At 40.1% G+C, this 461373-nt stretch carries 397 protein-coding genes, 11 tRNA genes, 1 other RNA gene and 6 pseudogenes (2 of these 415 only partly in view); 170 read left to right on the forward strand and 245 right to left on the reverse strand.

The genetic code is table 11. The features are described 5' to 3' along the window. The 11 genes from MST18_RS09785 to MST18_RS09835 all read right to left on the reverse strand — a co-directional run. Nucleotides 1–770, reverse strand: the 5' portion of a protein-coding gene (locus tag MST18_RS09785) for a DNA polymerase III subunit delta' (RefSeq protein ID WP_180132991.1). 214 nt of this gene lie to the left of the window's left edge; 770 of the gene's 984 nt are visible here — the first part of the coding sequence; it begins with the start codon at nt 768–770; its stop codon lies beyond the left edge, outside the window. A gap of 13 nt (nt 771–783) precedes the next feature. Beyond that, nucleotides 784–1545 carry a 3-deoxy-manno-octulosonate cytidylyltransferase gene (kdsB, locus tag MST18_RS09790; protein WP_180077632.1) on the reverse strand — a complete coding sequence of 254 codons (762 nt, stop codon included), beginning with the start codon at nt 1543–1545 and terminating at the stop codon, nt 784–786. A 3-nt stretch (nt 1546–1548) separates the two neighbouring features. Beyond that, on the reverse strand, nt 1549–2562 hold the full coding sequence (gene lpxK, locus MST18_RS09795) for a tetraacyldisaccharide 4'-kinase (RefSeq protein ID WP_180132990.1): 1014 nt from the start codon (nt 2560–2562) through the stop codon (nt 1549–1551). 3 nt (nt 2563–2565) lie between these two features. Next, nucleotides 2566–4293 carry a lipid A export permease/ATP-binding protein MsbA gene (gene msbA / locus MST18_RS09800; protein WP_180132989.1) on the reverse strand — a complete coding sequence of 576 codons (1728 nt, stop codon included), beginning with the start codon at nt 4291–4293 and terminating at the stop codon, nt 2566–2568. Then, nucleotides 4293–4715: a biopolymer transporter ExbD gene (locus MST18_RS09805; RefSeq protein WP_078193671.1), complete on the reverse strand. Its 423-nt coding sequence runs from the start codon at nt 4713–4715 to the stop codon at nt 4293–4295. Before MST18_RS09805 ends, msbA begins: the two co-directional genes overlap by 1 nt. A gap of 13 nt (nt 4716–4728) precedes the next feature. Beyond that, nucleotides 4729–5370 (reverse strand): MotA/TolQ/ExbB proton channel family protein, encoded by a 642-nt coding sequence (locus MST18_RS09810; RefSeq protein ID WP_180132988.1) that lies wholly within the window; start codon nt 5368–5370, stop codon nt 4729–4731. Nucleotides 5371–5402: 32 nt separating this feature from the next. Next, complete coding sequence (locus MST18_RS09815; protein WP_180084215.1) at nt 5403–6290, reverse strand: ParB/RepB/Spo0J family partition protein; 888 nt, start codon at nt 6288–6290, stop codon at nt 5403–5405. Then, the gene (locus tag MST18_RS09820) at nt 6287–7069 is read right to left on the reverse strand and encodes a ParA family protein (RefSeq protein ID WP_078188958.1); all 783 of its coding nucleotides are present in this window, start codon (nt 7067–7069) and stop codon (nt 6287–6289) included. The genes MST18_RS09815 and MST18_RS09820 overlap by 4 nt, the downstream gene beginning before the upstream one ends. Before the next feature lie 24 nt (nt 7070–7093). Beyond that, on the reverse strand, nt 7094–7726 hold the full coding sequence (gene rsmG, locus MST18_RS09825) for a 16S rRNA (guanine(527)-N(7))-methyltransferase RsmG (RefSeq protein WP_180132987.1): 633 nt from the start codon (nt 7724–7726) through the stop codon (nt 7094–7096). Between the two features lie 84 nt (nt 7727–7810). Beyond that, the gene (gene murU, locus MST18_RS09830; RefSeq protein WP_180023918.1) at nt 7811–8500 is read right to left on the reverse strand and encodes an N-acetylmuramate alpha-1-phosphate uridylyltransferase MurU; all 690 of its coding nucleotides are present in this window, start codon (nt 8498–8500) and stop codon (nt 7811–7813) included. Beyond that, a complete protein-coding gene (locus MST18_RS09835) occupies nt 8500–9513 on the reverse strand; it encodes an aminoglycoside phosphotransferase family protein (RefSeq protein WP_180023919.1) in 1014 nt (337 codons plus the stop codon). The genes murU and MST18_RS09835 overlap by 1 nt, the downstream gene beginning before the upstream one ends. A gap of 120 nt (nt 9514–9633) precedes the next feature. On the opposite strand from MST18_RS09835, the gene MST18_RS09840 reads away from it, so the two are divergent. Continuing rightward, on the forward strand, nt 9634–12105 hold the full coding sequence (locus tag MST18_RS09840) for an LPS-assembly protein LptD (protein ID WP_180132986.1): 2472 nt from the start codon (nt 9634–9636) through the stop codon (nt 12103–12105). Continuing rightward, nucleotides 12105–13412, forward strand: a complete 1308-nt coding sequence (locus MST18_RS09845) for a peptidylprolyl isomerase (protein ID WP_180132985.1) — start codon at nt 12105–12107, stop codon at nt 13410–13412. The genes MST18_RS09840 and MST18_RS09845 overlap by 1 nt, the downstream gene beginning before the upstream one ends. 153 nt (nt 13413–13565) lie before the next feature. On the opposite strand, the gene hfq is transcribed toward MST18_RS09845, so the two are convergent. From hfq to tsaE, 4 genes are all read right to left on the reverse strand, one after another. Beyond that, nucleotides 13566–14075, reverse strand: coding sequence for an RNA chaperone Hfq (gene hfq / locus MST18_RS09850; RefSeq protein ID WP_168378882.1), 510 nt, complete (start codon nt 14073–14075; stop codon nt 13566–13568). A gap of 92 nt (nt 14076–14167) precedes the next feature. Then, a complete protein-coding gene (miaA, locus tag MST18_RS09855; protein ID WP_180034682.1) occupies nt 14168–15112 on the reverse strand; it encodes a tRNA (adenosine(37)-N6)-dimethylallyltransferase MiaA in 945 nt (314 codons plus the stop codon). Nucleotides 15113–15118: 6 nt separating this feature from the next. Beyond that, nucleotides 15119–17131 (reverse strand): DNA mismatch repair endonuclease MutL, encoded by a 2013-nt coding sequence (gene mutL / locus MST18_RS09860; RefSeq protein ID WP_180059020.1) that lies wholly within the window; start codon nt 17129–17131, stop codon nt 15119–15121. Continuing rightward, nucleotides 17121–17600 carry a tRNA (adenosine(37)-N6)-threonylcarbamoyltransferase complex ATPase subunit type 1 TsaE gene (tsaE, locus tag MST18_RS09865; protein ID WP_111885072.1) on the reverse strand — a complete coding sequence of 160 codons (480 nt, stop codon included), beginning with the start codon at nt 17598–17600 and terminating at the stop codon, nt 17121–17123. Before tsaE ends, mutL begins: the two co-directional genes overlap by 11 nt. 135 nt (nt 17601–17735) lie before the next feature. Between tsaE and MST18_RS09870 the strand changes: the two genes are divergently transcribed. The 3 genes from MST18_RS09870 to MST18_RS09880 all read left to right on the forward strand — a co-directional run bounded on the left by MST18_RS09870 (nt 17736) and on the right by MST18_RS09880 (nt 19643). Beyond that, nucleotides 17736–18641: a pseudouridine synthase gene (locus MST18_RS09870; protein ID WP_180132984.1), complete on the forward strand. Its 906-nt coding sequence runs from the start codon at nt 17736–17738 to the stop codon at nt 18639–18641. A gap of 112 nt (nt 18642–18753) precedes the next feature. Beyond that, nucleotides 18754–19101, forward strand: coding sequence for a type II toxin-antitoxin system RelB/DinJ family antitoxin (locus MST18_RS09875; RefSeq protein WP_078189014.1), 348 nt, complete (start codon nt 18754–18756; stop codon nt 19099–19101). A 98-nt stretch (nt 19102–19199) separates the two neighbouring features. After that, complete coding sequence (locus MST18_RS09880; protein WP_180132983.1) at nt 19200–19643, forward strand: GNAT family N-acetyltransferase; 444 nt, start codon at nt 19200–19202, stop codon at nt 19641–19643. Nucleotides 19644–19783: 140 nt separating this feature from the next. Here the strand turns inward: MST18_RS09880 and MST18_RS09885 are convergent, their stop codons facing one another. Next, nucleotides 19784–20500, reverse strand: a complete 717-nt coding sequence (locus tag MST18_RS09885) for a pseudouridine synthase (protein WP_180132982.1) — start codon at nt 20498–20500, stop codon at nt 19784–19786. A 151-nt stretch (nt 20501–20651) separates the two neighbouring features. Here MST18_RS09885 and MST18_RS09890 point away from each other — a divergent pair, with 151 nt between their 5' ends. After that, a complete protein-coding gene (locus tag MST18_RS09890) occupies nt 20652–21107 on the forward strand; it encodes a DUF441 domain-containing protein (RefSeq protein WP_111885075.1) in 456 nt (151 codons plus the stop codon). A 32-nt stretch (nt 21108–21139) separates the two neighbouring features. Here the strand turns inward: MST18_RS09890 and MST18_RS09895 are convergent, their stop codons facing one another. The 10 genes from MST18_RS09895 to MST18_RS09940 all read right to left on the reverse strand — a co-directional run bounded on the left by MST18_RS09895 (nt 21140) and on the right by MST18_RS09940 (nt 36210). Next, entirely contained in the window at nt 21140–22315 is a 1176-nt protein-coding gene (locus tag MST18_RS09895) for a CynX/NimT family MFS transporter (RefSeq protein WP_180088538.1), read from the reverse strand. 309 nt (nt 22316–22624) lie between these two features. Continuing rightward, nucleotides 22625–23635, reverse strand: coding sequence for a sensor domain-containing diguanylate cyclase (locus tag MST18_RS09900; RefSeq protein WP_180132981.1), 1011 nt, complete (start codon nt 23633–23635; stop codon nt 22625–22627). 248 nt (nt 23636–23883) lie between these two features. Then, complete coding sequence (locus tag MST18_RS09905) at nt 23884–24150, reverse strand: gamma-glutamylcyclotransferase family protein (RefSeq protein ID WP_257227503.1); 267 nt, start codon at nt 24148–24150, stop codon at nt 23884–23886. Between the two features lie 69 nt (nt 24151–24219). Next, nucleotides 24220–25140, reverse strand: a complete 921-nt coding sequence (locus MST18_RS09910) for a LysR family transcriptional regulator (protein WP_180132980.1) — start codon at nt 25138–25140, stop codon at nt 24220–24222. 244 nt (nt 25141–25384) lie between these two features. Then, nucleotides 25385–27100, reverse strand: a complete 1716-nt coding sequence (locus MST18_RS09915) for an AAA family ATPase (protein ID WP_180003112.1) — start codon at nt 27098–27100, stop codon at nt 25385–25387. Between the two features lie 96 nt (nt 27101–27196). Then, the gene (locus MST18_RS09920) at nt 27197–29212 is read right to left on the reverse strand and encodes a hypothetical protein (RefSeq protein ID WP_180132979.1); all 2016 of its coding nucleotides are present in this window, start codon (nt 29210–29212) and stop codon (nt 27197–27199) included. A 212-nt stretch (nt 29213–29424) separates the two neighbouring features. Next, complete coding sequence (locus MST18_RS09925) at nt 29425–30192, reverse strand: 1-acyl-sn-glycerol-3-phosphate acyltransferase (protein WP_180132978.1); 768 nt, start codon at nt 30190–30192, stop codon at nt 29425–29427. An 11-nt stretch (nt 30193–30203) separates the two neighbouring features. Further along, a complete protein-coding gene (locus MST18_RS09930) occupies nt 30204–31319 on the reverse strand; it encodes a beta-ketoacyl-ACP synthase III (protein WP_111885081.1) in 1116 nt (371 codons plus the stop codon). Nucleotides 31320–31349: 30 nt separating this feature from the next. Beyond that, nucleotides 31350–35237: an ATP-dependent RNA helicase HrpA gene (gene hrpA / locus MST18_RS09935; RefSeq protein ID WP_218952702.1), complete on the reverse strand. Its 3888-nt coding sequence runs from the start codon at nt 35235–35237 to the stop codon at nt 31350–31352. Between the two features lie 529 nt (nt 35238–35766). Beyond that, complete coding sequence (locus MST18_RS09940; RefSeq protein WP_180132976.1) at nt 35767–36210, reverse strand: hypothetical protein; 444 nt, start codon at nt 36208–36210, stop codon at nt 35767–35769. A 356-nt stretch (nt 36211–36566) separates the two neighbouring features. Here MST18_RS09940 and ahpC point away from each other — a divergent pair, with 356 nt between their 5' ends. The 3 genes from ahpC to MST18_RS09955 all read left to right on the forward strand — a co-directional run bounded on the left by ahpC (nt 36567) and on the right by MST18_RS09955 (nt 38324). Continuing rightward, nucleotides 36567–37130: an alkyl hydroperoxide reductase subunit C gene (gene ahpC, locus MST18_RS09945; RefSeq protein WP_078193727.1), complete on the forward strand. Its 564-nt coding sequence runs from the start codon at nt 36567–36569 to the stop codon at nt 37128–37130. 291 nt (nt 37131–37421) lie between these two features. Next, nucleotides 37422–37898 carry a hypothetical protein gene (locus MST18_RS09950; protein ID WP_111885085.1) on the forward strand — a complete coding sequence of 159 codons (477 nt, stop codon included), beginning with the start codon at nt 37422–37424 and terminating at the stop codon, nt 37896–37898. 219 nt (nt 37899–38117) lie between these two features. After that, nucleotides 38118–38324 (forward strand): KTSC domain-containing protein, encoded by a 207-nt coding sequence (locus tag MST18_RS09955; protein WP_078189026.1) that lies wholly within the window; start codon nt 38118–38120, stop codon nt 38322–38324. An 85-nt stretch (nt 38325–38409) separates the two neighbouring features. Here the strand turns inward: MST18_RS09955 and MST18_RS09960 are convergent, their stop codons facing one another. After that, nucleotides 38410–39003, reverse strand: a complete 594-nt coding sequence (locus tag MST18_RS09960; protein ID WP_180132975.1) for an O-methyltransferase — start codon at nt 39001–39003, stop codon at nt 38410–38412. 57 nt (nt 39004–39060) lie between these two features. Further along, on the reverse strand, nt 39061–39279 hold the full coding sequence (locus tag MST18_RS09965; protein ID WP_078189028.1) for a DUF1653 domain-containing protein: 219 nt from the start codon (nt 39277–39279) through the stop codon (nt 39061–39063). A gap of 283 nt (nt 39280–39562) precedes the next feature. Here MST18_RS09965 and ahpF (MST18_RS09970) point away from each other — a divergent pair, with 283 nt between their 5' ends. The 3 genes from ahpF (MST18_RS09970) to MST18_RS09980 all read left to right on the forward strand — a co-directional run bounded on the left by ahpF (MST18_RS09970) (nt 39563) and on the right by MST18_RS09980 (nt 42065). After that, nucleotides 39563–41128 (forward strand): alkyl hydroperoxide reductase subunit F, encoded by a 1566-nt coding sequence (gene ahpF / locus MST18_RS09970; protein WP_180035992.1) that lies wholly within the window; start codon nt 39563–39565, stop codon nt 41126–41128. A 266-nt stretch (nt 41129–41394) separates the two neighbouring features. Continuing rightward, on the forward strand, nt 41395–41637 hold the full coding sequence (locus MST18_RS09975; protein ID WP_180094142.1) for a hypothetical protein: 243 nt from the start codon (nt 41395–41397) through the stop codon (nt 41635–41637). A 233-nt stretch (nt 41638–41870) separates the two neighbouring features. Then, nucleotides 41871–42065, forward strand: a complete 195-nt coding sequence (locus tag MST18_RS09980) for a hypothetical protein (protein WP_180106699.1) — start codon at nt 41871–41873, stop codon at nt 42063–42065. 69 nt (nt 42066–42134) lie between these two features. Here the strand turns inward: MST18_RS09980 and MST18_RS09985 are convergent, their stop codons facing one another. Beyond that, nucleotides 42135–42782, reverse strand: a complete 648-nt coding sequence (locus MST18_RS09985; protein ID WP_180003124.1) for a LysE family transporter — start codon at nt 42780–42782, stop codon at nt 42135–42137. A 145-nt stretch (nt 42783–42927) separates the two neighbouring features. Beyond that, nucleotides 42928–43500 (reverse strand): FxsA family protein, encoded by a 573-nt coding sequence (locus MST18_RS09990; RefSeq protein WP_180133532.1) that lies wholly within the window; start codon nt 43498–43500, stop codon nt 42928–42930. Between the two features lie 131 nt (nt 43501–43631). Between MST18_RS09990 and ruvC the strand changes: the two genes are divergently transcribed. After that, nucleotides 43632–44177 carry a crossover junction endodeoxyribonuclease RuvC gene (gene ruvC / locus MST18_RS09995; protein WP_078189034.1) on the forward strand — a complete coding sequence of 182 codons (546 nt, stop codon included), beginning with the start codon at nt 43632–43634 and terminating at the stop codon, nt 44175–44177. Between the two features lie 70 nt (nt 44178–44247). On the opposite strand, the gene MST18_RS10000 is transcribed toward ruvC, so the two are convergent. Together MST18_RS10000 and MST18_RS10005 are read right to left on the reverse strand one after the other, a co-directional pair. Continuing rightward, a complete protein-coding gene (locus tag MST18_RS10000) occupies nt 44248–44523 on the reverse strand; it encodes an acylphosphatase (RefSeq protein WP_180133568.1) in 276 nt (91 codons plus the stop codon). Between the two features lies 1 nt (nt 44524). After that, nucleotides 44525–46012: an NAD(P)H-hydrate dehydratase gene (locus MST18_RS10005; RefSeq protein WP_180133533.1), complete on the reverse strand. Its 1488-nt coding sequence runs from the start codon at nt 46010–46012 to the stop codon at nt 44525–44527. A gap of 20 nt (nt 46013–46032) precedes the next feature. On the opposite strand from MST18_RS10005, the gene queG reads away from it, so the two are divergent. Together queG and bioB are read left to right on the forward strand one after the other, a co-directional pair. Continuing rightward, on the forward strand, nt 46033–47127 hold the full coding sequence (gene queG / locus MST18_RS10010; protein ID WP_180133534.1) for a tRNA epoxyqueuosine(34) reductase QueG: 1095 nt from the start codon (nt 46033–46035) through the stop codon (nt 47125–47127). 277 nt (nt 47128–47404) lie between these two features. Continuing rightward, entirely contained in the window at nt 47405–48397 is a 993-nt protein-coding gene (gene bioB, locus MST18_RS10015; RefSeq protein WP_180007367.1) for a biotin synthase BioB, read from the forward strand. Between the two features lie 125 nt (nt 48398–48522). Here the strand turns inward: bioB and MST18_RS10020 are convergent, their stop codons facing one another. Both MST18_RS10020 and MST18_RS10025 read right to left on the reverse strand, forming a co-directional pair. Beyond that, complete coding sequence (locus tag MST18_RS10020; RefSeq protein WP_180034670.1) at nt 48523–48747, reverse strand: hypothetical protein; 225 nt, start codon at nt 48745–48747, stop codon at nt 48523–48525. A 535-nt stretch (nt 48748–49282) separates the two neighbouring features. Continuing rightward, nucleotides 49283–51487, reverse strand: a complete 2205-nt coding sequence (locus tag MST18_RS10025; protein ID WP_180133535.1) for an OsmC domain/YcaO domain-containing protein — start codon at nt 51485–51487, stop codon at nt 49283–49285. A 368-nt stretch (nt 51488–51855) separates the two neighbouring features. Here MST18_RS10025 and MST18_RS10030 point away from each other — a divergent pair. Beyond that, nucleotides 51856–51932: transfer RNA gene (locus MST18_RS10030), tRNA-Ile, on the forward strand. A gap of 377 nt (nt 51933–52309) precedes the next feature. Here MST18_RS10030 and MST18_RS10035 read toward each other — a convergent pair. Continuing rightward, nucleotides 52310–53251 carry an IS5 family transposase gene (locus tag MST18_RS10035; RefSeq protein ID WP_257250381.1) on the reverse strand — a complete coding sequence of 314 codons (942 nt, stop codon included), beginning with the start codon at nt 53249–53251 and terminating at the stop codon, nt 52310–52312. Nucleotides 53252–53417: 166 nt separating this feature from the next. Between MST18_RS10035 and MST18_RS16650 the strand changes: the two are divergent. Further along, a pseudogene (locus MST18_RS16650) lies at nt 53418–53540 on the forward strand (hypothetical protein); the annotation flags it as partial. A 45-nt stretch (nt 53541–53585) separates the two neighbouring features. On the opposite strand, the gene MST18_RS10040 reads toward MST18_RS16650, so the two are convergent. The 3 genes from MST18_RS10040 to tssI all read right to left on the reverse strand — a co-directional run bounded on the left by MST18_RS10040 (nt 53586) and on the right by tssI (nt 62870). Beyond that, nucleotides 53586–54515, reverse strand: coding sequence for a tetratricopeptide repeat protein (locus tag MST18_RS10040; RefSeq protein ID WP_180133536.1), 930 nt, complete (start codon nt 54513–54515; stop codon nt 53586–53588). Beyond that, a complete protein-coding gene (locus tag MST18_RS10045) occupies nt 54508–59388 on the reverse strand; it encodes an RHS repeat-associated core domain-containing protein (protein WP_180133537.1) in 4881 nt (1626 codons plus the stop codon). Before MST18_RS10045 ends, MST18_RS10040 begins: the two co-directional genes overlap by 8 nt. A gap of 65 nt (nt 59389–59453) precedes the next feature. After that, a complete protein-coding gene (gene tssI, locus MST18_RS10050; RefSeq protein ID WP_180133538.1) occupies nt 59454–62870 on the reverse strand; it encodes a type VI secretion system Vgr family protein in 3417 nt (1138 codons plus the stop codon). An 839-nt stretch (nt 62871–63709) separates the two neighbouring features. Between tssI and MST18_RS10055 the strand changes: the two genes are divergently transcribed. Then, nucleotides 63710–64279: a 1-acyl-sn-glycerol-3-phosphate acyltransferase gene (locus MST18_RS10055; RefSeq protein ID WP_180128914.1), complete on the forward strand. Its 570-nt coding sequence runs from the start codon at nt 63710–63712 to the stop codon at nt 64277–64279. A 300-nt stretch (nt 64280–64579) separates the two neighbouring features. After that, the gene (locus MST18_RS10060) at nt 64580–65332 is read left to right on the forward strand and encodes a YebC/PmpR family DNA-binding transcriptional regulator (RefSeq protein WP_111886000.1); all 753 of its coding nucleotides are present in this window, start codon (nt 64580–64582) and stop codon (nt 65330–65332) included. Nucleotides 65333–65421: 89 nt separating this feature from the next. Here MST18_RS10060 and MST18_RS10065 read toward each other — a convergent pair whose 3' ends face one another. Beyond that, a complete protein-coding gene (locus MST18_RS10065; protein ID WP_111885999.1) occupies nt 65422–65892 on the reverse strand; it encodes an Lrp/AsnC family transcriptional regulator in 471 nt (156 codons plus the stop codon). A 485-nt stretch (nt 65893–66377) separates the two neighbouring features. On the opposite strand from MST18_RS10065, the gene MST18_RS10070 reads away from it, so the two are divergent. After that, entirely contained in the window at nt 66378–67706 is a 1329-nt protein-coding gene (locus tag MST18_RS10070; RefSeq protein WP_180133539.1) for a hypothetical protein, read from the forward strand. 81 nt (nt 67707–67787) lie between these two features. Here the strand turns inward: MST18_RS10070 and MST18_RS10075 are convergent, their stop codons facing one another. Beyond that, nucleotides 67788–68552 carry a glutathione S-transferase family protein gene (locus tag MST18_RS10075; RefSeq protein ID WP_180012150.1) on the reverse strand — a complete coding sequence of 255 codons (765 nt, stop codon included), beginning with the start codon at nt 68550–68552 and terminating at the stop codon, nt 67788–67790. 538 nt (nt 68553–69090) lie between these two features. On the opposite strand from MST18_RS10075, the gene ychF reads away from it, so the two are divergent. Together ychF and MST18_RS10085 are read left to right on the forward strand one after the other, a co-directional pair. Beyond that, on the forward strand, nt 69091–70182 hold the full coding sequence (ychF, locus tag MST18_RS10080; protein ID WP_078189045.1) for a redox-regulated ATPase YchF: 1092 nt from the start codon (nt 69091–69093) through the stop codon (nt 70180–70182). A gap of 231 nt (nt 70183–70413) precedes the next feature. After that, entirely contained in the window at nt 70414–70848 is a 435-nt protein-coding gene (locus tag MST18_RS10085; RefSeq protein ID WP_257227530.1) for a hypothetical protein, read from the forward strand. Nucleotides 70849–70910: 62 nt separating this feature from the next. Here the strand turns inward: MST18_RS10085 and MST18_RS10090 are convergent, their stop codons facing one another. Beyond that, nucleotides 70911–71450, reverse strand: a complete 540-nt coding sequence (locus MST18_RS10090; protein ID WP_180022557.1) for a DUF962 domain-containing protein — start codon at nt 71448–71450, stop codon at nt 70911–70913. 100 nt (nt 71451–71550) lie between these two features. Here MST18_RS10090 and MST18_RS10095 point away from each other — a divergent pair, with 100 nt between their 5' ends. Beyond that, nucleotides 71551–72258 carry a Crp/Fnr family transcriptional regulator gene (locus MST18_RS10095; protein WP_180133540.1) on the forward strand — a complete coding sequence of 236 codons (708 nt, stop codon included), beginning with the start codon at nt 71551–71553 and terminating at the stop codon, nt 72256–72258. Nucleotides 72259–72354: 96 nt separating this feature from the next. Here the strand turns inward: MST18_RS10095 and MST18_RS10100 are convergent, their stop codons facing one another. Further along, nucleotides 72355–72513: a hypothetical protein gene (locus MST18_RS10100; protein WP_180133541.1), complete on the reverse strand. Its 159-nt coding sequence runs from the start codon at nt 72511–72513 to the stop codon at nt 72355–72357. Nucleotides 72514–72944: 431 nt separating this feature from the next. Beyond that, nucleotides 72945–73424, reverse strand: coding sequence for a hypothetical protein (locus MST18_RS10105; protein ID WP_180133542.1), 480 nt, complete (start codon nt 73422–73424; stop codon nt 72945–72947). A gap of 103 nt (nt 73425–73527) precedes the next feature. Here MST18_RS10105 and MST18_RS10110 point away from each other — a divergent pair, with 103 nt between their 5' ends. The 6 genes from MST18_RS10110 (at nt 73528) to dapC (ending at nt 80637) form a co-directional block, all read left to right on the forward strand. Continuing rightward, entirely contained in the window at nt 73528–74280 is a 753-nt protein-coding gene (locus MST18_RS10110) for an AzlC family ABC transporter permease (protein ID WP_078194362.1), read from the forward strand. Then, the gene (gene ygaH, locus MST18_RS10115; protein ID WP_078189050.1) at nt 74277–74624 is read left to right on the forward strand and encodes an L-valine transporter subunit YgaH; all 348 of its coding nucleotides are present in this window, start codon (nt 74277–74279) and stop codon (nt 74622–74624) included. Before MST18_RS10110 ends, ygaH begins: the two co-directional genes overlap by 4 nt. A gap of 122 nt (nt 74625–74746) precedes the next feature. Further along, nucleotides 74747–75196 (forward strand): hypothetical protein, encoded by a 450-nt coding sequence (locus tag MST18_RS10120; RefSeq protein WP_180133543.1) that lies wholly within the window; start codon nt 74747–74749, stop codon nt 75194–75196. A gap of 336 nt (nt 75197–75532) precedes the next feature. Further along, nucleotides 75533–76747 carry a formate-dependent phosphoribosylglycinamide formyltransferase gene (gene purT, locus MST18_RS10125; RefSeq protein WP_180023945.1) on the forward strand — a complete coding sequence of 405 codons (1215 nt, stop codon included), beginning with the start codon at nt 75533–75535 and terminating at the stop codon, nt 76745–76747. Nucleotides 76748–76776: 29 nt separating this feature from the next. Beyond that, nucleotides 76777–79443, forward strand: coding sequence for a [protein-PII] uridylyltransferase (glnD, locus tag MST18_RS10130; protein ID WP_180133544.1), 2667 nt, complete (start codon nt 76777–76779; stop codon nt 79441–79443). 24 nt (nt 79444–79467) lie between these two features. Further along, complete coding sequence (gene dapC, locus MST18_RS10135) at nt 79468–80637, forward strand: succinyldiaminopimelate transaminase (protein ID WP_180133545.1); 1170 nt, start codon at nt 79468–79470, stop codon at nt 80635–80637. A 364-nt stretch (nt 80638–81001) separates the two neighbouring features. Here the strand turns inward: dapC and MST18_RS10140 are convergent, their stop codons facing one another. From MST18_RS10140 to msrB, 3 genes are all read right to left on the reverse strand, one after another. Next, nucleotides 81002–81412: an energy transducer TonB gene (locus tag MST18_RS10140; protein ID WP_180133546.1), complete on the reverse strand. Its 411-nt coding sequence runs from the start codon at nt 81410–81412 to the stop codon at nt 81002–81004. A gap of 212 nt (nt 81413–81624) precedes the next feature. After that, nucleotides 81625–82113 carry a glutathione peroxidase gene (locus MST18_RS10145; protein WP_111885907.1) on the reverse strand — a complete coding sequence of 163 codons (489 nt, stop codon included), beginning with the start codon at nt 82111–82113 and terminating at the stop codon, nt 81625–81627. After that, the gene (gene msrB / locus MST18_RS10150; RefSeq protein ID WP_111885906.1) at nt 82110–82529 is read right to left on the reverse strand and encodes a peptide-methionine (R)-S-oxide reductase MsrB; all 420 of its coding nucleotides are present in this window, start codon (nt 82527–82529) and stop codon (nt 82110–82112) included. Before msrB ends, MST18_RS10145 begins: the two co-directional genes overlap by 4 nt. 228 nt (nt 82530–82757) lie before the next feature. Here msrB and MST18_RS10155 point away from each other — a divergent pair, with 228 nt between their 5' ends. Together MST18_RS10155 and MST18_RS10160 are read left to right on the forward strand one after the other, a co-directional pair. Then, nucleotides 82758–84188: a pyridoxal phosphate-dependent aminotransferase gene (locus MST18_RS10155; protein WP_078189059.1), complete on the forward strand. Its 1431-nt coding sequence runs from the start codon at nt 82758–82760 to the stop codon at nt 84186–84188. Nucleotides 84189–84418: 230 nt separating this feature from the next. Further along, nucleotides 84419–85594 carry a YbfB/YjiJ family MFS transporter gene (locus MST18_RS10160; RefSeq protein WP_180133547.1) on the forward strand — a complete coding sequence of 392 codons (1176 nt, stop codon included), beginning with the start codon at nt 84419–84421 and terminating at the stop codon, nt 85592–85594. Between the two features lie 301 nt (nt 85595–85895). Here MST18_RS10160 and MST18_RS10165 read toward each other — a convergent pair whose 3' ends face one another. Next, nucleotides 85896–86066 (reverse strand): hypothetical protein, encoded by a 171-nt coding sequence (locus MST18_RS10165; RefSeq protein WP_180133548.1) that lies wholly within the window; start codon nt 86064–86066, stop codon nt 85896–85898. Nucleotides 86067–86471: 405 nt separating this feature from the next. After that, nucleotides 86472–87725: an NADP-dependent isocitrate dehydrogenase gene (icd, locus tag MST18_RS10170; RefSeq protein WP_180133549.1), complete on the reverse strand. Its 1254-nt coding sequence runs from the start codon at nt 87723–87725 to the stop codon at nt 86472–86474. Between the two features lie 188 nt (nt 87726–87913). Between icd and MST18_RS10175 the strand changes: the two genes are divergently transcribed. Both MST18_RS10175 and MST18_RS10180 read left to right on the forward strand, forming a co-directional pair. Beyond that, complete coding sequence (locus MST18_RS10175; protein WP_180133550.1) at nt 87914–88702, forward strand: rRNA large subunit pseudouridine synthase E; 789 nt, start codon at nt 87914–87916, stop codon at nt 88700–88702. A gap of 141 nt (nt 88703–88843) precedes the next feature. Further along, on the forward strand, nt 88844–89872 hold the full coding sequence (locus MST18_RS10180) for an ELM1/GtrOC1 family putative glycosyltransferase (RefSeq protein ID WP_180133551.1): 1029 nt from the start codon (nt 88844–88846) through the stop codon (nt 89870–89872). A 262-nt stretch (nt 89873–90134) separates the two neighbouring features. Here the strand turns inward: MST18_RS10180 and MST18_RS10185 are convergent, their stop codons facing one another. The 3 genes from MST18_RS10185 to MST18_RS10195 form a co-directional block, all read right to left on the reverse strand. Further along, nucleotides 90135–90371: a hypothetical protein gene (locus MST18_RS10185; protein ID WP_257227531.1), complete on the reverse strand. Its 237-nt coding sequence runs from the start codon at nt 90369–90371 to the stop codon at nt 90135–90137. Nucleotides 90372–90374: 3 nt separating this feature from the next. Further along, a complete protein-coding gene (locus MST18_RS10190; RefSeq protein ID WP_257222730.1) occupies nt 90375–90686 on the reverse strand; it encodes a hypothetical protein in 312 nt (103 codons plus the stop codon). Nucleotides 90687–90747: 61 nt separating this feature from the next. Next, nucleotides 90748–92451, reverse strand: coding sequence for a M61 family metallopeptidase (locus MST18_RS10195; RefSeq protein ID WP_078194379.1), 1704 nt, complete (start codon nt 92449–92451; stop codon nt 90748–90750). A gap of 180 nt (nt 92452–92631) precedes the next feature. Here MST18_RS10195 and MST18_RS10200 point away from each other — a divergent pair, with 180 nt between their 5' ends. The 3 genes from MST18_RS10200 to MST18_RS10210 all read left to right on the forward strand — a co-directional run bounded on the left by MST18_RS10200 (nt 92632) and on the right by MST18_RS10210 (nt 95969). After that, entirely contained in the window at nt 92632–93945 is a 1314-nt protein-coding gene (locus MST18_RS10200) for a D-alanyl-D-alanine carboxypeptidase PBP6B (protein WP_180133552.1), read from the forward strand. Between the two features lie 103 nt (nt 93946–94048). Then, complete coding sequence (locus MST18_RS10205) at nt 94049–95350, forward strand: NAD(P)/FAD-dependent oxidoreductase (RefSeq protein WP_180133553.1); 1302 nt, start codon at nt 94049–94051, stop codon at nt 95348–95350. A gap of 136 nt (nt 95351–95486) precedes the next feature. Beyond that, entirely contained in the window at nt 95487–95969 is a 483-nt protein-coding gene (locus MST18_RS10210; RefSeq protein ID WP_078194383.1) for a peptidylprolyl isomerase, read from the forward strand. 155 nt (nt 95970–96124) lie between these two features. Here MST18_RS10210 and MST18_RS10215 read toward each other — a convergent pair whose 3' ends face one another. From MST18_RS10215 to MST18_RS10240, 6 genes are all read right to left on the reverse strand, one after another. Beyond that, complete coding sequence (locus tag MST18_RS10215; protein ID WP_078194384.1) at nt 96125–96904, reverse strand: M48 family metallopeptidase; 780 nt, start codon at nt 96902–96904, stop codon at nt 96125–96127. A gap of 112 nt (nt 96905–97016) precedes the next feature. Further along, the gene (locus MST18_RS10220) at nt 97017–97325 is read right to left on the reverse strand and encodes a hypothetical protein (RefSeq protein WP_078194385.1); all 309 of its coding nucleotides are present in this window, start codon (nt 97323–97325) and stop codon (nt 97017–97019) included. A gap of 97 nt (nt 97326–97422) precedes the next feature. Next, nucleotides 97423–98226, reverse strand: a complete 804-nt coding sequence (locus tag MST18_RS10225) for a M48 family metallopeptidase (protein WP_180133554.1) — start codon at nt 98224–98226, stop codon at nt 97423–97425. Nucleotides 98227–98787: 561 nt separating this feature from the next. Further along, on the reverse strand, nt 98788–100107 hold the full coding sequence (locus MST18_RS10230; protein ID WP_078189071.1) for an adenylosuccinate synthase: 1320 nt from the start codon (nt 100105–100107) through the stop codon (nt 98788–98790). Nucleotides 100108–100173: 66 nt separating this feature from the next. Continuing rightward, nucleotides 100174–101340 carry an ATP phosphoribosyltransferase regulatory subunit gene (locus MST18_RS10235; protein ID WP_180077560.1) on the reverse strand — a complete coding sequence of 389 codons (1167 nt, stop codon included), beginning with the start codon at nt 101338–101340 and terminating at the stop codon, nt 100174–100176. A gap of 320 nt (nt 101341–101660) precedes the next feature. Then, complete coding sequence (locus tag MST18_RS10240) at nt 101661–102116, reverse strand: Lrp/AsnC family transcriptional regulator (RefSeq protein ID WP_078189073.1); 456 nt, start codon at nt 102114–102116, stop codon at nt 101661–101663. 142 nt (nt 102117–102258) lie between these two features. Here MST18_RS10240 and MST18_RS10245 point away from each other — a divergent pair, with 142 nt between their 5' ends. Beyond that, a complete protein-coding gene (locus MST18_RS10245) occupies nt 102259–103005 on the forward strand; it encodes an AzlC family ABC transporter permease (RefSeq protein ID WP_180077558.1) in 747 nt (248 codons plus the stop codon). Further along, a pseudogene (locus tag MST18_RS10250) lies at nt 103002–103302 on the forward strand (AzlD family protein). Before MST18_RS10245 ends, MST18_RS10250 begins: the two are co-directional and overlap by 4 nt. Nucleotides 103303–103464: 162 nt before the next feature. On the opposite strand, the gene MST18_RS10255 reads toward MST18_RS10250, so the two are convergent. Further along, complete coding sequence (locus MST18_RS10255; RefSeq protein WP_180004122.1) at nt 103465–103767, reverse strand: hypothetical protein; 303 nt, start codon at nt 103765–103767, stop codon at nt 103465–103467. Nucleotides 103768–103967: 200 nt separating this feature from the next. After that, on the reverse strand, nt 103968–104996 hold the full coding sequence (locus tag MST18_RS10260) for a type I glyceraldehyde-3-phosphate dehydrogenase (protein ID WP_180077557.1): 1029 nt from the start codon (nt 104994–104996) through the stop codon (nt 103968–103970). Nucleotides 104997–105929: 933 nt separating this feature from the next. Between MST18_RS10260 and alaS the strand changes: the two genes are divergently transcribed. The 3 genes from alaS to csrA all read left to right on the forward strand — a co-directional run bounded on the left by alaS (nt 105930) and on the right by csrA (nt 110753). Continuing rightward, on the forward strand, nt 105930–108623 hold the full coding sequence (alaS, locus tag MST18_RS10265; RefSeq protein ID WP_180077555.1) for an alanine--tRNA ligase: 2694 nt from the start codon (nt 105930–105932) through the stop codon (nt 108621–108623). A gap of 346 nt (nt 108624–108969) precedes the next feature. Continuing rightward, the gene (locus tag MST18_RS10270; RefSeq protein WP_078194395.1) at nt 108970–110250 is read left to right on the forward strand and encodes an aspartate kinase; all 1281 of its coding nucleotides are present in this window, start codon (nt 108970–108972) and stop codon (nt 110248–110250) included. Nucleotides 110251–110498: 248 nt separating this feature from the next. Then, entirely contained in the window at nt 110499–110753 is a 255-nt protein-coding gene (gene csrA, locus MST18_RS10275; RefSeq protein WP_078189080.1) for a carbon storage regulator CsrA, read from the forward strand. A gap of 92 nt (nt 110754–110845) precedes the next feature. Here the strand turns inward: csrA and rnhB are convergent, their stop codons facing one another. Beyond that, on the reverse strand, nt 110846–111415 hold the full coding sequence (rnhB, locus tag MST18_RS10280) for a ribonuclease HII (protein ID WP_180095066.1): 570 nt from the start codon (nt 111413–111415) through the stop codon (nt 110846–110848). A gap of 93 nt (nt 111416–111508) precedes the next feature. Then, nucleotides 111509–111898 carry a hypothetical protein gene (locus tag MST18_RS10285; protein WP_180133555.1) on the reverse strand — a complete coding sequence of 130 codons (390 nt, stop codon included), beginning with the start codon at nt 111896–111898 and terminating at the stop codon, nt 111509–111511. Nucleotides 111899–112110: 212 nt separating this feature from the next. Between MST18_RS10285 and MST18_RS10290 the strand changes: the two genes are divergently transcribed. Further along, complete coding sequence (locus MST18_RS10290) at nt 112111–112668, forward strand: cytochrome b (protein ID WP_180133556.1); 558 nt, start codon at nt 112111–112113, stop codon at nt 112666–112668. A 52-nt stretch (nt 112669–112720) separates the two neighbouring features. Here MST18_RS10290 and MST18_RS10295 read toward each other — a convergent pair whose 3' ends face one another. The 4 genes from MST18_RS10295 to yaaA form a co-directional block, all read right to left on the reverse strand. Then, entirely contained in the window at nt 112721–113095 is a 375-nt protein-coding gene (locus MST18_RS10295) for a hypothetical protein (protein WP_078194399.1), read from the reverse strand. 56 nt (nt 113096–113151) lie between these two features. Next, on the reverse strand, nt 113152–114153 hold the full coding sequence (locus MST18_RS10300) for an adenosine deaminase (protein ID WP_180133557.1): 1002 nt from the start codon (nt 114151–114153) through the stop codon (nt 113152–113154). A 66-nt stretch (nt 114154–114219) separates the two neighbouring features. Beyond that, nucleotides 114220–115542 carry an NCS2 family permease gene (locus tag MST18_RS10305; protein WP_111885323.1) on the reverse strand — a complete coding sequence of 441 codons (1323 nt, stop codon included), beginning with the start codon at nt 115540–115542 and terminating at the stop codon, nt 114220–114222. 955 nt (nt 115543–116497) lie between these two features. Beyond that, a complete protein-coding gene (yaaA, locus tag MST18_RS10310) occupies nt 116498–117280 on the reverse strand; it encodes a peroxide stress protein YaaA (RefSeq protein ID WP_180020851.1) in 783 nt (260 codons plus the stop codon). 125 nt (nt 117281–117405) lie between these two features. Here yaaA and MST18_RS10315 point away from each other — a divergent pair, with 125 nt between their 5' ends. After that, on the forward strand, nt 117406–118032 hold the full coding sequence (locus MST18_RS10315) for an alpha/beta hydrolase (RefSeq protein WP_111885325.1): 627 nt from the start codon (nt 117406–117408) through the stop codon (nt 118030–118032). Nucleotides 118033–118314: 282 nt separating this feature from the next. Beyond that, entirely contained in the window at nt 118315–118839 is a 525-nt protein-coding gene (locus MST18_RS10320; protein ID WP_180133558.1) for a hypothetical protein, read from the forward strand. A gap of 84 nt (nt 118840–118923) precedes the next feature. Here the strand turns inward: MST18_RS10320 and MST18_RS10325 are convergent, their stop codons facing one another. The 4 genes from MST18_RS10325 to pheA form a co-directional block, all read right to left on the reverse strand. Further along, nucleotides 118924–119295, reverse strand: coding sequence for a hypothetical protein (locus MST18_RS10325; RefSeq protein WP_078194409.1), 372 nt, complete (start codon nt 119293–119295; stop codon nt 118924–118926). Nucleotides 119296–119407: 112 nt separating this feature from the next. Further along, nucleotides 119408–121657 carry a bifunctional prephenate dehydrogenase/3-phosphoshikimate 1-carboxyvinyltransferase gene (locus tag MST18_RS10330; RefSeq protein WP_180133559.1) on the reverse strand — a complete coding sequence of 750 codons (2250 nt, stop codon included), beginning with the start codon at nt 121655–121657 and terminating at the stop codon, nt 119408–119410. Nucleotides 121658–121660: 3 nt separating this feature from the next. Further along, entirely contained in the window at nt 121661–122752 is a 1092-nt protein-coding gene (hisC, locus tag MST18_RS10335) for a histidinol-phosphate transaminase (protein WP_180133560.1), read from the reverse strand. Nucleotides 122753–122821: 69 nt separating this feature from the next. Continuing rightward, nucleotides 122822–123931, reverse strand: a complete 1110-nt coding sequence (gene pheA, locus MST18_RS10340) for a prephenate dehydratase (protein ID WP_078194414.1) — start codon at nt 123929–123931, stop codon at nt 122822–122824. A 572-nt stretch (nt 123932–124503) separates the two neighbouring features. Between pheA and MST18_RS10345 the strand changes: the two genes are divergently transcribed. Next, complete coding sequence (locus MST18_RS10345; RefSeq protein WP_180122645.1) at nt 124504–125034, forward strand: DJ-1/PfpI family protein; 531 nt, start codon at nt 124504–124506, stop codon at nt 125032–125034. Between the two features lie 127 nt (nt 125035–125161). Here the strand turns inward: MST18_RS10345 and MST18_RS10350 are convergent, their stop codons facing one another. Beyond that, entirely contained in the window at nt 125162–126304 is a 1143-nt protein-coding gene (locus MST18_RS10350; protein WP_111885331.1) for an acyl-CoA dehydrogenase family protein, read from the reverse strand. A 170-nt stretch (nt 126305–126474) separates the two neighbouring features. After that, nucleotides 126475–127821: a dicarboxylate/amino acid:cation symporter gene (locus MST18_RS10355; RefSeq protein ID WP_078194416.1), complete on the reverse strand. Its 1347-nt coding sequence runs from the start codon at nt 127819–127821 to the stop codon at nt 126475–126477. Nucleotides 127822–128229: 408 nt separating this feature from the next. On the opposite strand from MST18_RS10355, the gene MST18_RS10360 reads away from it, so the two are divergent. Continuing rightward, nucleotides 128230–129228 (forward strand): glycosyl transferase family protein, encoded by a 999-nt coding sequence (locus tag MST18_RS10360; RefSeq protein WP_180103177.1) that lies wholly within the window; start codon nt 128230–128232, stop codon nt 129226–129228. Nucleotides 129229–129319: 91 nt separating this feature from the next. Here the strand turns inward: MST18_RS10360 and MST18_RS10365 are convergent, their stop codons facing one another. Together MST18_RS10365 and MST18_RS10370 are read right to left on the reverse strand one after the other, a co-directional pair. Beyond that, entirely contained in the window at nt 129320–129586 is a 267-nt protein-coding gene (locus tag MST18_RS10365; RefSeq protein ID WP_078189099.1) for a YeaC family protein, read from the reverse strand. Nucleotides 129587–129588: 2 nt separating this feature from the next. After that, a complete protein-coding gene (locus MST18_RS10370) occupies nt 129589–130527 on the reverse strand; it encodes an NAD(+) kinase (protein WP_078189100.1) in 939 nt (312 codons plus the stop codon). 152 nt (nt 130528–130679) lie between these two features. Between MST18_RS10370 and mrcB the strand changes: the two genes are divergently transcribed. Together mrcB and MST18_RS10380 are read left to right on the forward strand one after the other, a co-directional pair. Next, a complete protein-coding gene (gene mrcB, locus MST18_RS10375; RefSeq protein WP_180133561.1) occupies nt 130680–133073 on the forward strand; it encodes a penicillin-binding protein 1B in 2394 nt (797 codons plus the stop codon). 76 nt (nt 133074–133149) lie between these two features. After that, on the forward strand, nt 133150–133632 hold the full coding sequence (locus MST18_RS10380; protein ID WP_078194433.1) for a tetratricopeptide repeat protein: 483 nt from the start codon (nt 133150–133152) through the stop codon (nt 133630–133632). A 545-nt stretch (nt 133633–134177) separates the two neighbouring features. On the opposite strand, the gene MST18_RS10385 is transcribed toward MST18_RS10380, so the two are convergent. After that, nucleotides 134178–135077 (reverse strand): NUDIX domain-containing protein, encoded by a 900-nt coding sequence (locus MST18_RS10385; RefSeq protein WP_180133562.1) that lies wholly within the window; start codon nt 135075–135077, stop codon nt 134178–134180. Nucleotides 135078–135224: 147 nt separating this feature from the next. On the opposite strand from MST18_RS10385, the gene hemP reads away from it, so the two are divergent. Next, nucleotides 135225–135395 (forward strand): hemin uptake protein HemP, encoded by a 171-nt coding sequence (gene hemP, locus MST18_RS10390; RefSeq protein WP_078189103.1) that lies wholly within the window; start codon nt 135225–135227, stop codon nt 135393–135395. A gap of 197 nt (nt 135396–135592) precedes the next feature. Here hemP and MST18_RS10395 read toward each other — a convergent pair whose 3' ends face one another. The 4 genes from MST18_RS10395 to MST18_RS10410 all read right to left on the reverse strand — a co-directional run bounded on the left by MST18_RS10395 (nt 135593) and on the right by MST18_RS10410 (nt 139940). Then, entirely contained in the window at nt 135593–136912 is a 1320-nt protein-coding gene (locus MST18_RS10395) for a HAMP domain-containing sensor histidine kinase (protein WP_180133563.1), read from the reverse strand. A gap of 4 nt (nt 136913–136916) precedes the next feature. Next, a complete protein-coding gene (locus tag MST18_RS10400) occupies nt 136917–137585 on the reverse strand; it encodes a response regulator transcription factor (protein ID WP_180133564.1) in 669 nt (222 codons plus the stop codon). 130 nt (nt 137586–137715) lie between these two features. Then, on the reverse strand, nt 137716–138078 hold the full coding sequence (locus tag MST18_RS10405) for a NirD/YgiW/YdeI family stress tolerance protein (protein ID WP_180133565.1): 363 nt from the start codon (nt 138076–138078) through the stop codon (nt 137716–137718). 104 nt (nt 138079–138182) lie between these two features. Further along, complete coding sequence (locus MST18_RS10410; protein ID WP_180133566.1) at nt 138183–139940, reverse strand: GspE/PulE family protein; 1758 nt, start codon at nt 139938–139940, stop codon at nt 138183–138185. Between the two features lie 186 nt (nt 139941–140126). Here MST18_RS10410 and MST18_RS10415 point away from each other — a divergent pair, with 186 nt between their 5' ends. The 3 genes from MST18_RS10415 to MST18_RS10425 all read left to right on the forward strand — a co-directional run bounded on the left by MST18_RS10415 (nt 140127) and on the right by MST18_RS10425 (nt 142375). Further along, a complete protein-coding gene (locus MST18_RS10415) occupies nt 140127–140813 on the forward strand; it encodes a hypothetical protein (RefSeq protein ID WP_180133567.1) in 687 nt (228 codons plus the stop codon). Between the two features lie 52 nt (nt 140814–140865). Further along, a protein-coding gene (locus MST18_RS10420) for an IS3 family transposase (RefSeq protein WP_119285041.1) occupies nt 140866–142031 on the forward strand; the annotation gives its coding sequence in 2 pieces (ribosomal slippage) (nt 140866–141124 and nt 141124–142031; 1167 coding nt in all). A 65-nt stretch (nt 142032–142096) separates the two neighbouring features. Beyond that, nucleotides 142097–142375 (forward strand): hypothetical protein, encoded by a 279-nt coding sequence (locus tag MST18_RS10425; protein ID WP_180134011.1) that lies wholly within the window; start codon nt 142097–142099, stop codon nt 142373–142375. 40 nt (nt 142376–142415) lie between these two features. Here the strand turns inward: MST18_RS10425 and tsaA are convergent, their stop codons facing one another. Then, complete coding sequence (gene tsaA / locus MST18_RS10430) at nt 142416–143126, reverse strand: tRNA (N6-threonylcarbamoyladenosine(37)-N6)-methyltransferase TrmO (protein ID WP_180134012.1); 711 nt, start codon at nt 143124–143126, stop codon at nt 142416–142418. A 106-nt stretch (nt 143127–143232) separates the two neighbouring features. Here tsaA and MST18_RS10435 point away from each other — a divergent pair, with 106 nt between their 5' ends. Next, complete coding sequence (locus MST18_RS10435; RefSeq protein ID WP_078189109.1) at nt 143233–144012, forward strand: ferredoxin--NADP reductase; 780 nt, start codon at nt 143233–143235, stop codon at nt 144010–144012. 82 nt (nt 144013–144094) lie between these two features. Here the strand turns inward: MST18_RS10435 and MST18_RS10440 are convergent, their stop codons facing one another. The 10 genes from MST18_RS10440 to MST18_RS10480 all read right to left on the reverse strand — a co-directional run bounded on the left by MST18_RS10440 (nt 144095) and on the right by MST18_RS10480 (nt 153896). Beyond that, the gene (locus tag MST18_RS10440; RefSeq protein WP_180005252.1) at nt 144095–144277 is read right to left on the reverse strand and encodes a hypothetical protein; all 183 of its coding nucleotides are present in this window, start codon (nt 144275–144277) and stop codon (nt 144095–144097) included. Nucleotides 144278–144296: 19 nt separating this feature from the next. Further along, the gene (locus tag MST18_RS10445; protein WP_180010878.1) at nt 144297–144548 is read right to left on the reverse strand and encodes a hypothetical protein; all 252 of its coding nucleotides are present in this window, start codon (nt 144546–144548) and stop codon (nt 144297–144299) included. A 153-nt stretch (nt 144549–144701) separates the two neighbouring features. Continuing rightward, nucleotides 144702–144929, reverse strand: coding sequence for a transposase (locus MST18_RS10450; protein WP_257245643.1), 228 nt, complete (start codon nt 144927–144929; stop codon nt 144702–144704). A gap of 28 nt (nt 144930–144957) precedes the next feature. Continuing rightward, the gene (locus MST18_RS16655; protein WP_373684476.1) at nt 144958–145236 is read right to left on the reverse strand and encodes a transposase family protein; all 279 of its coding nucleotides are present in this window, start codon (nt 145234–145236) and stop codon (nt 144958–144960) included. After that, a complete protein-coding gene (locus MST18_RS10455; RefSeq protein ID WP_180134013.1) occupies nt 145205–146473 on the reverse strand; it encodes a type VI immunity family protein in 1269 nt (422 codons plus the stop codon). The genes MST18_RS16655 and MST18_RS10455 overlap by 32 nt, the downstream gene beginning before the upstream one ends. A gap of 415 nt (nt 146474–146888) precedes the next feature. Next, on the reverse strand, nt 146889–147677 hold the full coding sequence (locus tag MST18_RS10460) for a hypothetical protein (RefSeq protein ID WP_257227563.1): 789 nt from the start codon (nt 147675–147677) through the stop codon (nt 146889–146891). Nucleotides 147678–147795: 118 nt separating this feature from the next. Then, nucleotides 147796–148926 (reverse strand): DUF2515 family protein, encoded by a 1131-nt coding sequence (locus tag MST18_RS10465; RefSeq protein WP_180134014.1) that lies wholly within the window; start codon nt 148924–148926, stop codon nt 147796–147798. Continuing rightward, nucleotides 148926–151706, reverse strand: a complete 2781-nt coding sequence (locus MST18_RS10470; protein ID WP_180134015.1) for a type VI secretion system Vgr family protein — start codon at nt 151704–151706, stop codon at nt 148926–148928. Before MST18_RS10470 ends, MST18_RS10465 begins: the two co-directional genes overlap by 1 nt. A 689-nt stretch (nt 151707–152395) precedes the next feature. Beyond that, nucleotides 152396–152959: a TetR/AcrR family transcriptional regulator gene (locus MST18_RS10475; RefSeq protein ID WP_180102989.1), complete on the reverse strand. Its 564-nt coding sequence runs from the start codon at nt 152957–152959 to the stop codon at nt 152396–152398. Nucleotides 152960–153260: 301 nt separating this feature from the next. Continuing rightward, complete coding sequence (locus MST18_RS10480; protein ID WP_180077517.1) at nt 153261–153896, reverse strand: cation transporter; 636 nt, start codon at nt 153894–153896, stop codon at nt 153261–153263. A 76-nt stretch (nt 153897–153972) separates the two neighbouring features. Between MST18_RS10480 and MST18_RS10485 the strand changes: the two genes are divergently transcribed. The 3 genes from MST18_RS10485 (at nt 153973) to MST18_RS10495 (ending at nt 156128) form a co-directional block, all read left to right on the forward strand. Beyond that, entirely contained in the window at nt 153973–154389 is a 417-nt protein-coding gene (locus MST18_RS10485) for a Cd(II)/Pb(II)-responsive transcriptional regulator (protein WP_180089094.1), read from the forward strand. 80 nt (nt 154390–154469) lie between these two features. Continuing rightward, entirely contained in the window at nt 154470–155864 is a 1395-nt protein-coding gene (yegQ, locus tag MST18_RS10490; RefSeq protein ID WP_180134016.1) for a tRNA 5-hydroxyuridine modification protein YegQ, read from the forward strand. A gap of 9 nt (nt 155865–155873) precedes the next feature. After that, nucleotides 155874–156128, forward strand: a complete 255-nt coding sequence (locus MST18_RS10495; RefSeq protein ID WP_180134017.1) for a YfhL family 4Fe-4S dicluster ferredoxin — start codon at nt 155874–155876, stop codon at nt 156126–156128. A gap of 282 nt (nt 156129–156410) precedes the next feature. Here MST18_RS10495 and ahpF (MST18_RS10500) read toward each other — a convergent pair whose 3' ends face one another. Then, complete coding sequence (gene ahpF, locus MST18_RS10500) at nt 156411–157976, reverse strand: alkyl hydroperoxide reductase subunit F (RefSeq protein WP_180035992.1); 1566 nt, start codon at nt 157974–157976, stop codon at nt 156411–156413. Between the two features lie 433 nt (nt 157977–158409). Here ahpF (MST18_RS10500) and MST18_RS10505 point away from each other — a divergent pair, with 433 nt between their 5' ends. Then, a complete protein-coding gene (locus MST18_RS10505) occupies nt 158410–159018 on the forward strand; it encodes a DsbA family protein (RefSeq protein ID WP_180133640.1) in 609 nt (202 codons plus the stop codon). 85 nt (nt 159019–159103) lie between these two features. On the opposite strand, the gene MST18_RS10510 is transcribed toward MST18_RS10505, so the two are convergent. The 3 genes from MST18_RS10510 to MST18_RS10520 are packed head-to-tail and all read right to left on the reverse strand — an operon-like array spanning nt 159104 to nt 162004. Beyond that, nucleotides 159104–160024 carry a hypothetical protein gene (locus tag MST18_RS10510; RefSeq protein ID WP_180133675.1) on the reverse strand — a complete coding sequence of 307 codons (921 nt, stop codon included), beginning with the start codon at nt 160022–160024 and terminating at the stop codon, nt 159104–159106. Nucleotides 160025–160065: 41 nt separating this feature from the next. Continuing rightward, a complete protein-coding gene (locus MST18_RS10515; protein WP_180024193.1) occupies nt 160066–161196 on the reverse strand; it encodes a toxic anion resistance protein in 1131 nt (376 codons plus the stop codon). 16 nt (nt 161197–161212) lie between these two features. Next, nucleotides 161213–162004, reverse strand: a complete 792-nt coding sequence (locus tag MST18_RS10520; RefSeq protein WP_078192897.1) for a tellurium resistance protein — start codon at nt 162002–162004, stop codon at nt 161213–161215. Between the two features lie 327 nt (nt 162005–162331). Between MST18_RS10520 and MST18_RS10525 the strand changes: the two genes are divergently transcribed. Beyond that, the gene (locus MST18_RS10525; protein ID WP_078189122.1) at nt 162332–162820 is read left to right on the forward strand and encodes a TIGR00645 family protein; all 489 of its coding nucleotides are present in this window, start codon (nt 162332–162334) and stop codon (nt 162818–162820) included. A 177-nt stretch (nt 162821–162997) separates the two neighbouring features. Here MST18_RS10525 and MST18_RS10530 read toward each other — a convergent pair whose 3' ends face one another. From MST18_RS10530 to MST18_RS10550, 5 genes are all read right to left on the reverse strand, one after another. Continuing rightward, entirely contained in the window at nt 162998–163585 is a 588-nt protein-coding gene (locus tag MST18_RS10530; protein ID WP_180133641.1) for a Crp/Fnr family transcriptional regulator, read from the reverse strand. 117 nt (nt 163586–163702) lie between these two features. Further along, a complete protein-coding gene (locus MST18_RS10535; protein ID WP_180133642.1) occupies nt 163703–164665 on the reverse strand; it encodes a TauD/TfdA family dioxygenase in 963 nt (320 codons plus the stop codon). 246 nt (nt 164666–164911) lie between these two features. Beyond that, nucleotides 164912–165316: a nucleoside diphosphate kinase regulator gene (gene rnk, locus MST18_RS10540; RefSeq protein ID WP_078192900.1), complete on the reverse strand. Its 405-nt coding sequence runs from the start codon at nt 165314–165316 to the stop codon at nt 164912–164914. Between the two features lie 160 nt (nt 165317–165476). After that, the gene (gene glyA / locus MST18_RS10545) at nt 165477–166730 is read right to left on the reverse strand and encodes a serine hydroxymethyltransferase (RefSeq protein WP_111885761.1); all 1254 of its coding nucleotides are present in this window, start codon (nt 166728–166730) and stop codon (nt 165477–165479) included. A gap of 156 nt (nt 166731–166886) precedes the next feature. Beyond that, nucleotides 166887–168110 carry an alpha/beta fold hydrolase gene (locus MST18_RS10550; protein ID WP_180133643.1) on the reverse strand — a complete coding sequence of 408 codons (1224 nt, stop codon included), beginning with the start codon at nt 168108–168110 and terminating at the stop codon, nt 166887–166889. Between the two features lie 625 nt (nt 168111–168735). Between MST18_RS10550 and MST18_RS10555 the strand changes: the two genes are divergently transcribed. The 4 genes from MST18_RS10555 (at nt 168736) to MST18_RS10570 (ending at nt 171276) form a co-directional block, all read left to right on the forward strand. Next, nucleotides 168736–169434: a 3'-5' exonuclease gene (locus MST18_RS10555; protein ID WP_180004204.1), complete on the forward strand. Its 699-nt coding sequence runs from the start codon at nt 168736–168738 to the stop codon at nt 169432–169434. Between the two features lie 88 nt (nt 169435–169522). Further along, nucleotides 169523–170242, forward strand: coding sequence for a hypothetical protein (locus tag MST18_RS10560; RefSeq protein WP_180102980.1), 720 nt, complete (start codon nt 169523–169525; stop codon nt 170240–170242). Nucleotides 170243–170459: 217 nt separating this feature from the next. After that, the gene (locus tag MST18_RS10565) at nt 170460–170816 is read left to right on the forward strand and encodes a hypothetical protein (protein ID WP_180133644.1); all 357 of its coding nucleotides are present in this window, start codon (nt 170460–170462) and stop codon (nt 170814–170816) included. A gap of 166 nt (nt 170817–170982) precedes the next feature. Beyond that, entirely contained in the window at nt 170983–171276 is a 294-nt protein-coding gene (locus tag MST18_RS10570; RefSeq protein WP_111885765.1) for a hypothetical protein, read from the forward strand. A 58-nt stretch (nt 171277–171334) separates the two neighbouring features. On the opposite strand, the gene MST18_RS10575 is transcribed toward MST18_RS10570, so the two are convergent. From MST18_RS10575 to lldP, 15 genes are all read right to left on the reverse strand, one after another. Beyond that, nucleotides 171335–171547: a hypothetical protein gene (locus tag MST18_RS10575; RefSeq protein ID WP_078189132.1), complete on the reverse strand. Its 213-nt coding sequence runs from the start codon at nt 171545–171547 to the stop codon at nt 171335–171337. Between the two features lie 532 nt (nt 171548–172079). Next, on the reverse strand, nt 172080–173354 hold the full coding sequence (locus MST18_RS10580) for a Glu/Leu/Phe/Val dehydrogenase (protein ID WP_180133645.1): 1275 nt from the start codon (nt 173352–173354) through the stop codon (nt 172080–172082). Nucleotides 173355–173375: 21 nt separating this feature from the next. Then, a complete protein-coding gene (gene hutG, locus MST18_RS10585; protein ID WP_180094797.1) occupies nt 173376–174302 on the reverse strand; it encodes a formimidoylglutamase in 927 nt (308 codons plus the stop codon). 313 nt (nt 174303–174615) lie between these two features. Further along, nucleotides 174616–175818: an imidazolonepropionase gene (gene hutI, locus MST18_RS10590; protein WP_180133646.1), complete on the reverse strand. Its 1203-nt coding sequence runs from the start codon at nt 175816–175818 to the stop codon at nt 174616–174618. Between the two features lie 68 nt (nt 175819–175886). Further along, the gene (locus tag MST18_RS10595; RefSeq protein ID WP_180121785.1) at nt 175887–177308 is read right to left on the reverse strand and encodes an amino acid permease; all 1422 of its coding nucleotides are present in this window, start codon (nt 177306–177308) and stop codon (nt 175887–175889) included. A 74-nt stretch (nt 177309–177382) separates the two neighbouring features. Continuing rightward, nucleotides 177383–178915 carry a histidine ammonia-lyase gene (gene hutH / locus MST18_RS10600; RefSeq protein WP_180094791.1) on the reverse strand — a complete coding sequence of 511 codons (1533 nt, stop codon included), beginning with the start codon at nt 178913–178915 and terminating at the stop codon, nt 177383–177385. An 86-nt stretch (nt 178916–179001) separates the two neighbouring features. Continuing rightward, nucleotides 179002–180675: a urocanate hydratase gene (hutU, locus tag MST18_RS10605; RefSeq protein WP_180133647.1), complete on the reverse strand. Its 1674-nt coding sequence runs from the start codon at nt 180673–180675 to the stop codon at nt 179002–179004. Nucleotides 180676–180888: 213 nt separating this feature from the next. Next, nucleotides 180889–181503 (reverse strand): HutD family protein, encoded by a 615-nt coding sequence (locus tag MST18_RS10610; protein WP_180133648.1) that lies wholly within the window; start codon nt 181501–181503, stop codon nt 180889–180891. Continuing rightward, nucleotides 181500–182243, reverse strand: a complete 744-nt coding sequence (gene hutC, locus MST18_RS10615; protein WP_180133649.1) for a histidine utilization repressor — start codon at nt 182241–182243, stop codon at nt 181500–181502. The genes MST18_RS10610 and hutC overlap by 4 nt, the downstream gene beginning before the upstream one ends. A gap of 406 nt (nt 182244–182649) precedes the next feature. Further along, nucleotides 182650–182739 (reverse strand) — tRNA-Ser (locus MST18_RS10620). A gap of 87 nt (nt 182740–182826) precedes the next feature. Continuing rightward, nucleotides 182827–184863, reverse strand: coding sequence for an NADPH-dependent 2,4-dienoyl-CoA reductase (locus MST18_RS10625; RefSeq protein ID WP_180121782.1), 2037 nt, complete (start codon nt 184861–184863; stop codon nt 182827–182829). A gap of 182 nt (nt 184864–185045) precedes the next feature. Next, nucleotides 185046–186737, reverse strand: coding sequence for a D-lactate dehydrogenase (dld, locus tag MST18_RS10630; protein ID WP_180133676.1), 1692 nt, complete (start codon nt 186735–186737; stop codon nt 185046–185048). A gap of 318 nt (nt 186738–187055) precedes the next feature. After that, complete coding sequence (gene lldD / locus MST18_RS10635) at nt 187056–188210, reverse strand: FMN-dependent L-lactate dehydrogenase LldD (RefSeq protein WP_078192909.1); 1155 nt, start codon at nt 188208–188210, stop codon at nt 187056–187058. A gap of 2 nt (nt 188211–188212) precedes the next feature. Then, complete coding sequence (lldR, locus tag MST18_RS10640) at nt 188213–188956, reverse strand: transcriptional regulator LldR (RefSeq protein ID WP_078189144.1); 744 nt, start codon at nt 188954–188956, stop codon at nt 188213–188215. A 32-nt stretch (nt 188957–188988) separates the two neighbouring features. Further along, nucleotides 188989–190656 carry an L-lactate permease gene (lldP, locus tag MST18_RS10645; RefSeq protein WP_180133650.1) on the reverse strand — a complete coding sequence of 556 codons (1668 nt, stop codon included), beginning with the start codon at nt 190654–190656 and terminating at the stop codon, nt 188989–188991. Nucleotides 190657–191274: 618 nt separating this feature from the next. Between lldP and argG the strand changes: the two genes are divergently transcribed. Further along, entirely contained in the window at nt 191275–192618 is a 1344-nt protein-coding gene (gene argG / locus MST18_RS10650; protein WP_078189146.1) for an argininosuccinate synthase, read from the forward strand. Between the two features lie 84 nt (nt 192619–192702). Here the strand turns inward: argG and MST18_RS10655 are convergent, their stop codons facing one another. Then, the gene (locus MST18_RS10655) at nt 192703–193959 is read right to left on the reverse strand and encodes a diguanylate cyclase (protein WP_180133651.1); all 1257 of its coding nucleotides are present in this window, start codon (nt 193957–193959) and stop codon (nt 192703–192705) included. Nucleotides 193960–194110: 151 nt separating this feature from the next. On the opposite strand from MST18_RS10655, the gene pyrC reads away from it, so the two are divergent. The 8 genes from pyrC (at nt 194111) to MST18_RS10695 (ending at nt 202058) form a co-directional block, all read left to right on the forward strand. Continuing rightward, nucleotides 194111–195145, forward strand: coding sequence for a dihydroorotase (gene pyrC / locus MST18_RS10660; protein WP_078192914.1), 1035 nt, complete (start codon nt 194111–194113; stop codon nt 195143–195145). Continuing rightward, nucleotides 195130–195789 (forward strand): ribonuclease T, encoded by a 660-nt coding sequence (gene rnt / locus MST18_RS10665; protein WP_078189149.1) that lies wholly within the window; start codon nt 195130–195132, stop codon nt 195787–195789. The genes pyrC and rnt overlap by 16 nt, the downstream gene beginning before the upstream one ends. Nucleotides 195790–195809: 20 nt before the next feature. Beyond that, nucleotides 195810–195885, forward strand: a tRNA-Glu gene (locus MST18_RS10670). A 201-nt stretch (nt 195886–196086) separates the two neighbouring features. Continuing rightward, on the forward strand, nt 196087–198624 hold the full coding sequence (locus MST18_RS10675) for a TonB-dependent receptor plug domain-containing protein (RefSeq protein ID WP_180133652.1): 2538 nt from the start codon (nt 196087–196089) through the stop codon (nt 198622–198624). A gap of 59 nt (nt 198625–198683) precedes the next feature. Continuing rightward, nucleotides 198684–199520: a hypothetical protein gene (locus tag MST18_RS10680; RefSeq protein ID WP_180133653.1), complete on the forward strand. Its 837-nt coding sequence runs from the start codon at nt 198684–198686 to the stop codon at nt 199518–199520. Continuing rightward, entirely contained in the window at nt 199517–200284 is a 768-nt protein-coding gene (locus tag MST18_RS10685) for a hypothetical protein (RefSeq protein WP_180133654.1), read from the forward strand. The genes MST18_RS10680 and MST18_RS10685 overlap by 4 nt, the downstream gene beginning before the upstream one ends. A gap of 65 nt (nt 200285–200349) precedes the next feature. Beyond that, on the forward strand, nt 200350–200502 hold the full coding sequence (locus tag MST18_RS10690) for a hypothetical protein (protein ID WP_180036011.1): 153 nt from the start codon (nt 200350–200352) through the stop codon (nt 200500–200502). A 128-nt stretch (nt 200503–200630) separates the two neighbouring features. Beyond that, on the forward strand, nt 200631–202058 hold the full coding sequence (locus tag MST18_RS10695; protein ID WP_078192919.1) for an amino acid permease: 1428 nt from the start codon (nt 200631–200633) through the stop codon (nt 202056–202058). 156 nt (nt 202059–202214) lie between these two features. Here MST18_RS10695 and MST18_RS10700 read toward each other — a convergent pair whose 3' ends face one another. Next, the gene (locus MST18_RS10700; protein WP_180133655.1) at nt 202215–202907 is read right to left on the reverse strand and encodes a hypothetical protein; all 693 of its coding nucleotides are present in this window, start codon (nt 202905–202907) and stop codon (nt 202215–202217) included. 106 nt (nt 202908–203013) lie between these two features. On the opposite strand from MST18_RS10700, the gene MST18_RS10705 reads away from it, so the two are divergent. The 6 genes and pseudogenes from MST18_RS10705 to MST18_RS10730 all read left to right on the forward strand — a co-directional run bounded on the left by MST18_RS10705 (nt 203014) and on the right by MST18_RS10730 (nt 206088). Beyond that, a tRNA-Glu gene (locus MST18_RS10705) sits at nt 203014–203089 on the forward strand. A gap of 123 nt (nt 203090–203212) precedes the next feature. After that, nucleotides 203213–204631, forward strand: coding sequence for an amino acid permease (locus tag MST18_RS10710; protein ID WP_078189154.1), 1419 nt, complete (start codon nt 203213–203215; stop codon nt 204629–204631). 109 nt (nt 204632–204740) lie between these two features. After that, a pseudogene (locus MST18_RS10715) lies at nt 204741–205646 on the forward strand (alpha/beta fold hydrolase). A 132-nt stretch (nt 205647–205778) separates the two neighbouring features. Then, a tRNA-Glu gene (locus MST18_RS10720) sits at nt 205779–205854 on the forward strand. Nucleotides 205855–205878: 24 nt separating this feature from the next. After that, nucleotides 205879–205954: transfer RNA gene (locus MST18_RS10725), tRNA-Glu, on the forward strand. 58 nt (nt 205955–206012) lie between these two features. Then, nucleotides 206013–206088, forward strand: a tRNA-Glu gene (locus tag MST18_RS10730). Between the two features lie 66 nt (nt 206089–206154). On the opposite strand, the gene MST18_RS10735 is transcribed toward MST18_RS10730, so the two are convergent. From MST18_RS10735 to MST18_RS10765, 7 genes are all read right to left on the reverse strand, one after another. Continuing rightward, nucleotides 206155–206754, reverse strand: a complete 600-nt coding sequence (locus tag MST18_RS10735) for a YiiX family permuted papain-like enzyme (protein ID WP_180133656.1) — start codon at nt 206752–206754, stop codon at nt 206155–206157. Nucleotides 206755–206842: 88 nt separating this feature from the next. After that, on the reverse strand, nt 206843–208087 hold the full coding sequence (locus tag MST18_RS10740) for an NADH:flavin oxidoreductase/NADH oxidase family protein (RefSeq protein WP_180133657.1): 1245 nt from the start codon (nt 208085–208087) through the stop codon (nt 206843–206845). Nucleotides 208088–208199: 112 nt separating this feature from the next. Then, the gene (locus MST18_RS10745) at nt 208200–209801 is read right to left on the reverse strand and encodes an ABC transporter ATP-binding protein (protein ID WP_180133677.1); all 1602 of its coding nucleotides are present in this window, start codon (nt 209799–209801) and stop codon (nt 208200–208202) included. Further along, a complete protein-coding gene (locus tag MST18_RS10750) occupies nt 209776–210789 on the reverse strand; it encodes an ABC transporter permease (RefSeq protein ID WP_180133658.1) in 1014 nt (337 codons plus the stop codon). The genes MST18_RS10745 and MST18_RS10750 overlap by 26 nt, the downstream gene beginning before the upstream one ends. Further along, on the reverse strand, nt 210789–211856 hold the full coding sequence (locus tag MST18_RS10755; RefSeq protein WP_180133659.1) for a microcin C ABC transporter permease YejB: 1068 nt from the start codon (nt 211854–211856) through the stop codon (nt 210789–210791). The genes MST18_RS10750 and MST18_RS10755 overlap by 1 nt, the downstream gene beginning before the upstream one ends. A gap of 33 nt (nt 211857–211889) precedes the next feature. Further along, nucleotides 211890–213728, reverse strand: a complete 1839-nt coding sequence (locus MST18_RS10760) for an extracellular solute-binding protein (protein ID WP_180133660.1) — start codon at nt 213726–213728, stop codon at nt 211890–211892. 26 nt (nt 213729–213754) lie between these two features. Next, nucleotides 213755–217081 carry a LysM peptidoglycan-binding domain-containing protein gene (locus MST18_RS10765; protein WP_180133661.1) on the reverse strand — a complete coding sequence of 1109 codons (3327 nt, stop codon included), beginning with the start codon at nt 217079–217081 and terminating at the stop codon, nt 213755–213757. A 206-nt stretch (nt 217082–217287) separates the two neighbouring features. Here MST18_RS10765 and dnaQ point away from each other — a divergent pair, with 206 nt between their 5' ends. The 3 genes from dnaQ to nudC all read left to right on the forward strand — a co-directional run bounded on the left by dnaQ (nt 217288) and on the right by nudC (nt 221239). Then, the gene (dnaQ, locus tag MST18_RS10770) at nt 217288–218691 is read left to right on the forward strand and encodes a DNA polymerase III subunit epsilon (protein WP_180133662.1); all 1404 of its coding nucleotides are present in this window, start codon (nt 217288–217290) and stop codon (nt 218689–218691) included. Nucleotides 218692–218819: 128 nt separating this feature from the next. Next, nucleotides 218820–220466: a chemotaxis protein gene (locus MST18_RS10775; RefSeq protein WP_180133663.1), complete on the forward strand. Its 1647-nt coding sequence runs from the start codon at nt 218820–218822 to the stop codon at nt 220464–220466. Further along, complete coding sequence (nudC, locus tag MST18_RS10780) at nt 220466–221239, forward strand: NAD(+) diphosphatase (RefSeq protein WP_180011997.1); 774 nt, start codon at nt 220466–220468, stop codon at nt 221237–221239. The genes MST18_RS10775 and nudC overlap by 1 nt, the downstream gene beginning before the upstream one ends. Nucleotides 221240–221324: 85 nt before the next feature. On the opposite strand, the gene MST18_RS10785 is transcribed toward nudC, so the two are convergent. Genes MST18_RS10785 through MST18_RS10800 form a run of 4 tightly spaced genes read right to left on the reverse strand, consistent with a single transcriptional unit; the run spans nt 221325 to nt 224380 of the window. Next, nucleotides 221325–222197: an alpha/beta hydrolase gene (locus tag MST18_RS10785; RefSeq protein ID WP_180133664.1), complete on the reverse strand. Its 873-nt coding sequence runs from the start codon at nt 222195–222197 to the stop codon at nt 221325–221327. 25 nt (nt 222198–222222) lie between these two features. Beyond that, nucleotides 222223–222921, reverse strand: coding sequence for a BON domain-containing protein (locus MST18_RS10790; RefSeq protein WP_180133665.1), 699 nt, complete (start codon nt 222919–222921; stop codon nt 222223–222225). A gap of 60 nt (nt 222922–222981) precedes the next feature. Next, nucleotides 222982–223389 (reverse strand): YraN family protein, encoded by a 408-nt coding sequence (locus MST18_RS10795; protein WP_180133678.1) that lies wholly within the window; start codon nt 223387–223389, stop codon nt 222982–222984. Nucleotides 223390–223435: 46 nt separating this feature from the next. Then, the gene (locus MST18_RS10800; protein ID WP_180011993.1) at nt 223436–224380 is read right to left on the reverse strand and encodes a penicillin-binding protein activator; all 945 of its coding nucleotides are present in this window, start codon (nt 224378–224380) and stop codon (nt 223436–223438) included. 10 nt (nt 224381–224390) lie between these two features. On the opposite strand from MST18_RS10800, the gene rsmI reads away from it, so the two are divergent. Further along, nucleotides 224391–225233, forward strand: coding sequence for a 16S rRNA (cytidine(1402)-2'-O)-methyltransferase (gene rsmI, locus MST18_RS10805; protein WP_078189168.1), 843 nt, complete (start codon nt 224391–224393; stop codon nt 225231–225233). A gap of 101 nt (nt 225234–225334) precedes the next feature. Next, on the forward strand, nt 225335–225757 hold the full coding sequence (locus MST18_RS10810; RefSeq protein WP_180008940.1) for a hypothetical protein: 423 nt from the start codon (nt 225335–225337) through the stop codon (nt 225755–225757). 135 nt (nt 225758–225892) lie between these two features. Here MST18_RS10810 and MST18_RS10815 read toward each other — a convergent pair whose 3' ends face one another. The 3 genes from MST18_RS10815 to ubiH form a co-directional block, all read right to left on the reverse strand. After that, nucleotides 225893–226141: a hypothetical protein gene (locus tag MST18_RS10815; protein ID WP_078189169.1), complete on the reverse strand. Its 249-nt coding sequence runs from the start codon at nt 226139–226141 to the stop codon at nt 225893–225895. A 174-nt stretch (nt 226142–226315) separates the two neighbouring features. Beyond that, on the reverse strand, nt 226316–227560 hold the full coding sequence (locus MST18_RS10820; RefSeq protein WP_180133666.1) for an FAD-dependent monooxygenase: 1245 nt from the start codon (nt 227558–227560) through the stop codon (nt 226316–226318). Next, on the reverse strand, nt 227557–228765 hold the full coding sequence (ubiH, locus tag MST18_RS10825) for a 2-octaprenyl-6-methoxyphenyl hydroxylase (RefSeq protein ID WP_180063193.1): 1209 nt from the start codon (nt 228763–228765) through the stop codon (nt 227557–227559). Before ubiH ends, MST18_RS10820 begins: the two co-directional genes overlap by 4 nt. 775 nt (nt 228766–229540) lie before the next feature. Here ubiH and MST18_RS10830 point away from each other — a divergent pair. After that, complete coding sequence (locus tag MST18_RS10830) at nt 229541–229669, forward strand: hypothetical protein (protein ID WP_257223716.1); 129 nt, start codon at nt 229541–229543, stop codon at nt 229667–229669. A gap of 183 nt (nt 229670–229852) precedes the next feature. On the opposite strand, the gene MST18_RS10835 is transcribed toward MST18_RS10830, so the two are convergent. The 3 genes from MST18_RS10835 to MST18_RS10845 form a co-directional block, all read right to left on the reverse strand. Next, on the reverse strand, nt 229853–231028 hold the full coding sequence (locus tag MST18_RS10835) for a tetratricopeptide repeat protein (RefSeq protein ID WP_180133667.1): 1176 nt from the start codon (nt 231026–231028) through the stop codon (nt 229853–229855). 185 nt (nt 231029–231213) lie between these two features. Beyond that, on the reverse strand, nt 231214–232536 hold the full coding sequence (gene pepP / locus MST18_RS10840) for a Xaa-Pro aminopeptidase (RefSeq protein WP_180133668.1): 1323 nt from the start codon (nt 232534–232536) through the stop codon (nt 231214–231216). Nucleotides 232537–232667: 131 nt separating this feature from the next. Beyond that, a complete protein-coding gene (locus tag MST18_RS10845) occupies nt 232668–233285 on the reverse strand; it encodes a UPF0149 family protein (RefSeq protein ID WP_180133669.1) in 618 nt (205 codons plus the stop codon). Between the two features lie 64 nt (nt 233286–233349). Between MST18_RS10845 and MST18_RS10850 the strand changes: the two genes are divergently transcribed. The 3 genes from MST18_RS10850 (at nt 233350) to ssrS (ending at nt 234473) form a co-directional block, all read left to right on the forward strand. Further along, nucleotides 233350–233901: a hypothetical protein gene (locus MST18_RS10850; RefSeq protein WP_078192940.1), complete on the forward strand. Its 552-nt coding sequence runs from the start codon at nt 233350–233352 to the stop codon at nt 233899–233901. 2 nt (nt 233902–233903) lie between these two features. After that, on the forward strand, nt 233904–234191 hold the full coding sequence (locus MST18_RS10855; RefSeq protein WP_168378082.1) for a cell division protein ZapA: 288 nt from the start codon (nt 233904–233906) through the stop codon (nt 234189–234191). 99 nt (nt 234192–234290) lie between these two features. Next, a non-coding RNA gene (ssrS, locus tag MST18_RS10860) (6S RNA) lies at nt 234291–234473 on the forward strand. A gap of 153 nt (nt 234474–234626) precedes the next feature. On the opposite strand, the gene MST18_RS10865 is transcribed toward ssrS, so the two are convergent. The 5 genes from MST18_RS10865 to MST18_RS10885 form a co-directional block, all read right to left on the reverse strand. Continuing rightward, nucleotides 234627–235091, reverse strand: coding sequence for a hypothetical protein (locus tag MST18_RS10865; protein WP_180133670.1), 465 nt, complete (start codon nt 235089–235091; stop codon nt 234627–234629). 85 nt (nt 235092–235176) lie between these two features. Next, nucleotides 235177–236376, reverse strand: coding sequence for a YncE family protein (locus tag MST18_RS10870; RefSeq protein WP_257227535.1), 1200 nt, complete (start codon nt 236374–236376; stop codon nt 235177–235179). Nucleotides 236377–236634: 258 nt separating this feature from the next. Beyond that, a complete protein-coding gene (locus MST18_RS10875) occupies nt 236635–238548 on the reverse strand; it encodes a type I secretion C-terminal target domain-containing protein (RefSeq protein ID WP_180133672.1) in 1914 nt (637 codons plus the stop codon). After that, nucleotides 238545–238889 carry a cadherin-like domain-containing protein gene (locus tag MST18_RS10880; RefSeq protein WP_180133673.1) on the reverse strand — a complete coding sequence of 115 codons (345 nt, stop codon included), beginning with the start codon at nt 238887–238889 and terminating at the stop codon, nt 238545–238547. The genes MST18_RS10875 and MST18_RS10880 overlap by 4 nt, the downstream gene beginning before the upstream one ends. After that, entirely contained in the window at nt 238867–239346 is a 480-nt protein-coding gene (locus MST18_RS10885; RefSeq protein ID WP_180133674.1) for a hypothetical protein, read from the reverse strand. The genes MST18_RS10880 and MST18_RS10885 overlap by 23 nt, the downstream gene beginning before the upstream one ends. On the opposite strand from MST18_RS10885, the gene MST18_RS10890 reads away from it, so the two are divergent. After that, complete coding sequence (locus tag MST18_RS10890) at nt 239327–240199, forward strand: OmpA family protein (protein ID WP_257227533.1); 873 nt, start codon at nt 239327–239329, stop codon at nt 240197–240199. The genes MST18_RS10885 and MST18_RS10890 overlap by 20 nt on opposite strands. A 76-nt stretch (nt 240200–240275) precedes the next feature. On the opposite strand, the gene MST18_RS10895 is transcribed toward MST18_RS10890, so the two are convergent. After that, a protein-coding gene (locus MST18_RS10895; protein WP_257250043.1) for an IS4-like element ISAba1 family transposase occupies nt 240276–241366 on the reverse strand; the annotation gives its coding sequence in 2 pieces (ribosomal slippage) (nt 240276–240826 and nt 240826–241366; 1092 coding nt in all). Nucleotides 241367–241524: 158 nt separating this feature from the next. Here MST18_RS10895 and MST18_RS10900 point away from each other — a divergent pair. Next, nucleotides 241525–242112, forward strand: coding sequence for a 5-formyltetrahydrofolate cyclo-ligase (locus MST18_RS10900; RefSeq protein WP_180133635.1), 588 nt, complete (start codon nt 241525–241527; stop codon nt 242110–242112). A 147-nt stretch (nt 242113–242259) separates the two neighbouring features. Continuing rightward, nucleotides 242260–244686 (forward strand): endopeptidase La, encoded by a 2427-nt coding sequence (lon, locus tag MST18_RS10905; RefSeq protein ID WP_180115370.1) that lies wholly within the window; start codon nt 242260–242262, stop codon nt 244684–244686. A gap of 417 nt (nt 244687–245103) precedes the next feature. On the opposite strand, the gene MST18_RS10910 is transcribed toward lon, so the two are convergent. Continuing rightward, nucleotides 245104–246066: a M20/M25/M40 family metallo-hydrolase gene (locus MST18_RS10910; protein WP_180126579.1), complete on the reverse strand. Its 963-nt coding sequence runs from the start codon at nt 246064–246066 to the stop codon at nt 245104–245106. A gap of 152 nt (nt 246067–246218) precedes the next feature. Here MST18_RS10910 and rlmH point away from each other — a divergent pair, with 152 nt between their 5' ends. The 3 genes from rlmH to MST18_RS10925 all read left to right on the forward strand — a co-directional run bounded on the left by rlmH (nt 246219) and on the right by MST18_RS10925 (nt 248559). Further along, nucleotides 246219–246701 (forward strand): 23S rRNA (pseudouridine(1915)-N(3))-methyltransferase RlmH, encoded by a 483-nt coding sequence (gene rlmH / locus MST18_RS10915; protein ID WP_078189858.1) that lies wholly within the window; start codon nt 246219–246221, stop codon nt 246699–246701. Nucleotides 246702–246838: 137 nt separating this feature from the next. Next, nucleotides 246839–247615, forward strand: coding sequence for a dioxygenase (locus MST18_RS10920; RefSeq protein WP_180133634.1), 777 nt, complete (start codon nt 246839–246841; stop codon nt 247613–247615). 167 nt (nt 247616–247782) lie between these two features. Next, nucleotides 247783–248559 (forward strand): META and DUF4377 domain-containing protein, encoded by a 777-nt coding sequence (locus MST18_RS10925; protein ID WP_180133633.1) that lies wholly within the window; start codon nt 247783–247785, stop codon nt 248557–248559. Between the two features lie 591 nt (nt 248560–249150). On the opposite strand, the gene gdhA is transcribed toward MST18_RS10925, so the two are convergent. Further along, entirely contained in the window at nt 249151–250497 is a 1347-nt protein-coding gene (gene gdhA, locus MST18_RS10930; RefSeq protein ID WP_227591817.1) for an NADP-specific glutamate dehydrogenase, read from the reverse strand. A gap of 330 nt (nt 250498–250827) precedes the next feature. On the opposite strand from gdhA, the gene MST18_RS10935 reads away from it, so the two are divergent. Further along, nucleotides 250828–251622 (forward strand): RnfABCDGE type electron transport complex subunit B, encoded by a 795-nt coding sequence (locus tag MST18_RS10935; RefSeq protein ID WP_180073237.1) that lies wholly within the window; start codon nt 250828–250830, stop codon nt 251620–251622. A 2-nt stretch (nt 251623–251624) separates the two neighbouring features. After that, complete coding sequence (gene nth, locus MST18_RS10940; protein ID WP_180133632.1) at nt 251625–252314, forward strand: endonuclease III; 690 nt, start codon at nt 251625–251627, stop codon at nt 252312–252314. Between the two features lie 56 nt (nt 252315–252370). Here nth and MST18_RS10945 read toward each other — a convergent pair whose 3' ends face one another. The 4 genes from MST18_RS10945 to MST18_RS10960 all read right to left on the reverse strand — a co-directional run bounded on the left by MST18_RS10945 (nt 252371) and on the right by MST18_RS10960 (nt 255298). Further along, the gene (locus MST18_RS10945; protein ID WP_180063484.1) at nt 252371–252568 is read right to left on the reverse strand and encodes a hypothetical protein; all 198 of its coding nucleotides are present in this window, start codon (nt 252566–252568) and stop codon (nt 252371–252373) included. Between the two features lie 86 nt (nt 252569–252654). Then, nucleotides 252655–253314: an adenylate kinase gene (gene adk, locus MST18_RS10950; RefSeq protein ID WP_078189866.1), complete on the reverse strand. Its 660-nt coding sequence runs from the start codon at nt 253312–253314 to the stop codon at nt 252655–252657. A gap of 84 nt (nt 253315–253398) precedes the next feature. Further along, nucleotides 253399–254715: a hypothetical protein gene (locus MST18_RS10955; protein WP_218948322.1), complete on the reverse strand. Its 1317-nt coding sequence runs from the start codon at nt 254713–254715 to the stop codon at nt 253399–253401. 64 nt (nt 254716–254779) lie between these two features. Beyond that, the gene (locus tag MST18_RS10960; protein WP_078192958.1) at nt 254780–255298 is read right to left on the reverse strand and encodes a hypothetical protein; all 519 of its coding nucleotides are present in this window, start codon (nt 255296–255298) and stop codon (nt 254780–254782) included. 234 nt (nt 255299–255532) lie between these two features. Here MST18_RS10960 and mrdA point away from each other — a divergent pair, with 234 nt between their 5' ends. Both mrdA and rsmD read left to right on the forward strand, forming a co-directional pair. After that, on the forward strand, nt 255533–257575 hold the full coding sequence (gene mrdA / locus MST18_RS10965; RefSeq protein ID WP_180111626.1) for a penicillin-binding protein 2: 2043 nt from the start codon (nt 255533–255535) through the stop codon (nt 257573–257575). 3 nt (nt 257576–257578) lie between these two features. Further along, the gene (gene rsmD, locus MST18_RS10970) at nt 257579–258130 is read left to right on the forward strand and encodes a 16S rRNA (guanine(966)-N(2))-methyltransferase RsmD (protein ID WP_078189870.1); all 552 of its coding nucleotides are present in this window, start codon (nt 257579–257581) and stop codon (nt 258128–258130) included. Between the two features lie 56 nt (nt 258131–258186). Here rsmD and MST18_RS10975 read toward each other — a convergent pair whose 3' ends face one another. After that, a complete protein-coding gene (locus tag MST18_RS10975; protein WP_180133631.1) occupies nt 258187–258669 on the reverse strand; it encodes a hypothetical protein in 483 nt (160 codons plus the stop codon). 199 nt (nt 258670–258868) lie between these two features. Here MST18_RS10975 and MST18_RS10980 point away from each other — a divergent pair, with 199 nt between their 5' ends. Together MST18_RS10980 and MST18_RS10985 are read left to right on the forward strand one after the other, a co-directional pair. Continuing rightward, on the forward strand, nt 258869–259606 hold the full coding sequence (locus MST18_RS10980; protein WP_180133630.1) for a sulfite exporter TauE/SafE family protein: 738 nt from the start codon (nt 258869–258871) through the stop codon (nt 259604–259606). Nucleotides 259607–259796: 190 nt separating this feature from the next. Further along, nucleotides 259797–260126 carry a hypothetical protein gene (locus MST18_RS10985; RefSeq protein ID WP_180024138.1) on the forward strand — a complete coding sequence of 110 codons (330 nt, stop codon included), beginning with the start codon at nt 259797–259799 and terminating at the stop codon, nt 260124–260126. An 81-nt stretch (nt 260127–260207) separates the two neighbouring features. Here MST18_RS10985 and MST18_RS10990 read toward each other — a convergent pair whose 3' ends face one another. Next, nucleotides 260208–260786, reverse strand: a complete 579-nt coding sequence (locus MST18_RS10990; RefSeq protein ID WP_171262613.1) for a 1-acyl-sn-glycerol-3-phosphate acyltransferase — start codon at nt 260784–260786, stop codon at nt 260208–260210. 281 nt (nt 260787–261067) lie between these two features. Here MST18_RS10990 and MST18_RS10995 point away from each other — a divergent pair, with 281 nt between their 5' ends. After that, entirely contained in the window at nt 261068–261550 is a 483-nt protein-coding gene (locus MST18_RS10995; RefSeq protein ID WP_180133629.1) for a copper resistance protein NlpE, read from the forward strand. A gap of 86 nt (nt 261551–261636) precedes the next feature. On the opposite strand, the gene MST18_RS11000 is transcribed toward MST18_RS10995, so the two are convergent. Further along, nucleotides 261637–263433: a YadA-like family protein gene (locus MST18_RS11000; protein ID WP_180133628.1), complete on the reverse strand. Its 1797-nt coding sequence runs from the start codon at nt 263431–263433 to the stop codon at nt 261637–261639. A gap of 509 nt (nt 263434–263942) precedes the next feature. Between MST18_RS11000 and MST18_RS11005 the strand changes: the two genes are divergently transcribed. Further along, nucleotides 263943–264317, forward strand: a complete 375-nt coding sequence (locus MST18_RS11005) for a hypothetical protein (RefSeq protein ID WP_180024135.1) — start codon at nt 263943–263945, stop codon at nt 264315–264317. Between the two features lie 427 nt (nt 264318–264744). Here the strand turns inward: MST18_RS11005 and groL are convergent, their stop codons facing one another. The 4 genes from groL to MST18_RS11025 all read right to left on the reverse strand — a co-directional run bounded on the left by groL (nt 264745) and on the right by MST18_RS11025 (nt 268631). Next, nucleotides 264745–266379, reverse strand: coding sequence for a chaperonin GroEL (groL, locus tag MST18_RS11010; RefSeq protein WP_078192965.1), 1635 nt, complete (start codon nt 266377–266379; stop codon nt 264745–264747). A gap of 73 nt (nt 266380–266452) precedes the next feature. Beyond that, the gene (groES, locus tag MST18_RS11015; protein ID WP_078192966.1) at nt 266453–266743 is read right to left on the reverse strand and encodes a co-chaperone GroES; all 291 of its coding nucleotides are present in this window, start codon (nt 266741–266743) and stop codon (nt 266453–266455) included. A 183-nt stretch (nt 266744–266926) separates the two neighbouring features. Further along, entirely contained in the window at nt 266927–267712 is a 786-nt protein-coding gene (locus MST18_RS11020) for a metallophosphoesterase (RefSeq protein ID WP_180121720.1), read from the reverse strand. After that, nucleotides 267693–268631: a diacylglycerol kinase family protein gene (locus MST18_RS11025; RefSeq protein WP_180121718.1), complete on the reverse strand. Its 939-nt coding sequence runs from the start codon at nt 268629–268631 to the stop codon at nt 267693–267695. The genes MST18_RS11020 and MST18_RS11025 overlap by 20 nt, the downstream gene beginning before the upstream one ends. Before the next feature lie 413 nt (nt 268632–269044). Here MST18_RS11025 and MST18_RS11030 point away from each other — a divergent pair, with 413 nt between their 5' ends. Next, nucleotides 269045–270877, forward strand: coding sequence for a phosphoenolpyruvate carboxykinase (GTP) (locus MST18_RS11030; RefSeq protein WP_180007483.1), 1833 nt, complete (start codon nt 269045–269047; stop codon nt 270875–270877). 81 nt (nt 270878–270958) lie between these two features. On the opposite strand, the gene glpD is transcribed toward MST18_RS11030, so the two are convergent. After that, a complete protein-coding gene (glpD, locus tag MST18_RS11035; RefSeq protein ID WP_180024132.1) occupies nt 270959–272476 on the reverse strand; it encodes a glycerol-3-phosphate dehydrogenase in 1518 nt (505 codons plus the stop codon). Nucleotides 272477–272818: 342 nt separating this feature from the next. Here glpD and MST18_RS11040 point away from each other — a divergent pair, with 342 nt between their 5' ends. From MST18_RS11040 to MST18_RS11050, 3 genes are all read left to right on the forward strand, one after another. Beyond that, entirely contained in the window at nt 272819–274138 is a 1320-nt protein-coding gene (locus MST18_RS11040; RefSeq protein ID WP_180133627.1) for an MFS transporter, read from the forward strand. A 287-nt stretch (nt 274139–274425) separates the two neighbouring features. Then, a complete protein-coding gene (locus MST18_RS11045; RefSeq protein ID WP_180133626.1) occupies nt 274426–275745 on the forward strand; it encodes an MFS transporter in 1320 nt (439 codons plus the stop codon). A 198-nt stretch (nt 275746–275943) separates the two neighbouring features. Then, the gene (locus MST18_RS11050; RefSeq protein ID WP_078193296.1) at nt 275944–276372 is read left to right on the forward strand and encodes a hypothetical protein; all 429 of its coding nucleotides are present in this window, start codon (nt 275944–275946) and stop codon (nt 276370–276372) included. A gap of 68 nt (nt 276373–276440) precedes the next feature. Here MST18_RS11050 and MST18_RS11055 read toward each other — a convergent pair whose 3' ends face one another. Next, on the reverse strand, nt 276441–277109 hold the full coding sequence (locus MST18_RS11055; protein WP_180003940.1) for a methyltransferase: 669 nt from the start codon (nt 277107–277109) through the stop codon (nt 276441–276443). 247 nt (nt 277110–277356) lie between these two features. Then, nucleotides 277357–278205 (reverse strand): bifunctional methylenetetrahydrofolate dehydrogenase/methenyltetrahydrofolate cyclohydrolase FolD, encoded by an 849-nt coding sequence (gene folD, locus MST18_RS11060; protein ID WP_078192972.1) that lies wholly within the window; start codon nt 278203–278205, stop codon nt 277357–277359. Between the two features lie 152 nt (nt 278206–278357). On the opposite strand from folD, the gene MST18_RS11065 reads away from it, so the two are divergent. After that, a tRNA-Cys gene (locus MST18_RS11065) sits at nt 278358–278431 on the forward strand. A 10-nt stretch (nt 278432–278441) separates the two neighbouring features. Then, nucleotides 278442–278527: transfer RNA gene (locus MST18_RS11070), tRNA-Leu, on the forward strand. Nucleotides 278528–279025: 498 nt separating this feature from the next. Here MST18_RS11070 and MST18_RS11075 read toward each other — a convergent pair. Continuing rightward, a complete protein-coding gene (locus MST18_RS11075) occupies nt 279026–280018 on the reverse strand; it encodes an NAD(P)H-quinone oxidoreductase (protein ID WP_180133625.1) in 993 nt (330 codons plus the stop codon). Between the two features lie 131 nt (nt 280019–280149). Between MST18_RS11075 and MST18_RS11080 the strand changes: the two genes are divergently transcribed. Next, complete coding sequence (locus MST18_RS11080; RefSeq protein ID WP_180133624.1) at nt 280150–280500, forward strand: co-chaperone YbbN; 351 nt, start codon at nt 280150–280152, stop codon at nt 280498–280500. 13 nt (nt 280501–280513) lie between these two features. Here MST18_RS11080 and MST18_RS11085 read toward each other — a convergent pair whose 3' ends face one another. The 3 genes from MST18_RS11085 to MST18_RS11095 are packed head-to-tail and all read right to left on the reverse strand — an operon-like array spanning nt 280514 to nt 281623. After that, on the reverse strand, nt 280514–280774 hold the full coding sequence (locus tag MST18_RS11085; RefSeq protein WP_180133623.1) for a DUF2798 domain-containing protein: 261 nt from the start codon (nt 280772–280774) through the stop codon (nt 280514–280516). Nucleotides 280775–280784: 10 nt separating this feature from the next. Continuing rightward, nucleotides 280785–281105 carry a DUF3861 domain-containing protein gene (locus tag MST18_RS11090; protein WP_180133622.1) on the reverse strand — a complete coding sequence of 107 codons (321 nt, stop codon included), beginning with the start codon at nt 281103–281105 and terminating at the stop codon, nt 280785–280787. Next, nucleotides 281102–281623, reverse strand: a complete 522-nt coding sequence (locus tag MST18_RS11095; protein WP_180133621.1) for a PadR family transcriptional regulator — start codon at nt 281621–281623, stop codon at nt 281102–281104. Before MST18_RS11095 ends, MST18_RS11090 begins: the two co-directional genes overlap by 4 nt. A 120-nt stretch (nt 281624–281743) precedes the next feature. Between MST18_RS11095 and MST18_RS11100 the strand changes: the two genes are divergently transcribed. Continuing rightward, the gene (locus MST18_RS11100) at nt 281744–283036 is read left to right on the forward strand and encodes a hypothetical protein (protein ID WP_180133620.1); all 1293 of its coding nucleotides are present in this window, start codon (nt 281744–281746) and stop codon (nt 283034–283036) included. Between the two features lie 48 nt (nt 283037–283084). Here MST18_RS11100 and cysN read toward each other — a convergent pair whose 3' ends face one another. Continuing rightward, nucleotides 283085–284698 carry a sulfate adenylyltransferase subunit CysN gene (gene cysN, locus MST18_RS11105; protein WP_180133619.1) on the reverse strand — a complete coding sequence of 538 codons (1614 nt, stop codon included), beginning with the start codon at nt 284696–284698 and terminating at the stop codon, nt 283085–283087. 165 nt (nt 284699–284863) lie between these two features. After that, complete coding sequence (gene cysD, locus MST18_RS11110; RefSeq protein ID WP_078189893.1) at nt 284864–285778, reverse strand: sulfate adenylyltransferase subunit CysD; 915 nt, start codon at nt 285776–285778, stop codon at nt 284864–284866. A 321-nt stretch (nt 285779–286099) separates the two neighbouring features. Between cysD and MST18_RS11115 the strand changes: the two genes are divergently transcribed. The 4 genes from MST18_RS11115 (at nt 286100) to pgaB (MST18_RS11130) (ending at nt 291196) form a co-directional block, all read left to right on the forward strand. After that, complete coding sequence (locus MST18_RS11115) at nt 286100–286642, forward strand: hypothetical protein (RefSeq protein WP_180003924.1); 543 nt, start codon at nt 286100–286102, stop codon at nt 286640–286642. A 464-nt stretch (nt 286643–287106) separates the two neighbouring features. Further along, entirely contained in the window at nt 287107–287745 is a 639-nt protein-coding gene (locus MST18_RS11120; RefSeq protein WP_180007473.1) for a YqiJ family protein, read from the forward strand. Nucleotides 287746–287921: 176 nt separating this feature from the next. Continuing rightward, nucleotides 287922–289634, forward strand: a complete 1713-nt coding sequence (locus MST18_RS11125) for a flotillin family protein (RefSeq protein ID WP_180024120.1) — start codon at nt 287922–287924, stop codon at nt 289632–289634. A gap of 305 nt (nt 289635–289939) precedes the next feature. Continuing rightward, nucleotides 289940–291196, forward strand: a complete 1257-nt coding sequence (gene pgaB, locus MST18_RS11130; protein WP_180133618.1) for a poly-beta-1,6-N-acetyl-D-glucosamine N-deacetylase PgaB — start codon at nt 289940–289942, stop codon at nt 291194–291196. Nucleotides 291197–291251: 55 nt separating this feature from the next. On the opposite strand, the gene pgaD is transcribed toward pgaB (MST18_RS11130), so the two are convergent. The 13 genes from pgaD to sdhC all read right to left on the reverse strand — a co-directional run bounded on the left by pgaD (nt 291252) and on the right by sdhC (nt 309566). Continuing rightward, complete coding sequence (gene pgaD, locus MST18_RS11135) at nt 291252–291764, reverse strand: poly-beta-1,6-N-acetyl-D-glucosamine biosynthesis protein PgaD (RefSeq protein WP_180079069.1); 513 nt, start codon at nt 291762–291764, stop codon at nt 291252–291254. Then, nucleotides 291751–293022: a poly-beta-1,6-N-acetyl-D-glucosamine synthase gene (gene pgaC, locus MST18_RS11140; protein WP_180079070.1), complete on the reverse strand. Its 1272-nt coding sequence runs from the start codon at nt 293020–293022 to the stop codon at nt 291751–291753. The genes pgaD and pgaC overlap by 14 nt, the downstream gene beginning before the upstream one ends. Continuing rightward, nucleotides 293022–294887: a poly-beta-1,6-N-acetyl-D-glucosamine N-deacetylase PgaB gene (pgaB, locus tag MST18_RS11145; protein WP_249734757.1), complete on the reverse strand. Its 1866-nt coding sequence runs from the start codon at nt 294885–294887 to the stop codon at nt 293022–293024. The genes pgaC and pgaB (MST18_RS11145) overlap by 1 nt, the downstream gene beginning before the upstream one ends. Further along, entirely contained in the window at nt 294887–297343 is a 2457-nt protein-coding gene (pgaA, locus tag MST18_RS11150; protein ID WP_180133617.1) for a poly-beta-1,6 N-acetyl-D-glucosamine export porin PgaA, read from the reverse strand. Before pgaA ends, pgaB (MST18_RS11145) begins: the two co-directional genes overlap by 1 nt. A 232-nt stretch (nt 297344–297575) precedes the next feature. Further along, the gene (sucD, locus tag MST18_RS11155; RefSeq protein WP_180024115.1) at nt 297576–298466 is read right to left on the reverse strand and encodes a succinate--CoA ligase subunit alpha; all 891 of its coding nucleotides are present in this window, start codon (nt 298464–298466) and stop codon (nt 297576–297578) included. 13 nt (nt 298467–298479) lie between these two features. Beyond that, nucleotides 298480–299646, reverse strand: a complete 1167-nt coding sequence (gene sucC / locus MST18_RS11160) for an ADP-forming succinate--CoA ligase subunit beta (RefSeq protein WP_078192988.1) — start codon at nt 299644–299646, stop codon at nt 298480–298482. A 180-nt stretch (nt 299647–299826) separates the two neighbouring features. After that, nucleotides 299827–301257 (reverse strand): dihydrolipoyl dehydrogenase, encoded by a 1431-nt coding sequence (gene lpdA, locus MST18_RS11165; protein ID WP_078192989.1) that lies wholly within the window; start codon nt 301255–301257, stop codon nt 299827–299829. Between the two features lie 60 nt (nt 301258–301317). After that, nucleotides 301318–302535, reverse strand: coding sequence for a 2-oxoglutarate dehydrogenase complex dihydrolipoyllysine-residue succinyltransferase (gene odhB, locus MST18_RS11170; RefSeq protein WP_078192990.1), 1218 nt, complete (start codon nt 302533–302535; stop codon nt 301318–301320). Between the two features lie 16 nt (nt 302536–302551). Further along, entirely contained in the window at nt 302552–305374 is a 2823-nt protein-coding gene (locus MST18_RS11175) for a 2-oxoglutarate dehydrogenase E1 component (RefSeq protein ID WP_180133638.1), read from the reverse strand. 795 nt (nt 305375–306169) lie between these two features. Continuing rightward, nucleotides 306170–306877, reverse strand: a complete 708-nt coding sequence (locus MST18_RS11180) for a succinate dehydrogenase iron-sulfur subunit (protein ID WP_078189905.1) — start codon at nt 306875–306877, stop codon at nt 306170–306172. Between the two features lie 14 nt (nt 306878–306891). Then, nucleotides 306892–308790: a succinate dehydrogenase flavoprotein subunit gene (sdhA, locus tag MST18_RS11185; RefSeq protein ID WP_078192991.1), complete on the reverse strand. Its 1899-nt coding sequence runs from the start codon at nt 308788–308790 to the stop codon at nt 306892–306894. A gap of 12 nt (nt 308791–308802) precedes the next feature. Next, complete coding sequence (sdhD, locus tag MST18_RS11190; RefSeq protein WP_078189907.1) at nt 308803–309168, reverse strand: succinate dehydrogenase, hydrophobic membrane anchor protein; 366 nt, start codon at nt 309166–309168, stop codon at nt 308803–308805. Further along, nucleotides 309168–309566 (reverse strand): succinate dehydrogenase, cytochrome b556 subunit, encoded by a 399-nt coding sequence (gene sdhC, locus MST18_RS11195; protein WP_078192993.1) that lies wholly within the window; start codon nt 309564–309566, stop codon nt 309168–309170. Before sdhC ends, sdhD begins: the two co-directional genes overlap by 1 nt. 1027 nt (nt 309567–310593) lie before the next feature. Here sdhC and gltA point away from each other — a divergent pair. Then, the gene (gltA, locus tag MST18_RS11200; protein WP_078189909.1) at nt 310594–311871 is read left to right on the forward strand and encodes a citrate synthase; all 1278 of its coding nucleotides are present in this window, start codon (nt 310594–310596) and stop codon (nt 311869–311871) included. A gap of 333 nt (nt 311872–312204) precedes the next feature. Here gltA and MST18_RS11205 read toward each other — a convergent pair whose 3' ends face one another. The 5 genes from MST18_RS11205 to MST18_RS11225 all read right to left on the reverse strand — a co-directional run bounded on the left by MST18_RS11205 (nt 312205) and on the right by MST18_RS11225 (nt 318844). Next, a complete protein-coding gene (locus MST18_RS11205; protein WP_180133616.1) occupies nt 312205–313845 on the reverse strand; it encodes an NAD(P)/FAD-dependent oxidoreductase in 1641 nt (546 codons plus the stop codon). Then, the gene (locus MST18_RS11210) at nt 313842–314708 is read right to left on the reverse strand and encodes an SDR family NAD(P)-dependent oxidoreductase (protein ID WP_180133615.1); all 867 of its coding nucleotides are present in this window, start codon (nt 314706–314708) and stop codon (nt 313842–313844) included. Before MST18_RS11210 ends, MST18_RS11205 begins: the two co-directional genes overlap by 4 nt. Before the next feature lie 12 nt (nt 314709–314720). Further along, nucleotides 314721–315677, reverse strand: a complete 957-nt coding sequence (locus MST18_RS11215; protein WP_180133614.1) for a metal-dependent hydrolase — start codon at nt 315675–315677, stop codon at nt 314721–314723. 240 nt (nt 315678–315917) lie between these two features. Then, nucleotides 315918–317354, reverse strand: a complete 1437-nt coding sequence (locus MST18_RS11220; protein WP_180133613.1) for a VWA domain-containing protein — start codon at nt 317352–317354, stop codon at nt 315918–315920. Then, on the reverse strand, nt 317342–318844 hold the full coding sequence (locus MST18_RS11225; protein ID WP_180133612.1) for an AAA family ATPase: 1503 nt from the start codon (nt 318842–318844) through the stop codon (nt 317342–317344). Before MST18_RS11225 ends, MST18_RS11220 begins: the two co-directional genes overlap by 13 nt. A 162-nt stretch (nt 318845–319006) precedes the next feature. Here MST18_RS11225 and MST18_RS11230 point away from each other — a divergent pair, with 162 nt between their 5' ends. Continuing rightward, nucleotides 319007–319522 carry a hypothetical protein gene (locus tag MST18_RS11230; RefSeq protein WP_180133637.1) on the forward strand — a complete coding sequence of 172 codons (516 nt, stop codon included), beginning with the start codon at nt 319007–319009 and terminating at the stop codon, nt 319520–319522. Between the two features lie 375 nt (nt 319523–319897). Beyond that, nucleotides 319898–321523, forward strand: coding sequence for an NAD+ synthase (locus MST18_RS11235; protein ID WP_180133611.1), 1626 nt, complete (start codon nt 319898–319900; stop codon nt 321521–321523). A 267-nt stretch (nt 321524–321790) separates the two neighbouring features. On the opposite strand, the gene MST18_RS11240 is transcribed toward MST18_RS11235, so the two are convergent. Beyond that, nucleotides 321791–321867: transfer RNA gene (locus MST18_RS11240), tRNA-Met, on the reverse strand. A gap of 167 nt (nt 321868–322034) precedes the next feature. Between MST18_RS11240 and MST18_RS11245 the strand changes: the two genes are divergently transcribed. Both MST18_RS11245 and MST18_RS11250 read left to right on the forward strand, forming a co-directional pair. Beyond that, a complete protein-coding gene (locus tag MST18_RS11245; protein WP_078193001.1) occupies nt 322035–322451 on the forward strand; it encodes a hypothetical protein in 417 nt (138 codons plus the stop codon). Between the two features lie 293 nt (nt 322452–322744). After that, the gene (locus MST18_RS11250) at nt 322745–323185 is read left to right on the forward strand and encodes a universal stress protein (RefSeq protein ID WP_078193002.1); all 441 of its coding nucleotides are present in this window, start codon (nt 322745–322747) and stop codon (nt 323183–323185) included. 105 nt (nt 323186–323290) lie between these two features. Here MST18_RS11250 and MST18_RS11255 read toward each other — a convergent pair whose 3' ends face one another. The 7 genes from MST18_RS11255 to MST18_RS11280 all read right to left on the reverse strand — a co-directional run bounded on the left by MST18_RS11255 (nt 323291) and on the right by MST18_RS11280 (nt 327503). After that, the gene (locus MST18_RS11255) at nt 323291–323608 is read right to left on the reverse strand and encodes an MGMT family protein (protein ID WP_180024106.1); all 318 of its coding nucleotides are present in this window, start codon (nt 323606–323608) and stop codon (nt 323291–323293) included. Nucleotides 323609–323679: 71 nt separating this feature from the next. Further along, nucleotides 323680–324039, reverse strand: a complete 360-nt coding sequence (locus MST18_RS11260) for a type I secretion C-terminal target domain-containing protein (protein WP_257250053.1) — start codon at nt 324037–324039, stop codon at nt 323680–323682. Nucleotides 324040–324069: 30 nt separating this feature from the next. After that, nucleotides 324070–324516: an Ig-like domain-containing protein gene (locus MST18_RS11265; RefSeq protein WP_180133610.1), complete on the reverse strand. Its 447-nt coding sequence runs from the start codon at nt 324514–324516 to the stop codon at nt 324070–324072. After that, nucleotides 324491–324649 (reverse strand): BapA prefix-like domain-containing protein, encoded by a 159-nt coding sequence (locus tag MST18_RS16660; RefSeq protein ID WP_180085153.1) that lies wholly within the window; start codon nt 324647–324649, stop codon nt 324491–324493. Before MST18_RS16660 ends, MST18_RS11265 begins: the two co-directional genes overlap by 26 nt. A 157-nt stretch (nt 324650–324806) precedes the next feature. Further along, nucleotides 324807–325277 (reverse strand): transposase family protein, encoded by a 471-nt coding sequence (locus tag MST18_RS11270; RefSeq protein ID WP_257250054.1) that lies wholly within the window; start codon nt 325275–325277, stop codon nt 324807–324809. Continuing rightward, nucleotides 325225–325620 (reverse strand): transposase family protein, encoded by a 396-nt coding sequence (locus MST18_RS11275; RefSeq protein ID WP_067764127.1) that lies wholly within the window; start codon nt 325618–325620, stop codon nt 325225–325227. Before MST18_RS11275 ends, MST18_RS11270 begins: the two co-directional genes overlap by 53 nt. Before the next feature lie 383 nt (nt 325621–326003). Further along, nucleotides 326004–327503, reverse strand: a complete 1500-nt coding sequence (locus tag MST18_RS11280) for a sodium:proton antiporter (RefSeq protein ID WP_180024104.1) — start codon at nt 327501–327503, stop codon at nt 326004–326006. 219 nt (nt 327504–327722) lie between these two features. Between MST18_RS11280 and MST18_RS11285 the strand changes: the two genes are divergently transcribed. After that, entirely contained in the window at nt 327723–328280 is a 558-nt protein-coding gene (locus MST18_RS11285) for a hypothetical protein (protein WP_180102595.1), read from the forward strand. A gap of 56 nt (nt 328281–328336) precedes the next feature. On the opposite strand, the gene MST18_RS11290 is transcribed toward MST18_RS11285, so the two are convergent. Together MST18_RS11290 and MST18_RS11295 are read right to left on the reverse strand one after the other, a co-directional pair. Continuing rightward, on the reverse strand, nt 328337–329242 hold the full coding sequence (locus tag MST18_RS11290) for a neutral zinc metallopeptidase (protein WP_180024102.1): 906 nt from the start codon (nt 329240–329242) through the stop codon (nt 328337–328339). A gap of 46 nt (nt 329243–329288) precedes the next feature. Further along, nucleotides 329289–330215, reverse strand: coding sequence for a DUF808 domain-containing protein (locus MST18_RS11295; protein ID WP_180126638.1), 927 nt, complete (start codon nt 330213–330215; stop codon nt 329289–329291). A gap of 202 nt (nt 330216–330417) precedes the next feature. On the opposite strand from MST18_RS11295, the gene trpS reads away from it, so the two are divergent. Then, nucleotides 330418–331431: a tryptophan--tRNA ligase gene (trpS, locus tag MST18_RS11300; protein ID WP_168379231.1), complete on the forward strand. Its 1014-nt coding sequence runs from the start codon at nt 330418–330420 to the stop codon at nt 331429–331431. 356 nt (nt 331432–331787) lie between these two features. On the opposite strand, the gene MST18_RS11305 is transcribed toward trpS, so the two are convergent. Next, on the reverse strand, nt 331788–333239 hold the full coding sequence (locus MST18_RS11305) for a capsule assembly Wzi family protein (protein ID WP_180133803.1): 1452 nt from the start codon (nt 333237–333239) through the stop codon (nt 331788–331790). A 169-nt stretch (nt 333240–333408) separates the two neighbouring features. After that, complete coding sequence (gene lysS, locus MST18_RS11310; RefSeq protein WP_180133804.1) at nt 333409–334935, reverse strand: lysine--tRNA ligase; 1527 nt, start codon at nt 334933–334935, stop codon at nt 333409–333411. 461 nt (nt 334936–335396) lie between these two features. Between lysS and MST18_RS11315 the strand changes: the two genes are divergently transcribed. Then, nucleotides 335397–335903, forward strand: a complete 507-nt coding sequence (locus MST18_RS11315; protein ID WP_180111531.1) for a YqiA/YcfP family alpha/beta fold hydrolase — start codon at nt 335397–335399, stop codon at nt 335901–335903. A gap of 93 nt (nt 335904–335996) precedes the next feature. Here the strand turns inward: MST18_RS11315 and MST18_RS11320 are convergent, their stop codons facing one another. Next, nucleotides 335997–336542 carry an adenine phosphoribosyltransferase gene (locus MST18_RS11320; protein WP_078189930.1) on the reverse strand — a complete coding sequence of 182 codons (546 nt, stop codon included), beginning with the start codon at nt 336540–336542 and terminating at the stop codon, nt 335997–335999. A gap of 528 nt (nt 336543–337070) precedes the next feature. Between MST18_RS11320 and rubA the strand changes: the two genes are divergently transcribed. The 5 genes from rubA (at nt 337071) to MST18_RS11345 (ending at nt 341775) form a co-directional block, all read left to right on the forward strand. Beyond that, the gene (rubA, locus tag MST18_RS11325; protein ID WP_005179369.1) at nt 337071–337235 is read left to right on the forward strand and encodes a rubredoxin RubA; all 165 of its coding nucleotides are present in this window, start codon (nt 337071–337073) and stop codon (nt 337233–337235) included. 77 nt (nt 337236–337312) lie between these two features. Then, complete coding sequence (locus tag MST18_RS11330) at nt 337313–338491, forward strand: NAD(P)/FAD-dependent oxidoreductase (RefSeq protein ID WP_180133805.1); 1179 nt, start codon at nt 337313–337315, stop codon at nt 338489–338491. Between the two features lie 58 nt (nt 338492–338549). Continuing rightward, nucleotides 338550–339488, forward strand: a complete 939-nt coding sequence (gene estB / locus MST18_RS11335) for an esterase EstB (protein ID WP_218952712.1) — start codon at nt 338550–338552, stop codon at nt 339486–339488. A gap of 11 nt (nt 339489–339499) precedes the next feature. Next, the gene (gene oxyR / locus MST18_RS11340) at nt 339500–340405 is read left to right on the forward strand and encodes a LysR family transcriptional regulator OxyR (RefSeq protein ID WP_180007453.1); all 906 of its coding nucleotides are present in this window, start codon (nt 339500–339502) and stop codon (nt 340403–340405) included. A gap of 758 nt (nt 340406–341163) precedes the next feature. Continuing rightward, the gene (locus MST18_RS11345; RefSeq protein ID WP_180133806.1) at nt 341164–341775 is read left to right on the forward strand and encodes a response regulator transcription factor; all 612 of its coding nucleotides are present in this window, start codon (nt 341164–341166) and stop codon (nt 341773–341775) included. An 85-nt stretch (nt 341776–341860) separates the two neighbouring features. Here MST18_RS11345 and ppk1 read toward each other — a convergent pair whose 3' ends face one another. Together ppk1 and mtgA are read right to left on the reverse strand one after the other, a co-directional pair. After that, a complete protein-coding gene (ppk1, locus tag MST18_RS11350; protein WP_111884435.1) occupies nt 341861–343942 on the reverse strand; it encodes a polyphosphate kinase 1 in 2082 nt (693 codons plus the stop codon). Between the two features lie 145 nt (nt 343943–344087). Continuing rightward, a complete protein-coding gene (mtgA, locus tag MST18_RS11355; RefSeq protein ID WP_078193019.1) occupies nt 344088–344765 on the reverse strand; it encodes a monofunctional biosynthetic peptidoglycan transglycosylase in 678 nt (225 codons plus the stop codon). Between the two features lie 78 nt (nt 344766–344843). Here mtgA and MST18_RS11360 point away from each other — a divergent pair, with 78 nt between their 5' ends. Further along, a complete protein-coding gene (locus MST18_RS11360; RefSeq protein WP_180133807.1) occupies nt 344844–345668 on the forward strand; it encodes a rhomboid family intramembrane serine protease in 825 nt (274 codons plus the stop codon). Between the two features lie 129 nt (nt 345669–345797). Here MST18_RS11360 and MST18_RS11365 read toward each other — a convergent pair whose 3' ends face one another. After that, on the reverse strand, nt 345798–348299 hold the full coding sequence (locus MST18_RS11365) for an ABC transporter permease (protein ID WP_180133808.1): 2502 nt from the start codon (nt 348297–348299) through the stop codon (nt 345798–345800). Then, complete coding sequence (locus tag MST18_RS11370; protein ID WP_180107560.1) at nt 348296–349027, reverse strand: ABC transporter ATP-binding protein; 732 nt, start codon at nt 349025–349027, stop codon at nt 348296–348298. Before MST18_RS11370 ends, MST18_RS11365 begins: the two co-directional genes overlap by 4 nt. An 11-nt stretch (nt 349028–349038) precedes the next feature. On the opposite strand from MST18_RS11370, the gene MST18_RS11375 reads away from it, so the two are divergent. After that, nucleotides 349039–349668, forward strand: a complete 630-nt coding sequence (locus MST18_RS11375) for an arylesterase (protein WP_180133809.1) — start codon at nt 349039–349041, stop codon at nt 349666–349668. An 83-nt stretch (nt 349669–349751) separates the two neighbouring features. Here MST18_RS11375 and MST18_RS11380 read toward each other — a convergent pair whose 3' ends face one another. Continuing rightward, on the reverse strand, nt 349752–350366 hold the full coding sequence (locus MST18_RS11380; protein WP_180133810.1) for a carbonic anhydrase: 615 nt from the start codon (nt 350364–350366) through the stop codon (nt 349752–349754). A 335-nt stretch (nt 350367–350701) separates the two neighbouring features. Between MST18_RS11380 and MST18_RS11385 the strand changes: the two genes are divergently transcribed. Next, entirely contained in the window at nt 350702–351742 is a 1041-nt protein-coding gene (locus tag MST18_RS11385) for an alpha/beta fold hydrolase (protein ID WP_373684464.1), read from the forward strand. 46 nt (nt 351743–351788) lie between these two features. Beyond that, nucleotides 351789–352796: a hypothetical protein gene (locus MST18_RS11390; protein WP_168379238.1), complete on the forward strand. Its 1008-nt coding sequence runs from the start codon at nt 351789–351791 to the stop codon at nt 352794–352796. Nucleotides 352797–352833: 37 nt separating this feature from the next. Here MST18_RS11390 and MST18_RS11395 read toward each other — a convergent pair whose 3' ends face one another. After that, on the reverse strand, nt 352834–355029 hold the full coding sequence (locus MST18_RS11395; RefSeq protein WP_180133812.1) for a TonB-dependent siderophore receptor: 2196 nt from the start codon (nt 355027–355029) through the stop codon (nt 352834–352836). A gap of 229 nt (nt 355030–355258) precedes the next feature. Beyond that, entirely contained in the window at nt 355259–355897 is a 639-nt protein-coding gene (gene nfuA, locus MST18_RS11400; RefSeq protein WP_078189947.1) for a Fe-S biogenesis protein NfuA, read from the reverse strand. A gap of 158 nt (nt 355898–356055) precedes the next feature. Between nfuA and MST18_RS11405 the strand changes: the two genes are divergently transcribed. The 3 genes from MST18_RS11405 to MST18_RS11415 all read left to right on the forward strand — a co-directional run bounded on the left by MST18_RS11405 (nt 356056) and on the right by MST18_RS11415 (nt 358867). Next, nucleotides 356056–356673, forward strand: a complete 618-nt coding sequence (locus MST18_RS11405) for a rhomboid family intramembrane serine protease (protein WP_180133813.1) — start codon at nt 356056–356058, stop codon at nt 356671–356673. A gap of 244 nt (nt 356674–356917) precedes the next feature. Continuing rightward, the gene (locus MST18_RS11410; RefSeq protein ID WP_078193028.1) at nt 356918–357097 is read left to right on the forward strand and encodes a hypothetical protein; all 180 of its coding nucleotides are present in this window, start codon (nt 356918–356920) and stop codon (nt 357095–357097) included. A gap of 219 nt (nt 357098–357316) precedes the next feature. Beyond that, nucleotides 357317–358867 carry a hypothetical protein gene (locus MST18_RS11415; RefSeq protein WP_111884443.1) on the forward strand — a complete coding sequence of 517 codons (1551 nt, stop codon included), beginning with the start codon at nt 357317–357319 and terminating at the stop codon, nt 358865–358867. A gap of 164 nt (nt 358868–359031) precedes the next feature. On the opposite strand, the gene MST18_RS11420 is transcribed toward MST18_RS11415, so the two are convergent. Beyond that, nucleotides 359032–360651: an inorganic phosphate transporter gene (locus tag MST18_RS11420; RefSeq protein ID WP_180035527.1), complete on the reverse strand. Its 1620-nt coding sequence runs from the start codon at nt 360649–360651 to the stop codon at nt 359032–359034. Nucleotides 360652–361130: 479 nt separating this feature from the next. Here MST18_RS11420 and metH point away from each other — a divergent pair, with 479 nt between their 5' ends. The 6 genes from metH (at nt 361131) to MST18_RS11445 (ending at nt 370631) form a co-directional block, all read left to right on the forward strand. Further along, a complete protein-coding gene (gene metH / locus MST18_RS11425; RefSeq protein ID WP_180133814.1) occupies nt 361131–364820 on the forward strand; it encodes a methionine synthase in 3690 nt (1229 codons plus the stop codon). Between the two features lie 173 nt (nt 364821–364993). Next, a complete protein-coding gene (locus MST18_RS16665; protein WP_373692669.1) occupies nt 364994–365176 on the forward strand; it encodes a lysozyme inhibitor LprI family protein in 183 nt (60 codons plus the stop codon). A 155-nt stretch (nt 365177–365331) separates the two neighbouring features. Next, a complete protein-coding gene (locus MST18_RS11430; protein ID WP_180007440.1) occupies nt 365332–365787 on the forward strand; it encodes a hypothetical protein in 456 nt (151 codons plus the stop codon). 421 nt (nt 365788–366208) lie between these two features. After that, entirely contained in the window at nt 366209–367939 is a 1731-nt protein-coding gene (gene dhaK, locus MST18_RS11435) for a dihydroxyacetone kinase subunit DhaK (RefSeq protein WP_180133815.1), read from the forward strand. Between the two features lie 226 nt (nt 367940–368165). Continuing rightward, entirely contained in the window at nt 368166–368843 is a 678-nt protein-coding gene (locus MST18_RS11440) for a DUF421 domain-containing protein (RefSeq protein WP_180108918.1), read from the forward strand. Between the two features lie 600 nt (nt 368844–369443). After that, nucleotides 369444–370631, forward strand: coding sequence for an ammonium transporter (locus MST18_RS11445; protein ID WP_180133816.1), 1188 nt, complete (start codon nt 369444–369446; stop codon nt 370629–370631). Between the two features lie 76 nt (nt 370632–370707). Here the strand turns inward: MST18_RS11445 and MST18_RS11450 are convergent, their stop codons facing one another. After that, on the reverse strand, nt 370708–371406 hold the full coding sequence (locus tag MST18_RS11450) for an HAD family hydrolase (protein ID WP_180133817.1): 699 nt from the start codon (nt 371404–371406) through the stop codon (nt 370708–370710). A gap of 172 nt (nt 371407–371578) precedes the next feature. On the opposite strand from MST18_RS11450, the gene MST18_RS11455 reads away from it, so the two are divergent. Then, nucleotides 371579–372286, forward strand: coding sequence for a phosphatase PAP2 family protein (locus MST18_RS11455; protein WP_180133818.1), 708 nt, complete (start codon nt 371579–371581; stop codon nt 372284–372286). A 30-nt stretch (nt 372287–372316) separates the two neighbouring features. Here MST18_RS11455 and MST18_RS11460 read toward each other — a convergent pair whose 3' ends face one another. From MST18_RS11460 to MST18_RS11480, 5 genes are all read right to left on the reverse strand, one after another. Then, complete coding sequence (locus tag MST18_RS11460) at nt 372317–373642, reverse strand: ATP-binding protein (RefSeq protein WP_180133819.1); 1326 nt, start codon at nt 373640–373642, stop codon at nt 372317–372319. 19 nt (nt 373643–373661) lie between these two features. Next, a complete protein-coding gene (locus tag MST18_RS11465; protein WP_078189962.1) occupies nt 373662–374330 on the reverse strand; it encodes a response regulator transcription factor in 669 nt (222 codons plus the stop codon). 3 nt (nt 374331–374333) lie between these two features. Continuing rightward, nucleotides 374334–376004, reverse strand: coding sequence for a phosphoethanolamine transferase (locus tag MST18_RS11470; RefSeq protein ID WP_180133820.1), 1671 nt, complete (start codon nt 376002–376004; stop codon nt 374334–374336). A gap of 141 nt (nt 376005–376145) precedes the next feature. Beyond that, a complete protein-coding gene (locus MST18_RS11475) occupies nt 376146–377282 on the reverse strand; it encodes a porin (protein WP_180133821.1) in 1137 nt (378 codons plus the stop codon). Between the two features lie 127 nt (nt 377283–377409). Beyond that, complete coding sequence (locus tag MST18_RS11480; protein WP_180103044.1) at nt 377410–378696, reverse strand: MFS transporter; 1287 nt, start codon at nt 378694–378696, stop codon at nt 377410–377412. 168 nt (nt 378697–378864) lie between these two features. Between MST18_RS11480 and MST18_RS11485 the strand changes: the two genes are divergently transcribed. The 5 genes from MST18_RS11485 to putP all read left to right on the forward strand — a co-directional run bounded on the left by MST18_RS11485 (nt 378865) and on the right by putP (nt 383637). Next, on the forward strand, nt 378865–379500 hold the full coding sequence (locus MST18_RS11485) for a 1-acyl-sn-glycerol-3-phosphate acyltransferase (RefSeq protein WP_180115420.1): 636 nt from the start codon (nt 378865–378867) through the stop codon (nt 379498–379500). Between the two features lie 61 nt (nt 379501–379561). Next, nucleotides 379562–380485 (forward strand): patatin-like phospholipase family protein, encoded by a 924-nt coding sequence (locus MST18_RS11490; RefSeq protein ID WP_180024072.1) that lies wholly within the window; start codon nt 379562–379564, stop codon nt 380483–380485. Nucleotides 380486–380584: 99 nt separating this feature from the next. Then, nucleotides 380585–381064, forward strand: a complete 480-nt coding sequence (locus MST18_RS11495) for an NfeD family protein (RefSeq protein WP_180133822.1) — start codon at nt 380585–380587, stop codon at nt 381062–381064. Nucleotides 381065–381080: 16 nt separating this feature from the next. Continuing rightward, nucleotides 381081–381935, forward strand: a complete 855-nt coding sequence (locus MST18_RS11500; RefSeq protein ID WP_078189969.1) for an SPFH domain-containing protein — start codon at nt 381081–381083, stop codon at nt 381933–381935. 211 nt (nt 381936–382146) lie between these two features. After that, on the forward strand, nt 382147–383637 hold the full coding sequence (gene putP / locus MST18_RS11505) for a sodium/proline symporter PutP (RefSeq protein WP_180133823.1): 1491 nt from the start codon (nt 382147–382149) through the stop codon (nt 383635–383637). Between the two features lie 198 nt (nt 383638–383835). On the opposite strand, the gene MST18_RS11510 is transcribed toward putP, so the two are convergent. The 3 genes from MST18_RS11510 to prpF all read right to left on the reverse strand — a co-directional run bounded on the left by MST18_RS11510 (nt 383836) and on the right by prpF (nt 387250). Further along, nucleotides 383836–384744, reverse strand: coding sequence for a polyprenyl synthetase family protein (locus MST18_RS11510; RefSeq protein WP_180133824.1), 909 nt, complete (start codon nt 384742–384744; stop codon nt 383836–383838). Between the two features lie 130 nt (nt 384745–384874). Continuing rightward, nucleotides 384875–385852: a GGDEF domain-containing protein gene (locus MST18_RS11515; protein WP_180133825.1), complete on the reverse strand. Its 978-nt coding sequence runs from the start codon at nt 385850–385852 to the stop codon at nt 384875–384877. A 207-nt stretch (nt 385853–386059) separates the two neighbouring features. After that, entirely contained in the window at nt 386060–387250 is a 1191-nt protein-coding gene (prpF, locus tag MST18_RS11520; protein WP_180133826.1) for a 2-methylaconitate cis-trans isomerase PrpF, read from the reverse strand. 330 nt (nt 387251–387580) lie between these two features. Between prpF and MST18_RS11525 the strand changes: the two genes are divergently transcribed. The 6 genes from MST18_RS11525 to MST18_RS11550 all read left to right on the forward strand — a co-directional run bounded on the left by MST18_RS11525 (nt 387581) and on the right by MST18_RS11550 (nt 395350). After that, nucleotides 387581–388969 carry an amino acid permease gene (locus MST18_RS11525; protein ID WP_111885597.1) on the forward strand — a complete coding sequence of 463 codons (1389 nt, stop codon included), beginning with the start codon at nt 387581–387583 and terminating at the stop codon, nt 388967–388969. Nucleotides 388970–389042: 73 nt separating this feature from the next. Continuing rightward, a tRNA-Arg gene (locus MST18_RS11530) sits at nt 389043–389115 on the forward strand. A gap of 556 nt (nt 389116–389671) precedes the next feature. Continuing rightward, the gene (locus MST18_RS11535; RefSeq protein WP_180133827.1) at nt 389672–390931 is read left to right on the forward strand and encodes an OmpP1/FadL family transporter; all 1260 of its coding nucleotides are present in this window, start codon (nt 389672–389674) and stop codon (nt 390929–390931) included. Between the two features lie 304 nt (nt 390932–391235). Next, nucleotides 391236–392408: an OmpP1/FadL family transporter gene (locus MST18_RS11540; protein ID WP_180092270.1), complete on the forward strand. Its 1173-nt coding sequence runs from the start codon at nt 391236–391238 to the stop codon at nt 392406–392408. Nucleotides 392409–392781: 373 nt separating this feature from the next. After that, a protein-coding gene (locus MST18_RS11545) for an IS4-like element ISAba1 family transposase (protein ID WP_257250043.1) occupies nt 392782–393872 on the forward strand; the annotation gives its coding sequence in 2 pieces (ribosomal slippage) (nt 392782–393322 and nt 393322–393872; 1092 coding nt in all). 86 nt (nt 393873–393958) lie between these two features. Continuing rightward, the gene (locus tag MST18_RS11550; protein WP_078189977.1) at nt 393959–395350 is read left to right on the forward strand and encodes an OmpP1/FadL family transporter; all 1392 of its coding nucleotides are present in this window, start codon (nt 393959–393961) and stop codon (nt 395348–395350) included. A gap of 73 nt (nt 395351–395423) precedes the next feature. Here MST18_RS11550 and thrH read toward each other — a convergent pair whose 3' ends face one another. Beyond that, nucleotides 395424–396041 (reverse strand): bifunctional phosphoserine phosphatase/homoserine phosphotransferase ThrH, encoded by a 618-nt coding sequence (gene thrH / locus MST18_RS11555; protein ID WP_180133998.1) that lies wholly within the window; start codon nt 396039–396041, stop codon nt 395424–395426. A 199-nt stretch (nt 396042–396240) separates the two neighbouring features. Here thrH and MST18_RS11560 point away from each other — a divergent pair, with 199 nt between their 5' ends. Together MST18_RS11560 and MST18_RS11565 are read left to right on the forward strand one after the other, a co-directional pair. Beyond that, entirely contained in the window at nt 396241–396975 is a 735-nt protein-coding gene (locus MST18_RS11560) for a phosphoadenylyl-sulfate reductase (protein WP_168379034.1), read from the forward strand. 166 nt (nt 396976–397141) lie between these two features. Continuing rightward, entirely contained in the window at nt 397142–398521 is a 1380-nt protein-coding gene (locus MST18_RS11565) for a wax ester/triacylglycerol synthase family O-acyltransferase (RefSeq protein WP_180035511.1), read from the forward strand. A 314-nt stretch (nt 398522–398835) separates the two neighbouring features. On the opposite strand, the gene MST18_RS11570 is transcribed toward MST18_RS11565, so the two are convergent. The 6 genes from MST18_RS11570 to MST18_RS11595 all read right to left on the reverse strand — a co-directional run bounded on the left by MST18_RS11570 (nt 398836) and on the right by MST18_RS11595 (nt 403601). Continuing rightward, nucleotides 398836–399009: a PA1571 family protein gene (locus tag MST18_RS11570; protein ID WP_168379036.1), complete on the reverse strand. Its 174-nt coding sequence runs from the start codon at nt 399007–399009 to the stop codon at nt 398836–398838. 142 nt (nt 399010–399151) lie between these two features. Beyond that, complete coding sequence (rng, locus tag MST18_RS11575; RefSeq protein WP_180035510.1) at nt 399152–400606, reverse strand: ribonuclease G; 1455 nt, start codon at nt 400604–400606, stop codon at nt 399152–399154. A 42-nt stretch (nt 400607–400648) separates the two neighbouring features. Next, nucleotides 400649–401215 carry a Maf-like protein gene (locus MST18_RS11580; protein WP_180110669.1) on the reverse strand — a complete coding sequence of 189 codons (567 nt, stop codon included), beginning with the start codon at nt 401213–401215 and terminating at the stop codon, nt 400649–400651. Next, the gene (gene mreD, locus MST18_RS11585) at nt 401203–401694 is read right to left on the reverse strand and encodes a rod shape-determining protein MreD (RefSeq protein ID WP_180133997.1); all 492 of its coding nucleotides are present in this window, start codon (nt 401692–401694) and stop codon (nt 401203–401205) included. The genes MST18_RS11580 and mreD overlap by 13 nt, the downstream gene beginning before the upstream one ends. Further along, entirely contained in the window at nt 401681–402538 is an 858-nt protein-coding gene (gene mreC / locus MST18_RS11590; protein WP_180133996.1) for a rod shape-determining protein MreC, read from the reverse strand. Before mreC ends, mreD begins: the two co-directional genes overlap by 14 nt. Nucleotides 402539–402554: 16 nt before the next feature. After that, nucleotides 402555–403601: a rod shape-determining protein gene (locus tag MST18_RS11595; protein ID WP_078193300.1), complete on the reverse strand. Its 1047-nt coding sequence runs from the start codon at nt 403599–403601 to the stop codon at nt 402555–402557. 133 nt (nt 403602–403734) lie between these two features. Here MST18_RS11595 and gatC point away from each other — a divergent pair, with 133 nt between their 5' ends. From gatC to MST18_RS11625, 6 genes are all read left to right on the forward strand, one after another. Further along, nucleotides 403735–404049 (forward strand): Asp-tRNA(Asn)/Glu-tRNA(Gln) amidotransferase subunit GatC, encoded by a 315-nt coding sequence (gatC, locus tag MST18_RS11600; protein WP_078189985.1) that lies wholly within the window; start codon nt 403735–403737, stop codon nt 404047–404049. A gap of 51 nt (nt 404050–404100) precedes the next feature. Beyond that, the gene (gene gatA, locus MST18_RS11605; RefSeq protein WP_180133995.1) at nt 404101–405579 is read left to right on the forward strand and encodes an Asp-tRNA(Asn)/Glu-tRNA(Gln) amidotransferase subunit GatA; all 1479 of its coding nucleotides are present in this window, start codon (nt 404101–404103) and stop codon (nt 405577–405579) included. Continuing rightward, nucleotides 405579–407054 carry an Asp-tRNA(Asn)/Glu-tRNA(Gln) amidotransferase subunit GatB gene (gene gatB, locus MST18_RS11610; RefSeq protein ID WP_180133994.1) on the forward strand — a complete coding sequence of 492 codons (1476 nt, stop codon included), beginning with the start codon at nt 405579–405581 and terminating at the stop codon, nt 407052–407054. Before gatA ends, gatB begins: the two co-directional genes overlap by 1 nt. Nucleotides 407055–407126: 72 nt before the next feature. After that, entirely contained in the window at nt 407127–408170 is a 1044-nt protein-coding gene (locus MST18_RS11615; RefSeq protein ID WP_180133993.1) for a hypothetical protein, read from the forward strand. A gap of 90 nt (nt 408171–408260) precedes the next feature. Beyond that, nucleotides 408261–408866, forward strand: a complete 606-nt coding sequence (locus MST18_RS11620; protein WP_180133992.1) for a hypothetical protein — start codon at nt 408261–408263, stop codon at nt 408864–408866. A 362-nt stretch (nt 408867–409228) separates the two neighbouring features. Continuing rightward, entirely contained in the window at nt 409229–409807 is a 579-nt protein-coding gene (locus MST18_RS11625; protein ID WP_180133991.1) for a DJ-1/PfpI family protein, read from the forward strand. A 108-nt stretch (nt 409808–409915) separates the two neighbouring features. On the opposite strand, the gene MST18_RS11630 is transcribed toward MST18_RS11625, so the two are convergent. The 4 genes from MST18_RS11630 to MST18_RS11645 all read right to left on the reverse strand — a co-directional run bounded on the left by MST18_RS11630 (nt 409916) and on the right by MST18_RS11645 (nt 412479). Continuing rightward, on the reverse strand, nt 409916–410362 hold the full coding sequence (locus MST18_RS11630) for a hypothetical protein (protein ID WP_257227561.1): 447 nt from the start codon (nt 410360–410362) through the stop codon (nt 409916–409918). Nucleotides 410363–410509: 147 nt separating this feature from the next. Further along, complete coding sequence (locus MST18_RS11635) at nt 410510–411073, reverse strand: hypothetical protein (RefSeq protein WP_257227560.1); 564 nt, start codon at nt 411071–411073, stop codon at nt 410510–410512. A 25-nt stretch (nt 411074–411098) separates the two neighbouring features. Continuing rightward, nucleotides 411099–411356, reverse strand: coding sequence for a hypothetical protein (locus tag MST18_RS11640; RefSeq protein WP_257227559.1), 258 nt, complete (start codon nt 411354–411356; stop codon nt 411099–411101). A gap of 94 nt (nt 411357–411450) precedes the next feature. After that, entirely contained in the window at nt 411451–412479 is a 1029-nt protein-coding gene (locus tag MST18_RS11645; RefSeq protein WP_257250063.1) for a hypothetical protein, read from the reverse strand. Nucleotides 412480–412594: 115 nt separating this feature from the next. On the opposite strand from MST18_RS11645, the gene MST18_RS11650 reads away from it, so the two are divergent. Next, nucleotides 412595–413760, forward strand: a protein-coding gene (locus MST18_RS11650; protein WP_119285041.1) for an IS3 family transposase whose coding sequence is annotated in 2 segments (ribosomal slippage) — nt 412595–412853 and nt 412853–413760 — 1167 coding nt in all. Because the reading frame shifts where the segments join, the coding sequence is not laid out codon by codon here. A 191-nt stretch (nt 413761–413951) separates the two neighbouring features. Here the strand turns inward: MST18_RS11650 and MST18_RS11655 are convergent. Together MST18_RS11655 and sbmA are read right to left on the reverse strand one after the other, a co-directional pair. Beyond that, a complete protein-coding gene (locus MST18_RS11655) occupies nt 413952–421436 on the reverse strand; it encodes a BapA prefix-like domain-containing protein (RefSeq protein WP_373692665.1) in 7485 nt (2494 codons plus the stop codon). A gap of 500 nt (nt 421437–421936) precedes the next feature. Further along, nucleotides 421937–423133, reverse strand: coding sequence for a peptide antibiotic transporter SbmA (gene sbmA / locus MST18_RS11660; protein ID WP_180133746.1), 1197 nt, complete (start codon nt 423131–423133; stop codon nt 421937–421939). A 459-nt stretch (nt 423134–423592) separates the two neighbouring features. On the opposite strand from sbmA, the gene MST18_RS11665 reads away from it, so the two are divergent. After that, on the forward strand, nt 423593–423787 hold the full coding sequence (locus tag MST18_RS11665) for a hypothetical protein (protein ID WP_078193067.1): 195 nt from the start codon (nt 423593–423595) through the stop codon (nt 423785–423787). Nucleotides 423788–424073: 286 nt separating this feature from the next. Here the strand turns inward: MST18_RS11665 and MST18_RS11670 are convergent, their stop codons facing one another. The 14 genes from MST18_RS11670 to MST18_RS11735 form a co-directional block, all read right to left on the reverse strand. After that, nucleotides 424074–425126, reverse strand: coding sequence for an AbrB family transcriptional regulator (locus MST18_RS11670; RefSeq protein ID WP_180133747.1), 1053 nt, complete (start codon nt 425124–425126; stop codon nt 424074–424076). A gap of 46 nt (nt 425127–425172) precedes the next feature. Continuing rightward, nucleotides 425173–426672, reverse strand: coding sequence for a tripartite tricarboxylate transporter permease (locus MST18_RS11675; RefSeq protein WP_078189994.1), 1500 nt, complete (start codon nt 426670–426672; stop codon nt 425173–425175). A gap of 13 nt (nt 426673–426685) precedes the next feature. Continuing rightward, nucleotides 426686–427132 (reverse strand): tripartite tricarboxylate transporter TctB family protein, encoded by a 447-nt coding sequence (locus tag MST18_RS11680; RefSeq protein ID WP_180133748.1) that lies wholly within the window; start codon nt 427130–427132, stop codon nt 426686–426688. 54 nt (nt 427133–427186) lie between these two features. Then, nucleotides 427187–428242: a tripartite tricarboxylate transporter substrate binding protein gene (locus MST18_RS11685; RefSeq protein WP_180133749.1), complete on the reverse strand. Its 1056-nt coding sequence runs from the start codon at nt 428240–428242 to the stop codon at nt 427187–427189. Between the two features lie 35 nt (nt 428243–428277). Then, nucleotides 428278–429429 (reverse strand): tricarballylate utilization 4Fe-4S protein TcuB, encoded by a 1152-nt coding sequence (tcuB, locus tag MST18_RS11690; protein ID WP_180133750.1) that lies wholly within the window; start codon nt 429427–429429, stop codon nt 428278–428280. Between the two features lie 3 nt (nt 429430–429432). After that, the gene (gene tcuA / locus MST18_RS11695; protein ID WP_180133751.1) at nt 429433–430827 is read right to left on the reverse strand and encodes an FAD-dependent tricarballylate dehydrogenase TcuA; all 1395 of its coding nucleotides are present in this window, start codon (nt 430825–430827) and stop codon (nt 429433–429435) included. 99 nt (nt 430828–430926) lie between these two features. Beyond that, the gene (locus MST18_RS11700; protein WP_180077346.1) at nt 430927–431859 is read right to left on the reverse strand and encodes a LysR family transcriptional regulator; all 933 of its coding nucleotides are present in this window, start codon (nt 431857–431859) and stop codon (nt 430927–430929) included. A gap of 226 nt (nt 431860–432085) precedes the next feature. Further along, nucleotides 432086–432193 (reverse strand): DUF2474 family protein, encoded by a 108-nt coding sequence (locus tag MST18_RS11705; RefSeq protein ID WP_111886050.1) that lies wholly within the window; start codon nt 432191–432193, stop codon nt 432086–432088. 11 nt (nt 432194–432204) lie between these two features. Then, nucleotides 432205–433209, reverse strand: coding sequence for a cytochrome d ubiquinol oxidase subunit II (gene cydB / locus MST18_RS11710; protein ID WP_078193076.1), 1005 nt, complete (start codon nt 433207–433209; stop codon nt 432205–432207). Beyond that, complete coding sequence (locus MST18_RS11715) at nt 433202–434632, reverse strand: cytochrome ubiquinol oxidase subunit I (RefSeq protein ID WP_180115464.1); 1431 nt, start codon at nt 434630–434632, stop codon at nt 433202–433204. Before MST18_RS11715 ends, cydB begins: the two co-directional genes overlap by 8 nt. A gap of 259 nt (nt 434633–434891) precedes the next feature. Beyond that, nucleotides 434892–435305, reverse strand: a complete 414-nt coding sequence (locus tag MST18_RS11720; RefSeq protein WP_078193302.1) for a DUF2946 domain-containing protein — start codon at nt 435303–435305, stop codon at nt 434892–434894. Nucleotides 435306–435512: 207 nt separating this feature from the next. Continuing rightward, entirely contained in the window at nt 435513–436385 is an 873-nt protein-coding gene (locus MST18_RS11725; protein WP_078193078.1) for an MBL fold metallo-hydrolase, read from the reverse strand. A gap of 2 nt (nt 436386–436387) precedes the next feature. After that, on the reverse strand, nt 436388–436804 hold the full coding sequence (locus MST18_RS11730; protein ID WP_078193079.1) for a DUF6691 family protein: 417 nt from the start codon (nt 436802–436804) through the stop codon (nt 436388–436390). Nucleotide 436805: 1 nt separating this feature from the next. Then, a complete protein-coding gene (locus MST18_RS11735) occupies nt 436806–437222 on the reverse strand; it encodes a YeeE/YedE family protein (RefSeq protein ID WP_180035493.1) in 417 nt (138 codons plus the stop codon). 126 nt (nt 437223–437348) lie between these two features. Here MST18_RS11735 and MST18_RS11740 point away from each other — a divergent pair, with 126 nt between their 5' ends. Next, a complete protein-coding gene (locus tag MST18_RS11740) occupies nt 437349–437660 on the forward strand; it encodes a metalloregulator ArsR/SmtB family transcription factor (protein ID WP_180133752.1) in 312 nt (103 codons plus the stop codon). Nucleotides 437661–437700: 40 nt separating this feature from the next. Here the strand turns inward: MST18_RS11740 and MST18_RS11745 are convergent. From MST18_RS11745 to dsbD, 4 genes and pseudogenes are all read right to left on the reverse strand, one after another. Then, nucleotides 437701–438063: pseudogene (locus MST18_RS11745) on the reverse strand (YidH family protein). A gap of 88 nt (nt 438064–438151) precedes the next feature. Next, on the reverse strand, nt 438152–438904 hold the full coding sequence (dsbG, locus tag MST18_RS11750) for a thiol:disulfide interchange protein DsbG (RefSeq protein WP_180133753.1): 753 nt from the start codon (nt 438902–438904) through the stop codon (nt 438152–438154). Nucleotides 438905–438925: 21 nt separating this feature from the next. Further along, complete coding sequence (locus MST18_RS11755; RefSeq protein ID WP_180133754.1) at nt 438926–439768, reverse strand: TlpA disulfide reductase family protein; 843 nt, start codon at nt 439766–439768, stop codon at nt 438926–438928. Further along, the gene (dsbD, locus tag MST18_RS11760) at nt 439765–441738 is read right to left on the reverse strand and encodes a protein-disulfide reductase DsbD (RefSeq protein ID WP_180133755.1); all 1974 of its coding nucleotides are present in this window, start codon (nt 441736–441738) and stop codon (nt 439765–439767) included. The genes MST18_RS11755 and dsbD overlap by 4 nt, the downstream gene beginning before the upstream one ends. Nucleotides 441739–441857: 119 nt before the next feature. Between dsbD and MST18_RS11765 the strand changes: the two genes are divergently transcribed. From MST18_RS11765 to MST18_RS11775, 3 genes and pseudogenes are all read left to right on the forward strand, one after another. Further along, on the forward strand, nt 441858–442547 hold the full coding sequence (locus tag MST18_RS11765; RefSeq protein WP_180133756.1) for a response regulator transcription factor: 690 nt from the start codon (nt 441858–441860) through the stop codon (nt 442545–442547). Continuing rightward, nucleotides 442526–443887 carry an ATP-binding protein gene (locus MST18_RS11770; RefSeq protein ID WP_180129846.1) on the forward strand — a complete coding sequence of 454 codons (1362 nt, stop codon included), beginning with the start codon at nt 442526–442528 and terminating at the stop codon, nt 443885–443887. Before MST18_RS11765 ends, MST18_RS11770 begins: the two co-directional genes overlap by 22 nt. A 760-nt stretch (nt 443888–444647) precedes the next feature. Continuing rightward, nucleotides 444648–445068, forward strand: a pseudogene (locus MST18_RS11775) (Fic family protein); the annotation flags it as partial. Between the two features lie 55 nt (nt 445069–445123). Here MST18_RS11775 and MST18_RS11780 read toward each other — a convergent pair. After that, entirely contained in the window at nt 445124–448564 is a 3441-nt protein-coding gene (locus tag MST18_RS11780; protein WP_180133757.1) for a pyruvate carboxylase, read from the reverse strand. Between the two features lie 297 nt (nt 448565–448861). Here MST18_RS11780 and MST18_RS11785 point away from each other — a divergent pair, with 297 nt between their 5' ends. Then, nucleotides 448862–449296 carry a PaaI family thioesterase gene (locus tag MST18_RS11785; RefSeq protein ID WP_180010067.1) on the forward strand — a complete coding sequence of 145 codons (435 nt, stop codon included), beginning with the start codon at nt 448862–448864 and terminating at the stop codon, nt 449294–449296. Nucleotides 449297–449367: 71 nt separating this feature from the next. On the opposite strand, the gene MST18_RS11790 is transcribed toward MST18_RS11785, so the two are convergent. The 4 genes from MST18_RS11790 to MST18_RS11805 all read right to left on the reverse strand — a co-directional run bounded on the left by MST18_RS11790 (nt 449368) and on the right by MST18_RS11805 (nt 454364). Beyond that, nucleotides 449368–450606, reverse strand: coding sequence for a DcaP family trimeric outer membrane transporter (locus MST18_RS11790; RefSeq protein WP_180010066.1), 1239 nt, complete (start codon nt 450604–450606; stop codon nt 449368–449370). 188 nt (nt 450607–450794) lie between these two features. Then, complete coding sequence (locus MST18_RS11795; protein ID WP_180133758.1) at nt 450795–451994, reverse strand: CaiB/BaiF CoA-transferase family protein; 1200 nt, start codon at nt 451992–451994, stop codon at nt 450795–450797. A gap of 65 nt (nt 451995–452059) precedes the next feature. After that, nucleotides 452060–453577, reverse strand: coding sequence for a 3-hydroxyacyl-CoA dehydrogenase (locus MST18_RS11800; RefSeq protein ID WP_180010064.1), 1518 nt, complete (start codon nt 453575–453577; stop codon nt 452060–452062). A 4-nt stretch (nt 453578–453581) separates the two neighbouring features. Continuing rightward, the gene (locus MST18_RS11805) at nt 453582–454364 is read right to left on the reverse strand and encodes an enoyl-CoA hydratase-related protein (protein WP_180010063.1); all 783 of its coding nucleotides are present in this window, start codon (nt 454362–454364) and stop codon (nt 453582–453584) included. Nucleotides 454365–454619: 255 nt separating this feature from the next. Here MST18_RS11805 and MST18_RS11810 point away from each other — a divergent pair, with 255 nt between their 5' ends. From MST18_RS11810 to MST18_RS11830, 4 genes and pseudogenes are all read left to right on the forward strand, one after another. Next, complete coding sequence (locus MST18_RS11810) at nt 454620–455771, forward strand: acyl-CoA dehydrogenase family protein (protein WP_180010062.1); 1152 nt, start codon at nt 454620–454622, stop codon at nt 455769–455771. Nucleotides 455772–455830: 59 nt separating this feature from the next. After that, on the forward strand, nt 455831–457072 hold the full coding sequence (locus tag MST18_RS16670) for an acetyl-CoA hydrolase/transferase family protein (RefSeq protein ID WP_368856479.1): 1242 nt from the start codon (nt 455831–455833) through the stop codon (nt 457070–457072). Nucleotides 457073–457084: 12 nt separating this feature from the next. After that, nucleotides 457085–458278: an acetyl-CoA C-acetyltransferase gene (locus MST18_RS11825; RefSeq protein ID WP_180010060.1), complete on the forward strand. Its 1194-nt coding sequence runs from the start codon at nt 457085–457087 to the stop codon at nt 458276–458278. Between the two features lie 382 nt (nt 458279–458660). Beyond that, nucleotides 458661–459899 (forward strand): annotated as a pseudogene (locus tag MST18_RS11830) (MFS transporter); the annotation flags it as partial. A gap of 112 nt (nt 459900–460011) precedes the next feature. Here the strand turns inward: MST18_RS11830 and MST18_RS11835 are convergent. Continuing rightward, complete coding sequence (locus tag MST18_RS11835) at nt 460012–460947, reverse strand: LysR family transcriptional regulator (protein WP_180010058.1); 936 nt, start codon at nt 460945–460947, stop codon at nt 460012–460014. Nucleotides 460948–461059: 112 nt separating this feature from the next. Between MST18_RS11835 and MST18_RS11840 the strand changes: the two genes are divergently transcribed. Next, nucleotides 461060–461373: the start of an acyl-CoA dehydrogenase family protein gene (locus MST18_RS11840; protein WP_180010057.1), read on the forward strand. It continues 847 nt past the right edge of the window; the window shows 314 of its 1161 coding nt (coding positions 1–314); the start codon lies at nt 461060–461062; its stop codon lies off the right edge, out of view.

Consider the following 461373-nt stretch of genomic DNA (forward strand, 5'->3'; position numbering starts at 1 on the left):
ATTTGACTAAAATCACTAAAACTCAGAGCTTTATTCCACTTTGTCGCAATTGCCATCGGCATGTTTTTTTGTGTCACAAGTTTTAGCCAATCTTGTAGAAACTCTTGGCGCATATTTAACCATTCGCTACTTGCCAATGAAATCGCTTGTAATGGCATTTGACTGGCTAAGTTCATGAGAACTATGCGCTGAGTTTCACCACTATCGGGCAAATGCTGCTGTAAATAAAGTTGTGATTGTTCTGGTTCGATACGATCCAATGCATAGTGCTGCATTCGACTGCGAATTGTTGCTGGCAATTTCAAATAATGCTCTGCCAACAACATAATCACAATCCGTTCGCCCGGCTCTTCCAGTGTCTTCAACAAAGCATTCGATGACGCAATGTTTAATGCTTCAGCAGGCTCAATCAACACAACTCGCCAACCATCCACGGTTTGTTGCACAAAAGGCAACAAATCACGAATTTTTTCGATTTTAATTTTGGCATTTTGCTTTTTATTGTCTTCATCTGTACTGATGTGGACAAAATTTGGATGTGTATCTGACTTTAACCACTGGCAACTCCCACACTCACCACATGGCTCAGTCCGCTCATCACGTTTTTGACACAGCACCCATGCAAGAAATTGTTTTGCAAATGCCTCTTTACCACAGCCTTTTTTGCCATACAAAAGCACGCCATGTCCCAGTTGTGGAAAACGGCTGGTTAATGTATTCCATGTATTTTGCTGCCAAGGGTACACTTGCGCCACAATTTCATTTTGCATAAATCATTTAACCTTATTCGAAGTTTGAAACATCCATTTGGTTCAAACGATCAAGGTCAGATTGAGTGTCTACGCCCGGTGGTAGGTTCGCTTCTGCCACAGCAATGGCAATACGGTGACCATTTTCCAAAACGCGTAATTGTTCAAGGCTTTCTAATTTTTCTAGTACACCCATATCCCAAGTGACATATTCTTGTAGCAGTTTTACGCGGTATGCATATAGGCCTAAATGACGATAAGCCTGATCATGCAAGGTTTGTTCTGCTTGCTTTGCACCATCACGGTCATACGGAATAGTCGCACGGCTGAAATACAGCGCTTGATTGTGCTTTGACATCACCACTTTGACGATACTGTCACGTTGAAACTCATCCAGACTATGAATCGGCTCACAGAGCGTCGACATTGAACATGTCGGCTGATCAACGAGTAATTGTGCAACTTGTTTTACCAATTGAGCGGGAAGCAAAGGTTCATCGCCTTGCACATTGACAATAATGTCATCACTCGCCCAACCTTTGATGCGTGCAACTTCACTTAAACGATCTGTCCCTGATGGATGCTCTGCAGAGGTCAATACCACATCAACCCCTTCCGCACGACATACTGCTGCAATACGTTCATCATCTGTAGCAACACAAAGGTCATCGAATCCTGCAACTTTTTGGGCTTGATCGACCACTCGTAAAATCATCGGACGGCCATGAATTTCAAGCAATGGCTTACCTGGTAAACGAGAACTTGAAAAACGTGCAGGAATAACAATATGTTTCATAAATTAAATGCCTTCGGGAAGTTTCAGACCCAGTTGTTTCAACTGCGCATGCAAAGTTTCATAACACGCAGGTGACAACACTGCATCTACAGGAACAACCCATATTTCTCTTTTAAAATCTGGATTATTTTTAAGGATCGCTAAAATTTTAACTGCATCTTTTTCAGTGGTAATGATGGGATTGGCATCTTCAAACTGCAAATCACTCAGTTCATATTCATAATGATCAGGGAATTCATGACATTGAAATTGATGAATCCCCATGTTTTCGAGGGTTTTATAAAATCGTTGTGGAAAGCCAATACCCACCACGGCATAAAAATCCTTGTTTGCATCAAAAGTCGTCACAAGATCTTTATTAAGTAAATAAGGCTGCGCCGCTTCTAGGTGCATATTCAGTGGAGAACTTGGATCTGCTGAATGCTCAATGACCGTTCCACTGGCAAGGCGCTTTTTCGGTTCACGCAAATAACCTTCGGGTAATAATTTTTCATTGCCTAAACCACGGTTATTATCCAGCACGATCCACTCCAACTGACGTTGAAGCGCCCAATGCTGCAAACCATCATCACAGATGATCAAATCCAATTCATGCTTAGATAGCAGCAACTCAATACTTTGCTGGCGATTTGGACCGACCGCCATTGGCACACCTGTAGATTGAACAATTAAGCTCGGTTCATCACCCACGATTTCAGCCGTCGAGTCCAAATCCACATAGGCTGGAAATGGTCCTTGACCACCATAGCCACGACTGATCACACCAACACGCAGCTTTAAGCTATTTAAATAACTGACCAAGTGGATGAGCAATGGGGTTTTTCCACTTCCACCCACTGTGATATTTCCTATGACCATGACTGGAATAGGCGCTTTATAGCTTTTCTTAATACCTGATTGATAGAGTTTTTTATTGAGTAAAAAGCTGCCACGATAAAGCCATGACAATGGTCTAAACACAACGAGCCACTTTGCCTGTTCATTCCAAGCATCCTGAATCAATTGTGCAAAAGACATGACTTAGTTTTCCTCAAAATTACGCTGATGAAGTTGGTAATATGCACCACGTTGTGCCATCAATTCCGTATGTGAACCTTGTTCAATAATACGCCCTTTATCCATCACTACAATACAGTCTGCATTTTCAATGGTCGATAAACGATGCGCAATCACGATCGTAGTACGATCTTGCATCGCAGCGTCAAATGCTTGCTGAATGAAAAATTCAGACTCATTATCTAGCGCACTGGTCGCTTCATCTAAAATTAAGATCGGTGCATTTTTCAAAATCGCACGCGCAATCGCAATCCGTTGACGTTGACCACCAGACAGATTTAAACCTTGGGCACCCAATGGCGTGTCATAACCTTGCGGTAAGTCCATAATAAAATCATGTGCAAATGCAGCTTTGGCAGCAGCAATGACTTGCTCATCTGTTGCATGCTCGAGTTGACCATAAGCAATATTTTCACGCACAGTACGGTTAAACAAAACCACTTGCTGATTGACCATCGAAATCTGAGTACGCAAGCTATTGAGCTCAATATCATGAATATCATGCTGATCAAGCAACAATTGTCCAGAAGACACCTCTTGGTAACGCACCAACAGATTGACCAGTGAGGTTTTACCAGCACCTGAACGCCCAACCAATGCGACGGTTTGCCCTGCATTGACTTTTAAATTGAAGTCATGAATCGCATGGTGACCATCAGCATAGATCAAATTGACATTTTTAAATTCGACATCACCTTTCAAAGCAGGATTAAGCGTGCCGTTATTTACTTCTTCAGGCATATCTAGCAATTCAAAAACTGAATAAGCTGCTGCCATGCCTCGTTGTAGTTTTTCGTTGACATCCGTCAAGGTTTTAATTGGCTTACTCAGCATACCTGCGGCAGTAATATAGGCAACAAACTCACCTGCTGTTGTATCTTGTAAAATCTCAGGGCGTAGCGCGATATACATCACGATACTGAGCGCGATCGACATAATCAGCTGAACAATCGGGCTATTGAGTTGTTGCACCACGACCATCTTTAAGCCGCGGCGTAAGTTCTCCATTGAGCTTTCATAAAAACGTTTTTGTTCATAATCTTGCCCTGCAAAGCCCTTCACCACCAAATTGCCTTGCACTGTCTCTTGCACCACATGGTTAACATCCCCCATTGTACTTTGTACTTGCATGGATAATTTACGCATGCGTTTCGACGCTTTACGGATGATCAGACCAATAATTGGGCCAAAAATCAAAATACACAGGGTTAAACGCCAATTGGTATAGAGCAAATAACCCAATAATGCGATGGTAATCAGACCCTGTTGTACAATCGTTTTCAGTGACTCAGACGATGCCGCCGTCAACTGTTCAACGTTATACATAATTTTTGCAGTGATATGACCGCTCGAATTATCTAAATAATATTGCGAAGGCAAACGCATAAGTTTTGCGAACACTTGCTGACGAATATTAAAAATTAAGTTTCGAGAAATCACTGCGGTAAAATATCCCCCCATGAACAAACCGAGTCCACGGAAGAACATCAATAAAACCACCAAGAGTGGAAATAAGGTTGTAAAGCTTTGATCTTTGTTTTGAATGGCTTCAATAATGCGTTCCAATAATTTTGCGACAGAAACTTCTGTCGCAGCATTAATACCGAAACCAAGCAAAACCAGCAGGCCGATTCCCCAAAAAGGTTTTAAATAACTTAATAGGCGTAAATAGACCTTAAAATCGTGCTTCACTAATAACCTCGAGTTGGAACTTTGGTACTGATGTTGATATTCACAAATCCAAGTTGACCTGCAACATCCATCACCCGAATCACATCCTGATGTGTTGCTTTTGCATCTGCTGCAATCACAAACATTAAATCACGACGATCATTGGCTGTCTGTTTAATTGCAGTATTCAAATCAGAGACTTCTTTACTCGCCAATGACTGACCATTGACAGAATAATGTCCTGTTGAATCCACCACAACTTCAATCTTTTGATCATAGTTTTTAGGCGGAACACCTTGTGCATCTGGCAAGGTCAGGTTCATTCGACTCATCTGGTTAAAGGTAGTCGAGAGCAACAAGAACACCAAAATGAACATCAAACAGTCAATCATCGGTGTGAGGTTGATATGAATATCTTCAACCTGACGACGTTTAAATTTCATGCGCAGTCTCCACTCAGCTGGCTTTCTGAATGTCCTGACTTTCTACTTCAGGTGTTTTTTTATAAAACAAAGCGGCATGAAATAACGTCGACTGCTGTTCTAACGCAGCCACATATTCCTGAACCAAACGTTGGAAATAGCGATGTGCAAATAATGCAGGTACAGCAATTAACATACCGGCAGCAGTGGTAATCAAGGCTTTAGAAATACCCGGCATCATCAACACTGGATCACTATTGGTGCCTATATCAATCATTAAGAATGCTTCAATAATACCGATCACCGTACCCAACAAACCTAGTAAAGGTGCAACAGCGCTTAAAGTGCCCAAAAAGTTGATATTTTTTTCTAAATAACCAATTTCTTGTGACGCTGTGACTTCCATTTGCGCACGTGCATATTGCTCGTTTTGATCTTTACTAGCGTAACCTGCGCCCAATACACAACCCAATGTACTTTGTTGTAAAGTTGGACTTTGCTTTAGCTGCTGCACCACATCTTTCACCGATGTGTTTACATTCATCATCAAGTCTTTTGGTAACACCATTGATTTCTTTAAACGAATAAAGCGCTCAATGGTAATGGCTACCGTAAAGATCGAACAAATGACGAGCGGGATCATTAACCACCCGCCCGCTTTGACTAATTCCCACATTTGATTTTCCCCAATAAATCGAATTTAAAAAATTATTCAGCTAGACAAATATTTAAAATGCCATCTAGCTCTTCAAGAGTATGGTAGCTAATCACCAGCTTGCCTTTCCCTTGTTTATTATGATCAATTTTCACGTCTGCACTGAAACGATCAGAGAGACGTTGTGTCAGTTGTTGAATGTCTGATGAAACAATTGGTTTAGCTTTTTGTTGTTTTGGTGCATTCAAATCACGAACAAATTGTTCGGTTTGACGTACAGACATACTTTTTTCAATCACCATTTCAGCAACTTTAAGCTGATCTTTGGCTTTTAACGTCAAGATCGCACGTGCATGCCCCATATCGAGCAAACCTTGCTGCATAAAGTCTTTGACTTGATCCGCTAAAGACAAGAGGCGTAGCAAGTTACTAATCGTGGTACGTGCTTTACCGACCGTATCGGCAATCTCTTGATGACTTAAACCGAACTCGTCATGGAAGCGTTGTAAAGCCATAGCTTGATCGATTGGGTTCAAATCTTGACGTTGAATGTTTTCAATCAATGCCAAAGCAATGGCAACTTGGTCACTCAACTCACGAACAATGGCTGGAACTTCGGTTAAACCCGCAAGCTGAGCCGCACGCCAACGACGCTCACCTGCAATAATTTCGTAGGGATGCTTTTCATCTTCGACAGGACGAATCACGATTGGTTGCATGACACCATGCTTTTCAATCGATGCAGCAAGTTCTTGTAAATCTTGTTCTTTAATGAAACGACGCGGTTGATACTCACCACGTTTCAATAAATGCACATCAATTTGTTTTAACTGTCCATGATCTAAAGCTTTTGCTTCGAGCTGTAGTTTTTCTTTTTGGATTGAGCCGAGTAAGGCATCCAGACCACGACCTTTAGCCAGTCCGCGTTTTTTTACGGTCATGCTTTAGTTCCTTTTTTTACTTTGGTTTTTTTTAACATCTCAGCTGCCAAGTTCAAATAAGCAACTGCACCCTTCGAGCTTTTTTCAAAATAAATCACTGGTAAACCGTGCGCAGGCGCTTCAGCCAAACGAATATTACGCGGAATGACCGTGTCATAAAGTTTCTGACCGAAGTATTGTTCAAGCTCAGCAGACACATCACGTGTTAAGGCATTACGCGCATCGTACATGGTACGAAGCACACCCACGATCTCTAGATCAGGGTTTAAAGCTTGCTGAATACGGTCAATGGTTTGGGTTAGGTCAGCCAAACCTTCTAGGGCATAATATTCACACTGCATTGGAATAAGCACAGCACGTACCGCTGCAAGTGCATTGACAGTGATCAAACTTAAACTTGGTGCACAATCGACAATAATATAGTCGAAGTCTTTTTCGACGCTTGCCAATGCTTCACGTAAAATAAACTCACGACCGTCTTGATCTGCAATTGCAAGCTCAACGCCAGCTAAGTCACGGTTTGCACCTAAAACTTTATAGCCCACTTCTGCTTTATAAATAGCGGTTTCAATTGGCACTTCACCAAGTAAGACATCCGTGACTGAATACAACAAATCATTTTTTTGAATGCCCGAACCCATCGTGGCATTGCCTTGTGAATCCATGTCCACAAGTAAAACTCGTTTTTTTAATATGGCTAAAGATGCAGCCAAGTTCACAGCAGTTGTGGTTTTACCTACGCCACCCTTTTGGTTTGCAATCGCAATAATTTGAGCCATGGTAACCCCAGTCCTTTGAAAATTTTAAATACGTTTAAGAAAAATTAAATGACGCTGCTCATCAAGTCGTGGAACTTTTAATGCAACGATATCAATCTTGAAATCACTTTTCAGTGTTTCAACTTCTTCTTCAGGAATTAAGCCTTTCATCGACGCGATAATACTTTGCGCATGCATATACGGTTTAGACGCATCCACAAAATCCGTTAACGATGCAAAAGCACGACTGGTAATCACATCAAACTGCCCCAGTTCATTAATGCTGTCTTCATTTTCGACACGTGTTTGTACCGCAATGACATTTTTTAGTTTTAAGTCAGCAATATATTGTTTTAAGAATCGAATTTTTTTACCGTTGGCATCTAAAAGCACACATTCACGTTCAGGCTGACACAGTGCAATGATCATGCCCGGCATGCCACCACCCGTACCGATATCCAATAAACGACCTGCAGGCAAATCATTTAGGATACTTAAGCTATCCAATAAATGCTTAACCAACATTTCTTTAGGATCACGAATAGCAGTCAAGTTATACGCTTTGTTCCACAGCACTAGGGCATCTTGGTATTTCAGCAATAGATTTAATGCTTCTTCACTCAAATCTAAGCCAAGCTTTTGACTACCTTGCTTTAAGTCTTGAAAAAAAGGATGCATAAAGAAGACATCTCAATAAAAATTAACTGAAGTATACCGATTTCTAAGCCGTGGAACAGTAGCTAACGCTTAGCGAATATGCACTTAATCGTACATGCCTTGGCGAATCTGTAGATCTAGATCACTTAAACGCTCAGGTGTGCCAACATCAACCCACGCAGTTTGCATTTTCTCTGCAGAAATTTTTCCATCCAACATGGCTTGTTTCAATAATGGTGCGAGCGGACGCTTACCAGCTTCCAATCCATCAAACATATTTGGATGTATAACTGCGATTCCGCTATAGGTGAGTGCCTCGCCTGCATGTTCTTGCTCAAAGGTATAACTACGCCCAGCATCCAAGATAAAATCACCCTTAGGATGTTGCGCTGGGTTAGTCACATAGACCAAGTGTGCCAAGTCATCATTTAGCTCAATATTGAGCAAAGCTGAAAAATCGTAGGTCGTCCAAACGTCACCATTCACCAAAATAAACGGTTCTGTCCCAAGCAAAGGTAAAGCATTAATAATGCCACCAGCTGTTTCCAGACCTTCCGCTTCACGTGTCCAGCGAATATTCACACCAAACTGCGAACCATCACCCAAAGTACCAATCAGGATATCTGCAAGCCATGCAGAATTGATGATAATTTCAGTTACGCCAATTTTTTTTAGCTTTTCTATATGCCAAACAATCAGTGGTTTTCCACCCACTTCAAGCAAAGGCTTTGGCTTATACAATGTTAAAGGGCGCATCCGATTTCCGAGACCCGCCGCTAAAATCATGGCTTTCATTATGCAACAACCTCATAAGTGCCGTATTTGGCTTCAAATTTCGGCAATACTTTATCCTGAATAAATTGCATAAAAGGTTGTAATTCTGCATATGGTTTACTTTCTTCAAGTAAATACCACATCACACGAGGCAAATCTTTGAGATAACCTGACTTACCATCACGCTCAAATAAGCGCACAAAAATACCTAAAATTTTGATATGACGTTGAATCGCCATCAGGTCAGCGTCTTGTTTGAATTGCTCAAAGTTACGACCTTCTTTAGCCGATGCAGGTAGCAAATCATAGAACGTCTTAAACCATGCATAAACACGATCTGCATTCCACTGCACATAAGCATCACGAGTAATAGAAATCAAATCATAAGTATCTGCGCCAATCACAGCATCTTGGAAGTCAATCACACCCTGATCTTGCTCACCATCAAGTACCATCAAATTACGGCTATGAAAATCACGATGCACAATCACTTGAGGCTGAGCCAATGCAGCATTGGCTAAGATAGCAAAGGTACGTTTAATCAGTGCCGATTCTTCTTCAGTAGGCTGCACTTGTAGAGATGGCAATAACCAATCGGTTAACAGCTCCATTTCAGAAATCAGCTTTTCATAGGCATATGCAGGAAAATGAGCAGTTCCATCAATTGACTGCAATTGAATCAACTGTTTAAAACTTTGAGCATAATGTGCGTCTACGGTTTGATCATTCAACAACGTCGACAATAAAACATCACCAAAATCTTCTAACAATAAGAAGCCTTGATCGAGGTCTTTGGCCACGATATGTGGTACACGCACGCCATGTGCATCAAAAAATTCATCAATCGACACAAAAGGACCACAATCTTCTTTTTCTGGTGGTGCATCCATGAGCATAAATGTTTTATTATTCAATTTGATTCGTGCATAACGACGGAAGCTTGCATCGCCTGCTAAGAAGTTAATTTCAAATTGATCTGAACCGAGTACAGATGAAATCCATGTTTGTATCAATTGTTCACGTTGTGTATTCATTTGCGATAAATTCTAATACAGGCTGAGTTTTTAAAGTGCTAAGTGTAGCTACTTATCAACTTTTTCTCTATGATGCGACAATAATTAATTGCGATTAAGCATACCTGGTTAATGAGACAAATGAAGCATCAGTTTAAATTTAATCCTTTAGCGACTGCGATCTTAACCCTTCTATGTGGTAGCTCGTTACCAAGCTATGCAGCACCTGTTTCAAACCCGTCCACGGATGACGATACAGAACAACTCAAACAAAGCATTTCAGAAGCTTATCCGGGGCAGCAGTTCTTCGAACAATATTATGTCGATAAATCTGCACCTGAAGCACAGATTCGCAACACCAATCAATTAAGTTCTGCGTTTTGTACAGGCACCTGGATTACCCCAGTTGCTCCAACAACGAAAGCAGTCGCACCTGAAGATGCAACCTCTACCATTACCGCAGACTATGGTCATTTTGACCCGAATGGCGACTCCATTCTTGAAGGTAATGTTCTGATTGACCAAGAAGGTCGTCAAATTCGTGCCGATCAAATCAAAATTGATAAAACCCAAACCTATGCCAATGCTTCTGGCCGCGTACAAATGGCACAGTCAGGGCTGATTTCTCAAAGCGATTCAATAGATTACAATTTAAAAACCCAACAGGGTGATTTAAATAACAGCTTCTTTATTGCTGAACAGCAGCATGCGCATGGTCGTGCTGAAAAAATTTCACGTACTTCAACCGAAACACTCGAATTAGAAAACGCTGTTTATACCACTTGTCCACCCGATGAAAAACCAACGTGGAAAATTCAAGCAGACAAAATTAAGCTGAATCAAGAAACTGGTCGTGGTGAAACCAAAGGAACAACACTTTATGTAAAAGATGTTCCTGTCATGGCTGTACCCTACTTCAACTTCCCGATTGATGACCGCCGTACCACAGGTATTTTGACCCCAAGCTTTGGTTTTACCAATGACGGTGGTATTGAGCTTGCAGTACCGATTTATCTGAATCTTGCACCAAACTATGATGCTACGGTAACACCACGTTATATTGCAGACCGCGGTCCAATGATGGAAGGCGAATTCCGTTATTTGACCAAAAACTTTGGTTCAGGGATGGTGTGGGGTGGTTATTTACCATCCGACCAAAAGTATGGCGATCAAGATCGTAAAGATTTACATTTCCTACATAACTGGAAAATTAACGATCAATTTACAACCAATTTAGAATACAATTATGCATCTGATAAAGACTATTTCTCAGATCTCAATAATAATCCAAACTCAAAAACTGACCTGAACTTACGCCGTGCATGGGAACTCAATTATAAAAATGGTATCCCTGGCCTAAAAGCACAGCTCAAAGTGGAAGACTTCCAAACACTGGATAAAACTGTCAGTGATGAAGACCGTCCATATGCGCGCTTGCCGCAATTCCTACTGAACTACAAGACTGGTAATCCGCTCGGCTTACAGTACGAATTTAACAACGATACGGCTTACTTCAAAAAGAACTTACGTAGTAATAATATTCCAAGCAATACTGGCGATTCGCCAATGTATGAGCCAAGCGGCGCACGTATTTATAACGACTTTAGTGTACGTTATAACTATCGTAACCCATGGTCTTTTGTAATACCAGAAGTGTCTATTCGCAACGTCAACACGATTTACGATCAAGACACCGTTAATGCACAAAACATTAGTTCATCAAATGAAAGTAAATCGGTCGTTGTACCGCAATTCACTTTAGATGCGGGTCTTGTGATGGAGCGCGAAGGTCGTTATCTTCAAACCTTAACGCCACGCTTCTTCTATGCGTATTCTCCATACAAAAACCAAGACACTAATCCGAACTTTGACTCAACTACAGCGTCAATTAATTATGACCAGTTATTTAGTCCGCGTCGGTTCTATGGTAATGACCGTTTAGAAGACAACAACTTCGCATCTCTAGGCTTGAGCTATAGTTTATTTGATGATGTTGGTCTTGAGCGTTTAAAAGCCAGCGTTGGTCAAAGTTTCTATTTTGAAGACCGTCGTGTCACACTGAACAACGTCTCTGATAAATTTGATACCGAACGCCATACCGGCCCTGTCGTGAGCATTTCTAGCCAACTATCTGACAGCATCAGTGTGAATGCCAATTCAGCATGGATGGCGAATGGTGATAATGCTCAGCGCGATATTCAAATGTATTACACAGGAAATAAAGGCAATTTATACAATGTCGGTTATTTCTATCGTAAAGACATTCCGAACCGCCAAGACAGCTATGACCAAGCAGTAGCATCGTTTATTCAACCTTTACACAATAACTGGCGTATTATCGGTCATGCACAATATGACCTCGACAACAGTATTGCGCGTGAATATTTACTTGGTGTGAACTACGAGTCATGCTGCTGGGGTGTTTCAGTTTATGGTCGTTCGTACTATAACGATTTAGATGATGTAACATCTTCAGATGTTAAACCAAAACGTGCCATTATGGCGGAGTTCACCCTAAAAGGTTTAGGTGGCTTCAACAATAAATTAACCTCTTTGCTTGAAAACAGAGTGTTGGGTTTTAACAATATTAATCAATCTTGGACAGAACGTTAATGAAGACAAAACAGTTAAAACAAATTTTTAAAGCGTCAGCCTTGGCACTTTGCCTATCGACTTCTGTATCTGTATTTGCTGCTGCGCAACCTAAAGATGAAATTGTAGCTGTCGTTGACAATAGCGTGATTCTACGTAGTGATCTTGATCAAAGCATTGCCGAGATCACTCACCAACTTCAAGCAAAAAAACAAACCGTCCCACCGACTGAATATTTGCAGCAACAAGCTTTAGAACAGCTGATTTCGCGTCAAGCACAGCTTGAACAAGTGAAACGCTATAATGTCAAAGCGGATGAAAAATCGCTCAATGAAGCCGTACTTAAAGTTGCAAAAGACGCAGGCTCCCCAAGTTTAGAAGCGTTTCAGCAAAAATTAGATGCTGTTGCGCCAAATACCTATGCAGGTTTACGTGCACGCATCGCTGAAGACATCGCGTTACAACGTCTACGCCAACAGTTGGTCACTTCTCGCATTCAAATCAGTGACCAAGATGTGAAAAACTTCTTAAGCTCACCACAAGGTCAAGCTGCGTTAGGTAATCAAGTTCATGTCTTACATGTACGTGTAGCTAGCAGTGATAATGCCGTTAAAATCGCGGAAGACATTCGTAAAGAACTTGCAGCAAGCAACGATGTAAAAGCGATTACTAGCAAATACAGTACCAAAGATATTAAAGTTGACGGTGCCGATATGGGCTTCCGCAACTTATCTGATATTCCAGATGAACTTGCTGCACGTGTAGCTCCTTTGCAAGTTGGTCAAACCACTGAACTAATTTCAGTACGTGATGGCGTTCATGTTTTAAAATTGGTCGACCGTAAAAGTGGCGAACAAAAAGCCATTGTTCCTCAATACCAAACTCGCCATATCCTGATTCAACCATCTGAGGTCGTGAGTCCTGAAAATGCCAAGCAAATGATCGACAACTTGTATAATCGCCTGCAAAAGGGTGAAGATTTTGCGGTCTTGGCTTCAACGTTCTCGAATGACACTGGTTCTGCTGCCAATGGTGGTAGTTTAGGTTGGGTTAGCCCAGGTGTGATGGTTCCAGAATTTGAAGCAATGATGAAATCAACAGCGAAAGGTGAAATCAGCAAGCCTTTTCAGTCACAGTTTGGTTGGCACATCCTTCAAGTGACCGATACACGTCAACAAGATATGACACATGAAGTACAAGAACGTATGGCCCGTCAGATTTTAGGTGAACGTCAATTTGACACTGAACTGGACAGCTGGTTACGTGAAATTCGCAACAATGCCTATGTTGAAATTAAAGATCCTACTCTAGATCGTAAAAAGAAATAAGTGAATAAACAAAAAACCAGCTTCGGCTGGTTTTTTTATGTCGATTCTTATCATCATTCAGCACTTTAGTAATTATTACATACCCTTTGTGAAAACAATCTACTCTTTTATAGGCAAAAAAAACCTCCCATTTGGGAGGTTTTTTTAATTCAATTAACGATTATTGTTTTCGTCGTCTTGAGCATCTTCAAATTTAGTTTCGCCATCAAAACCAGCATTTTGACCGCCGAAGCCACTTTGACCGCCAAAGCCACCTTGACCACCGAAGCCACCTTGAGAGCCAAAACCACCTTGACCACCGAAGCCACCTTGGCCACCGAAGCCACCTTGACCACCGAAGCCACCTTGACCACCAAAGCCGCCTTGGCCACCAAAGCCACCTTGTTGACCGCCGAAGCCGCCTTGTTGACCACCGAAGCCGGCAGCGCCTTGAGCACCAGCAGGAGCACCAGCAGGACGTGGGTTACGTGCCGGAACAACAGTTGAAATAGCGTGTTTGTAAACCATTTGGCTTACAGTATTTTTTAATAAAACAACGTATTGGTCGAAAGATTCAATATGACCTTGTAATTTAATACCGTTGACAAGGAAGATCGACACAGGAATACGTTCTTTACGGAGAGAATTTAAGAACGGATCTTGTAAAGTTTGACCTTTAGACATGTTATAACTCCAAAAAATAATAAAAATCAGCGCAAAAGCTACCTTTACTTTTCAATTAAAAATTATCAAAAAGGTAGTCTGTAAATTTTGCTTTATCCGTAGCACTTTCGCAAGTCTTCTTGAGCCTGCTGCGCAGTTAAATATGTAGTAAATTTATGCGTTTCTTGCAAAGATCTTAACCAAGTATATTGACGTTTTGCAAGTTGTCGTGTTGCAAAAAGTGCCTTATCCTCCATTTCACGCTGTTTTTCGCTACTTTGATCACTATTTTTCAAAAAATCTAAAGCTTGACGATATCCAACTGAGCGCATAGAGGGTAAATTTTCATCTAAATCGTATTTTTCAATGAGAGCTTTCACTTCATTTAAAAATCCAATTTCCCACATTGTTTTTAGACGTTGAGCTATACGCTCATGTAATTCTAATCGGTCTGGCAATAATGCGTAATTATGAAAATTGTAACGGTATGGTACGTTTTTAGGTTGCTCAGCTTGTAACTGCGTAATGGGTTTACCTGTTAATTTAAAAACTTCGAGCGCACGGATAATTCGTTGCTTATCACTCGGTTTAAATTTTTCACCTGCCAATGGGTCTACATTGCACAGTTCTGCATATACAGCATCCCAACCTTGCGACTCAGCTTTGGCTTCAATTTCAGCACGTACAGCATAGTCTGCACTTGGTAAGTTTGAAGACAACCCTTCCAATAAAGCCTTGTAATACAACATTGTACCACCGACTAAAATCGGTGTTTTACCTCGTACATGCATATCATCAATCAGTACACACGCATCTTCCACAAAGTTCGCTGCCGAATACACTTCTAGCGGACTGATAATATCAATCAAATGATGTGGATATTTCTCCAACTCAGCTTTACTCGGCTTGGCCGTACCAATATCCATATCCTGAAAAACCAAAGCAGAATCGACTGAAATTAATTCGAATCCACCTTGCTCGTATAACTCACATGCCAAGGCGGTTTTACCGCTTGCAGTTGGTCCCATTAAGTTGATGACCGGCAATTGATTTGACATGTAAAACTACTCTCCCCGAGCAAAAAGTTTATCTAGCTGTGCCAATGGAAACGCACGCCACGTCGGACGCCCATGGTTACATTGGCTGGCAAATTCAGTTTGTTCCATCTGACGCAGTAATGCATTCATTTCAGATAGACTTAAAATACGGTGTGCGCGTACAGCGCCATGACAGGCCATGCCTGCCAATATTTGATCACGCTTTTGTAGTAACCCTGCAACCTGATCACTTGGGTCTAAATCATTTAATAAATCTGGAATCAGCGCATCAAAGTCTGCTTTATGCAAAATGGCAGGAACACCACGAACAATGACTTGCTCATCGCCATATTGGTCTATTTCTAAACCTAGGCGTGCCAATTGTTCTTTGAGCTCATCGACGCGCATCGCTTGCATCCGACTGATACTGACGACTTTAGGAATCAGCAATTGCTGTGATGTCCAAAACTCAGGTTTATCCCAAGCCGTTTTCATTTGTTGTAAAACAATGCGCTCATGCGCCGCATGCATATCAACAATGATTAAACCTTCGGTGTTTTGGGCCAAAATATAAATACCATGCAATTGCGCAATGGCAATCCCCAAAGGATGCTCATCGACTTTCTGCTGAATATGTTCAGCCAAAGAAGTATCAGGATCATTTGAAGACTCAGTTTGACGTAAAGGCGCTAAATAACTTTGCAATGCATTATTGAGCTGTCTGGAACCCGCTATATTTGACTGATATCCAGTGCTATTGTTCGATGCATTTGAATTTTGCTGTGTATACCCTTCTTGCCCTGTTGACGCATGATTTGAAGCATATTGCACAGCAGCTGGCGAACTAAAATCAGTAAGCCCGCCTGCGATCTCTGGACTGACAAAATTTGTGCCTTGCTCTGCAACTGGCTGAGGTTGATGTAATGAAAATTGTTCCTGATGACGCGGCTGCGGAATAATATTTTCGTGTGCCTGCCCATCAAGTTTCATTGCAGAGGACAATTCGGCGGTCGCGGTTTGAAATTGCGCTAAAGTCGATTTGACAAAATGGCGCACAAACTCATGTACTTCACGTTGATTTAGAAAACGTATTTCATGCTTGGTTGGATGCACATTCACATCGATATTTTCTGGATCAACTTCCATAAATAACAAATAAGCCGCATGTTGATGTCCATGCAAAATACCATCATAGGCCATGCGAAGTGCATGTGAAACGGTCTTGTCTTTTACGATACGTCCATTCACATAGACATATTGCATATCGGCCTGCGCACGTGCATCTGAAGGATGGCCTAACCAACCACTGAGACGCATATTGACGCTATCAGCATCTATCCAGTACGCATTTTCAGTAAATTGACGGCCTAATAATTGTTGCACCCGCTGAAAACGCAGCGCACCACTATCTGCAATAGGCAAGTTCAGCTTAATGCTATTGTTATGCTCAAGGACAAAACGTATATCAAAATGGGTCAGTGCCAAACGACGGACAATTTCTTCGATATGTCCAAACTCAGTCCCCGGTTTTTTGAGGAACTTACGCCGTGCAGGCACATTAAAAAATAAATCTTGCACACGGATGGTGGTGCCTTGCGTCGCTGCCACAGGCTGAATTTCTTGCGAATCAAATGCGGTGCCATTTACTTCGACCTGATAGCCTACACCGTCATCATTTTGGCTACTGGTCAATGTCAAACGAGACACCGCAGCGATCGAAGCCAAGGCTTCCCCACGAAAACCTAGACTTACAATGGCATGCAAATCTTCAGCAGTTTGGATTTTACTTGTGGCATGGCGCATGACCGCCAAAGGTAGATCTTCAGGGTGAATACCCCGACCATTGTCTATTATTTCAATCAGTGTACTGCCGCCTTGTTCAATACGAACAATCAGCTCAGTCGCCCCTGCATCAATGGCATTTTCCAGTAATTCTTTGACCACAGAAGCAGGACGTTCAATCACTTCCCCTGCGGCAATTTGGTTGGCTAAGGCAGGATCAAGCGTTCGAATGCGGCGGGCACTGATTTCATTCAGCATGGTTAAATTTTTGCTCCAAAGCGTTTTGCAAAGTTTCTGAAGAAGAGCTTAAAGTCGCTGTACGGGTGCTTTCATCCGCAGACTTTTCAATATTAATAATTAAATCAGCCTCAGGGATTTCGTCGCCCCCTTTAGATGGCCATTCAAATAAAAATAGGGCGTTCGGCGTTTCTAAATAATCACGGATACCCATAAGTTCAAGCTCATAAGGGTCATTCAGACGATATAAATCAAAATGAAAAATATCTTGTCCTTGAATATTGTAAGGTTCAACCAATGTATAGGTTGGACTTTTTACCGCACCTTGATGACCCAAGTGTTGTAAAAAATAACGTGTTAACGTGGTCTTTCCTGCACCCAAGTCACCAATTAAATACGCTACACCCGTCGTAAAATGCGTCGCCAGTACGGTAGCTAAGTTTTGGGTATCGACTTCACTATTAAGTTCCAGACTGAATGAATACTGCATATTACTCACAACATGTACATAAGAATTAAATATGATAGCATCGCACTGGCTAAAATGGATATGTTCACACTATAGATTGAGCATTTTTCATGATGTGTTCTCTGCTTTATTTGCTCAGTTTTTAGATCTTTCTTCATGCACAGTTTTGAATTTACTCCCCCAATGATCAATGGTGTTAGTGCCAGTAAAGTCTTCCTTGACGGTCAACACACACAAGCCACAACGGTCTATGCATATTTGTGTGAGCAATTTCCTCATATCCAAGCAGCAGAGTGGCAACAACGATTTAAGGATGGTCTAGTCTATGCTGCTAATGGTGACGTTTTAACACTAGACAGTCATTTTGAAGCCAATCGTCATGTTTATTATTATCGATTCTTAGCGTATGAAATCCATGTTCCCTTTGAGCATCAGATTTTATTTGAAAATGATCATTTCATCGTGGTCGATAAACCGCATTTTCTCACCATGAGTCCGACCGGTCAGTATGTACAAGAAACCTTGTTGGTTCGACTCAAAAAACAAACGCAGCTTGAACACCTGACACCGATTCATCGTTTAGATCGTGAAACTGCCGGTGTGGTTCTCTTCTCCAAATGTGTCGAAAGCCGTGGGCTATATCAACAGATGTTTGCCAAGCGGCAAGTTAAAAAAACCTATCATGCCATTGCAGCTTTTCGAGATGACTTAAATTTCCCAATCACAACTCGCTATCGTATGGAAAAAGGTCAGCCTTTTTATACAATGCAACTGGTAGATGGTGAGCCAAATAGTGAAACATACATTAAGCTCCTCCAGCAGCATGGAAACCATGCAAAGTATGAATTAAAGCCCCATACCGGCAAGCAACACCAACTTCGTGTGCATTTAAATGCTTTGGGCATTCCAATTCAAAATGACCCCTTTTATCCAGTAGTACAACATAAGGCAGATGACGATTTCAGCCAACCTTTACAACTACTTGCGAAACAGCTTGAGTTTATCGATCCTGTGACAGAGCAGGCTTTTCAATTCAGTTCTGCCTATGAATTGACACTGTAAATCTATTGTCATTACATTAAATTGATAAAATACTGCCAAACTTTCTTGAATTTATAACAGTTTTGATTAGAATAAATGCGAAAAGTTAAGTATTTAAAAGCTTTCTAAGAATATGAGAAAAACTGAAGTCTACCAAATCCGTCTCGATTCACAGGAAAAGAAACAGGCCTTTGCCGTGTTTAAACAATTAGGCATTACACCTGCACAGGCTGTACGTCTATTCTTTAAACAAGTTGTTTTAACCAAATCGATCCCCTTCTCTATTGAAAACCAAAATATCAATATTGAACAATTGATTAAGTTACGCAAATTAAAACAACAAGAAGCCCAAGCTATTTCAACCACTGAAATTAGTCCTGCGGAATTAGAAATTTTGAATAATGATCCATTACTAGATGATGATCATCTCGACTTGTTTGAAGAACTCAATGCAATTTTGGGTGAAGGTGACAAAACTTAACACTGTCGCATTTATAAACAATTTATAAATCAACCAATTTCGAAAATTCGATATGCTTCATGCAAGACTAATAAAAATAGCATGGAGTATAGAAAAAAATGATTGTTCGACGCGCAACAGAAGTAGACCTTCATCCACTTGCTGTTTTATTTGATGAATATCGCCAATTTTATGGCACCTCTTCTAATCTTGATATCTCATATAAATTTCTAAGACAACGTTTTGAAAATAATGAAAGCGTAATTTTTATTTGTCTAAAAGATGAAGTGATTACTGGGTTTATCTTACTGTATTTAGGCTTTTCATCTGTGGCTTGTTCAACCTACTATATTTTAGATGATGTCTATGTCAGCCCTGTATATCGTCGTCAGGGTTCAGCCAAACAATTGATCGATACCGCAGTTCTCTTTGCACAACATGAAGGTGCGCTTCGAATCAGCCTCGAAACTCAAAAAAATAACTATCACTCACATCAACTCTATGAATCGATGGGCTTCATTAAAGATGATGAATTTCAAACCTATCATTACTTTATTCGCTAATGCTCTGCTAGGCATTAAAAACATCATCAACGCATATTAGAAACGCATCTTTAAATCAATAATTAGCAGACATATTTAGGGGTTTTAATACCGCACATTCATCCTTTGAATAATGAAGTATCAAAGCCCAGTACACATTACTATGCAGTGACATTTTCACGAAATTTCGATTGTTCAATTTGCACTGCATTTAAATAGATCCACTCACCCTCAGCGAGATCATCAAGCTTTAATTGTCCAATTTGAGCACGATGTAAAGTTTCAACTTTATTACCGACAGCCGCCAACATCCGCTTCACTTGATGATATACCCCTTGATGAACAGTCATTTGTAATTGCTGTGAAGCCAATAGCTGCACATCGGTTGCAGCGAAAATCCCTTTTTCGTTTCGCAGCTCCACGCCTTGTTGCAATTGTTGCATTTGCTCAGGCGTCACAGGATCTGCGGTATGCATCGAATACACTTTGGCAACATGCTTTTTAGGATGTGTCAGGGCTTGCAGATATTGACCATCATCCGTGAGCAGCAACAGTCCAGTGGTGTCTTGATCCAGCCGCCCTACGCATTGCAAACCACGATTTAACAGCACATCATCAAATAATTCAAAAACACTAAAATGATGGGTTGCCTGATGCGAACATTCATAACCTTTGGGTTTATTTAACGCAATATATATATGCTCACGATAGACATAGTCCTGACCATTCACACTGTAGCTTAAATCATTTAAGTCCAGTTTTTGCTTTGGATTATCTACAATCTCACCGCGTATTTCGACCGCACCATTTTTAATCAACTGTTGGCAATATTTGCGCGAACCAAAACCTTGTGATTGCAGCATTTTTTCCAAAAACATAGAACAACCTAATAAACACCATATATTGCTATTTTATACTGAACACCGAGCCAACTTGCAGGAAAAATAGTAGAAATAATCTTGAACGCCAGTTTTTAATGTTTCTGCGCTACACTATTGATTATTTATTGAAGTTTCTCACGAATATCCTATGTCTCAGTTGGATTTAAATCTGATCGTGTTATTGGTGTTATTGGCTTGTGGCATCTTTAGCCACAATACAGCGATCACCATAGCTGCAGGTGTCTTGATTGTTTTCCGCATCACGCCTTTAAGTGAATTTTTCCCCTATCTGCAACAATATGGCTTAAACATTGGCATTATTATTTTAACCATTGGCGTACTCACGCCGATCGCTAGCGGAAAAATTCCTGGTGATTCGATTTTAAAATCCTTTTTAAGTTGGAAATCCCTCGTCGCAATCGCCATTGGCATCTTTGTCGCATGGCTAGGCGGACGTGGTGTCAAACTGATGTCCAATCAGCCAGATGTAGTTGCCGGACTATTAATTGGGACAGTCGCAGGTGTTGCCATGCTGCGTGGTGTACCTGTCGGCCCACTCATTGCAGCAGGCATCTTGTCGCTACTGATTGGGATTAAACAATAAGGCCGTTGCTGACATAGCGGTTTAACAAAATTTTAATTTGAGCCATGCTGCATTTGAAATAAACGTCGACTAAGCATGATTCCAACGAATGATAATGCTGACATCAATATACCCGCCCAAAACCACGCTCCAGTTTGTGAAACCACAGTGGCAATCACAGGTGGCAGAACAAATTGTGATATGGCAGAGCATTGTAAAATCATGCCGACCGTCGTACTGATTGCCGCAGGATAAGGTGCAAAATGTAGTGCTTGCGCAAAAACCGTCGCAGCAACTAAGCCTCCAAAAAGCGAAAAACTGAACACCGTTAAATATTGCAGTAAAAACGGTAACGCATCTTTAAAGAGATAAAATCCTAAGGAGCAAATGATCAAGACGGCAAAACCCAGTTGGACTAAAGTTTTAGCTTGAAAACCACGCTGTAATAGCAGTCCACACCCCCATGTGCCCACAGCATTCGCAACGGCAACACTGGCTGTTAAAGCACCCGCCAGTTCTGCTGAAATTTGGTTTTGGGCATAAATCATCGGTAAGAAGCCCACCAATGCAAACCACTGCCCTGCATATGTCCCAAAAATGAGCGCCAAAAGCCATGCTGCAGGATGTTTCAAAGTATCTCTAATGAGACCAATAATAGGTGTTGTATTCAGCGCCACATTAGGCTGAGGAATAAACATGGCGATACAGAGTAGTAATGCTGCAGTAATCATAGCGAAACTGAGCCAAACCACACTCCAACCATATTGAGCAATTAGAAATGGCGCAACCAATAATGCTATCCCCATACCTCCGCCCATATAAGCACTCCACAGTCCCATCTTTGCGCTGATGTGCTGTAGCGGTACAAGCTGACGGATAAATGCAGGCCCTGTGAGTGTCACCAATAAGAAGCCAAATCCTTCTATGACACGCAGTAGCAACAAGACATCAAAGCTTTGTGCAAAGCTCCCCCATGCACTTGCTATCGTTAATAAACTTAAGCCCAGTAAAATACACAGCTTAAATCCAATTTTTTGGATATAACTGCCAATCAACAATGCAAAGCACATTCCTGCGCCCTGTACCAATGAAAGCAATAAACCAGATTGAATAAAGCTAATGCCGAGTTGCTGCTGTAATACAGGTATTGCGGGCGGTAGTTTCCCGATATGCATTGCAGCAATAAAACCTGCCGCAATAATGAATAAATCTTTTGACATTCCTTTCATTGAATTGTCATGCTCTTTTCGCCATGCAATAGTGCACAGCTTAACAATTCAAAATATTATTTTGAGTCAAAAAACAAATGACCTTAGATGATTTTTCAATTATTTAATCATCTTGCACCGTCACATGCTAAGCGCACTTTGATTTAAATTAAACAACGATACTTAGTCATTTCATCTGCATTTGTTTGAGACAGGACAAGTTTTCATCAAAACGTTTTGCGATACTTTAGATAATATGAAGGTAGTGAACGAATTTACCTGCATAACTATGAGTGAATTATTTAAGCAGTGAGATATTTAGGCAGTGAGTTATTCAATATTTACTTGTTTCCGTTCACGCTTATTGGCGTACATTTTTAAATCAGCCATTTCGACCAATTGATCGATGGATTCGGCATCCTCTGGAAATAAAGCCATGCCAATACTAGCACCAATTTTCAAGCTCATTTGCTCGAATGCAAATGGCAGTCCGCAACTTTCTGCGATTCGATTCATCGCCTTTTGCGCACGCTCTAAGTTGGCAATATTGGTTAAAATCACAGCAAATTCATCACCGCCCAAGCGTGCAACCAAGTCATCTTGACGCGTTTCACGCAAAATGCGCTGCGCGATTTCTTTCAGTGCAGCATCCCCAATGCGATGTCCAAACTGATCATTAATCGGCTTCAGACCATCCATATCAATCATCAAGATACCCAACACTTTTTTCTGCGCACGTGCTTTTTCTATCCCTTGGCGTAAAAAGTCGACAAACAAAGCCCGATTAGCTAAGCCTGTTAAGCTATCTTGCGTCGCCAATTTATATAGCTCTGTCGCACCGAAACGTGTCGCATGGTACATCGCCGCAGCGATCAACTCAGACATCAAACTCAATATATGTAAATCAGCTTCCTGAAAGGCATCGACTTGGTCAGAGTAAATCTTTAAAACACCGACACCTTCATCACAATGAATCAATGGCACTACTGCCATCGAACGCAATCCAACACGTTGACATGCCACGCGATCTACCCGTGCATCTGTTTCCGAATCTTGGCAATACAGTGTTTGTTTTTGCGCTATACATAGACCCGATAAACTATTTTCAATATGTAGTCTTAAACCCAGTAAATGGCTCGCCCCGCCAGACACTGCACGATAGACCATATCACCATCTTCAGCCAACTCTACAACTGCACCTTTAGCATGTGTAATCTGCTGCGCCTGTTCTGCGACCACGGTCATCACCGCATTTAGATCTAAACCCAATTTGGCAATAGCTGTCTGCGTTTGAATCACAGACATGAGTTGAGTTGGTGAGGGTTCTATAGTATTCGGCATGATTGAGCTCAAACAGGTTTCAGTGTGAGATACAGCTCAATTCTAAAAATTATTCATCCACTTGTATAGCAATCTTAAAGTGATTTCTGTGAATTCAAGCACTTTAGATACAACTCTTTTAGATACGGCTCTTTAAAAAATTGCACTCAAGGAAACAACAGAGCAAGCAGAATCATCGATACACATATCGAAGGTTGGGGAAAGTCATGATGTATGGCCCACGTATTTTACGACTCTCCCTCACGATATTATTTCAACGCGTAAATTTCACTCTGCATCCATTCTCCGCCTTCCAATTGCACATCTACAGCCTCACGTTGGTATTCAGCCCCTTCAAATTCATCTAAAGCCGCCCAATGTGCTACTAAATTTTCAGAGATAAAAACATAGCCTTCAATGGCTTGACCTGCCTTCGATAAACGAATACCCGGACTGCCCATCGCCGCACCCCAGCCTTTATGTTCTAATTCACCCCAAACTACACCTTTCTTCCACTCGCCACCAATACGCTCCATCACGTGTGCATTGGGCTGACCTAGACGTCATGTCCCGTATACAAAAAGACTCTGAGTCATAGCTCCTCCTTAGTTGGAATAATATTGATTGCGCTTTTGTGAGAATTTGGCCAACTGTTTTAGGAAGCCTTCAAAATAGCTTTTTTCAGCCTCTTCGGTACGATAGCCTGCGTACAAGGTCCGTCTTAAACCTTCAGGTGAAACACAATCTAAACGTCGAGAGGTCACCCAACCTTTTTGTTCATATTCATTTACCACCCAATCTGGTAATGCCGCAATACCACGACCACTTGCAACCAACTGAATCAGCATCTGGGTCAAATCTGTAGTACGAACGTGTTTAGGCTGAATATTGGCCGGTAAAAATAATTTTGCCATGATATCTAAACGATGTTTATCGACCGGATAGGTAATCAGCGTTTCTTCTGCTAATTCTTGAACAGTCACATTTGTCGCACGAACCAATGGATGTGTATTCGACAATACCAAACGAGACTCATATTCAAAGATTGGGAAATATTCCACACCTTTTAAATTAATCGGATCTGCCGTAATCAGAAGATCAAACTCGCCCGTTTGTAATAGTTCATGCGGATTGGCTTCAAAGCCAGATGCAAAGTCTAAATCTACATCGGGGTATTGCTGACGGTAGACATTCAATAACGGCATCAGCCAGTCAAAGCAACTATGACATTCTGAAGAAAAAATAATTCGGCCAGTTTGACCATGCACAATACGTGTAATGTCCGATTGCGCAATTTGAACTTGCGGCAAAATGTCATCGGCAAGGCGTAGTAAACGTTGCCCAACATTCGAAAAAGACACAGGACGTGTGCGTCGGTTCACCACCTCTACCCCATACCAATGATCTAGCTCTTTCAACTGGTGTGAAAGTGCAGAAGGCGTTAAACACAGATCATTAGATGCAGCGACCAAAGAACCGTGTTCTCTGAGTGCCAATAAGGTTTTGAGATGGCGTAATTCCAACATGATTGTTCTCAACTAAACTTGGGAGCAACTTTGCAATCGAATAGTTTTCGCAAAGCATTAATGAATTATACTCATCTTATCATTATTTTATTAAGTTTTATTCATTTAAAGTTTTATTTGGAACTTTAACCACCAATTCATCGTTTTTAAGCAGATGCAAAGGATGAAAATAAACACGATGCCCCTTATTAAAAAAGCCAGATTGATCAATCTGGCTTTAAATGTATGTAATCCAAAGAATGTGTTATTCCACAAATAATAAAGCCAAACGAACTTGGTCATATCCCATGCGTGGACTGGTCAACTCCACAATTGGGCGCAGCTTAACCGTGCCGTCATCATTATAATGTGCTGGGTCTTGTCGTTTCGCCAAACGTTTATAGATTTTACGCACCTGCTCAACCACGTCTTCTCCCGGATGTGCCACCGATATATCTAAACCTTGCTCTTTTTGCAGACGAGCCAAATGGTTAATAATCGTAGCAGGTGTTAAACCACGCTCCACTGCAATATCTTGAATTTCATAACCTTCCTCAAACAACTCCCGAGTTTGATCTAAAGTCGCTGTGGCAAAGCTTTGTTTCGCACCAGTTTTGGCAATTTTCTTTTCATTGCGCTCGATTTCCACTTCATTCAGAGTTCCGCCACAATGGCGAATAAAGGCTTTGTGTTGAACGGTTAAATCGGCCTCTGCAAAATTGGTTTCCGCTTCGTCAGAGAGTTCCTGAAAGCGTCGATCAGCTTTAATGGCCAAACTGTCGAGTTCTAAGGCTTGTTCATTAAAGCCAAGTAAACGCAGACCATCTAATGTTTTTAAACGAGACAATGCCACATACCCCTGACCTTTCTCAAAAGTATGCGTCAAGTTAATTTCAGCCGCTGCAAGGGTCATCCCTTGAGATTTATGAATGGTGATCGCCCAGGCTAAACGCAGGGGAATTTGTTGGAAACTGGCAATGGTTTTACCATCATCATTATCGACAGACCATGTTTCAGGTTCTACCACCAAGGTCGTGCCATCAGTGAGTTTTACTTTAGGCAAGATGCCATATTCATCATCTTCTTCAAAACCTATCACTTCACCGAGGCTGCCATTGATATAGCCCACGTCAAAGTTGTTTTTTACAAACATCACTTTGGCATTTTTCTTTAAGGTCAAAGTTTCCGGCGCACGCACTGAAGATTTTAAGGTTTCGATCAGTTTATCATTACCATCACATTGGGCATCAAACTGGCGAGATTCTTGCTCAATTTCATTTAGATGTTTATAGTTAATACTATCTACATCCATATTATGGGTATACAAGCGCGTAAAGGTTTCACCTATATTTTGTGAACTTGTCTGCCTTAAAGCATGCAAATGATCGCCAGTAATTTGCTGAGCACGAATCGCATTTAGAATATCATTGAGATAGTCATTACCCTGACGATGTTGTTCGGTCAAATAACACACGCGAAACTTCGCTTCTACCCATGCCTCAGACATAAAGCAAAACTTGTCACGGTTTAATTCACCTTTGCGTCCCACAGGGGGTAACTGGAAGAAGTCACCTGCAACAATGACTTGAATCCCCCCAAAAGCATCTTCACTGTCTTTAAAAAATTTTAAAACTTTATTCACCAAGTTTAATTGCTTGGCATGCAACATCGAAATTTCATCGATGATTAAAACTTGGGCATTTTCCAAATGCTCTTTTAAATATTTACGTTCTTTTAAGCGCTTTAACTCATCTTCGGAAATCGCATCTTTAATCCCAATCCCTGCCCATGTATGAATTGTCATGCCATTCATATGGGTTGCAGCAATCCCTGTAGAAGCCGTAATTGCCACCGGCACTTTGCGCGCTTTCAGATAATTGATGTACTGATTTAAAGTATAAGTTTTACCTGCACCAGCCGAACCTGTTAAAAACACATTTTCGCCTGCTTTGAGCAGCTTGAGTGCAGTTTCTTGTTTCATAAGACCTATACCGTAAAAGAACGGCTATAGCCTAACGATTTTTGACTCAAAAGTTAAGCGCACAACATAGTTTACTAAATCCGTATTTTGCCAATCTTACTTTAAGCTATTGAACCTATTTAAAAATTCTTTGGCGATATTTACTTTTTCTATTTCTGCTTGGGTATTATTTGAATACTCGAGTTGATCAAAAACCAAAATGTGGTTTTGCACATGACAGCCCAAAGTCATCGATACATGCAAAATGGTATGGTACATATGAAAAGCTACATATACTCTTGCAATGATACTGGCGCTATAACTTGATGCCAAACAATGTTTAAATTGAATAGATTCATCAATAATTCGATCGATGGTTTTTAATTCTTCAAAGACCCACTCTTGAAAATAGATTTTGTCTTCTGTTGTAAATGGCTGCCAAACCGTTGTCGCAAATTGACGCTTTAATTGAGTTAACACTTCCTGCTTTTGTTGCTTGGCATGCCAATGCACCGCCTGATGAAAGACCCCATTCCAGGTAATATTTTTAGGGACTATATGACCTGTAGAATAAGTCGCACTAACATAGTCACGCACATATGCATCAAATACAGATACTCTTAAATTAGCATGCTTTGAATAAAATAAATTTCGAAAATCCTGCAGTTGAATTTTATGTTGTCGTAAAACACTTAAAAATTGGCGATTTTCTTGGGTTTCTGGACGGATATAATCCATCAAAGCCTGCGGTAAATGCTGCGTACAACGTACTAAATGCTGCAGATAGGCCTGCATAATACGGCTCAAGGGTAGATAGACTTTTTTTATAGCCTGATCCTCTGCCCCCAAAACCTGTCGCATTAAGATCAACCACTCATCTAAATACAAAATCGATGGGCTGATCACTACACGATGATCATCATGCTGCTGATATTTTTGGTGTAAAACAAACTGTAGATTTTTTTCATGATTAAACCAATCATGTTCATGCGCAATCGTATGGCAATTTTGAATAAATAAGCGCGCTGCAACAAATTGAAAATGTTGTAAGGTCGCAAGAATCAATGCGGGATGAATATGCTGCGTATCGACAAAACTTAATGCCGTCACAACCACTCGTACATTACTGTGTTGAAAATTACGACTCAGCCAATCCAATACTTCGGCTGACTGCTTGAACATCCATCGCACTGCACGGTTGTTATCGAGTAAAGGGAGTTTTCCACATTTTTTTTGCCAAATTGCTGTGGCTTGCACAAAATTGCTATGGCTTAATATGTCCTGCTCTGCCCAAACATCCCGATGCATCAAACGAATAAAACCCAACAAATTGGGACGCTCATATGCATGGTCGAGCAACAAAATAATATCTTCTATATGTTCATTTAATTCTTGTAAATTGAACCGATCTTCATAACTCAAACTCATGATCCGGTAAATCGTTGGATCTAAAAATTGTGCTGTAGCAAAACAAATCTCGTCCAAACTATCCATCAAGAGCTGTATCGGCAATATTTCAGCTTCTGTAAGTGAATGAAGCGCAAACATCTGCTCAATCTTTTGCATCAACCAATGTGGTAGACAGATTTGGCATTCGATATACGTTTGTAATAGCGGCGTCTGATAAATCTGCTGCTCTTGCATCAGCTGATCAAAAATTTGCGCTTCAACTCCTGTCATCTGTGCTAAAAACTGCTGAACACGCGCTGGCCCATTTAGATGTTGAAAAACGGACTGTAAGATCAATTGTCTAAATTGCTGTGCTTTTTCTCTGAGCAAGAGTGAATGTTGCGGCTTTAGGTCGCCAGTAAAAAAATACAATTCATGAAATAAGAAATCTTCTACTACTTCAATACATGGCTCTGTCGAATGCAATTCAACAATTTTGATGGGTCTAAATGGACTTCTAGGAAACTGATAGCCAATCGATTCACGGCTTTGTAGTTGTAAGGTCCACAGCCCATTACACAGTTGAATGCGGTGCTGCTCTTGTTCAATTTTAAAGATATTTTGTGAATTGAGTGCTGTAGCAAGTTCCATTTGCTCTTGATACAACTGCTTTAAACTTGGAGATATTCGAATAAGTTGCCGAGCAATATGCTCAAGCTGCGGGGTCAAGCTTTTCTTTTCCATCTTCCGCCCTAACGATCGTTGATTATTTTTCAACCTTCACTATAGTCAAAGTTTAATTCTCCGACTACTGCCATTAATCAGCCAAATAGCTGTACAAAAGGTCAATAGAAAGGCGTTCAATAAAAAAATCTAAAAGCTATTGTTGTGACAAAATTCACCATGATTTTGAGCTGTGACGAATAAAAATGGATGAAGTTGAAGAGTAGTCACTATTATTGATCTGTAGAATGTTGTTCTGAACGGATTTTCTTAAGCTGTTCTATCGCAGTGTAAATATCTTGTTGTAGTGCCTCTCGATAGAGCTTTAAATCTTCCACACTCTGAATATGACTCAAACTTTGACGGGGTAAAAATTGAAAATAGAATGGAATGCGCTTGGGGATAATCCGTTTGGGTAAAGACGGAATCACATCACCATGACGTAATAATTTATCGATTTTTTGTATTTTTAATAGTTGTTTAAACCAACGATGTTCAACGATCACACTGGCATCAAAGCCCAGTTCAAAGACTTCATCTCCACCTAAAGCGGCAAAAGGCACAATGTCATAATTAAATTCTTGCGCCAGTTTTAAAAAGCCATAACGTTGCTTCCAGATCAGTTGATAGGCTTCCCCTTTTCGCTTCAAAACCTCTCGACCACCACCGGGAAAAACTAAAATGGAATAACCTTGTTGCATCACTATTCTGACATAGTCCTGAATGCCTTGGACTGCACCGAACTTTTTGACCATGCCACGCCAACCGGGCAAATAAAAATGGCTATGATCAGCAATACTGACCACAGCCACTTTATGTTCATTGTAGAGATAATCAATAATCACCGGTGAATCGAGTACACCGTAAATTGTATGATTCCCTACATACATTGCAGGTTTTGATGCATCAATATATTCAGCGCCAAAAAAGGTCGGCGTGAAATACATGCGGGATAAAGCGCTTAAACGCTTTATCCATTTTGCATCATGTTCAACCTGCATATGTGCTGACCTTAGGCAGCATCATGTTTTTGAACAAGTACAGAACCTACTGAGTAGCCTGCACCAAATGAGCAAAGTACACCATATTCGCCATGGTTTACTTCATTCGCAGTACGGTGCAATGCAATAATGACACCTGCTGATGAAGTATTGGCAAATTCATCAAGAATGATTGGCACAAGGTCTGGCTGAGCATGTTCTTTACCCACAACCAGTTTCAGAATCAATTCATTCATGCTGGCATTTGCTTGATGTAACCAGAAGCGTTTTACATCTGTTGCCGCAATTTTATTGTCATCCAATTGCTTAGTGATCATTTTCGCCACTAATGGACACACTTCTTTAAATACTTTACGACCGTCTTGACGGAAACGGTTGTTGTCGATGTCAGCATCGACTTCACTCATATTTAAGTAACCGAAGTTGTTACGAATGTTGTTTGAGAACTGAGTAAACAGGTCAATATCCAACACTTCAAAACCAGCTTTGGTTTCAGTTTCTTCAATGATCGAAGCCGTTGCAACGTCACCAAAGATGAAGTGACAGTCACGCATACGGAAATCTGTGTGACCAGATGTGATCTCAACGTTTACCAATAACACGCGACGAGCGCCTGATTTGATCGCGTCATAGGCTTGCTTGATACCAAAAGTTGCAGCTGAACATGCAACGTTCATGTCATAGGCATAACCCTGAATACCCAACGCAGTTTGAATTTCAATTGAAACAGCTGGATATGCACGTTGAATATTTGAACAAGACAAAATCACTACATCGATGTCTTCTGCAGTCACGCCTGCATTTTCCATCGCTTGTTTAGCAGCAGCTACGCCCCATTCCGCTTGAATAGACAATTCATCATTTGAACGTTCATGCAATACTGGACGTAAACGTTTTGGATCTAAAATACCGCTTTTTTCAGCAACATAACGTGCTTTTACGCCAGATGCTTTTTCGATAAATTCTGCACTTGAACCACGGCGCGCTTCTAGCTCACCGGCTTCAATTTTTTCAGCATTATCACTGTTGTACTGTTCCACATAAGCATTTAAAGCTTCAACTAACTCTTCGTTAGTAATTACGTCTTCTGGATGATAAAGACCTGTACCCGTAATGCGGATGCCCATGTAAAACTCCTTTTAGAAAATACCTATATCTTAACTGATTCCGAGCTTATCCCATACTTTTTGCAAGCGGGATGGAGAAATTGGCATCTTGGTCTTCATTGGTTGAGAGAAAATAGAGATGCGTAACTCCTCAACCATGAAATACAATTCTTTAAGGCGAGTGTCATTTTTAAACTTAAATAATTTTTCCATCCATGGGTCAACTTGATCAATGGCAGAATTGTCCCTTTGTAGGTTATTTGGCAAGCGGTCTAAACGCAAGACTAATGCCTTCAAATATCTTGGAAATTCGAGCCACACATCGGAAGTTTTGCCATAAACAAAATCTGAAAGTTGCATCAAATCGAGTTGATCTTCAATGTCATCAATGTTCTTTCCAAACACAGAATCATCTAAAACCAACAATTTCCGACGTATATCCTGCCATTGAATATAGGTTTCAGTTAAAACGGCTAATGCTTGTTGCCCATGGGTTAAGAAAGATTTCTTTACATTTAAAATCAGGTTTTGGTACTCCTGCACATTGACAGGTAGCTCATTTATTGCAAGCTGAAGTGTGGCATAAACTAACATTTGCTCTAGTTTGGCTTTGTCACCTAGCGGTGAATAAGCCAATGCCAAGGGTTTAGAAATCTGTTTTTTCAACTGACGAACTAAGTCACCCAACTGCATATGAATCAAACGAATGATCCCTTCGCGATGTTGTTTGACTGCTTCAAATTGGTCATTGAAAGTCTGAATCACCACACCCGATTCGTCTTTGGCATCCAACTCCGCAAAGCTTTTGACTGGAACAAGCGCTTGATATTGTTTCACCACCACACCCGTGACTTTTTGTGATGCTTCGAACACAAAATTATCAGGGAAGGTTTTAAACTCACCTTTTAACTGTTTGACTGGGCTATGAGTTTCCGTACGACAGCGTGCTTTGAGTTCATCTAGATCACGACCTTGCTCAATCACACGGCCTTTTTCATCAATGACTTTGATTAAAGGCAGCAGATATTGCTCAACACGTTCCCAAGAAAAGTCCTTATCTGTGATTTGCTCACCACGCAGTTGGAACGCCAAGAAACTAAAAATATGCTCGCGCAAATGCACGGCATCGACACGATCCATTAATTTACGAGCCGTATCTGGTATTGGCACCAAGTGACGGCGTTTATCCTTAGGCAGTGCTTTAAGCAAGGCTTCAATCAGGTCTTGTCGCCAACCGGGTATGCCCCATGACCAAATATTTTCATCCACTTGCGGCAAAGCTTGAACTGGAATTTTGACCGTTGCACCATCTTCATCATGACTTGGGTCAAAACGATAACTTGTAGCCAAACGCAGTTCACCATTTCGTAGGTAGTCTGGAAATTGCTGGGTCGTTGGACGGTCATTCATCCAAAGCGCATCATCATCGATAAATAAATACCGTGGATTTTTAGGTTCTACAGTTGCACGCCAGTCTTCAAAACTACGACGACTTGCCACCTCTTCAGGCACTTTTGCAGCATAAAATTGGTAAATGGTTTCCTCATCCACGACCAAATCACGACGACGCAGTTTATCTTCAACACGCTCAACTTCTTCGAGTTTTAATAAATTGTGTTTTAAGAACGGCGGCGTAATACCCAAATGTCCCGTCGTCAACGCATCGCGTAGGAAAATTTCATGCGCAGCCGGATGATCCACTTTTTCATAATTTATCTGACGACGTGGCTCAATAATCAAACCAAACAAAGAAATTTGATCATAAGCATTCACCACACCAGCTTTTTTCGACCAATGCGGCTCAAAATAATGATGCTTCAATAAATCGCCTGCAGCCAATAAAATCCATTCAGGTTCAATTTTCGCCAATGTACGAAGATATACCTGAGAGGTTTCCACCATCTCAAAAGCCATGACCCAAGGTGTATTGGTTTTATGCAAAGTTGATGCAGGGAAAATACGTGCCTTTTGCTGACGCACTGCCATGAACACATTACGTTCATCGGTTTTGTTGGCAATAAATGAAAGTAAACCCGTTAATAACGCACGGTGCAGATTTTCATAATTGGCCTTCTTTTCATTAAAGGACAGTTTTAAGCCCTGAGCCAAATCCACCAATTGCTCATGGGTTTTTTTCCACTCACGGAGGCGTAACCAACTGAGGAAATGGTTGCGTGCAAAGGTTCGACGCTTATTTTCACTCATGTCACGATTTGCGACTAGAGCTTCCCATAATTTAATATAGAACAAGAAATCCGAGTCAGCTTCACGGAACAAAGCATGTTTCTGATCGGCCTGCATTTGTTTATCCGCAGGACGTTCACGTGGATCTTGTACCGCTAAAGCAGCGACAATAATCAAGACTTCATTTAATACGCCAAAATGCGCTCCACCCAAAATCATCCGTGCAAGACGTGGGTCGATCGGCATTTTCGCCATTTGCTGACCAATTTTGGTTAAAGCACCATTTTTATTATTCGCATGTTTTGTGCCTTGTTTTGCTTGGTTTTCCGAAGCAACTTGCGGTGCATACGCCGATTTTTCTTTTAAAGCACCTAATTCAATTAACAGCTTACGACCATCATTCACCAAACGATGATCTGGCGGCTCAATAAAATCGAAGTCTTCTAATTCACCAAAGCCCAAACTTTGCATTTGCAAAATAACCGAGGCCAAGTTGGTTCGTTTAATCTCCGGTTCGGTAAATTCAGGACGACTCAAAAAGTCTTCTTCTGAATACAGTCGAATACACACACCCGGTGCAATACGACCACAACGACCTTTACGCTGATTTGCTGCCGCCTGTGATACAGCCTCAATTGGTAGACGCTGTACACGTGAGCGATAGTTATAACGGGATATACGTGCAAAGCCACTATCAATTACATAGCGAATATTCGGTACAGTTAAAGCCGTTTCTGCCACGTTGGTGGCAATAATAATACGTCGCCCACCGCCTGATGGATTAAAGATCTTTTGCTGTTCTGCCAAAGCCAATCGAGCATATAAGGGTAAAACTTCGGTATGTCGTGGCCCAAACTTTTGCAGTGTTTCCTGTAACTCACGAATTTCTTGTTCAGTGCTGGCAAAAATCAAAATGTCGGCATGTTCAGGATGACCTTTTTCCTGCGCATCTTGAAAACATTCTTCTACAGCTGAAACCACGGCACGAGGTAAATTTTCTTCAAAATCGTCAAACTCATCATCATCACTACCGACAATGCTCAGCTCTGAAATCGGACGATAACGGAGTTCTACAGGGAAGCTTCGACCTTCGACCTCAAAAATAGGTGCCCCATTAAAGTAATTCGAGAAGCGATTTACGTCTAATGTCGCTGAGGTAATAATAACTTTGAGATCTTTACGACGTGGCAAGAGCTGTTTGAGATAGCCCATGATGAAGTCAATATTTAGCGAACGCTCATGCGCTTCATCGATAATAATCGTGTCATATTTATTTAAGAATCGGTCATTAGCCAGTTCAGCCAATAAAATACCATCGGTCATTAACCGAACGATGGAATCTTGTGAACCTTGTTCATTGAAACGAACTTTAAAGGAGATCGACTCCCCCAGCTTTTCGCCCACTTCTTCTGCAATACGTTGCGAAACACTACGCGCTGCTAGTCGACGGGGTTGAGTATGGCCAATCAAACCTGTTAAACCACGACCTGCAAGCATGGCAATTTGAGGCAACTGTGTGGTTTTACCCGAACCCGTTTCACCTGCCACAATAATCACTTGATGCTTTTGAATCGCTTCAATTAGTTTGTCCGCATACTGCGTAACAGGTAAGTCTTGATTTAATTTAATATTGGGAATGCGGGCAATCCGTTCGCGCACTTTCGCATTCGACTTTTTAAACAAATCTTGAAATTTTTCAGGATTGGCTTCTTTGCCTTTTTTCAGCCGACTTAAGCGATGGCGATCACGAACCATGACCAATTGATCGACATTTAACTGACTTGGCACAGATGCATTATCCTAATAATTAAAATAGAACCGAATATTTTACGCTGTATGTAAAAATAGTGAAAGATGAATCTATTTTTTGCGTGCCTGAAACCAATAGGTAAAGCCGAACAGAATAAAATGATAAAAAACTAAAATTGCGGCCAATAACCAATAATTGCCACATGCTTCTATACTGTCATGTAATAGCTGATAAAATGGCACTGTATAAAACATACTCAATGGCACAATTAAAAACATCAATAAAATGAAAGAGATGACCAAAAAATGATGAACAGATTTTGCTAAGCACAAAAAAATTGAGAATAAAAAGCAAATCAACGCAATAAAAATAAATAAAATAGGTTCATCCGATGAAAAACCATTCATTTCAGCATAATAAATAATTTGATTCGAGCTAGCATCTTGAAAGCACATTCTTGAGTCATCCAGTATAGATAAAATGAAGCAACATGCTGACAAGAATAGGCAACTCAAGCTTATCCATTTGGATGCTTTATCCATTAGTTTCAGTGCCATAGAAAATATAAACGAAACTAAAAATAATAAATATGCTCTGCCCGATCACCCATGCGAACAACCAACCATTATGACAATAAACAATACTGTCATAGATAATTTTTGAAATTGAAGCAGTTTCTATCATTAAAATGATGATGAATTGAAAAATCGCATATAGCCATAATATAACCACATACCAAGCACGTCTAAATGATAGCAACAGTGGGAAAAAAAAGAAGATTCCAACGATTCCCATGGTACTCAATAGCGTAGGATCATCTGATGAAGTTCCTAATAGTTCATTAAAATAGGTCGCTTTTTGAGGTTGCAAGTATTCATAGATACATAAATTTGTACCTGTGTCTTCAACTTTAAGAATACATAGTGATGCAAGTGCAAGACTGAGAATGGCAATGATACGAAAAAATTGACTAAGCACCTGATCAAATCTGGAGTCATTTTATGTTCATGCCATCTTATATGAACAAATTCTATAATTTGAAATATTTTTTATAACTTTTTTAGAGATCACCCTTGAAATCTTATGCCACAAGCATCATGTTGGTTACAGATTTTAAAAAGATGATTTTGTCATTTTACTTTCAACTTTATATGGCATTGATATGGCTTATATCGAATGAAATAATGATAAATAATCGTTATTGCTGAAATAGTTCTGGAGTGTACTAATTCGGATTTTCCGATATTAGTTATGTAAAAATACTATTTCAGCAATAAGAAAAATTTCTGTACCCTATTGGAAATCAAAAACAAACCTCAATCATGGAGACAATGATGAGCTTAATTAATACTGAAGTTAAACCGTTTAAAGCACAAGCATTCCAAAATGGTCAATTCATCGAAGTAACTGAAGCTGATCTTAAAGGTAAATGGTCTGTTGTATTCTTCTACCCAGCTGACTTCACTTTCGTTTGCCCAACTGAACTTGGTGACCTTGCTGACAACTATGCAGAATTCCAAAAACTAGGTGTTGAAATCTACTCAGTTTCTACTGACACTCATTTCACTCACAAAGCTTGGCACGATTCTTCAGAAGAAATCAAAAAAATCCAATACGTAATGGTTGGTGATGCGAACTGGACTCTTGCTAAAAACTTTGACGTATTAATCGAAGCTGACGGTCTTGCTGATCGTGGTACTTTCGTTATCGATCCAGAAGGTAAAATCCAAATCGTTGAAATCAACGCTGGTGGTATCGGTCGTGATGCTCAAGAACTTCTTCGTAAAGTTAAAGCAGCTCAATACGTACACGCTCACCCAGGCGAAGTTTGCCCAGCTAAATGGAAAGAAGGCGACGCAACTCTTGCTCCTTCAATCGACCTAGTTGGTAAAATCTAATCTGTATTAGATTGAACTGATTCAAAAACCACGCTTTTAGCGTGGTTTTTTTGTGCCTATTATTGGCGAGCAAGTACCTCTTTGCACCCTACGTAGTTCACACTTTATTCCTACAACTTTAACGCTCAAGCACATTCCACATATCTGTAGATATTCATCAAGTTAGAGCTTACACAAATATAATAAAAATGCGCCGCAAACTTGATTGTATAGGCTTACATATTTGCCGGTATTTCAGTATTTTTAACATGAATTTTAGGTCAATTGCTTATTTCAGGAAGATGTAAGCCCATGAAAAAATATTTCGTCTCGATCAGTTTAACTTTATGTTCGTTTACAACTTTTGCTGCCGTGAACTGCGAAGGTGAAATTAAAAACCAAAGTATTCGTGAAGATATTAAAGTCAAAAAAAATTGTCAGCTTGAAGGTTTAATTGTTCATGGTAATATTATTTTAGAAAACGGTGCCAGTGTTGAACTGCATGACAACCACATCAAAGGCAATATTGAATCGAATAAAAATTTTACCAAGATCATTGCCAATCATAACAATATCAGTGGCAATGTCGATTTTACGACAGGGAAAAACATCCAACTCCTCAATAACCAAATTTCAGGCGACCTGAAATTAAAGAAAAATAACGGCAATATTGTTCTAAATAATAATGAAATCGCAGGTAATTTGATTTGTCTTGAAAATGCTTTTTCAATTAATGGCAGTAACAACCAAGTCAAAGGCAATAAATCTGAACAATGCCGTAGTTTTTAACTCCCCCGACACCAACAAGTGAGAATGACGTTTATGGCATTTCTCTGAACTGGCATTATTTTTATCAAATTAGTTGATAAAGAAATGAAAAAAATGTGAGATAAAACATTATTTTTTAACAATTCTGCAATACTCCATGCCCTAAATTTGTCTTAATTTCAAATGAGATAAACCTTTAACTGCAGTATGACTATAACAACGCAATAAGGGGGGTGGCTTATGACAACAACTGTTGTAACTTCTTGGAAATACAGTTCTTCTTCACGTTACTTAAAAATATTTTATGCGAATGGTTCTGGGGATCTCTTTTATCCAGTTTCACCTTTTATTTATGATAATTTACTTCGATGTAGTGATAAAACGGCATTTGTCCACAAATATCTAGAATATGATCTACATTTTTCACGCGTAAGCTTACAGGGTTAAACCGCTACAAGCTCAGCGCTATAGCAACAGTATTTTTACTAATTAAAAAAAAAATTGATCAAATCAGGGCTGAATGCCCTGATTTTTAGTTGCGCCAAGTCACCATAAAGAGCCCTGCGCCCACATTTAATGTCATACTGATAAAACGATCATCCGCTTCAATGCGTTGGATAAATTCAGCGACCTCATCGGCATGTGACAGCACATTGTCCACGATCAACACGCCATTTTGAACTTGTATCAATTCAGCTAAATATGGCCAATACGCGATATACGCATCACGTTCTGCATCCAATAAAATGAAATCATAACGCTGATTTAACTGCTGTAAAAAATGCAGCGCATCGCCATGATGAAATTCGATGTATTCGGATAAAGCTAAATTTTCCGCATGCTGTTTAGCTTGTTCGATACGCGCTGCATCAATTTCAATGGTTTCGACTCGCCCTTGTGTAGACTGGGCAGCATCTGCCAACCACAGCGTGGAATAGCCTGTAGATGTTCCAATTTCCAAGATCTGTTTGGCTTGTTTTAAGCGAATTTGCATAGCCAAAAACAGTGCAGACTCAGGCTCAATATTTCGGTAACGCGCAAGTCGGTGATTTTGCGCAGCATCGTGAGCACTAAAGTCTGCATAGAGTTGTTGCATATAGTTTTTAAAATTTGCGTCCATGCTCATGATTCTGTCCTTTTGTTATTTCTTTCATATTTAAAGATTAAAGTACTAAATGTCTGCTCAGTGGGTTTCTTGGATCAGTTTAAAACGTGGAATTACTTCACCATCAATTTCAACGGTTTCCATAAACATCTCTAAGGGTCTGACCCACATGGAATAGTCGTCATACAAGCACTGATAGACCACAACTTTTTCACGCGTTTCACTATGTGTTGCAACATGAAAGACTTGATACAACTGACCTTTATAATGCTGATAAATTCCCTGTTTAACCTGCATGCCATTTCCCTAAAAAGTTCTCAATACAATAGCGTTGACTCTAGCATTGTCTTGCTTAAAGCGCGATGAATTCGTTCATTTTTCCACTATTTAACTTGTATTTCTCGATAGTGGCCCAATATTGACTGCATTCACATCGGTATATTCTTATGATTTAGAAAGAAATTTAATCAATTGATTTGTAAAACCGATTAATTTTATAAAAACAAACCGTTTCACCTATTTAATGGTTTGTTCTATCATTCTCTCATCAAATAAATTTACTCCTCTGGAGACGTTAGCAATGTTAGATCAAAATACTTCTGCTCAATTAAAAACCTTACTTGAACGCCTTGAAGGCCCGATTGAAATCGTCGCGACTTTAAACGGCACGGACAAATCAGACAAAATTAAAGAATTGGTAACTGAAGTTGCTGCCTTATCTGATTTAGTGACTGCACGTTTTGACGGTAACAACAGCCGTGCGCCAAGTTTTGGTATTGCAAAAGCAGGTGAAACTCCACGCGTATTCTTCGCAGGTCTACCGATGGGCCACGAATTCACATCTTTGATTCTAGCTTTGCTACAAACTTCAGGTTATGCACCGAAAGTTTCTGACGAAGTACTGAACACTATCAAAGGTCTAGGTCTTAAAACTGACTTTGATGTGTTTGTATCTTTAAGCTGCCATAACTGTCCTGACGTGGTTCAAGCACTTAACTTGATCGCAATTTACAACCCGGGTACAACTGCAACCATGATTGATGGTGCATTCTTCCAAGACGAAGTGGAAGAACGCAAAATCATGGCTGTACCGATGGTCTTCCAAGACGGCAACCACATCGGTCAAGGTCGTATGACTTTGGAAGAAATCATTGCTAAATTAGACACCAACTCTGCTGCAAAAGATGCTGAAAAGCTAAATGCCAAAGAAGCATTTGATGTCCTTGTGATTGGTGGTGGCCCTGCGGGTAATACTTCTGCAATCTATGCAGCACGTAAAGGCATTAAAACCGGTATCGTGGCTGAACGCATGGGCGGTCAGGTCATGGATACCATGGACATCGAAAACTTCACGTCGATTCAAAAGACTCAAGGTCCTAAGTTTGCTGCTGAAATGGAAGCACATGTACGTGAGTACGGTGTGGACATCATGAACTTGCAACGTGTATCTGACATCAAAGGTGCAGATGAAACAGCCAATGGCTTGGTTGAAGTGACTTTAGAGAATGGTGCAAAACTTGAATCTAAAACAGTGATTCTTTCAACAGGTGCACGCTGGAGAGAAATGAATGTTCCAGGTGAGCAAGAATACCGTACACGTGGTGTTGCATACTGTCCACACTGTGACGGTCCATTGTTTAAAGGTAAACGTGTTGCAGTGATCGGTGGTGGTAACTCAGGTGTAGAAGCGGCGATTGACCTTGCAGGTATTGTGGAACATGTAACGCTAGTTGAGTTTGATACTAAGCTTCGTGCTGACCAAGTCCTTCAAGACAAGTTAAACAGCTTACCGAATACCACTGTAATCATGAATGCATTGTCTACAGAAGTGGTCGGTGATGGTTCACAAGTGACTGCATTGAACTACAAAGACCGTGCAACTGATGAAATCAAAACGATTGAATTGGCTGGTATCTTTGTACAAATCGGTTTGTTACCAAACACTGATTTCTTAAAAGAAACAGCAGTTGAACTTTCAAACCGTGGTGAGATCGTAATTAACGAACGTAACGAAACCAATGTGAAAGGTGTATTTGCCGCAGGTGACTGTACAACAGTACCGTACAAACAAATCATCATCGCAACAGGTGAAGGCGCGAAAGCATCATTGTCTGCTTTTGATTACATCATCCGTTCGGGTCAATAATTCAGTTTAAACAGAACAGCAAAAGCCAGTTTTCGAACTGGCTTTTTTTATGACTGAAAATTCATCTCTTGTTTCATTTATAAATTATTAATAAAACAAATATTTAACTCTCTGACGCTTTTCACTTACACAATAATGAGCAAAACAAACCGTTTAAAACTTGTACAGCAGCTTATTTGCACATTAAGATAAAACAATCATCACGGATTGATGGTTGACAATAACAACAAGAATGTTGGTCAAATTGGACTAAATGGAGAATAGCAATGCACTATCAATATCACTGTGCTTGTTGCAATAAAGTATTGGCTTCAAGCGATAAAGAATGTTCCGAATGTGGCTCGCATAATATCCGTAGCCCATATGGCTTTTGGATATTTTGCATACTCAGTTGTTTGGCTGTTGCCATTCTATTTAAGAGTATCCAAGTGTATTTGCAACAGCACGATACTGAAGCGACAACCCAACTCAACATCTTTGAAGTACTCAAGCAAGATGGTAAAAATTAAGTTTTTTTACAACAGCCAAATACAGCCGTATGAACAGGCTGGCAATGTGTGAAATTTAGCCAAGCTAAATCCAAGCACTATTATCCAGTTGCTTTAAAGTCATTCAAAGCGAGAAATTAAAATGATGAAAGCCTGAATGATTTCAGGCTTTTTATGCCCTTGCGCTGCCCTGCTCACTTATCTTCACGAGGAAAATTCTTTAAACTATGACAATAGCAATGAGGTTATAGACGATGGTGCAGTTAATCAAAAAAGGCGGTTTACGTGAACGCGCCAATCGTAGCCGATCATACAAAGGCTCTGAAAATACCGAAACCACCCTCAAACCGAACCGTTATCGTGATCATGCTGAAACTACCAATGTTGCACAAGATCCATCAAATACAGCACCATCTAAAGACCAAGATCAAACCAATCCAGAACAATAAAATTGGCACATAAAAAAAGCCAAGTTCTAATACTTGGCTTTCGCTTTGCTGACAGCAATATGTTTGCAGCTATTGAAGATTGAACATTCTAATTGCGTCGAACCACAGCCAAATCGCAAAAATTAAAAATAACGCCCCTGAAACCACATCAATATAACTACCCGAACGTTGGTAGAGTGCTTTAATTTTAGGCAAAGACATAATCATCATAAACAGACTAAACACAATAAAAGTTTGAATCGGAATGATGACAGCAAGCTGTGCTTTTAGGTTACTACTGGCTGATGAACTCAACGCCAGTGAGAACACACTACTAAAATAGATCAGTGTTTTCGGATTGGCTAAATTCGTAAATAAACCTAATAAGAAATAATTTTCAGTATTCTGCTGACTTAAGGCCTGCCCATCTTCTAAATTGGCTGTTTGATTTAAACTTTTAAGCCCACCACTAAACATCGCCCAACCCATTTTCGCCAAGAAAAACCCACCAACAGCCATTAAAACTTGTTGTATCCATGGAAATTGCTCAACCAGAACCGTAAAGCCCAATAAGGTTAAAACGACCCACACCACAATCCCGACAGAGATCCCCGCAATAATTTTTAAGGTATTTGCACGCGTTGTTGATGCTGCACTTTTAGCAATTAATAATACATCTGGACCGGGACTCAACTGCGCAACAAAATGAAGCGCACAGATGGTGAATAACAGTGACATGCAAGCTGATTCATTTGAATTAAAACGTGAAGATTATATCGCTTGTTCAATTTTTTTGTTGGCAACACAAGGTTTATTTTTTAGGCCGTATCAAAATTTACGCAAAAAAAGCCGAATACACATTCGGCCTTTCATACTGAGTTGCTTATTTTTTATTGACATCTTTCAGTTCAATTTGTTTCGCATCTGGCGTCACTTCACGAGCTTCACCATCAATAACGGATGAATCATGGCCTGATTGCTGATTTTGCATATCTTGCATTTGACGCATCATATCTGCAAATGGGTTCTGACCTTGAGCACCGCCCATGCCTCCCATATCGCCCATCATGCCACCCATCATTTTTTCCATCATGGCTTGTTGACGCTTCATCATGGTTTTCATCATGACCGCTTTCATGGCATTTTGTACAGGTGGAATCAAAATAAGTAGTGCCATAATATCTGAGATTAGACCCGGCAACAGCAATAAGAAACCAGCCAAAATTTTAGGTAAGTTTCCAGTTAAAGCTGGATCATTACTCATTTGACCTGCTTGCATTTGCTGCATTTGAGGCATCAGACCTGATGAATATTTACGGATAATATTCATCCCTATAAAGAAGGCTGCCACGAACCAGAAAAAGACATACCACATGCTGCCGACGAGGTCGCCCACACCGATCCAGACAAACACTTCCAGGATCAAGCCTGCTAAAATCAGAAGAAATAATTTCATGAAAATTAAACAAATCTCAGTAAATTAATTTAAGGTGTTGCGTTCAACTGCTCAATCACTATCAAGCTTTTTTGACACGCTTATGTAACAATATGGGCATATTTTTATTTTTAAAGGGCAAATAGGCAAACATGTCATTAATTATCGGTATTGACCCTGGGTCGCGCTTAACTGGTTACGGCATCATCGAAAAGGATGGTTCTAAACTACGTTTTGTCGATGCTGGCACCATTCGTACCGAAACAACAGAAATGCCTGAACGCTTAAAACGTATTTTTGCTGGTATTGATCGCATCGTAAAGTTTCACGGGCCTACTGAAGCTGCGGTTGAACAAGTATTTATGGCTCAAAACCCTGACTCGGCCTTAAAATTAGGTCAAGCACGCGGTGCTGCCATTGCCGCTTTAACCAATTTAGATTTACAAGTCGCTGAATATACTGCACGTCAAATCAAACAATCTGTGGTCGGCTATGGGGCTGCTGATAAAGAACAAGTCCAAATGATGGTTATGCGCATTCTGAACCTAAGCATCAAACCCCAGCAGGATGCAGCCGATGCTTTGGCTGCCGCAATTTGTCATGCGCATGCGTCCGGGAGTATGAGTAAAATGGCTGTACTGAATGCCTTAGGTGGTATGGCTCGTGGCCGAAGCCGTGTAAGCACTCGACGTCGATAAATATTCGTCAAATCATATAGCTCAGTAATTCAGACTGTTTTCAAAAGCCCACTCAATCAGGTGATCAAACTTAGCGGATCATTTTAAAACCGCTATAGTCTAATTCATGCATTGGAATTTCTTGCTGATCGATTTTAGTCACGTCTGCTCGTAAAGGACCCACCAGACTGTGTTTCAGTATTTTATGAATGGCGTCTTCAGTTCCTATAATCAGCGCTTCAACTTCGCCCGTCGCTAGATTTTTCACATAACCATTCAAACTAAGTGCAAGCGCTTGCTGCTCAAACCAACGACGGTAGCCAACACCCTGCACTTTACCTTGAATTCGCAATTTAACCGCATGCATTTTAGTCTTCATCTCCTGAATGATTGACCACATGATAAACCGCTTGGGCCATATCCTGTGCCTGCAAACCACGCATCCCCGACTGCGCCAATACATCACCTGCTAAAGCATGCAGACTTACGATTTCATGCAGATGAATTTGCTGATGGAATTGTGCTTTTAAACTTGCAATCATCCCTGCAAGCACATCTCCCATACCGCCTGTACCCATTCCTGCATTACCTGCGGTGCAAATCCAAAGCTGATCTTCAAGTATTAAGCTGCCTGCGCCTTTAAGCACCCATTGACCTTGAAATTTTTCTTTTAAATGTTGAATTGCTTGTACACGATCTGCTTCAACTTCAGCAGTAGTAATACCCAATAATTTCGCAGCTTCACCGGGATGTGGCGTTGCATAGGTGCGTGCATTCAATTTTTCAGGTGTTTCAGCTAGAAACCATAATGCATCTGCATCCAAAACAATTTCCAAGGTTGACTGCTGAATCAATGGAAACCATGACTTAAACTGCTGTTGTGCCCAATTGTCACGACCAAGCCCCATGCCAAAGCTAATCGCATCGACTTGATCGATCAGTTGCCGAATCGCTTCTGTAGTTAATGCATTGATATCGCGTAGCATAATATTCGGTGCGCGCGCCAAAATAGCGGTGTGATGTCGTGCATCACAAACAACCGTGACCTTACCTGCACCTGCATGGAATGCAGCCTCAGCAGCCATAATCACCGCCCCACCCATTTCTGCATGGCCACCAACAACCAAAACATGGCCATAACTGCCTTTATGACCAAAGGCTTGACGCGCAGGTAAGGCTATTTTCTGCGGCGACAAATGAGCAAGTGGCTCTAGTTCTGTATCAGTCGGTATACATGCCATCACCACAACTTCACCTGCATATTCCTTCGCTTGACCTGTAAATAGCCCTGCTTTTAGACCCAATGCCGTAAAGGTATAATCAGCTTGAAATGCGATGGGTAAAGGCTGCCCTGTATTGGCATGTAATCCGCTTGGAATATCAATCGCAACTTTGAGTCCCGTGCATGCATTCAATCGTTGAATAATGGCTTGCCATTCGCTAGAAAGTTCACGATTGAGCCCTATACCAAATAATGCGTCGATATAAACGTCATAGTCACGCTGAAAATCAAAATGTGTATAGATCTTGAGCTTGTGAACTATCGCTTCTTGTACCGCAGAATGTAAATCTTTCGATGCTCCAATTTCAGCGGCATAGATATCAACTTGAAAGCCTGCTTGCTGTAGGTATTGCGCTGTAAGATATCCATCACCTGCGTTGTTGCCCTGCCCACAACATACTGCAATATTATTTAAATTTTGCTGCTTTAACATTGGAATGAGTTGCTGAGCAATCGACCATGCGACCTGCTGCATCAGACCATAACTGCTATTGTGCTGAGCAAACCAACGCTGCTCCCAAGCTTGAATACTTTGGCTAAGATAAACAGGGCTATGGTAAACTTGCAGACGCATTGTTTTTCCTTGTTATGATTATGGCCGCTTCAACTCCTGCACAAAAAATTCCTGTCGATCAATATGATCCAGAAACCCTAAAAGCATGGATTAAAGCACAAGCCTTAAATTTAGGTTTTTCTGATTGTGTCATCGCAAAGCCAGATGCTCAAGAGGAACTCCCTCGTTTTAAAGAATATTTAGAACGTGGTTATCATGGCGATATGAAATTCCTAGAGGAAAACCTTGAAAAACGTGCCAATCCTGCACTTTTAGTCCACGGCACCCGCAGTATCATTTGTGTCCGCATGGATTATTTGGTCGAAACCCCAAAACCACGTTATGTTCCTGATGAGCCAAATGCAGCCATCATTGCACGCTATGCACGAGGTCGTGACTACCACAAAGTCATGCGTGGTCGTTTAAAAACCTTGTCGAATATCATCCGTGAAAAAATCGGAGATTTTGAATCTAGACCCTTTGCCGACTCTGCACCAGTGTTTGAAAAATCCTTAGCTGAAAATGCAGGCATGGGCTGGACAGGCAAACACACCTTACTGATTCATAAAAAATCAGGCTCATTTTTTGTATTAGGCGAGCTGTTTACATCACTCGATTTGCCTTTTGATTCGCCGGCAACCAAACATTGTGGTTCATGCACAGCCTGTATTGATATCTGTCCAACTCAGGCCATCGTTGAGCCCTATATGTTAGATGCACGTAAATGCATTGCCTACTTAACCATCGAATATAAAGGCATCATTCCTGAAGAATTACGCCGTGGCATTGGCAACCGTGTGTTTGGCTGTGATGACTGTCAACTTATCTGTCCATGGAATAGCTTTGCGCATAAAACTCAAATTGAGGACTTTTATCCACGTCATGGTCTCGACCAAGTGAGTTTATTAGATCTTTGGCAATGGGATGAAGCCACTTTTTTAAGCTGTACTGAAGGCAGTCCTATCCGACGAACAGGCTATCAAAGCTTTATGCGAAATATCGCGATAGGCTTAGGCAATGCACCATACAGTTCAAATATTGTTCAATCATTAAAAAATTCTCGCGAAAAACATGACGCGATTGTGCAAGTTCATATTGATTGGGCAATTGCAGAACAAAACTCAAAAATGCTTTAAGGACTTTTATTCTCTATTTTCCAGATCCTTACAAAGTTTTCATTTAAGCTAAAACTTAGTGACGTAATCCAAGAAAATTAATTTTTTAGCTCAAAATAAACATTGCAGCGATTGTGCTGTCATTTAGCATAACTTTGCAAGCATCTTAAATATCAAAAGTTCTTTGAAAAAGTCATTTCAATGCATTTTAGCTAAATTGCAATGTTACAAAATAGTCTTGGAAGTCTGCAAATTTTACGTATGATGATCTGCATTAGGCAGAAAATATGGATTATTTATGAGCTACCGAAATGACTGGACACATCCAGAAATACAAGAGTTGTATCAACAACCATTGATGGATTTATTATTCCAAGCACAGACCATTCACCGTGAATATTTCCAAGCCAATCATATTCAAGTCAGCACCTTACTTTCGATTAAAACTGGTAAGTGCCCTGAAGACTGTAAATATTGCTCTCAGTCCGCACATTATGACTCTGGATTAGAAGCCGAAAAACGCATGGCTGTGGAAAAAGTCATCAATGAAGCGAAAGCTGCGCTTGCCTCAGGTTCTTCGCGTTTTTGTATGGGCGCTGCATGGCGCAATCCACATGAACGGGACATGCCCTATGTGCTAGAAATGGTGCGTGAAGTCAAAGCGCTGGGACTTGAAACCTGTATGACCCTTGGCATGCTGAATCAGTCTCAAGCAGAGCGCCTACATGAGGCAGGCTTAGATTATTACAACCATAACCTCGATACCTCTCGTGAGTATTATCCCAATGTCATTAGCACACGTAGCTATGATGACCGTTTAACGACGCTGGACTATGTGCGCCAATCTGGAATGAAAATCTGTAGCGGCGGAATTGTGGGCTTAGGTGAAAGCCGTGATGACCGTATCGCCTTTTTGATGGAGTTGGCAACGCTGCCGATTCATCCTGAATCTGTGCCGATCAATCTCCTTGTGCCTATTCAAGGTACCCCACTTGCAGAGGTTGAGAAACTCGATGTGATCGAATGGATTCGCACCATTGCAGTCGCACGGATCATTATGCCAAAAAGCTATATTCGACTCTCTGCAGGTCGTGAATCCCTGAGTGATTCAGAACAAGCTTTGGCATTTATGGCAGGTGCAAATTCACTCTTTTCTGGTGAAAAACTACTGACCACGCCAAATGCAGGCGAAGGCAAAGATCAGCTTTTATTTAGCAAACTCGGTTTAGTGGCTGAACAGCCCAAACCAAATGCTGCACAGCTTTCAACTGATGCCATGCAAATGGCTTAAAATAAGCCCCGAAGTTCGGGGCTTAGTTTTATTGAATGATCAGTGATAGGTATCAAAGTGCAATGCAAGAGATGGTGCGAACAAATGAAATGGCTAAATCACCATGAGTAGGGAAAATATATCGTTTACTTAACAAAGTTATGTGCTGTTATTAAAATTCCATAGCCTGCATTTAAATAATCCCCTTCACGAATAATGTCTTGACCATTAGCATGTTGAACCACCAATTGCTGCTGAATCGCATCATAATGAAAAGATTCAAAGCAATCTTGATGTTGTAATAACCATGCAATGGTATCTGCCATATTGGCATCGACGGTATAACGCTCGGCTTGAAAATCTTTACTCATATCTGCATGAAAACTGTGAATGTATTTCTATTTTAATGATTTCAATATTGACCGGCATTAAAAAAGTGAGCTTTCGCTCACTTTTTTTCGGCTGAGACTCTGCATTACTTTGTCACACCGCACTTACGACATTCCTTGTGTGAACCGATTTCTTCCATTTGCTCGTATTCGTAAATATGCATGCAAAATAGTTTTCTGAATAAGTGAAGCATGTTGTTAAAACTCCCGTTTATTTATTAATGTGCTTCTGAATATTTCGTCCTGAAATATTATGATCATGCCTAAACACGCCATAGCTAATTTATTAGCATATTTTTCCAATGAGTCAAATATCTTTACTTTAAAATGACACAATTTCGGATAATCGGTTATTTTTAAGCCTTCCTTATATTCACCTGAGTTCTAAGGTTTTTTATTAATATCAGCATCACAGATATAGATTATTTTTCAGCAAATTTTGCACAAAAAAACTCCCCCTTAGGAGAGTTTTTTCAAATAGATGATCACATGAGTAACGTTATTCACAAGCCCAGATTTAAACGTTCTGACTGGCAAACTTCGCACGTGCAGCATGCAATTTTTTATAGCTATCAATCAGACGTAAATGACGATCTAAACCTTCAAGTTGCATATTGGTTTCAGTTAAACCGTAGAAGCGAAGACTGCCATCCATTGAACCAATCACCGCATCCATACGTTCGTCACCAAACATACGACGGAAATTATGTTCATAGTCATTGAGATCTAAGTCATCGTCCAATTCAACTTCTAAAACCACATTCATACATTGATAGAACAAACCACGTTCGACCGTATTGGTGTTGTATTGAAGGAAGGTTTCGACCAACTCTTTTGCTTCTTCAAACTCTTGTAGCGCAATATAGATCAGTAGTTTGAGCTCAAGAACCGTTAATTGACCCCATACGGTATTATCATCAAACTCAATCCCGATGAGCGTCACAATATCCGTGTAGTCATCCACTTCAAGCTCTTCTAAGCGCTCAACCAATGACACTAACTCGTCTTCATCTAGGCGATGAATATTTAAAATATCCTCACGGAAGTCCAAAGCTTTGTTGGTATTATCCCAAACCAAGTCTTCAACCAAATACACTTCAGAATAACCCGGAACTAAAATACGACATGCCGTAGCACCAAGATGCTGGTAGACCGCCATATACGCTTCTTTGCCCATATCTTTTAGAATCGCGAACATCGCTGCGGCTTCTTCCGCATTGGCATTTTCACCTTCAGATGTGAAATCCCACTCTACAAAATCATAGTCTGATTGTGCGCTAAAGAATTTCCAAGATACCAAACCACTTGAGTCAATAAAGTGTTCTACAAAATTATTTGGCTCAGTGACTGCATTCGAGCTAAACGTTGGTTTTGGTAGATCGTTTAGACCTTCAAAGCTTCGGCCTTGTAGAAGCTCGGTTAAGCTACGCTCTAAAGCTACTTCGAGTTTAGGGTGCGCACCAAAAGATGCAAAAACCCCACCAGTACGTGGGTTCATTAAGGTTACGCACATCACAGGGTACTGACCACCAAGTGAAGCATCTTTTACCAATACAGGAAAACCTTGTTCTTCTAAGCCTTGAATACCCGCAACAATACTTGGATATTTGGCTAAAACCTCTTCTGGTACATCTGGTAGAGCCAATTCACCTTCTAAAATCTCACGTTTGACCGCACGCTCAAAGATTTCCGATAAACATTGCACTTGAGCCTCAGCCAAGGTATTCCCTGCACTCATCCCATTTGACAAGTATAAATTTTCAATCAAGTTTGATGGGAAATACACTGTTTCACCGTCGGACTGACGGACAAATGGAAGAGAGCAAATACCGCGTGCTATATTTCCTGAATTGGTGTCATATAGATGTGTACCTAATAACTCATTTTCTGGGTTATAAATTTCACGTGTGTAGTCATCCAAAATTTCGACAGGTAACTCGCCTTCTGGGCCGGGTTGGAACCATTTTTCATCTGGGTAATGCACAAAGTCAGCATTGGCAATCTCTTCACCCCAGAACTGGTCGTTATAGAAGAAGTTGCAATTGAGACGTTCAATAAATTCACCCAAAGCCGAAGCTAATGCGCTTTCTTTGGTTGAACCTTTACCATTGGTAAAACACATTGGCGATTGTGCATCCCGAATATGTAGAGACCAAACATTCGGCACGATGTTACGCCATGATGCAATTTCAATCTTCATGCCTAAACCAGCCAAAATACCTGACATATTGGCAATGGTTTCTTCTAATGGCAGATCTTTACCCGGAATAAACGTGGTACTTTCTGACGCTAAATTTGGCATAAGTAAAGCTTGTGCATCTGCATCAATGCTTTCTACTTCCTCAATGACAAACTCAGGACCAGTCTGAATCACTTTTTTAACCGTACAGCGGTCAATTGAACGCAAAATGCCTTGACGGTCTTTTTCTGAAATATCCGCAGGTAGTTCGACTTGGATTTTGAAAATTTGCTTATAGCGGTTTTCAGGATCAACAATATTGTTTTGAGATAAGCGAATATTGTCTGTCGGAATGTCTCGCGCCGCACAATACACTTTTACAAAATACGCTGCACATAATGCTGACGACGCCAAAAAGTAATCGAATGGTCCGGGAGCAGAGCCATCGCCTTTATAGCGAATGGGTTGGTCGGCAATTACCGTGAAGTCATCAAATTTGGCTTCTTGTCGAAGGTTATCGAGATAATTAACCTTAATTTCCATGTGGGCACCTAAATATTCTTATGTGTCAGTGCAACACATAAAAATGAAAACTTAAGCCGAATAACTGTAGGACATTGACTTAAAAATGTGAGGCCAGTACCAATCTATGCGCTGTTGAGCACGGTACTGACAAGAATGGGCATTATTATAAGGTTATTTTGACTGTTTGATAACTTTTGTCGTGATTTACATCACGATAGGATTCGGCACTTTGTGCATTTTGGTCTAATCCAAGCTCAACTGCTGCAACTACAGCCAATTTGTTGTGTTAGTGTGCAGCCGTGAAGAAAAAGGCTTGTCTTTTAAAAAAATCTTCGCTAGTATGCTTTGCGTCTGAACTTGTTGATAAATAACACATTCAGAATATAGGGCCTATAGCTCAGTTGGTTAGAGCAGCGGACTCATAATCCGTTGGTCCACAGTTCAAGTCTGTGTGGGCCCACCAATTTTTTGTAATCATATGCACAGCTTTGCAATGATTTAATATATAAACCCATGAATTATAATGATTCATGGGTTTTTTATTTCTTTTTTGCAATATGCTGCACTGTAATATAGAAAGCTTTTCCTTATAGGATTTGTGATCTATATAATTTAACTTCACTTTACTTTTAAATGGCTAAAAATTAAGTATAAAAATCAAGATTTAATAACACGAAAATAAGTATCTAACCGATAAGTCGTAAATGTATCAACGATGTACGGGGCATCTTCCGCGACCTGACATTCATACTCCACACTCTGAAGCCATTTAGGTTGTGTATCAAAAGGGCTTTGTTGCACAAAGATTTGAAATGCAAAGCACCCCTAATTGAGCCAAATTTAAGGCGTAACTTGGGTAAGTGGTCGACCTAATTCCGTAAATCTGTTAAGGACTGCTACACGTGCATGGATCTCATTCACTTGGCTATCAAAACTCCTTGCACTGAGTTTATCTCCTAATAATTTGATGCAATGCATCTTATTTTCAATCATACTTCGCCGATGATAGCCTGACCATTTTTTCCATAGTGTCCTGCCTGAGAAGCACTGCTTCGCAAGATTAATCGTTCGAAGTAATTCATTTCGCTCTAGCGTGCTACTCTTTGTATCTTTCCATGGTTTCGCATTTTTTCTAGGTGCAATCACCGCATGCGCTTGCCGATCTGCAATGACCTGACGGCATTGCTTGGTGTCATAAGCTCCATCGGTATAAACAGAGTCAATTTGCTCATCTTGTGGAAACTGATTAAGTAAATCACCAAGCACCTGTGAATCACTGAAATTATTGGTTGTGAGCTGAATAGCGCGTATTTGTAGGGTTTTAGCATCTATACCAATATGTAGTTTACGACATTGGCGACGATATTCAGGTCCATGTTTCTTGCGTTTCCATTCTCCCTCACCTAGAAACCTCATGCCTGTAGAGTCTACGAGTAGATGCAGCCCATCGCTACTTTTTTTGGTAGCTGATTGCAATATCAATATGCTTTTGTCTTCTACAAATGGTGGAATACGAATATCACTAATATTCGGGGCTGCCCAATCTAATCTACAAAGATGAATAAAACTTTCAACAAAGCCAGTGACCATACGTAAAGACAAACGGAATAGAGATTTAATCATCAGACAGCATTGGATAGCAGCATCAGAATAGGTTTGATTTCGAACATGCTTGCCTTTTGATGGAGCATACCATTGCGTAGTAGGATCAAACCAAATGGCAATATTTCCGCGATTAATGAGTGCTCGGTTATATGCGGGCCAATTGGTTGTGCGGTAGATTTTGTGTAGACTTCTTCATCTGAAAATTATATGGCTGAAGAAGCCCTTAAGAATAGCTTTGTGCAACAAAGCCTCTACACAGCTATCATAATATTTTCATATTGTGAATAAAATTTATTTAATAGCATATTAACTTTATAAACTACAAAACATTTAAAATTTCTTCGACGCACAACAAACTATACGTATTTATAAGCCATCTACAGTTTAAACCAAGCAAAGTCAATACAATGCTTATGTAACCTTGATACAAGCTTTAGGTGGTAGTCCGATTAAGCAGTTGCCTTAAGTTTTAGATGTAAAAAGCCCTGAGGGCTTTTTTATTATGAGTCAATTAATGAAATTCTTTTAATTTTTGTATTGCTTCATTACTTCCTTTTTCAGCTGCCTTTGTATACCAATATAAAGATTTTTTATTATCAGCCTTTACACCAATCCCATTTTCATACATTAATGCTAAATTATACATTGCATCCTTATTTCCTAAATCAGTTGCATAAATTAAATTCTGAAGTGCATCCTCATATTTTTTCTCTGAAAAAAAGAGCATACCTAAACTAAAAGCAGATTCAGAAGAGCCTAATTGAGCAGATTTTATGTACCAATATTTCGCATTATTAATATTTTTTCCCAACCCATCACCAATTAAATACAAGGTTGCAAGATCATACATTGCGATCATATGACCAAGTTCTGCTGCTTTTCTTAACCATTCTATAGATTTTTTTTGATCAATTTCAACCCCATCACCATACCTATACATTAATGATAAATTATACTGTGCACTTTTATCATTTTTATTTGCAGCTTTGAATAACCACTTATATGCTTCTTTAGAGTCTTTTTTAATATCTTTACCTTCTAAATATAACATACCTAAATTATATTCAGCTAAAGTATTATTTTGATTTGCAGATTTTACAAGCCATTCAATAGCCATACCATTATCAGCCTTAACAACAATACCCTCTAAATAAAAAGTAGAAATCATGAGTTGGGCATTTGAGTTATTTTGATTAGCAGATTGAATAAAATAATCATAAGCCTTTTCATAATCCTTAGAGCAACCATTTACACCTAAATAGTAATAAGACCCTATTTTATATTGAACCGATGAATTCAACAAATCAGCTTCATCATTAGCACTAATACAATTATCTACAAAAGCGTTATTTTTATAGTTATTATTTTTACCACTTATATTCTCAGTAGCATGTAAAAACAGACTAGTACATCCAAAAATTAGAATTATTATCTTATTCATCTTTTACCTCCACAATCGACCCATTTTCATATTTATATTCTGGGATTTTTGGGACACTTTTTAGATCGGATAATTCAGGGTTAACTGTTTTTAAAATCTCAACACCATCTCTCACCTTATCATACTTATCATTAAAATTACCTACTGGTGAAATGAATCCAACACAGTTATTAATATTTAATTCAGAACACTTTTGAACAGCATCTAAAGTTGCTAAAGTCGGATTAACTTTTCCTCCATATTCCAATGCGTTATCTGCAACTAATTTCCCCCCCTCTCTTACCATTGCAGCTCTACTTTCAATCGCATCTGCTGGCATATATGTTGGCAACCCAGCTGCTTCTCTAATATCATTTCTCTCCTGTGCACGTTTTTGAGCCTCTGTCATAGGTGGTGGCTCTTGTCCACAAGCATATGATGTTCCCATCATACAGCTTGATGGAACATAATCTAGAGCTGCTGAAGCTTTTCTTCTAACTCTATCTGCCTCTCTTCCCTGTCTAAGTCGCTCTTCCTCTTTCTTCTTTTTATCATCTCTATTTAAGTAATTTCTAGATTGAACATCTTTACCAATTACATTATGACTGTTTTTTTGTGCTTCGTACGCTTTACCTTGATTTGTCGTAAAATGTGTTACTCCGTTTTCATCAGTCCATGAATAAACACCTTGCCCCATCAACCCCATCGGATCCACCCACTGATTTGGATCACTTACATAACTAGAATTATTCAAACCACCAAATAACCCGATTGGATCTTTACTTACATATCTCGCACTAAACGGCTCATAATATCTGTAACGGTTATAATGTAATCCAGTTTCACTATCGTAATATTGCCCTTGAAAACGAATATTGGTTTGCTCTAATAAATTTTCACTGGTGTTAATCTCTAAAGCTGTGCCCCATGTATCTTGCTTAATTTCCCATATACATTCACCTAACTCATTTGTTAAAGTCTGCGGTGTTCCAACTTGGTCACAGTGATAAAAAAGTACCCGCTCCAATTCAGCTTTATTTTTTCGTGTTTCAGTTTTCCATATCGGGTCTTTATAAACCGAATAATCTTCATGCTGAAATTGAGCATAATATGGAGTTTCTAAAAGCTTGATAAAACCTGTATAGCCCGTTTGCAGCAGCGGTACAAAACTCTGAGGTTCATAGACATAATGCTTGGTGTAGTTTTCTTCGAAGTCATAAGATTGCTGTGACTCCCAAATCATCAAATCACCGTCCCAGCCAAATAAGGTCAGGGTTTGCGCATTTTGATTTTTCTTATATAAACGCCGTCCAAATACATCATAACCATATTCAGTCACCAGACCATTATGGTCACTGCAAACCAATCTGTTCAGGTTATCCCACGTCAGTTTTAATGTTTTGCCTGCATGGCTGCTTTCAATCACATTGCCTTGCGCATCGTATTTATAGTTTTTACCCTGATATTGAGCGATCAAATTATTTTTGACTTGAGACGCCTGCGTGGCAATCGGGTCAATCAAATTCCCCGCAGGGTCAAAAGCAAAGCTTTCCGTTTTATGCACACTTTGGCTCTGTATCAAACGGCCAACCGCATCATATTGATAATTCAGCTTGCCTAAACGGCTGTCGTCCACCTGCGTGAGTAGATAATTTTGATCATAATGATACTGCCGTTCTGCTTGATGCTGTACACGACCTAATGTCTCTTGCTCTGGCTGAATCAGCTGCGAACTGAGTAAACCTACATCATTATAGTTTTTGGTTTGAACCAATCCATTGGCAAGCATCCGCGCTGTTTCACGGTGCAAGTCATCGCGCTGAAATGCCACCATGTCTTTTTTATTTAACGCAATGCCATAAATATGCCCTGAACCATAACTCAAATTGCTTTGAACCTGTCCATCAGGGCGAATCGTTTGAGTTAAATTTCCCAGCACATCATATTCATAACGCAGCACAGCCGTCAGCGGAGTTAAATGCGGCACTTTATAATGCTGATGCTCACGGACCAATTGGCCAAGCGCGTTGCGATAAAAATCGATTTGACTGTCTTTATTCGTCGCCTTACTCAACTGATGATTCAGGTTGTATTCAAATTCTTCTGTTTGACTTACACGAGTTTGTACATGGGTATAAGTTTTTGAAGCGATTGCACCATCAGCAAAATATGCAAATTGAGTAAACACATTCGGCTGACGGATTTGGAACAGCTGACCGTTTTCATTGTAGCTATAATATTTTTCTTCGCCATCGAAAGCCTGTTCACGTGCCAATTGACCATAACGGTTATATTCAAATAAATATTCTGCATGGTTTTGATTGATCAGCTTTTGAATACGGCCTTGCTGATCCCATTGGTAGCCAATTTGATGACGGTTCGCATCTATACGCTGTTCGAGCAAACCCGCAGCGTTATAACGGTACTGCGTGCTTAAACCTTTGGTATCCGTATGCTTGAGCAAGCGCCCTTCTTCATCATGCTCAAATTGTTCTTTTAAACCATCAGGGTAGACAATTGCTTTAAGCTGGCCTTTGTCTTTGCCATCTGTGCTGTAGATATATTTGACTTGCTGTGCATCAGCAGACTGCTGGGCCGTCAGTGCGCCTTCTTCATCATATTCCCATGCGCTTTCTTTACCTGAACAATCGCTATATGCGGTCATTTGCCCCAAATCATTGTATTGAATTTTTTTAGAGCCGCCTTTGGCATCAATGATTTCTACAACTTGATTATCGTTGTTGTATTTATATTGCGTGCTATAACCTAAAGGATTAATTTCCTTCGTTACATTACCGTCTGCATCGTATTCTTTTTTCCAAATATGACCTTCTGGATCTTTAGTTTCCGTCAAATTTCCTGCTTCATCATAGGCAAAACGGATGATGCCTCCATTCGGCTGTACAATTTTAATCAGCTGATCTTGCTCGTTATAAACCTGTTCGGTTTCTAGGCCTGCAAAATCAATTTGACGGGTAATACGTTTTTGACTGTCACGCGATAGCCATTTTTCACGGCCATCGGCTAAGCGTGTGCGATAGGTAAAACCATCTAAGTCAAAATAGTAATAGGTCGGCACATCATAAGCATCATATACAGCAACTTGGCGCAGTCGTGGATGCCACTCCAAACGGGTCTTAAAGCTGCCGTCATCAGCCCATTCTGCGATGGCTTTGGCATTCGCTTCTTTTGATTCATATCGAATATTATGCCCACGCCCTGTACGGTCGGTATAACGGGTCAGCTGATGCGCATCATTATATTCATAGCTGCGCACGTGACCATTTTGATCCACTGCCTGAATTAAATTACCTTGCGTATCATATTCATAGCGTGAAACTGGCTCTGCTTGCTCATCCACAAAGGCAGCAATGATTTTCACTTGTTCATTAAAGGCAAACTTGAGCTGGTGTTTGCCTCGCTTCAGTTGAAAATCAATACTTTGCAGATAAGCCTGCTGTTCAAATAGTAAATAACTTAAAGCAACTTTTTCATCTGTTTCTTCATTGAATTGCTGAATCAACTCATAGTGTTTTCCGTCATTAAAGCTGTGAAAATGGAAACTCCACGCTGAACCAAAGTTTAGTAGCAAATCTTCATTTTCTAAAGGTTCTACCGTAAAGCCTTCATAAGGCACCGTGTATGCTTCATAGGTAATTGAATCTGGTAGCTGATGCTTGCGCCCATTACTATCAATAAACAAATAGCCGTTTTTATTTTGGATGATGACATTCGAAAAAGGCATCATCCAACGAGCGCCTATCATGCTGCCATCAAACTCATGCATTTGCGAATTATATTGACGGCTGAAGCTAAAGCCCACTTTGGGTAAGGAGAAATCAGTATGATTGACTCGTTCTGCGCCAATGGAATAGCTGATACTGTGCTTAGATTGTGAGTCAGCTCCTTGGCAAGGCGGATTATTCAGTGCATCGGCCTGTAAAGTTAAAAACTCTAAAGTATCACCTGTTGTATGCTGCTCATGCTCACCAGTTTGATTTAAAGGAACGCTGGCACTGGCTTTATTGCCTTGTTTTTTGATGGCTTTTAAGGTTTCTTGTATCAACCAAGCAATACTATATTTTGTACCTGTATTTGCTTGTTGCTGAATTAGATTCGGTAAAAGCGATTGTGCTTGTTGTGCTTCCAACTGTAAAGATGTGACCCCTGTTGGCTTTTTAAGTTTCGGTATCAAACTAGCAAGCGCACTGGTTTGTGTCAGATCAATCAGCGGTTTCGTCCAGTTACTAAATTGTTCCGTTGGATCTCGTTTTTCGGCAGTTGCGCCAAAATTAATGGTTGGTGATACCAGTCCTGATTTCGTTTCAGTTGCAAAGGCTGAGAGTATGGATATACCCAATGTGCTTGCACCTGAAAGCAAGGTAGGTAATTTAGCTTGTGTTTCAGTCAGGAATTTTTCTATATCCCCTGCCATTTGCGCATTTAAATGCAAAGACATGCGACGGATATCGGCTTCTTTGACTTTACCATTTTGCGGATATAAACATTCAGCCATGAGTCCCAATAAAGGACGTAAAGCCATTCGTACATGAGCTTCGGCTTTGGGTTCTAAGTATAAACCAATCAAGTTCATACAAAGTAAAGCGCCTTGCTGTACTCCTGACTCACCTTGTTTTTGCTCAGTACAAAACAATAGTAAATCTAAGACTGAACCTGAAAGTGCAAAAATATTGGCAACCGTTGGTACATTAGCAAGACTTTTCAACTGCCCTAAGTTGGTATTACCACATTGCTTTAAATAGTTTTCAATTTGATGTGCAATAAACTTATGATCTTCTGTATGCGTCACACTCTCTAAGTTAAAAATCGCCAGTTCAACTGCTGGCTTAGTTGTTGTCTGTTGTTCTTGTTGAACATTTTGCTCAGTTGTCATGTAAAAACCTATTACTCAAATTCTAAATATTTAAAATTGTGTTTTGCTGTCGCTCTTATGAAGTACTAACCATTGTTCTTTTTCGGTCGTGTGGTTTCACTGTAAGTGAGGTAAGGACTTGAATATTGTTTCCGGTCCACCCAATCATCATCACTAGCAAGGACAGGTATCGCTTTTTCTGGTGCAGCTTCCGCTACTTTTATTTCAGTAACTTTAGGCACTGCGACTGGTGCAGCTGTCACATTCGTAGGCGTTGCAGAGCCTTCTCGAATGGTTTCCGTATAAGTCAATGCGCGTGTGGAATAAGAAATTTTACGGCCCACTATATCCTTATCAATGGTTGCTTGTGAGTTCTGAACTGCGGCAGCAGTTGACCCAGAAACGATGCCGTTACTCATTCCACTTCCACCTAATACGCTGGATAAGCCTTGTGCACCCTGACCCAAACTTGCCATTTGTGAAGCAGAAAGTCCCAAGTTGAGTTTCGATGAAATTGCAGATAGTGCGGAATTGTTGACTTGGTCTTTAAATTGATTTAATGCCTGTCCACCTAGATCTTTTAATGCATTTTTTCCGATATTTTTTAAAGAATCGGCATTTAAATTAAAGAGATTATCTTTTAACCGTGATGTTAAATTTTGCCCCAACGAACCCAATGTATTTTGTAAAAAGTCCGAAGCGCCTGGTACCACTTTTTCCGCCCATTGATAATCACGCTTAAAATGACTCGCTGAATCCCAAGCACTTCGAGGATCTTTGTCAAACTCAACTTTAGCCGGTCCTGGTGCAATACCCGTTACTTGAGCAAAGCCATTGCCGTCTAATTTTCCTGTAACTTGCTTGCCCAAAGCATCAATGACTTTAAAACCGGTGCCACTAAAGAAATCTTGACCACCATAACTTTTAAGCAGTTCTAAGGCCCCTTTCATCGGATTAGAAGCAGGAAGTTGTGCAGACTTGCTAGCACTCGATGCTGGTTTAAATAGATGCTGCCCTGCATTTACTTCAAATTTACCACCTGTCTTAGCAAGAATTCCCGTGCCATTTAAAGTAATTTGGGAAGAAGCTCCTGTGATCACAATCTCTTTAGGACTGCTAATCTCTATTTTGTCTTCAGTAGAAGAAATCGTAATTCCTTTTTTTGCCAAAATATCCATAGCATCAGACTGTGCCTGAATTTCGACTTTACTTTGCGCTGCTATTGCTTTAATGCCACCTTGAGCTGCAAATAAGCTAACCTTACCTAAAGCTTGTCCCACAATATTTTTTTGCGTACTCAGGTTAATGCTATCACCGGCAATTTGGTTGATCATGCCTGTTGCAGATAAATGAATATCCTCTGGTGTACTAAGTGCAATACCATCCACTGAGTTAAGTAAAAGAATGGCTTTTTTAAATTTAGCGATATCTTTTTCTATTTCACTGGCAAAAGCTTTTAGCTGTTCAACAGATTCAATTTCATCTGTTTTTTGTTGTTTTGCAATATCACTTAAAGACTTACTATTACTATGACTCGTCTCCAGCTGTGTTCTTGCAATCTCTGCATCTAAATGTTCACCATTGGCCTTTTCCTGTTTATAAGTCGACACCAATAAACCTTGTCCAGCTCGTACTGCCCCCCATTGATCGGTCCGCAGCTCAAAACCTTCACCCCGATCTTCACTTTCTGCTTTATCTTTTGGATGACTGAGCTTACCGAGGTTCAGTTGGCTCGCACCATGACTACTTTGCAGCTGGGTACTAATTTGCCCTGTGGTGTCATCAAAGCGTAATTGACCAAAACCCTCTCCCGCCACTTCTTTGGAACGAATTCCCGCAAGTTTTTTGGTATCTGGTAATTGTCCTTTATTGTCAAATTTAGTGGGACTACGCTGCGCTTCATGAATACGACCCACGACAAAAGGTCGGTCAATGTTGCCATCAAAGAAATCAACGACGACTATTTCACCAACTCGAGGTAAGAAGCGTGCGCCATAACCTTCGCCGGCCCAAGGGGTCAACACATCAACCCAAGCCGAGTCTGTGTCATTATTGTTCGCACCTGCCCCACCATCATGGCCATGATCATCAGAACGGGTAAACAGAAAACGAACTTTTATCCGTCCCCATTCATCAACATGGATTTCTTCACCGGCAGGACCCACAACTTTGGCACGCTGTGGATGTGTTACTGGTCGATGTGTAAGTGGATTAAATTCAGGGACGGTCGTAATATTTCGACGTTGCAAAGCCAAGGTATTGGCTTGGCGTTCATCCGCATCGCTTTGTTTGACTTGCCACTGACTTTGATGGATCAGTTGTGTAACTTGATCGGTTAAGTCTTTGGGTAAATTATTTTGGTTATAAAAAGACTTAGATAAAATCAAAAATTCTTGATCGGCACCACGATGCTGGTCAATCTCTGGATGCTCATCCAATTTGAACCAATAACCAACTTGTGTATCACGCACGGTACTTTTAGCAATAAATTGTTTGGCTTGAGCCGCATAATAATCACTAAAATTTTGATTGAGACGTTCAACTTGAGCACTATTAGAGGCAGTTGCAGCATCTTCACCATTCAGATCTTGCATCCATGCAGGGCTCACATGCCATGCCTGCTCTAAGCTTAAACTCGCATTATCTTGATTTTGGCTATGTAGGTGCTTGCTTTGTACTGCACCACCACCCTCGTCCTGTTCAAGCACATCTGCCTGCCACCGCTGCACATGTACCGACGTCGGCTGCAGACTGCGCTGACCGATAAAACTGGTCATACTGTCATTTTTTTCAGTTGCACTACTGCGATGAAAACGAATATTACGTCGTTCCAAAGCTTGATATTGACTATTATCATCAATCAAACGTAGCTTTTGGGCTGCGATGGGTGCCGCAGACGATGTTACAAAAGATTGAGCTTCATCAACCAGCCAATGAATGCCTTCACTGCGTAATAAGCGGGTAATAAAATCATAGTCGGTTTCATTACTTTGCATCATGAATGGTCGAACGTCATACTCTTTTTTTAAGCCACTTAAGTCCAAACTTAAGCTCGCTGCAAAAAGTGGGCTCTTTTTTTGCCATTCCTTAAAAACAATCTCGACCACATCTTTGACCGATTTATTCATAAACACACGGCTATTACGACGCTTATGCCACAATCCCGTTGCATCTTCTAAGGTCAACTTATATAGCGTTAATGCACCATCACTTTGGCCTTGAAATGCTTCAGTAATGATCCCGGTAATACGAAAAAGTTGCCCCGCATCGGTCACCTGATCGATTGCGACTTGCGTACCAATAAATTGTTTGAGTTCTAAGGTCGCAGAAGTAGACAGACAAATCAGTTGTACATTTAAACCTGTACTAAGCGCATGTTCCCCATCAATGCGTTGTAAAAATACCGCCTGATTTAATGTCGAATTTGAAAATTGAATGTGCAAAGCACGTTTTTGTGGACTAATGCCCAATTTTTCAATTGCAGAGTATATATTGTTCAGCATTGTTATTATCAAACATCAATTTTATTTAAATTTCCCGAACATTTAATCAAATTATTCAATATAATCCAAGTCTACAAGATAATTTTTTTGTGTTTTTAGTCAGCTTTAAATATCTGAAATAATTAGTCAAAATTTCATAAAAGATGAAATATCGTTTTAATGTTTAATTTATAATTACAAGAACAGAGCAGATTATTTACAACAAGGAATAGCCATTTCGGATACCTACTCAAGAATATCTAATATTGAAAATCTAAAAAATATCAAATAAAAATTTCTATTGAGATACAAGTTCAAGACTCAATAACAAAACCACATTAATATCTTTTTACTATTAATTAAATATAATTATTATATAAAATATATGGTATTAATAAATCAACTATGATGCCTATAAATTTCGGCAAATATTAAGACTCAACCTGTTCAGGCTTTCTTAAGTCCAAATAAAACTCAACAATTGACCAAATAACAATCAAAGCAAACATAGCAACAGCGAATAACACAGCAGTTAAATAAATCATGCTTGAGTTCTCCGTTAGAAATCGAGTTAAGACCAACAGGTTAAAAGTTTTAACCTACGACAAAAGTCTAATAAGAATTTCTGACGGTGCCTAGCCATATTTAGCAAATTTTTAAGAGTATTTTTATCTATGATGATAGCTTTACCATATAAAATTTAGCCGATTTATTGCTAAAAAGTATAATTTTTCAATCCGCCCTTCTTATTCCGATTTGAAATATCTGCACAATTCAGATCAAAGCTCACTTAAATCCTCTTGACTCATGATCCAAACAAGCAGAAATTACACCTTTTTTAAATCACCGTATCACCGACTATGTTGAAAAAGTTTATTGGCGAATCTGCATTTAAATTAGCAGGCTGGAAATACCACGTAGAACCTGATGTTTTAGAAAATAAACAAGTGATCGTCGGCTTTGAACACACCTCAATGATGGATGCTGTTCTTTCACTGGCCCTTTGCCAAATTTACGACATTAAAATTCACACGCTGATTAAAAAAGAACTCTTTAAAGGTCCATTTAAACCTGTCCTTGAAGCGATTGGCGGTATTCCTGTAGACCGTAAAGCCAATAAAGACATCGTGACTCAAATGGTTGAGCATTTTGAAGCCAATGAAAAATTTAATTTAGTCATTGCTCCAGAAGCGACACGTGCAGAACGTGGTGAAGCACGAAAACCGATTCGTACAGGCTTTTGGTATATCGCTAAAGCTGCAGGTGTGCCGATTGTATTAATGTATGCCAACTCAAAAACCAAACAAGGCGGTATTTTCGGTAAAATTTACCCGACTGAGCTCGATCACGATTTAGCTTTAATTAAGCAACTCTATAAAGATAAAGTAGGTTTAGATATCGTGATCCCAGAACCTAAAAATAAACACTAAGCGCAATTCACGTTTTAACTAACTACGTATTTAAAGATATAAATGTATCGTGCTCCACGCATTGTACATTTATATCTTCCTGTTATAACAGGATCAGACTCCCCCTTTTAGCCCGATTCTCATCATAAGAAAAATTACAGTACGGGCGTTTAGACATTTCGCATTATTTTCTCAGATTTGGATATTTTTTTTTCAACTACTCAATTCATGAAATCCAGTACTTTCACACAAAAAAGCCATTATGGTAGAATTTGCTCAATTTGATAGGCATAAGGCCAATCTACAAGGAGCATATTTCGCATGGCGGGTCATTCCAAGTGGGCTAATACTAAGCATCGTAAAGCAAAACAAGATGCGAGCCGCGCTAAAGTATTCACAAAATTTATCCGTGAAATCGTGACAGCTGCACGTTTAGGCGGCGGTGATGTAGCGTCTAACCCACGTTTACGTGCTGTTGTTGAAAAAGCATTAGTTGCAAACATGACACGTGACACCATTAACCGTGCGATCCAACGTGGTGTGGGCGGTGAAGAAAATACCGATCTAAAAGAAGTAACCTACGAAGGATATGGCGTTGGTGGTGTTGCGGTCATCATTGAAACAATGACGGATAACTTGAACCGTACTGTTCCTGACGTTCGTCATTGCTTCTCGAAAACTGATGGTAATTTAGGTACTGCAGGTTCAGTAGCTTATATGTTTACCAAACGTGGTGAGATTACTTTTGAAGATGTTTCTTTAGAAGATCAAATCATGGACGTCGCTTTAGAAGCGGGTGCTGAAGACATCGAAGTGGACGAAGAAGAAATTCTAGTTATCACAACACCTGAAACTTTCGGTGAGGTTCAGGATGCACTTGCAGCAGCAGGTTTAAAATCTGATAACGCCGAAGTGGTCATGAACCCTTCAACTAAAGCGTTAATTTCAGATATCGAACAAGCGAAAAAAATCATCAAAATGATTGATATGTTTGAAGATCTTGACGACGTTCAAAACGTGTATACCAACGTTGAATTCACCGATGAAGTGATGGCTGAGTTAGAAGCTCTATAGTTCAATCGAGTGAAGTATAAAACGCACCCTTCGGTGCGTTTTTTATTGCCTAGCTTTCAACTGTTTGAGTTTATATATGAGGGCTGCATTTAAACCTTATTTAATAAGCCATTACAGTTAAAAACATTATATTGTTTAATTACAAAGCTCGAATGTAATGCAACTACGTGTTCAATTTTACCAATGCGCTTGAGTAAAATTTCACTATAGTTTTCCATATCCCGTGCAACGACTTCCACAATAAAATCGGCAGACTGCCCTGTCACCAAAAATGCATTAATGACTTCTGGAATACTTTCTAATGCTTCTAAAAATTTAGCAAAAGTATCTGTATCATGTTTGCTTAAGGACACCTGTAGCAGCACATGCAAACTAAAGCCCAATTTTTGATAATTAATTTCACGTTTCAGACCACTGATAATATTGTGATCAATCAATTGTTTGATCCGACGATGAACTGAACTGACCGATAAATTCACCCGCTCTGACAGTTCATTTAAATTGACATCTTCATGGGTCAAAATTTCTAAAATTTGTTTATCAAAACGGTCTAGTTCCATCAGTCTACTCCAGCCATTTTTGAAAACAGTGCTGATGATCCAGATTCATCAAACACCTGTTGTCATTTTCAATGTTATTTTAAGTTTTAAAATCAGCATTTATGTGCAAGTTTTCTCATGTATAGCATGATTTATTAAAAATAATAAAGCTCATATGCATTATGAACATAATAATTTGCATAAATATCGTGTTTAAATGAATGTTTTTTCATCAAAGTTTAGTTTTTATATTCTAAATAACGTCTTTAGACAACCTACCAATAAAGCTTCTCGATGCATTCCATTGATCTGAATAAATCAATTTCAGATAAAAGGAAAATAAATTTTATTTTATATTTTTCAACTTTTTATTTTTACTATATTTTTCAATGTGCGCTCTATTTCACATTTTGCTTTTTTTTCACTTATTTACTAGATTTGGTAATTACATTAAAAAATAGCGGCGGTTCATAAATATACAAAAAAACAAAAACGGAAGAATAAACATGGCAATTAAATCACTGAGTTCACTCAGCTCAAAATTAAGTTCTGTACTAAGTCCTTCCCTACAGCTCAGTACAATTAGCAGCACGGTCAGTAACCTACTTAGCCCACTTAAACCTACAACCAATATCACGGATACACTGACAGGATTATTGGGTAATTTAGGTGGCACAAAGTCTTTTGATTTTAGCGCACTGACTAAATCGCTTCCGCAAGTGATTAGCACGATTCAAAGTCTTACATCCAATAACGGTTCAAATTCGGATGCACTCAAGACATTGATGACAACTCTGCAACCACTCCTACAAAACTTAGGTAGCAACGCTGGCTCAACAGAGATGAATCAGTTGGTTCAATCTTTACCTACCATTGTCAACAGCTTGCAAAGTTTATTGAGTAGCACCAATAACCAAGGCAATCTTCCTGACAATATTAGTAGCGCTGTAAATGCCATAAAACCACTGCTTGCTATGCTTGGAAGCGCAACAGGGTCAACGGATGCAACGCAAATTATCAATACACTCAGTCAAGTTTTAGAATATGCGCAACCTATTATTCAGATGATTGGGAGCTCGTCTTCTGGAAACATCGACTTTGGGCAAATTGCACAAGGTGCAACGACTGCCCTCCTACCTTTATTAGCTTCAATCAATAAAGACAACTCAACTATTGATATGGAACAGTTGAGTCATGCTTTACCGACAGTGATTGGAAGTGTGACCAATCTAGTGACCGCCATTTCATCAGCCAACCAAGGGAATGTCCCTGAGACCATTTCAGGGGTGATCAAAGGACTTAATCCGCTGTTAGATTTACTGGCAAAAAGCGATGTCATCGATACGGATCAGGCTCAAACCGTCAAAGCGATTTATGATGTATTAAATAGCGTGAGCACCATTTTGGATGTGGTCAACAATCCATCCTTACTGACGCTTTCAACTGATTTAAATCAAGTGATTGATTCATTGAAACCAGTCATTGCTCTGATGGACAGTAATGGTGAAGCGACTCAGTTCCTCGATCAACTGACCATTCCAGATCTTGGCGATTTACTTGGCAATCTTGCTCCTGAAAAAATTGATCTTGGTTCTATCACGGATCAGTTCAACCAATTGACTGAAAACCTCACGGGCCAATTACCGAATATTAATGACCTATTGGAAAATTTAGGTTCTGCTCAAGGTGATTTTGATATCTCCACCATCATCCCAAGTATTAAGGATGCGCTAGGCAATATCTTCTACCCTGTTATGCCTCTGAATACTTTACAAGCCGATAGTATCAGTCCAGTGCTGAATATTTTGGATATTCAACAACAAAGCTATATTTAAGGATTGAATGTCTGATAAAAAAGCGCGCTGTTAGGCGCGCTTTTTTAAAGCAGTATGACGCAAAGTTTTCATATAAAGAGCTTATACACCACGCCAATCTACCCGTGCGTTACGTTCTGTTTGGTATATACGTTGCACATATTGACCTAAAGGCAAATCGCTCAAATAGGCTTTGTAAGCTTTAAACTCTTCTGACAAGGTTTCGCCATGCTCTTTTTCCCACGGCGTTCCAACAATCTCTAATATCGGCGCCAACATTGAACACACTGCAATATCAGCCAAACCTAATCGGTCGCCTACAAAATAACGCCCACCTTGTTCGATCAGACGTTGATTTAAATCAACCACAATTTCATCCAATCGTTCACGCGATGCCGCAACCTTATCCGTATCTAATTGATAACCTTTAGAAACCAGTGCCTTTATAATGGGCTTGGAATATTTTTCAAACTGACGTAAATAGCCCTTTTCACCAATTAAAATATCAAGTGATTCTTCACTTTCATTTAATACATGTGCTAACCCCCAACGGCGCACATGTTGGCCTAACTCAATGGAGAGTTCATTAATTTCTAAAGCGTCTTCACGCAGTTTGACATCTGGACGGATCAGACTATGTTCGGGGTAGGTCGCATCCAAGTAAAAGGCGATTTGAGTTGAATCTGCAACCCAATGATCTTGATCACGTAAAATCGGTAATTTGTTTTGCCCTGTTTTAAGCTGTGCAAATGCACGATGTACACCCGGCATTAAATTATGAGCTACATAATCCAACTCTTTATGATCGAGTAACCAGCGCGCCTTTTCACAAAAATGTGAGAGTGGAAACTGGTAGAGAGTTCGCATAAATGCTCCATGTTTTTGTTGTAACTGTAGTTTATAAAACCCAGTAATTTTATAGGGATACTTTAGTCACTGTGTTATTGAAACACAATGTCATTTTTGCACCTATTATGCATCCGTAGTGCAACTTAAATACCTATCCTGCCGTGAAATGATTTCGATAAAATCTATATTCAATAACTGATGTTACGCACGTAAAAATAATTTCGCATTTTTAAAGTGATATTTGAGTCCTATTCAACGGAATCTTACACCTAAGGTTTGAATAAAAAGATTAGCCTTCGGCTGGAGGTACTTTTTTTAGGCAAAAGTACCCAAAACCATTGTCATCCGCAAAACTCGTTCACTAGCGTTAAATTATTCAAAGTATCGCAAAAACATTTTTGATGAGAAGTATTCCCGTCTCAAACAGTTACGGATGACGTTACTGCGTAACATCAGTCAATAAGTTATACATTCTCCTTCCCATTTCACCTGACTTTATTATGGCTTTCATGTAAAATCATCCACAATTTTTTTATAATACTTTGTGAGTTATTTCATGGGTTTTAACTGTGGTATTGTCGGCCTGCCGAACGTTGGTAAATCAACGCTTTTCAACGCATTAACCAAAGCTGCGATTGCTGCTGAAAACTTCCCATTCTGTACAATTGAGCCAAATACTGGGATCGTACCTGTACCTGACCCACGTATGGATAAACTTGCTGAAATTGTAAACCCACAACGTGTTGTCCCAACCACGATGGAATTTGTGGATATCGCAGGTCTCGTTGCTGGTGCATCTAAAGGTGAAGGCCTTGGTAACCAATTCTTAGCTAACATTCGTGAAACTGATGCTATTGCACATGTTGTACGTTGTTTTGAAGACGAGAATGTCATTCACGTAAATGGCAAAATTGACCCACTTGACGATATCGCAACGATCAACACTGAACTTGCACTTGCTGACTTAGAAGCTGTTTCTAAAGCAATTACACGTCTAGCAAAATCTGCAAAAGGTGGCGATAAAGAAGCTATTGCGACCAAAGCTGTTTTAGACAAAATTTTACCTTTACTGGATGAAGGTAAACCTGCGCGTGCTGCAGACCTTGATGAAGATGAACGCAAATTGGTGCGTGGTTATGGGTTCTTAACCCTTAAACCAACCATGTATATTGCCAACGTTGCAGAAGATGGTTTCGAAAATAACCCTCACTTAGAAGCAGTGCAAAAATTAGCTGCTGAAGAAAATGCGATTGTGGTTCCACTTTGCAACCAAATCGAAGCAGAAATTTCATTACTTGAAGATGAAGATCGTGCTGAATTCCTTGAAGCTTTAGGCATGGAAGAACCTGGTCTAAACGTAGTTATTCGTGCAGGTTATGGCTTACTCGGCCTTCAAACATACTTCACAGCTGGTGTACAAGAAGTTCGTGCTTGGACAGTAAAAATTGGTGCAACCGCACCTCAAGCTGCAGGTGTGATTCACACTGACTTCGAAAAAGGCTTTATTCGTGCTGAATGTGTTGCCTACAACGACTTCGTTCAATACAACGGTGAAGCTGGCGCTAAAGAAGCAGGTAAATGGCGTTTAGAAGGTAAAACATACATCGTTCAAGATGGCGATGTTTTACACTTCCGTTTTAACGTATAAGACAGTACTCATAAGAAGCCAGCAATTTGCTGGCTTTTTTAATTTCAGGCAAAAGCTCAAGCCAAAAAATAAGCATATTTAAAAACTTAAAACCTGCTTAAAAACAAAATTATATCGACACGAATACTTGATTTAATTGCCAAGTGGCCACAGTGCAACAACTTAACTCTCGAATATTCTGCTATAAATTTACTCATAGGCACTAATGCCTATTTTCATAGAACAATAGCAATGAAAAAAATCAGCACAATTCTAACAGCAGGTATCTTTACAATGCTTAGTGCAACTGCGTTTGCATGTCCACAAGGCACCACACTTACAGGTGGTACAGGTGCAAACCATAAAGGTGGTACTTGTGTTTCCATTGCTAAAGATGCAAAACATCAGAAACGTACTGCTACACATGCAGCACAAGTTGCGCAGCATGATGCAAAAGTCGCTCGACACGATGCAAAACAAGCCACCCAATTGGCTCAAAGTAAAGTGAAACATAATCAAAAATTAGCAATACATGATGCAGCTCAAGCACAGCATCTTGCAACACAAGCAAAATCAGAAGCTAAAACTTCAGCCCATGCTGCCAAAGCTGCAAATACTGACGCAAAAGCAAAAATCGCTGCACAAAAGGTCGCAGCGGAACAACATAAAGTTGCTGTGAAATCCTAAACAGTTGAGAATTAACACATCGCAAAAAAGCCGGAATTATCCGGCTTTTTTATTCAAATCATTTATGGGTGAGCAATATGTAATGCTTTTGCATCCATCTCTGCACGCTGTCTTCTTGCTTCTGTCAACATGCGTTGTTCAAGCTCTTTACGAAAGCCGAGTAGAAACACAAACTCAGCTAGAACAAATAAAGGTCCTATTGCCAAGCCAATAACATCATCCATAAACGCAGGCTTTTTCTTTTCATAATAATGGCCGATAAACTGGATGATCCAACCCACTACAAAGATCCCCACACTCCAAATCAGCCATGACATAAGGCTCATTTTTGCGATCATTAAGGCTAAGGGATACGTGACGGCAAATACCAAAAGCATAATCAAACCGAAAATTTTATCTAAACTCAGGTAATAAATGACACTGGCAATAATCAACAACAATGCAAGGGTCAGTTCAAAACCTGAAATCATTAGCCCTGCTCGTGCTGTTAGACACATAATCGAAAATACAATAAGCGGAATACCCACAAAGTGCGTCAGCACATTTTTTCGATCTAAATGATATGCTGCATATTGGCTTAACAGTCTTTCAAGTTTGCTCATTAACTTACTCCTTGTTCATTCACTCATTTCACTATATAAAAAATGCATCAATAAAGTTGTCAGCTAATAGACAAGTTGGACCATAAAATAAGGATATGCTGTGCTGGACGCTCAATATGTGCATCAACTCAATAAAAATGTGTGGTATTCAGGCTTAAATGTTTACTTCCAAGACTTTATCTGCCGCCATGCCCTGACCTTAACTTTCGAAAAAGACGCACGTGTTTTTTTATCAGGACAGCGTTTTAATGGTATGTATGCAGTCTTAGAAGGCGCAGTTCGATTAGGCTATATCGATATTCATGGTAAAGAAGCGATTGCCGCCATTGCTGAGCCGATTATGTGGTTTGGCGAAATATCCTTGGTTGACCAATTACCACGTTCTCACGATGCCATCTGTACCAAAAAATCCACCTTATTACACTTACCGGCTCAAGCAATCCAGCAATTATTACAACAACACCCCGAGTTTTGGTTTCATATTGCTCAGCTCACCAGTCAAAAGCTTCGCTATGCCTTTATGGAACTCATAGCCTTACAAACACAGAGTTTAAGTCAACGTCTCGCACAGCGTCTGCTGTTTATTTTAAATGGATATGGAAATCATTTGGAAATTGAGCAACACACCATACATATCTCGCAGGAACAACTCGCGCAACAGATGAATTGCTCACGACAATCAGTCAATCAGGAGCTTCAGCAGTTGGAAAAAATACAGGTGCTTCGTGTTGCTTTTAAACAAATTGAAATTTTAGATCTAGCGCAGTTACATCAGATTGCTCATGCACTTCCTGTGCATGATGTCTGACATTTGTGATTTAAATAAGTGCATTTAATTGCACCAGAATGATTCTTTATAGTTATTTTGCTTTTATTTGTGGCACTTCGCTTTATCGAGTTTTGATCACGACAATAATTGGCAAACATTTACACTGTCAAAACCATTTGTACATGCTGCAACTTCTTGAGTTGATGCTTCTGATTTGTCTTCAGTCGCTGCTTGTACATTGACCGCTGTAGTCAAAACAGCCAAAACCGATAACATCATTAATGTTTTTTTCATCTTAATCACCTATTCAACGTCTTTAATTTAAATTACATACTTCATCTTTTACGTAGTAATTTTTACATACTTTATCAAATAATGATAATTTTAATTTCTTATCACATTATCCATACTTTATATTATTAATATTTTAAAGATATTAATTAAAGAGAAGGTCAGACGACTGGCGTTCTAAAATGGGGGATTTTTATCAATAAATTTTTCTCAAAAGATATTTTTACTATTCATTATCAATGCTTTATCTATTTAACTTCAGAAAAAACCATGCAATTTGGAATTTAGCTCAATACTACGGCAGCGCACTGATTTAATTTTTATATGAAATAGCGATGATTTTAGGAGGATTTTCCAATCCTCTATTATAGATTTATTCTTGTTTTTTGATATTTTCTAAAAAAAAGCAGTGAAAATTCACTGCTTTGATCAAGTTAAACGCCTATTTTTTTCGGATCGGTATTTCCGAGTTCAGGGTTTTCAATCGCACCTTTGCATTGATTTTTATCACGCTCATAATCTGCTTGCTTTTGTGCAACAGTCGAACTCTGATCAATACTTTCACGTGCCCAAATTTCCAGACTTGTCAAAGCCTTACGACACAGCGCGTATTTACCTTCCGTAACAGAATCGGTCATTTTGACATTGATACGCCATTCGGTACTCAATTTACGTGCTGGAACACGGACTTTCTCTTCCATCTGATCGACTTGCTTTGCATAAACAATCGGATCGACTTCATTGATAAACGCCCAAGCTTTGGCAGCATACTCCGTTGCATCATTGGTTAATTTAGGTGCTGCTTTAATTTCGACTTGAGCTTGTTCAGCTCCATCATTACCACAGGCCTGCAACAACACCGTGCTGCTCAATAATGAAACAATCAGTATCCCACGCATCTTTAACCTCTGCATATCCGGCTCATTTCAGCAAACATATTCGGCAATATGCTAGTGAATTCGCGTACAATACTCAATCATCATTTGACCTGTTGTTCAACTCTTTCAAAGGTGTGTCGTGTCTGAGCACAAACTTCCTACAGTTCAGCCTGCGGGTTTTTGGCAAGGTGCTAAAGATAGTCAAGCCATTATCTTTACCTATCTTCCTGTTTCTTTTGCATTTGGGGTGTCCGCGACTCAATTTGGTTTCACTGCGTGGGAAGCCTTATTTTTATCATGCTCTATGTATGCAGGTGCCAGTCAGTTTCTCGTCGTTGCTTTACTTGGAAGTGGAACATCTATTTGGATGACTGCTCTTACTGTAATTGCCCTCGATATCCGCCATTTACTTTATGGCCCTGCCTTACAAAACCTGATTCAAGATCGACTTAACTTAAAGAAAACGGCAGTTTGGGCTTGGGGTTTAACCGACGAAGTTTTCGCATCAGGCATGATCAAACTGTCGCAACGTCGTCAAGAATGGTCAGAATCTTGGATGTTAGGACTCAGCTTATTTAGTTGGCTGTCTTGGGCAACAGGCTCATTTTTAGGCGGTTTATTTGCCGATCAAGTCAGCAACCTTCCACAATTTTTACAAGCCGCACTCGACTTCCTACTGCCCGCATTGTTTTTAAGCTTTTTACTCGCAGCATTTGAGAAAAAACATACATTTGTGGTCACGGTTACAATTATTGTTTCTGCGATTGCCTGCTACTTTATCGACTTGTCTGCTGCGATTTTTATCGGTATTTCTTCTGGTATTTTTGCCGGTTTATTCAAACATTATGTCTTAAAGAAACCTGATCCTGAACATATGGGTGAAGCATCATGAATCTAGAAATTATCTTGGTTGGAATCTTGGTCGGGATTGCGAATTTTGCATCACGGTTTGGGCCATTTTTTGTAATTCAGAAATTTCAGCAAGGTTCACAGCAGCGTGGTTCTTTATGGCTCAAAATCGCTTTGGGCTCGATTGGCATTGCCGCAATTAGTTCAATGTTGGTGGTTGCAACCTTACCACCTTTGCTTGAGACACCAAATAAAAGCTTTGCCATGTTGGTTGGATTTGCTGTGCTTGCAGGCTTGTATTTCAAGTTTAAAAAAATTGTCCCTGCTACACTGACTGCGGCACTGACTTACGGCTTAGTCTATACCTATATACCTTTTCACCTCTAAAGCTAAGTCAGCGACAATCCAAATCTCCCTCAAGCACAAACTTCTTCAGCCTGTGCCTTTTAATTAGCAATATTTATGAGATAGTCAACGCATAACATAAAAAATGTAGCGAAAACCAATAGATGGCAAAGCACCATTGTATTCAAGGCAAAATTTATATTCATTCTAGACAACCATCTGAATTAAGCTGGGGACTGCAAAAACCCATCGAAAGTACATATTTTCAATGCTTCATTCAAAGCCAGCTGTTCAGTGGTAATTACTGCGCTGTACATTACCAACCTGCAGATCAGGTCCGCGCCATTTATATAGAGAAAAATCAGCAACAAAAGATTGTGGGCTTATATAACTGCACACAGCAGATTCTGCACTTACATCCACGTCGTCTGATGTTTTCACACATATCGATGCCTCGTCTGTTCAGCAATTTTCTGCAGCTGATCGGCTTCTTATTGATTTTTCTATTGTGCATTTTCAGCCTCAGTTCATGGCTCAATTCATCATTTCACCTTCTGTCGGTGGCTACAGATGCGCTTTATTTCACTGCCGTTTTAGGCTTAATCTTGGCTTAATATTGATTTTATGTATATGCACCGTACCACTGCTCGGATTACTGTACTGGCCCTATTTCCGCCAAACATCTATATAGCTCCGTGCGCTTCAATGTGCAAATTTGAATTTTAAGCCATTCCCTGCATCTGAAAAAAATGCAGGCATATTTAAAGTGAATTTAAATAAAAACAACTAAATATGATTTTTTAATATTTTCCACAAATAAATAATTACACGAACGCTTACCCATAAAGATATAAAAAAAATTGTTGGACAATATCATTTATTTATGTGAACACTCTCTTATCTCTCGAACAAGTTCTGCTATGCTTAAATTCCCATAAAATCAAGCATGGATGATTTACATGAGCGTCACTATTGGTACTCCACTTCAGTCTTCAGCGTATAAAGTCTTACTGTTAGGTTCTGGTGAACTCGGTAAAGAAGTTGTGATTTCATTGCAACGTTTGGGTGTAGAAGTTCATGCTGCCGATCGTTATGACCATGCTCCTGCCATGCAAGTTGCACATTTTTCTCATACTTTAAATATGGCAGATCCTGAGGCACTTAAAGCCTTAATTTCTCAAGTTAAGCCTCATTTGATTGTCCCTGAAATTGAAGCCATTGCGACTCAAGTTTTGGTCGAGATTGAAGAACAAAATATCGCAACAGTAATTCCATCAGCAAAAGCTGTAAACCTGACGATGAACCGTGAAGGGATTCGCCGTCTAGCTGCCGAAGAGCTTGGACTCCCAACTTCAGCCTACCGATTTGCCAATACCCTTGAAGCGTTCCGTGCTGCATGCGATGACATTGGCTATCCAAATTTTGTTAAGCCTGTCATGTCGTCTTCGGGTAAAGGACAGTCACGTGTAAAAAGCTTTGATGAAGTCGATGCTGCTTGGGAATATGCACAAACAGGTGGACGTGTAAATCAAGGTACAGTGATCGTAGAATCACAAATTGACTTTGACTTTGAAATCACCCTGCTGACTGTTCGTGCTAAAAATGCAGAAACAGGTGAAATTGAAACATCATTTTGCGACCCGATTGGCCACCGCCAAGACGCTGGTGACTATGTAGAAAGTTGGCAGCCACAAATCATGACTGCTCTTGCTTTAGAGGAAGCCAAGCGTATTGCCAATAAAGTAACCATTGCATTAGGTGGATGTGGCATTTTTGGGGTGGAACTGTTTGTCAAAGGCGATAAAGTATGGTTTAGTGAGGTATCACCTCGTCCACACGATACAGGCCTTGTCACTCTTGCATCGCAATTCCAAAGCGAATTCGAACTGCATGCACGTGCCATTCTTGGTCTGCCTGTGAATACTGCTCGACACAGTACTGCTGCAAGCGCAGTCATCTATGCAGGCGTGGATGATACCAATTTATCATTTACTGGCTTAAATCTTGCTTTGGCTAATCCGGACACCGATTTACGCCTCTTTGGTAAACCAGAAGGCTTTAAACGTCGCCGTATGGGCGTAGCAACAGCACGCGCTGAAACCACAGATCACGCGCGTGAACTTGCTCAACATGCTGCACAACAAGTCAGTGTTCAACAAAACTAAGTTTGTAACACCTTAACGGACCACTGTTCATGATCAATACGCTTCCTCTGCTGAATTACATTAAAAGTAACCACGACATTCAGGCGATTAACCAATGGCGCTCAGATGTTGAAAATCAGCTACAGGAATGCTTTGAAAATGGACAGTCGATTCGTGATGTAATTTTGGCTCGATCAAACCTGATCGATGAAGCTTTAAAGTTCTTATGGACACATGCTGAACTCGACCAAACCGATCTCGGTTTGTTTGCCGTCGGTGGCTATGGTCGCCGTGAAATGCTGCCTTACTCCGACGTCGATATCATGATTTTGTCCGAAGATGAAATCAGCCCAGAACAAGAAAAACTCATCTCCAGCTTTATTTCAACTCTTTGGGATGTTGGTAATTTCAAACCGGGCATCAGTGTACGTACCATTAATGATTGTGTTGCTCAAGCCACCAATGATTTAACCGTGGCAACAGCGCTGATCGAAGCACGTTTGATTGTGGGCAATGAACACCTAGCCAAATGGCCACGCCGTATCGTGTCACAGACATGGACGGATAAAACTTTCTATGATGCAAAAATGCAAGAGCAAGCCAAACGCTATGCACAACATAATAATACCGAAAGCAACTTAGAACCCGATATTAAAAATGCGCCCGGCGGTATCCGTGATATCAACCAAATCGGATGGATTGCTAAGCGTCATTTCCGTGTCAATCGCATCTATGACCTTGTACATTTGGGTTTTATTTCAGAGTTTGAACTTGGCGTTCTTGAAGAAACAGAAAGCTTTCTTTGGGAAATTCGTCATCATTTACATCGCTTAACCAAGCGCGACGAAAACCGCTTACTGTTTGATTATCAACGTGACATTGCCGCTAAATTTGGCTATCAGCGTGAAGAAGGTAAATCACCGAATTATCCAATCGAACAGTTCATGAAACGTTACTACCGTAGCGCTCAGCAAGTGACGACGTTAAATGAAATGCTCTTGGCTTATTTCAATGAGTCTGTCATCACGCCACGTTTGCCTGACTATGAACGTAAAATTGAAGAGATCAATACCAATTTCAAATTAGTCGATGGCAAATTGGCGGTGCAGCATCATAAAATTTTCTCTGAAAATCCAAGTGCTATTTTAGAAATTTTCTACCTCTTGGCGAATCGTCCAGAAATTGAAGGGATTCGTGCCCGAACTTTACGTCTATTGTCTCTTGCGGCAAAACGTATTGATCAAAACTTCCGTGACAATCCTGCACATCAAGCCTTATTTATGGCGATCATTCGCTCACCCTACCGTTTATATGACACCATGGTGGCGATGAAACGGTATGGTGTGCTCGGCAACTATATTCCTGCCTTTGGGCAAATCATGGGACTCATGCAATACGACTTGTTCCATATTTATACTGTCGATGCCCATACCCTATTATTACTGCGTAATTTAAACCGTTTTAAAGAGCCTGAATTTGCTAAGGACTTCCCTGTCGTTAGCTCTGTATTCCAACGACTGGCGCGCCGTGACATCGTATATTTAGCGGCAATTTTCCATGATATCGCCAAAGGTCGTGGTGGTGACCACAGTGAACTTGGTGCAGCGGATGCAATTGATTTCTGCCGTACCCATGGGTTTACCGAACGCGAATGTAACCTTGTCGCATGGTTGATTCAAAACCATCTCCTGATGTCTGTCACTTCTCAGAAAAAGGACATTTCCGATCCAGATGTGGTGAAAGAATTTGCTGAGAAAATGGGCGATATGGAGCATCTCGACTATCTCTACACCTTGACAGTTGCTGATATCAACGCAACCAATCCGACGCTTTGGAATACATGGCGTGCATCCCTCATGCGCCAACTGTATACACAAGCGCGTGATGTGATTCGTTCTGGTTTGGGTCGTCCTGTAGATTATCCAATGCTGATCGAAGACACTAAATTTGCGGCCAGTGAACTATTAGTCAACGATTTTTCGCTCTACGATGTAGAAACTGTTTGGCAAGAACTCGGTGATGAATATTTCCTAAAAGAATCTGCCGATGAAATCGCATGGCATACGCGCGCCATTTTAAAACATGGCAGTAATGCAGAACCATTGGTAATGATGCGAGCACATCGTAAATTTGCACAAGATGCAGTACAGATCTTTATTTACACTCAAGATCAACCTAACTTGTTTGCAACAACAGTGGCAATTTTGGACAGAATGAACTTAGACGTTCAGGATGCTCGGATTATTACTGCATCCACTGCATTTAGTTTGGACACCTATGTTGTACTTGACCGTTTTGGCACCTTATTAACAGATCCAGAGCGTGAGCAAACCGTTATTGAAGCGCTTAAAAAAGCCTTAAGCCAATCTGACAAGTACCCAGGCCTGATGCAACGTCGCATTCCACGTCAACTGCGTCATTTTGATATTGAAAATACCGTGAGTATTTCTTTTAATGAAGCGCTTCAACAAAATATGGTTGAAATTGCGACACTTGACCATCCGGGCTTACTTGCTAAAGTCGGTGGTTTATTTATGATGCAAGGCCTAGATATTCACTCTGCGAAAATTGCGACGCTCGGTGAACGTGCTGAAGATATTTTCTATGTCACTAAAAAAGATGGCTCACCTATGAGTGATTCAGAAGCGGAAACGTTTGCTGCACAGTTAAAGTCAGCACTTGATGAAGCTTCGAATCAGGTTTGTAGTCATCATTAACTTAAATTGATCGGTATCCATTCCATGAACTCCAGTTTGTCATTATTGCACCCTTATCCATTTGAAAAGCTAAATAAGCTATTTCAGGATGTGAAACCCGCAGATTTGCCTTTGATTCCCCTATCGATTGGTGAACCAAAGCATCCTGCACCAGAGTTTGTGAAACAGGCCATTATTGATAATTTTCAGCACTTATCCACTTACCCAAACAGCAAGGGTTTACCTGAGCTTCGTACGAGCATTGCAAACTGGTTAACCCGTCGCTTTAAACTCAATAGCATCAGTGCAGACACCAACGTCCTGCCTGTGTCAGGTACACGTGAAGCGATCTTCTCGTTTGTACAAGCTTTGGTTAAACGTGAAGACACCCCTTATGTGGTGATGCCAAATCCGTTTTACCAAATCTATGAAGGCGCAACTTTACTTGCGGGTGCAGAACCTTACTTCATCAACTGTACAGAAGAAAATAACTACCTTGGCGACTTTGACGCTGTGCCAGCTGAAGTTTGGGAAAAAACCGCTTTACTGTTTGTCTGCACACCGGGTAATCCTACAGGTGCGGTACTTTCTAAAGAACAGTTTAAAAAACTGATTGCACTGTCTGACCAATATAATTTTGTGATTGCATCTGATGAATGCTACTCAGAGCTTTGGTTTGATGAAGCACCTGTTGGTCTGCTTGAAGTCTGTGCTGAAATGGGCCGTGATGACTATAAAAACTGCGTGGTATTCCACTCATTGTCTAAACGCTCTAACTTACCCGGTATGCGTTCTGGCTTTGTTGCAGGTGACGCGGCACTTTTAAAACCTTATTTACAATACCGTACTTATCATGGCGCTGCGATGCCTGTTCAACACCAGTTAGCTTCAATTGCAGCTTGGGATGACGAAGCACACGTCGAAGAAAACCGCGTCCAGTACCGTGCAAAATTTGAATTATTCCAACGCGAACTGGGTCACCTACTACCATTACAAAAACCTGATGCAGGGTTCTACTACTGGTTAAAAGTGGATAATGATGAAACTTTTGCCAAAATGCTTATGGAAAAAGCACACGTTAAAGTGCTTCCAGGCCGTTATTTATCACGTGATACAGCACAAGGTAATCCGGGTGAAAACCATGTCCGTTTAGCCCTCGTTGCCGATATTACACAATGTGAAGAAGTGATTCGTCGCTTAAAAGCAGTGCTTTAATTGATTTAAAGTGTTCTGCTTAAAATAAATGCCCCCTAATTTGGGGCATTTTTATTTGTGTCATTTCTTAACAATCATTCAGAGCTAATCATCTAGCAATAATTATTTATAAACAATTATTAAGAAATCACTGAAAACCATTAGAAATCAAATGTACCACTCAATTTAAATGTTCGAGGTTCGCTCAGTGTTAAACGCTGTATGAAAAATAAGTATGGTCATAACGAATTGTTGTAAAGCGAAAAGATAAACAGCCACCTGAATGGTTTTAGCTAGTTGCAAAGTAATATCTTTCATTATCAATTAGATGCACCAGTAATAACAGATCATTTATGGAACTTAAAATTTGCCTTATGCTATAAGCTTATTGAGGTGGATGAAGAGTAAATTCATGTTCAACGGTATAACTGAGATTTTTATCAACCATCGGAATAGGTTCAAGTCGTGCAACTAATAAGGATTTTTGTACTTTTTGATCAAAGTTTTTAGAGCCTGAACTTGCAATGAGTTTTGAGCTACCAATATAGCCTGTTGCAGCAATCACAGTGAGCTGTAGTTTGAGAGGTTGTTTATATGTTTTCATCTCAGACGCAGACAGCACATATTGCGGTGCATTTACCCAAGAGACTTCATACATTTTCGGTTTTACATGTGGATCAATTACATCTGCAACACGCGTAGGTTGGTATTCTTCTATAGGTGTTTTTAATATTTGCAATAATGCGTTGACCCGAGCATCTGTAGTACGGTCTAGATTGCTTGCAACAACAGACATTTTTGTAGGTTCAGATACAATTGGACTGCTATCTGCCCAAGCTATCCCCACACATACGAGTAAAAAAAACGTTAAAACACAAATTCGACGTTTAACCATCTGCTTAAACAATGTTATGACCTTCAAATAAAGACACTTCAGTATAAAACATCCAAAAAAATAAAGACGCTTCCGCGCCTTTATATCAACCTCAGTTCGGCCAATAATTCACTTCATTTTGACTGAGCTAAAGCTTTTTCAATATCTTCATTCAATGTTTCAGGCTTGGTCGTGGGTGCATAGCGGTTAATAACTTGCCCATTTTTGCCAATTAAAAACTTGGTGAAGTTCCATTTAATACCATTACCCAATACGCCTTTCGAGTTATTGGTTAAATAACGGAAAATCACATGCGCCTCAGGGCCTTTTACATTCACTTTGGCAAACATCGGAAAAGATACGCCATAGTTTTTTTGACAAAATGCGCCAATTTGATCATTTGAACCCGGATCTTGTCCGCCAAATTGGTTGCATGGAAAACCTAAAACCTCAAAACCTTGATCTTTATATTGTTCGTAAATTTTCTCCAAACCAGCAAATTGAGGAGTAAACCCACATTTACTAGCGGTATTTACAATTAATAAAACCTTGCCTTCATAATCTGCAAAGGATTTATTACTTCCGTCCAGTAATTCTGCTTCAAACTGGTGAATGGTGGTCATGGATAAGTTTCCTCATCATTTTTTTGTTTTGTTTCTAATTCTAAGGATGCCGAATTAATACAATAACGTAATCCAGTCGGCTGTGGGCCATCAGTAAAAACATGCCCTAAATGTGCGTCACAATGATGACAAACAATTTCTGTTCTGACCATACCGTGTGTCGTATCTACATTTTCTTCTACTGCAGCAGGTTCAATCGGCTTATAAAAGCTCGGCCAACCACAACCGCTATCGTATTTTGTTTCAGAAGAAAAAAGCGGTTCCCCGCAACAACGACATACATACGTGCCAGCTTGTTTCGTATTCCAATATTTTCCAGTGAAAGCTTGCTCCGTGCCTTTCTGACGCGTTATGCGAAACTCTTCTGGCGACAATTCTCTTTGCCATTCTCTTTCTGTTTTATTGAGTTTTCCCATGATGACGTCCCTTTATATCGTGGTATTTAAAATAGGATAATCCTATATTTACGTCATTCAATCTTAAATTTCTAGTCTTTATTCAACAATTTACAAAATCTATATAATGACCCAAAAAGCAAAAAGTAAGCAAATATAAAATCATGGTGAGCAAAATACAAAATTAAATGCTTTTTTGTGAGCAACTTTAGTGATAATCTTAGCGCTACTCTTGCTCAGGATTAAAAAATGTCGCAGAAAAAGAGCGTAATTTTTAAAAATCTGCTGCCCGTGATCAAACAATATCAACAGGCAGGGTTTACGCATGAAAAAATAGTTGCTTTACTCAGAGACGAACATCATCTCGATTTAGTAACGACCGAGACATTTAAAAGCTATTTATACCGTTATGCAAAAGTGACCTCCACTCTTTCCGAGAATATAAAAATGCCGAATACGTTTAACACCCCACGCGAAATTAAGAAATCGTCTAAGCTCGAGCATGTTTGCTACGACATTCGCGGACCTGTGTTACGAGCGGCCAATGAGATGGAAGAGGCAGGCCATAAAATTATTAAATTAAATATTGGTAACCCTGCTCCTTTTGGTTTTGAAGCACCTCAAGAAATTATTAACGACGTGGCACTCAACCTGCCTAATGCAATTGGTTATACAGACTCAAAAGGCATCTTCCCTGCCCGTAAAGCGATTTGTCAGTATTATCAGCAAAAAGGCATCTTAAACATGCACGTCAATGACGTGTATGTCGGAAATGGCGTATCTGAACTGATTGTGATGGCAATGCAAGGCTTGCTCGACGATGGCGATGAAATGCTAGTGCCTATGCCGGATTATCCGCTTTGGACAGCGGCAGTTAACCTTTCTGGCGGTACTGCTATTCACTATAAATGTGATGAAGAAAATTTCTGGTATCCAGATATTGCCGACATGGAAAGTAAAATCACCCCGAATACTCGCGGTATTGTGGTGATTAACCCGAACAACCCAACAGGTGCGGTTTACCCACGTCATGTGCTTGAGCAAATTGTAGCTCTCGCAAAGAAATACGACTTAATTTTGTTTGCTGATGAAATTTACGACAAGATCGTTTATGACGGTATTGAACATGTTTCTGTTGCGTCATTGGCGGGCGATCAGCTGTGTATTTCTTTCAATGGCTTATCTAAAGCGTATCGAATTGCCGGTTACCGTTCAGGCTGGATGGCAATTACAGGCGATAAATCACGCGCGCTAGATTACATTGAAGGTTTAGACATGTTGGCGTCGATGCGTCTATGCGCCAACCACCAAGCGCAATATGCGATTCAAACAGCTTTAGGCGGTTATCAATCAATTAATGATCTCATCCGTCCGGGCGGTCGTTTATATGAACAACGCAACATTGCTTGGGAAATGTTGAATGATATTCCGGGTGTATCTTGTGTGAAACCAGAGGGTGCTATGTACTGCTTCCCTAAATTGGATCCTGAAATTTACCCAATCCAAGACGATGAGAAATTCATGTTAGATTTCCTCCGTGCTGAAAAAGTACTTTTGGTTCAAGGTACAGGTTTTAACTGGCCGACACCTGATCATTTCCGTGTGGTGTTCTTGCCTGCTGAAAATGAACTACGTGAAGCACTCACTCGTTTAGGTCGTTTCTTGGCGAAAATGCGTTAATTCATAAGTGCTTTAAAAATAAAAAACCGTACGCCATGTACGGTTTTTTATTACTGTATCTTTAAATTTGATTTCTTACTGTACGCACACCACAGCTATCTTTTTGAATAGTTAAGTTTTTAAGAATTAATTTTTAGCTTAGACCTTAGTCAAAACTTTAAGATCTGTTGATTTTTCTATAGCCTATTCATGTTATTTTTTAACCAATCATAAAAATACATGAGTACAGGATGTTCTCTAACAAAATTAAACTGAGCCTATTTCTCTGTCTAAGCATGTGCCTAGGCATCGGGATATTACGTTTTTCCTATACCGCACTCCTCCCTTCAACCCGTGAAGCATTTGGTTGGAGCCCGAGTTTTGCCAGCATCTTAGGCAGTGCCAATTTGCTCGGCTACTTGATCGGTGCATTTTGGGCCATGAAATTACCCCAAAATAAAAGCATGGTGAATTATATCCAACTCGCAGCTATTGCAGGGACACTCAGTTTGCTCAGTTGTGCATTTTCAGGTTTTTCAGAACTTTGGTATAGCACTTGGCGCGTTATTTCAGGGATCAGCGGCGGCTTACTAATGATCCTCTCCCCAAGTGTCGTGGCCCAATGTTCACAGCTTCAAGACCGCTTTAAAATCAACTTTATTGGTTTCAGTGGTATTGGCTTAGGGGTGTTAATGGCAACGCTATTTTTGCCTTACATCCAAGATATTTCGACAATGTGGGCTTGGTTGATTTTGTTTTCTTTTTCAAGCCTGATTTGTATGTTACTCAGCGTGCTTTTGAAGAGTTTTAAATTACAGCTCACAACACTCACCGCGATTCCTGCAGTAGAACATAAAGTCGATGGAATTTTCTATTGTCTCTTAATTGTGTATAGCACCAGTGCATTTGCTTACGTGCCCCATTCATTATTTTGGATTGACTATTTAACTCACACCCTACACCTGAGCCCGATCGGGATCAATTTCAATTGGATTTTATATGGTCTAGGAAGTGCTTTAGGAGCCTTTGCTGCTTACTGCTTGGCACAAAAACTGGGAAATATTAGTGCTCTTAAAATATTATATAGCAGCTATGTCTTGGCGATTTTTATAGCAATTATTAATATCCATCCACTTTTTACTTTTTTATCTTCTTTTGCTACAGGCCTGCTCAATCCAGCAGTGGTTTTTCTCACCTCTTATACCATTCTGCAAATCTATGGTAGCGCCTATAAAAAGCTCTGGAGTATTGCAACCCTGTGCTTTGCATCTATTCAATTGATTGGCGGTTTAAGCTTTAGTTTTTTACAGCGAATTGGTATTGATTATTCACAGCAATTTATTTTGGCCGCATGCGTACTCTGCATTGGAACAATGCAACTCTTTTGGTTCACTCGAACAGCAAAATTAAGTAAGCATCTCGTCTAGGTAGATCACAAGACATTCAACTACATCACCAATCATGTATATAAAGAAAAGACCTATTTAAATAGGTCTTTTCTTTTTGATAAATCGTGAATGGACTAAGCTTTTTTCAGCTTTTTCTTTAACTTTTTCAAAGCAGAATTATGCTTTGAAATTTTGTTCAACCTCGCTTTAATTTCCTTTTTAAGTGATTTGGTTTTCTTAGACAAATTCATCTCCTTCTCGTCTACGTATAAAACTTAAATTTCGATCAATTAAAAACCATTAGGCCAAATGAACTTTGATTCACAAAGTCTTTAGCCTACTAATGATGTTGTTGACGCTGATTTCGTTGATGCGGCTGTTGTTTCTGTTTCTTTTGGTCTTGTTGCTGTTGCTGTTGCTGTTGCTGTTGCTGTTGCTGTTGCTGTTGCTGATCATTTTGCTGCTGTTGTTGATCAGATTGTTGGTTTTGTTGATGCTGTTTACGAGACATTTCATTTCTCCTTATCATCATAAGTGTCACAATGTACTGTTACTAGATGTACATCTACTAAAGGACAACAACCAATGTACCGCTAATTTTTAAGGATCCAACCCGATAAATGTTTCGAATTACGTCATTGTAAAATTTCTGGAGAATAATTAATTTGAAATCAATCCCCCTCTATTTTCTGCATTACTTAAGTTCACTCGAATAGTGCGGTTTTAAACTTTTAGTAACATGATAAGCATGCCAGACCATCTGATTGATTGCGTGAAGTCACCTTTTGATTGCTGTTTTTTGAATGGTATTGAGAAGCTATGATTCTGTGTTTTTAATGTTTAGTCCTAAAAAAGAACTGAATCATTCAGTCCTTTTTTCACCTAGCATTTTTTACACTTAGATTGGCAAATAAACTCAGTCCATATGCTCAATGATGGCTTGTCCAAACTCTGAACAACGCAAGAGTTTTGCACCTTTCATAAGTCTTTCAAAATCATAGGTCACTGTTTTGGCTTCAATCGCCCCCGCAATACCTTTAATAATTAGATCTGCCGCTTCTGTCCAGCCCATATTTCGCAGCATCATTTCTGCAGACAGAATAATAGACCCAGGGTTTACTTTGTCTTGACCCGCATATTTAGGCGCAGTGCCATGTGTTGCTTCATATACTTGCACAGCGCCACCAATATTGGCACCCGGAGCAATACCAATGCCGCCAACTTCTGCCGCCAAAGCATCTGAAATATAGTCACCGTTTAAATTTAGGGTAGCAATGACTGAATAATCGGTCGGACGCATGAGAATTTGTTGTAAAAAAGCGTCTGCAATCGCATCTTTAATCACGATCTCTTTGCCAGTTTTCGGATTTTTTATTTTGACCCAAGGACCACCATCTAGCAATTCACCACCAAAGCGCTCAAGTGCGACTTCATAGCCCCACTCTTTAAACGCTCCTTCGGTATATTTCATGATATTACCTTTATGCACCAAGGTGACATTCGGCTTATCATTATCAATGGCGAATTGAATAGCTTTCCGAACCAAACGCTGAGAACCTTCTTTAGATACAGGCTTAATACCGATACCGCAATTTTCCTCAAAACGAATCTTAGTAACACCCATTTCCTCTTTAAGAAATTTGATCATTTTCTTGGCTTCAGGCGAATCTGCTTTCCATTCAATCCCTGCGTAGATATCTTCTGAATTCTCTCTGAAGATCACCATGTCTGTACGTTCAGGATGCTGAACGGGTGAAGGAACGCCCTTAAACCAACGTACAGGACGCACACAGACGTAGAGGTCTAATTCTTGACGTAATGCAACATTCAGCGAACGAATACCGCCACCGACAGGCGTCGTTAACGGCCCTTTAATTGAAACCACAAATTCGCGTAAAGCCTCAAAGGTTTCTTCGGGCATATAGGTGCCATAAATTTTATTGGCTTTTTCACCACAATAGACTTCCATCCATTCTATGGCACGTTTTCCACCATAAGCTTTTTGTACTGCGGCATTCACCACGGTTTTCATCACTGGAGTGATATCAACACCAATACCATCGCCTTCAATAAATGGAATAATTGGATTATTGGGAACATTGAATGATAAGTCTGAATTTACTGTAATTTTTGTCCCATCCACTGGAACGACGATCTTCTGATAACCCATTTTTATGATCCTCCCTGAGAAGCGAGTGAAAAATAATTGCTGTTTGATAAGACTTTTAATTGCGCTTCACGCATAATACTCTAAAGCAAATCTACCTTTTTTGAGATTTAGATGGGAAATAGCTGCATTTCCCTATTGAATAAATCTTAACCAATTTGAATTATTGTATTTAATAGAAGTTATTTCCTATGAAAATCGTCATCTTAAACAAGCCATATGACGTGCTCTCCCAATTCCGTAAAGACGAAGCGCATATGACCATATCTGACTTCGTGGACGATCCTAGTCTACGTATTGCAGGTCGTTTAGATATGGACTCCGAAGGTTTGGTATTTTTAACCGATCATGGTGGTTTAAATCAGTACATCACCAATCCTGAAAATAAAAAGTTCAAAACCTACTTAGTGCAAGTCGATGGCGACATCACAGAAGAAGCGCTTGAACAATTACGTAAAGGCGTTGAGCTAAAAGATGGTATGACTTTGCCAGCCAAAGCCATTAAAGTGCAACAGCCAGAATGGTTATGGAATCGTGATCCTCCTGTACGTTTCCGTGCAAACATTCCAACCTCTTGGGTTGAAATCCAAATTTGCGAAGGCCGTAACCGTCAAGTTCGTCGTATGACTTCAGCAGTAGGTTTCCCGACTTTACGTTTAATTCGTACACGTATTGGTGCCATCGATTTAGTTCAATTGGCTTTAGAACCAGGTGAAACCAAAGAAATTGAGCCTTTACTGTACCCTGACTTTCAAAATGTACCTGCAGAAGAACCTTACCGTTCGCGCTCTTATGTGAAAAAACCAGGCGGTACAGGTGGTAAGCCAATGGTTCGTAAGAATAAAGATGGCTCAGTGAAAAAGTCAGGTACAAAACGTATCTGGCAAATGGATGAGAGCGAAAAACCCAAACGCCGTACCAATGGCACAACTCGTCCGAATACTAAAGCCCCTCGTGGCCGCGGTCGTAACGGACGTTGATATAAAGCTTCAAAAAAGGCCTACAATCTACGTAGGCCTTTACATTTTTTTATAAACCTAACAATTATTTAAGATTATTTTCATATTTCGACACTATAATAAGTTATAACAATATAAACGTTGATTATTTGAACTTCAAAAATGAGCAGCACATCTACACACAATAGAAGCAAAGTATTAATTATTCATGACAACCGAATTGGACATTTAAATCCAGCAATCGCTGTCAGTGAAATGATTGAAAAGCGCTTTTATCTACAATCTGAGCAGTTTGCAATCCCCACTTTACCTAAACGTACAGTGAGTATTTTTAAGAAATTGTCTCATTTCCCAAATTTGTTTCGCACACTTGGGCGCTTATACTTTAAATTCTTACCAAGAAATTTAGAGCATACCGACGTTATCGTCTGTTCAGGTATGCCTAATTTAATTTATGCCGCTTATTTATCTCAACGTTTCAATATCCCACTTATTTATGCAGGCGGTACACGTAAATTTAATTGGCGACTTATTGATTGGACTATTACAACGATTCCAGAAGATCATTCAGGTCGACAAATCATTATTCCTACAGGTGCTGTACCTAATAAAATTACTCGCTTAGCGCATATTCCGTCGAATCATGAAGCATGCCTGTTAATTGGTGGACCGACAAAAGAGTACCCTTTTACCCATCAAGACTTTGAAGAGATGATTCAGCAATTTGTTCAATTCGCAGATCACCATCAAATTCAGGCGTCAGTCGTATGTTCTCGTAGAACACCTGCGTTATCAGAACATGTGATTCAAATGTTAAAAGATAAAAATATTGAGCTTGTGAATACTTGTTCTAAAACTTCTATTTGCGATGTGTTAAAGCGAAGTGAATATATTTTTGTTACTGAAGATAGTGCAACGATGTTATCCGAATCAATCCAAACCGGTCGCATTGTTATTTCAGTTTGTCGTGAATATTCTGAAAAAGATGAAATTATTCAAAATTATTTAGATCTCGAATTAATACAACGTAAAACTATTGGGCAGATTACTGAAGCTGCATATATCAAGCCAAAATTAAATGCTCAACATATTGAACAAATCGTGACTCAACAACTTGCAGAAGATTTGAGAGCAAAATCTCAAGAACTGAGTTTTTATAAATGTCATGCAAAAAAAGCAGTTATCTATTAATTAAAAATTTTATTCGATAGAAATTAAAGCTCACAGATGTGGGCTTTTTTACTATTTACTTTAACTAATCATCTAAATACATGTTTACATGAAAAAAAGGGGAATTTACATTTCTTGGATACAATTGCATCAATAAATCTCTTTGAATTTTCACCCCATTTTTACACTCATAAGAAAGATTGAAGAATTCATCTAATATTTTGTTTAAATTCAATTGATCAACCAATTTTGTTGATAGATGTAATTTAATTTTATAGGTTTCTTATCTTTTCAAAACATCTATTTGCTCCAAACACTCTAGACTATTTTTTTCAATAATTTTAAAGTGATAGGCTTCTTCACCTAAGTTTTCTAAATTAAAATATATAGTAATAAATACAACATTATTGTAAATATACTCACCCGAGCTATTATCAGCAGATAGATCATTGCCAAAAGCAGCTCTTGCGTGAAAATCTGAAATAAAAATTTTTGGAAATAACTGTTTTCGTTGTTCCAACTGTTATTCTTTTTGTGTTTGAACCAACTGTTTTTGCTGCTCAATTCCATTTTTCATTTCTTCAATTTGCAACTGTAGCGCTTTTTCTTGCTGTTCCAACGCTTTAGTATTTTGATCTAATTGTTTACCTTGCTGGAGATACCCGAGTATTAACCAAAGAAAAGCAACTGGAGCAAAGATACCTGCAAGGAAGTCCCCTAGTGAATTCAGCTCTCTATTGGTAAATACAAAATTGTTTTGAACGCAAAACAGTACTATCACTAAGAACCAAATTACAGTTATCGAAATTCCAATTATTAAATTTTTACTATTCATTTTCTTATAAAAAACCCATACCTAAGTATGGGTTTTACATGAAAATTAAATACTTATCAAATTAAGCCTTCAACCACTTCTCAGCTTTAGCCTGATCTTCCACTTTAAGTTCAACTTCAGTTAATTCTGAACCTGCAGCTTTCACTTCAAAGCTCATCAACTCATCACGGCGGAATGCTAGTACGGTATAAGTTCCGTCTTGCTTGGCATATTTTTCTGCCAATTTAACGGTTGCTTTTAGACCATCAATTGCAATAATCACATCGTTCGCAGACAAGCCAGCTTTTGCAGCTGCACCATCACGGCGAGCGGACTGAACCAACATTCCTTCAGGCTTATCAGCAAGTTTTAGACCAAATGGCAATGATTTGTCATTTTTAAGCGTATAGCTCAAGCCAAACTCAGGGAATAATTGGTCTAACGGCAATTCATCCGTAGTATTAATCAAATGATTGATTTGTTCTAACCAATCATCACCCGTCAATTCATTGCATAAATTGAAAATAGTCCGTTCATTCACTTGAATGCCGTTTTGTGCGTTTTCATATAGCTTACGCATTAGGGCATCAAGACTTGAACCACGTAGGCGTAAGCCAAGGTCTAAACACAGCGCCACGAGGCAGCCTTTATTATAGTAACTGGTACCTGCATTATTTGAGTTTTCATCCTGACGGTAGAATTTCACCCACGCATCAAAACTTGACTCAGCAACAGTTTGAATTTCACGACCTGGATTTTGTAAATAGCGATCAATTTGTGCTTTCAAAAGCTTGATATATGAATCCTGATTGATCACACCACTACGCAATAAAATCAAATCATCATAATACGATGTAAAACCTTCAAATATCCAAAGCAAAGAAGTGTAGCCTTCTTTGTTCAAATCATAATTCACAAAGTTTTCTGGACGGATAAACTTTACTAACCATGAATGGAAATATTCATGGCTGCATAAACCTAAGAAACGTTGATAATCTGCCGAAGGCTCTACAGGTTCATTAGCTTTTGGTAAATCATCACGCGGGCTAATTAAACTCGTACTGTTTGGATGTTCCAAACCACCATAGCTATTCGCCGTTGCCATGGTCATAAAGGTATAGTCTTTAAATGGTGCTGAACCAAACATGGAAATTTCTGTCGAACAAATTTTTTCAATGTCTTGCTGCATACGCTGCGCGTTCATGGCATGTTTGCCCGAAACCACAAATTCGTGTGGAATGCCGTTGGCTTCAAAACTGAAACGGGTTTGTTCCGCCAATTCAAACGGTGCATCAATTAACTGAGCATAGTTATCAGCATACAAGGTATAACGACCTTTCACTAAACTTTTTGACTTCAATCCAGTCGCAAGTTGGAAATGTTTTAACTCGGGTGGCAAGAATACTTCAACCTCAATGGCTGTATGTTCTTGGTCAACTAAACCTAAACATGCGCAAGCTGGATTGACGTATAAACGGCTTTGATCAACATAAGCACCACGGACCGACAAATCGAAGGCATATACATCATATTCAACCGTGATCAACTCATGATCTGTATTAAATAAGCGCCATTTATTTTTTTCAAATTTCTCTATTTGTAACAAACGCCCATCTTCATCATAAGCTCGAACAGCTTCGATATGCTTCGAAAATTCTCGGATTAAGTAACTTCCGGGAATCCAAGTTGGTAAAGAAAGCACCTGTGTTGGATTTGCCAAGAAACGTGCAGTGACATGGACTAGATGCTGACGATAATCGTCAAATTCGATTTGATAATGCAACATAATGGGCGATATAAAATTAGTAAAAGATAACTTATCAATTAGATTAACATTTTTTACAACTGAATGCGGAACTGTCGCAATTGTCTACAATTATGACTAGTCAGCAGAAAAAAAAAGGCATAGCATGCCTAAAAATTTTTTCGTTTTACCACCAACGGAATGGTTGGTTAAGGAACCTCATTGAAACACGTGATCTACCTCATCGCGCTGCTTAGTTTTCTATGCTCCACGATAGCAAATGCTGCCCTTTTAAATATTGTCCCTGAAACCGTTGAAGCTGAAGCTTGGACCATTTTAGACCCTCAGTCGGGTCAGGTGATTGCAGAACATAATAGCCATGTTCAGCGTGCCCCTGCTTCACTTACCAAAATGATGGTGGCTTATATTGCTCTAAAGGAAATTAAAGCAGGTCATTTAAAGAAAAATGAAATCCTAACCGCAACCCCAGTTGTACAAGTGGTTCAATGGGATGAATCACAAATGTATCTCAAAACAGGCGAACAAATTTCAGTTGATCAGCTTTTGGCAGGTCTTGTGGTCATGTCTGCCAATGATGCCGCTGTGACTTTAGCTGAACGCATTTCTGGTGATATTCCAAAATTTATTGAACGCATGAACAAAGAAGCTAAAGCTTTGGGTATGAATGATACCAATTTTCAAAATCCAGCCGGTATTACTATGCCAGAACATTATTCATCGGCGGCTGACCTTGCACGTTTAGGGCAAGCACTGGTGACTGAAACACCTGACTATTTGAATTATTCTAAACAACAAAGTTTTAGTTATAATCACCGTTTCCACCATGCAACTAATATTTTACTCAAACAAGATCCTACCGTTGATGGCTTAAAAACAGGTTTTACTAAAGCTGCAGGTTATAATTTAGCTTTAACAGCCAACCGTTTGATCGCGAATCCTGACGCGCCAGAACGTCGTTTGATTGTTGTGGTATTAGGGGCAAAAAGTGGATTAAAACGTGCAGAAGTAGCACACAACCTCATGAACTTGGCTTATACCTATACACGTAATGAAGTTGCAATCAAAGATAAGCAATTAATTGCAGAATTACCTGTGGTTAAATCAACCTTGAAAATGTTTAAGGTAGAAACTCAACAACCTAAGCTGATTACTACTTCACTTTATGATCAAGCTTATGCCATCGATTTAAAAGCTTTTGACCCTACACAGCAACGTATTCTTTTAAATACAGGCAATGGCCAAATTCAAGCCATTGAACCACTTCATGAAACACAGACTAAACTGAGTGTTGAAGTGAAGGAAAAAGAACTTACTGCGCCTTTAGCTGAAGTGATGAAATTAGCCACCGTTACGGTTTATCAAAATAACCAATTGATTAATACCTTTGATATTGAAGATGACGTGCAAATTGAAGAAGCCAATATTTTTGAGCGTTTCATGATGTGGATCAAAGGTCTTTTTAGCATCTTTAATACGGATTCAGCAGAAGTTAAAACCTACCCTTTAGGTCAATGATGTGATTATGTAACTTGTAAGACAATTCGTTATTCGTGCAAAAAAGAAGATGGCATACTCGTGCCATCTTCTTTTTTTCAACAATAATAAAATAGGTAATTCAATGAATAACGCTGATGACTCCAAGTTACACCATATTGTCATTGTCGGTGGTGGTGCCGGTGGTTTAGAACTAGTCACCCAACTCGGTGATTTACTCGGTAAAAAAAAGAAAGCACGCATTACGCTCGTAGATATGAAACTTACGCATGTATGGAAACCCCTCTTACATGAAATTGCCGCAGGTACAATGTCGGTTAGTGAAGAAGAAATTAACTACTATGCGCATGCTGCGAAGTATCATTATGAATTTGTGTTGGCTAAGTTTGAAGATGTCAATCCTGCTGAAAAAACCATTCAGCTTAGCAAAGTCCAACAAGGTAAATATGAATCTACTCAAGAACAACTGCAACTGAGTTATGACACCCTTGTTCTTGCTTTAGGCTCAGTTTCCAACGATTTTAATACACCAGGCGTGTATGAACATTGCCACTATTTGGACAGCCTACAACAAGCTGAAATCTTCCAACAAGATCTCTTACAGTTGTATTTGGATGCACAAAATAGTAATACAGCACGTGAGTTGAAAATTGCCATTATTGGTGCAGGTGCAACGGGGGTTGAACTTTCAGCAGAATTGGTTGAAGCCAAAAATAATTTTTATAAATATGGTTTAAATAAAATTCATCCGCAAAGCGTACAGATCAATTTAATTGAAGGTGCTGATCGGATTCTGCCTGCACTGCCTGAAAAAATGGCCGAGCATGCTCAGCAGCAATTAAAACGCATGAAAATTGAAGTCTTGACATCTAAACGTGTGGAAAAAGTCGATGCTGAACATGTTTATTTTAATGATGGAAGCAAAATTAAAGCCGAACTAAAAGTTTGGGCGGCAGGCATTAAAACACCAGAAGTAATTTCTAAACTTGAAGGCTTTGAAAAAGACCGCATGGGGCGTTTAAGTGTATATGCAACATTACAAACTAAGGCACACCCAGATATTTTCGCGTTTGGTGATTGTGCACATTGCCAACCGCGTGCAGATGAGCCTGTCCTCGGCCCACGCGCTCAAGTTGCTAGCCAACAAGCGTCATTTCTCGTGGATTGTTTAAAGGCGCGTATCCGTGGTCAACAACTCCCAATGTTCGTATTTTCAGACAAAGGCTCCCTAGTCTCATTAAGCAAGCATAAAGCGGTTGGTGAACTTTTAGGTCAGGTCAATGTTCAAGGCTTTGTTGCTAAATCAATGTACGTTTCACTTTATCGAATGCATCAAGCCACAATTTACGGCTACGCACATGCAGGACTATTAACGGCTAAAGATTTTGTTACACGAAAAATTGCGCCTAAAATTAAATTGCATTGAAATTTACAGATTTGCCCCGATTAATGAAAAAAGCATCATAAGCATTTAAAAATTGCATTTTTTTGATAAATTTAGTCTACAAAAGTGCAATTTCACTTTATGATGTAACCCTTAAAAAATTGAATGGATCAATAACATGACTGCTATTGCAAATAACTCTGTGGTTTCTTTCCACTACACATTGACTAATGCAGAGGGTGAAACTCTCGACCAATCTCAAGGTGAGCCACTAGCATATTTGCACGGCGCTGGTAACATCATTCCAGGTCTTGAAAAAGCTCTTTTAGGCAAAACAGTTGGTGAAAAATTCACTGTAACTGTACCTGCTGCTGAAGGTTATGGCGAATACAATCCTGATCTCGTTCAAGAAGTTCCTGCTCAAATGTTCCAAGGCGTGGATAACATCCAACCAGGTATGCAATTCCAAGCTCAAACTGATGACGGCGTTCAAATCGTGACAGTTAAAGCGGTTGAAGGCGACAACGTTGTTGTTGATGCGAACTTTCCACTTGCTGGTCAAGATTTAACTTTCGAAGTTGAAATCGTTGAAATCCGTGAGGCTTCTGCTGAAGAACTTGAACACGGTCACGTACACGGTGCAGGCGGTCACCACCACTAAGATCTTCTGATCTCTAGTGCAAAAAGGCAAAGTTTTTACTTTGCCTTTTTTATTGCGCCTGATATAGGTATGCCATATAAGAACTTTTCAAACTATTAAATACAAAAAAGCAGGCCACGGCCTGCTTTTTTAAACGGATAATTAATTCTTATGAATTAACGACGTTGGTTATAAATCTGCTGCGCTGCAGGTAGATTTTTACGCATCGCTTCAATACGTTGTGAGTTTGATGGATGCGTAGACAGGAATGATGAACCTCCCGCACCTTCAAGCTTGTTCATTTTTTCCCAAAGTGTAATCGCCGCTTGTGGGTTATAACCTGCACGTGCCATTAACATTAAACCACCTTGGTCAGCACGGCTTTCCAGAGAACGTGAATAAGGCAGACCTATACCAATTTGACTACCCAACTGCGCGGCCGCAGTACCCAATTGACCGACATTATTACCTGCCGCACTTAAACCAATATTCAATGCAAGATCAGTTAAGGCTTGCGCTCCCAATTTACTTTTTGCATGCTCTTCAAGAGCATGGACCATTTCATGTCCCATAACTGCTGCAATTTCTGCATCGGTTAAATTCAGTTTATTGACAATACCTGTATAAAATACAACTTTACCGCCTGGAGCTACAAAGGCATTGACTTGATCAGATTTCATAACCGCCAATTGCCATTGGAACGCTTGACCCGTTTGGTTCATTTGGTCTGCATAAGGACGCAGTTTTTGGAATACAGTATTAATGCGCTTATATGTACTCGAAGAGGTATCGAGCTGATTTTTAGAACGCGCATCTGTCACCATTTTGTTATAACTTTGTGTTGCTTGCGCGTTCAATGTAGCAGTATCCGCTCCTGCCATATCTGCCACTGTCGCACAGCCCGAAATCGTCATTACACCGGCCATACACAGGCTCGTTAGAATTATTTTTTTCATTAAGGAAACTCCAGACCATTAAAATATAAGTGAATTTACGGATATTATATTCTTATGGTTTGGAGCTTAAAACGAAGTTATAGCGACTTATAATAGTATTTATGTAATTTTTTTAAGCTGAAAATTGAAGAACCAACCAATAGATTAAACAAACCACATTCAAGCCCAAATACACATGCATTAATGGCTTAATTTTTTCTTCTAACTGCACATTTTTTCGCTTAAAAAATAGGACAGCATTTTGTATCAAAACTATGGGCACAAGAATACAGGCAATAATCACCGACAACCCAATCAGGGCTTGATAAATTAATTGTGGATCTTGAGTTTGGGCACGAATGATCATCATAGCAATAGTGGGTGCTCCCCCCATCGCAAATAATAAAGAATAAAAAATGGTGGTCGAAATATTCTTCTGCATCCTGCACTTCTCTTCCTAATTTAAATTGCATTTTAGCAACTCACCACAAAGTGTATAGCGTACTAAAATGCAACTTTAGTCTTGAAAACCGCAGATATTAACGACGTACACTCGATGGTGTCGCATTTTTATAATATTGCTGCGCTTCCGGCATCATTTTTTGCATAGCAGCAATACGGTCATTATTGCTTGGGTGTGTAGACATAAATTTGCTCAGTGCGTCGTTGCCACTGTTATCATTCGCATTCATTTTTTTCCACAATGAAATCGCCGCTTCTGGATTGTATCCAGCCTTTGCCATCATCACTAGGCCACCTTTATCCGCGCGACTTTCCAAATTACGTGAATACGGCAAGCCCACACCAAATTGACTCCCCAAGTCAAGCAAGGTTGCACCATAGCCACCTGCTGCATTACCTACGTATTGTGAACCTATACTCACTGCAAGATTGGTCAGTGCTGAAGCGCCAATTTTATTTTTTGCATGTTCTTCTAAAGCATGAACCATTTCGTGACCCATGATTGCTGCGACTTCATCATCCGTGAGTTTGAGGGTTTCGACGATTCCTGTATAGAAAACAACTTTCCCGCCGGGTGCAACATAGGCATTGATTTCTTTAGACTTGATTACGGCAACTTTCCAATCAAAAGCCTGACCCGTTTGATTCATCTGATCTGCAAATGGTTTCATTTTCAAAAATACACGGTTTACTTTTTGATATGTCGCAGATTTGGTATCAAGAACTTGTTTGCTTTGTGCATCTTTCAGCATTGCGTTATAAGACTGAGTTGCCTGTAAGTTCAATGATGCAGAATCGGCACCTGCAAGATCAGCAATCGTGGTACAACCTGATAAAGAAGCTGCTACGGCAAAGCATGCCAAAGATTTTTTATAATTCATCATGATCTCTAGTTATTTATAAAGAGTGTCAAATATATACAAAAAATTGACTGACTCAATATTTTTATGCTTATTTTTTTCAAAATCTTTATTTTTCCATTATTTAAATTTAATATCTGATGTTACCCCGTAAAAATAATTTCACATTTTTTAAATACTTTTAAGTATATTCGACGGAGTCTTACATCTTGGGTTTAAATACAGGGATTAGACTTCGGCTGGAGGTACACATATGAAACAATGTTTCTCATTAGGTAAAATGAGAAGCGTGCTTCGCAAGGAAACCATCTTGCGGTGCAATGCACCTCACCGACAAAACTCGTTCACTAGTGTCAAATTATTCACAGTATTGCAATAACATTTTTAATTAAAAGTTGTCCTGTCTCAAACACTTGCGGATGACCTTACCGCGTATCATTCTTTTATTTGAATCAAATGGCACTTCGGATGTTACTGCGTTTATCAGTTAATAATACCTGTCATTTTTTGAATTTTTATTCTTCGCCCTATAAAAAAAGCCCCGCTATCGCGAGGCTTTTGACATCTTAATTCAACAGCACATTATGCGTCGAATGGATGACGTAATACGATTGTTTCATCACGGTCTGGACCAGTTGAAATGATGTCGATTGGACATTCAATCAATTGCTCTAAACGTTTCACGTAGTTAATTGCATTTTGTGGCAATTGATCTAGTGATTTCGCACCGAAAGTAGACTCAGACCAACCTGGCATGGTTTCGTAGATTGGTTTTAAAGTTTCAAATGCAAGCGCATCAGAAGAACCTACACAACCAGAATCAGCTGCTTCGTAACCTACACAGATTTTCACTTCTTCTAAACCATCTAGAACATCTAGTTTAGTTAAGCAAATACCAGAAAGTGAGTTTACTTCTACTGAACGACGTAGAATTTCAGCATCGAACCAACCACAACGACGTTGACGGCCAGTAGACGCACCAAATTCAGAACCGACAGTACCCAAGTGTTTACCGATTGCATCACCAACATCGTTAGCAGCATCATAAACAAGTTCAGTTGGGAACGGACCAGCACCTACACGAGTTGTGTACGCTTTAGTGATACCCAATACATAGTCAAGGTGCAATGGACCAAGACCTGAACCAGAGCTTACGCCACCAGCAGTTGTGTTTGAAGAAGTAACATACGGGTATGTCCCGTGGTCAACGTCAAGAAGTGAACCTTGCGCGCCTTCAAACATGATTTTCTTGCCTGCTTTGCGGTAAGCATGAAGTTCGCCAGTCACGTCCATCACCATAGGTTCGATGACTTTACGCCATTCGTCACATAGAGCGATTACATCTTCAACTTTAACGGCTTCAACACCGAAGAATTGAGTCAATTGGAAGTTATGGTATTCAAGAAGCTCTTCTAGTTGAGCTTTAAGATGAGCACCACCACGAACCAAGTCAGCAACACGGATTGCACGACGAGCCACTTTGTCTTCGTATGCAGGACCGATACCACGACCTGTTGTACCAATTTTCGCATTGCCACGTTTTTTCTCACGTGCTTGGTCAAGGGCGATATGGTGTGGAAGGATCAACGGACAGTTTGGAGAAATACGTAGACGTTCACGTACAGGCACGCCTTCTTTTTCTAAAACTTCCATTTCGTGGATTAAAGCTTCAGGTGATAAAACAACACCATTACCAATTAAGCACAATACGTTGTCACGTAAAATACCAGATGGAATGAGGTGTAAAACAGTTTTCTTACCACCAACCACAAGTGTATGACCTGCGTTGTGTCCGCCTTGATAGCGAACTACCGCAGCCGCTTGATCTGTGAGCAGGTCGACGATCTTACCTTTACCTTCGTCGCCCCATTGGGTACCAAGTACCACAACATTCTTGCCCATAATAGCCTCATTGCATCATGCTGTTAAAATTGGAAAAAACGTGTGTGCCCGCAGGCACATCCGAGATTAAATTTGTTTGATTGTCCACTCGCCATTTGCATTCACCAACTGGTGCGTTGCATACGGTGCTGAGCTTAAATCATCATTACCTAACAATTGAACCACACTGAACCCTTCGGTACGTGCTGCCTCAATTGCCTTTAATAAATCTGCTTCGATGCCGTTTGGTGCAACCAAAACTTGGCTTTTCTGAACTTGACCTGCAGTTAATGCATATAGATCACAAGAGAAACCTGTCGCTGGACGCGCGCGACCGAAGTGTTCACCAATACCGTCATAGCGACCGCCTTGAGCCAATGGCGCAGCACGGTTTGGTGCATATACGGCATACATTAAACCAGTGTGATAATGATATGAACGAAGTTCTACAACATCGATACCAATATGTAGTTCTGGCCAACGCACCTGAATTGCGGCTTGTGTCGATTTCACTGCATCAAATGCAAGTTTAAATGCTTCGTTATTTAAAACTTCAGCACTTAAATTTGCTTGTAACGCATCTAAATCACTTGCAAAACGACCTAAGGTATAAAAATCTTGACCGAATGGAAGCTTTTGTGTGAATTCAGCAAGTTCAGGTAAAGCTTTACGTTGATACAAGTCAGATAACTGACGTTCAACTGCTTTGCTCAAGCCAGCTTGTTTCACCATGCTGCGGAATAAACCGACATGCCCTAAATCAAGATGGATACCATCTGCATGACCTGCTTTAGCAAGCAAGTTGATCATGACATCAATCAGTTCAACGTCAGCATCAATGCTGTCTGAACCAAATAATTCTGCACCTAACTGTAAAGGTGCACGTGTGGTATTAAAACCCTGTGGTTTAGTATGTAGTACTGTACCAGCGTAGCAATAACGAGCTACACCTTCGACAGGATGTACATGCGCATCAATACGAGCCACTTGTGGTGTCATATCGGCACGCACACCAAGCAAACGACCTGAAAGTTGATCGATCACTTTAAAAGTGGCTAAGTCTAAATCTTGATTCGATTCTGAAAGAGAAGATAGAGATTCGATGTATTCAATGAATGGCGTGTACACCAACTGATAACCTCGAGATGCGAGGAAATCTAATGCTTCACGACGCAAAGATTCAATCACTTGCGCCTGTTCTGGCAGTACATCAGCTACACCATCAGGTAATAACCATGTCTCTGAAATGGGCATGTTGTAAACCTAAATTCTTGTCAGCGCGGAACAAATCCGCATAAAAAAATCGGGAGCACACCCGATTTCTCCTAGTTTAGCACGATAGTTTTACGCTTGCACACGACTTTTTCATAAAAGATGCTTCAGCATTCATTACTTCATCAACAGCTTTAATTTTCACAACTAAATATATGTTTATGCTTATATTTTAAAATCCTGTGAACGTTATTTTTTAACCATTTGATAAAAAATAATAAGCATCCTACTTTCTAGAGATGAAGTTTTAAACAAAGTTATAAATATGATCAGGCTCAATAACTTAATTTAAGACACGAACATCAATCCAATGGAAGCGCTGTAGTTTGTTTAACGGCCTGTAACGGTATCTCTGTTTTTACATTTTGCACACTGGCGATCTGCGTTAAATGATGAATCTGAAACTTTCGATAGGCTTCTAAATCTGCCACGACGATACGTAAGAAAAAGTCACAATCCCCTGCCATGAGTTGACATTCAACCACCTCAGGCATCGTTTGAATCGCTGCGACAAAATCATTCACGGTTTTTGCATCTTGACCTTTTAGCCAAATCCGCGCAAATACCGTTAAACTTAAATTCAATTTTGACTGATTCAGTAAAGCCACATATTTCTCAATATAGCCTTCATCTTCTAGTTGCTTGACCCGTCTCAAACACGGCGAAGGTGATAAACCAACTAGTTGGGCCAATTCATTATTTTGTAGCTTTCCATTTTGCTGTAATGCTTGCAAAATGCGTTTATCTATCTGATCCATCAATAAAGGCACTAAATTTCACAATAATCTTTATTTTAGCAATTTCATTGCACAATAAAAGCAATATTACATAAAATAGCTGCCAAATGCTGCTTAGATATTCATAAAATATTGCTTTTGATCTCGCTTCATGGAAAACGTCATGTTGATGTTTAGACAAAGTACACTCAATCACACCCATTCACAGCATTCTATTGAGTTTAAACGAGGTCTAAAAACATCTATTCCAATGCTGCTGGGCATTATTCCTTTTGCATTAGTTTTGGGTGCTCAGGCAACACATAAAGGATTTTCTAGTTTAGAAGTTCCGCTTTTGACTGGCCTTAACTTTGCCGGTGGATCTGAATTTGCCATTTTGGAAGTTTGGACCAATCCCCCTAATATTCTCATGCTGATGTTTATTACGTTTTTAGTGAATAGTCGGCACCTATTAATGGGGGCGAGCCTTGTCCCGTATTTACGACATTTACCGAATCGTACGGTTTATACCGCTTTATTTTTTATGTGCGATGAAAGTTGGGCTGTGGGTTTGGCTGATGCGCAAAAAAAATCTAATGTTTTGGGAATTCAGCGCGCCTTTAGTTTAATGTTCTATGCAGGCTTATGCTGTGCTCTATATTTGATGTGGGTTGGCTTTACCACGCTAGGGGCAATAATTGGACCGATACTTGGCGATATTAGTCGACTTGGTTTTGACATGGCCTTCCCTGCTGTATTTCTTGTTTTACTGCGTGGTATGTGGAAAGGCTTTAAAGCGGCGCGCCCATGGCTGGTCAGTTTGATTGCCGCATCTCTGGCGTATTTTTATCTCCCAGCGGGCTGGTATGTTCCGATTGGCGCAGTTACGGGTATTGCTTCTGCATTTTTCCTAATTGGAGATGATGCATGATCCACACTAGCACCCTGATCGCGATTCTATTTATAGCCTTAACCACTTACCTGACCCGCATCTTGGGTTATGTGTTACTGAAAAACCGTAGCCTCACCAACAAACAACATCAAATTATGGAAGTTGTCCCCGGCTGTGTTTTGATATCAGTGATTGCGCCCTATTTTTGTCAAAGATAATCCTGCCGATCTGATTGCGATAGCCATTACCCTATTTGCAGCATCACGTTTTTCGTTATTGCCTACCGTTGTGATTAGCATGCTTTCAGCAGCAGTATTAAGACAAATTTTGATTTAACTAAGTAATACGCGATCATGTTTTGAATAACGAAAGAACTACGATTTAAACCCAATGATGATGAATATTAGGAATCATCTTATTGGATAAAAAATACCTATACCTTGAGATCACATGCATTCAGTAAATATCGAGGTATGGGTAGTCTTTTGTATTTTTCGATTAACTTTGATCAGTCTTGACCACTTTTGCCAAAAGGTTCACCAACTCTGCATTTTGCAATTCAACTTGTTGTAATTTATGAGCGGTCTGATCTAGAACTTCTTGCTGGATATGCATTTTCTTTGCAAGGTCTTGCATAATTTCCAAGGTCTTTTTCAGGTTGGCTTCTAGATGCACCACTTTTTCTTCAAGTGGCAAGGTTTCATGCGCGGTAGACTGCGATACGTCACGATTAAACTGTAGCCAAATTAAAAATATAACCGCCAGCGCCAATAATAAAATAAATCCCCAAAGTAACATCAACATCATGTTCAATACTCTTTATATATTTCTTTGACTTTCATCTTAAACAATAAATCGGCTGTGCTTGAAGATTTTTTAAAGTTTTTCAATATTTTCGAGCCAAATGTAGGTCATTAAGTATGATTTTTCATCTAATTTTAGAAAATAAAAAAACATCTACAAGCTAGTAGATGTTTTCTATATTGGATAAATTTGAATGTTTATAGAGAATGAAAACTTTCACATAAATCGAGCAAGCGATTCGCATAACCCCATTCATTGTCATACCATGCGAAAACTTTTGCTTGTTTTCCTACCACCATGGTTTGATTCAAATCGACAATCAATGAATAAGGTGAATGATTAAAATCACTTGATACCAAAGGTTCATCGGTTACTGACATAATTTCATGATAATCAAAACGTGCAGCGTTGCTTAACACTGCATTTAACTCGTGCTTGGTGATAAGCGATTGGGACACAAAACTTAAATCGATTGCAGCAACATTGATCGTCGGTACACGAATCGAATAGCCATCGATTCGATCTTCCATTTTCGGCATGACCCGTTTCAATGCCCCTAGAGCAGAAGACGTCGTTGGAATAATATTTTGACCCGAAGCTCGCGCCCGACGTAAGTCACGATGTGCATGATCCAATACAGACTGATCCGCAGTCACAGCATGAATTTCTGTCATCAGTGCGGTGTCTATACCAAAGGCATCATCAATAATTTTGACTAAGGGCACCAAAGCCTGCGTGGTACAAGACACACTGGAAATAATTTGATCAGTCGCTTTTACTTCACGATGATTAATACCATACACGATCGCAGCATCAACACTGTCAAACGGTGCTGCACCAATAATCACACGTTTGGCACCTGCACCAATATGCTGTGTAGCTGCCTCTCGCGATCTAAATAAACCTGTGCATTCGAGTACCACATCGACATTCAGTTGCTGCCAAGGCAAAAGACTCGGCTGTGCTTCATTTAAAACTTGCACTTTGAGATGTGCTTGGGCACAAGAGATCTCTAGAAAAATAGCGCCATCTTGTTCAAGAATGTCGACTTGGCCTGCAAAACGACCATGCGTGGTGTCGTATTTAAACAAATGCACCATGGTTTCCACATCAGCGACATCATTTATGGCAACAATTTCATAGTGAAATTCCTTTGGATTTTCAAACCAAGCGCGTAATACATTGCGTCCAATTCGACCAAATCCATTAATTGCCACTCGCTGCATGACCAATCCTTCGTTTTAAAACAAAAATAAAGCATCTATATGTTAATGGATTTCAACATGAAAACGTTATCATTTATTCGTTTAATGCTTATTGGGCTATATTTTTATAAAGCGTTAATGCCTGTATAGATCCAAATATTAGCTTCACTGAAAATGTACAGCACCAAGATCAAGTTCAATCACTCTTAATAAAATGGATGCAAACATGCAATTTTCCCAATGAACTGAAAAATATAAAAGCAATGCACCTTCATGTAGAGCATTCATCAACGTGCTGAATTTGAACTTTTAAAACTTTTCAAGACATATAAATAACTGATGTTATGCACGAAAAAGTAATTAAGCATTTTTAAAATGCTTTTTAAGTTTATTCGACGGAGTCTTACATTTTTGAATTGATAAAGGGATTAGCCTTCGGCTGGAGGTACTCTTACGAAACATTGTTTCTCATTCGGCAAAATGAGAAGCGTGCTTCGCAAGGAAACCAACTTGCCGTGCAATGCACCTCACCGACAAAACTCTTTCACTAGCGTCAAATTATTAAAAATATCGCAAAAACATTTTTGATTAAAAGTAGCACTATCTCAAACACTTGCGCATGACGTTACCGCGTATCGTTCTTTTATTTGAATCAAATTGCGCTTCTGATGTTACTGCGCAACATCAGTAAATAAAACGCAGCAACAGTGCGCTCACAAGATTAATCAATAAATACTTTCAGCGTTCCAAAGGTTTAAAAATCTAAAAATATAGGTGCTAAATTTAAAACATATAAAAAGTCATAGAGATAGCCGAAAATCATTGGTCACTACACCTTTTTCCGTTATAATTTAGCGTTTTTAAATTTTATGTCAGCATCTCAAGCCAGCTTTAAAATTTTGTAAGACTTGCTTGATATGCTATTACCAAATCGAAATTAGGAGAGACTTGGTTGTGAGTACTCGTTTTATGACATCAGCTGAAATTCGCGAAGCTTTTTTAAGCTACTTTGAATCGCAAGGGCATACACGTGTCGCGTCGAGTTCTCTGGTACCTGCCAACGACCCAACACTATTGTTCACAAATGCTGGTATGAACCAGTTCAAAGACTGCTTCCTCGGTCTTGAAAAACGTGACTACGTTCGTGCAACTTCTTCACAAAAATGTGTCCGTGCCGGCGGTAAACACAACGACTTAGACAACGTTGGTTATACAGCACGTCACCACACGTTCTTTGAAATGTTGGGTAACTTCTCATTTGGTGACTACTTCAAACGTGATGCCATCACATTTGCTTGGGATTTCTTAACCAACGAAAAATGGTTAGGTCTGCCAAAAGATAAACTTTATGCCACTGTTTACCATACAGATGACGAAGCATTTGATATCTGGAACAAAGAAATTGGTCTAGACGCTTCACGAATTATCCGTATCGGTGACAACAAAGGCGAAAAATACGCTTCAGATAACTTCTGGGCAATGGGCGATACAGGTCCTTGTGGTCCATGTTCTGAAATCTTCTTTGACCATGGTGACCACATTTGGGGCGGCTTACCGGGCACTCCTGAAGAAGATGGCGATCGTTTCATCGAAATTTGGAACAACGTATTCATGCAGTTCAACCGTACCGCTGATGGTGTTCTGCATGCCCTTCCTGCACCTTCTGTAGATACAGGTATGGGCCTTGAGCGTATTTCTGCAGTTTTACAGCATGTAAACTCAAACTACGAAATCGACCTATTCCAAAACCTACTTAAAGCTGCTGCTGAAATCATTGGTTTAGATACCACTGAACTTGAAGCAAAAGCTCAAGCAGAAAACAAACCAGTTGACTACCCTGCTTCACTTAAAGTTGTGGCTGACCATGCACGTTCTTGCTGCTTCTTGATTGCAGACGGTGTTAACCCGTCTAACGAAGGCCGTGGCTATGTACTTCGCCGTATTATCCGTCGTGCAGTACGTCATGGTAACAAATTGGGTGCAACAGGTTCATTCTTCCATAAAATGTTGCAACCACTCATCAACGTGATGGGCGCTGCTTATCCTGAGCTTGCTGCACAGCAAGCACGTATCGAAGCACAACTTTTGAAAGAAGAAGAACAATTCGCAAAAACTTTAGAGCAAGGTTTGAAATTGCTTGAAGGCGAATTGGCTCAACTTAAAGGTTCAGTGATTCCAGGCGAAACTGTATTTAAACTTTACGATACTTACGGCTTCCCGACTGACTTAACAGCAGACATTGCACGTGAACGTGATTTAACCATTGACGAAGCTGGTTTCGAAGTCGAAATGGCGGCTCAACGTCAACGTGCGCGTGATGCTGGTAAATTTGCTGTCGACTACAACTCAATTGTGAAAGTTGAAGGCGAGACTCAATTTGACGGCTATGACGCAACTCAAGGCCAAGGTCAAATTGTTGCAATCTACAAAGACGGCGAACAAGTTGATGAAGTTTTTGAAGGTGACGAAGCACTAATCGTTCTAAACCAAACTCCTTTCTATGCAGAAAGTGGCGGTCAAGTTGGCGATACAGGTATCTTCAAAAACGAAACTGGTATTTTTGAAGTTCAAGACACCAAAAAATCAGGCGGCGCTTTTGTACACCAAGGCATCGTGACCATGGGTAACTTAAAAGCAGCTCAAGCAGTTGAGGCGATTGTTAAAGCGGATATCCGTGAAGCAACTTCACGCAACCACTCTGCAACTCACCTATTACATGCAGCACTTCGCCAAGTTTTAGGTACGCACGTACAGCAAAAAGGTTCATTGGTTGCAAGCGAACTTTTACGTTTTGACTTTGCTAATGACCAACCTGTTTCATTTGAACAGCTTCAAGAAATTGAACGCATTGTCAATGCCGAAGTGATTGCCAATACTGCTGTTTCAACTGAACTTTTAGACATCGAGGCGGCCAAAGAAAAAGGCGCAATGATGTTGTTCGGTGAGAAATACGGTGACGAAGTACGTGTACTTTCAATGGGTACAACCAAAGATGAGAAAAACTTCTCTATCGAACTTTGTGGCGGTATTCATGTAAAACGCACCGGTGATATTGGTCTATTCAAAATCACTTCTGAAGGCGGTGTTGCTGCAGGCGTACGTCGTATTGAAGCCGTTACGGGTACTAAAGCTGTTGAAGCTGCGCAAAAAGCAGATCGTGACATTCATGCAATCAACGATTTGCTGAAAGCGCAAAAAGATCAAACTTTAGAAAAAGTTGAAGCTTTGTCTCACACAGCATCTAGCTTGCAAAAACAAATTGAACAATTGAACCAAAAATTGGCAAGCTTCCAAGCCGCTGAGTTATTGAGTCAAGTTCAAGAGATTGCTGGCCGCAAAACATTAATCACCACGGTTCAAGGTGTAGATGCGAAATCACTTCGCAACTTGCACGATGGTGTGAAATCTAAGTTAGACAATGCTGTGATCGTGATCGCAGCGGTTGATGCCGACAAAGTGAGCCTCATTGCTTCGGTTGCTAAAGAATACACTGCTGCTGTAAAAGCAGGTGACATCATCAAACACCTTGGTCAAGAACTTGGCGGTAAAGGTGGTGGTAAACCTGATATGGCTCAAGGTGGTGCGCCTTATAGCGACAAACTTGAAGCGGTAATGACTGACCTCGTTGCATGGTTAGCTGCAAAATAAGACCAAAAGTCCTATAGCTCAAAGTGACTCACCTCCTTTGAGCAAATCAACAGGTTTAAGCAGTGTGTTTTTTAATGCTGGATCCTGCTTAAACACTGTTGATGCGTGAAAGCGCAAACTCAATCATCATGTTGAAACCAATATTCAACCTCTGGCTAAATGATGAAAATGGAGTCTAAAAGGCTGGGTTCATGTGAATCCCCTGCAGACACAAAGTATCTATTTGAACTCCTCCTACCTTGGAGTTCATGAGCTACGTGGTATATTAAAATCGCGCTGAAGTGCGGTCTTAAAATATGTGTAAGTGCTTTAAGTCTTTAGACTTATTTACTTGGTAAGGATAGTTATGGCATTAATCGTTCAAAAATATGGCGGTACCTCAATGGGTACTCCAGAGCGCATTTTAAATGTTGCTCGTCGTGTAAAGCGTTGGCATGATCACGGTCACAAAGTTGTGGTTGTTGTATCTGCAATGAGTGGCGAAACCAATCGTCTACTTGCTTTAGCGAAAGCCATTACCGAAACCCCTGATCCACGCGAATTAGACCAAATGGTGTCTACGGGTGAACAGGTAACGATTTCTATGTTAGCAATGGCACTTAACTCTATTGGTGTTGAAGCTAAATCACTTACAGGCCGTCAAGTCGGTATTAAAACCGACAGCGCATTTACCAAGGCGCGTATTGAAGCGATTGATACGGATGTATTGACTTCAAACCTTGACGCTGGACGTGTCATTGTAGTGGCAGGTTTCCAAGGCTTTGATGCCGAAGGTAACACTACGACTCTAGGTCGTGGTGGTTCTGACACTTCGGGTGTTGCCTTGGCAGCTGCACTTAAAGCTGATGAATGTCAGATTTACACAGACGTTGATGGTGTTTACACCACTGACCCTCGTGTCGCTCCAAAAGCGAAAAAAGTTGATCGTATTTCTTTTGAAGAAATGCTTGAAATGGCATCACTTGGTTCTAAAGTCCTTCAAATTCGCTCTGTAGAATTTGCCGGTAAATACCAAGTGCCTTTACGCGTATTATCAAGTTTTGATAATGACGATGATGGCGCATTCGACGAAAACTTTAAACAAAACGTCGGGACACTAATCACCACTGAAGCGGAAGACAACATGGAACAACCAATCATCTCAGGTATCGCGTTCAACCGTGATGAAGCTAAATTAACTATTCTTGGTGTACCGGATAAACCAGGTATCGCTTCAAACATCCTTTCACCAATTGGTGATGCCAATGTTGAAGTGGATATGATTATCCAAAACGTTGAAGAAGACGGCACAACTGATTTCACATTTACAGTTAACCGTAGTGAATTATCAAAAGCGAAAGCCATTCTTGAAGCGACTGCACAAGAAATTGGTGCACGTGAAGTTGCAACTCGCGCGGACATCGTAAAAGTATCGATTGTAGGTGTTGGTATGCGCTCACACGCAGGTGTTGCAAGCAAAATGTTTACTGCTCTTGCAAAAGAAGGCATTAATATTTTGATGATTTCGACTTCTGAAATCAAAATTTCAGTGATTATTGATGAGAAATACTTAGAGCTTGCTGTACGTGCTCTACACACTGCATTCGGTCTAGACCGTGAAACAGGTGAATCAAGCGCACGTGCTTAATTAACCTTGCTGTGTGTCAAAATTTGTCATTGTTAGACAGATTTTGAAAAACATCGTAAAAATTCAGAGCCACTATAGTTTTTTTTATAGTGGCTCTGTTATATTAAACCTGAGGATTTTAAAATTTACTCAGTTTGCGACTGTCACAATGATTGTTTCAGATGCACTGCTAAATTTTTTGCTTTTACAAGTTATGAATTTTACATAACAGATCATTTGCAGGTTTTGCATTTTGCAAGGAGAGAAACATGCTGATTCTGACTCGTCGTGTCGGAGAAACATTAATGATTGGAGACCAAGTTAGCGTGACTGTACTTGGTGTTAAAGGTAATCAGGTTCGTATTGGCGTGAATGCTCCAAAAGAAGTATCTGTTCATCGTGAAGAAATTTACCAACGAATTCAACATGAACGCGCAATGCACGAACATCTCCAAAACATTGATCAAGAATATCAGCCATCTTTTGAAGAAACTGATTATTCCCAAAATAACTATAATCGCTAAGATTTAAGTTGTTTAAATCATAAAGCGGCTCATTAGGCCGCTTTAAATTTATCTAGAACATGCTTTTACTATAGACGTTCAACTAAGCTTTATTACTGCCCTTCTAGAACTTTACGGACTGGGCCAAAACTGCGGCGATGTTCATCAATTACCCCATACTGCGCAATCGCTTCGAAGTGCGCTTTGGTTGGATAGCCCTTGTGTTTCGCAAAACCGTACTGTGGATATTTTGCATCTAGTTCAACCATTTCATGGTCTCGAGTCACTTTTGCCAAAATACTCGCAGCCGAAATCTCTGGATGAATCGCATCTCCGCCTACCACAGCATCACAGCTCATCGCTAAACCAGCTGGGACTTTATTACCATCGACCAGCACGTGTTCTGGCTGTACATTGAGTTTTTCCACTGCACGACGCATTGCAAGTAATGATGCCTGCAAAATATTGATCTCATCAATTTCTTGTGCAGAACTTTCAGCAATCGCCCAAGCCAAGGCTTTTTCTTGAATCTCAATAAATAACTTTTCACGTTTTTTTTCAGTGAGTTTCTTAGAATCGTTTAAACCTTCAATCGGGTTATTTGGATCTAAAATGACAGCTGCCGCAACAACCGAACCCACCAATGGACCGCGACCCGCTTCATCTGCACCAGCAATTTTCATATATCTCTCACTCAAAATAAAATACGACCCTTAATTTGGATTTGCTAATACTCAGCAATACCAATGTCTGGGTCGTATAGATTGTTCTAAATCTCATTTTTTAAATGTTTCGATCACGCAAGCATTTAAAGTATTTGTCACAATTTTAGCCGCAAGATTTGCTTGTGAAGTTTTATCCATTGCTGCTACAACCAAATCCGTTGCAGTCACGCTAGTTGTCGCTTTCTCGCCTACACATGAACACACTTCAGTTTGTAGTTCAGATTTTTGAGTTTCTGTTAATAGTTTTGAACCTGTTTTCCAGTAGCTGTTGTTATTTAGCTCAGTCACGCATTTTGCTTGAACACCTACTTTAACAGCCATCATTGCCAAGCTGTTTGCTGAAGTTGTACCTGTAGATGTACTTGTACCTGTTGTACCAGTCGCAGCACATGCAGAAAGTACAAGCGCTAATGGCGCTAGAACAGCAACTAATTTTTTCACGAATATTTCCTTTGTTCTGTTAATTAACGCGCATATTGTGCCCCAAATCACACACCATCTGATATGACTATTTAAAATAAATTCGGTAGTTGTGTAGTTAATCATCAAAGCCTGTGTTGCATATTCACAACACAGTGTCCCGATTTTAAACGACGCATATTTTTGTGGTCTGTATTAGAATCTGCATAAGATTGGACGCTTAAATAATCAACATGAGCAATAACACACAATACTACACTCGAACAGCTCAGGTCTTACATTGGCTGATGGCGATCATATTCATCGTGGCATGGTTAATTGGCTTTTATAGTGGCAATTTTCTGAGTTATGACGTCGATGGCAGCTTTAAAGGGCAAGTCATTACCCTCCATAAAAATATTGCGACTACGATTATTTTTTTGGTGGTGATACGAATCTTTTGGCGCTATACCCACCCTGCACCAGAATTACCTGACAGCATGTCATCCGGCATGAAAACTTTGGCACATTTGGGTCATTTAGCACTGTATTTTGTACTACTGGCTTTACCTATTACAGGTTGCTTATTTAGTTGGAGCGCAGGTCACCCGGCCCCTGTCCTGTATTTGTTTGAAATACCACGCTTGGTCCAAGATAATCCTGAATTATTAGCCATCGTGAAACCGCTACATATTTGGATTTCTTGGGCAGCAGGCTTGCTCTTAGTCGGTCATATTTTGGCAGCACTGAAACATCATTTTATTGATAAAGACCATGTGCTCAAAAGCATGACACGACAACCAAAACCCTAACAAAGACAAAATAAAAGCCACATTATGTGGCTTTTATTGTGAGCATCATCTTTTAATTCAGCACTTGCTGAGCACAGCCACGCATACTATTCAAAACCGCTTTAGAAATCAGTTTATTCTTTTCAGTTTCATTCACTGCAGCAGTCATCAGATCTTTCGCACCGATATCATCCATAGCATGCTCACTCACGCACTGACAAATCGCAGCTTGATTGTCTTTTTTCTGTTGAGCACTCATAAACAACGCAGCACCTTTCCAAATTTTAGAACTATTTAACTCTTGCGAGCATTGATATTCAATCACGGGCTTTAGCATACGCTGACTTAAACTTGATTTATCTGCAATAGCAGCCGATGAAATCAATACTACGGCTAAAAATGTAATCGATGAGGCAAATATAGAGCGATTTGAATGAGAGAAAAGCATGATTTAAACATAAAAAAGGCAGTGAATATTCACTGCCTGAGATTATACGCTGATTATTAATTCAACGCTTCAATCTTTTTAATCCAAGTTTGTTTTTCCGCATCTGAAATAAATGATGCTTCAAAAGAGTTAATTGCCAGTTGCTTTAACTCTGCATTGCTTAGATCAAGCGCTTTGGTGATCGCAATAAAGTTATCATTCATATAGCCACCAAAATAAGATGGATCATCTGAATTGACGGTCACATGCACACCTTGTTGCAATAGTCGGCGAATATTATGCTCAGCCATATCTTTTACCACACAAAGTTTTAAATTACTCAGCGGGCAAACTGTTAATGGCATTTTCTCTGCAATTAAACGCTGCATTAAGGCTGGATCTTCTTCTGAACGTACACCATGGTCAACACGATTTACTTTCAGTAGATCCAAGGCTTCCCATACGTATTCTGCTGGACCTTCTTCCCCTGCATGCGCAACGATAAGAAAACCTGCTTCACGTGCTTTGGCAAAAACACGTTCGAATTTTGATGGCGGATGCCCCACTTCACTCGAATCTAAACCGACACCAATAATTTGATCTTTATATGGCAAAGCCTGTTCTAGAGTTGAAAATGCTGCATCTTCAGATAAATGACGTAAGAAACACATAATCAGATGTGAGCTAATGCCCAGTTTTACTTTGGCATCATTACAAGCGCGTTGTAAGCCATTCAAAACAGTTTCAAAAGCAACGCCACGGTCTGTATGGGTTTGTGGGTCGAAGAACATTTCGGTATGAACCACATGATCTTCTGCACATTTTTCAAAGTATGCCCATGCCAAATCATAAAAATCTTGCTCATGAATCAGTACATTTGCACCTGCATAATAAATGTCTAAAAAAGACTGTAAATTATGGAAGTTATACGCTTCTTTTAATTCTTCGACTGACTGATAAGGAATTGCAATATTGTTGCGTTGGGCAATTGCAAACATGAGTTCAGGCTCAAATGTCCCTTCAATATGCACATGTAGCTCTGCTTTTGGCAAAGCGCGAATCAGCTCAAGTTGATCCATCTTTTATCCTCATAAAAATAAAAAAGGGTGCAAACTGAGTTTACACCCTTTCGCTATTTGACAGTATTAACCGCCAAATGCAGCAAATTTTAATGCCCAAAGTGCAGCAATAATCCAGACCATATACGGTACAGTTTTCGCTTTACCTGTAAGCAATTTAACTAATGCATAGCTGATGAAGCCCATTGCAATACCGTCTGCAATTGAATAAGTAAACGGCATAAATACAATTGTTAAAAATGCTGGGACTGCTTCAGTAATGTCATCCCACTCAATATGAACGATACCTTGAATCATCAACACACCAACAAACAACAATGCTGGCGCAGTTGCAAAACCTGGTACTGACTGAGCAAGTGGTGCTAAGAACAATGCCAAAATAAACAATACAGCAACTACAACTGCAGTTAAACCTGTACGACCACCGGCAGCAACACCTGCTGATGATTCAATATAAGGCGTAGTTGATGACGTACCCAATGCCGCACCCGCAACAATTGCAGATGAGTCAGCAAATAATGCTTTCTTCAAACGTGGTAATTTACCGTCTTTTAATAAACCTGCACGGTGTGATACACCGACCAATGTACCTGTAGAATCAAATAAATCGACCAAGAAGAATACAAAGATCACGCCAATCAAACTTGCGGTGAATAGACCTTCGAAGTTCATTTGCATGAATGTTGGAGCGATTGAAGGAATAGCACCTACAACACCTTTAAATTCGTTGAAGCCCAGCAGGGTTGAAATTGCAGTAATCACCAAAATACTGATGATGATTGCACCACGTACTTTAAAGTGATGCATAACCACAACCATCAAGAAGCCCAGTAAAGCTAACAAGACAGACGGCTGTTTTAAATCACCCAGACTAACCAATGTTGCAGGGTTATCAACAATAATGCCGGCATTTTTCAAAGAAACCAGCGCAAGGAATAAACCAATACCGCCACCGATCGCCAGTTTAAGCGACATTGGAATCGCATTGACAATCGCTTCACGGATTTTGAACATGCTGATAGCGATAAAAACAAGGCCAGAGACAAATACAGCTGCTAAAGCAGTTTGCCATTCCACGCCCATACCCAAACATACAGAATAGGTAAAGTAAGCGTTTAAACCCATACCCGGTGCTAAGGCAATTGGATAGTTAGCAACAAGACCCATCACCAAACAGCCAATGGCTGCTGCTAAACAGGTTGCGACAAAAACAGCGCCATGATCCATACCCGTTTCGGACAAAATCATTGGATTGACAATAATGATGTAACACATTGTCAAAAAAGTAGTTACACCTGCAATGACTTCTGTTTTGAAACTGGTTTTGTTTTCGCTCAGTTTAAACAGACGTTCAAGCATGTTCTCGGAAGATGGATTAGGAGTCGTCATGACCTAGCCCCTATGAAGTAAACTTTATGCATATAAGCATTCCACAAAATTAATCATGTGATGTATTCATCATTAATTTTGTGTATGCCTAAGCAACGAATATGCCAATTCGGCAGATTGTAGACTTTAAAAAATCCTATTTTCAACAGCATACAACACAGTACAAATGTTGAAATTTGCAAACAAAAAAGCTGCATAAACCTATGCAGCTCCTCTATTTATGTCATTTAATTCGTATTTAATATCAATAAATACTGATCAAATTAATTTCGGCAAATTATAACACATTGATTTTTTAATGTTTCCACATTTTCATCGCTTTTCAATTTAGTAAATTTAAGACATTGTTTTATTTATAAAGTTTCAAATTATTATATGTAAAAATAAAATATCAATATTTAGACGAACTCTTCAAGATCATGCTTGAGCTCAATTCAAAAGCAGCAAGATTGATTTTTTTTAGCGCATATAAGGTGATGCGTTCAAATCATCATTGAACACCTGATTAATTTCTTGCTGTCGCTTTAACTCTGCATTTTTATAAACACTAAACCCTAAGAACACAATGCTGAGTATAAAAATTGGTATCAGTATTTTTTTCATAACAAAATTTTATTCATGTTTAAATATTTGGCTATAATAACAAAAAACTTAAACAAAAAAGTGACGTATTTCACAATTTTATATCTTATTAAGTCATTTAATAAGCTATTTGTTCAATCAATGTTAACTTTGTAATATATTTTAGACTGACAGACAAGATAATCGCTGAATGATTTTTCGAATCCTTTTCCGCAAAAAGCTTCAAATCATAGATCATTTCACATACGAAATTTAAAGCACCATCAATTTCACAGCCCCACCATTAAATCTCGAATGAAGAAGATAAAAAACCGCTGACTTCAAGGCAGCGGCTATACATATTCTTTTCAGTCTAAGCTTTTCAATTTCGAAATTAAGCGGCTTGTTGTTCATCTCGCTTAAAGACCAATTCACCCTTTAAGCTACTCTCTGCATCGAAATAATAACCATCGGTATTGAACGACTTGATATCTTCAATACGTTCAATTTTATTTTCCAACAAATAACGCGCCATTAGGCCACGTGCTTTTTTGGCATAGAAGCTGATGACTTTATATTTGCCGTTCTTTTGATCGAGAAAAACAGGCTTGATGATTTCGGCTTTGATTTTTGATTCTTTGACCGATTTATAGTATTCATCTGAAGCAATGTTGACCAAAAGTTCAGAGCCGGCTTTTTCCAAATCGTCATTGATGAGATTGGTGATGGTATTGTCCCAAAACTCGTATAGGTTATGTCCACGTGGATTTTGCAGCTTGGTCCCCATCTCTAAACGATATGGCATCATTAAATCCAGTGGACGCAATAAACCATAGAGACCCGAGAGCATACGCAAATGGGTTTGTGCATATTCAAGGTCTGAGTTTGTAAGTTTATAAGCATCTAAACCGGTATATACATCACCTTTAAAGGCAAAGATTGCTTGGCGTGCATTGGCAAAATCAAAATCAGGCTGCCAATCTCGGAAGCGCTCAACATTTAAAGTCGCAATTTTCTCACTGACACTCATCAAGCTTGAAATTTCACTTGCCGACAATTTACGTGCGACTGAGATTAATTCTTCAGAATGATCTAATAGCCGTGGTTGAGTGAATTTTTCAGTCGGTAAAGCGGTTTCGTAATCTAAAGTTTTTGCTGGAGAAATTAAAGCGAGCATAAACATCCTGATTAATTTTTAATTAAACAAACTATAACAGTAGAGTATTTTCAAATCCAATCTGTGTTTTTGATAAACATAATCTGTAAACTATGCGACTCTCCCGCTTTCACATTTTAGTCATTATGTCAGAACAACTGTTCATTCAAGGGCCTGTTGGTCAGCTTGAAATTTTTGTTGATTATCCACAGGGTGAAGTGAAAGGATTCGCGGTAGTTACACACCCTCACCCATTGCAAGGTGGCACACCACAGCACAAAGTACCTGTGCTATTAGCGCAAATGTTCTTAGAACGTGGCTATGTTGTTTATCGCCCAAGTTTCCGTGGTTCTGGCCAAAGTGCAGGAATACATGACGAAGGCAATGGTGAAACTAAAGACACTATGCAAGTCATTGAATTTGCTCGCAACCAACATCCGAACCTGCCATTTTATGCAGGCGGTTTTAGTTTCGGTGCAAATGTCATGACTAAATGCTATGCCCTTTTGCCTGTAGAATTACAGCCTGTACAGACTATTTTATGCGGTCTACCAACCACAACAGTTGCAGGTGTACGTCACTATGTGACACCACATATTAAGGGTGATATTTTATTTATTCATGGTGAAGAAGATAATGTCACACTGTTATCTGACTTGATTCAATGGGCCAAACCACAGCGCCATTTAATCACGGTTTTACCAGGTGCAAACCACTTCTTTACAGGTTATCTCAAACAGCTTCGTATCGCGATCTCACGCTTTTTAGTATAAAAAATACAAAAAAAATGAGTCAGCTTAACTGGCTCATTTTTCTTGCCTAGCGAACGCTCTATTCCCCCAATATTCCAGATAAACTGAACTACTCGCTTGTCGAGTTATCCATTTTTTTGCATTAGTGATCACAATTCGTTCAACATGTAATGACTTAAGCCTATGCTCGTTTAATTTTGATTACGCCTCAATTTTTTATCTAAAAACCAATTATTTACTTGTTTAAATAATCAACTACAGAAATAATACCCAGAAAAATTAAGATAAAATTTAGAGGGAAAAATGAAATTTATTGTTGCTGTGATTTTAAGTCTAAGCATTGCAGCTTTGGTCTATTATTTTAATTCACCCCCATCCACAACGACAAATTTGCCAGCGTCTACGGTTGCTGCGAACGATGGTCCCAAAGCCTATTTGACTGCGTCATACAAGATGAATGTCGATGGTCGTGATTTTAGCTTAAAAATGGTCTACGACTTTCCCAACAGCCAAGTGTGTGAAGCCCAACTCAACAGCACTGACACCATGAATATGATTTCAACCTTTAAGCAACGCTGTTCAAGTGACTCGGTGTGTAAAGAAGCTGAAATTTCGTCTTGTTCATCTTTTACCGATCAAAAATATAAAGATATGCTCGATAAAAAATATCATGACACTCATTATATTTACCTTAGCGATAGCAAATTGACTGATCAACGTGGTGTGATCGTGTTTTGGGGACTCAATGAACAAGAGTCAGAAAAAATGTGTGACTATGTGAAAAAAAGCAATCGAACTATTAATCCTATCAATATTGAATGTCTATAACGTTGTTCGATACATTCCGTTAAAAAATAAAAAAGCAGCACTATGCTGCTTTTTTATAGATGATTTTTAATTCAATTTTTCAGTTCATTTCGTCATTTGTTTCCATTGAAACTCACTATACGAGTCTTCTTCTTTTAAACTGTTTTCGACCGCTTGAGCCAATTGATTCAATAAACTTTGCTCAGTAATACGATCTAACCAATCTTGGTCTTCATCTGGATAAGAGGTAATTTCACAGACTAGACGACCGGATTCATCCTGCCCCTGACATGTCACTGAAAGTGGCAATTCATGTTGATCGACACTGACTGCAATCTGATCACCACTTTGCGATAACGTTTGAAAGCCATAACGCTCTAATTTATTTGCCAATAATTCAGCAACCTGAGTTTGCGTATCAGCACTGCTTTCAACTCGATTTGAATCGCTATGGGCGGTGAATTGTAGTTTTCTCATGTATCTATCCAAAGACATTCTTGTTGTATGGTTTTAGCATAAGCAATTAAAACCAAACAGCCAAGCATTTGCTTGGCTGTTGTTGAATAAATATACAAATTTAGTGAATTATTTATTCACTTACCGCAATCGTTAAACCGGCTTGAGTCGCTAGCTCTGTAAATGTCGGGAAGCTGGTCGCAACAGTTTCTGTACCCACGATATTAATTTCACCCGAAGTACGTAAACCTGCCATTGAGAAGCTCATTGCAATACGGTGGTCATGATGTGATTCGATTTGACCACCTGTGAAGATTGCACCCCACTCACCCGCTTTGCCTTGACCTTCAATGATAATGCCGTCCTCGGTTGGCGTACAATCGATACCCATAATTTTTAGGCCATCTGCCATCACTTGAATACGATCCGACTCTTTCACTCGAAGTTCAGCTGCACCAGTCAAAATGGTTTGACCCTCTGCACATGCAGCAGCAATAAATAACGCTGGGAATTCATCAATCGCCAATGGCACTTGATCTTCTGGCATATGAATGCCTTTGAGTGTACGTGAACCACGAATACGAATATCGGCAATCGGCTCACCGCCAGCGATACGTTCATTTTCAACAGTCAGGTCAGCACCCATCTGTTTTAAAATTTCGATCACACCTGTACGTGTTGGATTAATGCCGACCGCTTCAAGTGTGACATCTGAACCTTCAGTAATCGCTGCACCCACCATAAAGAATGCTGCAGATGAAATATCAGAGGGTACTTGAATGTCCGTACCGACTAACTTGCCGCCACCTTGAAGTGAAATGCGGTTGCCTTCTGTTTTCACGTCATAACCAAATGCACGAAGCATACGCTCTGAATGGTCACGTGTCGGTTCTGGCTCAGTGACAACAGTTTCACCTTCCGCCCAAAGACCTGCCAACAAAATACCAGATTTTACTTGTGCAGATGCCATAGGTAAGTCGTAGTGAATACCTTTAAGGTTTTGACTTCCAGAAATAGACACGGGCGGCGTACCACGCTCACCTGTGGTTTGAATTTGCGCACCCATTTCACGTAATGGTTTTGCAATACGTTCCATTGGACGTTTTGATAATGACGCATCACCCGTCATCACCGAATCAAACTTCTGTGCCGACAACATGCCTGAAAGCAAACGCATTGAAGTGCCTGAGTTACCCATATACAAAGCGCCTGCAGGAGCTTTTAAACCATGCATACCTACACCATGAATGGTGACTTCGCCGTTTTTAGGACCTTCAATACTCACCCCCATATCGCGGAATGCTTGGAGAGTTGCCAAGGCATCTTCACCTTCAAGGAAACCCGTGACATGCGTTGTGCCTTCTGCAATAGCACCAAACATGATAGAGCGATGTGACACAGATTTATCACCTGGCACAGTAAATTTACCTTGGAATTGCTTTGGACCCGGTAAAATTTTGAATTGCTGTGTCGTCACTTTATTTTTCTCCATCAGTGGTTTCTTTGCGAGCATGTGATTGAAATGTTGACGTGCCGCTTGTGCATGCCCCAACAGTCCCATCAACGCTTGTGAATTTTCATCTTCAATCAGTTTGCGAAGAATAGCCAATTGTTTTTCAAAGCCATCTACCGCATTTAAAATTGCCTTTTTATTGGCAAAAAAGATGTCATGCCACATATGTGGGTCGCTTGCAGCAATGCGTGAGAAATCACGAAAACCGCCAGCGGCATAACGGAAAATATCTAAATTGTCTTCTCGGTTCGCGAGTTGCTCAACCAAGTTAAATGCCATCAAATGCGGAAGGTGACTGGTATGGGCCAACACTTCATCGTGTTTTTCCACATCCATGCAAATTACTTCCGCTTTGGCAGCTTGCCACAATTGAATTAGTTTCTCTACAGCCCAATCTGCACTGCTTGGTAAAGGTGTCAAAATCACTTTGTGATTAGCAAATAAATCTACCTTACCTGCATGCACACCTGTTAGTTCAGCCCCAGCAATCGGATGCCCCGGTACAAAACCAGCAGGTAATTGCTCACCATAGACGGCTTTCGCTGCATCAACGACATTGCCTTTGGTACTCCCAACATCGGTAATAATCGTCTGTTCGGATAGATAAGGCTTGATCGCTTCAAGGACTTTTTGTGTCGCACGTACAGGCAAAGCCAAGACAACGAGATCTGCACCTTTGACCGCTTCAGCAGGATCGCTATAACCCTGCTGAATAAGCCCTAAAGCTTTTGCATCTTCTAAAGTTTTTTGTGAACGCGTAGACGCTACAATTTCCTTAGCCAAATCTTCAGCAATCATGACACGAGCTAGGCTTGAGCCAATCAGCCCAAGCCCAATAAAAGCAACTTTTTCAAATAGTGGCACAGACATAACTTAAGCTTTAGCCTCTAAGCCCAAAACTTTAGCCAATGCCGCTAAGAATTTAGCATTTTCAGCTTCAGTCCCAATTGATACACGTAAATGCTCAGGGATACCAACTGGACGAACAATCACACCTTCTTTTAATAAAGCATTGAAAGTCTGTGCAGGATCTGCTTTTACATTTACTAAAATGAAGTTGGCACGTGAAGGCACATACGCTAAACCTAAGGCATCAAAGCCTGACTCAAGTTGAGCCATACCCGCTTTGTTCACTACGCGTGATTTTTCAATAAATGCTTCATCTTTAAGTGCAGCAACTGCAGCCACCATCGCAAGATGGTTTACGTTAAATGGTTGACGAATACGATTGAGGAAATCCGTCACTTCAACTGAAGCCAAGGCAAAACCAACACGTAAGGCAGCCAAGCCATAACATTTTGACATGGTACGGCTAACAATTAAGTTTGCGTATTGATCTAAGAATTTCAAGCTGTTGAAGTTTTCTGGGAAATATTCCACATAAGCTTCATCTAAAACCACGATCACATTTGCAGGTACTTTTTGCATGAACGCTTCAAATTCAGCTTCTTCAAACCATGTACCTGTTGGATTATTTGGGTTAGCAATAAAAATCAATTTAGTATTGTCTTTAATTGCCGCAGCCATTGCATCTAGGTCATGTGAAAAACCTTTTGCAGGCACTTCAATCGCTTCAGCATTAATGGCTTGTGTCACCAGACCATACACAGCAAATGCGTGTTGGCTATACACCACAGAGTCTTTCTCTGAAACAAAAGCACGAGCGAAAATTTCTAGAAGATCGTTTGAACCATTACCTAACGTAATGCGGTCATGTGCAATACCAAATTGTTTTTCAACTTGGTCTTTCAAAATAAAACCGCCACCATCCGGATATCGACCAATTTCTGCAAGTTCAGCAGCAACAGCTTCTTTCACTTTGTCAGAACAACCCAATGGGTTTTCATTTGATGCGAGTTTTACGATATCTGTAATACCCAACTCACGCTCAAGTTCACTAATTGGTTTACCTGGTTGGTAAGGCTTTAGCTTTGCAATGCCTTCATTGGCTGGGACAAACGTCATTTTACACTTCCAGTTTTTTCAAATGATGAAGGTGATCAACTCCTGATGGAATTGATCACAGTTGTGATCTTAAAGAACAGCAATCGGATATGAACCCAATACACGAATTTCTTTTACTAACGGACGAATTTCTTCAATTGCCGCTTTCACGTTTTCTTGCTCAACATGACCTTCCAAGTCCACAAAGAATACATAAGCCCATTTTTCTGGTAATGCAGGACGTGTTTCGATACTTGTTAAGCTAATATTATGCTTGGCAAACGGTGCAAGAATTTCAAGTAATGCCCCCGCACGGTCATGCGCAGAAATCAACAATGAAGTTTTATCATTGCCCGATTGTGGCACTTTCTCACGACCAATCACCAAGAAACGAGTAGTATTTTCAGGATTGTCTTCAATATTGCTATGCAAAATTTCAAGGTTGTAAATGTTCGCAGCGACTTCAGAAGCAATTGCTGCTGAGTGCCATTCATTGCGAATACGGCGTGCAGCTTCTGCATTTGAACTGAGTGCAACACGTTCTACACCCGGATAATGTGCATCTAACCAACCACGGCATTGCGCCAAAGTTTGTTGATGAGCATAAATTTGTTTAATGCTGTCTTTACGTGTGTTTTCAGACACTAGGAACTGGTGATGAATACGCAGCTCCACTTCACCAATAACATTCAGATGTGAAGATTTGAAGCAATCTAGGGTGTGGTTCACTACACCTTCAGATGAGTTCTCTACAGGCACAAGACCATAGTGCGCACTGCCTGCTTCTACTTCGCGGAATACTTCATCAATCGTTGGAAGAGGGCGAACAACAGCGTCTTGACCGAAATGTTTTAAAACAGCCGAATGCGTATAAGTTCCGACTGGACCTAAAAACGCAATACTTTGCGGTGCTTCAAGAGCTAAACATGCCGACATGATCTCACGGAATAAACGCGCCATAGTCACATCAGACAATGGGCCTTCGTTACGATCCATAACTTTACGTAAAACTTGCGCCTCACGTTCAGGACGATAAAACAATGGATTCTCTTCTGCAGCAAATTTTGCTTTTGCCACAGCTTCAGCTAGTTTCGCACGACGGTTGATAAGTTGTTGAATCTGCATATCAACAGAGTCGATATCTTCACGAATTTGAGCTAAGTCCAGAGAAGTCGGAGTGTTTTGATCATCGTTGATCATTGTTATGTCGCCCTTCAAAAAAATTTTGCAAACAGTATAACAATAGTTAGCTTTCAAATGTTGCGCAATACGACTTTGATGGTTTCAGCCTTAAAAACATACAGTTGATTAAAGCTTCATCAGCTTAACTTAAGAGCTAAAACAGCCAAACTGATAGCTAAAGCCTTAATTGAGGCAAATCTTACCTTTTGACGGTTTTATTGATCATTCATCTTGAGCAGCACAATAAATAGACCTTCTCTTTTCCTCCAAATTTGCATCAGATCCATCCCCTTGTATAAGCCCATCAATCAGTTTATTTCATTGGTCATTTCAGTTTTAAATTTTGCTCTCAATACCTGTAGCAAAATAAAAAATTCTAAACTTGGTTTTCATGGCATAGAAATAATTTAAAACTTAAAGATGATCTATATAAACACTTGGTCATTGATCGTTTTTTCAGTGACTTAATAGGCACTTTCATCTAATGTTTACAGTCATTGACGCATTTATTACAAAAGACACAGGTAATTTTTATCATGGCTTTGTAGTCTAAATATCAGAAAAAAAATAACAGACCCATAGGTACAAGTATGCACAAGAAAATTGCAGTGTTAGTGACCTACGATTTTGAAGATATTGAGTACCTTGAGCCTGTGGAGGCCTTTCGAGCCGCTCGGCACAGCATTATCAATATCGAAGATCAGGTTGGAAAAATTGTTTACGGTATTAAACGCCGTTCCCAGATCACCATTGACCAAAGTATCGACGATGCCTCTGTGCATGATTTTGATGCCTTGTTTATTCCCGGCGGTTATTCCCCAGAGAAACTCTCTTTAGATGACCGTTTTATCTATTTTGTACGTAATTTTGCAGATAGCCAAAAGCCGATCTTGAGCAGTTGCCATGGTCCACAGTTGTTATTAGAAGCTGGTGTCATACAAGGTCGTCATTTCGCCCAATCTGAAACGCTAAAATCTGCTTTACTAAACGCAGGTGTGATGGTGTCGGATCAATCGGTCGTGAATGATAATAACCTGTATATATCATCTCGCAGTACTTTAGATACGCCTGAATTTATCGAAGTCTGTCTGCAAGTTTTGGGGCAACCGTCATTATCATAGATTTCAATATATTCACTTACACTCAACCGCATAATCTAATTCAAACACGCAAATCTGTAGAAATACATCGTCAAAAAAATAGCGAAGTCGTCACTTCGCTATTTTAATTTTCAGCCTGATAATTTTTTTATCGACCTAAAATACTTCGTGCCACGATTTCTTTCATAATTTCATTGGTGCCACCGTAGATTTGCTGAATACGTGCATCGACAAAGAAACGTGAAATTGGATATTCGGTCATATAACCATAGCCACCAAATAATTGAAGTAGATTATGGGCCACTTTCATTTGCATATCGGTAGAAAAGCTCTTGAGTGCTGCTGCAGTTTCAACATCAAGTTTGCCTTGCATATAAAGTTCAACATTTTGATTATAAAATGCCGCTGTAGCCAATTCGTCAATCTTAGCCTGTGCCAAGACAAAACGAGTATTTTGGAACTGTCCGATCGCCTGTCCGAACGCTTGTCGCTCTTTAACATACTGCGTTGCCACATCAATGGAACCACGAATCGCACCAATTGCAGTCGAAGCAATTGCGGTACGTTCTCGCGGTAACTCTTGCATCAAGTAAGCAAAGCCTTGTCCAGCCTGTCCCAAAAGTTGCTCTTTTGGCACTTTAACATTGTCATAAAACAATTCAGAAGTGTCTTGCGCATGCAGTCCAATTTTGTCGAGGTTAGTGCCCTTCTTAAATCCATCCAAATGTGTATCGACTAAAAGTAATGACACGCCCTTGGCACGTGCTTGCGGATCGGTTTTCGCAGCCAATACCACAAGGTCTGCATGTTGACCATTTGAGATAAAGGTTTTCGAACCGTTGAGAAGATAATAATCACCCTGCAAAATTGCACTACTGCGCATAGACTGTAAGTCCGAACCTGCACCCGGCTCTGTCATACCAATAGCACCGACAACTTCACCCGTGACCATTTTCGGTAACCAATATTGTTTTTGTTCTTCTGAACCAATGTGCAAAATATAAGGCGCTGCAATTTCAGAATGGCATGAAATACCTGTCGATAATGCACTAAAACCTGCTCGCGCAGATTCTTCGACTAGCATCAGTGAATAATGCGTTGGGACGCCATAGCCGCCATATTCTTCAGGCACATCCACACATAAAAAGCCATTTTCACCCAAAGCATTCCATACTGAACGCGGCATAATGCCTTCACGTTCCCATTGCTCATAATGTGGTGCGACATGCTCTGCCATAAAACGGCGAAAGTTATCTCGAAATAATTCTAAGTCTGCATCATAAGCCAGCATGTGTTTCTTCCTTGGTTGAGTTTGTTGTTTTGTTGAGCTTCATCCTATTGCAGTTTAGAACAGCCGTCATGCCTAAAAACTAAAGCGTTCAAATTTGGCTTTGGGCTTACATAAAAAAAGGAAGCCGAAGCTTCCTTTTTAATTACATCTTTTACATCACAGCATCAGCGTTATGCGTGATGTGCATTGCCTTCTTCTTGCATCTGACGGTCAATTTCTTCAGGGTTTGCCAAAGCAAAATCCAGTTTTTCTTTGTCTAATTGACCCACCCATTTCGCAACCACAATCGTTGCCAAAGAGTTACCTACAAGGTTCGTTAATGCACGTGCTTCTGACATGAAACGGTCAATACCAAGAATTAATGCCAAACCTGCAACAGGAATATGACCCACAGCAGACAATGTTGCAGCCATCACAATAAAGCCTGAACCCGTCACACCCGCAGCACCCTTAGATGAAATGAGTAGAACCAATAACAATGTGATCTGATGCGAAATATCAAGCGGTGTATTGGTCGCTTGTGCAATAAAGATTGCTGCCATGGTCAGGTAAATAGACGTACCATCTAGGTTAAATGAATAACCTGTTGGAATAACAAGGCCCACTACAGATTTTTCTGCACCAGCAAGTTCGAGTTTTTTCAACATACGTGGCAGTACAGATTCAGAAGAAGACGTACCCAGTACGATCAGTAACTCTTCGCGAATCATGCGAATCATTTTCAAAATACTGAAACCGCAAATACGTGCAATTGAGCCAAGTATAATGAAAATAAACAGCAAACATGTGATATAGAAGCAGATGATCAATTGACCCAATTGCGCCAAACTACCAATACCATATTTACCAATGGTATAAGCCATCGCACCGAAAGCACCAATTGGTGCAAGCTTCATGATCATGTTTACAATGTTAAAGAATACATGTGCAATTTGATCAATAAACTTCAATACAGGCTTACCTGCATCACCAAGTTTATGCAAAGCAAAACCAAATAATAAGGCAAATAATAGAACTTGAAGAATTTCACCCTCAGCAAACGCACCAACAACGGTGTTTGGGATGATATTCATAAAAAATTCTTGTGTAGATTGTGCTGCACCAGATTCAACATATTTAGAAATACCTGCAGTATCTAAAGATGCTGGATCTACGTTCATGCCCACACCTGGTTTTGCAATATTAATCACTGCAAGACCAATAATGAGTGCGATGGTCGAAACGATTTCGAAGTATAGTAAAGCGACCCCACCTGTCTTACCCACAGATTTCATGCTTTCCATGCCTGCAATACCACTTACCACGGTACAGAAGATCACAGGTGCAATAATCATTTTAATTAGCTTAATGAAACCTTGTCCTAGTGGATAGAACAATTCACCCCAGCCTTTTACGTATTGCTCGGTACCATTGATAATTTGCGTACCACTTGGTGAGAAATGACCCACCAATACACCCGCAATAATGGCAACGATCACTTGAAAATATAGTGACTTATAAATTGGTTTTTTAGCCATGACATTACTTCACGATATATTTCTGCTTCAAAGAAATATTCAGTTTTTGTCTATTTTCAAAAAATAAACAGCCCAAAACCCCTTTGTCTTCGACAAAAGAGCACCAAAGCTATTTGACTTAGCCAAATACAGAAAAACGAAATATGTATGGTGATTAAATAATCACATCAGGACCTGATATAAAATCAGCACATTGATCAGGAGATGAAACGCATACTAAAGTAGGTTAAATTTTACCTGTTTTTTAATGGCTTGTTCTGCCACAAATGTTAATTTCGGTTAAATAATAGACCGAGATCATTAGACTATAGTCTAAAGACTGCATTTTTTACGCTCATTATTAGGCTGAAAAATACCAACTATAGAAGTAAACTATCCTTAAGTCCTAATTTTAAGCCCAGTATTTGCATGAACAATAAACGAAATATTTACAAAGATTTTGAACATCCATTTGCGCAATTTGTCCGTATCGTGGGTAAAGGCAAAAATGGTGCACGTTCGCTTACTTATGATGAAGCCTACCAAGCATTCAACATGATCTTAAAAGATGAGGTTTTGGACGTTCAATTGGGTGCTTTCTTGATGTTATTGCGTGTAAAAGAAGAGTCAGTCGATGAACTCACTGGCTTTGTCCAAGCCACACGTGATCAACTCAAGTTTAAAAAGCTAGATGTCGATTTAGATTGGTCATCTTATGCAGGTAAACGCAAACATTATCCTTGGTTTTTATTAGCAGCATTAACGCTGGCAAAACACGGTTACAATGTCGTGATGCATGGGGCTTCAGGTCATACCATTAACCGCCTTTATACAGAACAAGTATTAGAGTATTTGGGTTTTCCTATTTGCCAAAATGACACAGATGTGGAAGAACAACTAATACAACGTCATTTTGCTTATATTCCGCTCGACGTCATTTCACCAATACTCAGTGATTTAATTTCACTGCGCAATGTGATGGGTTTACGTTCCCCAATTCACACCCTTGCGCGTCTGATAAATCCATTTAATGCCAAAGCCACCATGCAAGCTATTTTCCATCCAGCCTATCGTGGATCACACCAACGTGCGGCATTTCAATTGGGTTATCAAAATAGTGCTGTCATTAAGGGTGAAGGTGGTGAATTCGAACGTAACCCTGATGCAAAAACCTTAATTTGTGGCATCAAGGATGGTGAAATGTATGAGCATGAACTGCCTAAACTGACGGACAACCGTAGTCCAGTCGAAGAAGAACTTGATTTGGCCGTTTTTAAAGCCGTTTGGGACGGTCACCAGACACATGAATATGGTGAAATCGCGGTCACCGAAACCATGGGAATCGCACTGTATACCATGGGTGCCGTCGTAAGTTTTGATGAAGCAATGCAAACTGCCAAAACCATGTGGGCAAATCGTCACGCTTAAATAAGCAGATATGAAGCAACAAATTTAGGCATGCATCAGCTAATAAAAAAGCCAGCATTAAGCTGGCTTTTTCAATCAGAAAGAAAAAGGATTAAACGAAACGAATCGGCTTGAACTCAGGTTCTTCCACATGTGAGTCGCAATGCTCATCTTCTTCTTTAGTCCCGCGGTCGATATAACCACTACGCTCATCTTCTGGCAAATGTTTAATTTCCCATGCATAAACCGCTTGCATACAAATTTGACGTTGTTCTTGAGTCAGCGCTACACCATTTGGCCATTTACCAATTTCAATTGCCGTTTTTAATCGACCAACAATTTCAGGATCGAGTACGGCAAGCATCTGTTCAATATTCATAATTAATCCTGCTTTAATGAGTCAAAATCTTGGTTCCAGCCTAGCTTGGTACGACATGCCATATAGAAGTCATAACCAGGTGGATGTAATAAGTTGAGCTTAAATGGATGTTTGCGGATATGTAAACTATCGCCTACACCCAATGATACACTGTGTTGACCATCGGCACTGACCATTGGTAGAACACGATTTTCACGAATCAAAATTTTAATTTCGCTTTGTCCACCTACGACAATCGGCCGTGACGACAAAGTATGTGGATGCATTGGCACTAAGGCAATCGCATCCATACTTGGGTGGACAATCGGACCACCACCAGATAATGCATAAGCTGTAGAGCCGGTTGGCGTCGAAACAATTAAACCATCACTGTGTTGGCGGTATACATATTGCCCATCAATATTCAGTTCAAAGTCAATCATGTGTACCGATTTACCCGAGTGCAGCACAATATCATTTAAAGCCACAGCATCATAAATCGACTCGCCTTTCGAGCGAATTTCCATTTCCAACAAGAAACGTCGGTCTAGCTGAAACTCACCTTTGAGCACTTGATCTAACTTGAAAATCACTTCTGTCGGTTTGATATCGGTCAGGAAGCCCAAACGACCACGGTTCACCCCAATCACAGGGGTATTGTATTTCACCAAGGCACGTGCGGCATGAAGCAATGAACCATCACCGCCGACTACGATCACCAAATCGACAACTTCACCCAATAAATTACGGCTGACCGTCTGAGTATTATTGTAGGGAACCAGCTGCGCTGTTTGCGTATCAAATACAGGATGTAATCCCAAACTCAAAATATGATCGTGGATCAAACATAGGGTTTCGATCACTGATGATTTGTCTGGACGACCAATCAACCCAATGTTTCGAAATGATTTATGTGAAATTTGCACCTGCGCTTTTGCTCCGCTTCGCCTCATTGGTATCATATCACTAACAGAAATGATTTAAAAAAACTTTAAAGTTTCGACTTTAGTGAAGTAGCTTCCAATATTTTGCATACATATAACAGTTTAAATATTGCAAAATACTGAAAAGCTTCGCATGATTAGCAAAATTTCTCAGGGTTTTATCACTATTTATGAAGTCTGAACGTGGCATAGGCATAATTGCACTGATTTTTTCGCTGTTGATTATCGGCGGATTTCTCGTGTTCAGCATTTATCTTATTCGTCTAGATAATATTGTACGGGATAAATTCGAAGGTCAACGTTGGGATATTCCAGCTAAGGTATTTGCTCGTCCTTTAGAAATTTACACCAATGCGCCTGTAAGCCAAGCAGACCTCAACCAAGAACTGAAACTTTTGGGCTATAACGCTCAAGACAGCTATGCGAAAACGGGAAGTTACGTTACTTCTGGCAATGTAACCTATATCCATACGCGTGGTTTTGACTTTGGTGATAGTGTCGACCCTGAGCAAGTCCTTAAAGTGACCTTTGGTGAAGGTCAAATCACTGAAGTGAGTGCAACCAAGCCTTCAAGCAGTGGTATTGCCCGCTTAGAGCCGATGTTAATTGGTGGTATTTATCCTCAGCACAATGAAGACCGTGTGCTGATCAAACTTGATAAAGTGCCTAAGCCTTTAATCCAAGCTTTAATTGCTACAGAAGACCGTAATTTCTATCAGCATCATGGTATTTCCATTCGTGGTACAGCACGTGCCATCGTAAGTAATGTCACTGGTGGTAAACGTCAAGGTGGTTCGACCCTCACTCAGCAATTGGTGAAAAATTTCTATTTATCGCCTGAAAAAACCATTAAGCGTAAGGCCAATGAAGCCTTAATGGCGATGCTGATTGAACTCCACTATGACAAAGATGAAATTCTTGAAGCTTATTTAAATGAAGTGAACTTAGGTCAAAACGGTAATTATTCAATCAATGGTTATGGTTTAGCCTCACAATTCTATTTTGGTTTACCCCTACGTGAACTAAATATTGCTCAGCAGGCGTATTTAGTCGGTCTAGTTCAAGGCCCGACCCTATTTAATCCGTGGAAAAACCCTGAAGGTGCGATTAAACGCCGTAATATTGTGTTAAACAATATGGTGGTGATGGGCTATTTAACTCAGGAACAATATGAAACTGAGTCAGCACGTCCATTGAATGTCATTACAAAACCAACATTGGGCCCTTCTCGCTTCCCAGACTATATGGATATCGTGCGTCGTCAACTGCGTACTGAATACCAAGAAAGCGATTTGACCAATCAAGGTCTGCGTATTTTCACCGCGATGGATCCTATTGCTCAAACCCGTGTACAAACTGCATTTAAAGAATCTGTGGCGCGTTTAAGCAATGCCAATCCAGCACGTTTGAAAGAATTACAAGGCGCGGTATTGGTGTCTCATCCTGAAAATGGTGAATTGGTTTCAGCAGTCGGTTCAACGCAGGACTTTACCGGTTTTAACCGTACAATGGATGCTAAACGTCAAGTCGGTTCATTGCTAAAACCTGTGATTTACCTCAGTGCGATAGAATCCAACCGCTATAACTGGGCGAGTCAAATCGAAGACAGTCCGATCAGCATTCAAAGTGATGGCAAAGCTTGGACACCGAAAAACTATAGTGGTGGTGCACATGGTGTCGTATCAATGGTCGATGCCCTATCAAACTCTTATAACCTCTCTGCGGTACGCTTAGGTCAAGAGTTCGGTATGTCGACTTTTATTAACCATCTGAAAAAGTTTGGTGTGACTTCTAATATTCCAAACTACCCTTCGATTTACCTCGGTGCTATCGATATGTCACCGATGGAAGTGATGAGTGTCTATGGCAACTTTGCAACCGGTGGCTTCAAATATCCAGTGAAAGCTATTCGTTCAGTGGTCGATGCCAATGGTCGTTTATTAGATCGTTATAGCTTAACGGTACAACCGACTATTGCACCTGATGCTGCCTTTATCTTGAACTACGGTTTACAACAAGTGATGAGTTCAGGGACAGGCCGTTCTGCTTATGCATCATTACCCGCTTCACTTAAACTTGCAGGTAAATCAGGGACAACCAATGATACGCGTGACTCATGGTTTGCAGGTTATTCAGGTAATTACTTAAGTGTGGTTTGGTTAGGTTTAGACAACAACAAAGTTACAGGCTTAACTGGTTCGTCAGGAGCACTTCCGGTTTGGACCAATGTCATGAAGCAGTTACGTCAAAAACCAGTTAATTTACGTCAACCAGACAGCGTACAGTGGCATTGGTTAGACCGTTATTCAGGTAATTTATCTGCGCAGCATTGTACAGGTGCGATGTATATTCCTCTTTCGCGCAACTCCATTCCAAATCAAGCTACGGCATGTGGTTCGACACAATATGAAGTAGAACCTTACACAGTTGATACTGAAGAGACGCAGCCAACTCAGGAGCAAAATGATAGTTTAGGTGACTACATTCGTGAAAGTGATGTCGATAATGATCAGGGTTCATCTGATCAACCTCGCATCATCTCAAGTGGAGAGTATTCAAATTAAACTGCACAACATTAAAGTTTTAAAAACGTTCAGTATTCTGAGCGTTTTGACGATCATTTTGGCAGGTTGCCAAACCATGATCGAACCTGAGCAAAAGCCGCCTGCTGCACCTGAAAAAAAGGCAGATATCCATGACCCTTCTGGGGTCATTATTACTCCATATGACCATCCAGAAATTAAGCGTCAACGTATCGTTATTCCTGAGCAGAAAACCCAAATTCAAAAGTTTGATGATGGCCGCGACTTACCTGCATTCAAAAAATTGATGCAAACTACGCAAACCGCTTATGCCAATGGAAAATGGAATGAAGCTGAAAGTGCGGCAACTCAAGCACAGCGTTTGGCACCACAATCTGCGGAAACTTTTTTATATTTGGCAATGATCGCCAATCGAAAAAATCAACCTGCGAATGCAGAATCGTTGGCACTGCGCGGATTAAGCTATGCTCAAACCAAGCCAATGAAACAACAGCTTTGGAATGTTGTTTTAAAAGCTGGTCAAATGCAAAAGAAAAGCAGCACCATTCAAAAAGCCCAACAAGCCATCAAAGCTCTTTAAGCACCCATAAAAAAGCCTGATCTTAATTGAGATCAGGCTTTTTTATTCAAAACATACTAAAAGTAAGTTTATTTCTCATAGTTATTATTAAATAATGTTACGCAGTAACATCAGAAGCATAATTTGATCTAAATAAAAGTACGATACACGGTAACGTCATCCGCAAGTGTTTGAAACAAGACTACATCTATTTAAAAATGTTTGCGATACTTTGGATAAATTGACGCTAGTGAACGAGTTTTGTCAGTGAGGTGCATTGCACCGCAAGATGGTTTCCTTGTGAAGCACGCTTCTCATTTTGCCTAATGAGAAGCATCGTTTCGTAAGAGTACCTCCAGCCGAAGGCTAATCCCTTTACTCAATCTCTAGATTTAAGACTCCGTCGTATCGGTTTAAAAATCATTTTTAAAAATGCGTAATTATTTTTACGGGCGTAACATCAGTAAATAGCTTACAAATAGTAAGTCTATTTCTAACCAACCTTCACTGAATTTTACATAACAACTTTCAAATACGACTTTAATTCAATATACACATTCTAGTTTCTAAAAACTGCGAATACCTGCCACCCCATAAGCATGATGCTGCTGTGCAATAGGTAGCAATTCAGGACGCATCCCACCTAAAGCAAAAACAGGGATTTCTATGCTTCGTGCAATCTCAGAAAAATGCGCCCATCCCATACTTTGCGCCTCTGGATGACTTTGTGTCGCCAGAACTGGGCTCATAAGAATAGCATCACAGCCAATTTTTTGCGCATGCAGTGCAGAAACTTGATCATGACAAGCGGCGATATAGCGCTTCCCAAGCTGTAAATCACCTTTATTTTTTTTCAGCAATTGGTGCTGCTTAAGATGTAAAGCCGAAATATGTGCTTGCACCTCTGTAGAGAGTAATGACCATAGATCTTCATTAATTATCAATTGCTTTAAAATCACGGTAGGTAATTGATTTAATGCCTCTGCATTTTCTGCGCTGGCATCGACTCGCCAATAATACAACAGCGTCTCTTGAAGCGTTTCAAATGTTGGTAGATCGGCGGTGATTTTGATCTGTTGCTGCCAATATAAACGTTGCAAAATAGCTTGATTGGCCTTTGGAAAATTCAAGCTCATGAGCTGTTGACGTGAATACCAGGCCCATGGCTTTTGGATTTCATTCAGCAATGCATGCGGGACAGTGGCATGAAATAAATGTAATTTCACAATAACATCATCATATTCATGCTGAATAAAATCAAAAGCATGCCAGTCATGTAAACCGATGCCAACTTCTTCAAAAATTTCACGACGACACGCTTGTTCAGGACTTTCACCCTGCTCGACTTTACCGCCCGGAAACTCATGTTTATTGCCCTGATGTTGTTTTGCTTCACGCCAACCCACCAGTACTTTGTCTTGATGCAATAAAATCGCAATGGCGACATCGATTTGCGGTTTCGACATAGTTCCCTGTTCTCTACTCTGTTCCAATTGATATCCAAGTGTAAGCAAATTTATCTTTTTTATAAAATCCTAAAATTACCGTTGACAGGCCTATTCGATAATGATTATCATTTAAATCATTCAGAAATACACCACGGAGTCGACGGAATGAACGCACCATTTAGCCTTTTTACTCGTAGCAATGAAGCACACCACTCACTGCCAATGCTACATTCAAACAACCTTTTTGCTTTAGGACGTGAAATTCGCATTATGCATGCAGGTGAAGAATATCGACTACGTTTAACACGAAATAATCGCCTTATTTTGACCAAATAATTTCTGATAAAAATAATAATTATCAGCGCAATAAAAATAATCGTGGACACAAGCAGTAAGCCATTCGCTTACTGCTTTTTAAGTTTTGTACTTAGTTAAATTAAGCTTTATAACTACTCAAACTTAATTTAAATCGCAACACTCATCTTCCTCTCACAATACTCTTTCGCTCAAATTCCATAGGGCAAATCATGTGTTTAGCGGATTGGAAAAGTGAGTTGTACCTTTAAGCCGCCTAGTTCAGAGGCATCCACACTTAAATGACCTTGATGTAACTGTGCAATTTTTTGGGCAATTGAAATACCTAAACCTGAACCTTGCGTCTTCGTTCCCAATACGCGGTAAAACCGCTCGCCAATGCGTTGCAATTCTGCGGCTGTCAGTCCTGCACCTTGATTCTCGATCGTCCAAATCGCCTGCTGTGCTGTTACCGTTAAATCAATCTTGACCTGTCCTTGCTCAGGACTATAACGAATAGCGTTATCGACTAAGTTTCGCAGACAGCTAAACATCAACTCTGCGTTCATAGCAAACTGTACAGACTGGGTCTGTAGCTTCAATTCGATCTGTTTTTCTTCAATAAACGGCTGTAAAGCATCAATGACTTGTAAACTCAGCTGTTCTAAGTCGTTCTGTTTTTTATCCAATTGCTCTGATTGCGTCGGGTCGAGCCGCGCCAGAATAAGTAGATTTTCCAGCACACGTGTTCCTCGATTAACATCGTGCTGTATGCTCAATAAATCCTGCTGAATGTTGGGATATTTTCGTTTTAATACCTGAAGTCGCATTTGAATCGCAGACAATGGTGAGCGTAATTCATGTGAGGCATCGGAGGTAAAACGCTGTTCCGCCTCTAAGGCTTGATCTAATCGGCTTAATAAAAAATTCAGCTGTGTTTGGATCGGCTCTAGTTCTTGCAATACAGGTTCAGGTAAGACGATGGCTTGTAAGTCATCTACATTTTTTTCAGCGATTTGTTTGGAAAATAGCTGTAAAACTTTCAATTGACGTTTAATCAAAATATGCAGTAATAGCCATTGGATCAACCAAACTATCAACAGAATCCCTGCATAGCCTAGTACGCTTTGCAGCGTTTCTCTGAGCCGTGTTTTCATCGGTTGAATGATTTGTACGCTTAATCCATCGTCCTGAAGTGCATAGCTACGCCAAAGCGCGCCTTCTCCCCATTGATAATGCAACCCTTGTTTTAAATTGGGCTGATGTTCAAATGCTGTGTGTTGTTCCGATGTGGTTAAGACTTGCGACCCTTGCATGAGTTGATATTGCATATCAAACTCTTCACTCAGTTCATCTATTTGTTCGTCTTGCTTCAGCGTTAGATCAGTAGCAGTGAGCATATCTGCCACTTCGTCCATCAGGGCATCGTGTACATTCATGATGTGATACAAACCAAATCCCAACATCAGACACAGAGAGATTGCTCCCGCCCAAATTGCACTGAGCAGTGAGGTTTTAATCAGTTGCGACTGTAAGGAAATGCTTTTTTTATCACTCATAAACTTAACTTTTTTGCGGAAGATTCATGCGATAACCCAAACCTCTTAAGGTTTTAATGTAATCACTGCCAATCTTCTTACGCAATTGGTAAATAAAAACTTCGATCGCATTACTTTCTACTTCATCGCCCCATGCATAGAGTGATTCTTCGAGTTGGCTACGTGTCATAATATGCTCAGGATTCAACATCATCTTATGCAAAATTTGATATTCACGCGATGTCAGCGTAATCAATTCCGCATTTTTACGCAGCGTTTTGGCTTGTACATCTAAACTTAAATCCCCGAAAGTCAGAGAATTATCACGCTGTTGATGATGCAAGCGTAATTGGGCACGCACCCTTGCTGACAACTCTTCCAAGCTAAAGGGTTTCACCAAATAATCATGGGCTCCCAGATCTAAACCTTCAACACGATCTGCAATACTGTCCCGAGCAGTAATGAATAAAACTGGTGTAAGCGGATGCAACTGTACGATACGTTTTAAAATTTCATCACCAGTTACTTTTGGTAAGCCACGATCTAAAAGTATGCAATCATATTGATGTTGTTCTAAAGCCAAAATAGCGTGATCGCCTCGCTCAACCCAATCAACACTGTAGCCATCCATTTCAAGCCATGTTTTTATACTGTCGGCTTGGGATGCATCATCTTCTGCCAATAAAATTCGCATCTTACCTACCCTATTTCTATGGTTCCGACTTCAGTGTATCGAACTTTTGCTCATATCTACTCAAATCATAAAAAACCACAGCAAGCCGTGGTTTTTTATAGTGCAGCACTGTATTGAATGACAGGCTAAATTAAAATTTTACTTGATCGACATCAACTTCAACGCGTTTCGTCGGTTTGTAATCAATGTCGATTTCACCAATGAGCGTTACTGGTGTTTTAGCTGAAATCGCTTTGCCTTGCCAAAGTTCATCATCAATATCCACTGTAATGCTGCCTGTGCTATCGCGGAACTGATATTTTTCATCGCCCATCGATTTCACAACATAACCTTTCAATTGAACTTTACTATCATCTTTTAAGCCTAAGGCATGTTTCACTGATGTGGTTTTAATCGGTGCAACAGCTGTTTGATTAACTGCTGTATTCGCGACTGCAACCGATGCCACACCTGCAAATGCTAAACCACATACCAATTGAGTGAATGTTTTCATCTTCGATCTCTCTTACTTTGTCTATTTCGATAGCGCTATTTAAACAAAGCAAGATGAGTCGAATCTTAAGCTGCAAAGACGTTTTTATTTATTTGATCGAACCATTAGTTGAGCGGTACGACACGCAGAACTTCTTCTAAAGTCGTCACACCTGCAAGTACTTTACGCGCACCTGCAATTCGTAATGGCTCGACATGCTCTTTACGTGCCTGTGTACTTAGTTGGGTTAGATCTGCATTGGCACCAATCAATTGCTTGGTTTCAATACTGAGTGGCATAAATTCATAAATTCCCACACGGCCTTTATAACCCGTTTGACGGCATTCATCACAGCCCACCGCCTCGTAGACAAAATCAGGCATTTGTATCGCATATTCAAAGGTCAAATGTTTCCACTCTTGTTCATTGATAAAAGTCTCACGCTTACAATGTGGACAGAGTTGACGAACCAAACGTTGTGCCAAAACCCCTAAAATGGTCGCTGCCGTTAAAAAAGGCTGAATCCCCAGATCATGTAATCGCGTCAAACTCGATGGTGCATCATTGGTATGTAAAGTTGAAAGCACCAAATGACCTGTTAATGCAGCTTGGATCGCCATATTTGCCGTATCATGATCTCGGATCTCCCCGACCATGATAATGTCAGGGTCTTGACGCATTAAAGCCCGTACACCATCGGCAAAGCCCAGATCAATCCCTGTATTCACCTGCATTTGGTTAAAACTGGGCTCTAACATCTCAATCGGGTCTTCAATGGTGCAGACATTCACTTCTTCGGTTGCCAATTGTTTGAGTGATGAATAAAGCGTGGTGGTTTTACCCGAACCCGTCGGACCGGTCACTAAAATAATACCGTGACTATGACTGGTTAAGGCCTTCCAATCATCTAACAGACGCCCTTCAAAACCGAGTTGTTGGAAACTACGTACCAAGACTTCAGGGTCAAAAATACGCATAACCAACTTTTCACCAAAGGCTGTTGGCAACGTCGATAAACGTAGCTCTGTTTCTTGGCCTTTGGGTGTACGGGTTTTTAAACGTCCATCTTGCGGCTTACGTTTTTCAGCCACATTCATCCGACCTAAGATCTTAATTCGTGAAACCACTGCTGTCAGCGTATTTGCTGGCATGTTGTAGATGGTATGCAATACGCCATCGATACGAAAACGCACCTTTCCTGTATCTTTACGCGGCTCGAGGTGAATATCACTTGCACCTTGTTCGAAGGCAAACTGTAAAACCCAATCGACAAGCTTCACAATATGCTGATCATTAGCATCTGGATTTTGTGTATCACCTAATTGTAATAACGCTTCAACGCCTTTATTTTCACGGTCATAACTCGATGATTTTTGAGAATTACTGACCGCACGACTCACTTGGTAATATTCAACCAAATATCGCTGTAGTTGATCTGGACTGAGCAATACACGCTGAATCTTGCGTGGTAATACCGTTCTTTCTAAATTTGCAATCCATTCATTTTTATAAGGTTGATCCGTTGCAATCAACACATGCTCATTTTGTAATTCCACCGCTAAAATGCGATTTCGTACTGCAAATTCTTGCGACATAATGGCTGTCAAAGCAGGCACGTCAGCTTTTAAAGGATCGATAATATAAAACGGTACACCTGACTTTTCTGCCAACCATTGACAGAGTCTATTCAATGTTAAGGTAGACTGTGGATGACTCTGATCGACTAAATTAAAATTGGCAATCCATTGTAAAGGATGCCATTTCAACTGCTCACGCTGACGGTGCGTGGTTTGAATCAGTATTTTGTCCCGTTCAGTAATACGTCCATCTTTTTGTAATAGGTCTAAACACCAAGAAGTGTCAATTTCAAAATTAAAAGTCATTGTTCTATGTTCCCCAAACATAAAACCACTATAGCAAAAAATTCTAAAGGCACGCTTGTGTCATTTGTGTTTTGCACATAGATTTTCTGAAAGCATACTATTTTTGTTATTAATGAAAACATTCATAAATTTAAGCTATAATAAATTTGCCTCTCAGGGCTTTATAACAACGATATAAGAAGATTTATGATGAAAATAAAAATATTAGCAATTTGTACCATGACTATTCTTAGCTTAACTGCCTGCGGCGGTGGCGGTGGAAGCTCAACCTCTAATAATGACTCCAGCGAAAATCCAACGATACCAAATGCTGCTTTCCAACAGTGGTCAACTTTTGAACTCGACAGTGAAAGTGATGTGCTGTCATACGAAAGTGATACTGCAACTATCGATAATGGTAAACTATATACTTCAGAAAGTAGCGATTCATTTATGGTCACAGCGAATGGCTTGTATGATGAAGGATCTCTACACAGTTCGTATGGCTATCTGAATGGCAATATATCCATTGCAAATAATGTGTGGACGCTAAGTCCTCATTCCTCTATTAATTCATCAGGTCTAAAAATTACGACAACAATGAAGTCCTTCAATCTTGAAGGTGAAATCCTAGCATCTCAAGTTGATGCCTATAATTATTGGATCATAAAAAATAATATTACTGATTCAAGCAACTATATTTCTAACGATGCTCTCAAATACTTAACAGCTATTTCAAATATTAAGTTTCCCGCTGGTTCTCGCTGTTTACAATTAAATAAAGTATCAAATAGTGAACAGTATTTAGATTTAACAGATTCCTCAGATAGTGATAGTCAAAGTTTTTTAGCTGACTGGTGGGTTGATCTTAGTACAGATATGATGTGTGCTTAAAAAACAGGAGGGTTTAACTTGGTAAACTATACATACTCATTAGGAGTTTACCATGAGCAAGAAACAGAAGACTTACACCGCAGAATTTAAAGCTGAAGCCATAAAAGCCATTGAAGAGAACCAAGGTAATGTATCGGAATCCGCTAGACAACTTGGCATTTCAATGCAAACCCTTTCGAACTGGAATAACAAAGCAAAGGCTGGAACTTTAGCAGGCACAAAACAGTATTCGCCCGATCTAAACGCCTTACTCGAAGAAAATAAGAAGCTTAAACAACAGCTCAAAACAGCTGAAATGGAACGTGAATTTTTAAAAAAGGCAGCAGCGTACTTTGCCAAAGAAAGTCAGTGAGGTACGCCTATATGAAATCGCAAAGCCACTTATTTCCGATTATTTTAATGGCTCGATTACTTCGTGTATCCGTTTCTCGCTTTTATGATTGGCTAAAGCGAGGCATGAGTAAAAGATCAATTCAGCGAAATCAGCAGACAATTTTGGTCAAAATAGCCCATGAAGAAACCAAACAAAGCTATGGCTATGTTCGATTAACCAAGCATTTACAAGCGCAAGGTATCAAAATAAGTACGTATGCTGTGCGCCAAATAAAAAAATCAAATCAGTTGTATTGTAAGCGCCATAAGCGTTTCAAAAGAACCACGAACAGTGATCACAACCGTTCTATTTATGACAATTTACTCAAGCAACAGTTTTCAATGACGAAGCCTAATCTTGCGTGGTCGAGTGACATTACCTACATTTGGACGGCTGAGGGCTGGTTGTACTTGGCAGCTGTCAAAGATCTTTACACGAAACAGGTTGTTGGCTATAGCTTAAATGAGCGCATGACAGCCAAGCTTGTTTGTGATGCATTGAATATGGCTATTCGCAATCAGAAACCTGCTAAAGATCTCATTGTACATTCAGATAGAGGCAGCCAATATTGCAGTAATGAATATCGAAACTTACTTGAGAAATTTGATTTTCAGGGTTCAATGAGCAAAAAAGGCGACTGCTTTGATAATGCACCGATAGAGAGTTTCTGGGGCATACTCAAAAATGAACTAGTCCATCATCGCAACTACAAAACAAGGGAAGAAGCCAAAGCGGATATTACAAAATATATAGAGTTATTTTATAATCAGCGAAGAATTCAAAAAGGCTTGGATTTTAAGACACCAAATCAAATGGCAGAAGACTTTTATCGGTTAGCTGCCTAGAATCTCCCAAGTGAAAGTCTCCTGCTAATTCAGCACACATCAATATTACTGCGAAAAAATACATCATGAAAGATACTGTAGCCTATACCGTAGCTGATGATGAGAGTGAATATGGCGTAGCTCAATATAAAAATCGTTTTTATGACGCTTACCTATCTCCTAAAGGAGTGGAATACAATATGCAGGATTTAATTAAGGTTATTGATAATTGGATAAATACTTCAACTAATCCTACTCAAAAAACTCAATTTTTAGAGTTTAAACAATTAGCTGAGAACTCTTGCAGCATGTATAACGATGTTGCTCTTAACGCGATCAAACAAAGTTTTGCGGCAAATAAATAATTTACACATTTAATAAAAAAGGAGCTAAAAGCTCCTTTTTTTATTGAGATATATCAATAATCAGAATTTGTAGATCACAGACCTGAAATTTTACATTCAATCCACCAAATAACATGCCATACACACGTTCATCATCATGCTGATAAGCAGGACGTGGATCTAAACTCAATACTTGTTCCAGTTCTGCTGTTAATTGTTCGGTTAAATTGCCATTATTCAAAAATACCTGTTTTTGTTGCTCAGCGTGCTCTGACCAAATCACAGATTTTCTTTCTGGCTCATCCTGCGCATAACCGCTGTGCGCATCCATAACTGCATCTGAATATTGAATATAGGGTTTGATATCTAAAATTGGTGTTCCATCCAACAAATCACTACCGACCACATAGACTCGTACCGATTTACCGACTTTTTTTACAGCTTTGAGCTGCACAACCGACAAGCCCATAGGTGACGGTCGATACATACTTCGTGTCGCAAATACCCCGATTTTTTGATTACCACCTAAACGCGGAGGACGAACTTGCGGACGAAATTTTGTCGAATCTACATTTTTATTTTCATGAAACTGCCAAATCAACCAAAGATGACTAAAATCTTCAATCCCCTCAAAAGCCAATAAATCGTTATAAGGTTCTACCATTTCAATATAAGATTCGACTTGCACCAAATTTGGCTGACGTGGAATACCAAACTTTTCTCGGTAGGGAGATTTCATATACCCGATAATTGGCATTTTAAGCTCAGACATAATCACTTTTTCTGATAAGTTCAATTAAATATATTCAGTTTATCGAGAATGATTTTAGATTAGAATAGTAAGCTGTTCTAATTTGATAATTTTATTGAGACCTTTAATGGCTGCTTTTAACGTCGAAAAGATTACTCACGTCCACCATTGGAATGACACTTTATTCTCTTTTAAAACCACTCGCGATACTGCGTTACGTTTTAAAAACGGTCAATTTGTGATGATCGGCCTTGAAGTAAATGGTAAGCCTTTAATGCGCGCTTATTCTATTGCAAGCGCAAACTATGAAGAAGAATTAGAGTTTTTCTCTATTAAAGTTCCAGATGGTCCTTTAACGTCTATTTTACAAAAAGTAAAAGTTGGCGATGAAATTTTAGTGTCTAAAAAACCTACAGGTACTTTAGTTCTAGATGACTTAAACCCTGGTAAAAACTTATACCTACTTTCTTCAGGTACAGGTCTTGCACCGTTCCTTTCTGTAATTCGTGACCCTGAAACTTACGAACGTTTTGAAAAAATCATCGTTGTACATGGTACACGTTTCATTTCGGAATTGGCTTATCAAGATTTAATCTTAGATGAAATTCCTAACCACGAATTCTTTGGTGAATTAGGCGCGAAAGAAAAATTGGTTTACTACCCTACGGTAACTCGTGAAGAATTCCATACTCAGGGCCGTGTAACTACTGCCATTGAATCTGGTCAACTTTTCGAAAAAATTGGTCTTCCTCGTTTCAACCCTGAAACTGACCGCGCAATGCTTTGCGGTTCACCTGCATTCCTAGACGACGTTGCTGCACTACTTGACCAGCACGGCCTGAAAGAATCTCCTAAGATGGGAGTTCTAGGCGACTACGTGATCGAACGTGCATTCGTTGAAAAATAAGATTTCTTATTATTTCCAATAATATTGGATCAAAAAACCGAGCTATTTAGCTCGGTTTTTTATTGCTATCATCACGAAAAAATTAACGTCCACGGCCTTCTTGGTTTGCAGAACCTGAACAACCTGCGCCCCCCCCAATAATAAAACCTCTTTCCGCCTTACATGAACCGATCATACGACCATGTGAGTCAAATGTAGTAACCGTCGATGCACAACCCGTCAGTACAACCGTTGCTACTAATGCAATAAGTGCTGATAATTTCACAATATTTCCCCTCTATTATTTACGGTGCTAAATTAATCTGATTTTGACTTGGTGGTACTGGTAATAGTCCAGTCTTGGCATCCACTGTATTGTAATTCACACCAATCGCATTGCCTGAGCCACCACAATGGGCACTGGCAGTCGAAAGTAAACCACGTGTTGCTTTACATGATCCAATCACCTGACCAGTTGCATCATAGGTCACAACTTTCGAGCTACACCCAGTAATTAACAACACAGCACCTACGACTAAAAATTTAATTATTTTCACTACACCCTCTGCTAAAAATCTCTAAAATATCCAGTTTATTTTTAGAAATTACTTACATTACTTATACTTAATTTAAATTCTATCAAAATGTTTTTATTTGTAAAGAAATAAATATTATGTGAATTTAAAAATATATTAGACCTCTTGCATAAATCATTTTTTATCCAACTCCATATTGTAAACCCCAGCAATTAAATTGAATCGTAATCCCAGTCTTTTATCTCTATTTCGATAACGCTCAGCCAAAATTTTAAAGGTTTTAAGGCAACCAAATATGTGCTCAATCCCAATTCTTCTTTTGTTGATCTCTTGGTTATAAATTTTAAGTTCAGGATCTAACTTACAGTGACGTTTAGCTTTTGATAGCAACAGACTATTCACATATACAACATAAATTCTCTGATAACCCTTATCTGCGAGGATAAAAGCCCCCTATAGGATTCTGATTAAAGTTGCGTTTAAAGAGCTCAAAATCATGTACTGAACCTCGATCAGCGCATAAACTCAGAATTCTCTGAGTTTTATAATGAATGATGGCTTGTACTTTAAAGGTGTATTTCTTTTTCTTGCCACTATAGCTTTTCTTCTGTTTTTTAGACCTTTGGATTGGAATTTCTGTGGCATGCTTAAATGAACAAGCGTCTAAGGACATCCATTTATTCTTCACCATCAAACTGCCAGTACACATCACCCCAATCACTTTCAAAATCAGGGAATATATCACCTTGTTTGAAATATTGACGTGAGTTTTCTTTAGCAAAAGTATACCAATAACCTGCGTGAGGACATGGGCTACCGGCAATAACAATATCTATTCTTTCTTGTTCTTGAACTTCAACTTCCACTCGTTTTAATTCAGGCCAAGTGCTGTCTTCATCAAATCGTGCAATCCATTGCTTTGAACTTACGGCATCAAAACGTGGATTTGGATCATCTGACCATGCATCTAAAGTGGTCAGTTTTAAGTTATCACAACGTATCGGTTTAATTAGTTCATTTGCCATCACCAATAAATCAGGAACACCTTCTTCAACTGGATAAAGTGAAAGCTCTCCCAAACGTATCCATAAGCTGTATTTTGTTGAATCTTCTAGGTCTATAATTTTAGTAATTTCAATTCGTGGATCATCCAGTTTTTCACGAATTTGTTCTTCACTCAAGCCTAGTTTCTCTAGCCAGTAGGAAGAAAGTAAAAAGCACCATGTTGGGGTACGAATACCGCCACCTAAACCATCCCGATCTTCTGCAATAAACATATTTTCATGAGAAAACTCCATACCAGGATGATCAATATCGAGCCCGTAAAAATAATCCGTGAAAGTCCGTTCAACTGTTTCAAATTCAGGAGAAACAAATGCAAATTGACTTGTGTTTCCAATTTCATATCCACTATATGCTTGAATTGGGTTAAGCATTTCTAGACATTTTTGAACAAATGAGTACCAAATATCTTTATTGGATCTATACCATTGATCACCAAAAGTTAATTTTAGACTAGAATAGCGCTCAATAGAGTCTCTAATCTTTGCACTTAAAGCCCAACGTGGACTTTGATCTTGAGATTGTGCAGATGTTGCACCTAAATAGTAAATGAAATATTTTTTATAAATTTTTGCCATTTCAGCTGATATTTCTTCACGACTTCTAATCCATGAAATTGCCTTTTTCCAAACTTCTGTATCACATCGAAATCTTAAATGAAATAGCTTATCAATTATTTCGAATTCAAATTTCTCATAAATATCAATTACTTTTATCAAAAATTCTTGCGCATTTGTTTTTTTTTGATCAATATAAAATGTAATATAAGGGCAAACTCCGAACTCTTTTTTTTCTTCCCCATAAATTATTGATGTATCAAGAGGAATATCTCGAACTAATTCTTCTATTTCCTCATCATTTAAATAAACTTGTGCTGTGCTCATAAAATATTCTTTTAATTAATACTTCTTTTTTTAGAGATCCAATATTATCAAGCCCCGAAGGGCATAAAACTGCCAGTACACATCACCCCAATCACTTTCAAAATCAGGGAAAATATCTCCCTATTTAAAGTATTGACGTGAGTTTTTTTATGATGGTAAATAAATAATCTACTTGAAAGCATTTTTAGCCTACCATTATTAAACAGAATGATTAATCATTTTTAGGGGGGATACCCCACCACATTCCATTCGATACTTTCAGCTTCAGGCAAACTCTTCATTACATTAAATAAATTATACTTGATTAGACTATCCTCTACATGGTGGAGGTTAGGTATGGGATTATTCATCTCATAATTATATTGCTAAATGAAACCTAACAAACAACTTTCTGAAACAAAGCCCACCAAATATCCTATTTCATATATTGCCAAACATCAGGGTCTACATAGCTGTCATCAATATGATAGCCTTCCAGTTTAATTTTTTGTTCCTTAAATTTACGATCTTTTTCATTGTCTCTCCTTTCATCTAAAAAGGCTTGTTTTAACTGTTCTGCTGTCATTTCATCTGAGTTAGAAATAGCATTGAAACCACTATATCTAAAGTGCTCAAAACCATATCTAACAACATATTGTTCTTTTTCATCGTCTTTATGAGTTCTAGAAAGAGATATTCCTAAATTAATATTACTATTATATAAATCAAAAAACATGTGATCATTGGTCATATTCAACATTTCTTGCCATTCTTTAAAACTTAAAATATGGCTTGGATCAATAACCTTCCCCATATGCTTACTCATATATTTTAGATTATCTTGTTTATCTATACGTTCAGTAAAAGGTAAATAGTACTGTTTCCAGTTTTTCTCATTCATTTGCTTCATCAGTTTGACATAAGCGTTATATGCATCTTCACTCGTCGTATATTCATTAGCATGTAAACTAGCGGTCACATCCATAATTAAAACACCATCATTGCCCAATCGCGCAACTTGCGTCCCCATTACACTAATAACATTATCAATCTCAAAGTTGCTTTGTTCAGTCACAATTTTAACCTGTCCCAGTTTGGGCGGTCTCCAATCCAGTGATAAAAAATTCATCCCCGCAGGTTGGCGATCCATCGGCGCATTACTATATTGAACAAAATCTTTTAAACCTTGCTGTCCAAAATGTAAAATAACACTTTGTTGTGGCATTATTTCATTTCCTTCACTTTTCGTATTTGGAGTACATGCCAATAATAGGCAACATATCGAAAATCCAAAAATTAAACTTAGATAATTTTTCATATTGAAACTTTTATTAAAAAAATCATTATTTTTTCCCTTCATTACTATTTGGATGTACTCCAAAGATAAAGTCTGCTTTACTCTGACTCCACCCCGTTATTTTTTTTAACTCCTGATGTAGAAAGGTTCGACCTCTATCATCCAACATTAAACGATGATATTTTTCAGCTGCTTTGTTAATCCAAATCATTCGACTATCGTAGTCCTCTGCCTTTGTATCACTAAAAGGCGAAATATAGACATCCTCAGGCAATTCACTCAACTGTTTCGCCCGACTACCACTATAAGTACCAAACCAACCCTTCTTAACTTCATCCACATCATAATCGCTTGACAAAACTAAGGTTGCATCTGGCATTGCCCAGCCCATATACCAGCTTCTTTGCTTCTCTGCCCCCCATTTCGCGGAAGCCTTATTCCAAACAACAGTTTGCAAGATATTAAATTGTTCCTGAACTGCAATAGCCATTAAATGAGCAAATAATTGAGTTTTAGCATTAGTATATTTTTGCTTTTCAGATTTTGCTTGTAAAAAAATAGCCTCTATTTCAGGCAACAAAGCAAAAGCATTTTTGATTTGCTTTGTACTTCCTAAGTAATTAATCTCTGGCAAACAACTTGACCATGGTAGATTCATGACTTCTTTTTTTATATGAGTAAATTTTGAAATATTTCTTTGGGTTCTACAACTATCAAATGTTTTTGATGAAGTGCTCCAAGCATAATGCCAAGGGGCAATATCCATAAATAGCCACAAATTCCCTAAAGCAAAAAGATCGATTGGTTCTTTTATAGTATCTACAATAATAGGAGCAGAATAACCTGTCTGACTTCCCCAATGATCAAAAACATTAGCAACTGTTTTAGATGCAAATGCACCCAAACCCATCCAGTAATAACGACCTTTTAAATTTACATTACCATTTATCTCTTTTTCTAAGAAAATTTTAGCGTATGCTGCCGCTATTCTTCTTGCTCGTGCTTCATAACCTTCTTCAAGTCTATATAAGTTTTGTTTAGCATCTTTTAAATTTGAAAGACGCTGCATCGCTACTTGCTGATATACTTCCCAAAAAGTCAAACAATCACACTGTGCTATTTTGCAACTATTCTCAGTTGTATTGGTATTGCTCTTCCAGTCTAGATCACCTCCCATTATTCTACTTCTCCTTCGCTTTCATCTATTTCTAAAGTCATCCAGTTTAAATCTAATATTAAACCTTCTTCACCTTCCGTATTAATACGTTTAGATTTACCTTTATTATCCGCTTGTGCAATAAATTCTTGATCACTCGTAGAAACCTTATAGTCAATAAACTTCATAGGCTCACCGGACGGCAAAAGGATTTGGAATTTTTCATTATATATTTCATATGCAGGTAGTCCCTGTATATTAACTCCAACTTCTGCCCCCCCCATAAACTTGTGCTGTCCCGCCTTTACTTCAAACTTCGCCGCAGTCGTTGGAAATATTCCTGTACTGGTAATTTTAAGTTGTGACCCACCAGCAGTAAGAATAATTTCCTTTGGACTTTTTATATCTACTTTATCTTCCGTGGAAATAATTTGAATACCCTTTCGTGCAATCAGGTCCGCCCCATCTCCTTGGGCTTGGATTTCAACTTTGCCTTTGCCTGCATACGCACGTAAGCCTTCTTGTGCTGCAAATAGACTGATCTTGCTTTGTGCATGGGCAATTAAGGATTTTTGACTGCTGAGATTGATGCTATCGCCTGCACTTTGGCTGATCTGTCCATCCGCTGAAAGATGAATATCTTCCTGACTACTCACAGCAATTGAGTTTGGTGCAGATAAAATCATTAAGGCTTGTTTAAAGGCATCAGCTTTTTCTTTACTGCCTTTTTCGATTTGTCCAAGGAAGTTTTTAAGGTTATCCAAGACTTCAAGTGGGTCAGTTTGTTGATTTTTCGCCACTTCACTTAAGGCTTTACTGTTGTTTAAATTGGCTTCGATTTGTTCTTTTGCAGCTTGTGCGTCGAGGTGCATTGCTGCTGCTTGTTGTTGCGGGTGTGTGCTGAAAAGGAGTCCTTGTCCTGCTCGCACTGCACCCCATTGGTCGGTTCTCAGTTCAAAGCCTTCACCTCGACCTGCACTTTCTGCGGTTTCTTTGGGATGACTGAGGTTCCCTAGGTTGAGCTGAGTGGCACCATGGGTGCTTTGTAATTGTGTTGATATTTGTCCTGTGCTGTCATCAAAGCGCAGTTGTCCAAAGCCTTCACCTTGGACTTCCTTACTTTTTATTCCAGCCAGTTTTTTGGTGTCTGGCAGTTTGCCTTTACTATCAAATTGGGTTGGGCTGCGCTGTGCTTCATGTATACGCCCCACCACAAATGGGCGGTCGATGTTGCCGTCAAAGAAATCGATGACCACGATTTCATTAATGCGCGGTAAGAATCGTGCACCATAGCCTTCACCTGCCCATGGAGTCAGTACATCTACCCATGCAGAATCCGTATCATTGTCATTACTGCCTGCACCGCCATCATGGCTGTGGTCATCTCCACGGGTAAATAAGAAACGAACTTTGATTCGTCCCCATTCATCGACATGTATTTCTTCACCACTTGGCCCGACAACTTTAGCCCGTTGCGGATGGGTGCTTGGACGGTGTTCGAGTGGGTTATATTCAGGAACCGTCGCAATATTGCGGCGTTGTAATGTGAGCTGATTGGCCTGACGCTCGGCCTGTTCATGGATGGGTTTAATATTCCACTGGCTTTGTTCAATCAGTTGATTGACCTGTTCAGTGAGATCTTTGGGTAAGTTATTTTGGTTATAGAATTTCTTTTCTGTGATTAAAAATTGTTTGTCTGCACCACTGTGTTGATCGATTTCTGGGTGTTCATTCAATTCAAACCAATAACCCACTTGGGTATCACGCACAGTCGATTGTGCACTGAATTTTTTCGATTGTAGCTCGTGATAGCGCGTTAGGTTTTGATTCAATTTTTCAATTTGGCTATTGGATGAAGCGGTAGCTTGGTCTTCGCCTTTTAAATCTTGCATCCATGCAGGGCTGATATGCCATGCTTGCTCCAAACTTAAGCTGGCATTGTCTTGGCTTTGGCTATGCTGATGTTTGCTTTGAACTGAACCTGCGCCTTCTTCTTGGTTCAGTCCATCGGCTTGCCAGCGCTGCACATGGACCGCAGTCGGTTGAATGCTACGCTCACCGATCAAGCTGGTGATGCTGTCTTGTTTTTCAGTGGCGCTAGAACGATGAAAGCGAATACTACGACGGCTGAGTGCTTGATACTGGCTATTGTCATCAATCAGGCGGAGTTTTTGTTTTTCAATTGGCGCTGAGGAATGCGGCACTTTCAGCTGCGCTTCATCGATGAGCCAGTTGATACCCTCACTGCGCCAAAGTCGCGTTAAAAAGTCATAATCGCTTTCATTCGACTGCATGATGAAAGGTCGTACATCATAGTTTTGGCCTAAACCGCTTAGATCTAGCGTTAGACTGGCAGCAAAAAGCGGACTTTTGCTTTGCCATTCTTTAAACAGAGTTTCACTGACATCGCGAACAGATTTGTTCATAAACACACGGCTGTTCCTGCGTTTATGCCACAGCGATGTTGCATCTTCTAAAGTGAGTTTATACAGCGTGAGTGAACCGTCACTCTGCCCTTGGGTGGCTTCGGTAATAATACCCGTGGTACGGAAGAGTTCGCCCTGATCGGTCACTTGATCAACGGCGACTTGTGCGCCAATAAATTGTTTTAATGGAATAAGGGCATTAGTAGATAGGCAAATCAAAGTCGCTTGCAGGCCTTGGTTTAAGACATGCTCCCCATCAATACGTTGAATAAAAAGCTCATCATTCAACGCAGGGTTGGAAAATTGCACATGAATGGCACGTTTTTGGGCGGATAGACCCAATTGTTCTAATACAGCAAATATTTTGCCTAACATAATAAAAATTCTAAATTGTAATCATGGAAATAATTTTGCTGCTAGTTTAGTCAAATTCATCAATAAACTTAATGCTTAAAACCATAGAAGATGTTTCGTTATGTAAAATCCACGATTCAAAAATTCACTTAAAAATAAAAAGCTGAGAACCCACGCACTAAATACTTATTGCATATAAAATATTCAAAAAATGGTCTTAGACCATGCACTTGCATCCAACACGTAGCGTCACTCACATAAATGTAAAAATAGTTTTATCATCTAATTTACATCGAGCTTAATGATCAATTTTTTAATATTATCTTTAAAAATAGTGGATTAATTTAAACTTAAGCTAGATTAAAAAACACACAAACCTTTCTTTCCTGTCTTGTAATTCACCTAAGATCCTCTATAATTCAAAAAAACAGACAAGTCTGTCTATTTTGCTGCAAAAACCGAATGAATTTAACATTCAGAGGGTAAAAATATAAATGAGAGAAAACGTATAAAACGTTCGAAAATCAAATCATTGACATAAGCTAACAAAGTGAATGATTTGAACGCACAATTGTCAGCAAAGCGCGATTACCCCAAATAATCGCGCTTTTTATTTTCTTAGAATCTTAAGTTATGTGAAAAAAATTGATGGTTAATCAATACAAATATGTCGTCTCTAGATTTAAAACCCAGATGCCTACAAGCAAATTTTAAGCGGCCAATTCCAAACGAATTAAGGTTTCAACTCGCTTCCAATAATCTGCTAAATGCACTTGGTTGGGGTCAATTTGGGCTTGAATAGTCATGCCATCCAAAATACTACTCAGAAATGCAGCAAGTTGTTCAGTTTGCTGAATGCCCAGATTTTGCAAGGCAGTACTTAGTTTTGATTTAAGCCACTCTTTATAGTCGATCGCAGGTTGCAATGAAGACGGATAAACTTTAGATATTTCTTCTACTGCTTTTTGAAACATACAACCATTAAAATCTGCGGTATGAAACCAAGCATCGTACCAAGCAAAAATGGTTTTAATATGCGAAAGATGGTCTTCTGGATCACATTCTGCAATAGCAGCTTCAAGTGATTCCTGTAAATTAAGATTTCGAATCACGAGACATTCTTCAATTAATTTGGCTTTAGAGGGGAAATATTTATAAAACGTCATTTTAGCAACGCCCGATTCCCCAATAATTCGATCTATACCAATCGAGTTATAGCTATAAGAATTGAAGAGTTGGAGCGCAACGTTAATGATGTCTTGCTTTTTCGACATTTAATTTACCTGATGCACCAATGGGGCCTAAACATAAAGCTTTTAAGGTAGAAAACCTAATTTTTAAACATGATTTTCGCGCGCTATTGTAAAGCATAACTTAATTGGAGTCTGCAGATAAAACCTCAGCATCCCATTAAATATCGTCTGATTTCAGAAGATTTATCGATATAGCAGTCAGGAAAATTTCGTATAAAACTGACGGCTATTTTAATTTCAACTAGCGATTTAACGTCTATTCATCTGCGTTAAAAACATGGATAAAATGAATGCCATTAACGGTGGATTTAAGAGTAAGCATTTAAGAGCAAGGGGTACTCAGAATATCTTTTTGCTTACGCTCTTGCAGTGCTTTTCGAATCACCTGATAACCGCCCGTTAAACCTAAAATCGCCATGATTGCGGCCACGATCAAATCTGGCCATAGACTGCCTGTACCAAATACCCCAACAGCCGCCAAGATCACCGCGACGTTACCAATCGCATCATTACGGCTACATAGCCAAACGGATTGCATATTGGAGTCACCTTCACGGAAGGCATATAAGACGTATGCACAGATGACATTAGCGGCTAAAGCCAAGATACCAATCACCCCCATGGTGATCGGTTCAGGTGCGATCCCATTTGCATAGGCATAGAGCACTTTGGCAATCACAACGATCCCAAACGCTGCCATGACAAAACCTTTCACCAAGGCAACTGTTGCACGCCAATATAAACTGGCGCCTAGCACGGCTAATGAAACTCCATAATTAACAGCATCACCAAAGAAATCTAACGAGTCCGCCCAAAGCGCAGAAGAATGTGCATAAGCCCCGCCAATCAGTTCCACCAAAAACATCATGGCGTTAATGATTAAGGCGATCCAAAGCGCGATACGAAATTTACTGTTGGGTTTGCTTGGTGCTGGCTCATGACTACATGTACATGCCATAAATGTGCTCCAATTTAAAAATCAATGGATATGTATTATTCTTATTCAAAACTATGGACTCACTCCAAGGTCAAGCATGAACGTACAAAAACATTATTTGATTAAAGAATTGTCCACCAAATCTGGGGTAAGCGTTGACAGTATTCGCTTTTATGAAAAGAAAAAACTGCTGAAACCTAGCTTCCGCGCAGACAACAATTATCGCTATTATGATGAAGAAATGTACAAACGTTTGGTTTTTATTAAGCGCTGTCGAAACCTCGATATTTCTCTCACCGAGATTCAAACCCTGCTTGAACTTGAGCAATCCCCTACGCAAAGCTGTCATGCTGTGAATGAATTAATTGATAATCACATTCGTCAAGTTTCTGAAAAAATTAAAGAATTAGAAAATTTTAAAATACAGTTAAGTAAGCTCCGTGCCAGTTGTAATGAAACCAGTCAAATTAATGATTGCCAAATTTTAAAACATTTGGAAAACGGAATATCTTGAAAACCCAACTAAAATACTTGGTTGAATCCTTTTTTTAGATCACTACAATAAAGCCATAAATTTTTTATGCCTTTATTGACATGACGATTCAACACGTAACCGAACTCCTCTCACCTGCTGGCTCATTGAAAAACATGCGCTACGCTTTTGCTTATGGCGCAGATGCCGTGTATGCAGGTCAGCCGCGATATAGCTTACGTGTGCGCAATAATGCTTTCGACCATGACAATTTAAAAATTGGCATTGAAGAAGCTCATACCTTAGGTAAAAAGTTTTATGTGGTGGTAAACATCCAACCTCATAACTCAAAACTGAAAAATTTCATCCGTGACCTTGAACCTGTGGTTGCCATGAATCCTGATGCACTGATCATGTCTGACCCTGGTCTAATCATGATGGTGCGTGAACATTTTCCAGAAGTGTCCATTCATTTGTCTGTACAAGCCAATGCGGTGAACTGGGCAACAGTTAAATTTTGGAAAAATATGGGACTGACACGTGTCATTTTGTCACGTGAATTATCAATCGAAGAAATTGAAGAAATTAAACACAATGTACCTGATATGGAAATTGAAGTTTTCGTACATGGTGCATTATGTATGGCTTACTCCGGTCGTTGCTTACTTTCTGGCTACATGAATAAACGTGATGCAAACCAAGGTGCATGTACCAATGCATGCCGTTGGGATTATAAAATTCACGATGCAGTTGAAGATGAAACTGGTGATGTTATTCCAGTCACACAAATTGAAGAATCATCATGCTGCAATAATAAAAATGCCGATGAGCAACACGCCCTAGAACAACACCAATTCGGCGAGCCGGTTTTATTACAACGCAATGAAGAAGACATGTTTGCTGCTGAAGAAGATGAACATGGCACTTATTTCATGAACTCGAAAGACTTGCGTGCTGTACAGCATGTAGACCGTTTAACCAAAATGGGCATTCATTCTTTAAAAATTGAAGGCCGTACCAAGTCTTACTTTTACTGTGCGCGTACCGCTCAAATTTATCGTAAAGCCATCGATGATGCCCTTTCTGGTAAACCGTTTGACCCTGCTCTCATGTCTCAGCTTGAAGGTCTTGCGAACCGTGGTTATACCGAAGGTTTTCTACGCCGCCATGTTCATAGTGAATATCAAAACTATGAAACCGGCTCATCACGTTTCGATCATCAACAGTTTGTAGGTGAAGTTTTAGAACGCGATGGTGATTCTCTTAAAATCGAAGTGAAAAACCGTTTTGTTGTAGGTGATTCTTTAGAACTGATGACCACTTCAGGCAACATCACCTTCGTTTTAACTGAAATGAAAGATAAAAAAGGTAATCTAATTGAGGATGCCAAAGGTTCAGGTCATATCGTGGATATTCCTGCGCCTGCCGATGTCGATATGCGCTATGCCTTACTGATTCGTAACTTACCCAATTCGACAGTGGATATTTCGGCTTCATCTTTAGCTTATCAGGCTTGAGTTCACTTTATGGCTTTGTTGATTACAGATAAATGCATCAATTGTGACATGTGTCTACCTGAATGTCCCAATGATGCCATTTATGAAGGCTCAAAGATTTATGAAATCGATGTCGCACGTTGTACTGAATGTGTCGGTTTCTATGAGCACCAAACTTGTGTTTCAGTTTGTCCGATTGAGTGCATTGTGCCTCATCCTGAACATGTGGAGACAGATGAGCAGTTAATGGAGAAGTTTAAAGACTTGAATTTATTTAAATCTTAAATGCATGGTGTGATTGGCGTAAGACTTGCTTAATCCACTTTATATAGAGAAACAACCTTGGGGAAAGTATAAAAATAAGGTTGTAAAACAAAAATAGCTGGGCAACGAATAGGGTTCAAAATGTGTGGGGACATTTTGAATCCTAATTTTGCAGACAAAAAAAAAGGAACTCCGGTGTTAGCATCCAAAGTTCCTGTAAAACGAGAATATTAAGAAAAATAATATTCTAATGACAACATTCAGCGCGGCCAGTGTGTTTCTCGAAACACACTGGCCTTTCTTTTATTGACCAGAGCGGATGATGTAATCAAAAGCAGACAATGATGCTTTCGCGCCTTCACCTGTTGCGATGATGATTTGTTTGTACGGTACTGTTGTACAGTCACCTGCGGCAAATACACCTTTCACATTGGTTTCGTTACGTTCGTTAATTACGATCTCACCACGGTTTGAAAGTTCAACTGCTGTTTCTTTTAAGAAATCAGTGTTTGGTAACAAACCGATTTGTACAAAGATACCAGCCAATTCAATCGTTTTGATTTCATCAGTTGCACGGTCTTTGTAGTTCAATGCAGTCACTTGTGAACCATCACCGACCACTTCTGTAGACAATGCATTCATGATTACAGTGGTATTCGGTAAGCTGTTTAACTTGTCTTGAAGGACTTGGTCAGCACGAAGCTTAGTATCAAACTCAACTAGCGTTACATGTTCCACAATACCTGCAAGGTCAATCGCCGCTTCTACACCTGAGTTACCACCACCGATCACTGCAACACGTTTACCTTTAAACAATGGACCGTCACAGTGTGGACAGTATGCAACACCACGTGTACGGTATTCTTGCTCACCTGGAACATTCATTTCTCTCCAGCGTGCACCTGTTGAAAGAATCACTGTTTTAGATTCAAGTTTTGCACCATTCTCTAAAGTCACTTCAACCAAGCCATTGGCTGTTTCATCTGCACCTTTGATGTCAGATACACGTTGCAAGTTCATGATGTCCACACCGTACTCACGTACATGTGCTTCCATTTCAGCAGCAAACTTAGGACCTTGAGTCTTTTGAATCGACGTGAAGTTTTCGATGTCCATGGTATCCATGACCTGACCGCCCATGCGTTCAGCCACGATACCGGTTTTAATGCCTTTACGTGCTGCATAGATTGCAGAAGTATTACCCGCAGGGCCACCACCAATCACAAGGACATCAAATGCTTCTTTGGCATTTAGCTTTTCAGCATCTTTTGCAGCAGAGTTGGTGTCTAATTTAGCAATGATTTCTTCCAAAGTCATACGACCTTGACCGATGTGGTTGCCGTCTTGGAAGACCATCGGTACAGCCATGATTTTGCGTTCTTCCACTTCGTCTTGGAAGAATGCACCATCAATCATGGTTGCAGTTGTACCCGGGTTGTAAATTGCGATCAAGTTAAGTGCTTGAACCACGTCAGGACAGTTATGGCAGCTTAAAGATACAAACACATCAAAGTCAGTTTTAAGACCTAGACCTTTGATAGTGTTCAGTACTTCGTCAGAAACTTTCGGTGCATAACCTGAAGTTTGTAGCAAAGCTAGAATCAAAGATGTGAATTCGTGGCCCATCGGTAGACCTGCGAAGAATACGCGTGGAGTTTCACCTGCTTTTGCAATACCAAAACTTGGCGCACGGCTGTTGTTACCGTCAAAACGTGCAGTCACTAAATCAGATAAGGCAGCAACTTCAGTTACCAATTCTTTAATTTTGTCTGATTTGTCCGTGCCGTTTAAAGTCGCGACGATTTCAATCGGGCCTTCAAGGCGTTCAAGTAAGGTTTTTAATTGAGCAGAAGTATTTTGATCTAACATTGCTAACGTCTCCAGAGGAGTAAATTTATTTGATGAGAGAATGATAGAACAAACCATTAAATAGGTGAAACGGTTTGTTTTTATAAAATTAATCGGTTTTACAAATCAATTGATTAAATTTCTTTCTAAATCATAAACATATGGACGTATATTAACATAAAAATGATTTATTTCGCACACATATATCGTGACAAATTCCTTATTTTTTTCTTTTTTATTGAAATTACACCAAGCCTATGCAAGACATACGCACGACCTGATCAATTACAAAATCTTTATAAAGCTTTAAGTTTCATTTCAGCAAGTCGGCATTAAATCAAATGAAATATCAGGTGATTCGACTGCTTTAAAGAGCCATCGATACAGCAGCAATCTATCCCTTGCATTAATCAGCCATCGATCTACATGTATAAAATCAATAGTGAGCAGAATAATGAAAATTGAATTTGTCTTTGATATTGTTTATCCCATGAGTTATGTCGCATTTCAAAAGTTAAAACAAAACTGGAATGAACATACAGCAACCCGTGTAGAGCTATTACCGATTCAACGCGTTCCAGAAATTCCTGAACAAGGCTTAGATGTGCTGCAGTATTTAACCAATAAGTATGGTGCGAGTGCAGCAAAGCGAAAACTCGAAATGACGAAGTTCGCCGCTTATAGCGAAGATGTGATTGTCAATATTGAGTACATGAAACGTATGCCAAACAGTCAACTGGCTCATCAAGCTATATTGGCCTTGGACAATATTCTGGATCAATATGCCCTGACTCAAGCCCTATTCCATGCATTATTTGCACACGGTCAAAATATTGCTGATATTCACGTTTTAAAAAGCATCATTGAAGGCATTGGTTTAGATGGCTCAAAAGTACTGCGCTCAATTCAACATAAAGATATTGCAGACCGTCAGCATGAAATTACAAAGTATGTAAAATCAAAGGGACAACACCCCATTCCTTTTTACCTTGTGGATGGCGAAGTAAATGATCAGACTTTTTCTACACAGGAACTCCGACAACTTTTTCATCGCGCAAGTTAATCTACCCAATATCAAAAATCCCCATACAATTTGATGGGGATTTTTATTCTGAGCAATGCCATGATCTAAAAAGTGAATAGGCCTGTTAATGAAGTCCCTGCTCAATTCGATTAATCCGTGATTTGAACTGCTGAGAAAGCAGATACAAAATTAAGCTCAAAACCAGCGTGAGTACCATCACGGTGATCAACACCCAACGTACAACAACTTCTACTACATTGGCTTGCTGAACTTGTTTTTCCACGCTTTGCGCCATCGGTGTCATGGTTTTATCAAATAGCTGATTTTGCATCGCCCAGAGCTGTTCAGGCTGAAAACCGTATTCACGGAATTTTGCTGGATTTTGTTGCTCGGTATTGATTAAGGATTGCACCAAAGGAATTGCTGTCGCACGATCTACAGGCTTATGCATCAAAGCAGCTTGTGCAAGTAAATAGGCTTGCACAGGTTTTGCCAATTGTGCATCTTCAATTTCGAAAGCCAGCTGGCTTTCCTGAATATTTTTTTCATAATGTACCAATTTTTGATCTGCTGCACGGTCATCATGATTAAGGTCATATTGCACATAAGTTAAGCCTGACCAAAGCACAATAAACGATAAAATCCAGCCGACAAATTTCAATACAAAAGATTGGAATCGAATTCTAAAAAATTGAAATTTTTTTAGAAAACCAACCAAGAAAAATGCGCCAATAAATGAAACGATGAGTTTGAGAAATAACCAACCAATAAAGGATAAAAAGTTTAAAAAATAGTCGGAAGACTCACCGAGTTGATATGTCAAATCACCTGCACTAACGGGAATATGCAGTTGCTGTACGCTAGAACTTAGGCCAAAAAAGCTATAAACCATATCATGCTGAATAAACAACATCACAGCCGAAACGATCAGCACAGAAACACTGGTTAAGGTCAATAACGTTAAATTACGTTGACGCTTCTTAATGGTTTGAAGCCCTGTTTCCAGTTGCTGCGGATTTAGCGCATATTCATCAATGGGAGGCAAAGACATACTCCTTCAGATTATATTTTCACCTCCCTCACCGTTTATGAAGAAGGGTTTGAACCACTCGATTCAATCACTAAATGATTCAAATTGTTTTGTAAGGCACGAATACGTGTCGTCGCTTCTTCACGCTTTTGTACACCTTCTTTCTGAATTTGAATCACATCATTAACGGTTTTAATGAGGGTATTTTGCACATGTTCAAGTGTTTCGATATCAATCACTGAACGCTGATTGGCTTTCGCTGTATCGACAGAGTTTTGATGCAACAAATCTGCATTGCGTTTTAATAGGTCATTGGTCGCATCATCAATGCTATTTGCCAATTGCACGCTGTTCTTTTGTTCTTGCAATGAAATCGCTAAGCTAATTTGGTTTTTCCATGCAGGTAATGTGATGTTTTTAATTGCATAAAACTTATCGACCAACATCAAATTGTTGGATTGAATAATGCGAATCATCGGCAAGGTCTGCATTGCAGACTGTTGCAAGATCTGTAAATCACTCACACGTTTTTCAAGATTATTTGCCAAATGATTGAGGTCATAGATTTTTTGCGTAGTGGTTTGATCTTGAACTTGAGTGGTTAAGCTTGCAATTTCCTGTTGAATTTCTTGCTCTTTCAACTTACCTGCGGCGATATACACCCCTAATTGTTTATATTCGTCTTGCACGCCTTCAAACATTTTATCTAAGGTATTTACACGCGTTTTTAAGCCATTTTGCGAAGTTTCAATTTCTTTAACCAACGCATCAATTTGCTCTTTGGTGGTATTAAAGTGCTGATCAAAACTTTGCTTGGCACCTTTAAATTTACTCAGTAAACCACCAAAAAATCCTGAGCTTTTAGATTTATTTAAAATGCTCGTGGTATTCAATTGCTGTGCGACTTGTACCACCTGATTGAGCTTTTGACCTGTCGCATCTAGATCTTTATTTTGCACCAAATTTAATAATTCATCGGTATAGGTCGACGTCTTGGTGGCAATGTTTTTACCGTATTCGGCAACACTATTATGACTTAAATCTGCCAATTCCTTACGTGCAGCTTCGACTTCGTGAAAATCAGAAGTTTGTAAGCCAATTTCCTGCAAATTGAGTTGCTGAAATTTTTCTTCAGTCAATTCTTTGCTTACTTCAACGGGTAAATTTTTGGCATCTAAATCGGTCATAACTCACCTTATATTTCTAAGACTTAGAGGAATTCTCTAATGATTTTTTTAAAGTTTTAATCAAATTTTCACGGCTATTATCAAGCTTTTCCAATGAACTTGTCGAGTTACTTTGACGACTTTGTTTCACATGATATTGCCATGCTGGAATCAACACCTGCTGAGCTTCCTTATATCGATCTAATAATTCAAAAGAAAGCTGCTGAGAAAGCTGCATTTGCGTAATCGCAATATCATTACTGGCTTGTAAGGTTTGCAACGTATTCACCTTTTTCGATAAACGTTCTGCAAAGTTGTCAAGTGGATGCTGATTTTTCACAAACTGCGGGTATTCCACCAAAAACTCTTCAGCCGCGACGATATAGCGTGCCATTTGCTCACGTAAGCCTTGTAGTTGATTAAAACGTGCTTGGGACTTTTGAATTTCTAACTGTAGTTTTTGGCTCAGATGATTTGCCCGATCAAGTAATTGATCTAGATTTTTATAATATTCAACTTGTCCTGAACCATATTCCAAATCGATGCCTAACCATTTTTGCAAGGCATTAAATTTGCGTGTTTTTAAATATTTTTTTGAATTGGCTAGAGCTTGAATCAACTGTTCAATAGTTTGACTAAGTTGTTTCGTCAATTGAGGGTCAACACCGTCTAGCAGCACCGACTGTGCTTGAATTAATTGATCTGCATAATGATTTAGACGATATTGATCGGTCAGTAATGGCACAAGGTCATTCCGCTTAATCGAAAGCACTTCAGCCCGATCTACCGTAATATCCTTTAACGGCACCAATACATCAATTTGTGACATAGCCAATTAAACTCAATAAAATCATTTTTATACTACAAGTTTTGCCATAAAAGTCTTGTAGTATTTTGCAAAAAATACATCTATTTCATCAGTCAAATTTCGCCATCAAATTCAACCGTTGCCTATAGATCCGCCAAAGCAGCCATACAGCATCATTTGAATGGATATGATGACCTACACAGATGAATTCAAGCTTAAGATACCCAAAGATTCAATCTAGATTTAAATTAAACAACTGACTCTACATGAATTATTATCAAAATTATCGTAAAATTTAATCTATATACTTTAGAAGCAAATATTAGATCAATAAATTTAGAGGCTTAAATGGAACGTTTTTTCCATAACACAATGTATGCAGCACGTTGGATTCTGGCTCCCGTGTACTTTGGTTTATCCTTTGCACTGCTACTGCTCGCGATTAAATTTTTCCAAGAAGTCATTCATGTCCTTCCGCATATTTTAGAATATTCAGAAGCTGACCTGATTTTAGTCATTCTCTCTTTGGTCGATATGACTATGGTCGGCGGACTGATTGTAATGGTGATGTTTTCAGGCTATGAAAACTTTGTTTCGCAATTAAAAATTAATGAATCGACCAATCGCTTGAACTGGCTCGGCACCATGGATGCCAATTCATTAAAACTCAAAGTTGCAGCATCAATCGTGGCAATTTCTTCGATTCATTTATTGCGTATTTTTATGGATGCGAAAAACATCCCCAATGACAAAATCATGTGGTACATCATCATGCATTTAACCTTTGTTTTTTCTGCTTTTATGATGGGATATTTGGATAAAATCAGTAAGCACTAATCTAGATAAGGTTAATGAAGCCATTTGTGATAATGGCTTCTCGTCAAATTTTAAATCTAGTTATTCATCAAGTTCACTCATTTGCCTTAAACGCCCAAGATCCAAGATCACGATTTGTCCATAATTCCACGCGATCACCTGTGTTTGAATAAATTGCTGTAGATGTTTATTCAAGGTTTAGCGTGAAATATTAAAAGACTCTGCAAATTCCTGCTGACTGAGTTTCAGGGGAATTTCCTGCCGACAGCCATATTGTTCATAGAGTCGAATCAAATGTCTTGCGATACGCTGCTCTAGCGTTGCTGTTCTCAAATAACGATTATGCTCAAACATCAAATACATGCGTCGACTGAGAGATTGCACGACATTCCAAAGCGCCTGCGAATCATGCTGTAAAACCGCTAAAAACATTGTTCCAGAAATGATTGCCACCTCGACGTGTGTCGCAGCAAAATAATCATAATTCAAAGGCTTTTGTTGTAAGAGTGCGACAAAATTAAATACCGACTGACGACGAATATAGTCATTTACAATCAATTCACCATTATTTTGCAACCAACCAATTTGTAGCGTACCTGAAAGCAAAATATAAATATCTTGCACGATTTGTTGTTGTTTTAAGATGTGCTGCTGCGAATGAAACCGTGAATATTTCACCTGTTGCACAAGCTGTTCTAAAGTCCGATCGCTAAAGCCCTGAAAGATGTCTTCATTACGCAAAATTTGCAACAAATGCTGTTGGGTGGTGTTCTTTTGATCGCTCACGTCTATAAAAAAATGCCTAAGATCTCATTGATCTTAGGCAAGTGCTGAAAAATGTAAAATCATTGTTTTTCGCATTATTTATCTGTTTTTATGCTGTTTTAAATGACGCTCTAATACTTAAGATGCTTTCTCATAAATACGGCCTGCTTCAGAACGCAAGTTTGAAATGTCGGTGTTTTGAATATTTTTCAGTACAGTACTCGGCTGACCATTTACATCGACAGGCACATCGCCCTCGATAGTGACACGTGAGGCGATACGTAGCTCATCGCCATAGTCATTGATGGCACGGTGCTGCGTCGCACGATTGTCCCAAATCGCAACATCACCAACCGCCCAGCGCCAACGCACAATATTTTCCCATTGCACGATTTGCTCTTGAAACAGTTCAAATAGGCGTCGTGACTGTGCCGGACTATATCCAATGAAGCGTTTAAAGAAGTGACCCAAAACCAAACTTTTTTCACCTGTTTCAGGATGTACACGCACCAAAGGATGCTCGGTTTCTACTTCTACCGCTGTACGGAATAAGTGGCGACCTTCTTCATTGTACTGACCTTTCGGTGTTGCATAGTCATAACTGTTGCTATACACCGCGCGTAATTGTTCCGCCAACTTTTGCAGCTCAGGACTTAAATCTTCATAAGCGGTCACGGTATTGGCCCAAACCGTATCGCCACCATGTTCAGGTGCAACTACATTTCTTAAAATTGTGGCTTTGGGATAATTGGGTAAAAATGTAATATCGGTATGCCATGAATCTGCGCGCCCACCACGTGAGTCAATTGACAACGTATGTGCTGTACCATCTTTGAGTGGCACACTTGGGTGATTCAACGGATTTCCTAAAAGTCGTGCAAAGGCTTCTTGTTCTAAATCTGTGAGATCTTGCTGTCCACGCACAAATACAACTTTATATTTTAATATTGCATGATTAAGTTCATCGACCACGCTTTTGTCTAAATTTCCAGACAACTGAATGCCAGAAATTTCGGCACCAATACGACCGGTTACAGGTTTTACTTCAATATGCTGATATTGATAGTCTGGATTGTAATGATTCGATTCTAATTGTGTCATAGGGCTCTACCTTATTCTTCAAATTATTAAGCAACGATGGTGTTGTTGAAATAAAGTGTGCCGACTTCGTGCCCATGACTCTGTCAATTCTTTGACAGTTTTCTCAAGTTAAACTGCTATGGTTGTAATGAAATCTGCTTAACAACATTTGCCGATTTCATATCTAAAAATGCGATATCGAAAAATAAAAAAGCCATCGGTATCGATGGCTTTGTGTGCGGATTTTATCTGTATATCACAGCGGAATTATAGATAATTCCCTTCACGCTCAGGTTGATAGAGCACTTTAATGATTTTGACTTTCATGGTATGACCATCAGGCTGCGGCCATTCTATTTCCTGCCCTTCAGCCAAACCTAAAATGGCAGCGCCCACTGGAGCCAAAACATTGACTTGACCTTTATCGCCACGAAAATCATGTGGATAGACCAGTGTAATTTCGGTTGCTTCTGTCGCAGGTGCAATGTTAATGAGAACTTTGGCATTCATACTCACCACATTGGCAGGGACATCTTGTGGAGCAACCACTTCAGCGCGCGCCATCTCATCTTCCAAATGCTCCATCGTCGGCGTCAACTTAGACTGATGCTCCAACATGGTTTCTAAGCGATGTAAATCTTGTTCTGAAAGAATAATATTGGGTTTTTTCATATAAAGTTCCTTTGCGACCTTGCCAACAGATCTATAGCGATGGGCAAATTTTTTGTTATCTCTTATTCCGTTATAACAGAAATATAAATGTTTAGATAACTTTTGAATTTTTCTAATGACATAAAAAAAGCCCCCTTGAGGGGGCTTTCTCAAGTCAGACTTATTTTGCGTAAACTGGGAATTTAGCGCAAACAGCAGCAACTTTTTCTTTCACTGCAGCAATCACAGCTTCGTCACCTTTGCTGTCTAGAACGTCAGCGATCCAGCCTGCAAGGTCACGTACTTCAGCTTCACCAAAACCACGTGTTGTTACAGCAGGAGTACCGATACGGATACCAGAAGTCACGAATGGAGAACGTGGATCGTTTGGTACTGAGTTTTTGTTCACAGTAATGTGAGCAGCACCTAACCAAGCATCGGCATCTTTACCAGTAATGTCTTGTTTAATTAAAGATAATAAGAACAAATGGTTCTTAGTACCGCCAGAAACAACATCATAACCACGTTCGATTAGAACTTCAGCCATTGCTTGCGCATTCTTAACAACTTGTTGTTGGTAAGCTTTATATTCAGGCGCCATTGCTTCTTTGAAGCAGATCGCTTTAGCCGCTACAGCGTGAACTAAAGGACCACCTTGATTACCTGGGAATACAGCTGATTGTAATTTTTTCTCGATTTCTTCATTTGCTTTCGCAAGAATTAAACCAGAACGTGGACCACGAAGTGTTTTATGTGTAGTCGTTGTAGTTACGTCAGCAATTTGTACTGGGCTTGGGTAAACACCAGCAGCAACTAGACCAGCTACGTGAGCCATATCTACGAATAAGTAAGCGCCAACTTTGTCCGCGATATCACGGAAACGCTGCCAATCAACAACTTGGCTATACGCAGAGAAACCAGCCACGATCATTTTTGGCTTGTGTTCTTCAGCTAAACGTTCAACTTCTTCATAGTCGATTTCGCCAGTTTCTGGGTTCAAACCGTATTGAATTGCGTTGTAAGTTTTACCAGAGAAACTAACTTTAGCACCGTGAGTCAAGTGACCACCGTGAGCCAAGCTCATACCTAAAACTGTATCGCCTGGGTTAAGTAGCGCAAGGTAAACTGCAGAGTTTGCTTGTGAACCAGCGTGTGGTTGAACGTTTGCATAATCAGCACCAAACAATTCTTTAGCACGGTCAATGGCCAATTGTTCGATCACGTCTACATACTCGCAACCGCCATAGTAGCGTTTGCCAGGGTAGCCTTCTGCATATTTGTTAGTAAGTTTTGAACCTTGAGCTTCCATTACTGCAGGTGAACAGTAGTTTTCTGAAGCGATTAACTCAATGTGCGCTTCTTGGCGAGCATCTTCATTCGAGATCGCTTGAGCTAATTCAGGGTCAAATTGAGCAATAGAGGTGTTGGCAAACATTAGCGAGGTCCTATTAAATTAGGGCTTTTAAGCCGTGCTAAGATTGGCGCGTATTGTAGCATGAAGTTTTAGAAATGAGAGAGGGAAGTTTGTGCTGTTTTTAAATAAATAATGCCCATGTTGAATCTGCACGAGCATTATTTAAGTCAAATCAACTTATTGATTTGGCATGAGAGTCTCTACATCTTGCACAAAATTTGCCAGATTATCGGTATAAATAGTAAGATGATCCGCTGTCGCTTGCTCACGATAGTCAATCGATGTTCCCGGCTTAGCAAGGCTAATCATAAATTTAGTCGCATCTGCTGGAATGGTCTGATCGGCTTTACCTTGATAAATGATGATCGGCGTTTTCACCGCTGTCGTTAAAGGCTGTGAACCTTCACTCATAAAGTTTTGGATTGGCTTTAAAGTTAAGAAATCAGACTGCGTGCGGCCATAGTTATCCAAAGTCGTGTTCTGACTCGCATAACTGAGCATGTCATCTTGAATTAACTTGGTTAACTCGCCTGAACACACTGTTTCAGCCTGAGGTGCAATCGCAGCCAGATGTCCACTAAATACTTTTGAATATTCCACACTGTTTTTATGCCCTTGCATACCCGCAATGATCTGCGCAGTAAAACTGTCTAAAGGTGCATAAATCATACTTTGCACGGTTGCAGGTTTACCTACAGCTAACTTCTCGCCTGCGTCAAGAATGAGCGCAAGATTATTTGCAGGTGCTATGGCAATCGTTCCCTTATAATTTAAGTCAGCACGCGATGCGAATTCAGCTGCACCTAATACGGCTTGACCACCTTGAGAATGTCCGATCGAAAGCCAATCCTTCGACACCGTTTTACCTTGACTGGTTAAGTAACTTCGAGCTGCGACAACGGCATCGGTAATCGAAAAGGCTTCACTTTTTAGATTCAGATAAGGATGGGTTTCACGTCCACTAGGTTCCCCTAATCCTTCATAATCGGGTGCCACAACGACATAACCCTTTGCCAATAACATTTGCAATAAATATTCAGTGCCTTGCAAACCTTGTCGGCTCGGAGCGCATTTATCAGCCACACCGGTCGTTCCATGTGCCCAAGCCACAATTTTCCAACCACCTGCCGGAGCAACTGTTTTTGGGGTAAAGACTAAGGCTGTGGCTTGAACAATTTTGCCATCTACTCCTAGCATTTTATAGGTCATCAATCGGCTGTCTGCACTCACAGCAGGCATATTGTCTTGACTATAGGCTGTTGTAGTTACCACCGGATTTTTGATCTGATTGAGATCAGCATTTGTTTCAGGATTACTAAATTGTTGGTCATTACTATCATTACCGCAGGCTGCTAAAAATAGCATACTGCTGACTAAAACCGTTAAACGCAGCATTTTCATTCCATGATCCTTTTGTTTGTTGTTTTAAAGTCAATTTTTCATTGAATATGAATCATTAAATACATGGAACAAACTTTTGTACAAGCCTAATTTTTAAGCAACTACTCTTATTTTAATTGATCAAATTAATATAGAACTAAAACTTTGTTTTAGCTCGATATGTATTAATAGCATTCAAATACATCAGCCACCCCGATCTCAGAAAAATGGCTGAACTTATATTTCTGATCATTGGATACAGATTGGGCTATTTTTCGGAGGTTAAAGCAAAATGTAAAATCAACAAAAATGCTGTACCCCCTGCCAACTACACAAACATATGCACAAAAGTAAAGCCGAAAAACCACCATGCCATTGATCGTGAACATACTCTAGTGCTTAATCCACTTAGCGACATTTTTGGATATCACGATGGACAAAAGCCTTTAAAATAAGTCGATTTAGAAGATGGTTTAGCTTTATCCCGCTGTAAAGGTTTTATTTCGGCAGATGCGATAAAAGCAGATTATTTAAACACTGCGCAGCCATCTTCATAATATTCCTACAAATAATCACAGCATGGGTTTGTCAGTGTGGATGTGATCATGTACATTCATAAACATTATTCAACATGCTGGAACTGGACATGCAAGCCATCATTCTCGACACAGAAACCCATACACTAAATGGACAACCCATCGAGATTGCCTATGCTCCAATTCAGGTGGCAGATGCCAAAATCACCTTAGATAAATCTAAAATTTTTGATCAACTATATCGTTGTGATGAAGCTATTTCTTTTGCAGCGATGGCTGTTCATCATATTTTAGAATCAGATCTTGAAGGTCAGCCCCACTACAGCAGTTTTGAACTCCCATCAGAGACGACATATATCATTGGGCATAATATCGACTACGATATTCGAGCGCTCGAAAAATGCGGTGTAGATAGTTCAAAAATCAAAGCCATTTGTACCCTTGCGCTAGCTCGTCGAGTATGGCCTGATGCAGAAGCGCATAATATTTCTGCCTTGATATATATGATCACCAAAGGCAGTGAAAAAGCCCGTGAAATGATCCGTAAAGCTCACCGCGCAGATATGGATATCATTTTAACTGCCAATATTTTGATGCATATCGTCCATCACTTAAAAATCAATAGCATCGAAGAATTATACGAAGCTTCGGAAGATGCTCGCATTCCACGCAGTATTAATTTTGGTAAACACCGTGGTACCGCAATTGCAGAATTACCTGCAGACTATGTGCAATGGCTATTACGTCAAGATGACTTAGACCCTTATTTGCGTAAAGCTTTAGAAAACTCTGCTGTCATCACTCTATAAATCATTGATTATTTAATATTTTCTTAATATTACTGTCATTATCACTGCATAGGATTGCCTTAATTCTTTTGAGCTATGGAATTAAGGCATGTTCAACTATCAAAAAACTGAGCTGGGTTTTCAAACTTTAAAAGACCGACAGCTCGCATTAAATGCAAGACAACGTCGTCTGCTACTCTTAATTGGTAGTGATGACTTTAACCAAATGCCAGTGCATTATCAGCAGCGGATTGCTGAAGCGACATTGCTCGAGCAACTGATGGATCTTGGGCTGATTCAGCCAATTACAGCACATGATCATCAACGTCTTCAAAACTCCGATTTTTCTGCTTTTAATACACCTAAAATAGCGTCAACAAAGACATCCGATCGCATAGCGCAAGAAAATGTCACACTTGATAAAATTTCAATGCCAACGATGGAAGTTCCTCATACTCATTCACAGCACGAAATAACTGACTCCCTGCCAATGGATGCAATTGGCTTTATACCCCATCAATTTAATCAAGCCATACCTGAAAACATAACATCAAACAACCCTGTATTAGCAGAACAAATCATTGATTTCATCGAACATGATTTTGATGAGTTACAGAATTTTATGTGCAGTTACTTACAGCGTTATTGTGGGCTGATGGCAAAAAAATTAATGCTTAATATTCAACAGGCCACGGACATTGCAGAATTAAAAGCCTGTCAGATGCAATGGATAACCTGTCTAAATGAATCCAATATTCAACCTAAACTCTTACAACATGCATTACAGCAAATTAATTACAGTATAAAAAATCTGCAACAACTGGTTTGACTTAGAGACTTTTCCTCACTTCTCATTCAAAAAACAACTTAATGAGGTGAGTTATTTTTCACACACATCAATATAAGAAATTGAATTTTATTAACTTTATTGATTCACTTATTTCTTTTATGGTTTTAACTACTGTTTTATACGACCTTCCCCTAATGTCAATCAACAGTAAAAAATCGCAAGAATAAAACCGACCTCCTAGCGTTTGAGCATGTCAATGTCACAACAGTTTTGTTTAGAATTTGATTCTTTCGATAATCCTATGCAACTCAGCAAAATTGGCAATTGGGTGTTTACATTCTTAACCTCACCAGACGAATTGCCTAATGTTCAATTGGCCATTACCTATGTCTTGCCACGAAAAATTAGTGATGAATTACAGCCTAGACGTGTGGTCATTCAAAATACAGCCATTGAAACAATTTGGCGTATAGAACAAGTTGAATGCTTCAACAGCCAAACAAACCAAGAACTCACCTTTATAGCAGCTGAGCCACAAGCTCAATTGGTTTTAAGCAGTATCATTGAAGAGTTTGCCCGTTATGATGTCCCGCTTGTATTCAAGCCTCTTTAATTTAAAGCGAATTCCAACTTATTTTTCATAAAGATTTAAGCTATCTCAATGATTTAAACAAAGTCACCTAGATAGACATTAAATGAAAAATAATCCATACAGATTATTGTTGCTTAATTCATATACACTATTCCTGCTCAATAATTTTTGACCATGGATAATAAAAATGAATTTAGCCAATTATTCTAATGATCAGGCACTCATCCTTTTCAACCTATATAGCAGCCTAGAACAATGTCTAGATGCGATTGGACATCTACATCTTGGACCAAAACTGGTGCTGACCGACCATGATGTATCAAAAGATCATATGATCGTACAACGCTTTCAAGCTGGTGTTTTAACTCAAGAAATCCAAGTGCGTAAACAAGACGTTGAACTGTCTTCTAGCAATCCGATGACGCGCTATCAGTTACTGTCTTATATTTTGAATCAATTTAAAGCAGATCAAACAGCTTAAATTTCAATCTCTAAAAATAAAAAACTCACCATTAAGGTGAGTTTTTTATTCATTCAATTTAAGCTTCTAAAAGCTTGTAAATACTGTCCGATTTTTGACTTTCAAAAAGTAATTCGATACTGGGTAGGATGATTTCACCTGCAATAATGATATGTTCAATGCGATGAAACAGCGCTCTTGAATCTTCTTCTGAAGGATTACGCACCAAAGCTTGTGCTTCATAAACCTGACTAAATTGGTCCTTCACTTTAATATCGATCATCTGTGTCATAGTGACGTCTCTACTTGTTTTAATAATTGAATTTTTTATATCACACCTTTACGCAACAACCTGCTTTGTAAATGTTAGATTTCATGGCAATGTAAACTTATTTTACTTTAGTAAATATATATCAATAACATAGGTTGACTATTTAATTATTGTTTGACAAAAACACTATATTTTCACATTTTGAAAGACATTAAAAAGCCCGCATTGCTGCGGGCTCTATGTTGGAAGGCTAGTGCTGATTTCTTGTCTGTAATATTCAAAAACATCTTAAATATTACTAAACTCAACGAGCTGTCATTGATCCGTCCAACCTATTAGTAGCGTCTTGGTTATGACCTACTGTGATTTCAATATAGCACTTTTTTACCCCTTGCCAAGAGGGCGTGACACTTCTAAACATTTGATCAAATAAAATACAATTGAATATCTCATCTTGTAAGCACATAATATGTTCGCAACTGGACGGCTTAACTGATATTTACACAACCGTTTGTTTTGTAAAACATAAATAATTTCAAATACCGTTAAATGTTTAGCCGGGGAATATTCCGCGCTCTTTACGTGCTTTCAAAATACGTTCACAGGCTAAAATATAAGCTGCGGTTCTTAAGGAACAGCTATTCTCTGTGGCACATAACCATACATCTTCCACAGCTTGTACCATCAGTTTGTCTAAACGGTCATTAATTTCGGCTTCGCTCCAGAAATAACTCGCCATATCTTGCACCCATTCGAAGTAACTGACTGTCACACCGCCTGCATTACAAATTACATCTGGCACAATCGTAATTTGACGTTCAGTTAAGATATCATCCGCTTCAGGATAGGTCGGTCCGTTTGCTCCTTCCAAAATCATTTTGGCTGTTAAACGCTGGGCACGTTCTACTGTAATCTGACCTTCTAACGCTGCAGGAATGATAATGTCCGTCTCAACATCCCAAAATGCTTCATTGTCAATTTTGTCTGCACCGCTAAAGCCTGCAACGCCTTGGGTTTCCTGCACATAAGTGTGTAGAGCATTTAAATCTAGTCCACTTGCGTTATAAATCGTTCCGGTATGATCTTGAATACAGACAATTTTCGCATTCGATAAATAAAATAAATTGGCTGCTTCACTACCGACATTACCAAAACCTTGAATGCTCACTTTGGCATCTTCGATATTCAAACCGATTTTTTCTGCTGCCTGACAGCCTGTAATATACACACCGCGACCTGTAGCCTTTACACGGCCTAAAGATCCACCTAAATGTACAGGCTTACCTGTAACCACGCCAGTAACTGTATAACCTTGACCCGATGAATAGGTATCCATCATCCAGCCCATAACATTTGGATTTGTACCTACATCTGGTGCAGGAATATCCTTTTGCGGCCCAATAATATGTGCAATTTCACTGGTATAACGACGAGTTAAACGCTCTAGCTCACGTGCTGAAAGTTTACGCGGATCGACGCGCACACCCCCCTTTGCACCACCAAAAGGTAAATTTAACACCGAGGTTTTAATGGTCATCCACGCTGAGAGCGCCATCACTTCGTTTAATTCAACTTCTGGATGAAAACGGATACCGCCCTTGCCCGGTCCACGTGAAAGGTTATGCTGTACACGATAGCCTTCAAAGTGCTGAATAGATCCATCATCCATAATAATCGGCACATCGACAATTAAGGCACGTTTTGGACGTTTTAAAGTATCGACATAATCGGCCAGATCTTCACTTAAATAAGGCGCCACGCGGTCTACCTGTGCCAAAAAAGTTTGCCATGCACCATTGCCGCCATTAGCGTAAGAGAGATTAGACATTATTGTTCCTGTATTTTTAAATTATTGTGGGTTAAATATATAACTGTAGGCAATGAACGCTGCAAGTCTTGCAGTCATTGCATCCTGATCGTATTTTGGATTGCATTCTGCAATGTCCAACAGCTTGATTTTTCCACTGCCCTGAATATGCCGCATCAGCTGTTCAAATATTTTTAAATCAATGCCTCTGACTGCAGGCGCACTGACACCGGGCGCAATTGATGCGGCAAAAACATCGAGATCGACCGTGACATATAGCCAATCGACCTCTTGTATAAATTGATCAATTTTAGATAAAACATGTCCCAGCTGAGCTGCTTCAAGCTCATGATCAAAAATACACTGACTGCCTAAACGCGCCGCTGTATCAAACAACTTTTTGGTATTGGAATGCTGTGCAGCGCCAATGCAAAGATAGTGAAAAGATTTAGCGTGCTGTTCGCTGAGCTGAGCCGATTGTAAAAACGGTGTGCCAGAAGTCGCATGCACGTCTTCACGTAAATCTAGATGCGCATCAAAATTGATAATGCCGATGTTTTTTTCTGGATGCGTATTTTGTGCATATTGGAAAATGCCGCTAAAACTGCCAAATGCGATCTCATGTCCACCGCCAAACACGATTGGTTTTAAGCCTTGCTGTAAAGACATTTCGACTTGTTCGGCCAAAGCAGCTTGGGCATTTTCCAAGTCACCATTGGCACACACCACTGTACCCAGGTCACGAATTGAAACTTGTGAGTGCACAGGCAAATTTGCCAATTGTTTACGGATTAAATCCGGTGCTTCTGCTGCGCCGATACGTCCACGATTGCGGCGCACGCCTTCATCTGAACTGAAGCCTAAAATCGCAAATTCGGCTGAATCGGATTGATTAACGGTGTGGAAAATACGCCGATGTTCTGCGCCTTCTCCATCCTGCCGCCCTTGCCATTGAAAAGAATGATCCATAATGAATACCGTCTTTAAATCTTCAACACTTTAAAATAAAAAACTCAGGATTAAAGCGAAGCTCAAGCCTTGGGTTTAAAAATTGAATGACACTAGAGTTCTTTGAAAAAAATGATCATTAATCAGTATTTAAATTATCAATGAAAATCCCTTCTCCCTTTGGGATGAGGAGTATGCTCCGCAAGAGGATGAGGAACTTTAAGCATAAAACAACCTCTCCCTAACCCTCTCCTGAAAGGTGAAGGAACTAACATCATTATTTTTAAAAGTTCTAAAAATCATTTATGAAAGAAGTCTCCTATTCCATTCAAACCTAGATCTGTACCTTCTGGCCTTTATAGATCACTTTTTGATTTAGATCGCCGCCTAGCCAATAGTTAATTTCAGAAGGATGCTGAATATCCCACGCTACAAAATTGGCGAATTTTCCAGCCTCTAAACTGCCATGCATCTTGTGTAAACCAAGCGCTTGCGCAGCATGAATCGTGACTGCCGCCAAAGTTTGTTCTGGCGTCAAACGGAACAAGGTACTGCCCATATTCATCATTAAACGTAGTGACAACACAGGAGAAGTTCCTGGATTCAGATCTGTCGAAATCGCAATTTTCACCCCATGTGCGATTAAGCTTTCTATGGGCGGAAATTGTGTTTCTCTAAGCAAATAAAATGCGCCCGGTAACAGCACGGCAACAGTGCCTGAGGCCGCCATAGCTTTCACATCATCTTCAGTCATATATTCCAAATGATCTGCAGATAACGCGTGATACGTAGCCGCTAAACTCGAGCCGCCTAAGGCAGACAACTGTTCAGCATGCAATTTAACGGGGAGATTCAATGCTTGTGCGGTTTGAAAAACACGTTCGACTTGTTGGGGGCTAAAAGCCAAATGTTCACAAAAAGCATCCACCGCATCAACTAAGTTTTCAGCATGCAGCTGCGGCAACATTTCACTGCAGATGTAATCAATATAGTCATCGCTGGCATTTTTAAATTCTGGCGGTAAAGCATGTGCAGCCAAACAGGTGCTTCGTACCGTCATTGGTAAAGCTTCACCTAACTGACGAATCACTTTCAGCATTTTGCGCTCATTGGCTAAATCCAGCCCATAGCCCGATTTAATTTCAATCGCCGTGACGCCTTCACGCTGCAAGTATTGAATCCGCTTATAAGCAGATCGAAACAGCTCAGCTTCTGTCGCCTCGCGTGTTGCGCGCACCGTACTGGCAATGCCGCCGCCATTTTTCGCAATTTCAGCATAGCTCACACCTTGCAAACGCTGCTCAAATTCAACACTGCGGTTGCCACCAAATACGCTATGGGTATGACAATCGATGAGTCCGGGAGTCACCCAAGCACCTTTCAGATCAATGCGTTCTACAAATTCTTCATTCGGAATTTCACTGTGCTTGCCAATCCAGTGGATCAGTTCACCTTCTGTAACGATTGCTGCATCTTCAATACTGCTGTATTGACCATTCTGCATGGTCGCAATATGACAATTCAACCAAAGCTTCATTGTTGTATTTCCTATTCCGCCGCAGCATTTGCCTTGACGGAAACATGTATAAATTAAGAAGTGTTATATTAAGAGTTGGATTCAAATTGCTGTGCAGTAGAATTCGCCTGATTCAAGTTCATTTTTGGACGTACTTTGACAATGTAGGCAATCCATAGAATCACTAGCCAAGCTGCACCTACATAGATTGCAGGTCGAGAGTCTGGGAAATACGCAATGATGCCTAATACAAACAACATGAAGACCACTGCAAATGCAGGCGCATATGGCCAGCCCACAATAGGGAAATCTAAAGCTTTAATTTCTGCTGTAGATAATTTGCGGCGCATACCCATTTGTGACAGCAGAATCATTAGCCACACCCATACCGTCGCAAAAGTCGCAATTGAAGCAATAATCATGAATACATTTTTAGGAATCAGGTAGTTCAATACGACACCGACTAGAAGTACGCCGGCCATCACCACAACTGTCATCCACGGCACACCATTTTTAGACAGCTTGGTAAATACTTTCGGTGCTTGTCCGTCTTGCGCCATGCCGTACAGCATACGTCCCGCACCAAATACATCACTGTTAATGGCCGACACTGCTGCTGAAATCACCACGATATTTAAAATCGTAGCAGCAGACCCAATCCCGAGATTTTCAAAGATTTGTACAAATGGGCTGCCCTGCGTACCAATTTGGTTCCAAGGGAAAATCGCCATGAGCACAAAAATAGTCAGCACATAGAATAATAGAATTCGAACAGGAACAGCATTAATCGCTTTTGGAATAGATTTTTTCGGTTCTGCTGTTTCGCCAGCAGTAATACCAATAATTTCAATACCGCCAAATGCAAACACCACTACAGATAAGCAGGCAATCAAGCCGCCAATGCCATTTGGCATAAATCCGTCATGAATCCATAGGTTTTGTAAGCCCGAAACTGCTGCACCATGATCTGAATGGAAGCCATAAAGCATCAGACCGAAACCTCCAATAATCATGGCTATAATGGCGGTGACCTTGATAATCGATAACCAAAACTCTAACTCACCAAAGACTTTGACATGAATTAAGTTAATTGCACCTAAGAACATAATCAGCGAGAGAATCCAGATCCATCTCGGTACATCGGGATACCAAAAGCCCATGTAGATACCGAACGCCGTGACATCAGCCAAGGCCACGATAATCATTTCAAAAACGTAGGTCCAACCCGTGGTAAAACCTGCAAACGGACTGATGTATTTACTTGCATAATGGCTAAATGATCCTGAAACAGGATTGTGTACAGACATTTCACCTAAAGCGCGCATCACGATATAAATTGCGATACCCGCAACAATATAAGCAATCAGTACTGATGGCCCTGCCATTTGTATGGCACTTGCCGAACCGTAAAATAGTCCTGTGCCAATCGCGGAACCTAAAGCTAAAAATCGGATATGGCGGGTATTGAGTCCCCGCTGTAAGGTAGAACCCTGTGATGCTTCTTGTGACATTTTGATCTCCAATCCATGAGGAAATTTTTATTTGATCGGGCCACTTCATGTGACCCTATTTATCAATCACAAACTTATTTTAGACTTGGTAATAAACCTTCTAGGATCAATGCGTTTAAGCATCCACTTGCAAGCAATTCACTCGCTTGTTCAATATCTGGCGCAAAGAAGCGGTCTTCGCTGTAGTAAGGCACTTGATCACGCAGCACTTTGCGCGCTTGTTCTAATTTTACAGAACTTTTTAAGCCTTTACGGAAATCAAGACCTTGACATGCACCTAACCATTCAATAGCTAAAATACCGCGTACATTATCTGCCATAGACCATAAACGTTTGCCCGCATTCGGCGCCATCGATACATGATCTTCCTGATTGGCAGAAGTTGGCAGACTGTCCACACTCGCAGGATGTGCCAATGCTTTGTTGTCACTTGCTAAGGCAGCTGCAGTCACTTGCGCGATCATAAAGCCTGAGTTCACGCCGCCATTTTCAACCAAAAACGGTGGAAGCTGTGACATGTGCCGGTCCATCATCATCGAAATACGGCGCTCAGACAGTGAACCTACTTCTGCAATAGCCAAGGCTAAATTGTCTGCTGCCATTGCTACAGGTTCAGCATGGAAGTTACCGCCAGAAATCACATCGCCTTCTTTGGCAAAAACGAGTGGATTGTCAGATACCGCATTGGCTTCTATTTCAAGCACCTCTGCCGCTTGGCGGATTTGAGTTAAGCATGCACCCATCACCTGTGGCTGACAGCGCAGCGAATACGGATCTTGTACCTTTTCACAATCTTCATGCGAATGACCAATTTCACTTTCGTCAGTCAATAGATCACGATATGCAGCAGCTACATCAATTTGACCGCGCTGCCCTCGTACTTCATGTACACGTGCATCAAATGGTGAACGTGAACCAAGCATTGCTTCTACACTTAAACCGCCGCATACAGTTGCAGCTGCAAATAAATCTTCTGCTTCAAATAAACCGCGCAGCGCATAGGCTGTAGACACTTGTGTACCATTGAGCAGTGCCAAGCCCTCTTTTGCTGCCAATGCAATCGGCTCTAGACCTGCGATTTTCAAAGCTTCAACAGCTGAAATCCACTCGCCTTTATAACGCGCTTTACTTTCACCTAGTAAAACCAATGACATATGTGCAAGCGGTGCTAAATCACCTGAAGCTCCTACAGAACCTTTTAAAGGAATATGCGGATAAACTTCAGCATTAATAAGTGCCAAAAGCGCTTCAATGACTTTTAAACGAATACCTGAAAAACCGCGCGCCAAACTGTTGGCTTTGAGCAGCATAATCAAACGCACCATTGAATCATCGAGCGCTTCGCCTACACCTGCGGCATGCGATAAAACCAATGAACGCTGTAATTGCTCTAAATCTTCTTGCGCAATTTTAGTTGAGGCCAATAAACCAAAACCTGTATTAATGCCGTAAGCCGTGCGGCCTTCACGAATAATTTGCTCAACACAATCGACACTGGCTTGAATGGCTGGAATGGCCTGCTGATCTAGCTTAACTTTGATCGGCTTTAAAAATGCTTCACGTAATTCTGCTAAATTAAGTTTGCCTGGTTGAATTAAAAGTTCCATGTGTACAGCCCTGTTTCCTATTTTTTATGCGCTGCTGACTCATCAGGAGAGAGTTGAGATGAATCAGCAGTTGTCCTTTTTACGGCTTAGCCAGTAATCATCGGCAGATTTAAGCCCTGTTCTTTTGCACAGTCAATTGCTATATCATATCCAGCATCTGCATGGCGCATTACACCTGTCGCAGGGTCATTGGTCAGCACTCTCGCAATACGTTCTGCTGCTTCGTCTGTACCATCACACACAATTACCACACCTGAATGCTGTGAAAAGCCCATGCCTACGCCGCCGCCATGATGCAATGATACCCAAGTTGCACCGCCGGCTGTATTGAGCAAAGCATTCAGTAATGGCCAATCTGATACTGCATCTGATCCATCTTGCATCGATTCAGTTTCACGGTTTGGACTAGACACAGACCCCGAGTCTAAGTGGTCACGGCCAATCACCACGGGTGCAGATAGTTCACCTGTACGTACCATTTCATTAAATGCCAAGCCAAGTTTTGCACGCAGGCCTAGACCTACCCAGCAAATACGCGCTGGCAAACCTTGGAATGCGATTCGTTCACGCGCCATATCTAACCAATGATGCAAATGCTCATCATCTGGAATCAGCTCTTTCACTTTTGCATCAGTTTTGTAGATGTCTTCTGGGTCACCAGAAAGCGCAGCCCAACGGAAAGGACCAATACCGCGGCAGAATAATGGACGAATATAAGCAGGTACAAAACCAGGGAAATCGAATGCGTTTTCTACGCCTTCTTCTTGCGCCATTTGACGGATATTGTTGCCATAGTCAAAGGTTGGAACGCCCATTTTTTGGAAGTCCAGCATCGCTTGAACATGAACAGCTATAGATTGCTTCGCGGCTTTTACCACTGCATCTGGTTCAGATTGCGCGCGTTCACGGTATTCTTCCCATGTCCAGCCAATTGGCAGGTAACCATTTAATGGGTCATGCGCACTGGTTTGATCCGTCACCATGTCTGGATGTACACCGCGGCGTACCAGCTCAGGTAAAATTTCTGCAGCATTGCCCTGCAACGCAATTGAAATGGCTTTCCCTTCTTTGGTATAGCGCTCAATACGTGCTAAAGCGTCGTCTAAATCGGTTGCTTGCTCATCTACATAACTGGTACGTAAACGGAAATCGATGCTGGCTTGCTGGCATTCAATGTTTAAAGAACACGCGCCTGCCAAAGTTGCAGCCAATGGCTGTGCACCGCCCATACCGCCTAAACCTGCGGTTAATACCCAACGTCCTGTTAAGTCACCGTTGTAATGCTGACGGCCTGCTTCTACAAAAGTTTCATAAGTACCTTGCACAATGCCTTGGCTGCCAATATAAATCCATGAGCCTGCTGTCATTTGACCATACATCGCCAAACCTTTGGCATCCATTTCATTAAAATGCTTCCAGTTTGCCCAATGTGGTACAAGGTTTGAGTTTGCAATTAATACACGCGGTGCATTTTTATGGGTTTTGAACACCCCTACTGGCTTACCAGACTGAACTAGCAAAGTTTCGTGGTCTTCTAAATCTTTTAAAGTTTCAACAATTTTGTCATAGCATTCCCAGTTACGCGCTGCACGGCCAATCCCGCCATACACCACCAATTCTTTTGGGTTCTCTGCGACATCTGGATCCAAATTATTCATCAACATGCGTAGCGGCGCTTCTGTTAACCAGCTTTTTGCATTTAACGTTGTACCGCGAGGGGCGCGAATTTCTACATCACGAAATTTTGTAGTTGTTGTCACCGTTGGACTCCTTCCATTCAACAATCTGTTTTTTCTAATGACATCCCTTCAGCACTAATACAAACATGTGCTTACTTGTATATACATGTACATATAATATGCATGTCTACCGATCTTTGAAAAGACCTCACTATTGAAAAAAGTGAAATTAATATATAAACGAATGTTTTAATTGATTTTAAAGTTTGATGACTTTAGTTGTAGTATGAAAATTTATGCGATATATTTGGCATTTTTAAAGACGTCAACTGAATAAAATAGCTCAATGAAACAGCAATCCTTCGCTGTATCTTGTGGTAATTCGATCTTTAATGTTTCATCTTGATTGGCAATTTTTAGACATTCAAATGCTGCCAAATGATACATTTTTTCATGAATGGAAATCTGTAACTGATCTGCCATATTAAAGATCAGGATGTCTTGTGCTGCAGATAAAACCGTCTGTTTTTCACACCCTGCCATCCTCTGCATACGTGGCCTTACTTTTTGTGCATTGTAAATCAGGTTCAAGTCACGAATGGGCCCATCGATTAATTGGCAAAATACTGCTAACTCGCCATCAAAGGAAAATAAGTCACGTGCGCAAACATCGACATGTGATTGCTTGGCAATTTGCAGCCGCATTCCAGCACCAGATAGCGTAGAAATAATGCGCTTTTTCCCTTCAAAATAAGAAAAATCACCATCATTTTCCACATCCGCCATAGACACACGCCAATCAAAATCATCTTTAGCTAAGCTAGATTGACGTGCAATTTCAAAGGTAGAACCTAGACCATTTTTCCATGGCATTTTTTGATAATCATGCAGCTTCAATACTTGAATCATTGCACGAATTTTCCTTCCAAATAATAACGGCTGCCCGGATAAGTTAAGCGTGCACTAGAAATTAATTGTTTATTTGACCACGTACGGCGACGTATAAGCAGACACGGCTCTTGTTTGGTAATTTTCAGCCATTTGCATTCCTGCGCATTGGCTAAAACGGCTTCTACTATGTGTTCACCTTCATTGACCGGTGCCTGCGCCATTAAATAGGCATTGGGGGTAAGCTTGCTAAAGTCCTGCTGTAAATAGTCAGGGATTAATGCTGCATTCACCAAACGGTCTTCAATTTGTACAGGTACTTCATTTTCATAATGAATAATGATGGAATGAAAAAGTGTCTCGCCTTCTTTGGTTTGCATAAACAAGGCTTGCTGTACATCCGCCTGTACTTTTTCTAGTTTTAGAACTTCAGCACGATGAATATGGTTCCGTGCCACAATTTCATCTGCAATATTATGAATTTGAAATAAGGCCGAATGACCTTGGCCTTCTGCAACAAATGAGCCGACACCTTGTACGCGTACCAAAACTTTATCAGTAGTCAACTCACGCAAGGCACGATTGACCGTCATACGACTGCAATTGAGCAATTTAACCAATTCGCTTTCAGAGGGAATTTTGTCATTGACTTTCCATTCGCCGCTGTAAATTTTGCTTTGAATGTACTGCTTCACTTGTGCATAAAGCGGTGATGGCGCTTCTATCCCTTTTGTTGCGTCTAAAACTGAGTTTGATAACATCTGCTTCTCTTCGATCACAATGTTTAACTATTCATTGTTTGTTTATTCATTTATATAGATCAACAATCTAGCAAATGTAGACCTAATTTGGTTTCTAAGATAACAATACTTAATCATTAGAATAATAAACAGTATAAGCCAAAACCAACTTGTATATACAAGTGTTTTAATTCATCTTTAAAATAAAGAAATCGACCTTGAATCTAACTCATCTTTTATAAACTTAACTAAAGTCATTTCGTTTTAATAATTTTTTATCGCCTGCTCGGTTTTACCCCAACTAATTCTATATCCAGTTTTTTGAAGTTTACTTTTTATTCTTTGACAACTTTTATATATAAATAACTTTCATTCAAAAAATTTGCAAAAAAAAGCCCCTGTATCACTACAGGGGCTTTTTTGAATTTGGCGGAAGCGGTGAGATTCGAACTCACGGAGGACTCGCGCCCTCGTCGGTTTTCAAGACCGGTGCATTAAACCGCTCTGCCACGCTTCCATGTGCGCCATAATACGGAGGTTTTACTCATCTGACAAGTAAAAATTACAACTAAACCTTTCAAATGAATATTGTTTCGCCAAATCCTTAAAGTTTAGCTGCAAGCTCCGCACCTTCACGTATTGCGCGTTTTGCATCTAACTCTGCTGCTAGTTTTGCGCCACCAATAATATGGTAATTGGCAAGGGTTTTCTCACCCTGTTCTGGCATCAAATGCTTTACCGATTCCTGACCTGCACAAACGACAATCGTATCTACACGTAATAATTGATCATGCCCTTCATATTCAACCCAAAGACCTTCATCAGTAATGGCTTTGTATTGAACACCACGCAGCATACGAACCGCATTTTTCTTTAATTGTGCACGATGTACCCAGCCTGATGTTTTACCTAACCCAGCACCAATTGCAGTTGTTTTACGTTGTAATAAGTAGATTTCACGAACAGGAGGTTCGAGCTCAGCAGCCTGCATACCACCTTCTGTTATGTAGTTTGGATTTGGATCAACACCCCACTCCCGCTGCCAATCCGCTAAAGGCATTGGTTGTGGCTGATGTGGTGGTTTGAGTAAAAATTCAGATACATCAAAGCCAATGCCGCCTGCACCAATCACAGCAACTTTATTGCCCACAGCTGCGCCTTTCAGCACTTCTGCATAAGACAAGACATTCGGTGCATCACTACCTTCAATTTTTAAGCTGCGAGGAACCACACCTGTTGCAATAACAACTTCCTCAAACCCTTCACGTTCAAGCTGTTCACGGTTTACACGCGTATTTAAACGCAAATCCACACCCGTTTTTTCGATTTGAACTTTAAAGTAGCGAATCGTTTCATGAAATTCTTCTTTGCCGGGAATGACTTTTGCCAAATTAAATTGACCACCCACCTCTGCACCAGCTTCAAATAATGTCACCGCATGGCCTCGGCTTGCCGCAACCGTAGCTGCAGACATGCCTGCCACGCCACCACCGACGACTGCAATACGCTTCGGTTTTTTGGTCTTTAAATAAACCAATTCAGTTTCATATGCCGCTCGTGGGTTGACCAAACACGTCGCACGCTGATTTTTAAAAGTATGATCTAAACAGGCTTGGTTACAGGCAATACAGGTATTGATTTCATCGACACGGTTGGTCGCCGTTTTATTTACCCAAAATGGGTCTGCCAAGAATGGACGCGCCATTTGCACCATATCTGCCTTGCCTGAAGCCAAAATTTCTTCAGCTGTATCTGGCATATTGATACGGTTGGACGCAATGACAGGGATCGCAACATGTTTTTTGACTTCAGCGGTATAGTCCACAAACGCTGCGCGAGGCACTGAGGTCACAATTGTCGGAATACGTGCTTCATGCCAGCCAATCCCCGTGTTCAGCAACGTCACACCTGCTGCTTCCAATGCTTTAGCAACAGTAATGACTTCTGCCATGGTGTTCCCATCATGAACCAAATCGAGCAATGACAAACGGAAGCAGATAATAAATTTCTCACCCACTTCAGCACGTATCGATTTCACAATATCAACTGCAAGGCGCATACGATTTTCAATTTCACCGCCCCAACGGTCTGTCCGTTGGTTGACATGACGGCTTAAAAACTGATTCAGCAAGTAGCCTTCTGAACCCATGATTTCAACACCATCATAGCCGGCCTTATGTGCAAGGCTTGCCGTTTTGACGTAATCATCAATGGTTGAAAGAATTTGTTTGTCCGTTAATTGACGTGGTTTAAAAGGTGAAATCGGAGATTTAATCGGACTTGCTGACACTGCAAAAGGCTGATAGCCATAACGCCCAGCATGCAAGATTTGCATTAAAATTTTGGCACCATGTTTATGTACTGCATGGGTCACCAAGCGATGTGGAGCAATATCACCTAACGTATTCATGGTACCGCCAGCAGGTAACAGCCAACCTTGACGGTTTGGCGAAATACCGCCTGTAATAATCAGGCCGACACCACCTTTCGCACGCTCACCAAAATAAGCCGCAAGCTTAGGATAATTATAAAAACGATCTTCCAGCCCACTATGCATGGACCCCATCACGACACGGTTTTTAATCGTGGTAAAACCCAAATGTAAAGGCTTTAAAATATTTGCATAGCTAGTCGTTGTCATGCTGAATCCTTATTTTGGCTTTGCAACTTGTTGCATAACACTTTAGCGGTTTTTTTATATTTTGGGATGACAATTTAGAAAATATTCTTCGTATTTATAGTCAATACCTCCTAATATATAAATCCTCGAACCATAAAAAAAAGCCGTGAAGTTTCACATCACGGCATGTTGTTTTTAAAGCATTATTTCCAATGTTTCAGCTTGCTGGTTTGTCCAATCCCCACATTAAAGCTATTAGTCGGATCCAGCTTTTGATAATGATTTTTTAATGCAGGCTTCGCGACATATAAATGTCCAACATTGTGTTCTGCAGGATATTCAGCGCCACGATCATCGAGTAAATGCCACATTGCATGTTCCATTGCCAAAGGGTCTACACCTTTTTTCACAATATAATCTTGATGAAAAACATGACAAAGAAAATGTCCATAATAGAGTTTATGGATAATTTGCTCATCCATGGCTTTCGGCAAAGTTTCCACCCATTCTCGATCATTGCGACGTAATGCAATATCCAATGCAACAATGTCTTCCACTTCTGAACGATGCGTATCACGATAACGAATGGCAGCTCCTGCCACCGCAAAACGATGTAAAAATGCCTTACGACCTTCTTCATCCGTACATTTAAAATAATTGCCTGAGGTTTTATCTAAAAAATACATTTTCAAATACGCATCAACTTGATCAACATCCTGATTTTCAATACGAATCATCAAATGATGTTCATATAAATCACGAAATTCATTCATACGTTTTGGCAGATGATTCGGCATAAATTTAGTGACGAGTTGTAAAACTTTATCCGATAAACCTTGCAAACCCAGTTTTTCTAAATAGCCATCGACTTTATCTTTCATGGCAAAAGCAGCAGGAACTTTTGCGGTGCCGAATTTTTCAATAAATACAAAAGAATCTTTACCGTATTCAGCCCCAATATCGTATGCCACGCGATGAATGTACTCACCCGCAATCGGGAGGCGTGCAAGATCTTTTAATAGAAAACGACGAATTTCTGTTAAATCATCTTGCGAATTGGTTCCCACATAAAACACCTGACTAGGAATTTTTTCAAAGGTATCTAAACGTACTGCAAAGACGCAGACCTTACCTGCTGAACCCGATGCTTCAAATAGTCGACTCGGATCTGCATTAAAACGTGCAGGTGTATTTTCATCGACTTGTTTAACGTCATGTGAGTAGCGTTGATCTGATGCACAGCAACTTGAATTATTCACAATGTCATTGATTTGATAATTTTTATTTTCCAGCGCTGTGAGGATTTCTTCAGGCGTATTGCCAAGATTGACACCTAGATGATTGACCAACTCTAACTCACCTGACTCATTCACTCGTGCATACAGTGCAAGCTCTGTATAGGCAGGACCGCGGCGCACCAAAGCCCCCCCTGAGTTATTGCACACGCCGCCCAAAACCGATGCCCCAATACATGAAGAACCAATCACCGAATGTGGTTCACGATTATATGGCAGCAAATCTTTTTCAAGTTTGTCTAATGTCGCACCCGGTAGACAAATCACTTGCTTGCCTTCATTAATCACTTGGATGCCAACCAAACGACGTGTACTTATCAGCACCACAGGACGGTCATAGTCATCACCAAAAGGCGTTGAACCACCTGTCAAACCAGTATTGGCGGCTTGCATAATCACAATACAATTTGCATCCACAGCAGCTTGCAACACATGCCATTGCTCAAGTAATGAGCCCGGTGTAACCACAGCTAAGACCTTTCCTGCACCATAACGACGACCTTGGCGGTATAAACGTGTGTCTTTATCTTCAGTTAAAACGTGTTGCTTACCGACGATGTTGATGAGGTTTTGAATGGTTTGTAATGATTGAGTTTGCATGCTCGTAGAATTTTCCATTTTCATTATTTTCTCTCCTCGCTAAAGAGGAATTGCATTGTTATGCAATGAAAAAATATTGATTTAAATAATTTAAACAACGTAGGTTTATTTGCACATATCAAAAGTTTTTAGTCATTGTTATTAAAATCTATAATGAATATCCCTTCTCCCTTTGGGATGAGTAGCAATGCTACACAAGAGGGTTAGGAGAATTAATCAATAAATACCTCTCCCTAACCCTCTCCTACAAGGAGAGGGAACTTTCATTGTTAATTTTTTTGATGACGAATAACTTTCCCAAGAGATCTATTCAAAAAATCACCCAGCCAACTCTTTCTCTAACTTCACCAAACAATCAGATGTAATATCCGCAATGGTTTTTGCACCTGTTAAGGTCATCGCAACACGCATTTCTTTATCAATCAATTCTAGAAGATTGGAAACACCCTCACCACCTGCTGCACCGAGCGCATAAACAAAGGCGCGACCGAGCATACAGGTATCCGCACCCAAAGCCAGCATACGCACCACATCTAAACCATTTCGAATACCAGAGTCCGCAAGGATTTTAATATCGCCTTTTACTGCATCTGCAATTGGCGGTAATGCACGCGCTGATGATAAAACCCCATCGAGCTGACGGCCACCATGGTTTGACACCACAATGCCATCTGCACCAAAACGCACTGCATCTTTGGCATCTTCAGGGTCAAGTATGCCTTTAATGACCATCGGGCCATCCCAAAATTCACGAATCCACTCAAGATCTTTCCATGAAATTGATGGGTCAAAGTTATTACCCAACCAGCCGATATAATCTTCTAAACCTGTTGGTTTGCCCAAGTATTTTGAAATATTCCCTAAGTCATGCGGACGACCTAATAAACCCACATTCCACGCCCAGTGTGGGTGGAAACACGACTGCATATAACGGCGCATGGCAGCATTTGGGCCGCTCATCCCCGAGTGTGCATCACGGTAACGTGCGCCCGGAACAGGCATATCCACGGTAAACACCAGAGTTGAACAGCCTGCTGCTTTGGCACGTTCTAAGGCATTTTTCATAAAGCCACGGTCACGTAGCACATATAACTGAAACCACATGGGACGCTGAATCGCTGGCGCCACTTCTTCAATTGGACAAACTGAAACGGTAGACAGCGTAAATGGAATGCCCTTTTTATCTGCGGCAACGGCTGCTTGAACTTCACCACGACGTGCATACATCCCGGTTAAACCCACAGGTGATAAAGCTACAGGCATCGATAAGGTTTCATTAAACAGTTGGGTTTCTAGACTCAGCTGTGACATGTCATTCAGCACACGTTGACGCAACGCTATTTTTGATAAATCTTCTACATTACGCTTTAAGGTATATTCGGCATACGCCCCGCCATCGATGTAATGAAATAAAAATGGCGGTAAACGACGACGTGCCGCTTCACGGTAGTCATTGGCAGAAGAAATAATCATGCTTATATCCTGTTTAATCGACTGGCACGCTGACGTCGAGCTTCTTCTTCATCAATCATACGCACCTGTTGTACTACAAACTCAATGTGTCCACAGACTGCTTTACGTGCAGCTTCAGGATCACGACGTTCAATTGCATTCATGACTTGAAAATGCTGATCATGCAATTGATCAAATCGGTGTGCTTCGCTATAAACTTTTCGACGACCTAAAACGACATTAAATTGCAACAGATCAAATAGACCACGCATCATCTGAATCAACACTAAATTGTGTGAAGCTTCAGCAATTGCTAAATGAAATTTGGCATCTGCACGCGCTGCTTCATCGTCATTGCCTAAAGCCTGAAAATGATTGATCTGATCATAATAATGTCGGATATGTGCCAAGTCCTCTGCTGTAGCACGTTGTGCCGCATACCATGCAGTACCACCTTCTAAAATAATGCGCGCCTCTTGCACATCAAAACGGTAGGCAGGGTCTTCACTAATCAAACTGCTGATGGGCTGCACAATTTGATAACTCGACCATGTTGCTGGTAATTGCTTTAAAAAAGTCCCCGCACCGACTTTACTGACCAACACGCCCATGCTGGTCAATTGAGAAATCGCTTCGCGTAAAGAGGTGCGTGAGACGCCAAGTTGTTCACACAGTTTCCGTTCAGCAGGCAGACGATCTCCAACTTGCATATTGCTTTCTTCAATCAATACACGAAGACTTTGAACAGTTTTATCAGAGACTTTCATCTGCTTTCCTTAACGTTGTTACACAATGCGTGTTATGGAATCATCCAAGGGAACACATAAGCTTGTAGGGTGATTAAAATCCCCATCATGATTGTGAACGTTATACTGTGTTTTACGGTAAAACGGAATAAATCAGACTCTTTACCTACCAAGCCAACTGCCGCACATGCAATTGCAATGGACTGGGGTGAAATCATTTTTCCAGTCACACCACCACTGGTATTAGCAGCAACCAGTAATACTTCTGGCACACCAATTTGCTGTGCAGTGGTTGCCTGTAATGCAGCAAATAGTGCATTGGCTGACGTATCTGAACCCGTGAGGAAGACACCAAGCCATCCTAAAAATGGTGAGAAGAAGGTAAAGGCTTGACCTGTATGCGCAAGTGCTAATGCCAATGTTGCTGACATCCCTGAATAGTTGGCGATAAATGCAAAAGCCAAGACCATTCCAATCGAATAAATTGGAATTTTTAATTCATTAATAGTTTCACCAAAGGTCACAATCGCTTCTTTCGGCTTCATTTTTAAGAAAATAATGGTAATGATCGCAGCAATGACAATTGCCGTACCTGTTGCCGAAAACCAATCAAATTTATAGATGGCATCATAGTCCTTCATTTCAGGTACGACTGGCGGCATCTTTTGAACTAATTGGTGTAAGAATGGCACTTTGATCGAAATAACCATGTCATGCAGCGCGCCATCTTTGGTAAATAAATCCTTAAACGGTTTAATACTCCAGATCGTAACCATCATCGTTAAGATCGCAAATGGCGACCACGCTTTTGCAATTTGACCTAAGCTATATTTTTGCTGTTTTTGTGCAGCAACATCTTCACTCATCGTCGCATCTTGATCTGCAAAGCGGAAAATATGTTTAGGCTGCCAATATTTAAATAAAATCGTTAATGACACTAAAGAGGCAATCGCCGCGGTAATATCTGGTAATTCAGGACCGACAAAGTTCGAGGTTAGGTACTGTGCAATCGCAAAGCTACTCGCGCCAACCACAACTGCAGGCCAAGTTTCCTTCACACCGCGCCAGCCATCCATAATCGCCATAATCCAAAACAGTACAATCGGCACCATAAATGGCAGCTGTCGACCAACCATCTGACTGATTTCCATCGTATCAACACCAGACACTTGCCCAGCAACGATAATTGGAATACCCATCGCACCAAAAGCCACTGGCGCAGTATTGACGATCAGACAAAGACCTGCCGCATATAAAGGCTTAAAGCCTAAACCTACCAATAGTGCTGCAGTAATCGCCACAGGGGCACCAAAGCCCGCCGCACCTTCGAGGAAAGTACCGAAAGCAAAGCCAACTAACAGCATCTGTAATCGTTGATCTTCAGTAATGGAAAGAATCGAAGAACGGATGATGTCAAACTGCCCTGTTTTGACTGAAATTTTATACAGGAACACCGCACCAATAATGATCCATGCAATCGGCCATAAACCATAGAAGAAACCGTAGACCATCGAAGCCAATGCCATAAGCGCAGGCATGTCATAGGCAAATAAAGACACCAAAAGTGCCAGTACAACGGTGATCGTACCTGCCACACTGCCTTTTAAACGAAATACAGCAAGCGCCAAGAAAAAAAAGATAATCGGAATGAGCGCAATTAAACTTGATATCCATATATTCCCCATTGGGTCATATATTTGCTGCCATTGAAGCATTGTCATCTCCTTGAAATGCTTACTAAGATTTAATTATTGAGCAATATCAGCATGTGGTCTTTTCTCACTGGTATGACCAATATAAGAATCAAAGACATAAAAACTCATACTATTGCTGAAATACTCCGCAATTTTTAAATATTTCAACTCCATCATTCAAGCTTTTCTTGTTTTTGGTATGACCAATAATCAATGCGAAAACATTATTTTCCAGTTTGAATTTTTAACAACAATTTTTTAAATATCTGTTTTATAATTATTATTTATGAATAAATTCTATAAAATATACTTTAGTCTAATAACCAAGCTTTGTTTGACATCAGTCTCATTTCAATGAAAAGTATAAAAACCAAATCAACCCAATATTGGTATGACCATTTATTTAAATCAAATAGATTTCTTTATATTTGTATTCTATTCCATTCAGAAAACGCATTTTCTGCCCGCAAAAACTAGATGAAGTATTCAACAATAGATTTCAACGATCATTTTTTTCCACCTCATCGCTTGTATCTCATGATTTTTTAGAAAAACCGTGCAGAAAAGTGCTACAATCGCGCACATATATGTATTCTTTCAGGCCACCCATTCTCGGTGCCTATATTTATATCGTTAGGATTAACAATGACTGATAATGCAACTATCTTGCAGAATGTCCCAGTTGGCAAAAAAGTTGGTATTGCCTTCTCTGGTGGTCTAGATACTTCAGCTGCGCTTTTGTGGATGAAACAAAAAGGTGCGGAACCTTATGCTTACACAGCAAACTTAGGTCAACCTGATGAAGACGACTACGATGCGATTCCAAAAAAAGCGGAAGCGTATGGCGCAGTTAAAGCTCGCTTAGTTGATTGTCGTTTACAACTTGCTTTAGAAGGTATTGCGGCTATTCAATGTGGCGCTTTCCACATTTCAACTGGTGGTATGCCTTATTTCAACACGACTCCTCTTGGTCGTGCAGTTACAGGTACGATGCTTGTAACCGCAATGAAAGAAGATGACGTAAACATCTGGGGTGACGGTTCGACTTATAAAGGTAACGACATCGAACGTTTCTACCGTTATGGTCTATTGACTAACCCATCGCTAAAAATTTACAAACCTTGGTTAGACCAAACTTTCATTGACGAGCTAGGCGGCCGTGCAGAAATGTCACAGTTCCTAATCGACAACGGTTTTGACTACAAAATGTCAAAAGAGAAAGCGTACTCAACTGACTCAAACATGTTAGGTGCGACTCACGAAGCAAAAGATCTTGAATACCTTAATGCGGGTATCAAAATCGTAGACCCAATCATGGGCGTTGCTTTCTGGAAAGATGATGTAGAAGTTAAAGCTGAAGAAGTTTCTGTAACTTTCGAAGAAGGCTTCCCTGTTGCATTAAACGGCAAACGCATCGAAAACCCTGTTGAATTCATTCTTGAAGCCAACCGTATCGGTGGTCGTCACGGTCTAGGTATGTCAGACCAAATCGAAAACCGTATTATCGAAGCAAAATCTCGTGGTATTTACGAAGCTCCGGGTATGGCGCTTCTTCACATCGCTTATGAACGTCTTGTGACTGGTATTCATAACGAAGACACCATCGAACAATACCGCATTAACGGTCTTCGTTTAGGTCGTCTTCTTTACCAAGGTCGTTGGTTCGATTCTCAATCATTAATGCTTCGTGAAACTGCGCAGCGTTGGGTTGCTAAAGCAATCACTGGTACGGTGACTTTAGAACTTCGTCGTGGTAATGACTACACTATTCTAAACACTGAATCTCCTAACCTCACTTATGAAGCTGAGCGTTTAACTATGGAGAAAGGTGACTCTATGTTTAGTCCTGCTGACCGTATCGGTCAATTGACTATGCGTAACCTAGATATCACAGATACTCGCGCTAAATTAGGCATCTACACAAACTCTGGCTTACTTGCAGTAGGTACAGGTTCAGCAGTGCCTCAATTAAAAGACAAAAACAAATAAGATTTGTTGAGTCATAAAAAAACCGCGCATTTTGCGCGGTTTTTTTATTGCCGATTTCAGAGAATTTCTCAATGTTATTAAACATTAAGCCACATGCGCTGAACGAATCGATTGATAGTAAATTTGATTCCGTCCGAGTTGTTTTGCACGATATAAAGCCTGATCAGCGATCGTCAATAACTCTTCCTTGGTCAGCATCTCCGCACGATATACGGTTATCCCCAAACTAATAGTGACGTGATTTGAAACCTGTGATTTGGCATGTGGAATTTCTAAACGATCGATTGCTTTATAAATATTTGACGCTACCGCATAAGCACCATGCGCATCGGTTTCAGGCAATAAAACCACAAATTCTTCACCACCATATCGCGCTACAAAATCCATATGTCGAATGGCATTTTTAATGGTTTTGGCAATGGTTGAAATTACATCATCGCCTTTTTGATGACCGTAGAAATCGTTATAGTTTTTAAAATGATCGACATCGATAAATAGCACAGCAAGCGAGGTGTTATTACGTCGAGATTGCTCATAAAAGGTATCAAGCATTTCATCAAAAGTACGTCGGTTTGAAATCTTGGTTAATTCATCATGCTGACTTAAATGTAAAAGCTCTGTGGTATGAATACGATGGATTTTTTCACTAATATCCGCACGCAGCATATTCAAAAATATCATCCGTTCACGCGCACAGAGCATCTTACTGATTGCAAAACCCAATACACAGCTTCCAATCAGTACACGCCCCAACACCATCACATCAAATTTCACTTCTAATGAAAAAAGCATCAACATGGTGACCACAGCAGCCAATAATCCAGACATCAACATTTGAACCGGTTTCACTCCAGTCAAAATATAGCTCAAGATGTAAATCATACAAAGGATCATCATGGCCTGATGTTTAAGTGCTTCGGTATACACGGTCATGGTGAGCCAAGACATTGAAATAACGGCCCAAAACACTACAAACATACTGGCATGTGAAAAATAAGGTTTCAGACGGTCATAACGGGCAAAGGTATATAAAGCCAAAAGACACAGCGCACCATTGAGCTGACCAACCAAACAACGAATAAAATCATGCACAAAATGCTGTTGATTAATTATCCAGTAATCTCCGGGAATGATCAGCATCGTGAGCACAAAGTAGATCAACACTCCCATCCAAAAAAAATGACGTATGTTGGTTTGCGCACGATCGAGGCTTAAAGTCCAAAATTGAGTTTCCAGTTTTTTAGGAAACATTTCCCCTACACGACGAGTTTGCCGTGTAATCAGTTCCTCTATTTTTTCTTTATCGTATTGCAACTTTGCAAGGTTATACTTGTATTCCATTTCCAAGCATTTATCTAATTCTTTTAGTCATTTAAAAATACCACAGTTTTATTCTTTATTTATATCTGTTCAGTCATTTGTACATAAATCTCGTTACCATTTTCACATTATTTGCATTATCATTTGTTTTATTTCCAAGCTTGGAATCGCTGTGAATACGATTACTCTTCTTCAGCCAGATGATTGGCATGCACATTTACGTGATGGTCTAGCCCTAAAGCGTACAGTTCCTGATTTAGCACAACAATTCTCTCGTGCGATTTGTATGCCAAACACCGTACCACCAGTAAAAACCGTTGAAGAAGCAAATGCATACCGTGAACGCATCATGGCAAATGTTCCTGAAGGCGTTCACTTTGACCCGCGTATGGTGCTCTATTTCACAGACAACACCCCTGCAAGTGAAGTTAAAAAAATTAAAGAGTCTGAGCATGTTAATGCCATTAAGCTCTATCCAGCGGGTGCAACCACGAACTCAGACAGTGGTGTCAGTGATATTAGTAAAGTCTATGGTGTGATTGAGCAACTCGAAGAACACCAAGTGCCGTTACTGTTACATGGTGAAGTGACGCATAACCATGTCGATATTTTTGACCGTGAAAAACGTTTCCTTGATGAAGTGCTTTCTCCACTGTTAAAACAGTTCCCTAAATTAAAATTGGTGCTAGAACACATCACTACTAGTGAAGCTGCGCATTTTGTATTAGAACAAGACCGTAATGTGGCTGCGACAATCACACCGCAACATTTATTGTTTAACCGTAATGACATGTTGGTGGGTGGCATTAAACCGCATTTCTATTGCCTACCGATATTAAAACGTCAAACCCATCAGCAAACTTTGCTCGAAGTTGCGACCAGTGCGAACCCTAAATTTTTCTTAGGTACAGACAGTGCGCCGCACTCAAAAAATGCTAAAGAAAATGCATGTGGCTGTGCAGGATGTTATAGTGCACCAACAGCAATTGAGCTATACGCTCAAGCATTTGATCAAGTCGGTAAAATCGACCGTTTAGAAGGTTTTGCAAGCCACTTTGGTGCAGACTTCTACGGACTCCCTCGAAATACCAATACCATTACTTTGGTAAAAGAAGATCAAGTGATCCCTGAAAGTTTAGACTACTTGGATGGCGAAAAAATTATTCCGTTGTATGCGGGTAAGACCATCCAATGGAGAAAAGTGTGACAGATGAAACTCGACCAGTCATTGGTCAACGTTTCCGTGGATTCCTACCTGTTGTTGTCGATGTCGAAACAGCAGGTTTTAATTCACAGACCGATGCCTTACTGGAAATTGCAGCGATTCCTATTGTGTATGATGCAGAAGGTAATTTTGTACCGGGTGAAGCCCACCATGCACATATCAATCCATTTGAAGGTGCCAACCTTGACCGTCGTTCACTGGATTTTATTGGTGTAGATCCATTTAATCCAATGCGTATGGCCATGGCTGAAGATGAAAAATCAGCATTAAAACGTATCTTCAAAGCAGTAAATGAAGTACGTCGCCAACAGAACTGCACTCACGCGGTTTTAGTTGGTCATAATGCCCATTTTGACTTAGGTTTTGTACAGGCAGCGATTGCACGTACAGGAACAAAAAATCAAAATCCTTTCCATAGTTTTTCCGTATTCGATACAGTGACTTTGAGCGCTGTAATGTTTGGACAAACTGTGCTGGCAAAATCATGTATTCAAGCTGGTATTGAGTTTGATGGCAAAGAAGCACATTCTGCACTTTACGATACTCAGAAGACCGCTGAACTGTTCTGTTATATTTTGAACAAACTCGGCCCTCACCTACTTGACACTATGATGGCGGATCAATAAGATACCGCCATCTTCTAAACGTCCCTATCGTCTAGAGGCCTAGGACATCGCCCTTTCACGGCGGTAACCGGGGTTCGAATCCCCGTAGGGACGCCAATTCTTATTCAGACTTTCTCCAAGCTGAATATTCAAGTCTATTGAATACACATCACCATCTCTCCTGATTATTCAAAATTTTCATTGAATTTGTTGTGTATTAAAAAATCACTTATTGCAAATAATTCTCATTTCTATTGATTATTCCTGTAAAGTTAATGATAATCGCTATCGTTTTTATCTGCATAATTGTTGACAGCCATGCGCTTTGCCTATTCTCCCCTTAATATCGCAATTTTGACTGCTTTAGCATCTCAAACGTATGCAAATGAAAGCCAGATCTCCGAAGAAATCAAAACCAATACGGTGTCGATGACACCTATTGAGGTTGAAGTCAAAGCCAAGCCAGAAGTAGGTAAAACCGTCTACACCAAAGAAGATTTAGAAAAAACGCCGAATAGCTCAAAAAATATCACAGACTTTTTAAAAGTTAATCCAAATGTGCAGTTTAGCCGTGAACAACGTTCTGCAGATTCACAGGCTGAGCTACGACCATCCGAGATTTCTATTAATGGCGCGCAAACTTACCGAAATAAATTTGTAATTAACGGCGTCAATACCACCAATAACCTTGACCCTCTGGCAAGTGGCGACTCCTATTCAGGCAAACTAGATGGTGGCTCACAAGGGATGGCCCTAAATACCGATTTAATTTGTAAATTAGAATTGATCGATAGTAATGTTTCTGCAGCATACGGCGAATTTACAGGTGGTGTAGTTAATGCTGAAACTTGTGCCCCAAATACTGAAATTGGCAAAATCCACGGCTCCCTTACTTACGACTACACGGAAAGTGATTGGTCACGTTATCATTTTACCGATGAAGAAGAAGCTGCAGAGTTTGAAGATCCAACCTCATCAAATAATAAAGAATATAAAAAACACGGCCTAAGCCTGAATCTATACAGCAAACTCTCTGAACAATGGGGCATCAATAGTTATGCCTCTAAACGTGAATCCATCGTTCCAGTAATGAGTGGTTTAGAAGATCGCAGTAAAGTCAAAAGCGAGCGTAATAATATCAACTTAGGGACTACCCTTTTTTACACACCTTCGGACACAACCAAAACGAAGTTTGGCTTTGATTTAGGGGATTTGGACAGTCTAAATTTCGTTGATAAGCGAATAAATTCAAAAAGTATTAGCAATACAGAAACGCTGACATTTTTTGGTGAATTAGAAAGTAAACTCAATAATTCAACATTAAAACAAAATATTAGCTATCAAACGCTAAGCCAAGCACGTGAAAATGATTCAACTACCAGCATTCTTTGGAAGCAAACACCAACTAAAAACTGGAGTTCCAATCCTGGTGAAGGTGCCACAAGTAGTGATATTGAATTACACCAAGATACATTTTCGTATAGTCTAAAAAATGCGTTTGATACCATTCAGATTGGCAACAGCATGCAACAATTAAGCTTTGGTATGGGCTATGACTATTCTAAAGTTGCATGGGAACGGCCTAACGATGCCTATATGTATAATCAGCCTAAGACTTTTACATCTAGTTCAGGCATTAGCTGTACGGCAGGTGATATTCTTTGTGATGAAGCAACGGATGAAAATAACTATCAAGGCCAATATCAAACAAATGGCAAGTATTATCAAAAAGGTAAAGTTAATATTGACCAACAACGTGTGCATACCTTCATTGAAAACACATCGACTTGGGATAATTTTTCAGCGCGTTTAGGTTTACGTGCAGATTATGATAGCTTGTCGAAAAATTTAAATATTGCACCTCGTACTGCCTTTAACTATAAACCGCTAAAAAATGATCTTCTGTCCTTCACTACGGGATGGAATCGATATTATGCAAACTATACCTTAGCCACTGAACTGCAAGATCAACTTGCATTTTTGGAATACAATTTAAAACGCACAAAAAATCAAACTGAAGACTATTGGACTCAAACTGGGTTATCAGATTTAATATTAGCTAATTCCAATATTCAACGTGCCAATTTAAAGACCCCTTATGCTGACGAAATTGTGTTTGCCATTAATAGCCAAGTTAAAAACTGGAACCTTGGTCTGAAATGGGTGAATCGCGATAGCAAAGATGAAATCACAAAAAATCGTTTTATTGATCCAACCACCAGCAATACCATCGATCATTTTGAATATAGTAATAGTGGTAAAGCAAAAGCTGACATTTACACACTCACACTCAGAAATACGCTGCCAGTCGTATATAAAAACTCTCTGCACGGGTTTAACTTTGGCTTTGATTACACTGAATCAGAAAAAAATTATTTAGACTATTCTGAGTCATATAACGTTAACAGTAATACGGCTGCTGAAGATCGCGATATTATCTTTAACGGCAGCCTCATCCAATTTAATGAACGTCCTGTTGAAAATTTCAATCAGCCTTGGACTGCTCGTTTTGGTTGGGACATTGAGTTTTCAAATTTACCATTAAAGATTAATAACTTCTTAAGCTACAAATCTGAATATAAAGATACGTATAAACTAAAAAACAAAGTTGAACATGATGGTGTCCTGTTGGAAGCCTATGCTACAGATACGATTAGACCTCGATTTAGTTGGGATATGCGTACCACTTATGATTTCAATTTCGCTAAAGACCTCAAAGCAATATTCGGTTTAACCATTAACAATATTACCAATCGACATAATATCTATACCACCCCAGGTATTAGTGAGTCGACCAACAGACTTAGATCTGAAATTGGGCGACAGTTCATTGCTGATGTCACATTTAAATTTTAAACTTCCCCTATCAAGAGCGCCTAAAAACGCTCTTGATTCATTTTCAAATAGAATAAAACATGAAAAAAATAATCTTACTCTTTGGCCTGTGCATAGTATGTCTCGGTATCTTCATCTACATTTTTAGACCCGAAGCCAGCCTACCGACAAATCCTTCAAATACTGTTGAGCACGATGCCAATCAGACAAATCAAACAGCATTGAATGATGACCAAGAATCTTTTATTTCCAAAACCAACGATCGTGACACTCAAATACAAGCGAAAAAACCAAAAAAATTGAGCGAAGAAGCAATACAGTATTATCGAACAGCAAGCAAATACAGCTGGGAATCAATCGTTCTTGATTTTGAAAATGGAACCATTCTAAAAAGTAAAATGCCTAAAGGGGAAAAAGAAAAACTTTGCGAAATTGCACTGAGTCTAAGTACTGCCGATCAAACCAAACGCTTATTTAAAGCAAATTGCAAACCACTCAATGGCCGTTCATCCTCTATGATTATTAATGGCGCATTAACCAATGCAGAAGGCAAAATAGATCAAAACGAAATCATTGAAAAATTAAAACTCTACAAGTCGGAAAATGTTTTACAAACTCACGTTACGTATAAATTTGGCCCGTATGAAGAAAAAAGCTCTTTGCAATCTAACGCAATTGGTTGGGGACTAAAAGACGTTTCTGATTATTTGCTGAGTATTGGTGTCGATTACACGGGCGTGGATGGTAATTTAATTTTAGACAATATCAAAGGCCGTAACCCTTCTGTGAGTTTGGTTCAAAAACTACTGAATGCAGGAATCGAGCCCAATAGTAACGTTTATAAACAAATAAAACAGAATGACTTTTCAACCAAATATCCTAACGTTTACAATTTATTAAAAACACATAAACCATGAAAAACATCGTTATTACCAGCTGCCTGCTAATGAGTATGCATTGCTTTGCAAATGCTCCAGTGCCACAAAATCACGCTACCAATGCACCATCAGTGAAAAACATTCAAGACTTTAAAGAGATCAAAGGGATGACAAATGATGCATCTCGTTATTATAAATTTATAAACATATATGGTTGGTCAGCCATAGTGCAGGAATTTGAAAATAAAAATATTCAAAACAGTAAAATGAAAAATAAAGAAGTTAAAAAAATGTGTGACACAGCGCATCTTGTACTTCCACTTCAAGATATCAAGCGACTGATTGCTGCTAATTGCAAACCTAGCTCAAACGATGTCACTTTTAATACCATCAATAGGACTTTAAAAAATGGCGATGGTTCTATTAATGAACAAGAAATTATTGCCAAGTTAGAATTTTATAATGCATTAGGATTATTAAAAACACATCAAACATACGGCCGTGGCTATCGTGCAGACACATATAATTTACTCTACAAAGCTGCCGGTTTTGGTTTGCCTGATGTTTTTGATTATCTCCTGAATATCGGACTCACAGTAAAATATACCGATGGTAACTTACTAAATACACATTTTGATGGTCGCTCCCCTCAACTCGCTTTAACCCAAAAAATTTTAAAACTGGGTGTCGAGCCAAATGCCTCAACCATTACGATCATGCAACAACGGAACTTTAAACAACACTACCCTGACATTTACCAAGTCATCCTATCCAATCTAGAACAGAAAAACCGTAAACTTTAATTAATTACAGCCTGACTGGTTTTGTTTATACTTCAGCTTGATCTATTTTGATGTAAGAACACCCTATGTTTAAAAAGTTGCTCTTGGTTTTAGCCATCTTATTTCCATCTGCACTCTATCTGTATATTGTGAGCCGCGATGACACCAAAGCCCCTGTAGCTGAACAAACTCAAGTACCTGCAACTTCTGAAGCTGAGTATCAAACTCCTGACCATTAATCCAATGGTCAGTGCTAAAGATTTAAATTTTAGATCAGTATTATCACATTATAAGAAAAATTCGATTTATCAATCATTTCACTGCATTCAATCATAAAATATACCTTTCGTTTAATTTTCTTTTCACTATGCAATCTCCCTCTGAACCTTCGCAACACTCGTCTGCTGAAGGTAAAAGTCCATCGCTTAAACGTGCGATGACGACTCGACACCTTGTGATGCTCTCACTTGGTGGTGCAATTGGTACTGGTTTGTTTATGGGTTCAGGTGAAGTTATTTCACAAGCTGGGCCTTTGGGCGCTGTACTTGCCTACATTATTGGCGGTCTAATCGCCTACATGGTTATGCTCTGTTTGGGTGAGCTTGCCGTACATTTACCTGTTTCTGGCTCTTTTGGTGCTTTTGCGACAAATTATATTGGCCCGGGTACCGGTTATATGGTGTCTTGGATGTACTGGTTGGGCTGGTCTGCCACCTTAGGTACAGAATTTACTGCGGCGGCTATTTTGATGCAGGAATGGTTTCCACAAACCTCTATTTGGTTATGGACACTGATCTTTGCAGCTGGCGTACTGATCTCTAATCTAAGTTCTACACGTGCGTTTGCAGAGTCAGAATTTTGGTTATCAATGGTGAAAGTTGCAACAGTGTTGATTTTCATCATCCTTGGTTTTGCCTGCATCTTTGGTTTCGTACCTTTCCAAGGCTATGAATCAGCTCCAATGTTCCACAATTTGACAGAACATGGTTGGCTGCCAAATGGTTTGTTCCCTCTGTTTGCCACGCTATTGATCGTGAACTTTGCCTTTAATGGTACGGAGATGATTGGTATCGCTGCAGGTGAAACTGAAAACCCTGAAAAGAATGTGCCTAAAGCCATTCATGCTGCGGTATGGCGCTTAATCATTTTCTTTGTCGGCACTATTATCGTCATCAGTTCACTGTTGACCTATACCGATGCAGGTTTAAATGTCGGCGGACATGGCGGCTTAAGTAGTAGCCCATTCGTTTCCGTATTTAACCTGATGGGCATTCCCTATGCAGAAGACTTAATTCGTTTCGTCATTATTACGGCTTTACTGTCTACAGCTAACTCTGGTTTATATGCTGCATCACGTATGATGTGGGCGCTGTCCGCACAAAAACAATTACCACGTGCTTTCGGCAAATTAAGCAAAACTGGTGTGCCTTATATTGCTGTATTAGTCACTATGATCGGTGGTTTACCGGGTCTATTGTCAGAACAATTTGGGGCAGATGTCATCTTCAAAAACTTGATGGGGGTTGCCGCTTTCACCATGGTGATCGTCTGGATGAGTATTTGTTGGAGTCAATTTAACTTCCGACGCCAATGGCTGAAACAAGGTCATAGCGTTTCAGAGCTTAAATTCCGTACACCATGGTTCCCACTGGTTCCAATTCTTGGCTTTGTCTGCTGTACCGCAACAGGTTTAAGTATGGCTGCAGATCCTGAAATGCTTTCTGGCTTTATTGGCTGTCTGATCTTTATGGCAGCGTGTTATGCAGGTTATTATTGGTTATATCACGATAAATAAAATAGTTAAGGTGGCTCATTAGCCACCTTTTTTTATGAAACTATTTCTCTTCCCTATGAGAGAAAAATTAGGGTTTCCATATAAATTCAAAAATGATTTGTGGGAGCAGTTTAATCCACAAAAACCACTGTACAAATTATAATTTAAGGAAATAGTTCAACTGCTTTTCGTCAATGAGTTTTTATCCTCGCTCAACACCAAGATATAATCCCATACTTTCAACTCTAATGAGTCCTTTTCGGATTTTGCCCCCTTAGAAACATTAGCTAAAAGACACGCAGCTACTATTGCTAGAAATATTTGGATAGATACTCTCAAACTTGTATTAGATATTAATTCAACAAAAGTAAAGTTAAAAACTATTAATGAAAGTGGCAAAAGCACCCGACTTGAATTCATCTGTTTTTTAAATTCAGGAAAATCACGATTAATAACCAATAAATCTTGTTTGTCTTTACTCCACAACATTGGCTCAAAACATACATCCAATTTTTTTTCTAATTTTTCAAGTTCTATATCATCACTAGACAACTGATATCTTCGAACCTTTAAGATTAGATATAATTTAAAAAAGCTCTGGATATCTAAAAAATAATGAGAATCATCTAAAGATTTGAGGTGATTATACGTAATTCTACTTTCCCCATCTAAATCCCTAAATAAAAGTTCATCAATAATTCTTTCAAACTCTGATTTACTGATATACGAAGAAAAATTATTTGGATAAACTTCAAACCAATGCAAATAATTCAATAAAACTATATAGAATCTTTCATGGACTTTGCCCACATTAAATTGATTGATTTCAAATAAAATTCCAGAAATAAACTCATTAAAATTATTTTTCATTAAAAAAATTCTGTTTTTGTTTCATTTATATACATTTAGAATATAACAATCAAACTCTATTTTGACAAATATAGATGGGCTATGTATTATACACCCACCTCAAAACGTCCCTATCGTCTAGAGGCCTAGGACATCGCCCTTTCACGGCGGTAACCGGGGTTCGAATCCCCGTAGGGACGCCAATTTTTCTGTCAGCTCTGACAAACTTAAAGTTTATTTATCTATAATTTATATTAATTGATTGCATCATCATTGCATTCTTCTCTACAATTACTCGCTTCATTATTTGATTCTCCTTTTTCTCTATGCAGTCATCACATTCTCCGAATGATGCTTCGCATCAGGGCAATTCTGCGCCGTTAAAACGCGCTATGAGTACTCGACATCTGGTGATGATTTCGCTTGGCGGCGCAATCGGTACTGGTTTATTTCTTGGTTCGGGTGAAGTCATTGCACAAACGGGGCCTGTAGGTGCCATTATTTCGTATTTTTTAGGCGGTATTATCGCCTATATGGTGATGCTTTGCTTAGGCGAGCTCGCTGTACATATGCCTGAATCTGGTTCATTTGGCGCTTATGCTAAACGCTATATCGGACCGGGTACGGGTTATACCATCACTTGGCTGTATTGGCTGACATGGTCAGTAACGCTAGGAACTGAATTTACTGCTGCTGCACTTTTAATGCAGGAATGGTTCCCAGACAGCTCTATGTGGATGTGGACCTTAATCTTTGGTGCTTTTGTATTCTGCTTGAATATGATTTCAACCAAATGGTTTGCTGAATCTGAATTTTGGCTAGCTTTAGTCAAAGTAATTACCGTTGTAGCCTTTATTATTTTAGGTCTATTGGCCATTTTTGGTGTTTTAGGCTATCGAGGCTATGAAGCTGCACCACTGTTTAGCAACCTCACTGCACAAGGTTGGTTCCCTGAAGGCTTATTCCCAATCTTCGCTACTATGTTGATTGTTAACTTTGCATTCTCAGGTACTGAACTGATTGGTGTTGCTGCGGGTGAAACCAAAGATCCAGCGAAAAATGTACCTAAAGCCATCAACACGGCGATTTTCCGCTTATTGATTTTCTTTGTGGGTACTATTGTTGTTATTACTGCATTATTGCCACACCAAGAAGCCGGCTTATCTGCCGAAGGTGTAAGTAGTTCACCTTTCGTAACGGTATTCCAGCACATTGGTATTCCTTATGCAGAAGACATCATCCGCTTTGTGATTATCACAGCCCTACTTTCTGCTGCAAACTCAGGTTTATTTGCTGCATCTCGAATGATGTGGTCATTATCCTATAGTAAGCAATTACCTGCAGTGTTCTCTAAAGTGAACTCGCGCGGTATTCCTTATGTTGCAGTGATTGTGACCATGATCGGTGGTATGCCGGGCTTACTGTCTGAACAATTCGCTCCAGAAACCATCTTCAAAAACTTGTTAGGTGTTGCGGCATTTACCATGGTGGTAGTGTGGATGAGTATTTGTTTAAGCCAATTCAACTTCCGTCGTCAGTGGTATAAAGAAGGCAAAACTGCAAAAGATTTAGCTTTTGCTGCACCACTCTTCCCAATCGTGCCGATACTCGGTTTTGTATTCTGTCTGATTACCTGTATTAGTATGGTATTTGACCCAGAAATGTTGACTGGCTTTATCTGCTGTATGATCTTCATTGTGGCATGTTATATCAGCTACTACACCTTGTATCACAACAAAGATTGATCTGCGTTGTCATACCAAACACAATAAAAGAGTAACTTCGGTTGCTCTTTTTTTATGGCTATATTTTAATAAAAGTAGAATAAAAATTGTTCCGTTGATGAGGTGCAAGATGCAGATCATCTTTATCCATGGCATGAATCAACAGCAACAAACTGCACGTTCGCTCGAACAGCATTGGCTTGCACTGTTGTCTCAAGGCTTAAAGCAAAGCCATCAAGAGACTTTTTTATCGTATATACAGCACCATATGCGCATGCCTTTTTATGGGGACTTACTCACGCGTTATCATTTGCAGAATATGCTTCAAGCCAGCACCTTGACGCCTCAAACGTGGCCACATTTTCCGTTTATCCATCATACTGAACTCCCAGAAAAATCACCAAAAGTACTTGAGCATCACGCTGTACAAAATAATCTACCTGACATCACCCTCAATGATGCTATTGGATTAAGCTAATCATTCAAATCGATCACTGCACTTGGCAAAGATCTTGCCCTACGCGATTTTGCAGTTTTAATGAATTATTTCCCAAAATTACATGCCACACTTTTGCATAAATTTTTGGTCGAAACTTATCTCTATTTATCCAATCCACACTTTATTCAGGCAGTTCACACCCGTCTGCATGAGCAATTACATCAAACGAAACCCACCCTGTTGATTGCACATTCGCTAGGTAGCGTGATTGCGTATCATTTTTTACTGTTACATCCTGAACTCAACATACAGCGCTTTATCACCTTGGGCTCACCTTTGGCTTTTCGTGTCATCCAAGCCCACTTACCTCAGCCTTTACAGCGACCTGATGCAATTTCAGGCGATTGGTTAAACTTTTATTCACATGATGATTTTCTCAGCGCTTTTCCGCTGAGTCAGGCACCATTTGATTTTCAACCCGCCATTATTAACCAGCAAATTCAGACATCGATTGAACACCCACACGATATTGCTGGATATTTAACGCATCCAGAAGTTATTGCTACAATCTTACAAGTGTTGAAAAAATCGACATAAATAATGTATTTTTCAAACATTTTTAGCAAATTGTTTTAATTTTATGCACTCAACAACAAAAACTGAATTTATTTATAGAAAAGCGTTTGACACCCCCCAATTTTCACCCTAATATACGCCCACCTCTGAAACGTCCCTATCGTCTAGAGGCCTAGGACATCGCCCTTTCACGGCGGTAACCGGGGTTCGAATCCCCGTAGGGACGCCAATTTTCAGAAGTACATTTTATTAAGTCCCTATCGTCTAGAGGCCTAGGACATCGCCCTTTCACGGCGGTAACCGGGGTTCGAATCCCCGTAGGGACGCCATTATTTAGTCTAAAAACTTAGACTAAAATAAACGGTTTTAAAATTTGCTTTCTGTACTGTCCCTATCGTCTAGAGGCCTAGGACATCGCCCTTTCACGGCGGTAACCGGGGTTCGAATCCCCGTAGGGACGCCATATTCGAGTTGGTTTTAACCACTCATTAAAAAGCTCAAGCATTACGACTTGGGCTTTTTTATTGCCTTAATTTCTAAATATTTCTTTTAAAAGTTTTGAATCATAAATGGCCTTAGGGGCAATCACCTGCTCATTTAGCGGAATATTTTGACCATAGCGCTGCCGCATTAGGCGCTGCACTTCATATTGTTTTAAATCAAATTGTTTCAGTTGTTGTAATGGAGAAAGTTCGATTCCTAAAGCATGCTGATAAGCTTTCCAAACAATTTCAGAACAGTAAATTGCACGGTCATCCCATTCAAAATATATATCATAGGGTTTGCCCAAATACCTTTCTGCATTTTGTACCAGCGTCGTTTTCTGCTGCACATTTAAGGGTTGTTTGAGCCTTTTTACGACATAGTGAGCATTCTCCCCACGCGCGATCCATTTATTTAAAGTGGTGTATTGCACAGGTTGAATGGCTTCAAGCACCCACGTTTGGTTATTTTTATTTACGATCATGCCCATGTGACTATAGGGCGAATGTGTGGCCTTTTGAATGCTTAAACTTTGTTGTGACTTTGAGATATGAAAAATAATATCTCCCGTCTGAAATACGTACTGGGCATAGAGAGCAGAACTGAGCCCCGAAAGAATGACCGTTAATATTAAAATTTTAGACATTTTTATTGTAAGCAATATTGATATGAATGAAGGCAACCATAACATGGATGTATGCCGATTGCCCTTATTCTAATAATTCAATGATTGATTAAGCCGACTTACGTGAATTGACTTGCCCTTTAATGACCGCGGTTAAATTTCCTTTGAGATATTTAAAAAACACTTTTAACGGTGAAAGTTTAGGATTTGGCTGTTTGCCTTCACCAATCGATTTAAACTGAGCGGCGTACCAAATAATTTCCATAATCGCCATTTTATCAATCATTGGTATGCCAGTTTTAATTTTGTCTACGCCGTAACGAACATCCTGCCCCGACAATAAACGATCAGCCAAATCGACTTCTACAGCGAAAGGACGTGCAATACCAATAAAATCACAAGCTCCACTGTCTAGTGCAGCATTCATGCCTTGCACGGTTCTAAACCCACCGGTAACCATTAACGCGCATTTCACTTCTTTACGGATATTGTCCGCAAAATCGAGGAAATAAGCTTCACGAGTAATGGTACTGGCTTTACGTTTTTCTTCTTTAGCACCCGCCATCGCTGGCGCTTCATAGGAACCGCCCGAGATTTCAATCATATCAATCCCTGCGGCATCTATTGCTTTAAAGACCTCAATCACATCTGCTTCGCTAATTCCGCCGCGTTGGAAATCAGCAGAGTTGAGTTTGACCGAAATGATAAAATCATCGGTCGTCGCTGCACGAACTGCCTTATAGATTTCAAGCAAAAAGCGCATGCGATTTTCATTTGAACCACCCCACTGATCTTGACGTTTATTAGTCAGTGGCGACAAGAACTGACTAATTAAATAACCATGCGCACCATGCAATTGCACGCCTTCGAAGCCTGCCTTTTCACAAATGTGTGCAGCACGTGCAAAACGCTGAATGATATCTAAAATTTCATCTTCACGAAGTTCGCGCGGTGTGCCAAATGTTGTAGCTAACATCGGGCTAAATGGCACAGCAGATGGTGCAACCGTTTCTTTATTTAAACCTTTAGGACATTGGCGGCCAGGATGTGAAAGTTGAACCAATTGCACCATGCCGTGCTTCTTGCCTAGCTCAGCCCACTGTGTTAACTGTGCTAAATCACGCTCAGTTTCAGCGACAACAACCCCCGGCTCATTTTTAGCACGGAAATCCACCATGACATTACCGGTAATGGCACAGCCTAAACCACCCTTCGCCCAAGCTTCATATAATCCAAAATGTAAGTGATTGGGTTGGCCTGCGGTATTGGCCAATGCTTCACTCATTGCACCTTTAATGATGCGATTTTTAAATGTGGTATTACGAATTTTAAAGCTTTCAGCTAAATGGCTCATGGCAATGTCCAAAATGAAATAACAAGTCCTGAGTATTTACTCTAATTATTATTTTCTAAAGGTCAAGGATATTTTGACAATGACACTTGTCAAAATATCCATAAGTTTGATTTTAGTATTGGCTGGCTTCAATTAATTTACGGGTATAGTCCGTTTGTGGTCGCACAAATAGATCTGCGGTGTCTTGAAATTCCATGACTTTGGCATGGCGCAGTACCAACACTTTTTGACACAGGGCTTTGACCACGTGTAAATCGTGACTAATAAATAAATAACTCATATTAAATTCTTGCTGCAAACGCCGTAGTAGCTTCACAATGGCTTTTTGTGTCGTCCGATCTAGTGCCGATGTGGGTTCATCGAGTATCAATAATTTAGGACGTAAAACCAGCGCACGTGCCAAGGCAACTCGCTGTCGTTGCCCACCGGATAACTCATGCGGATAACGCTGCTTAAACGAGCTGGCTAATTCAACTTTCTGCAAAGCTTCATCTATACGCTGTACAATTTCATTTGCAGATAAATGCTGTAAGGCCAAACCTTCGCCAATGGTTTGCTCTACATTGAGCCGTGGATTTAAACTACTGAATGGATCTTGAAAGACGATTTGAAATTCACGGCGTAAGGGTCTGAGCTGTTTTTCTGAAAGTTGATTGATGGCGTGTTGATTTAACATAATTTCGCCATCACTTTCTATGAGCCGAGCAATAGCCAATGCTAGGGAGCTTTTCCCAGAACCACTCTCTCCAACAATACCGATCGACTCACCTTCAGCCACTATTAAATCCAAAGCTTCTACCGCAATGACATAATTTTTGATGCGGTTCAATAAACCTTGTTTGACTGGAAACTTCACTCCTAACTGGCGTAATTCTAAAAGTGTTTGCGTTTGCGAAACCTGTATTGCTACACCAAAATCATGGTCTAATAAATTTTTGGTATACGCCTGCTTCGGCTGCTCAAAAATTTCCTGAACACCACCTTGCTCCACCACTTGTCCACGATTCATCACAATCACATGTTCAGCATAGCGCTTGACCAAATTCAGGTCATGGCTGATTAATATCATCGCCATATTACGCTGCTGTTGTAGCGACTTTAATAAATTTAAGATTTGCGCTTGCAAAGTGACATCTAAAGCCGTGGTTGGCTCATCAGCGATTAAAATATCAGGATCTAAGGCCAATGCCATAGCAATCATGACACGTTGTCGCTGCCCGCCTGATAACTCATGTGGATAGCGTCTTAATTTATCTTCAGCATCCGGAATACCCACATCATTTAATAATTCTATAACCCTCTGTCGTGTTTTTGCCTTCGACCAACCCTGTAACAACAGTGACTCACCAACAATCTTTTCCACACGATGTAAGGGATTTAAGGCCGTCATCGGCTCTTGAAAAATCATGGCAATTTTCTGTCCACGAATGTTTCGGTGCTGCTCAGGACTCAGTCCAAGAATATTTTGTCCATTCAGGCTGACGCTGCCTGTGACCTGCAGATCACTTGGCAACAAACCGAGTATAGCTAGGCTGCTAATCGATTTACCTGAACCGCTTTCTCCAACAATGGCTAACGTTTCACCTGCATGCAATTTAAAATTCAGGTCTTCAACCAAGACCTGTGCTGCATGTGAAATATGTAAATGTTCAACCGCTAATACGATGGGAGGTACATTAACTTGATGATTATTGACGTCTAGGATCGAATGCATCACGTGTCGCCTCCCCAATGTAAATCAATAAAGACAGCACGATCGCTAAGGTAAAGAATCCCGACAAGGCCAACCATGGTGCATTCAGATTATTTTTCCCTTGAAGCAATAACTCACCTAATGACGCTGCATCAGGCGGTAAGCCATAACCTAAGAAATCTAAGGCTGTGAGTGCCGTAATATTTGCCGTAAGCATGAAAGGTAGCTGTGACAAACTCGAACTCATCGCATTTGGTAAGATATGCCGAAACATAATCGTACTATCTGTAACGCCAAGACTCCGTGCTGCACGTACATAGTCAAAATTACGCGCCCGTAAAAACTCTGCACGAACCAAGCCAACTAAGGTGGGCCAACCAAACAACAGCATAATGACAAAGAGCCAATACACACTCGGCGTAAACATGCTGACCAAAATCATCACCATGAATAGCATCGGGAGTCCACCCCAGACTTCCAAAATTCGTTGACCAATGAGGTCCAGCCAGCCACCATAATAGCCCTGTATCGCCCCAACGATGATGCCCAATATGGCTGAAGCGAAGGTTAATGCAAAGCCAAACAGGAGCGACACACGTAATCCATATAAAATACGTGCGAGCACATCACGTCCTTGGTCATCGGTACCGAGCCAATTTTGTGCAGTCGGTGCAGATGGTACAGGTACAGCCAGTTCTAAATTTGGTGTTTGATAGGAAAATTGAATCAGTGGCCATACCGCCCAACCTTTATCTTCAATCAGTTGCTGAACAACAGGATCTTTATAATCTGCCTCAGTTTCAAATACCCCACCGAAAGCGGTTTCTGGATAACTTTTCAATACGGGCACATATAAAGAATCATCGTATTTAACCAAGAGCGGTTTATCATTGGCAATAAACTCGACAGCTAGGGACAATATAAAAATCAGGGCAAAGCTGATAAAGCATGTAAAGCCTAATTTATTTTCTTTAAAACGTTGAAAACGCGCTTGCATGATTGGAGACATTATTTTGCCCCCTGCGAATCAAAATTAATTCGTGGATCAATCATTTGATACATGACATCGCTGATTAATCTTAAGATCAGCCCTATCAAGGTAAAAATAAACAAGGTGCCAAAAATGACTGGATAATCGCGCTGTACGATGGCTTCAAACCCCAACAATCCCAGACCATCTAAATTGAAAATAATTTCAATAAATAGATTTCCCACAAAGAAGATGCCGATCAAGGCTTCTGGCAGACCAGCAATGACAATGAGCATTGCATTACGAAATACATGCCCATACAGCACACGTGATTCGGTCAAACCTTTAGAACGAGCAGCAAGAACATATTGCTTATTTAATTCTTCCATAAAAGAGTATTTGGTCAGATAAGTTAAGCCAGCGAAACCACCAATTACCATAGCAAACAAAGGCAACACCATATGCCAAAAATAATCTGCAATTTTGCCAAATACACTTAACTCAGCAAAATTCTCTGAAACTAAACCTTGTAGAGGAAACCACTGAAAATATGAACCACCTGCAAAAAAGACAATGAGTAAAATGGCAAAGGCAAAAGCAGGAATGGCGTAGCCGATAGCCAATAAAATAGACGTACTTTTATCAAATAACAGACCATGTTGACGGGCTTTTTTAATGCCTAAAGGAATAGACACCATATAGATCAGCAAGGTACTCCATAAGCCAAGGGATAAGGATACAGGCAGCTTTTCCCAAAGCAGCTGAGTCACAGACTTATCTTTAAAAAAACTGGTACCAAAATCTAGCGTTACATAGCCCTTTAACATGAGCCAAAAACGTTCGAATAATGGTTTATCGAAACCATATTGTGCCTCGATTTTTGCCACCATTTCTTCACTTAAGCCTTTGGCACCTTGATATTTGATGCTAGACGTTGCCGTTTCGCCACCGCTCGTTGTCCCAATACCCTGAAAAGCTTCGGCTTGCTGAATTGCTTGCTCAACTGGCCCACCCGGAGCAAGCTGAATTACCACAAAGTTAATCAATAAAATGAAAAACAACGTCGGAATAATCAGGAGCAAACGCTTTAATATATATGTGCCCATGTTGCTTTCACATTCCTAGTCATTCAGGTGTATTTATTGCTGCCGTAGATATTGTGTTATTTGCTTGGCTTTAGCTGCATCACTCCACCAATAGTCAATCCCTACAGAAAGTTTAGGTTTGACATAAGGTTGCTTATACATATGCCAATAGGCAAACCAGTTTTCACTTTGCCCAAACATTGGAATTTGATAATAACCCGCTCTAAGCAGGCGGTCTAAAACACGCGTACAAATAATCAATTCCTCCCGATTTGGAGCATTGATCACCTGTTGAATGAGCTGATCTATTACAGGATTTTTAATCCCTGCGTAATTATAATTACCCACTTGGTCAGCTGCTTGACTGCCCCAAAGTTGAGCTTGCTCACCCGCTGGAGTGAGCGATTGAGGCATTTCATCCACGATCATATCAAAGTCAATATTTCGCATCCGCTCGGTGTATTGCGGTCCATCGACTTGTCGTAATAACACCTGAATACCTAAACGTTTCAAATTTCGTATAAATGGCATTAAGGTTCGCTGCAAAGCTTGTTGCTGAATCAAAAGTTCAAATTTCACAAGCCGAGATTTTGCATCCACCAATCTGCCGTCTTGATAACGATAACCCGCATTCAATAACAGTTGGCGTGCATGCAGCAGATTTTTTCGATTAAATCCACTGCCATCAGAAACGGGATATTGCCAATTGGATAAGACCCCCTGTCTTTGAATAGGATCAAGTTGCGATAACATCGGTTTTAAAATATCCAACTCTTGGATAGAGGGTTTCCCCTTCGCTTCTAGCACACTATTACTAAAATAACTCTGCAAACGCTGATACTGCCCATAAAATAATGCTTTATTTTGCCATTCAAAATCATAAGCATAGGTTAACGCTTGTCGAAAGCGAATATCACTAAATGGCGCACGACGAGTATTAAATACGAGACTTTTTGTAGGAATCGGTCGTTCATGTTTAAAGCGATATTTGACAATTTTACCGTCTTTAAAAGCAGGAAAATTGTACGCTCCCACCCAATTTCGTGCAGTCTTTTCCTCATATAACGTAAATTGACCTGCTTTAAAGCCTTCAAAGGCAATGTCAGGACTGCGGTAATATACATATTTCAGATGGTTAAAATTATATCGACCACGATTAACAGCTAAGTTCTGCCCCCAATACTCAGGATTGCGCTTGTAGCGAATACTCCTACCTGCATCGATCGTCTCAATCGTGTAAGGGCCTGAGCCTAATATGGGCTGCAATGTAATTTGAGTAAAATCTTTTTTTGCCCAATCTTTTTTGGAATAAATCGGCATTTGCGCCAAAATCATGGGCATATCAGTATTATGACCAGATTTAAAACTCATCCTCACCTGATATTTAGATAAAACATCTGTTTTGTCCAAATCCGCTAAGTACATTTGTAGACCGGGATTTGATTTAGTTTGAAAGGTATCAAAACTAAATTTAACGTCTTCAGCAGTGAGTTCAGAACCATCACTAAACCGTGCTTTTGGGTTTAAATGAAAAATAACAAAATTAGTTTTTTTCGGGTCAAATGTCACCTTTTCGGCAAGCAATGGATACATCACACCCGGTTCATCTAAAGATGAACTCATCAAGCTATCAAAAAGATAATTGATACCTTCAACAGAACGCCCTTTTCCATTCATGCTGTTTAAATTATCAAAACTCCCAATACTCGAGGTCGTGATATATCCCCCTTTATTGGCAAGAGGATTGGCATAGGGCATTGCCTGTAATTGATGATATTGAGGGCTACTATGTATGGCAAGAAAAGGCGTGGTCTGCAACGCAGCCCACGCCCCTGTTGAAAGTATGCTCAAAGTCACACCAAACACGTAACGCGAAGTTGAAGCAGAATACATTCAACTTAACTCCTTAATGTTTGGACTCAGTTTGGTACTTTAATGACTTCACCAATACGTAACTGAGCAGACGGTTGTATATCATTCATTTCAGCAAGTTTTGATGTATCAAGTCCATAACGGCTTGCTAAACCAATCAATGTATCGCCGCGTTTAATACGGTATTCACTGATAGTTTTAGGGACTTGTAAATTTTGACCGACACGCAGTCCTGCACGGGGGTTCAAGTTATTTAATTCAGCCAATGCTGCCACAGTTAAACCTGTCCGACTAGCAATCGAATTTAAAGACTCGCCTGATTTCACAGTATAGCTTTCAGTATTTGTTGGTTTCACATTGCTCGTAGAGGATTTAGCTTCCGTTTTTTTGGTTTCAGTTGCTTTACTAGCTACATCAGCAGGTAGTTCACCATCTACTTTTAAACGCTGCCCTACACGAATCGCACTATTGGTATTTAGGCCATTTAATTCAGCTAAATAACGTAATTGAAGATGATATTTCTTCGCAATCACACCCAATGTTTCACCTGATTTCACCACATGAATATCGGTCGCATCAACAGAATTCGTTCGTGTATTGGTTTTGCTTTCAATTTTGGTCGCCTCAGTTTTGGTTTCTACTTTAACCGGTGCGACATCACCTGTTAATTTTAATTTCTGCCCAACGCGTAGACCAGAACTACGCTCTATACCATTTAAATTTGCGACATAGTCCATGCCTAAATCATAGCGACTAGCAATGCCTGTCAGTGTATCGCCAGACTGCACCACATATGTATCCGGAACAGTTGAACTTGCAGGAACTTTAATGCTTTGCCCAGCCATCAGCCCACTATTTACCGACATATCATTTAGACTCGCCAATTCTGACAAACTGATTTTTGACCGCGTCGCAATACTGTAAAGCGTATCACCACGCTGCACTTTATAGCTTTCAACTTTATACGCAGGATCAACTTTGACATTTTCAATGCGATTCACGACTTTGCTTTCGAGCTTCTCAACTTCTGCTACAGCTTGTAATGGCACATTAATTTTTTGCCCCACCATCAAGCTACTGCCAGCCGTTAAACCAGTTGTTAAATCTGCCAACTCTTGATTTGACAGCGCATAACGATCTGCAATGAGTTTTAGATATTCACCACGTTTTACCGTGTAGGATTTGGTTTGAACTTTTGCAGATTTTTCGACAACTTGAGCGGCTTTCTTGTCAGCTTCCAATTTTGCTTTCGATGCAGGCGTTTCTTTTAGGGATAATTTCTGCCCAACATATAAACCACTCGTGGTGGTTAAACCATTGTAGTCGGCGAGTTGCTTCGTACTTAAACCAAATTGACTCGCAACAGCTGTAAGACTGTCATTTGCTTTCACCACATAGCTATCTGCGATAGGCTTAGCTTTCGATTCTTCATTATTTTGCACAATCGGTTTCGCATCATATAAATAGATGGTCGTACCGACATACAAGGTCGAATCTGGCGAAATTTGGTTCCAAGCTGCAATATCACGCCAATTCACGCCATTTTTCATCGCGATCAACGCTAATGTGTCGCCCGCCAAAACTGTATAAGTACTGCGTTTACCTTTAGGTGGTACAACTACAATTTCAGAATCTGTACGAATGACATTTTTACCTTGGTTGCGTTTGGCTTCTTCGGAATCTGCACCTGTATTTTCAGCCACGCTTTTCGGGTAAGAGAATCCTTTCGTCAGTTCTTTACCTTGTTGGTCTGCAATTGACTGACTGGTCTGAATCGCAGTTAACTTAATCTTACCATCGTAAGGATCCACAATTTCAGTGCCCTTCGGCGCAATAGCTTTAATTTCCTGAACGACTTCTTCTTGTTCTGCTTTGGTCGCTACTGGTTTTAATACCTCATCTATTGTTTTGGTCTCACCTTCAGCTTTAATAGCCGCCATGATTTGCTCACGCTCATTTGCGCTGAGTGGTGGCTCGACAGACACGGCTTTCACAGGCGTCGAAGGTGTTACAGCGACTGGAATACGCGGCGCACTTGGAATATCACTATTCGATGCAAAAGCAGCCAAAGCAGATGATCCTATTGGCGTTTTGCCTTTCGTTCCTGATGGAACACTCGGTGTTACCGTTGCAGCGACTACAGGTGGTTTGGCAGAAGCTGTCACAGTCGGCTGTGCTGTCAGCGTAGGTGGCGTCACTTTTACAGGCTGAATAGTTTTACTATTTAATTCCGGCGGAGTAACACGTGACGGTGTTATTTCAACATTATTTTTTGGTAAGTTATAAGTTGAATTACTTGCCCAATAACCTGATGAACCACCTGATTGTAATTTTTTCAAACGTGCATCGACTGATGGACTCACATCCGCAGGAATTAAAATCCGCATTGGGCTGCTGCTATCAATCACATCGCCACGATGCCCGGGATTTAGTGCATAAAGTTCTGCACGGCTTAAACCGGTAATAGATGCAATTTCATTTAAATTTGCAGGCCCTACAGCCACTTCACGAAAGTGTGGACGGTTGGCAATTGGCGGTAAACTTACGCCATAAGCACTTGGATTTTTAATAATTTGAGCAACAGCCAAGAAACGTGGGACATAGTTCATGGTTTCTTGGGGCAGTTTTAGTGACCAATAATCCGTTGGCAAACCTGCCGCACGGTTACGGTTAATCGCCTGTTGAATGCGGCCCGGCCCTGCATTATATGCAGCCAAAGCCAATTCCCACGAACCGAACTGGTTATGTAGCGCACCTAAAAACTCATAAGCTGCACGCGTTGATTCCACTACGTCACGACGACCATCATACATTGAGGTTTGTTTTAAGCCGTAAATACGTCCAGTACTTGGAATAAATTGCCATAAGCCCGCTGCGGCTGCACTTGAGGTTGCTGCTGGGTCATAAGAACTTTCAATCACTGGTAATAACGCCAACTCAGTCGGCAAACCACGACGTTCTGCTTCTTTAACCGTGTGATATAAATAACGGGACGCACGCGCACTTAAACGATCAATATATGGTTGACGTGAAATAAACCAACCACGCTGCGCTTCAATTCGCGTATCCCAGTGGTTCAAATCCATTTTGAAACCCACAGTCATACGCTTCCAGACATCACCATGCTTAAGTACTAAAAGGCGATCGCCTTCTACGGCACGCATGTCTGTTGCAGAAAGTAAATCTTCGAGTGAATCTAAACTATTGGCATCGAGAAAGTTTGAGCCAACTTGTTTACTTGCTGAGTTCTGCTTAGTCGTTTGCGATGAAGAACAGCCCGTCAGACCAAGAGCTGCGAGCGCAGAACCCAAGACTGTAAATTTAAAAATTTGTGGTAACGTAGGCTGCCAGACAGTCGCAGTTGATTTATACATAAAAAAATCCAGACAACTCATATAAAATTTATTTTTTAGATATGCCATTGTAGTGAAGCAGAACACAGACACAAGGCGTTAATTTAACGCTATTTCAGTATAAATGTTACAAGAAATTAAAAAAATCGCCAGAAATGGATTTCTCTCTGTCATTTGCGTTATACAATATACGGTTCTGAATGCTTGTTTTTCTCCGGATTTGATTTATGTCTCAAACAATCACGCTTTATGTTGATGGTGCATGTAAAGGCAACCCTGGCTTAGGGGGTTGGGGGGCCTATATCATCCGTGAAACTGGAGAAGAAAAACTCTGCGGCGGCGAAGCTGAAACCACCAATAACCGTATGGAATTGACTGCTGCAATTGAAGGCATTCAACACTGTCCGTCCGATGCAAAACTGATTATTTGGACAGACTCCAACTATGTCAAACAAGGCATAACCGAGTGGATTCATGGTTGGAAAAAGAAAAACTGGAAAGATGTTAAAAATCCAGATTTGTGGAAATTACTGGATGCAACTTGTCAGGGTCGGGAAATTGAATGGAACTGGATTAAAGGGCATGCAGGCCATCCGGGAAATGAAATGGCTGATCAATTGGCCAATCTAGGCGCTGAAAAAACCCTCGAACACATCAAACAAGCGGCATCATCTACAGCTGAAGCACCTAAAAAAAAAGCTGAACCTGACTGGCTATTAAATGATCCGTTTGGACTCGAATTTGCTGATAGCGAGGATGAAGCAGAAGAAATCTCTGCTGAGACAGCTATTGACGCAGAGCAGATTGATGACATTACGATAGAACAACAAGCAACTGACACTGCTTCAACGTTGAATGAAGCTGCCCCTATCCAGTCTAAGCAAGCTGGTGAAATCCATCCAATGATTGTCATTACACCAGCAACAGTTGATGTATCTGGCCCACGACAATTAATTTTGGATACGGAAACTACAGGTTTCTATTTCCAAGATGGCGACCGTATTATTGAAGTCGGTGCAGTGGAAATGATTAACCGCAAACTGACCGGTAGCTCAATTCATATTTATATCAACCCGCAAAAACCTGTCGGTGAATCTGAAAATATTCACGGAATCAGTGATGACTTTCTAAAAGACAAACCACTGTATGCTGAAATTGCTGATGTCTTATTTGACTATCTAAAAGGCGCAGAAATCATTGCGCATAACGCAACCTTCGATATGAACTTCCTTGATATGGAGTTCAAACGTGCCGGTTTTGTGGCCTTATCTGAAGTTTGCGAAGTTACCGATACCTTGGCTATGGCCAAAGCGAAGCATCCAGGCCAGAAAAACTCACTCGATGCATTAGTGCGTCGTTACGAAATTCCACAACGTGACCGTACTTTCCATGGTGCCTTACTCGATGCGGAAATCCTGTCTGACGTATACCTAGCAATGACGGGCGGTCAGGTTTCCTTTGATATCGATGCACTGACCCACTCGCAAAATGAAGATGGTTCGCAAACCCGCGCCGCTGTTGAAATAGAATTACCTGTGATTTTACCTTCAGCAGATGAACTTGAAGCCCATGAGACATGGGTCAAACAATTTGAAGAAAAACATGGTACACCTTGCCTTTTTGCGAAATAAAATCTAAATTTCGTGTTACTTTTTGTATATAAACAATTCTTACATACGCTATAGTAAAACCATAAACATGGACCGCCTTAAGGGGCGGTTAATAAACAAGATAAAACATCTAGGAAAGGTGCAGATACATGTCTTACCAAACCTCTATCCATTTTGATCCAACGGCTTTGCTGATAATAAAAAATGAGGTTGATAACTCAATCAAGTTAGTCGAATCAGCAGTCAGCACCTTAGTTGAAGATCAAACTTTACCTTTCGGGATTGATGATGCACTGATTCAATTTGAACAATGTGCTCAAGTACTAGCTTTAGTTGATATGCCAAGTTTGGCAAAAATCGCTCAATATTCAGCAGAGTTAATGCGCAAGATCATGGGGAATCCTGCGCAAATTAACACTCAAGATGTCATCGCACTGAGCGAAGGCACGACCATGCTGAAACGCTACATCGAATTTATCTGCCTACGTGAAGTTAAAATTCCACAATTCCTGCTGGACAGTCTTAATCGTCTAGAACTGTCTTTGGGTAAACCTCTAACGTCGGAAGGCCAGCACATTGAGTCCCTACTCGATTGTATTACTCCTGACTTTGACCTACCTCAAGCTCCTGCACTTGAAAAATCAAAATACGTTCACCGTCTGTATAAGTTGGCGTTGAATAAATTGATTAAACAAGAAGAAACTGAGCTGGATCTGCAAGCGATTAAATTGGTCGGTGCGTATTTAGCAGGTCTTTCAGACAAACATCCAAGCAAACAATATTGGAACTTGATTTTTGTTGCGTTTAATCAAATTGATCAAATCTTAATTACCGATGCTCGCTTACGTACCTTGGTGAGCATTGAGCGCAATATGGCTCAATATTTTGCAGGAACTGAGCGCTTTAAAGCATCCATTTCTGATTTAGCCAATGTCTTAAGTCTAAACATTAGCCAAGAAGATGACATTTCTCATCATATTCGTGGCAAATTAAATATCGGTGAAGACCTTCTTACCGACACCCAATTGCAAGTTTTCAGTCGTCATTTATATGGTCCTGACTTCGACACCATGCATACCATTGGTGAATTGGTTACGACTGAAATGACGCAAATTCGTAATGATATTGAATTTAACTATCAAAATATGACGCCTGAAAAAACCCAAGAACTTCAAGCGAAATTAAACGAATTGGCAAATATTTTCAAAGTCTTGAACTTAAATGAAGCGTATAACGACCTGTCGCGTCAAGCTGCGTCATTAGGTAATGCTGAGATTTTACAAGATGAAAGCTTTGCCCAGCAGTTGATGAACAATATCTTGTCTGCCATGAACTCGATTGGTGTGCTTGAGCGTCATCACACTTCTAGCCGCTTACAACTTCGTGTGAATAATATGAATATTTCACTCGACCGTTTAGATGAAGCACACGCTGCTCTGTTAAATGAGACCAAGGTTTTAATTGATGCTGCTAGCCAATCTTTGGTTCAGTATTTACAAAACCAAGATTTGACACAACTTGAAGCGACTGCAACTCAATTCCGTGAAATTGGTGGTGCGATGTTGTTCCTCAATGCAGATGCGGCTCAAAATGCGCTGAATTCAACAGCTCAATTCATTTTGAAACGAGTTGAATCTTCAACAGCGATTGAAGCAAACGAAGTGAATCAAGCATTAGATTCATTGGCAAGCGCAGATATGTTGATTGACAATTTAAAGAACAAACAACCTGTTTTACAGGGCATGTTTAAGGTAGCATTGGACAGTAGCGAAAAACTGAAATCAGCAGCAGCCTAATGTCTAAATTATCACTTGCGTATATCTTCAAACAACAGCAATTGCTGGTCGATGAAAACTTTCAACTTCCCGAAGTTGAACAACTCGCAAGTGATTTAAATATTGGCACGGGTGATCAAGTGATTGCCCGTGATCTACTTGAAAATGAGCCAATTCCTGAAGGCTTACAACTCATCCCTATTCGTCAGCTTTTACAACTTTGGAATGTTCAGCAATTTGAACAAGCCAGCCGTGCTATTCAACTCTTAGAATGGCGCCGTAATCATAAATTTTGTAGCCACTGCGGTACTGCAACTCAAGTCCACGCCACAGAATATGCTATGGTTTGCCCTGCTTGCGGCTATCACCAATACCCTCGTGTCAATCCTTGTGTCATTACCGTCATTACCCGTGGCGAAGATGAAATTTTATTGGCAAAAAATGCAAAAAATGTCCGTGCCATGTATGGATTGATCGCAGGTTTTGTTGAAGTGGGTGAAACTCTAGAAGAAGCAGTTCGTCGTGAAACTGAAGAAGAAGTTGGGCTGAAGGTCAAAAATATTCAATATTTGGCAAGCCAACCTTGGCCCTTCCCAAGTAATTTAATGATCGCCTTTAAAGCAGAATATGCTTCAGGTGAGCTTCAATTACAAGAAGAAGAAATAAGTGATGCGGCTTTCTTTAAATTTGATGCATTACCTGAAATTCCGTTCAAAGGAAGTATCGCCCATTCGATGATTATGCATGTCATCCATGGGTCTGCTGTTGCAGATGACACCGAAGCATGGTTATAAGTAGCTATTTTTAGTAAATAAATCATGCAATAAAAAAACCGCCATACTTGGCGGTTTTTTATTTTCAATCATTTAACCAAAGACATTAAGGTGGACTAATTTCATCGAGTACACGCATGATTTCAGCTTTGGTTTTAAAGAAGCGACTAAATAAACTCGAAACTGAACCAATCATCGTGATGTGCCCAACACGTGGGATTTGAATCAACTGACTGTGGTTGCCTGAGGCTTTTAATCGACGATCTAAATCTTCACTATTGCTATAGCCAACGATATTGTCTTTGTCCGCAGTGAATAGATAATGCTTCACTTGATTATGCTCAACAAAATAATATGGCATCACTTGTTGATAAGGTACATTTTGATCAAAGGCATCTGCACAAATCGGATCACCTTTATAGTCAAAATGATATGGCCCTGCCAAACCTACGATTGCACGAATATTCTCTTTCACTTGCAGCTGATATGGCGTCGGATGATACAGTGCAGACATGACATTAAATGCCCCAGCCGAATGTCCCATTAACACTACATTTTCCACTTCAATCTGCAACTTATGCTGAGACTGCGTCAAATAGTTTAATGCAAGGCTAAGGTCATCAATTGAAGCCGGAAAAATATATTCAGGTGCGAGATGGTAATTGATGACCGCAACATCGAAACCTTCTTTTGCAAAAGCTTCACCAATGAACCCATAATCCTTTTTATCACCATGCATCCACGCTCCACCATGTACAAACACGATGAGTGGACGTTGCTGACGAGGTGCTGACGTGCGATACAAATCTAGGCGATGTCGCGCTTTTAGACCATAAGGGATATTGTTTTGAACACGATATCCTTGTTTGGGTGTCAGTCGATTTAAGGCATAACTGCCAAAATCATACAACCGAAAATCTCGGTATAAGGATTTAGCTAACTCCAGTTTTTGCTGGAGTTGCAGAGACCATTGATTCATATTTTACAACATCAATTCCGACATTTTATTGAGCATTTGGATCGACAGCATTCGGATCTATCGCAACTGGGGTTTGTACTTCAGGTTGCACATTGCCTACAGCAGGTGTGGTATAACTTGAGTTAATCGAACGTGCCTGTGGATTTGGGTTCTGATCAATATTATCGATTAAAGTGACAATTCGCGTTACATTACCCACTTGTTGCAAGATTTGATTTAAGTCTGTGATTTCCGCACTGTTTAAACGGCCCATCACATAAAGAACAGCATCTTCAGTATGAATGTGTACTTTGCTGTCAGATACCACAGGCGCTTTCATAATCAAACCACGGGTATTCGCAGTGACCGCAGTATCTTGCATGATCGTGCTATAGCTGATCTGATTACCCACTGTAATATAGTTATGCACAGTTTTGACATCACTCATTGAACGAACATTTTCTTCTGCCAATTCTTTCAAATGATTATCTGGCACTTGCCCAGTCAATAAGACATTGCCATGAAAACTTTCAATATTGACACGTGACTGTTTAAAACGAGTATCTAATTTATATAAGTTAATTTTTGCTGTTCGAACAATGGAAGAGTCAATAAAAACTTGTCCCAATGAGCGTGCGCCGCTTTCAGTTCCTACAGGTGCTGATCCTGTTCCATTCGAAATAAAACTCGCACAGCCAGATAAACTTGCGACACAAAGCATCGTTATTGCAATACGCTTAACCACTCAGCACGACTCCTAAAATTTCCACACGTATTTTTCTATGCATTTACACAGTTTGTTTTATCAAAGATTAATCAACTCTTGATCAAAAGTAAAAGCATTTTCAATCCATTGCTGATGATACGGGTATTTAGAAAAGTCTTGCTGTAGTGTTTTTGCAAAGTGTTGATAAAAATCAAAACAAATTGCATCAAAGCGACAATAATAATTTTGATAATGTGACTGTTCATTTAAAAAATGCAACGCAGTCTTCATCATCTTACGTTGTTTGTGAATAGAGATACTTTCAACGGCTTGAGCATAACGGGTATTCGAACGGGCTTTAACTTCGATAAATACCAATTCTTGACCACGTGCGACGATCAAATCAATTTCACCATAACGACTATGATAATTCTGTTGCACCTGTACATAGCCTTGCTGCTCAACCAAACGCAGTGCTTGCAGTTCTGCCCACTGCCCTAGATTCATCTGTCCGAAATTCAACTGCTCTAAGTTTAGCTGCATCGTTTTATCCCTAAAGTGAGATTGCCACGATGCCTTTTTTACTTCGCTCATAGCAGTGAGGAACACGCTGAATATTGTTTTGACTAATTTTGATTAGTCCTGTTCGTCCTTGAAACTCAATGCTTTTTAACTTCGGTTCTTGCAAATATTGTTTTGCGATATGCCATGTGTCTCCGCCAAAAGCTAAAAGACGTTGATATGGCATATCTACTGGGTTTTCCTCATAAGCTCGGATCAGGTCAGGCCAACGCGCGTCATGCAATGCAGGTGCATCACAAAATTTCAGCCCTACAGGAATGGGCTTTGTGGCTTCAATCGCATTGGCGACGCTATATAGTTTTGTTTTAGGTAGTTTTTTTTGACTGTTTATCCATCCATTATTGCCTAGCAACAGCACCCCTTGATTTTTGTCTAGCTTCGTTGGGAGTTGTTCAACCACTTGAATAGGTACTGAACTTTGGCTGATTAAGGACATGAGCAGTAATTCATGTTCTGCCTCAGTTGCGGGCTGACGTAACACTAACACTTGCGCTAATTTGTCTTTTTCGAAGACTTTTTGAAGTGCTAAAGCATCATCACGTTTCGATAGACTGTACTGCCAGACGTTTGGAATTTGGCTCGTCGTTTCATTTAAAGCCAACACGCGGACTTTAGGCTTTGCTTTTACAAGTGCTTCAACATCTTGGCGTGCTAAAGGGCCAATCACCAATTGAGTTTTTTTATTTACCTGTTGCTTCAATATCGCTGCAATTTGCTTTTGATTTGAATCTACAAACTTAATGGGCACTTTGTAGTCTGACGATTGATATGCGCTATTGAAACCTTGCTTAATACTGGATGCGGCTCGCGCCATAGGGCCAGATTCAGGTAGAATGACCAAGACGTCTGCCTGTGCAGCAGTAAACAGACTGCTTAAAAGGCAAAGACCCAAAATTTTGTTCTTATTATCCAACATGGAGAAACCTATGAGTGCTCAGTTATTTGTTGTTGCAACTCCAATCGGGCACTTAGATGATATTAGTTATCGTGCAATTGAGGTATTGAAGTCGGTTAAAATTATTGCCGCCGAGGATACACGAACTTCCGCACAATTACTTAAACATTTTAGTATCAATACACCTTTAACCGCCTGCCACGACCATAACGAAAGTAACAAAATAGACCAGCTGATTGAACGCCTCGAAAAGGGTGAAAATATGGCGCTAATCAGTGATGCAGGCACGCCATTAATCAGTGATCCTGGCTTTAAATTGGTTCGAGCTGCACAAGAAAAAAATATTCGTGTCATTCCTGTGCCAGGTGCCTGTGCTGCCATTGCTGCTCTCAGTGCTGTCGGCCTACCCAGTGACCGTTTTAGTTTCGAAGGCTTTTTACCTTCTAAACAGTCACAACGTCTTCTAGCACTTGAAAAACTGAAAGACGAAACCCAAACCATGATTATCTATGAAGCGCCGCACCGTATTGTGGATTGCCTAAAAGATATGTCGAATGTCTTTGGTGCAGATCGTCCTGTGGGCTTTGCACGTGAAATTACCAAAACATTTGAAACTATTAAAAAAATGTCTTTGGGTGAATTGGTTCATTTTGTCGAATCTGATCACAATCAGCAAAAAGGCGAAATCGTTTTGGTGATTGGTGGTGCCACCGAAGAAAAAGACCTAGAGCAAGAAAAGTTAGACAAATTGCTAACACGTTTACTTCAAGATTTGTCCGTTAAAGCTGCCTCTCAATTGGCTGCAGATTTAACTGGGATTAAAAAGAAAGTGGCCTATCAACGTGCTTTAGAGTTAACCCAAGCGAACGATTAAGCTTAATTTTTTCTTTTAATTTGAACCGCTTATGGAACCTACGGGTTCCATAAGCTATTCCTTACAATAATTTAAATAGAATGAAAAAAGTTGCTTATAACATGTCCATAAATCTGTCTGTCAAAAAACCGCTGGTATTCATTCTCTTTAATCTGGTTTGGCTCACGGCCCTTGTACATATTATTTTTACTGGCATTCAACCCTATCCGCACTATATTAGTGGCGAGCAAATGACGGCCGATCATAGCGCGATTGCGATGGTCTGTGGATATTGTTCCCTCTATTTTGTAGTCGGTAATTTACTGAAACTGAGCCAATTTTGGGATAGGCATCGCTATTGGGCTTATGTCGTTTTGAGTGCGGTATTACTTTTTCAATCTTTTGTCGCTGCTGTGGCGGCCATGCATGCACCGCCGTATATTGCTGCATTTATTATTAATTGTATGTTTTTGCTTTTACTGCATTTTGTGTTCTATCCTATTTACGCGATCAGTCGTAAATATATGAAGCCAAAGACGGCTTGAAGCGACTTCACATCTTATTAACGACTTAACTTCTTGAGCAAACATGCTACAGAGTTAAGAACTGAATGACATGCATCCTCGCACAAGCGAATGAAGCAAAAAAAAAACACCACATGACGTGGTGTTTTTTCATTTTTAATCTTTTGCCGATTCGTCTGGAGGGACTTCGGTAATACGACCACCACGCGCTAAGAACGCAGCAACTTCATCTTCAAGCGCCTGACGTTGTTTTAGTTTTGCAGTCACTGTTAATGTTTCAGCTTCAGAGGTGTCACCATCAGAGGCAGAATCAGCTGCGTCACCTGCACCTTTTTCAGCTGCTTGTGCTTCATCTTCATCAACTACTGAATCTTCTGGATCATCATAATCGTTCATATCAGTCATTGTGTTCTCCCCGCGAATGACTTCTGTTTGCCAGCGAATGGCTGGTTTTAAATTAACAGAAATTTAGCAATCTCTGAGCATTTCGACTAGTACCCACAATCAAAAAATCGTATCTTTTTTAATCAAAATCGTAACCTTGTTTATACGACTGTCTAAAAAATATCAGACTTTGACCTAAGCTGCGTAGATTGTCTCTTTTAAAATACTCAGACCATTGGCTTGAGCCATAAACGCATCTTTTAGAACAGTCTGATTTTCCACTTGTTTTAAACCAAAGTTTCGCGCCCACACCACAGGTGAAAAAGTGGTGGTTTCTAACCAACCAATCGCGGACATACTATGCATCATGGCATCGTTTTGCCCTTTACGACGGTGTTCATATCGCTTCAAACTTTGTTCATGTGCCCACACACCCCGTTTTTTATCGGTCAAAAGCACATCGCAAAGCACTGCTGCATCTAAACAACCAATATTCACGCCTTGTCCTGCAAGCGGATGAATCACATGGGCCGCATCACCAATCAACGCCAGACCATCATGCACATATTGCTGTGCTGCTCGCGCTTTCAATGGAAATTTAGCACGCGGTGTTGCTTCTAAGACCTCGCCGAGCATGTGATGGCTTTCTCGAGTGAGCAACGCAGTAAATTCCACATCGGATAAAGCGACATATTCATCGGCATAATCATCTGGTAAGGTCCACACAATGGATTGCCAATAACCGCTTTCTTCTTTTTTCAGACTCGCCATCGGCAAAAATGCCAAAGGCCCAGTTTCTAAGAAAATTTGACGCGCTACATGCTGATGCGGTTGGGCGGTTTTAATTGCACAGCTCACACCCGCCTGTTTATAGTCCAAGACATCTAGATCGATGAAAGCTTGTTCTCGGACAAATGAGTTTGCACCATCTGCTCCAATCACCAGTTTTGTTTTGAGCTGGGTACCATCTGCGAGGTGAATGATCCATACACCAACGCCACGCTCAACTCGACTGACCTTGACTTGGGTTCGGTAGTCTTCGAGTTGTTCTAGCATTTTTTCTTGAATAGCTAAATTCAAAACACTTGGTTCGACCATTGAACCTAAAGCTTGCTCAACTGATGGCGTTTGCTCTGTAGCATGGCCAAAATTGATTTCGCCATAGCCATTTTTATTCCACACCTGCATGCCTGTATAAGGCTGCTGACGAGCAAGCTTTTCCCAAACACCCACGGTCTTGAGTAAATGAATAGTGGCTTGACTGAGCGCCAAAACTCGAGGATTCGCAATACTTTTGGTTTTTTCTGCATCCAATATAGGTGCCGCATCCAATACCGTAGCCTGCACACCGCCCTGCGCCAATAACAATGCCGTTAAACCACCGACCAAGCCACCGCCGACAATCACAGCATCCAGTACATCTGTTTGATTGAAACTCATGCTTTTAGCCCCATTGCATAATTCGCGACCAAAGGCTTGATACCCGGAATGGTGTCAAAGGCAACTAATCCTGTATTGCGAATGAGTTTTAAAATTGGATTCTGGTTGCTAAAACCACGTACAACTGAATCACAGAATTTAATCACCCGCTGCTGATCGGTCAGGCGCGATTTTTCATAATCCAGCAACATAGCTGCATCACCCAAATCTGCACCTTGGGTACTTTGCTCTGTTAAATAACGGCGCAGTACATAGGCATCACGCATACATAAGTTAAAACCCTGACCCGCCACTGGATGAATGGTATGTGCAGCATTGCCCATCAGCACTACACGGCCGACAGCTTGTTTTTCTGCAAGCACTTGGGATAATGGGAAGCTGAAACGTTTACCCGTTTTTTGGAATTTACCTGCACGGTCGCCATAAGTTTCTTGTAAGGCATCTAAGAAGTGCTGATCATTTTCATCACCCATCCACTCGCCTTCAGTTCCTTTAGGAACAGGCCAAACCACTGAGCGGCGGTATTCACCCGGAAGTGGCAATAGCGCTAACGGGCCAAGTGGACTAAAGCGCTCGAAACCGACATGAGCATGCGGTTTAGAGGTTTGCACCGTAGTGACAATCGCCACTTGGTCATAGTCATGTTCTGATGCGCCAACGCCTAGGGCTTTGCGGCAGAATGAATCACGGCCATCTGCGGCAATCACGATTTTAGATTGTAGTTTGAGCTGTTCTTCAGCACGCTGTGCTTCTATATATGCAAAGTCTGCATCTTGCGTCAGTGAAGTCACTTGTACGCCATCAATTAATTCGATTAATGGTTGTTTTTTGACTTCTGTGAGCAACACACGACCGAGCCATGCATTTTCAATGACTTGTCCAAAGCTTTCGACTTTTTCTTGTTCTGCTTTGAGTCGTGCCTTACCAAAACTGCCTTGCTCTGTAATATTCACCTCTAAAATAGGCGTGGCATGTTCTTGCAAAGCATCCCACAGACCAAGTTCTTGATAAATCTGCACCGTACGGCGTGACAAGGCGCTGTTTCGCGCATCAAAACTAGAGTGATAAGGCGCAAGGTTTGCATCATCATAATTTGGGTATTTAATGGCTTCTAAAAGTTTTACGCCAATTTTGGCTTTGGCCAACATGAGTGCCAGACTTAAACCGACCATACCACCACCGACAATGATGACTTCTTGCTGCATGCTTACTTCCTTTTTTATCAAGTATTCGAATTTAGGAAATTCACTCGAAATACATATAATCTGTAATGGATTTTATCTTACATCAAGGGCATGATTTTTTATAATGAAATACAAATTTGTTGCGGGTATTTGCACTGAATAAATACAAAATAAATCATCTCTCGCCGTAAATATTCATCTTTAAAAAAAGAGAAAATCACAATAAAAATGACTAAGTCCATCAGAATCAACCATCATTTGCGTAAATCAGCGTCATTTGAACATGTCATGTTTTGATGCATTCAAAAGGATGATATCAAGCTAACAACCTGATGATCAGCCTTTAGCCATTGCTCAATTAGTTGAATAAGTGATTGCAGCTGCAGAAACCACTTATGTTACACCATTCGGTTTAATGAGCTTTTCATTACACAACATTTTCTGGATATATTCCGCAGCAGAATATATCCAGAAAATGTAATTTTTGTTGTGTTATTGGCGCCTTATCCTAAAGTTGATGCACGTACCAAGCTTTAATTTGAGTTAGGTACAGAGCAACTCTAAAGCGATGTCGAGCACTATTATTCAAACAGGTTTTAGCGCCAACTTTACCTTGGCATGGTGTGAAAATACTATGGCGCAAACCTTAGAAAATACGCTGCAAACCAATAATTGAGAAAGATTTACCCACCAAGCTGAGTTGTAGATTCATACCGATGTGACTGAGACAGCGAAAAAAAATCAACAAACAAACATTAGTGAATGGCTGTAATTATGATTATATGCACCCGAGTGTATGGTCAAATATGCTATAGATCTGATTTCACATGCTGAATATGCTGAACCGGCAACCGGACATTTGGCCGTATATGAAAAACCGGAAGAGTTTTTAAAATTAGCGACTGAGTTTTTGCAAAAATCTTAATGTTTGAATGAAGTAAAAAGCCGATCAATAGATCGGCTTTTTTTATATTTATTTAATATTTTCCATGATTTGGTCAAAATATTGCGCTCATGTATTCAATTTATTTTCATTGCTATAGATAAAGATATAGAACACAAAAGACAGAAATGATCTCCTTAATACGGAATAATTTAAATGAATGGCTTAAGCATTAAAATGCTGGATTAATTTCTGCAATCGAATTTCTGCATCTTGATTAAAAGCATTCGCCGCTTGGTGATACCAGCGTTTCGCCATCTTTAAATCTTGAGCTGCGCCATTGCCTAGCTCATACATTAAGCCAATTTTATAGGGAGCAATTGCACAGCCTTGTTTTGCCGATTGCTTGTACAAGTTCATTGCTACATTATAATCTTGATCAAGAATTTCGCCCTTTTCATATATTTCAGCAAGAGTCGTTCTTGCGTTTATATTTCCCTTTTCCACTGACTGATTCAGTAGATCTAAAGCGATATGAATATCTGTTTTAAATGGCTTTTTGAACAACAGCACGGCTAACTTCAGCATCGCTGCATCATCACCCTGATCAGCCGCTTTTTGATACCATCCTTGTGCTGTAACATCATTTTTTTCGACGCCGCATCCCGTTTCATACATTTCACCCAATTTAATTTGGGCTGCAATATCCCCTCTTGAGGCTAAACTCAAATAATCATCATAAGTACGCTGATTGTTATACTTAAACTTTATTTTCTTTACTGGATTATAATCACTATCAAAGATTTCAAAACCGACATAGTTTTTAAAGAGTTCAATCAATAACTGCCGAACCAATTGAGTATGATAAATTAAATGATCCTTTTCGCTAAAATAATAATACTGATAATAGCTTTCCAAATCTTGATTGATTTCTTCTTTTAAACTGTTTAAATCAGTCGTCCATTTTTTTTGAACTTTGCCATTTTCAACATATTCGTATAAATACCTTGTTGAAAAGTTTAACCATTCCTTTTCAAAATCTTGTCTTTCTCCATCCATGTAAAGTTCCTCTTCTTCCGCTTGAATGACACATCTGATTTCTACACCCTCTTTATAAAGCGCATAGCTATAGCTTGAATTTGTGTCTGCAAAATCAAAGAAGATCATCCATTTCATCGGCAACTGACTGCTTAGCAAACTGCTCCATTTTTCAGGTTCAGTAAAAGCAAAATGTGCTAATCCGGCACTATTGATACAAACAATATGATCCGTCAGCCACTCTATATCTAATGCAGATTTTGAGTTTTCTTCAAAATAAACCAGCCAATCATTTACCAGTCTTTCAATATCCTGTTGATTGCCATTAAAGGGAATAACCACCCCAGCTTTTCTAACGCCCATAATTATGATTAAAATAAAAAATTTATACGATTAATTTAAAAAGACTTATATCTAATTTTTGTAAAAACTTAACATAATAAAATCAACTACATTGCTAATTAACCTTGTCTATATGACTAGTATTTATAAGACTGCTTGTAGATAAAAAAAGCCGATCATTTGACCGGCTTTTTATTTCGTAAATTTTACTTTGCCATCAAGGCTTCAATGTCTTCCACCGACTTGACCACTGCAGCTGTTAAAACACGTGGACCTGCTTTAGTTACAGCCACATCATCTTCAATACGAATACCGATACCACGCCATTTCGCATCAACGCTTTCATCATCAGGCGCAATATAGAGCCCCGGTTCAACCGTCACAACCATACCTTCCTCATAGGCACGCCATTCACCCTCTTGTTTGTATGAACCGACGTCATGCACATCCATACCAAGCCAATGACCCGTACCATGCATATAAAACTGACGGTAAGCTTCTTTTTCAATGATCTCGTCAATATCTCCTTGCATAATCCCAAGATCCAATAAACCTTGAACTAAAATACGCACTGCAACGTTATGTGGTTCTTTATAAGAGTTGCCGATACGCACCGCATCAATCGCCGCAATTTGTGCATCAAGTACGATATTATAAAGTGCTTTTTGTTCAGGGCTGAATTTACCGTTGACTGGGAAAGTACGGGTAATGTCTGAGGCATACAGCTGATATTCACATGCTGCATCAATCAGTACCAAATCACCATCTTTGAGTTCTTTGTCATTTTCCACATAGTGCAAAATACAGCCATTTTCACCGCCGCCGACAATGCTGTTATAGGAAGGCACACAGCCATTTTTACCAAAGACATAATTCAGTTCTGCTTCTAGTGCATATTCCATCATGCCCGGTTTAACCGTTTGCATGGCACGAGTATGCGCTTCTGCTGAAATATCCGAAGCAATTTGCATCAATTCAAGTTCATCATCAGACTTATGCAAACGCATTTCATCAATGATGCGATCTAGTTGAATGACTTGAGCAGGCGCACTTGCACCCTTACGTGATTCACCACTTGCAGCCGAAATCCACTGCGCCACACGAGCATCAAAATCTGGTTGCTGCCCAATACGGTAGAATAATTTATCTTTATTTTGTAATTTTTCTAAAATTTCTTCGTCTAATAAATCAATGGCATAAGCCTCATCAGCTTCATAATCTTCTACAGCCCCATCTACACCCGCACGGTAGCCATTCCAAATTTCCATTTCACGGTCACGTTCACGGCAGAACAAACTATAGCTATAACCTTCTTCTTCGCTATCAAAGGTTTCAATCACTGCAACCGCTTCAGGTTCAGCAAAACCTGTTAAATAAAAGAAACTACTATCAGCTCGAAATTTATAATCTGCGTCGCGATTACGCATGGCTTCTTTGCTCGTTGCAATAATTGCAATACTACGTAGTCCCATTTCACCCGCAAGGATGTCTCGACGTTCTTGAAAATCCGCTTGAGTTAATTTCTTCATTTAAATACTTCTTATACCTGCTAGCTGATATTGTTTAAATTTTGATTCAATGGAATATGAATCTCTCAATCTATGTGAGGAATGTATAAAAACACGTAACACCTCACATAGATATAAGCAAAATTAATGCCTTAGCATGGACGATGTGGGGTGAACATTTCAACCACATTACCCACTTGAGCCGATGAATTTTTAGCGCTTAGTTGTAGCAACGGTGTTTCTGAAACATCAACTTTGGTACGTCCCATAGAAAGGCTCACTGGGATTAAACGAACAAATTCGTATAATTCCTGATAGCTTTCTTCACCTTCTTCATCATCATCTGAATCTTCAAATTCTACTGAAGCGACATCCTGTAAATGCTCTATCAATTCTTGTTCATTGGTGCGCAGATGACCTGCCGCTAAACCAAAACCAAGAACAACACCTGCACACCAATCTGCCAAGGCTTGCACACGCTCACCTAGCAAGTGATCATCATCTGGTAATAAAGGAAGATAGTCGAGTTCATCATCTGAAAGTGAATGAGCTACATCTTCTGCTTCTTCAGTCAACAATGCCACCGCATCTTCGTCTAATTCAGCTACATCAAGCGTTGCTAAAATTTGTTGCCACTCTTCACGACTCGGGGGTTGTGACACACAAACTATACCAGTGAGTAGACCATGTAACTCACTTGGGCTTGAAATTTCTTCAATTTTAGAAAAATTCTGGGACCAATCTGACCAACCTGAAATATCGTCTTGCATTCGCTTATCCAATCTCTATACTTCGTATATATTACCTTTGTTTGCAAGACTGTGCGACTACGTTATGTTAGAAGAATTACAGCGTCTACAAGCGCATATTAGCGTTTTAAAAAAGCGACTGGCGCAATTTGAAAGCGAAAATAATGCCCTACAAGATGAGAAAAACTCGTCTGATGAGCACCATCACGCTCAAATTGTACATAAGAACGGTATTATCACCTCCAAACAAGAAGAAATTGATACGCTGAATGAGCAATTAACTGATTCACGTGCTCAACTTCAACAGCTGAATACTGATGCAACTGCTTTGGCTGACCGATATAGCCGTCTTGAAAAAAGCTGTACTGATCTAAAAAATCGTTTTCAAGAAATTTTGGCAGAACGTAATGAGCTACGTATCGTTAAAGAAAAGATGCAAAATGAACAGCGTCATGCTCAACAAGAAATTCAAGGTTTGCAGCAAGAACGTGAACGTTTATTGCAAAAAAATGAACATGCCAAAGCAAAAGTTGAAGCGATTATTCAACGTTTAGCTATTTTAGGTACAGCTCAAGATCAACATGCGCAAGAAATTCAACAATTGGCACATCCGACTGAAAGTAATGAGGAAGTTTGATCATGAGTGAACAAATTGCAGTTGATTTAAAAGTTCTAGGTCATAGTTTCCGTTTAGCAACTACTTCAGACCAACAAGCCGATTTAGAACGCGCAGCACAATTACTGAATGACAAATACGATGAATTTCGTCGTAAAGCACCACGTATGGAACCGAGTAAGCTGATCATTATGGTCGCACTTGAATTAATGCAAGAAGTCCTGTCAATGAATAAGAGTTTGCAAGAATATGCAAACTGCGAACTTTTGTTGCAAAATATTTTGGAACAAGTTGAAGAATTGACTGATTAATCGGTGGTTTAGTGATTATACTTTGCCCGATTGCTTCATTTTAAACACTTTGTCAGTGTTTGGTGATTTGCCAATAACGCTGAATTCGTTATACTGAGCACATCTCTGAGGTGTTCGCCAGCTAGGTCTAATCCCCTGCCGATACTTAAACTTATGGATGTGTTCTGTATATTCTGAGCGTATGCCCTCCTCGAGTGGGAAACCCAGCGAGTGTACGTCGCGTCCACCTTGAACTCATCGGGTTCAGGGTCACGACATTTGCAGCGGCATCTTCGGAGTGTTTATTTTCCAAATCCTTATTTAAATTACAAGCATTTGATTTAAAAAACATTTTTTAATTTACTATTCTATTTTCGTGCCCCTCTACTTTTGTTCTTCAACATAATTATTTCATTTAAGTTTAGTTAGTTTAAAAGTTTATTTATTCAAGTTAATTCATTTTTTGAGTTGTTCCAGTTTAGCTAACTGTCTATCCAAAGCTCTGTCCATTTCAGGAAGTATTTGTCGTAAATATTGAATTGATGAAATGGCTTCATCCAATTTCACGACGCCTTTTTTAACCAAGTTATATTGTTGCTCGAGTAGAGCGAGTACTTGATTTTGATTCGGCTGCTGTCCCTGACTCATCAGCGTGTTTATTTGCTGAAATTGTTGATATACCTGTTCACGTTGCTGTAATAGGTCAGAGTGCGTTTCACTGTCGAGTATTAATTGTTTGGAATTAGAACTTGAATACTGCAATACATTTTCTGTAGTTCGCTCTGAACGTATTTCAGACACTTTTTGTTGATCTAACGGTAGCTGTTCATGAACCTCCTGCTGCTTTGGTTTTAATAACTGAATCATCAACAATAAAATCAAGCCAACCACTAACCCGATAACAATCCATTTCTTATACATGATTCAATCTCTAAATGTTCTTCAATTAAAAAATTCAGAGCCGATTTGACTCTGATTTTTCCATTTTCTTTTGATTTAAACTGTTTTACTGACTGCCCCATCCTGCTGGTACATAACCTAAACGAACACGCTGTGGGTGATTGCCAACTGGAACTGTGATGACTTTTTCACCTGTTGCAAAATCAATCACGGTTACTGCATCTGTGGCACTTTCAGAAATGACACAACGCTTACCATCTGGACTTTGCGTTGCCCAATACGGTTTGCCTGCAGCAATCAATTTCGCCGCGGTCAAAGTTTTACGATCGACGATGGTGGCATAATCATCCATCGTTCCTGCAACACATAGTTTTTCACCATCTCCACTGATCGAAAGCCCATGATGACGGGAGTCATTCACCCATTTGGTGCGATCAGAGGGAATAGTTGTACTTCCCGGAAGCTGTGCAATGCGTGTGACTTTGCCTTGATTGAGATCATATTCGACCAAGCCATTAAAAAATGAGACTTGTGCATAGATTTTGGATTCGTCTTTACTAAATACAATCGGTCGAACTGAGTTAGACAGGTCTTTACGTCCTACGGCATCTAAAGCAGGTCTAAAATCGATTTTTTTGAGGACTTTATAGCTTTGAGCATCTGCGATCGTGATGTAGCGTTTGCCTTTGGTAAAGTCTTGCCAAGATGCATCCATGGCTGTTTCGACATTACCAATGGCTGAATTTAAGATTTTAGTACCGTTGGCAAAATAGATATTTTCATGTGGTTTATCGCCCGTCGCAAAACGTCCTAGTTCTTTGCCCGTGTTGATATCAATTATATGTACAACATTCCCTGAAGATGCTGAAACAGCAACCTGTTGCCCATCAGGGGATACTGCCATATGGTCTGCGCGAAATCCTTCAACTGGTGTGCGCCAATTAATTTTTCCTGTAGCAATATTAATGGAGACAACATCTGCATAGCTTGGGCGTGATGCAACCACCGATTTGCCATCTGGTGTGGAATACATGTCATCGACCAATTGATCATTTCCCTCTCCTGCTGTATTACGAATATAGCTATAGGCGATCAATTTTACTGGGTTAAGGTAAATTTCAGTGAGCCGTTCTTTTTTGTCGGGCACCATATTGATGACACCAACTTTCTGATAGTTTTTTGCAGGATTGATGACTGTAACCGTACCATCCCAGTTATTGCCGACAAAAAAGACTTGCTGGCTATTGGGTGGAACGGGTGCAGTGGTTGTCGCTGCGAAAGTAAGTGGCGACACCGCAACCGTCATACAAAGAAGTGTCCTGATCCAGAAATTCTTTTTCATTTTTATTGTCCATTAATTTGTTTTTATGCATACCTTTTGAGCTACGTCATCAGATAAGTGTCGCTTTTTAAGCGCAAAGAAAGCTTATTCAATATACAAGTGTAGATATAGCGTATTTGTTTTAATTCCGATGAGTTGTTGATTAAAACCAAGTCTTCAATCTGCATTCACTTTTTGGGAAGCAAAAAAAAGCACCCGAAGGTGCTTTTTTAGTTCATCAAATTATTTACTAATAATTTGATTATTGTTGATTAGGTCATCTAGTTCGACTTTGCGCGTTTGATTGAGCAAGACTACAAGATCTTGTGATTCATATTCCGTACCTGATGTGCCATCACGGTCAATTGAAATCACAGCTGAATCAGTTTCTTCGTCATATTCTACTGTTACAAACTCTGCGAGATTCGCTTCAGTTGCATCGTCAGAAAGTAATGAAGATATATCGATTTGGTCAGCAATAGAAAAATCATTTACTGTTGTTAATGTATTACCGCCCAAATTGTCGTTTGCGAGAAGGTCGAAAACAATATCACCAATAAGTAAACTTTCACTTTCTAATGAGAACATCGCAAACGATGCTGTCGCAGTCACTGTATCCTGAATAGGAAGCACATTGTTACTGTTTCCTAACTCTGTTTCGAGCTGGGTTGTAAGTACATTTACATCTTGAATTGAGGTTTCAGGGACTGTAACTTTCACTACAAAATCTTCAACTTGACTACTTGAAGTGCCTTGATAAGTATAATACCCATCTGAATCTTTGCTTACTGATATACCATTTACCGAAACTTTGGCATCAACTAAAGCATCAAGAGCAGCAGATTTAAATTTCACACCATTTACATTCACATTTTCCTCTGCATCATTTAGAACTTCTGCATGTAAAGTAAATTGTAAAACTTTCTCTGGAACGCCTGCTTCCGGAGCTATTACACCAAGTTGATCCTGTCCATTTTGATTTTTCTCACCTGTCTTAGCAATTTGAGTTCCATCCGCAAATAGCACACCTTCCAACATATTAATTTGGAAACCACTTACATTTTGGACACCCGTAATACTTAAGTTAAAACCATCAATATAGTTGGTTGTATCAGAGTTGTTTAAAATCATTGAATTGACAGGATATTTTTCACCTGAATACGCTTCATCAAATACAATCCAATCACTCGGAGTACCTTTTTGACCTCCAAAGTCTTTAGGGAAACTATTTGAGAAATTAAGCCCAAGCTCATTCTGAGTCAGAACTTTGTTAATTTTCTCCCAATTGATAATAATAATTTCAGAAACGTTAATTTCACTTTTCAAATTAGTAAAGATTCTTAGCGCATCGTTAATTTTATTGAAATCATTACCATACTGTGGATCATTGATAATAGCTTGCATCTGTGCAGCAATATCTACAATTTTCGCACCCGCAACAAGATCATTAGAAACATAATTACCTTCAGCATCTTTATAAATCGTACCTAGGTTTGGAACGTTAATCACTGAACTTGACGCACCACCACCAGTTCCACCTGATGTTGACCCTGATACCGAAATTTCACTTGTTAATGTTGCTTTTAACTCAATGAGTTCAGCATTGCCAGTTACAGGAGTTGTAACTTTACCATCAGTAACTTGAAGACTTATCGAAGGCAATACAGCACCCGAATTTAGCTGATCCGCACCTTTCTGAGTTAAGGTTACAGATTGATCAGCCACTGATAATTGATAGAAACCGTCGGCACTAACTGTCGAGCCATTAGCAAATGTCACGGTCAGACTATCATTATCTGCATCCGATGCAGCATATGTAGCAATTTTTTGACCCGAAACAGCTGCACCAACAGTGACTACTTCTGGTTCAATTTCAATTTCAGGTGCTACGTTTGTTACAGAAGCAGGATATAAAATTACACCGAACTCTAGTTCTGAACTTGCAGTTGAACCATTCGATTTTTCAGTTGCAACAGATTCAAGCTTCACATTCAACTGTAAAGAATTACCTGTAACAACCAAACTTGGTGGTGCAATCGCCACTAAGCTTGAACCTTCGATACTCATGCTATCAGCGACAAAACTTAAATTGCCATTTGTATCCGCAGTTCCAAGCAATACTCGAGTTCCGTTCTCTGTAATAGCATAAATTTTCATACCTTAATATCAGCATAAGATAGTGTTTGACCCGCGATGATTGGTGTTTTATTCCCAGCAGCATCTACGATTGTCAATACACCGTCTTTTGGCAGATTTGTTACCGTAATAACAAGCTGATCATTTGCTGTATTTGCATCTGAAATACCAAAATGCGCCCATGTTAATGTCACACTTTGATCTTCTGTCGTAACCACTTGGGTTGTTTCAACTTCAGGAGCGATATTGTCCACTGGGACAGTTTTATCTACTTCCTCACCCGGATTACCTGATTCATCTTCATAGCTATCTGTTGGGACAGTTACTGTAACGTTACCATCACCCCTCCAGAGGGACTTCACCAGTCACCACATATGAGCCATCTGGTTGTTTCACTGGCGGCGTAAATGGTACTTCGATTGGACCATTTGGACCTTCAACAATGATTTTATCTTCTGTAATTGTCGATGGATCAACATCATCAGGATAAGTCACAGTGATCTTACCATCTGGTGTAATCGTCACTTCTGCTACAAGCGGAACCATATTGATGTTTTCGTTGCCTGTACCTGGTAGACCCAGGTTACCCGAAGTGTCTTCATATGAACCTTCTGGTACATTAACCGTAACTTTGCCTTCAACGTCCTCTGGCACTTTACCCGTTACCGTAATTGAACCGTCTGGTTGAGTCTCAGGTGTACCAAACTCAACCACGATGTCTTTGCCATTTGGATCTTTAACCGTAATTTGGTCAGGCGTAATTGTGGATGGATCGGTGTCATCAGGGTAAGTCTGTACGATGTCACCATTCGGTGTCACAGTCACTTCAACTTGTGGACGCTCAGTTGTCGCATGTTCAATTTTTCCTGGCGTAAATAAATATGCAAAACCAGATAATTTGTTGTTTCAAATCAATACTATTGATGCATACAAAATACATGTTCAACGTGATGAAAAATTATGCGCAGATGATCAAGCTAAGAACCCAAAATGTGCAACTAAGCTCTATATAGATGACTTTAAAGCCGGTGATTTTTATATTAATAATTCTGCTGATTTTTATTTAAAAGAAGGTAAATACCAATTTAAGGTGAAAAATTGCACAAATCATTGTGAAAATTATTCCGTTATCTATTGTGTAAACGAAAAGTCACTTTTGAATAACTTATTACTTACAGTTGATAATAACGGCAAACCTATTATATTAAATAATGATGGCACTACAATTAATAATTGCCCGATTAGAGAAAATGCTCTAAATAATGTAGTAAAACCAATTGAACCGAGTTTAGATAATATAAACTTAGCTGCCGATTCTTTATTTAAATTTAATGGTGGTAAATTAACCGATTTACTTCCTGCAGGTAAATCAAGCTTGAATGAACTAGCAACTAAACTTAATAATCAATATGCACGTATTGATATGATTAAGCTTACCGGCCATACCGACCGTTTAGGCAGTGAACAATATAATCAGCAACGTGCACAGACTGTCAAAAATTACTTAATGAACCAAGGGATTGCTGGAAACAAATTAAGTTTCGCTTCAGCAGGTGAAACTCAGCCTGTAACCAATGGTTGTTTTGATGTGCAAGATCGAAATGCCTTAAAAGCTTGCTTACAAGCAGACCGCCGTGTTGATGTGCAAATTCTTGGTATAAAAAAACCTTAAATAAGTATGCGTTCCTTAAGCAAACTAGTGTTTAAGGAACGCTTTATATAAAAAAGATCTCTGTACACGACAAATTTCACAGAACCCTTATCCTATCAGGATTCTGCTTTCTTAAAATTGCCAAAATTTCCTTAAACTCTTCTTTTTTCCCAAAACCAATTAAATGCTGAATCGCCATTTGAACATAGTCTAAACCATAGCGAAATAAACTCATTGAGAGTCGTCCATGCTTCTTTATTTTTATCGCTTTTTTTTGATTATGTTGCCATTCACCCGTTAAGTAACACCAACAGAAGCTTATAGCTAACACCGCAATCAATTTTTTCACTCGTCTAGGGTCTGTCAAGCGCGTATTTTCAAGATTAAACCCGCGTCCTTTGAGACAACTGAATAAGGTTTCAATTTCCCAGCGTAATGCATAATCCTGAATAGCATTGGAATTAAACTGAGGAGAAACGACGAGTAAAAGCTCTCCATTTTCTAACTGTAGTGCACTTATATATAGTTTCACACGACCAACCAAAATCCGTCGTTTACGACATTCAATTTGACCAACTTTAAGATGGCGAAATAAATCACTAATTTTATGATTCTTTCCTAAATGATTGGTGACAATGAAGTTTTTTTAACACGAATGCAGAAGTTGATGTCTTGTTCAATTAACCATGTAAACCACTGCTCACCGATAAACTCTCTGTCTGCGAACACATTCACAATACGGTCTTTACCAAAAATGGCTATAAAGCGTTGAATCAAAGCAATACGCTCTTTCGTATCTGAATTTCCACGTTTATTAAGCAATGTCCAAAGGATAGGTATCGCTATTCCACGATAAACGATTGCGAGCATCAGGATATTAATATTTCGTTTTCCCCATTTCCAATTGGTTCTATCTAAAGTCAGTTGCACTTGGTCGAATGAAAACATATTGAAAATCAACTGAGAAATTTGACGATAATCAAAATACTGACCTGCAAAGAAGCGCTGCATACGTCGATAAAATGATTGTGGTAAGCACTTGATGGGCAAGGCTTTAGATGCAGAAGAAAGATTACATGTTTGCTTTAAAATGATCACAAGCATGATGAGCGCAAAGCACTTTAAATGTGACTTGTTCCATTTTAGAGATTTGTTTAAGATAAGATATAACTCATTGAGATGTGTCATAGTATTCGTCGTTAGAAAACAATTATTGTGACATTATTTCAATGAGTTATCTATTTTTGTCGTGTACAGAGAAAAAAGATAAAACCTATTTTTTCGGACTTTTAAGCTTGAATGCGTTAAAATGCTTTTGAGAATTTTGTGCTACTTTGAAATGAATCATGACTTTCAGCACCACCCGCCTTCGTAAGCAACTCCGCAAGCAGCGTCGTAGCCTAAACCTATGGGCCCAACGACAAGCTGAACAACAAGTCCTACAGCGTTTAATCAGACTCAGTTATTTTCAGCGCAGTCAGCATATAGGCGTGTATTTACATGCATTCGGTGAAATTCACACTCAAAAGCTCATCCACTACTGTTTTGCGCATCAAAAACACGTGTATTTACCCATGATTTGCAACATGAATCAGCAACTGGTTTGGGTTGAAATCTCACGTCATCAATACATTAATAAACGTTTTTCTCATCACCCACTCGGCATGAAAGAACCGATGGCAAGCCGTGGGAAGCATGTTTCTCATCTTGACCTTTTAATCATGCCCTTGCTGGCTTGCGATAAGTACGGCACACGTATTGGTATGGGGGGTGGCTTCTACGATAAAACATTAGCAACAGCCCACTCTACCCCCTACCGTTTAGGACTTGGTCATAATTTTCAACTCATTCAAGACTCTTTGGTCCGAGAGGCATGGGATCAACCGCTAGATGGCTTTATTAGCCCATCTCAAACTTTAAGCTTCAAACGTTAATTTGATATTCTTGACACTGAGTTACACTTAAAAATCACATATTTAGTCATTTTTTATACATTTTAATTGGCATGACCCTTGTAATTTAAAAAATACACATCACTATAAAAAACATGGCAACACCGTTGTCACTCATTAGGAGTGCCCATGTCTGAGATTATTATGAATGAAGAAAGCTTGGAAACTACAATTCCGAGCGTATTACCGCTCTTAGCGCTACGAGATGTGGTTGTATATCCTCACATGCAAATTGCACTGTTTGTGGGTCGTGAAAAGTCGATCAATGCAGTCAATGTCGCACGTGACAGTGACAATCTTGTATTCGTAGTTGCACAAAAAGATTCGCTTACAGAAGAAATTGATCACGACAATTTATATCAATACGGTACTGTCGCGAAGATTGTGCAAGTTGTGAATCATGAGAATGATGAAAACTGTATAAAAGTACTGATTGAAGGCTTATATCGTGCCAAGTTAGAAAAAATTATCGATACCGATGATTACCTGACTGCCGAGCATTCATTAAGCCCAATGACGGTTTCTGTTGACTCAGAAACTCAGAATAATCGTGTGGAAGAATTACGCACCTTATTTGCTCAATATGCAGAAGCAAAATTGCGTAACGCACGTGAATTGATTGCAGCAGCCAATAAAATTGATGATTTGCTACAATTATTATTCTTCGTAGCAACACGCGTGCCTTTGAATATTGATGTAAAACAAAAATTCTTAGAGCATGATGAATTTGAAGCACATTTAGCTGAGCTCATGACGTATTTATTACAACAGTCAGAAGAACAGCAAATTGAGCAAACCTTACATGATTCTGTAAAACGCCAAATGGAAAAGAATCAGCGTGAATACTTCTTAAATGAAAAAATGAAGGTCATTCAACGCGAACTTTCTGACATGAATGGCGGTGCTGAAGATGACGTTGCAGAAATTGAAAAACGTCTAGCTGAAGCCGATTTACCTGAACATGTACGCAAGAAAGCTGAAAATGAGTTCCGTAAGCTAAAAGCGATGCAACCTGCTTCGAGCGAAGCTGCTGTCGTGCGTAACTATCTAGAAGTTATTTTAGATACGCCTTGGAACAAAGCCAGCAAAGTCAGCATTAACCTTGCGAAAGCTCAAGACATTCTTGATGCCGATCACTATGGTTTAGACGACGTGAAAGACCGCATCGTGGAATACCTTGCTGTTCAATCACGTGTAAAAAAACTTCGTGGCCCAATCCTGTGCTTAGTTGGTCCTCCAGGTGTAGGTAAAACTTCACTCGGTGAATCTGTTGCCAAAGCAACTGGTCGTGAATTTGTCCGTATGGCGCTTGGCGGCGTGCGTGATGAAGCTGAAATCCGTGGTCACCGTCGTACTTATATTGGTGCTATGCCAGGTAAAATTGTGCAATCTTTGTCTAAGGTTGGCGTAAAGAACCCTCTGTTCTTACTCGATGAAATTGACAAAATGGCGCAAGACTACCGTGGCGACCCTGCTTCAGCATTGCTTGAAGTCCTAGATCCATCACAAAACAGCAAGTTCAATGATCACTACTTAGATCTTGATCTAGACCTTTCTGAAGTGATGTTCATCTGTACTGCAAACAGCATGAATATTCCAGAAGCTTTGCTTGACCGTATGGAAGTGATTCGTCTACCGGGTTACACCGAAGATGAAAAAGTGAATATTGCTGAACGTTACCTTGTTCCAAAAGCCATCAAGAATAATGGCCTACGTGCAAAAGAATTAACCGTTCACGAAGAAGCTATTCGCGATATCGTACAACGTTATACACGTGAAGCCGGTGTTCGTAGCTTAGAACGCGAAGTGTCAAAAATTGCACGTAAAGTGGTAAAAGAAGCAGTGAGCAAGAAAGCGAAAAATCTTCAAATTGAAGTGGATTCGAAAAATCTTCCTGACTACTTAGGTCCACACAAATTCGACTTCGGTATGGCCGAAGAAGAAGCTGAAGTGGGTCGTGTAAATGGCTTGGCATGGACATCTGTTGGTGGTGAACTGCTAACGATTGAAGTTGCGGCAGTAAAAGGTAAAGGCAAGTTCATTACCACCGGTTCTCTTGGCGATGTCATGAAAGAATCGATCACAGCAGCGATGACCGTTGTACGTACCCGTGCAGATGAACTGGGTATTGAAGCGATTCGCTTTGAAGAAACAGATGTGCATGTGCATTTACCAGAAGGCGCAACACCGAAAGATGGTCCATCTGCTGGTTTGGCCCTAACTACCGCACTTGTTTCAGCGTTTACAGGCATTGCGATTCGTCCAGATATTGCGATGACCGGTGAAACCAGTCTTGGTGGCCGCGCAATGCGCATTGGTGGTTTAAAAGAGAAACTTCTCGCTGCTCACCGTGGTGGCATCAAGCTTGTCTTTATCCCACAAGATAACGTTCGTGACTTGACTGAGATTCCAGACAATGTCAAAGAAGGTCTAGAAATTAAACCAGTGAAATCGATTGATGAGATTTTACCTCTAGCCTTGGTTGATATGCCTAAACCTCTTGCAAAGACACCGATTGTCAAAGCAACTGAAGGTGGCAAAGCTGCTCGTCACTAAGCGCTAGCAACTCGCAATAAAAGAAAAAAGCCCTGTTTCGACAGGGCTTTTTTATATCCATTATTTCATACTAAATATTCGAAACTTTTCATTCAAATTCTTCACAACCACTAGATTCAAGACAACAGTTACAACTATGGATTGGATAACTATTTCAAATTCGACATCAAGATCAAGAATAGCCAATTAGAAAGTCTTACAAAATTTGAATGCTATTACTTGAAATATCGCCCTCTATCCCACATATATAGTAGAGAGATATACGCGCTGTATGTTTCTTTATTGGTTCCAATCACGTCTAAAAGCGTGATGATCATTGGAACAAGATGGTCATCTACATCTCCAGGTAGATGACCTTTTATCGCAGTCCACAGGCTTTCGGGGCTGCGTTTTTTATGTCATGTTTTTAAAGACATGCTATTTCAAATTTAAGATGGTTTTCACCAAACCATCGATCACTTGAGCCATTTTGTCTAAGTTTAATTTATCCAAGGTATCTTGCTCGGTGTGATAGTGCTTATTACGATAAAATGCCGTATCAGTGATCATCATCGCTGGCATATCAAATTGCCAATAATTCATATGGTCTGAAAAATCCACACCCTGAATAAATGAAGGTGAAATCAAGCGCTCACATTGCAACTGCTTCAATGACTCCATCGCAGCACAATACGATGAGGTTAAGTCACGAGACTGAATGTTCCCCACCGATGCAATAAAATTTGTATGTGATGGATAAATCCATTTCAGTCCAACTGGATATTCTTGGGTGACTTTGGGATCAAAATAACCAATCATTTCCAGAATATACACACCTGAAATTTTATCCTTTTCCTTTGCTACCGATTTTGCATGGATAAAACTGCCCATCGACTCTGTTCTAAAATATGGCGGTTCTTCGAGGGTATAAAATACAAATTCAATATTTTGTTTTAAACGCGCTTTTTCAGCCGAAAGAATCCTAGCAGCTTCGAGTACACCTGCAACGCCAGAAGCATTATCATCAGCGCCATGCTGCTCCTCAAATACATCATAGTGCGCGCCAATGATCACTCGGTTGCTATGCCCTGCATTTAAGGGACAAACCACATTACGGTATGGTTGGCTGTTTACGGTATAGGTTTGAAAACGACAATTCACACCAAATAAACGCATCTGCTCACGAATCCAAGCAGACACCCGGTTTAACTCTTGAATATTCTTATAGTTACGATATTCAGCTTCATTACCAATAATTTGCTCTAAATAGACTTTTAAATTATCCGGTTCAGCCGTTCTAATATTGTTGGCATACGCCGCAAATGAACACAATGCAAAAATTGAAAGCATTGCTGCTTGCTTGAGCAAAAATAATTTACCGTCCTGCCATGTTTTTTTCATTGTTATTATTCCAATTTTCATCTTTGATCTAATCTGTTTATGCTGCGTATTTAAACAGCAAGCAGAACACGATTTCAATTGCAAATTGTGTCTGAACATACAAAGCGCAAGCGAACCGTTATAATGCTCTTTTGTATACTTTCAGGCGCTGTATGAAAATTCGTATTCTGACAATCGGTCAAAAAATGCCAGCATGGGTTCTGACGGGTTTTGAAGATTATTTCAAACGTATTCAGCCTTTTGTTCAAACGCAGATCATTGAACTGCCTATGGCTAAACGTGGCAAGAACGACTCAGAAGCCGACATTTTAAAATACCGTCAAATTGAAGGTGACAGCATTTTAAATGCCATGAAATCGAATGAAGTGCTGATCGCCTTAGAAGTCGGTGGTCGAGAGTTCAGTACGGAAAAACTGGCTGAAACCATGAAAGGTTGGATGCTTGAAGGCAATGATGTGGTTTTAGCCATTGGTGGGCCAGATGGACATTCTGAAGCAGTACGTAAAGCTGCAGCATGGCATTGGTCTTTGTCTAAACTAACTTTGCCGCATCCAATGGTTCGTGTCATGCTCATCGAACAGCTATACCGTGCAATGAGTATTAACCATAATCACCCTTACCATCGTGCGGGTTAATCCGAACTAACATCCAGCGTATATAGCAGTTACAGCGTTGCAACAATGAAACAAACCGTTGAAATTATCCGAATTGTTACGCTGAATAATTTAGTGCATGATCATCATATTCATTTAAACAACCAACGGCGACCGCGATGAATTTACAAACACTTCCAGGTTTATTTATTTCCCATGGCTCACCTATGCTTGCCATCAATCCTGAGCAAGTCGGTCCTGCGTTGGAACGTTTAAGCCTGAATCTTCCAAAGCCGGAAGCCATTATTATTATGTCCGCGCATTGGGAAAGTAACGCACTAGAAGTAAGTACAAGTGCCCGTCCTGAAACTTGGCATGACTTCCGTGGTTTCCCAGCGGAACTTTATGATATCCGCTATCCTGCACCGGGTAACCCAGAGCTTGCTGAAGAAATCCTTCATTTGCTTGCCAATGCAGGTTTATCTGCACATGCCAACAGCACCCGTCCACGAGATCATGGCGTTTGGATGCCGTTGTTGCATATGTATCCTGATGCCGACATTCCTGTAATTGAAATATCACTACCGATGACCATGTCTGCGCAAGAGATCTATAAAATTGGACAAACGCTTGCACCTTTACGTGACAAGCAAATCCTGTTGATTGGATCGGGCAGTATTACTCATAACTTACGTGAATTGGCTTGGGATGGACGTGCAGCAACCGTGCCTGAGTGGGCGTCTACATTCCGTAATTTTGTGGTCAATAAGCTCACTCATCAAGATTTTGATGCAGTTCTCGATTGGCAAAATATTCCGTTTGTACAACGCAACCATCCGACCATTGAACATTTTGCACCTATCTTCTTTGCGATGGGTGCAGGCCCCCGCTTCTCTATTGTTCACAGTAGCTTTAGTATGGGTTCACTGGGTATGGATATTTATCGTTTTGATTAAACGTGGAAAAATGAGATAGATTGACTTATTCATAATTTATATTAATAAGTTAACAAATTATTATTTATGGATACATTTTGCTACTTATTTGAGCTGAATGTATTCATATTTTTTTAAAATGAATGGGTTATGCTACAGGCTGAAATTCACTTAGAACAGTTAGCGTAATGAAATTAAAATATTTAGCAATTGCCCTCTTCCCTTTAGCCCTTGCAGCATGTCAATCAAGCGATATCCAAAAAGCTGGAGATTTAGCCGTGAGCGTATTACAACAACAAAATGCTGATAAAACTTTAGCTTCATATCAATGGAGCACCTCCACTGAAAATGCACCAAAACCTTTGGTTTTAAATTTTCTAGAAAATGGCACTTTGGGTATTTCAACCAGCTGTAACAGCATGTCAACCCAATGGAAAGTGGAACACAATACACTTGTAACAGGCAACATTGCATCTACCATGATGGCGTGTCCTGATAATGCGATGAAACAAGAAGGACTTGCATCTTCACTCTTTAGTGACCGTAAAGCACCTTTTATTTTAAATACTACAGATCCACAAAATCCAACGTTAACCATTACCTCTGCAACAGGTGAAAAACTGGTTTTCACTGGAAAATTAACGCCTGAAACTCAGTACAACTCGCAAGGCGAAACGATTTTCCTTGAAGTCAGCCCTGAAACGAAACAATGTACAGGCGTTGCTCCACAAACTTGTTTGCAAGTACGTGAAGTGAAGTACGATGAAAAAGGCCTAAAAACACAAGTTGATAAAGACTGGACCTTATTTTACGATCAAATTGAAGGCTTTAAGCACACTCCTGCAGAACGCCAAATTATTCGCGTAAAACGTTTTGAACGTAAAAACCCTGCTGCTGACCAATCAAAATATGCCTATATTTTTGATATGTCAGTCGAACGTGAAGCCGTAAAAGGTACGTTGTAAGTTACAGCCGATAAAAAACCGAGGTCATCGCCTCGGTTTTTTTATATCTTCACAACCGCAAACGCTGATCAGCCTTGCAAAGTTTTCAAATCACGATGTACTTTTCAGCCAATACTTTAGCGACGTAAATTTAAAGCTACTACAAAAGCAAAATGCCCTGCCTGAATTCATCCTGACAAATCGTAATCAACAGACAGATATTTTTAAGCATACAGCGAATTACCCATTGACGCGATTTTGAAGCAGAACAATTAACTCAATAGACGTGGGTTCTCGTAGAGAATAACGCTCTCCCGCCCAAATAACTCACACATTCAACAATGGCCTGATGACATTTTTTAGTGGCTGTAATCGCATTGGCCGCAATTATGATGTAGGGAGTACCATGAAGTTCTGCCCACAATTACATCAGAAATAGCTTCATATTAAACGTTTGCTCAGCCAACCCTTAAATTTTCATTTCAATGTTATGGATAGCGAAATCCAACTTACCCAGATGAGCACTAATTAAGAATCCAATATATTCCAAACCAGTCAGACATAAAAAAACCGAGGCTTGAGCCTCGGTTTTCAGTTCAGCTTACGGAGAACTTAGTAAACGCCTTGAGCAAGCATTGCGTCAGCAACTTTTACGAAGCCTGCAATGTTCGCACCGTTTACGTAGTTCACAGTACCATCTTCTTCAGTACCGTATTTCACGCAGTTGCGGTGAATTTCTTTCATGATCGCGTGTAGACGCTCGTCAACTTCTTCGAAAGTCCAACCCAAACGAATTGCGTTTTGAGACATTTCAAGACCAGAAGTTGCAACACCACCCGCATTCGATGCTTTACCTGGTGCATAAAGAATTTTCGCTTCAACGAATTTCTCAACTGCAGCCAAAGTAGATGGCATGTTTGCGCCTTCAGCAACACAGATTACGCCATTAGCAAGAAGAGCTTCAGCATCAGCTTCATCTAATTCATTTTGAGTTGCACATGGCAGCGCGATATCACATTTGATTGACCAAGGGCGTTGACCTTCTAAATATTCAAAACCGTGCTTAGATGCAAATTCAGAAATACGGCCACGCTTAACGTTTTTCAATTCCATTACTTCAGCAAGAAGTTCAGTTGTGAAACCGTCTTTTACGTATACAGTACCTGCTGAGTCAGAAAGTGAAACCACTTTCGCACCTAAGTACATTGCTTTTTCAGCAGCGTATTGTGCAACGTTACCAGAACCCGAAATCGTTACAACTTTATCTTTAAAGCTATCGCCACGAGTTTTTAGCATTTCCTCAGCGAAATACACAGTACCGTAACCAGTTGCTTCAGGACGTGCAAGTGAACCACCGAAAGTTAAACCTTTACCAGTGAACACACATGCTGTGTCATTGCTTAATTTTTTCATCATACCAGCCATGTAGCCCACTTCACGGCCACCTACACCGATGTCACCCGCAGGGATGTCAGTGTTAGAACCAAGATGACGGTATAACTCGATCATTAATGCTTGACAGAAACGCATAATTTCGCCTTCAGATTTACCTTTAGGGTCAAAATCTGAACCACCTTTACCACCACCCATAGGAAGTGTAGTTAAAGCATTTTTGAAAGTTTGTTCAAAACCTAAGAATTTAAGAATTGAAAGGTTCACTGATGGGTGGAAACGCATACCACCTTTGAATGGACCAATTGCTGAGTTGTATTGAACACGGAAAGCACGGTTAACTTGAGTTTGACCTTTGTCATCTACCCATGAAACACGGAACTGAATTGCACGCTCAGGCTCAACAAGACGTTCTAGCAAACCGTAGTCAGCATATTGTGGGTTCTTTTCGATGAATGGCCAAAGGCTCGTCATCACTTCTTCAACAGCTTGAAGAAATTCAGGTTGATGTTCATCACGTGTTTTAACGTAGTCTAGGAAGTCGTTAAGGCTGTTATATTTCAACACTTAATCCTCAGCAGATGTATGGATCAAAATTGATCACAATTTTGATCAAAGATATATTTTGGCGCAAAATATTAAATATCTTTTGTAACTAATCAGCAATAGTTTTTTTAAAAAATCTTTAAATTCTTTAAAGAACAGCGATTTAAATTGATTAATCAGATATTTTAGTTATAAATATTATTACTTTTAGGAATATTTTAATGGATTATTTTGCTCATTTATGATGCATCTATAGACCCATTTTTGCGCACAGCAATTCATACTGAAACATGCTAGAATTCAACGTCCTCTTTGGTTTTTCACTGCCTTCATTTGTACTCGCGACTACCCATGACTTCTGAAATTTCCCTCATCCAACAAATTGATGCCCTATTGCCACAAACTCAATGTGGACTTTGTGGACACCGAGACGGCTGCTTACCCTATGCCAAAGCCATCAGTGAAGGAGAAGAAGCCAATAAATGTATACCCGGTGGTCAACCTGTGGCAGATTCACTAGCAGCGTTATTAAATCGTCCACACTTAACAGCAGAAGCCAGCGTTTGGCCAATCCAAAGTGATGGACGCCCGCAACGGGTTAAAGCTGTGATTCGTGAAGATGAATGTATTGGTTGTACCAAATGTATTAGTGCCTGCCCTGTTGATGCCATTATTGGCTCAGGCAAATTGATGCATACCGTCTTGACGGATTTATGTACGGGCTGCGAACTCTGCATTCCACCTTGTCCAGTGGATTGTATCGACCTTGTCGAAGAGCTTGATCAAGTGCCATCTGAAGCCGCTCGAATCGCAGAACAGAATGATTTACGTCGCCGCTACTATGCACATATTCAACGTGAGGAAAAGCGCAGAATTCATCGTAAAGGCCCAGTCGTACGTGCTGAAATTGACACGGAACTTTTTGCCCAATTTTCGACCCAGACAGACTCAGTACCGGTCATTGAAGTCGTGGAAAAACCTGCTACGCCAGTCGTGCAGCTCGATGCAAAAACCACCATTGAACTTGCAAAAATTCGTACACAAATTAAGAAATTAGAAAAACAACTGAGTGTTCGAGACGATGCAAAAAAACGTGAGTTACTCCATACGCTCACGCAACAATTAACACAACTGCAAGGGGCTTAATCATGGCTGTTAAAAACATGACTAAGAAGCAAATTCAAACTTTTTTTGAACGCTTACGTGAGCAACGCCCCAACCCGAAAACTGAACTCAATTATAGTAGTCCATTTGAACTTTTAGTGGCTGTTACCCTATCTGCTCAGGCCACAGATGTCAGTGTCAACAAAGCCACAGATAAACTTTTTCCAGTAGCAAATACTCCTGAAGCTATTTATGCGTTAGGTGTTGACGGACTGAAGGAATATATCAAGACCATTGGCCTGTATAACTCAAAAGCGGAAAATGTCATTAAAGCCTGCAAGATGCTCATTGAGAAGCACAACAGCATCGTTCCGAATAATCGTGCAGATTTGGAAGCCTTACCCGGTGTCGGTCGTAAAACTGCAAATGTGGTGCTGAATACTGCTTTTGGACAACCGACCATGGCAGTCGATACGCATATTTTTCGTTTAGGTAATCGTACAGGATTGGCTGTCGGCAAAAATGTTTTGGAAGTCGAACACCGACTCGTCAAAGTCATCCCCAAAGAGTTTATTGTTGATTCACATCATTGGTTGATTCTGCATGGGCGTTATACCTGTATTGCCCGCAAACCCAAATGTAATGAATGTATCGTTTCTGACGTGTGTAACTGGCCTGACCGTTTTGACTTTGGCGCATTAAGACTGATTAAAACCACCCAAATTGAAGATTAATCTCTTCAATTTCGGGGTAGATGGAATTTGTAAGAATCAATTGATCGAGTTGATGCTTAATTTTTATCTTGTTCTTTGTTTTTTTTATCAAACTCTTGCTGCAGCTTTGGATGTAAGCGATATTGCTTCGAGTTCAATTTAGCTTGCTCTGCTTCTTCCACTTGCACCTTACGCAACATTTTAAAGCTGACAAATAATAAGCCCAATAACACCGCCACAGCGATGATGACCATTATAACCAAAGCAAATTTCATAACAGATTCGCCCTAAAAGCCACATAAAAAAAGAGCCCCACTATGCAGTAGGACTCTTTGATTGTCAAAAATTCAAAAAAGTTGAATTATTTAGACTGATCTAAAATCGCGAACAAATCAGTTTGAACTTGATCGATTGGACGAAGACCATTTAATTTGTCATAAGTCGGTGCGTTTTCGCCAGAAGCTGCACGACCTTGGTAAAAACCAACCAATTGCTCAGTTTCAGCGTGGTAAGAACCTAAACGCTTACGAATTGTTGCTTCTTGGTCATCCGGACGTTGAACAAGGTCTTCACCAGTTTCGTCATCTTTACCTTCCACTTTTGGTGGGTTGTAAACGGTGTGATATACACGACCAGATGCAGGGTGTTGACGACGACCAGATAAACGTTGAACGATTTCTTCGTCAGGTACATCGATTTCAATTACATGATCGATGCTGATCCCTTCGTTTTCAAGCGCTTCAGCTTGTGGAATCGTACGCGGGAAACCGTCAAAAATGCAGCCGTTGACACAGTCAGGTTGAGCAATGCGTTCTTTTACAAGACCAATAATAAGCTCATCAGATACAAGGCCGCCATTATCCATGACGCTTTTAGCTTGTAGACCTAATTCAGTACCTTCACGAATCGCAGCACGGAGCATATCACCGGTTGAAATTTGTGGGATATCGTAGCGCTTACAGATCAACTGAGCTTGTGTCCCTTTACCTGCTCCAGGTGGTCCGAGTAATATAATGCGCATAAAAAAACATCCTCATTTTAAACATTGTATATGACGCTATGTAGTGATCTAAACCCAAGATTCAGATCATCTTCCAGCATCTAATTATAAGAAAGCCACAAACAAATGTATTGTACCCGCGATAAAACCGGTTACACCACCCAAGACAATTAAAATCCATTCGTCTTCCTGAAATGCAGGACGTAATAGATTTTGAAATTCTTTCGGTGTTAGCTCACGAATACGGTCTCTAAACATTTGAAAGATTTTCTGTGCACGGCTCGCATTAAACGCAGGGTCGCATACAGGCACCATCGTAATTTCAATTGAGCGATCGATCAAGTCTGTCTTGAGTTTTGCGTACTCTTTTGGACCTAAAGACAACTGTAATGAGGTACGAACCAGTGGAGATTCCATAATTTCATTAATATGACGTTTCACAATGCGACGGGTCTTATCTTTCTTCCCGCCATACATCATTTCGGTCATGATGGATTTTAACGTAATTAGGTCTTCTGTGACTACACTTGCGAATACATCCGAAACTTCTTCTTGGCGTTTCATAAACGCCCCTTGAACATTGTACGTTCCAATACGTGGAATCACAGGTTTAATCCAAGGGAATTTACGATCTTTAGTTAATTCAAACAATTGCAAATACTTAACAGGGTGCGGCTCAATGGGATTAAATACCATCCAGATGGCAATCCAGTTGGTCAAAAATCCCCAGATTGCTGCCCAAAATGGAACCGTCCAATGCCAAGGCACCACAAACCAAACGATCATTTGGAAGATACCAAAGAACATCCCAATCAAGGCACTGATATGCCAAATAAAGTTGATTTCTTTTTGGCCAACTTTAAGGAACATCCGCACCATCAAGAGACGATCCGCTTCCATTTGACTCACCACCATTTCACGCATGTCAACAAGTGACTCTACGTTCATGGTCAGTTCGGTCACGAGTTCTTTTAAGGTATTTGGCAGCTGTTTATGTGCTTGGGCATAAATACGGCGTTTAATCGAATACGGTAAGTTTTCCCAAAGCACCGCATTTCGGTCTAGCATGACTTCATCAATCAAATGTTCAAGTTCAAAGCCAACTTGTTCACCAATGATGCGCGCCATATCCTCAGGATCCATTGCATCCAAAAACTCGCGCAAGGAACCCAATTTAGACAATGTATTATCAGTAATAATGCCAGAAATACGTCCAGCTTTTCTTGGCACAATCCCCTGCCATCCCACGGGTAATGGACCTAAATGGAATCCCCAGAAATTAATCGGGTAAAACACCATTTTCAGTGCCATCCAAACGTGTGCCCAGGTAACGAATGCGGTAACAGGGATAATACTCAGCACAGCCCAAAAATCGGGACGTTGCAAAAAGGTTTGCCACAATTCGTTAACGTACTCAAGCATGCATAACTTCCATATTTAATTTTATTCAGTGAGTGCGGTTATAAAATAAAGTTGATTATTTTCACTACAAACCAAAACTTAAAGTATATGAGATTTGTAGTCTCGGTTCGGTTTCCACAATCACATTACCTGATTTGTCTTCTAATTTTTCACCCGCACCCAAGCCTACACTAAACGTACTAATACGCTCGGCACTCAACATCACATAAGCAAGATCGATACCACCACCTAAACGCGCTTCATCTTCACCATCTACTTTCTTGGAGTCGATGTGGCCCGCATAAGCTCCGATATAATAACCATTTTTATCTTTGCCAGTGAAATGAACGGGGTAACGAAAGCCGACTTGCCCACCAGGTGTTTTATCATCGTTCAAGAAAACACCAGCTTTTGCATAGGCAATGCCATATGGGTTTACCCACTCACCATTCACGTGAATAATTTTTTGAGTAAAACCTGCTCCAACATTCCATGGTTGATAACCCTTACCTGTTAACTTTGCCTCAGGTAAAAATGAATTGTCATTGGCATGTGCGATGCTTCCGAGCATCATAAATGCAAGCAATGGATATAATTTATTCATTGTTTTCACAAACTTCCTTAGTATTATTTTTTGGAATATTCCTTTTTTATACGTTTCGACTTTAGCAGAATAATATGAACTGTTATACACAAAGCCCCATATTTTTCATGTCTGCAAAGTCAAAATATAGACTGCAATCACAGCAGAGTCTTTTTTATTTATCAAAAAAATGTCAGTTGCGCTAGAATATGCCTCTTCCGTTATTTTAGCTCTCAGTCTTTAAGTCGATCGCGTATGAAGCAGCATTATCCTTTAAAAAATGTCCAGCAAGAAAAGCGGATTTATCGTAATCGCGTGGTGATTTCGATAGGGATTGTCTCCTTCTTTATGCTGTTGCTCGTGGCACGTTATGCATATTTGCAAATCAAGAGTTATGAGACCTTTTCGACTGCTGCAGATCAAAACCGAATTCGACTGCAACCACTTGCACCCTCACGTGGTTATATCTATGACCGTAATGGCGTGTTATTAGCCGATAATTATCCGGTTTTCTCGGCAACCATGAGCCGTGCGGATGTTGAAGACATTGATGATACGGTAGAGCGCCTAACGCCTCTGTTAGAACTGACTGATGAAGACATCGAACGTTTCAAAAGTCGGATTAAAACCTCTAAAAAGACTGAACGCGTTTCGATTAAACTGAATTTAAATGAAAATGATATCGCCCGTTTTAGTGAGGTGAAATATCAATTCCCGGGTGTCAATATAGAGACCCAAATGACTCGCTACTATCCACATGGTGAACTGTTTGCCCATGTGATTGGCTACGTAGGTCGTATTAATGACAAAGAACTAAAAACGATTGATAAAGATTTATACGCTGGCTCAAACCTGATCGGTAAAATTGGCGTTGAAAAATCATACGAAGAACTTTTACATGGTATGCCGGGAAATGAGTCGGTTGAAGCCGATGCCTTTGGTAATGTGTTACGACATCTAGGTCGTAAAGATCCGATTCGTGGTAATGACTTATATTTATCCCTAGATTATGGACTGCAAATGGTCGCTTCAGAGCAGCTTGCAGATCGACGTGGTGCAATTGTGGCGATTGACCCACGTACTGGGGAAATTCTTGCTCTTGTGTCCAGTCCTAGTTTTAACCCCAATTTATTTGTTACCGGGATTAGCAGCAAAGATTATTCTGAACTACGTGATAGCCTCGATCAGCCATTATATAACCGTGCTGTGCAAGGGGCTTATCCACCGGGTTCAACGATTAAGCCAATGTTTGGTCTAGGTGGTATTCATTATGGTCTAGTGGATTGGAGTACAGCCATTTCCGATCCGGGCTATTTCACGCTTCCGGGTGACAGCCATCGTTTCCGTGACCACAAAAAAACTGGTCATGGCTCAGTTAATTTACACAAAGCTCAAGTCATTTCCTGCGATACCTACTTCTATGTCTTGTCCTATCGCATGGGCATTGAAAAAATGAATACTTGGATGCGTCAGTTTGGCTTCGGTGAAAAAACCGGTGTAGATTTACCAAGTGAAAGTACGGGGCTATATCCAAATCCTGAATGGAAGCTCCGCACACGGAAGTCCAACTGGCTTAAAGGTGAAACCATTTCTGTCAGTATTGGTCAAGGTGCATTTACAGCAACACCATTACAACTGGCGATGGCAACTGCCATTACCGCTAATCAAGGCTCTCATGTTACACCTCACGTTTTGCGTGAAAGTAAAGGCGCTAAAGTCCACAAAGTACATAACGCCCCGAATGGTCGCATTCAATTTAATGGTAAGCCAGATGATTGGATCAAAATGCGTGATGCCATGATTGATGTGGTTCAAACAGGGACCGGTCGTGGTATTCGTACCCCAATGTATCAAATCGCAGGTAAAACAGGCACCGCACAGGTTAAAAGTATTGCCCAAGGTAAACGCTATAACGAATCTTTATTGACAGAGCGTCAGCTTGACCATGGTTTATTTGTTGGTTTTGCCCCTGCGGAAAAACCTGAAATTGCGATTGCCGTCGTTTGGGAAAATGGTCGTCACGGTGGTTCTGCTGCTCAAATTGCTAAACCAATGTTTGACTACTGGTTATTAACACGTAAAAAGAATCCAATTCGTCCTGCAGGCCATCAAATTAGCGGTGGTCTCATGACTGCAGGTCTAAAACCGAGTGAATTACCAAGCGGCTCAAATATTTTATCAGCCGATCCAAATGCGAGCCCAACAGCTCAGCAGAACAACAGTGCCACTCAACAACCGAATACTGCAAACACAACACCTCGTGCTGCCAGTGCCGCACATGCAACCGATGAGGAATAATTCATGAAAAATCAATTAAGAATCATTGGTGGTGAATGGAAGCGTCGTCAATTACCTTTTGCCAGTATTGACGGTTTACGCCCTACACCTGACCGTGTCCGCGAGACATTATTTAACTGGCTCATGTGGGATGTTCAAAATGCCAAAGTCCTCGACCTCTGTACAGGTTCAGGTGCTTTGTCATTTGAAGCACTCTCGCGTGGTGCAGCAGAAGCTGTTTTAATTGAACCTGATCGCACCCAAGCGAAATTCCTCATGGACAATTTAGAACTCCTAAGGGTCAGTAAACAACGTGTGCAACTTAAAAACATGACGGCTCAACAAGCCATCCCTAACTTGAAAGATCAATTTGATCTGATTTTCTTAGATCCACCGTATAGTCTTGATTTATGGCAAGAACTTGCTGAATTGGTCGATCCCTGCATTGCAGACAATGGTTTAATTTATATCGAAGCTGACCGTGATCTTGCTCAATTAAAACTCCCAAGCACTTGGCAGCAAATCAAACAAACCAAAGCTGGGACGGTGCGTGCAGGCTTATATAAAAAGGCTTAATGTAAATGCACACAAAAAAGGACGTCAATGCGTCCTTTTTTATTACTTGAAAATCGTTAAACCTGTGGTCGAAGTGGACGCTGGCTGTTAAATCCACCCGGGGTTTTAACTTTATCCACGGGCGTCACTTTAGGACGTTGTTGCTGTGGTTTTTGCTGCTGGGGCTTGCTTGTATTGGGTTTAGCTGGCGTCTGAGGCTTTGTGCTTGGACGCTGCACATTTGACGGATGCTGAGATGAAGGTTTCTGTACATTCGGTTTATGCGCATTTGGTTTATATATATCGTCTGGACGACTATTCGAATTCGGTCGTGGTGAGTTTGGTCGATGTTGCGGGCTATTCATTCGACCATATGAACGGTCATAACGCTGACTTGAGTCATAGCGCTGTCCGTATGAACCACCATATTGACCTGAATAACCATATTGATTTGCATAGCCATATTGATTCGAATGGTATCGGCCATCATCAAATGGCGCCACGACACACCCTGTAAATGTAATTGCAACCACAGATAGCAAAGCAACTTGTTTAAGCATGTGTAGCACTCCTCTTTGATGAAGAGCATTTTCACTTATCGAAATGAATTTAATTGGAAGTCTGTGTACATCTGCTGTATTTAAATATTCATGTTCTATTCATGATCTGATGTCCAATTTTGCTACATTTACTCAGTCAGCCACATTTATATAGAAAAATTCACTACAATAGCGCCACGTATTTCAAAGCTGTAATTTAATGACTTGGCTGATTTTTATTCTTGGTGCCATCTTTGCGGGATTCGTACAAGGATTAACAGGGTTTGCATTCGCCCTTATCGCAATGTCATTTTGGGTTTGGATACTTCCCCCGCAAATAGCAGCACCCTTGGTCGTCTGCGCTTCAATTTATAGCCACTTCATTTCATTATCATCAGAACGCAAAAGCATTCCGATCAATAAAAAAATCATTTATCCCTATTTAATTGCAGGAATTTTAGGTGTGCCGCTAGGTACCTATTTATTAGACAGCATTAATCCAGATACATTTAAATTGGTTTTGGGCGCTTTTTTAATGTTTTGGTGCCCAATTTTATTTTTTAATCCAAAATTTTCATTCATCCAAAAAACAGGGAAATGGGCGGATTCTAGTATCGGATATATTGCTGGAATCTTGGGTGGTCTCGGAGGCTTTTGTGGCGCATTACCCTCTGCATGGCTCATGCTGAAAAATACCCCCAAAGCAGAACAGCGCTATATTTTGCGACATTTCAATTTAGCCATTCAGCTCGTCACACTCATCAGCTATCTATTACAAGGAATTATCCATCGTGAACATCTGCCCTATTTAGCCGTGCTTTTGGTGATTATGGCTTTTCCAGTGATTTTTGGTGCCAAACTTTTTTATCGCATTTCAGAACGCCAATTTAAACATATTGTATTAGGTCTTCTATTCTCTTCAGGCTGCTTCTTGGTGACGATGAGTATCTTAACCTGATGACTCCAAACCTAAAGATATTTGTCCAAATTGTTCTAACAAAAAGCCTTTTCAGTTAGACATTCACATCTTGTAACAATGACACAGTTCACATTTAAATAAAAATTAGCCAAATGGTAAAAAAGTAATTAATTTTTCTGACGAAAATTAATAGAATATTGCACCTCATAATTTTGCTTAAAATAAAACCATGAAAAAGTTCATCCTGCTTGCAGGTGTGACTCTGCTTAGCGGCTGTATGTTTGGCACGTCCAGCGAAATTAAAAAAGCTGAAAAACTACTCTCCCATTTTCAATGCAATAATATTGAAAGTTCACATATGACTCATAGCTCGATTACAACTTTCCATGAAGAAAAACTAGCATCAAGCAAACAAAAAGTCGTGTCTTATATCGATAGCTATAAGCAAGGCGAAAAGTTATTTCGTATTCCGCTCATCGATGTGGTTGACCAGCAATACATTATTTATAAGGCGGCATGTCAAAATCTGGGCGGTATTCATCCCGACTTTAATGATTAAAATCAACATAAAAATCTAAACAGAAGAATCTAAACATAAAAAAGGACAGCCGATGCTGTCCTTTTTTATTGGTTTGTTGGATTAGTGATAGCGTGTATCGACACTGAATTTTTCAGGAAATTTGGCATGAATTTGCGCGTAAAAATCCATGATTTCAGCCATATCTTTTTCATAATCGCCTGTAGGATAAACAATTTTACCCACACCCGTTTTTTTCTGCGCATAGTCCATATAGGCTAAAGCAATCGGCACACCTGCTTGCATGGCAACATGATAAAAACCGGTTTTCCACTTCTCTTGTTTGGCGCGTGTCCCTTCAGGCGTTACCAACATGACTAATTTCGGATGATGCTTAAATAAGTCAGCCATGAGCTCAACCATACTTTGACGTGCTTCACCATCTTGTTTTGGACGACGATTAATACCAATTCCGCCCATAGCACGTACAAAAGGCCCAAACGGGAATTTCATATAACTGTCTTTAATCGTGATACGAACATTTACCCCTAAAGCTTTCAGGGCAAGGCGTGCATAAAGTGCATCCCAATTACTGGTATGTGGCGCTGCAATCATGACACATTGGTCAATATTTAAATCCCAATGGTTATCAATTTGCCACCCCATTAAGTTCAGACTTTTTTCCGCTGTTTTTTCAAACACAATTTGCACCGACAGTTTTTTCTATGCCGCAGAGTTTAACAACGCAAAATAATTATAAAAGCCTATATTGTTCAGTTATTCACCAATTAATATATAAATGTCCTTTAGCGTTCACTTTTAGGTAAATCACCAATATTTCACTATTTACGAATTTTTAAAAATCAAATGTCTGTTTTGATGTATTAACCAAACACACAATTGTTAACAAGAATAGGCTATTTTTCTTGAGCAATAAAAGCCACGCTTAGCATTATATTGGGTACGTACGGTGTATAAATCTCATGAAAAAACTAATCCTCGCTCTCTGTATGGTCAGTGCAACCTTAACGGCATGTTCAAAGACTAGCAATGATTCTGAAACTGCGACACCACCAGATAATAACGTCATTGCCAATACCGACGCTGCATCTGAAAGTCCGATTGCCACAGGTGATAACACCGAAAATGCACTTGATTGGGCAGGTGAGTATAAAGGGATTCTACCTTGCCATGATTGCAAAGGGATTGAAACTGAACTTGAACTCAAACTTGATAAGAGCTATGAACTCAGCCAAGAGTTTTTAGGTAAAGCTGCGAACACTGAAAATAAAGTGAAAGGCAGTTTTAAGTTCTTGCCAGATCAACCTGGAATGATTCAACTTGATGCCGAGGGCGACAATCGAATTTACTTTGTAGGTGAAAACTTTATTGAGCTTCGTGGTGATAAAGGTGAAAAACTAGAAATGCCTGAAGTAAATCTTAAACTCACCAAAAAGCTTGATTAGTGTTTTACTCCAACTAGGATTGTTATAAAAAAATCCCCGCAAGTAGCGGGGATTTTTTGTTTAATCTAAATGTATCAACGGGTTAATTATTTTCCGCCAAATACATAAGAAAGACCTACACGACCACCAACTTCGCTACCACCAGCAACACCAATTGCAGCGCTAAGTGAAGTACGGCCATCAGCAAATACGCTTGCAACACCTAGAGCACCTGCAGATTCACCTTCGTAGTGACCAACACCACCAAATACTGCAAATTGACCTGCACCAATGTTAGGAATTTGTTGTTGAGCAGCTAAAGCAATTGCAACACCACGGTAAGCTTTTTCTTCAACTTCGTTCACACGTGAATTTAATTGATCAACACGTGAATTTAAGTTAGCAGCAGTAGTATTGAATTGAGTTAAACGAGCATCAACTTCAACAATTTTAGAGTCTACTTCAGCAACTTTAGCATCGATAGCTTCTGTAGCTCCTGCTACAGCGGTATCAACTGAAGTTTTAATACCATCTACAATACTTACACCACCAATTTGATAGTCAGCAGCATTAATTACACCTGTAGTATTGATACCACTCGCCGTAATTTCTGTTTTTTGAGTACCGTTAGCATCTGTTTTTACAACTTCAGTACCATATTTATTAGAACCGTCTGCATTTTTACCAATTACACCAGTCGCCACAGACTGTTTTGTAACGACTTCTGCATTACCAACTGACTCATCTGCTGTTGCAGTTGCAGAAGTTAAGTTTGTAGTTTCAACAATACCAGCTTGTAACTTCGTTTTGTCAATAGTTGTAACAGCTTCACTATAAGTTACATTTTGATTTGTAACAGTATTATGAATGACAGATTGAGTGTATTCACCAGTCTTATAAGTAGCAGTACCTGAACGATCAGGTAATAAACCTGCTACAGTTGCAGAAGTTACACTCGTTGTAGCTGTTAAATCATAATTACCAGCACCATTTGCAGTGGCAATATAGAATTTAGATGCTACCTCATTACCCGCATCGTCATTGTATACTTCTAAAATTGTTTGACCATTAACCGTATATTGACGTGTTTTTTGCACAGCACTTGTTTCGTTACCTACTAACGATTCATTAGTGATAACACTACCATCATACTGTAGGGCACCTGCACTTAAATTCGCTAGTGCAATACCATTCCCAGTTAATGCTACAAAATTATTACCATCTTTTGCACTTACACCATATATATTTTTTGATACATCTAAAGGCTGACCAGTTACGTCATCATATGCACCAGTATTTCCAATAATACCTGAGTTTACATATTTAGAATTTGAAGTACCTGGAACGATTAGTGTACCTGTAAACTGAGTAGTAACACCTTCTGGATTAATATACGCACCTTGTAATTGTTGATTCAAACCACCAACATTACCTTGATAACCATATACTAAATGTTCATTATTAATTTCTTTTAACTCATAGCCAGTAGTTGTTGTACCAGCTGTAGAATCCATTAATTGACCGCCATTAGATAGCGTGTCAAGTAAAACATCATTACCCTTGTATTCTACTAGTTGATCATTTCCAGCAGCATCTTTAACAAATTCAAAAAAACCTTCAGATGTTTTTGAACCCAACTTTGTTACGCTAACTACTTCTTTACCAGATGCCGTTTTATAGTTAAAAATTTCATAAGTTACTTGAGAACCATTTCCAGTAACTGAAGTAACAGCACCAGTTCCCAAGTCAGCCCAGTTAGTACCTTGATTAAGAACTGGTGAGAACACATAACCTGTACTATTAAACAAACCTTCAGATTGCTGGGTTGGATTTGCATTTTTTGCATTTGCACCAACTGCTAAAAATGCCAAACTTGCTGCCAAAAGTGTTTTCTGAAATTTCATACAAATTCCTTCAATTTTTATAAAAAGACTGGTAGACCCTAGGATGATGTTTACCAGCGAAACTTTTACGAATGCGTACTTATCGTCTGGAGAATCCGCAATTCATAGCCAACCGCCCCTGCGGTGCTGTGGCAATAATATACAAAATGAAACATTAATATCAATCAAAATTTGATTTATTTTTAAATAAAAAATACTTTAATTCCTTTTTTTTCACAAAAAATACTATAATTTATTGTTTTTTTTATATTTTCATATAATGCAATTAATACTAAAGAATTATATTTCCTTTAACTTTTACTTTTTTATCAATCAATATTTGATTACTGGTAAACACATATCGTTATTCTTCCTTACAAAAAATTACTCTTATTTATCAATAATTAGACGAAATATGATTGTTATTTATTTGGCTATTTCCTACAATTGACATTTGAATTTACCGAACTCTTATCGACATTCTGTTACATTTAAGAGTCCTTAATTATTGTAAGCAGAATCAATGAAATATGAGTAATCTACAAGAAAAGTTAGCTTTTAGTGAACGCTTGAAACAGGCACTAATAGATTCAAATCACCCTATTAGCCCAACTTATTTATCAAAAGAGTTTAATCATAGATATGATGGCGCTCCTGTTTCAGTGCAATCGGCAAATAATTGGTTATTAGGTAAAGCGATTCCAAATCAAGATAAACTGGCTATTCTTTCTATTTGGCTCAATGTCACTAGCCAGTGGTTACGCTTTGGCGACAACACATTAGGATCATCCAATCTTGAGTCAAATGATCAATCAGAACTTGATTATTTTTTAAAATTTCGGACATTGAATGCAAGTCAAAAACAAATCATTAAAGATCTAATTGACCAATTCATTCAGAGATAGAAGTATCTTTATTCAATAATTTTAAATATTTTTTATTTTCAACTTCGTAATAATTAATTCTCTCTTCATAGTCACGTATTGTCTTATAAAGCATCTGTAACTCTTTTTTACTCACGAGAATTTTTTCACAATTGGGATCGAATACTTTTGAATGTTTATTCATACATTTTATTCGCTTACCGTCTTGATTTATCATTGCTATTCTTATAAAGAACATATTGATAAAATCATAAATTAAAATTTTAAATATTCCAATATATAAATCATACAAATCAATAACAATTTCTTATTCTCAATATAAAAAATAAAAATGATCATATGTTTTACATTAATTTGCCTCATGTTATTCAGATTAATACAAAATTACAACATACATCACAAAAAAAACCCTGCAAAATGCAGGGTTTTTTATTTAGCAGTAATTAGCTTACATCATACCGCCCATGCCACCCATACCCCCCATATCAGGCATAGCAGGTTTGTCTTCTGGGATTTCAGTAATCATACATTCAGTTGTAAGCATTAAGCCCGCAACAGATGCAGCATGCTCAAGCGCAGAACGTGTTACTTTCGCAGGGTCAAGAATACCCATTTCCAACATATCGCCATACTCTGAAGTCGCAGCGTTATAACCGAAGTTACCTTCACCGTTTTTCACAGCATTGATTACAACTGATGGCTCATCACCAGAGTTTGCAACGATTTGACGAAGCGGTGCTTCAATTGCACGACGTAAAATGTTGATACCAACATTTTGGTCATCGTTAGCACCAGACACACCTTCAAGTGCTTTTGCAGCACGTACAAGTGCAACACCACCACCTGCTACAACACCTTCTTCAACTGCAGCACGAGTTGCATGAAGTGCATCGTCAACGCGATCTTTCTTCTCTTTCATTTCAACTTCAGTTGCAGCGCCGATTTTGATTACAGCAACACCACCTGCCAATTTAGCAACGCGTTCTTGAAGTTTTTCTTTGTCGTATTCTGAAGTTGATTCTTCAATTTGAGCACGAATTTGAGTTACACGTTCAGCAATTTGCTCTGCAACACCTGCACCATCAACAATTACTGTGTTTTCTTTAGAAACAGTAACTTTATGCGCTGTACCTAAGTGCTCAAGTGTAGTTTGGTCTAAAGACATACCAACCTCTTCAGAAACTACAGTCGCGCCAGTTAAAATCGCGATGTCTTGAAGCATCGCTTTACGACGATCACCAAAACCAGGTGCTTTAACAGCACAAACTTTGATAATGCCACGCATGTTGTTTACAACAAGAGTTGCAAGTGCTTCACCTTCAACATCTTCAGCAATAATAAGAAGCGGTTTACCTGTTTTAGCAACAGCTTCAAGTACAGCAATTAATTCGCGGATGTTGCTGATTTTTTTATCAACAAGAAGAATGTATGGGTTTTCAAGTTCAGCTGTTAGTGTATCTTGTTTGTTTGCAAAGTACGGGCTGATGTAACCACGGTCAAACTGCATACCCTCTACAACATCTAGAGAATCTTCAAAGCCTGAACCCTCTTCAACTGTAATTACACCCTCTTTACCAACTTTTTCCATTGCTTGAGCAATAAGTTTACCAACAGTGGTGTCAGAGTTCGCAGAAATAGAACCTACTTGTTCAATCGCTTTAGAGTCAGAAGCAGGTTTTGCAGTCGCTTTAATTTCAGCAACTACAGCTTTAACCGCGATGTCGATACCGCGTTTAAGATCCATTGGGTTCATACCCGCAGTTACTGATTTAATCCCTTCATTAAGGATTGCTTGTGCAAGAACAGTTGCAGTTGTTGTACCGTCACCCGCGATGTCGTTGGTTTTTGAAGACACTTCACGAACTAGCTGAGCGCCCATGTTTTCAAACTTGTCTTTTAACGTGATTTCTTTAGCAACAGAAACACCATCTTTAGTGATGTGCGGCGCACCGAAAGAACGGTCGATGACAACGTTACGGCCTTTAGGACCTAAAGTGACTTTTACAGCATCTGCAAGTACATTTACACCCGCGATCATTTTTGAACGCGCTGAATCACCAAATTTTACGTCTTTAGCTGACATGTCTAACTCCGAATCTTTTTAAAATTTTTAACAATTTATGATGAATAAAAGGGTCTAAATGCGTGTACGAAACTTAAGCTTCAAGTACCGCTAAGATGTCAGACTCTTTCATAATAAGAAGCTCTTCGCCTGCTACTTTTACTTTTGTACCGGCATAAGTGCCAAACAATACGTTGTCACCAACTTTAACGTCTAATGCACGTACGCCATTGTCAGTTACTTTGCCATTACCTACAGCGATTACTTCGCCTTGAGCAGGTTGTTCAGCTGCTGAAGTACTTAAAATAAGACCACCAGCAGTTTTAGTTTCCTTTTCAACACGGCGAATCACAACGTTGTCATGCAAAGGACGAATATTGCTCATAGTTAACTCCAGACTAAGTCTATTTACTAGATAAAAGACGATGACATTTTGATTTCCGTAAGCCATCGACAAAAAATAATTTAGATGACACTTTTGTGGGGATGGAAAAAAACCCTTCAAGGGCAAAATTTAATTTTTTTCATTTTTTTGTATTTTTTTTCTTCAAAATTTAAATTTAAAGGATTAAAGCTCATCCAAAATATGAGTACTAAGATTTTCTTCGAATATTTTCAACTTTGAATGATAAAAATAATGCTGCACATTCATCTGCTCATCAATGACATTAAAACTGTTGGCAAGGTTATCGTGTAGGCGATATGACGTTGCAGTTCCAGCATGAATATCCCAAACTGGATGCGCAGCACCTAAAGCATAAATCTGATTGAGGTCATAGCTGGCTGGAACATGTAAATGTCCATGCAATAAACCATTTAAACCGTGTTGACTCCACTGTTCGAGTGCCAAACGCCCTTGAACAGGACAATCTTTCACACCATGCGGGTCATTGGGCGGCGTATAAAAAGGTTGATGCGCTATGATTAATTTCACTTTATTGGGCGGCGCATGTTTAAGTAAATCATCAACATAATGTATTTGCTCGAGCGATACATGCCCTCGCGTATGGTAACGACGACGAATACTATTGATCCCAATTAAATAAAAATGCTCGGTTTCCAGTACATTTTCCATGGCACCAAAAAAAAGTTGATAACGTGCAAAAGGGCTAAAAACACGGTTCCATAAATGATATAGCGGAATATCATGATTCCCCGGCACAACGATATATGGCAAATTTAAGCTTTCTAAAAATTGCTTACATGCATAAAACTGACGATAACGCGCACGTTGGGTCAAGTCTCCACTGGCAACCACGGCCTCGATACGCTGTTCACGACAAAATTGCTGAATAGCGCGCATACACTCTGGCTTTTCAGTGCCGAAATGCAGATCAGACAGATGCAGTATCATGTGGCACCCGTATCTTTAAGGCTTGTTTTTGCACTCGAATTTTAAGCGGCGGTTTCATTTCTACAATCTCACCATCCACAGCAACGGTCATTTTTTTTCGTTGGGTATGTATTGTGACTTCATCAGCGGCAAAACTATACACATCTGGTGCATTGTCGATATTGCCACGGATCAATTGCCATAAAATTTTAAATAACGTTTTCTTATCACTTTTTGCGACAACCACACCTGCAACTTTACCTGCCTCTGCATCTTTAGCGATTTGCAAGTTTAAATCGGCCAATTGCAATTGATTATTGCCAAAAAAGATCAAGGGCGTTTTGACTGGATAAATATGATGATCCACTTCTACTTCCAATTTCAGCTCTTTACGATCTCGAATCAGCACATCCAAACCTGAGGTATAAGCATGCAATGGGAAACGCCCAAACTTTTGATTATAAAATTCTCTTTTTTGTATAAATAAAGGATACAAGCCCAAACTGGCATTGTTTAAATAGATATGTTCATTGATTTGCGCCACGTGCACCTGTCGATTATTGCCTGTCGCAATCACCTGTGCCGCTTGAATTAAATCAAGAGGAATATTAAGGACGCGCGCCACATAGTTAAATGTGCCTAAAGGTAAGATCCCCATAGGAATATCGGTATGCATTAACTGATGTGCAACAGCATTTAAGGTTCCATCACCACCTGCTGCAACGACAACACCCAAATTATCAGGGTCTTGATGGCGCGCAAACACCTTGCTCATTAAAGTATCAAAACTCGCTTCCTGCCCAAGCTCAAATGACTGTATTTCGAAATTATGATCGGATAATATCCGCACAAGTTCCTCGTAGACTTCATCTTTATTTGCAGCATGAAATCCTGATTTTTTATTATAGATAATAGATAAAGGCTTGGCTTGTTTAATCACTTTTTATACATCTTGGCCGCTTAGTATTGTATTTTGTCGAATTTAACAGCAAATAATAGCGCCTTTATGTAAAAATCGAATTACCACCATTTATTTAATCAATAATAATTCTCAAATATCAATTACATGCAACTTTTTGTTTTTATTAAAAATAACTATATAAAATATTGTCCATCACGTTAATAAATAAAGTGAAAATTCACCACTTAACATGTTAAGTTATTGTATTTTATCTATATTTAATATAAATAGCATTAACTACCAAAAAAAATCTACCACTTCTTTAGTCTTATTTTTTTTATGATTTTATGCTTTAATACAGCCACTTTTTTTTCATCTTTTATCTGCATGATGTATCCCATGATGCAGATTATACTTTGTACGGTTAGTACATTTTTGAGATAGGCCTCACCATGACCCAAGTGAACGCACCAGAATTCGTTCGTCACCCTAAGCTCATTGCTTGGGTGGAAGAAATTGCCAAATTAACCAAACCAGCAAAAATCGAATGGTGTGACGGTAGCGCAGAAGAATATCAACGTTATATCGACTTGATGATCGCTAACGGCACTATGCAAGAACTTAACCAAGAAAAACATCCTGGTTCTTACCTTGCTAATTCTGATCCTTCTGACGTTGCTCGTGTTGAAGGTCGTACTTACATCTGTTCTGAAAAACAAGAAGATGCAGGCGCAACAAACAACTGGGAAGCTCCAGCTGAAATGCGTGCTCGTCTGAATGGTTTATTTGACGGTTCAATGAAAGGCCGTACTTTATACGTAGTTCCTTTCTCTATGGGTCCTTTAGGTTCTCATATTGCTCACATCGGTATCGAACTTACTGATTCTCCTTACGTTGCTGTAAGCATGTCTAAAATGGCTCGTATGGGTAAAGCTGTTTATGACGTACTTGGTACTGACGGTGACTTCATTCCTTGCGTACACACTGTTGGTGCACCGCTTGAAGAAGGTCAAAAAGACGTTGCTTGGCCTTGCAACCCTGAAAAATACATCGTTCATTACCCAGAAACTCGTGAAATCTGGTCTTACGGTTCTGGTTACGGCGGTAACGCATTGTTGGGTAAAAAATGCCTAGCTTTACGTATTGCATCTTCTATGGGTCGTCAACAAGGTTGGTTAGCTGAACACATGCTCATCCTTGGCGTGACAAACCCACAAGGCGAAAAACACTACATCGCAGCTGCATTCCCTTCTGCTTGTGGTAAAACAAACTTCGCGATGTTGATTCCACCAGCGGGTTACGAAGGTTGGAAAATTGAAACTGTAGGTGACGATATTGCTTGGATCAAACCAGGTGAAGATGGTCGTTTATATGCAATCAACCCTGAAGCTGGTTTCTTCGGTGTAGCACCTGGTACAAATACCAAGACTAACCCGAACTGTATGGCGACTCTTCATAAAGACGTAATCTATACCAACGTTGCTGTAACTGACGAAGGTGAAGTATGGTGGGAAGGTCTTACTAAAGAAGCGCCTGCTAACTTGACTAACTGGAAAGGTCAACCACACACCGGCGAAGAAAAAGCAGCTCATCCAAATGCTCGTTTCACTGTTTCAGCTGGTCAATGTCCTTCTATTGATGCTGACTGGGAAAATCCAGCAGGTGTTCCAATTTCTGCGTTCATCTTCGGTGGTCGTCGTGCAGACACAGTGCCTCTAATTTCAGAAGCATTTGACTGGGTTGACGGTGTTTACAAAGCTGCAACTATGGGCTCTGAAACAACTGCTGCTGCTGTTGGTCAACAAGGTATCGTTCGTCGTGACCCATTCGCAATGCTTCCATTTGCGGGTTACAACATGGCTGACTACTTCTCTCACTGGTTAGAACTTGGTGAAGAAGTTGCTGCTAAAGCTAAAGCTGCTGGCAATAAACTTCCTGGTATCTACAACGTGAACTGGTTCCGTCGTGATGCTGAAGGTAACTTTGTATGGCCTGGTTTCGGTCAAAACATGCGTGTTCTTGAGTGGATCATTGACCGTTGTGAAGGTCGTGCAGACGCTGTTGAAACACCTATCGGCCTTGTTCCAACATACGAACAATTGAACTGGACTGGTTCAGACTTCACTAAAGAGCAATTCGAGCTTGTAACTTCTCAAGATAAAGATCAATGGATCAAAGAACTTGAAAGCCACACTGAATTGTTCAACAAACTTGGTGATCGCTTACCAAAAGCACTTAAAGTACGTCAAGACGAACTTTTAGAAGCTGTAAAAAAATCTGCTTAATCGACCTTTAATTTCCCTCCTTTAAAAGAGGGATTAAGAAAGATTTAAAAGACCGCCTTGCGCGGTCTTTTTTTATACCAACTAAGCCACATCTTGAGCTTTTTGCTTTATACGTATTGCCATTAAGTACTCGTCCAAAACATCAACTTCAAATGCAGTGAATTGCAAATATAAGTTTGTGCGTCTTTGCAAAATATCTTCAGAGCTTCTCGCCCACTCATGCTCAACCAAATAATCTACTTCTTGGGCATACAAGCCATGCCCGAAGTTTTGCCCAAGCTCATCAATCGAAGTTAAATGATTCAGCAAAATCCAGACACGTGTTCCATAAGCATGCGCCCAACGACTTGCTAGACTGTTTGAAACACCTTTAACATTTTGTTGGATTTCAGCTATCAACTGCTCGATTGATTCTAAATTTTCCGCACCAGGTAATGCTGTATCAGCAGTCCACGGTTTGGATCGATGATGAAAAACCGTTTTAAGCTGATCTAATGCCGCTTCTGCAAGTTTTCGGTAAGTGGTGAGCTTGCCACCAAAGATTGAAAGTAATGCTGCACCTTCTACATCGGTCAGTGCTAAGGTGTAATCTCGCGTGACTGCAGCTGGATTATCTGACTCATCATCACACAGCGGACGCACACCTGAATAAGTTGAAATGATGTCCGTTTGCGTCAATTGAGTTTTAAAGTGATCATTTGACACATCAAGCAAGTAATCGATTTCTTCTTGGCTTATCTTTACTCGATTTGGGTCTGCTTGATATTCACGATCTGTCGTGCCGATCAGGGTATATTGTTCTAAATAAGGAATCGCAAAGACAATGCGGTGATCATCATTTTGCATAATAAAAGCTTTATCACCTTCAAAGAGCTTTGGAACGATGATATGGCTACCTTGTATTAAACGTATACCATAAGGTGACTCTTGCTTTAAACCCTGTTTTATAAAGTCAGCAACCCAAGGACCTGCCGCATTCACCAATACTTTAGCCTGCACATTTTGCAAACCGTTGGCATTTTTTAAACACACTTGCCAAATGCCAGCTTTACTGTATGCATTTAAACATTCTGTTCGAGTCAGAACCTGTGCACCATATTCCCGTGCTTGTATCGCATTGAGTACAACCAAGCGTGCATCATCCACAGCGCAGTCGGAATATTCAAACCCCCGAGTAAATCTGGGTGCTAAAGGACTAACATCCACATCAAATTCAATACCATTGGAGCCTGCAAGCTGTTCACGTTTACCCAAATAATCATAAAAGAATAATCCAGTACGAATTAGCCAAGCCGGTCGTAAATGCGGTTCATGTGGCATGATAAAACGCATCGGTCGAATAATATGGGGGGCTTTTTTAAGGAGAACTTCGCGTTCTGCGAGTGCTTCACGTACTAAACGAAATTCTTTATGCTCTAAATAGCGAAGACCACCATGAATTAATTTACTACTTGCAGATGAAGTATGGCTCGCGAGATCGTCTTTTTCGCAAAGCAAAACACTTAAACCACGCCCCGCTGCATCACAAGCAATACCAACACCATTGATTCCACCACCAATGACCACCATGTCATATATTAATTGCTGTTGTGTATTCATCGCTCCCTCCCACTATATCTTTTTATTCAACAATGCTTCGTTTTCTTTGCTTTATTATTTTTCTCATTGATCATCATTTTTTGATCCAGATACCTATTTTAGTCACAACATCCTGACACTGAGTTTTTGTATCCTTTATTAAATGAGAAGTTATATTTTAAATGTACGTTTAAACAATTGCTGGCTCAAGCATGAAATCAATCATTTTATAGTACAAATCCTTATTCAAAGCAAAATTCATGACAAGCCGTTGATTTGTACACTTTTTCAACAAAACCTCTTTTTTAGTTTACATTTCATACTTTTCGATACGCATAAGATATTTTCACACAATAAAAAAAGATGGATTTTAAAATGACGGAAGAAATTGTTCCTCAATCAAATTTAGATACAAAGACCCGAGTAAAATCCATTCTCGGTGGTTCAGCAGGCAATCTTGTTGAATGGTACGATTGGTATGTCTATGCGGCATTCACCCTCTATTTCGCCCATGCTTTTTTCCCTCAAGGCAGCCAGACCGCACAACTTCTCCAAGCCGCGGCCATCTTTGCAGTGGGCTTCCTCATGCGGCCCATTGGTGCATGGATTATGGGGATCTATTCAGACAAAAAAGGTCGAAAGTCAGGTTTAACCCTCTCCGTCACACTCATGTGTATCGGCTCATTGATGATTGCCATTTCTCCAACACATGACCAAATTGGCATCATGGCACCGATTATTCTTGTGGTAGCTCGACTGATTCAAGGCTTAAGTGTCGGCGGTGAATATGGCGCCAGTGCGACCTACCTCAGTGAAATGGCTGACCGCGACCGTCGTGGTTTTTTTTCAAGCTTTCAATATGTGACACTGATTGCAGGTCAGTTGACTGCACTGTGCGTACTACTTATTTTGCAATGGTTGCTGACAGAAGAACAATTGCATGATTGGGGCTGGCGTATTCCGTTCTTTATCGGTGCGTGTTTAGCGGTAGTGGTTTTCCGTATTCGACGTGGCCTGCTAGAAACCCAATCCTTTAAAAATGCACAAGAGCAAAAAGACCAACCTGAATCTGGCTTATTTTCTCTATTTAAACATTATCCGAAAGAAGCCTTCACGGTGTTATTTTTAACAGCTGGAGGTACATTGGCTTTTTATACCTACACCACCTATTTGCAAAAATATCTGGTCAATACCTCTGGCTTTAGTAAACCTGAGGCCACACAAATTACCACCTTAGCGCTGTTTATTTTTATGTGCTTACAGCCACTTGCAGGCGGCCTATCCGACAAAATTGGTCGTAAACCTCTAATGATCGCTTTTGGGATCTTAGGTGTGCTGTTCACCTATGTTCTATTTAGTGCCTTAGGACAAACTCAAGATTATTGGACCGCATTTTGGCTCTGTCTCGCAGGTCTAGTGATTGTCACGGGATACACCTCGATCAATGCGGTTGTAAAAGCAGAAATGTTCCCTGCACATATTCGCGCATTGGGTGTTGCGCTGCCTTATGCACTTGCAAATACCATCTTTGGTGGTACGGCAGAATTCTTTGCGCTAAGTTTTAAAGAAGCTGGTCACGAGTCATGGTTCTTCATCTATGTGACCATCATGATTTTTATTTCGTTATTGGTCTACATCTTTATGAAAGACACCAAACACCATTCCAAAATTCAGGAGCATTGATCAGAATTATTTGATGATGACTTATTGATCAAGCTGATCAAAAACAGCATGTTTTCCCCATCAAAGCCTCAATCTATGAGGCTTTGTTGTTTTCATTTAGTCGTGAAAAATGTATCTGGTCAAAAATATCGCATTTTATAGACTAAAGTCGCATGATTTTCTGCAATAACAGGAGTATAAATTAAATAAATATAGTTCCATCTCCCATTTCGACAAAATATATTGATTTAAACTTTTCCCAAAGAGTTTAAATGGATATGTTTTGCATTCATTCCTTGGAGAATGATGTGTCAAACTCATCTGAGCCAGTTGTTCCTGAACAATTGGATAGAAAAACTCGTATCAAATCTATCCTCGGCGGATCTGCCGGCAACCTCGTTGAATGGTACGACTGGTATGTCTACGCTGCTTTTACCCTTTACTTTGCACCGCAATTTTTCCCTGACGGTGACAATACTGTAAAACTCTTACAAGCAGCTGCAGTCTTTGCACTCGGTTTCTTAATGCGTCCAATCGGCGCATGGGTCATGGGTATTTATGCGGACCGTAAAGGTCGTAAAGCAGGTTTAACGCTGTCTGTATCGTTGATGTGTGTCGGCTCACTGATGATCGCATGTGCACCAACCTATGATTCTGTAGGCATACTCGCACCCGCTATTCTACTTTTAGCGCGTTTACTCCAAGGCTTAAGTGTCGGCGGTGAATATGGCTCAAGTGCGACCTATTTGACTGAAATGGCAGGGAAAAACCACCGTGGTTTCTTCTCAAGTTTCCAATATGTCACACTGATTTCAGGTCAGCTACTGGCACTTTGCGTTTTAATTATTTTACAGCGCAATTTCTCAGAACAAGCTTTAACTGAATGGGGCTGGCGTGTTCCCTTCTTTATCGGTGCTTTGCTCGCAATTGTGGTGTTCTGGATTCGTCGCGGTTTAGTTGAAACTCAATCTTCTAAAGAAGCTCAAGAACAAGCTAAAAATGGTGGTCCAAAATCAGGTGCTTTAGCGTTATTTACCAAATACCCTAAACAAGCCTTCACTGTGATCATGTTGACTGCCGGTGGTACTTTAGCGTTCAACACTTTTACCACATATTTACAAAAATATTTGGTCAACACGTCTGGCTTTGAAAAAACCACAGCAACTGAAATTACCACTGCTGCAATTTTCATCTTCATGCTTTTACAACCTGCTGTCGGTGCGCTTTCAGACAAAATTGGTCGTAAGCCAATTATGATCGCCTTTGGTGTGCTTGGTGTGCTGTTTACCATTCCTATTTTCAATGGTATCGGTTCAACTACCAGCCCAACCACAGCATTTATGCTTTGCATGAGCGGTATGGTAATTGTCACTGGTTATACTGCCATTAATGCTGTAGTAAAAGCAGAGCTGTTCCCTGCACACATTCGTGCCCTAGGTGTTGCATTGCCTTATGCCATTGCAAATACACTCTTTGGTGGTACCGCAGAACTTGTAGCTTTGAGCTTCAAAAATGCAGGCCATGAAAACTATTTCTTCTACTACATTACGTTCATGATTGGTTTATCTTTAATTACCTATGTCTTCATGAAAGATACGAAAAAACATAGCATGATCACTGACGATTAATTCGCTCAGCCCTGCTATTCCACTTAAGCTCATCAAAGCCTATTTTGATGAGCTTTTTTTATCTGCATTTCCATCTATTTAACGTTTCATCTGTATCAAAGATTTAATCAAACTTCTTTGGCTTTCTTGGTTTTCGCCATCGAGTCGACAGACGGACTATGGCATACTGAACATACAAATACACACGGCGAATGAATGATGAAAAATATTTACAAAGTTTTAAGTTTGGGTATTGTTGCAATGTCGATGGCTGCTTGCCAAAGCACTCCACGTGCTTTTAATGGTCAAACGGGCTTTCAAATAGAGTCCAAATCTGCAGATAGCGCAACACTTGCATATACTTTAGCGGGTCGCCAAAACCAACAACTGGATGCCAATAAATTACAGCGTGCTTGCCAAAAAGTATTAAATACGCAAAAGACCTATAAATTACAAATCTTAAGCGTGAACGAAATTGCAAATCCTGCTTTGGAAAATACCCAGTACGGCCGTCAAATTGGTAATACACGTGCGAACTTCGGTCTATCAAATACTCCTGATCTACGTAACTCTGAAAACTTAGGCGCGCGTGATGCACTCGATGCTCGCCCTGCCACCTTACGTGTGGTTCGCTATACCTGTTCTTAATCAAATTTGCTGTTCAAAATATAAAAAATAAGACGCTTTAAGCGTCTTATTTTTTATGGGTTCATTATTTATAGGGTTTTATAAAAACTCACATTTCGAAACTCAGGTGATTCATCCAAATCAGGCCATGTCGTTGCGCTTCGTTCATCGAGTTTTTCATATTTAGGATGACTAAAGTTTTTCACACGACTGTCTGCCACCCACACTTCTGGAGCAAACTTTAAAAATTCATCCAAAAAGAAACGGTTGCATTGGTCATATAGCACATCGGCAGCCAATAAAATATCGACTTGTTCGGCTTTATACAGATCGTCCAAATATTCAAGTTCGACATTATTCAGCTCTGCATTGGCACGGCAGGCATCTAGGCTTACTTGGTCGATGTCACAGCAGATCACGCGTTTCGCCCCTGCCATTTTCGCGGCAATCGCCACCACGCCTGAACCTGCACCAAAGTCCAACACCACTTTATCTTTGACATGATGCGGCTCTGCCAACAACCACTGCGCCATTGCAAGCCCTGAAGCCCAACAAAAGATCCAATACGGCGTATCATTCCATATACGACGAATGACTTCATCATCCAATTTATCGGTTGGAAATACCGGTGGGATCAACCATAGAGAAATAGGTGTTTCAGGCAACTGTTGAGCATGTAATTCACAATGCGGAATAACTTCATGCAGTGCTTTCAGTAAATGTTCAGGGGCTTGGGGGAATTGGAAAGTACAGCTCATTAGAATTTTATTTTTCGAATATGCAGAGTTTTAGTGTCATATAAGCCTAAATTAAGATCGGAAGTTCCCTCTCCTTTTAAAGGAGAGGGTTAGGGAGAGGATTATTTATAAAAAAGCACCCTCACCCCAACCCTCTCCCTGAGCCGTATACGGCGCAAGAGAAGGAGCACCCATTATTTTCAAAATGGATTTTCCCTCTCCTTTTAGGAGATGAGAAGCATTGCTTCGCAAGGGAGTGGTCTAAAGATTAACCCAATGCTTTTTCAGCAGCTTCAACAGTTTGACGAATCAACGTTGTAATGGTCATTGGGCCTACACCACCCGGAACTGGCGTATACGCAGAAGCAACTTCTTCAATACCCACCAATTGGATATCACCTACACCGCCGCCATCACGTGGATGAAAGCCAGCATCAACAACCACTGCACCCGGTTTGATCCAATCTTTTTGAATCAATTCAGCTTTACCTACCGCGCCCACAATAATGTCAGCTTGCTTAACAAAGTCAGCTAAGTTTTGAGTACGTGAGTGGCAAGTGGTCACTGTTGCATTCGCTTCAAGCAGCATTGCAGACATTGGTTTGCCCAAAATTGCAGAACGACCCACAACAACCGCGTGTTTCCCTGCGATTTCAATGTTGTTTTCTTTTAGAATGGTCATGATACCTGCAGGAGTCGCAGAACCATACGCAGCTTCACCCATTGCCATACGACCAAAACCTAAGCAGGTCACGCCATCTACGTCTTTTTCAAGAGAGATCGCATCGAAACAAGCACGCTCATCAATTTGAGCAGGTACGGGGTGTTGTAACAAAATACCGTGAACATCTGGATTTGCATTCAATTTTTCAATTTCAGCAAGCAATTGCTCAGTTGTGGTTTCTTTAGGAAGCTCAACTTTTAATGAATCCATACCAACACGGCGGCAAGCATTCCCTTTCATACGTACATAAGTTGCAGATGCACCATCGTCACCTACCAAAATAGTCGCAAGAATTGGGGTACGACCAGTTTTCTCTTTTAGCGCTTCTACGCGAGTCAACAAGTCAGCTTCAATTTTCTTCGCCAATGCACGACCATCTAAAACTAATGCCACGGCACTTCTCCAAGTGATGATATGAATCAATTTTGCACATAATACATGATTATTTTAAATTTTTTACCTTGTATGCTGCTTTTATGCTCATACAGATGAATCTGCTATTGTTTTTTTTTCAGAGCTTGCTAATATACGCATCAACAAGACATGGCGGGGTGGCAGAGTGGTCATGCAGCGGACTGCAACTCCGTGTACGCCGGTTCGATTCCGACCTCCGCCTCCAATCTTGTTAAGCCCGAGTGGTGAAATCGGTAGACACAGGGGATTTAAAATCCCCCGCCCACAAAGCGTGCCAGTTCGAGTCTGGCCTCGGGCACCATTATTCTACTACTGAAGATGGTGTAATAAAGAACCCAGCGATAAGCTGGTTTTTTTATGCCTAAAATTTAGCAACAGATGTTACGCACGTAAAAGTAATTTCACATTATTTACCGATATTTAAATCTACTCGACAGAGTCTTACATCTAGGGATTGAATAAAGGGATTAGCCTTCGGCTGGAGGTACTTTTGTTTCGGCAAAATGAGAAGCGAAGCTTCGCAAGGAAGCCATCTTGCGGTGCAATGCACCTCACCGACAAAACTCGTTCACTAGCGTCTACTTATTCAAAGTATTGCAAAAACATTTTTGATTAAAAACAACCCTGTCTCATACACTTGCGGATGACCTTACCGCGTATCATTCTTTTATTTGAATCAAATTGTGCTTTTGATGTTACTGCGTCAAATCAGATAGGAATACAATAAAAAAGAGGGACATTGCCCTCTTTAATTATTTTAAAACACCCTGCAAATACATCGCGTTTTAAAAATAATCCTTTAAATCACTTCAACCACAATCTTACCCACGTGCTCGCCCGTATCCATGGCTGCATGCGCTTCTTGAATTTGATCAAACTTAAATGTTTTGTAGATCATTGGCAGGCATTCACCTTTAGACCATAACGGAACAACATTTTCCTGAATGCCTTTGGCAATCTCTGCCTTTTCTTCAGTATTACGCGCACGCATGGTTGAGCCTGTAATGGTCAAACGCTTCATCATGATTTGACCCAGTTTTACTTCTTTGGCTTTTGCACCACCTAAGAAGGCTATATAGACCAAACGACCATCACGACGTAATAGATTGAGGTTCTGCGCCAAATACGGTGCGCCAACGATATCTAAAATAACATCTACACCTTGCTCATTGGTCGCTTCATTAATCACTTGCTCAAAGTCTTGAGTCTTGTAGTTAATCGCATGCGTGATATCAGAGATCGCAGCGACTTTTTCATCTGAACCGACTGTTGCAAAGGTTTTCATACCTAAAGCATTACACAACATAATCGCTGTAGTACCAATACCGCTAGTACCGCCATGAATAAGTACCGTTTCACCTACTTTGGCTTTACCCATTTGGAATACATTGGCCCAAACTGTAAAGAAGGTTTCAGGAATGGCCGCTGCTTGAGTAAAGCTGACACCTTCAGGAATACGAATGGTTTGGCTTTCAGGCACCACGCAATATTCTGCATAACCGCCACCATTGGTCAGACCGCAGACTTTATCACCCACTTTAAACAAAGTGACTTCTGCACCCACAGCAACCACTTCGCCTGCAACCTCTAAACCCGGTACTGGTGTTACCCCTTTCGGCATTGGGTACAAGCCTTGGCGCTGTAAAATGTCTGGACGATTGATGCCAAAGGCATGCACTTTTACCAACACTTCATCCGCTTTCGCTTCTGGGATGGCAACGCTTTCATAGGCCAGTTTATCTACACCGCCTGGCTCAGTAATAATGACCTGCTGCATGCTTTGCTGTGACATTGTTTTTCCTTTTCAATTATTGACTATTCATCTATCTATGCACTATTTGAACATAGAAAGCATACAGATTGAATAACAATGGACTTATGTATAATTGGCTGACTATTTAGCAAATTAATAATAGGCAGCACATGGTTCAGGTTGTTGAATATAACGAAGATAACGCCAGCGACTATGAATGGTTCGATGGTTTTGCCGTGATTCGCTTCTATGCAGACTGGTGCGCGCCCTGTGTGCAGAACTTCCCTGTATTTGAGCAGTGTGCAAAGCAAATGTCCGCACAGCATGCACAGCTCAAATTTGGCAAGGTAAATATTGATTCCTCACCGATACTAACCTTGCGCTATAACGTTTATGGACTACCTTCAACCTTAGTATTTTATCGCGGGCAAGTCATTCAACGTATTGCAGGAGTTAAATCGCTGACTGAATTAACAGCCATCATTCAAGATGCTATGCCGTCACATTCAACTCATGACTAAGTATATTTTCCTTTTATTTGGATGCAGACTCATTCGGTAAGCGCACAAACTTCATTAACGTATTACGCACCAATGGCAAAACAATCAAAATAAGTGGAAATGCCATCATCCACGACATGCTCCATGCACGCAGCCAAATACCAAGAAAACCTTCAACTAAACCTTTATTCATCAGCATATTAAAGCAGGAAATTGAACCGCTCATAATGCCGGACAGAATTAGGGGCATCAGCCAAGTCATATGTTTGGGATGAAATTTTGGGCGTTGATTCATCTGTAAACACCTATTGTTCGTCTTGGGCTGCGTTCTGGGCTTTTACGGTTTGTTTCAGTGTTTTCATAAACTGGCCGAAATGCGGCATGAAATCTTTAAATAAAGGATGGTCTTTATTTTCCAGCAAGGTTTCACCAAACAGTTTTAAACCCACAGCAAAGGCTTTAGTCTTTTCTTCATCTAATAACTTCGCTTTAGTCAAATGCTCCAATACCTTAAACATGTCATCATGGTTGTAGGCATTAAACTGCAACGCTTCGGTATAAGTCGAAGGATTGCCCTGCGCATCAGCAATGTGTTTGAGCGTAATTTCATATTGATGCTGTTTCATTGTATCACCTCCATACGGCTGATTTCGACTGCCGCCTGATCGATTTTTTCTGCAATGGCATACACCTGCTCGGGTGTCAGTTCACAATGCTGAATTTTGATGCGCAGTGATGCTTTTAGGTTTTCCATCGCGCGTTTGATGTCGACATATTGTTCATTGTTATGAATCTGCTTACGGGTATCAAAACGACACAGAATTTTCTCTACTGTGGCTTTTTCTGCATCTAGATGTACTAAGCCTGACTGCGTAACGCTGTATTGTTTACGGTCTTCGGCATTTAGTTCTGCATGGATGTATTGCTGTTCTTCGAGGTAATTCAGCGTTGGGTAAATTGTCCCTGTGCTTGGGCTGTAGCCACCGCCGACGATTGCGCCGACATCTTTAATAATATCGTAGCTGAACTTAGGTGCTTGGGAGATCAGATGCAGTACCAATAGTTTCATGTGCCCTGCTTCAAACAGGCGTTTGCGGGTTTTAACAGGACTATCGCTACTGTCGAGAAGGTCTGAATTTGACATCGCAAAGATACACCTTAAGATTAATTAAGATATATCTTAAATCAAAATGAAATCATTATCAAACAAATTATAAAAAGTGTAATATTTGACCACAATTACTATTTTTATGGTTGGTTTTATATGGGGAAAATACGCGATATGCTCTCAACGGGTATGACACAAACAGAGCGTAAAGAAATTGAACAAGCACTTAAACAATTAAGTGCTTTACATGGAAAACTTTCAAGTAAATATACACTTGCTGATAATCTAGAACATATTACAGATGGACGAACTGCCGCAGCAAAATTAATACGAGCCGAAATAGACCAACTTCAAACAGAAATAGTAGATGTTAAAGCACAGAAAAAGCAATTAATTGTGGAATATCAAGAATTACAACAATTAAAAAATGAAGTTTCTTCTTTAAAATCTTTAATGGAACACACTTACGAAGATGGGACAACCACAACACAAACTCTTAAAGAATTACTAGACTCTGAGAATCTAGCTGATTTGTACAATAAATCAGATAAACTTAGAATCGAATTCAGGAAATATTTTAGTCCAAATGAAGGTGAAGAATTAAGTCATAGTCAAAAACTAGATCAACTAGCAACTAAAGCAAAAGACGTACACTCTTACCTATTCAATAATGACGTTATTGTAGAAGGTATAGAAACTTCACGTGAGCAAGCAATTAAAAAGAAATACCAAGAAATTGACGAATACTACGACTATATATTTATTGGTGAAACCAATGACGCTGGTGAAGAAATTTCATCTTACTCAACCACTTTCGACAAACAAAAAAATTCTTTAGATAAATTTTATCTAAAAATTTTTGGTGACAAAAACAACCAATCGTTAGAACAAGTTTTATCTCAGAGATTAGAAACATTAGAAGAGACCGAAAAAGAAGCTTTAAAAGTTTTAAATCAAGCTAGCAATGCTGGATTAGCTGGTGGCTTTTATGAGAAAGGTAATCAGGCAAAAGAGAACAAGAAAAATAATTTATATGTATTTATAGGTGCGTTAGTACTTTTGGCTGGATTTAATTTTTTTACGATTGACTTCAATAAGATTGATCAAATCACTATAACCTCTATAACTGTTAGATTAATCCTTAATATTCCACTCATTTGGATTGCTACAGTTGCCAATTTGAACCTCAATAGATATTCCAAATTAGAACAAGAATATGGACATAAAGAAGCTTTAGCTCGTTCATTTGAAAAGTATAAAACTGAAATAAAAACTCTAAATTCTGAAAGTGATGAATCTATTTATCTACAAGCTAAGTTATTAGAAATTAATTTAGAAGCATTTAGAAAAAATCCAGCCGATGGAATGGAAAATGTAAAATCCGACTCAATTTTAGAAAAACTTATTCCAAGTCTAGAAAAAACAAAAAAGACACCCGAAGAGTCCTAAATAAGAAACCCGCTTCTCAGCGGGTCTTTTTTAAATCAATTCAATCTATTACAGACGAACCAACTCAACAATTTTCTCAGCAACTTCTTCAGCAGTCTCAACCGTATAAGTCACATCAGTACCTTCAGCAGTATCCGTAATCACAACCACACCAGTCTCACGTACAAGTGCAATTTGCTCTACAGTTAAACCTGCTTTCGCAATCGCAACTACACCTTGCTGAATCAACAAGCTTTCAATTGCTTGTGCATTTTCAAGGGCTTTTGCAGTTACAGTTACAGCAGCAGGTTTTTGACCTAAACGTGCAGCACGCGCTTCAGCAGTTACAGGCTCGTTGTGTGCAGTCCATTCAACCGCAGATTCAACCATACCCGCACCAACAGTCACGTTGCTTAAACGGTCAATAAAGATGAATGAACCTGTGTAACGACTGTCTTGGTAACGGTCAAATACCACTGGCGCATCAAACTCAATCGTTACATCTGCAATCGCATTCAGTTCAAGCTGTTCAACTTCCGTTTTTTCCAATGTGTTTACATTGGTACGGTAGTTAATTTTCGCAACTTTCGCAGGAATAGTTTGTGTACCAAACTTCACATTATACAGTTTGCCAACCACTAAAGGCGCATCCGTCATCCATACCACAGAGGCACGTGCAGAACGTGAAATTAGAGGCTGTTCGCCCGCTTTTACCAACACGTTACCACGTGAAATATCAATTTCATCGTTCAGTGTTAAAGTTACCGCTTGACCTGCAACAGCATGCTCTAAGTTACCGTCAAAAGTTACGATTTCTTTAACAGTCGAAGACTTACCAGATGGCAATGCAGTAATGGTATCGCCAACTTTCACTTCACCAAGTGCAATCGTACCGCAGAAACCACGGAAGTCGAGGTTCGGACGGTTTACATATTGAACAGGGAAACGGAATTCGTGCTTGCTCGTATCATGCGAAATTTCAACAGTTTCCAAAGTCTCCATTAAAGTCTGACCTTGGTACCAAGGTGTAGATGGAGATTTGTTTACAACGTTATCACCATTCAACGCAGAAATTGGCGTGAAGATAATATTTGCAGGTTTACGGTCGCCCAATTGGTTTACGAACTCGTTGTACTCTGCTTGAATTTCATTGAAGCGCGCTTCAGAGAATTCAACCAAGTCCATTTTGTTCACTGCAACCACGATATTACGAATACCCAAAAGACTCGCAATAAATGAGTGACGGCGAGTTTGAGTTTGAACGCCATAACGTGCATCAATCAAGATGATCGCTAAATCAGCAGTCGACGCACCAGTTGCCATGTTACGTGTGTACTGCTCATGCCCTGGGGTGTCAGCAATAATGAACTTACGTTTTTCAGTAGAGAAATAACGGTAAGCCACGTCAATGGTAATACCCTGCTCACGTTCCGCTTGTAGACCATCGACAAGTAAAGCCAAGTCAGGCGCATCACCCGTAGTACCGACTTTTTTAGAGTCACGAGTCACGGCTTGCAATTGATCTTCATAAATCAATTTTGAATCGTAAAGTAAACGACCAATTAGAGTCGATTTACCATCATCCACGTTACCGCAAGTGAGGAAACGAAGAAGGTCTTTATTTTCGTGTTGTTTTAAATACGCCAAGATGTCTTGGCTAATTAAATCTGATTGATGAGACATTGCTCAAAGCTCCACATATTCTTTTGAAATCGGTTTCTGAATCTTTTTAATCCCTCTAAATCTCCCTTTAAGAAAGGGAGACTTTGCTCCGTTCTTTCTCGGGAGTTCCTCCTCTTTAGTAAAGAGGGTGAGCAGCACTGCTGCGCAAGGGAGATTATGAGATTCTTAGAAGTAACCTTCCTGCTTTTTCTTTTCCATCGAACCTGCTTCGTCATGGTCGATCATACGGCCTTGACGTTCAGAGGTGGTGGCTAAAAGCATCTCTTGGATAATTTCCGGTAAAGTTGTTGCAGTTGATTCAACCGCACCTGTAAGTGGGTAACAACCTAAGGTACGGAAACGCACCGATTTCATTTGTGGCACTTCACCCTCATTCAAACGCATACGCTCATCATCAACCATGATCAGAGTACCGTTACGCTCAACCACTGGACGTTCAGCAGCCAAGTACAAAGGAACCAATTTAATATTTTCGAGGTAGATGTATTGCCAAATATCCAACTCAGTCCAGTTAGACAATGGGAATACACGAATACTTTCGCCTTTGTTCACTTTACCGTTGTAAAGATTCCAAAGTTCAGGACGTTGGTTTTTAGGGTCCCAACGGTGTTTGGTATCACGGAATGAGTAAACACGCTCTTTGGCACGAGATTTCTCTTCGTCACGGCGCGCACCACCAAAAGCCGCATCAAACTGATATTTATCAAGTGCTTGTTTTAAGCCTTGAGTTTTCATAATGTCAGTATATTTTGAGCTACCGTAATCGAACGGATTCACGCCTGCGTCTTTACCTTCTTTGTTTTGATGCACGATCAAATCAAAGCCATGCTCTTTTGCCATGTTGTCACGGAAAGTAATCATGTCTTTAAATTTCCAACCCGTGTCTACATGCAGTAGTGGGAATGGAAGTTTGGCAGGATAGAATGCTTTTAAAGCAAGATGCAGCATGACCGCTGAATCTTTACCGATTGAATACAGCATGACTGGGTTTTCGAACTCAGCAGCAACTTCACGGATGATATGAATACTCTCAGCTTCAAGCTGTTTAAGATGAGTAAGTCTTTCCTCATTTAATGACATGGACAACACCAGCTTAGAATATGTGTACTTATTACACTTTTAAAGATATATATACATTATAGTAATTAAGCTTTCATAACGATTGCTTGTTTTGTGATATTGATATTCTTATTCGTCATATACAAATTGTCTGATAGTGCTTATCAATTTTAATTAATTTAATACAATAGACTTATCAATTTCAGTATTATTCTAGTCCGAGATCCGTAATTTTACGCAATTTTTTATCAATTAACTAATCGCTAAATCCTCTAAACAATCGGTATTCAAACTCGCTCAATGTACTTAAAGTAGCTATATCACTCTCCAATAGTTATTGATATGCCATATAGTCACTATACGCTTGAAACCTTAAAGTCGCTGATTGAAGCCGCAGGTCTTGCTGGCTATATTTATCAGCATTCTTCACACATGCTCGTGCTCCAAGAAGCTTTAAATGATGACGGCAGCCCGCTGAATAACTTTATCCAACATGAGCTGAGTGCAGACCAAATTGGCCTTCAGTTCGGTCTACGACTTTTGGACAATAAACTCGAGTTTTTGATTGGGGTGACTCATAGTAACCAAGATCGCGGCTATGAAATTGGCGCTGGCAATTTAAAGGCCGATCAACGTGCATTTAATCTGCTCTATGCTTTTTACAATTTTCCCAAAGCATTTCACTTAATCCATTTCCCGCTCGCAGCCAATAGCACCCAGTTAGAGGAAGAGATCGAAAAGCAACTGTTTCAACTTGAAAGCATGGGCTTTTTAGACACTGCGATTAAAACCAATCCGATGGGCGAACAAGTGAAGTGGATGAAAAAATTTATTGTTCAAGCGGCTTTAGATATGAAAGTACGCATTCAAACTTCATTGTTATAAAAAGGGTTAAAGCTTACTAAAAAGCGCTCTATTGAACGCCAGTTCAAATCTTCATATGACATCGAAAGTCACGGCAAAGCCCTCAGCACTGCTGTGACGCTTATAAATTTACATTTCCTAACATTGTTTTCTGTGCCGTTTAACAGGCCATTTCTCTCCCTTGAGCACGACCACTTATATATCTGCAATTAGACTGAAAATTTGATTGATCACAATGACTTAAATCTTAAATGTATAAACGTAGATGCGCCATCCTCTTTGGATTTAGTTCATCCAAATTAACTGATAAACTATTTTTGAAGAAAAACTTAGTAATAGCTCACATAAAAGCCGACTTTTTGTTAATCTGATCTGTAATTTTTTTACACAATTTCGACAGATAATGTTATTTTATTTACTGAAAAAAATTCAGCCAGAATTATTTTTTTTGATTTTTTATAAGCATAAATATAGAGATAAATATAATGTGGGAATTGTTTACTCACCCGTCTAATATCGTGTTTAGCATCAGTCTCTGCTTAATGTTCTTGTTTGGACTTTTTGAGATTGTGTTAACAATTTTAGGGGGGGGTTCTCAAGGCTTCTTAGATCAATTCCTACCTGAGGACGTTGGTCATAATGCAGAGCTAGGTGTAGATGCCGATGCAGGTATCGTGACACGTGTGCTCGATTGGTTGTATTTGGGTCGTATTCCACTGTTTGTATGGCTCATCATTTTCTTATGTGTCTATAGTTTGTTGGGCTTTGCTATTCAAGCCATCGTTAACCAAATGACCAGTATGATGTTCAGTGCATGGATTATTGCACCAGCCTGTATTTTTCTGTGCATGCCCTTCGTACGTTTTAGCGCAATGCTCATTGCCCGTATTTTACCGCAAGATGAAACAACCGCCATTTATAGTGATGAATTGATCGGTAGAACGGCCACGATCATTTTGGGTGATGCACGACCACAGTCTCCTGCTCAAGCCAAAGTCAAAGATCAACACGGATTGACCCATTATATTTTGGTTGAACCTGAACAAGATGAAATTTTCAGCCAAGGTCAATCAGTGGTTTTAACCCAAAAAACAAATGTAGGCTTTCAAGCCACCATGCTCTAAATTTTGAATGAATTGATGCTCGATCAGTTCTTTTAACACCATATAAATACATTTAACGCGTCATACGTTCAGCAAATCTCGAAGTCATGATGAGTCAACAAAATACTGATTTTTAAACCAAACTTGTTAGCACTTTAGAGGGTTAACTTGAACTACAACAAAAGAGATAAACGTCCATGTTAGACATTATTCCAAGCGGTATCCTTGTTTCAGTCGGGATAATTTTTGCCGCACTTATTTTTATTGGTTTTATTATTGCTCGACTTTATCGTCGCTCAAGTAAAGAAATTTCATTTGTGCGTACAGGCTTCGGCGGTGAAAAAGTGATTTTAGGTGGCGGTGCTATTGTGCTTCCGGTGCTGCATGAAATTATCCCTGTCAATATGAACACCCTACGTCTTGAAGTTCGCCGTGCAGATGACCAAGCGCTGATTACACGTGACCGTATGCGTGTCGATGTGATGGCGGAGTTCTATGTCCGTGTGAAACCAACCGCAGATTCGATTGCTACCGCAGCACAAACGTTAGGTCAAAAGACCATGTCGCCAAATGAGTTAAAGAATTTGGTCGAAGGAAAATTCGTTGACTCATTACGCGCAGTTGCCGCAGAAATGGCGATGGAAGAGTTGCATGAAAAACGCGTCGACTTCGTACAAAAAGTTCAGCAAGTGGTGTCTGAAGATTTACATAAAAACGGTTTGGAACTTGAAACTGTTTCATTAACTGGCTTAGACCAAACAGGCTTTAAATACTTTAACCCACAAAATGCGTTCGATGCTGAAGGTTTAACTAAACTGACAGAAACCATTGAAGACCGTCGTCGTAAACGTAATGCGATTGAACAAGATGCAGATCTTGCAATTAAGACCAAGAACTTAGAAGCAGAACAAGCACGTCTACAAATTTTGCGTGAAGAAGAATATGCAAAACTGCAACAAGAACGTGAAATTTCAATCCGTCGTGCAGAACAGCTTGCAGAAATTGCATCACAAGAAGCTGCTAAAAAACGTGAAGCCGAAGAAGCGCGTATTGCTGCTGAACGTGAAGTTGACTTAAAGCGTATTACTGCTGCACGTGACGTTGAAAATCAAAATATTCAAAAGTCACAAATTATTCAGCAAGCCCAAGTGGAACAAAAGAAAACAATTGAACTCGCTGAGCAAGACCGTGCAATTGCCATTGCTGAAAAATCTCGTGCTGAATCTGAAGCTAAGGCACATGCCGATCAAGCCCGTGCTCAAGCGGTAAAAGCCGAAGAAGAAGTGATTACCGTTCGTCAAATCCAACAAGCTGAACGTCAAAAAGCTGTCGAGTTAGTCTCTGCGAAAGAAAAAGCGGAGAAAGATGCGATTGCCATTACTGTCGCGGCTGAAGCGGGTAAACAAGCAGCCGCAGATGATGCAGAAGCGATTCGTATTGCAGCTGAAGCCGAAGCTGAAAAAGTTCGCTTAAAAGCCAAAGGTGAAGCTGACGCAAAAGTTCTGTTGGCTCAAGCGATGGAAAAACAATACCAAGTTGATGCTGAAGGTACACGTGCAGTGAACGAAGCAAACAACGTATTGTCATCCGAACAGGTTGAAATGCAAATTCGTTTAGCGATGCTGAAATACTTACCAGAAATCATTCGCGAAAGTGTTAAACCAATGGAAAATATTGATGACATTAAGATTTTGCAAGTAAATGGTCTAAATGGTGGTCATGCAGGTTCTTGCCAAGGTGATGCTCACCACGAAGGCAGCGGCAATGTTGCCTTATCAGACCAAGTGGTGAATAGTGCCTTACGCTACCGCAGCCAGGCCCCACTAATTGATAGCTTGATGAGTGAGCTTGGTATCCAAGGTGGCGATATTAACGGTTTAACTCAGAGCTTAAACAAAAAAGCTGGTTAATTCGTTTTACACGCTAAAAAAACCGCAGCTTAATCCTGCGGTTTTTTTATTGAGATTATCGACAAGGAAGACTTACGAGAGCTTAAATAATTCGTTCAGTACCAAATCATGACTTTAAAATGACGAAATACTGGATCACAACAAAGTGCAAACCAAATCACACTTTTAAGAATAACCCTCCCCCTGCAATCTTGCTACAATCTTCAAATTCATCATATTCTGCTTAGCTGTACTTGCTAAAACGTGCAGCAAAATATGCGATGAACACATTCACGAATGATAATACGCTCAGTGCAAGTATAAATATGACTTCTTCCTTAAATGCCGTTACTTCCCTACGCCCCTTTAAAAAATTAATAGGTCTAATGACCTGCTTCGGTTTGGTCTTTTCAGGCTGTAGCAGTGCTGAAACGGTACGTATTATCCACCACCCTATACAAGACTTGGTCAAGCAATATGCATCAGCCAATTCTATACATCAAACTTCGACCAGCAAAACACCAAAGCCAAGCACTACAGAGCGTATGCGCATCATGCATATCGACTTAGATTATGTTTATGATGCCAATCAGGCTCAACAAGAAAAAAATATCCGCGCTTTGATCGAACGTATCCGCAGCATTGAAGCCAATACGATTTTTCTACAAGCTTTTGCAGACCCTGATGCCAATGGTTCGGCTGATGCTGTGTATTTTAAAAATCGCTATATCCCAATGCGCTCAGATTTATTTCAACGTGTTTTGCACGAAATACGACAGCAGACTCAAGTAAAAACTGTATATGCATGGCTGCCTTTAATTGCGTGGGAGTTTCCGAAACAATACCCTCTGCAATATGTAAAAAGCCAAAGTGAAAAAAAAGGTTATATTCGAATATCACCCTTTGACCCGAGAAACCAACAATACACAGCAGAAATTTTTCTAGACTTTATTCAGCAAAATAAAGTGGATGGCATTCTTTATCATGACGATATCACTCTCAATGATTTTGAGGATAATAGTACCGCAGCGCTTCAGACCTACAAAACATGGGGCTTCGATCAACAATTGATTGGACAGCCAAAGCATGCGCAGCAACTTGAATTTTCACGCTACAAAACCGCCTATTTAGACCAATTTGCTGAAGGCATTAGTCAGATTTTAAAACAGCAACAACCTGAATTACATTTTGCTCGCAATATGTATGCTGAAGCTGTGCTGAACCCGAACAGTGAAAAATGGTTTAGCCAGTCCAATGCCAGCACGTATCAACATTATGATTACAACGCCATCATGGCCATGCCCTATATGGAAAAGGCAAATGACCATCGTCAGTTTTATTTAAACTTGATCGAGCGTGCCAAAAAATATGACCCCAATTTGAGCCGTACCATTTTTGAACTTCAAGTGACCGATTGGAATCATCAAAAACCTATTTCCAATCAGGAACTGACTGACACCATCCGTTTACTGGAACAGCATGGTGTGCAACATATTGGGTATTATCCAGATGATTTCGTGCAAAATCATCCAGATGTACAGCAAATAAAAAAGGCATTTGCACCTGCCCTAGCTAAGGACTGATACCAATGCCTACATCATCAGATTTAGAATCTTAGATCTAATAAAGAACGCCTGATTAGCTGTTGATTTTATAGTGTTCTAATTGACCATCATCCGTATAGTGCAAAGTGATATTTTTTGATTCTCGCATCGTGGCTATATCACTAGCTTTTACGTGAAAGCTTTTCGCCAAATCTTCATCTTGAGCATTCTCAGGCGCCTTTCGTCGGTCTTCACCATGAAAACGCAGCCAGTTATAACTTGCCCAAACAAAAAGACAGCAAATAAAGATTCCGATTGAGAAAATCAATTTCATGATCGTTAGACTGGTCATCGGTTGGGACTGATCCATAACCTGTGAATACACCACCGTGCCTTCAAACCACCAAAACACAAGGGTTAATAGCGGTAAAAATAACCACATCCAAAGCATCCACCCGACTGCCATCAGACCATAGCCTGCTGACTTGCGTTTGACGTATTCAGGTTTATCAATATATTCAGGTAATTCAAGCAATGATTCATCTTGAATAATTTTAAAATCTGAATCTGCAACCGGCTTCTGATTTTGTAAATTAACTTGGTTCATTGTTTTCCTCCCCTCTAAATCCACGGTCTGGACTGACCCAACGCGCACGCTTTTGGGTTTTAAAAATAGTCTTTGGCAAAGCAACGACCGTTGTCAGCATGGCTAAGATCCAGAAAAATAAGGGATACCAAATCACCCAAAAATAATTTCGCAGTAAGCGTTTTTTGTCGTAAGCGCGATCGATCCATAAACTCACGAGGAACTGGAATAAACAGGTCACGCCTAAAATCACTCCATACCATTGAGGTAAAAGTGATTGAATCGCCCACTCACCCGGTAATGAGAAAAATAGACCATAAAAATACAAGACAAAAATACTGAACATGACATATGCCCAGATCACGCTAATGATAGATTCGAATGCAATCGGCCACATCCGACGTAAACGCCATTTAAATATTTTAGGTAAATAGGCAAATAGTACTTCGATGCCGCCTTGAGCCCAACGTAAACGTTGTTTCCAAAGTCCATTAAATGTTTCTGGCATATAGATATAGCAAAGGGCTTGCGGTACATAGTGCAAATCCCAATGATCGAACTGCAAACGCCATGACACATCAATATCTTCTGTGATCATGTCATCACGCCAATAACCAATGCGGTCGAGTGCCGTTTTTCTGAAACCTGCAATTGCACCTGATACTGTAAAAATACGACCATAGGTTCTTTGAGATCGCTTGATTAAGCCAATAATCGAAGAAAACTCTCCAACCTGAATTTTACCCAAGATGCTTGAACGGTTCACAATACGTGGATTACCGGTTACAGCGCCCACGCGTGGAAAACTGGTCAGATGATGCATCATCCAAAGTGCCGAATGCGGATGCAGCAATGCGTCACCATCAATACAAATCAAGTATTCAAATTGGCTGACCATCGCGCCTGCACGTAATGCATACGCTTTACCCTGATTCTCAGCCAAATGCACCACACGCAATTTAGGATATTCGAGTACCAATTGGTCTAGAATTTCAGCGGTTCGATCTTTACTTCCATCATTCACCGCTATCACTTCAAAATTTGGATATTGGCTCTGCATCGCATATCGAATCGTGTCACGTACCTGTGCTTCTTCATTAAAGCAAGGCACAATGATGCTACAACCGTGTACGGTTGGCACGGGAAGTTCAGGTTGTTTCCATTCACGCTTTAAGTAGAACCACACGCCTCCAGCAATCCAAATCCACGCCATAAACAAGGGATATAGGAAAGCAAAGGCAAAAAACAGATCGTTAAAACTCAGTTCCCATTCTTGCATTACTGACCTCCTTGTATATACGGATCACGGTAAGTCAGTGGACTGCCATTCAAGCTGATGCTTTGATATAGGTGATGTTGAACGCGTTCGCCATCCTGAAGCTGATAATTATTCAGTCCGATTTTTTGAACCGACGCTGCGCGTAAAGCCTGATAGTTTTGCTGATACTTCACCCAATCTTTCTCGCTCATATTTGGATTGATATCTAAACTGACAATCAAGCGTTGCTTTTGCTCTGTATTCAAAGTCTTCAATGCGGACATAAAAGCTTTAAAACTTTGCGGATGTTGACCTGGGTTAATACTTAAATACAGAAAGTCCGATGCTGTTAGGGCACGAGTCACCAACGGTTTTAATCCAGAAAATTGATGTCCAGTTAAATTCACTTTAAGTGCAGTTTGGTTATCATTACTAATATTGGAATAAAAATGCGCTTGCGCCTTACTACGCTCTTTAATTGCAATAATTTTTTGCACTTGCTCAGTACATACGGCTGACCACTGAGCTGAATGAATTGCACAGTCCAAGCTGTTACCGGTGTTAATAATTAAACCTTCTAACGAACTATTGTTTTTCAATAGATCTGCCGTTAGGTCTGCTAGATTAATCCCCTGCTGTAGCTCCAAACTGATTGGAAGCTGTGCATAGACTCGATTACCAATTCGTGTACGAGCCTGCCATACAGTACGATTCAGTAAATCTTGCTGCATCGGTAGTTTTGAATTTGGGAAAAATAAGGCATCAATTTTGCCGTCACCATCATGATCAACAGCGGCATTTAAAAGCAATGTATTGGTTTTTAACGCATTGACCTGATCTAATAATGTCCCCAATTTCTGATCTGATTGCTCAGCCGTAGGTGCTTGTAATTCAGCCAAATTAAAATTCAGGAATGTTTTACGTTGTTTATAAGGCGCACGAGCTTCAACGATAAAGTCTTCCATATTTTGGTGGATAAACTCTGGTGTTGGGTTATCCATAATCAAGGCACGCTGATAGGTATGCACTGAATCTGCCTGACTGACCACATTACCTAAGCTAAAGGACATGGGCAGTCCCGCTTTACGTGCATATCCCTCAATTTCTGGTGTAACTGCACCGTATGGCCAGAAGATTGCCATACTATGAATACCCAGTTGACGATCGAGTTCTTGTTTAGATTTCTTCAAATCTTGCACAATACGCTGCTCAAACTCAGCATCGGTTTCATAACGATTTTGAGCTGGAAAATACTGACGTGTAATCGCAGCAGGTTCCATATTTTTTTGTGGGTTTGCCAAAATACCATGATGCAGATCATCCGAATGCGATACAAATTCGGCATATCCCGACTTTTGCATTTCCCGCATTTGATCCCAATTCATCAAATTACCCACACCATAAGCTTCATAAGCATCTTTGGTATTTCCATTGATCCAACTGGTTGGAATGGCAAAAACTGCAGGAAATTGATATTGCTTTAACAATGGAAAGACTTTGCTATAACTACTTAGCGCACCATCATCAAAAGTTAATAACAGCGCCTTTTCAGGTAACTTTTTCTTTTGTAAACGCGCCTGCATGACATCTTCTAAACGAATGGGCTGCCAACCTTCTCGTTTAATCCACGCAAAATATTGCCCAAGATTTTGCGTACTAATCGCATAGACATCTCGGTCACCACGTTTGGCAACATCATCTCGAACATCATGAAAGGTCAGCGTTACAAATTGGTTATGTGCGGTACTTTCATCAAGTTCAGGCATCGCCAAATTTGCAGTTTTTGGCACATTATTGTCAGCAAAAAGATATGTCGTACTGATGGGCAAAGTCACAGCTAGAACTAAGCTTTGCTTCAACATGCGGTGTATTAATGTATTTTTCATTAGAAGCGCCCCTCAAATCCAACAACTGCATAGCTACGATCTTCATCTTTTCCGTCATACGGATGTGAACCCCAACCTATTCCGTAGTTCAATTTCCACGTGCGCGAGAGCTGCCAATCATGTTGATAATACAAATTATAAATCGGACGACTTGAGTAGCCTTTTTGTCCGAATGTACCGATAGTTGCTGCAAAGTGCTGGTTAAAATGACGTTCATAATCACGCCATGTCATCCAATCATGTTCCAATGTCACTTCAGCGCTATAGCTATGTTCGGGGTTAAAATAAGGCACATCAACCGGATCATTTTTTCCGTAATAACCACGCAGTGTTGCCGCAGAAATATGATGCGGAGATTGCTGGAATTGTTGTTTAAAATATCCCGATAGTTCTTGGCGTAGATTGCCATCATCAATATCGGTCAATTGATAACTTGCACCTGCTTTGCGTGATTCATTTTGTTGCCAGTTCAATGCAAATCGATAAGCCTGCCCTTCGTGGTCCTGTGCCAAAGATTGCAATGGAATATCCGCTTGGCTATCGTAACCCAGTACATAGTTCCAATGATCATTCAGCCAATGTGACCAATCTAATTGCACACCAAAACGGTCGCCATCGGTGCTTTGAGAGAATAATGCAGATGCAGCTTTACGATCCGAAGCCCACTCTAAACCCATGCCAATCCGCTGGTCTTTTAATTTGCCAGACTCATACTTCGACCAACGATTGCTATGGTCTGCAAAGAGTCGATAATTATCGTAAAACCATGGGCTATTGATACGCGTCCAGTTTTCCTGTTCACGTGAACCTTTCAGGCGATTTTGTACACGAGGATCATCCGACTCACTTTTTGCAAAGGTACTCTGATGTTGAATTGACGCACGATTCCGATCATCCAATTCTTTTTTACTTTGTTTTACGCCCGTATCATCACCGACATGGCTGACCATATATTGATTGAGTTCACGCCAAGCTTGAATTTGACTCAAGGCTTGGAAATTCTGCATGCGGTTAATTTGCGTTCCCTGTGAAATGGGCTCCAAGCTATTCTGTTGTGCCAAAGTGTGCTGGGATTGCTCTGGTTTTTCACGCCAACGTTGAATTAATGCCAAATTATTTTGATACCCGATATTGCCGGGAGCCTTTGCGGTTAAGTCATTAAAGTAACGTTCCGCTTTTTCATGCTCGTTGCGATAAGCATAGTTCAATCCCTTCAACGCAATAAATTCAGTACGATCATCGTGTGGTGCCTTATCAACACCTTTTGCATTACTATAAACAAAGGTCGGCAACTGTTTGTCCATGCTGTCGATTAACTGATTGGCTAGTTTAAATTTTTCTTGTTCAATCAAGCTGTAGTACAAACCAGCATAGACGTTATAGTCCGCATAATTTTTTTCAGCAAATAAACTCTGATATAAAGTCTCAGCTTTTTCAGGTTGACGTAATTTTAAATAACTGTCTGCCAAAGCATGTCGTACATAAGCAGGCATTTCTTTAGCTGTTTGACCTGTTTTTTCTACTTGTGCCAATGCCTGCTTTGAAGCATTACGTGCATTTAAGGCATAGATATATTCATAATAAAATTTACGTTTACTGGCTTCATCTGCAGGAAGTGAGTCTTCATAAGCTCTCATTTCAGCCAGAACACGATCTAGTGGTTCAAATGCCGTTGCCCCACGCTTCATATCAAACGCATTTTTTGAGGCTTGAATGCCTTGTTGGATACGCTGTGAGAACTCATTCATCTTGAGCAAATGTTGCAACACTGGCTTAGAACTATTGAGTCCATTGGCCTGAATATAGCTTTGCGCAGTGGCAAAATCGCTATTTTGCAATAGAGCCAATATATACTGTTCTTGGGTATCAGTATTTGGCTGTTTTTCTAGCGCATATTTCGCTGCATTGAGAGATTCAGAAGGCATATCCAATAATCGATAGGCATAGGCCAATTGCGAAAGATAATCTGCACCAAGCGACTGTAAGTTGAGATTTGCCAGTTTTTGTTTTGCTTGATCTATTTGACCTGATTCTGCCAGCAACACACCCTGCCAAATCAACCACTGTTCCGATTGATCCTGCTGATAAAATTTTTGTGCCCACTGTAAGGCTTGATCATATTGTTTAAGATCACGTAAAGCTTTGATGACACTGACTTTGCCATAATCTGGAAACGTCGTTGGACTAATCTTCGCCAAGTAGACCATATCTGTAGAGCTAAAGGTTGCATTTGCATAACGCAGGAGCGTGTAATCTGCAATGAGCTTCTGATTTTCAGGATGTTGCTTTAATAAAACTTGTAATTGGTTAAATCCCTGATTCACTTTACCGACACGGATATCTGCAACACTTTGTTCTCTTTGCTGATCAATATTATCAACTGCAAATACAACCGTAGGAAGGCTCGAAAAAATCGACAAGAAACATAGACGAGATAAATAAGATTTATAAATCATGATTATTCACGTTAGAAGAGTAATTATTCATCAAATTAAATTAATGTGACGTGTTTCACATTATATCATATTTTGACCGATTAAATTTGGTTAATTATTCATACTAAAGTGTTAATAATGAATGAGAATATGCTGATTTTATAAATTTTCTTTACTATTCACCCACTATTATTAAATAAAAATAAAAAAACCCCTCATTTGAGGGGTTTTTATTAACAGAAACTTACCGTACTTAAGCAAGACCTTTTGACTTTAAGACTTCAAACATAGTTGAGCCTAATTCAGCAGGACTACGGGTATAGGCCATTCCGGCTTTTTCAAAAGCAGCAAATTTCTCTTCTGCTGTACCTTTACCGCCCGAAATGATCGCGCCTGCATGTCCCATACGTTTACCTTTTGGTGCAGTCACACCCGCGATATAACCGACAACAGGCTTAGTTACATTCGACTGGATATATTCAGCCGCTTCTTCTTCTGCTGTACCACCAATCTCACCAATCATGATGATCGCTTCAGTTTGCGGGTCGTCTTGGAACAGCTTTAAGCAATCAATTTGGTTCATGCCCGGAATTGGATCTCCCCCAATACCGATACAGGTCGACTGACCTAGACCCAGCTTCGTGGTTTGCGCTACAGCTTCATAGGTCAAAGTCCCTGAACGCGAGATAATGCCGATTTTACCCGGTTGATGAATATGCCCTGGCATAATACCGATCTTACATTCACCCGGAGTAATAATTCCTGGACAGTTCGGACCAATTAGACGTGCATTGTTACCATAGGTTTCTAGGTAACGTTTGGCTTTAAGCATATCAAGTGTCGGTACACCTTCCGTAATCACAACGATCAGCTCAACACCTGCATCTATAGACTCAATAATTGAATCTAGGACAAATGGTGCAGGTACATAAATCGAGGTTGCCGTTGCACCCGTTTCACGCACCGCTTCTTTCATGGTATTAAATACGGGTAGATTCAAATGTTGTGTGCCGCCTTTACCCGGAGTCACCCCACCGACCACTTTTGTGCCGTAAGCAATTGACTGTTCAGAATGGAATGTACCGTTTTTACCGGTAAAACCTTGTACCAATACTTTGGTGTCTTTATTAACTAATACGCTCATGATCTCTACTCCCTTAGCCTTTTACCGCAGCAACAATTTTTTCTGCAGCATCAGCCAAGCCATTTGCAGAAATCAATTTCAAACCTGATTCATCAAGTAATTTTGCACCCAACTCTGCATTGTTCCCTTCTAAACGAACAACAACAGGTACAGTCACATTTACTTCTTGAACCGCTGCAATAATTGCTTCAGCAATCATGTCACAACGTACAATCCCACCAAAAATATTAATTAATACACCTTGCACAGAACTATCCGCCAAAATGATTTTAAAGGCTTCAATTACGCGTTCTTTGGTCGCGCCACCGCCTACATCTAGGAAGTTTGCAGGTTGACCACCATAGAGTTTAATAATGTCCATGGTTGCCATCGCTAGGCCAGCACCATTGACCATACAGCCAATATTGCCTTCTAAGGCAACATAGTTCAAATCAAATTCTGATGCTTTCAGCTCACGCTCATTTTCTTGCGTTTTATCGCGTAGTGCTGCGATTTCTGGTAAGCGATATAAAGCATTTGAGTCGATACCAATTTTTGCATCCACACATAAAATCTCGCCATTTTCACGTACGGATAACGGATTAATTTCAAATAAAGCAAAATCATTTTCAATGAATGCTTGATAAGCCGCAGACATGATTTTGACAAATTGATTCACTTGACCATCTTTTAGGTTTAAAGCAAACGCCACTTCACGTGCTTGGAATGGTAACAATCCAACTAGAGGATCTACTTCAACTTTAATAATTTTTTCAGGCGTTTCTTCTGCAACTTTCTCAATTTCAACACCGCCTTCAGTCGATGCCATAAAGGTCACACGACGGCTAGAACGGTCAACTACAGCACCTAGGTACAATTCACGCTCTACTGGATAAACATCTTCAGATACCAAAATACCGCTGACGGGTTGACCTAATGCATCTGTTTGATAAGTGACTAAGCGTGAGCCGACCATTTGGTTCACATAATCAGTGGCTTCTTGTGCAGATTTTACGACTTTAACGCCGCCTGCTTTACCACGACCACCTGCATGCACTTGGGCTTTGAGTACCGCAAACTTACCACCCAGTTGCTCAAAAGCTTTGACTGCTTCTTCTGCGGTAGTTACAAATACGCCTTCTTGGACTGGCATACCATATTTTTTTAATAACGCTTTAGCTTGATATTCGTGTAGATTCATTGAACAACCTTTTACTCTTTCTTCGCTTTGTTATGACCCATTAAAGCCCAGACATCCGTCAAAGCAGCTTTAACCTTTTTAAATCTTAAAATATTTCTTATCTTTATTTTTAGATGATTATTCAAATTAAAACAACCATCTGAAACAAAAAAGAGCGGCCTAAGCCGCTCTTTTTACATCTTATTTACGTTTACGCTGAATCGCGTGAATTGCACGTCCATCGACTGCAAGTGCAGCTTCGTGAACGACTTCAGAGAATGTCGGGTGACCGAAAGTCATTAACTGTAAGTCTTCAACACTTGATACGAACTCAAGTGCGATCATGCCTTGGTGTACGATGTCAGACGCAGCAGGTCCAATCACGTGCATACCGAGTAGACGATCTGTCTTCGCATCAGCAACAAACTTAACAAAGCCTGCGTTTTCACCAGCAGCCATTGCACGACCATTTGCAGCGAAACCAAATTGACCTGTTTTAACTTCGTGGCCTTTTTCTTTCGCTTGCTCTTCTGTTAAACCAACCCACGCCGCTTCTGGGTGTGTGTAAATTACAGAGATAATAGTGTCATAGTTCACTTGAGCTGCATGACCGTGGATACGCTCAACAGCCATTACGCCTTCTTCCATTGCTTTATGTGCAAGCATTGGACCACGTACCAAGTCACCAATTGCGTATACACCTTCAACTGAAGTTGCACACCAATCGTTTACTTCAACTAGACCGCGTTCAGTGAGTTTAATGCCTGAATCTTCAGCCAATAAACCTTCTGCATATGCTTTACGGCCCACACAAACGATCAATTTATCGAAAGTTTGAGTTTTGTCTTCGCCGCCTTGAGTGTACTTAACAGTAACTTCACGGCCATTGACTTCAGTACCAGCAACTTTAGCGCCAACACGGATATCAAGACCTTGTTTAGTCAATACTTTTTGGTAATCTTTTGCCAAAGCTTTATCAGCCATTGGTAAGAATGCGTCCATTGCTTCAAATACAACAACTTCAGCACCTAGACGACGCCAAACAGAACCAAGTTCTAGACCAATTACACCCGCGCCGATTACGCCAAGACGTTTAGGCACTTCTGGGAACTCAAGCGCGCCAGTAGAGTCAACAATAATATCTTGGTCTACAGGAGCAACAGGAATATTTACCGGCACAGAACCCGATGCAAGGATTACATATTTAGGTTCTAAAATTTGAGTTTCACCTTCGTGAGATACAAACTCAACTTTCTTACCTGCAAGTAATTTACCTGTACCTTTTAACCATTCGATACCATTGCCTTTAAGTAGGCCATCAATACCCATTGTTAATTGGTTAACAATTTTGTCTTTACGATCAAGTAATTTTGCAAGATCAAATTTCACTTCACCTGTTGTAATACCGTGGTCATCTAAGTGATGAACGGTATCTTCATAGCGGTGAGATGAATCAAGTAATGCTTTAGATGGGATACAACCCACGTTTAAGCAAGTACCACCTAAAGATGGTTTACCTTTATGAATACGTTTTTCAATACAAGCTACTTTAAAGCCTAATTGAGCAGCGCGGATAGCAGCTTCATAACCACCAGGACCGCCACCAATAACAACTAAATCAAATTGAGACATGTGTATCTCCAAAAATGGGCTTAGAGGATCGCTCTAAGCCCATTGCATTATTCTGAAGTATTAAAGATCAAGGATTAGCTTAGCTGGTTCTTCTAACAATTCTTTGATTGTTACAAGGAAGCCTACTGCTTCTTTACCATCGATTAGACGGTGGTCATAAGAAAGCGCTAAGTACATCATTGGCAAGATTTCAACTTGACCATTTACAGCCATAGGACGTTCTTGGATTTTATGCATACCCAAAATCGCAGTTTGTGGCGTATTTAAGATAGGTGTAGAAAGCAAAGAACCGAAAGTACCACCATTAGTAATAGTGAATGTACCGCCAGTCATATCTTCGATACCCAATTTACCATCACGCGCTTTACCAGCGTATGCACGGATACCGTTTTCAACTTCAGCATAGTTCATGCGGTCAGTATCACGAAGAACTGGAACTACTAGACCACGGTCACTTGATACAGCAACACCGATGTCGTAGAAACCGTGGTAAACGATGTCATTGCCATCAATCGAAGCGTTTACAGCTGGGTAGCGTTTAAGTGCTTCAGTTGCCGCTTTAACGAAGAATGACATGAAGCCAAGACGTGCACCATGACGCTTTTCAAAAGCATCTTTGTATTGCGCACGCATTTCCATGATTGGTTTCATGTTTACTTCGTTGAACGTAGTCAACATTGCAGTTTCTTGAGTTGCAGCAAGTAAACGTTCAGCAACACGCTTACGAAGACGAGTCATAGGAACACGTTTTTCGATACGTTCACCAACAGCAACGCTTAATGGCGCAGCAGCAGGAGCAGCTGGTTTAGCTTGATGGTTTGCAACATCTTCTTTAGTGATGCGACCGCCACGGCCAGTGCCAGCAACGTCAGCAGCAGCAATGCCAGACTCAGTCAATGCTTTACGCACTGCAGGAGCTTGATCAGCAACAGGTTGAGCACGTTCAACAACAGGAGCAGCGCCCGCTTGAGTTTGCGCAGCAGCTTGTTCTACTTTCTCTTCTGATTGAACAGCTTGAGTTTGAGCAGCGCCAGAAGCAGCACCTTCTTCAAAAGTCGCAATCACTTCGTTCGATAAAACTGTATCGCCTTCGTTTTTAACGATTGCAGAAATCGTACCGTCAGCAGGAGCTACAACTTCTAAAACAACTTTATCTGTTTCAATATCACAAATCACTTCGTCACGTGATACTGCTTCACCTGGTTGTTTATGCCAAGTTGCAACTGTACCGTCAGCAACTGACTCTGGGAATACCGGTGCTTTAATTTCGGTTGCCATTATTAAGAATCTCCTGTTATTCAGCTACGATAGCTAAAGCATCATTTACGAGCTGAGCTTGTTGTTTTGCGTGCAAATATGGTGAACCACAAGCCGGTGCAGCAGAAGCTTCACGACCTGCATAACTAATACGAACTTGTTTGCCCGCTTTCATCACGTCGTCATAAAGACGCGGAGCGATGAATAACCATGCACCTTGGTTCTTCGGTTCTTCTTGAGCCCAAACCAATTCTTTAACGTTTGGATATTGTGCCAGAATTTCAGCAAGACGTGCTTCTGGATACGGATACAATTGTTCAATACGAACGATTGCTGTGTTGTTCAATTCTTTTTCACGACGTTTTTCAAGTAAGTCGTAGTAAACCTTACCACCACAAAGCACTAGACGAGTTACGTCTGACTTGTTGATATTGTCGATTTCATCGATCACAGTTTGGAATGAACCATTTGCAAGTTCTTCTAATGTAGAGGTTGCAAGTTTGTGACGAAGAAGAGACTTCGGTGAAGTCACGATCATTGGTTTACGGATTGGACGAAGTGCTTGACGACGCATCGCATGGTAAATCTGCGCTGGTGTAGTCGGTGTGATCACTTGCATGTTTTCTTCAGCACATAGCTGTAAGAAACGCTCTAAACGAGCTGATGAATGCTCAGGACCTTGACCTTCAAAGCCATGTGGAAGAAGCATAGTCAGACCGCATACACGTTCCCACTTAGTTTCGCCAGACGCGATGAACTGATCGATTACAACCTGTGCACAGTTTGCGAAGTCACCAAATTGCGCTTCCCAAATGACAAGGCTCTTCGGAAGAGTCGTTGCATAACCGTATTCGAATGCAAGAACCGCCATTTCAGACAATAATGAGTCATAAATAGCTGTACGTGGTTGGTTTTCTTTCAAGTTACATAATGGAATGTAAGTTGAACCATCTACTTGGTTATGAAGTTTTGCATGACGGTGTGAGAATGTACCACGACCAACGTCTTCACCTGTTAAACGAACAAGGAAACCTTCATCTAGAAGAGACGCGTAAGCTAATGTTTCAGCAGCACCCCAGTTCAATGGCATTTCACCAGTCTGCATTTTCAGACGGTCATCAATCACTTTAGCAACCTGACGTTGCATCACGAAGCCTTCTGGAAGCTCGCGCATTTTCGCACCAAGCTCTTTTAGACGTTCGATTGGGAAAGTGGTATCCCATTTGTCTGTGTATTCGTGGCCTAGGTAAGGTTTCCAGTCCACAAACATTTTTGTATTTGGCTCAAGTACCAACGCATTTGCAACGTGTTTACCTGCTTCAAGGTCAGAACGATACTGTTCAACCATTGCATCAGCAGAAGCGCGATCAATAACACCTTCTTGTACAAGCTTGTCAGCATAAAGCGTACGTGTAGTCGCTTTTTTATTGATGATTTGATACATCATTGGCTGAGTTGCAGCTGGCTCGTCGGCTTCGTTATGACCACGACGACGGTAGCAGAACATATCGATTACAACGTCTTTACGGAATGTATGACGGAAATCGTGTGCCAATTGAGAAACAAATAATACAGATTCAGGATCATCACCGTTCACATGGAAGATCGGTGCTTGGATCATTTTCGCGATGTCAGTACAGTATTCTGTAGAACGCGCATCACGTGGGTCAGACGTTGTGAAACCAACTTGGTTGTTCACGACGATATGAACTGTACCACCCACGGTATAACCGCGAGTTTGTGACATTTGGAAAGTTTCTTGGTTTACACCTTGACCTGCAAATGCAGCATCACCGTGAACGATGATTGGTAATACATCATCACCACCGATATCTTTACGACGTACTTGACGTGCGCGTACAGAACCTTCTACTACAGGTCCAACGATTTCTAAGTGTGATGGGTTAAACGCTAATGCCAAGTGAACTTCGCCACCCGGAGTCATGACGTTTGAAGAGAAACCTTGGTGGTATTTAACGTCACCAGAGCCTTTTTTATGCAGAGATTTACCTTCGAACTCACCAAATAGATCAGCTGGGTTTTTACCCATGATGTTTACAAGAAGGTTTAAACGGCCACGGTGAGGCATACCGATAACCACTTCTTTACAACCTACTGAACCTGCGCGTTGAATAAGTTCATTCACCATAGGAATGAAAGATTCACCACCTTCAACACCGAAACGTTTCGCACCAACGAATTTGTTACCAAGGTATTTTTCTAGGCCTTCAGCTGCAGTTAGACGTTCAAGGATATGTTTTTTCTGGTCTGCAGTGTAGCCAAATTGACCACGAGTACCTTCAAGGCGTTGTTGAATCCAACGTTTTTCTTTTGTATCAACAATGTGCATGTATTCAACACCAATCGAAGCAGTATAAGTTGCTTCCATTGCTTGAACCATTTCACCAAGTGTTGCTTCAGACTTACCGATTGCAAGGTTACCTGTATTAAATACAGTATCTAAGTCAGACTGCGTTAGACCATGCGCAGCAAGATCTAGATCAGGCACGATTTCACGTTTTGCAAGACCAAGTGGATCTAATTTTGCGTTTTGATGACCACGGTTACGGTATGCAGCGATCAACTGTAATACACCGATTTGACGGCGTTCATGCTCAGAACTTACTGCACTTTGCACTACAGGCTGAACACGGCTTGAATTACGGCCTAATAATAGGAATTGCTCACGTACATTGCTGTGTGGTTGATCACCTTTCGGGAATTTATCGAAGTATTCACGCCAATCAGCCTCTACTGAGTCTGGAGCCGTTAGATACTGCTCATAAAGTTCTTCAATATACGCTGCACTGTCAGCGCTAAGTTCAGTGTCAAGACGCAGTGCGTCAGCAACTTCTTGCATTTGTGGACCCATTTCCTATTGCAAAACATTTCAGGATGCTTTTTAAGCGAACCCATGATTAGTAATGTCAAATTGGTAATATGACATTAGTCCCCATTAGGCTTAAGCCTTGAGGCGTTATCACTACATTAGGATTACCCAATGTGATTAATGAACAATAACGCCCTCAGCGGCATCATTACTCATTGAGAAATACCCGACATAAATCGGGCAATTTTTGCAAATCATCTTAGAAAAAATAAATTTTTCGCAATTATCTTTTCTAAAGCGACTTTATTAACATTTATATACCGTCTACAGCGCTTAAATTGTAGAAAAAATGTACCCAATTCAAAGTCATTTTTTACATATAGTGATACCTTAAATGCTAACACGTTCGAGCATTTTCAATTGATTTTTTTGACACATACCTCTCATAAATTAGCGAAATACACTGTTTGTATTTTCATCTATGATATGGTGCTACATATAAAATGATCTTTCAATTAAGACAAAAGTCTACGTTCGATTTTTACCTCATCTCATATACAAAAACAAAAGAGAGCTGACATTCCTATCCTCTCTCTTTTTACTACGTTACATAATAACATCTTCTAATCCTTTTGACAGACTTGAACGAGCGTTTCATCAATAAATAACCATTTATCTATCACTTTATACTTTTAATTCACTACGTTTCTATGAAATCCATTTATAGCACTCTGCAATGACAGCGAATAACTTTCACTATCATCATTTTTATATATGACAAAAAAAGCGCACCCAATGGTGCGCTTCTTTTTACTGCTAAATCTATTAACCAAGATCTAAAAGCATATTACGGATGTGACCGATTGCTTTAGTTGGGTTAAGACCCTTAGGACATACAGATACACAGTTCATGATACCTTTACAACGGAACAATGAGAATGGGTCGTCAAGACGAGCCAAACGCTCTTGAGTTGCTGTATCACGAGAGTCAATGATGAAGCGATATGCGTTCAACAATGCTGAAGGACCCAAGAACTTGTCTGGGTTCCACCAGAATGATGGACATGAAGTTGAACAACATGCACAAAGAATACATTCGTACAAACCATCTAAATGTTCACGCTCTTCAGGAGACTGCAAACGCTCTTTAGGAGGCGCAGGCTGATTGTTGATTAGGAACGGATGGATTTTATTGTACTGATCGTAGAACTGATTCATATCTACAACCAAATCTTTAATTACTGGAAGACCTGGAAGTGGACGAATTGTGATCACTTCTGGTAAGTCGTTTAGGTTCCAAAGACACGCCAAACCATTTTTACCATTAATGTTTACACCATCAGAACCACAAATACCTTCACGACATGAACGACGGAATGTTAATGATTCGTCTTGAACTTTTAATGCTAGAAGTGCATCAAGCAACATACGATGCTTATCAGTCAACTCTAGTTTAAAAGTTTGCATGTACGGAGCTGCATCCTTATCAGGATCGTAGCGGTAGATATTAAATGTACGAGTACCTCTACTCATCTTACTTCTCCCAATTAGAATGTACGTGGTTTAGGCGGAATAGCATCTACAGATAAAGGCTTGTAACGTACTGGTTTGTACTCAAGACGGTTATCTACAGAGAACCATAAAGTGTGTTTCATCCACTCATCATCACGACGACCGTATGGGTAGTCAGCATGATCAGGTGGTAATTCAAAATCTACCACTGTATGCGCACCACGACATTCTTTACGTGCAGCCGCAGAAATCAGTGTCGCTTTCGCAACTTCATACAGGTTTTCAACTTCTAGAGCTTCAACACGCGCTGTGTTAAATACTTTAGATTTGTCTTTCAAGTGAATGTTACGTACACGTGGTTCGAGCGCAAGAATCTGTTTCACACCCTCTTCAAGAAGTGCAGATGTACGGAATACACCAGCGTGATCTTGAACGATGTCACGGATTGCATCTGCAACTTCTTGAGCATTTTCACCAGAAGTTGATTCATCAAGATGACGAACACGATTCAAAGTTTTTTCAAGAACAGTTGTAGGAAGCGGTGCATATTCATCACCGTGGTGTTTAGTTACATAGTCAACAATATGTTCACCAGCAGCTTTACCAAATACAACCAAGTCAAGCAATGAGTTTGTACCTAGACGGTTAGCACCGTGTACAGATACACATGAACATTCACCAATTGCATAGAAACCTTTCACTGGTTTAGTGAAATCACGGTCACCCGCATTGTGTGAGTACACACCAGTTTCTTTATTGTAGTTCGCAACCAAAGCTTCAGTTTCACGAGATACAGGAACAACCACTTGACCATGAATATTTGTAGGAATACCACCCATTTGGTAATGGATTGTAGGTACTACAGGAATTGGCTCTTTAGTGATGTCAACGTTCGCGAATTTCTTACCAATCTCAAATACAGATGGAAGACGTTTCATGATTGTTTCAGCACCAAGATGCGTCATATCAAGCAAGATGTAGTCTTTCTTAGGACCACAGCCACGACCTTCTTTAATTTCTTGGTCCATTGAACGTGATACGAAGTCACGAGGTGCCAAGTCTTTCAGTGTCGGAGCATAACGTTCCATGAACGGCTCACCAGCATCGTTACGAAGGATCGCACCTTCACCACGACAACCTTCTGTCAACAATACGCCTGCGCCCGCAACACCTGTTGGGTGGAATTGCCAGAATTCCATATCTTGTAATGGAATCCCTGCACGAGCTGCCATACCAAGACCGTCACCAGTGTTGATATAAGCGTTAGTAGATGCACGGTAAACACGACCAGCACCACCAGTAGCGAACAATGTTGCTTTACCTTGGAATACTGCAATTTTACCTGTTTCTTGGTCAATTGCTGTCACACCAAGCACATCACCCTCTTCATTACGGATCAAATCAAGTGCGATCCATTCAACGAAGAATTGAGTACCCATTTTCACGTTGCTTTGATAAAGCGTATGAAGAAGAGCATGACCTGTACGGTCGGCAGCAGCACATGCACGTGGAACTGGTTTTTCACCATAGTTCGCAGCATGACCACCAAACGGACGTTGGTAAATTGTACCGTCAGCGTTACGGTCAAATGGCATACCTAGGTGTTCAAGCTCATATACAACTTGAGGCGCTTCACGAGTCATAAACTCAATTGCGTCTTGGTCACCTAACCAGTCAGAACCTTTAACTGTGTCGTAGAAGTGGTAGTGCCAGTTATCTTCTTGCATGTTACCAAGAGATGCACCAATACCACCCTGCGCTGCAACAGTGTGTGAACGAGTTGGGAATACTTTAGTCAGTACAGCAACTTTCAAACCAGCTTGAGCAAGTTGGTAAGAAGCACGCATACCTGAACCACCACCACCAACGATGACTGCATCGAAAGTTAGGTGTGGAATATTTGTGTAATCTTCTTTAGGGGTTATAGCGCCCATGATATTTTCCTATCAATTTGCCCAAAAAATCTGGATCGCCCAGATCGCGTATGCAAATACTGCAACAATCACTGCAGAAGTCAGCACTAAACGCAGACCGTTTGCTGAAGGACCCATTTGACGAGTAGTCACATAGTCAGTGAATACTTGCCACATACCAATCCAAGCATGCGCAACAAGAGATAAGACAGACAATAAAGATAAAATCTTCATTGGTGTTGTCATCATAAAGCCATACCATTGCTCAAAAGTGAATCCGCTATTGCAAAGGATCCAGCCCAGTACAACAATAGTATAAACAGCCAATACAACGGCACTTACACGCTGGATAAACCAATCGCGAGAACCTGATCCTGTTAAACCTGTAGCACTTTTCATTAGAGAACAATCCATACAAATGCTGCAACAATACCGATTGCAGACAAGATCAATGAAATAGTAGCTGCGATACGACCACTTTGAAGTTCTTCAGCAACGCCAAGATCTGCAAATAGATGCTTGATACCACCAATAAGGTGATAAATTAAGCCGGCTACAAATACCCATACGACAAAACGCACAATAAAGCTATCAAACACAGCTTGAACTTGCGCAAAACCTTCAGGTGAAGATAAAGATTTGTCTAAAATCCAAAGAAGGACCGGTACGAGTAAAAATACGATAACACCTGATAGACGGTGTAAAATTGATGCAATAGCCACAGGGGATTTTAAGTTTACGTCTAAAACTTGACCCATGGACAAATTGACAGGTCTGTTGCTTTTCACAGCGGGCATCCTGTAAGTAAAAACTCCATCCGGAGTTTGTTGGAATTAATTCGTAGGAAAGCTAGCATAGTCAGACATTACAATATAATAAACTCTGCAGCTGTCTGATCTTATAAACGACAGGGAATTATAAAACGTGAACTTTCAAAACACAAACGAAGACAATTAGGAATTTTGCAAAATATCCTTAAATAAGAATCATTAACAATAACTTTTCTAAAAACAAATACCTTATTTATCTAAGAAAATCATACTATGTTGTTGGTTTTAATCAGTTAAATGTAAATCTCACTTATTGTTTTTGTGTGTATATGGCGATTTAAACTTTTAGACTAAAGATGAACAAATCTAAATCTTTCTTTTCCCACTACATTTTAAAATCTTCCAACACATTCGCCAAGCCATAATCATAAAAATAAATGTGCATCATTTTCTCAAATAATAAAACTCAAAGATCATGAAACGAAATAAGTACTTAGTCTGTGCATAAAAATCTTAGCAACAGCAAATCTGTTTAATAAAACGCCATTTTTTACCTTTCCAATGACAAAAATGCTCATTTATTGATCCTTTAAAGGCGTTTAATTAACTATTTTTTAACCAAACGAACTTTTTTTTAAGTACGATTAAGTCGTTTTAATTATGAATAAGAAAAAAGCAATTTAGAGCCACAGATGTATGTAAGTTACGAAAATTATAATAATTTAATGAAATAGCGGTCTTGTAATTCATATTTGTTTCAGAGTTTTTAAGAATTAAAAATTGCTTACAATTAAGGCAATAGGCTTTTTTTAATCTGCACCTCCCCTGCAAATTGACTTATTATACTGCGTCGGCACTGTGATTTTACTCATTTTTTAAGCGGATGAATTGTGCTTCATTTCAAGGAATGATCCTCAATTTATATCCATAAGTATAATTGACAAAATTTCAGTTCCCTCTAATCTTAGAGCAAATTTTTGATCTGTCTGATTCTCGCATTAAAAGATTAGTACTGAGTCAGATAAAACATTCACCAGGACAGGAGATCTATTGAATGTCTGAAGCAACTGGCAAAAAAGCCGTTTTACAGCTTGATGGCAAAGAAATTGACTTACCAATTTACAGTGGCACTCTAGGCCCAGATGTAATTGACGTTAAAGATGTGTTGGCCGCAGGTCACTTTACTTTTGATCCTGGTTTTGTCTCAACGGCTGCTTGTGAATCTAAAATCACTTTCATTGACGGCGGTAAAGGTGTTCTTCTACACCGTGGCTACCCAATCGACCAGCTTGCTACTAAAGCAGACTACTTAGAAACTTGCTACCTTCTTTTGAACGGCGAGCTTCCTACTGCTGAACAAAAACAAGAATTCGATGCTAAAGTTCGTAACCACACTATGGTTCACGATCAAGTTGGCCGTTTCTTCAATGGTTTCCGTCGTGACGCTCACCCTATGGCGATCATGTGTGGTGTTGTTGGTGCGCTTTCTGCGTTCTATCACAACGGTTTCGATGTTGAAAACATTGACCACCGCGAAATCACTGCTATTCGCTTAATCGCTAAAGTTCCTACTTTAGCTGCTTGGACTTACAAATACACAGTAGGCCAACCATTCGTTTACCCACGTAACGACTTAAGCTACGCAGAAAACTTCTTGTACATGATGTTTGCTACTCCTGCAGACCGTGATTACAAAGTTGACCCTATTCTTGCTAAAGCAATGGACCGTATCTTCACGCTTCATGCTGACCACGAACAAAACGCGTCTACTTCTACAGTACGTCTTGCTGGTTCTACTGGCGCTAACCCATACGCATGTATCGCTGCGGGTATCGCGGCTCTATGGGGACCTGCTCACGGCGGCGCGAACGAAGCTGTTCTTAAGATGCTTGATGAAATCGGCACTGTAGAAAACGTTGCTCCGTTCATGGAAAAAGTGAAAACTAAAGAAGTTAAACTTATGGGCTTCGGTCACCGAGTTTACAAAAACTTCGATCCACGTGCGAAAGTAATGAAAGAGACTTGTGACGAAGTGTTAACTGCACTTGGTATCAACGATCCACAACTTGCTTTGGCTATGGAACTTGAACGTATTGCGCTTTCTGACGAATACTTCATCAAACGTAACCTATACCCTAACGTAGACTTCTACTCAGGTATCATCCTTAAAGCGATTGGTATCCCAACAGAAATGTTTACTGTAATCTTCGCTCTTGCACGTACTGTTGGTTGGATCAGCCACTGGTTAGAAATGCACAGCGCACCTTACAAAATCGGTCGTCCTCGTCAGCTTTACACTGGCGAAACTCAACGCGATATCCAAGGTCGTTAATTCGAAAGAATTGTGCGAATCTAAAAACCGTCCCTTTGGGGCGGTTTTTTTATGCAGCTAGAATTATTTTGCGCTATTGAACAGCCCCATCTGACTGAATTTTCCAACTCAATCATTAGATAAAACGATGCATCACAAACTATAAAGTATGCTGTTTATTGCTGAGTGTATTTTAAATCGCCATTTTCTAGAAAGTCTCACACTGTTTCATTAGATAGCGTCATAAAAAAGCCTAATTCCACGTAGAAATTAGGCTGTAAACAAAAGGCTTAAATATTGATGATGCTTTATTTTGGCTTATTGAGTTAGGCAACTTTTAATAAACAATATTTTCTAAGCAACCGTCTCATAGTCTGTCAAGTCCACCTGTTTTAGACGCTGCTTTAACTGTTTCAGTGACCACGGCCAAGCTGCAAAATTACGTCCATTGGCATCTAAGTAATAGCTCTTACAGCCGCCACTATTAAAGACTGTAGTCTGTAGATGTGTCTGCACTTTTGCATTGTGATAGGCCAATACATTTGGCTTAATTTCAAGCCGCTGTATCTTCTCTTGTTTCATTTTTACTAAAGCCTCAACGATATACCCAACCTGTGCTTCTGCAATCCCAATGAATGAGTCATAAACCAAAATATTTGGCCCGAGCACCAAGAAGGCATTAGGTACTTGCGCGATACTGGTACCCAAAAACGCTTCAGGAGAACTGTTTTTCCAAAGTTCTGACAATAACTCCCCTTTGGCATTTTTTACACGTTGCCCAATCGGCGGATGAGAAACTTCAAAACCTGTGCCCCAAATAATGACATCGACTTCATGACGTTCACCATTTGCAGCAATAACAGTATTACCTTCTATTTCAACTAAACCATGTGGTACAAGTTCGACATTGGCTTGCTGCAAAGCAGGATAATAGTTATTGGCAAATAAAAGACGCTTACAACCAATAGAAAAGTTTGGTGTAACTTTTTCACGTAATTCAGCATCTTGAATTTGTGTTTTTAACAACTGACGACCCAAATAATTCACAGGCTCTAAAAGCGAAGGATTACGTAGTCCTAAATTAATACCATTTAATATACCGGCCACACTTTTGCGCCAAGTTTCTTGTACTGTTGGAAAGCGGGTAATGATGCCTTTCGCACGGTCATTCAGTGGAAAATCTGCTTTTGGCAATACCCATGGTGCGGTACGTTGAAACACCACCACATTTTTGGCAATAGGTTGAATCTGAGGAATAAACTGAATCGCAGATGCCCCCGTACCAATCACCGCAATACGTTTATCTTTTAAGTCATAGGCATGGTTCCATCGCGCAGAATGGAACATTTCACCTTCAAAGCTTTCAATACCTTTAATTTTTGGAATTTGAGGTTCAGTAATCGGCCCAGTGGAAAAAATTACCGTTCTCGCCGCATACTTACCTTTACTCGTCTCCAATTGCCATTGCTTTAATTCCTCATTCCATTCCGCTGCAATCAATTCACAGTTGAACTGAATGTTGCGATAAAGCCCATGCTGCTCTGCCACATCCTCTAAATAGTTCAGAATCTCAGGTTGCTTGGCAAATAAATGACTCCATTTATGACTCGGCGCAAATGAAAAAGAATACAACGCCGAAGGAACATCACATCCACAACCTGGATAGGTGTTGTCGCGCCATGTACCTCCCACGCGATTGGCTTTTTCTAAAACCACATAATCTGTATAACCCCGTTCATTCATTTGATGAGCAGCAGCTAAACCTGATATCCCCGCACCAATCACGATGGTATCGTAGACACGCACTTGATTTTCTACGCTTGGTTTTTCTAGGCTAGGCTCTGACTCTGATTGGTCTTGTACTGCTTTTTTTGCTTTGGCAGAAGACGTTACAGTACGACGTGCATTAGTTTGCGTTGTTGCCTTTTTAGTTTGAGTTTTCTCTTGATCTAATGCTTTTACATCTTCGTCATGTAATTGTGTCGGCATATTCATGCTTTTGCTCCCGACTTTTTAATATAGTTGTTAAATAAGGGATAACCCACCCCCAATAAGCGGGTATAGGTTTGCGGGGATAGACGCTTTAACCACCAAAATAATTTGGCATCAGGTTGCGGAATGGTATACAACTTCCCTGCATCTAAATTATTCAATGTCAAATCGACGACATCGTGGCTCGTCGTAAATGCATGATTCATCAGCAGTTGATCAGCTAAGCCTGAATATCGATTGGGCAAGCGTCCATTCTTCATGATATTGGTCGGCACCAAGGTTGGGCACAGTACATTCACACGGATATTTGCCGATCTGAGCTCTGCCGATAAAGTTTCAGACAATGCCAACACACTCGACTTCGTCACGTTATATGCTGTCATTTCGGGTGCTGCGGTATATGCCGCAGCAGAAGCAACATTAATAATCGCGCCCCCCTGCTTATTTTGTTTCAACTTGGGTACAAAATAATGGCAGCCATGCACCACACCCCACAAATTGACATGCATACACCACTGCCAGTCGTCTAAACTCAGCTCATCAAATTTACCACCCAACCCGACACCTGCATTGTTGATCACCAAGGTCACAGCATGTCCCATCAACTGCTCGGCTAGCTCTGACAGCGATTTAACTTCTTCAGCTTTACCTACATCACACTGCACTGCATAAGCATTTGATGAGGTCATGGATTGAATTTGATCAACCGTTTCTTGCGCTGCTTCTAGATGAATATCGGCACAGACCACTGTTCCACCACGACGTGCCAACTCCAAAGCAAAGCTTCTTCCTATACCACTGCCTGCACCAGTAACCACCGCGTAGGCGTTTTCACTTGGCTTATTCTTTTTTCCAAATAGACCCATGGTTGTGTCCTTTTATCGTTTTAATGCTGGGGTAAATTCTTTGACAAAATAAGGTGTCAACACACCATCAACGGGGTTCAGCAAACGCTTTTTGTAATATTCAAGAAATGCAGAAGTGTCATGATCATTTGGGTGAAAACTTGGTCGTAAATAATCAAAAATATGCCCGAGGCTGCTGCCATAAACACCATCTTTTAACCCAAAAATCAGTTGGAAACTGCGCGGAACATCTTTCCAATAACTTAGGCTAATCAAGTTCGACGGTTTTCTGTAAAACGGCACAATCGAAGCGCCTATCGAAATCAAACCCAAAATGGTAATTAATGCAGGGAAAAAGCCAGCAATACGTAAAGCATAATTACCTGATAATTCTTGATAAACATCATAGGCAATGTCTTTGTGTTCAGACTCTTCCAACATATGCCACATCCAAATAGCGCGCTGCTTTTCATCTATTGAATTAAAAAAGATTTCTTCATGATTCATCATGTATTCCGCAAGCACTGCGGTGAAATGCTCAATTGCTGCCATTGAGGATAACTTCATTGGCTGTGGCATACGTTCAAAACCATAGGCAAAGACGTAGTGTTCTAATTTTCTAAAAAATTGCACAGGCAGATTTCTTGCGCGATACGCTTCATTCATTTCTTCATGCATACGTGAATGAATAGCCTCTTGCCCAATCAACGACGTGACACGTTGTCTTAATACAGGATCTTGAATAAAGTCGCGATGATATCGAGCAGTATCAATCACCAAATCTTCGCCACGGGTTAAGAAAATAGATAAAGATGCAAAATAGGCACTGGCCAATTCTGCATTCATATAAAATTTTGGATCAATTTTTTCTGGTTCAAAATCAAATTTCATATGACGAATAGGAACAACGGCAGACTGTTTTGTTGGGTCAAAGACAGGGCCTGCAAATACGCGTGCTAACGTTTTTTTTATCGGTTGAAAAGCGCTCATGATTTTGCTCTCAATTTGGGTGTTTACCGTTCATTGACTTCATGTCGATTGAAGTAAAAACACATAGATTGAGGATCAAATTAAGTGAGATAGATCACTAGGCCATTAGCAAAACCGACCTCTCGATTTGCAAAAATGCTCAAATATTTTCTTTGTCAGACAATCTTTAAAACATCGGTGTTGTATGGCTCAAAAGCTTGTCATTAAAGGTCATGGCGTATTTTGAGTGAGTGATGATTATTAGATTTTTTGCACTTCACCGGTCGCAGATTGATAGACCCATTGATGATCAAACAGGCTGTCGTCTAAATGATCCAGTTTAAAATTACCGATAGCCACAGCATAGAATCCATTGCCGTGCTGCTTAAAATGTGTGATCTCTTGCATGAGTTCTTCAGTCAGTTGACCCATTATAAAGTCGGAAATCACCACCACATCGGCATGTACAAAATTCGGTTGTTTCAGCATGTCCACGGCATGATTCATCGCAGGGATAATATCGGTTCCCCCATGAAATGACTGCCCTAAAAAGTGAATGACATCATCCAAAGCGCTGTTACGCTGTAAATTCAGCGCGGTTAAATTGGTCGAGAAATTTACCAAATACATCGCTCGCTTTTCTTTTAACGCTCGAATAGATAAATACAAACAAATCGCTTTGGAAATCAGTTCAGGTTGCCCATTCATTGAGCCACTGGTATCTAAGCAGACAATCATCGGGCCTTTTTGTCCGACTCGACGCTGTGTATGGCGTGGGTCTTCGATCACCCGTCCCTGTTGCTGACCTTGTCGATTAAAACTCATCAGATTAGATTCTAAATATTTCAAATCAAATAAAACCTGCAAGTCTGGATCGGCTAACAGCGCCAACTCGCTAGGTAAAGCCATACAGAGTTCTTGTGCCAATTTAATTCCAGTAATTTCCTCTTGTGCCATCGGGGTGTGAATAAGCTGCTGTGGTTCTTGTTCTAACAGAGCAGAAATCCGCTTACGTGGCATATTCGGCTGTGCGCTTCCGATCATTTGGCATAGACGTTTAAGCGCCCGATCTTGCTCGAGATAATTGGCCCATTGCTCAAAGTTTTGTACATCGTGTTCTGTTAATTGTCCTTTGGAATAGTCCAGAAAAATCCCTGTTTCAAACCCGACACTGTCATGGTGCTTGACCATTTTCGACAATGTCGCGAGAAAATCTTTGATTTCATCTAAAAAGGCATCGCGCTGTAAACGGAGCTGTTCAAACTCCCAATGCGCAATGGCTTCGGTCAATTTGCGCTGCCACTTGCCTTTGAATAGCTCTATTTGTAATTGACGCTGCTGCTCGGTCAGCAACGACTGTTGGCTCTGTTGCCACATTTCAGTGAATTCAGGAATCCCCAAGGTTTGCATGAAGGCGGCATATTCAGTGTGAAATTGAACAAAATCACCCTGTTCCCAATGCTTTAACGCAAGCCAATGTTCCAATTGCTGCTGCACCAATGCATAGGGATGCTGCTGATCTAAACTCGACTTTGCCTGAAAGGCCCATTCCTGAATTTTTTGATCGAGCTTTTTTGCCACTTTATGATCATCCAACCAATGTTTTAAGCTGGATTGTTTTAATTCATCATAAAGCTGCGAACTTAATTCATCGAGTGCTGATTGGGTTTGTTGTCGTGTCAGTTTTAATTGCGACATAACTGTTCCAGACGCTCACAATCTTGCAACTGCAATTGATATCTTGCCAATTGCTGCTCAATAGATTGAATCAAATGTTGAATATCCTGTTCAGTGACAAAGACCGATTTAAACTGATGTTTTTGACTGTTAAATCGTTCCGTTAACAGTTCCAATTCTGTTTGAAACTGTGCTTTGAGCTGTTGAACTTCGTGTAACAGCTCATATTGGCTTTGTGCTGAAAGAGAGCTGCGTGGACTACCTTTGGTATGTTTTATATACGGCGTCACCACTTCTTCTAAACCGTAATAGCCACCTTTTAACGTACACACTCTTGAACCATTAAAATTACATACGATGCCACGCACTTCTTCACCGGTATCATCTAAGGCAAAGAAGTCCTTTTTCGTATCCATTTTATCCAGTTCGAGATACAACAATTTATCTTTATAGTGTCGATCTAGATTGGTCACTGCACGTAAGTAGTCAGTGCCATGAATTAAATAACTCTCATACACATCATCGGTATAATAAAAATGATTGAGCACCCGCTGTTCAAGTGCATCCTTCTCTGCCACATGCTGTTCGAATTGCAAACCGTAATTTAAGCCATTTTCAGCCAATACTTCATCTATCTGCTGTGAAACAAAGGCGATGTCTTCAGGCTGATTCCATAAGCAATGTTTTAAAATTAATAGATCACTCAAAATCACTGATGGACGATCATTTAAAAATGCACAGGCTTTGACTAAATAAGCCACACGTTGCCAACGACGGTCAGAGACATAGACCACGTGATCTTCAAAGTTATGATTGAGTCGATTTTTAAGTTGATCAAACAGATTTAAAATCGATTCGGGTAATTCCACCTGATAAATCTGTTCCCGCCAATCTTGTAACTCTGCTTTTGTTATTTTTAAAGTTGCATCGACTTCAACACTGACTTGACTCGGCTTGGCCTGTAATAGAGCATGAAAGTTTTCTGCAACAGCAATCGGCGGCACTTCTAAACGCAAAATAAAACGATCATACAATGCATCTAGACCTTGATTTGATTCGGGAATTTCATTCGATGCACTAACCAAAACATTCAATGGAACTTTTTGGACAATGTCACCATTTTTAAAACTCCGCTCATTCACCAAGGTCAGTAAAGTATTTAAAATCGCTGGACTGGCTTTCCAAATTTCATCTAAAAAAGCAAAATCTGCTCGTGGTAAATAATGTTCTGTTTTACGAATATATTGATCTTCTTTTAAGGCTTTAATCGATACTGGACCAAAAATTTCTTCCGGCGTACTGAAACGATTCATCAAATATTCAAAATAGTCATGGACTTCAAAAGCAGAGGCGATTCGACGTGAAATCAAACTTTTTGCTGTACCGGGCAAACCATATAAAAAGGTATTCATGCCCGCAACACCAGCCAGCAAACTCAAAGCAATAATCTGCTCACGTTCATACATATTTTTGCTGATTTCAGAAATTAAAGTATTGATCCGTGCTTGCATCTGATTATCTGTTTGACCTAAAACTAAATTGTAACGCCCTAACCGATTTTTCGCTGTAGGAGATGCAAAAATATGGCTTTTTAAATACAGCGCAACAGCGTGATATTGTATTTTCAGGTTATAGTAAAACTACACATCCCTTTGGAACTCTAGAAACTTTTCATCATGTTGCCCTTCTTTCCTACACTCATCCGACTGTTAAAACTTGAAGGTTTTAAATATCGATCCCTCACGGCAGGTGAAATATCCATGTGTCAGAGTGTGTTTGGGGATTTGATTCAATATGAACGAGTGAAAGTGATGAATCACCCTTTTTTGCCTTGGCAATCTGCGCATGTGGTCATGGCGCCTCAGGGGTATATCCATGCACGAAATTTACTGTTTAAAGCGGACTATGCCAAAGCGTCTTTAGGATATCGTGCCCTGTTTATTCATGAGATGGCCCATGTTTATCAATACCAGCAACAGATCAATGTTTTGGGTCGGGGTGCTGTTTTACAGATGGCGTATTTCTTCAGTTTTAAAAAATATAATCCTTACCGCTATACCCTCAAACCACACAAGGCATTTTTTGACTACAACATTGAGCAACAAGGTGACATTGCTCGTGACATCTATTTAAAGCGAATTAAAAATATTATTTTATATCCAGAACTTGTTCATCAAATTGAGCTGTAAAGCGTCAATGCTCTTTGACGAATATTTATAGATAAAATTAAATATCGCCTGATCATTCTATTTCACACTAGTGCTTGGCCATTGACGCTATTTTAAGTACAAAAAAACAGCATTAATATTTACTTTATGGCACATAAGCTCAGCTAGGCTTTTAAAAGCTATGAATACCTCTAGTATCTCGCTTAAATTCAGATAAAATAGGTTCACATTATTTTTTTGCTTTGCATCAAAACAAGTGAATTATCATACGTTGATGGTGTTTTGTTTTCGCCTTTCGGCAGTATTTTTCGTATCTAAATACACTCGCTGAATAATCACAATAATACAAATCAGTGTGTTAAGTGTATTCACCTATAGGAATAGGATTTAGTTGGAATGAATAGTTTTAAAATTGCACTTGCTCAGTTCTCTCCGCATATTGGTAATCTAGAATCAAACGCAGCAAAAATGCTTCAACAAGCCAATGCTGCAAAAGAACAGAATGCAGATATTATTGTTTTTCCGGAACTTTCTACAGTTGGTTATCCTGCTGAAGATTTATTATTACGTCCAAGTTTAAATAAACGTACACAGCAAGCTTTTGAACAATTAGCAAGCATTAAGGACATCGTTTTAGTCTTTGGTTTTGTAAATCAAACTGAAGATGGTCAGCGCTATAACTCTGCTGCTGTCATGAAAAATGGTCAAGTTCTCGGGATTTACAATAAACAAAATCTTCCAAACTATAGCGTTTTTGATGAAAAACGTTATTTCAGTGAGGGTCATCAACACCTTGTCTTTGAATATTTAGGTCATAAGTTTGGTGTATTGATTTGCGAAGATGTTTGGGCATTACCAACTGTTCAACAGCTTGCTCAGTTAAATGTTGAAACTGCTTTGGTTCTAAATGCTTCACCTTATGAAGTTGGTAAACCACAGCATCGCATTGAAACCATGGCTGCATTGACCAAACAATTGAACATCAATCTGGTTTACTGTAACCAAGTCGGCGGTCAAGATGACCTTGTCTTTGATGGCACAAGCTTTGTGATGAACAATTCAGGTGAAGTTACATTGCAAGCACCGAGTTTTGTTGAAGATCTATATATCGCAGAATACGATGCTGAACAAAAAGCCTTTAAAACAGGTGCAATCACGCCTGTATTAAATACCATGGCTGAAATCTACCAAAGCCTTGTGATCGCAACCCGTGACTACGTACAACGTTCAGGCTTCCCTGGCGTGATTTTAGGTCTATCTGGTGGTATTGACTCAGCATTAACTTTAGCGATTGCTGCCGATGCGATTGGTGCAGATAAAGTTCAAGCGGTCATGATGCCATATACTTATACTGCACAAATCAGTGTTGAAGATGCGGCTGAACAAGCCAAGAATATGGGCGTAACTTTTGGTATTGCCGAAATCAATCCAATTGTGAATGGCTTTATGCAAACCTTATTCCCTTTCTTTGGCGCTGCACCGACTGATGCGACTGAAGAAAACCTACAAGCGCGTTCTCGTGGTACGTTGCTAATGGCCTTATCGAACAAGTTTGGCAATTTAGTCCTTTCTACAGGGAACAAGTCTGAATTATCTGTTGGTTACTGTACATTGTACGGTGACATGGTCGGTGGCTTTGCCGTTCTGAAAGACGTCTATAAAACGATTGTATTTGAACTAGCAAAATACCGTAACAGCATTTCAGAAACACCGGTGATTCCTGAACGTGTAATTACTCGTCCACCTTCTGCGGAACTTCGTCCAGATCAGAAAGACCAAGACTCATTACCTGAATACGAAGTATTAGATGCCATCTTGTATGCGTATATCGAAGAAGACATGAGTCAAGATGACATCATTGCCAAAGGTTTTGATGCTGAAATCGTGAAAAAAGTCATCCGTTTGGTTGATCTAAACGAATACAAACGTCGCCAAGGCGCGATCGGTCCACGTATCAGCTCACGTGCATTTAGCCGTGAACGTCGCTACCCGATCGTGAATGGTTGGAAACCGGGTATCTAATTACTCGATTTAAATTAAAAAAAGCCCAGTTATAGAACTGGGCTTTTTTATAGGCGTAAAATACGCAGCAGTAAAAATAAAAAATAATTGAGAAGTATATTTCAAAAGTCAGGTCATAAAATAATGCAGTTAAAGATTTGAGTTGTCTTTTATTTCCACATAAACATCGTAAATAGATCATTTTATTAGTGCTGTAATTATCTGAATCTATTTGACTTTTTCAAGGCACAAAAAAAGAGACCAAGCTGAGAGCTTGGTCTATAAAAATGGTGGCTATGACGAGACTTGAACTTGTGACCCCCGCATTATGAGTGCGGTGCTCTAACCAACTGAGCTACATAGCCGTAAACTGTGGTGGCATTATCTAGATTTCATACATTATCGTCAAGCATTTTTGTTTGCAATTGTTCAGAGTTTAAACAAGCAAAGTTCAAGATGTTACTATTTAAGCAAATTATGCTATTTTTAGCCCTATTTACTATATTTTTTGATTAAAAATTAGAGTTTTATCATGCAATTCAATTCGATAAAAAAAGCCTGTCTGACCCTCAGCCTTGCCGTCATGACCTTAACGGGCTGCCAAATCGTCTCACCTATTTTTGTTGACTATAATGGTGTGCGACGTGATGTGGCGACTTGGATTAATAAACAGCCTTTATTGAGCATGCAACAAAAGCGCAGCATGGCTCAACTTAGCCGAGCACAGCAATCAATCATTCGTCTCGACTTCAATGATCAGGAGAAATTAGTCAGTGTTGCGCGCGCTAATGAAGCTGCGATGTATTGTGCCAATCAGCATTTATCAGCGCGACAAATTCAACGCCTGCAAAAACAGATTTTCCCTGAAGATGCGTTGCATAAATTAAGCTTGCTTGAGCAACAAGCGTTGCATATTACCCTGACAGAGCAAGAGAAACGGTGTGATTGAAACCATGTCCACTGATGGATGAATTATCTAGGCTCAATTTTTTCAGCACCAAATTGTCTTACAATCTAGACATAGCTGCTTACATTATTGAACATTTTTGCTATCGCTAAGCGAGGTGAAAACAAGTCTATATTTTTGCAATATTTTTATTGCAAATTTCGCAATATCCTTATGAATTTACTTGGTTTTATTCCCAAATAAAAAAGCGTATGATGAAACTATGATCAATGTAAGTAGCACTTTTTTTCAGGTTTTTCCATCCAAATTCAATTGATCAGATAAGGAGAAATAAGATGGCTTTAAATAATATTTTAGTTCCAGTGGACGGTTCAGAAACTTCTTATGCTGCGGTGGCTAAAGCTGTCGAGTTTGCAAAAACTTTTGGCAGTAAAATTACTGTGGTTCAAGTACTGACGCTCGATCCATATATTGCTGCAGAGTATATTTCAGCAACACAAACCAATGATTTAATTGAACGTGCTCGTGCATCGATTTTAAATACACTTGAAGAAGCAAAAGCGAAATTTTCAACTGAAGGTGTCACTGTTGAAACTCGCTTACTTGAAGGTCAAGTGGTGCATACTGAACTGGTTAAAGCTGCAGAAGAAACACATGCGGACTTGATTATCATTGGTTCACATGGCCGTACAGGGATCAAAAAATTCTTCTTGGGCAGCGTAGCTCAAAGTGTACTGGGTGCTTCAGACATTCCTGTTTTGGTTGTGCGCAAATAAGCCATTAGATTTATAGCGTGAAATAAAAAGCCTTCTGATCCTAGAGGGCTTTTTTATTGACTGCGTCATCAATATAAAAAACGCTAAGTTTAAGGCAAGGATTTTTTAGGGTAACCATTGATATTGTTTCAATGAGATGCGTCCACTCACCACAAAGACATTTTCAGCTGCCAATTTCAATTGCTGGATATTTTCACCTTTTTCATTGCAACGCTGCGTGCTGATTTTTCCTTGCGCATTGACCACCCGATGCCATGGGATCGTTGATGTTGCATCTAGATGCTTGAGTACATAGCCAACCAGTCGTGCATGCTTCGGTAAACCCGCTAATTTGGCAATTTGTCCGTAAGTGGCAATCTTCGCCTGCGGTATCAATTGAATGACCGACAAAATTTGCGTTGCCAATTCATCACTCTGCTTCATCTGATCTCCTTTGAGCCGCATAAAAAAGAGAACCCGAAGGTTCTCTTTGATTAATACTTAATTTTGACAGATTAGTACAGTAATTGGTTGTGATCGATTAGATCTTGTAAAGTCACATCGGTATTTTTCAAAGTGAGTAATTCAACTTTATCACCAAATTTAGATCCTGTTCCATCACGATCAATGCTGATCACAGTGTTGCCCTTGCCATCAGATTTAACCGAAACAAACTGATCAATATTCGACTGATTGACATTTTGACCTTGTAACAAGGCTTTGATATTCACTTTATCGCCTACAGACGAATTAAAGTCATTCCAAGTATCATGTCCATTACCGCCCGTTGCATCGGCTTGATCCAATACTTTATAAATAACCGTATCAATGCCCGCTTTGGTGTTGAATTGATCATTGCCTACTTTATCTATCACAGTGACTTCAATGGTTTCACCCTTGGTTAATTAATTTTTAAATTCAACATCAAAATTCCCTGATAAATCCACTGTGCCTGCGCCAATGACTTTGCCATCTTGATCTTTTACTTCTACCGTTGTACCCGGCTCACCTTCACCTGTGACGTGCTCACCATCATCGGTGATCACCACATCTTTAGACGCGTCAGGTTTAGTCGTATCCTTAGAACCACCAGATGAATCAGATCCACCACCAATAGCCGCACCCAATAAACCAGCACCGGCTGCTCCCGCAATCCAAGGTAAAATTACACCTGTCAAAGAATCGTTAAAGAGTAGCGGTTCAATTTCATCTAAAGGTTGGTACTGAATAACATCCGCAATATCACCATTGGCTGTTGTAAATTTTGCCCAATACCATGTACCGTCTTCACCCTCAAATACCAAACTATTGTCTGGTGTCGCCTCACTAAAATAGTTTTGTACAGTAATCACTTCCCCATTTTTTTAAGGTGATTATTACGTCAGCACCATTCTTTGTAATTGAAGTAACATCCTCTTTCCGGATTTTGAGTACGATGACAGAATTTTTGATAAGCCCAACTTGATTGGATTCAACTTGATACAAAACTTTATGACTTTCTTTAGAAATGACAGAAATTTACGACATAGGTAAAACCTCATTTATTTACATTAGGGCCGTTTTTATGTTTTTTTGGTTTTGTAATGAGTTATTGGTGATTAATAATTTCTTTAATTACAAATCATTAGACTTCTTTCATAATTCATTTTTTGCTCAGCTCTAAATTATAGATTCCCGCAATTAAATTGAATCTTAAGCCCAGTCTTTTTCCTCGATTACGATATCGCTCGGCAAGGATTTTGAAAGTTTTTAAACTACCAAATACATGCCCAACCCCAATTCTTCTTTTGTTGATTTCTTGATTATAGATTTTTAGTTCAGGATCCAATTTACAGCGCTTTTTTGCTTTTAATGGCAACAAGCTATTTGGATACACTGCGTAAATCCCTTGATAGCCTTTATCTGCAAGGATAAAGGCACCTGCCGGAATCTGATGTAAGTTTCGTTTGAAGAGTTCGAAATCATGTACAGCACCACGATCAGTGCATAAACTCATAATTTGCTGAGTTCTATAATGAATGATGGCCTGAACTTTGAAAGTATGTGCCTTCTTTTTGCCACTATAGCTTTTCTTCTGTTTTTTTAGGTCTTTGTATTGGAATTTCTGTGGCATCAACAATCACCACGTTCCAGTCGATGCCTTCGCCCTCAGGCAAATGCTTCGGTAAATTAAATAAATTGGACTTGATCAGGCAGTCCTCTACATGACGGACAATTCTTGAAGCAGTCGGCTCTGACACACCATAACTTGTTGCAACATGGAACAAGGTTCGGTATTCACGCCAATAACTTAAGCACAGAAGGATTTGATCTTCTATGCTCAATTTAGTTGGTCTACCTTTAGCAGGAACATGCATTTTCAGTTGTTCAACCATTAAATCAAAGGTTGACCATGATATGCCGGTGTATCGCTTAAATTGTGTTTCAGAAAGCTTCTTTGAATCGATATATTTCATCCGCAGATTATGCATGAATATTTAAAATTCTTCGGTACAAATAATCAGCAAGAGACTGTTCGTTTTTTGATTTATGAAAGAGGCTTATTAAAACCAATTTTTTTAATTGTGTGCGTTATATCATGCTTTGTGTATTTTTTTGCATAATTGTTTGAATATTTTAATATTTTAATATTTTAATATTTTTATCAATACATTTAGATTTTAGATCCATCTTTATGCAAGTAATAACAAACACTTATTTATGTGATGTAAGTCACAATAATACCAATGAATGACCAGTCATAATTTCCCCCCATTTTGATGTACCATGATGAAACATAACTATAAATAAAAAAAGGAAATGCTCAAGCATTTCCTTTTTTAAGTCAAACAAAACAGTTTTAGAAGTTTTCAGGGTTCTCCAAACGACGAACTTCTTGCACTTTTTCTGGGTTATGTACAGCAGCAACACCATCATCCGCTTTGGTATCTATTAACGCTTCTGGGTTATAAACCGTAATGGTTTCATTACCATGGATATCTTCACCCACAATATATTGGAAGCCCTTTTTATTCATTTTATGGCACATTCTTTGGTACCAACCTTTAAAGCCTTTGGTTTCTTCATTCGGATTGTAATAAAAAGCATTCATCACAGCAGGTAAACCTAGACCACACACGAGCCCCGACATTAATACCGCAATAAATGTATATCCAATCAAAATACTACTGTATTCACTAAGTTCAGGAATATTGGCAACAGCGAGGATCAAAGCCAATGAAATGCCTCCACGAACCCCTCCCCAGGATAAAATCGCAAGACTACCGTTATAGCTTTTTTTACGGAAACTCGGGAAAAATGCGAAAGATAAATAGTTTGCTGCAAAACGCGATGCATGCAAAATAATAAACGCCACCATGCCGCCTAAAATCAAGCTGATACTTAAATCTAAGATAAATAACTCAAGACCGATCAGGGTAAATAAAAAGGAATTGATGATTCCTTCCACGGTATGCCAGAAATGATTCACTTCCCTGATTTCTCGCTCTTGAAGAATTTCTTTCCATTTATTCCCAACGATCAAACCACCAATAACACATGCGATTGGTGCAGATGCATGTGCGAATAAAGCGACTAGATAAGAACCACTTGCCAACAACGCTGTGGTTAAAATCAAGGATTCCATTTCATGTTTACCACGGAGTAAACGTAATATTCCTAAACCAAATGCCCAACCAATGATGACTGCGACAACAATTTCATATAACAGTGTTTCAAGCGTACCAATGACGGTAAAATGTTCACCTTGCAAAACATTGAGTAAGGTCATAAACACGGCAATACACATGGCATCATTAAAGAGCGATTCGCCTTCTAATTTCACCATCAAATGATGTGGCGCACGTACAGAACTTAATACACCTTTAACCCCAATTGGGTCAGTCGCACCTAAAGCAGCGCCTAATAATAACAACACCAATAAATCAACATGATGACCAATTAAGAACTGATAACCATATAAAGCAACACCAAAAAACACCGCACAAAGCACCAAGGCAATACTGGCCAAAATACTGATCGGCTTCCAATGCAAACGTAAATCGGAAACTTTAAATTTCAAGGCAGATGAGGTCAAAATAAAACAAATCACGCCATTAATTAAAAAGTCATAAAAGTCGATATGACGAACTGCCTCTTCAATATTGTGTAAATTAATCGTCACAAATTGATTGCCATTGAGCAAACTTGCGCCCCATTGCAAAATAAAGACAAAAATTGCAGAAACAATGGGAACACCTATGGCTTGTGGAAAGCCCAAGATACGTTTATTAAAAATCGTGGTTGCAATCGAAAGTGCAAAAATAACGGTAAAAACCTGTAGAAAAAAATAATTTCCCATTTCGTTCCCAATTTTGGTGCTGTGTCGCCTACAGAGTGAGATATAGGTATTTTGAAAATAAATACCAAATTATTTAGTATTTAAAAATAAAATATTCTAACGAATTTTATCTAAATTCCGTGTATCAATTCAGTTTTTTTCACATCTTTTATCAAGATCATTTAACATAGCAAGCCTGCATAAATTTTATGCATTTTCATCATCTACATGATTTCTCCTATGCATCAGACTATTAAAACTGTTTTTCGACTCTTTTTTGCTGCGGTGATCTTTATCATTACGGCGGCCCTGATCCTCACTTGCTATAGTAAGACACAGGAAATTTTACGTGCTGAGCACTATTTTAGTCAGGCAAAAACGATCTCACTGGATTCAACACCCAAAGAACAATTGGTTTTGGTCTCCAATAATGAATCACCCGATCGTGCGATATTTATCATGCTGGCGAATAATGGTTATCTTGCCAAACTGAATTGTGAAAACTATGCACAAGATATTTGTCTCGATGAATTTAATCAGCAACACACCCGACAAATTCAACACCTCGATTTACTGAAAATCGGACAATTTCAATATATCCAAAATGTGAGTTTCACCAATAGCCGCACTGGACAAAAAAAACAATTACGCTATAGCGATGCCCAGTTAAAACAGTTCTATCAAAACGATATTTCAGGCCTTAAATATACTGTTTTTGGCGTAGCTTTATTTGCATTTGCCGCATTGTATGTCAGCTATCGTATTGTTCGAAACTTTAGATCATTTCTCAACAAATAAGCTTCAATCTATTTTTCAATGAAAAAAAGAGGATGTTTTGCATCCTCTTTTTTGTTTTAAATGGCTTGATTAAAGGTATCACAGCTATTAATATTGCCTGATTTCAACCCTGTCTGGAACCATTTCATACGTTGTTCACTGGTGCCGTGCGTGAAGCTATCTGGGACCACTTGCCCTGTTGCACTTTTCTGTAAATAGTCATCACCAATCTTATGCGCTGCATCCATCGCTTCTTCTACATCACCCTGCTCTAAAAATTGGGTACGCTGTTGATTATGATGGGCCCAAATACCCGCAAAACAGTCTGCTTGTAGTTCTTGCATGACCGAATAACGATTACCTTCAGCTTTAGACGCTTGTGCACGGGCCTGCTGAACTTGCTCAGAAATGCCCAAAATCGTTTGGATATGATGTCCAACTTCATGGGCAACCACATAGGCTTGCGCAAAATCACCCGCCTGATCTTGACGGCTCAATTCCGTTTGATTTTGTTCACCCGTGATGCCCATTTGCGTACGCATATCTTTAAAGAATGCAGTATCAATATAGACCTTCTGATCTGCTGGGCAATAAAACGGCCCCATTGCCGCTTGTGCTGTACCACAACCCGAGTTGACCACACCATTAAACATGACCAATTTAGGCGGTTTATACTGGGCATTTAACTGTTCTTGGAAGACTTTAGTCCATGTATCTTCCGTATCAGCCAAAACCGTTCCAACAAAATCCATCGCTTCTTGTTGTTCAGGTGTTGGATTATCCAGACCTTTGACTTCAGCCGTTTGACCCTGTGAAGTCACTTGTTTGGTCGCCTGATAAGCTTGCTGCGGATCGACACCAAAAAATTTCCACGCAACAAATGCCACAACCAAACCGAGAATACTGATCCCACCCGCTTTTGCACCGCCACCACCGCGACGGTCTTCTACGTTTGAACTAACTCTTCGACCTTTCCAGCGCATAGTGATCTTCCTTATATAAAATAGTTGATATCCGTGCGTTTACAGATTAATCCTTTTGCGACTTCGGCCATACTTTTTGAACTAAAGATACGACACACAGCACGATTAAACCTGCAATAAAACCTGTCACTAAATTGATTAAAGTCGGTGTTAATGCACCCACAATACTGCCGACTGTAGGAATATGTTCTGCATAATCTACAGAGCCTTCAATAAAATGGTGTAGCAAAGGTACACCATGGGTAATGATGCCACCACCCACTAAAAACATGGCAATCGTACCGACAATGGTCAATGTCTTCATCAACTTAGGTGCAAATGCTAACAAACCTTGTCCAACGGTCTTTTTCAATTGTGATGCTTGTTGAGTGAGATAAAGCCCTAAGTCATCAATTTTGACAATCATCGCGACAAAACCATAAACACCAACGGTCATTAAAATTGCAATCACCGAAAGCACCATGACCTTGGTCCCAAATGCCGCAGTTGCAACCGTACCCAATGAAATCACCACAATTTCAGCAGATAAAATAAAATCGGTCCGAATGGCACCTTTGACTTTTTCTTTTTCAAAAGTCACCAAATCTGTTTCAATATGGGTCATCTCTTCACGAGCAACTTCTTCTGTTTTGGCTTTTTTATGATGCAAACTATGCAGGACTTTTTCCACACCCTCATAGCATAAGAACAAACCACCAATCATCAAAAGCGGTGTAATCAGCCAAGGTGCAACCACACTGATCAATAAAGCAGCCGGAACTAAAATTAATTTATTAACAAAAGAACCCTTGGCCACAGACCAAACAACTGGAAGTTCACGATCCGAACGGACACCACTGACTTGTTGCGCATTCAGTGCTAAATCATCTCCAAGGACACCCGCTGTTTTTTTGGCTGCCATCTTACTCATGACAGCAACGTCATCCAGCACAGTTGCAATATCATCAAGTAAGATTAATAAGCTACTCGCCATTATTTTTATCCTTTAGGCATTTTTTAATATTCTAATTCCATTTAACGCTAAAATTGTATTTAGTTTTTTAATAATTAACAAAATATTCACCCATTTTTCAGTCAATTGTGCTGTGTCAGTAACAATCAAAAATAGAATGCCGTACAATGGTGACATTCTTTGAAAATCAGCCGTAGCTTTGACTACCACTTTGGAACAGATAATGAGTACTCAAGATAATCGTCCAGTGATTTTGACTGGCGACCGTCCGACTGGACAATTACATTTAGGTCATTTTGTAGGTTCTTTACGTTCACGTGTAGGTTTACAAGATTCGCATCATCAACATCTCCTTTTAGCTGATGCTCAAGCCTTAACTGATAATGCCGATAACTTCGAAAAAGTTCGTCGCAATATTATTGAAGTCGCAACCGATTATCTTGCTGTAGGAATTGACCCAACTAAAACCACGATTTGCGTTCAATCATGCTTACCAGCATTGAATGAATTGACCATGTTATATTTGAACTTTGTGACGGTTTCTCGCTTAGAGCGTAATCCAACCATCAAATCTGAGATTCAAATGCGTGGATTTGAGCGTGACATTCCTGCAGGTTTCTTATGCTACCCAGTGGCTCAAGCTGCCGATATTACAGCGTTTAAAGCATCTGTCGTTCCAGTGGGCGAAGACCAAATTCCAATGATTGAACAAACCAATGAAATTGTTCGTCGTTTAAACCGTCAAATTGGTCGTGACGTACTTCCTGAATGTAAAGCTTTACTCTCTAATGTAGGTCGTTTACCAGGTTTTGATGGTAAAGCAAAAATGTCTAAATCTTTGGGCAATACCATTGTGCTTGACGCGACTGATAAAGATATCAAGAAAGCTGTTAATGCAATGTATACCGATCCAAATCATTTACGCATTGAAGATCCAGGTCAAGTTGAAGGTAACGTCGTATTTACTTACCTTGATGCATTCGATCCAGATAAAGAAGCTGTTGCAGAATTAAAAGAACACTATCGTCGTGGCGGTCTAGGCGATGGTACTGTGAAAAAGCGTCTTGAGGGTGTGCTAAAAGAGCTCATCGGCCCGATCCGTGAACGCCGTTTAGAATTGCAAAAAGATCCTGACTACATCATGGATATTTTAAAAACCGGTACCGATAAATGCCGTGATATTACCCAACAAACGTTAGATGAAATTAAATCTGGACTGGGTGTGTTCCACTTCTAAATTTAAAAAAATTCCGTAAAATTAAGCCTTTCCATTATGAAAGGCTTTTTTTTACAGGCACTTTTTGTGAAGGTATTCACAAAATCTCCTTAGTTTTAACGTTAGGTAACATCACTTAACGTGAACACCAATGAAATGACTGACCGTTCACTCTATTATCTACTTATGTTTTAGGAATACCTAAATTCATAACATTTCTCCTTTACCGAACCTGTGAAAGCAGATTCGTTGTTATACGCAGTGAACACCCCAATCATTGCGTATTTTTTTGTCTAAAAATTGACAATTACCAATAGAAAAAAGTCCGCTATAAGCGGACTTTTCAATTAATACATCATTTTAAAAACAAATATAAATTAGTAATGAAATAAACGTTTATCTAATGGTAGTTCAATTCCAATTGACGCTCCACCATCATTACCATTTAAATCCGAGTCACTCACCCAACCATTAATTTTTAAAGGCATATCTGGACGTAAATAATGTGTCCAAGTTAAGTCTAGAGCTTTCAATTCATCTTTTTCTGGAAATGCTGCATTGTTCAAAGCAGCACGTTCTGTTTCAGAAACTTTTGCAAAAAGTACACGACCATTTAGACGATTTAATGGATCAATATGTATATTCCCACCTACTGAAACCATTTGAGCATCACCACCTAATGCATGACCAAGTGGGTAGCCATGTTGATAGTATCCATCTGTGTAAATAGAGTGATTGTATGAAATGCCTTTGGCATCACCATTAGTTCGAGTATCAACCCATTCAGTATACAGTTGATAAGGCATATTATTTACACTTGAAGAATAATCAACACCTGCAAGATACATGCTTTTTGCCGGTAAACCACCTGCTTCATCTTCACCAATATATTGGCCGTAAAGACTAACTGGAACTTGCACAAGTGGTTGTAAATTCAAACGCGCATCAAAACCCGCGACTTGATTTGATGGATCAGCCTCACCTGTTCCACCATTATCTTTATTACCAATAAAGGCATCCCAAAGTGAACTAAAACTTTCGGGACGACCTTCGCCACCCCATTGTATAGAACGTGATGCTCCCAATTCCAAATATGGAGTAGGTTGTGCAGTTAGTCGAAGTCCAATGAGTTTTGCATCTGGGATAGCAGAATAATCATCTAACTGTCCAGCAAAAGCTTGATACTGCCAAGGGCCGATCCATGATAGCCATGGTGTTTCAAAAGCATTCTGTTGTGCACGCTGTGCAGTAACACCGTACACAGGACGACTCGCATCACCACGGATTAAACTACCGTCATGACCAGGCCCCCAATAAGTCTGAATCTGACCTGCAATTAACCATTGGTTCCAAAGCTTCCCGGCAATGTATGAGCCTTCCACATTTACATCTTGATCATTATTAATTTGCTGTTTATCTTCAGCATTTACACGTAAACGACCATCCCAATTTTCACCACCAACGTTGAGTTCAAATGCACCTTGATATTGCGCTTTTTGATGATCACCAAAATTTTGCGGTAAATTATTTTTATCTGACTCTGCAAACAATTCTGCTTTTAATAATGCATTTTCGGCAGTCAATTTATTTTGAATACTTTGTAATACTTTTTGTTGTGCAGGTGTCATCACTTTTGCAGAAGTTAACGCTCGCTGTATTTCATCTCCACTCATTGGCCATGTTGAGGTACTAATTTGAATAACGCCTTGCTGATTCAACCAATTCAAATCTGCGCGTAACTCTTCATTATTTAATACAATCCCTTGAGCAAAAACAGGAACTGATAATCCAAACAGTACAGCAGCATAGAGTGACTTTCTTAAATACATGCTCTTTTTCTCAAGTTTAATTCACAGCCCACCTTAGATTTTTCAACTCATTTATTCAAGGGTGAAACTGTATCTCCTTTTATTTTTTTCATCATTTAGGTAAAGATGTTCAATAAAAATACAAAATAAAAAACCCGCATTAAGCGGGTTTTTTATTTCAAAAACTAAATTAGTTTTTATGACGCATATGAGGGAATAAGATCACTTCACGGATACTTGCAGCATTCGCAAACAACATCACCAAACGGTCAATACCGATACCCTCACCCGCTGTAGGAGGTAAGCCGTATTCCAATGCTTCAATAAAGTCTGCATCGTAATGCATTGCTTCATCGTCACCCGCATCTTTTTCAGCAACTTGGGCTTGGAAACGTTCAGCTTGGTCAATCGGATCATTTAACTCTGAGAAACCATTTGCCAATTCACGACCACCGATGAAGAATTCAAAACGATCAGTAATATGTGGATTTTCATCATTACGACGTGCTAATGGTGAAGTTTCCGCTGGATATTCTGTGATGAATGTCGGTTGACGAAGTTTTGTTTCAACAGTTTCTTCAAATACGATGGTTTGAAGTTTGCCTAAACCAAAACCAGGTTTTACTTGCTCTTTCAGTTCATTTTTAACGAAGTTTGCAAGAAACTCACGGTCAGATACATTTTCAGCAGTGAACGTTGGGTTATGTTCAAGAATCGCATCAAACATCGAAATTTTCTTGAATGGACCTTTGAAACTATACACTTCATCACCATAAGGCACATCAGTCGAACCTAAGATGTCAATGGCCAATTTTTCAAGCATATTTTCTGTCAAAGCCATCAGGTCTTTGTAGTCTGCATATGCTTGGTAGAATTCAATCATGGTGAATTCTGGATTATGACGTGTTGATACACCCTCGTTACGGAAGTTACGGTTAATTTCGAACACGCGCTCAAAACCACCAACGACCAAACGTTTCAAGTAAAGCTCAGGCGCAATACGTAAAAATAAAGGCATATCTAATGCGTTGTGGTGAGTTTCGAATGGACGCGCAGATGCACCACCCGGAATCACATGCATCATTGGTGTTTCAACTTCCATGAAACGCTCATTGCTCAAATATGAACGAATACCTGACACCACTTTTGCACGAATTTCAAAAGTTTTACGTGTTTCTTCGTTCATGATGAGGTCTAAATAACGCTTACGGTATTTAACTTCAGTATCAATCAAACCATGGAATTTGTCTGGAAGTGGACGGAGTGATTTGGTTAAAAGCTCAAAATGTTCAATATGAACATAAAGGTCACCTTTACCAGAACGACCAATATAACCTTTAATGGCAATAATATCGCCCAAATCGAGTGCTTTAATTGTTGCAAGAACATCAGCATCCAACTCTTTACGTGGTACATAAAGCTGGATACGACCAGTCATATCTTGGATTACGATGAATGAACCACGGTTCAACATCACACGACCAGCAACTTTTACATAAACCTTTTCGCCTGCTTCAATTTCTTCTTTTGATTTTTCAGCGAATTGATCTTGTAGGTCTTGTGCATAGTGTTCACGCTTAAATGTGTTAGGCCACGGGCTAACACCTGTTTCCTTGGCGTGCTCTTTGATGTGCTCTAACTTGGCATGACGCTGTGCAATTAAATCGTTTTCGGAAATGGCTTGTTCAGAAGTCGATTGAGCGTTATGTTGCGTCATCTCTGTCTCAAATAGTTAAAAAACGGAAGTTGCATAGCATAGCAGATTTCCTTTGAATTGAGCAGTAAGCAATGCGCGCATTTTTTTAATAAGTAGAAATTTATCGAAGTAAGATGTTTTAATCGTTATACCTTCAGGTAGACATAGAACCTACCTTACAGATGTGCAGTAGATAAAAATTAAATACTCAAGCTCGAAAACCTACATTTTAATGATATCAGATGATAACTAAAAGCTTTAAAAATACTTATAATTATCAATACATTAAAATATATATCAATAACTTAATTCAACCTTTTAATCTATTTTCTTTAAGACTAAAGTCTTTTAAATGCCTATAAATTAGACCAAAAGCTAAATTCTCTTTTTGACAATTCTCTCTACAATGAAGTCATAAAATTGTTGAAAAATAAAATATTCAACACATCCAAAAATGTTTGAAAACAGTGTGTAGAAAAACAATGACTTCCTGCTTATCGAAAATTCTGTTTTTACATGGATTGGATTCTTCCCGTGAATCTACGAAGTTCCATGCCATCAATGCAAAACAAAAATTCTGCATTGAAGTGGACTATCGCAACTTAAATTTTCAAACTGTTGCGGACTTTTACCACGAGAGTATTGAAACCATTAAGCCCGATATCATCGTCGGTCATAGTCTCGGGGCATACTGGGCTTTGAAAATGTCGCTGTTTCATCGCATTCCTTGTGTGATTGCTAACCCGAGTCTGCATCCAGACTTTCGTGACGACTACCCTGCAATTAATGAAATGGATTTGGATAACGATATTCCACAAATTGCCTATATCGAACGTGGCGATGAAATCTTGGATATGTTTGAGGCAGAAAAACAACTCGAAGACTATATGCAGGTTCAAGTCATGGATGGTGGACATCATCGTCTACAATGCCCTGAAAATATTAATGATTTAATCCAACATCTCGAATTAAATTACTTAAAAAAATAAATCATAAGATTAATCATAAGCAGCAACGTCGTTTTTATCAGACATAAAAAAGCCTTGTCGTAGACAAGGCTTTTTACATTTTAAACCTGACGCTTAGGCAGCATCTGCTTCAGGACGTGTTTTATCATCTAAAACAGACCAGATATTTAAACCTAAATCTTTATGCAAGTCAGGCAAATCTAAGAAAATGCTTGCGCCTAAAACTTGGTGTTTACATTTTTCAGCCAATTGTTTCACTGCACGAAGCGTACCGCCCGTCGCCAATACGTCATCCACAATAATTACTTTTTGTGATTCGATTTCAGCTGACATTTCAAGACGATCTAAACCGTATTCAAGGCTATAACCAACACCGACAACAGGTGGTGGTAATTTTCCGGCTTTACGTACCAACACCAAACCTTTGCCTGTACGCTGAGCAAGTAAGCTTGCCAAAACAAAACCACGCGCTTCAACTGCAATAAAGCTATCTACTTCTGCCAATTGCTCAGCTGGAATACTTGCAATTAGGGCATCAGTTAACGATTCGATGTTATTCATAAATAACGGCGTAAGGTCAAAGAAACAAATTCCTGGTTTTGGGAAATCTTGGACAGTACGAATGTTAGACCACAATGCCGCAGCAGTAGAATTACTCATAATAGGAGAAAATAAATTAAGGAAGGAATGTGTGAATTTTAACGCGATTTGAGAGAAAAGAACAGCTAACCCCCGACCAAAATGCATATTTAAGATACAGTAAATTTACATAAGTTATTGATTATTAATATTGTATTTATTTAAAAAATATCAAATATATATTTTCCTAATCATAAAATAAAAGATTTTAGAGATTTTTTCTGCAAGACTTTAGTCTATGAAGATAGAAAAAGCGGTATTTAGAACCCAATTCACGGAAATGAATTCCAATATAGCTTTCAATAGGCATAAATATTGTCAGACAATTTTTCCCAGATCTGGGGGTTTTGATGATATTTATTGTCCCTCACTGCCATTCTGCTTTTAATTTCACTCATTAAACTCTTAGCCACTTTACTTTATCGTTAGAACTGCGTAAAAATTTAACATAAGAGTCTACTGTATAAGGCTAATTAACCTTAAGGTATAAACTTATACAGTTATGAAGTATTTACTGACTTAATTTTGTGTCAGTTTTTGGAGAATGGAATGAAAAAGTATCAGTGCATCGTTTGTGGATGGATTTATGACGAAGCAGAAGGCTGGCCACAAGACGGTATCGTGGCAGGAACGAAATGGGAAGATATCCCAGATGATTGGACTTGCCCAGACTGTGGCGTCTCAAAAGTAGATTTTGAAATGGTTGAAATCTAATAAATAGAATCTAAGGCCATCATCGTTATGGTCTTTTTTTTGTCTTTAAAAAATATGAAATGTGTTTGGAGTTGAGTATGCACCCTATTGTCATTATTGGTTCTGGTATGGCGGGATATGCCGTTGCACGTGGATTTCGAAAGTTAAATACTGAACTAGAACTTATTATGATCTGTGCGGATGATGCCATTAACTACGCTAAACCGACATTATCCAATGCGCTCGTTGGTAATAAAACTCCTGAGCAAATCCCTCTAGGGGATGCCGAAAAAATGTCGGCTCAACTCAATATGCAAATCATCAATAAGAGTTGGGTTAAATCCATTGATGCAGCAAAACATGAGCTTACTATTGAAAGCCAAAATGGAACTCAAACACAACTATATTCAAAACTTGTTTTAGCAGTCGGCGCAAATCCAATTCGCTTAGCTATTTCGGGTGATGGCAGTGAAGACATTCACGTCGTCAACAATTTAGATCACTACAAAGCTTTCCGTAAACAGCTTGCAGCACGTGAAGATAAACGTGTGGTGATTTTAGGGGCAGGCTTGATTGGCTGTGAATTTGCCAATGATCTCCAAAATACTGGGGCGAAAGTATCGGTGGTCGATTTAGCTCCGCAACCTTTGGGTCGCCTACTGCCGTCTCATGTTGCCGCTAAATTCCAAAGCAATTTAGAAGAAACGGGTATTCAATTCGTTTTAGGTACGACAGTCGACAAAGTGTCACGTATTGAAAATGGTGACTATCAAGTGAGCCTTGCAAATGGTCAAAGCTTAGTGGCAGATGTTGTGTTGTCTGCGATTGGTCTACAGCCTGAAATTAACTTGGCAAAACAAGCCGGCATTCACACCAGTCGTGGCATATTAACCAATAAAGGCTTAGAAACCAACTTGGCAGATATCTATGCTGTCGGTGACTGTGCTGAAGTCAATGGTACCCTTCTTCCATACGTCATGCCGATCATGCAACAAGCACGTGCTTTGGCAAAAACCCTCAATGGTGAACATACCGCTGTGCATTATCCAGCTATGCCTGTAGCCGTTAAAACACCTGCAGCACCTTTAACTGTCCTTCCTGCGCCAATTGATGTAGAAACCCAATGGGAAACAGAAGAGCTTGAAGATGGCATGATTGCCCGTGCGATCGATCAAGATGGCGTATTACGTGGATTTGTACTGCTCGGTGCAACTGCTGGGAAGCAACGCTTAACTTTGACTAAGCAGGTTCCGGACTTGATTCCTGCTTCAGTTTAAGGTTTAAATACAAGGACGTCCTGATAATAATAGACGTCCTTTTTAAAGGAAAATAACAATGAATAGTGCCCTTCAGTTTAATATTTCACCTTATGCCTCTTTTATGCATGAAACTCGCGTAGAGTTAGGCAATGGCATTGAACTTCATGTCGAGGTGGGTGGTCATCCTGAAGATCCTGCAATCTTATTGATTATGGGACTCGGCGCACAAATGTTGTATTGGCCTGATTTCTTTTGTAAGTCCCTAATAGACCAAGGTTACCGAGTTATTCGCTTTGATAATCGCGATATTGGTCTGTCGAGTAAAATTCGTAACCCAGGCCCACGTCTTAACACCTTTAAACTGATGGGACGTTTTGCCTTAGGTCTAGAGAATCAAGGTGCGCCTTATGATCTATACGATATGGCAGACGATGTTGCACTGTTAATTGATCGTATGGGACTTGATAAAGTCCATATTTTAGGCGCTTCAATGGGCGGCATGATCGCTCAAATCGTGGCGGCACGCTATCCAGACAAAGTGCACAACTTAAGCTTGCTTTTTACCAGTAACATCCAACCCTTACTTCCACCGCCATTTCCAAAGCAATTATTTAGTCTAATTGAAAAACCTGAATCTAACGATGAAGATGGCATTATTAACCATAGCCTGAAAGTTTTTAATATTATAGGCTCTCCAGGCTATATTAATCAGCTTGAAGCGATACAAACTGCACGTAAACTCTATAATCGGAGTTATTACCCAGCGGGTGTACTTCAACAGTTTTTAGCAATATTATGTACAGGTTCCCTGCTGCAGTTGGATAAACAAATTCAGCATAAAACCATTGTGGTTCATGGAGCTCGTGACCGTTTGCTGCCGCCAAGCCATGGTAAGGCCGTTGCAAAGGCTATTTCAGGTGCTAAATTTGAATTAATTGATGGAATGGGGCATGATATCCCACCGCATTTTATTCCATATCTTAGCGGTTTGTTTGCTGATCACTTTAAATCATAAATTAGGACACTATGGCTGCATTACCATCCTTAAGACAGCTGTCATATCTAGTAACACTGTCAGAAACGCTACACTTTACTGAAGCTGCGCGTCGTTCTTTTGTCACCCAGTCTACTTTGTCTGGCGGGATCATGGAACTTGAGCGTTTACTAGGTGGCGTATTGGTAGAACGCGACCGTCAAAACGTGCGTTTAACTCCTCTTGGCGAACAAGTTGTCGGACGAGCCCGAGTTCTATTGGCAGATGCGCAAGACCTAATGCGTTTAAGTCGTGAAATGAGCGAACCTCTAACGGGTGATTTACATCTAGGGGTCATTCCTACTATTGCGCCATTCTTACTTGCGCCATTATTAGAAGAAGTGCATAAGCAATTACCAAAAATTCAATTGCATTTACATGAAGCACAAAGTGAAAAAATTGTTGAGAAACTCGAGCACGGTAATCTAGATATTGTATTACTTGCTCTTCCTTTCGATACACGTAGCTTGAAAGTTGCAGAAGTAAACAAAGAAAAATTGTTCTTGGTGTACAACAAAGCTGATCAAAATGCAGCTCAAGCAAAATCTCTAGATGACTTAGATTTATCTCGTTTAATGTTGCTTGAAGAAGGCCATTGCTTACGTGATCATGCTTTGAGTGCTTGCCCGATTGGTGAACGTAAAAATGACCATCGATTAAAAGCAAGCTCATTGCCAACTTTGGTTGAAATGGTTTCCGCAGATTTAGGCTTTACCTTATTGCCTGAAATTGCAGTTCATACCAATATGATCAAAGCCAATGAAGATTTGGCTGTGAAAGAAATTGAAGCAAGTCCTACACGCACATTGGCATTGGTAACACGTAAGAGTACACCGCTTCAAAGTGAATTTGATGTATTGCTTCAAATCTTGCAGAAAATCACTAATAATCTGCACTAACTAATCAGTGTAAAAATTAAAGAGAGCCCTGTGCTCTCTTTTTTATTTGGCAGAAATGAATAATGCAGAAGTAATAATATTGAGATGAGTTTAAAATTGAAAATGAAAAATACATTCTCTAGAAAAAAGAAAAGGCTAACCCAAATAGGTAGCCTGATAAGGTAATATATGACTTGATGTATATCTCAATTCATCGCCTCGACAATATCTTCACACTAGCCAGATAAGTAAGAAGATAAATACATCTTAGTAAAATATAACTTTCGTTAAAATCACTAGTTTCAGGTATTTTAGATAAAGTATTTCTGATTCATTTTTCAAAGGGCTTTTTTTATAGTTGTGTTTTGTGCTATAAAATAAACATAGATCAGAAATAAATCACATTATTTTAAATAATCACTAATATTTATGTTTAAAATAACTAATCAATTAGTCAATATTAACTCATCTCAGAAACAGTTCAATTTATCGGTTGTCAAAATACTGCTTTCACATTTCAATTATTATTTTCAATTCGAATCCAAATCTGATGATTATTTAATCAATATTCTAAAAATAAAAACGAAAAAACTATAAATCTTTGCATTCAACATAATGAAAAACACAAAAAACCATACATTAATTAAATTCTATTATATCACAATAACTTAATTATACTTTGATATATAAATCACTACTTCTAGGTATATTTTTCTAATTCACTTTCATGCACATTATGGAAATGCAATTTGATTAAAAATAATAAATGAGCGAAATGTATGATGAGTGAATTTTTATTACCAGTACCCGTTTTGATCATTGATCATCAAGCAATGACTTCAAAAACAGTGCTGTTTAACATCTTAGGAAACCTCGGTTATCCTGAAGATCTCATCACATTTTCAGAAAACTTAGTGGATGCAGAACAACAAATTTTCAATCAATTACCTAATTTAATTTTTTTAGTGATCACTCAGCAGTCTGATATCTCTTTCATCCATAAAATCAAAAAGATTTATCCTTCGAGTAATCTCATCATTTTAGTCAATGAACAATCTACAGATTTAACCTTACATGCCATTCAGTTAGGTGCAACCGCCTATATGTTGATTCAACAACCGATGGAAGATACCTACAACCAACTGAAAACTATTTTAAGAGGTGGCGCTGCATTGCATCCAAGTTTTGCTAAATTTTTATTGAGTGAAACTTTTAGTCCGCAAAATGCAGCACCTAAACAGCTCAGTCTGAATCCAGCTGAATACCAAATTTTAGATATGGTCAGCCATAGCGCGACTCAAGAGCAGATGATCCGTGAGTTAAAACTTTCAACGTATCAAATAGATGGTTTTGTTAAAAATATCTACCGAAAAATTAGTAGCTACAGCTAAATTTAGTTCAGATAAATGATTCAAAAAAACTTATAAATTAAAAAAAATAAAGGGAGCATTGCTCCCTTTTACTTTTCTAACGCATTTATTTAAATGCTTCTATAAGCACATGCTGTGAATTGTGTGCTTCCTCACCCTCTTGAACATGCGTACGAATCCAACGCCCATCACTTTGGAGCAACCAAGCTTGCTGATTATCTTTTAGGTAATTCACTAAACCTAATTGATAAATACGCTTTTTCAAGGCTGGATCTTCAATTGGGAAACAGGCTTCCACGCGATTAAATAAATTACGATCCATCCAGTCTGCACTTGAACAAAAAATACGTGAATCACCATTATTACTGAAATAATACACTCGAGTATGCTCTAAAAAGCGCCCAACAATAGAGCGCACGCGAATATTTTCAGACAGCCCCGGTAAACCTGGACGCAAACAACAAATAGAACGAATAATTAAATCAATCTGTACACCTGCTTGTGACGCTTCGTACAGTTTATTGATCAACTGAACTTCTGTTAATGCATTAACCTTGACTATAATTTGCGCAGACTTGCCCGCTTTAGCATTAGTAATTTCATTATCAATATAATTGATGAGTTGAGTATGTAAGGTAAATGGTGCATGCAGCAGTTTTTTTAGCTTCGCCATTTTACCCATACCGGTCAATTCTTGGAAAATACGATGTACATCTTCACAGAGTTCTTTATCTGTGGTTAATAGACCGTAATCCGTGTAGATACGCGCATTTCCCGCATGATAGTTGCCCGTACCTAAATGCACATATCGCACCAATTTATTGTTTTCGCGGCGTACCACCAAAATCATTTTGGCATGAGTTTTATAGCCCACGATGCCATACACGACAACTGCGCCTGCTTCTTGTAATACATTAGCCACAGCAATGTTTGATTCTTCATCAAATCGTGCTCGAAGCTCAATTACAGCGGTGACCTCTTTACCATTACGTGCTGCTTCCGCTAAAACTTGCACAATCTCCGAATCTGCGCCACTTCGATAAAGCGTTTGTTTAATGGCCAAAACTTGTGGATCACGTGCAGCTTCGCGTAGTAAATTAATTACCGGTGCGAATGATTCAAAGGGATGGTGCAGCAAAATATCTTGCTTTTGCATCGCACTAAAAATGTTTTCAGATTTTTTGAGTACTTTCGGAATAACAGGAATATGCGCGTCATAACGTAGATGTGGACGTTTAAAGTTTGACAGTAAACGTGCAAGGTTAACTGGTCCATCTACTTTATAGAGTTGCTCTTCTTCTAAATCGAACTCATCGAGCAAATATTCATAAATATGCTGAGGACAATTTTCTGTCACTTCCAAGCGAACGGCGCGACCAAAACGACGTGAATTCAACTCACCTTTCAGGGCTTTAGCCAAATCTTCAACATCTTCATTTAAAGCCAAATCGGCATTACGCGTCACGCGGAATTGGTAGCAACCCGTCGCCGTCATGCCGGGGAACAAATCAGAGACATGTTCATGAATAATTGCCGATAGCATCACATGATGTTCTTTGCCACCGGTTAATTCATCTGGAAGGCGAACTACACGTGGTAGCGAACGCGGTGCAGGTACAACGGCTAAGTCAATCTGACGACCAAAAGCATCCTTCCCTTCTAAAGTCACAATAAAGTTCAGCGACTTGTTGACCAAGCGAGGGAATGGATGTGCGGGATCTAAGCTAATTGGCGTTAAGACTGGAGCAACTTGCTCTTGAAAATATTTTTTCACCCATGCCGACTGTGCAGGGGTTAACTCACCACGACGTAAGAAGCAAATGTCTTCTTCACGCAGTTTGGGTAAAATTTCTTGATTTAAAATACGATACTGGCGCTCAATTGCCGCATGCGCTGTCGCAGAAATTTCATCTAATACTTGTTTTGGTGTTAAGCCATCTGGACTGCGGCTTTCATTACCTAAGTCTAGCTGTTCCATCATTCCCGCAACACGAATTTCAAAAAATTCGTCTAAGTTACGTGAAAAGATCAGCAAGAAATTCATGCGTTCAAGTAATGGATGTATCGGATCAACCGCTTGTTCGAGCACACGCAGATGAAAGTCGAGAATCGATAACTCTCGATTGATATAACGATCATTATAAGTATATTCAGTAGGTACTTGCGCGACTTCAGCTGCGGTATTCATCTCAAACCCATATAAAAAATGTGTGCTGTACTCAGTTTAGTATGCTTCAAATTTATGACAATTTCATAAAAAAAGCCCATAAAGATGAGCTTTTTGTTGTAATTCAAATCACTGCCATGCCATTTGACGGGTGTGTCGATTGTTCTTAATCTGGGATATGGCTATAACGCATATATTTTTGGATCATGCGCTTACGATAATTTAGCTTACGATCTTGTCGATTTTCATCATAATATTTTGGATTAGGTAAAATCGCCGCAATAAATGCCGCTTGCTCTCGGCTCAAACTCCGTGAACTTTTACCAAAATAGTGCTGTGTTGCAGCTTCTACACCATAGATGTTGTCCCCAAACTCAACCGAGTTGAGATATACCTCTAAAATGCGCTGCTTCGTCCACATGCGTTCCATCATCCATGTTGCAACGGCTTCCTGCCCTTTGCGGATAAATGAACGCTTGTTATATAAAAATAAGTTTTTTGCCAATTGCTGAGAAATGGTCGATCCACCTGCAACCACTTTGCCTTTATCTTTATTGCGTTCTAAAGCATTTTGCATGCCTTCCCAATCAAAACCTTTGTGTTGTAAAAACTTGCCATCTTCCGCGGCAACAACAGCATGTTTGACATAATCACTGATTTGGTCGTAATCACGCCATTCGTGTTTAATCGGTTTGGAGGGCTCAGACCAATAATCTAAACGCATCATCATCGTGGATTCCACAGGATGCGTACGCCACCACACCAGACTACCAAAGATCCAAAGCTGCACCAAAAGCACAAGACTGACAAGAATTAACAATGTACGAACAATAAAGGCTTTCATGTCAGTGTGTTACTCCAGAAATTCTGTTTTTTCATGTTAAGCTTATTTTTAAATATTTTGACACAGTACAAGAATAGCATGTCTGAACTCAGCCCTCCTGCTGTATCAACCCGTAAGCTGCAAATCCAACTGTGGTGGATCACGGCACTCTTAATTACCATCAATGTTGGACTCTTTGGCTGGCAAGTGTTGCATGGAATGAACGTTAGCCAACCCGACACACTGGATGCTTTGCGTTGGGGTGCTGATTATGCACCTTTAACCTTTTTAGAGGAACCCATCCGCTTATTCAGCAGTATGTTTTTTCATTTTGGCCTGATTCACCTGATGTTGAATATGTGGGCTTTGTATATTTTTGGCAGTGTTGCCGAGCAAATGTTAGGTCGTTTCTACTTCCTTGGCCTGTATGTTTTAGCCGGACTGATGGGAAGTTTGTTGAGTGGGTATTTAACCATTCAAGACAGCTATGCATTATTGGCCGAAGGTGCAGCCAATCAGCAGCTTTTTCCGAGTATTGGTGCAGGTGCATCGGGTGCAGTGATGGGACTGGGTGCAGCGTTGACGATTATTTCGCTGCTTCCGATGTTACCTAAACAACAATTTTATCTGGATAAAAAAACCTTATTGATGGTGATGGGTATTAACCTCGCGATGGGCTTTATGATTAGTGGAATTAATAATGCCGCGCATATTGGCGGCATGTTGATGGGGGCTGCATTGGCTTTCATTTGGTATGTGGGACAAAAATTACATCAATCCCTAATCATTCAAATGATCGGTCTAATCGCCGCAGCTGTCGGATGCTACCTGTTTTATCTGCATTGCCAACAATTAATCCAACCGATTTTACCGCTTTGGGAACACTTTATCCTGCTGATGAAGCAATCTCTCGCAGCACGTTAAACAGTGGAATGAACCCTGTGGCTATCAACACAGATATGTTGAAAACATATCAAATCATGTCTAAACCTGGACTGCGCACTGGGTTCCTGCTCCACTCTTAACTTGCTCGGCTGTTAACCATCTCCCCCCTTAACTATTTAGTTCACGTAAGCTTTCTAAGGGTGGGATGTCGCAAAGATAACTTAAGCGATAACGTCCGATCAATGTACAGACTAAGGTCATGACCAGTGGGAGGATCAACCAAATCTCTGCATGTAGCTGGATGGTCAGTTCCATTTTATAACTGACAATCGCACTGATCACTTCAGCAAAAATACACGCCACGACACCTGAAATTAGTCCCATCAAACCAACTTCCAAACTGAGCATCGACTTTAACTTTTGCTTGGAACTGCCGAAGGAGCGCAGTAATGCCACTTCTTTTTTGCGTTCATCCATAAATAAATTCAAACATGCAACCAAGACCAAAATGCCTGAAATACTGACCAACAGCGCCAAGATGGTGATAATTTGAACCAATACGCTGACGATGCGTTTGATCTCATCCAAAATCAGACTGACATCAATAAACACGGTATTCGAAAACTGCTGAATTAGACCAATCAATTGATTTTTATCTTGCGGTGGAACATAGAAACTCCCCAAATAGCTGCCTGCATTTTCATCCATGGTTTGGGGAGAAAAAATAAAGAAGAAGTTTGGACTAAAACTTTCCCACTCCACACTACGAAGGTTAATTACCTTGGCTTGCAAAATCCCTTCAGGAAGGCTAAAACTCAGTCGATCTCCAATTTGAATACCCAGCTCTTGTGCGGTTTTCACCTCTACCGATACTTCATTGACTTGTTGAAACTGCTGACTACCCGCGATGATTTGATTATCTTTTGGAAAAGTTGTGGCCTGCGTAAGATTTAATTCACGGCGTAATGAATTATTGCTTTTAATTAAGGCATCCGAAAAAGGGAGATCATTTTTGGCAATTAAACGCCCACGAATATTCGGGTACATCGGCGTCCCTTGCCAACCATGCAGCTTGAGTTGTTGATTAAAATCCTGCAACTCAAATGGCGGTAATCCATAGACAAATTGGTTAGGTGTCCCTTGTGGTAATTGCTGTTGCCAACGTTCCAGTAAATCTGTACGTAATACCGCTAGAACCGTGATCAGACTTAGACCCAATGCCAAGGCAGTAATTTGAAATGCCGTTTGATACGGTGTACGTATATACGCAGAGATTTTCGTCCCGCAACTTTTCAAGGCTTTCAAACTGAGCCAGACCATCATATATAGGCCAACACACAGGAAGATGATGGCGCAAATCAGCCACAGGGTGAGTTGTAAATTTTCAGTTAAAACCACACAAAACACCACCAAACTGAGCGTGCCGAAACTGAGCATCCAAAGCATGGAACGTACAGAACGCTCTTGTTGTCGTATCACCCGTGCTGGCGGTGTCCCTAATAATTGCCAAAGACTTGGAAGAACAAATCCTAATAGCACAATCGCACTGGTGAATATTGCAATTGGAAGCGGGCCAAGCAGCATAGACAGGGCTGAAAACTCTAATTGTAAATTTGGAATCAGCTGTAGCATCAGTTGCAATAAGCCATAACCCAATCCCAGACCAATCAAACTTCCAAACAGGATTGAAAGCCCGAGTACAACCAACAGTAAAGCCAAATAAGCACTTAATATTTGCTGTTTGGTCGACCCAATACAGCGCATCAGTGCAATGGCATCTTGATTTTGTTGGACATAGCGCTGACTGGTTAATGCGATGGCGATACCACAAAGTAGAATGGTTAAAATATTCGCCAGTTGTAAAAACGTTTCAAGATTGGCAATTGGCTTCATCAAGCGAGTATTGCCTTCACTGGCATTTCTCAATTTCAAACTGCTTTGAGCCGCATCCTGAACCTGCGCATGATCTGAATTAGCAGCACCACTTTCGCTTTGATCACCAAATTTCTGCTTATAGAGTTTTTCAAAGCGCTGGGTATTTTGTGCATCTCCTGCCATTAACAGGCGATATTCAATCCGACTCCCGACTTGGATGGCATTGGTTCTCGCCACCTCAGACTGCGCAATCACAACTGTCGGTGAAAAACCACTGAAACCGAGTTCCTGATTGGTGTCATGGATGATTTTGGCACTGACTTGAAAAGCAGCATCGGCAATATTGATCTGATCTCCAACCTTTACACCCAATAAATCCATGGCACGAGGACTTAACCAGACCTCACCTGCTTGTATAGAACGGTTTAGTTTCGGTTCTGTTTCGAGTTCACCTCGTAATGGAAATGCAGCATCAACGGCTTTGACATTGACCATGACAAATTGCTGATCAGTGTGCGCCATGCTGCTAAATAGCGTGACATTCGATTGTTTTAATTGCTGTGCTTTGGCTTGTTGTTGCCACTCTTGTGGAATTGGTTCATTGGCTGTCAGCACCAAGTCTGCTGCCAACATTTCAGCAGCTTGTAGCGCTACTGCATTTTGAATTTGTACATTGCTAAACTTTAAAGCAGTGGTGGCACTGATCGCCAAGGTCAGTGCGATCAATAATAAATACACACCCGTGGTTTTAAAACTCAGCTGTAAGAGTGGTCGAAACAATGCCAAAAGATTCATGCAGCCTCTCCTGTTCGATGCTCAATCAATTGACCATTGACCAATTCAAAGTGGCGCTGACATTGACGGGCCAAATCGGCATCATGCGTCACCAATACCAAAGTGGTTCCCATTTCACGATTTAACTGAAATAACAGTTGTTCAATTTCCTGTGCCGTTGCACTGTCTAAATTACCTGTCGGTTCATCTGCAAAGATCAGATCGGGTTCACTCACCAAAGCACGGGCAATCGCAACCCGTTGCTGCTCACCACCCGATAAAACTTTAGGGGCTTGATGCGCTTGGCGTTCTAGTCCGACCTTTGCTAACAGTTTTAATGCTTTTTCTTCGGCAGCTTTGACCTGAAAATTTGCTTGTAACCGTAGCGGCAGCATGACATTTTCAAGAGCCGTTAAATGTGGCAACAACTGGAAAGACTGAAAGACAAAACCAATATGGGCCAAGCGGACTTGAGCACGCTGTTCTTCATTTAATAGATGAATGTCCTGACCACAGACCCGTAATTGTCCCGAACTGGCCTGATCTAAGGTCGCCAAAATCCCCAACAACGTAGATTTACCTGAACCAGAACGACCAGTGATCGCAACTTGTTCCCCTGCAAATATTTCAAGATCGAGTTGTTCAAAGATCGATAACTGTTTTTGTGGAAGTTGTATCTTTTGTGTCAATTGCTGTGCAGAAATAATCGCCTGTGGCATGATGTCAACATCTGTCGTGAGTTGGGTCATATCTTCCCTATATGCAAAATCGCATTCAAAATAATCGTCTATTGAGTTACTTGCTGGCTATTGCACTGATGTTCTGCCCGATGCTGCTCTCTGCCAAAACCATTATGATTTTGGGCGATAGCTTAAGTGCAGGTTATGGTGTTTCAGTGCAGCAAGGTTGGGTCCACTTATTACAAAAACGTCTAGACCAACAGTATCCGAAACAACATAAAGTGGTCAATGCAAGTGTCAGCGGTGAAACCACCAGTGGAGCTTTGGCACGACTACCTAAACTGTTGCAAACTCATCGTCCAGACCTTGTGGTGATTGAATTAGGTGGTAATGATGGTTTACGCGGACAGCCCCCTGCACAAATTCAAAAAAACTTAGCGCAGCTGATTCAAAAAAGCCAACAGGCCAAATCGAAAGTCATTTTATTTGGAATGAAAATTCCACCGAATTATGGCAAGGCATATAGCCAAGCTTTTGAAAATAACTATCAAGTGCTGAGCAAACAGTACAAAGTCAAATTATTGCCTTTCTTTATGCAAGGGGTTGCGGGACATAAAAACTTAATGCAACAAGATCAGATTCACCCGAATGCCAAAGCGCAAACAATTTTGCTGAACAATGCTTATCCATTGATCAAAGCAAGTTTATAAATTTAGTTGGTGAAAATGGATTCGTTAAAAAAGGCGCTTCATTTGAGCGCCTTTTTTTAAATCTTGTATTTACTGTAGTTTGCTTAGAAATCGTAGAAGCTTACTTCACCCGTTTCGAGTGAATACTCAGCGCCCACCACTTTTAGTTTGCCTTGCGCAATTAAGTTTTCGAGGACTGCTGAACCATGACGCAGTTGATTTACTGATGCAAAAACGTTTGAACGTACTGCATGCATTGAAAGTTTTTCGAGGTCATCTTTCAATTCAGTTTGCATGAGTATTTCTACAGATGGACGAACGCGGTTCACAATCGACATCAAATTTGCTGATGGCGGTGTCGCAGGGTTAGTTAAAGCTTCAATCGTAGAATGAATCGCGCCACAGTGTGTATGACCCAATACAATGACCACAGGACAACCGAAGCTTTCTGCTGCAAATTCCACGCTACCGACTTGAGACGGTGCCACAATATTACCTGCAACACGAATCACGAATAAATCGCCTAAGCCTTGGTCAAATACCATTTCAGCAGGAACACGTGAGTCTGAACATCCTAAAATAATCGCAAAAGGTTCTTGGCTTTCGGCCATTTCAGCACGTTGTTGATGCGTCAAAAGCCTTGGGTGATTCGTTTCACCGTCTACAAAACGTTGATTCCCTTTTTTTAAACGATCTAAAGCTTCTGCTGCTGTTAGCATGTTCTAATTACCCTTATCCGAAGTTGCAATATTTTAATCCCAGTCGAATCGATTGTCACTTGCAAAAACAATTGCTGTGAATTTTTTCTACGACGATGCAACTTGATAGAAAATGCTACTCCACATTCATCAAAAAAAATTATTTTTTCTGTAATGGTTCACATTATTAAAACGCAAGTTTAACCACGTCAAAAAAGCAATGGATGACAAAGGTCATTTTTAATTTACAATATATTTCATAAATATACGCTTTTACTATTTCAGCCCATTCTGATAATAGTCATATAAATGATCTAAAAAAATATATCGATTCGATTTAACTGGGGTAAACGTCAATGAAAGGACATCATTCACGCGTTTTTGGCTTTTTCAAGCTAGCAACAATTTGCTGTATGACGTTTACTGCCAACCACACTTTGGCTGCAAATCCGTCTCCCATCAGCAAAAACCTGGCTGTACCCTCTATCGTGCAAAATTATTTGAGCCAAGAACGTAAAGCGGCTGGTTTAGTCACACATAGCGTTCAAGTCGGGAATGTGAATTGGAGTTATAGCGAAGGTGGTCAACGCTCTAAACCGACCATCTTGCTCATTCATGGTTTAGGCGGCACACGTGATAATTGGAACCGTGTTGCGCATTATTTAACACCGAACTATCACGTGATCATCCCTGACCTTCCGGCCAATGGCGATACACATGTGCCGGTCGATTTTGATGTCTCTGTCCCGAATGTCACGGAACAACTACGCCAGTTTGTCCTTAAAATAGATATTGAAGATAAACTGAATGTTGCAGGTCACTCATTGGGTGGTTCCATTGCCACGGTATATGCCTCTCAATATCCTTTTGATACCCAAAGTTTATTTTTACTCAACAGCGCGGGCATTTATAAACAAGCCAATACCAGTTATACCCGTGACCCGTATAAACTTAAAAATTTAATCGTTTCAAAACCGGGGGATTTAGATGATGTTATGCATAAACTCATGCAGAATCCGCCTAATGTTCCGACACAGCTTAAAGAAGCGCAGGAAAATATCTTAATTGCGCGTGCGCCCTTCACCAGTAAAATGATCGATCAAGTCGTCACGCTCAATCGAATCTACACCCCTGAAACTTTTGCTCGATTAACACGAACGGTGGAAGCCCCAACCCTGATCCTTTGGGGCAAACAAGATAAAATCTTTAATGTGGAAGTGGCTGGCGAACTCAAATCTTTACTGAAACGTGCAGAAACCCCAGTGATTTTAAATAATGTCGGTCATATGCCAATCTTAGAAGCCGAACAACAAGTTGCAGAGCATTACTTGCCTTTCCTCGCGAAAAGTCAAAAGTTTAAAAACCCTTTGGTAGATAAACTGATTCAGTTAAACTGAGCATTCGCCATTTTTAGATCCCCATCACTGGGACTTCAGGGAAAGTATGCAGAAAAACCCGATGATTGAGCAGTTGATTGACGCTCAACTGAACTTTTTAGATCAGAGCTTTTCACACAATGATACCGTAGCCACTGAATTCACCCATTTTTATCAATGGTTTCGTAAACAATCTTTGCAGCAGATTTGGAGTTTTGATCAAATCAATGCCTTGTTGCAAAAGCAAATATTAAATACCCCTGCAAGTCAATTTCTGATTGAGCAAATTGCTGAACATATCAAATTTGCACTGATTCATCCTGCAAATGACAGCACCACGATTGCCGAAATCATCCCAGTATTGACCATCGATAAAATTGCGCAGTATGTGGCCAGTAAACAAGGACATCGTCAGCGTTTAATTCATACCATGGTCAACAATCCTGCATTTTCAGCCATGATCAGTCAGTTGATTCAACATGCGATACAAGATTATTTAGATAATTCGGTGATTGCAAAATCGGTACCCGGTGTTTCACGATTTATGAAAATGGGGAAATCGGTACTGGAAAATGTCACAGATACCAATTTAGATAATGCTGTCAGCAAATACTTGCAAAAGAATATTTTAAAGCTCAGTCAAATGAGTGAAACCGTGTTAAATCAGCACTTTGATGATCATAAGCTGTACCACTTTCAAGCCAATTTGTGGCATAAAATTAAAGCGCTGCCAGTTTCAGTATTAAAGAACTATGTTGAAGTTCAGGACTTGCCGCAAACGGTTGCCATGGGTCATGAAATTTGGGACTTTATGCGACAGTCCGAGTATATGAAACAGCAAGTGCATGATGGCGTATACGCTTGGTACGTGCGCAATGCAGAACGCCCTTTTGATTTATTGCTACGTGATTTAAATATTGATGAAGCACTGATTCAGCATGAACTTCAAAACTTACTCAATCCTATCGTTCAACAAATGATTGAGTCGGGTTATATACGTGAGCGTTCCCGTCTGTATTTAGAACAGTTTTACTACTCAAGTGAAGCACTGAAAATTTTAAATATCCCAACATAAAAAAAGCCGCGTGAAGCGGCTTTTTTTTTGGAAATACTTAGAACTGGTATTTCAAACTTACATAATAAGCTCGACCCGGCTCGTTATATGTTTGGTTGACCGTTTTATCACGCAGTTTTTGCTCATCAAATAGGTTATTCACACCGATACGAGCACTTAAAGCCGCATTAAATTTATAACCAAAGTTAATGCCTGCAATGCCATAACTTTTCACGCTATCCATCGCCAAGCCATCTTTGCTTTCAAGACTGGTTTCTGCATATTGACGTGGTTTTTGACGTCCATATTGGGTATAGACAAAGTTACTGTCTAATCGATCCGTAATGTTGTAGTTCAAAATAGAGTTCAGCGTGTAATTCGGAATCACTGAAAGCGGATTACCAGTACGTTTATCTTCAGAGTTGATCATATAGGTGACGTTATTGGTCCACGTGATATCACCCCAGTCCAAAGAAATACTTCCTTCAACACCTTCTACCAAGGCTTCAGGCGTATTCATCCAACGCAGTACATTATATGTTGTACCATTTACTTCTAGTTCTTCTAGACGCGTATCCCCTGCAACGATCTTATTTTTATAATCATTACGGAACCATGCAAAGCTTGCATTCACGATGTCTTTTTCGAACTGCACACCTAACTCTTTATTCACTGAAGTTTCAGGTTTGAGATCGCCATTACCTTGTAATAGACATTGGCTCAGCCCAATCGGACAGCCATTACCGCGAGTACTTAACAGATAACCTTCCGCATTTTGGTACATATTGGGTGCTTTATATGCCTTAGCCACACCACCTTTTAGTGTCCAATAGTCACCAAGTTTTTGCGTAATATTGAGACTTGGACTCCAGCTATCGCCCGATTTGCTATGATTATCATAGCGCAGTGCCAAAACAACATCGGTGCTTTCGCCCAAATTCATATTATTTTCAATATAGGCCGACACAATCCGTGAATCCATGTGTGAACGGTCACCTGAAGTCAGCGCATCACCAAAACCGCCTGCGCCAGCTTGTGTATTAACCGTATCGGTAAAGTCATCTTCGACCCACTCAGTGCCTAAAGTTAGTACCTGTGGAACATACCATTGGAACGGCAGATTGGCTTCTGCATTAAAGCGAATGGTTTCTAGATGTGACGTTTGTTTATTTTCAAGATTATTAATCTGTCCCTCTGTACTACCACCTGTACCTTCAGGTAAGCGCTTATTTTTGGTTTTGTCATATTGCGCTATGAGTTTACTGTCACCCCACCCCCAAGTACCTTCATGAGTTAATGCAAAAGTATCACGATAAATGGTATTGGTTTCTTCACCAATTAAAGCGGATAAAATGGGCGCCTTGTTCGGATCGGCTGGATCAAATACACTGTTTTGACTGTCACCTGCAAAACGGTTGCCTTGGCGGCCAACACTTGCGTCAAACATCAAGACTTGTTGATCGTTCAACTGCCAAGCCAAGCGTCCTGCGATATCTTTATTTTCAACGCCTTCTCGACCCGCCATACGCGCACCATTGTCCATTAATGCATTAATATCCGCAGCATCTGAATCGGTTTTGTTATAACTACCGTATAAACGATATGAAAGGACATCTTTGAGAATTGGCCCGCTTAAGTTAAAGCTTTCACGGTGACTTGCACCCTCTTTAGCGTCTTCGGGCTGATTAGTAAAAACCTCCACAGAGCCATGCACTTCGTTGGTCACTTTCTTGGTTTTAATATTGACCACACCACCCATTGCACCTGAACCATAACGCGCTGCAGCTGGACCACGCAGTACTTCAATCGATTCAATAGCATCTGCAGGTACCCAGTTCGAATCGCCACGTGTATCACGCTCACCGCGCCAGCCATAACGTACTGAGTTTCTCGAATTTACAGGCTTGCCATCAATTAAGATCAACGTGTTTTCAGGCCCCATACCACGGATATCAATTTGACGGTTATTACCACGTTGGCCTGTGGCACTGTTACCAGTCAAATTGACACCCGGCATACGGCGCACATACTCTGAAATATCATTCACAACCGGCATTTTTTCTAAATCTTCTGCCGTAATTTTTGAAGCACCTAATGATTGTTTAACTTGTTCTGCTGCAGTAACAACAATGGTTTCCATCTTCGTTACGGATTCATCTGATGCTTCAGTGTGCACATTTTCTGCATGCGACAAACTTACCAATGCACAGAGTATTGAAAGTGTAAGCGTTGATTTTGATAGTTGTTTGGTCATTGAGTGCTTCCAAATAAACGTATTTATGGAGAAATCTAGAATAATGTGTTGCACATTGTAACCAACACAAACAATATTGCAATTAATTTTATTAATCATTCTCATTTATATTTGTGATATCGCTTATCATTTTGATGTAAAAACCCTAGAAATATCTGAAAATCTTCGTTTTTTTGATTTAGACAATAAAAAAGCCGCAACGTTGCGGCTTTTTATAAAAATACTGAACTTATTTGAAATAAGCACCTTCAGTATTACTGTGATCCGTTTGGTCAACAACACGCATTAACTCAGGTACATGCTGCTTCAATGTTGTTTCAACACCTTGTTTCAAGGTTAAATCGATTGAAGAACAACCTTGACAACCACCACCGAATTTAAGCACTGCAGTTAAACCATGTTCTGCATCTTCAACCACTTCTACCAGTGCACAGTTACCACCATGACCTGCAAGGCCAGGGTTAATTTCTGACTGTAGAACATAAGTGATACGCTCTTCTACAGAGGCATCTGGACCCACACGTGGCACTTTTGAGTTTGGTGCACGGAATGTTAACTGACCACCAAAACGGTCTTTGTTATAGTCAATCACCGCATCCAAAAGATATGGAATAGACGGTGTGTCAATAAATGCAGGGAAATCTGGATAGTCTTGTTTATAGTCTGTAGGCACAACTTCTTCTGGTGCACTGTAAGCCATACAACATTCAGCACGTGGCGTACCCGGATTTTCCACAAAAACACGTACACCAATGCCCGGTGTATTTTGTTTATCCAAAAGATCTTTCAAATACTCTTGGGCATTCGGAGTGATCAATAGGTTTGGAATTTCTTCAGCAACTGCTGTGCTGTTGTTCTCAGTCGACATTACAATATTTCCTCAAGCTGAAGTCGCTATTTTAACTTAAGATGCGGGGCATTAGAAAAAAATCAACTAAAATTGTCGGAATTATTCTGAAAGTTCACGCTTTGGGCAGATTTAATGGCATTATTGAGCATAAATTTTAACAAGTAGAATAGTCATATATGTTGGGCCTACCCTTTAACCACACCGTGACCATTATCCTGATTACGGTGGTGATTTCACTGATTGCATTTTCAAATCATAAAGTGATGAATCGTTTGTTATTTTGGCCGCCAGCCCTCAGTCGTGGCGAATATGACCGATTTATTAGCCATGGTTTTATTCATGCAGATGGCGCGCACCTATTGTTCAACATGATTACCTTATTTTTCTTTGGTAGCGTGATTGAAAGTTTTTATCGCCAATATTTCTTCGACATGGGCTTTGTGCTGTTTTACTTGGGTGGCTTGATCGCAGCGATTATTCCGAGTTATTTAAAACATAAGCATGATACCCATTGGGCAAGTTTAGGGGCTTCTGGGGCGGTATCTGCGGTACTCTTTGCGTATATCTTGTTTGAACCGTGGAAACTGATTTTTGTATTCTTTATTCCAGTTCCTGCGATTATTTTTGCCGTGCTGTATGTGGCTTATAGTATCTGGTCAGGTAAACGTGGCAACAGCAATATTAACCACAGCGCACACCTTTGGGGCGCAGCGTATGGTGTAATCATGACGATTATTCTTGAACCGAAACTCATTCCACATTTCTTAAGTCAGTTATTAAACGTTCCTTTCTAACGTTAAGTCTAAAAAATCAGCTGGATTTAACCTGAAAATGACAGCCTAAACCGTTTCAGTTTAGGCTTTTTTATTGTGCTGCGTTAAACCGAAATGTCCTTTAATTTTTTCTTTAGCAAATTTCCACATCTACAACACTGCACTTTGAATATCGAGCTATACAATTTCACAGCAGATTGAAACGCTATCTACCCTTGCCCTGATTTAAACTGAAATGACACAGAATAGAAAAGGGAAAATTCCAATGAAAATAGTCCTGATGTTCTCAAGTTTGCTGTTGACCTGCGTGTTGAGTGCTTGTGCCGTTCACACCCGTGAAGGCAGTATCGTGGTCGACCCAGATCGTAATCACTATCCTTATAAGTACCCAGATCGACATGGCGACTTTTGCCCGCCCGGACAGGCTAAAAAAGGCCGTTGTTGATTTGCCGTTGCTGATTTCATGCCCTCTTCTTTTAAGCCTTCAAACCGAAGGCTTTTTCAATTCCGGCAATAAAATTTGAAGCTGTATATTCTACGAAAGTTCACAGAAGCACATGACAAATCATATAAATCTGGCACTTTATGCCACCCTATTTTTTAATTTGGCATAGATAATGTATACATCTGTATATTAATGACAAAATTAGCTGAGATATTTTGCATGTCGAGTTCAACTGAAGGTCTTCAATTTCCCATTTCGGCTTCAAACCAAAAGCCGAGTACATCTAAAACTGGTCGTGAAATTATCGCTGAAGCCTTAGCTGCAGTTGACCATCACTCTTCTGTACGTGCAAAACAAGAAAAAAACTGGCGTAAAAAATATCCTGAATATTTTAAAGCCTTGGTTGAACAAGGAATTCAATCATCTGAAGCTGCGATCAACATTGCTGAGCAAGGTTTAAATAAAGCGCATCACGTCTTTGAGTTTTATCGTAATCAAGAAAAGTATACGCTCAAAGATGCAGTAGCTTTGACTGCACATCCGCTGCATACCGTGAAATTAAAAGGTGAAAGTGACGCAGCGCCTGAGTGGTATGTGCCCTATCATGGTCAAAAACTTCAAGGTGAGGCTTTACTGGCTCAGATTCAAAAATGGCAAGATGCTGGCATCATTGAAGCCAGTCATGCCGACGCATTACGTGAAGCCATTGCACACCCAGAATGGTTCGATTTGTCAGATCGGACTATGGTGCTTTTTGGTGCTGCCTCCGAAGCTGGCCCTCTGACGTGGTTAGCAAAATGGAAAGCCAATATTGTGGCAATCGACCTCAATAATGAACGTGTTTGGGATCGAATCTTAAGCACGGTTCAGGCCGGTAATGCCACTTTATATGCACCAAGTCTCGACGCTGTGCATGAAGACACACCCATTCAAGAACTAAAACACAAATTGGGCGCCAATTTACTGACACACATTCCTGAAATTGCACAATGGCTTGCACAAAGTGAACATCAACTAGATCTGGCTGCAATTGCCTATTTAGATGGTGAAAAGCATGTTCGTGTTGCAATGGCAATGGACAGCATCATGGCCTATGTCAGCCAACAAAAAGCCGACACCAGCTTGATGTTTATGTGTACTCCGACCGATGTCTATGCGGTTCCAGAAGAGATTGTTACGGCAGCGCAAGCCAAATTCCAAAACCGTGCTTCTGCACAAAAACTATTGACACAAAGTATTGCCAAAGTCACAGGTCAGCATTTCTTTAAGCAAAATAATGAGCAAACCACCACAGCAGACAATGGAAAATCCTATGGTATTGCTGACTGTCTGGTGGTGGAACAAGGTCCAAACTACGCACTCGCAAAACGTATCCAACAATGGCGCGCAACTGTCGCACGTCAAAATGGTCAGCGGGTTAGTATCAATATTGCGCCATCCACCACGACCCGCTCAGTGACGAAGAACCCATTATTAAAGGCAGCATTTAATGGTGCGAGTTTATTTGATGTGGAATCCTTCCAACCTGAAACCACCAATGCACTCATGGCAGCTTTATGGATTCACGACTTGAGAAACCCTCAATCGGTTGCTAACCCTGAAACAGCGCTAGACCATCCATTAGAACTCATGATGCATGGTGCCAACCATGGTGGCTTATGGCGTGTGGCTTATTTGGCGCGTACTGCCTTACCTTTTGCAGCGCTGTATGGTTTTGCTGAAGAGAAATTACCCGTGAAAAAAGTATTGGGACTGTTTAAAAAAGCGTAACGGCATTGGTTCAAATAAGTGTTGAACTTTGCAAAGCTTCAACTCGCTAGTTTGATTGTTCTAATTCAGCTCTCAGTCATCCCATTAAAATCGGTGATGTCTGAGATAAAGCCAAAAAAAAACGCTGCCGAAGCAGCGTTTTTTATATCTGGAATTTGAGTTGCTTAGAACACTTTCAAGAATAACCAGTACAAGCAACCTGATAGACAGATCGTTGCAGGTAAAGTGAAGACCCAAGCCGATAGAATGGTCTTCACTGTTGCAAAGTTCAAACCTGACTTATTCGCAACCATGGTACCTGCAACCGCAGAGTTAAGTACGTGTGTAGTCGATACTGGCATACCAAAACCATCCGCAGCAGCAATCGTTGACATAGCAACAAGCTCGGCAGACATACCCTGACCATAAGTCATGTGGTTTTTACCAATACGCTCACCTACAGTCACGACAATACGTTTCCAACCCACCATGGTTCCAAGACCCAATGCTAATGCAACAGCGACTTTCACCCATGTTGGAATGTACTGTAAGAACGAATCTAAGTGACTACGATATTCCTTCACTGTCTTTTGTTCAGCTTCTGCCATTGCTGGTAGTTGTTCAGCTTTATCTAGACGTTTAAAAGCAGTGGTACTGAGGTACATATCATTACGAATCGAAGATACTTCTTGTTCAGGAATATCTTTTAAGTCGCCATACTGTGCAACACGCTCACCTAAATGATCGGTCAAACTTGCTAAAGCTGGCACAACTTCTGGGCTGACTTCTTTGGTTTGAATGTATTTGGTGAGTACATCACGCGCTTGTGCATCAGGAATATCCTTATGCTCTGCGTAGATCGCAGTCGCAGTTTGAGCAGATAACTGATGGAAAGATTGAATATGTTGATTATCTAAGTTCTTATTCAATGAATAAGCCAATGGCACACATCCGATCAAAATCAGCATGATCAGCCCCATACCTTTTTGACCATCATTTGAACCGTGCGCAAAACTTACACCTGTACAGGTAAAGATCAAAATTGCACGAATCAGTGGTGGTGGCGGCTTATTGCCTTCTGGTGGCTGAAACAATTCTAGCTGTTTGCGGAAAATACGCTTCACCAACAAGAAAACTAGGGCTGCAAATGCGAAACCAATCAGTGGAGAGAACAATAACGCCTTACCGACTTTAAGCACCTGCTCCATATCTACACCGCTCGCACCACCGCCTGCATTTAACAGGTAGTTCATGATGCCAACGCCAAGAATAGAACCAATCAAAGTATGCGAACTAGACGCTGGGATGCCTAAGAACCAAGTCCCTAAATTCCACAAAATCGCTGCGATCAGCATTGCGAAAACCATGGCAAAACCTGCACCTGAACCAACGTTCATAATCAATTCAACAGGTAATAAAGCAATAATGCCGTAAGCGACTGCACCACTGGCAACCATTACGCCTAGGAAGTTACAGAAACCCGCCCACATTACCGCAACCGGTGCTGACAAGGCGTTGGTATAAATCACTGTTGCTACTGCATTTGCAGTGTCATGGAAACCATTTACAAATTCAAAGCCAAGTGCGATGAATAAGGCTGTGCCCAATAAAATCATTGAATAAAGACTTAAAGGCGGAACATGCGCTAAATCGGCAGTCACCTGAAAACCAATATATATCAACGTTGAAATAATCACCGTTAAAAATACCGGCATAAAGAATTTCGGTGTAGGCACATGAACATTCGTGGACTTTTGAGGAGTCGACGTGTGCGCTGAATCTACGGGAGTTTGTTTAGAATTCATGCAGGCAGGAATAGAGGATTTTAAAATCCCCATATTGTTCAATTTAATTATGACAATTATATGACAAAGCGGTGTCATATAAAGCAATTTTTCATGCTTTATTTGTTTTTTTTAAGTGTTAAAAACCGACTTCCACACTCTACTTTCATAAAGTAAATCAGTTATTTAATCTACGTATTTAAACTTTATTTTCTTTGAAACCCAATGTTTCAGCTTATATTTCATCTGTCATGTTTTTTTGTCATATTGCATAGCTCTGCTGGATGTTTTTTAATCTTGCCTGAGCAATATGACAAATTCATGAAGCTTTCCATACATTTATATGAAATTGTAATATGAAATTAGCAAGTTGCAATATTGCTCATTAATTCAACAAGCTAATAATTGCGCACTGTGAAGATGATTGAATATCAATAAAACTGCAATGAATTCTGTTAATATATTTGCCGATTTTATATTCCATCGGATTGGGGTTATTTATGTCCACGCTTGCCACCCTAAAAGAGCTGCTCGCTCAACGGATTCTGATTATCGACGGTGCAATGGGCACCATGATTCAGCGTCATAAACTCGAAGAAGCTGACTACCGTGGTGAGCGTTTTGCAGATTGGGCATCTGACCTCAAAGGCAATAATGACCTATTGGTGTTGACTCAGCCGCAAATTATTCAAGGCATTCATGAAGCCTATCTCGATGCTGGCGCAGACATCATTGAAACCAACAGCTTTAACGGCACTAAAGTTTCAATGTCTGACTACCACATGGAAGATTTGGTATCAGAGATCAACCGTGAAGCAGCGCGTATTGCCAAAGCCGCTTGTGAAAAATACTCAACGCCTGAAAAACCGCGTTTTGTAGCAGGTGTGCTTGGCCCGACTTCACGTACTTGCTCGATCTCGCCAAATGTAAATGACCCTGCATTTCGTAACATTACTTTTGATGAGTTAAAAGAAAACTATATTGAAGCTGCGCATGCCCTGATTGAAGGCGGTGCGGATATTCTGCTCATCGAAACTGTATTCGATACCTTAAACTGTAAAGCTGCCATTTTTGCAGTGAAAGAAGTCTTCAACCAAATTGGCTACGAATTGCCATTGATGATTTCAGGCACGATTACCGATGCCTCTGGCCGAACTTTAACTGGCCAAACTGCTGAAGCGTTCTGGAACTCTGTGCGTCATGGTGACTTGTTGTCGATTGGCTTTAACTGTGCCCTAGGTGCAGATGCCATGCGTCCGCATGTAAAAACCATTGCTGACGTTGCCGATACTTTTGTTTCGGCGCATCCGAACGCTGGCTTACCAAATGCCTTCGGCGGTTATGATGAAACCCCTGAACAAACCGCTGCCTTTATTAAAGAATTTGCAGAAAGTGGCTTGATTAACATCACTGGCGGCTGCTGCGGTACAACGCCGGATCACATCCGTGCTATTGCCAATGCCGTAAAAGACATTGCGCCGCGCCAAGTACCAGAAACCAAACCCGTTTGCCGTTTAAGCGGTTTAGAGCCGTTCAACATTACAGAAGATTCGCTGTTTGTAAACGTCGGTGAACGTACCAACGTGACAGGTTCTAAAAAATTCCTACGTTTAATCCGTGAAGAAAACTTTGCCGAAGCTTTAGAAGTTGCACAGCAGCAAGTTGAAGCCGGTGCTCAGATTATCGACATCAACATGGATGAAGGCATGCTGGATTCAGAAGGCGCAATGGTGCACTTCCTGAATCTTGTAGCCTCTGAACCTGAAATTTCACGTGTGCCGATCATGATTGACTCATCTAAATGGGAAATCATTGAAGCGGGCTTAAAATGTGTACAAGGTAAAGCGGTTGTTAACTCGATTTCCTTAAAAGAAGGCTATGACGAGTTCGTTGCAAAAGCGCGTTTGTGCCGTCAGTATGGCGCTGCGGTGATTGTGATGGCATTTGATGAAAATGGTCAGGCCGACACTGCTGCACGTAAAAAAGAAATCTGTAAACGTTCTTATGATGTATTGGTCAATGAAGTGGGCTTCCCTGCTGAAGACATCATTTTTGACCCTAACGTGTTTGCCGTGGCAACAGGTATCGAAGAACACAACAACTATGCTGTGGACTTTATTGAAGCAACAGGCTGGATCAAGCAAAACTTACCACATGCGATGATTTCAGGCGGTGTGTCTAACGTATCGTTCTCTTTCCGCGGTAACGAGCCTGTACGTGAAGCGATTCACTCAGTGTTCTTATACCATGCCATTCAGCAAGGCATGACTATGGGTATTGTCAACGCTGGTCAAATGGCGATTTATGATGATATTGATGCTGAACTGAAAGCTGCGGTTGAAGATGTGATCTTGAACCAAAACCAAGGTGAAAGTCAGCATGACGCGACTGAGAAGTTGCTTGAAGTTGCTGAGAAATACCGTGGTCAAGGCGCTGCGCAAAAACAAATTGAAAACTTGGAATGGCGTGAACTTCCAGTTGAAAAACGTCTTGAACACGCTTTGGTTAAAGGCATCACCACATTCATTGATGAAGATACTGAAGAAGCACGTCTGAAAGCTAAACGTCCTTTAGATGTAATTGAAGGCCCACTTATGGACGGCATGAACGTGGTAGGTGATTTGTTCGGTTCAGGCAAAATGTTCCTGCCGCAAGTGGTGAAATCTGCACGTGTCATGAAGCAAGCCGTAGCTTGGCTCAACCCATTCATTGAAGCGGAAAAAACAGCTGGCCAATCTAAGGGTAAAGTCCTGATGGCGACTGTTAAGGGCGATGTGCATGACATCGGTAAAAATATCGTAGGCGTGGTGTTGGGCTGTAACGGCTATGACATCATCGACCTTGGCGTGATGGTGCCTTGCGAGAAGATTCTGCAAACTGCCATTGATGAGAAAGTCGACATTATTGGTCTATCTGGCCTAATCACTCCGTCTTTGGATGAAATGGTTTTTGTTGCGAAAGAAATGCAGCGCAAAGGCTTTAATGTTCCATTGATGATTGGCGGTGCAACCACTTCTAAAGCGCATACGGCAGTGAAAATTGATCCGCAATATTCAAATGATGCGGTGATTTATGTTGCCGATGCATCTCGTGCGGTGGGTGTAGCAACAACTTTACTTTCTAAAGAAATGAAACCGAAGTTTGTTGCAGAAACCCGTGCTGAATATGAAAAAGTCCGTGAGCGTATTGCCAATAAACAGCCAAAAGCGGCCAAACTGACGTATGCTGAATCTGTAGAAAATGGCTTAAAAATTGACTTTGCTGCCAATCCGCCTGCGAAGCCAAACTTTATTGGTACGCAAACGCTGACCAATTATCCATTGGAAACATTAGTTGATTACTTTGACTGGACACCGTTCTTCATTTCTTGGAGTTTGGCAGGTAAATTCCCTGCTATCTTAACGGATGAAGTTGTAGGTGAAGCAGCAACTGACTTGTATGAACAAGCACAGACCATGCTAAAAGACATCATCGACAATAAGCGTTTTGATGCTCGTGCTGTGTTTGGTATTTACCCTGCAAACCGTTCTGCAGCAGATTCGGTTGAAGTGTATAGTGAAGATGGTCAATCGGTTACGCATACCTTCCATCACATTCGTCAACAGTCTGACAAAGTCACAGGTAAACCAAACTTGTCATTAGCGGACTTTGTTGCGCCTAAAGGTGTCGCAGAAGACTACTTGGGCGGTTTCACTGTATCCATCTTTGGTGCGGAAGAAATGGCCAATGAGTACAAAGCCAAAGGCGATGACTACTCTGCAATTCTTGCACAATCTTTAGGTGACCGTTTTGCGGAAGCGTTTGCGGAGCATTTGCACGAGCGCATTCGTAAAGAGTTCTGGGGCAACCAAGCTTCTGAAACCTTAAGCAATGAAGAATTGATTAAAGAGAAGTATATAGGCATCCGTCCTGCGCCGGGCTACCCTGCTTGTCCTGAGCATTCTGAAAAAGCACCACTCTTTGACTGGCTCGGTTCGACGGATAAGATCGGTACGCAATTAACTTCTAGTTTTGCAATGTGGCCGCCTTCATCTGTCAGCGGTTTCTACTATGCAAACCCTGAAAGCCAATACTTTAACGTGGGTAAAATCGCAGGCGATCAGCTTGAGGATTATGCAAAGCGTAAAGGCTGGACTTTGGATGAAGCGAAGCGTTGGTTAGCACCGAATTTGGATGATTCAGTTCAATAATTAGTTTGAAAAAATCCCCTCGTGTGAGGGGATTTTTTTATTTATAATCAAAAATCTTAAGAAGACATAAACGAATTTTATAAAATTGAAAAAAAATATTCTTACTTTTAGTTTTACCTTTTATTTCATCTTTTACTTTTGCAAAATGTAAAGCTAGTAATGTTTATGATGAAATTGCTTGTTATGAAAAAGAACTACAATTTAATAAAACCAAGCTCAACCAAACTTATCAAAAGCTATATAACACTATGAATGAGGAAGGTCAGAAAATTTTAGAAACCTCTCAAAAGAATTGGTTGTTATATAAAAATAGTCATTGTAATGAACTCGTATCTTATCTTTCTAGTGGCGTATAAGGTGCGGGATCTAAGTTAATCAATCTATCATGTAATGCTGATCTTATTGATCAGAAAATCAAGCAATTAAATCAGTTAGAATAATAGCCCCCTACCTTTAGCCTTTAAAAATAAAATGAACTTTTTTTAATTTTGTGAATAGTTGGTGGCTCGAAATGATTATGGAAATAAGCTTTGGTATTGTGTGTTTAATAGGATCCGTTTTTGTATGGAAATACACACATTCACTAATCTGGATTATCATTTTTATGTCATGCTTTGCACACATGGGATCACTTATTATTGATCATTTTCGTACACAAAAAATTAATGATGCCATGCAATCAAAACATAAAGTCAAAAAATGCGGCACATATACAGGTCATTCAACAATTCTGCGAGGAAGTCATCGCAACTCATGGCAACAAATTATTTTCCATTTCACAATGTTAGATGGTAAAAATCTTAGTTTCCCTGAATCAGATCAAATTTCTATGACTGGAAGCCATTTTGAATATTTGGAAAATCCACCACAATCAGTTTGTTTAACCTATGCAGAAAATTATTCAGATAGATTTGGTTATTATTTTTTGACTGATATCCATTTCAACAAAAACTTAATTAAAAAATAATCTATCCTAGTAAAACAATAGACATGTCTTAAAGAATGGGAATCTCACTAAATCAGATGTATTGGGATTCCTTTATAGGAAATTTCAAAAAACGCTAAAAGACCACTCATCAATCTGTCCTAGCACCTACCCATTCCTCCTCCCCCTTGCTAAGCAATGCGTCTCATCCCAGAGTGAGAGGGAGCTTTCATTGTGAATTAGAAACTTTATGAATTTATTAATGGATATTACCCCTATAATAACCTTTACGCATTGATTTAAAACAAAATGAAAGTAAGGGTTAGGGAGAGGTAAAGTTTCAAAAGCTCAATCTATACTTTCCAAACCATCCGTTTTTACATTATTTAATCAGCAAAAAACTTCAAATTCCTGAATAATTAAAACTTAGAACTCTCCCCTATAAATACAGATTGGTACATCCATGAAAAAACTCATGAACGGTGCAGAAAACATCGTAATTGAAATGTGCAAAGGCTTTGTTCTTGCCCATCCAGAACTCGCATTTAACGAGTCGCACAAAATCATTTCACGCAAAGAAAAGCACAATAACGTGGCATTGATCAGTGGTGGTGGTAGCGGTCACGAACCTGCCCATGCAGGCTTTGTAGGCACAGGCATGTTAGACGCTGCCGTATGTGGTGATGTATTTGCATCTCCATCGCAAATTCAGGTCTATAAAGCCTTACAGCAAGTCGCAACTGACAAAGGCGTGCTGATGATCATCAAAAACTATTCTGGCGATATGATGAATTTCCAGAATGGCGCAGCCCTTGCAACTGAAGACGGCATTAAAGTTGACTATGTAAAAGTGGCAGATGACATTGCGGTTAAAGACAGCCTATATACAGTCGGTCGTCGTGGTGTTGCAGGCACAATATTTGTACATAAGATTGCAGGCGCAGCAGCATCAAAAGGCTTAGAACTTGCAGACGTAAAAGCGATTGCTCAAAAAGCTGCGGACAACGTCATTAGCCTTGGTTTTGCTTATAGCTCATGTACTGTTCCAGCCAAAGGCACGCCAACGTTTACTTTGGCTGATGACGAAATGGAATATGGCGTCGGCATTCACGGTGAACCCGGCATCCGTCGTGAAAAAATCTTGCCATCCAAAAAAATGGCACAGCGCATCGTGGATGACCTGTTCCTTGACCGCCCAGACATGAAAGAAGTTGCAGTCTTGGTCAATGGCTTTGGTAGCACACCGCTGCAAGAGTTGTATGTCTTTAACCATGATGTATGCGAACACCTTGCACGTAAAGGCATCAAAATTTACCGCACATTTGTCGGCAACTATATGACCAGTATCGACATGCATGGTGCATCTGTGTCCTTGCTTGCTGTCGATGATGAATTGAAAACTTACCTCGATGCAGCAGCCAACACCCCTGCATTTAAAATGGATGGTTCAGCAGCACAACCTTTAACTTTCGCAACTAAAGATGCTGCCACCGAAGCTGTGGTAAATACCCAAGTTGAAACACAGCCTGAACATGCGGTGATTAGCAATGAACAATTCACCATCGAAAACATGCGCTATGTGGTCGATGTCATGTCTGCCTGTATCATTAGAAATGAAGTGCCATTCTGTGAACTAGACGCGCATGCAGGTGACGGCGACTTCGGTATGAGCGTGGCGAAAGGCTTTAAGCAATTAAAACGTGAATGGCAAAGTCTGATTCAAGCGCAGCAGATGGATGAATTCATGCTGAACTGCTCAATGATCATTATGGAACACTGTGGCGGTGCATCTGGCCCAATCTGGGGTTCAGCATTCCGTGCAGCAGCGAAATCAATTCAAGGCAAAACTGCTTTGAGCGTTTCAGACTTTGCCGAGATGCTGCAAGCAGCGGTCAAAGGCATTCAAACTACAGGTGAGCGTTCATTTGGACGCGGCGCAGTGGTGGGTGATAAAACCCTGATTGATGCACTTGTGCCATGCGCAGATTCTTGGTCTGCCCATACAGATAAAACCTTTAAAGAAAACTTTGTACTTGGTGCAAAAGCGGCGGTTCAAGGCGCTGAAAATACCAAAGAGATTGTAGCGCGTATGGGACGTGCGGGAACTGTAGGCGACCGTAGTCTTGGCTATCCAGATGCTGGCGCACATGGTTTAGGTGTAATCTTTACGAATATTGCAGAACATATTAAATAACTGAACATCTTTAAAAATTGCCAGACCACATCAAAAGCATCGATTCGTCGGTGCTTTTTTTTATGGCTATTTTAAAGCACTTTTTTTCATCAAATATCTCATTCATACAATACCTTTAGCATGAAATCCTTTTTCGAATAGTGCTTAAAAATTAACACAATTGAGCTGCTTTATCGCCCAGCGCTTTGCTAAGTTAAAAACACATAACGATAAAAAAGGATGAGACATGGATTTCACTCAAATTTTCATCCATGACACTACATGGACTTTTGCTGCCGAAGTGATTTTGCGTAGCGTCATTATGTTCGTTTTAATCATCGTATTCTTACGCCTAACAGGCAAACGCGGCGTGCGTCAGTTATCCATCTTTGAAGTTGCCATCCTCCTTGCTTTGGGTTCAATTGCAGGCGACCCGATGTTTGAAGAGGAACTCCCCCTCTTACAAGCGCTCATTGTGATGACGGTAGTGATTGGTTTATACCGCGTAATCACTTGGCTAATGATGAAATACCAGCCCTTTGAAGATTTAATTGAAGGTAAAGCCCTCTACATTGTGGAAGATGGTGAATTGGTCTTAGAAAAGATTAAACAAGGTAAAATGTCACATGATGAATTCTTCTCTGAAATGCGCCAGCAAAATGTTGAACATTTAGGGCAAGTCCGCGTCGGTCTATTAGAAAGTGATGGAAAATTTAGTATTTTGTTTTATCCACCTGAACAAGTGCGTTATGGACTGCCACTATTTCCGAAACCCTATAAAGCGGTTCGAGATATCAAAATGCATCAGCTGTATGCCTGTACGCACTGTGGCAAAACCATGTACATTTACGGTGCTCAGGATACCTGCCCGCGCTGCGGATGTAGTGACTGGGCTGAAGCGATTAATACACAGCGTTTAGCTTAAGCATTCAAGGCTAAAACTTTAAAATTCTGTGCCGCTTCAATTAAATACGTCATCAAAATACAGTAAGATCCAACGACCATCACCACAGACCCACCCTTGAATGTTTTTCGCCATCTAAAAGTGCAGCAGCAGAGATTTCATTGGTTAATATATGTGCATTATTTCAGTTCAGGCAAGCCATCCAGCTTTCATCTTTTGAAGACTACAAGATGCTCAGACAGACTCCCAAAAATGTATCATTCGTCAATTTTCAGTTCCATTATCGCGCTAACATCTATCAATCAGATAAAAATACAAAATAATGAATTGCCCTGAATTAACTCAGAAATGGCGCAATTTGTTTTTCATTTTTTAAACAGATTCTAAAAACATAGTTTTTCACTTAATAATCATTCATTTAATTTTGTCATTGCAAATCACCATTGCACTATTTTAGTGCATTGTTGTCATACTCATGCAAGTCTTTGCTTTATATCGAGTCTTCTACATTTTTTAGTTTTTTTAATCAAAATTTCCCTCGCTCACTCCTCTTTTCGAAATTATTCCGCTCGATATACTGAACTTCTTTTCGTGAACTAGCGCACTAAACTGGAACACCTTATGCAAAATATAGATCTCCTCTTTCTCCTTCTTGGTGCAGTCTTGGTTCTTGCCATGCATGCTGGCTTTGCATTTTTAGAATTGGGTACAGTACGACATAAAAATCAGGTCAATGCGCTGAGTAAAATTTTGACTGACTTTTCTATTTCCGCAATTGCATACTTTTTTGTGGGTTATTACATCTCTTATGGTCAGCACTTTTTTCATATTGGGGACACTTTAGCAGCCGATCATGGCTACAACTTAATGCGTTGTTTCTTCCTGCTGACTTTTGCCGCAGCCATTCCAGCGATTATTTCAGGTGGTATTGCTGAACGTGCAAAAATGCGGACTCAAGCGATTGCCACATTATTATTGGTCGCTTTGGTCTATCCATTCTTTGAAGGCATGGCATGGAATGGTAATTTTGGGCTACAAGCATGGTTAGAACGCACATTTGGCGCAGCCTTTCATGACTTTGCTGGTTCGGTCGTGGTACATGCCATGGGCGGTTGGATCGCTTTGGCTGCGGTGCTTTTACTTGGCGCACGTCATGGACGCTATAAAAAAGACGGTCGTATCAGCGCGCACCCGCCTTCAAGTATTCCATTTCTTGCCTTAGGTTCTTGGATTTTAATCGTCGGTTGGTTTGGCTTTAACGTGATGAGTGCGCAACGTTTGGATGCCATTTCAGGACTGGTTGCGATTAACTCTCTCATGGCAATGGTGGGCGGTACGCTTGCAGCAAACTTTATGGGTAAAAATGACCCCGGTTTCTTACATAATGGTCCCTTAGCAGGTTTGGTTGCAATCTGTGCAGGCTCAGATGTAGTTCATCCTGTCGGTGCGTTGATTATCGGCGCTATCGCAGGTCTGATCTTTGTCAAACTATTTACTTACACTCAAAACAAACTCAAAGTCGATGATGTACTTGGCGTATGGCCACTACACGGTGTCTGTGGTGCTTTCGGTGGCATTGCAGTGGGTGTATTTGGACAAAAATGGTTGGGCGGTTTAGGCGGTATTTCATTGATCTCTCAATGTATCGGTACGCTGCTCGCGATCGTGATTGCATTGACAGGTGGTTTCATCGTTTATGGTCTACTCAAAGTCACAATGGGCATTCGCCTAGATCAAGAAGAAGAATTCCGTGGTGCAGACTTAAGTATTCACCGTATTTCGGCAAACTCTGAAGAAAACATGTTCTAAACAACACAATCTAAAGCGGCATTTATGCCGCTTTTTTTTACCCAGAACTTCGCTTAAAGATTGAGTTTAAATCACCTTATTTTAGAAAATCTAAGACCTGATCCAAATGCTGAATTTTATTCGGAATGCTGTACTGTTGTTCAGCACTTAAAGTATGAAAGCCTTCAAGCAATACGGTAGACATCCCTGCTTGGCTCGCACCATAAATATCATTGACAGGATGATCACCAATAAATAAACACTCGGTTTCCGTCACGCCCAACTCACGACAACTGTACTGAAATATTTCAACTTTGGGCTTACTGATGCCTGCACTTTCCGAGCTGATGATCTGATCAAAATACGATGCAAAACCTAGTCCATTCAAAATATTCAGGCGTGTGGCATGTCCACCATTCGACACCACCGCCAGTTTATACTGATGCTGTTTTAGTTGCTGCAGCAAGGTCAATGCTCCCGGCATCGCCACGGCAAACTGACCGAAGTGCTGAAACCAAAATTGTGTCAGCTCATCAAAATCGGGTTGATGTATCCAATCCAGCTCCGTTTGTAGAGCATAAGCGACAGATGCCCCAATACTCGGATGTGTAAGGAGTTCTTTTTTCGGATATCCCCCATTATCTATACGATTAATAATACGTTTAATCTGTACAAGGTCTACCTCCACCAGCGTCGACTGATAAGACTCGGCTAAATACTGCGTATAGGCCTGAACGCTGTGATCTCGATGAGTCAAAGTATTATCTAAATCAAAAAGGACTGCACGTATGCTCATAAATCTTTATTACTGAGTTTTCAAAAACTTTAACACAATGCCTGTTCTGCTTTATGCACCTTCTTCGCTATCGATATCGATACAGTTCACATAGCCGATTAAGTCTGATTTAAGCTTCGTGGTTTCAAATAGCAGCATTCAAACAAAATAATTTCAGCACATCACACGACTTATGCTCTCGAACCGTTCCTTTTTATTACGACAAGCGCTGCTGCTCACACTCAGTTTGGTTGGCCTCCTTTATGTTTTCCCCGTCGGTGGTTCGCTCGACCAAGCTTTTATTCAGCCTTGGGTCGACCTACATGGTGGTTTTCCTCATCGTAATGATTGGGCACTTGCTGTGCTGAACCATCGCTATATCAAGAATATCGTTATAGGCGTTTATGTTCTCTATATCGCAGCGTGGATATGCAGTTTTAAATATCCGCATCTGAAAGCACGTAAGTTTGAATTTGGCTATTTTATCGTGGTGGCTCTACTCAGCACGGCAATGATTGGTTTTCTCAAATCACAATCTGCACATGCCTGCCCTTGGAATATGACCGTCGCCACAGCCCAAGGCTTTTCTTGGGATTTTTCAGCACGCCAAGGACACTGCTTCCCCGGTGGCCATGCTGCGACTGGTTTTGCCTTAATTACGGGATATTTTGTTTATCGAATACATCGACCTGCCCGTGCTTACTTCTTTTTATGTGCTGGGCTGATTTTAGGCTTTGCTTTTGGCTGGGCGCAAATGATGCGGGGTGCACATTTTCTCAGTCATAATCTATGGACAGCATGGTTTATTTGGGCCTTTAACACAGTCATTTATACATTTGGCTGTCGTTATCTACCCACAGAAAAAATCAAAACTGCCTATAAACACTTTGAATGGATATAGGCTTTATTCGCAAGGAGTAAATTAAAATAATTAGGAGTTTAAAGGTCTTAGCGAAATCTGAATCGTTACTTTCAACCCACCCAGCGTTTCACTTTTCGCAAAATCTAAACGTGCACCAATATGCGCAGCGGCCTTATCCACGATTGCCAGCCCTAAACCACTTCCAATTTCTTCATGATTATAAATTCGATAAAAGCGTTTTCGAATTTGCTCATATAAAGCAGGGTCGATGCCAGGCCCACTATCTTCAACCTGTACAACCGCCTGCCCCGCATGTTCAAAGACGGAGACATTAATCATGCCCTGTGCAGGGGTATATTTAATGGCATTATCAATCAAATTAAAAATAATTGAATGTACCGTTGGCTCAAGACTATATAAGGCAATGCTTTGTTGTTGCTCCATGCCAAGGTCAATATCTTTTTGCATGGCCAAATGCACCAGTTGCTCCACGCAATTGGTTGCAACTTGCTTAAGATCAAAATGTTGTTTGCGCTCAAGTTCAAAGACCGAGGCATCTTGTTTTGCCAAACTCAATAATTGACTCACCAAATGCTGAATACGAATTAAACCTTTACTCAAATTTTGTAGAGCGTCATCTTGTGGAAATTTTTGTAGCAAAATCTGCATTTGCAAATTCAGTGCGGTAATCGGGGTCCGTAACTCATGCGCTGCGTCAGCAATAAACTGGCGCTGTTCCTGCTGCGACAACGAAATCCTTTCAAACAACTGGTTCATTTCAATAATGGTCGGTGCAATTTCCTCTGGATACGGCATTTGAGAGATTGGAGAAAGTTCAAAGGCATCCCGTTTTGCCAGTTCTTTTTTAAATTTTTCCAGTGGGTTTAAACTGCGTTGAATCAACCATCCCAAAGCGATTAATGCAAAAGGTATAAAAACCAAATAGGGAATAAACATGCTACTGGCCAATTCTGCTGCAAGATGCTGTCGTACCGATTCTTGCTGACTGACCTGAATTTGCCGATCTGCAAGTGGCAAAATATAGGTATGCCACTCATCTTGTTGGGTATTGTGGGTATAAAAACCGGCTTTGGGCTGAGGCGCGACCAATAATTTTAATTGATGAGTTTGATGTGCATTGGACTGATAAGTCCATACATCGACAAATAAATCTTCTTCATGATAATGCTTATGTTGATCAAATTCGCTGCGAATAGGCTGCGGATCATGCTCTGCAACACGTTCCGCCAAATTTTGCATTTGCGCATCTAAAATTTCATTAATTTCTTCAAGTGCAATTCGATAAGCTGAAAACACCAAAAGACAGCCCAAAAGCATACTGAAAACAGACACATAAATAATTAGTCTCTTTTTCAGAGAATAAGGCTGCTGCATGGTCGATAATTCCTTTGCCTTAACCGAGTCGATAACCTAAACCACGAATGGTGCGAATAAAATCTTTGTCTAATTTTGTTCTGAGATGATGCACATACACTTCTATGGTATTACTGCTGATATCACTATCAAAATCATAAAGCTTATCTTCTAAATTGGCTTTCGAAAAAATCTTATTCGGATGCGTCACCAGTGGTATCAATATGGCCCATTCACGGTTAGATAAATCAACATATTGCCCCTTATAGCGTGCAAGATGCTGTTCGATATCTAAAATCAATTCACCATGTTTTAAAATTTTCTGCGGTGCTTCGACTGAACTCAGCCCTGTGCGTCGAAGAAGCGCATGAATCCGTGCAAGTAATTCATCAAACTCATAAGGCTTGATCAGATAGTCATCTGCCCCATGGTTTAAACCATCTACACGATTTTGTAATTGATCACGTGCCGAGATGATTAACACTGGCAATTTAGGCTGCATTTGACGAATTTGTTTCAGGACTTGCATACCATCCATCATCGGCAAACCTAGATCTAGCAAGACGATATCAATCCCCCCTTGCATTATGAGCTTTAAGCCATCGATACCATTATTCACCCACTCGACTTCAAACTGTTGATAGTTCAACAAAGTTTTGGTCGATTCGGCAATCATGAAATCATCTTCAATAATAAGTATTTTGTGCATGGCTTAAGTCCTGCGCTGTACTGAAGTACATTGTTGCAACATATTGTTTTTTTCATCAATCACTTGAGTCTGCACATCAAGCAAACTCAATAGCGATGGAAATAGATTATCCTGACTTAATTTTTGGCTTTTTTGTGCCATTAAACAAGTATATTGCGCTGAATTATTTTTTTGCCAAGCCGGTGAAAACCACATCAACATCGGCACATGAGTTTGCTGTGACGGTGCAATTGCGTATGGAGAACCGTGTAAATACAAACCATGCTCACCGGTCGACTCACCATGATCGGACAAATACCACAGTCCTGTTTGATAGTTGTTAGTCACTTTTAAGGTGTTAATCAATTCACTCAGCACATGGTCGGTATAGACAATACTGTTGTCATAACTATTTATTAACTCTGTCGAGCTACATCCCTGTATGGCATTGCTATTACAGGTTGGCTTAAATTTTTGAAATGCTGCGGTACTTCGTTTGAAATAAGCAGGGCCATGACTGCCCATTTGGTGTAACACAATTAAACGAGGTGTCTGATCTGCTTTCGGAATAGAACCCAAATATGCCTTCAAACCATCCACTAAGATTTCATCATGACATTCGCCATCGGCATCACACCACTTTTTCTTCAGCGCTTCAGGAAATTCATATTTTTCAACACGTGTGCATGTGCCCTTACAGCCTGAATTATTATCTAGCCACGTCACCTTATAGCCTGCACGCTGTGCAATATCGAGTAAACCTTCGCGATGACTTGCAAGCTGTTCGTCATATGCGGTTCTCGGCATGCCCGAGAACATACAAGGAACAGACACAGCGGTTGCGGTGCCACATGAACTGACTTGGCTAAAATTGATAATATTTTGCTGACTGAGTTCAGGATTGGTATTTTTAGCATAGCCATTGAGTGAAAAACTTTCCGCGCGCGCAGTTTCACCAACCACTAAGACCATCAATTTTGGTAAGCTTTTGGCGCTTACGTTTTCAACCATATGTGCATCTTCACCATAGATCAACAATGGCAAATTCTGTTTCGGTGCTTTTTTGTGATAATAGGAAAATATAGAAGCGATACTGTTTTGTGGTGAGAGCATGCCTTTTAAGTCACGATGCTCACGAAAGATCGCAGCAAAATCAACAAAATAAACAAACAGCAAAGCACCCATCAGGATGATCGAAAGCACTATATGTAAACCCTTTTTGGTTACCACCGTGCTTAGGGCTTCTTTATGCAGTGGCAAAAGCCAGATCAATAGCACTGGCAAAATAACCAGTCCAAAGACCCAGATAAAAAATTGTGGCGAGATTAAATCCTGCACTTCCTTTACATCTGTTTGCATCATGTTCTGCACTTGGTCAGATGTAATGGTCACGCCTAAACTATTGACAAAATAGGCACTCAAGCCACCAATGATCAGCAAAACACTCGCCAAAAGTTTTGAATTCCATCGCCATTGCAGTAGTTGCATCAGCACATTATAAAGTGCCACCACCACCAGTACGGTTGCCGCTAAGAATAGTCCAGCCTTCAATCCCGTATAAGGTGTGAGCTGCTGGATTTGCTGATAAAACGCAAGGTTCAAAACCACCCCAAGCCATAAGGCAAGCACGAGGTTAAACTGACTTAAGCTAAGTCTTGGAATTTTTTGCTGAATTTTAGCTATGACCTGAAGCATATTGGCATCAATTATTGATCTTTGATGCTCTAATCTAAAAATTCAAACTTAAAAATCACTTAAAACTAATTAAAAACCAATCCAGATAAAATAAAAAAGGCGATGTAAAACATCGCCTTTTAAACAACTTAAATCGAAACCCTAGAATTTAAATTCTAGACCTGTACCCAATACGGGTTGTTCGCTTTCATCTGGACCTTTTTCTAGTGTTAAGTAACCCGCATAACCATATGCTTTGACTTGTTTGCTAAATGCATAATCTGCACCTGCAATAAATTGCTGCGCATCAAAGTCATCACCATCTTTGTATGACGTTGTATTTTGACTATATTGTGCTTTTACTGTCCAAGCTTTTGCAGATGGAAGATTGTATTCTGCACCGACTAACCAACCTTGAGCATCATCGATATTTTCTGCTGCAGCATCATTACCTTTAGCAGCCTCAACCTCTGATGTTTGATACAGTGCTTTGAGCGCCAAACCACCCTCAAGATTTACACGACCGATCGCACGAATTGTATTTGCTGCTGCAAATACTTTAGTTCCAGTTATTTCAGAATTAGAAACAACTTTATCATTCACGGTATATGAACCACTATTTAGCATCCCTACACCACCAAAGTTCGATGGAATGGCTTTGTCATAGGCTAAACCTGCGACAACAACGGGGCTGTCATAGACAACAGACGCCGACCAAGCATCGCCAAGACCACGACCTGCAGTTTTTACTACACCTTTGTCGCTCTTGATTCCTGAAGATTCACCTGTTGCAAGCAATGCATTAACTTTAATTGCACCTTCCGCAATTTTAAATGCTGGTGATTCATAAACAACAACGTTATCGACACGATTTTCACCCGTCATGATGCCTGTAACATCAGCACGGTTACCCACGTAGTTATTAAATGTATCCACCGGACTAGACAATTGTTTTAATGGTGTATCGTGTGCACCGACTTTCAATGTACCAAGTTTCGCATCTTTCAAACCAACGAAGCGGTTACGCTTAGACCAGTCATCGCCTTCGCCGTCTGAGTTAAATGCCCATTCAATTGCATAAACTGCGCTTAAACGGTCAGTCAGTTTTTCATCGCCCTTTAAACCCAAGAAAGAACTGTTTGAACTAATTTCAACGACATCTTTGTCTGAAACACCCGTTTTATTATCTTCAGGTAAATAATCAACAGACGCATCAATTTCACCGTAGAATGTTGGTACTGCAAAGGTTGAGCCAGCCAAAAGGCTCAATGCGATAGCCGCTGCTAACTTAGTTTTCATCAAAAATTTTCCTTAAATTATTTTGTAACAGATATTACACACGGGAAACATATTACAAAATTATTAAAATAATATTTGCATTGCTCTTTTAGTGCTTTAGCTGATAAAAAACAACCAAAATCATGATTTAGAAGTGATTTTGGTCATTTTTTGATGCTTTTCCCCAAAATAGAATCGGGACTAAGCTCAATGCAGCCAAACCTGTGATCCAAAATAAATAAGTGCTATAACCCAACTGATCGGCCACTATGCCACTGATGCTATACAGCCCCCCACTCACCGTAGCCATAATGGCAACCTGAAATGTAAAGTCCGTTGCTGCAAATGCTTTACGACTATATTGCATCACCAAAGTTAGCATGATCACGAGCAGCATGGCTGAAATCATGTCTTCGGCAGCATTGATCCCATAGATCAGCCATTCATGGACGGGCCGTTTTGCCTCGAACTGCAAAGCCAGCCATACATAGGCCAATAAACTGAATATTTTCAATACCGAATAGAAAACCAAGGCTTGCGCCCGAGAAATATACTTCAAGCTAAGACCAGCAAGCCCTGCCCCAATTAAAGCAGCCACTGCACCTAGCATGGTGACATACAGACCAATTTGACTAAAACTCAATCCTAAATCCACCATCAGCGGCTTGAGTAAAGGACCTGCCAGACCATCTGCAAGCTTAAAACTCAATAAGATCATGAGCCACAGTGTGAGGGTTTTGGTTTGGGTAAAATAAGTCAAATACTGGCGAATGGCGTAGAACAAGCCTGAATTATGCTTATGGTTGTTATCATTCTCTGGACTAGATTTTATGTTGAGCTGTGGCTTTAAAGGTTCTCGATACAGAAAAATAGGAATCGTATTGATGAACACCAATGCCGCTAAAAATAGAAAGGTGGCTTGCCAATCCCACCAATCCAAGGCCCAAAGTACAGCACCACCGCCCACGATAAAGCCGAGTCTGGAACCAATCACCTGAAAAGTATTGCCCCAGTGCTGTTGGTCAGTTTTTAAAATATTGACAGCCAAGCCATCGGTTGCGACATCTTGAGTTGCACCGACCAAATTCATACTGAGTAAAGCCACAAAAAACAGCAGCAAATACATTGGTTCATTCAAGCTTTGGATCGGCAAAAAAGACAGGAAGACCAAGACCACCACGGACAACAACTGCATTGGAATAATCCAACTCCGATAGTGCCCTTTGGACCTTGAACCATGTCGATCAATCCACGGTGCCCAAAAAACTTTGATCGACCATGGCAGCATGAGTAATCCAAAGCCACCAATATGTGCCAAAGACACACCTTGCGCTCTTAAAATCACTGGTAAAGCATGCGTCATAAAACCGACAGGTAACCCTTGCGCCCAATATAAGGAAAACAGTAAAAGATAGAGCTGACGAAGCTGGATCATAAGTTCCTAAATGTTGAATGCGCAGAAGTTACATTTAGAGTAGTCAAAATACGGCTATTTTGCCAATGATCTAAAAAAATCATCGACCTAAGATAAGGTCAATGCTGATGCAGTACTTTTAAATGTGCATCACATCAAAAATGGATTTCACCTATATAAGAATATGCAATGAATCAAAAGACTCAATTATTTCCAGTTTTGCCCGATCAAGTTCCATCACGCGGCTCCCCCCTAAGCCGCGCAATATTTAAAAAACTTTTTTTGGCACAAGGATGGAAATTTGACGGCGAATTTCCCAACCTTGCCAAAGCTGTGGCAATCATTTCTCCGCATACTTCTAATATAGATGCATGGCATGGTTTTCTTGCCTTGCTTGGGATCGGGATAAAAATAACCATTTTTGGTAAAAACACCCTTTTTGATACTCCCTTAAAACCACTTTTGGATTGGGTCGGCGTGATACCTGTTCAGCGTGAAAATCCACATGGACTGACACGTGAAATTGCTGAGATTGTCCAAGCGACAGATCAAATTTGGATTGGAATGGCACCTGAGGGAACACGAAAAAAAGCCGATAAAATCCGCAGTGGTTTTTACTATATTGCCTATGAAGCACAGATACCTATTGTGATGTTTAGCTTTGATTATGCAAAGAAAACCATTCATTGCTTGGGTGTTTTTGAACCCAGTGGAGATTTTGAAACTGATCTTGAAAAAATTTTGATGATTTATGATGGCAAATTTTCCCCGAAAAATCCCGAATGGTTGGCCTTGCCGTTACAAAAGCACTGGAAAAAGCCCTAGTCAAATGGCTATTTTTTTGATGTGATGTGCACTTTGTATATTTAACCATCAGATTTCACACATGAAACTTTTGCAATACCTGATTCCTAGCCTCTTTGTATTGGCACTCACTGGCTGTGATTCTGCAACCAAAACACCTGCGACCACGACACCTACACCAGCCAAAGCACGTGAACCGGTGATCGCGATTGCGCTCGGTGGTGGCGGTGCTAAAGGTTTTGCTCATATTGGCGTGCTTAAAGTACTCGAATCACATGGTATTAAACCTAAGATTGTGACTGGGACCAGTGCGGGTAGTTTTGTTGGCAGCTTATATGCCAGCGGTAAAACACCTTATCAAATGCAGCAATTGGCCTTGAACTTTAAAGAGTCCGATATTCGTGATTTAACCTTAAATAGCCAAGGCATTATTCAAGGGCAAAAACTGCAAGACTTTGTTAATAAAAACGTCGGCAATAAATCAATTGAACAATTTCCAAAGCGCTTTGCTGCTGTAGCCACCCGTTTGGATAATGGCAGTAAAACTGAATTTAACCGTGGTAATGCAGGCCAAGCGGTACGTGCATCGTGCAGCATTCCAAATGTATTTGTACCTGCAACCATTGCAGGGGTGAAATATGTCGATGGTGGCTTAGTCAGCCCGATTCCGGTGAAAACCGCACGTGATATGGGTGCAGATATTGTGATTGCAGTTGATATCTCTGCGCGTCCTGACGGTAGCAAAGCCGTAAGCATGTTTGGTTTACTCGATCAAACCATTAACATCATGGGGCAACAAAGTATTAATGAAGAACTGAAAAATGCCAATTTCGTGATTCAACCTAAAGTGGGACATATTGGCACACTCGATTTGAAGTCGAGCAATGCGACGATTTTAGAAGGTGAAAAAGCGGCACAGCTCAAAGTGAATAGCATTATTAAGGCGATCGATAACTTTAAACAGTCCCCTGCGGCCTTTAAACCAGCACCAAAAGCGAAAATATAATTCAACGATTTTTTTTATATTCATTGAGTTATACATCTGCTACATTGATATAGATACTGGTTCATCTATATCAATTCACCCTTATATAAGAGTAGATGTATGGAATTTATTTTAGAACCTTGGCACTGGTTTGTATTGGGCGTCGTTTTGATGCTTTTTGAACTAATTTTGCCGTCTTTTGCTGCGCTATGGTTTGGCGTTTCTGCAATTTTGGTTGGGGTCTTATATTGGATCTTTCCATCCATGGACTTTAATGTCCAAATTGTGGTTTGGATTATTTTTGCCGTGCTCTGCACATTTTTGTGGTTCAAATTTATTAAACCTTTATCCATCGATAAAACCAAAGCAGGTCTGTCCCGTGAAGCGACGATTGGCCAAGTGGGTATGGTGATTCAAACCCAGCTCAATCATGGCAGCGTTAAAGTTCGCTTCCCAATGCCTGTTTTAGGTTCAGACGAATGGCATTGCCGTACCCAAGATGCACTTCAAGTCGGTGATCGTGTTCGCGTGACCGATATTTTAGGCAATGATTTAGTCGTCCAACTGCACAGCAGCAACCACCCCACTGACAATCCATAAATAAGTGAGAAATGACATGTCTGGTGTTTCTATTGTTTTTTTAGCGCTCTTAGTTTTTGTAGCCGTCACGATTTTTAAAGGTGTCCGTATTGTTCCCCAAGGTTATAAATGGATTGTTCAGCGTTTAGGTAAATACCATACCACGCTCAATCCGGGGCTGAACTTTGTGATTCCGTATGTCGATGAAGTGGCTTATAAAGTGACAACCAAAGATATCGTGTTAGATATTCCCTCTCAGGAAGTGATCACACGTGACAACGCGGTACTGCTGATGAATGCTGTGGCTTATATCAATTTAACCACACCTGAAAAAGCAGTTTACGGTATTGAAAACTACACATGGGCGATTCAAAACTTAGTTCAAACCTCTTTACGTTCAATTGTCGGTGAAATGGACCTCGATGATGCACTTTCATCGCGTGATCATATTAAGGCTAAACTTAAAGCTGCTATTTCTGATGATATCTCTGACTGGGGTATTACGCTTAAAACTGTAGAAATTCAAGATATTAAACCGTCTCATACCATGCAAGCGGCAATGGAAGAGCAAGCGGCCGCTGAACGTCAACGTCGTGCGACAGTGACCAAAGCAGACGGTGAAAAACAAGCGGCAATTTTGGAAGCGGATGGTCGTTTAGAAGCCTCTCGTCGTGATGCAGAAGCTCAAGTGGTACTGGCAGAATCTTCACAGCGTGCAATTGAAATGGTGAGTTCAGCCGTCGGCGATAAAGAAATTCCAGTTGCGTACTTACTGGGTGAACAATACGTCAAAGCCATGCAAGATATGGCTAAATCTAATAATGCCAAAACTGTGGTTTTACCTGCGGATGTACTGAATACGATTCGTGGTGTGATGGGACGTAATAACTAAATCTTCGCATTAATTAAAATGGGTCGTGATATACGGCCCATTTTTATGCCCAAAACAAAAAAGAAGGCAAAGTTTGTCAATTTATGTTTAAATTTCACGTTATTTTTTTGACGTTTTAGGACTTATCGTTCGATTTTACCTACTTGGCTTAGGCAAATCCCATTGAGTCCCCTAATTAAACGCAATTGTCCAACGCCAAAGCGGATACCGTATGAGCTCCCTGAATCCCACCCTAATTACCTTTCTCTTTTATATTGTCGCCATGGTCGTGATCGGTTTACTTGCATACCGTGCGACCAGTAACTTTTCTGACTACATTTTAGGTGGCCGCCGATTAGGGAGCTTTGTCACTGCCCTTTCTGCAGGTGCATCGGATATGAGTGGTTGGTTGCTCATGGGTCTTCCGGGGGCGATTTACCTTTCAGGTTTATCTGAAATGTGGATTGCAATTGGTCTGATCATCGGTGCTTGGCTCAACTGGTTACTTGTAGCAGGTCGTCTCCGTGTACATACCGAAGTTCAAAATAATGCCTTGACCCTACCTGACTATTTCTCAAATCGTTTTAACGATCAAAAGAAAATCTTACGTATCGTGTCTGCTGTGATTATTTTGATTTTCTTCGCAATTTACTGTGCTTCAGGCATGGTTGCAGGCGCTCGATTATTTGAAAGTATGTTTGGTATGTCGTATAGCACTGCGCTTTGGATCAGTGCCATCGCAACAGTGAGCTATGTGTTTATTGGTGGCTTCCTTGCTGTCAGTTGGACCGATACCATTCAAGCGGGCTTTATGATTTTTGCCTTGCTGCTTACCCCTATCGTGGTCATGTTGTCGTTCTCTGATTTAACCCAGTTCACTCTGGCACTAGAAGCGGCACGCCCTCAAGCCATAGATGTATTTGCTGACTTAAGTTTTGTCGCAATCATGTCTTTATTGGCATGGGGCTTAGGCTATTTTGGTCAACCGCATATCTTAGTCCGCTTCATGGCAGCTGATTCTGTTAAATCGATTCCCAATGCACGCCGTATTGGTATGACATGGATGACGCTCTGCCTCGGTGGCGCAGTTGCAGCAGGCTTCTTCGGTATTGCTTATTTCCAACAGCATCCAGAACTGGCAGGTGTCGTTACAGCAAACCCTGAAACGGTCTTTATGGAATTGACTAAAATTCTATTTAACCCATGGGTTGCAGGTATCGTATTGGCTGCGATTTTAGCTGCAATCATGAGTACCCTCAGCTGTCAGCTTTTAGTCTGCTCAAGTACCTTAACTGAAGACTTTTATAAATCATTCTTACGCAAAAATGCTTCACAAAAAGAATTGGTTTGGGTCGGCCGTTTCATGGTATTAATGATTGCGTTGCTTGCGATCTATATGGCGGCTAATCCTGACTCTAAAGTCCTTGGTCTCGTCGCATATGCATGGGCAGGCTTTGGTGCTGCATTTGGCCCACTGATTATCATGTCATTGTTCTGGAAACGCATGACACTCAATGGTGCTTTAGCAGGTATGGTGGTTGGTGCTGTTATGGTTATTCTATGGAAAAACCTCTGGGGCGATACAGGCGTTTATGAAATTATACCGGGCTTCATCTGCTCACTCATTGCAATCATCATTGTGAGCTTAATGGGCAAAGCGCCATCTGCTGAAGTCACTGAAAAATTTGAAGAAGCAGATCGTATCTATAAAGAAAGTATTTAAGACCAATAGCACTTAAATTTAATTTCTAAGTTTTAATATCTGCAAAAAAAGGACGCCTAGCGTCCTTTTTTGTTTTTTATCATGTCATCCATTTAGCTATTCCGTATATGGTTTATTGACTTCTGTTCCAAATGTACTTGATTTAAAAAAGCCCACAACATGTTACATGTGTGGGCTGAGGTCTTTTACTGCGTCATATTAACTTTGACGTTTTAATAAAAACTGCGTGATCTTGTGTAATTCTGCCGCATCTTCTGCAAAATAATCCAAAGCTTGAAGCGCTTGTGCATGTAATTCTTCTGCATAAGCTTGCGCTTGATCGAGACCCATCAACGCAGGATATGTGGATTTATCCACTTGTTGATCTTTACCCGCTGTTTTACCCAATGCTTCAGTGTCAGCAATAATATCTAAAATATCATCTTGCACCTGAAAGGCTAAACCAATCGCTAGACCAAACTCGCGGAGTTTAGGAATAGCTTGGTCTGTACCATTAAATATCGTCACTGCCGCCATCATGATTGCAGCAGAAATTAAAGCACCTGTTTTATTTCGATGAATGTTTTCTAGTTCATCCTGACTGACATGCTTGCCTTCCGCTTGTAAGTCTAGAACTTGTCCATTAACCATTTTTGAAGTTGCAGTCGCTAAAATTTGCATTTGCTTCAAAATAATCGGTGCTTCAACGGCTGGGCCTTGATCAAAAAGACGGCTGCCTAAAACTTCAAAAGCCATCGATTGTAAAATATCGCCAGCAAGTAAAGCCGTATCTTCACCAAAAGCCACATGACAAGTTGGTTGACCACGACGAAGTAAATCATTGTCCATACACGGCAAATCATCGTGTGCCAATGAATAGCAATGAATAAATTCAATCGCCACCGCAGCACGGCGTACGGCTGCAAAATTGGTATTGGGTTTTAATGCTGCTGTTGCATAACAAAGTGCCGGTCGAACGCGTTTTCCACCCAACATCACAGCATGATACACCGCCCCTTTTAAGGGTTCTGGAATTGAAAATGCATCAAGCGATGTCAGTAAATCCTGCTGAATACGCTGCTGCGCTTCTGTCAGGGCATGTGTGGAAACGTCTGTTAAAGAAGACACATTCACCTCAAATACTTTAAATATTTAACTGCTTCGTTCATTAGCAAATTGATTGCCAATGTTTTCTGTCAATTTTGACCTGTTGCATCATACTGCTTTCTCAGATCTTTCTCTATGTTACGGCCTAAATCTATGTGTTTTTCCCACAATTTGATGGTTTTTTAAATGTCGTTTCCTCAAATAGCGCCACATTTTGTCCATCATTAAAACAGGTACAATTTTTCGAGCCTTTCTTGGCTTGATATAAAGCCTGATCGGCACGTGCCAATGTTTCAAAAAATGACTCTGTTCCATCCCACAAGGCCACTCCGCATGAGATACTCAGTTGTAGAGCTTTATCTGCATAATTCATCGAAGAAGCATAGATTTGCTCACAACATTGTTGTGCAATCGAACATGCAGTCGATATAGCTGTGCGTGGCAAAATCATTGCAAACTCTTCCCCACCCATGCGATATATTTGTGCATCTGCGAGTTGACTAATTTGCATCCTTAAAAGCTGCGCACTTTTTCTTAAAACTTCATCGCCAAATGCATGACCGTAGATATCATTGATTTGCTTAAAATTGTCTAAGTCGAGCATCATCAAACAAATTTCATTGGCTTGTTCAACCGCGAAGCTTTTTTGCCACTGAGAAAGGTCTAAATCAAATCCACGTCGATTTTTTATCCCTGTCAGATAATCAAAATAAACTTGTTGTTCGAGTTGTTGGTTATGTTTCAACAGCGATAATTCGAATTGCTTTAAATTCGTTATGTCCGCACAGCACAACAGCACATGTTCCAAATCGCCACTTTGTTGAAACTTTGGTTTGAGCGTAAACCAATAATGCCGTTCATTTTCACTATACATAAAGGGTTCAATGCTATCGTTCTCTAAACAGCGTAAATCAAACTTAGAACTTGTGGCTTTGGTTTTTTGCTGCATCACAGACACGTGATTTAATACGATCTCTTGTAAGTCTGACTGAAATCGATGTTTAAATATTTGATTGGCGCATATCAGCTCAGCTGTCGCAGAAAATAACGCAGCAGGCATTGGCAACGCTTCTAATACAGCCAATTGTTCAGTAGGTAGGTCCGATTTTATTAAGTCTTTTTTAAGCATGGTTTCGCTACTTTTTTTCAGGGTAAAGCTACGCAAAATGCTAACAAAATTAATCTGACATAAATCACAGAAACTTTCTAATATTAAATGCAGTTCATATTATATAAAAATATATACCAATTCATGATTTGCTTATTCATATAAAAGATAAAGGCAAAAAAAAGCCTCTGCAAAGCAGAGGCTGATTTCAAATGAGATGTTAAATGCTTAATCTAAACTATCCGCAGGAATACGCACCCAACCTTCCATTAAGACACGCGCACTTCGGCTCATCACGGCTTTTTTAACGACCCACTGACCATTTTCATAAATCGCTTGCGCACCTACACGTAGCGTCCCAGATGGATGTCCGAAACGCACCGCTTCTCGCTCCCCACCACCCGCGGCTAAGTTCACAAGTGTCCCCGGTATCGCAGCTGCTGTACCAATGGCAACTGCCGCTGTGCCCATCATGGCATGATGCAGTTTCCCCATCGACAACGCACGAACCAATAAGTCCGTATCGTGTTCTGAAATTAGTTTAGAACTCGAAGATGTATAGGCTTTCGGTTTTGAAACAAATGCAATCTTTGGTGTATGTTGACGTTGCTCTGCTTCAGCAATATCTGAAATCAAACCCATTTTCTGCGCACCATAAGCACGGATTTTTTCAAAACGGGCCAATGCCTTGGCATCACCATTGATCGCATCTTGTAGTTCAGTGCCGACATAACCAATATCTTCTGCATTTAAGAAGATCGTTGGAATACCTGCATTAATAAATGTTGCAGGGAAACTGCCTTCATCAGGTACGGTTAAGGTATCGACCAAATTCCCTGTAGGAAACATAGCGCCGCCATCTTCACCATCATCTGCGGGGTCTAAAAATTCAATTTGAACTTCGGCTGCTGGGAAGGTCACACCATCTAGTTCAAAATCACCAGTTTCTTGTACTGCACCATCAGTAATAGGTACATGCGCAATAATGGTTTTTTGAATATTGGCTTGCCAAATACGAACCGTACACAAACCATTTTCAGGAATACGTGATGCCTCAACCAGACCATTTGAAATGGCAAATGCACCAACCGCTGCCGTTAAGTTTCCGCAGTTACCGCTCCAGTCTACAAATGCTTTATCAATCGACACTTGTCCAAATAGGTAGTCGACATCATGCTCAGGCTGTGAACTTTTTGCCAAAATAACGGTTTTACTGGTACTTGATGTTGCTCCACCCATCCCATCAATTTGTTTGCCATAAGGATCTGGACTGCCAATCACACGTAATAAAAGTTGGTCGCGAACTTTTCCAGCTTGTTGTGCTGCAAGCGGCAAATCATCTAGCTTGAAAAATACACCTTTACTAGTACCACCACGCATATAAGTCGCTGCAATTTTAATTTGGGGAGCAAAACTCATTTTTATTGAATCCTTAATCTTTATCATTGTGTTTTGGCAGAGCGTTCTTTTCTGCGCTTTTGCATCATACAATGTTTAATTGAAGTTTTAACAATCACATGACTTAAGTATAAAAAAACAACATTCGTTACCTTTTCCATATAAAGCCAAGTATAAGAATTTCAATTAAAATAAAATTAATCTATTGATTCATAAATTTTTAATTCAGCATTTAAAACGAAAAATAGGTTATTAAACATATAAATATTTTTCATAAATTTTGAGCTACTAGGCTATTCATTCTCTATACATTACAATTACCAAAATTAAACCATTCTCGGGAAGAGTAACTTGACTACCAATTCCTCCGAACTCAAGCGTGGCTTAAAGAATCGTCATATTCAATTGATTGCCATGGGTGGTGCAATTGGTACAGGCTTATTCTTGGGCTCAGCGCATGTGATTCAATCTGCTGGACCATCCATTATTCTCGGCTACGCCATTGGCGGTCTGATCGCCTTTCTAATTATGCGTCAGTTGGGTGAAATGATCGTCCATGAACCTGTAGCGGGTTCATTTAGCCATTTTGCATATAAATATTGGGGGAAATTTCCAGGTTTCTTAACAGGTTGGAACTACTGGATTCTCTATATTTTAGTGGCAATGACAGAACTCACCGCTGTTGCGAAATACATCAACTACTGGTGGCCTCATATTCCAGCGTGGGCATCTGTACTGTTCTTCTTCGTGATCATTACTTTAGTAAACTTAGGTAATGTGAAGTTTTATGGTGAATCTGAGTTTTGGCTGTCGATTATTAAAGTCACTGCGGTTATTTCGATGATCGTATTTGGTTTGTATTTACTACTGACTGCAGATGCCAATTCAACAGCATCATTTACCAACTTATGGAGTCAGGGCGGCTTCTTCCCAAATGGTTTTGAAGGTTTATTCTTCATGCTGGCTTTCTTGATGTTCGCCTTCGGCGGTATTGAACTGATTGGTATGGCGGCAGCAGAAGCTGAAAATCCAAAAGAAACTATTCCTAAAGCGATTAACCAAGTTGTATTTCGTATTTTGATTTTCTACGTGGGTTCTTTAACTATTCTATTGTCACTTGTGCCATGGAATCAGCTTGAACTAGGTGGTCTAGACAAAAGCCCATTTGTGATGATCTTTAGCCAACTAGGAATTGATTGGGCTGCACATTTACTGAACTTCATTATCCTAACTGCAGCACTGTCTGTTTATAACAGCGGTATGTATGCCAATAGCCGTATGCTTTACAGCTTGGCGAAACAAGGTAATGCCCCAAAAGTTTTCGCAAAAACCAACAAAAGTGGCGTGCCAATTCCAGCAGTATTACTTTCTGCAGTACTGATTTTCGGCTGCGTACTCTTAAACTACTTCGTACCCGAAGATGCACTTGGTCACTTAATGTATGTGGTTGTTGGTGCGCTTGTCCTGAACTGGGCGATGATTACCATGACTCACTTACAGTTCCGTCGTGCAAAACGTATCTTGAATTTTAAAACCTCATATCCTGCACTTTGGGCACCAGTCAGCAACTACATCGTTCTGATCTTTATTGCTTTAGTTCTATTTATTATGTGGACTCAGGGCTTTATGGAATCTGTTCTGATGATCCCTGTTTGGATTACAGTCATGTTATTAATGTTTAACTATCTTAATCCTAAAGATTTGAGCGACATTGACCCCAATGAAGTTCATAAAGACTAAGTAATTTAAAAAGTTATTGTTTCGGCAATAACTTTTTTTTTAGCTAAAATAGGAGTACATTAGCCTCCGTCATGCGCTCTTAGCTTAACTGGATAGAGCAGTTGCCTCCTAAGCGACCGACGTGGGTTCGAGTCCCGCAGAGCGCACAATTTTTTGGACACCTCACCTCTCTGATTTTTTTCAACTCACATTTATCAATAAAACTAAATTCAGAATTCTTAAATCCAATTTTTACATTTCAAATTCAAAATTCATCTCTGATTTCTTTAACTTAATCTTTGTTTTTACTGATTTTACTCTTGAGAGTTTGTTTTTAAGAAGAATTGAATAGCACTTTTAAATTCCCTAACCATCTATTTGTCAATGCAAAAAACGACACATGGCGTGGTCTATAAGGCCAAAAAATCAATTTATGACTGCCCATATCAAAATATTTTCAATTATTTTTAGATTTAGAAAATAATGCAGAAACTAAAAATATTAAATAATAATCAAAATGTTATATGTATTAATTAGTACATTTACTCTAAATAGTTCGTTTTTCAATCATATTTTTTAATCTAGAGCATTTACTCTTATTTTAATTGTGCTATTTTTGTCACATGGAGTAACAATTAAGCCCAAGAGTATTAAAAAGTTTTCCATAACGAATATATGCAGTAACCATAAAAATCAAATTCGTATCTCAAGGAATGACGAAGAATGAAATTAAAAACTTTAGCTACAGCCATGATTCTTGCTTCAGTTCCAATGACAGGTGCTTTTGCAGCAGCTCTAGATCGTTCAGGGCAATCTATTTCTGCATTTTTACAACCAGGGAACTATTTTGAAGCAGGTATTTCGGTTTTAGATCCGAATGTTTCAGGGAAGATGAACAGCACTGCACCTGCTAGCAACCCAACATTAGGAGCTCTTGCTAATACATCACTAGATGACATGGCGGGTGATTACTATTTTCCACAAGCAGGATTAAAATTACAGGTAACTGATAATTTTTCTTTTGGTTTACTATATGATCAACCTTTTGGTGCAGAAGCTAAATATAGTGCAACAGATCAAACACTACCAGTTGCAGGTAACCCTGGTGCATTCCAATTAATGGGCGAAACAACAGAAGTCGAAGTTAACACTCAAAATATCTCGATGATATTAGGTTTTCAACCAATTGAAAATTTTAACATATACGGCGGTGGTGTTTATCAAACAGTAAAAGGTGATGTTCAACTACGTGGTATTGCATATGGAGCAAACCAAGCTCTCGGTTTATATAATGCAAATATGAAAGAAGATAGTGCCGTTGGTTGGTTAGCAGGATTAGCGTACCAAATCCCAGAAATTGCTTTAAAAGCATCTATTACTTACCGTTCTGAGATTGATCACGAAGCTGCAACCACTGAAACTGGAAGCAGTGCTCTACTAGGCGGTGCTTTTTCAACGCGTGCTGACACTAAGATCACCACACCGCAGTCTGTTAACCTTGATTTTCAAACTGGTATCATGGCCGACACTGTCGCATTTGCAAATGTACGTTGGGTAGATTGGTCAAATTTTGCAATTCGCCCAACCGCTTTTGGTAAAGCATCTGAAACATTAGGTGCCCTTGGTCGTGGTCCTATTGGTGGATTTGACCTTGTTGCTTATTCTGACGATCAAATCAATGCTACAGTTGGTATAGGTCGTAAATTGAGTGAACAATGGGCTGGTAACGTTTCTGTAGGTTGGGATTCTGGTGCAGGCAACCCTGTATCAACACTTGGTCCTACTGAAGGCTACTGGAACGTTGGCTTAGGTTTACAATTCAGCCCAGCGCCTAACTACTTTATCGCAGGTGGTGTTAAATACTTCATGTTAGGTGATGCTGAAGCACAACCTGCATCAATGTTTGGTACAAATGAATCAGTAGCATCATTTGAAGATAACGATGCATGGGCTTACGGTCTAAAAATCGGTTACCGCTTCTAATTCTCGGTATTAGTAGATTGGAAATATATCCAATCTACTATTGTAAAAATAATTTAATTCAAATGTTCATAGATTGAGCATTTGAATTTTTTAAGTTCAAAGATAAACATTAAGTTAAATACTCTATTTTTTTATTTATAAATCATAAACATAAATAACACCTTCTAGAATAATTACTCTAGCATTGCTTATTTTTTAACTTATACAGTTCATTTTTAGAGTAGCAACTCTTATTTACTGTTTTTCTATTTATGTTACTTTCCACACATTGAAATAACATCAAAAGTTACAAACAGGGAAAAGTATGCGCTTAAATCACCTTAGCTACGCAATTTTACTTACCGCTTTACCAACAGCATCATTATTTGCAGCGGGTCTAGATCGTTCAGGTCAGTCTATTTCAGCATTCTTACAACCTGGTAACTACGCAGAAGCTGGCATTTCTATTTTAGACCCAAAAGTAGAAGGTCAAGATTTACTGAAAAATAAAGTTGATGACATGGGTGAAGACTACTACTTCCCTTCAGCAGCAATTAAAGTACAAGCGACTGATAAAATTTCTTTAGGTTTGATCTATGATCAACCGTATGGTGCAGATGCAGCATACGACAGCAATTCATTTTTCTTCGGTTCAAACGGCACGGGTACAAGTGTTGAAGTTGATACACAAAACCTAACAGCGTTAATTGGTTACCAACCAACAGAGAACTGGAACTTCTATGCAGGTCCAGTATGGCAAACTGTTGAAGCAGATATCAAACTCCGTGGTTTAGCTTACCAAGGCCTTTCTGGTTATAACATCAAGATTGCTGAAGAAGAAGCATATGGTTGGTTAGCAGGTTTCGCCTACTCTATTCCAGAAATTGCTTTAAAAGCTTCTGTAACGTATCGTTCAGAAATCAAGCACAAAGCAACTGGTGAAGAAACTTATACGCTTTCATCTCCTATGACTGTTGCTCCTGGTGTTACTCTACCTACAGGTACTACGATCGGTTTAGCTGACGCTCGTGTTGATGCAATTACACCGCAATCTGTAAACGTAGATTTACAAACTGGTATTGCTGCAAACACTTTAGCTTTTGCTAACCTTCGTTGGGTTCATTGGGATCAATTTGCAGTAACACCACAAGCATTATTCCAACGTTCAGGCGGCAACAATTTAATTGATTATTCTGACGATCAGTACTCAATCACTACAGGTATTTCTCGTAAGTTCAATGATAAATGGGCGGGTACTGCAGCTGTGGGTTATGACTCTGGTGCAGGTAACCCTGTAACAACACTTGGCCCAACTGAAGGCTACTGGAGTGTTGGTTTAGGCGGTCAATACAGCCCTGCTGAGAACTATTTCATTCAAGCTGGTGTGAAATACTTCTGGTTAGGAGATGCGAAAGCGCAAACTGGCGGTACAGTTGTTGGCGAATTCAAAGACAATACTGCGCTTGGTTATGGCATGAAAATTGGCTATCGCTTCTAAGAATTAAAAATACCAAAAGCTCCTATATGGGGCTTTTTTTATTTTTGCATGTGACCCATTTCACACAATACATTTAGAATTTTATATAAGTTGCTTATTTTTCAAACAATTGATTTTATATCAATAATTTAATGGATATTTATTTTATATATTTAATAACAATAGTTTATCTAAAAATTATTAAAGTATTTATTCTAATTATTTAAAATCAACAGCTTTTTTTTACCCTAAGTTCAAATTTAGAGTCTTTACTCTTTTTTTTATTATGCTATTTTTTGGTGCAAGATATGATTAAAAAAATTCTCTGTACACGACAAAAATAGATAACTCATTGAAATAATGTCACAATAATTGTTTTCTAACGACGAATACTATGACACATCTCAATGAGTTATATCTTATCTTAAACAAATCTCTAAAATGGAACAAGTCACATTTAAAGTGCTTTGCGCTCATCATGCTTGTGATCATTTTAAAGCAAACATGTAATCTTTCTTCTGCATCTAAAGCCTTGCCCATCAAGTGCTTACCACAATCATTTTATCGACGTATGCAGCGCTTCTTTGCAGGTCAGTATTTTGATTATCGTCAAATTTCTCAGTTGATTTTCAATATGTTTTCATTCGACCAAGTGCAACTGACTTTAGATAGAACCAATTGGAAATGGGGAAAACGAAATATTAATATCCTGATGCTCGCAATCGTTTATCGTGGAATAGCGATACCTATCCTTTGGACATTGCTTAATAAACGTGGAAATTCAGATACGAAAGAGCGTATTGCTTTGATTCAACGCTTTATAGCCATTTTTGGTAAAGACCGTATTGTGAATGTGTTCGCAGACAGAGAGTTTATCGGTGAGCAGTGGTTTACATGGTTAATTGAACAAGACATCAACTTCTGCATTCGTGTTAAAAAAACTTCATTGTCACCAATCATTTAGGAAAGAATCATAAAATTAGTGATTTATTTCGCCATCTTAAAGTTGGTCAAATTGAATGTCGTAAACGACGGATTTTGGTTGGTCGTGTGAAACTATATATAAGTGCACTACAGTTAGAAAATGGAGAGCTTTTACTCGTCGTTTCTCCTCAGTTTAATTCCAATGCTATTCAGGATTATGCATTACGCTGGGAAATTGAAACCTTATTCAGTTGTCTCAAAGGACGCGGGTTTAATCTTGAAAATACGCGCTTGACAGACCCTAGACGAGTGAAAAAATTGATTGCGGTGTTAGCTATAAGCTTCTGTTGGTGTTACTTAACGGGTGAATGGCAACATAATCAAAAAAAAGCGATAAAAATAAAGAAGCATGGACGACTCTCAATGAGTTTATTTCGCTATGGTTTAGACTATGTTCAAATGGCGATTCAGCATTTAATTGGTTTTGGGAAAAAAGAAGAGTTTAAGGAAATTTTGGCAATTTTAAGAAAGCAGAATCCTGATAGGATAAGGGTTCTGTGAAATTTGTCGTGTACAGAGAAAAAAATTACATATCTTTAAATTTTATTAACGCATTGACGCGTTTTTTATACTAGGAAAGTAGAAAAATGAACTTAAAAGCATTAACAAGTGCCATTTTATTTGCCAGCGTACCAATGACAGGGGCTTTTGCAGCAGCAATGGATCGCTCTGGGCAGTCAATTTCTGCATTTTTACAACCGGGTAATTATTTTGAAGCAGGGATTTCAGTTTTAGATCCAAACGTCTCAGGTGTAGATATTAAAGGCCAAGCTACAGGTGATATGGCTGAGGACTATTATTTCCCAGCTGCTGCATTAAAAATTCAACTGAATGAGCATTTCTCATTTGGTTTAATTTATGATCAGCCTTTTGGTGCAGAGGCTAAATATAATTCAAATAGCGTCTTTTCAGCAAAATCTACTGATTCTGTCCTAGGTGCACTAGACCACAAAACAGTCGCTCAATTTAACAGTAAGGCCACTGAAGTTACTGGTCAAACTGAAGTGGATGTAAAAACACAAAACCTTTCTCTTTTATTTGGTTTTCAACCTAATGAGAATTGGAATTTTTACGCAGGACCGGTATACCAAACTGTTGAAGGTAAAGTAAGTCTGCGTGGTGAAGCTTACAGCATGATGTCTGGATATGATGCAAATATCAAAGAAGAAGGTGATCTTGGATGGCTAGCGGGTTTTGCATATCAAATTCCTGAAATTGCCTTAAAGGCATCCCTAACATATCGATCTGAAATCGAACATGAAGTAAATGCAACTGAGTCATTCCAATCAATTGATAACTTCACTGGCTTAAGTGCACCAATCTTAAACATTATGCTTGGTCCATTGGGTGCCAAATTACCGAAAGAGCAACGTGATGCTGTAATTGCAGTAAGAAATGCATTAGTTGCATCTAATTCACTTCCAGAAGGTAAAACAAAAGTTACCACGCCACAATCGGTAAATTTAGATTTGCAATCTGGCATCATGGAAAACACTGTTGCCTTCGCAAATGTACGTTGGGTAGATTGGTCTAAATTTGCAATTAAACCTCATGAATTTGGTATTAAAGCAGATATTTTAGGTTCTTTAGTTGCTGGTTCTAACGGTATCGTTGGCTACACAGATGGTTTTAACTTAGTCGACTATTCTAAGGATCAATGGTCTGTAAATGCAGGCGTTGGCCGTAAATTTAATGATCAATGGGCTGGTACAGTCATGGTCGGTTGGGACTCTGGTGCAGGTAACCCAGTGTCAACTTTAGGCCCAACCGAAGGTTACTGGAGCGCTGGCTTAGGTGGACAATTTAGTCCAACACCTCAATCGTTTATTCAAGCTGGTGTTAAATACTTCTGGTTGGGTGATGCGACTGCACAATCTGGTTCACACTCTGTCCCTGGTAATGAAACAGCTGCAAATGTTGCTAACTTTAAAGACAACGATGCAATCGGTTACAGCTTAAAAATCGGTTACCGTTTCTAAGTTGCTTTAAAAACTTTGGATTAAACAAGAAAGGGCGCTATAAGCGCCCTTTTCTATAATTTGCTATTCAGAATTAAGCTGGAATATCACGCACTGAAGCATTACGAATGGCTTCTTTTAGTGCTGCATAGCCACGAATTGGTGGGAACTGTGGAAACTCCGCAATCACATTGTCAGGCGCATCAAATAAGAAACCCGCATCTGCTTCACCGAGCATCGTCGTATCGTTATAAGAATCACCTGCTGCAATCACTCGGAAGTTCAATCCATGTAATGCTTGAACGGCTTTACGTTTTTGATCAGGTTGACGAAGCTTATAAGCGCTAATCATGCCATTTTCATCAGTTTCTAACTTGTGACAGAAAATCGTTGGCCAACCAAGTTGTTGCATTAATGGATGTGCAAACTCATAGAAGGTATCTGAAAGAATAATCAATTGAAAATGAGTACGTACCCACTCCACAAACTCTTTTGCACCTTCAAATGGCCCCATATCTGCGATTACGTCTTGAATATCGTTTAAACCCAAACCGTGTTGTTTTAGGATATTTAAACGCTGAGTCATCAACACATCGTAATCTGGAATGTCACGAGTCGTTGCTTCAAGTTCTTTAATGCCTGTTTTTTTCGCAAAATTAATCCAAATTTCAGGTACTAAAACCCCTTCTAGATCTAAACAAACGACTTCCATGCACTCTACCCTCTGTTAAGTGAAAAAAATTTTCAATATCATAGCGGAAGAATAAAAAAATGCATTGTTCTTTTTTAAATCTATTTTTTTCATAAGTATCTATTTTTTAGTGATAAGTGTGTTTTAGCATTTCCATTAAAATAGTTCTGAAATAAATTAATATAGGTTTTAACGTTCCAAGCCTATAGCCAGGACATTCATGACTACCATCCCTACTATTGACCTTGTCGATGCACTTGCATCCGAATATGCAGATAAATCACCTTCTGAGATTATGAAACTTGCGCTAAGCCAGCAAGGTGAAGTTGCGATTTCCTTTTCTGGTGCAGAAGATGTTGTACTGATAGATCTTGCATCGAACTTAGGGATTCCATTTCGTGTATTTAGTTTAGATACCGGTCGCTTACACCCTGAAACTTACCAATTTTTAGATACTGTCCGTAAACATTATAAAATTGATATCGAAATCTGTTTCCCAGAAAGTGATGCCGTACAAAAACTGGTGACAGAAAAGGGCTTTTTTAGCTTTTATCAAGATGAACATAAAGAATGCTGTGGTATCCGCAAAGTACAACCTTTGCGTAAAAAACTAGCCACTTTAGATGGGTGGATCACTGGTCAACGTAAGGACCAAAGCCCTGGTACACGTAATGAAATTCCAGTGGTACAAGCTGACCCAGGTTTTTCAGGTCCGGGCAAGCAATTAATTAAATACAATCCTTTGGCAAACTGGTCTAGCGCTGATGTATGGAACTATATCCGTCTAATGGAAATTCCATATAATCCACTACACGAACGTGGCTTTATCTCGATTGGCTGTGAACCATGCACTCGACCTGTTTTACCGAATCAACACGAACGTGAAGGTCGCTGGTGGTGGGAAGATGCAACCCATAAAGAATGCGGCTTACACGCAGGCAACATGAAAAAATAAAGAGCACAAAACCACTGCACAGCAGTGGTTTTTTCAACGCATCGATACACATAATTCCGTATCATTTCAACGTAAAAACGCTATACTGCAAATGACAATTTAATAATTCTAACAATGCTACTCATACATGAGCAGCTGTAGAAATTGCAGTGAGGCAATCAACGCTATGCGTCCATTACATCCTATTGATTTCATATTCTTAAATTTAGAGAAACGGCAACAACCGATGCACGTAGGTGGCCTATTTTTATTTCAGATCCCTGACAATGCACCTGATACTTTTATTCAAGATTTAGTCGCAGATATTCGTAATTCAAAATCCATTCCTATTCCTCCTTTTAACAATAAACTCAATGGCTTCTTTTGGGATGAAGACGAAGAGTTTGATTTAGATCATCACTTCCGCCATATCGCACTGCCGCATCCCGGTCGTATTCGTGAACTTTTGACTTATATTTCTCAAGAACACAGTGCGCTGATTGACCGTGCAAAACCGCTTTGGACTTGCCATATTATTGAAGGCATTGAAGGCAATCGTTTTGCCATGTACTTCAAGATCCACCACGCGATGGTTGATGGCATTGCAGGTATGCGTTTAGTTGAAAAATCACTTTCGCATGACCCAGATGCTAAAAGTATTGTACCGCCATGGTGTGTGGAAGGCCCTCGTGCAAAACGCCTCAAACAGCCTAAAGTCAGTCGTATGAAAAGTTTGTTATCGACCATTAAGGGACAACTTGACTCAACTCCACGAGTTTTGTATGAACTATCACAAACTGTAATGAAAGATATGGGGCGTAACCCAGATTATGTATCTAGCTTCCAAGCGCCGAGTTCAATATTAAACCAACGGGTCAGTTCTTCACGTCGTTTCGCTGCTCAGTCTTTTGAATTTTCACGTTTGTCACATATTGCCAAGTCACTTGGTGTAACAATTAACGATATAGTGCTCGCAATTTGTTCAGGCGCATTACGTGAATATTTAATTACACAAAATGCTTTACCTAAAAAGCCATTGATTGCCATGGTGCCTGCATCAGTTCGTACCGATGATTCAGATATGTCTAACCGTATTACCATGATTTTGGCAAACCTAGGAACCCATAAAGAAGATCCGCTAGAACGGTTGAAGATTGTGCGTCGTAGTGTACTCAATGCCAAAGAACGCTTTAAGCGGATGAACTCGAATCAAATTTTAAACTACAGTGCTTTCGTTTACAGCGCAGCAGGTTTAAATATTGCATCAGGCTTTATGCCAAAACGTCAGGCCTTTAACTTGGTGATTTCAAATGTTCCCGGCCCACAAGAGCCGTTATATTGGAATGGTGCACGTTTAGAAGCGCTCTACCCTGCGTCCATTGTTTTGGATGGTCAAGCGCTTAATATCACCATGACTAGCTATTTAGATAAGCTTGAAGTGGGTCTAACCGCATGTCGTAATGCGCTTCCAAAAATGCAAAATTTACTAACACATTTGGAAGAAGAAATTCAACGATTTGAAGCTATTGTGAACCAAGATTCCCCAAAGTTACAGGCGGTTAGCTAACCGCCTGCATCATATTTTTGTATCAGTTTTACAGCAAATTGAACCATCCAAAAAGATAAAAACCCGTCTACATTGCAAAGTCTAGACGGGTTTTTAGTATTTGAACTGTGATTGATTTTTTGGAGCAATTTATGTGTATAAGCTAAAATTTAGGTGAACAAATCCGTTGTTATTGTTTAATTACGACTTGTAAATACGCACTGATAATTAAGTTTATTTTCCATTCTTTATAAAATTTTAGCGCATTAATAAATTTAGAATCGCGCGTTAGCACTTTAACCCTCTGGATTACATTATTATTTATATTTCAATATTTAAGCTTTAATTGCTCGGCACTGTTTAAGTAACTGATGACAAGCAGAGCGAATCATAGACGCTGTAATTTGAACTTCATTACCACGCTCATCCACGATATAACCTGAATGGATCGCTTTTGCTTCAACAACAGTTTTAAGACCACTTTTCATTACTGTTTTACTAACACCCATATTACACCTCTTTTTGCTAAGCCATTTTCAAGTTCATTACGGGAAAATGGCTTTGGCTATTTGATGTGTCTAGTATTCAAAATAACAGTTCAAAAGTAAAATCTCAGTTGTAACAAGTGTTTAACGATATTCTGTTACAATTTCAACTCAGAATGATATCGTATTGCTCTTGCGTATATAAATTTTCCACTTGGAACTTGATCACACGACTTATAAAGTGCTCTAAATCAGCTACCGCAGGTGCTTCAGCAGTTAACAATCGGTCAATCACCGACGGATGTGCCACCACAGTGAAACCACTTTGTGATTCATAAGCACGTGCATATCTCAAGATTTCACGGAAAATTTCATAGCAAACTGTTTCAGCCGTTTTCACATAACCACGCCCCTGACAGGTCGGGCAAGAATCACAAAGCAGATGCTCCAGAGATTCACGGGTGCGTTTACGCGTCATTTCCACCAAGCCCAGCTCAGACACTTGAGTGATCTTGGTTTTGGCATGATCGCGCTCGAGCATTTTCTCAAACTGGCTCATCACTTCTTCTCGATGATGTGCTTCTTGCATATCAATGAAGTCAATAATGATAATACCGCCCAAGTTACGTAGACGGAGCTGACGCGCGATGACCTGTGTGGCTTCCATATTGGTTTTAAACACAGTGTCTTCAAGTGAACGGCCACCGACATAGGAGCCTGTGTTGACATCAATCGTGGTCATGGCTTCAGTTTGATCGATCATCAGGTAGCCGCCAGACTTAAGTGCTACACGTGTCTGTAAGGCTTTTTGAATATCTTCTTCGACATTGTACAAGTCAAAAATTGGACGCTCACCCGGATAATGCAGTAAGCGATTTTGCATGCTCGGTACAAATTCTTGGACAAACTCTTGCAATTTGCCATGCACTTCGCGTGAATCGACCTGAATTTTAGACGTCTCTTCATTAGCCAAATCACGGATGACGCGTTGCGGTAAAGGCAGCTCTTCAAAAATCAGAGAAGGTACGACAATACTGCGTTGTTTACGTTGAATATATTCCCACAGTTTGGCTAAATAAGCCATGTCCTGCGCAATTTCACATTCAGGAATACCTTCAGCAGCAGTACGAACGATGACTGAACCCGGTAAATTGTGTTCCTTTTGAATGTGTTCAATCATGCTACGCAAGCGGTCACGCTCTTCTTCAGACTCAATGCGCTGTGAAACACCGGTATGACTGCCATATGGCATTAAAACGAGGTAACGGGAAGGAATTGAAAGATCAGTCGATAGTCGTGCACCTTTGGTACCCAACATATCTTTCATCACTTGTACGGTGAGTACTTGCCCCGGTTGTAACAGCTCAAAAACGTTCGGGGTCGGTTGATTGCGCTGCCAGACCATATCATTGATATGTAAAAAAGCCGTTCTCGACAATCCAATATCAATAAAAGCAGCCTGCATACCCGGAAGCACACGAACAACTTTCCCTTTATAAATATTGCCCACTAACCCACGCTTCACGGTGCGTTCAACAAATAATTCATTGACCGTACCGTTTTGAATCAACGCCACACGACATTCCATCGGTGTGACGTTAATCAACAACTCGTCAGACATATCAAAACTCAAAACATTATAAAAATTCTTGTGTTGCAGCAGTTAATTTAATGCCTTAACTGTCTGTAATAACTGTACGGTTTCATGCAAAGGCAGCCCAACGACATTGCTGTAGCTCCCTTCAATACAAGGAATATAGCGCGCAGCAATTCCTTGAATGGCGTAGGCTCCCGCCTTGCCGATTGGTTCACCTGTTGCCCAATAGCTTTCCATGTCAGCTAGACTCAGCGTTTGAAATTCAACCTGTGTACGCACTACTATACTGTATATTTGATCTTTTGTACTGACACAAACACCTGAAAATACATCATGTTTTCGTCCAGAGATCATTTCCCACATAGAAAAAGCATGTGCTTTCGACGCTGGTTTTCCTAAAATGTGCTCATCTACGCCTAAACTGGTATCGGCGGCAATAACGATAGCATTAGGGAATTGTTGTTGTACTGCGCAAGCTTTAGCACGTGCTAAACGCTCTACATAATCCGCTACAGATTCTCCTTCCAACACGGACTCATCAATATCTGGACTGAAAATTTCAAATTCCAGACCCAATTGTTGCAAAAGTTCGCGTCGTCGAGGAGAACTCGAAGCTAAAATTATATGCGCCATTTTCTCAGGAAGTAATACATGATTGGCCAAATGAGTAAGCTAGTTACAATTGGCTGCCAATGGCGAGCAAATGAAAACTGTGCCCCACCCATCACTTGAACAATCCACACAAACAGTAAATGCGCGAAAATTGCCATTGCAGCAATAATCCATAAATTACCAAATGTGAGGATACGACGTTCACGGGTCAAAAAGCGTGTCACAAATGCAATGACCACAAAACTCAGTGCGTTCATGCCAAATGGCGCATCAGTCAATAAGTCGGTAAAGAGACCTGTGGCAAATGCAAACCAAACACCGCACCATGTCGGCTGACAAAGTACCCAAAATAGCATGATCATCATCATGAATAATGGGCGCCAACCTGATAGGTCATAAGAAAGCGGATACACCATCAGCACGGATGCCAAAATGATGGAAAAGATAATCGGAAATAATGGGTCGCGCTCTGTATGACGACTAAGCTTAGCGAATGACATGCGGTTGCTCCATCGCTAAAGAATCGGAAAATAGCACAACCACATGATGACCACCTGCCAATTGGGCAGCAGGATTGATATCAATTTGGGCAAATTCACCGCTATTGTGACGACTGACTTTCGACACTGTACCCACCAAATAACCCGCTGGGAAATGTGCCCCTAGACCTGAGCTATAGACTTTTTCACCGACTTTGATATTCGCACTGGTTGGCACGTATTCCATCTTAAGTCGACCTAAGTCACCTGTACCCGTAACGATTGCACGCATACCGGTATGCTCCATACGCACGGATAAAGAGTGCTCTTTGTCTGAGAGCAACATGACACGGCTACTATGCGGGTAAACATTGATAATTTGCCCCATAATGCCCTTGTCATCGAGTACAGTTTGTCCCACTTTAAGCTGACTGCTGGCTCCGCGGTTAATCACAATAATATGACGTAAGGGATCAGCATCGGTACCAATGACTTCGGCAATCTCCATACGACCATCAATGATGAGTGGTGTATCGAGTAGTCCACGCAGTCGAGTATTTTCAGCAGAAAGTTCAGAAAGTTTCTGTAAACGGACTTGAGCCTGAATTAACTCTGCTTGCATCGCGGTATTTTCACGACGTAATTGAGCTTCAGACTTGGTTTGTTGATTCAGCCATTCTCGCGATAACACTGGATAGCTTGCAAGTGCATAAATTGGATTATATGCCGCATACAAGACGTCTCTGGCCGGTTGAATTACATGCGGCATGCGCCAATCAAAGAAAAGCACCACCAAGCATGTAATCACCGCAATGATAAATGAGCGAAAAGATGGCGGTTGTCTTGAAAACAGTTGCGTTTGCACCCGCCGAGTCCTTTTCTTAGCCTACAAATAACATGTCATGATTAGGGTTATCGAAGAATTCGAGAACCTTACCGCCACCACGTGTAACACATGATAGTGGATCTTCTGCAACCACGACAGGAAGACCCGTTTCTTTTGCAAGAAGCTTATCAAGATTGCGAAGTAATGCACCGCCACCAGTCAACACAATACCGCGTTCTGCGATGTCTGAAGACAACTCAGGTGGCGTTTGCTCTAGTGCAGATTTAACCGCAGACACAATGTTTTGTAGTGGATCAGAAATCGCTTGAGTAACTTCGTCAGAAGTTACGGTAATCGCACGAGGTACACCTTCAGCCAAGTTACGACCACGGACTTCGATTTCCAAAGGTTTTGCACCTTCTTCTGGAAGCGCCATACCAACTTCTTTTTTGATGTTTTCTGCAGTGGTTTCACCAATCACACAACCATGTGCTTTACGCACGTAATTAATGATTTGTTCATCAAATACATCACCACCGATACGTAGTGAGTCTGCATAGACACAACCTTGAAGTGAAATGATCGCGATTTCAGTTGTACCACCACCAACATCGACAACCATCGAACCACAGGCTTGCTCAACAGGCATACCTGCACCAATTGCAGCAGCCATTGGCTCTTCAATTAAGCGAACTTCACGTGCACCTGCATTGTATACAGCTTCACGGATTGCACGGCGTTCCACCAACGTCGATTTACATGGCACACACACCACGACACGCGGTGCAGGTGGGAACAAACGTTTTTCGTGCACTTTGCCAATGAATTGATTCAACATCGTTTCAGTGACTTCAAAGTCAGCAATCACACCATCTTTCATTGGGCGAATCGCAGAAATATTTGCAGGTGTACGACCTAGCATTTGCTTCGCGTCAAGACCTACTGCGGCAACGATTTTTTGTGAACCACTGTGGCGAATTGCCACCACCGTCGGTTCATTTAATATAATGCCTCGTCCTGGCGCATAGATAAGTGTATTTGCAGTGCCTAAATCAATGGCAAGATCCGGCGAAAACAAGCCAATTAGTCGTTTTAGAATCACGGGGACGTTCTCAGTTAAACTTTTATATGGACGCAAGGTGGCAACTTTAACTAAATGTGATGATTTGAACAAGTCAATCGCTTATTATAAGCCACGATATTTTGAATTTTTTTAATACTGATTAGGTAATGTTATGTCTACATCGGATGCACAGCATTCTGCAGATCTAAATGCACAAACAGTTTCAGCGATTGCCCATCTGGCTCGATTGTCGCTAGATGAAGCGCAATCTGCTGACTATGCTCAAAGTTTAAATAAAATTTTAGGCATGATGGAAACCCTGAAAGGCATCGATACTGACGGTGTTGAACCACTAAAAAGTCCATTCGACAATCCACAGCCCTTACGTGAAGACGTGGTATCTGAGACCAATCATCGCGAAGCATATCAAGCAGTTGCTCCTGCAGTACAGGATGGCTTGTACCTTGTTCCGCGTGTGATTGAATAATTTTTATTCAGATCAACATTTTTTCAAATTAAACGTAAAGAAATATTTCTCATGACAGATTTACATCGCTTATCAATTCGTGAATTGTCTGAAGGTTTGGCTGGCGCTAAATTTTCTTCACGCGAATTGACTGAACACTATTTAAAACGCATTGAAAAAATCGATGCTCAAGTCAAGTCATACGTGACCGTGACAGCTGAACAAGCACTTGCGCAAGCAGATGCGGCTGATGCTGCAATTAAAGCAGGCAATGCAACTGCGTTGACTGGTATACCAATTGCACACAAAGACATTTTTTGTACCCAAGGCATTAAAACCACGGCTGGTTCTAAAATGCTGGACAATTTTATCTCTCCTTACGACGCAACCGTTGTAGCGAAAGGTAAAGCTGCGGGCCTTGTCACTTTAGGTAAAGTGAACATGGATGAATTCGCCATGGGTTCGACTTCTGAAAATTCATTTTATGGCGCAACGGCTAACCCTTGGAACTTAAACCATGTTCCAGGTGGTTCTTCAGGCGGTTCTGCTGCGGCGGTAGCGGCTGATCTTGCGCCTTTCGCAACAGGTACAGATACAGGCGGTTCAATCCGTCAACCAGCGTCTTTCTGTGGTTTGACTGGTCTTAAACCTACGTATGGTCGTGTTTCACGTTTCGGTATGATTGCGTATGCATCATCTTTAGACCAAGGCGGCCCAATGGCGCGTTCGGCTGAAGACTGTGCTTACCTCATGAACGTGATGGCAGGTCATGATGCGAAAGATTCAACTTCGGTTGAAAAAGACGTCGATAACTACGTGGCGAACCTGAACGGTACATCGGTAAAAGGCTTACGCATCGGTATTCCTAAACAGTACTTTAACGTTGCTGGTTTAGATACAGACGTAAAAGCACGCGTTGAAGAGTCACTGAAAAAGTTAGAAGAAATGGGCGCAATCTTGGTTGAGATTGATTTGACCATGACTGATGCCTATGTTCCAACGTATTACCTGATTGCTCCTGCTGAAGCATCTTCAAACTTACAGCGTTTTGATGGTGTACGTTATGGTTACCGCTGTGAAAATCCTGTGGATTTGATGGACTTGTACAAACGTTCACGTTCTGAAGGTTTTGGTAAAGAAGTGCAGCAACGTATCTTGATTGGTACTTACGCGCTGTCTGCGGGTTACTACGATGCTTATTATGTGAAAGCACAAAAAGTACGTCGTTTAATTCAACAAGACTTCTTAAAAGCATTTGAGTCTGTAGACGTGATTGCTGCCCCTGCTGCACCAACGACCGCATATAAGATTGGTGCAAACCTGTCTCCTGTAGAAATGTACTTGGGTGACATCTACACCATCGCAGTGAACTTGGCAGGTCTGCCTGCGATTAACGCGCCTGTTGGTTTTGACAAAGACAACTTACCTGTTGGCTTACAGTTGATTGGTAACTACTGGTCAGAATCTCAATTGTTGTCTGTGGTGCATCAGTACCAACAAGCAACCGATTGGCATACACAACGCGCTGCAATTGCTGAGGAGAATGCATAATGGCTAAGAACGCTGCTAAACCAAAATCTAACCTAATTGATGGTTGGGAAGTGGTGATTGGTATCGAGATTCACACTCAGCTTGCAACCAATACCAAAATTTTCTCAGGTTCATCTACTACTTTTGGTCAAGACCCAAATACACAAGCGAGCCTAGTTGATTTGGCAATGCCGGGCGTATTGCCTGTACTCAACAAAGAAGTGGTCGATCTTGCGATTCGCTTTGGTTTGGGTATCGATGCTTATATCGACCAAGCGTCTGTATTTGCACGTAAGAACTATTTCTACCCTGACTCTCCAAAAGGCTACCAAATCAGCCAAATGGACAACCCGATTGTGGGCTTGGGTCATATCGACATTCAACTTGAAGATGGTACAGTTAAGCGCATTGGCGTAACCCGTGCTCACCTTGAGGAAGATGCAGGTAAATCGATCCATGACCAATTTGAAGGTCAATCTGGTATCGATTTAAACCGTGCAGGCACACCTTTACTTGAGATTGTCTCTGAACCTGATATGCGTTCGGTTGAAGAAGCAGTTGCCTACATTAAAGCGATTCACACTTTAGTGCGTTGGTTAGGCATTTCTGACGGTAACATGGCAGAAGGTTCGTTCCGTGCGGACTGTAACGTGTCACTACGTCGTCCGGGTCAACCATTTGGTACGCGCTGCGAGTTGAAAAACTTGAACTCTTTCCGTTTCATTGAACAAGCGATCAATGTTGAAATTGAACGTCAAATGGAAATCTTGGAATGGGATGGCACCATCGACCAAGAAACACGTTTGTTCGACCCTGTGAAGATGGAAACGCGTTCTATGCGTTCTAAAGAAGAAGCGAACGATTACCGCTACTTCCCAGACCCTGACTTGTTACCTGTAATTATTGCAGATGCGCAAATTGAAGCGGCACGTGCTGCCCTTCCTGAGCTTCCTGCTGCACTCCGTGCGCGCTTTGTGGCTGACTTTGGTGTGACTGAGTATGATGCTCACGTACTGACACTGACTCGTGAAATGTCAGAGTTTTATGAAGACGTGGTAAAAGCTGCGGGCGGTGCTGCGCAAGGTAAGATTGCTGCAAACTGGGTAATGGGTGAATTCTCAGGTGCCTTGAACAAAGCAGGCCTAGACCTTACTGACTCTCCTGTATCTGCTGAGAAACTGGGTGGCATGATCGCACGTATTGTGGACAATACCATCAGCGGTAAGATCGCGAAACAAGTGTTCGGCTTTATGTGGGAAGAAGGCAAAACTGCGGACGAGATTATTGCGGAAAAAGGCTTGAAACAGGAAACTGATACAGGCGCGATTGAAGCGATTATTAAGGAAGTTCTTGCTGCCAACGAGAAGATGGTTGAAGAGTATAAATCTGGTAAAGAGAAAGCTTTCAACGGTCTGGTTGGTCAAGTGATGAAAGCGTCACGTGGTAAAGCCAACCCTGCTCAAGTGAATGAATTGATGAAGAAATTGATTGGTTGATCTATTCGCTAATTATTTGATTTCATGTTATAAAAACCTCGCTTAATGCGGGGTTTTTTTATGGGAGAAAGTATGGAAATTAAAATTTACTTTAATAAAACTAGTGCACCCCCGCTATTAGAAAACTTTTCAGGTTATCTCATTTTACTCTCTCCCTCTAATTGGGATGATTTTGGATACAAAACAACGTTTAATATCCATATTTGTGACTATTCTAAGAACCCTTGTATAAAGAAAAGTTTTGGTATAATTAAAATTGGTCAACTTGCGCAATCACCAACAAATAGTATTTTTGAAACAGAATATTTTAAATACTATTTTGATTTACCTATCCCACAACGCTTTCTAAACACACTACCAAATAATTTATTTTCTTTGCTAGAATACGAACACTTTTATTTCGATCTAGAAAATTATTTCTCGGAGGACTTAACTTTACTTAGTTCCTTTTACGAAAAAATTAGAGATATTGTTAAAAATAACTTACAGCATCAGATTCTAACTGAAAACTTTTTTATTAAATCCTTTAAAAGGACGATGTGTTTTACTACTCAACAAGAGTTTCAATGGTTATATGAAAAAACCAAATCTATAGATATTTTTGAAAAAAATATATTGAAAGCTAAGCAAATTCTTAACCATAATTATCCTGCTGATTTAGAAGAAGATATTAATATAATGCTACATGGTTTTCTTATTGCTACATTAGAGAATTATCTTGAAACAACGTTCATTACAACTGTACTTTCATCAGATAGCTTTATCCTCAAGCAAGCTTTAAACGATGGCTCAACCAAAGATTTAACATTCAAAATTCAAGAATTAAATAATTGGAAAGATACTCTTAGAAAAAAAGTAGAAGACTCTCTTAAAACAAAATCATTCCATAATGTTCAAACTGTTATTCCTATGTTTAAGACAACATTAAACTGTGATATTCCCAAAACTACTTGGCTAGTGCCAGCCGTTGAGAAAAGACATGATTGTGCTCATAGAGCTGGGTATACTAAAGAACAGAAGAAAATACGAATCTCAAAAGAAGATATCGATACCCTTATTACAAATATCAGCGAATTCGTTAGCAAAATACAACTTCAAATTCTAAAAATAGATTAAATGTTCTCTCTCCTTTTAAGAAAGAATTATTAATTTATTTTCATAACTTTATTTATAGAATCAATCCAAACACTTCATATCTAAAACAACATGACTATCAAAAAAGTATCCTCCCTCACCAAACTCGAAGACTTAGGACGTGTTCAACTTTCAAAGTCCTTCTTTATGCGCGACTTCATGTGTAGCGAAATCACCAACTGGTACGGTGTCCCCAACTTTCCAGACCATCCCGAAATTGCGATTCGTACAGGCACACGACTCTGCGAAGAACTACTTGAACCTCTCCAAGACAAATTTGGACGCATCACCATTCGATCCGCTTATCGTTCGCCACAAGTGAATCAACTTGGCAACGAAAAAGGACATAACTGTGCTAGCAATGAAAAAAACTTTGCCAGCCATATTTGGGACTATCCCGATGCTAAAGGCTACGGTGCAACGGCATGTATCGTCATTCCATCATTTTTAAAACTTTATGAAAAAGACCAAAGCAATTGGCAACAACTCGCCTATTGGATTCATAACCATCTGAACTATAGCCATTTGCAATTTTTCCCAAAACTCTGTGCTTTTAACATTGGCTGGCATGAACAACCCGCACGGGAAATTTATAGTTATATCCAACCGAAAGGCTATTTGCTGCGAGGTGAAGCGGTGAATGAGGGATTTGAGAAATTTTATCCTGATCTGATTTAATTTTTTAAGTTTCCCTCTACCCCCGCCTTCTCCTAGTGGGAGAAGGTGCTTCCATTGCTAATTTAATACCGTTATGGATTGTTACTTACCTCTCCATTTAGTAGATGAACAGCACTGCTGCACAAGGGAGAGGTAAATATTTAACTTTTTAAAGCTATGTGAAAAACACCAAAGTCATTAATAATTGATAGCATCTAGCCTACTAAACTCATCATAATTTGAACTATAACCATCTATAACTTTTATAAATCCAGATAAAAATATACAACTAAAGAATTTACAGCCTGCTTAAAACTGTCATTCCAATATGCTAAGGTAAATGAAAAATTGATATAAATCATATTTCAACAGAGGGTTACATCATGTCAAAACAAATTCTTATGCTTGTAGGTGACTATGCTGAAGACTACGAAACCATGGTACCTTTTCAGTTTTTAGTTGGTCTTGGTTATACCGTTCATGCCGTTTGCCCTGACAAAAAAGCCGGTGACAACATTGCCACAGCGATTCATGATTTTGAAGGTGAACAAACCTATAGCGAAAAACGCGGTCATAACTTTGCCATTAACTATGACTTTGATGCAGTTAACTCAGATAACTATGTCGGCTTAGTGATTCCGGGTGGTCGTGCACCTGAATATTTACGTATGAATGCACGTGTGATTGAAATCGTACGCGAATTTGACGAAGCGAAAAAACCGATTGCAGCGGTTTGTCATGGTGCGCAAATTTTGGCAGCAGCCAATGTACTGAAAGGCCGTACATGTTCCGCTTATCCTGCATGTGCCGCCGAAGTTAAACTGGCTGGCGGTCAGTATGCAGATATTGCAGTCACGGATGCAGTGACCGACGGTCATTTAGTTACTGCTCCTGCTTGGCCTGCTCACCCTGCGTGGATGGCGCAATTTGTTAAAGCATTAGGCGCGACGATTACCATTTAATGCTTGAGTCACCAAACTAAAACGCATTGGATCATCATCCATTTAGGGTGAATCCATAAAAAATGCTCCTTGTATAAAAGGAGCATTTTTTATTTACTCAAAATAAAATTAACGAACCACACCTAACTTATTCCAAATTTCTGGGGTTAAAAATTTGGTCACCAATTTATTCAAATCGACATAACGCAGTACGCTTTGTAATTGTTGTTTAATTTCAGGCGTCTTTAATATTTCATCCCCCGTGATACTACCAAGCTCTTGAAAACTTTCGCCTACAGCCTGTAGACCGTCGGCTTTAATTACAGCCTGCGTTTGCGTAGAACATTGCTCCACCAAAATTCGCTGCATCACTTGAGCCAGATTTTTATCGAGTTGCGTTTTTTGCGCATCACTGACATTACTGTATTGTTTTAAATCTGGATGCGCTGCCAAGGCAGAAAAGGTCCATTGCAGCACTGCTGTTTTATCCGCAGCAGTGGTCGATTTCACTAAACATTGACTGAGCTGATCGACCGTCGGACTCGCTAAACTCACTTGCGTCGTCCCAAGCATCATGAGCGTCAATAAAGCCAAACCTGCTGGTCGTGAAAAACGTAGATGTAATTTTTTAGATAAACCGTAAGCCATAGACCAAACTCCCAAAACTTGAGTCACCTTTGTATCATGAAGTGCTGTATTTGCTGTTTGGTCTATGTAACTCAACTATTCATTTTTGCTAGTCGGTGCATAGATGAGAGGATGAATCGTTGGCCTTCTATTCCAATACCAGTAAAAATGTCCATTGGTATCGAGCAAACTATGGGTGGTCAATGTCGATTTATTGCTATCACCTCGCCAACATGCAAGTGCTGCGTTACGATTATTATGGAGGTCAATAAACTCGGGATTCGAATATTTGGGTTTCGCAGGAATGTATAAAGCATCCCCCGGATTGACCCATAAATCTGCCAAGTAAATCTTGCCTAAATTTGGAAAATAGCGTCCTACTGAGATGACCAGAGGCAAATGATCCTGATCTGTCGCGCTAAAAATATGCGGAAAGTCATGGTGTTCTAAATCAGTAATGACAAATGGTGTTAAAGTTTTACCGCCATTTAAATTTGATGTTGCACTTTCATATGGCAAATAATGACCTGCCATCATGCCGTATTCATAATGAATCTCTGACAGTCGTTTTTGATTTGAATGAATCTGAATCGCTTCACCTGCCTGAACTAAGGTGATACCAAAAGCTGCCGCGGTTTCTTTGCTTGCCACCAATGGCATAAACTCGAAGTGTTGCCCTTCAAATTCAAGCTCCGTTTGCTCCCCCCCAATTGGTAGTTATCGTCGAAATTTCGGAAGGAACCGCGTAGGGATTTCCCATCGTCATTTTCGCATTGGTGGCCGACTCGGTAATTAAATGAATCCCTACCCCAAGTGACGCTAAATATGTTGGATGCCCACGATTATTCAAAAAGAAGGGTGTTTGCTCGATATCACCTAAAATTTCTGCCAATTCTCGGTCAAATAATGGCGCATTAAAATAAGTTTCTTTTAGTAAACTCATGGTTTTTCCTTATTATTTTTAAAACTTTGCTTGAGTACATCATAGGATCAGGATAAAAGCCTATTTCCCCAAATGGCTTTTATCCTGTTGAAGTTTATTTCATACGATTCAACATATTTTTTGCCCCTGCGTGGTTATAGTTGGTCGCTAAGTTTTGTAGGATGCCTTTTGCTCTTGCATTGGCGTTTGGATAACTTTTGCTATATGCAGGCACTGTCGTTAAGCATTTTGCAACGAGCATACCTGATTCAGCATAGGCTCTATTGGCATTTGCACCATTTAATTTGCCATAGCTATAAGCGCGCTGTGCATTATTACAAGCGGTGACTTGATTTTTTCCGGCATTCAGGTCACGTCGTGCATTCACATATAAGCGCATTTGTATCTGTTGCGATGTTTCTGCAACTGGTTTCACTACAGGTTTTTTTTCAGGCTCTTTGGCTTTGGTTTCTTTTTTAGTCTCTACTTCTTTTTTTGCTTCCTCTTTCGCATTGCTTTTTGTTGTCGTTGCTTTTGCTTTGCTTGGTGTGGCTTTTTTAGCTACAGTTTCTTCTTGTTTATTATAGTTTTTGCGACGTTCTTCGGGTCCAATAATTGCTGTATACAAACTCACTAAGCGGGTTTCAGAACGGTCATTCGATTTACGCTCTGAAACGGGTTCAATTGCAACCATCCAACGTTGTCCATCTGCCTGGCTACACTGAAACACACCTGTGCTCTGTTTTATACTGCTATAGGTCGCTAATAATTTACGACTCCATGCATTTTTGACTTGGTTCAAATTGCTTTTATTCAGTTGAATAAATTTGCCATTTTTGGCTTGGCAGTAACTGCTCATATTTTGCTTGGGTATCAGCGATTCTGCGTCAACATTTTTCTTTTGTGGTCCCCAATCATAGACGTATTCTTTCGCCTTCCCATTTGAGCTATTTAGCCCTTTTTGATTGATCACTTCTTGTGGTGATGCATAATGATTAAATGAATTTGGGTTTAAACTCTGCATGGTTGTACAACCATGTAATGCAAATCCAATACTCCCCACCCATAAAATTGCCTTTAAATTCACAGCAAAAATCTCAAAAAATCCACCCTCTAAAAAATAGCGTAATTTAGTGTCTTTCACAATTTTATAATCTTGATTTTATTTATTATTTTTATAAATTTAATCACTATGATGTGTGCTTAAAAAACAGGAGGGTTTAACTTGGTAAACTATACATACTCATTAGGAGTTTACCATGAGCAAGAAACAGAAGACTTACACCGCAGAATTTAAAGCTGAAGCCATAAAAGCCATTGAAGAGAACCAAGGTAATGTATCGGAATCCGCTAGACAACTTGGCATTTCAATGCAAACCCTTTCGAACTGGAATAACAAAGCAAAGGCTGGAACTTTAGCAGGCACAAAACAGTATTCGCCCGATCTAAACGCCTTACTCGAAGAAAATAAGAAGCTTAAACAACAGCTCAAAACAGCTGAAATGGAACGTGAATTTTTAAAAAAGGCAGCAGCGTACTTTGCCAAAGAAAGTCAGTGAGGTACGCCTATATGAAATCGCAAAGCCACTTATTTCCGATTATTTTAATGGCTCGATTACTTCGTGTATCCGTTTCTCGCTTTTATGATTGGCTAAAGCGAGGCATGAGTAAAAGATCAATTCAGCGAAATCAGCAGACAATTTTGGTCAAAATAGCCCATGAAGAAACCAAACAAAGCTATGGCTATGTTCGATTAACCAAGCATTTACAAGCGCAAGGTATCAAAATAAGTACGTATGCTGTGCGCCAAATAAAAAAATCAAATCAGTTGTATTGTAAGCGCCATAAGCGTTTCAAAAGAACCACGAACAGTGATCACAACCGTTCTATTTATGACAATTTACTCAAGCAACAGTTTTCAATGACGAAGCCTAATCTTGCGTGGTCGAGTGACATTACCTACATTTGGACGGCTGAGGGCTGGTTGTACTTGGCAGCTGTCAAAGATCTTTACACGAAACAGGTTGTTGGCTATAGCTTAAATGAGCGCATGACAGCCAAGCTTGTTTGTGATGCATTGAATATGGCTATTCGCAATCAGAAACCTGCTAAAGATCTCATTGTACATTCAGATAGAGGCAGCCAATATTGCAGTAATGAATATCGAAACTTACTTGAGAAATTTGATTTTCAGGGTTCAATGAGCAAAAAAGGCGACTGCTTTGATAATGCACCGATAGAGAGTTTCTGGGGCATACTCAAAAATGAACTAGTCCATCATCGCAACTACAAAACAAGGGAAGAAGCCAAAGCGGATATTACAAAATATATAGAGTTATTTTATAATCAGCGAAGAATTCAAAAAGGCTTGGATTTTAAGACACCAAATCAAATGGCAGAAGACTTTTATCGGTTAGCTGCCTAGAATCTCCCAAGTGAAAGTCTCCTGCTAATTCAGCACACATCACTAAAATCGCATATGTTTGAGATGTATACATATGTTGTTCATTTTAATTTGATGAGTTTCACATTTCATTTCGATCTAGTGGTGTTTATGAAGAACATAAAAAAGAGCCTCCGAGGAGGCTCTTTTCTGATTGCTTAAATTCTATTTAATTAGAATAAAAGCTGGTTATTATCTAACAATTCTTGAAGTGTGGTATTTACATTTTTCAATGTAAGCAACTCAGTTTCAGTATATGTCGAATCAGTCGAACTGCCATCACGATCAATACGAATCACAGTATCATTACCAGATGTATTAACTTTAATATAATTACCAACATAATTAATGTCAGTAGCTGACGTACTTAATCCATCTTGCAATAGAGCATTTACATCAATTCTATCACCCTCTGTTACACTGAAATTACTCCAAGTATCGTGACCATTTCCACCACTATTATCATCAGATAATAAGTTGAAGATGACAGTATCGGGTATACCTGCATAAGTTGAGTAGCTATCATCATAAGCACTACCTGTAATCGAAGCACCTATTCCGATATTCAAGTTTGTAGTGTCTGTGAAACCACCCGTATCACTTACGGTATAAGCGAAGCTTTCGGTCTTACCTATCTCACTATTCATAGCAGTATATGTGTAATCACCATTCGCTTTCACATTTAAAGTGCCATAAAGACCATTAATATCTACAGAATCTTGATTTTGTAGCAACACATCATTTTGATAGATGTGTCCATTCTCAAAGCGATATGTTACTGCACCTTGCTGAATGCTGAAAGTTGCTAGATCAGACACAGTGTCGTTTTCTAGTAAATTACCTCCTTCACTATAAATACCATCTACAGTTGTGAAAGTGTTTAATGATGTTTCAGTAACCTGAATGGATGTATCAACTGCAAACTCACCATTATTTGAATGTAGCGCAGCTGCTGCATTGATTAAAGTTTGAGTATTGCCCACAGCTGGGGTACTTTGTGTTGTAACATTTTTCACTTCAACGCTAATCGTATAATCACCTGCAATTAAATTATTAACTGGAATACTTGCCATATAGTAACCATCGGCTCCTAACGTATTGTCAGTTAGCGTTAATGTACCCGTTATCTCTACGCCATTTTGCCCTGAGATCGTGTAAGTCGCAGTGACAATCCCCCAGTCTTCAGATACTGATGTATTAAGTACAGTATTTAATAATTTCGCATTAATATTCAAATTTCCATTTGCAACTGTATCACTAGTGACTGTAAATTCTTCAGATAACTGATATGTATTGGTAAAAGTGGTCGTCACTGTCACTGTTCCAAATGATGGTGTAGAAGTACTTACAGCTTTCGCTTCAATTGCGTTATTTGTATCCTGTACTTTAGACAACAACTCACTGACTTTATTGGTCTGAACAATTGATACAGTTATATCATCGTCCAGTGCCTCAACAGTAATCACACCATCAGCTTGATGATCATCTTCATCCCAAACAACTGTTGCGCCTTCTGCATCAGTACGGATATTGAGATAGGCTTGAGATGTATTTCCTGCTGAATCAGACACTGTATAAGTGAATGTATCAACCTTGCCTACATCATTGGTATCACCATTACTTACATAACGATATGAACCATCTGCCTTCATATACAGAATACCGTAGTTACCTGCGATCGCAGTTTCTGTATTATCAGTTGCAATTGGTGTATTCAGCGCATATGTCGTTTCAGCAGAAATAACAGCTGTTACCTTCATACCATCACCAATATCAGCGATATCAGTACTTGACCCATTTTCCAATACATTGCCTGTTGCTTCTTTTGTTGAATATTGGGTTGAATCATTGATGCTGATTTTAGTTCCACTGAGAAGATTTAAATCAACAAATCCTTCTAATAATGAATTTAAGAATCCATCAATAGATGTAGAAGAAAAGCCTATTGTGTAATTGCCTTCTGGAATATTGGTAAACTCTACATTATCTGCCACCAATCGTGTAGTTAATAACCATGGCTCTAGTTTTAAAGCATTTTGTGCTGTTGCAACAATTTCACCTGTATCTATATTAATTAATAAAAGATTTGCATAAGTCACAGAACCAATAGACACATCAATACCTGTTGTTCCACTTACACCAATAGAAATATCTTGAGTAGTATCTCCATTAACTGTGAATTTGAAACCATTAGTACCTATGTTTACATCAACTACTCCTGATAACACATCCGCACTCAGCAACCCAAATGTATAACCATTTACACCATTTAAGTTATCTTCTGTCACCGTATCTAGCACATTAACTTTATTTAAATCATCGTTGGCGAACAAAACTGCTTCAACAACTAAGCCTTGTGTAATGGTATTTTCGTTACCCGCCGTATCCGTCGCTTTCACTGTGACGTTATAGCTACCATCTACTAATTCAGGCAGTTTGCCATCAGCAAGTGTCCATGTACCATCACCATTATTTACCGCTTCATAATCAATACCATTGACAGTCACAACAACTGTTGCAGTAGGATCATCAATCGTACCTTCTAATGCTGGCGTACTATCACCTGTTGTAGCAGTATCGAGTGTAATAGATGGTGCTAAAGCATCAACAATCACACTTGCTGGTTGAGATGAGTTATTTGCATTATCAGTTGCAATCGCACTAATTACAGTTCCGTCTGCCAAGCCTGGATTTGTGATTAACCAAGACCCATCAGCAGCAACTGTAGTTCTGCCAATTTCATTACCATTTTCATCTGTTACGACTACTGTTGAACCTGCTTCTGCTGTACCTGTAATGTCATTTGTGCCATTTACAGGATGAATAACAGGAGTATCAGGAGCATAGTGATCTAAAATATTGATGGTTAGAGTTGCTGTATCCGTAGTTACACCATCTGCACCCAACATTGTATAAGTGAATACTTCAGATTTTCCGATTGATTCAAGCTTGCCATTTCCAACATACTCGTATGATCCATCAGCATAGATTGTTAATACGCCATACGCACCATTAATTGTTACCCCTGCTGCAGTCACAGTTTCTGCTGTTTCTGTTCCGAATTGGATGTGAGTAACTGTTGCCGAACTGCCATTATTGTCGTTGTCTAAGACATTATCTGAGACTGTGTCATTTTCAAATGTTATAGACGTTACTTCTGTCTTAATGTCAGTTTTTTGCAATAAAGTTAAAGTGTTTGAAAGCAGTGCTGTTGCTGCTGCATCAACAATTGTATCTAACAAACCAGTTACACTGAAACCGAGTATAGAAATCGCATTAGCATTACTTAAGAGACTTTCGTTTAATGCACCAACAAGTTCATCTACTGGTAGACCATTCACTAAAGCGAGCACAGGCGGTAATATGATATCTGTCACCAATGTTGCGATCGCACCACCACCTAAAGCATTACTAACAGCATCAAGAATGACTTGTTGATTATCAGCACCTAACAACACACCAGCATCACCAAGTTCTTGAAGTGAAACACCACCACCATCTGTATCAAGTAAATTGGTTAATGCACTTGCGTCATTACTCACTACGACATGATATGTACCTGCTGGTAGACCAGTTACATTTGCAGTTAATGTATTGTCACCAGTAATACCTAAGATATCTAACCCAGCAACATCACCGACTAATTCAGAATCGTTTGTAACTGCTGAATACACAACATTTCCATTGTCATCATACACATCAACACGATAAGCATCTGCGACTGCAAGCAAAGATGTTTGTGAGACAGATATTGAAAGTGTATTTGTTGAGCCTGTAAGTGTTACAGCTACACCACTATCAACGCCACCAGTTGACTCAAGTAAATTAATCACCTCAATACTGCTATGGTTTTGAGAAGTAACCGTTGTTTGCTCTTCACCTAGATCAAGGTCTTTTTCATCATCTATTGCGTCCCGTAAAGTTACCGTAGGAATTTCGATATTCGTCAAGAGATCAATACGGTCTTGGAAACCGCCTGCTTCTGTTGGGAAGTCGGCAACAATGCCATCTACCGCTGCTTGTGCTGCATCTTTTGCTGCAATCGCATCAGCTAGGTCTTGGGTTAATTCATCCACTTCTGCTTGCGTCACTGCATTGTCTGCAATCGCATCAGCTAGGGCTTGATCCGCTGCTGCATACGCTGCCTCAGCCGCTGCAACCAAATCTTCTACCGCTGCAATTTCAGTTGCATCATCAACACCGTTGTTGTTGCTATCCGTTACCGATGGAATCACGATATCTGTCAACGCATCAATACGGTCTTGGAAACCGCCTGCTTCTGTTGGGAAGTCTGTCGCAATGCCATCTACCGCTGCTTGTGCTGCATCTTTTGCTGCAATCGCATCAGCTAGGTCTTGGGTTAATTCATCCACTTCTGCTTGCGTCACTGCATTGTCTGCAATCGCATCAGCTAGGGCTTGATCCGCTGCTGCATACGCTGCCTCAGCCGCTGCAACCAAATCTTCTACCGCTGCAATTTCAGTTGCATCATCAACACCGTTGTTGTTGCTATCCGTTACCGATGGAATCACGATATCTGTCAACGCATCAATACGGTCTTGGAATGCGCCTGCTTCTGTTGGGAAGTCGGCAACAATGCCATCTACCGCTGCTTGTGCTGCATCTTTTGCTGCAATCGCATCAGCTAGGTCTTGGGTTAATTCATCCACTTCTGCTTGCGTCACTGCATTGTCTGCAATCGCATCAGCTAGGGCTTGATCCGCTGCTGCATACGCTGCCTCAGCCGCTGCAACCAAATCTTCTACCGCTGCAATTTCAGTTGCATCATCAACACCGTTGTTGTTGCTATCCGTTACCGATGGAATCACGATATCCGTTAAGTTATCGAGACGATCTTGTAAGTCGTCTTTATCTGTTCCTGCTGGTAAGGCATCTACCGCATTTTGTGCAAGTTCTTTGGCATCTTGCGCATCTTTCAAGGCATCTTCTAAAGCAGCTTTTTCTTCAGGTGTGATTAAGCCATCTGTATTCGCATCAGTGAGTGCATCTTCTGCTGCTTGATACGCATCTTCTGCTGCTTCAACAAGATCTGTGGCTAAATCAACTGGATTTTCTGTGCTGTCATCAACTCCGTTTTCATTGGCATCGTTGACTGCTGGAATAGTAATATCCGTCAACGCATCAATACGGTCTTGGAAGCCATCTTTGGCATCTTGTACGGCTGCAGGTGCCGACGGTAAGGCATCGACCGCATCTTGCGCTGCGTCTTTGGCGTCTTGTGCCGCTTTGAGGGCTTCTTCAAGTTCAGCTTTTTCGGTTGGGGTGATTAAACCGTTTGCATTGGCTTCTTCTAATGCATCTTCTGCGGCTTGGTACGCATCTTCTGCGGCTTTTACTGCCGCTTCTGCATCGGCAATTTGTGCATCAACTGCATCATCAATACCGTTGCCATCGGTATCTGTCACCGCTGGAATAGTGATATCCGTCAACGCATCAATACGGTCTTGGAAGCCATCTTTGGCATCTTGTACGGCTGCAGGTGCCGACGGTAAAGCATCGACCGCATCTTGCGCTGCATCTTTGGCGTCTTGTGCCGCTTTGAGGGCTTCTTCAAGTTCAGCTTTTTCGGTTGGGGTGATTAAGCCGTTTGCATTGGCTTCTTCTAATGCATCTTCTGCGGCTTGGTACGCATCTTCTGCGGCTTTTACTGCCGCTTCTGCATCGGCAATTTGTGCATCAACTGCATCATCAATACCATTGCCATCGGTATCAGTGACCGCTGGAATCTCGATATCCGTTAAGGCATCAATTCGATCTTGCAGTGCATCTTTGTCCGTACTGTCTGGCAAGGCATCCACTGCATTTTGTGCTACATCTTTAGCATCTTGCGCATTTTTTAAGGCATCTTCTAAAGCAGCTTTTTCTTCAGGTGTGATTAAGCCATCTGCATTCGCATCAGTGAGTGCATCTTCTGCTGCTTGATAGGCATCTTCTGCTGCTTCAACAAGATCTGTGGCTAAATCAACTGGATTTTCTGTGCTGTCATCAACTCCGTTTTCATTGGCATCGTTGACTGCTGGAATAGTGATATCCGTCAACGCATCAATACGGTCTTGGAAGCCATCTTTGGCATCTTGAACGGCTGCTGGTGCAGACGGTAAAGCATTCACCGCGTCTTGCGCTGCGTCTTTGGCGTCTTGTGCCGCTTTGAGGGCTTCTTCAAGTTCGGCTTTTTCGGTTGGGGTGATTAAGCCGTTTGCATTGGCTTCTTCTAATGCATCTTCTGCGGCTTGGTACGCATCTTCCGCGGCTTTTACTGCCGCTTCTGCATCGGCAATTTGCGCATCAACGGTATCATCAATGCCATTGCCATCGGTATCGGTGACCGCTGGAATCTCGATATCCGTTAAGGCATCAATGCGATCTTGCAGTGCATCTTTGTCCGCGCTGTCTGGCAAGGCATCCACTGCATTTTGTGCTGCATCTTTAGCATCTTGTGCATCTTTTAAAGCATCTTCTAAAGCTGCTTTTTCTTCAGGTGTGATTAAGCCATCTGCATTCGCATCAGTGAGTGCATCTTCTGCTGCTTGATAGGCATCTTCTGCTGCTTCAACCAGATCTGTGGCTAAATCAACTGGATTTTCTGTGCTGTCATCGACTCCGTTTTCATTCGCATCGTTCACTGCTGGAATAGTGATATCCGTCAACGCATCAATTCGGTCTTGGAAGCCATCTTTGGCATCTTGAACGGCTGCTGGTGCAGACGGTAAAGCATTCACCGCGTCTTGCGCTGCGTCTTTGGCGTCTTGTGCCGCTTTGAGTGCTTCTTCAAGTTCGGCTTTTTCGGTTGGCGTAATTAAGCCGTTTGCATTGGCTTCTTCTAATGCATCTTCTGCTGCTTGATACGCATCTTCCGCCGCTTTCACTGCCGCTTCTGCATCGGCAATTTGAGCATCCACCGTATCATCAATGCCATTACCATTTGCATCGGTCACAGGTGGAATCACGATATCCGTTAAGTTATCGAGACGATCTTGTAAGTCGTCTTTTTCAGTACTGTCTTTTAATGCGTCAACAGCTTTCTGAGCAGCATCCTCAGCGGCTTTGGCATCGGCAAGTGCTTGCTCAAGCTTGGTCTTTTCTTCAGGGGTAATTAATCCATCCGCTTGTGCATCGGTCAAAGCATCCTTTGCGGCTTTATTTGCATCTTCTGCTGCTTTTACCGCTTTTTCTGCCGCATCGAGTGCTTGATTTGAGTCGCCCGAACCCGATGAACTATCTGAATCATTATTTGCCCAAGCTAAAATGCCTCCAGCAGTAACTAAAGGAACTAACCACGTCCATAAACCAACTGTTGAATCTGAATAGAGTAAAGGATTAATTTCATCGATCGGATTATAGTTAATTTCAAATAATCCAGCTTCATTTGGATTTGTTTCTAATAGATATAATTTATCATCTTCTTCTAGTACAACATTGTTTTCATTTAGATTATCTGTAAAGTAATTCTCAATTATTAGTTGCTGTCCGTCTTTCATTTTTATAATTAAAGTATTTCCACTTCTCTCCATACTTAAAACATTTTCTTTTGAAGTATGTATAACAACAACAGAAGCCTCCTTTAATGAAATATTACTCGTTTGTATGTTTTCTAAAACAGAATGATGTTCTTTTGATACAACTTGGACTTGTAACATGATAATTACCCTCTGGCTTATTTATAAATATATGTTTTAAATAATTTTTTAAATCACATGCTTTATCTAGCTAATAAAAAGGCATGTGAATGGACATATAACAGTTCAGCAAAGTTAAAAAAAATATTAAAGTTTTTTTCTTTATCGCATTGTTAAGATGCTTCACGCCAAACAGAAAGAATGAATTTGCACAAAAACACACACCAACACCAAAAAAATGTGATTTTGTTTGCACTTCGAATGTAAAAAAAAGCAAATAAAATGTGATAAAGTTCAACAAAAATGTAATTTTTATAAATTAATCATCGATATGGATACAATATACATACGTAAAATTACTAAAATTACATAATAAGTATTTTTATTTACATTTTTTTTATAAAATCATGAAATAAGATCTAACCTCTTTAATTTATTGATTTTATTTATTTGTAATTCTCATTAATTAAAACCATAAAAAAAACCTGTAATTAATTACAGGTCATTTTTAAGATTAAAAATTAATTATTAATTGTTTTTTCAAATGCTTTTAAACGTTTGTAAATAGAAATCAGTTCAATAATGGTTGTCCACGAGGAAATCAGGTATTGGAAAGAATCACGTACACGCCCAAAGACATTTAAAATTTGCATTAATATACCGAGCGTGATTGTTCCCGCTGCAATACTTGGAAACAATACAAAGAACCCATAAATATTATCAAGCTGCATATAACAAATACGAACGAGGTTGAAATAAGCATAGTGAAAATACAGTCTAAAATAATTAAATCGGACTTTACCAAATAATTCTTTTAATGTGAGAGGGTCTGCTCGATCTGCATAATCTTCACCATAAACTAATTCTTTACGATACGCTGCTTCGACTTTTTGATTATTAAACTCCAAACCCGGTAGTTTATAACCCACAAGCATTAAAATAACCGTCCCTAATACTGCCCAAAGGACTGCCGCCCAAACTAATGCATAGGTGATTTCCCCCACGACAGGTAATTTCTTTACATGTGTTGATAAAGTTAACAACACAGGTAGAAATGCAATTAAGGTCATCACCGATTCAACCAAGCTAACCCCAAGTCCTTCTGTGGTTCTCGCAAAACGCATCGTATCTTCTTGAATACGCTGTGAGGCACCTTCGATGGTTCTCAGTTTTTTCCAATGTGCAGTATAAAAGTCATTCATAGCGGTACGCCAACGAAAAACATAATGACTAACGAAAAACAGGTTCAATACCGCCAGTGTGACATATACCATGGCCACATAGAGAAAAGTCAGCGTCTCTGAATATAGCGTCGCCACTTCGCCCCCACCACCTGAAAGCATCTTCTGGATCAGATCATAGAATGGGTTATACCAAGCATTGATTACGACATTACATTCCACACTAAACCAAACATTAAACAGGATAAATGCGGTTCCCCACACAGACCATCGTTGCCAAGGATTATCTGATTTAATCTTCCAAAAGGCTGCAAAGAGTGCCGTTGCTACAAAAAACCAAGCATAGAACCATAAAAATTTGGGGCTCCAAAATCGGCTAATACCAATAGGCAGCTCTGCTTGATGATAATTTGCAGCTAAACCAAACATCGTACCCCAACTATTGCCACCGCTATACCACAAGACAATATTGATCACGAACCATATAAGGAATGATCCAAAAAACCATTTTGGATTTGGAAAAAAAGATTTAAACATTGGTCCTACATTTCCCCTCAATCTTTGTTTTTAGTTTGAGTTGCTGATGATAAGTTTTATTTCATTAATTTTCTTGTTCAGATTGAAGATTTAACGCTGTTTAATCTGAAATTTAACAATCAAATACAAGACTACACATCATTCGGTTAGCTTAAGGATGAAAACTGAAGTTCACCTTAAATTCATTATTGATCATGCCCTTTTGATGATCTGGTCATTGTTTGTGGAACAAAAAACACACCTTAGGACATACAGCTCAAGTAAAAGTTTGTCATATTTTAAAATTATTTTTTGGTATCAATAGACTAAAAAACCTTAATTTATTTAACCATTATTTAAACTTAAGTTATGGAATTCTCTAAAATATTTTCTGCGATGTAGCTCACGTCATTTACAAAACCTGTTTCTTCACCAATAATATGCTAAGTTCAATTAACAACCTATGCTTGGGGAAGTAAAATGGAAAGTGCAATTGTTGAATTACTCAAACCAATTACATTAAATAAAGAAAATTGCAGTCCTTTGGTTTTTGAAACTGGCACCGTTCTGAAAGTGATTATGCAAACGCCAGAAGGCCTTTTGGTAAGTAATGATGATAAATTTAACTTTATGATTTCATTCAAAGATAAGAATGATGTTTGGCGCGAAATTTAATTTTGACGTTAAATCTTTAAATCTTCGAATTTTGCATAATAATGAAATTTAAAATTTACTGATCTAAAACGGCATTAAAATAATAAGGGACTGACGAGAGCAGTCCTGAATCAAATTGATCCCTCTTGCTCATCTTCACTTTCAAACCATCATTTAAGACCCTTTTCTCAACTATCTTTCATTAATCTCATTTTTTTCTAACTTCTACTCCACTTTATTTCAAATGCAATCTATAGAAAGTGTTCTATTTAATTCATCTGAATCAAAGATCGAATTGAGTGGACGATTAAGGCTTATCTGTTGTTTTAAAAAATATTTTTTTGCTCAATTGATAGAAATAATTGGTGGTCAATATCACAAAAATCAGCCGTGATAGTTGAAACGCAACCACGATAGGCACAGCTAATCCAAGGGCTTTTGCCATTAAAGACATTTCTGCAATGCCGCCGGGAGATAAGCCTAAAACTAAAATCTTCCCATTAGCATGACTGATATACATCAAGAACAATGCAAACAGGATGGATAATCCTAATGCCAACAAATTCAAAATGGTCGTGATGGCGATGAATTTTTTATGGCTTTTTAAAAAGCCAAAAGGAAACTTTGTGCCTAATGACCAACCTATACATATTTGTCCAAAAGCCGTAAACCACGTCGGAAATTTTAATTCCAATGCTCCGAAAAATGAAAGAAATCCCACCATAACTAATGGTCCGAGAACCCACGCATTTAATACATTGAATTTTTGAAATATTTGCGCAATTAAGCAGGCTAAAGCAAATAAAAGAAAAATTTGGACAATTCCAAAGTGATCAATGATGTGTGGGTCTAGACTCACCCAATGAATATCAAATAATGCTGCTAAAACGATTGGTACAAGCACCACAAGTGCCACGATTCTCAAACTATGCGCAGCAACAACTTTATCCACTTGCGCATGATGATGTTCTGCGATATTCACCATTTCACTGGCACTGCCGATTGCAGAAGAAAACCACGCCGTTGCCCAATCTAAACCATTGATACGATATTGTAATCCTGCGATAAGTGTTCCCAAAATCAATGACCATAAGATGCCGAGTACGATAAATATCCAATAGGCAGAAATAGCATGGACTAGCGCTGGGGTAAAATATAGTCCCAAAACCATACCAATAATAACTTGTCCCACTTTACGCCAATGCGGTGAACATGTGAGTGGTTGGCCTATACAACCAAACAATAAAGCCGCGAGTAATGGCCCGAGCAACCACGGTAAAGGGAGATGAAGTAAATTTGCGATGAGCGCACCGATCAGTGCGCATACCAATCCTTTGGCATTTAATTTTATTATTTCCATATGATCTAACAGCAATGGTCAGACTCGCTGACCATTGCTTCTCCATTTAAGCTTTTTGCTTCTTAATGAATAGATATTTACGGACGATTGGCAAGATCAACAACAGTGCTGACATGACCCATAGTCCCATACTGATGTTACTGCTCCACAGAATACTGAGCTCACCTTGAGAAATGGAGAGTGCACGTCGTAGATTTGACTCCATCAATTCACCCAGTACAAAACCAAGAATCAGAGGTGCCAATGGAAAATCAAATTTTCGAAGGATATATCCAACAATACCGAGCCCCATACAAAGCACAAGATCGAAAACAGTGCTATGAATTGCAAATACCCCAACAAAGCTGACGGTTGCAATAATAGGAATCAAAATATAGCTTGGAATCGAAAGTAAACGCGCAAAGAAGCCAACTAAAGGTAAGTTCAATACCAATAAGATAATATTTCCCACCATTAAGGATGCAATCAATGCCCAAACCAAAACTGGTTGCTCCGTAAATAACTGCGGACCTGGAGTAATGTTATACATGGTCAAAGCCCCCATCATGACCGCAGTTGTTCCAGAACCCGGCACACCTAAAGTCAACATTGGGACAAAAGAACCACATGCTGCCGCGTTATTAGCACTTTCTGGCGCGGCCAAACCACGTAGATCACCTTTACCAAATTTACTACTGTCACCCGCCATTTTCCGTTCAGTGGTATACGCCATGGCACTCGCCACACTGGCACCTGCGCCCGGTAAAATCCCTGAGAAAAACCCAATCAAGGATCCACGAATCATGGTGGCTAAAGCACTCAGAAACTCTTTGACATTAAATAATGAGCGTTTTCCTTGTTCTAAAACCACTTTTCCCATCGTGGTACGTTCAAGCAGCAGTAGAATTTCACTGATACTAAATAAACCAATCACCACTGTTGTAAAGGCAATGCCGTCACTTAAACCCACACTATCAAATGTAAAACGATAAACACCGGTAATCGCATCCATACCCACGGTCGAAATTGCCAGACCGATCAGCGCCATGATTAACGTTTTAAATGGTTGCGTGCTGACTAAACCGGTCAAGCACACAATTGCAAAAACCATCAAGGCAAAGTATTCCGCTGGTCCAAAGGAAACCGCCCATCGTGCCAAAATCGGAGCAAATAAAACAATCCCTATAAAAGCAATTGTGCTACCTATAAATGAGCTAATAGATGAAAGGGATAAAGCAATACCTGCCTTACCTTGCTGTGCCAAAGGATAACCATCTAAAGTGGTCATAATTGCACCTGCATCGCCCGGCACATTCAGCAGAATTGCGGAAATTCGTCCACCATATTCACAACCGAGATAAACAGCTGCCAATAAAATTAAGGCACTATCAACAGGTAATCCTAAGGCATAGGCAAAAGGTAATAAGATGGCAACACCATTGATTGGACCCAATCCCGGCAACAGTCCGACAATCGTTCCAATAAATGCACCAATAAAAGCAATGAGTAAGTTTTGTGGTTGTAAGGCAACTTCAAAACCTGTCATTAAGAAATTAAATATGTCCATGTCGTTGTCATCCCTAACCCAAGAAGCCTAGTGGCAATGGCACATCCAAAACACGGTCAAACAGATAATAGGTACTCATACTCAGCACCAAACCCGTAATAATCACTGGCACTGTTTTACCGTTAAAAAGTTTCCCAACCGCGATGGTCATTAATAGCGTTGCTACGATAAATCCCAACCATTCAAAGCAAAGTGCATACAGTGACAATGCCAACGTGCATAAAACCAGTTTGCCGATTAAATGCTTGGTCCAACCTAGTTCAACAGGTTCAAACATCATGGCTGGGCGCACAGTCAAATAAATAGCACTCACTGTAATTAAACCCATCAGTAAAATTGGAAAGGCTTTCGGTCCTACAGGATCGTAGGAAATAGGCGCTTCAAAATTGCATGCGTAAATTAATAAGAAAAAACCGCAGACCGCAATGATGGCCGTAAGAATCCGTTCAGATTTCATCATCTATCCTCGAAAACAAAAAACTGAGTTGAAAAGGCATTCAACTCAGCATATTTGTTATTTTGATAATTTATATTCTTCTGATAATTGACGCATTTCAGCCGTTTGCTTATAGACATAATCACTAATTTCTTCACCTGTTAATTCAAATGGCAACAGGTCCTGATTTTCTCGAACGGCATCAAATTTTTGATTGGTCATCATTTTATCAAAGGCATTTTTCCACCATGCATATGCCTCATCACTGACCTTTGGCCCCATGTAGAAACCACGAATCACAGGCCATTCCAAGTCGTAGCCTTGTTCCTTCGCAGTTAATAACTTAGAAAATTTACCCGCTAAACGTTTATCTGAAAACACGGCTAAAACACGGATATTACCCGCTTCGAGATGCGAGCCAATTTCACTCACATTCCCCACACCCACTTGAATATGTTGACCTAACAAGGCTGTTAATACTTCGCCACCGCCTTCGAGAGCTACAAAACTCATATTGGCAGGATTTACCCCAGCCTTTTTAGCCAAAATTGCCGTTTGCATCCAATCTTGACCACCCACACTACCAGCACCACCAAAACTGATCCCTTTTGGATTTTCTTTTAGCGCCTTCATCAGATCATCCAGTGTTTTTAATGGCGAATCCTTATGCACTGCCACTAAACCGTAATCAACAGCTACACCCGAAAGCCACTTCACATCCTTCTCAGTAAAATTACCAAATTTACCTTGAGCCAAATTCAGTAAAGAACCAGTTGAAAATGCGATGACCGCATTGTTATTTGCTGGATCATTATTCACAATTTTATTGTAAGCAACGGCCCCTACACCGCCTGGCATATAGGTCACACGCATCGGATCTTTTAATACTTCTGTTTCTTTAAAGCCGGATTGGATCAGCTTACAGGTCATATCAAAACCACCACCCGGCTTTGCAGGTGCAATACATTCTGCACGTTTTGGATGACCAGGATCTTTTGAGGCATTGCCTGTGCCGCAGCCAACGACTGCAATACTGGTGCAAGCGACGGCTAACCATTTTAATTTCTTCATTGTTAAAATATCCTTATAACGTTGTAGTCCATTTAAAAATTCAATTTTCTTACCTATAGCCATCATCGACCTCCATGGTCCGGTTGTGGTTTGGGTGCTTACTTGGTTTTTGAATTCGTTTTAAGTTTTGCGACACGTTCTTCGACGGCAAATTTCAGTAATGCGGCACTTCGGTAAAAGCCGTGCGCAAACTTACCAAAAGGGATCGTCAAGAAGAAAGTCATAACGGTTGCAAGATGAACAATCAGCAAGAGAGCCATTGCGGAACTATCGCGAAATGCCAATAGCGCCAGACCTGTAATGCTGATCAGCAATAAAAGGAAGATAAAACCACGGTCCATAGGTTTTTGTTTTGCATCACCATGCATCGGATGTCGTTTAATATTGAGATGTAGCAGCCCGATCGGTCCAATGATCAGACCAATACCGCCCAATGTACCTAAAATCACCGGTAAACTGGTGTAGGCATACGGTGCTTCTAAGCCTAAAAAGTAGTGATACATCGTCGCGACACTGGTTGCCATAAAGCAAAGTAAAAATCCATACATCGTAAAGTGATGGAAAACACGGCGGATTTGCGTATAACGATCATCTTCTTCATTACAGCCTTTACCATGTCCACCATCTAAATATTTTAAGGTCAGGACATTTTTTGACGCTTGTAAAATATCGGGTTGAGCAACGCCTTCTGGAATAATTTTTGAGGTTTGTTTCCAAAATTTTGCAATTCCCAAGCCCAAAAGCACAAAAGCTAAGATAAATACAGAGCCAAATAACACGGCAAGAAAGTTATGCGGAAAAATTGCATAAAAATTCCCTTGATATTGACCAAAGATATTGGTGCCATTAAGCCAAACACCCAAGAGCATCAGTAATGCAAAAAATACCGACATCGCAGAAACTAGGGGAATTCCTGTCTTTTTATAAATCGCACCAAAAGATGCAGGAACTGCAAATTCTTGATAGGTTTCTAGGCGGACTTGTGCCATGGCTTGAGGAATATTCACGCCAAACTCATGCGGAGGCGCATACTGACAGGCATGTAAACATGCGCCACAGTTGTGGCATAAATTTGCCATGTAATGAATATCGGCTTGAGTAAACTCAAGTCTTTTGGTCATTGCAGGGAAAACCGCACAGAATGTTTCGCAGTAACGACATGCATTACAAATCTGTAAAGCCTGTTTTACTTGTTGTTCATGATCCGTGAGCTGTACAACTGGAATTAAGTTTTTAACATTTGCATTCATTCTTTAAACTCCCAGTTTAAACGCAGCTTGAGCCGCATTTTTTCCTGCAATTCGACCAAATGTCGTTCCAATCGACATACCTACACCGGCTGTATAGCCTTGCCCAAGTACATTGCCTGCCATCATTTCGCCTGCAACAAATAGATTTGGACTTGCGACATTTTCAAAGCGCACAGCGGCATCATCTTCGACTTTTAAGCCCAGATAGGTGAAAGTAATGCCTGGACGTAATGCGTAGGCATAATATGGCGGTTGGTTTAAAGGAACAGCCCAATGTGTTTTTGCGGGCGTTAAATTCTCAGTATGGCAATTATCCAGTACAGTGTGATTAAACTCACCCGCCACACAGGCTTGGTTATAGTCCTTCACGGTTTGAACTAAAGTTGCAACATCTAGATTTAATTTTTCTGCCAATTCTTCGATCGTATCTGCCCCAGTACCTTCAAAGACTGGTGGCATAAAACGCCCAACCGATTTTGAATCAATAATTGAATACGCAATCTGACTGGGCTGTTTTGCAACTAAACGCCCCCAAATGGCATAACGTTTCGGCCAGAAATCTTCGCCTTCATCATAAAAACGTTGCGCATTTTTATTGACAACGATGCCGAGTGAAACACAGTCAATACGGGTGCAAATGCCACCATCGTACAACGGCGCGCGGGCATCAACTGCAACACAATGTGATTGAGATGGGTCGCCAATAATATCTGCCCCCTGATCAATCATGAACTTTAGTAAATTGCCTTGGTTAAATCGTGTACCTCGGATAATGAAATGATCTGCAGGCCATTCGCCATTTTCATTTTGTCCCCACGCTTCTTTTAACCATTCGCGATTGGATTCAAATCCACCTGCAGCTAATACACATGAAGCGCCGTCAAAACGCGTGCCATCTTCAGCAATTGCAGCAATAAATGTCCCATCTTCAATAATCAGTTCATTGATTTTTGTGTTGTAGCGAATCTCGACCCCTAAATCTTTTGCACTTCTAAAATAGGCATTCACCAAAGCTTTACCACCACCCATAAAAAATGCATTGGTCCGTGCTACATGTAAGGCACCTGATAACGGTGGTTGAAAATTTACCCCATGTTGACGCATCCAATTACGGCAAGTTGCCGTCGTGCGAATCACTAAACGCGCTAAATGCTCATTGGTTTTACCTGCAGTCACTTTGAGTAAGTCCTGCCAATATTCTTCTTCTGGGTAGGCATCGACTAACACATCTTGAGGTTCATCATGCATACACCGCAGGTTACGGGTATGTTGTGAATTTCCACCGCGCCATTCCTTTGGTGCTGCTTCTAACAATAAAACTGAAGCGCCAGCCTCCCTTGCTGTCAATGCTGCACATAAAGCGGCATTCCCACCGCCAATTACAATTACATCATGCATTCGATGTCTTCCCTTTCGAATTTGATGTAATTTAAGACCAAAACTGCCTAGCGCTGTGATAGGCAACTTTTAAATAGGTGTTTAGTAAAATTAAATAGGCTAAAAGTCTAATAGCTCTGCACTTGACCATAATCCTTTATTGATCAGCTGCTTAACACAAATTTTAATTGCTACTTTGGTGGCGAGACTTGCAGGAGAAAGCTCTTCTTCTGCAATACTAATAAGATAATTAATTCGATCCAGCACTGGTTCAACTACTTTGAGTAAACAAATATCTGATTTGAGATAATCAAAATGTGCACTGACAGGTTGAATGGTCGCCATATTTAAGTTGCTGACACAGTTCATGAGTAAGTGTAAACCATCAACTTCGTAATTTACGTCCAGCCCCTCAACCTTTTGATCTATGAATTTACGTAAACCATGTCGTTGGCTTGGTAATACCAGAGGCAAACGATTCACGTTTTCTAAATCAATTTTTCCATTTTCAATGCAGTGTTCAAAGCCATACTCTTTCAGTAAAGAACGATTTGCCATAAGAAACATTTGTTCTTTTAATAACGGTTGTACTGCCCAATTGGCATCGACATCTTGGGTAAAAATAATAGCAATGTCGAGCTGTCTTGAGTTGACTAAATTGGTTAAATTTCCCGAGAGACTTTCAACTAAATGAATTTTAATATCAGGATAACGCTCTGACATGAGCTGCATAAATGGTATGCCCAGAACTGACGCTATACTAGGTGAAAATCCAACGCTGACATGACCCGTCAGACGAGATGAGTGCGCCGCCTCAATGGCATATTGCACATGACGTAGAGAAAGTTGAGCTTGCTTAAAAAATGCTAAACCCGCTGGCGTGGGCGTCACACCTGTAGAATTTCGCTGTAATAAACGTGTGCAAAGTTCATCTTCAAGTTTTGCAATTTGTTGACTGAGTGCCGATGTGCCAACCTCAAGTTTTTGTGCAGCTTTGCCTAAACTTCCAGATTCTACAATGGTGATGAAATATTTGAGCTGTTTAAGTTCCACTCACGCTCCTTAAGATTTTTTCAATGCTTCATGTTAGTTTTAACAATATAGAAGCAAAAAAAACAGAAAAATCATTCAAAAGAAGTATTGAATATAAAAAAATATATTTTATGTATTTCGACACTTTAAATTGTCATATTCTACCTACTCAATTCACCTTTAGTCCCTCAAAAAAATCCACTATCTTACCCGGCAAGATAGTGGATTCAGATTTAAGGAATAGGTTCTAGTAAGCCCACTGCACCAGCAGTCTAAAGAACCCTGCGACAAGCGCCAAACTCAAGACACCACCAAGCCATAGCACAATAAACCAGCCTGCTTGATTCAGTTTCATGATGATTCTCCTTAATGATAGCCATCATCGCCGACACGAACTTTGTCACGGAACACCCAATACGACAGTGCGGTATAGAACAAAATAATCGGTATCAGCACCAATGCTCCAATCAAGGCGAACAATTGACTGCTTTGCGGTGCTGCTGCCTGCCAAATGGTGACGGATGGTGGGATAATATTTGGCCATAGACTGATTAAGAACCCTGTATATGCCAGCACAACTAAGACAAGTGTATAAATAAATGGCGCAAATTCCTGACGTCTTTTACAGGCACGTAAAGCCAATAATGTGAAGATCAATACTAAAATCGGCACAGGGCTAAAATAGTACAGTTGCGGCAAGCTAAACCAACGATTTGCAATCTCTGCATGTACCAATGGGGTGTAAATACTCACTGCAGCAAAAATCACAAATAAGGCGATAATCAGTTTTGGCATGAGGCTAAACATATGATTTTGAACACGTGCATCAGTTTTAAAAATCAGCCATCCGCAGCCCAAAGTGGCATACAGCACCACTACAGCAATGCCGGTAAAAATTGAAAATGGGGTCAACCAATCCAATCCGCCACCACTATAAATACCATTGGTGGTTTCAATCCCTTGGATATAAGCACCTAAAATCATACCTTGGAAAAATGATGCCAAGATCGAGCCCCAAATAAACGCTTGATCCCATAAATGTTTGGTGCGGTTCGCTTTAAAACGAAACTCAAAGGCGACTCCACGGAAAATCAGCGAGATGACCATTAAGATAATCGGCATATACAGCGCAGAGAGTACAGTCGAATACACCAATGGAAATGCCGCAAATAAGCCTGCACCACCTAAAACCATCCATGTTTCATTGCCATCCCAAACTGGTGCAACGGTATTCATCATCACATCGCGTTCTTGGCGATCTTTTACTAAAGGAAAAAGGATACCAATCCCTAAATCAAAGCCATCGAGTACCACATAAATCAGCACACCCACAGCGATGATTACTACCCAAATTAAGGATAAATCAATCATGGTTTTTCTCCTGTGGTTGTACTTCAAGCGACTCATCAATCGTACTCATTGGACGATTTGATGCACGAATGACCTCACCATCGCTATGGGCTTGAGAATGAATGAACTGTGGTCCTTTAACCATCAATTTGAGCATGTAGTAAATCCCAATACCAAATACGACGCAGTAGACAATCACAAAGATTATTAAGGTTAAACCGACTTGTTCTGCCGATACTGGTGACAAGGCATCTTTGGTACGCAGTACGCCATACACGACCCAAGGTTGACGACCGACTTCTGTGGTAAACCAACCAGCAAGCAAGGCAATAAAGCCTGAAGGTCCCATACATAAGGCAAATTTGTGGAGCCATTTTGACTCATAAAATTTCCCAGTTTTACGCAACCATGCACCCATCAGAGCAAGCAAAATCATCAAGACTCCCATACCGACCATAATGCGGAAGCTCCAAAATACTATGAGCGAGTTTGGTCGATCTTCAGGGGCAAATTCTTTTAAGCCTTTCACCTCTCCCTCTAAGGTGTGCGTCATGATCAGACTACCGAGGTTCGGAATGCCAATTGCATACTTGGTTTCTTCCGCCTCCATATCAGGAATACCGAACAAATATAACGGCATGCCATGATCTTTATTAGTTTCCCAATGTCCTTCAATTGCAGCAAGTTTCGCAGGTTGATGTTCTAAAGTATTTAGACCATGCATATCCCCCACAAATACCTGTAAAGGTGCAAGTGCAAGAATCATCCACATCGCCATAGAAAATGATTTTTTTACTAAGGCATCACGGCGACCTTTGAGTAAGTGCCATGCTGCAGTAGCAGCGACCAATAAGCCAGATACAAGGAATGCTGCTAGAGCCATATGCGCTAAGCGATAAGGGAATGATGGGTTAAAAACGATAGCAAACCAATCTTGCGGCACTATAATGCCATTTTCAAAGCTAAAGCCTTGTGGAGTTTGCATCCAGCTATTGGAAGATAAAATCCAAAACATGGAAATACAGGTGCCAATTGCCACCATCAGTGTGGCAAAGAAATGGGTTTTAGGACCCACTCTTCCCCACCCAAACAGCATAATGCCTAGGAAACCCGCTTCTAAGAAGAAGGCACTCAAGACCTCATAACTGAGTAAGGGGCCAGTGACACTACCCGCAATACGAGAGAATTCACTCCAGTTGGTGCCAAATTGGTAGCTCATGACTACCCCTGAAACTACTCCCATTCCGAAAGACAATGCAAACACCTTGATCCAAAATTGGAACAGATCTCGGTAAACGGGATCTTGTGTTTTAAGCCAACGCCATTCTAAGACCGCAAGAAAACTTGCTAGCCCAATGGAAATTGCAGGGAAAATAATATGAAAAGAAACTGTAAAAGCGAATTGAATTCGCGCCAATTCAAGTGCTGTCAAACCTAAATCCATGTCTATCACCTTATTGTGGAATTATGCGGTGAACCACTAACGGCCCATAATTTCGGGACTGCTTTAGGAAAGATAGATCAGTACGATGACGCAGACTGTTGTGAATCTGTTGGGATTTGATCAATTGTTTTAGCCTAATGATATAGGCGAACCGATTCTGTTCGCATCCGCTAAACGATGCAAAAATATAAAGTTTCATAAAATCACTCTTTAAATACCGAGGTAAATCAACAATTCAAATTGTTGGTCTGATTAGGATTTAAAGTGTGTGTGGAGGTGCCCTACCTTGTGGAAGTAAGTAAAGCCTTTGCAGTGAGAAATATACATGTCGGAAAGCATCTTTATAGAAACTTAGACGGACTTGAATCTTATCGATGATTTCAACTATCTCAAAATCAAAAGGTAGGACAACATCACCATAGACGGTACAGTATTGGCATTGATGGTTATGTCCATTGTGATCGTCGTGATTATGATCGTGGGTCAGATGATGAACAAGTTCGTTATACGTCTCATGTACGTGTTTGTGCTTTTCTGGGGACAGTAAATTATGTGTAATAGAGAGACATACCGGAGCAATTTGAAATTCTTCGGGTAATAGTGGTTGTAAATATACTGCGATTTGCAAAACTAAAGTTAAAATTGCAAAAAACAGTCCACTCTGTCTTAGCAACATATTCTCTCAACAGATGCCAACGAAAGCAAAAATACTTAAAAAAATCAGTGCTTCCTTGAAATCCGATCATACAAGTCAGCTTTATAGAATAAATATACCTAAAATACCAAGATCTTTAAAGTGAATATTCACTTTAAAGATATAAATATGAATTTTTAAGATAAAGACATAAATAAGTCTTTAATAATTTGAAATACAATATTTTTAGGTTTTAAAAAAATTAAGCGGTAACTTTAAATACGACACCCCATTTTCTTCAGGTTCGGGAAATTGACCCGCTTTCATATTGATTTGAATCGACGGCAAAATCAGTTTAGGCATACTTAATGTTGCATCCCGCTCATGACGCATCTGCACAAATTCAGATTTTGTAGTTCCCTCATGAATATGAATATTGTGCTCTTTTTGCGTTTGAATATCGGTTTGGCAGTGATATTCATCACGCGTTTTTGGCAAATAGTCATGGCATAAGAACACCCGGGTGGACGCTGGCAATTGATACAGTTTTTGCACCGAATCAAATAAGGTATCTGCACTACCACGCGGAAAATCACAACGTGCTGTGCCATAATCTGGCATAAATAAAGTATCACCGACAAAAACTGCATCACCCACTACATAACTTAAACATGCAGGCGTATGACCTGGTGTCGGGATGTTATATGCCTCTAGCTCACCAATATGAAAATGCTCATGATCATCAAATAAATAATCAAATGGTTGTTGAGCATTAAACTGCTTGATATCTAAATTATAAATGGCACTAAAGGTTTCTTGCACCAAGGCAATATGATGACTCATGGCAATTTTGCCACCGAGTACAGATTTTAAATACTGTGCTGCAGTCAAATGATCGGCATGCACATGGGTTTCCAAAATCCAATCTACTTTTAAATCTTGTACTTTGACATATGCAATGATTGCATCAGCATGGGTGGTCGAGGTGGTTGCCGAAGCCGCATCATAGTCCAAAACACTGTCAATGATAGCGCAGCGCTTGGTTACCGGATCACTCACCACATAACTAAATGTATTGGTCGCTTGATCAAAAAAATCCTGAACAATCGGTTGTTGCATAGTTAAGCTCCTGACCATTTACGGTGAATCAACACGCCTGCAAGCATCGCCACTATAAAATATAAAACTTGATAATGCCCTAAGCCAATTAAGGTGAAACTTGGCGCTGGGCAAATGCCGGCAATCCCCCATCCTGCACCAAATATTAAGGCACCGATAATAAGCTTTGAATCAATTTTATTGTTACTTGGTAAATCAATCTGCTCATTAAATACTGTGGTTGGTGCACTGCTACGTACCGCTTTTTGGAATGGAATAAATGCCACAGCAATTGCCCCCATCATTACAAAGGCAAGGCTTGCATCCCAATTACCAAATATATCTAAAAAATCGATCACTTTTTGCGGATTAGACATGCCAGAGAACATCAAACCCACTGAAAAAAGCGAACCAAATACAAAAGCTAAAAAGTTTTTCATTTTAGAATGCTCCAATCAAGTGACGAACGACATATACAGCAATAAAGCCTGCAAACATAAAGGTCATAGTTGCAATGATGGAACGTTTAGATAATCGGCTGATCCCACAAATACCGTGACCACTGGTACAACCAGAACCTAAGCGGGTACCAAAACCCACCAGTAAACCAGCAATAATCATCATTATTGGGCTAGCAGACACGATAATCTCTGGTTGTACAAAAAGACCATAAATAAATGGCGTGATGATCAAGCCTGAAAGAAACCACACTGCAGGCGTTTTAAAAATCGTCTGTGGATTCAGTACCTGCGCAATCAAGCCACTGATGCCTGCAATACGCCCATGGACATACAAATAACCCACCACTGCTATACCCAACAGAGCACCACCAAGAAACGCTGTCACAAAATCATGCATAGTTAATGCGCCACAAAACAATATCTAAACTTATATTATATAATATTATATATTAATCAAGTCATTTTATGTTATTATCTCGATATACTTTGCTCCTTTTGCTTTTTATGATTCAGGTTAGACGTTATGAACATCGCATTCGATAACTTAAAAATTGAATTTACGCAGGTTGATACCGTTTCCAATCGTTTGAAAGTGTTATCAAATCCTGACCGTTTAAAAATTTTATGTGTGTTGATCAATGGCGAATTAAATGTTCAGCAAATTGAGGAATGTACTGATATTCATCAGCCGACCCTATCGCAACAATTGACCGTTTTACGGAACAATAAAATTGTTTCGACACGTCGCGAAGGCAAACAAATTTTTTATCAATTGGCAGACCCTAAAGTGCTGGGTATTATGCAAACGCTGTATCAATTGTACTGTCAGGAATAAACATTTTTGTGCATGCTTTTGTATGGAGGCTCAGCCAAGTTTAGTAAATCCAAAATGAGATGATCAGTAAAAACCCAGTCAGCATGGTCAATAAATTCAGCCACACGGGATGTTAGGTCTGATAATCCTCAATAAATTCCTGTTCGGTTAATGAGCTCAATCCTCGACGATATTGCAAAATTGAGGCAAAGTTCACCAATAAACCAAATACAATCACGGCAATGCCAAGCCACTGTTCATAGATAATTTTGTGCTGATATTGCTCAGGGTGCAGTAATTGTAGCAATACATTTGATTTTTCAATCACAAAACCAAAGGCTATCAGGGCTAAACCACTGCGGTTCCATGCCAATGCCGTACGTTCCAAAGCAAACAATACCCGTGGATCTTGTAAATTTGACATTGTGCCCCCTGATGTTTAAGTGGTTGATGTTGAGCTTAGCATGATCTTAGACGGGCTATTGTGTTGGCTTGGTGAACATCTATTTTCCTTATTTTTCAAATATTTCTTTGAGATCACTCGGCATCCCTTGTGCAGACTGGAAGTTCCCCTTGCTGTCACGCCAAGCAATGGATGGTGTTGAGAAGAAACCATATTTGCCCATTAAGCTTTGGTTAAAATCAATTTTTTCTGCAATCTCTAAAGGAATATTTTCAGCTGGTTTAAGACGATTTTTGCCACGATTGATATTAATGTCATTAAATACGGCTGTTGGATTTTTTGACATGAGTAAAGTTGCCACCTGAGCACGGCTTTCTTCACGAATCACACCCACTTGAATATGACGTAATTGAACCTTGTCTGACTCTACCCAAGGACGTGCTTCTTGCCAAAATTTATGGCAATACGGGCAATTGGGATCTGAGAATACATAGACAATACGTGGCGCATCGGTTATGCCATCTTGAATCCAGGTTGAATCTTCTAATGTTTTCCATACATCATCTAAAATGGCTTTTTTCATATGCGTTTCAATTTGGCTGTTGGAAAGACTATTTCCTTGGGCATCAAACAACTCGCCTTTGATGTAATACTTGCCATCATTGGAAATAAAAATGGTATTGGAATATTGATCTTCGTGCCCTACCCAACCTGTTAAACCTTCGGGTGCAGGAATTTGTTTTACAAATTGAAAGCCTTCTTTTTCTAGTTGTTTTTTAATGGCATTCGGATTGGCACTGACACCACATGCCACCGTCAACAGTGTTCCGATAAGTAAACTGGTTTTAAGTAAAGTATTCATGACACATATCCTATGATTAATTTATGGGTTAATTTTCTTGAGATATTGTTGCAACATCGCTTGACTGATTTCGCCTTGATGACGCTCAATTAACTGACCTTGTGCATTGAAAAATAAGGTAGTGGGTAAACCTAAACTGTTCACTGCTTGTGGCATTTCACCCTGCATATCGAGCAAAATATTTTGAAAACTGAAGTGATGTTTTGTGAGATAAGTACGGACGGTATCGACCTCTTCACCTTGATTGAGCATGACAAAATGCACCTCAGGATATTGATCCTGCGCACGCTGTAATACAGGCATTTCACGATGACACGGCGGACACCAACTCGCCCATAGATTCACAACCGTCGGCTGACCTTGAAATTGTTTTAGCGCAATCATTTCTGACGGATCTTGAATGGCTAGGTTCAGACTTGGAAAACTCAAATTTGGATAATGGCTATCTTGATGCATGATTTTTTGTACTGTCCATCCTGCCCCCATAAGCAGGACAAAGATCAGCAATAATGTGGCTTTTGCTTTGTTCGCAATGGCTGAATTTCGCCACCAAAACCATGCACTTCCTATAATTATTCCGCCAATCAGATGAAACCCTTTGTCTTGAATTTTCAGCATATCAATGGGCGATGCGAGATAAGATTCCAGATTTAATCCAATAAAGACTAGGCGTGCACCTATTAATCCGATCCAAACACTGTTCCAAATAGAATCTTGGAAACGCTGTTGAATCTCGGCTGACCACTGTGCTTTTTGCCCGACTTTTCGTCCAATCATGGCGCTGACCAGCAAAGCCAACACCAAACACAACAGTCCCCAAGGCAACATGAATGGTCCAAGATGCAGTGCTTCGCTTGAGATCATGGCGGTGTACCTCGGTTTAATCGGCTCAAGAGTTGCGCTGCACTAAAGGTACCCGTCAAACGTAGATTGCGCTGCTCTTGATGCTGTACATCTAAGAAAATCATGGTTGGAGGTCCTAAAATCTGCCAGTCTTTCAGCACAATATCTTGACTTGCTTCATATTCGGTTAAATCGAGTTTGATTCGAGCAACAGCATCTAAAGCTATTTGTACATCGGCACGAGGTAACACCTCTTTTTCAATCGGCTGACAAGCCACACACCAATCGGCATACACATCTATGAGCACTGCTTGTCCTTTGACTTGATTCAGTGCCTGTTCAAGCTCAGCTTGGGTACGTACTTTTTGCCATGCGACTAATGTTGTGGCTTGTGTCGTACTCAGTTGTGACCATGCTTGCGTGACATACCATCCACCCGATATTGCAGTAGCTAAGCTCATTGCAATGAACAGCAGTTGCGTCGGCATTTGCAAAATATGCGGACGTATCTTCCATAAAATGTAAATGGTAATACCGATTAATAGGAGTCCCATCAACGTCAAATAAACCACGCTCGGCAGTAAAGGACGTAGGAAATACACCGCCAACAACAGCATGACAAAACCAAAAGTGAATTTCAGACGATCCATCCATACGCCCGGTTTGGGTAAGTACTGTGCACCAAACACACAAGCAATCAACAATGGCAAGCCCACACCTAGACCTAGAATAAACAGGTAACTAGCCCCCATCCACGGTTCAGGCAATTGCGCAACAAACAGCAAAGCCCCTGCCAATGGCGCACTCATACAGGGTCCGACAATTAGCGCAGAGATCATACCCATAATGAATGAACCCCATAAGGTTCCACCTTTTTGTCGTTGTTGCCATTGATCTAAACGCTGTAATACACCTTGTGGTAAAGACAACTGGAATATGCCAAATAAATTCAATGCAAACAGCACGAACATCACGGCAAATAACCCAATAAAGATGGGACTTTGTAACCAACGTTGGAAGTTATAGCCAAGTCCAGCCACAGCTAAACCCATCAAGGCATAAATCAATGCCATTCCGACCACAAAGACACCTGCAATCATGCCGGCACGATAGCCACGATGACGTTGCACTAAAATACTGGATAAGATCGGAATCAATGGTAAGGAACAAGGTAAGAATGCGAGCAATACACCTAAACCTAAAAAAATGATCAGATTCAGTGCAATATTGTCTGTTGAAAGTAAATAAAAGAAGTACTGGTCGTTGTTCCAATCGGCCTGCTTCGTGCGCTGTTCAGCATTCCTAGTAGTCACAGATTCAGAACTTGCCTGCATCATCAAGGCATCGTCTAGCTCTGGCGTACTGGCTTCGCTAGGTTCTGTTAAAGCAGTCACTTCAGAAGAGGGACTTAAACCATTTTCATCCGCTTTGACTTCTGCTGTATTTGCTGGCGTTACAACTGTTACAGTTTCAGTGTTTTTCGCCTGTGGATCTACAGGCATTGCAGTATTGGGTAATGAGGTGGATGTAACTGCATCTAATAATTTCTTTTGCGTTGTGCTTTGCTGACTCAGCTTGCTTTCAGGCAATAATCCATCGGCATCGGTGTGAATGGTTGTACGCTGTACTGGATAACATAAGCCACTTTCGGCACAGCCTTGCCATTCAATTTTATAGCTTTGATTGGGTTGCATGGCGACAGTCGCTTGCACTTGACCATAATGTACGTCGGTCATGCCGAAATTGGGGTCATCTTTTTGCTGTGGACGAGGCAGTTGCAGTGATAATGCTTTGCCATTTTCAATGACTTTAATCTGATCATGATACAGATAATAACCATCAGCAATACGCCACGTGAAGCTGGCTTGGTCTTGCGCTGTCGATACAGCCTGAAAAGCAAATGCTTGATCAGGGGGTAAAAAATCAGCGGATGCACTTTGCACACTCAAAATGCTGAATATTCCACACAACCCTACTAACCCTATACGCATAGATGACTTCCAATACCCGATACGAATCTATTTTGGTTGATTATGCAAAAGCATAAATTAAGGGAGCATTAACAAGATAAATCATTTATAAAATACAGGCAGGAAGTCAGGAAAACGCTATGTTTGTTGTTTTGGTTGAAGATGATCCATATATTGCCTCAAGTATTTGTGCCACTTTGGATTTTTTAAATATTTCAGTAGAGCATGTGAGTCATGCGCGTGATGCGGATTATTTTATCCGTCACAGTGCGGTCGATCTATGTTTGCTGGATTTAGGCCTACCTGACCAAGATGGTTTAGACTTACTGCGATCATGGCGCAGAGATCAGATTCATGTCCCTGTTTTGGTTTTAACCGCACGGTTACAGACCCAACAATGTGTTGAGGCATTAAATGTCGGTGCCGATGACTATTTAACCAAGCCTTTTGAACTGGATGAACTGATTGCACGAGTTCATGCACTCACCAGACGTCACCGCGGTTTTTCATCGAATGTCATTCAATTTGACCACTTAAAGCTCAATAAAGACACTCAAGAAGTCCATTATCAAGATCAAATGATTCAGCTTTCACGACGTGAATACAGTTTGCTTGAAACCTTGATGAGCCATCCAAATCAAGTACTTAAAAACGAAGTGCTGTTAGATAAGTTATACGGCTTTCAAGACAGTATCGAAAGTAATGCCTTGAATGTCCATATTTATCATTTACGGCAAAAATTGAATGCGGACTATATTCAGACTATTCGTGGTGTCGGTTATATGTTTAAAATTCCTGAGTCAATCCCATGCAAAAATCACACAGCTTAAAATGGCGCTTGGTCAGTAGTCTTTTGGCTGTGATGATCGGCTTATGGAGTGTGGTGTTTGTTTGGCTGTATATAGACTTACAAAAGCGTCTTCAGGACACCTTAGATCAACGTTTGCATGCCTCCGCACAAATGGTCGCACGACTGATTCAACAATTACCACTGCAAAGTTTGGATGAGTCTGCCTTAGTCCAACAACTTCATTCCACAGATCAAGAACAATTGATCGCTTGCGAAGTATCTTTATTTAGCTCTGACATCAGTGTAGGACAGCATGTGATTGCCAAAACACGCGGGGCACCGAAAGATTTAAGTCAGCAAGCAGTTGGTTTTAGTACTTGGCAACAAGGTGAGACGCAATGGCGCAGTTATGTGTTACGCCGTGGTGAGATTCAAGTAGTGGCTGCAGAGCGTATGTTTTTGCGGGAGTCTTTGCTAAAACAGATTTTGCAATCGGTCTTAATTCCGCTGATCTTGTCATTATTGTTGTGTATCGGCTTAATTGTTTTAATTGTTCGTCGAGAATTTAAAGCCTTGGATCTGGTTGTAAGCAATTTAAGTCAGTCAAATTTATCGCTCAATGAGGCAAGCCAATATCTCACAAGTTTAGATGCCAATACCATGCCCTCAGAGATCTACCCTTTTGTGCAAAATGCGAATCGCTTAGTCCACAAACTGCATCAAAGTCTTGAAAATGAAAAAGTCTTTAGTGTATATGCGGCACATGAATTACGCAGTCCTTTAACTGCAATTAAAACCAATGTGCAATTGGCACAACTGATGGCACAAAATGACGGCAATGCCAAATTGCAACAGCGTTTAGATCAAGCCAATCAAAGTATTCACCGTTATTCTGAATTACTTGAACAATTACTGATGCTGTCGAATACCGATCAATCTATTGAACAGATCAAAGCAAGCATTCAGGTAAAGCCCGTTATTGCCAAAGTACTTGATGATTTAGCACTGATTTATCCTGAAGCAACAGCTAAAATTCAGGTCGATTGGCACAGTCTTGGTGATTTGGCATTACCTGAATTTGTCTTGTATTCTGTTCTTAAAAACCTGCTTGAAAATGCACTATTACATGCAAATGCTGATGTGATTAACGTGAGTATGCAGAAAAACACTTTACACATTCAAGATAACGGCCGACATTTAAATGCCGAAGACATTCGTTACTTAGGGCAACGTTTCTGGCGCAAGTCAGCACAACAAAAAGGTCATGGTTTAGGGTTGTCTTTGGTCAAGATGATGCTGCAACAATATGCTTACACCGTCCAATTTGAACCGAATTTTCCTAAGGGATTAAAGATTACACTGTTGTCTCAAAAGAGTTGAATAAAGCAAATTATCATTTTTAGATCATGACTATTTATTCTTTGATTCTCAACGACGACTTTAAAAAATAGCTTGATATATTTGTAATAGACTGACTTGTAATACATTTATTTCAGTTCAAGGGCAAGCTCTCTTGTTTTCTTTAAACTCCCCCTCAGGATATAGACTGAATGACTCAGAATTGCGTTCACAATGAACGGTATAGCATACATTTCTTTATTTTTGTTCAATGGGTATGATCAATAGTGATGAACCATTTTCATCTGAAAGGCGGTAATACTTATCTTGGGCCTATGCTTTTCTGTATTTCGTATCAATGAGTTGATCTATATACCCATTATCTAGACTAAAAATTAAATGGATAAATTGTTCCAATAATTACCCGTAAAAGGCAAAAATTGGGGTGCACTGCTCAAGCGACAGACAATACAGCCAATAAAAAAGCCCTTAAATATTGAATTTAAGGGCTTTTTTACATTCAGTCGAACATCTCTGAATTGAATTTTGGTGATGGCGTCAATTGAACTCAGAACCTAAACTAATGATTTTAAATATCAATTTATATAAATTAGAAATTTTGTACCCAATTTTTACCCAAATTAGATTTAGTGTATTGAATCCTAAAATTAATTTTGTTCAAAGTCAGTTTTAGGATTTGAACTTGTGCACTGAGATTAGCACATGTAAATCGAATATAAAATGAAATGTTATAACATTTCTTATATATATCATTTAAAAATTCAACTTTAGATAAAAAGTTATGTTTGACATTATAGATACTTTAAAAACAAAATTAGATCAGCATCGTCCCCTTTCTCCTGCAATTGTAAAAAAATCTTATTGTTCGCTGAACATACCATTCAAATGCAATTGCAGCCAATACACTGACATTGCTAGAAACAAAAGTTGTGTTGGAAGGTAATACTGTTGGCGGGAAAGCATTACGAGCACATTTCGAGGCAATTAACCGTAGAAATGCGATTTACTATGTAGAAGGCTTTATTCGTAAAGAAGAGCCTTTTTCTGAATGGCAAATCCAGAATATCCATCAACTAATTCTTAAAAATATTGATAATGACAATGCTGGATGTTACAGACAGCAAAACATGCTTATTTCAGGTGCTACTACTACCCCACCTGATTACACCTTATTGAATGACAAAATGGCTCAATTAATAAATTAGTATAAACGACAACCCAGATTGCAAATCTGGGCTTTGTTGAATTTATTTTCTGTTAGGATAATGTCATCACCAAATCCATGGTTTTTACAGATTGACCCGAATTCAATAAAATGTCTTGAATAATACAATCCTCTTCCGCTTTAACCGCCAACTCCATTTTCATTGCCTCAACAGTAAATAAAGTTTCTCCTTTCTCTACTTTCTGCCCTTGTTTCACAGCAACAGTACTGATCATACCCGGCATTGGCGCGCCAACATGCTGCGCATTTCCTGTTTCAGCTTGAGTACGGCTCTGTTCTGACAGTTGTCCAGTTTGCTGAATCTGCAGTAATCTCAACTGACCATTTAATTCAATAAATAAGTCAATACTTCCATTTTTCGCTTGGGATTGTGCTAAAAGCTTAATTTCTAGCATTTTGCCTTTTTCCAACGGTACCTCAACAGCCTCATTTTCTTTTAATCCATAAAAAAATGCAGTCGAAGGTATATTAGACACTGCACCATATTTCTGCTTATGCGACATAAATTCCATAAATACTTTTGGGTACATCAAATAAGAAGCAAACTCTTGCTCACGAATCGATTGGCCTAAATGTTTTTCAACTTTTGCCTTTTCCCCCGTTAAATCAACTGCAGGCAAAAGCGCACCTGGACGATCGCTTAAAGGCTGTTCACCTTTTAAAATTTTTCGTTGTAAATCTTCAGGAAAACCATGCGCAGGCACTCCTAATTCACCCTTAAACAGCGAAATCACAGATTCAGGGAAATCAATTGCATAGTCTGTGCTTTTTACATTTTCGGTCGTCAACTTATTCGACACCATAAACAAAGCCATATCCCCTACAACTTTAGAGGTCGGCGTGACTTTAACGATATCACCGAACAGTAAATTGACTTGGGCATACGCATCTGAGATATCTGACCATTGCTCTTCTAAGCCTAAAGAGCGCGCCTGTTCACGTAGGTTAGTATATTGACCGCCTGGCATCTCATGATGATAAACATCTGCTGTACCTGCACGCATATCTGCTTCAAACGGTGCATAAATATTACGTACGCCTTCCCAATAGCTCGATAACGCTTGTAGATTTTTCTGATTTAAACCTGTATCACGCTCAGTATTTTGCAGTGCCGAAACAATAGAGCCCATACTTGGCTGTGAGGTCAAACCGCTCATTGCATCCATGGCCGTATCTACAGCATCTACTCCCGCATCAATTGCAGCTAGAATACTTGCTGAGGCAATCCCGCTTGTATCATGTGTATGGAAGTGAACTGGTAAACCCGTCTCCTCTTTTAGGGTTTTAATCAATTCATAGGCAGCTTTAGGCTTACAAATACCGGCCATATCTTTTATTGCTAAGATATTTGCTCCAGCCTTTTCCAGCTGTTTCGCCATATTGACATAATATTTCAAATCATAGCGGCGACTGCTATCAAAAATATCACCGGTATAGCAAATTGCAGTTTCACAAAGCATGCCCGTGTCACGTACAGCATCTATCGCTGCGCGCATATTATCCACTGCATTTAAAGAGTCAAAAACACGGAATAAATCAATACCAGACTGCGCGGCTTGCTGAATAAAATGACGTACGACATTATCTGGATAATTGGTGTAACCCACCGCATTTGAAGATCTGAGCAGCATTTGGAATAAAATATTTGGTACGGCTTCACGCAGTTTTTCCAAACGCTCCCAAGGGTCTTCTTTTAGGAAACGCATCGATACATCAAAGGTCGCCCCGCCCCAGCACTCAAGTGAAAATAGCTGATCTGTCATTTTTGAATAATATGGCGCAATGGCAAGCATATCTGCACTGCGCATTCGCGTCGCAAACAATGACTGATGTGCATCACGCATGGTCGTATCGGTGATCAAGACACGTTTCTGATCTAACATCCATTGGCTGAAACCATCTGCGCCGAGCAATTTAAATTGCTCTCTAGAACCTGTTAAACCTGAATCATTGTTAAGATCCCAAGACGGTAACGGTGCTGAAAAGGTCTGTATTTGAGGTAATTGTCGCCCTTTCAACTCTGGCTGACCATTGACTGTGATATCACCTAAAAACTCTAAGAGTTTCGTTGCACGGTCTTGTTTAATTGGAAAGTTCAGCAGTTCTGGTGTTGTATCAATAAATTTCGTCGTACATTGGCCCGAACTGAATAATGGATGGGTAATCACGTTTTCTAGAAAAGCTAAATTATTCGCAACACCGCGTATTCTGAATTCTTTTAAAGTTCTCAACATACGTGAATTGGCTTCATCCATAGAAGAACCACGTACCGTCACTTTTGCAAGCAGTGAATCATAATATGGACTGATGACAGCACCAGTATAAGCTGTCCCGCTATCAACCCGAACCCCAAAACCAGTCCCTGCACGATATGCGGTCAGCTTGCCATAATCTGGCATAAAACCATTTTTCGGGTCTTCAGTGGTCAGACGGCATTGAACGGCATGACCAAGCATTTTGATTTGCTCTTGGACAGGAACAAAGCTTTCTTTCTCACCGATCTTCGCCCCTTCAGTAATTCGAATCTGAGCTTTAACAATATCGATGCCTGTGATTTCCTCAGTGACTGTATGCTCAACCTGAATACGAGGGTTAACTTCGATGAAGTAAAACTCGCTTGTTTCAGCATCCATCAAAAACTCAACTGTACCCGCATGCGTATAATTCACCGCCTTTGCAAGCCTTAAGGCTGCTGCACATAATTTTTGACGCTGATCTTCATTCAAATATGGGGCAGGCGCACGCTCTACAACTTTTTGATTGCGACGCTGTACCGTACAATCACGCTCAAACAAATGAACAATATTGTTATGCATATCACCGAGGATCTGCACCTCAACATGACGTGCCTGGCGAATCAACTTCTCTAAATAAACTTCATCATTACCAAAAGCAGATTTTGCTTCACGGCGTGCAATATGAATAGCATCTTCAAGCTCTGTCTCATTTTCAATTGCCCGCATGCCACGACCACCACCGCCCCAGCTCGCCTTCAGCATTAATGGATAACCTACTTTAGCAGCAATCTCTCGGCATTCGGCAATCGATTCTGGCAGTGCATTTGTTGCTGGTACCACCGGCACACCAGCAATGACTGCGACATTACGCGCCATAACTTTGTTGCCAAGCTGTCTCATCACATCTGCACTTGGCCCAATGAACAGTATTCCAGCATCTTTACAAGCTTCTGCAAAATCAGGATTTTCTGATAAAAAACCGTAACCTGGATGAATAGCATCTACATTATTTTCTAATGCAATTCGGATGATGTCATTGATATCTAAATAAGCAGCAATTGGTTTCTTGCCTACTCCTACTCGGTATGCTTCATCTGATTTAAAACGATGCATTGCAAATTTATCTTCTTCTGCATAAATCGCAACGGTTCGAATGCCCATTTCAGATGCTGCCCGCATGACACGAATCGCAATTTCACCACGGTTCGCAACTAATATTTTATGAATTTGGCGCATAGTTTTCTACGTATTAATAATGAATAGAAGATACACATTGGAAAATAAATTACAATGCGACGTTTTAATTTATAAAATTCATATAAATAAAATGAATTTTTAACTCAAATAAAAACACCCTAAACACAAATCTACATAAATAAACCACACAGGTATAATAAAATTTTTATTCGACTAACAATAGTTTTTCACTATACAAAGAACAGCCTAATAACAAATTTGTATTTAATTTTAAGAATTTTATGTTATAAATAAAATAAATATTCTCTTAGAACAGCAATATATTTAGGATTTAAAATGTCTACAGATCAACTTACGGGTTTAGAGTTTTTAACAGCAGTCAAAGATGGGAGTATTTCCCACGCCCCGATGGCCAGCACCATCCCGATGAAATTGGTTGAAGTAAAAACTGGATATATTGTTTATGAAGTTACACCAAATCAACACCATATAAACCTTCAAGGCGGTGTTCATGGTGGCTTTTGCGCAACGGTATTAGACAGTGTAACTGGCGCTGCAGCACATACTGTCATGGAAAAAGGTATTCGTTTTGCCACGACTGACCTAAATATTAAAATGATCCGTCCGATGCAAACAAATAAAACCTATAGAGGGATTGGCACCATTATAAATACTGGAAAAACTTTGGTTATGACTGAAGGTAGAATTATTGATGAAAATAATAAAGTTTTTGCACACGGAACAGCAACATTAATGATTATAAAACGATAATATTGATTTTTCCGAAATAAATAATATCAGGCCATATTAATATATAGCCTGATACTTAAATAATAAACTAATTAAAAATCATATTTCGCCATAAACTCTAAACGGCTATCTTTACCTTGTTTATTATCCATCGTTTCACGTTCACCATAAATATACTCCATGCCAAAAGTCACTGGCTTAAACGGGTTATACATCAGGTTTAGCCAAGCTTGCTGCAAGCTCTCATTTCCAGTCGCAGTATTTTCATCATAAAATAATGCACCATAACCTAAAGTACTTCTTAATTTTGGATTAATACGATACGTTAGACCTGCGCTTACGGCATCAAACTCAACTAACTTCAAATCATTGCTTTGAATATAGCTGTTTGCAGCGTTATATAAAAAATACTTATCATCACCAACGACATGAGAGTAGTTTGCATTCACTGTCACATTATTCGCGGGTTGATATTGCAGACCTGCTGCGACACCCCAGCCAAATTCCGAGAGATCATCCTGCTGAGAACGGTTTCTGACTTCTTGGGCCAAAATTCGACCATTAATTAATAATTTGTTATCGGCCAGTTTTTGACTGACTTTTGCTGTCAGTGCGGGAAACTCATTTGCATCACTGGATTTTTCTATCCCCACCAAAAGCTGTGCATCCGGTGATAGCGCATGGCTATAGCGAACCATTGGTGTACGATAAACACCACCACCCAAAACACCATTAAAATCTAAAAGCTCTGGCAGTGTCTCAGTTGATAAAAATGATGATGTTGTTTGACCAACAAGCCAATTGTCCCAAGCTAAATATGCATGACGAATACGAATAGTATCGTTTTTATCACCGCCGCGAAAATCGACTTCCACTTTAGCATTGATATCTTTATCTGCCAGTTTAGTCTTTAAGTCCATCCCAATACGTGATGAAGTCAATGTGCTGTCGAAGCGGTTTTCCGTTTGCTTTTTATTGGCATCATCCTCTAAAGCCACGTTGTTGATACGGTTAAAAATACCATTACCGCCTTCAAATTGATATGCAGCATCCGCACGGACAAAACCATAGAGCGTAACTTCCGCACCGCCTTTAGAACGCGCTTTAACGGGTACTTGATCAGCTTTTTCTGTATTTGCTACGAGTGTTGCCGTGGTATTTTGATTTTGCTGCAATTGGGCATTTTGCTGCGCAACCATTGCTTTCAACTGATCTATTTCTTTGTAAAGCGCATCAATCTTTTGATTGATTTCCGTATTGGCATACGTCATTGGAATAAATAAACAGCTGCTCAGCGCTGCAACTAAACTTGATTTTAAAAATGGCAACATAGTGCCCTCCCTGTGATTTTAAAACATCCATTTATTTGAATTTATTATGAAATTTTATTTTCATTTCAATTTCATGAAACAAGTGTCCCCCTCAAATTTCATAAAAAAATTTGATGCCTTTTTGCAGGGGGACTTAAACACTTGGTTTTCGCTTAAATTGGCAATTTAAGCGAAATAACACTTTTTGATTAACCGACAATACCCTTCGTACGCAGCTGAGAAATTTCCTCAGCTACAAGGTATCGTTCTAAAACAGCATCGGTGTCTTCACCCAAAGTTGGCGGTGCCTTACGGTATTGCACTGGAGTGCGTGAGAATTTCATTGGCGAAGCAATAACTTTCAATTTCTCTTTCATTGGATGCTTCATTTCAACCAACATTTTGCGGGCAATCACTTGAGGTTCAGCAAAAGTCTGTTCAAGGTTATTGATGACACCTACAGGAACTTTAACTTTCTGAATAGTTTCTACCCAGTATTTTCCTGTATTGGTTAAGAAATGCTGACTTAAAATTTCAACAATTTCATCACGGTTTTTAAGTCGTAGTGCATTGGTCACAAAACGCGGATCTGTTGCCAATTCAGGCAAGCCGATGGCTTCACACAGCACCACATATTGCTTATCATTGCCGCAAGCAACAATAAAGTCTTGATCAGAAGCTTTAAAAACTTGATATGGAACAACATTGGCATGCTGGTTGCCATAACGCTTCGGAATTTCACCTGAGGTAATATAGTTCATGCCAATATTGGCTAAACATGCAACTTGTACATCCAGCAACGCCATATCAATATGCTGACCTTGTCCTGTCTTAAAGCGGTTAATAATTGCCGCTTGAATGGCAATTGCAGAATATAAACCTGTATTTAAGTCAGCAAATGCAACGCTGGTTTTTAACGGCTCTTTATCACCCGTAACTGACATCAAACCGCCAATACCCTGAATGATGTAGTCATAACCCGGCTCTTCTGCACGCGGTCCATCTTGACCAAAACCTGTAATAGAACAGTACACTAAACCCGGATTAATTTCTTTTAAGCTCTCATAGTCCAAACCGTAATTTTTTAACGAGCCCGCCTTATAGTTTTCAATAACAACATCTGAATCCTTCGCAAGCTGACGGACAATCTCTTGTCCTTCTGGCTTAGAAATATCAATGGTAATTGAATGCTTATTGCGGTTTGCAGCTTGGAAATACGCACCTTCACGTGTCTCTTCCCCAGCATCATTTTTCATCCAAGGCGGCCCCCACATACGGGTATCATCACCCACACGCGGACGTTCCACCTTAATCACTTCAGCACCAAGGTCAGCCAATATTTGACCACACCAAGGGCCCGCTAAAATACGGCTTAAATCTAGTACACGAATACCGTCTAAAGTACCCATAATAAATCACCTCTAAATCCATTCAGAATATTGTTTCGTTCTTGAAAAATTGATCAATAAATCCGTTAAATCGATGCTGTATGTAGCAAATCCAATTTAAGTTTTGCGCGGCGCTGCAGCCATGGGCTCGGACGATAGCGCTGATCACCGGTAATTGCGTAAATACGATCAAGTACCAATAAAATACGATGTGCGCCAAGAACATTGCCCCAGCTGATCGGGCCATGCGGATAACCAAGACCTAAACGTACAGCTTTATCAATATCTGAAGCAGAAGCGATACGCTGCTGAGCAATATCACATGCCAAATTAATAATCATTGAAATCACACGCTGACTGACGAAGCCCACACTTTCTTCAATCACGCTGACACCATGATTATTTTTTGCAAATAATGCATGCGCTTGATCAATGTATTTTTTATCTGTAATGATGGACGGCATTAATACGCGGCGCATATTAAAGTCTGTCAGCATATCGATGCTGACACTTCGAGCAGCATCCACATTAAATCGCTGGCTAGCTGTTGTTGTGTCTTCACCATAAGTTGCCAGCACAATTAGGCTATCAGCAGCAGGACTTTCTGCAGCATCTAAAGTTAACCCTTGTGATTGAACATATTGCGCCAAGATTTCACGGTCTGTTTCAAAGTCTGTACCCAGCCAAACTGCATTAAACTCTTTTACATTCGGCACAGCTTGCGGCGGCTCTTGATCTAAACGTGTATCTTGATCATAACGATAGAAACCTTGCCCAACTTTTTTGCCTACTGTGTTGCCAGACAGCATTAAACGAGTCAATGTGCTTGGACGGTAACGGTCTTCTTGATAATACTGATTGAAAATGGATTCCATCACACGATGAGAAACATCTAAACCTGTTAAATCATACAGTTCAAACGGCCCCATTTTAAAACCTGCAGACTCACGTAAAATGCGGTCCATTTCACTGACAGTTGCAACGCCTTCACCTAAAATTTTAAGTGACTCTGTTCCAAAAGCACGTCCTGCATGATTCACCAAAAATCCTGGTGTATCCTTAGTTTTTACACCAAAATGGCCCATGCGCTCAGCCAGCTCTAGTAAAGAATCAACTACTTCATCCGAAGTGAATAAACCTTTAACCACTTCAACAATTTTCATCAATGGCACAGGATTGAAAAAATGGAAACCTGCTATACGGTCTTTATGCTTACAGCTCGCCGCAATTTCTGTCACGACCAATGACGAAGTATTTGAAACTAAAATAGCGGATTCAGAAACAATATCTTCTAATTGCTTAAACAAGGTTTGTTTAATTTCTAAGTTTTCAATAATTGCTTCAACAACCAAGTCAACACCAGCAACCTGCTCTAGCTGATCCACGACAGTGAAGCGGGAAATGGTTTGTTCAAAAGCAGCAGGGCTAATTTTCCCTTTCGCAACCAATTTTTCTAAAGTTGCTTTGAGTTTATTTAAACCCACTTGAGCTGCGCCAGCTTTTGCATCAAATAAACGAACTTCAAGTCCTGCCTGTGCAGCAATTTGTGCAATACCCATTCCCATTACGCCAGTACCCACTAGCGCCATCTTCGCAATTTTCATTGTGTTACTCTCCTTGATACACAGCTGGTCGTTTTTCTAAAAAGGCTTTTGCACCTTCTTTTTGATCCTTCGTATCAAATAAAATTTGTAAAGCTTTGCGTTCGAGTGCAAGTGCGCCGTCTAAAGACATATCCTGCCCTAAATTGGTCACTTCCTTAATCTGCTGTACAGCAATCGTTGAAAATCCAGCAATCGTTTTTGCTATTTCAATCGCTTTTAGCGTCGCATCACCAGTTGTTACTTCTGAAACCAAACCCATTTGCAATGCTTCCTGAGCTGGAATTAATTTTCCTGTTAATACCAACAGCATCGTTTGATATTTACCAATCGCGCGTAATAAACGCTGCGTACCACCTGCACCAGGCATAAGACCAAGCTTGACTTCTGGCTGCCCAAAGGTTGCAGTTTCGCTCGCAATAATAATGTCTGCATGCATGGCAAGTTCACAGCCGCCACCCAATGCATAACCATTCACTGCAGCAATAATTGGCTTCGTGCAATTTGATATACTTTTCCAGTATTTTTCAGTGTGGCGCAAATACATTTGGCTGGTTGTCGCCGTTAGAAAATCGTTGACATCAGCGCCAGCAGCAAAGATTTTTTCGCCGCCAGTCAACACAATCACTTTTACTTTTTTATCGGCTTCTAAAGCCTCAAAGGCATTTGCCAATGCCTCTCTAAGCGCTAAATTTAGGGCATTTCTCGCTTCTGGGCGATGCAATTCCACAATTGCAACACCATCTTCCTTAACCGCTATTTTGAGTATATCCATACCTTTCTTTTGCATTCCCTACAGCGTATTTAAAATCAATATACAGATGATTATTTTTAAAAGGAATGTTTAAAGCTATGAAAATAGACTAAAAGTGGATATTAATTTTTGATTATTTTGATCAAAAATTAACATATAAAATTCACTGTGTAATCTTAAAATCTGATTGAAGTGTAGCCAACGACACTGTATAAATTGACAAATAATTAAACAAAATTGAAAGGCTGTTCAGATGAGAACAGTTCATAAATGACACAAGGAGCCACTGTCATGATTCGCGATCAAGAAACATTAGATCAATTGGTAGATACAATTCGTCAATTCGTTGATGGCGTACTCATTCCGAATGAAGAATTAATGGCTGAAACAGATGAAATGCCGCCGCATGTCGTTCAGCAAATGAAAGAGTTAGGTCTATTTGGTTTAACCATTCCTGATCAATATGAAGGTCTTGGCTTAACAATGGAAGAGGAAGTCATCATTGCATTTGAGCTTGGCCGTACATCCCCAGCCTTCCGCTCATATATTGGCACCAATAACGGTATTGGTGCAGCGGGTTTAATTATTGATGGTACAGAAGAACAAAAACAGCAATATTTACCTAAATTTGCTTCAGGTGAAATCATTGGTTCTTTCTGTTTGACTGAACCTAACTCAGGTTCCGATGCTGCTTCATTAAAAACAACAGCAGTAAAAGATGGTGATGAATATATTTTAAATGGTACGAAGCGTTTTATTACCAATGCCCCGCATGCAGGTGTCTTTACAGTAATGGCACGTACCAATCCAGATATTAAAGGTGCAGGCGGTATTTCTGCTTTCATTATTGACAGTAAATTACCAGGCATTTCACTGGGCAAACGTGATAAAAAAATGGGGCAAAAGGGCGCACATACCTGTGATGTTATTTTTGAAAACTGCCGTATTCCTGCATCAAGCCTCATTGGTGGTGTTGAAGGTGTTGGTTTTAAAACAGCCATGAAAGTACTCGACAAAGGTCGCCTGCATATTGCAGCACTCAGTGCGGGCGCAGCAACACGTATCCTCGAAGACTCTTTACGCTATGCAATGGAACGTACCCAATTTGGTGAGCCAATTGCTAATTTCCAACTGATTCAAGCCATGCTTGCAGACTCAAAAGCTGAAATTTATGCATCAAAATGTATGGTTTTAGATGCAGCTAGAAAACGCGATGCAGGACAAAATGTCAGCACAGAATCTTCTTGTGCAAAAATGTTTGCCACTGAAATGTGCGGCCGAGTCGCAGACCGTGGTGTACAAATTTTAGGTGGTTCGGGCTATATCAGCGAATACCCTATTGAGCGCTTTTACCGTGATGTCCGCTTATTCCGTTTATATGAAGGTACAACACAAATTCAGCAAATCATTATTGCCCGCAACATGATTCGCGAAGCATCTTAAAAAATAATGGGGCTCAACAGGACGAGCCCTTTTTTGTTCTTATGTATAAATGAATGAATATGATGAACAAAGTAAAAAGTGTCGACTGGAAAAACATCATTAAAGAAAACGACTTAATTGTTTGGGGGCAAGCTCAGGCTGAACCTATTTCTTTAACTCAGGATTTAATGCAAAAGTTACCTGAGCTGCCAAAATTCCGTGTTTTTTTAGGTATCAGTAACTACGCCACATGTCAGCCAGCACATGCTGAAAAAATCGATTTCTCAAGTTATTGCGGTGCTGGAAGTAATCGTAATTTGGCAAAAAATCATCATTTAGATATTCTGCCTTTACATTATTCAATGCTAGCAGAAAATATATCTCCTGATATTTTATTAATACAGGTTTCCGCACCCAATGAGTTAGGACAATATAGTTTTGGACATGGTCAAGATTATATTTCAGATTTAATCCCTAAGTCTAAAATCATTATTGCACAAATTAATTCAGATATTCCTTGGACGCATTCAGAAACATATTTAACAGAAGAAAATTTCGATTATTACTTAGCATCCAATTATAAACATAGTGCTGAAATAAATAATGAACATTCACTGGTTAATCTGCAAATTGCAGAGAATGTTGCCTCATTAATTCCAAACGGTTCAACCTTACAAATTGGCATCGGCACCCTGCCTGAAGCCGTTTTAAATGCCTTAAATCAGCACAAAAATTTAGGTATTCATAGCGGCATTATTAGTGATGGTGTTGGTGAACTGACCAAAATTGGCGTGATTAACAATGCCGAGAAACCCATTGATACCGGTATCACAATTACTGGCTTAGTGAACGGCTCGGACGCATTGCAGCAGCTGGTACACCTCAACCCGAATATTCAATTGAGGCCTACATCGTATACGCACAGTGCCAGCGTTCTGACTAAAATTCACAACTTAATCGCAGTGAATTCAGCAATTGAAGTTGATCTGACTGGGCAAGTTAATGCTGAAGTTGCAAATAACGTCTATGTCGGTGCAATTGGCGGCGCATTAGATTTCATTCGCGCGGCAAATCAGGCAAAAAATGGCTGTTCCATCATTGCATTGCCTGCAGCAGGTAAAAATTTTTCACGCATTGTCTCTCAATTAAACGGCCCTGTTTCAACGCCCCGATGTGACATTGGCATTATTGTTACTGAGTTTGGTATTGCCGATTTACGTGGCTTGTCCATTAAACAGCGTGTAGAAAAAATGATTGAGATTGCAGCACCTGAGTACAGAGCACAGTTGAAATCAGATGCACAAAATACGATTTATCTTTAAATGGAGTTAATGATGAAAGAAGCATATATTGTCAGCCCAATCCGCACGCCTATTGGTAAATTTGGCGGTAGTCTAGCATCCTTATCTGCTGTAGATCTTGCCGTGAAAGTGATTGAAGCAGTTCTAGAAAAAACTCAAATTGATCCATCGACGATTGATGAGGTGATTGCCTCACAATCTTATGCATCCAGTGAAGCACCCTGCCTGGGTCGCTATGCCGCTTTAGCAGCCAATCTTCCAATTGAGGTTCCAGGCTACACACTTGACCGCCGCTGTGGTTCAGGTCTACAAGCCTTGATGAATGCTGCAATGAATATTCAAACCGGCCAAGCAGAATCTGTTCTTGTTCTGGGTGTAGAAAGCATGAGTAATATTGAATATTACTCGACCAGTATGCGCTGGGGCTCACGCGCAGGTAATGTGACTTTTTATGACCGCCTTGAGCGTGGCCGTGAACGTTCACAACCTGTGGAGCGTTTCGGCTATATTTCAGGCATGCCCGAAACTGCAGATAATTTAGCACATGATTACAATATCAGTCGTGAAGAATGTGATGCATTTGCCGCACTGAGTCATCAAAGAGCAGATGCTGCATGGAATAATGGTTTGTTTGCAGATGAAGTTATTCCTGTTGAAGTTAAAACTAAAAAACAAACAACAGTGGTACTCCGTGACGAAGGAATTCGAGCTGATACAACAGCAGAAGGTTTAGCTAAACTTCGTAATCTGCGTGAAAATGGTGTGACCACCGCAGGAAATTCGAGTCAGCAAAATGATGCGGCTGCAGGATGTTTAGTGGTCAGCACAGAATATGCAGAAAAACATGGTTTGAAACCATTGGCTAAAATTGTAGGTTGGACTGCAGTTGGTTGTGAACCCAGCCGCATGGGTATTGGTCCTGTACCAGCAGTACAAAAATTGCTGTCAAAACACAATATCAGCTTAGATGAAATTGACTTGCTTGAAGTGAATGAAGCCTTTGCTGCTCAAGCGTTGGCAGTGTTAAAAGCATTAGATATACACGACTACTCACGTGTCAATGTCAATGGTTCCGGGATTTCACTCGGTCATCCTATTGGCGCAACGGGCATCCGTATTATGACGACGCTTTTACATGAAATGCAGCGCAGAGATGCAAAGTATGGCTTAGAAACCATGTGCATCGGCGGCGGGCAAGGCATTGCTGCCTTATTTGAAAAAGTCTAAATACGACGTAAAAAACCATCACTTTCAGTGATGGTTTTTTGTTTAAATAGCAATCAATTTTCAGCATTAAATAGATCAAAACATAACATATTTATATCTATTTAAATTCAAATAAAGCATCGTTATATTAAATATAGATCTTTAGGTTGTCTATTTTTTCAGACACACTTAATAATCCAAATAAATTAATTGAATCAGGATCGATAAATTAATTTACCCATTTAAATAACTTTCGCAACTATATTTTAATTATAGTCAATCATGCTATCTATTTATTAACTGAATTTCATATTCAGCATAATAAAACCCATAAAATAAGATGTTCACATCTTAAAAAACATAGCAGGCTATTAAATATAAAAAACATTTAAGGATGAATTATATGCAAGCAGCAAATGTAGTCAGTTCACCGCCTAAGCAAAAGTGGATTGCAGCTTTTATATTCTGCTTTTTGGTTCTTTTAGTCGATGGCGCAGATATGCTTCTCCTCTCTTATAGCCTCTCTAGTTTAAAAGCAGAATTTGGCTTGTCATCATTTCAAGCTGGAATGCTAGGCAGTGTAACTCTTGCCGGTATGGCCATCGGAGGTATTTTTGGCGGTTGGGCGAGCGATAAATTCGGCCGTGTTCGTATTATTTCCTTGAGTATCATTAAATTCTCAATCTTGACTGCACTTTTAGGTTTTGTTACAGACGTTTATCAATTTGCTGCGGTGCGTTTTCTATCTGCTTTAGGCTTAGGCGCGGTTTATATGGTATGTGCAGGTTTGATGTCTGAACTTGTGCCTACAAAATATCGTACAACGATTATTGCGACAATTTTTACCGGCTGGACATTTGGCTATATTGTAGCCTCATTACTTGCCGGTGCGATTATTCCAGAACATGGCTGGCGTATGCTATTCATGGTGAGTGGTTCAGCCGCAATTATTGGTGTTCTTATGCCATTTTTTGTCAAAGAATCAGAAGCTTGGAAAAATGCACGACTCAATCGTACTCAAAATGAAGCTAAGATGGTCAAAACTGACCGCTCAGTATTTAAAGCATTGGTTGAAGATAAATTAATTTTCAGAACACTGGTGTTTTGGATGATTGTCGCTGGCTTCATGCAGTTTGGTTATTATGGTGTAAATAACTGGATGCCGTTGTACCTAGAGCAAGAATTGGGCATGAACTTCAAGTCTATGACCAACTATTTGATCGGCAGCTATACAGCAATGATTGGCGGTAAGATTTTAGCTGGTGTGATGGGTGATAAACTCGGACGTAAGTTCACCTTCATGTTCGGTGCGATTTCGACTGCAATTTTCTTAATCATTATTGTAATGTTCCATAATGCCAGCAATATTCTGTACTTACTTGTGATCTTTGGTTTCTTATATGGCATGCCGTTGGGTGTATATACCACCTATATGTCTGAGAGTTTCCCGACCAATGTACGTGGAACTGCCATTGGTACCGCACATAATGTTGGACGTATCGGTTCGACTATTGCCCCTGCAACCATTGGCTTCATTGCAACAGAAGGCTCTATTGGTTTAGGTTTCTTAGTCATGGGCGTTGCATATTTAATATGTGCCTTGCCAACACTGTTTATTAAAGAAAAAATGTATGACCCTCAATCAGATACCAAAAATTTAGATGCAAATGACAGCAATTCAAATGCGGCTGTCACTGCAAATAAAACAGCGTAAGTTTGATACTCAAAAAAAATGCTCCTTTGGGAGCATTTTTTTATTCTTGGCCGATCCATTCACAGCCGAGCCATGTACCAGAACGTACAGCTTTTTTTGAGCTCACAATAATTTCATTGGCAATGGTATGCACCAATTTAGAAATATGACGCGTATTCGGCAAGGCCAAGCCAATTTCACGCATAAAATCAGGATGGTTAATAATTGAGGCTTGCAGGGTCTTTTGCTCTAATTCCGTTTTGATAGAAACCAGCGGTAAAATTGTAAAACCAAAACCCTCTTTTACCAATTGTTTTTGTACATTGAGATCATTCACTTCTGCACTGATCTTGAGTTCATATTTAGCCTTATGAAATCCCTGCTCAATCAGTGTACGCAAGCGATGCGGTGTGTATGGCAAAATTAATTCAAAAGCAGACATCTGCTTCAGTTCAACTTCTTCAAGTTCATTCAGCTTAGAATCGAAAGCACCTATCAGCCACAACTGCTCACGTACAAGCGGCTGTAAATCTAAAAACTTAGATGAAACTGATCCATAAATTAAAGCAACATCAATCTCACCGCTTTCTAGCCATTCTTTTAAATGTCCTGAATAACCTACTGTAATTTTTAAATTTACAAAGGGATATTTCTCTTTAATTACCCGCATTAGAGATACAGATAAGGCTTCACTCAGGCTTGCTAAAATTCCGACGTTGACCGTCCCTTTCAACGCACCATCGGATGACGTTAATTCGATTTTTGCAGTTTCAATTTCCTTTAGAACTCGTCTTGCATACACTTCCAAAATTTTTCCTTCATTGGTTAAGTGCATGCCATGACGACCGCGTTCAAACAATTCGACACCAAGCTCATCCTCAAGCAAATGAATTTGCCGTGAAACTGCAGGCTGTACAATATTTAATAAAGCTGCTGCTTTAGTAATATTCTTAGTCTCTGAAATTGTTATAAAAGATCGTAATTGTTTGATGTCCATTTCAATATTCTTTTAGCATAATGACTATCAAAATATTCTATTTTATTATTCTAATAATAACAATATATGATCATTACAAGTTACTAAAAACCTGTTTCGATAAGGACATCAAATGAAAAGCACAATCAATAATTACCAAGAAATCCGCGAAGCAGTCCGCGCTTTATGTGCAGAATTTCCAGCAGAATATCATCGTAAAATTGATGAAGAACGTGCCTACCCAGAAGAATTCGTTGATGCATTGACTAAAGCTGGCTGGATGGCGGCCATGATTCCTGAAGAATATGGCGGTTCCGGCCTAGGCTTGACTGAAGCCTCTATTATTATGGAAGAAGTCAACCGCAGCGGCGGCAATGCCGGATCATGCCATGGTCAAATGTATAACATGGGCACATTATTGCGCCATGGCTCTAAAGCACAAAAAGA

It is taken from the genome of Acinetobacter sp. YH12068_T (assembly GCF_024606005.1).
Taxonomy (GTDB): Bacteria; Pseudomonadota; Gammaproteobacteria; order Pseudomonadales; family Moraxellaceae; genus Acinetobacter; species Acinetobacter amyesii.

What these genes read in the sequence shown, in the direction of transcription:
- MST18_RS16655 (WP_373684476.1), bottom strand. Translation starts at nt 145,236, where the DNA reads ATGTGTACTGGCAGTTTGATGGTGAAGAATAAATGGATGTCCTTAGAC.
- adk (WP_078189866.1), bottom strand. Translation starts at nt 253,314, where the DNA reads ATGCGCATTATATTACTCGGACCACCTGGAGCAGGTAAAGGGACACAA.
- MST18_RS10210 (WP_078194383.1), top strand. Translation starts at nt 95,487, where the DNA reads ATGACTGCTATTGCAAATAACTCTGTGGTTTCTTTCCACTACACATTG.
- MST18_RS10140 (WP_180133546.1), bottom strand. Translation starts at nt 81,412, where the DNA reads ATGTCTGTTGTTGCAAGCAATCTAGACCGTACTACAGATGCTCGGGTC.
- MST18_RS11715 (WP_180115464.1), bottom strand. Translation starts at nt 434,632, where the DNA reads ATGGATTTAGGTTTGACAGCACTTGAATTGGCGCGAATTCAATTCGCT.
- icd (WP_180133549.1), bottom strand. Translation starts at nt 87,725, where the DNA reads ATGGGTTATCAGAAGATCGTCGTTCCAGTGGATGGGACAAAAATTACA.
- MST18_RS10890 (WP_257227533.1), top strand. Translation starts at nt 239,327, where the DNA reads ATGTCACCATTCGGTGTCACAGTCACTTCAACTTGTGGACGCTCAGTT.
- MST18_RS11630 (WP_257227561.1), bottom strand. Translation starts at nt 410,362, where the DNA reads ATGATGCTTGGGACGACGCAAGTGAGTTTAGCGAGTCCGACGGTCGAT.
- ahpF (WP_180035992.1), top strand. Translation starts at nt 39,563, where the DNA reads ATGTTAGATCAAAATACTTCTGCTCAATTAAAAACCTTACTTGAACGC.
- MST18_RS09840 (WP_180132986.1), top strand. Translation starts at nt 9,634, where the DNA reads ATGAAGCATCAGTTTAAATTTAATCCTTTAGCGACTGCGATCTTAACC.
- MST18_RS11420 (WP_180035527.1), bottom strand. Translation starts at nt 360,651, where the DNA reads ATGAATTCTAAACAAACTCCCGTAGATTCAGCGCACACGTCGACTCCT.
- glpD (WP_180024132.1), bottom strand. Translation starts at nt 272,476, where the DNA reads ATGAATACACAACAGCAATTAATATATGACATGGTGGTCATTGGTGGT.
- MST18_RS10675 (WP_180133652.1), top strand. Translation starts at nt 196,087, where the DNA reads ATGCGCTTTGCCTATTCTCCCCTTAATATCGCAATTTTGACTGCTTTA.
- lpdA (WP_078192989.1), bottom strand. Translation starts at nt 301,257, where the DNA reads ATGTCTCAATTTGATTTAGTTGTTATTGGTGGCGGTCCTGGTGGTTAT.
- MST18_RS11330 (WP_180133805.1), top strand. Translation starts at nt 337,313, where the DNA reads ATGCACCCTATTGTCATTATTGGTTCTGGTATGGCGGGATATGCCGTT.
- MST18_RS10370 (WP_078189100.1), bottom strand. Translation starts at nt 130,527, where the DNA reads ATGATACCAATGAGGCGAAGCGGAGCAAAAGCGCAGGTGCAAATTTCA.
- MST18_RS11275 (WP_067764127.1), bottom strand. Translation starts at nt 325,620, where the DNA reads ATGAAATATATCGATTCAAAGAAGCTTTCTGAAACACAATTTAAGCGA.
- MST18_RS11180 (WP_078189905.1), bottom strand. Translation starts at nt 306,877, where the DNA reads ATGAGTAGAGGTACTCGTACATTTAATATCTACCGCTACGATCCTGAT.
- MST18_RS09985 (WP_180003124.1), bottom strand. Translation starts at nt 42,782, where the DNA reads ATGTCACTGTTATTCACCATCTGTGCGCTTCATTTTGTTGCGCAGTTG.
- cysN (WP_180133619.1), bottom strand. Translation starts at nt 284,698, where the DNA reads ATGTCTCATCAATCAGATTTAATTAGCCAAGACATCTTGGCGTATTTA.
- odhB (WP_078192990.1), bottom strand. Translation starts at nt 302,535, where the DNA reads ATGGCAACCGAAATTAAAGCACCGGTATTCCCAGAGTCAGTTGCTGAC.
- MST18_RS09810 (WP_180132988.1), bottom strand. Translation starts at nt 5,370, where the DNA reads ATGTGGGAATTAGTCAAAGCGGGCGGGTGGTTAATGATCCCGCTCGTC.
- yegQ (WP_180134016.1), top strand. Translation starts at nt 154,470, where the DNA reads ATGACGATTCAACACGTAACCGAACTCCTCTCACCTGCTGGCTCATTG.
- MST18_RS10355 (WP_078194416.1), bottom strand. Translation starts at nt 127,821, where the DNA reads ATGGCTAAAAAACCAATTTATAAGTCACTATATTTTCAAGTGATCGTT.
- lysS (WP_180133804.1), bottom strand. Translation starts at nt 334,935, where the DNA reads ATGACGCAACATAACGCTCAATCGACTTCTGAACAAGCCATTTCCGAA.
- MST18_RS10425 (WP_180134011.1), top strand. Translation starts at nt 142,097, where the DNA reads ATGAAAGATACTGTAGCCTATACCGTAGCTGATGATGAGAGTGAATAT.
- MST18_RS10535 (WP_180133642.1), bottom strand. Translation starts at nt 164,665, where the DNA reads ATGACACAATTAGAATCGAATCATTACAATCCAGACTATCAATATCAG.
- MST18_RS11515 (WP_180133825.1), bottom strand. Translation starts at nt 385,852, where the DNA reads ATGCTTAAAAAAGACTTAATAAAATCGGACCTACCTACTGAACAATTG.
- lldP (WP_180133650.1), bottom strand. Translation starts at nt 190,656, where the DNA reads ATGACAATGCTTCAATGGCAGCAAATATATGACCCAATGGGGAATATA.
- MST18_RS10400 (WP_180133564.1), bottom strand. Translation starts at nt 137,585, where the DNA reads ATGCGAATTTTATTGGCAGAAGATGATGCATCCCAAGCCGACAGTATA.
- MST18_RS10225 (WP_180133554.1), bottom strand. Translation starts at nt 98,226, where the DNA reads ATGAATTATAAAAAATCTTTGGCATGCTTTGCCGTAGCAGCTTCTTTA.
- msrB (WP_111885906.1), bottom strand. Translation starts at nt 82,529, where the DNA reads ATGGGAAAACTCAATAAAACAGAAAGAGAATGGCAAAGAGAATTGTCG.
- MST18_RS09900 (WP_180132981.1), bottom strand. Translation starts at nt 23,635, where the DNA reads ATGCCGAATACTATAGAACCCTCACCAACTCAACTCATGTCTGTGATT.
- MST18_RS10995 (WP_180133629.1), top strand. Translation starts at nt 261,068, where the DNA reads ATGAAAAAACTAATCCTCGCTCTCTGTATGGTCAGTGCAACCTTAACG.
- MST18_RS10360 (WP_180103177.1), top strand. Translation starts at nt 128,230, where the DNA reads ATGAACAATAAACGAAATATTTACAAAGATTTTGAACATCCATTTGCG.
- MST18_RS10180 (WP_180133551.1), top strand. Translation starts at nt 88,844, where the DNA reads ATGAGCAGCACATCTACACACAATAGAAGCAAAGTATTAATTATTCAT.
- dsbD (WP_180133755.1), bottom strand. Translation starts at nt 441,738, where the DNA reads ATGCGTATAGGGTTAGTAGGGTTGTGTGGAATATTCAGCATTTTGAGT.
- MST18_RS10520 (WP_078192897.1), bottom strand. Translation starts at nt 162,004, where the DNA reads ATGTCACAAATTGATGTATTGGTGCCGTTAAAGGATATTACGGTAGAT.
- groES (WP_078192966.1), bottom strand. Translation starts at nt 266,743, where the DNA reads ATGAGCAATATTCGTCCTTTGCATGACAACGTTGTGATTCGCCGTGTT.
- tsaE (WP_111885072.1), bottom strand. Translation starts at nt 17,600, where the DNA reads ATGCAGTATTCATTCAGTCTGGAACTTAATAGTGAAGTCGATACCCAA.
- hutC (WP_180133649.1), bottom strand. Translation starts at nt 182,243, where the DNA reads ATGTTATCAAACTCAGTTTTAGACGCAACAAAAGGGATAGAAGCGCCA.
- MST18_RS10655 (WP_180133651.1), bottom strand. Translation starts at nt 193,959, where the DNA reads ATGGAATACAAGTATAACCTTGCAAAGTTGCAATACGATAAAGAAAAA.
- ahpF (WP_180035992.1), bottom strand. Translation starts at nt 157,976, where the DNA reads ATGTTAGATCAAAATACTTCTGCTCAATTAAAAACCTTACTTGAACGC.
- MST18_RS11640 (WP_257227559.1), bottom strand. Translation starts at nt 411,356, where the DNA reads ATGAGTTTACTAAAAGAAACTTATTTTAATGCGCCATTATTTGACCGA.
- pgaC (WP_180079070.1), bottom strand. Translation starts at nt 293,022, where the DNA reads ATGCAAGAATGGGAACTGAGTTTTAACGATCTGTTTTTTGCCTTTGCT.
- MST18_RS10410 (WP_180133566.1), bottom strand. Translation starts at nt 139,940, where the DNA reads ATGACTTTTAATTTTGAAATTGACACTTCTTGGTGTTTAGACCTATTA.
- MST18_RS10090 (WP_180022557.1), bottom strand. Translation starts at nt 71,450, where the DNA reads ATGAGCAAACTTGAAAGACTGTTAAGCCAATATGCAGCATATCATTTA.
- MST18_RS09875 (WP_078189014.1), top strand. Translation starts at nt 18,754, where the DNA reads ATGAGAAAAACTGAAGTCTACCAAATCCGTCTCGATTCACAGGAAAAG.
- MST18_RS09905 (WP_257227503.1), bottom strand. Translation starts at nt 24,150, where the DNA reads ATGGAGCGTATTGGTGGCGAGTGGAAGAAAGGTGTAGTTTGGGGTGAA.
- MST18_RS09975 (WP_180094142.1), top strand. Translation starts at nt 41,395, where the DNA reads ATGCACTATCAATATCACTGTGCTTGTTGCAATAAAGTATTGGCTTCA.
- hemP (WP_078189103.1), top strand. Translation starts at nt 135,225, where the DNA reads ATGAACGCACCATTTAGCCTTTTTACTCGTAGCAATGAAGCACACCAC.
- MST18_RS11250 (WP_078193002.1), top strand. Translation starts at nt 322,745, where the DNA reads ATGGCTTTAAATAATATTTTAGTTCCAGTGGACGGTTCAGAAACTTCT.
- MST18_RS09835 (WP_180023919.1), bottom strand. Translation starts at nt 9,513, where the DNA reads ATGAATACACAACGTGAACAATTGATACAAACATGGATTTCATCTGTA.
- rnhB (WP_180095066.1), bottom strand. Translation starts at nt 111,415, where the DNA reads ATGAAAATTGCTGGTGCAGATGAAGCGGGTCGCGGTCCATTGGTGGGT.
- MST18_RS11825 (WP_180010060.1), top strand. Translation starts at nt 457,085, where the DNA reads ATGAAAGAAGCATATATTGTCAGCCCAATCCGCACGCCTATTGGTAAA.
- MST18_RS11780 (WP_180133757.1), bottom strand. Translation starts at nt 448,564, where the DNA reads ATGCGCCAAATTCATAAAATATTAGTTGCGAACCGTGGTGAAATTGCG.
- MST18_RS10735 (WP_180133656.1), bottom strand. Translation starts at nt 206,754, where the DNA reads ATGTCTAAAATTTTAATATTAACGGTCATTCTTTCGGGGCTCAGTTCT.
- dnaQ (WP_180133662.1), top strand. Translation starts at nt 217,288, where the DNA reads ATGTCTCAAACAATCACGCTTTATGTTGATGGTGCATGTAAAGGCAAC.
- gltA (WP_078189909.1), top strand. Translation starts at nt 310,594, where the DNA reads ATGTCTGAAGCAACTGGCAAAAAAGCCGTTTTACAGCTTGATGGCAAA.
- MST18_RS11680 (WP_180133748.1), bottom strand. Translation starts at nt 427,132, where the DNA reads ATGATGAAATCTGAACGGATTCTTACGGCCATCATTGCGGTCTGCGGT.
- MST18_RS10745 (WP_180133677.1), bottom strand. Translation starts at nt 209,801, where the DNA reads ATGCATTCGATCCTAGACGTCAATAATCATCAAGTTAATGTACCTCCC.
- MST18_RS10830 (WP_257223716.1), top strand. Translation starts at nt 229,541, where the DNA reads ATGGTCAAATATGCTATAGATCTGATTTCACATGCTGAATATGCTGAA.
- MST18_RS11665 (WP_078193067.1), top strand. Translation starts at nt 423,593, where the DNA reads ATGGAAAGTGCAATTGTTGAATTACTCAAACCAATTACATTAAATAAA.
- MST18_RS10980 (WP_180133630.1), top strand. Translation starts at nt 258,869, where the DNA reads ATGACTTGGCTGATTTTTATTCTTGGTGCCATCTTTGCGGGATTCGTA.
- MST18_RS11550 (WP_078189977.1), top strand. Translation starts at nt 393,959, where the DNA reads ATGAACTTAAAAGCATTAACAAGTGCCATTTTATTTGCCAGCGTACCA.
- MST18_RS11705 (WP_111886050.1), bottom strand. Translation starts at nt 432,193, where the DNA reads ATGAAACTGAATCAAGCAGGCTGGTTTATTGTGCTATGGCTTGGTGGT.
- MST18_RS10855 (WP_168378082.1), top strand. Translation starts at nt 233,904, where the DNA reads ATGAGTGAACAAATTGCAGTTGATTTAAAAGTTCTAGGTCATAGTTTC.
- MST18_RS11000 (WP_180133628.1), bottom strand. Translation starts at nt 263,433, where the DNA reads ATGAAATTTCAGAAAACACTTTTGGCAGCAAGTTTGGCATTTTTAGCA.
- MST18_RS10315 (WP_111885325.1), top strand. Translation starts at nt 117,406, where the DNA reads ATGTCAGAACAACTGTTCATTCAAGGGCCTGTTGGTCAGCTTGAAATT.
- MST18_RS11460 (WP_180133819.1), bottom strand. Translation starts at nt 373,642, where the DNA reads ATGCAGCAGCCTTATTCTCTGAAAAAGAGACTAATTATTTATGTGTCT.
- murU (WP_180023918.1), bottom strand. Translation starts at nt 8,500, where the DNA reads ATGAAAGCCATGATTTTAGCGGCGGGTCTCGGAAATCGGATGCGCCCT.
- MST18_RS11615 (WP_180133993.1), top strand. Translation starts at nt 407,127, where the DNA reads ATGGAAATTAAAATTTACTTTAATAAAACTAGTGCACCCCCGCTATTA.
- MST18_RS10270 (WP_078194395.1), top strand. Translation starts at nt 108,970, where the DNA reads ATGGCATTAATCGTTCAAAAATATGGCGGTACCTCAATGGGTACTCCA.
- MST18_RS11050 (WP_078193296.1), top strand. Translation starts at nt 275,944, where the DNA reads ATGAAAAATATTTACAAAGTTTTAAGTTTGGGTATTGTTGCAATGTCG.
- MST18_RS10690 (WP_180036011.1), top strand. Translation starts at nt 200,350, where the DNA reads ATGTTTAAAAAGTTGCTCTTGGTTTTAGCCATCTTATTTCCATCTGCA.
- MST18_RS11405 (WP_180133813.1), top strand. Translation starts at nt 356,056, where the DNA reads ATGTTGGGCCTACCCTTTAACCACACCGTGACCATTATCCTGATTACG.
- MST18_RS09845 (WP_180132985.1), top strand. Translation starts at nt 12,105, where the DNA reads ATGAAGACAAAACAGTTAAAACAAATTTTTAAAGCGTCAGCCTTGGCA.
- MST18_RS10900 (WP_180133635.1), top strand. Translation starts at nt 241,525, where the DNA reads ATGACTTTCAGCACCACCCGCCTTCGTAAGCAACTCCGCAAGCAGCGT.
- MST18_RS10385 (WP_180133562.1), bottom strand. Translation starts at nt 135,077, where the DNA reads ATGTCGAAACCGCAAATCGATGTCGCCATTGCGATTTTATTGCATCAA.
- MST18_RS09895 (WP_180088538.1), bottom strand. Translation starts at nt 22,315, where the DNA reads ATGAAAGGAATGTCAAAAGATTTATTCATTATTGCGGCAGGTTTTATT.
- MST18_RS11835 (WP_180010058.1), bottom strand. Translation starts at nt 460,947, where the DNA reads ATGGACATCAAACAATTACGATCTTTTATAACAATTTCAGAGACTAAG.
- pepP (WP_180133668.1), bottom strand. Translation starts at nt 232,536, where the DNA reads ATGAAGAAATTAACTCAAGCGGATTTTCAAGAACGTCGAGACATCCTT.
- MST18_RS11365 (WP_180133808.1), bottom strand. Translation starts at nt 348,299, where the DNA reads ATGAATCTTTTGGCATTGTTTCGACCACTCTTACAGCTGAGTTTTAAA.
- MST18_RS09920 (WP_180132979.1), bottom strand. Translation starts at nt 29,212, where the DNA reads ATGGAAAAGAAAAGCTTGACCCCGCAGCTTGAGCATATTGCTCGGCAA.
- MST18_RS11475 (WP_180133821.1), bottom strand. Translation starts at nt 377,282, where the DNA reads ATGAAAACTAAGTTAGCAGCGGCTATCGCATTGAGCCTTTTGGCTGGC.
- putP (WP_180133823.1), top strand. Translation starts at nt 382,147, where the DNA reads ATGAGCTCCCTGAATCCCACCCTAATTACCTTTCTCTTTTATATTGTC.
- miaA (WP_180034682.1), bottom strand. Translation starts at nt 15,112, where the DNA reads ATGTCAAATCAATTGCCGGTCATCAACTTAATGGGACCAACTGCAAGC.
- rng (WP_180035510.1), bottom strand. Translation starts at nt 400,606, where the DNA reads ATGTCTGACGAGTTGTTGATTAACGTCACACCGATGGAATGTCGTGTG.
- MST18_RS10580 (WP_180133645.1), bottom strand. Translation starts at nt 173,354, where the DNA reads ATGTCTAATCTCTCTTACGCTAATGGCGGCAATGGTGCATGGCAAACT.
- dapC (WP_180133545.1), top strand. Translation starts at nt 79,468, where the DNA reads ATGAACTCCAGTTTGTCATTATTGCACCCTTATCCATTTGAAAAGCTA.
- gatB (WP_180133994.1), top strand. Translation starts at nt 405,579, where the DNA reads ATGGCTAAGAACGCTGCTAAACCAAAATCTAACCTAATTGATGGTTGG.
- MST18_RS10120 (WP_180133543.1), top strand. Translation starts at nt 74,747, where the DNA reads ATGGCAAAGCACCATTGTATTCAAGGCAAAATTTATATTCATTCTAGA.
- tcuB (WP_180133750.1), bottom strand. Translation starts at nt 429,429, where the DNA reads ATGAATGCAAATGTTAAAAACTTAATTCCAGTTGTACAGCTCACGGAT.
- MST18_RS11670 (WP_180133747.1), bottom strand. Translation starts at nt 425,126, where the DNA reads ATGGAAATAATAAAATTAAATGCCAAAGGATTGGTATGCGCACTGATC.
- ygaH (WP_078189050.1), top strand. Translation starts at nt 74,277, where the DNA reads ATGAATCTAGAAATTATCTTGGTTGGAATCTTGGTCGGGATTGCGAAT.
- MST18_RS11040 (WP_180133627.1), top strand. Translation starts at nt 272,819, where the DNA reads ATGGATTTTAAAATGACGGAAGAAATTGTTCCTCAATCAAATTTAGAT.
- MST18_RS11800 (WP_180010064.1), bottom strand. Translation starts at nt 453,577, where the DNA reads ATGAAAATTGCGAAGATGGCGCTAGTGGGTACTGGCGTAATGGGAATG.
- MST18_RS10290 (WP_180133556.1), top strand. Translation starts at nt 112,111, where the DNA reads ATGAGCAATAACACACAATACTACACTCGAACAGCTCAGGTCTTACAT.
- MST18_RS10795 (WP_180133678.1), bottom strand. Translation starts at nt 223,389, where the DNA reads ATGAATCTAGGGCAGTGGGCAGAACTGCAAGCACTGCGTTTGGTTGAG.
- MST18_RS10230 (WP_078189071.1), bottom strand. Translation starts at nt 100,107, where the DNA reads ATGGGCAAGAATGTTGTGGTACTTGGTACCCAATGGGGCGACGAAGGT.
- MST18_RS10475 (WP_180102989.1), bottom strand. Translation starts at nt 152,959, where the DNA reads ATGTCGAAAAAGCAAGACATCATTAACGTTGCGCTCCAACTCTTCAAT.
- MST18_RS09910 (WP_180132980.1), bottom strand. Translation starts at nt 25,140, where the DNA reads ATGTTGGAATTACGCCATCTCAAAACCTTATTGGCACTCAGAGAACAC.
- MST18_RS11620 (WP_180133992.1), top strand. Translation starts at nt 408,261, where the DNA reads ATGACTATCAAAAAAGTATCCTCCCTCACCAAACTCGAAGACTTAGGA.
- MST18_RS09960 (WP_180132975.1), bottom strand. Translation starts at nt 39,003, where the DNA reads ATGAGCATGGACGCAAATTTTAAAAACTATATGCAACAACTCTATGCA.
- MST18_RS11410 (WP_078193028.1), top strand. Translation starts at nt 356,918, where the DNA reads ATGAAAATAGTCCTGATGTTCTCAAGTTTGCTGTTGACCTGCGTGTTG.
- MST18_RS11370 (WP_180107560.1), bottom strand. Translation starts at nt 349,027, where the DNA reads ATGACCCAACTCACGACAGATGTTGACATCATGCCACAGGCGATTATT.
- MST18_RS11270 (WP_257250054.1), bottom strand. Translation starts at nt 325,277, where the DNA reads ATGCCACAGAAATTCCAATACAAAGACCTAAAAAAACAGAAGAAAAGC.
- lon (WP_180115370.1), top strand. Translation starts at nt 242,260, where the DNA reads ATGTCTGAGATTATTATGAATGAAGAAAGCTTGGAAACTACAATTCCG.
- mtgA (WP_078193019.1), bottom strand. Translation starts at nt 344,765, where the DNA reads ATGAAAGCCTTTATTGTTCGTACATTGTTAATTCTTGTCAGTCTTGTG.
- MST18_RS10920 (WP_180133634.1), top strand. Translation starts at nt 246,839, where the DNA reads ATGAATTTACAAACACTTCCAGGTTTATTTATTTCCCATGGCTCACCT.
- MST18_RS10055 (WP_180128914.1), top strand. Translation starts at nt 63,710, where the DNA reads ATGTTGAAAAAGTTTATTGGCGAATCTGCATTTAAATTAGCAGGCTGG.
- MST18_RS10105 (WP_180133542.1), bottom strand. Translation starts at nt 73,424, where the DNA reads ATGCAGAGGTTAAAGATGCGTGGGATACTGATTGTTTCATTATTGAGC.
- MST18_RS10005 (WP_180133533.1), bottom strand. Translation starts at nt 46,012, where the DNA reads ATGCGTCTGCAAGTTTACCATAGCCCTGTTTATCTTAGCCAAAGTATT.
- prpF (WP_180133826.1), bottom strand. Translation starts at nt 387,250, where the DNA reads ATGAGTTTTGCTCCCCAAATTAAAATTGCAGCGACTTATATGCGTGGT.
- csrA (WP_078189080.1), top strand. Translation starts at nt 110,499, where the DNA reads ATGCTGATTCTGACTCGTCGTGTCGGAGAAACATTAATGATTGGAGAC.
- MST18_RS11785 (WP_180010067.1), top strand. Translation starts at nt 448,862, where the DNA reads ATGTCTACAGATCAACTTACGGGTTTAGAGTTTTTAACAGCAGTCAAA.
- MST18_RS10320 (WP_180133558.1), top strand. Translation starts at nt 118,315, where the DNA reads ATGAAATTTATTGTTGCTGTGATTTTAAGTCTAAGCATTGCAGCTTTG.
- MST18_RS11305 (WP_180133803.1), bottom strand. Translation starts at nt 333,239, where the DNA reads ATGTATTTAAGAAAGTCACTCTATGCTGCTGTACTGTTTGGATTATCA.
- MST18_RS11375 (WP_180133809.1), top strand. Translation starts at nt 349,039, where the DNA reads ATGCAAAATCGCATTCAAAATAATCGTCTATTGAGTTACTTGCTGGCT.
- MST18_RS11210 (WP_180133615.1), bottom strand. Translation starts at nt 314,708, where the DNA reads ATGGGTCTATTTGGAAAAAAGAATAAGCCAAGTGAAAACGCCTACGCG.
- MST18_RS11345 (WP_180133806.1), top strand. Translation starts at nt 341,164, where the DNA reads ATGATGAGTGAATTTTTATTACCAGTACCCGTTTTGATCATTGATCAT.
- MST18_RS09885 (WP_180132982.1), bottom strand. Translation starts at nt 20,500, where the DNA reads ATGTTTTTGGAAAAAATGCTGCAATCACAAGGTTTTGGTTCGCGCAAA.
- estB (WP_218952712.1), top strand. Translation starts at nt 338,550, where the DNA reads ATGAATAGTGCCCTTCAGTTTAATATTTCACCTTATGCCTCTTTTATG.
- MST18_RS10850 (WP_078192940.1), top strand. Translation starts at nt 233,350, where the DNA reads ATGTTAGAAGAATTACAGCGTCTACAAGCGCATATTAGCGTTTTAAAA.
- MST18_RS11075 (WP_180133625.1), bottom strand. Translation starts at nt 280,018, where the DNA reads ATGTCACAGCAAAGCATGCAGCAGGTCATTATTACTGAGCCAGGCGGT.
- MST18_RS09815 (WP_180084215.1), bottom strand. Translation starts at nt 6,290, where the DNA reads ATGACCGTAAAAAAACGCGGACTGGCTAAAGGTCGTGGTCTGGATGCC.
- MST18_RS10755 (WP_180133659.1), bottom strand. Translation starts at nt 211,856, where the DNA reads ATGGGCACATATATATTAAAGCGTTTGCTCCTGATTATTCCGACGTTG.
- MST18_RS10155 (WP_078189059.1), top strand. Translation starts at nt 82,758, where the DNA reads ATGTCGCAGAAAAAGAGCGTAATTTTTAAAAATCTGCTGCCCGTGATC.
- MST18_RS11115 (WP_180003924.1), top strand. Translation starts at nt 286,100, where the DNA reads ATGCCATATAGTCACTATACGCTTGAAACCTTAAAGTCGCTGATTGAA.
- MST18_RS11175 (WP_180133638.1), bottom strand. Translation starts at nt 305,374, where the DNA reads ATGCAAGAAGTTGCTGACGCACTGCGTCTTGACACTGAACTTAGCGCT.
- metH (WP_180133814.1), top strand. Translation starts at nt 361,131, where the DNA reads ATGTCCACGCTTGCCACCCTAAAAGAGCTGCTCGCTCAACGGATTCTG.
- MST18_RS09925 (WP_180132978.1), bottom strand. Translation starts at nt 30,192, where the DNA reads ATGCAGGTTGAACATGATGCAAAATGGATAAAGCGTTTAAGCGCTTTA.
- MST18_RS10040 (WP_180133536.1), bottom strand. Translation starts at nt 54,515, where the DNA reads ATGAATAAGATAATAATTCTAATTTTTGGATGTACTAGTCTGTTTTTA.
- MST18_RS10220 (WP_078194385.1), bottom strand. Translation starts at nt 97,325, where the DNA reads ATGCAGAAGAATATTTCGACCACCATTTTTTATTCTTTATTATTTGCG.
- MST18_RS10865 (WP_180133670.1), bottom strand. Translation starts at nt 235,091, where the DNA reads ATGTATAAGAAATGGATTGTTATCGGGTTAGTGGTTGGCTTGATTTTA.
- MST18_RS09880 (WP_180132983.1), top strand. Translation starts at nt 19,200, where the DNA reads ATGATTGTTCGACGCGCAACAGAAGTAGACCTTCATCCACTTGCTGTT.
- MST18_RS11735 (WP_180035493.1), bottom strand. Translation starts at nt 437,222, where the DNA reads ATGCATGATTTTGTGACAGCGTTTCTTGGTGGTGCTCTGTTGGGTATA.
- dsbG (WP_180133753.1), bottom strand. Translation starts at nt 438,904, where the DNA reads ATGAATACTTTACTTAAAACCAGTTTACTTATCGGAACACTGTTGACG.
- MST18_RS11765 (WP_180133756.1), top strand. Translation starts at nt 441,858, where the DNA reads ATGTTTGTTGTTTTGGTTGAAGATGATCCATATATTGCCTCAAGTATT.
- MST18_RS11090 (WP_180133622.1), bottom strand. Translation starts at nt 281,105, where the DNA reads ATGAAACAGCATCAATATGAAATTACGCTCAAACACATTGCTGATGCG.
- MST18_RS10085 (WP_257227530.1), top strand. Translation starts at nt 70,414, where the DNA reads ATGAAAAAAATCAGCACAATTCTAACAGCAGGTATCTTTACAATGCTT.
- sucD (WP_180024115.1), bottom strand. Translation starts at nt 298,466, where the DNA reads ATGAGCGTATTAGTTAATAAAGACACCAAAGTATTGGTACAAGGTTTT.
- hisC (WP_180133560.1), bottom strand. Translation starts at nt 122,752, where the DNA reads ATGACGTTTGTCCCAGCCAATGAAGGCATTGCAAAGCTAAAGCCTTAC.
- MST18_RS10300 (WP_180133557.1), bottom strand. Translation starts at nt 114,153, where the DNA reads ATGGATCAACTTGAGCTGATTCGCGCTTTGCCAAAAGCAGAGCTACAT.
- MST18_RS10345 (WP_180122645.1), top strand. Translation starts at nt 124,504, where the DNA reads ATGCACAAGAAAATTGCAGTGTTAGTGACCTACGATTTTGAAGATATT.
- oxyR (WP_180007453.1), top strand. Translation starts at nt 339,500, where the DNA reads ATGGCTGCATTACCATCCTTAAGACAGCTGTCATATCTAGTAACACTG.
- MST18_RS10525 (WP_078189122.1), top strand. Translation starts at nt 162,332, where the DNA reads ATGGAACGTTTTTTCCATAACACAATGTATGCAGCACGTTGGATTCTG.
- MST18_RS10750 (WP_180133658.1), bottom strand. Translation starts at nt 210,789, where the DNA reads ATGTCTCCAATCATGCAAGCGCGTTTTCAACGTTTTAAAGAAAATAAA.
- MST18_RS10685 (WP_180133654.1), top strand. Translation starts at nt 199,517, where the DNA reads ATGAAAAACATCGTTATTACCAGCTGCCTGCTAATGAGTATGCATTGC.
- MST18_RS10100 (WP_180133541.1), bottom strand. Translation starts at nt 72,513, where the DNA reads ATGAAAAAAACATTAATGATGTTATCGGTTTTGGCTGTTTTGACTACA.
- hutI (WP_180133646.1), bottom strand. Translation starts at nt 175,818, where the DNA reads ATGAAGCTTTGGTTGAATTGTCATATTGCGACCATGCAGAATGGTCAA.
- MST18_RS16670 (WP_368856479.1), top strand. Translation starts at nt 455,831, where the DNA reads ATGATGAACAAAGTAAAAAGTGTCGACTGGAAAAACATCATTAAAGAA.
- MST18_RS10365 (WP_078189099.1), bottom strand. Translation starts at nt 129,586, where the DNA reads ATGAATATTGAACAGATGCTTGCCGTACTCGATCCTGAAATTGTTGGT.
- nfuA (WP_078189947.1), bottom strand. Translation starts at nt 355,897, where the DNA reads ATGTCGACTGAGAACAACAGCACAGCAGTTGCTGAAGAAATTCCAAAC.
- MST18_RS10760 (WP_180133660.1), bottom strand. Translation starts at nt 213,728, where the DNA reads ATGTATTCTGCTTCAACTTCGCGTTACGTGTTTGGTGTGACTTTGAGC.
- MST18_RS10485 (WP_180089094.1), top strand. Translation starts at nt 153,973, where the DNA reads ATGAACGTACAAAAACATTATTTGATTAAAGAATTGTCCACCAAATCT.
- ahpC (WP_078193727.1), top strand. Translation starts at nt 36,567, where the DNA reads ATGAGCTTAATTAATACTGAAGTTAAACCGTTTAAAGCACAAGCATTC.
- MST18_RS11285 (WP_180102595.1), top strand. Translation starts at nt 327,723, where the DNA reads ATGCATCAGACTATTAAAACTGTTTTTCGACTCTTTTTTGCTGCGGTG.
- MST18_RS10060 (WP_111886000.1), top strand. Translation starts at nt 64,580, where the DNA reads ATGGCGGGTCATTCCAAGTGGGCTAATACTAAGCATCGTAAAGCAAAA.
- tcuA (WP_180133751.1), bottom strand. Translation starts at nt 430,827, where the DNA reads ATGCATGATGTAATTGTAATTGGCGGTGGGAATGCCGCTTTATGTGCA.
- MST18_RS10960 (WP_078192958.1), bottom strand. Translation starts at nt 255,298, where the DNA reads ATGAATAAATTATATCCATTGCTTGCATTTATGATGCTCGGAAGCATC.
- MST18_RS11565 (WP_180035511.1), top strand. Translation starts at nt 397,142, where the DNA reads ATGCGTCCATTACATCCTATTGATTTCATATTCTTAAATTTAGAGAAA.
- MST18_RS10235 (WP_180077560.1), bottom strand. Translation starts at nt 101,340, where the DNA reads ATGCCCATTTCAGAGACATGGTTATTACCTGATGGTGTAGCTGATGTA.
- MST18_RS10000 (WP_180133568.1), bottom strand. Translation starts at nt 44,523, where the DNA reads ATGCATGCGGTTAAATTGCGAATTCAAGGTAAAGTGCAGGGTGTTGGC.
- MST18_RS11030 (WP_180007483.1), top strand. Translation starts at nt 269,045, where the DNA reads ATGACCCAAGTGAACGCACCAGAATTCGTTCGTCACCCTAAGCTCATT.
- MST18_RS10020 (WP_180034670.1), bottom strand. Translation starts at nt 48,747, where the DNA reads ATGAGTAAAGATTTTCAAGCCGAGCGTTATACCGTCGATGCCAATATG.
- MST18_RS10470 (WP_180134015.1), bottom strand. Translation starts at nt 151,706, where the DNA reads ATGTTAGGCAAAATATTTGCTGTATTAGAACAATTGGGTCTATCCGCC.
- glnD (WP_180133544.1), top strand. Translation starts at nt 76,777, where the DNA reads ATGATCAATACGCTTCCTCTGCTGAATTACATTAAAAGTAACCACGAC.
- MST18_RS11805 (WP_180010063.1), bottom strand. Translation starts at nt 454,364, where the DNA reads ATGCAAAAGAAAGGTATGGATATACTCAAAATAGCGGTTAAGGAAGAT.
- MST18_RS10785 (WP_180133664.1), bottom strand. Translation starts at nt 222,197, where the DNA reads ATGAATCAATGGTCTCTGCAACTCCAGCAAAAACTGGAGTTAGCTAAA.
- MST18_RS11280 (WP_180024104.1), bottom strand. Translation starts at nt 327,503, where the DNA reads ATGGGAAATTATTTTTTTCTACAGGTTTTTACCGTTATTTTTGCACTT.
- MST18_RS11215 (WP_180133614.1), bottom strand. Translation starts at nt 315,677, where the DNA reads ATGAGCGCTTTTCAACCGATAAAAAAAACGTTAGCACGCGTATTTGCA.
- mutL (WP_180059020.1), bottom strand. Translation starts at nt 17,131, where the DNA reads ATGCTGAATGAAATCAGTGCCCGCCGCATTCGAACGCTTGATCCTGCC.
- MST18_RS10175 (WP_180133550.1), top strand. Translation starts at nt 87,914, where the DNA reads ATGAAAATCGTCATCTTAAACAAGCCATATGACGTGCTCTCCCAATTC.
- MST18_RS10350 (WP_111885331.1), bottom strand. Translation starts at nt 126,304, where the DNA reads ATGCTGGCTTATGATGCAGACTTAGAATTATTTCGAGATAACTTTCGC.
- MST18_RS11470 (WP_180133820.1), bottom strand. Translation starts at nt 376,004, where the DNA reads ATGCTTCAGGTCATAGCTAAAATTCAGCAAAAAATTCCAAGACTTAGC.
- bioB (WP_180007367.1), top strand. Translation starts at nt 47,405, where the DNA reads ATGAGCTACCGAAATGACTGGACACATCCAGAAATACAAGAGTTGTAT.
- MST18_RS10465 (WP_180134014.1), bottom strand. Translation starts at nt 148,926, where the DNA reads ATGGGAGGTGATCTAGACTGGAAGAGCAATACCAATACAACTGAGAAT.
- MST18_RS10075 (WP_180012150.1), bottom strand. Translation starts at nt 68,552, where the DNA reads ATGCGAACTCTCTACCAGTTTCCACTCTCACATTTTTGTGAAAAGGCG.
- MST18_RS11360 (WP_180133807.1), top strand. Translation starts at nt 344,844, where the DNA reads ATGTCTGAACTCAGCCCTCCTGCTGTATCAACCCGTAAGCTGCAAATC.
- MST18_RS11455 (WP_180133818.1), top strand. Translation starts at nt 371,579, where the DNA reads ATGCTCTCGAACCGTTCCTTTTTATTACGACAAGCGCTGCTGCTCACA.
- MST18_RS10415 (WP_180133567.1), top strand. Translation starts at nt 140,127, where the DNA reads ATGATGAAAATAAAAATATTAGCAATTTGTACCATGACTATTCTTAGC.
- MST18_RS11220 (WP_180133613.1), bottom strand. Translation starts at nt 317,354, where the DNA reads ATGTCGCAATTAAAACTGACACGACAACAAACCCAATCAGCACTCGAT.
- MST18_RS10460 (WP_257227563.1), bottom strand. Translation starts at nt 147,677, where the DNA reads ATGCCACAACAAAGTGTTATTTTACATTTTGGACAGCAAGGTTTAAAA.
- MST18_RS10820 (WP_180133666.1), bottom strand. Translation starts at nt 227,560, where the DNA reads ATGAGTTTCAATCAAACAGATGTACTGGATGCTGTGATTGTCGGCGGT.
- pgaD (WP_180079069.1), bottom strand. Translation starts at nt 291,764, where the DNA reads ATGAACCAAGTTAATTTACAAAATCAGAAGCCGGTTGCAGATTCAGAT.
- MST18_RS10165 (WP_180133548.1), bottom strand. Translation starts at nt 86,066, where the DNA reads ATGTCTCGTAAACAGCATCAACAAAACCAACAATCTGATCAACAACAG.
- MST18_RS10560 (WP_180102980.1), top strand. Translation starts at nt 169,523, where the DNA reads ATGTTCAACTATCAAAAAACTGAGCTGGGTTTTCAAACTTTAAAAGAC.
- MST18_RS10455 (WP_180134013.1), bottom strand. Translation starts at nt 146,473, where the DNA reads ATGAGCACAGCACAAGTTTATTTAAATGATGAGGAAATAGAAGAATTA.
- hrpA (WP_218952702.1), bottom strand. Translation starts at nt 35,237, where the DNA reads ATGGTTCGTGATCGCCATCGCTTAAGTCGGCTGAAAAAAGGCAAAGAA.
- kdsB (WP_180077632.1), bottom strand. Translation starts at nt 1,545, where the DNA reads ATGAAACATATTGTTATTCCTGCACGTTTTTCAAGTTCTCGTTTACCA.
- MST18_RS10955 (WP_218948322.1), bottom strand. Translation starts at nt 254,715, where the DNA reads ATGCTTGAGTACGTTAACGAATTGTGGCAAACCTTTTTGCAACGTCCC.
- MST18_RS09870 (WP_180132984.1), top strand. Translation starts at nt 17,736, where the DNA reads ATGCACAGTTTTGAATTTACTCCCCCAATGATCAATGGTGTTAGTGCC.
- MST18_RS10845 (WP_180133669.1), bottom strand. Translation starts at nt 233,285, where the DNA reads ATGCAAGACGATATTTCAGGTTGGTCAGATTGGTCCCAGAATTTTTCT.
- MST18_RS11415 (WP_111884443.1), top strand. Translation starts at nt 357,317, where the DNA reads ATGTCGAGTTCAACTGAAGGTCTTCAATTTCCCATTTCGGCTTCAAAC.
- MST18_RS09890 (WP_111885075.1), top strand. Translation starts at nt 20,652, where the DNA reads ATGTCTCAGTTGGATTTAAATCTGATCGTGTTATTGGTGTTATTGGCT.
- MST18_RS09950 (WP_111885085.1), top strand. Translation starts at nt 37,422, where the DNA reads ATGAAAAAATATTTCGTCTCGATCAGTTTAACTTTATGTTCGTTTACA.
- MST18_RS11205 (WP_180133616.1), bottom strand. Translation starts at nt 313,845, where the DNA reads ATGAATATGCCGACACAATTACATGACGAAGATGTAAAAGCATTAGAT.
- dld (WP_180133676.1), bottom strand. Translation starts at nt 186,737, where the DNA reads ATGCAAACTCAATCATTACAAACCATTCAAAACCTCATCAACATCGTC.
- cysD (WP_078189893.1), bottom strand. Translation starts at nt 285,778, where the DNA reads ATGTCATTAAATGAGGAAAGACTTACTCATCTTAAACAGCTTGAAGCT.
- lldD (WP_078192909.1), bottom strand. Translation starts at nt 188,210, where the DNA reads ATGATTATTTCTTCTGCCAATGACTACCGTGAAGCGGCACGTCGTCGT.
- MST18_RS11445 (WP_180133816.1), top strand. Translation starts at nt 369,444, where the DNA reads ATGCAAAATATAGATCTCCTCTTTCTCCTTCTTGGTGCAGTCTTGGTT.
- MST18_RS10065 (WP_111885999.1), bottom strand. Translation starts at nt 65,892, where the DNA reads ATGGAACTAGACCGTTTTGATAAACAAATTTTAGAAATTTTGACCCAT.
- MST18_RS10680 (WP_180133653.1), top strand. Translation starts at nt 198,684, where the DNA reads ATGAAAAAAATAATCTTACTCTTTGGCCTGTGCATAGTATGTCTCGGT.
- mrdA (WP_180111626.1), top strand. Translation starts at nt 255,533, where the DNA reads ATGAAGCAGCATTATCCTTTAAAAAATGTCCAGCAAGAAAAGCGGATT.
- dhaK (WP_180133815.1), top strand. Translation starts at nt 366,209, where the DNA reads ATGAAAAAACTCATGAACGGTGCAGAAAACATCGTAATTGAAATGTGC.
- MST18_RS11795 (WP_180133758.1), bottom strand. Translation starts at nt 451,994, where the DNA reads ATGGGTACTTTAGACGGTATTCGTGTACTAGATTTAAGCCGTATTTTA.
- ubiH (WP_180063193.1), bottom strand. Translation starts at nt 228,765, where the DNA reads ATGCAGCAAGAAGTCATCATTGTCGGTGGTGGTATGGTCGGTTTAAGT.
- MST18_RS09805 (WP_078193671.1), bottom strand. Translation starts at nt 4,715, where the DNA reads ATGAAATTTAAACGTCGTCAGGTTGAAGATATTCATATCAACCTCACA.
- rsmD (WP_078189870.1), top strand. Translation starts at nt 257,579, where the DNA reads ATGAAAAATCAATTAAGAATCATTGGTGGTGAATGGAAGCGTCGTCAA.
- MST18_RS10380 (WP_078194433.1), top strand. Translation starts at nt 133,150, where the DNA reads ATGATCGAACCTGAGCAAAAGCCGCCTGCTGCACCTGAAAAAAAGGCA.
- ruvC (WP_078189034.1), top strand. Translation starts at nt 43,632, where the DNA reads ATGTCATTAATTATCGGTATTGACCCTGGGTCGCGCTTAACTGGTTAC.
- nudC (WP_180011997.1), top strand. Translation starts at nt 220,466, where the DNA reads ATGTCTAAATTATCACTTGCGTATATCTTCAAACAACAGCAATTGCTG.
- cydB (WP_078193076.1), bottom strand. Translation starts at nt 433,209, where the DNA reads ATGATTGATTTATCCTTAATTTGGGTAGTAATCATCGCTGTGGGTGTG.
- MST18_RS10260 (WP_180077557.1), bottom strand. Translation starts at nt 104,996, where the DNA reads ATGCAGCGAGTGGCAATTAATGGATTTGGTCGAATTGGACGCAATGTA.
- sdhA (WP_078192991.1), bottom strand. Translation starts at nt 308,790, where the DNA reads ATGGGCGCTATAACCCCTAAAGAAGATTACACAAATATTCCACACCTA.
- MST18_RS10160 (WP_180133547.1), top strand. Translation starts at nt 84,419, where the DNA reads ATGTTCTCTAACAAAATTAAACTGAGCCTATTTCTCTGTCTAAGCATG.
- MST18_RS11095 (WP_180133621.1), bottom strand. Translation starts at nt 281,623, where the DNA reads ATGTCAAATTCAGACCTTCTCGACAGTAGCGATAGTCCTGTTAAAACC.
- rnk (WP_078192900.1), bottom strand. Translation starts at nt 165,316, where the DNA reads ATGAAAAAACCCAATATTATTCTTTCAGAACAAGATTTACATCGCTTA.
- MST18_RS11810 (WP_180010062.1), top strand. Translation starts at nt 454,620, where the DNA reads ATGATTCGCGATCAAGAAACATTAGATCAATTGGTAGATACAATTCGT.
- MST18_RS11225 (WP_180133612.1), bottom strand. Translation starts at nt 318,844, where the DNA reads ATGCAAGCACGGATCAATACTTTAATTTCTGAAATCAGCAAAAATATG.
- MST18_RS11725 (WP_078193078.1), bottom strand. Translation starts at nt 436,385, where the DNA reads ATGCAACAACCGATTGTTCAGGATTTTTTTGATCAAGCGACCAATACA.
- yaaA (WP_180020851.1), bottom strand. Translation starts at nt 117,280, where the DNA reads ATGCTCGCTTTAATTTCTCCAGCAAAAACTTTAGATTACGAAACCGCT.
- queG (WP_180133534.1), top strand. Translation starts at nt 46,033, where the DNA reads ATGGCCGCTTCAACTCCTGCACAAAAAATTCCTGTCGATCAATATGAT.
- MST18_RS11635 (WP_257227560.1), bottom strand. Translation starts at nt 411,073, where the DNA reads ATGCCATTGGTGGCAAGCAAAGAAACCGCGGCAGCTTTTGGTATCACC.
- MST18_RS10575 (WP_078189132.1), bottom strand. Translation starts at nt 171,547, where the DNA reads ATGACACAGATGATCGATATTAAAGTGAAGGACCAATTTAGTCAGGTT.
- MST18_RS10395 (WP_180133563.1), bottom strand. Translation starts at nt 136,912, where the DNA reads ATGAGTGATAAAAAAAGCATTTCCTTACAGTCGCAACTGATTAAAACC.
- MST18_RS11790 (WP_180010066.1), bottom strand. Translation starts at nt 450,606, where the DNA reads ATGTTGCCATTTTTAAAATCAAGTTTAGTTGCAGCGCTGAGCAGCTGT.
- MST18_RS10145 (WP_111885907.1), bottom strand. Translation starts at nt 82,113, where the DNA reads ATGACCACCATTCACCAGTTTGAAGCAGAATTACTGGACGGAAGTAAT.
- mreD (WP_180133997.1), bottom strand. Translation starts at nt 401,694, where the DNA reads ATGTCATTCGCTAAGCTTAGTCGTCATACAGAGCGCGACCCATTATTT.
- MST18_RS10700 (WP_180133655.1), bottom strand. Translation starts at nt 202,907, where the DNA reads ATGAAAAATAATTTTAATGAGTTTATTTCTGGAATTTTATTTGAAATC.
- pgaB (WP_180133618.1), top strand. Translation starts at nt 289,940, where the DNA reads ATGACTTCTTCCTTAAATGCCGTTACTTCCCTACGCCCCTTTAAAAAA.
- MST18_RS11295 (WP_180126638.1), bottom strand. Translation starts at nt 330,215, where the DNA reads ATGGCGAGTAGCTTATTAATCTTACTTGATGATATTGCAACTGTGCTG.
- MST18_RS11245 (WP_078193001.1), top strand. Translation starts at nt 322,035, where the DNA reads ATGCAATTCAATTCGATAAAAAAAGCCTGTCTGACCCTCAGCCTTGCC.
- MST18_RS11235 (WP_180133611.1), top strand. Translation starts at nt 319,898, where the DNA reads ATGAATAGTTTTAAAATTGCACTTGCTCAGTTCTCTCCGCATATTGGT.
- MST18_RS10570 (WP_111885765.1), top strand. Translation starts at nt 170,983, where the DNA reads ATGAATTTAGCCAATTATTCTAATGATCAGGCACTCATCCTTTTCAAC.
- MST18_RS10975 (WP_180133631.1), bottom strand. Translation starts at nt 258,669, where the DNA reads ATGCTTAAACAAGTTGCTTTGCTATCTGTGGTTGCAATTACATTTACA.
- pgaB (WP_249734757.1), bottom strand. Translation starts at nt 294,887, where the DNA reads ATGAAAAATACATTAATACACCGCATGTTGAAGCAAAGCTTAGTTCTA.
- purT (WP_180023945.1), top strand. Translation starts at nt 75,533, where the DNA reads ATGATTTACATGAGCGTCACTATTGGTACTCCACTTCAGTCTTCAGCG.
- MST18_RS11020 (WP_180121720.1), bottom strand. Translation starts at nt 267,712, where the DNA reads ATGATACTGCATCTGTCTGATCTGCATTTCGGCACTGAAAAGCCAGAG.
- MST18_RS11395 (WP_180133812.1), bottom strand. Translation starts at nt 355,029, where the DNA reads ATGACCAAACAACTATCAAAATCAACGCTTACACTTTCAATACTCTGT.
- MST18_RS11535 (WP_180133827.1), top strand. Translation starts at nt 389,672, where the DNA reads ATGAAATTAAAAACTTTAGCTACAGCCATGATTCTTGCTTCAGTTCCA.
- MST18_RS10205 (WP_180133553.1), top strand. Translation starts at nt 94,049, where the DNA reads ATGAATAACGCTGATGACTCCAAGTTACACCATATTGTCATTGTCGGT.
- hutG (WP_180094797.1), bottom strand. Translation starts at nt 174,302, where the DNA reads ATGGATCATTCTTTTCAATGGCAAGGGCGGCAGGATGGAGAAGGCGCA.
- MST18_RS10775 (WP_180133663.1), top strand. Translation starts at nt 218,820, where the DNA reads ATGTCTTACCAAACCTCTATCCATTTTGATCCAACGGCTTTGCTGATA.
- hfq (WP_168378882.1), bottom strand. Translation starts at nt 14,075, where the DNA reads ATGTCTAAAGGTCAAACTTTACAAGATCCGTTCTTAAATTCTCTCCGT.
- MST18_RS10815 (WP_078189169.1), bottom strand. Translation starts at nt 226,141, where the DNA reads ATGACTGATATGAACGATTATGATGATCCAGAAGATTCAGTAGTTGAT.
- argG (WP_078189146.1), top strand. Translation starts at nt 191,275, where the DNA reads ATGACTGATAATGCAACTATCTTGCAGAATGTCCCAGTTGGCAAAAAA.
- MST18_RS11500 (WP_078189969.1), top strand. Translation starts at nt 381,081, where the DNA reads ATGTCTGGTGTTTCTATTGTTTTTTTAGCGCTCTTAGTTTTTGTAGCC.
- MST18_RS11440 (WP_180108918.1), top strand. Translation starts at nt 368,166, where the DNA reads ATGGATTTCACTCAAATTTTCATCCATGACACTACATGGACTTTTGCT.
- trpS (WP_168379231.1), top strand. Translation starts at nt 330,418, where the DNA reads ATGAGTACTCAAGATAATCGTCCAGTGATTTTGACTGGCGACCGTCCG.
- MST18_RS10935 (WP_180073237.1), top strand. Translation starts at nt 250,828, where the DNA reads ATGACTTCTGAAATTTCCCTCATCCAACAAATTGATGCCCTATTGCCA.
- MST18_RS11730 (WP_078193079.1), bottom strand. Translation starts at nt 436,804, where the DNA reads ATGAAAAACTTTTTAGCTTTTGTATTTGGTTCGCTTTTTTCAGTGGGT.
- mrcB (WP_180133561.1), top strand. Translation starts at nt 130,680, where the DNA reads ATGAAGTCTGAACGTGGCATAGGCATAATTGCACTGATTTTTTCGCTG.
- pgaA (WP_180133617.1), bottom strand. Translation starts at nt 297,343, where the DNA reads ATGATTTATAAATCTTATTTATCTCGTCTATGTTTCTTGTCGATTTTT.
- MST18_RS11655 (WP_373692665.1), bottom strand. Translation starts at nt 421,436, where the DNA reads ATGTTACAAGTCCAAGTTGTATCAAAAGAACATCATTCTGTTTTAGAA.
- MST18_RS11495 (WP_180133822.1), top strand. Translation starts at nt 380,585, where the DNA reads ATGGAATTTATTTTAGAACCTTGGCACTGGTTTGTATTGGGCGTCGTT.
- MST18_RS10325 (WP_078194409.1), bottom strand. Translation starts at nt 119,295, where the DNA reads ATGAGAAAACTACAATTCACCGCCCATAGCGATTCAAATCGAGTTGAA.
- lpxK (WP_180132990.1), bottom strand. Translation starts at nt 2,562, where the DNA reads ATGTCTTTTGCACAATTGATTCAGGATGCTTGGAATGAACAGGCAAAG.
- MST18_RS11580 (WP_180110669.1), bottom strand. Translation starts at nt 401,215, where the DNA reads ATGGCGCATATAATTTTAGCTTCGAGTTCTCCTCGACGACGCGAACTT.
- MST18_RS10565 (WP_180133644.1), top strand. Translation starts at nt 170,460, where the DNA reads ATGTCACAACAGTTTTGTTTAGAATTTGATTCTTTCGATAATCCTATG.
- MST18_RS10610 (WP_180133648.1), bottom strand. Translation starts at nt 181,503, where the DNA reads ATGATTCAAGTATTGAAGCTGCATGATTATCAAAAAATGCCATGGAAA.
- MST18_RS10870 (WP_257227535.1), bottom strand. Translation starts at nt 236,376, where the DNA reads ATGACGGTTGCGGTGTCGCCACTTACTTTCGCAGCGACAACCACTGCA.
- MST18_RS11480 (WP_180103044.1), bottom strand. Translation starts at nt 378,696, where the DNA reads ATGATCCAGCTTCGTCAGCTCTATCTTTTACTGTTTTCCTTATATTGG.
- rlmH (WP_078189858.1), top strand. Translation starts at nt 246,219, where the DNA reads ATGAAAATTCGTATTCTGACAATCGGTCAAAAAATGCCAGCATGGGTT.
- rnt (WP_078189149.1), top strand. Translation starts at nt 195,130, where the DNA reads ATGGAGAAAAGTGTGACAGATGAAACTCGACCAGTCATTGGTCAACGT.
- MST18_RS11430 (WP_180007440.1), top strand. Translation starts at nt 365,332, where the DNA reads ATGATTATGGAAATAAGCTTTGGTATTGTGTGTTTAATAGGATCCGTT.
- MST18_RS11255 (WP_180024106.1), bottom strand. Translation starts at nt 323,608, where the DNA reads ATGAAGCAGAGTGATGAATTGGCAACGCAAATTTTGTCGGTCATTCAA.
- MST18_RS10495 (WP_180134017.1), top strand. Translation starts at nt 155,874, where the DNA reads ATGGCTTTGTTGATTACAGATAAATGCATCAATTGTGACATGTGTCTA.
- MST18_RS10215 (WP_078194384.1), bottom strand. Translation starts at nt 96,904, where the DNA reads ATGAAAAAAATAATTCTAACGAGCCTGTGTATGGCCGGTGTAATGACG.
- MST18_RS10695 (WP_078192919.1), top strand. Translation starts at nt 200,631, where the DNA reads ATGCAATCTCCCTCTGAACCTTCGCAACACTCGTCTGCTGAAGGTAAA.
- MST18_RS11290 (WP_180024102.1), bottom strand. Translation starts at nt 329,242, where the DNA reads ATGCGCTGGAAAGGTCGAAGAGTTAGTTCAAACGTAGAAGACCGTCGC.
- MST18_RS10925 (WP_180133633.1), top strand. Translation starts at nt 247,783, where the DNA reads ATGAAATTAAAATATTTAGCAATTGCCCTCTTCCCTTTAGCCCTTGCA.
- MST18_RS11740 (WP_180133752.1), top strand. Translation starts at nt 437,349, where the DNA reads ATGAACATCGCATTCGATAACTTAAAAATTGAATTTACGCAGGTTGAT.
- MST18_RS10305 (WP_111885323.1), bottom strand. Translation starts at nt 115,542, where the DNA reads ATGACGACTCCTAATCCATCTTCCGAGAACATGCTTGAACGTCTGTTT.
- MST18_RS11100 (WP_180133620.1), top strand. Translation starts at nt 281,744, where the DNA reads ATGGGGAAAATACGCGATATGCTCTCAACGGGTATGACACAAACAGAG.
- MST18_RS11490 (WP_180024072.1), top strand. Translation starts at nt 379,562, where the DNA reads ATGAAACTTTTGCAATACCTGATTCCTAGCCTCTTTGTATTGGCACTC.
- MST18_RS11320 (WP_078189930.1), bottom strand. Translation starts at nt 336,542, where the DNA reads ATGAGTAATTCTACTGCTGCGGCATTGTGGTCTAACATTCGTACTGTC.
- MST18_RS10330 (WP_180133559.1), bottom strand. Translation starts at nt 121,657, where the DNA reads ATGTCTGTGCCACTATTTGAAAAAGTTGCTTTTATTGGGCTTGGGCTG.
- MST18_RS11465 (WP_078189962.1), bottom strand. Translation starts at nt 374,330, where the DNA reads ATGCACAAAATACTTATTATTGAAGATGATTTCATGATTGCCGAATCG.
- sdhD (WP_078189907.1), bottom strand. Translation starts at nt 309,168, where the DNA reads ATGAAAAGTGCTACAGGTTTAACAGGATCAGGTTCTCGCGATTGGTTT.
- MST18_RS10555 (WP_180004204.1), top strand. Translation starts at nt 168,736, where the DNA reads ATGCAAGCCATCATTCTCGACACAGAAACCCATACACTAAATGGACAA.
- MST18_RS09980 (WP_180106699.1), top strand. Translation starts at nt 41,871, where the DNA reads ATGGTGCAGTTAATCAAAAAAGGCGGTTTACGTGAACGCGCCAATCGT.
- MST18_RS11770 (WP_180129846.1), top strand. Translation starts at nt 442,526, where the DNA reads ATGCAAAAATCACACAGCTTAAAATGGCGCTTGGTCAGTAGTCTTTTG.
- gatA (WP_180133995.1), top strand. Translation starts at nt 404,101, where the DNA reads ATGACAGATTTACATCGCTTATCAATTCGTGAATTGTCTGAAGGTTTG.
- MST18_RS10025 (WP_180133535.1), bottom strand. Translation starts at nt 51,487, where the DNA reads ATGGAAATTAAGGTTAATTATCTCGATAACCTTCGACAAGAAGCCAAA.
- MST18_RS10835 (WP_180133667.1), bottom strand. Translation starts at nt 231,028, where the DNA reads ATGGGCGTTAGAAAAGCTGGGGTGGTTATTCCCTTTAATGGCAATCAA.
- MST18_RS10985 (WP_180024138.1), top strand. Translation starts at nt 259,797, where the DNA reads ATGAAAAAGTTCATCCTGCTTGCAGGTGTGACTCTGCTTAGCGGCTGT.
- MST18_RS11540 (WP_180092270.1), top strand. Translation starts at nt 391,236, where the DNA reads ATGCGCTTAAATCACCTTAGCTACGCAATTTTACTTACCGCTTTACCA.
- MST18_RS11120 (WP_180007473.1), top strand. Translation starts at nt 287,107, where the DNA reads ATGTGGGAATTGTTTACTCACCCGTCTAATATCGTGTTTAGCATCAGT.
- MST18_RS10625 (WP_180121782.1), bottom strand. Translation starts at nt 184,863, where the DNA reads ATGACAACGACTAGCTATGCAAATATTTTAAAGCCTTTACATTTGGGT.
- MST18_RS09820 (WP_078188958.1), bottom strand. Translation starts at nt 7,069, where the DNA reads ATGGCTCAAATTATTGCGATTGCAAACCAAAAGGGTGGCGTAGGTAAA.
- MST18_RS10550 (WP_180133643.1), bottom strand. Translation starts at nt 168,110, where the DNA reads ATGAAAATGCTGCGTTTAACGGTTTTAGTCAGCAGTATGCTATTTTTA.
- MST18_RS11685 (WP_180133749.1), bottom strand. Translation starts at nt 428,242, where the DNA reads ATGGCTATAGGTAAGAAAATTGAATTTTTAAATGGACTACAACGTTAT.
- pheA (WP_078194414.1), bottom strand. Translation starts at nt 123,931, where the DNA reads ATGATCAACGATGATCAAAACACTCCGACTTCTCTGGACTTAGCTCAA.
- MST18_RS11125 (WP_180024120.1), top strand. Translation starts at nt 287,922, where the DNA reads ATGTTAGACATTATTCCAAGCGGTATCCTTGTTTCAGTCGGGATAATT.
- MST18_RS10800 (WP_180011993.1), bottom strand. Translation starts at nt 224,380, where the DNA reads ATGTTGGATAATAAGAACAAAATTTTGGGTCTTTGCCTTTTAAGCAGT.
- MST18_RS11570 (WP_168379036.1), bottom strand. Translation starts at nt 399,009, where the DNA reads ATGGGTGTTAGTAAAACAGTAATGAAAAGTGGTCTTAAAACTGTTGTT.
- sucC (WP_078192988.1), bottom strand. Translation starts at nt 299,646, where the DNA reads ATGAATCTACACGAATATCAAGCTAAAGCGTTATTAAAAAAATATGGT.
- ychF (WP_078189045.1), top strand. Translation starts at nt 69,091, where the DNA reads ATGGGTTTTAACTGTGGTATTGTCGGCCTGCCGAACGTTGGTAAATCA.
- MST18_RS11055 (WP_180003940.1), bottom strand. Translation starts at nt 277,109, where the DNA reads ATGAGCTGTACTTTCCAATTCCCCCAAGCCCCTGAACATTTACTGAAA.
- MST18_RS11625 (WP_180133991.1), top strand. Translation starts at nt 409,229, where the DNA reads ATGTCAAAACAAATTCTTATGCTTGTAGGTGACTATGCTGAAGACTAC.
- tssI (WP_180133538.1), bottom strand. Translation starts at nt 62,870, where the DNA reads ATGCTGAACAATATATACTCTGCAATTGAAAAATTGGGCATTAGTCCA.
- MST18_RS10945 (WP_180063484.1), bottom strand. Translation starts at nt 252,568, where the DNA reads ATGAAATTTGCTTTGGTTATAATGGTCATCATCGCTGTGGCGGTGTTA.
- hutH (WP_180094791.1), bottom strand. Translation starts at nt 178,915, where the DNA reads ATGGAACTTTTAATTCAACCAGGCAAACTTAATTTAGCAGAATTACGT.
- MST18_RS10595 (WP_180121785.1), bottom strand. Translation starts at nt 177,308, where the DNA reads ATGTCACAAGAAGCATCACAGGGTTCTACCTTACAGCGGGGACTCAAT.
- MST18_RS11485 (WP_180115420.1), top strand. Translation starts at nt 378,865, where the DNA reads ATGAATCAAAAGACTCAATTATTTCCAGTTTTGCCCGATCAAGTTCCA.
- MST18_RS11560 (WP_168379034.1), top strand. Translation starts at nt 396,241, where the DNA reads ATGACTACCATCCCTACTATTGACCTTGTCGATGCACTTGCATCCGAA.
- MST18_RS11085 (WP_180133623.1), bottom strand. Translation starts at nt 280,774, where the DNA reads ATGAATCAACGCCCAAAATTTCATCCCAAACATATGACTTGGCTGATG.
- gatC (WP_078189985.1), top strand. Translation starts at nt 403,735, where the DNA reads ATGTCTACATCGGATGCACAGCATTCTGCAGATCTAAATGCACAAACA.
- MST18_RS11005 (WP_180024135.1), top strand. Translation starts at nt 263,943, where the DNA reads ATGAGTAATCTACAAGAAAAGTTAGCTTTTAGTGAACGCTTGAAACAG.
- MST18_RS10405 (WP_180133565.1), bottom strand. Translation starts at nt 138,078, where the DNA reads ATGAAAACATTCACTCAATTGGTATGTGGTTTAGCATTTGCAGGTGTG.
- rsmI (WP_078189168.1), top strand. Translation starts at nt 224,391, where the DNA reads ATGAGTGCTCAGTTATTTGTTGTTGCAACTCCAATCGGGCACTTAGAT.
- MST18_RS11080 (WP_180133624.1), top strand. Translation starts at nt 280,150, where the DNA reads ATGGTTCAGGTTGTTGAATATAACGAAGATAACGCCAGCGACTATGAA.
- thrH (WP_180133998.1), bottom strand. Translation starts at nt 396,041, where the DNA reads ATGGAAGTCGTTTGTTTAGATCTAGAAGGGGTTTTAGTACCTGAAATT.
- sbmA (WP_180133746.1), bottom strand. Translation starts at nt 423,133, where the DNA reads ATGTTTAAATCTTTTTTTCCAAATCCAAAATGGTTTTTTGGATCATTC.
- glyA (WP_111885761.1), bottom strand. Translation starts at nt 166,730, where the DNA reads ATGTTTGCCAACACCTCTATTGCTCAATTTGACCCTGAATTAGCTCAA.
- MST18_RS10505 (WP_180133640.1), top strand. Translation starts at nt 158,410, where the DNA reads ATGAAAATTGAATTTGTCTTTGATATTGTTTATCCCATGAGTTATGTC.
- MST18_RS09990 (WP_180133532.1), bottom strand. Translation starts at nt 43,500, where the DNA reads ATGAAATTATTTCTTCTGATTTTAGCAGGCTTGATCCTGGAAGTGTTT.
- ppk1 (WP_111884435.1), bottom strand. Translation starts at nt 343,942, where the DNA reads ATGAATACCGCAGCTGAAGTCGCGCAAGTACCTACTGAATATACTTAT.
- lldR (WP_078189144.1), bottom strand. Translation starts at nt 188,956, where the DNA reads ATGAAAGTCTCTGATAAAACTGTTCAAAGTCTTCGTGTATTGATTGAA.
- MST18_RS10295 (WP_078194399.1), bottom strand. Translation starts at nt 113,095, where the DNA reads ATGCTTTTCTCTCATTCAAATCGCTCTATATTTGCCTCATCGATTACA.
- MST18_RS10070 (WP_180133539.1), top strand. Translation starts at nt 66,378, where the DNA reads ATGGCAATTAAATCACTGAGTTCACTCAGCTCAAAATTAAGTTCTGTA.
- groL (WP_078192965.1), bottom strand. Translation starts at nt 266,379, where the DNA reads ATGTCAGCTAAAGACGTAAAATTTGGTGATTCAGCGCGTTCAAAAATG.
- MST18_RS10480 (WP_180077517.1), bottom strand. Translation starts at nt 153,896, where the DNA reads ATGGCATGTACATGTAGTCATGAGCCAGCACCAAGCAAACCCAACAGT.
- MST18_RS10810 (WP_180008940.1), top strand. Translation starts at nt 225,335, where the DNA reads ATGTCCATAAATCTGTCTGTCAAAAAACCGCTGGTATTCATTCTCTTT.
- MST18_RS09965 (WP_078189028.1), bottom strand. Translation starts at nt 39,279, where the DNA reads ATGCAGGTTAAACAGGGAATTTATCAGCATTATAAAGGTCAGTTGTAT.
- MST18_RS10910 (WP_180126579.1), bottom strand. Translation starts at nt 246,066, where the DNA reads ATGAAAAAAACATGGCAGGACGGTAAATTATTTTTGCTCAAGCAAGCA.
- MST18_RS10515 (WP_180024193.1), bottom strand. Translation starts at nt 161,196, where the DNA reads ATGACCGATTTAGATGCCAAAAATTTACCCGTTGAAGTAAGCAAAGAA.
- MST18_RS11450 (WP_180133817.1), bottom strand. Translation starts at nt 371,406, where the DNA reads ATGAGCATACGTGCAGTCCTTTTTGATTTAGATAATACTTTGACTCAT.
- MST18_RS10435 (WP_078189109.1), top strand. Translation starts at nt 143,233, where the DNA reads ATGGCTGCTTTTAACGTCGAAAAGATTACTCACGTCCACCATTGGAAT.
- MST18_RS10875 (WP_180133672.1), bottom strand. Translation starts at nt 238,548, where the DNA reads ATGAAAATTTATGCTATTACAGAGAACGGAACTCGAGTATTGCTTGGA.
- MST18_RS10045 (WP_180133537.1), bottom strand. Translation starts at nt 59,388, where the DNA reads ATGACAACTGAGCAAAATGTTCAACAAGAACAACAGACAACAACTAAG.
- MST18_RS11385 (WP_373684464.1), top strand. Translation starts at nt 350,702, where the DNA reads ATGAAAGGACATCATTCACGCGTTTTTGGCTTTTTCAAGCTAGCAACA.
- MST18_RS10240 (WP_078189073.1), bottom strand. Translation starts at nt 102,116, where the DNA reads ATGGATCAGATAGATAAACGCATTTTGCAAGCATTACAGCAAAATGGA.
- MST18_RS10245 (WP_180077558.1), top strand. Translation starts at nt 102,259, where the DNA reads ATGTTGATGTTTAGACAAAGTACACTCAATCACACCCATTCACAGCAT.
- MST18_RS11315 (WP_180111531.1), top strand. Translation starts at nt 335,397, where the DNA reads ATGACTTCCTGCTTATCGAAAATTCTGTTTTTACATGGATTGGATTCT.
- MST18_RS10190 (WP_257222730.1), bottom strand. Translation starts at nt 90,686, where the DNA reads ATGAATAGTAAAAATTTAATAATTGGAATTTCGATAACTGTAATTTGG.
- rubA (WP_005179369.1), top strand. Translation starts at nt 337,071, where the DNA reads ATGAAAAAGTATCAGTGCATCGTTTGTGGATGGATTTATGACGAAGCA.
- MST18_RS10740 (WP_180133657.1), bottom strand. Translation starts at nt 208,087, where the DNA reads ATGAGCCATTTAGCTGAAAGCTTTAAAATTCGTAATACCACATTTAAA.
- MST18_RS10195 (WP_078194379.1), bottom strand. Translation starts at nt 92,451, where the DNA reads ATGTTGCATTATCAAATCGAATTTGACGATTATCGTCAGCATCTAGTC.
- tsaA (WP_180134012.1), bottom strand. Translation starts at nt 143,126, where the DNA reads ATGTCTGAGCTTAAAATGCCAATTATCGGGTATATGAAATCTCCCTAC.
- MST18_RS10710 (WP_078189154.1), top strand. Translation starts at nt 203,213, where the DNA reads ATGCAGTCATCACATTCTCCGAATGATGCTTCGCATCAGGGCAATTCT.
- MST18_RS11380 (WP_180133810.1), bottom strand. Translation starts at nt 350,366, where the DNA reads ATGCTAACAGCAGCAGAAGCTTTAGATCGTTTAAAAAAAGGGAATCAA.
- MST18_RS10765 (WP_180133661.1), bottom strand. Translation starts at nt 217,081, where the DNA reads ATGTATAAATCAACTGCGACTGTCTGGCAGCCTACGTTACCACAAATT.
- MST18_RS09930 (WP_111885081.1), bottom strand. Translation starts at nt 31,319, where the DNA reads ATGGGCATCCGCATTACGGGTACAGGTCTTTATCATCCAGAAGACGTA.
- MST18_RS09915 (WP_180003112.1), bottom strand. Translation starts at nt 27,100, where the DNA reads ATGAAACAAGAAACTGCACTCAAGCTGCTCAAAGCAGGCGAAAATGTG.
- MST18_RS11675 (WP_078189994.1), bottom strand. Translation starts at nt 426,672, where the DNA reads ATGGACATATTTAATTTCTTAATGACAGGTTTTGAAGTTGCCTTACAA.
- sdhC (WP_078192993.1), bottom strand. Translation starts at nt 309,566, where the DNA reads ATGCCCGCTGTGAAAAGCAACAGACCTGTCAATTTGTCCATGGGTCAA.
- MST18_RS11755 (WP_180133754.1), bottom strand. Translation starts at nt 439,768, where the DNA reads ATGATCTCAAGCGAAGCACTGCATCTTGGACCATTCATGTTGCCTTGG.
- MST18_RS11390 (WP_168379238.1), top strand. Translation starts at nt 351,789, where the DNA reads ATGCAGAAAAACCCGATGATTGAGCAGTTGATTGACGCTCAACTGAAC.
- nth (WP_180133632.1), top strand. Translation starts at nt 251,625, where the DNA reads ATGGCTGTTAAAAACATGACTAAGAAGCAAATTCAAACTTTTTTTGAA.
- MST18_RS09955 (WP_078189026.1), top strand. Translation starts at nt 38,118, where the DNA reads ATGACAACAACTGTTGTAACTTCTTGGAAATACAGTTCTTCTTCACGT.
- rsmG (WP_180132987.1), bottom strand. Translation starts at nt 7,726, where the DNA reads ATGCATCCTTTTTTTCAAGACTTAAAGCAAGGTAGTCAAAAGCTTGGC.